We start from the raw sequence: 461373 nt of genomic DNA on the forward strand, positions 1-461373 counted from the left end.
AGCACCGCCAGCGCAGAGGCCCCCGGGGCAAGGGATCGGCAGGGGGAGGCGGACGGTGATGAGTGCATACGGGCATCCTGGGCAGATGTCCCCGCAGGCCGCGGGCTGCGCGGCGATCCTGTGGACGACGGCATCGTGGGGAGGAACCCACCCCGAGGGTGCGAGAGCCACCCCGCTCACGCGAAGAGGTGACGCATCCCGCGCTCGTGGGAGCGAGGGCGTCGGCTAGACTGACGTCAGCATCCGGTCCGTCCGGATGACTTCGCGTGCCCACCAGGGCGGCCGATCTTCGGTCCCTCGCACTCCCGCATCCGTGTGGGCGAAGCGGGGGAGGTCGGCACCCGGGCACCAGGCCCCGAGCCGTCCGGCTGCGGGGGAAGAACCGAGAATGCAGGTCCTGCGCGATGACCGCGGACGCCCCTTCGGGTGCGCCGCGTGAGCCCAGGGCCGAGGAAGAGGCACCACCATGGCAGTCGTCACCATGCGCCAGCTCCTGGAGAGCGGCGTCCACTTCGGGCACCAGACCCGTCGCTGGAACCCCAAGATGCGCCGTCACATCTTCACCGAGCGCAACGGCATCTACATCGTCGACCTGATGCAGACGCTGACCTACATCGACAAGGCCTACGACTTCGTCAAGCAGACCGTGTCCCACGGCGGCACCGTGCTATTCGTCGGCACCAAGAAGCAGGCGCAGGAGTCCATCCAGGAGCAGGCCACCCGCGTGGGCATGCCCTTCGTGAACCAGCGCTGGCTGGGCGGCATGCTCACCAACCTGCAGACCGTCTCCGCCCGCGTGAACCGCCTCAAGGAGCTCGAGCAGATCGACTTCGACGATGTGGCCTCCTCCGGCCGCACCAAGAAGGAGCTGCTGATGATGCGCCGCGAGAAGGACAAGCTCGAGCGCACCCTCGGTGGCATCCGCGACATGTCCCGCGCCCCCAGCGCGGTGTGGATCGTGGACACCAACAAGGAGCACCTCGCCGTCGACGAGGCCCAGAAGCTGAACATCCCCGTCGTCGCGATCCTGGACACCAACTGCGATCCCGACGAGGTCACCTACCCGATCCCCGGCAACGACGACGCGATCCGCTCCGTCACCCTGCTGACCCGGGTCGTCGCCGATGCGGTGGCCGCCGGTCTGCAGGAGCGTCACGCCAAGAGCACCGGCGGCGAGAAGAACGTCTCCGCCGTCGACGCCGAGCCCCTGGCCGAGTGGGAGCGCGAGCTCCTCGCCCAGTCCGAGGTCCAGCAGAAGGACGCCCCGGCCGAGCAGTCCGTGGCCTCCGAGTCCACCGAGGCGCCCGCCGAGGAGTCCGCTGAGGACACCGTCACCGCCGACGAGGCCTCCGAGGCCGAGAAGGCTGAGAAGACCGAGTCGACCGAGTCCGCGGAGTCCACGGAGTCCACCGAGGACGCCGACAAGGCTGAGAAGACCGAGGCCCCCGCGGCCGAGTGATCACGGGGCCCGGGGAGCGCACGCCGCTCCCCGGGCCACCCCGGGGCGGCCAGGCCGCCCCACCCCCGCAAGCATCTCCCACAAGGAAGAGGAACATGGCCAACTACACGGCAGCCGACATCAAGGCGATCCGCGAGTCCACCGGCGCGGGCATGCTCGACGTGAAGAAGGCCCTGGACGAGGCGAACGGCGACTCCGCCAAGGCGGTCGAGCTGATCCGCGTCAAGGGTCTGAAGGGCATCGCCAAGCGCGAGGGCCGCACCGCGTCCGAGGGCCTCATCGCCGTCGACGTGCGCGACAGCGAGGGCGGCCAGACCGGCACCCTGGTCGAGCTCAACTCCGAGACCGACTTCGTCGCCAAGAACGACAAGTTCGTGGCCCTGGGCGACGAGGCCGTGGCCGCGGCCGTCGAGTCCGGCGCCACCGAGCCGGCCGAGCTCGCCGAGACCCCCTTCGGCGAGGCCCTCACCAACGCAGGCGCCACCATGGGCGAGAAGATCCTGGTCCGTCGCATCGGCCGCGTCTCCGGCGAGGTCGTCACCGACTACATGCACCGCACCAACAAGGACCTGCCCCCGCAGGTCGGCGTGCTGGTCGCCACCGACAAGGCCGGTGCCGAGGTGGCGCGCGACGTCGCCATGCACATCGCCGCCTACTCCCCGCAGTACCTCACCCGCGAGGACGTCCCCGCCGACATCGTCGAGAACGAGCGTCGCATCGCCGAGGAGACCGCGAGGAACGAGGGCAAGCCCGAGCAGGCGCTGCCCAAGATCGTCGAGGGTCGCCTCAACGGCTTCTTCAAGGAGAACGTGCTGCTGGAGCAGGGCTTCGCGAAGGACCCCAAGCAGACCGTCGGCAAGATCGTGGAGGAGGCCGGTGGCAAGGTCACCGGTTTCGTCCGCTTCCGCGTCGGCAACTGATCGACCGTCACCACAGGATCCGCGCGTGAGCGCGGACACCTGATCGCGGCCCCGCACCCTCGGTGCGGGGCCGCGCCGGTATCATCGCCCAGGACCACGCCCGCGGAAGGACTGTCATGACCCAGACCATCACCTCCCCGATCCCCGTGATGCCCCGGCGCACCGACGGCCGCCGGGTGCTGCTGAAGCTCTCCGGTGAGGCGTTCGGCGGCGGCGCCGTCGGCGTCGATCCCGATGTCGTCTCCCGCATCGCCGCCGAGATCGCCGAGGGCGTCGCCCAGGGCGTCCAGTGCGCCATCGTGGTGGGCGGCGGCAACTTCTTCCGCGGTGCGGAGCTGTCCCAGCGCGGCATGGACCGCCGCCGCGCCGACTACATGGGCATGCTGGGCACCGTCATGAACTGCCTGGCACTGCAGGACTTCCTGGAGCAGCGCGGGGTCAGCACCCGCGTGCAGACCGCCATCGAGATGGGACAGGTCGCCGAGCCGTACATCCCGCTGCGTGCCGTGCGGCACCTCGAGAAGGGGCGCGTGGTGATCTTCGGCGCCGGCGCCGGGATGCCCTACTTCTCCACCGACACCGTGGCCGTGCAGCGCGCACTGGAGATCGGCTGTGAGGAAGTGCTGATGGCCAAGAACGGCGTGGACGGCGTGTACACCGCCGACCCCCGCACCGACCCCACTGCCGAGCGTCTCGAGGCCGTCACCTACAACGAGGCCCTCCAACGCGGCCTGAAGGTGGTCGATGCCACCGCATTCAGCCTCTGCATGGACAACAGCCAGTCGATGATGGTGTTCGGGCTGGACGAGCCGGGCAACATCACCCGGGCCCTGCGCGGTGACCGCATCGGCACTGTCGTCACCGGCGACTGACGCCGCAGCGCTCCCGGCCCCGACCGGCCGGACCTGCCCGATCTTCCACCCCCATCGATCTGCCAGCGGCCCACCTGCACGTGCGGGACAATGGACGCACCACCCCACAACGATTCGAGGAGCACACCGTGAGCGACGACATCGCAAGCATCCTGAAGGACGCCGAGAAGAAGATGGCCAAGTCCGTCGAGGTCACCAAGGAGGAGTTCACCTCCATCCGCACGGGCCGCGCCAACGCCGCGATGTTCCAGGGGATCACCGTGGAGTACTACGGCGCCCCCACCCCGCTGAACCAGCTGGCGTCGCTGCAGTTCCCCGAGGCCCGCACCGTGATCGTCACCCCCTACGACAAGACCGCCACTGCAGCGGTGGAGACCGCCCTGCGCGAGTCCGACCTGGGCGTGAACCCCACCAACAACGGCGACAACCTGCGCATCGTGCTCCCGGCCCTGACCGAGGAGCGCCGCAAGGAGTACGTGAAGCTGGCACGCACCAAGGCCGAGGACGGCCGCGTCTCCGTGCGCGGTACCCGCGGCAACGCCAAGAAGGCGCTCGAGAAGCTGGTCAAGGACAAGCTGGTGGGCGAGGACGAGGGCGTGCGCTCGGAGAAGGACCTGGACGCGTTGACCAAGAAGTACGTGGAGCAGGTGGACCAGGCGCTGGCCGCCAAGGAGACCGAGCTCGAGACCATCTGACGGTGGTCCTGCTGCTGCCCCGCTGCGCTCCGTGACCGCCGGTCCCTTTCACGAGGCCGCCTCGACCACACTCGAGGCGGCCCCGTCGGCGTCGACCGATGCCCCTGTCCAGCACGCCAAGAGGCGCGGACCGGGCCGGAACCTCCCCGCCGCGATCGCGGTGGGGGCCGCTCTGGGAGGTCTCCTGCTGGGCGCCGTGTTCGTCCTGCCCCAGGCCTTCCCCGTGGTGGTCGCGATCGCCCTGTGCCTTGGAGTGCTGGAGCTGACCCGGGCCCTGTCGCACGGGGGACTGCGGGTGCCTGCGGTCCCCTTGCTGGTGGGCGTGATCGGCATGGTGGTCTCCACCGTCACCCACGGTGTGAACGGCCTGGTGATCGCCACCGCGGCCGCCGTGTGCGTGCTGATCCTGTGGCGGGTCTCCGACTCCATGGGCCTGACCGCCCTGCGTGACGTGACAGGCGGGGTGTTCACCCTGGCCTGGGTGCCGTTCCTGGGCTGCTTCATCCTGCTGCTGTTCTCGAGGGAGGAGGGGCCGTGGCTGGTGCTGCTGGCCGTGCTGGTGCCGGTGGCGAACGACATCGGTGGCTACGTGGCCGGGGTGCTGTTCGGCTCGCACCCCATGGCCCCGAGCATCAGCCCCAAGAAGAGCTGGGAAGGGTTCGCCGGATCCCTGGTGGCCGGCGTGGCCGCCGCCATCATCGTCACCGTCACCGCGATCGATGCCCCCTGGTGGATCGGAGCGGTGCTCGGTGTGGTGCTGGTGCTGGTCTCCACCGGCGGCGACCTCGCCGAGTCACTGCTCAAGCGCGATCTGCGCATCAAGGACATGGGGCACCTTCTGCCCGGTCACGGCGGCATGATGGACAGGCTCGACTCCATCCTGCTGGCCGCACCGACCACCTACATCATGCTGGAGATCCTGCTGCCATGACACCCCAGACACCCGAGACACCCGCTGCTCCCGACGCCACCCAGGGCGCACCCACCACCACCCCCGATCTGTCCCGCGAGGCGATCCCGGGTCAGAAGGTGGCGCTCGCCCCCGGCCAGCTGCAGCTGCGCCCGGCGCGCCGCGGCAAGCCGCCGGCCCACCTGGCCGACCTCACCCTCGACGAGCGCATCGAGGCCGTGAAGGAGATGGGCCTGCCCGGCTTCCGCGCCAAGCAGCTGTCGGTGCACTACTTCGAGCACTACACCACCGATCCCGCGCAGATGACCGACCTGCCCCAGGACCGACGGGACGAACTGGTCGAGCGGTTCTTCCCCACCCTGCTCACGCCCGTCTCCCGCCAGTCCGCCGACCACGGCGCCACCCAGAAGATGCTGTGGCGTCTGTTCGACGGCTCGATGGTGGAGTCGGTGGTGATGCGCTACGCGGACCGCATCACCCTGTGCATCTCCTCCGAGGCAGGCTGCGGGATGAACTGCCCCTTCTGCGCCACCGGCCAGATGGGCCTGACCCGCAACCTCTCCGCCGCCGAGATCATCGAGCAGGTGCGGATCGCGAACCGGATGCTGAAGGACGGAGAGATCCCCGGTGGCGGTGGGCGCGTCTCCAACATCGTGTTCATGGGGATGGGGGAGCCGCTGGCGAACTACCGGCCCGTGGCCACCACCTGCCGTCGTCTGAACGCTCCTGCTCCCGAGGGCTTCGGCATCGGTGCCCGCCACATCACCGTCTCCACGGTGGGCCTGGCCCCCGCGGTCCGCAAGCTGATCGCCGAGAAGATCCCCGTGACCCTCGCCGTGTCCCTCCACGCTCCGGACGACGCGCTGCGCAACGAGCTGGTGCCGATCAACACCCGCTACTGAATATTCGCCTCGCTGGGGTCCGCTGATCGAGGGTTCGGGTGCCACGTCGCTGCCGTAGCGGTGGCGTCGTTCGGGACCACCAGTGGTGTCGTTGGGGCCGCTCTGTCTACGCTCCTTCCGCCGTGTGTATAGGGCACGCGGCGGAAGGAGCAATCTGGAATGGTACGGAAGATCAGGGCGAAGCTGGTGCTCCAGCTGCGCGCAGAAGGTCTGTCGGGGCGAGCGATTTCGTCCTCGCAGGGCATGTCCCGCAAGTCCGTGAGGGCGGTGTTCGAGGCCGCTGACGCTGCAGGGATCGGGTGGGGCGATATCGCGGACGTCGCCGATGAGCAGGTGTATGCCCGGTTGTTCCCGGGCCGGGGCGAGCACGAGAGCGTGTTCGCACAGCCGGACTGGGAACAGGTCCATCGAGAGATGGCCAGGGTCGGCGTGACGCTGAAGCTGTTGCACGGCGAGTACTTCGACGCGACCACGGCGGCTGGGGATCCGGCGATGGGGTATGACCGGTTTTGCCGCACCTACCAGCACCACGTCATGGTCACCGGTGCCGCTTCGAGAGTCGGTCACAAGGCCGGCCAGAGCGTGGAGGTCGACTGGTCCGGCCCCACGATGGAGCTGGCCGATCCGGTCACCGGCGAGGTCTCGAAGGTGTTCTTGTTCGTTGCCTGCCTGCCTTTTTCTCGTTACGCGTTCTGCTTCCCGGCGCTGGATATGCGCCAGGAGTCCTGGCTGCGAGCGCACGTAGCGATGTTCGAGGCGCTGGGCGGGACGGTCCCGAGGATCGTTCCGGACAACCTCAAGACCGGTGTGGTGAAGCACCCCCGCGAGGGCGAGATCGTCCTGAACGATGCGTATCGCGAGATGGCAGCGCATTACTCGGCGGCGGTGCTCCCGGGGAGGGTGCGGAAACCGAAAGACAAGGCGAGCGTGGAGAACACCGTCGCGCACGTCGCGACCTGGGTCATCGCCGGGCTGCGGGATCAGCGATTCACGTCCCTGCCCGAACTTGCAGCCGCCATCGGGCAGCGGATGGAGGCCTATAACGCGGAGCCGTTCCAGAAGCGGCCCGGATCCCGCGCCAGCGTGTTCGACGCGGAGGAGCGGCCGCTGCTGACGCCGCTGCCGGCGGTGCCCTACGAGATCTCGACATGGCACTACGGACGACGAGTGGGCAGGAACGGGCACGTCACGTTCGCGCGGAACTTCTACTCCGCGCCGTTCGCGCACATCGGCGCGAAGGTCGATCTGCGCATCACGGCCCGGACGCTGGAGATCTATCAGGGCAGCCAGCGACTGACCAGTCACCTGCTGCTCCCGGAGACCGCGAGCAATGAGTACCGCACCAACGACGCGGACCTACCTGCGGGCGAGCGTTTCCAGGCCTGGGACGCGCAGAGGGTGCGGGCGTGGGCAGATCGGGTCGGGCCGGCCACGGTGATCGTGATCCAGCGGATCTTCGAGTCCGTGCCGATCGTGGAACAGGGCCTGGATCCCGCGTTGGCGGTGCTACGGCTCTCTCGCCGCTTCTCCGTAGATCGGGTCGAGGCGGCCTGCGCACTCGCGCTGACGGGACGGGTCCGTTCACCGCGCTATGCGCATCTGCACCCGATCTTGGCCACCGGGCAGGACAAGGTCGCCGCCCTGCGTCCACCCCGCGAGGAACCCGCGGAAGACGGCGGATACGTCCGTGGCGCCGACTACTACGCCGGAGGTGTCCGGTGAGCGTGATCGATAACGACACGAAGCGGAAGCTGCGCGAGATGGGCGCGACCGCGCTGCTGGACGCGATCGATGCCCAGGATGAGGCTCACGTGCTGGGGATGTCGTTCCAGGAACGGCTCCAGCTGATCGTGGACGAGGCGCATTCCATCTTCAATCATGGAAAGGTCGAGGGTCTGATCCGCCGGGCGGGGCTGCGTTATCCCGGAGCGGACCTGCGGCGGCTGGATCTGGTCGAGGAACGGGGACTGAACCGGAACGTGATCGCGCAACTGGCAACCTGCTCCTTCATCCAGCGGCAACAGAACGTGGTCTTCCAGGGCTTCACCGGCTCAGGGAAGTCCTACCTCGGCTGCGCGCTGGCGAAGCAGGCCTGCCAGCACCGGCTCCGAGCCCACTACATCCGAATGCCCGACCTCGAAGAGGCCTGGGCCCTGGCAAAGGACAAGCCGCAGGGCCAGACGAAGTTCCTGCGGAAGTACTCCACGTTCTCGCTGCTGGTGATCGACGAGTGGCTGCTGGACCATCCTGACGAGGGAATGCGTTCGATGCTGCTGGAACTGCTCGAGCGCCGCTATGACACCGGCTCGACCGTGTTCTGCACCCAGTACCCGAAGAAGGACTGGCACGCCCGGCTCGGTGGAGCAGTCCACGCCGATGCGATCATGGACCGCATCGTGCACAACACAATCTGGATCGACACCGGCGACAGGAACATGCGAGAACACACCGCACTGCCCCAGTGACCCGATGCCGGCGGGAGCCAGTGGTCCCCACCGCGGCGGCTACTGGCCCCCGTCGGCACGATCGGCGGTCCCCAAGAGCAAGATTCGGTGGCTCCCACGACTACGAATACTCAGCTACGACGTGGACGAGATCCTCGGTGCCGCTCACGAGTACTTCGAGGCCACCGGCCGTCGCGTGAGCATCGAGTACGCCCTGATCCGCGACATCAATGACCAGGCCCATCGGGCCCAGCTGCTTGCCGACAGGCTGATCGCCCACGGCGGTGCCCACTGGATCCACGTCAACCCCATCCCGCTGAACCCGGTGAAGGGCTCGAAGTGGACCGCCTCGGACCCGATGGTGGAGAAGAAGTTCGTGGAGACCCTGCGCGACAACGGCATCTCCGCCACTATCCGCGACACCCGCGGCTCCGACATCGACGGCGCCTGCGGGCAGCTCGCCGCCGAGGTCATCGAGACCGACGAGCACCGCGCGGACCGCGAGGCACGCGTGGCACGCGTGGAGGCCGTCGCCTCCCGCCCCGAATGACCGCTGCCGCCTGCACGATGCCCGGCCCCCACGCCGCTACAGTGGGACCGCGACCCCGCCGAGGAAGGACCCACTGGTGAGCACATCGTTCGAACGCGTCTCGCGCTTCAGCGTCGGCTACGACACGCATGAGGTGGACGAGTTCCTCTCGCGCGCCCGCACCGCCTACGAGGGGCGTGACGCCGGGTTCTCCGGCAGCGACATCGCCTCGGCCAGCTTCAGGACCGAGCGCGGCGGCTACGACATGCGTGTGGTGGACGAGGCCCTGGACCGTCTCTCCGACGCCTTCGCCCTGCAAGCCCGCGACGATGCCATCGCCGAGCGCGGCGAGGAGGCGTGGGTGGCGGAGCTGACCCGCCGCGCCGAGTCCCTCAAGGAGCGCCTGGAGCGCCCCGCGGGTGAGCGCTTCTCCCCGGCCGCTGACGGCGAGCCGGCCTACGACCGCACCGACGTGGATGCTCTGTGCGATCAGCTGATCGCCTACTTCACCGAGGGCCACCCGATGAGCGTGGACGACGTGCGCCGCGCCGCGTTCCGACGCCGCCGCGGGGCCGACGGGTACCGCGAGGCCGTGGTGGACGTGTACCTCGACCACGTCGCGGACGTGATGGCCTCCGTGCCGTGACCCTCGTCCCTGCCCGTCGCCTGGTGCTGCTGGGCTCCACCGGTTCGATCGGCACGCAGGCCCTCGAGGTCCTCACGCGCTACCGCGACCTCGCCCACCTGCACGGCATCGCCGTGGGCGGCGGACGCCCCGAGCTCGTGGCCCAGCAGGTGCTGATGCACCGCCCCGAGCGCGTCGCGGTGTCCGATGCGGAGCGCTCGGAGACCGTCGAGCAGGCCGTCGGCACCGCCTGCCGCGATGCCGGGATCGCCGTCCCGCAGCTCGTCGCCGGTGCTGACGCCGTGGTGGACCTGGCAGGATCGCTGGGCCCGGATGATGTGGTCCTGAACGCCGTCACCGGCTCCGTCGGCCTGCTGCCCACACTGGCGGCGCTGGATTCCGGGGCACGCCTGGCCCTGGCCAACAAGGAGTCCCTGGTGGTCGGCGGTGCCCTGGTCACCGCGCGCGCTGCCGAGGGGCAGATCCTGCCGGTGGACTCCGAGCACACCGCGATCGCCCAGGCCCTGGCCGGGGTGCGGCCGGACCAGGTGGACCGCCTGGTGGTCACCGCCTCCGGTGGCCCCTTCCGCGGTCGCAGCCGTGAGGAACTCGCTCAGGTCACACCCGAGCAGGCCCTCGCCCACCCCACCTGGGCGATGGGCCCGGTGATCACCACCAACTCCGCCACCCTGGTCAACAAGGCCCTCGAGGTGATCGAGGCGTGCTTCCTGTTCGACCTGCCCGAGGACCGCGTGGACGTGGTCGTCCATCCGCAGTCGATCGTGCACTCCATGGCCACGCTCGTGGACGGGTCCACCATCGCCCAGGCCAGCCCACCGGACATGCGCCATGCCATCGGCTGGGCCCTCGCGCACCCCGAGAAGCTGCCGCACCTGGCCGCACCGCTGGACTTCTCCACCGCCCAGTCCTGGACCTTCGAACCGGTCGACGACGCCACCTTCCCCGCAATCGAGGTGGCTCGCGCCGCCCACCGTGCCGGAGGCGGCGCGATGGCCGTGATGAACGCCGTCAACGAGGAGGCCGTCGCGGGTTTCTTCGCCGGTGACCTGCCGTTCCTGGGGATCGTGGGGACCATCCAGGATGTGCTGGCTGATCCTGCCCGCCCCCGGGTGGAACCGGCCGACGGCGTCGATGCGCTACTGGACCTGGAGCGCTGGGCCCGCGAGGCCGCACGCGAGAGCATCGCCGCCCGGACCCGCACCCCCTCGGGGACGGCCGCTGGTCAGCCCGCTGCCTCCGAGCCGGCCCCGGGGGGGCGCGACTGATGGGCGTGGCCCTGTTCGTGCTCGGTGTGCTGATCATCGGGTTGGGGCTGGCGGTGTCGATAGCCCTGCACGAGATCGGGCACCTGGTGCCCGCCAAGGCCTTCGGCGTGCGCGTCACCCAGTACATGATCGGCTTCGGGCCCACCATGTGGTCCCGCACCCGTGATGAGACCGAGTACGGCGTCAAGGCGATCCCCCTGGGCGGCTACATCCGCATGATCGGCATGTACCCGCCGCATCGCGGGGACGCCCCCGGCACCGTGCGCGAGGACTCCACCGGGTTCATCCAGCAGATGTCCCAGGAGGCCAAGGAGTACGAGGCCGCCCAGTACGACCCCGCCGAGGCCCACCGCACCTTCGTCTCGCTGCCGGTGCACCGCAAGATCATCGTGATGCTGGGCGGGCCCGCCATGAACCTGCTGCTGTCGGTGCTGCTGATCGGGGTGCTCGCCCTCGGCATCGGCCTGCCGGCGGTGACGCCCACGGTGCAGTCCGTCTCCGAGTGCGTGCTGCCGGCCGACGCCCCGGCGGGCACCGACTGCGAGGGTCGACCCCCGGCCCCCGCGATCGCCGCGGGGATCCGCCCGGGCGACACCCTGCGTGAGATCGACGGGCACGAGATCCGCCGCTGGGAGGACGTCACCACTGCCGTGCGCGCCGCCGGGGACCGCACCGTGAGCGTCGTCGTGGAGCGCGACGGTGAGGAGCTCACCCTCCAGGCCACCCCGATCGTCGATGCCCGCCCCGTGCTGGACGAGGACGGCGCGGTGGTCCGTGATGCGTCCGGGGCGATGCTCACCGAGCAGGTGGGCTTCCTGGGCGTCGGAGGCACTCCGGACCTGGTACGCCAGTCACCCGCGGTGGTGCCGGAACTGGCCTGGTCCACGTTCTCCCAGACCGCGCAGCTGGTGATCGCCCTGCCCGCGCGCCTGGTGGATGTGGCCAAGGCGGCCTTCGGATCCGAGGAGCGCGACCCCAACGGCCCCATCGGCGTGGTCGGCGTGACCCGCCTGGCCGGGGAAGTGGCCTCCGCGGACCAACCCGGCTTCGAGCTGCGTGAGAAGACCGGCACCATGATCTCGATGCTGGCCTCGCTGAACATGGCCCTGTTCGCGTTCAACCTGCTGCCGCTGCTGCCGCTGGACGGTGGGCACGTGGCCGGGGCGCTGTGGGAGGGGATCCGTCGCTTCATCGCGCGCCTGCGCGGAAAGCCGGACCCCGGGCCCGTGGACATCTCCCGGATGCTGCCGCTGACCAACGTCGTCGCGATCGTGTTCCTGGTGATGACGGTGCTGCTGCTGTACGCGGACATCGTCAAACCCATCCGGCTGTTCCCGTAGCGCGCTGCTCCAGCAGCGCCTCGAGCCGCGTCCATCCCGCCGGATCCGCCCACCCTGAGTGACCGCGCCGACGTGGAGGTGCGGTGGAGGTGTCGCACGCCCCTCGCCATCACCGCCCATACCCAGGCGCGCGCCGCCATAATGGGACGGTGACTTCAGTGAGCCTCGGCATCCCGTCCGTCAAGCAGCCCCCGCCCGTCCTCGCGCCCCGGCGGAAGACCCGCAAGGTGCGCCTGGGCGACATCCACGTGGGTGGGGACGCACCGGTCACCGTGCAGTCGATGACCACCACCCCCACGCATGACATCAACGCCACCCTGCAGCAGATCGCGGAGCTGACCGCGACCGGCTGCGACATCGTGCGCGTGGCCTGCCCGCGGCAGGAGGACGCCGACGCCCTCAAGGCGATCGCCGCCAAGTCCCCGATCCCGGTCATCGCCGACATCCACTTCCAGCCCAAGTACGTGTTCGCCGCGATCGAGGCCGGCTGCGCCGGTGTGCGCGTGAACCCCGGCAACATCCGCCGCTTCGACGACCAGGTGAAGGACATCGCCAAGGCCGCGAAGGACCACGGCACCGCCCTGCGCATCGGCGTGAACGCCGGCTCCATCGACCAGCGCATGATGAAGGGTGACCGCGTCACCCCGGAGGCCCTGGTGGCCTCCGCCGTGTGGGAGGCCAGCCTGTTCGAGGAGCACGACTTCCACGAATTCGGCATCTCCGTCAAGCACAACGACCCGGTGATCATGGTGGAGGCCTACCGCCAGCTCTCCGAGAAGGGCGACTGGCCCCTGCACCTCGGTGTCACCGAGGCCGGCCCCGCCTTCCAGGGCACCATCAAGTCCTCCATCGCCTTCGGCATCCTGCTGGGCGAGGGGATCGGCGACACCATCCGCGTCTCCCTCTCCGCCCCGCCGGTGGAGGAGGTCAAGGTGGGCAACCAGATCCTGCAGTCGCTGAACCTCAAGCCCCGCAAGCTCGACATCGTCTCCTGCCCCTCGTGCGGCCGCGCCCAGGTGGACGTCTACACCCTGGCCGACGAGGTCACTGAGGGGCTCAAGCACCTCGAGGTGCCGCTGCGCGTGGCCGTGATGGGCTGTGTCGTCAACGGACCCGGTGAGGCCCGTGAGGCCGATCTCGGTGTCGCCTCCGGCAACGGCAAGGGCCAGATCTTCGTCAAGGGCGAGGTCATCAAGACCGTCCCCGAGGCGGAGATCGTCGAGACCCTGCTGGCCGAGGCCAACCGCATCGCGGCCGAGATGGAGGCCGCCGAGGCGGGCGGGACCCCCTCGGTCTCGGTGGGCTGATCCAGGTCATGTTCCGGCGCGGGGCGAAGGTGCGGCCACTGCGCCACACCGCCTGGGACGCGTCCCTCGCCCTCGCCCGGCGCGACCCCTTGGTCAACGCCCTGGGCGGCGCCCGGCTGGTGGAGATGGCCCGGGCCGGCGCCCTGGGTCGGGAGTTCCAGATCACCGGGGAGGACCATGCCCCCCGCGGCATCCTGTGGGACGGCGTGAACCTCTCCCCGCTCAGCGCATCCGCTGACGCCATCGACCACTTCGGTCGGTACGCCGCGCCCCGACCGCGCCGCGCCAGTTCCGTGGTGGGTGAGCGCCGGGCCGTCGAGCAGCTGTGGACCCACCTGGAACCCCTGTGGTCCGGTGAGGTGCGCGAATACCGCTGGAGCCAGCCGCTGCTGCTCGCCGACGCCCACGTCCCCGCATCGGGCGGTGTGGGCCTGCGCCCGGCGCGACCCACCGAGGTCGAGCAGGTGTTCCCCGCGGCCGTGGCGATGTTCCGCGAGGAGGTGGGGGTCGATCCCCTGCGGGGGGACGGTGGCCGTGGGTACCGCGGCCGGGTCGCGGAGCTCATCCGCCAGGGCCGCACCTATGTGGTGATCGACGGCGACCAGGTGGTGTTCAAGGCCGACGTGGGCGCCCTGTTCGCGGACGTCGCCCAGATCCATGGCGTGTGGGTGGCGCCCTCGCACCGTTCCCGCGGCCTGGGCCGTGCAGCGATGGCGGAGCTGGTCACCCTGGTGCGGCGCGACCACGTGCCCCAGGTGTCGCTGTACGTCAACGACTTCAACGAGCCGGCCCGCCGCGCCTACGCCGCGGCCGGCTTCCACCAGGCCGCGGAGCTCTCGACGATCCTGTTCTGACCCGTGCACCGGATCCTCGGATCGATCCGCTGACCTGGCCGTCCTGGTCAGAGTGCGTCGATGGCCAGCAGCACGTTGGCGGCGGTCCACGCCAGCGGGGCAACCTCGGCCGGGCGGCCGTCGAACAGCACCTTCTCCGGCAGCGATCCAGCGTCGGTGCGATGGTCACTGAGCCATCGCAGCACCTCGGTGGCCTGCTCGTGCTCACCGCTCCGGGCGAGCCCCAGGGCCAGCAGGCTGGTCGACGGGGTCCAGCTGACCCCGTCCTGCCGCCAGGACGCGCCCGGTGCGATGCCACCGCCAGGTCGTGCCAGGTCCGAGCGGAGGGATCGCAGCTGCCGGGAAGGGATCACGTCGTGCATGCCGGTGGCATCGAACAGGGCGAGCGCGGAGTCGGCACCCCCACCGGTGCGGTATCGCTGGTACCCGTGGGCGCCGAAGCTGCCCCGCAGCAGGGTGGTGAAGTGCTGTGCGGCATCGGTGAAGGCCTGCTCGGAGGTGAGGTCCGCTGCCGTGCGCAGCCCGCGCAGGGTCGTGGCCATCGTCCACAGCGTCACCTGCTTCTCGGGCAGCTCCCAGTAGTCGGGGCCGGCCGGTGGCAGCGAGCAGCCGTTCCCCGTGGTCTGCAGCAGCAGGGGACCGGAACGCTCCACCAGGGCGGCCAGTGACGCGGCGAGCTCCTCGCGCTCGGCCGAGGCGGCGGAGGCGAGCACCTCACCAGTCGCCCACAGCAGCAGCCCGGTGCCGTCGAACTGACGCGTCCTACGATCGGGGCTGTGTCCGGTGGCGAGGTCGTAGCGGGCTTCGAACCAGCCGTCCTCTCCCTGCAGCGACTGCAGGTGCTGCAGCGTCGCAAGGGCACGGTCCATCAGTCCCACCCGGGCGAAGGCCACGGCGCAGAAGGCGGCGTCGCGGGGCCACACGTACCTCCAGGACCGGCTCCACCCGGCCACCGGCGCGGGCAGCGCCTCCGAGAGCACCCACAGGTCCAGCAGCGCGGTCGATGCCAGGTCCCGCAGCTCGGCAGGGACTGTGGACAGCCAGTCCTCCGCCTCCGCCATGTACTCCTCGGCGGAACGGGCCACAGGGGCAGAAGGGGGGATGCCCCGCACCAGTCGGGTGCCGGGCTGCAGATCCACCGCAGGTACCCCGCCCCCGCGTGCGACCGGTGCGCCGGGGGCGGCGCCACCGGTGACGGACGGGCGGGACTCCTTGACGCCGACCAGGACCCGTTCGCCGGCCCCGTCGAAGGCGACGGTCTGCGACCACAGGCCGATCACGGTGCGGGGATCCGTCCCCGCCCGGGCGGAGCCGAGAACGCCCGCCCCGGTGCCGAGCAGCCCGGCCGCTCCCAGCGCACCCGTTCCCCACAGCACGGCCCGGCGGCTGGGGGCGTGCCTGCCTGCACCGCCGGACGACGGGGTGCGGGGACGGCCCTGCGGGTCGTGATGAGGAGCGTCGGAGCTCAGAGGGTCCTCCGTGGCGGGAGACGCGGTGATCGACGCCTGGTGCACCGACCGCTTGCTCCCTCCATGGTTGCACGACGGGAATGCAGGCGTGGGATCGACGCGGGCGAGGCTAGCATGGACCCGGCTCCGTCCGCCGTACCGAAAGGCCTGCCCCATGATCCGTCTGTCCTCCTCGTTCGTCCGCACCCTGCGCGAGGACCCGGCGGATGCCGAGGTCGCCAGCCACCGCCTGCTGGTGCGCGCCGGTTACATCCGCCGCAGCGCCCCCGGCGTGTACACCTGGCTGCCGCTGGGCCTGAAGGTGATGCGCAAGGTCGAGCAGATCGTGCGGGAGGAGCAGGACGCCATCGGCGGCCAGGAACTGCTGTTCTCCGCACTCCAGCCGCGCGAGCCCTACCAGGCCACCGGCCGCTGGGATGACTACGGCCCCACCCTGTTCCGCCTGCAGGACCGCAAGCAGGCCGACTACCTGCTGGCACCCACGCACGAGGAGATGTTCACCCTCACGGTGAAGGACCTGTTCTCCTCGTACAAGGACCTGCCCACCATGCTGTACCAGATCCAGACCAAGTTCCGTGACGAGGCCCGGCCCCGTGCGGGCCTGCTGCGGGTGCGCGAGTTCATCATGAAGGACGCCTACTCCTTCGACATCGACGACGCCGGGCTCGACGTCTCCTACGAGAAGCAGCGCGGCGCCTACCAGCGCACCTTCGACCGCCTGGGCCTTCCCACCGTGATCTGCCAGGCCGACGCCGGCGCGATGGGCGGCTCCCGCTCCGAGGAGTTCCTGCACCCCACGCCCGTGGGGGAGGACACCTTCGTGGTCTCCGACGGCGGCTACGCGGCCAACGTCGAGGCCGTCACCACCCTGCCCCCGGAAGCACTGAGTGAGCAGCAGATCGCAGCCCTGCCCGCGATGCACGTGGAGGACACCCCCGGCGCCTCCACCATCGCCGCCCTCACCGACTTCTCCAACCAGGCATTCCCCGGCAAGGGCCCCCGCACCGAGACAGGGGAGTGGACCCGCTACGAGATGCTCAAGCACCTCGTCTACATGCTCACCCTGCCCGATGGCTCCACCGAGCCGCTCGTGATCGCGATCCCCGGTGACCGCGAGGTCGACGAGAAGCGCCTGGAAGCCGCCGTGTCGCCGGCCGTCGCCGCGCCCTTCACCGAGGAGGACTTCGCCGCCACCCCGGCCCTGAAGAAGGGCTACATCGGCCCCGAGGGGCTGGGCCTCGAGGGTGCCTCCGGGATCCGCTACCTGGTGGACCCGCGGGTGGTTCCCGGCAGCTCCTGGGTGGCCGGCGCCGGCGAGAAGGACAAGCACGTCTACGACCTGGTGTACGGCCGGGACTTCACCGCCGACGGCACCATCGAGGCCGCCGAGGTGCGCGACGGCGATCCCGCTCCCGACGGCTCCGGCCCGCTGCGCCTGACCCGTGGCATGGAGATGGGCCACATCTTCCAGCTGGGACGCAAGTACGCCGAGGCCCTGGACCTCAAGGTCCTCGACGAGAACGGCAAGGCCCAGGTGGTGACCATGGGCTCCTACGGCATCGGTGTCACCCGCGCGGTCGCGGCGATCGCCGAGCTGCACCACGACGAGAAGGGTCTCGTCTGGCCCCGCGCCATCGCCCCGGCGGATGTGCACCTGGTGGCCACAGGCAAGGACCAGGCCGTGTTCGAGGAGGCCGAGCGCATCGCCACCGCGCTGGAGGCCTGTGGCCTCACCGTCATCTACGACGACCGGCCCAAGGTCTCACCCGGCGTGAAGTTCAAGGACGCCGAGCTGCTGGGCATGCCCACCATCGTGGTGGTGGGCAAGGGCCTGGCCGCGGGCACCGTCGAGGTGCGCGACCGCGCCAGCGGCGAGATCAACGAGGTCTCCCCGCAGGACGTCGTGGATGCGGTGACCGAGCAGGTCCGCTCCGCCTGAGAGCCCCCGATCCACGGATGACCGGCCGCTGACCCTCGTGGGCACGGCCGGTCATTCCTCGTCCGGCAGTCCCTCCGGCGCCAGCGACGGCAGCGGGTCCAACCGTCCGACGAGACCGGCCAGCACCCCTGCCTCGGTCAGTGCCGCCTCGATCGACAGCGCTCGCCGCTCGAACGGTGCCGCCCCCACCAGGGCCACGTGCGCCACCAGCAGCGCGTCGGCCAGCATCGTCGGTAGCTGCGCGGCGGTCCCGGGGTCGGGCGTCCCTCCGGGCAGGGCGTACACCGCCTGCCGGGGCACCGTGGGTGCCCCGTCCTCCTCGGCGATCGTGTGCAGCGACTCCGCGCGGGTGCGGTGGGCGCTCATCGCCGTGAGGTGGCCCTCGCGCTCGCTGCCCTCGGTGCTCGCGGCGAGCACCTCGTGCACGTAGGCCGCGTACCACTCCTCCTGCTGGGCGGTCTCGATGTACGCGTGGTAGTCGGACTCCGCGCCGATCGACGGCGGGTCCTGCGAGGGGACCGGCCGTGTCGGCTCGATGCTCTGTGCTGGTGGCGGGGCGGGGACCTCACCCTGACCGCTCGCGGCCCGCAGGCGCAGCGCGGCCCAGGTGGTGTGGGCGCCGATCGCGCACACGGGGCGGGCGAGCGACCCGGACACCTGCCGGGCGGCGTCCACGCACAGGTCGCGCAGCTCCACCAGCACGCCCACCAGGCCGGCCACGTCGGAGGGCACGTGGGTGGGTGGGGGAGGAGGGTCCAGGTGCGGGTCCGGGTCCTCGGCCTGTTCGCTCTCCCGGCCCAGCTGAGCGCCGGTCAGCAGGGCAGTCCGCTGCACCGGCAGGCTGCTGGACAGCTCCGCCAGGGCATCGGCGACACGGACGTCGAGAACTGGCGGGGCATCGCCTCCCCCCGCATCACTCGCTCCGCCCCCGTCGCTCGGTGCACCCCCGGAAGCAGGGGGCCGCAGCTGTTCCACCGCGGCGTTCGCCCGGTCGATGAGCATCAGCAGATCGGTGCGGTACAGGTCGTCGATCCCGGGCGGGGGAGGGGTGTACGTGGGCGGCTGCCCCAGCTGGACCGGCCCGCAACCGGCGGCCGCGAGCACGCCGGCTCCGGCCAGAGCCAGGATCGTGCGCCGGGAGACCGAGGAGGACCTGCGGCTGCGTCCCGACCCGAGTGCAGGCACTGACTCAGCAGGCACCGAGTCAGCAGGCCTGACGACAGCGCAGGAGGGCACGGGGCGGAGGGACGGGTCGACGGGCACGAGGTGATTCTCGCATCGAGGGATGCCGCTGGTGCCTGGGAGCGCCGGGTCGTCGCCTCGCGGGAGGGCGCATCGGGGCCGGGGCCACTATCCTGGGACATGCCCCGCCCCGCGCCCCGGCGGCGGGCTGACAATCGAGCGACGACCGTCGGGTCCGTGGAGAAGGGGGAACGAGCGATGAGCGCGTCCGAGCAGCACCCTGAACTGCGAGAGGTCGCCGGAGGGATCCTGGAGCGCTTCGGCCTGGTCCTGGACGACCTGGTGGTGCGTCCCCGCAACGGCACCACGGAGGTGCGCCTGGTGGTGGACCTGCCCGAGCACCGCACCGGCAGCGCCGACCTGGACACCGTGGCCGAGGCATCCAGCGCCATCAGTGAGCAGATCGATGCCGACGACTCCCTGATCGGCCCCGGCCCCTCGGTCCTGGAGGTCACCACCCCCGGTGTGGACAGGCCGCTGACCACAGCCCGCCACTTCCGCCGCGCTCGCGGCCGACTGGTCCTGCTGCGCACCGTCGACGGCGCCGAGCACCGGGCCCGGGTGCTCGCCGTGGACGACGACGAGATGCTCCGGCTGCGCCAGGAGCCGGGCACCGACGAACGCGGCCGCCCCCGCCGCATTCCCAAGGGCACCCCCGAGCAGCTGAGCATCCCCCTGACCGAGGTGGACTCCGCACGCGTGCAGATCGAGTTCGACCCGCCCGCGGACCTCGAGCAGCTGCTCGCCGACGACACCCCTGCCGACGCGGACGGCCCCGAGCCGGACGCCGCACCGAAGGAGAGCTGACATGGATATCGACATGGGCGCCCTGCGCGCACTCGAGCGCGAGCGGGACATCCGCCTTCCCGTCCTGCTGGACGCCATCCGGCAGGCGCTGCACGCCGCCTACATGCACACCGACCACCCGGTGCGCACCTCCGAGGTGGTGATCGACGAGAAGACCGGCGAGGTCGCCGTGATCGCCCGGGAGCTGGCCGAGGACGGCACCGTGGTGGAGGAGTGGGACGACACCCCCGAGAACTTCGGACGCGTCGCCGCCTCCACTGCCCGCCAGGTGATCTTCCAGCGCATCCGCGACCTGGAGGACGAGGCGGTGCTGGGCGAGTACGCCGACCGCACCGAGGACATCGTCTCCGGCATCATCCAGCAGGGTCGCGATCCGCGCATGGTGATGGTGGACCTCGGCGAGGTCGAGGCCGTGCTGCCGCCGCACGAGCGGGTGCCCGGGGAGGACTACTCCCACGGCCGCCGCATCCGCGCCTACGTGACCGAGGCCCGGCGGGGCCCCAAGGGCCCGCAGATCACCCTGTCCCGCTCCCACCCCAACCTGGTGCGGCGCCTGTTCGCCCTGGAGGTCCCGGAGGTCGCCGACGGCACCGTCGAGATCGCCGGGATGGCGCGGGAGGCCGGCCACCGCACCAAGATGGCGGTCCACGCGACCGTGCCGGGCGTGAACGCCAAGGGTGCCTGCATCGGCCCGATGGGGGCCCGTGTGCGTGCGGTGATGAACGAGCTGAACGGGGAGAAGATCGACATCGTCGACTTCGACGAGGACCCGGCCCGGTACGTCGCCAACGCCCTGTCCCCGGCCCGCGTCACCTCGGTCACCGTGGTGGACGAGGTGGGCCGAGCGGTGCGCGCACTGGTGCCGGAGAACCAGTTCTCCCTCGCGATCGGGAAGGACGGTCAGAACGCCCGCCTCGCCGCGAAGCTCACCGGGTGGAAGATCGACATCGGGACCGACACCCCTGATCCGCAGTCGCAGGGCTGACGCAGAGCGGAGTCCGTGCTGACCGGGTGCAGGTGGTCCGCGCACCGCCGTCGACTGTGTCCCACACCTCCCCGGTGAGGGCCCGCCTGGGCGCTTCCGCTACACTGGAGAGGCTGTTCAACCGGTGGTGACGCCACAGGTGCCCGCAAGGCGCACCTGCGACGAGGCCGCCGGACGTGCTCGGAACGGAGGTGGAGCCGTGGCTCACCCCGCCCCCCACCGCCCCGAGCGCACGTGCGTCGGCTGCCGTCAGGTGGCCCCGCGCGAACAGTTGGTGCGTCTGGTCCGGGAGCCCGCTCCCGATGGCGCCGCCCCGCGAGTCCGAGTCGACCCCCACAGGTCGGCCCCCGGCCGCGGAGCCTGGCTCCACCCCGACGCATCATGTCTCGACCTCGCCCTGCGGCGGGGCGGCCTTCCCCGGTCCTTCCGGGGGCCGGTCGACACCGGGCTCCTTGCCCGGGACCTCGAGGCTTCCGATCCCACCACCACGTGGAAAAGGTAGAAGAACCCATGGACATCCGATGAGTACTCGATCATGAGCACCCTCAGGAACTAATGGTCCGCGCCCTCTTGTCGGCCGGACCGAGACAGGAGAAATGTGGCTAAGGTCCGCGTCCACGAGCTCGCCAAGGAGCTCGGACAGCCGAGCAAGGTCGTTCTGCAGAAGCTGCAGGACATGGGCGAATTCGTTCGCTCTGCCTCTTCGACCATCGAGGCACCCGTCGCCCGTCGACTGCGCAGCGAGTTCCCCGCCGCGTCCGGTGACGACACCCCCGCCAAGAGTGAGGCGTCCCCCAAGCCGGGTGCCAAGGCCCCGGCCAAGCCGGGAGCGGGGCCCGCCGAGAAGTCGGCACCCGCTGAGGAGCCGGCTCCCGCTGAAGCAGCGCAGAAGTCGGCTCCCGAGAAGCCAGCGCCGTCCCCCACTCCCGGCAAGCCCGCCGCGAAGCCTGCTCCCGAGCAGTCCGCGGCACCTGCCGAGGAGAAGGCCGCTCCTGCCCCCGAGCAGGACGGCCCGAAGGACCAGGCATCCGATGCACCCGCATCCGACGCCAAGCGTCCCGCGGCCCCCAAGCCCGGTGGCGAGCGCCCCGCGCCCCGCCCCGGCGGTGCCCGTCCGGGCAACAACCCCTTCGCGCGCTCGCAGGGCATGCCCCGTTCCGGTGGCCGTGGTGGCCAGCAGGGTCAGCAGGGCTCGCGCCCGCCTCGCGACGGCGCGCCCCGTCCCGGTGGCCCTCGTCCCGGCGGTCCCCGTCCGGGCAACAACCCCTTCGCGCCCTCGCAGGGCATGCCCCGTCCCGGCGGTCCGCGTCCGCAGCGTGGGGACCAGGCCGGTCGTCCGCCCCGTGAGGGCGGTGGTGCACCCCGTCCGGGCGGTCCCCGTCCCGCGGGTCGTCCCGGCATGCCCACCCCGGGCATCATGCGTCAGCACTCCCACGGCGGCCTGAACGAGGCCCGTCCGTCCGAGGGCGGAGGCCGTGGTGGTCGTGGTGGCCGTCCCGGCCCCGGCGGCGGTCCCGGTGCACGCCCGGGCGGCGGCCCCGGTGGCGGCCCCCGCGGTCGCGGTGGTCGTGGCTCCACGCAGGGCGCGTTCGGTCGTGGCGGCAAGCCCGCCCGCTCGCGTAAGTCGAAGCGCGCCAAGCGCGCCGAGTTCGAGCAGATGCAGGCCCCGGCTCCCGGTGGCGTGCAGGTTCCCCGCGGTGACGGCTCCACCCCGATCCGCCTGCGTCGCGGCGCGTCCCTGACGGACTTCGCCGACCGCATCGACGTCAACCCCGCCTCGCTGATCACCGTGCTGTTCGCCATGGGCGAGATGGCCACGGCCACCCAGTCGCTGGACGAGGACACCTTCCACCTGCTCGGTGAGGAGCTCGGCTACAAGATCGAGATCGTCTCCCCGGAGGACGAGGAGCGCGAGCTGCTGGAGCAGTTCGACATCGACCTCGACGCCGAGCTGGCCGACGAGGACGACGAGGACCGACTGCCCCGCCCGCCGGTGGTGACCGTGATGGGTCACGTCGACCACGGCAAGACCCGCCTGCTGGACACCATCCGCTCCTCCAAGGTGCACATGGGCGAGGCCGGCGGCATCACGCAGCACATCGGCGCCTACCAGGTGCAGGTGGAGCACGAGGGTGAGGACCGCGCGATCACCTTCATCGACACCCCCGGTCACGAGGCGTTCACCGCCATGCGTGCCCGTGGTGCCGAGGTCACCGACATCGCGATCCTGGTGGTCGCCGCGGATGACGGTGTCATGCCGCAGACCATCGAGGCGCTCAACCACGCCCAGGCGGCCAACGTGCCGATCGTGGTGGCGGTCAACAAGATCGACAAGCCCGAGGCGAACCCGCAGAAGATCCGCCAGCAGCTGACCGAGTACAACCTGATCGCCGAGGAGTACGGCGGCGACACGATGTTCGTGGACGTCTCCGCTCGCGAGAACCTGAACCTCGACTCGCTGCTGGAGGCTGTGCTGCTCACGGCGGACGCCTCCCTGGACCTGCGTGCCAACCCCGAGAAGGACGCGCGCGGTGTGTCCATCGAGGCGAACCTGGACCGCGGTCGCGGCCCGGTCGCCACGGTGCTGGTCCAGCAGGGCACCCTGCACGTCGGCGACGCGATCGTCTGCGGCACCGGCCACGGCCGTGTCCGCGCGATGCTCGACGAGAACGGCAACAACATCGACGAGGCAGGCCCATCCCGCCCCGTCCAGGTGCTGGGTCTGACCTCGGTGCCCGGCGCCGGTGACTCCTTCCTGGTCGCCCAGGACGAGCGCACCGCCCGCCAGATCGCCGAGAAGCGCGAGGCGGCCAAGCGTGCAGCGGCCCTGTCCAAGGCCCGCAAGCGCATCAGCCTCGAGGACATCACCAAGTCGATGGCCGAGGGCAAGGTCGAGACCCTCAACCTCATCCTCAAGGGCGACGCGGCCGGTTCGGTCGAGGCGCTGGAGGAGTCCCTGCTGGGCATCGACGTGGGCGAGGAAGTGCAGCTGCGCATCATCGACCGCGGCGTCGGCGCCATCACGATGAACAACATCAACCTGGCCGTCGCCTCGGATGCCGTGATCATCGGCTTCAACGTGCGCGCCGAGGGCCAGAACGCGGAGTACGCCGACCGCGAGGGCGTGGAGATCAAGTACTACAGCGTGATCTACGCGGCCATCGACGAGGTGGAGCAGGCCCTGAAGGGCATGCTGAAGCCGGAGTACGAGGAGGTCGAGCTGGGCTCGGCGGAGATCCGCGAGATCTTCCGCTCCTCCAAGTTCGGCAACATCGCCGGTTCCATCGTCCGTGGCGGCATCATGAAGCGCGGCGGCAAGGCCCGCATCACGCGCGACGGTGTGGTCATCACTGAGAACCTCGAGATCGCGGGACTGCGTCGCTACAAGGACGACGTCACCGAGGTCCGCGAGGGCTACGAGTGCGGCATCAACCTGGGGTCGTTCAACGATCTCCAGGTCGGTGACCTCATCACCACGTACGAGATGCAGGAGAAGCCCCGGAGCTGATCCGAGGACGGCCGGGCACCCGCGGGTGGCCGGCCGCTCCCCGTCGGGAGGTGGGTCGCGTGGGAAGTGAGTCGCGATGACGAGCACGATGGCGGTGCTGCGCGCCCCGTCGGCCAACCGCGTGTACGCGTCCCGTTCCGGGCCGCTCGCCGCGGCCGAGGCGCACTGGGTGCTCGGTGCCCATCTGGGGGCACCGTCGCGCGTCACGGAGCGGGCAGTGGGCGGCATGGACGCCCTGCGCATCGAGGGCCTCGAGTTCGGCGACGGCGATGCCCTGCGGCTGCTGGGCTCCCTCTCCGGCACGCTCGGCGTGCTCGAGCAGGTCGACGGCGGAGCAGGCGAGGAGGGACCGCTGCTGCGGCCCCTCGACATCCCGTCAGTACTGCGGCACCCCGATGACCTCGAGACCATCCTGAAGTACCCCGGCAAGACCAACGAGCAGTTCACCGCCCTGCTGGTGAACCTCGCCGCAGCCCTCTCCACCCGGCGCGCCGGTCTGTTCGACGGCACCCTCACACTGCTGGATCCCCTGTGCGGTCGCGGCACCACCCTGAACCGGGCCCTGCGCCTGGGGCTCAGCCCCCTCGGTGCCGAGATCGACCGCAAGGACGTGGAGGCCTACCGTGCCTTCCTCGCCACTTGGCTGCGCACCCACCGCTACAAGCACACCGTCACCGACGGCCGTCTCACCCGCCACGGCAAGCAGCTCGGCATCCGCATCGACGCCGAGCTGGCCCCGGACAAGCAGGCCCAGCGCGACGGGCGAGGACAGACGCTCACCGTGTACGGCTGTGACACCCGGGAGCTGGCCCACCTACTGCCCGCCCGCAGCGTGGACGCGCTGGTGGGGGACCTGCCCTACGGGGTCCAGCACGGTGGACGATCCGCCGCAGGCTGGCAGCGCTCCCCCCTCGAGGTGCTCGCCGAGGCCGCACCCGGCTGGCGCTCCCTATTGCGCGACGGCGGCGGAATGGCACTGGCCGTCAATCGGCACACCCTCGCCCACAGTGACGCCACCGCCGTGCTCGCCGATGCCGGGCTGCGCGTGATCAGCCCCGACGGTGCCTTCCGGCACCGTGTGGACCAGTCCATCGACCGCGACGTGCTGCTCGCGATCCCCACCGACCACCCCCAGGCCGAGCAGCTCGCTGCTCTCGGCACCGACGAGAGGACCCCTTGAGATGACCGACAACCCCCGCGCCCTGCGCCTGGCCGACCGCATCAAGGAGATCGTGGCCACCACGATCGACAAGCGGATCAAGGACCCCCGCCTGGGCTTCGTGACCATCACCGATGTGCGCGTCTCCGGCGACCTCCAGCACGCCACCGTGTTCTACACCGTCTTCGGCGACGACGAGGAGCGGGCGGCCACCGCTGCGGGTCTGGCCAGCGCCACCGGCATCCTGCGCCGCGAGGTGGGCAAGCAGACCGGGGTGCGTCTGACCCCCACCCTGGAGTTCGTGGCCGACGCGATCCCGGACAATGCCCGCGCGATCGAGGAGCTGCTGGCCGAGGCCCGCAGCCGCGACGCGGAGCTGATGCGTGCCAAGGAGGGTGCCAGCTACGCCGGCGAGGCCGATCCGTACCGCACTCCCCGTGAGCTCGAGGAGGAGGAAGCCGCGAAGGACGCCGAGCTCGAGGACGATGGCGAGGACCTCGGGGGCGACAGCGACGCCGACGAGGACCCGAACCGCCGGTGACCGGGGCCCCTGTGAGTCGGACTCCCACGGCCGTCCCTTCCCCGAGCGCACCCCACGGCGTGCTGCTGGCGGACAAGGCGGCGGACCGCACCAGTCATGACGTGGTGGCCCGGGTGCGCTGGCTGCTGGGCACCAAGAAGGTGGGGCACGCCGGCACCCTGGACCCGATGGCCACCGGACTGCTGGTGCTGGGCATCGGCCAGGGCACACGCCTGCTCACCCACCTGGTGGGGTTGGACAAGACCTACCTGGCCACCATCCGCCTGGGCCGTGCGACCACCACGGACGACCGCGAGGGAGAGCCGCTGGGGGAGCCGGTCGATGCCACCCACCTCGACCCGGCAGTCCTCGAGGAGGCGATGCAGGCCCTGCGCGGGGACATCCAGCAGGTGCCCTCCACCGTCAGCGCGATCAAGGTGGACGGCAAGCGCGCCTACGCCCGCGCACGAGCCGGGGAGGATGTCGAACTGGCCGCCCGCCCCGTGCGGATCGGACGCTTCGAGGTGACAGCGCGCCGCACTGATGGGCCGTTCCAGGACCTCGACGCGGTGGTGACCTGCTCCTCCGGCACCTACGTGCGGGCGCTGGCCCGCGACCTCGGTGCCGCACTCGGCGTCGGCGGTCACCTCACGGCGCTGCGCCGCACCCAGGTGGGTCCCTTCGACGTGGCGGACGCCGCGCACGTCCCCGCCCGTGGTGAGGGCGATGACGTGGACCTGCCCCTGCGCGGTCTGGGGGAGACGGCAGCCCGGGTGCTGCCCACAGTGCGCGTGGACGACGCAGCGGCGGGGATGCTGGCCGACGGCAAGCGCATCCCGCGGGCTCCCACCGCTGCCGTCGAGAGCCCCGGCGGGCAGCGGCACCGGGACGGCCGGCTCGTCGCCGCTGTGGACGCCGCCGGTCGGCTGTGCGCGATCCTCGAACCGGCGGGGGAGTCCTGGAAGCCTGTCACGGTGGTGCCCCTGGACGCCCGCTGCTGACACGCTGGAGGAGATGCAGAAGGCCCCGTCCGGATGTACCGGACGGGGCCTTCTGCGATCAGGGGAGGGACCGCGTGATCAGTAGTGGACCTCCACGCGGGTGCCCATCGAGGCCCAGTCGTACAGCCACTTCGCCTCGGACACCGGCATGTTGATGCAGCCGTGCGAGCCGGAGTACCCGAAGGAGGACCGCCACGGGGCACCGTGGAAGCCGTAGCCGTTGTGGAAGTACTGCACCCACGGGACATCCGGGGTGTAGTAGTACTTCGGGTGGCCCTCGGGGTAGTAGTTGGCGTTGGTCATGTCCTGGCGGTCGTAGCGCAGGTAGATCTCGAAGGAACCGGTCACGGTCTCGTAGCCCGGCTTGCCGTCCACCATCTTGCGCGGGCCCCACACGGGGGTGTTGCCCACGTAGGCGGTGACGGTCTTGGCGCTGAGGTTCACGTCGATCCACTTCTCACCGGTGGGGGCGGGAGCGGCCGGGTCGGCGGCGTCGTCGGTGCCCTCCTCGGTCTCCTCCTCGGTGGGGGCCTTGACCTTCTCGACCTTGGCCTCGACGGTCTTGGTCTCGAACGCGGCCTCCAGCGGGCTGGAGCCCTTCAGGGAGGCGATCAGCTCGTCGGCCACGGCATCCACATTGGTGAACTCCAGGCCGTCGCGCTTCTCGGAGACGACCTTGACGACCTCACCGGCCTCGTCGACCTGCTCGATCCCGTCCTTGGGCTTGATGGAGTCCTTGTCCGCACGGGCGGCGACCCACTCGCGCACGGCGGCCTCGTCCACCGACAGCACCAGCGTCTGCCCGGCTTCGTCGGGGGCCACGGAGAGCCAGGAGTTGCGCCGCTCGGCGGAGACCTCGTAGGTCTTGTCCTCGGGGCCGGCGATCGACATCGGCTGCTCGAGGACGCCGGAGATGGTGCCCACCACGCCCTCGGCCTCCTCGGTGGTGATCGCGGGGGCGATCTCTTCGATGGGCTGCTCCACGGAGAAGGACTCCAGCGACGCGGCCTTCTGGGTCACGGTCTCCACCATGGCCTGCGGGTCCACGCCCTGGCCGTTCTCGCCCGGCACGGCGTTCCAGGTCTGCGCGTCCTCGTTGAACACGACCTGGGCATCGACCGGCTCGGCGCGGTCCGCGGGCACCAGGGAGTTGGCGAAGGCCGCCACAGCGGTCTCGTCGACGCTCACCACGGGCTCGACCGGGTGCTCACCGCTCCAGGTGGCTGCGATGACATCCGGGAAGGAGTCGTCCCGGGCCACAGCCGCCTGGCCGGTGGCGGCGGCGTCCACCGTCACGCCGAGCTCGGCGAGGGTGGCCTGGTGCTCCGCGCCATCGGCAGTGACCGTGACCGTGACGTCCTCACCGCGCTGGGCGACCAGCTGGGCGATCTCCTCCGGGGTCTTGCCGGACACGTCCTGGCCCAGCACCGTGGTGCCGGGCAGGGCCTTGCCGTCGAACTGCTTGGCGTAGGCGAGGGCGCCACCGGTCAGCAGCACCGCGATGATCGCGATGATGGCGAGCACCACGAGGGTCAGGCGCTTCCGCCCACGGTCGGCAGGCACCGGGCCACCGGTGTCGGTCACGTGCGTCATGGTCGTCGATCCGTTCTCGGCGGCCGTCTGGCTGCCCCCGCTGTCGAACGCGGGAGGGCACAGGGGTCTTTCCCCGGCACCGCCTTCCCGTCCACGATACTGGAGAGCGCCCTGGAGCCGTAGGGCCTGCCGCCTCGACCTTCGTCACAGATGCCCGCTTCGGCCGACTGCCCGTCGGCCAGCGCATGCTCGGCGCCGTGGCCGCTACAGTGTTCCCGTCGTGACACCACCGGGTCCCCCGCGCACCACACGCGGTCGGTCCGGGACGGTGTCCCTGCCCGTGGGCGCGTCGCGCCCGGCCGTCGGAAGGACCGAGCCCCCCGTGACCCGCACCCCCATCTGGCACTCCGCAAGCGAGGTGCCCTCTCACCTCGGTGCCACGGCGGTGTCGATCGGCAACTACGACGGCGTGCATCGTGGGCACAGGTACGTGCTGTCCCAGCTGATCCATCACGCGCGCACACGTTCACTCACGCCGGTGGCGCTCACCTTCTGGCCCCATCCGCGGCACGTGATGAGCGGGAAAGTCGATCCGCAGCTGATCACCGGCCATGAGGACCGGGACCGTCTGCTGCTGCTGGCGGGCGTGGGCGGGGTGCTCGACCTGGAGTTCACGCGCGAGTTCGCGCAGCACTCGGCCGAGGACTTCGTGCGCATCTTCCTGGTGGAGGGCCTGGGGGCCCGCTGCGTGGTGCTCGGGGAGGACGCCCTCTTCGGGCGGGCCAACGCCGGCAACATCGACACCATGCGCGAGCTGGGCCAGGAGTACGGCTTCGACGTGGTGACCGTCTCCGACCTCGGCCCCGAGGGGCAGGGGACCGGCCGCATCTCGTCCTCCGCGATCCGCGAGTCCCTGCTGCGGGGCGAGGTCGAGGCCGCCGCGGCCATGCTGGGCCGGCGCCACACCGTCACCGACGTGGTCCACCACGGCTTCCGGCGCGGTCGGGAGATGGGGTTCCCCACCGCCAACCTGGGCCCGACCCCGCAGGGGCTGGTCCCCGCCGACGGGGTGTACGCCGGTTACCTCACCGTGATCGACCAGCATCCCGACCATGTCGGCACGGCTGCCCTGGCCGGGGCGCCGGCCACCATCTCCATCGGCACCAACCCCACCTTCACCGACGCCGGCGTCCCCCAGCGCACCGTCGAGGCGTACGTGCACGACGACCACTCCCTGGACCTGTACGGCGACACCGTGCGCCTGGAGTTCGTGGACTACCAGCGCCCCACCCTGAAGTTCGACGGCATCGACGCGCTGATCGAGCAGATGCACAAGGACGTCGAGGTGACCCGCCGCACTCTCGCCTCCGCCCCAGTGCCCGAGCCGTCGGCCGACTGATACCCTGTCAAGGCCGTCCATTCGGCCGCGGAGAGCGTTCCCGCACCCCACCGGGGCACCCAGGTGCCCGCAGGGCCGGGGTGCCCGCTCGCAGAGAGAGCCCGGGAGAACATGCCCCGGTGCGCCGCGCACTCGACCCCAGGAGAACCATGGCCTTCGACACCGCCACCAAGCAGGAGATCATCAAGGAGTACGGCACCACCGAGGGCGACACCGGTTCGCCCGAGGTCCAGGTCGCGCTCCTGACCCACCGCATCAAGTACCTGACCGAGCACCTGAAGACCCACAAGCACGACCACCACTCGCGTCGTGGTCTGATGCTGCTGGTCGGCCAGCGCAAGCGTCTCCTGCAGTACCTGCAGGACGTCGACATCGAGCGATACCGTGCGCTGATCCAGCGCCTCGGCCTGCGCCGATGACCCCCACCGCCGCTCGTCCCTCCGGGACGGGCGGCGGCTCAGGTGTTCACCCAGGTGAACCCCCGCCGTCACCAGGACGGCACCAGAACCCGCCCCGCTCAGGTTCGGTCCTCGGCAGTGGCGTTCGGTCCCCCGGACCGCGCGTGATTGACGAAGGCCGCACCGGCAGGGGCACCCCCCATCAGAGGAGATACCCCATGGCCATGGAAGGCCCTGACATCACCGCGACCACCGCCGTCATCGACAACGGCTCCTTCGGCCGCCGCGAGGTGCGCTTCGAGACCGGACGTCTCGCCCAGCAGGCCGCCGGCGCGGTCGCCGTGTACCTCGACGACGACACGATGGTCTTCTCGGCCACCGCCGTCTCGAACCGCCCCAAGGACCAGTTCGACTTCTTCCCCCTCACGGTTGACGTCGAGGAGCGGATGTACGCCGCCGGCCGCATCCCCGGTTCGTTCTTCCGCCGCGAGGGCCGTCCCAGCACGGACGCCATCCTCGCCGCCCGCCTCACCGACCGCCCGCTGCGCCCCGCTTTCGTGAAGGGCCTGCGCAACGAGGTCCAGGTCGTCCTCACCGTGATGGCCTGCAACCCCGACGACGCCTACGACGTCATCGGCATCAACGGCGCCTCCGCCTCCACCCAGATCTCCGGTCTGCCGTTCTCCGGCCCGATCGGTGCGGTGCGCATCGCCCTGATGCCCACCAACGAGGGTGGCCAGTGGGTCGCGTTCCCCACCTACTCCCAGCTCGACGAGGCCGTGTTCTCCATGGTCGTCGCCGGTCGCATGGTCGGCGAGGGCGACAGCTCCGACGTGGCCGTGATGATGGTCGAGGCCGAGGCCACCGACAACTCCTGGGACCTGATCAAGAACCAGGGCGCCATCGCCCCCACCGAGGAGGTCGTGGCCGAGGGCCTCGAGGCCGCCAAGGTGTTCATCCGCACCCTGTGCCAGGCGCAGGCCGAGATGGCCGCTAGCGCCGCCAAGCCGGTGCGCGAGTTCCCGCTGTTCCTGGACCACCAGGAGGACGCCTACCAGATCGTGGAGCAGGCCGCCGCGGATCGTTTGCGCGAGGTCATGTCCATCGCCGGCAAGCAGGAGCGCGAGGAGCGCACCGAGGAGCTGCTGGCCCAGATCACCGAGGAGCTCGGTGGTGAGGGCAAGCTGCTCGAGGGCCGCGAGAAGGAGATCACCGGTGCCTACCGCGCACTGACCAAGAAGGTCGTGCGCCAGAAGGTCCTCACCGAGGGCGTGCGCATCGACGGCCGTGGCCTGCGGGATATCCGCGCCCTCTCGGCCGAGGTCGAGGTGCTGCCCCGCGTGCACGGATCGGCACTGTTCCAGCGCGGCGAGACCCAGATCATGGGCGTCACCACGCTGAACATGCTCAAGATGGAGCAGCAGATCGACTCGCTCTCGCCGAACGATCGCAAGCGCTACCTCCACCACTACAACTTCCCGCCCTACTCCACCGGTGAGACCGGTCGCGTGGGCTCCCCAAAGCGCCGCGAGATCGGCCACGGCATGCTCGCCGAGCGCGCCCTGGTGCCGGTGCTCCCGGGCCGCGAGGAGTTCCCCTACGCGATCCGTCAGGTCTCCGAGGCACTGGGCTCCAACGGCTCCACCTCGATGGGCTCCGTGTGCGCCTCCACCCTGTCCCTGCTGAACGCCGGTGTGCCGCTGCGCGCCCCGGTGGCCGGCATCGCCATGGGCCTGATCTCCGACACCATTCAGAATGATGCTGGGGAGTCCGAGGTTCGTTACGCGGCCCTCACCGACATCCTCGGTGCCGAGGACGCCTTCGGCGACATGGACTTCAAGGTGGCCGGTACCCCCGAGTTCATCACCGCGATCCAGCTGGACACCAAGCTCGACGGCATCCCCGCCTCCGTGCTCGGCTCCGCGCTGGCCCAGGCCCGCGAGGCACGCCTGGCGATCCTGTCGGTGCTGAACGAGGCGATCGACGCCCCGGACGAGATGAGCCCGAACGCCCCGCGCGTCATCGCGGTCACCATCCCGGTCGACAAGATCGGTGCGGTCATCGGCCCCAAGGGCCAGATGATCAACCAGATCCAGGACGACACCGGTGCCGACATCACCATTGAGGACGACGGCACCGTGTACATCGGTGCCACCGACGGCCCCTCCGCCGAGGCCGCGCGCAGCGCAGTCAACGCGATCGCCAACCCGATGGTCCCCGAGACCGGTGAGCGCTACCTCGGCACCGTGGTGCGCGTGGTGGACTTCGGCGCCTTCGTGTCGCTGACCCCCGGCAAGGACGGTCTGCTGCACGTGACCCAGCTGCGCAAGCTGAACGGCGGCAAGCGCGTGGAGAACGTCGAGGACGTCGTCAAGGTGGGCCAGAAGGTCGAGGTGGAGATCCGCGAGGTCGACGCCCGCGGCAAGATCTCCCTGGCCGTGCCGGAGGAGGACAAGGCCGAGGAGACCTCCGAGGCTCCCGTCGAGTCCGCCGAGAACGCCGAGCGCGAGGCGCCCACCGCCGAGTGAGCTGAGCGCGATGCTCTGAGCTGAGCGGCCCGCGCCGGGCCGCGAGCTCGGACCACCGGATGCCCTGGTCTCGACCCCACTGCGGGTCGAGGCCAGGGCATCTGTGCGTCGTGGCTCGGCATCGGATCAGGCCCATGGAGCGGATCTGTCATCCTCATTACCATGTGAGCTCACGGTCTCCACCGGACCGACGGGGGACAAGGGGGATGTCGAGATGAGGGGGTCGTCGAGGTGCCTGCAGGATGCGCAGCGGGACGCCGGCGTCCCTGTGAGTGAGCCATGACCGATCTGACGCGACGGACGATCCTGGGCGCCGGGCTGCTTGCCGGGGCCGGGGTTCTGAGCTCCTGCGGCGCGCCCCCGACGAGCGAGTGCCTTCAAGGGGAGCACCAGCTGGACAGCGGCCCCGCCTTCACCTTCCCGTTCATCGCCCCGGAACGCCCTCGCCAGAAGCGTCAGGTCTCCCTGCAGGGACTGGCGGTGTCCCCCGATGGCAGGCGCATCGCCGCCCAGGAACCGTGGGACCGCAAGTTGCTCGGCGAGAGCGAGACCGCCGGGACGACCGTATGGGACACCGCGACCGGCGAGATCCTTGCACGCTTCGACGATGGGATGTACGACGCCGTCGCGTGGCATCCGCACGATGAGCTGCTAGCCACGGCCACTACTTCCGTAGTGCACATCTCCCGACCCGATGGCGAAGTGCTGTGGACCCTCAGTGGTCATAGGGCGTCTACCCGATGGCGCAGCTTCGACATCAAGGACCTCGCCTTCCATCCTGACGGGCATCAGCTGGCCTCCCTGAGCACCGATGGGACCGTGCGCCTGTGGTCCCTGGACGGCGGCACTTGCACGCCGTCCCCGGTGCTGCGGGTGCGCTCCGGGAGGCCGAGCTCGCTCGCCTACACGGAGGACGGATCGCGGATCGCCGTCGCTGTCGACGGTGCCGGTGCGCAGCTGTGGGATCCGAGCAGCGGGGAGCGCGCCGAGACGTTCGACGACTGCGGTCGTGAAGCCATGGGGATAGCCCTGGATGGCCAGGGCCGGTTCGTCCTCGGCATCGGCGAGGAGGGAAGGCTCCAGGTGGTCTGGTCGGCCAGGACGGGACGTGCTCGCCGGGGACGAGCACGAGGATCACCGTGCCCGAGTTCATCGCCACCGCACCGGACGGCCGGATCGCCGTCTCCGGAGGGAAATCCAGAGGCCTCGAACTCTGGGACGCCGATCTCACGGAGAGCTCATTCATCGACCCGCCGGAGTTCATCCCCGACATCGGCGCTCCCGGAGAGCTGGGGCGCACCGCGTGGGGCCCGGACGGCACCCTCTACGCGGTGGCGCGCTGGTGGGGAGTGATCGCCTGGGACGGCCAGGGGTGGAGGCCTTTCGAGCTGCCGTGACCGCCTGCGCAGCAGCTCTGCCGCCGCCCGCGCACCGAGCATGGGAGAATCACCTGATGCCCTTGGACCTGATCTACGACGACCCTGCCTCCGACGTGCTGCTCGATGCGGCCGCCGGGGTGCGCCGCAGCATCCTGCCCGGCGGGGTGCGCCTGCTCACCCAGAGCGATCGCAGCGTGCGCAGCGCCACCCTGGGCCTGTGGTTGCCCGTCGGCTCCCGGGACGAGAAACCCGAGCACGCCGGCTCCACCCACGTGCTGGAGCACCTGATGTTCAAGGGCACCCGGCGCCGCACCGCGATGCAGATCGCCACCGCCTTCGACGAGGTGGGTGGGGACTCCAACGCCGTCACCGCCAAGGAGCACACCCTGTACTACGGGCGGGTGCGCTCGGCGGACGTCCCCATGGCGGTGGACGTGCTCACCGACATGATCACCTCCAGCCTGATGGAGGAGAGCGCACTGCTCACCGAGCGGGAGGTGATCCTGGAGGAGCTCGCCATGGCCGAGGACGACCCGCACGACGTGGGCTATGAGACGTTCCTGGCCCACGTGCTGGGGCCCGACACCGCGATCGGCCGCCCCGTGGGCGGCACCGTGGACACCGTCAACGCCCTCGGCATTGAGGACGTGCGCGCGCACTGGGCCGAGCACTACCGTCCCGACAACCTGGTGGTCACCGCCGTGGGCGACGTGGACCACGACCAGCTCGCAGGCCTGCTGATGGAGGGCCTGCGCCGCGGAGGATGGGAGCTCGCCGACGGCGCGCTGCCGCACCGCCGCACGCGGGACCGGCACGTGCGCCCCACCGGCGGCGATGCAGCGGTCAGCGGCGAAGCCGTGGCCCAGATCGTGCCGCGCCGTCTGTCCCGCCCCACCGAGCAGAACCACATCTACCTCGGCGGCACCGGCATCACCGCCGTGGACGAGAAGCGCCATGCGCTCTCCGTGCTGATGTCGATCCTCGGCGGAGGCATGTCCTCCCGGCTGTTCCAGCACGTGCGCGAGCAGCGGGGCCTGGCCTATTCGGTGTACTCCTTCAGCGCCGGCTACCACGACGCCGGACTCTTCGGCCTGTACGCCGCCTGCCGCCCCTCCCGCACCACCGAGGTGGTGGAGCTGCTGGCCCAGGAGCTCACCGACATGGGGGAGAGGGGCGTGGACGAGGAGGAGATGCGGCGCGCCCACGGCCAGATCACCGGCTCCTTCGCCCTGGGCCTGGAGGACACCAGCAGCCGCATGGGCCGCCTGGGCACCATCGAGTTGATGCATGGCCGCTACTCCGGGATCGACGAGATCCTGGCCCGGATCGGTCGCGTGGGCGCCGCCGACGTGCAGCAGCTCGCCGCCGAGCTCGCCTCCTCCTTCACCACCCGCGTCGACGTGGGCCCCGAGTCCTGATGCCCTGACGAGACTGTCCTGACCGCTCCCCGCCCCGCGCACACCACCGACCGATACAGCTCCGACCAGGAAGGCCGCTCGCGACCATGAGCCCCACCGATTCCGCCGACACCACCACCAGCACCTCGAGAGCAGGCACCCCGATCTGTGTCGCCGTGGTCGGCGCCCGGGGCCGCATGGGCTCCGAGGCCTGCCGCGCCGTCGAGAACGCCCCGGACCTGGAGCTGGTGGCGCGCGTGGACCGCGACGACGACCTCGCGGTGATCACCGAGGCCGGCGCGCAGGTGATGGTGGACTTCTCTGTCCCCGCGGCCACCAAGGACAACGTGCTGTGGGCGATCAGCAACGGCGTGCACGCCGTGGTGGGCGCCACCGGCTGGGACGAGTCGGCTCTGGACGAGGTGCGCGAGGCGCTCTCCGGAGAAGGGCGTGCCGAGATCGGCGTGCTGATCGCACCGAACTTCGCCATCGGTGCCGTGCTCACCATGCGCTTCGCCGAGATCGCGGCCCGCTACTACGAGAGCGCCGAGATCATCGAGATGCACCATCCTGACAAGCTCGATGCCCCCTCCGGCACCGCCAACCACACCGCCGCTGCGGTGGCCCGTGGCCGCGCCGCCGGCGGGCTGGGCCCCGTCCCGGATGCCACCGAGAAGGACCCGCTGGGTGCCCGCGGCGCCGTGGTGGACGGGATCCACGTGCACGCCGTGCGTCAGCGCGGCCTGGTGGCCCACGAGGTGGTCCAGTTCGGCGGGGCCGGCGAGCAGTTCCAGCTGCGCCACGACTCCTTCGACCGCGTCAGCTTCATGCCGGGCGTGCTGGTGGGCGTGCGCGAGGTGGCCTCCCATCCCGGCCTGACCGTGGGGCTCGACGGCTACCTCGAGCTCGGCTGAGCCCGGCGCACGGCACGGACGGGACCACCGCACCATGGGACAGAAGCTGTTCGTCGCAGCCCTGCTGCTGATCACCGCCGCCTACGCATGGGGGCTGGGCTGGATCGCCTGGGGCTTCGCCCGCGCCGGGGGAGCGGTGGGCTGGGGCCTCGCCCTGGGAGTCACCATCCTGCTGGTGCTCACCGTGTGGGTGACCTGGCGGGAGGTGCTGTTCGGCATGCGCGCCGGACGGCTGGGCCGCGAGTACGGCGGGGCCCCGCCCTCGGCCGGAGGCGAGGCCGCCGTCCAGGACGACGGCCCGGGCGACCAGGATGCCACCGGGTCGGCGAGCCGCACCGCCCAGGCCCGCGCCGAGTTCGAGGCGGCCCGCGCAGCCATCCAGGAGGACCCCTCGCGCGAGAGCGACTGGCGGGCCTGGTTCCGCCTGGCGCTGGCCTACGACGCGGTGCGGGACCGTCGCAACGCCCGCATGGCCACGCGCAGGGCGATCGACCTGTACCGCGGCGCCTGAGCTACCCCCAGCCGAGCGCCCGCAGCAGCGCCGCGGCCCCGGCCGCACCGATCACGACCACCAGGAACGGTGCCCGCAGCATCAGCAGCACCGCGGCCACGCCCACCGCTGCCAGGCGCGCATCGGCCACGAGGGCGGTTCCACTGGTTCCCGCCTGCACCGCCACCAGCGCGCCCAGCAGGGCGATCGGCAGCAGCCGCGTCACGCGGGCCACCCGCGGCCGTTCCAGCACCTCGGAGGGCACCTGGTAGCCCAGCCACTTCTGACCGAAGCTCACCAGCGATGCCACGATCACCGCGATCCACAGGGCGCTCATCGCCCGTCCCTCGTCCTGGCCGCGACCCCGGCTCCGGCTACTGTCCCGGTGTCGGATCCGTCCGTGCCTCGCGGCCACAGGCCGGCCACCACCGCCACCATGGCCGCCGCCAGCACCGGCAGGCCCGAGGGGAGCGCCGGGGTGGCCAGCAGCGCAACGAAGGCCGCGGCCACTGCCACCGCGACCGCCTCCCCACCGCGAAGCCGCGGCCACAGCAGCGCCAGGAACGCTGCCGCGGCTGCCGCGTCCAGCCCCCACGCCGCGGGATCGGTGACGTACTGCCCGGCCAGTGCGCCCGCCAGGGAGAACAGGTTCCAGAACACGTACACCCACACCCCGGCGGCCCAGAACCCGGCCCGTGCCGCCTCCGGGGTGGTGCCCGAGGCGGCCGTGGCCGCGGATTCGTCGATCGTCAGCTGTGCGCGTGCCGCACCGCGCCACCCGCCTCGCGGCAGCACCCGGGACAGCGCCAGCCCGTACAGGGAGTTGCGCACCCCCAGCAGGATCGAGGCCAGGGCCGCCCCGATCGCTGAGCCGCCGCCGCCGATCACCCCGACGAAGGCGAACTGGCTGCCACCGCTGAACAGCACGGCGGAGAGCACCATCGCCTGCCACAGGTCCAGGCCCGAGGCGGTGGCGAGCGCCCCGTAGGAGATGCCGTACAGGCCGGTGGCCAGGCCCACCGAGAAGCCGGTGCGGCGGATCCGGCGGATCTGCCCGGCGGGATCGGTCGCGGGAGAAGTCGAGAAGGCATCCCCGGCGGGGGAGGGAAGTGCAGCGCTCATGATGGCCGCCACCATAGGACCTGCCCGCCCCCGGCGCTGAGCCGTCCAGCACGACGCGGCCGTGTGCTCACCTCAGCGCCCTGCCCCGTATGAGACGGTGTGCGCATGAGCACCGCCCCCACTGCTGACCTGCCCTGGCGCACCAGCGCCCTCCTGCTGGACATGGATGGCACCCTGATCGACTCCGGCCCCACCGTGGTGCGGGCCTGGAACACCCTGTTCGCCGAGCTCGGCTCCACCGCCACCTTCGAGCACGACATGCACGGGACGCCCGCCAAGCAAGTGCTCGCCCGCGTGTTCCCCGACATGACCGAGGACGAGCTCGCAGCGGCCCACGCACGGATCGAGCAGCTCGAGAGCGACGATGTCTCCGAGATCGTGATCCTGCCGGGCACCGCCCGCATCCTCGAGCAGCTCGACGCGGCGTCGCAGCAGCTGGGCCGGCCCACCTGGACCATCGTCACCTCCTGCACGCAGGCGCTGTTCGGGGCCCGTTGGGCCACCACCGGGCTGCCAGCCCCGGAGTCGCTCGTCACCGCCGACCAGGTGGAGCGCGGCAAGCCCGATCCCGCCCCCTACCTGCTCGGCGCCGAGCGGATCGGCGTGGACCCCGCCCACGCCGTGGTCATCGAGGACTCCGTGGGTGGCTTGCGCTCGGGCATCGATGCCGGCTGCGCGACCATCGCGGTCACCACCACCACGCCCGCTGCTGACCTCGAGCCCTACGCCCCGGTGCTGCTCACCTCCCTGGACGACCTGGAGGTCAGCGTCGAGGGGGATGATCTGCTGCTGTCCCGCCGCGGCGGGGTCTGAACACCCAGCACCGGGGTGGTTCGGCGTGACCGGTCGCACCTGACCGATCGGTGCACCACGGGCCGCGCCTGAAGGGCCGACGAGCGCCCCGCTGATATGCTCGGGCGGCTGATCCCGGTGGGTTCCGGGACCCTCGTCAGGCCCGGTCAGCGGGCCCGGGGGAGCCCCCGATCCACCGGCTGATCGATGCCGTCCCCCTCGAAAGGACTCGCCCCATGTGCGGAATCTCCGGCAGCTACGGTTTCGGCGCCGATACCGAGGACATCGCGCGGCGGATGAACGCCTGCCTCGCGCACCGCGGCCCCGACGGGGAGGGCGTGTTCTTCTCCGGCCGCACGGGCCTTGCCCACCGCCGCCTGGCCATCATCGACCGTGCCGGCGGCGACCAGCCGATGACCACCGCCGACGGTCGCTACACGATCATCTACAACGGTGAGGTCTACAACTACCTCGAGCTGCGCGCCGAGCTCGAGGCCGCCGGGCGCACCTTCGCCACCGACTCGGACACCGAGGTGCTGCTGCAGGCCCACGCCGAGTGGGGCACCGCCGCCTACGACCGCTTCAACGGCATGTTCGCCTTCGCGATCCACGACGCCGAGACCGACACGCTCACCATCGCCCGTGACCACTTCGGCATCAAGCCTCTGTACTACTGGGCCGACGAGGCCACCGGTCGGGTGCTGTTCGGCTCCGAGATCCGCGCGCTGCTGGCCGCTGAGGCCTTCGAGGCCGCCCCGGACGATCGCGCCGTGTACCGGTACCTGAAGTTCCGCGCGCACGACGACGACGATCAGACCTTCTTCGCCGGCATCAAGCGCCTGGGTGCCGGTCAGGCCATGGTGGTCGACGCGCGCGGTGTGCGCATCGAGCCCTTTACCCGCCTCCAGGACGAGCTTCGCGAGATCGCCTCGCGCCCCGGCCGCCCCTACAGCGAGCAGGTGGTGGACGAGTACCGCGAGCGGTTCCTGGAGTCGGTGCGGATGCGGCTGCAGTCCGAGGTGCCCGTGGGCACCTCCCTCTCCGGTGGTCTGGACTCCTCGGCCGTCGCCGCAGTGATCGCCAAGCACCTGCGCGAGCAGCCCCAGGACGAGGGCTATGCCGCCGTCGGTGCCCGCCAGAACACCTTCTCGGCCGTGTTCCCGAACTCCAGGAACGACGAGGAGCGGTACGTCGATGCGCTGCTGAGCGACTACCAGGGCCAGATCACGGCTCATAAGATCCTCCCCTCGGCCACGGAGTTCCTGCAGGACCTCGAGGACTTCGTGCGCACCCAGGAGGAGCCGATCATCTCCTCGGGCCCGTACGCCCAGTACGCGGTGATGCGCGAGGCCAGCGAGCACGTGACCGTGCTGCTGGACGGCCAGGGAGCCGACGAGATGATGGCCGGGTACAACCCGTACTTCTACGTGTACCTGCGCCAGCTGCGACGCCAGAAGCGGTTCAAGGACCTGGCCTCGGAGATGGTGGGCTCGCGCGACATCCTGCGCAAGCTGGCCCGCACCAAGTTCTCCGGTCGCACCTCCGTGCCGATCGAGGCCCTGCTGAACTCCGGCTTCGTTGCCGCCCACGCGGAGGAGAAGGTCTCCTCGGTGCAGGACGACCTCAAGGAGCGCCTGCTGGAGGACACCTTCCGCAGCTCCCTGCCCTCGCTGCTGCGCTACGAGGACAAGAACACCATGCGCTTCAGCATCGAGGGTCGCGTGCCGTTCGTGGACAAGGAGCTGCTGAAGTTCCTGTTCTCGCTGGACGAGTCGGCCATCATCCACGACGGCTGGAACAAGCGGATCCTGCGCGAGTCCATGTTCGGGATCCTCCCGGACATGATCTCCAAGCGCCGCAACAAGATCGGCTTCACCACCCCCGAGAGCGAGTGGTTCCGCAACAACGCCGCCGCCCTGCGGGAGATCTTCGCCTCGGACACCTTCGCCTCGCGGCCCTACTTCGAGTCCCGCAGCGTGCTGGCCATGTTCGACGACTACATGGCCAATCCCGATAAGTACGGCACCCTGATGTTCTGGCGCCTGCTGAACGTGGAGCTGTGGATGCGGGCCTTCTTCGACCAGGATGCCGCCCTGTCGGCCGCGATCGAGGGCGCCGCCGCGAGCGCGCCCGGGGTCGCCACCGCGGAGCCCGACGATGCCGAGGGCGATGACGCCGAGGCGCCCAAGAGCGACTACGACCCCAACCCGGAGAAGCAGCTGGACCTGGTCTCCACGGTGGACGGTCACGCCTGGCGCCGCTTCCCCCTGCAGACGGGACTGGTGGGTCGCGGTGACGACCTCGAGGCCCTGGTGCGGGGCCACGTGGAGCGCTTCGCCGCGGGCCTGCCCGCAGATGCCCTGCCCGCCGGTAGCCCCTGGTACTTCGTGATCAGCGAGAAGATCGTGGCGATCAGCCAGGGCCGCTCCTGGTTCACCTGGGAGATCACCCCCCGCCGCTCCGCCAAGGTGCTCAGCCGCTTCGTCTCCCGCACCCCGGCCGGGATCGGCCTGGGCGACCCCACCACCATGGAGCTCGCCATCCGTGAGGTCGGGCTGCCCCGTGTGGTCGCTGCCTCCGCCGTGGGCGCTGCCGGCAAGGTGATCGGCAAGCGCGGCCTGTTCTACCAGGTCGTCGGCAACAACGTGCGGGCGATCGACGGCCCTACCGTGTACTCGGCCTTCCCCTCGAACGTCTCCGCGAAGCTGCCGCCGAAGGACCCCGACGCCGTCTCGGCCCGCCTCTCGGCCGCGATCCGCGCCGCCGACATCCCCGCCGAACTGCGTGAGAGCTTCGCCGGCACCGTGGTGATGGACGCCAACGACATCGGCCGCAACGTCCTGGGCTCCGATGTCCAGGTCGCCGGCGACCGCCTCGAGGCGACCTTCGCCGACAACCCGCTGGGCCAGGGACGGCAGCGCACCCCGCTGGCGATCCTGGTGGATCTGGGTGAGCCCGGGACCGGGACGACCCGGTGACCGGGCCCGGCGCTGGACTAGGCTCTGAGGGCATGAGCGAGAACGAGATCAGGTTCCGGTCCGATGTGACCGTCCAGCTGGTGAAGTCCGCCGCCCAGGACGGCGACGTGGTGTTCGCAGCCCGCGTCTCCACCCAGGGCGAGCAGACCCTCGCCACCGCCGGGGAGGATGCCACCGCCCGGGACAAGGGGCTGATCCGCTACCTGATGCGGGACCGCCACGGCAGCCCCTTCGAGCACAACAGCTTCACCTTCTACGTCGAGGCCCCGATCTTCGTGTTCCGCGAGTTCATGCGGCACCGCATCGCCTCCTACAACGAGGAGTCCGGCCGCTACCGCGAGATGCGCCCGGTGTTCTACGTCCCCTCCCGCGAGCGGAACCTGGTCCAGGTGGGCAAGCCCGGCGCCTACGTGTTCGAGCCCGGCACCGCTGATCAGCACGAGCTGGTGGAGGAGTCGGTGCGCACCGAGTCCACCTCCGCCTACCGCTCCTACCAGCGGATGCTCGAGGCCGGGGTGGCCCGCGAGGTGGCCCGCACCGTGCTGCCGCTGAACCTGTACTCCTCGATGTACACCACCATGAACGCCCGCGCGCTGATGAACTTCCTCAGCCTGCGCACCAAGAAGGACAACGCCGCGTTCCCCTCGTTCCCGCAGCGGGAGATCGAGATGGTCGCCGAGCAGATGGAGGAGTACTTCCGCCAGGCGATGCCGCTCACCCATGCCGCGTTCGAGGACGGCGGGCGCATCGCTCCGTGACCACCACACCTCCCGGGAGGAGACCATGACCCAGCACACCCGCCCCGCGCGTCCCTTCGGGGCGGTGGGGACCGCGATGGTCACCCCGCTCACCGAGGACGCCACCGGCATCGACCTCGATGCTGCTCAGCGCCTCGCCGCCCACGTCGTGGAGCACGGCAACGACATGATCGTCGTCTCCGGCACCACCGGGGAGGCGCCCACCCTCAGCGACACCGAGAAGGTGGAGCTGGCCCGCGCCGTGCGCGAGGCCGTGGGCCCCGAGGTGACGATCCTGGCGGGAGTGGGCACCTACGACACCGCCCACTCGATCCACCTGGCCCGCGCCCACGCCGAGCTCGAGCTGGACGGCCTGCTGGTGGTCACCCCCTACTACTCCAAGCCCGGCCAGGCGGGGATCATCCAGCACACCCTCGCCGTGGCCGACGCCACCGATCTGCCGGTGATGCTGTACGACATCCCCGGCCGCGCCGGCGTGCCCCTCGCACTGGACACCCTGCTGCGGCTGGGGGAGCACCCCCGGATCCTCGCAGTCAAGGACGCCAAGGGCGACCTCCACCAGGCCACCGAGGTGATGCAGCGCACCGACCTCGCCTACTACTCCGGCGAGGACGCCCTGAACCTGCCGTGGCTCTCGATCGGCGCCTCCGGCATCGTCTCGGTGGTCTCCCAGGTGGCGGGCGACATCGACAAGCGCATGATCGACGCCGTGGACCGCTCCGACCTGACCGCCGCCCGCGAGGCCCACCAGCAGCGCACCCCGCTGGTCACGGCGATCATGAACCGCATGCCTGGTGCCGTCTCCGCGAAGACGGCCCTCGCCCTGCAGGGCGTGCTCCCGCACGCCACGATGCGCTCGCCGCTGCTCGCGGCCGGCGCAGAACAGACCCGTGCCCTGGCCGAGGCGCTCGACGCCGCCGCCGGCATCCCCCCACTCGACCCCGCTCGGAGGCCCTCCGCATGACCACCGCATTCACCGAACGCCTGAACCAGCCGCCCAAGGCGCGCCGTGACACCCTGCGCATCATCCCGCTGGGCGGGCTGGGCGACGTGGGCCGCAACATGGCAGTGCTCGAGTTCGACGGTCGCCTGCTGATCATCGACTGCGGCGTGCTGTTCCCCGAGGACGCCCAGCCCGGCGTCGACCTGATCCTGCCGGACTTCGACTACATCCGTGACCGGCTCGACGACATCGCCGCGATCGTGCTCACCCACGGCCACGAGGACCACATCGGGGCCGTTCCCTACCTCCTGCGCCTGAAGCCGGACATCCCCCTGGTGGGCAGCCAGCTCACCCTGGCCTTCGTCGAGGCGAAGCTCAAGGAGCACCGCATCAAGCCGTACACCTTCGCGGTGAAGGAGGGTCAGAAGGAGTCCTTCGGTCCCTTCGACTGCGAGTTCGTGGCGGTCAACCACTCCATCCCCGATGCCCTCGCGGTGCACGTGAGCACCCCCGCCGGGACCGTGCTGCACACCGGCGACTTCAAGATGGACCAGCTGCCGCTGGACGGCCGCATCACCGACCTGCGGGCCTTCGCCCGCCTCGGTGAGCAGGGCGTGGACCTGTTCATGGTGGACTCCACCAACGCCGAGGTGCCCGGCTTCACCGTGGGTGAGCAGGAGATCGGCCCCACCCTGGACGCGATCTTCGCCCGCGCGAAGCAGAAGATCGTGGTGGCCTCCTTCTCCAGCCACGTGCACCGCGTCCAGCAGGTGCTGGATGCTGCCGCGATGCACGGCCGCAAAGTCGCGTTCGTGGGCCGCTCCATGGTGCGCAACATGACCATCGCCGCCGAGATGGGCTACCTCCACGTGCCCGACGGCATCCTGGTGGACGTCAAGCGCATCGACGACCTGCCCGATGAGCAGGTGGTGCTGATGTGCACCGGCAGCCAGGGCGAGCCGATGGCCGCGCTGGGACGCATCGCCAACCGCGACCACCGCGTCAGCGTGGGCCCCGGTGACGTGGTGATCCTGGCCTCCTCCCTGATCCCTGGCAACGAGAACGCCGTGTTCCGCGTGGTCAACGGCCTGATGGCACTGGGTGCCGAGGTGGTGCACAAGGGCAACGCCAAGGTGCACACCTCCGGCCATGCCAGCGCCGGCGAGCTGCTGTACTGCTACAACATCGTGCGCCCGAAGAACGTGATGCCCGTCCACGGCGAGGTGCGGCACCTGATCGCCAACGGGAAGGTGGCCGAGGCCACCGGCATCCCCAAGAAGAACGTGGTGCTGGCCAAGGACGGCCGCGTGGTGGACCTCAAGGACGGCGTGGCCAGGATCGTCGGCGAGATCCCCAACGGGTACGTGTACGTCGACGGCTCCAGCGTGGGCGCGATCTCCGAGGCAGATCTGAAGGACCGCCGGATCCTGGGCGAGGAGGGCTTCATCTCCCTGTTCGCCGTGGTCAACTCCGAGACCGGTGCCCTCATCGCCGGCCCCGAGATCCACGCCCGCGGCGTGGCCGAGGACGACCAGGTCTTCGAGAAGATCCGGCCCGAGATCATCAAGGCCCTCGAGCAGGCCGTGGCCGATCAGTCCAACCGCCGCGACACCCACCAGCTGCAGCAGGTGATGCGCCGCGTGATCGGCCGCTACGTGTCCCAGCGCCTGCGCCGCCGCCCGATGATCATCCCCATCGTCATCGAGGCCTGAGCAGGGCCGCCGCCCACGGCGACCGGGCCGAGGATCACGCCCCAGCATCCATCGCTGCGGCGTGATCCTCGCCCTGTGCGGGGAGAGTCCGGGGCCCGCTTCCCGGGCATGACGGGGCCCACGCGGTAGATTGGCCATCATGGCGACACGTACGTCTTCCCCCGCACGTGCGTCGAAAGGCTCCTCCCGGACCACCGCGTCCGGGACCTCGCGCACCAAGGGTGCCGCGAGCAGTGACCCCTCGGCGCTTCCGCTGCCGGTGCGCGCAGTGCGCTCCGGCTACCTCGCTCTGGCCCGGATGGTCGGCGGTTTCGTCCGCTCCATCGGTGTGCAGCGTTGGGAGGTGGCCCCCGAACTGCGCCGCGACGGCTACGCCCTGTTCCTGATGCTGCTGGCGGTCCTGGTGGCCGTGGTGGAGTGGTGGCAGGCCTCAGGCCCCGTCCTCGGCGCGGTGCACACCGTGGTCGCCGGCACCTTCGGCATCTCCTCGGTGGTGATCCCGCTGCTGATGGCCGGCTGGTCGATGCGCATGTTCCGCCGCCCCGACCAGGTGCGAGCCAACTCCCGCATCGCGATCGGCATCGCGATCCTGCTCATCGCGATCTCCGCGATCGCCTCCGTCTCCGCGCGGCTTCCCGCGCCCGCTGACGGTATCGCGGCCCTGGCTCGCGGCGGCGGCGTTCTGGGCTACCTTGCCGCCGCGCCCCTGGAGGCGCTGCTGCCGCCGGTGGCCGTGATCGTGATCCACTCCCTGCTGATCGCCTTCGGGGTGCTGGTGCTGACCGCCACCCCCGTGGAGTCGATCCCTGCTCGGCTCCGCCACGTGTACGACGCGATGGTGGGACGCAGCGAGGAGGAGGACGAGGAGCGTCTCGCCTTCGGCCTGCGGCCGCGCCGCGTGGACCCTGCCGTGCACGAGCAGGACACCACCGTGCAGCCGGCGGGCCGTCCCCGCCGTCGCAGCCGCCGTGAGAAGGAGGAGGCCGAGCGGGCCGCCGCCGAGGGGCGGGAGCCCTCGGGCGAGGAGCCCTTCGACTCCGCTGTCAGCACCGACGAGCCCGCCCCCCGCGGCCGCGGCTCCAAGCGTGCCGGGGCGAAGCCGGAGCGCCGTGACGCCACCGAGGTGTTCGACGTGGTCGAGGACGAGAACCAGCGCGCCAAGACCTTCCCCAGAGGTGCCGCCGCCGCACCCGCCCCGACCAAGGCAGAGAAGACCGGTGCCGCCTCCGCCGCAGCCGGCGCACCGACCCGCGCCGAGAAGGCCGGCCCGAAGAAGGCCGCCGCGGCCTCCGATGCCAAGGACGAGGCCACCAAGGCCGAACTGGTGCCGCCGCCGATGGGTGACCTGCCGCGTGCGGGCGAGCAGCTGGAGCTGGCCGGTGACGTGGTCTACACCCTCCCGGACTCCTCGTACCTGCTGGAGGGCCCGCCCCACAAGACCCGCTCCGAGGCCAACGACCGCGTGGGCGAGGCCCTCGGTGAGGTGTTCGAGCAGTTCAATGTCAACGCCGAGGTGGTCGGCTTCTCCCGCGGGCCCACGGTGACCCGCTACGAGGTGGAGCTGGCCCCCGGCACCAAGGTCGAGAAGGTCACGGCCCTGGACAAGAACATCTCCTACGCCGTCGCCAGCGCGGACGTGCGCATCCTCTCGCCGATCCCCGGCAAGAAGGCCATCGGCATCGAGATCCCCAACGTGGACCGCGAGACGGTGGCCCTGGGCGATGTGCTGCGCAGCTCCGTGGCGCGCCGCAACGAGCACCCGATGGTGATGGGCGTGGGCAAGGACGTCGAGGGCGGCTACGTGGTTGCCAACCTCGCCAAGATGCCGCACCTGCTGGTGGCCGGTGCCACCGGTGCCGGCAAGTCCAGCTTCGTCAACTCCATGATCACCTCGATCCTGATGCGCTCCACCCCGGAGGAGGTGCGCATGGTGCTGGTGGACCCCAAGCGCGTGGAGCTCACGATCTACGAGGGGATCCCGCACCTGATCACCCCGATCATCACCAACCCCAAGAAGGCCGCCGAGGCCCTCGAGTGGGTGGTGCGGGAGATGGACGCCCGCTACGACGACCTGGCCGCCTTCGGGTACAAGCACATCGACGACTTCAACAAGGCCGTCCGCGCCGGTGAGGTCAAGGCCCCTCCCGGCAGCGAGCGACGCATCGCCCCCTACCCGTACCTGCTGGTGGTGGTGGACGAGCTGGCCGACCTGATGATGGTGGCCCCCCGCGACGTGGAGGCCTCGATCCAACGCATCACCCAGCTGGCCCGCGCGGCCGGCATCCACCTGGTGCTGGCGACCCAGCGGCCCAGCGTCGACGTGGTCACCGGCATCATCAAGGCCAACGTGCCCAGCCGCCTGGCCTTCGCCACCTCCTCCCTGCAGGACTCCCGGGTGATCCTGGACTCCGTGGGTGCGGAGAAGCTGATCGGTCAGGGCGACGCCCTGTTCCACCCGATGGGCAAGGCCAAGCCGATGCGTGTGCAGGGCGCCTGGGTCAACGAGTCGGAGATCCACAAGGTCGTCGACCATGTGAAGACCCAGATGAAGCCCACCTACCGCGAGGACGTCACCGTCGCCGCGGCCAAGAAGCAGATCGACGACGACATCGGCGATGATCTCGACGTGCTGCTGCAGGCCGCCGAGCTGGTGGTCACCACCCAGTTCGGCTCCACCTCCATGCTGCAGCGCAAGCTGCGGGTGGGCTTCGCCAAGGCCGGTCGTCTGATGGACCTGCTGGAGTCCCGCGAGATCGTCGGCCCCTCCGAGGGCTCCAAGGCCCGCGACGTGCTGATCCACCCCGACGGCCTGGCCGGGGCCCTCGCCCGCATCCGCGGCGAGGACGAGCCTGTTGCCGCTGCCCCGGGGGAGGACGTCGAGGCGTATGACGAGGGTGCGGTCGATGTCGAGGAGGAGTACGGCCCCGCCGACGGCGATATCGACCACGAGCAGCAGCCGTCTGCGGGTGAGGACCGCTACGGCACGGACCCGCTGGCCGACGACGGCACGGAGCCGGCGACCGACTACTACGACGAGGACGACCCGGAGGACGGTGAGGACGCATGGAGCCTCACCGGCCGCTGATACCGCCCCCGTCGTCCGCCCCGGACGACCAGCGCGTCCGCACCGCACCGCCCGACCTGTCGGGACCGCACAGACACCAGGAGCCCCGATGACCGCCCCCCGCACGCAGCCCGTCCCGCTGTGGAACATCGCCAACATCCTCACCATGGTGCGGATGGTCATGGTGCCGGTGTTCGTGGTGCTGGCGGTGATGTACCCCGACTCGGTGGGTGGACGGATCCTGGTCACCGCGGTGTTCGTGATCGCGATGCTCACGGACCTGGCCGACGGGCACCTGGCCCGCTCCCGCAGCCTGATCACCGACTTCGGCAAGATCATGGACCCCATCGCCGACAAGGCGATGACCGGCGCGGCGCTGGTGATGCTGTCGGTGTGGGACTACGTGCCGTGGTGGATGACCGTGCTGATCCTGGTGCGGGAGTTCGGCATCACGATCATGCGGTTCACCATCCTGAAGTACGGGGCGCTGCCGGCGAACTGGGCCGGCAAGGCCAAGACCGTGGTGCAGACCGTCGCCATCACCTTCTGCCTGATGCCCTTCGAGCTGTGGTGGGGCCCGGCGAAGTGGATCGGCCTGGCCCTGGTGCTGCTGGCGGTGGTGCTCACCGTCTGGTCGGGCTTGGTGAACCTCAAGGACGGGCTGCGCCTGCGTCGCGAGGCCCTCGCCGGTCCCGGCGCCGGTCTCTGAGGCCGTCGATCCCATGGCCGCGGAGCGACCGGACCCCGCCCCCGTGATCGCCGCCGCCGCGGCACGGGAGCTCACCATCGCCACCGCGGAGTCCCTCACCGCCGGGGCCCTGGTGGCACGGCTGGTGGACGTGCCAGGGTCCAGTGCCGTGGTCGCCGGGGGAGCGGCCTGCTACTCGTACACCGCCAAGGAGCGGGTGCTCGGGGTCGACGCCTCACTGCTGGAGACCGACGGTGCGGTCAGCGCCGAGGTGGCGCTCCAGATGGCTGCAGGAGCGCGTGCGCTGTACGCCGCGGACCTCGCGGTCGCCACCACGGGCGTGGCAGGCCCCGGCCCGGACGCCAGGGGTGTGCCCGCCGGCACAGTGTTCCTCGCGGTGGACCGGGCAGGGGAAGAACCGGTGGTCCAGCAGCTGCAGCTGACCGGGAGCCGCAGCGACGTCCGTGTGGCCACGGTCGATGCCGCCGTGGAACTGCTGCTGCGCGCCCTGGGCGAGGCCGGACGACGCTGAACGCAGGCCGCCCGTCCACAATTCCCAGCCACCTCGAGACGACGGCCACTATGATCTGGGAACACTTGTATGGGTGAGGGCGTTGTGGAGAGCACGATGAACCTGATGTTCAGCGCTCACGCAGCGCACTACGCACAGCACCACCAGAGGAAGGGAGGGAGAGCCATGGCACTGTTCCGCCACGAGCTGGGTGACGTCCTGCGGGATGCACGCCGCTCCCAGGGTCGTACCCTGCGGCAGGTGTCCTCCGACGCCCGCGTGTCCCTCGGCTACCTCAGCGAGATCGAGCGCGGCCAGAAGGAAGCCTCCAGCGAACTGCTGGTCTCGGTCACCGATGCCCTCGGGCTGCCGCTGTCCTTCGTCTTGCGGGAGGTCTCCGACCGCATCGCCGTCGCCGAGGGCGTGTCTGTCCCGGACACCGTGCCCGACGAGCTCACCGACGCCGCCGGCCCCCTGGTCGGCGCCCGCTGAGGTGCGGCGCAGCGAGTTCGGCGAACTGGCCGACCACGTCTTCGGGCCTGCGCTGGCCCGCACCTATGTCCGCGATCTGGTGCTCGAACCGATCGGCGGTCGCACTGCCGAGCAGGCCCTCGACGAGGGCCTGCCGGTGCGTGCGGTGTGGACTGCGCTGTGCGATGAGCTCGATGTGCCGGAATCCGCACGCTGGGAGGTCCCGCCCGAGCAGCGGCGCTGATCGGGCACCGGGGCAGTCCCTGGGGGCTTCCCGAGCCCCTCGGGTGCGACACGCGGGGGATCCGGTCGTGCGACACATTCGTTTCGAACGCTTGTTCGGGTACAGTGATCCGCGACGGACCCTTCGACCCCACGTTCCTCCCCAATGCCCTGTGATCCACAGTGAGACCGGGGCGGCGTGGATTGTCGGAGCCCCCGCCTAGTGTGGCCGCACGGTCAGCACGCCGGCACCCCGGCCCTCTGGAAGGAATCCACTCATGCCCGCACCGAAGAACGCCCCGAAGGACCGCGCGTCCTCCCTTGACGCCGCTCTCGCCCAGATCGACCGCCAGTTCGGCAAGGGCTCGATCATGCGCCTCGGGGACGACACCCGCCCGCCGGTCGAGGTGATCCCCACCGGTTCCGTCGCCCTGGATGCCGCACTCGGCATCGGCGGCCTGCCCCGTGGCCGCATCGTGGAGATCTACGGCCCGGAGTCCTCCGGCAAGACCACCGTCGCCCTCCACGCCGTGGCCAACGCCCAGCGCAACGGCGGCATCGCCGCGTTCATCGACGCCGAGCACGCGATGGACCCGGAGTACGCCAAGAAGCTCGGCGTGGACACCGACGCCCTGCTGGTCTCCCAGCCGGACACCGGCGAGCAGGCCCTGGAGATCACCGACATGCTGGTGCGCTCGGGCGCACTGGACGTGATCGTGATCGACTCCGTGGCCGCACTGGTGCCCAAGGCCGAGATCGAGGGCGAGATGGGTGACTCCCACGTGGGCCTGCAGGCGCGCCTGATGTCCCAGGCCCTGCGCAAGCTCACCGGTGCGCTGTCCTCCACCAACACCACCGCCATCTTCATCAACCAGCTGCGCGAGAAGATCGGCGTGTTCTTCGGCAGCCCGGAGACCACCACCGGCGGCAAGGCACTGAAGTTCTACGCCTCGGTGCGCATGGACATCCGCCGCATCGAGACCCTCAAGTCCGGCCAGGACTCCGTGGGCAACCGCACCCGCGTCAAGGTCGTGAAGAACAAGATGGCACCGCCCTTCAAGCAGGCCGAGTTCGACATCCTCTACGGGGTGGGCATCTCCCGCGAGGGCAGCCTGATCGACCTCGGCGTCGAGCACGGCATCGTGCGCAAGTCCGGTGCCTGGTTCACCTACGAGGGGGATCAGCTGGGCCAGGGCAAGGAGAACTCCCGCCAGTTCCTCAAGGACAACCCGGACCTCGCCGCTGAGATCGAGGACAAGATCCTGCGTGCCCTCGGCGTGGGCCCCTACGCCGCCGAGCAGGCGGGGGATTCCGCCGAAGACGCCCTCGGTGAGGACGAGTTCCTCGACGAGGACGTCCCGGCCACCATCTGATCCGTGCGGTCGGAACCTGCCTCCCAGGCCCAGGCCCAGGCCCAGGCCCGGGCGACGGCTCAGGAGCGGCTGCGGGAGCGCACCAGGGAGATCCTGGAGCGCCCCCGCGCCGCCCCGCACCCGGAGGCCGCGGCCCGCGAGAAGGCCGTGGTGCACGAATGCCGCTACCTGATGCGGCTGCTGTCCACCCGCCGGCGCTCGGCGGGGGAGATGCGGCAGCGCCTGGAGCAGCGCGCGGTGCCCGCCGCCATCGCCCACGAGGCGATGGCCCGCATCGACCGGGCCGGGCTGGTGGACGATGCCGCCTTCGCCCGCGAATGGGTCACCCAGCGCCGCGATCTGCGGGCACTGAGCGATGAGGCCCTGCGGCGGGAGCTGCGGGCGCGCGAGGTGGGGGATGCGCACATCGACAAGGCCCTCGCCATCGGTGGCCCCGGGGATGAGGAGCAGCGTTGCCGCGAACTGGTGCGCACGCGGCTCCGCCCCGAGCAGCACCGCCTCGACGACGACCCTGACGGGGCGCATCGGCGCCGGATGGCACGCCGCCTGGACGCCCTGCTCACCCGCAGGGGCTACCCGGGCGACCTCGCCGTGCGCGTGATCTCCAGCGAGCTGCGGGACGCCACCACGCAGTGAACCTCACGCCACAGGCCCCGTAGGGCACCACCGGCACGCCGTACCCTGGATCCACCATGAGCACCACCACCGCCACCAGCACCGCAGACCTCACCTCGAACGCGCCGCGCGGCACCTATCAGGTGCGCACCTTCGGCTGCCAGATGAACGTCCACGACTCCGAGCGCCTCACCGGCCTGCTCGAGGAGTCCGGCTACGTCGCGGCCCCGGCCGATGCCGACGCCAAGAAGGGTGAGGTGGACGTGGTGGTCTTCAACACCTGCGCGGTGCGGGAGAACGCCGACAACAAGCTCTACGGGAACCTCGGTGCCCTGCGGCCCGCCAAGGACGCCCACCCCGGCATGCAGATCGCGATCGGCGGGTGCCTGGCCCAGAAGGACCGCGCCACCATCGTCGAGCGCGCCCCCTGGGTGGATGTCGTCTTCGGCACCCACAACATCGGCTCCCTGCCGGTGCTGCTGGACCGTGCCCGGCACAACGCCGAGGCACAGGTGGAGATCCTCGAGTCCCTCGAGGTGTTCCCCTCCACCCTGCCCACCCGGCGCGAATCCGCCTACGCCGCCTGGGTGTCCATCAGCGTGGGCTGCAACAACACCTGCACCTTCTGCATCGTCCCCGCCCTGCGCGGCAAGGAGAAGGATCGCCGCCCCGGCGACGTGCTCGCTGAATATTCGCCTCGCTGGGGTCCGCTGATCGAGGGTTCGGGTGCCACGTCGCTGCCGTAGCGGTGGCGTCGTTCGGGACCACCAGTGGTGTCGTTGGGGCCGCTCTGTCTACGCTCCTTCCGCCGTGTGTATAGGGCACGCGGCGGAAGGAGCAATCTGGAATGGTACGGAAGATCAGGGCGAAGCTGGTGCTCCAGCTGCGCGCAGAAGGTCTGTCGGGGCGAGCGATTTCGTCCTCGCAGGGCATGTCCCGCAAGTCCGTGAGGGCGGTGTTCGAGGCCGCTGACGCTGCAGGGATCGGGTGGGGCGATATCGCGGACGTCGCCGATGAGCAGGTGTATGCCCGGTTGTTCCCGGGCCGGGGCGAGCACGAGAGCGTGTTCGCACAGCCGGACTGGGAACAGGTCCATCGAGAGATGGCCAGGGTCGGCGTGACGCTGAAGCTGTTGCACGGCGAGTACTTCGACGCGACCACGGCGGCTGGGGATCCGGCGATGGGGTATGACCGGTTTTGCCGCACCTACCAGCACCACGTCATGGTCACCGGTGCCGCTTCGAGAGTCGGTCACAAGGCCGGCCAGAGCGTGGAGGTCGACTGGTCCGGCCCCACGATGGAGCTGGCCGATCCGGTCACCGGCGAGGTCTCGAAGGTGTTCTTGTTCGTTGCCTGCCTGCCTTTTTCTCGTTACGCGTTCTGCTTCCCGGCGCTGGATATGCGCCAGGAGTCCTGGCTGCGAGCGCACGTAGCGATGTTCGAGGCGCTGGGCGGGACGGTCCCGAGGATCGTTCCGGACAACCTCAAGACCGGTGTGGTGAAGCACCCCCGCGAGGGCGAGATCGTCCTGAACGATGCGTATCGCGAGATGGCAGCGCATTACTCGGCGGCGGTGCTCCCGGGGAGGGTGCGGAAACCGAAAGACAAGGCGAGCGTGGAGAACACCGTCGCGCACGTCGCGACCTGGGTCATCGCCGGGCTGCGGGATCAGCGATTCACGTCCCTGCCCGAACTTGCAGCCGCCATCGGGCAGCGGATGGAGGCCTATAACGCGGAGCCGTTCCAGAAGCGGCCCGGATCCCGCGCCAGCGTGTTCGACGCGGAGGAGCGGCCGCTGCTGACGCCGCTGCCGGCGGTGCCCTACGAGATCTCGACATGGCACTACGGACGACGAGTGGGCAGGAACGGGCACGTCACGTTCGCGCGGAACTTCTACTCCGCGCCGTTCGCGCACATCGGCGCGAAGGTCGATCTGCGCATCACGGCCCGGACGCTGGAGATCTATCAGGGCAGCCAGCGACTGACCAGTCACCTGCTGCTCCCGGAGACCGCGAGCAATGAGTACCGCACCAACGACGCGGACCTACCTGCGGGCGAGCGTTTCCAGGCCTGGGACGCGCAGAGGGTGCGGGCGTGGGCAGATCGGGTCGGGCCGGCCACGGTGATCGTGATCCAGCGGATCTTCGAGTCCGTGCCGATCGTGGAACAGGGCCTGGATCCCGCGTTGGCGGTGCTACGGCTCTCTCGCCGCTTCTCCGTAGATCGGGTCGAGGCGGCCTGCGCACTCGCGCTGACGGGACGGGTCCGTTCACCGCGCTATGCGCATCTGCACCCGATCTTGGCCACCGGGCAGGACAAGGTCGCCGCCCTGCGTCCACCCCGCGAGGAACCCGCGGAAGACGGCGGATACGTCCGTGGCGCCGACTACTACGCCGGAGGTGTCCGGTGAGCGTGATCGATAACGACACGAAGCGGAAGCTGCGCGAGATGGGCGCGACCGCGCTGCTGGACGCGATCGATGCCCAGGATGAGGCTCACGTGCTGGGGATGTCGTTCCAGGAACGGCTCCAGCTGATCGTGGACGAGGCGCATTCCATCTTCAATCATGGAAAGGTCGAGGGTCTGATCCGCCGGGCGGGGCTGCGTTATCCCGGAGCGGACCTGCGGCGGCTGGATCTGGTCGAGGAACGGGGACTGAACCGGAACGTGATCGCGCAACTGGCAACCTGCTCCTTCATCCAGCGGCAACAGAACGTGGTCTTCCAGGGCTTCACCGGCTCAGGGAAGTCCTACCTCGGCTGCGCGCTGGCGAAGCAGGCCTGCCAGCACCGGCTCCGAGCCCACTACATCCGAATGCCCGACCTCGAAGAGGCCTGGGCCCTGGCAAAGGACAAGCCGCAGGGCCAGACGAAGTTCCTGCGGAAGTACTCCACGTTCTCGCTGCTGGTGATCGACGAGTGGCTGCTGGACCATCCTGACGAGGGAATGCGTTCGATGCTGCTGGAACTGCTCGAGCGCCGCTATGACACCGGCTCGACCGTGTTCTGCACCCAGTACCCGAAGAAGGACTGGCACGCCCGGCTCGGTGGAGCAGTCCACGCCGATGCGATCATGGACCGCATCGTGCACAACACAATCTGGATCGACACCGGCGACAGGAACATGCGAGAACACACCGCACTGCCCCAGTGACCCGATGCCGGCGGGAGCCAGTGGTCCCCACCGCGGCGGCTACTGGCCCCCGTCGGCACGATCGGCGGTCCCCAAGAGCAAGATTCGGTGGCTCCCACGACTACGAATACTCACTCGCGGAGGTGCGCGATGTGGTCGAGGCCGGCGCCATCGAGGTCACCCTGCTGGGCCAGAACGTGAACTCCTACGGCGTCGAATTCGGTGACCGCGGTGCCTTCGCCAAGCTGCTTCGCGCCTGCGGTGACATCGAGGGCCTGGAGCGGGTTCGCTTCACCAGCCCCCACCCGGCGATGTTCACCGATGACGTGATCGAGGCGATGGCCGAGACCCCGAACGTGATGCCGCAGCTGCACATGCCGCTGCAGTCCGGCTCGGACGACGTGCTGCGCCGCATGCGCCGCTCCTACCGCTCCACGAAGTTCCTGGGCATCCTGGACCGGGTGCGTGAGCGCATCCCCGAGGCCGCCATCACCACCGACATCATCGTCGGCTTCCCCGGTGAGACCGAGGAGGACTTCCAGGCCACCCTGGACGTGGTGGAGGCCTCCCGCTTCTCCAGCGCCTTCACCTTCCAGTACTCGATCCGCCCCGGCACCCCCGCGGCCACCATGGACCAGCAGATCCCCAAGGCCGTGGTGCAGGAGCGCTACGAGCGGCTCACTGCCCTGCAGGACCGCATCACCTACGAGGAGAACCAGCGCCTGGAGAACCAGGTGGTCGAGGTGCTCGTGGCCGAGGGGGAGGGCGAGCGCGACCGTGAGACCCACCGCATCTCGGGCCGGGCCAGGGACCACCGCCTGGTGCACCTCGCGCTGCCCGCTGATCTTCCCGAGTCCGAGCGGCCCCGACCGGGGGACCTGGTCACCGCGACCGTGACCCGGGCTGCGCCCCGCTACCTGATCGCCGACAGCGCGGTGGTGCCGGGCCGCACGTGGCAGCAGCTCGATCCGCAGCAGTTCTCGGTGCGGCGCACCCGCTCCGGGGACGCCTGGGAGGCCGGTGTGCAGGGGATCGAGCAGTCAGGTGCCTGCGGCACCGGCCACGGCGGAGGCGGTGCGCCGTCCGGTCCGGTCGTGCTGGGGATCCCCAGCCTGCGCACCCGCTGACGCGCGGCCTGCCTGGGAAGGGGCGTCAGTCGTCGAGCTCGTCGAGCTCGGCGCCCAGGCGCTCCTCCAGGCTGTGGAAGAACGCGATCACGGTGCTTAGGCCGCAGGTGATGGAGTTGTCGATCTGGTCGTCCAGTGCCCCGGCGCGGAAGTCCGCGGCGAGCTCGCCGTACACGCCCAACAGGCCCTCGGACTCACGGCGCACGTAGACCTTCGGCCAGATGCGGTTCATGTTCCACTCGTTGCAGAGCTTGACCATCTCCACCTTGCGGGACACGTCCACGGTGTGGTTCCAGCGGCCACGGGTCTGCATCACACCGTGCTCGTCACCGGTCAGCATGAACTGGAAGCGGTAGTCGTCGAAGCGGGCGCGCAGCACGTCAGGGTGCTCCTCGTCCTCGACGAACGCGTAGCCGAGCCGGGCGAGGCTCTCCTCGACGCGCTCCAGGGACATCGGCTCCAACGCCGTGCGCGACCCCGTCGCGGTGGGGGACTCGTTCGGTGCAGTCACATCAACCTCGTCCTGCGATCGTGAAGGGAACGGCCCGAGGATCATCGGGCCGCTGCTCACCATACTCCTTGCACCTGGTGGTACGGGCGGTGGTGAGGGTGATCCCGCTGACCCCGCCGACGCGCTCAGCAGCCGCTCGATGTGAGGCCCCACCACTGGATCCTGCCCACCACGGCATGCTGCCCCGCCACGACATAGGGTGCAGTCCATGGACCCCGCCCCGCTCGTCGCCGTCGTCGGTGCGACCGCCACCGGGAAGTCCGATCTCGCGATCACCCTGGCCCAGCACCTGGACGGCGAGATCGTCAACGCCGATGCCCTGCAGCTGTACCGCGGCATGGACATCGGCACCGCCAAGGTCCCGCCGGAGGAACGGGCCGGCATCGCGCACCACCAGCTGGATGTCCTGGACGTCACCGAGGAGGCCAGCGTCGCCGCCTACCAGCGTGAGGCCCGCACGGCGATCGCCGACATCCGGGGCCGGGGGCGGGTACCGATCCTCGTCGGGGGCTCGGGCCTGTACGTGCGGGCCGTGCTGGACGACATCGAGTTCCCGCCGACCGACCCCGAGGTGCGAGAACGCATCGAGCAGCGGGGGGAGCACATCGGCGCCGCCGCTCTCCACGCGGAGCTCGCCCAGGTCGATCCCGACTCCGCGACCGTCATCGGCGCCGGCGACATGCGGCGTATCGTGAGGGCGCTGGAGGTGGGGGAGCTGACCGGCCGCCCCTACACCGCGTTCCTGCCCCGCCCCGTCCACCGCGACCCCTCGACGGTGCAGATCGGCCTGCGGCTGGACCGCGCCGGGCTGCACGAGCGCATCGGCCTCCGTGTGGAGCGGATGGTCCACCGAGGACTGCTGGACGAGGTGCGGGGGCTGCGCGGGCGGGGGCTGGACCGCGGCCGCACCGCACGCCGCGCCATCGGGTACGAGCAGGCCCTCGCGGTGCTCGACGGCACCATGGACTGTGAGACTGCGATCGAGTCCACCGTGGTGGGCACCCGCCGCCTGGTGCGCAAGCAGGACACCTGGTTCCGCCGCGACCATCGCGTGCGGTGGATCGACGCCGCCGAGCCCGGCCCACAGCTGCTCGAGCGTGCCCTGACGCAGCTGCCCGGGTCCCCGCAGCGCGACCACCCGGCGAACTAGGCTCGTCCCATGGACCGCACCCTCCCCTTCACCAAGGGCCACGGCACCCGCAACGACTTCGTGGTGCTGGAGGACCCCGACGGCGCACTCGACCTGGACGAGGCCACCGTCGCAGCCCTGGCCGACCGTCGCGGCGGCATCGGCGGCGACGGCGTGATCCGCGTGGTGCGCACCCACGCCGCCGGCATCGATGCCCCGGCCGATGCCCCCGAGTGGTTCATGGACTACCGCAACGCGGACGGCTCCCTGGCCGAGATGTGCGGCAACGGGGTGCGCGTGTTCGCCGCCTACCTGCGCGCCTCGGGCCTGGTCGATGACGACGCCTTCGACATCTGGACCCGGGCCGGCCGGCGCACGGTCGAGATCCTGGGCAGGCCGGCCAAGGACCGGCAGGACTGGACGGTGCGTGTGGGCATGGGCGCCCCCGTGCTCGCCGACAACGGCCGCACTCTCGCCATCGACGGCATCGAGCTGCCCGCGCTGGACGTGGACATGGGCAACCCCCACGCCGTCGCCTTCCTTCCCGAGGATCGGCCCCTTCCCGAGATCGACCTCGCCCGCCGTCCCGGGATCTCCCCGGACCCCGCCGGCGGCACGAACATGGAGTTCGTCGCTCAGCGGGGACCGCGCCACGTGGCGATGCGGGTGTTCGAACGCGGTGTCGGTGAGACGGACTCCTGCGGGACCGGTGTTGCCGCCGTGGCCGTCGCCGCAGCCCACCGTGCCGGGGACGACTCCGGTCAGCCGTGGACGGTGGAGGTCCCCGGCGGCACCCTCGAGGTGGGATGGCGGGGCCAGGAGGTCACGCTCACCGGTCCCGCGCGGCTGGTCGCCGAGGGCACCTTCACCGGCTGACCTGCCGGCTGACCGGGCGCCGGGGGAGGCCGCTCAGGCCCGCTCCGGCCCCACCTCGAGGATCCGGAACCCCTTGGCGCTCGCGGCCTTGGCCACCGTGCGCTGCGGGAGCTGCTCGCCGAGCCAGCGGGCCAGCGGATCGGCCCCCAGGTTCTTCCCCACCACCATGGCGGCCGTCCCGGCCGGGACCAGGCGCCCCAACCAGTGCAGCAGCAGGGCGTGCAGCTCCTCCTTGCCGATGCGGATCGGCGGGTTCGACCAGATCGCATCGAACCGCAGGTCCGCCGGCACCTCCTCCGGGGAGGCCACCTGCACGTTGTCCAGCCCCAGGCGTTCGGCGTTGGTGCGCGTGAGCGCGCGGGCACGGTCGGTGACATCCACCGCCCACACCTCCGCATCGGGGTGCAGCAGCGCAGCAGTCAGAGCGATCGGCCCCCACCCGCAGCCCAGGTCCAGGATCCTCGCGCCCGCAGGGACCGGCGTCAGCACATCGAGCCGGTCCAGCATCACCGCGGTCGCCTTGTCCAGCCCGCGCGCGGAGAACACGGCGCTGCTGGAGACCAGGTCCCGCTCGGCACCGGCCAGCCGCACCCGCAAGCGGAACGGTGCCTGGTCCGTGTCGGAGGTGGGGGAGAAGTAGTGCTCGTTCACCGGGTCAGGATACGGAGAAGGCGACCGGAACAGGAGCCGGGGACCTCTCGGCCGGCCTGCACCGCGCTCCGCCCTGCGCAAAATCCCTCGACCGGCGCCCCCGCTCGTGGGATTCTGGATGTCCACGTGGGACGAGACCACCGTCTCCTGCCCACCACCCGACGACGAGGAGAACCCCGACCGTGCCCATCGCCTTCCACCCGAACCCCGCGCGCGACGATGACGTCACCGGGAGCTCCGCCGAGGAAGCCGATGCCGCGCACAGCCCCTCGACCCCGGAGGCAGCTCCCGAGCAGGAGCGGGCCGATCACCCTGGTGAGCCCCAGCAATCTGCTGGCCGACGCGACCCGCTGACCGAGAGGATCCTCGCCCGGGGGGACGCGTCCGTCTCGACCATCACCTACGAGTCCACCACTGACGGCGAGCAGATGGACCTCGCCGACCGCCAGGCCCTGCGCCGCGTGGGCGGGCTGTCCACGGAGCTCGAGGACGTCACCGAGGTCGAGTACCGCCAGCTGCGCCTGGAGCGCGTGGTGCTGGCAGGGCTCTACACCACCGGCAATCTCGAGGACGCCGAGAACAGTTTGCGCGAGCTCGCAGCACTCGCCGAGACCGCCGGCTCCGAGGTGCTGGACGGAGTGCTGCAGCGCCGTGCGCACCCCGACCCTGCCACATTCCTCGGCAAGGGCAAAGCGGCCGAACTGGCGGAGGTCGTCGCCGAGGTGGGCGCCGACACCGTCGTGGTCGACGGGGAGCTCGGCCCCGGTCAGCGCCGCGCCCTGGAGGACGTGGTCAAGGTCAAGGTCATCGACCGCACCGCCCTGATCCTGGACATCTTCGCCCAGCACGCCAAGTCCCGCGAGGGCAAGGCCCAGGTGGAGCTGGCCCAGCTCGAGTACCTGCTGCCGCGTCTGCGCGGCTGGGGCGACTCCATGTCCCGCCAGGCCGGTGGTCGCGTTGCCGCCGGCGGCGCCGGGATGGGCTCGCGCGGCCCCGGTGAGACCAAGATCGAGCTGGACCGGCGGCGCATCCGCGACCGCATGGCCAAGCTGCGCCGCGAGATCAAGGCGATGGCCCCGGGCCGCGAGGCGCAGCGCGCCGACCGGCACCGCAACCAGGTGCCGTCGGTCGCGATCGCCGGCTACACCAACGCCGGCAAGTCCTCCCTGCTCAACCGGCTCACCGGAGCCGGGGTGCTGGTGGAGAACGCCCTTTTCGCCACCCTCGACCCCACGGTGCGCCGCTCCCAGACCCCGGACGGCCGCGAGTTCACCTACGCCGACACCGTCGGCTTCGTGCGCCACCTGCCCACCCAGCTGGTGGAGGCCTTCCGCTCCACCCTGGAGGAGGTGGGGGACGCGGACCTGATGCTGCACGTGGTGGACGCCGCCCACCCCGACCCCGAGGGGCAGATCCGTGCGGTCCGTACCGTGCTGGGGGAGCTCGAGGGCTTCGACGTCCCGGAGATCGTGGTGCTGAACAAGGCCGACATCGCCGAACCCGAGACCATCGCCCGGATCCGCAGCCTGGTGGAGCACACAGCCGTGGTCTCGGCCCGCACCGGCGAGGGCATCGAGGAGCTGCGCGAGCAGATCGCCGAGCACCTGCCCCGGCCCGCCGTCGAGGTCGACGTGGTGGTGCCCTACTCCCGCGGCGACCTGATCTCCCGGGTCCACACCACCGGTGAGGTGATCTCCGAGGAGCACCTGATGGAGGGCACGCACCTGAAGGCGCGCGTCGACGAGGCCCTAGCCGCAGAGCTCCACGGCGCCGCCTGACGGCAGCTGCCCAGCGTTCGCACGCCTGCACGGGCTGTCGCACACGGCACGGCCTGCCGGGCAAGGCACGACCGGTCGCACACGGCACGGCCAGGGCGCGCCTGGACCGGCCCGAGCCGGGCGCCCGCTACCGTGGACCGGTGCCCTCTGCCGATGCCTCCTCCCCGTCGCGTCCCGATCGATCGGGAGCGGGCTCACCGGCATCGCTCGCCACCCTCCTGGACACGGCGATCAGCGCGATCGGCGGCACTCCCCGTGAAGGCCAGCGGGTCATGGCCGAGGCGGTCGGAACCGCGATGGAGGGCGGCCGCCACTTGCTGGTCCAGGCCGGCACCGGTACCGGCAAGTCCCTCGCCTACCTGGTCCCTGCCCTGCACCACGCGGTGACCTCCGGCCGGCCGGTGGTGATCTCGACCGCCACCATCGCCCTGCAGAACCAGATCGTGGCCAAGGACCTCCCGCGCCTGGTGGAGGCACTGGCCCCGCACCTGCCCCGCACCCCCACCTTCGCCCTGCTGAAGGGCCGCTCGAACTACGTGTGCCGCCACAAGCTCGACGGCGGCTACCCCGTCGACATCGACCCCGGGGCGCTGTTCGCCCAGGCCACCGCGGATCCTTCCCCTGGCGCGAGCGAGCGCCTCGGCGAGCAGGTGCGCCGGCTGCGCGAATGGGCCGAGGAGACCACCACCGGAGACCGCGACTCCCTGGACTCCCCGGTCTCCGACCGTGCCTGGCGCCAGGTGTCGGTGAGCGGCTCCCACTGCCTGGGAGGAAGCTGCCCGATGGTGGACTCCTGCTTCGCCGAGCGCAGCCGGGAACTGGCCCGGGAGGTGGACCTGGTGGTCACCAACCACGCGCTGCTGGCGATCGACGCCTTCGACGGCCACGGCATCATCCCTGAGCACGACGTGGTGGTGTTCGACGAGGCCCACAGCCTCACCGGCTCGGTCACCGCCGCCGTCACCGAGATGCTCACCCCCGCCCTGGTGCGGGGCACCGTGCGGGACCTGCGCGGGCTCGGTGTGGCGGGGACCGCCCTGGACGACGCGGGGGAGGAGCTGCGCGAAGCCCTCGCCCTGGTGCCCGACGGACGGGTGATGGGGGATCTGCCCGAGCAGCTCGCCGACGCCCTCGAGCATCTGCGCACCGAGTCCCGTCAGGCCCACTCCGATGCGAAGGACGCGGGGGACGCGACCGTGTCCGGCACCGCCGGTTCCCGCAAGGCCGTGCGATCTAACCTCCAGCAGATCATTGACGTGTGCGAACGTCTGCTCGACCCCGGCCAGGACGACGTGGTCTCCGTCTCCCACTCGGAGGCCACCGGGCGCTCCAGCATCCAGGTGGCGCCGTTGAGCGTGGCCGGGGCGATGCGCGGTGCCGTGCTGGAGAGCCGTACCGCGATCCTGACCTCTGCCACCCTCGCTCTCGGGGGACGGTTCGAACCGCCCGCAGGGGAGGTGGGCCTGGCCCGCGCGGCGCGGATGGACCCGGACGAGGTGCCGCCGCTGGAGGACCGCGGGGCGTGGGCCGGCCTGGACGTGGGCAGCCCCTTCGACTACCGCCGCCAGGGGATCCTGTACACAGCCCGCCACCTGCCGCCCCCGGGTCGTGAGGGGCCGAGCCGCGAGATGCTGGATCATCTCACCGATCTGGTGGAGGCATCACAGGGTGGGGCGCTGTGCCTGTTCTCCTCCCGTCGGGGAGCCGAACTCGCCGCGGAGCACGTGCGTGCCCGCTTGGACCTGACCATCGGGGTGCAGGGGGAGGACTCGATCTCGAACCTGGTGCGGATCTTCCGCGAGGAGGAGGACTCCTGCCTGTTCGGCACCATCACCCTGTGGCAGGGCGTGGACGTGGTGGGCCGGGCCTGCCGTCTGGTGACGATCGACCGGATCCCGTTCCCGCGGCCGGACGAGCCCTTGGCCTCGGCCCGGCAGGAGCGGATCGCCTCTCGAGGGGGCAACGGGTTCATGTCGGTCTCCGCCCAGCACGCGGCGCTGCTGCTGGCGCAGGGAGCCGGGCGCCTGATCCGCAGCGTGGACGATCGCGGGATGGTCGCGGTTCTGGATGCCCGCCTGGCAACGGCCCGCTACGGCGGGTTCCTCAGGGAGGCCATGCCGCCGCTGTGGCCCACCAGCGACCCCGAGGTTGCCCTGGGCGCGCTGCGGCGCCTCGCCGCGGATCGCTGAGAACCTCGCCTGTTCGGCGGGGACCGGCCCGTCAGACGGCGCGCAGCACCGCCACGACCTTGCCCAGGATCTCGGCATGGTCGCCCAGGATCGGGGCGAAAGCCGGATTGTGGGGCATCAGCCACACGTGCCCGTCGCGCTGGGCGAAGGTCTTCACGGTGGCCTCGCCGTCGATCATCGCCGCGACGATCTCGCCCTTCTGCGCCACGGGCTGCTGGCGCACCACGACCCAGTCGCCGTCGCAGATGGCGGCATCGATCATCGAGTCGCCCACCACCTGCAGCAGGAAGAGGTCACCGTCGCCCACCAGACGGGTGGGCAGCGGGAAGACATCCTCCACCTGCTCCTCGGCGGTGATCGGCACGCCGGCGGCGATGCGACCCACCAGGGGGACGGAGACGGCGTCGGCGACCACGGCGCCCTCGGGATGCAGGGGGGTGGGGGAGTCGTCCTCGCCCGGCATCACCACTTCCATCGCGCGGGGGCGCTTGGGATCGCGGCGAAGGTAGCCCTTGCGCTCCAGCGCCTGCAGCTGGTGGGACACCGAGGATGAGGACGTGAGCCCCACGGCGTCGCCGATCTCCCTCATCGTGGGGGGATATCCGTGGGCGGAGATCGCCGCGGTGATGGTCTCCAGGATGAGGCGCTGGCGCCGGGTCAGGCTCTGCTGCTCCTCGGTCGCGGGGGAGAGCGACGACGCATCGTGCTCCGAGGGACGGCTGGTGCTCGGCGACATCGGGCGGGCCTCCTGGCTTCGTTTGTCAGACCCCTGCGGTGTGGTGGTCCTGTCAGCCAGAGTAGGTGGCACGGAGTCGGATTCCAAACACATGTTCGATGTTTCCACTTGCGTGTCGCCACCTCCCGGTCTACAGTCGCACATAGATTCGATCGAACAGGAGTTCGGACATGCACACCGATACGACCACGGTCCTGCCCTTCCCGCACCGTGATGCCCGCCGGCAGCGCACCGCTGCTCGCTCGGGTGTTCGACTCGAGCTGACCCCGCGGGGTCGCGCTCTCGTCACCACCATCGCCTTCCTGGCGGGTCTGGTGGTCGCTGCGCTCGCCCTGCTCGTCTTCGACGTGCCCGCCGCCCTCGCCGGCTCCGGGCAGGAGCAGCAGATCTCCGTCACCGTCGAAGCGGGGGACACCCTGTGGGAGTACGCCGAGCGCTACGCCCCCGAGGGCGTGAGCGAGCAGGAGTACATCGCTCAGGTGCGCACCATGAACCATCTGCCCACCGGCCGTGTCGCCGCAGGCCAACAGCTCGAGCTGCCCGTGGGGGACGGTGTGGATCGCTGATCCCGTTCACGTGTCCCGGTGCTCCCGGTACTCTTGTTGGGTGCACTGTCCCTTCTGCCGCCATCCCGACTCCCGTGTCGTGGACTCCCGCACGTCCGATGACGGGGCGACGATCCGTCGCCGCCGCCAGTGCCCCGAGTGCGGGCGGCGATTCTCCACGGCGGAGACCGCGTCCCTCTCCGTGCTCAAGCGCTCGGGTGTGAGTGAGCCCTTCAGCAGGGCCAAGGTGATCTCCGGGGTGCGCAAGGCGTGCCAGGGCAGGCCGGTCACCGACGACCAGCTGGCCATGCTCGCGCAGCGGGTCGAGGAGGATATCCGCTCCAGCGGACAGGCCGAGATCGATGCCCACGATGTGGGTCTGGCGATCCTCCAGCCGCTGCAGGAACTGGATCTGGTGGCATACATGCGCTTCGCCAGCGTCTACCAGTCCTTCGACTCCCTGGTCGATTTCGAAGCGGCGATCACGCGCCTGCGCGAGGAGTCCGGTGATGGATCCTCCGACCGTTCCGCCGCCGGCGCGGACGCGGAGTCAGAAGCCGGTGAGCCTGCCGGGAATCCGAACGTCTGAGAAAGTACGAAGCACACCGCGGGAGTGCGTAAGATACACCTCGTGCGCTCACGCAGCGCACCCAGATCAGCGGTCGTGGAGGGGAAGCCACGGCCGCTGATCGCTTTTCCGGCTACGCGACGGTCTGCTCCTTAGGGGCGATCCCGGCCGGCAGGTCGCGGGCGTGCACCACGCCCAGGTGCTGGGTGGGGCGCGTCATCGCCACGTACAGGTCGCCGGCGCCGTGGTCCTCCACCAGTTCGGCGGGCTCCACCACGACCACCGCGTCGAACTCGAGACCCTTCGCGTCCTGCGCGGTCATCACCGCGATCTCGTCGTCCACGCCGGCGGAGCCGGTGCCCACGGCGGGCAGCCCCTCCACCTGGTGCAGCTCGCCGAGCACGGCACCGAGCCGGTGCTCGGCCACGATCACCGCGATCCGGCCCACACCCTCGGCTGCCAGGTCCTTCACCGATGCGGCCGTGACCGACGCCAGTGCCGACTCCTCGGTGTGCTCGATCAGCGGGTCCCTCTCGCCTTCCCTCACCGAGCTCACCTCGGTGATGGGCAGGTCGTGGGCGTGGGCCATCGCCGCAGCGCGATCCATGATGCGGCGGGGCGTGCGGTAGTTGACGGTCAGGTGCTCCACCTGCAGCCGGTCCTGCACGTGGGGCGAAAGCGCTGCCTCCCACGATCCAGGGCCGGCGGCGGAGGAGGTCTGCGCCACGTCGCCCACCACGGTGAAGGACTTGGTGGGGCACCGGCGCATCAGGGCCCTCCAGCTCATGGCGGAGTGCTCCTGGGCCTCGTCCACGACCACGTGCCCGTAGGTCCAGCTGCGCTCGGTGGCGGCCCGCTCGGCGAGGGTGCGGCCGTCACGGATGCGCCCCACGTGCTCGGCCAGGTCCTCGGCCCGGATGATCCCGGAGGTGTCGATGTTCTCCAGCACGGCGCGGGCGTAGGAGACATCTGCCTCCCGCCGCATAGCCTGCTCCTTCGCGCGGGCCTCCTCGGGGGCGGAGTCGTCCCCGAGGATCTCGGCCACCTCATCCAGCAGGGGGATGTCCTCCACCGTCCACGGTGCGTCCTTGGGTCGCACCAGGGCGTCCACGCTGCGTGCGAGCGATCGGGGTGCCGCGGCCCGCAGCCGCTCCGGATGGGCGAACAGGATCCGAAGGAACCCCTGGGGCGTGTACGGCAGCCAGGCCAGGTTCAGCTCCCGGCGCACGTCGGCATGGTGCAGGAGGTCCGAGATGATCTCGGGGCGGTCCTCCGGCACCACCGTGCGGCCGGACTTCTGCAGGGCCTTCTCGTAGCGATCGGCCAGCCGGTTCGCGGCGGCCCGCACGAACACGGCGCGGGCGGCGTTGTGGGGCTTGTGGGAGGCGCGGGCCTCGCGTCGTGCTGCGCGCACGTCCTCCCGGGTCAGCACGATGTCGGTGCCGTCGATGCGCAGGGGCACGTCGCGATCGGGGATCAGCTGACGCTGCTTGACGGCGCGGGAGAGCAGTTCGGCCATGGCCGCGTCGCCCTTGATCCGGGCCACGTCGTCCTCATCGCGCAGCGAGGTCTGCACGCCGGGGAACAGCTCGCCGGGGGTCAGCATCACCACGCCGGACTCGCCGAGGCTGGGGAGCACCCGTTCGATGTACCGCAGGAATCCCTGCGTGGGCGCCATGACCAGCACGCCCGTGTGCTCCAGGCGGCGACGGTGGGTGTACAGCAGGTAGGCGGCTCGGTGCAGCGCCACCGCGGTCTTGCCGGTGCCGGGGCCGCCCTGGACCACCAGGACACCGCGGTTGTCGGAGCGGATGATGCGGTCCTGCTCGCCCTGGATGGTGGCGACGATGTCCCCCATCCTGCCGGTCCGCTGCCCGGAGACGGCGGCCAGTAGGGCCCCCTCGCCCTGGAGGACCACGTCGTCGCTCTCCTCGAGCACGGTGGGGTCCAGCACGTCGTCCTCAAGGCCGATCACGCTGCGACCGCGGCTGATGAGGTGGCGGCGGAGGCGCACCCCGCGGCGCTCGTTGCTGGTGGCCTGATAGAAGGCGGCGGCGGCGGGGGCGCGCCAGTCCACCAGGAGCTGCTCGCGCTCGGGGGTGAACAGGCCGATGCGGCCGATGTAGCGGCGGGCACCCTCGTCGGTGTCGAGCCTGCCGAACACCACGCTGCGGCTCACCGAGCGCAGCAGCGCCAGGCGGTCCTCGTACAGGGCCGCGAAGGCGTCGCGCTCGGAGCGGTTCTGGTGGGTGGATGCGTGCTGGGAGGCCTGGACCTGCTCGAGGTTGTCCTGCACCTGCTGGATCTGCTGGTCCAGCCGCTCGTACAGCCGGTCCGCGTAGTCCTGCTCCCGTGCGATCTCCCGGGCGATCTGCCCCTCAGTGTCGTCCACGTGCCCGGTCCCCCTGGGGTTGCCTCGTCGTTCGTGCCGCGCCTCTCGGACACCGGGTCGGAGGAGCACGGTGATCCATTATGGTGGACGGGCCCGGTTGCGTGTTGCACCGGAGCCGTTGACGAGCTGAGGAGGCGCCGATGCGGGACCCGCGCGACCTGTACAGCTTCGAATCCATGGATGTGCTGGCGGCCGTCCCCCGGGACGGCCTGATGCTGGTCCACGCCCTGCCGGGCCTGGTGGACGCCGGCAACGCGTGCAGGATCGCCGCCACCTATCTGCGTGATCAGCTGCGGCACATGAAGCTGGTCTCCTTCGACATCGACGAGCTGCTGGACTATCGCGGCTCGCGACCACAGGCGGTGTTCGACGGCGTCTCCTACACCTCCGTCGACATCCCCTCGGTCTCTCTGACACTGATGTACGACGAAGCGGACCGCCCCTTCCTCTTCCTGGACGGGCCAGAGCCTGATCTGCAGTGGAAGCGTCTCAGCCAAGCGGTGATCGACCTGGTCGAGTACTTCGAGGTGGAGCGCGTGGTGGGCATGCAGGCCGTCCCGATGGCGGTGCCGCACACCCGGCCCATCGGGCTGTTCGCCCATGCCAACGACCCCTCCCTGCTCACCGGTGCCGGCAGGGACCGGCGCGACGCCGGGACGGACCACCCGGTCGGATCGGGGGAGGCTCCACCTGGATCCGTTTCGCATCCTGCAGGCGGCTCACCGGAGCCCCTCCCGGAGAAGGAAGAGGACGGCCCCGAGGGGCACGAGGGTGCCGAGATCGTGGTGCCCGCCTCCTTCGGCGCGCTGCTGGAGTTCGAACTGGGGCGCAGCGGACATCCGGCGATGGGGTACGCCGCGCAGATCCCGCACTACCTCACGCGCACGGACTTCCCGGCCGGGGCGCTGGCCCTGCTGCGTCGGATCAGTGATGCCACCGGGCTGGAGCTTCCGCTGGTGGACCTGGGGGATCTCACGGACGCGGCCACGGCCGCCCTCGAGGGCACGCTCGAGCAGAACGTCGAGGTGCGGCAGATCGTCACGGCGCTGGAGGAGCAGTACGACGCCATGCGCGAGGAGGACGGCTCGCCGTTGGCGACCACCATGGATCTCCCCACGGCCGATGAGATCGGCGATCATTTCGAGCGCTTCCTCGCGGACCAGGACGGCCCGGAGGACCCGGGACGCCGGTGAACCCCGAGCGGCTCCCCGGCCCCGGTTCGTTATCTCTTCGTGATCCTTAATATGGGTGCGACCTGTGAACCGGGCCACGATCGTGCCACAATGGGCGCGTTGCGTTGATGCAGTTCCAGCAGGACAGTCCGTCACGGGGGCCCCGGCCTCCGAACGGCGCACCTGATGCCTCCCGCCCCGGCGGGGAACGGCCTCTCGCGGCACCACGGTCGCATCGGCGACCGATGATGGACGACACAGGAAGTAGACAGGTATGGCACAGGGCTCGGTCAAGTGGTTCAACTCCGAGAAGGGCTACGGCTTCATCGAGATCGACGGAGGCGGCGCTGACGTCTTCGTCCACCACAGCAAGATCGACATGGACGGCTACCGCTCCCTCGAGGAGGGCCAGCGCGTCGAGTTCGAGGTCTCCCAGGGCGACAAGGGCCCGCAGGCAGAGCAGGTCCGTCCTCTCTGACCGGACCTGGAACCGGATCTTCAGCGGACCGGGCAGGGGCGAGAGCTCCTGCCCGGTCCGTCGTCGTAGGGGGACGCGCTCGGACCGGCGATGCCCTCAGTGCCTCACCCTGCCTGCGCGTCGCAGTGCCTCGACCTGGTCGGGGCGTGCCAGCCGCACCGATACCGCATCCGACCGCAGGGCCCGGTCGATCCCCTCGGGCAGAGGCCGCGTCGAGGCCACCAGCACACAGTTGCCTCGCCGCTTGCCGGACAGGTGCGCCGGCTCGGCGATCACGGCCACGTGCTCGAAGGCGGTGCTCAGTGACGCCACCTCATCGGCCATGAGTCCGGAGCCCGGGGGGGCCGCACAGTTGGCAAGGTAGAGCCCGCCCTCTCGCAGCACCCTGGCGGCATGCGCCGCGGTCTCGGCGGTCAGCAGTGCTTCCGGGGTGAGGCTGCCGGCGAACACGTCCCGCACCAGGACGTCGAAACGGTCATCCCGCCAGGCGGCGAGTGCGCTGAGCGCGTCGTCGATCCTGATCCGCAGCTGGGGGGAGCGCGGCAGATCGAACCAGTCGCGCACCTGCTCGGCCAGTCGCGAGTCGACCTCCACCACGATCTGCCGGGCATCGGGGTGCTGAGCGGCGACGGCCCGGGGGAGGGCGCACGCCCCGCCTCCCAGGTGGGCCAGCTGCGGTGTCGGGGTGGGTGACTGCTCCAGGTGGAGGTCGATCGCCAGCAGCATCCACCGCATGTACTCGAAGACGAGGTGGGTGGGCTCGGGGTGCAGGTGGGAGGAGGGGACCCCGTTCACCTCCAGCAGCACCGATCCGTCCTGCTCCTGGGTGACGCGTGCGGTGCCCGTGGAGATGGGGAGTACGGCACCGAGCTCGGGCAGCTGCCCGAAGAGCGGGGTGGAACTGCTGCGGGTGCGATCACGACGGGCCATCGGGCCACTCTAGGTTCCTCGAGCTCCCCGTGGCCGCGCGGCGGTGTTCGCATGGGCCAGGCCCGCGGTGCAGGTTCCTCCCCAGCGCGGCTGCATCCACCGGCGCGGGGTGCGTCCCTCGTTCGTCAGTGCCCTTCCATACCTTTGATCTCGAAGGCAGCCGCCCGCACAACCCGCACAGGAAGGAGTCGTGATGACCGCCCCCGCACTCCCCGCCCCCCGCACCTCTGCCCGCACCCTCATGGCGCATCTCGACGAGGACCTCGCGGGGCTGGAACGTGCCCGGTCCCTGCTCGCCGAAGGGGAGCGCACGGCCGGTACCAGCCCCCGCGAGGCCTTCGAGCTGGTGCACCGCGCCGCTCTGCGCGGAGCCGGGGTCCTGGTCCAGCGGGCGAACCGTGAGCGGCGCCGTCGTCTGCCGCTGAACGTATGGACGGCCCTGGAGCGGCTGGGCGGGGAGTCGGCGGAGCGCGCCGTGCAGATGGCACCGCTGGTCGCCGAGCGGGCCCGCCTCGAGCGCTGCCCTGAGGCTGCTCCGGACCCGGATCTGCTGCGGTGCCACATCGAGCACACCGGGCGGCACCTGGCCGTGGTCTCCCAGCAGCTCCTGGACGGGATGCCGCAGGGGGTGGTGGCGCTCGCCGGCTGAGCACACCGTCTCGGCGGGGCCCGGTACAGTTCCGCAGCGAGCCGTCCGGCGGGGGCGGGCGCTGATCGGGCACGAACGGCAGGAGGAGGCAGTGATGGACCCACAGGTTCCCCGTGCCGCCGGCGTGCCCGAGGATCCCGAGGTGCCCGGCATCCTCCACCTGGACATGGATGCGTTCTTCGCCTCCGTGGAGATCAGGGACGACCCCTCCTTGCGCGGGCTGCCGGTGGTGGTGGGCGGGGCCGGGGCCCGGGGCGTGGTCGCCGCAGCCAGTTACCCGGCACGGGAGCGCGGCATCCGGTCGGCCATGCCGATGGCCACCGCGCGCAGGCTCGCACCCGACCTCGTGATCGTGCCCGGCCGGATGGAGCGCTACCGAGAGATCTCCCGGCAGGTGATGGACCTGCTGCGCACCGTCGTGGCCGACGTCGAGCAGATCAGTGTGGACGAGGCATTCCTGGATGCCCGCCCTGCGCGCCGCCTGTTCGGCCCACCCGAGGAGATCGCCGGACTGCTGCGCAGGCGGATCCGTGATGACCTGGGACTGCCCAGCTCGGTGGGTGGGTCCGTCTCGCGCGCCGTCGCGAAGATCGCCTCGGCGCGCGCCAAGCCCGACGGCATGCTCATCGTGCCCGCGGACCGCACCGCCGCCTTCCTCGCACCGCTGCCCGTCTCGGTGATCTCGGGCATCGGCCCCACCGCGGTGGCAGCGCTGGAGCGCATCGGGGTCCGCACAGTGGGCGACGTGCGCGACATCCCCGCTTCCACGCTGACCCGCGCGATCGGCCCGCAGGCCGTGCAGGTGATGCGCCTGGCCGACGGCACGGACCGCACGGGTCTGGGGCGGCGGGTGCGGGACAAGTCCCTGGGCACCGAGCGCACCTGGGACGAGGACCTCACCGACCCGCAGGAGGTGCGCCGTCGCATCACGATGATGGCCGACGACGTGGCCCGCCAGTTGCGCCGTTCCGGGTTCTCGGCCCGCACGGTGGTTCTCAAGCTGCGGTCCCCGGACGGCACCACGATCACCCGCTCGGCCACGCTGGACCAGCCCACCTCCAGCGGGGAGCGCCTGCGCGAGCATGTGGTGGCGCTGTGGGAGCGGGAGCGTGCACGGATGCCCCGGGTGCGCCTGGCCGGAGTGCGGGCCACCCATCTCGCCGCTGCTGGACCCGGCGGGGAGCCGAGGGAGCTGACCGGTCGTTCGGCCGGCTGGCAGGATCTCGAGACGGCCATGGACCGCGCTCGCGACCGCTTCGGGGCCGCGAGCCTCGCTCGGGGCTCCACCCTCCGCAACGACGAGACGGTGCGAAGCGAGGGGTCGGTCCGTCGCGACGGGGCGTCCCGGCCCGGGACCGATGGCCGCCGGCCCGGGACCGATGGGCGCCGAGGTTCCCATTTTCAGGGGTGACGCCTAAACTAGGGTGACCGCCGACGACGGCTGTCGTCCGGGGTCGAGCAGGAGGCGCCGACCGGCGCGAAGCACGGGGACAAGGAGCGGGATCATGCCGCTGTCGGAACACGAGCAGAAGATGCTCGATGAGATGGAACGTCAGCTGTTCGCCGACGATCCTCGCCTTGCGCGTGCCTTCTCGCCCACCGGTGCACCGCGCCGTAACGGCCGCCGCATCGCGATCGGCCTGGGTGCAGTGGTGCTGGGGCTGCTGGTGCTGGTGCTCGCCGTGGCCCTGCCGGCCGTATGGCTCGGCGTCATCGCCTTCATCGGCATGCTGGTCGGCGCCGTGTACGCCGTCACGGCACCCGCCGTGAAGGAGGGCAGCGAGGACGCTCCCGGATCCGGCGGCACCGGGGGGCCCGGTGGCCCTGGGGGCTCCGCCCCCACTGCGCCTCCGGGTGGCGGTGACTTCATGAAGCGGATGGAGGAGCGCTGGGAGAAGCGCTCGGGTGACGACTCCCGCTTCTGACCCTCCCCCCATACCTGACGCCCCGGCTCCTGCGAGCCGGGGCGTTCTTCGTTCGTGCAGAGGCACGCTGCCGGCGCTGCATCCCCCGGGTCCTCCCTTTCGCTCCACCTGGGCGCTCCCTTTCCCTCCACCGACGTGGGGTGCCGGAGTGCGCGCCCCCGGCCTGCACCCCTGACCTGGGGAAACGTCAGGAGCTCGGCGGATCTGTGCACCCCGATGAGGTGCCAGGGGAGTGTGGTCGAGCCTCGGGAGAGAGGCCGCGCCACTCAGGTCGACGGTTTTCCCTCCACCAAGCACCACCCCTATGACCAGCGGTGATGTAGACCATGTCGCGCAGATGGGGGCCAGGGGTAGCGCGTTGTGGGGCGGAGTGGGGTAAAGTGGAGTGCGTTGGGAGGAGATGGTTCCGCTCTTCGCGTCCGTGCAGGTGAGAGGGGGTCGAGATGTTCCTCGGCACCTTCACGCCCAAGCTTGACGAGAAGGGGCGCCTGATCTTCCCGGCGAAGTTCCGTGACGAGCTCGCCACGGGACTGGTGATGACCCGGGGACAGGAGCACTGCATCGCGGTGTACCCGATCGCCGAGTTCCGCCAGAAGCTCGATGAGGCCCGTCGGGCGCCCACCACCGATCAGCGCACACGTGACTACCTGCGCGTGCTGCTCTCCGGCGCGGAGGACGTCATCCCCGACAAGCAGGGCCGCATCACCATCCCGGGCCACCTGCGCTCCTACGCGGGCCTGGACCGGGAATGCGCCGTCATCGGCGCGCTGGACCGGCTCGAGATCTGGTCCCTCCCCGCGTGGGAGACCTACCTCGAGCAGAAGGAGGAGGGCTTCGCCCAGACCGCCGAGGAGGTGGTCCCGGGCCTGTTCTGACGGACCTCCGTCCCGTGAGACCTCTCGTCGTTCCCGCCCCGACGCTACTTCCCCGGTGGCGGGTCGGGAACGACGGGGAATCTGGCCGGACGGCCCCGCAGCCATCACGTACCGACATCGATCCGCAGGGGAGGGGGCACCATGGACCGCACACCGCAGCATCGGTCGCACGACGGCGACGTCGACATCGAAGGCATCGCGCGCACCGCCGAGGACCGCCACGTCCCTGTCCTCCTGGACATGACGGTGGACCTGCTCACCCCTGCCCTCCAGCATCCCGGTGCCGTCTACGTCGATGCGACCCTCGGCATGGGCGGCCACGCCGCGGCCGTGCTGACCTCCGCCCCCCAGGCCCGCCTGGTGGGCATCGACCGTGACCCCCTGGCACTGGACCTCGCCCGGGAGAGGCTCACCCGCGCCGGCCTCGCCGAGCGGATCACCCTGGTGCACGCCACCTACGACGAGATCCCCGAGGTCCTCGCCGAGCTGGACCTGCCCGGTGCCGACGCGGTGATGATGGACCTGGGCGTCTCGAGCTTCCAGATCGACACCGCCGAGCGCGGCTTCTCCTACGCGGCCGATGCCCCCCTGGACATGCGCATGGACACCTCCTCCGACGGCCCCACCGCTGCCGATCTGCTGCGGGACCTGCCGGAGGCGGAGATCTCCCGCATCCTCCACGAGTACGGGGACGAGCGCTTCGCGCGCCGGATCGCCCGCCGCATCGTGGAACAGCGCGAGCAGGCGCCCCTCACCCGCAGCAGCGAGCTGGTGGCGCTGCTGGACCGTGCCGTGCCAGCAGCGTCCAAGGCCAGCGGCGGTCACCCCGCCAAGCGCTCCTTCCAGGCGCTCCGCATCGCGGTCAACGACGAGCTGCGGATCTTGGCCAAGGCCCTCGAGGGGGCCCTCGACAGCGTTCTCCAGGACGGCCGGATCGTGGTGGAGTCCTACCACTCCGGTGAGGATCGCCTGGTCAAGACCGCCTTCTCGCGTCGCACCCGCTCCTCCGCGCCTCCCGGCCTCCCGGTCGAGCTGGAGGAGCACCGTCCCACCTTCGCACCCCTGGTGCGCGGTGCCGCGCAGGCCGATGAGGCCGAGCGCGACCTGAACCCCCGTGCGGGCTCCGTCCGCCTGCGCGCCCTGACCCGCACCCGTTCCGTCGAAAGAGCCTCGTGACATGGCCTCCACGTCTGCAGTCCGCTCGGTCGCCGTCCGGCCCCTGCGCAATCCCCGCCCTGCCAGCTGGCCCACCCCGCGCCTGACGGTCCTGGCCGCCCCGAAGGCTGCCGGGAGTGCGATGCCGTTCACGCTGCTGTGCACGGCGATCGTGGTGGCCACCCTTGCGGCGCTGCTCTACCTGAACATCCAGATGTCCGACACCAGCTACGAGATCAACCGCCTGCAGATCCAGTCGCAGCGCCTCACCGAGGAGCAGCAGTCCCTCGCAGCCACCAACGAGCGCCTGGGCACCCCGCAGGAACTGGAGCGACAGGCACGTGAGCTGGGGATGGTGCCCGTCTCTGATCCCGCCTACATCGACCTGGACACCCGCACAGTGCTCTCCGGCACCGTGGGAGCCGAAGCGGCGGCCCCGGCCGTCCAACTCGCCGAGGTCCCGGCGGAGCAGGCCGTTCCGCCCGCGCAGATCTACGATCAGCCCCAGGTGTATCACGGCATGGGCAACGAGGGAGCCTGAGGATGGCGGCGGACCGCAAACGGAAGCGCACCACGAGTGCAAACCGCCCCCGGAGCAGCAGAAACGCGCGCTCCGGAGGCTCCTTCCGCGTACCCACCGCCCGCGTGGGCAGCCCCCTGGTGCGCCACCGCCTCCTCCTTGCGCTGATCATGATCGCCGTGATGGCGCTGTCCGGCCGCCTGATCTGGGTGCAGGGCCTGGATGCCAGCGCTCGAGCCGAGGAGGCCATCGAGCAGCGCACCGTCACCCGCACCATCCCTGCGCTGCGCGGCGACATCATGGACCGCAACGGCACGGTGCTGGCCAGCTCCGTGGAGCGCTACGACCTGTGGGTCAATCAGCGTCAGGTGGTCGACTACCTCAAGAACTCGAAGAAGGCCCAGGTCAAGGGGGTCCCTGCCGCTGCCCAGAAGCTCGCCCCGGTGCTGGGATGGAGCGTGGCCGAGACCGAGGAGGCCCTCACGGGCGAGCGGGGCTTCATGTACCTGGACAAGAACGTGGACCCTGCTGTGCGTGATGCGGCACTGGCCCTGCGGATCCCCGGGATCGGGGCCGACCGCGTCGCGAAGCGCATCTACCCGGCCGGCTCCGTCGGCGGGAACGTGCTGGGCTTCGTCGGTGCCGACGGTGTGGCTCTTGCCGGCACCGAGTACACGTATAACGAACAGCTGCGCGGCACCGACGGTCGCACCCAGTACGAGCGGGGTGCACAGGGGCAGATCATCCCGACCGGTCGTCAGGAGACCACCCCGGCGGTTGACGGCCAGGACCTGGCACTGACCATCGATCGTGACCTCCAGTGGAAGGCGCAGCAGGTCGCGGCGAGCGCCGCGGAGACCTGGGGTGCCACCGGTGCCAGCGCCGTGGTGCTCAACTCCCGTACCGGAGAGGTGCTGGCGTTGGCCGACTACCCCTCCTACGATCCGAACGCCCCGGGTGACGCGCCCGAGGAGAACCGCGGCAACCGGTCGATCTCCAACATCTTCGAGCCCGGCTCTACCGGCAAGGTCTTCACCTTCGCGGCTGCGCTGGAGGAGGGGACGGTCTCCCTGGACTCGCAGTACGAAGTGCCTTACACCACCACCGTGGAGGGTCACCGCATCAAGGACGCCCGCCCGCACCCGGACCAGCAGCTCACCCTGGCCGGGGTGCTGAAGAACAGCTCCAACGTGGGAACCGTCCAGGTCTCCGAGACGCTCTCGCCGCAGGTGCGCTACGAGTACCTCAAAGCGTTCGGACTGGGGGAGCCCACCGGTGTGGGCCTGCCCGGCGAGTCCGCCGGCATCGTGCACCCTGCGTCGGAGTGGGTCGGCCGTACCCGCTACACCACCTCGTTCGGCCAGGGGTACTCGGTCAACGCCCTGCAGATGACCTCCGCCGTGGGGACCTTCGCCAATGACGGTGTGCGCGTACAGCCCCGCATCGTCGCCGGCACCCGCGAGGAGGACGGCTCCATGCGCCCCCTCGGCGAGCCGGAGAGCACCCGGGTGGTCTCCTCCGAGACCGCCGATGCCATGAACTCCCTGATGGACAACGCGGTCGAGGACGGCGTCTCCGGCGCCAGCGTGCCGGGCTACGCCGTGGCGGGCAAGACCGGTACCGCCCAGGTGCCGGACGGCACCTACACCGCCTCCTTCATCGGCTACGCCCCGGCGGACGATCCGGAGATCGTGATCGGTGTGTTCGTGTTCGGTCTCAACTCCTTCATCTCCGGCGGTAAGGCCGCTGCTCCCGCCTTCTCCGAGCTGATGACCTTCACCCTGCAGCACCAGGGCATCCCGCCCACCGGGAAGCCCGCCCGCGAGCTCGAGAACGAGTGGGGAGACGCCCAGTGACCGAGGGGCGCACCTCCGAACCCGCCCGTCCCCGCCACAGAGCCGGGATGGGAGCAGCCGCGCTCGCCTCGGAACTCGGAGCGACGGTATCGGCGTCCGCGGCCGCCCAGCAGCTCACCGGCGTCACCCTGGACTCCCGAGGGGTGCAACCCGGTGACCTGTGGTGCGCTCTGCCCGGGGCCAACGCCCACGGCGCGGACTTCGCGCAGCAGGCCGCCGACCGCGGTGCCGTCCTCGCACTCACCGACCGGGCCGGGTCCGGCGCCTGCGAACGAGCCGGCCTGCCCGCACTGGTGGTCGAGGACCCCCGACGTGACACCGCCCGCGCCGCCGCCCTCATCTACGGCAGGCCCGCCGAGCAGCTGAGCACCATCGGCGTCACGGGCACCAACGGCAAGACCTCCGTGACCACCATGATCCACCGCACGCTGCTGGAGCTGGGTCGTGCGAGCGGTGTGGTGGGAACCAGTGGCACCAGCTACCGCGACGGCACCGGGGACGAGCACCTGATCGGCACCGTGCGCACCACCCCGGAAGCCCCGGAGCTCCACGGCCTCCTGGCCCGCATGGTCGAGGACGGCGTCCAGGTGTGCGGGATGGAGATCTCCTCCCACGCCCTGGTGCTGCACCGCGCCGACGAGGTGGTGGTGGACGTAGCCTGCTTCACCAACCTCTCCCAGGACCACCTGGACTTCCACCCCACCATGGAGGACTACTTCGAGGCCAAGTCCCGACTGTTCACCCCGGAGCACTCCCGTCGCGGCGTGGTGTGCGTGGACGACGAATGGGGCCGACGCCTGGCCCGCGAGGCCACCGTGCCCGTGACCACCTACGCCACCCTCCCCGGCGTCGAGGCCGATCACATGGCCGTGGACATCCGCCCGGACGATTACGGCAGCGTGTTTACCGTCGTCGGCCCGGACGGTCCGATCGCCCAGCGCCGCCTGCGTGCCGCCCTGCCAGGCCGCCACTATGTCGCAAACACCCTTGCCGCATCCCTGTTGCTGGAGGCCATCGGAGTGGCCGGGCCCGAGGTGGACGCCGCTCTCGGCACCGCCGGCACCGTGCCGGGCCGGATGGAGCCGGTGGCGCTGGCTCCCGTGCGCGGCATCGTGGACTACTCCCACACCCCGGATGCCCTCGAGCAGGCTCTGACCACCCTGCGTTCCGTCCCGGGCACCCGCCGGATCCTCTGCGTGATGGGCGCCGGCGGTGACCGGGACCGCGCCAAGCGACCGGTGATGGGAGAGGTTGCCGCGCGGCTCGCCGACGTGGTGATCATCACCGACGACAACCCCCGGACCGAGGACCCGGCCGCGATCCGTGCGGCGGTGCGCGAGGGCATCCCCGCGGGCTCGGACGCCGAGGTGCACGTGGTGGACGGCCGCGGGAACGCCATCGACCTGGCCGCCTCCCTGGCGGACGTGGGCGACACCATCCTCGTCTCCGGCAAGGGAGCCGAGACCGGGCAGGACATCGGCGGTATCGTCCATCCGTTCGATGATCGCCTCCATCTGCGCGACGCCCTCGCCGCGCGGCCCGGATCGGGCGACCCCCAGCCTGACGGAGGACACTGAGCATGCTCACGACCACGGCCCACGACATCGCGCGACTCACCGGCGGCACCCTGGTGGGAGGAGCCACCGGTGACGAGCGCGTCACCGGAGAGGCCCGCATCGACTCCCGCACCGTCAACGAGGGCGACCTGTTCGCCGCCTTCGTGGGCGAGAACGTGGACGGCCACGACTTCCTGCACGCCGTGATGGAGGCAGGCGCCGCACTGGCACTGGTGTCCCGCGAGCCCGGCGCCGGGATCCCCGCGGTCCTGGTGGAGGACGTGCAGGAGGCACTGTCGGTCCTGGCCCGCGACCAGCTCGAACGTGCCCGCCGCGAGAACCCCGCGCTGCGCGTGGTGGCGGTGACCGGCAGCGCCGGCAAGACGGGCACCAAGGACCTGCTCGGCGTCGCCCTCGGCGCCGTCGGCCCCACCATCGCCCCCGTGGGCAGCTTCAACAACGAACTGGGCCTGCCGCTGACGGTGCTGCGCCTGGACGAGCACACCCGCTTCCTGGTGCTGGAGATGGGCGCCCGCGGCCCCGGCCACATCACCCACCTCACCTCCATCGCCCGCCCCGACATCGCCCTGGTCCTCAATGTCGGCTCCGCCCACCTCGGAGAGTTCGGCTCCGTGGACGGCATCGCCCGTGCCAAGGCCGAACTGGTCCAGGCCCTGGGTCCCGACGGCCGAGCGGTCCTGAACGCCGAGGACCCCCGCGTCGCCGCGATGGCGGAACTGACCGAGGCGCCCGTGGTCACCTGGGGCCTGGACCACGGCGACGTGCGCGGCACCGACCTCCAGCTGGACGAGGACGCTCGCGTGAGCGTGACCCTGAGCATCCCGGAGGGCCTCGTCCGACCGGACGGTTCGCCGGTTCCGGCCGGATCGTTCGAGGTGCGTCCCGACCTGCTGGGCGAGCACCAGGCCGCTAACGTGGTCGCGGCACTCACCGGCGCCGTCCTGGCCGGCGCCGATCCCGCCCAGGCCGCCGCCTCACTGAAGGGTGTGCGCCTGGCCTCCGGACAGCGCATGGAAGCCCTGCGCGCCGGGGGAGTGCTGGTGATCGACGATGCCTACAACGCCAACCCCGACTCGATGCGTCTGGCCCTGAAGACCCTCGCCCACCTGGGCCGGGGTCACCGCACCATCGCCGTGCTGGGCGAGATGCTCGAGCTGGGTGATCAGTCGGTGCGGCTTCACGACGAGATCGGTCGTCTGGCCGTGCGTCTGAACATCGGCCAGCTGATCGTGGTGGGCCGGGGCGCCGCCCCCATCCACCAGGGAGCGAGCCTGGAGGGCAGTTTCGGCGGTGAGTCGATGCAGGTCGCCGACGTGGAGGAGGCCCTCGCTGTGCTAGAACGGATCCTGGCGCCCGGTGACGTGGTGCTGCTGAAGTCGTCCCGGGATGCCGGGTTGCGCCGACTGGCACGGCCGCTCGCGGCCCACCTGGGGCGCAGCGCGGACCGCGCCCGGAACCAGGACGGAGGAGATCACGCATGATCGCGATCATCATCGCCGGCGCGATCGCCCTGGTGCTGTCGATCCTGGGGACCCCCCTGTACATCCGCCTGCTGGTCAAGCGCGGCTACGGGCAGTTCATCCGCGACGACGGCCCCACCTCGCACGCCACCAAGCGCGGTACCCCCACCATGGGCGGGGTCGCCATCATCCTGGCCACGCTCCTCGCCTACGGCATCACCCACCTGGTGCTGTGGACCCCTCCCAGCGCGTCGGTGCTGCTGGTGCTGTTCCTGATGGTGGGCCTGGGAGCCGTGGGCTTCCTGGACGACTACCTCAAGATCGCCCAGCAGCGCAGCCTGGGCCTGCGCCCGCGCGAGAAGCTGCTGGGGCAGTTCCTGGTCGCCACGGCCTTCGCGGTGATGGCCCTGTTCTTCCGCGACGAGTCCGGCCTCGCCCCGGCCTCCACCAAGATCTCCTTCGTACGCGACATCCCCTGGCTGAACCTCGCCTTCGGAGGCACCGTGGCGGGCTTCATCCTGTTCGCGGTCTGGGCGAACTTCCTGGTGGCCGCCTGGTCCAACGGCGTCAACCTCACCGACGGCCTGGACGGCCTGGCGTCCGGTGCCACCATCATCTTCACCGCCGCCTACCTGGTGATCTCCTTCTGGCAGTGGCGCCAGCTGTGCAGCGTGGACCTCGCCGCGGGCGGCACCGTCAGCTGCTATGACTCCCGTGACCCGCTGGACACTGCCGTGCTGTGCGCCGCGATCATCGGCGCCTGCGTGGGCTTCCTGTGGTGGAACACCTCGCCGGCGAAGATCTTCATGGGCGACACCGGCTCCCTGGCCCTGGGCGGCGCCATCGCGGGCCTGACGATCATCACCCGCACCCAGATCCTGGGCGCCATCATCGGTGGCCTGTTCGTGATGATCTCCCTGTCGGTGATCATCCAGGTGGCCAGCTTCAAGACCACCGGCAAGCGCGTGTTCCGGATGGCCCCCCTGCAGCACCACTTCGAGCTCAAGGGATGGAACGAGGTCACCATCGTGGCCCGCTTCTGGATCGTGGCCGGCATCCTCGCGGGCCTGGGCCTGGGCCTGTTCTACCTCGACGCCCTGCCGAGGCTCACCTCATGACCGCGGCCGCCTCCGGCATCCCCGCCGAGCAGCGCGCCTGGCCAGGCATGGACGTGGCCGGCCTGCGCATCCTGGTCACCGGGTTCGGCGTCTCAGGCTACGCCGTGGCCGACCAGACCATGCAGCGCGGCGCCCGTGTGCTCGTCGTCGACGGCGCCGACACCCCCGAGAACCGCGAGAAGGCACAGATCCTCGAGGTGCTCGGCGTCGAGGTGCGGCTCGGCGCCGAGCACACCCGCGCCCTGCCCACCGACCGCGAGTTCGACCTGGTCGTCACCTCACCCGGCTGGCGCCCCGAGCAGCCCCTGCTCGTCCAGGCACAGCAGGCCGGCATCCCCGTGTGGGGCGAGATCGAGCTGGCCCGTCGCATGCAGGCCGTGGACGGTCCCGCCTGGCTGGGCATCACCGGCACCAATGGCAAGACCACCGCCGTGACCATACTGGAGTCGATCCTGCAGCACGCGGGCCTGCGGGCCGTGGCCTGCGGCAACGTGGGGCTGCCGGTGATCGAGGCGGCCCTGGACCCCGAGGGCTTCGACGTGCTCGCGGTGGAGCTGTCCAGCTTCCAGCTGCACCGCACCGAGCACCCCGGCTGCGAGTCCGCGGTGGTGCTGAACGTGAGTGACGACCACCTGGACTGGCACGGCAGCGCCGAGGCCTACGCCCGCGACAAGGGTCGCATCTACGAGGGCGTGGAGCGTGCCTGCGTGTACAGCATCGCCGACCCCACCACCCGGCGCCTGGTCGAGCAGGCGGACGTGCTCGACGGCGCCCGCGCCATCGGCATCACGCTGGGCTCCCCGGGCCCCTCCGAACTCGGAGTGGTGGACGGGATGCTGGTGGACCGCGCCTTCGTCCCCGACCGCCACCGGCAGGCCGCCGAGCTCGCCACCCTCGAGGACCTCGCCCACCTCGGCCCCCACGGCGCCGGCCCCCACATCGTGCTGGACGCCCTGGCTGCGGCCGCGCTGGCCCGCGCCCACGGCGTGGAGCAGAGCGCAGTGCGCGACGGCCTGCGCGCCTACCGCCTGGGCCGTCACCGCGCTGAGCTGGTGGCCCGCATCGACGACGTGGCCTGGGTGGACGACACCAAGGCCACCAACCCCGCCGCCGCCCGGGCGTCCCTCGCCGCCGCCGAGAAGGTGGTGTGGATCGCCGGCGGAGACACCAAGGGAGCCGACGTCGACTCGCTGGTCCAGGCCGTCGCCGGCCGCCTGAGCGGTGCGGTGCTGCTGGGCGTGGACGCCGCCCCGTTCACCGAGGCGCTGGCACGACACGCCCCGGACCTCCCCGTGGTGCGCGTGGATCCGGGTGACACTGGCGATGCCGCCGGGCGCTCCGATCTGATGGAGCAGGCGGTGCAGGCCGCCCACTCCCTCGCTTCGGCGGGGGATGTGGTGTTGCTGGCACCGGCCGCCGCCTCGATCGACCAGTTCCGCAACTACGCGGAGCGAGGGGAGCTGTTCGCTGCGGCCGTGACCCGACTGGCAGGAGCGAACGGATGACGACGCAGGAGACCCGCCGGTCCACCCGCGTGCTGCGGCCCGAGGAGGAACGGCCCCTCGGTGACGTCGGCCCCAGGCTCCGCGCCGGTCTCGGCTCCTGGTTGAAGTCCCCGGCACTCGACTTCTACGCCCTCATCGTGATCGGCACCCTGCTGGTGGGGGTGGGCCTGATGATGGTGCTGAGCTCCACCGCGGTGCTGAACATCTCTCGCGGACAGTCCGGCTTCGCGGGCCTGGCGAAGCAGGGCACCTTCGCGGCCCTCGGGCTGATCGCCCTGGTGATCGCCGCCTCCCTGCCGCCGGGCTTCTACCGCAAGGCCGCCTGGCCCCTGTTCATGCTGGGCCTGGCCCTGCAGACCCTGGTGCACACCCCGCTCGGGCACGAGGTGGCCGGCAACCGCAACTGGATCCTGGTCAACGGGCAGACCCTCCAGCCCTCGGAGTTCCTCAAGCTGTCCCTCGCGGTGTGGATGGCAGCGGTGCTCTCGATGAAGCGTCCCCTGCTGCATCGCCCCTTCCACCTGATCGTGCCGATGGCGCCCGGGGTGGCTGCAGCCCTGGGCCTGGTGGTGCTGGGGCACGACCTGGGCACCACGCTGGTGATGTGCCTGCTGGTGGCCGGCGCCCTGTGGGTGGCCGGTGTGCCGCGCCGCTGGTTCGCCCTCGGTGGCGGCATCGGCCTCATCGGCGTGGTGGCACTCACCGTCACCAGCAGCAACCGCATGGGGCGCATCAACTGCTGGCTCAAGGGCGATTGCGTCGGCGACTCCAGCTACCAGTCAGATCAGGGCCTGATGGGCCTGGCCGAGGGCGGCTGGTGGGGCGTTGGCCCCGGCGAGTCCCGCCAGAAATGGGGCCGCCTGCCCGCCGCGGAGGACGACTACATCTTCGCGATCCTCGGTGAGGAGTTCGGCCTGATGGGCACCCTCGGGGTGCTGTTCCTGTTCGCCATGCTGGCCCTGGTGCTGTGCCGCATGATCACCCGCACCGACGACGTGTTCCGTCAGATCGCCGTCGCCGGCATCGCCTCCTGGCTGCTGGGGCAGGCGTTCGTGAACATGATGGTGGTGACCGGCCTGATGCCGGTGATCGGCGTGCCGCTGCCGTTCATCTCCTCCGGCGGCTCGGCTCTGCTGGCCTCCATGGCCGCCCTCGGCGTGCTCCTGTCCTTCGCCCGCAACGAACCCGGTGCCCGCGAGGCGATCACCGCCCGCATGGGAACGGTGCGCAGCTCGGTGAGCGTGCTGCCCGCCCCGCGCGACGGGTCCACCGGGGATTCCCGCCGCTCGCGTCGTTCCCAGAAGCGCGTGCAACAGGCCCAGAAGCGTGTCCGTCGCGCCCAAGCCGGGGGCCGACGATGAGCCGTCCCCTGCGCGTGCTGCTGGCCGGTGGTGGCAGCGCCGGTCACGTGTCCCCGTTGCTGGCCACCGCGGCGCGCATCCGGGAGGTCGAGCCCGAGGCCGAGATCCTGGTGCTGGGCACCGCCACCGGCCTGGAGGCCGATCTGGTGCCGGCCGCCGGGTACGAGCTCGCCACCATCGACAAGGTCCCCTTCCCGCGTCGCCCAGGGAAGGCCGCCGCCCGTTTCCCCCTGCGGCTGGCTGCCACCGTGCGCCAGGTGCGCGCCCTGCTGCGCGAGCGGCGGATCGACGTGGTGGTCGGCTTCGGCGGCTATGTGTGCCCGCCCGCCTACCTCGCCGCCGCGGCTGCCCGGGTCCCCCTGGTGGTGCACGAGGCGAACCGCCGCCCGGGCCTCGCCAACCGCCTCGGAGCCCTGCGTGCCACGGACGTGCTCACCGCGCTGGACGGCACCGCACTGCGTGGTGCACGCCGCATCGGGATGCCGATGCGGGAGGGCATCGCCCACCTGGATCGCGCTGCCCGTCGCGACCAGGCCGTACGGGACCTGGAACTGGACCCCGCCCGTCCGGTGCTGCTGGTCACCGGCGGCTCCCTCGGTGCGCAGCGGCTGAACGACGCCGTCAGCGCCGCCGCCCCGGCGTTCCTCGAGGCCGGTGCCCAGATCCTGCACATCACCGGACGCGGCAAGAGCGGGGACGTGACCCCTCTTCCCGGCTACCGGGTGGTGGAGTACGTGCGCGCCATGGAGGACGCCTACGCCGCCGCGGACCTCGCCCTGACCCGCTCCGGGGCCGGCACCGTGTGCGAGCTGACCGCCGTGGGGCTCCCCGCGGTGCTGGTGCCCCTGCCCATCGGCAACGGGGAGCAGGCCCTGAACGGACAGGACGTGGTGAGCGCCGGCGGTGCGCTGATGATCGAGGACTCCCAGATCACTGCGGCCCGCCTGGTTCAGCAGGTGCTGCCGCTGTTGCTGGACGATGAACGACGCGACACCATGGCTGCCGCTTCCCGCCGCTTCGGGATCACCGACGCCGCCGAGCAGCTGGCCGCGATCGTGATCTGTGCCGCACGCCGAGCCTGACGGCCCGCCCCCGCACGTGCCGTTACCGTGAAGCCATGACCTCACCCGAGCCCCGCACCATCCTCACCCCCGGGGACGTCGTCACCCAGTCCCGCTGGCCCTCGGACGCGCCCGTGCGCTCCGTGCACGTGGTGCGGATCGGCGGCGCGGGCATGTCGGCCGTGGCGCGCCTGGCGCTGGAGGCGGGCCTCATGGTCAGCGGCTCCGATTCCCAGGACGGCCAGTTCATCGGCCCCCTGCGCGAGGCCGGCGCCCGCATCGGCATCGGCTTCGACGCCGCCTTGCTCGCGGAGGACCTGGACCTGGTGGTGGTCTCCACCGCCGTGCGCGCCGACAACCCCGAGATCATCGCCGCGCACGAGCGCGGGATCCCCGTGATCCACCGCGCCGCAGCCCTCGCTGGGCTGATGGGGGAGTGGGACCTGGTGGCGATCGCCGGCACCCACGGCAAGACCTCCACCACGGGCCTGGCCACGATGGCACTGCGCGGCGCAGGCCTGGACCCGGCCTGGGCGCTCGGCGCTGCCGTGCCGGACCTGGGCCGCAACGCCGGCTTCGGTGCGGGCCCGGGCGCGGGCCCCTCGGCGGGCGGTATCGCGGTGATCGAGGCCGACGAGTCCGACGGGTCCTTCCTCGCCTTCGCCCCCCGCTCCCTGGTGGTCACCAACCTCGAGCCCGACCACCTGGACTTCCACGGCGACGAGGCCACCCTGGTGGCCGGCTTCGAGGCCCTCACCTCGCAGGTCCTGCCCGGCGGCACCCTGGTGGTGTGCGCTGACGACGACGGGGCCCGTAGGCTGGGGGAGCGGGCCGCCTCCCGCGGTGTGCAGGTGGCCACCTACGGCACCGGTGAGGACGCCGACTGGCGGGTGCTCGCCGAGGACGCCGGCCCCCGGGGCACCGAGGTGTCCCTGGAGACCCCGCGCGGCCCGCTCCAGCTGCGACTTGCCGTCGCCGGTCACCACAACGTGCTGAACGCCGTGGGGGCCCTGGCGGGAACCGCCGGCGCAGCCCCCGTCGCATCGCTGGGAGCACTCGCCGAAGGTCTGGGCCGCTTCACCGGTGCCTCGCGCCGCTTCGACCTGGCCGGGGTGGTGGGCTCGATCACGGTCATCGACGACTACGCCCACCATCCGCGCGAGGTGGCAGCCACCCTCGAGGCCGCCCGCGGGATCGTCACGGACCAGGAAGCAGGTGGCCGGGTGCTGGCCGTGTTCCAGCCCCACCTGTTCTCCCGCACCCGTGACTTCGCCGCGGAGTTCGCCGCCGCCCTCGCCGGTGCGGACCGGGCCTGGGTGATGCCCGTCTACCCCGCCCGCGAGGACCCGGACCCCACCGTGGACGCCCGCACCATCACCGACCACGCCGGCTCCGCCGCCGAGGTGCGCCCCCTCGATGATCGATCCGCAGTGCCCACCGAGGTGGCTGCCGTGGCACGCCCCGGTGACCTGGTGCTGATGCTGGGGGCCGGCGACATCGTCGAGGACACCCCCGCGGTGATCGATGCCCTGCGTGAAGCTCGAGGGCAGGCCTGATGGCCCGTCGGCCCACCGCGCCGCGCCCCGCGAGCACCACCCGGCGGGCGACGCAGTCGGAGAAGCCTGACAAGCGGGCCGAGAAGCCGGCCGAGCGGACGGAGAAGCCGGCCAAGCGGGCCGAGGAACCGGCCAAGCGGGCCAAGGAACCAGCGCCGCCGGTCGCGCCGTCCCAGGGCCCGGAGAAGTCCGCGCCGCGGTCGGCCGCGCCGACGTACGGCAGGCGCGCCGAGCCGCAGGCCGAGCTCGGCACCCCTCGCGAGGAACGCGGTGGCGAGCGCGTGGTGCAGGCCGCGGACCGCTTCCGGGGCCTGGTGGCCGGGCGTCCCTGGCGCCGACGCCGCCGCGCGATCATCAACGGTGCGGTGATCACGGCTCTGCTGCTGCTCGCTGCGCTCTCCGCGGCGATCTGGCTGCCCGCCCTCCGGCTCCAGCAGGTCACCGTCTCCGGGCTGGGCTACGTCCAGGAGCAGACGGTGCGCGAGCAGCTCGACGGGCGCCTGGGTGACAGCGTGCTGCTGCTGCCCACCGAGGCCATCAGTGAGGACGTCACGACGATCCCCGGGGTGCACAGCGCCCAGGTGGAGCGCCGGTGGCCCGACGGCATGCACGTGACCGTCGTCGAGGCCGAGCCCGTCGCCCAGCTCACCCGGGCCGACGGCACCGCTGCGGTCGTCGACGCCTCCGGGGCCGAGCTCCCGCCCGAGGCCGCCGAGGGCGCCACCCTGGTGCCACTGACCGTGGCCCCCACCTCCCAGGACCCGGAGGGAGCGGCAGAGGCGCTGACCGAGGTGCTGGCCGAACTGCCCGACCCGCTGCGTCCGGCCCTGCAGGGGATGACCGCCTCCTCTCCCAGCGACGTCACCTTCACCCTGGCGCTGGAGGACGGCGGGACGAAGACGGTGGTGTGGGGCGATTCCCGCGATGCCGAGCTCAAGGGCGAGGTGGTCCAGGCGCTGCTGCCCGAACCGGGCTCGGTGATCGACGTCTCCTCGCCCGTCGCACCGGTCACCCGCTGATCGTCCCGGTCACCCGCTGATCAGCGGTCCCGGCGGGTTTCTCCTCACGACACGCGCGTGCGGTCGTTGCGCCCCGCCGGAGTCGTCCCTAGCGTCGAAGAGAAGGAACGGGGACGCGAAGTCCGAACCTCAACTCGAGGTCGAGGGTTCAGACCCGTTCGACAGCAGATCGACAACAGCAAGGACATCAACGTGGCCGGATCCCAGAACTACCTCGCAGTCATCAAGGTCGTCGGCATCGGCGGCGGCGGTGTCAACGCCGTCAACCGCATGATCGAGGCCGGTCTCAAGGGTGTCGAGTTCATCGCCATCAACACCGACGCCCAGGCGCTGCTGATGTCGGACGCCGACGTCAAGCTCGACGTCGGCAAGGAGATCACCCGCGGGCTCGGCGCCGGAGCCGACCCGGAGGTCGGCAAGAAGGCCGCCGAGGACCACGCGGAGGAGATCGAGGAGGTGCTGCGAGGCGCCGACATGGTCTTCGTGACCGCCGGCGAGGGCGGTGGCACCGGCACCGGTGGCGCCCCCGTGGTCGCCAAGATCGCCCGCAGCCTGGGCGCACTGACCATCGGTGTGGTCACCCGCCCCTTCACCTTCGAGGGCCGCCGCCGCTCCACCCAGGCCGAGTCCGGCATCGCCGGCCTGCAGGCCGAGGTGGACACCCTGATCGTGATCCCCAACGACCGCCTGCTCTCCATCGCCGACAAGCAGGTGTCCATGCTGGACGCCTTCAAGTCCGCCGACCAGGTGCTGCTCTCCGGTGTCCAGGGCATCACCGACCTGATCACCACCCCGGGCCTGATCAACCTCGACTTCGCCGACGTCAAGTCCGTGATGCAGGGCGCCGGCAGCGCCCTGATGGGCATCGGCTCCTCCCGGGGAGACGACCGCGCTCTTCAGGCCGCCGAGCTGGCCGTCTCCAGCCCGCTGCTGGAGGCCTCGATCGACGGCGCCTACGGCGTGCTGCTGTCCATCCAGGGTGGCAGCGACCTGGGGCTGTACGAGGTCTCAGAGGCCGCCCGTCTGGTGCAGGAGGCCGCTCACCCCGACGCCAACATCATCTTCGGCGCTGTCATCGACGACGCCCTGGGCGATGAGGTGCGGGTGACCGTGATCGCCGCCGGTTTCGAGGCCGGGGGCCCCACGCAGCGCTCCGAGCAGCAGTCGCGTCCCGCCCCGCGTCCGGAGCCGGTGCAGCCCCGCCCGGCCCCCACCGAGCGCACGTCCTCCTCGCACGGCTCGAACGGTGCCGGTGCCGGTGCGGCGGCCGGCGGCGCAGGTGGCTGGGGCGTACCGCAGCAGACCTTCGCCCCCTCCGGTCCCGCATCCCGTCCGGCCAACGAGCAGCAGCACGAGCCGATGACCGAGCAGATGGACCCGGCCGACCAGGAGGACGACGGCCAGGAGCAGGACCGCTCCCAGTCCGCCCGTCCCGTCCCGGCCCCGCAGTCCGAGCCGGTGCGCCCCCCGCGCATCGAGGAGCCGCCGGCCGATGACGACGACCTCGACCTGCCCTCGTTCCTCAAGTGACGAACAGGCAGTGACGACCGCACTCCCCGCACGGGCTCCGCGACTTCGCGGGGCCCGTGCCCTGTTCACGACCCGTACCGGTGGTGTCAGCGCCGCCCCGTTCGATGCGCTGAACCTGGCCCGGCACGTGGGCGACGACGACGCCGCCGTGACCGCGAACCGCGAGATCGTGGCGGGAACCGTCGGGCTCCCGCTCGTCTTCGTGGACCAGGTGCACTCCGCGCAGGTCCACGTGCTGCCTGCGCCCGGGCCGGTGCCCGTGATGACGGCCGATGCCCTGGTGACCGGGCGCGATGACATGGCCCTCGCGATCATGGTGGCCGACTGCATGCCCGTGCTCCTCAGCGATGCCGAGGCCGGCGTGATCGCAGCCGCGCACGCGGGAAGGCCCGGCCTGCTGGCCGGGGTTCTCGAGAACACCGTCGCAGCCATGGTGCAGCTGGGTGCCCGCCCGGAGCGGATCGAGGTGGCCGTCGGTCCGTCGGCCTGCGGTTCCTGCTACGAGGTGCCGCAGGAGATGGCCGATGCCGCCGCCGAGCAGCTGCCCTCGGTGCGCTCGCGGACCAGCTGGGGCACCCCGGCGATCGATCTGCGTGCCGGTGCCGTGGAGGCCTTGGGGCGCTCCGGGGTGCGGGCTTATTCGATCGACCTGGACTTCCCCTGCACCATCGAGGACCCCGCCTGGTTCTCCTACCGCAGAGCGAGCACGACGGGGCGCTTCGCCGGAGTGATCCGACGGGCGTGATCCGACGAGCGTGGTCCGACTGGTGTGATCCCGCGGCGGATCCGCGCGGCGTGACCCCGTGCGGAAGAAGATCCACGCGACACGCCCCGACACGCCGTGCGCGTCCCGGGCAGGTCGCACGCTCTCCGGTACTTTCGGGGCAGGACCCCCACGCACTCCCCGTGCTTCCCTGGGGTCCAGGTCAGCGTGACGGAAGCACAGACTGGGAGATCAGCTATGGGAACCTGGCGCAACGCCATGGTCGCTCTCGGCCTCGCCAACGAGGTCGATGACGAGTACTACGACGACGATCAGGACCGTCGGGACGAGGCGGCTCCGCACCGTCGTACCGAGCGCGGTCCGGAGACCACCGACCGTGAGGCCCAGGTGACGCCGATCCGCCAGCGGTCGAGCGTCGTGGCCATGACCCCCGCCGTGGAGGAGTCGATGCACCGCATCACCACGATCCACCCGCGCTCGTACAACGACGCCAAGGCGATCGGCGAGTCCTTCCGCGACGGCGTGCCCGTCATCGTGAACCTCTCCGACATGCAGGACGGCGATGCCAAGCGCATGGTCGACTTCTGCGCCGGTCTGGTGTTCGGCCTTCGCGGCACCATCGAGCGGGTCACCTCCAAGGTGTTCCTGCTGTCCCCGGAGTTCGTCCAGGTCGACGGGGACTCCCCGGCCGACGAGGACAGCTTCTACAACCAGAGCTGACCCGGTATGCAGCTCGTCGCGGGGGCGCTGTACCTCGCTGTACTGCTGTACATGATGCTGCTGATCGCGCGGCTGGTGCTGGAGTGGATCCGCGCCTATTCGCGGGACTACCGTCCCTCGGGTCTGGTGCTGGTGCTCTTCGAGGTGGTCTACACGCTGACCGACCCCCCGGTGAAGGCACTGCGCCGTCTCATCCCGCCCTTGCGCATCGGCGCGGTCGCTCTTGACCTGAGCATGATGATCCTGCTGCTCGTGGGCTGGATCCTGCTGCGGGTGCTGGCCGGCTTCGCCATGTGAGGGCCGCTCGCGGCGCGCCATCGGTGCGTGATCGGCTACGCTGTTCCTTGCTGCGCCCCGTGCGCTGATCCACCCGAGACTGACGAGAAGGTGACCCATGGCTCTGATGCCCGATGACCTGCTGCAGAAGCGGTTCACCCCGGTGCGTTTCTCCGAGGGCTACGACATGGATGAGGTCGACAGCTATCTCGACCACGACATCCTGCCCCGCCTGCAGGAGCTGATCGACGAGAACAACCGCCTCACCAAGGAGCTCGAGGAGGCGCACAACCGCATCGCCGAGCTCGAGTCGAACCCGCCGGCTGCTGCCGACGACCACGACGAGACCGTCGTGCGTGAGGCCGGTGACACCTCCGAGGGCGAGCTGATCCACGACACGCCCGTCTCGGCCGATGCCGAGACCACCGCTCCTCAGCAGCTCGTGGACGCTCCCCAGGAGCAGCCCGATGCCACCTCCGGCACCGCTGCTGCCAGCTCTGCCCCGCAGGATGCGGCCGGCATCATCGCCCTGGCGAACCGTCTGCATGACGAGTACGTCAAGAACGGTGAGGACGAGCGCGACCGCCTCATCAACGAGGCCAACGAGGAGCACCGCCGCATCGTCACCGAGGCGGAGGAGAAGTCCCGCGCCACGCTGGACTCCTTGGAGGCCAAGAAGGCGGAGCTGGAGAAGTCGATCGAGGGTCTTCGCACCTTCGAGCGGGACTACCGCAACCGTCTGCGCAACTACCTGGAGAACCAGCTGCGCGAGCTCGACACTAGCGAGACCCAGGACAAGCAGGCGAACTTCGGTCTGTGAGTCCCGCACACTCCACGACGGCGAGCGCCGGCCCTGAGGGGTCCGGCGCTCGTCGCCGTCGGTCACGGCCCGCGGCCATGTCCTTGGGGTCGGTGCTGACCGGCGTCGGCGTGCTGGCCGCGGTGCTGGCGATCGTGGACCAGGTCACCAAGAACTGGGCGGAGGCGAACCTGCCGCTGCTGGAGCCGCAGCCGTTCCTCGGTGAGATCCTCCAGCTCACCCTGCTGTACAACTCCGGTGCGGCCTGGGGGATGGGCTCCGAGATCACCCCCGTGGTCACCTGCCTGCAGATCGTGATCGCGATCGGCGTAGTGGTGTTCGCCCTCAAGGCGGTGCGCTCGGCCTGGTACACGCTGGCGATGGGCCTGATCCTGGGCGGGGCGCTGGGCAACATCCACGACCGCCTGCTGCGCCCGCCCGGCCCGTTCCGTGGCGAGGTGGTGGACTTCCTGCAGCTGCCCAACTGGCCCGTGTTCAACGTGGCCGACATGGCGGTGGTGGGTGGCGCGATCCTGGTGGTGCTGCTGGGCGTGATCGGCGTACCGGCGGATCCCGCCGCTGATGCCGCCCGCGAGGACGCTGCTGAGAGCCCCGCTGCTGGGTCTCGCGTGAACGATGACGCACACGGCACCGACCACGGTGGGCACACCGATCACGGTGAGCACGAGGACCGCTCCGTCCAGGAGGACCCGCGGTGAGCGGTGCCCGGATGCTGATGGTGCCGGACGGCTTGGCCGGCGAACGCGTCGACGTGGGCCTGGCCCGGATGACGGGCCTGTCACGCTCCCGGGTCGCGGACCTCATCGACCAGGGCCACGTCGAGGTCGATGGTTCCGTGCCTGCCCGCTCCACCCGCCTCGAGCCCGGCGCGATGGTGAGCGTGACCATCCCGGACGAGCGCCCCGCCGCAGAGGTGCGCCCCCGGATCGCCGAGGGCATGGCACTGGTGCACCAGGACGACGACATCGTGGTGATCGACAAGCCGGTGGGCGTGGCCGCCCATCCCAGCGCCGGCTGGTCCGGCCCCACGGTGCTCGGTCACCTGGCCGCCGCCGGGGTGTCGATCCGCACCACGGGCGACCCGGAGCGGCAGGGCATCGTCTCCCGCCTGGACGTGGGCACCAGTGGACTGATGGTGGTGGCCCGCAACGAGGGCGCCTACACCACGTTGAAGGACGCCTTCCGAGCCCGCGAGGTCGACAAGACCTACCACGCCGTGTGCCAGGGCAGGCCGGATCAGCCGCGCGGCACCATCGAGGCCCCTATCGGCCGCTCCTCGCACCACGACTACAAGTTCGCGGTCACCCGTGAGGGCAAGCACTCGGTCACCCACTACGAGACGCTCGAGGAGCTGCGTGGGGCGACCCTGCTGAGGATCAAGCTGGAGACCGGCCGCACCCACCAGATCCGTGTCCACTTCTCCGCCATGCATCATCCACTGGTGGGGGACACGATGTACGGGGCAGACCCGACCGTGGGGGAGCGTGTGGGGCTGAACCGTCAGTGGCTGCACGCGATGGAGCTCGGCTTCGTGCACCCCGGGACCGGCCAGTACGTGACCTACTCCTCCCGCTACCCGGAGGATCTGCAGCACGCGTTGGAAGCGTTGCGCGCCTCGTCGGAGTGACCTGCTTCGGGCAGTGGTACCTCGTCGATGCCGCGCGGGCGACGACGATGTCGTCCAGTGCCCACGCCGCGAGGGTCTCGGCGTCGGCCGCGACGAGGGGCCGCAGGCTGATGGCCGAGGGCGTGTGCATCGCCCGAGTGTGTCACGCGGTAGCGTCGAGGGATGAGCGAGCAGAACCCGATGTCCCCGCACTTTCCTGATCCGTCGTCCCCGGGAGCATCGGGACCGACATCCCAGGGAGCATCGGGAGCGACAGGGGCAACGGGGGACGCGGGGGTGGCGTCAGAGTCCGGGGCTCCGGGGACCGACGCAACACTGACCGCACCCCAGGACCGTGCCCTGTCGCGCCCTGACTTCCCCTTCGCACGTGTGGCCCGGAGGCTAGGGCTCGATCCCTCCGGAGCCGAGGTGGCGCTGCGGGACGGCGAGCAGACACGCGCGGCGATCTCCCGAGCGAGTCGTGCGTTCCTCGCGGCCGACGACGACCGCCGGGCCGGGAGGATCCCTGCTGACCCCATCGCCCTCGATCCCGACTTCCCGACGGGGGTGGGGATGTCGCTGGTGGGTGCGGCGGTTCTGTGGGAGTACCGGGAGTTCGTGCCGCAGATCGCCCTGCGGGTGGCGAAGGATCACTACGAGGACGGTCGCGACGACCTCGCCGCCAGTTTCATCGCGCTGGTGCAGGAGTCCGTGGAGCCGGGGCGGGGTAGTGGGCCCGGGGACGACGGCGGGATGGACGACGACGCTCCGGCGAACGTCGATGCTCCGGTGGACGACGGCGCTCCCGGCGGTGGAGAGGCCTCCGCGTGGGCGGCGCAGTCGCTGCTGGTCTCAGTGCTGCAACGCTCGGGCAGCCCGGCGCAGGCGGATGAGATCGCGCGGGACCTCGCGGCGCACAACATCCCCTTGGACCTGTGGAGGGCTGATGATCCGACTCTCCCGGACGACTCGATGGCCTGGCACGGCGGCGCCTTCGTAGGAGGCATCCCGCCGCGCAGGGACGAGCGCCATCTGAGCTATGAGGACGTGCATGACTACCTCGACCAGCTGCTGGCCGATATGCGACGCGAGGAAGCAGCCGAGGCCGAGCAGATCACTGACAGAGCAGGCGGCCCGCCAGCAGGCGATCAATCCGCAGGCAGGTGATCAATAGGGCGGTGGCCCGAACTCCCGGTCGAGTTCCCGGGGCGGCGGGTTCTCCGGGTCGGCCCGGTCATCGCCGTTTCCTGCTCCCGGGATGCGGTGCCGAGCAATGCGCTGCTGCACCTCGTCCCACATCCGGGTGAAGGTGTTGACCACCCAGGGTGTGATCATGTCGGTGTCGTCGACAGCTTCGATGGGTGGGCGGCCTCTGATCGTCCAGTTCGTACTGCCCGGCTGATACGTGCCGGTGCCGGTGCCGGTGCCGGTGCCGGTGCTGGTGCTGGTGCTGGTGACGCTGTCTGAGCTGGGGCTGGTGCCCGTGCTCGCGCCAGTGGCGGGGGCACATGCGCGATCCCGCACCGGATCGATGAGACCGGCCGTCTTCAGCTTGTGGTGCACCCAGCACAGCAGGTGGGTGTTCTCGATCGAGGTGGCACCACCGGATGCTGGATGGTGGTGGTCGAACTCCTGGATATGGTCCATCTCGCTGGCGAAGGAGGTGGGCCGGGTACACCCGGGCACCGCACAGGTGGGGTTGCGGAGCCGCAGGTGCTCCAGCATGTCGGGCCTTGCCGTGTACCTGTCGGCCGGAAGCGGGAGGAAAGCGCCGCTGGCGGGGTCCGTGAGCACCCGGAACCAGGTGGAGTCCTGACCGGCCAGCTCGCGGGCCATCTCAGCGGGGATCGGGTGGATGCCATCGAGCATCCCCGGTGCCTCCACGACCCCCAGCAGGCTCAGCGCGGGCACCGTGACGGTGATCCGGAAGCGCTCGCGCGGGACCTCGACGGTGCCCGTCTCAAGCACGGACCCGGTGAGGACCTGGTAGCGCAGAGCGGCCAGGGACAGAGGCTTCGCTGTCTCAGCCACGCTGCCGTCGTCGAAAGGGATCTCCCCACCGTTCTCCAGCGCCTGCCGCTGCGCGCGCTGAACCGCGCGTGCGGCGGAGTCCAGTCGGCGACCCAGCGCCAGGATCTCGGGCGCGGGCCCGGTGACCTGGAGGCAGGCGGTACCGTCCTCGTCGGGCGGGAGGATGTCCACGCTGCGCTCGGGGCGGGAACGCTGTGCAGCCTCCTGGTCATCGCGCAACCAGCGCACCAGAGCACCGAGCTCGCGGCGGAACCTGTCCTCATCGACCGTAAGCAGCCATGCCGCTACCGACTCGTCGAGCTCCCGCAGGGCCGGCTCGCGCAACCCCCTGGAGCGGCGCAGCACGAAGGTGAACCAGCGGGCGGGTAACTCACCGGCCTCGAGGCGGTCCAGCAGGAGCGGCAGATGAGTGACCGCGGTGTGCGCATCCTCCAGCAGATGTGAGGCGTGGACGACACTGCAGCGCAGTGCCTGCGAGACAACCAGGTTCGCTTCGTCGCGGAGGACCGGGTCGATATCGTCCTCGGGCCAGTGACGGGCGGCGTGGCGGAGCTTCACGGCGAACTGGCGCGATTCCGCCAGCCCCACGTCCCACAGGGACCGGAGCTGTTCGGCCTCGATGGCGGGATCCTCGACCAGGGCTTCAGTGGGAAGGGTGTCTCGGGTGAGGGGGTGGCGGGAACCGAGGATCGCCGGCTTCCGGAGCCGACGCGAGGCGGGGCCACGTCGTGCCGCCAGGCGAGTGCGCTCGGCGTGCGGGGGCCCATCGTTGACCTGGGTCATTGCATCCCCCTTCCCTTGCTCCCCGAGCCCCGGTCCGACCGGGTCGTCCTGATGAATACAGGCTAGGAATGGGTGCTGACAAACGAAAGATGGCACGCAGAATGTGGATGAGACGAGGGCCCTGAGGTATCGAAGTTCCTCCACAATGCACAGTTATCAACAATGTGTGGAAAAGATGAGGAAATCTCACGGGTTCCTCCCCCATAGGCGGTTATCCACAATTGGCACGAGCACGAGCACGAGCACGAGCACGAGCACGAGCTGTGGCTCGGGGTGGCGGTGTGACGGGAGCGGGGGAGTGGGGAACGCTGAGAGACCCGGCCCAGGTCCCTGCCTAGACTTCCTGGCATGCCTCGATCTGCCCCCTTGGCCACGGCCGCGCTGGTCGGTGCGGGAGCTACCGCATTGACCGGCACCGCAGCGCTGATCGCTGCTCGCGTGCTCAACGGCCCTCATCGGCCCGACCTGCCCTATACGTTCACGCCGTTCGAGATGGGGGTCGAGTTCGAGCAGGTCACCTTCCCCTCGGAGGACGGCACGGCGATCCGCGGCTGGTGGCTGGACGTACCGGGATCAGAGCAGGTAGCCGTGGTCAGCCATGGTTTCCGTGGGGACAAGTCGCAGATGCTGGGGATCAGCACCGGTCTGTTCCGTGCCGGCATCAGCGTGCTGCTGTTCGACTTCCGCGGCAACGGTGACTCGGGGGACGGCCCCCAGTCCCTGGGTCACCACGAGCAGCAGGATCTGCGTGCCGCCATCGGCGTCGCCCGAGAGCGTCGGCCCGACGCGGAACTCGGCCTGGTCGGCTTCTCGATGGGGGCTGCGGTGTCGATCCTGGTCGGCGCCGAGGACCCGACGATCGCCCGCATCGTCGCCGACTCGCCCTTCGCCGACATGCACGGGGTGGTAGCGGCTGCCGCGACCACGGCCCGGGTGCCCGGTGCCTTCGCCCACTTGGTCGACTACGCGACCCGGGGCCTGTACGGCTATGGCTTCTCCCAGGTGCGACCCATCGACGCGATCTCCCGCATCGCGCCCCGCCCGCTGCTGATGTTCCATGGCACGGCCGATCGCACGATCCCCGTCGAGCACGCCCACCGCCTGCTTGCTCAGGCCGGCCCGAGCGCGTACCTGGAGCTGACCGAGGGTGCCGACCACTGCGGCTCCTACTTCGCCGACCGCCCCGGGTACATCGCCTCGGTGGCGGCGTTCCTGCGGGGTGAGGAGCTCCCACCCAGCGGAGCCGTGCAGAGCAGATAATCCCTGGCCACACCCATGGCACTGTGCCAGGGTGGCCCCTATGGGACACGTCGACCTGAACCGCATCTCCTTCGTGCTGCCGGACGGTCGGCCGCTGCTGGACGAGGTCAGCTTCCGCGTGTCCGACGGGGCCCAGCAGCGGATCCTCGAGGTCGACGACGAGCCCGCCCAGCTCGCCTACGCCCAGGCGCTGGCCGACTGGGCCGACGTTGACGGCTACGACTACGAGACCCGCTGCGACACCGTCACCACCGCCGCCCTCGGCTTGCCGTACGACCGTGCCCAGCACCGCTTTGCCGCCACGCTCTCCGGCGGCGACCAGAGGCCCGGACGCGTCGTAACGAGGACCTCGAGGAGCAGCGCAAGCGCTGGGACGAGGAGCACGCCAAGCTGCGAGGCCTGATGCTGATGTACAAGCAGAAGGCGGCCTACAACGACGCGATGGCCTCCCGCTACCGAGCCGCGCAGACCAGGTTGCGCCGCTTCGAGGACGCCGGGCCGCCGGAGAAGGTGGCCCGCGAGCAGAACGTGCAGATGCGGCTCAAGGGCGGTCGCACCGCGAAGCGCGCCGTGATCTGCGAGCGCCTCGAGCTGCTCGCTCCCGATGCTATGTCCGACGCGGATTCACTGATGCGACCGTTCGATCTGGAGGTTTGGTACGGCGAGCGGGTGGCGGTGCTGGGCTCCAACGGCTCCGGAAAGTCCTATACTTCCTGCGCTTGCTTGCCGCCTGCGGTTCCGATCCCGATGTGGAGCAGCAGCCCGTGGGCGATGTGCGACCGCCCGCGGTTCGTCACCAAGGGGTGGCACGGCTGGGATCGCGGGTGCGGCCCGGCTGGTTCGCGCAGACCCACGACCACCATTCCTTCGACGGTCGCACCCTGCTGGAGATCCTGCACCGCGGTGACGAGCATCGGGCCGGCCGCACGCAGGACGAGGCCGCGCGGGTGCTGGACCGCTACGAGCTGGCGCGCTCGGCCGAGCAGACCTTCGAGTCGCTCAGCGGCGGCCAGCAGGCCCGTTTCCAGATCCTGATGCTGGAGCTGTCCGGCGCCACGCTGCTGCTGCTCGATGAGCCGACGGACAACCTCGACCTGCACTCCGCCGAGGCGCTCGAGGAGGGCCTGGAGGGGTTCGAGGGAACGGTGCTGGCCGTCACCCACGACCGCTGGTTCGCCCGCGGCTTCGACCGCTTCCTGGTGTTCGGGGCCGACGGCCAGGTGCACGAGACCGACGAGCCGGTGTGGGACGAGAGCCGGGTGCGCAGGAAACGGTGAGCGACCCGCCGGGGTGACCTCCCCGACGCCGCCCATCGGCGCGTCGGTCGGTGCCCCGGACTACCCTGGAACGCATGGCTTCTGCGGACTCCGACGACTTCGTCCACCTCCACGTCCACACGGACTACTCGCTGCTGGACGGGGCCGCGAAGATCGACAAACTCGTCGCTGAAACCGCACGTCAGGGCCAGAAAGCCATCGCCATCACGGACCACGGCTACGTGTTCGGCGCCTACGAGTTCTACAACGAGGCGGTCAAGGCCGGGATCAAGCCGATCATCGGCGTCGAGGCCTACGTGACCCCCGGCACCAGTCGCCACGACCGCACCCGCGTGCAGTGGGGCACCAAGCAGCAGCAGGAGGCCGGGGACGACGTCTCCGCCCGCGGCGCGTACACCCACCTGACCCTGCTCTCCCGCACCACCGAGGGCATGCACAACCTGTTCCGCCTGGCGTCCTCGGCGTCGCTGGACGGGCAGATGGGCAAGTGGCCCCGGATGGACCGCGAGATCCTGCAGAACTACAGCAGCGGCCTGATCGCGTCGACCGGATGCCCCTCCGGCGAGATCCAGACCCGCATCCGGCTGGGCCAGTGGGACGAGGCGGTCAAGGCCGCCGGCGAGTACCAGGACATGTTCGGCAAGGAGAACTACTTCGTCGAGCTGATGGACCACGGGCTCACGCTCGAGCAGCGCGTCACCAAGGACCTGATCGCCCTGTCCAAGGAGATCGGTGCGCCACTGCTGGCCACCAACGACCTCCACTACGTGACCGAGGCCGATGCAAAGATCCAGGACGCCCTGCTGTGCATCAACTCGGGCTCCACCTTCGACACCCCCGGCCGGTTCAAGTTCGACGGCTCCGGCTACTACCTGAAGTCCGCCCGCGAGATGCGCGAGCTGTTCCGCGAGCTGCCCGAGGCCTGCGACAACACCCTTCGCGTGGCCGAGATGTGCGACGTGCAGTTCACCACCACTGCCGACGGCGCGAACTTCATGCCGCAGTTCCCCACCCCGCCGGGGGAGGACGAGCACTCCTGGTTCGTCAAGGAGGTGCAGCGAGGCCTGGAGTACCGCTACCCGGCCGGCATCCCGGACGAGGTGGAGCGCCGCGCGAAGTACGAGGTCGAGGTGATCACCCAGATGGGGTTCCCCGGCTACTTCCTGGTGGTCTCCGACTTCATCAAGTGGGCCAAGGAGAACGGCATCCGGGTGGGGCCGGGGCGTGGCTCCGGCGCCGGCTCGATGGTCGCCTACGCGATGCGCATCACCGACCTGGACCCCCTGGAGCACGGCCTGCTGTTCGAGCGGTTCCTGAACCCCGATCGTGTGTCCATGCCGGACTTCGACGTCGACTTCGATGATCGCCGCCGCGGCGAGGTCATCGAGTACGTGGAGCGCAAGTACGGCGACGACCGCGTCGCGCAGGTCATCACCTACGGCGTGATGAAGACCAAGAACTCCCTGAAGGACGCCTCGCGCGTGCTGGGCTACCCGTACGCGATGGGGGACAAGCTCTCCAAGGCCCTGCCGCCCACCGTGATGGGCAAGGACATCCCGCTGTCGGGCATCTTCGACCCCGAGCACAAGCGGTACGCGGAGGCCGGGGAGTTCCGCAAGCTCCACGACGAGGACCCCGACGTCCAGAAGGTCTTCGACATCGCCAAGGGCGTGGAGGGCCTGACCCGTGGCTGGGGCGTGCACGCCTGCGCGGTGATCATGTCCAGCAAGCCGCTGATGGACATCATCCCGATGATGCGTCGCCCCTCCGACGGGCAGATCATCACCCAGTTCGACTACCCCACCTGCGAGACCCTGGGTCTGCTGAAGATGGACTTCCTGGGGCTGCGGAACCTTACGGTCATCTCCGACGCCCTCACCAATATCGAGCGCAACGGCAAGACCCCGCCGGACCTGGAGACCCTCGGCTTCGAGGACCCCGCCACCTACGAGCTGATGCAGCGCGGCGACACCCTGGGCGTGTTCCAGCTGGACGGCTCCGGCATGCGTACCCTGCTGCGGCAGATGAAGCCCGACCAGTTCGGCGACATCACGGCCGTCTCGGCCCTGTACCGCCCCGGCCCGATGGGCATGGGCTCGCACACCAACTACGCCCTGCGCAAGAACGGGCTGCAGGAGATCACCCCGATCCACCCCGAGCTCGAGGAGCCGCTTGCGGAGATCCTGGGGGAGACCTACGGCGTGCTGGTCTACCAGGAGCAGGTGATGCAGACGGCCCAGAAGGTCGCCGGGTACAGCCTGGGACAGGCCGACATCCTCCGTCGCGCGATGGGCAAGAAGAAGAAGGCGGAGCTGGACAAGCAGTTCGTCTCCTTCGAGGCCGGCATGAAGGAGCACGGATACTCCGACGCGGCGGTCGCGGCACTGTGGGAGACCCTGCTGCCGTTCGCCGACTACGCCTTCAACAAGTCCCACTCCGCCGCCTACGGCGTGGTCTCGTACTGGACCGCGTACCTCAAGGCGAACTACCCCACCGAGTACATGGCGGCGCTGCTCACCTCCACCCAGGAGAACCGCGACCGGTTGGGCCTGTACCTGGGCGACTGCCGCCACCGCGGCATCACCGTGCTGCCGCCGGACGTCAACGAGTCCGACATGTACTTCTCGGCCGTGGGCAACGACATCCGCTTCGGGCTCTCCGCGATCCGCAACGTGGGCCACAACGTGGTCGAGGAGATCATCAAGGCCCGCGACGAGAAGGGCGCCTTCACCTCCTTCACCGACTTCCTGGACAAGGTGTCCCTGACGGTGTGCAACAAGCGCACCATCGAGTCGCTGATCAAGGGCGGTGCCTTCGACTCCCTCGGTGCGAACCGTCGTTCCCTGGTGCTGGTGCACGAGGACGCCGTGGACTCCGTGGTGGACGTCAAGCGCAAGGAGGCCCAGGGGCAGTACGACCTGTTCGCCGACATGTTCTCCGGCGGCGGGGACGACAGCGCCTCCGGCTCCTCGGCCACCATCACCATCCCGGACCTGCCGGAGTGGGACCGCAAGGAGAAGCTGGCCTTCGAGCGGAACATGCTGGGCCTCTACGTCTCGGACCACCCGCTGTACGGGCTGGAGCACGTGATCGCGCAGAACTCCTCCACCTCCATCAGCGCGCTCGCCGATGAGGGTGCCGTGGACGACGGCGCCATGGTCACCATCGCCGGGCTCATCACCACCCTGGCCCGCAAGACCACCAAGAAGGGCGACATGTGGGCCATCGCCACGGTGGAGGACCTCGAGGGCTCCGTCGACTGCCTGCTGTTCCCCTCCACGTACCAGACGGTCGCCACCGAACTGGCGGAGGACCTGGTGGTCTCGATGAAGGGCCGGGTGGACACCTCCAAGGGCATGCCCGAGCTGCGGGTGATGGAGATGACGATCCCCGAGACCGGCGGCGGGCCCGACGGTCCGGTGGTGATCTCGCTGCCGTCGATGCGGGCCACCACCAAGGTGGCCGAGCAGCTGCGCGAGGTGCTCGAGGACAACCCCGGTTCCAGCGAGGTGCGCCTGAAGCTGCGCGAGCCCGGCCGTGCCACGGTGATGCAGCTGGACAAGCGGCTCTCGGTCACCCCGTCGGCCGCACTGTACGCCTCGCTGAAGGCACTGCTGGGGCCCGGCTGCCTGCAGTGAGCGCCGGACACGCGGCCGGCAGGGCTACGGTGGATCCATGACTTCTTCGACCTCGGATCCTTCGACCCCTGCCTCCGCCCCGAGCCCGGCTCCCGCGCCGTCCGGCGACCTCACCCCCGCGGCGTTCCTTCCGGACGAGCTCCTGGAGACGTTCCGGGAGAGGGCCGTCACCCACGACCGCGAGAACACGTTCCCCGAGCAGGACCTCGCAGATCTGCGCGAGCGCGGGTACCTGCAACTCCTGGTCCCCACCGAGATGGGCGGCCTGGGCGGCACCCTGCTGCAGGCCTCCCGCATCCAGCGCCGGCTCGCGAAGGCGGCACCGGCGACCGCCCTGTCGATGAACATGCACCTGGTGATCACCGGGGCGGCCCTGCACGCCCACCGACTCGGCACCGACGGGGTCCGCGGGATCCTGGAGGACGCCGCAGCGGACCGCCTGTTCGCCTTCGGCATCTCCGAGGCCGGCAACGAGGCGATGCTCTTCGACTCCTCCACCACGGCAGAACCGATCACCGGCGCGGACAGCGAGAACGCCGGCGGCTACGAGTTCACCGGCACCAAGATCTTCACCTCGCTCGGCCCGGTGTGGGACCGCCTGGTTGTCCACGGCCGGATCACCAACGGGGCAGGCGAGGCCGACGGGACCGGCGACGACGATCCGCGCCTGGTGTTTGGGGTGCTGGAGCGCACCGACGCCGTCGAGGTCAAGGACGACTGGGACACCCACGGCATGCGTGCCACCCAGTCGCGCACCACCCGCCTGCACAAGGCCCCCGTCACCGCGGACCGGCTCATCACCACCACCCCCGTGGGTCCCAACCAGGAGCCCTTCGTGATGGGCATCTTCGGTGCCTTCGAACTGCTGATCGCCTCGGTGTACACCGGCATCGCCGAGCGGGCCGTCGAGGTGGGCGCCCAGATCGCCACCACCCGCAAGAGCGTCACACGCGGCATCGTGCACGCCGACGACCCCGACATCCGCTGGCGCCTGGCCGACGCCGCGATCGGCATCGACGGCGTGATCCTGCAGCTGGAGAAGGTCACCGCAGACCTCGACGCCCTGGGGACAGGGGAGACGGGCCCCGGCATCACCGACCATGGACCGCGCTGGTTCCTGCACTTCTCCGGCGTGAAGTCCCGCGCCACCGAGGCCGCCATCGCCGCGGTGGACCAGGTGCTGCGCGCCAGCGGCGGCTCGCACTACTTCCGTCGCAGCGAGCTGGAGCGGCTGTCCCGCGACGTGCGTGCAGGCCTCTACCACCCCTCCGACGAGGAGTCCGTGCACGCCTCCTACGCGAAGGCGCTGCTGGGGGACGTGGGCGCAGAGCGCTGACACTCGATCAGCCGTGCCTGATCGCTGATCTCCTACCGCTCGTCCCTCGCAGTACGTCGATCAGCTGTGCCTGATCGCTGATCTCCTACCGCTCGTTCCTCGCAGTACGTCGATCAGCCGAACAGCACCTTCGCTTCGTCCCAGCGGGAGCGCGGCACCGACTTCAGGCTGTCGATCGCCTCGGTGAGCGGCACGTCCACGATCTCGGTGCCGCGCAGCGCCACCATCCGGCCGAAGCCGTTGTTGTGCACCAGGTCCACCGCGGCGGTGCCCAGGCGCGTGGCGAGCACCCGGTCGTACCCGGTGGGCTCGCCACCGCGCTGGATGTGCCCCAGCACCGTGGCACGGGACTCGATGCCCAGGCGCTCCTCGATCACGGGCGCCAGCACCTCCGCGATCCCACCGAAGCGGGGGCGGCCGAACTCGTCCAGGTCATAGTCCATGAAACCCTCCGGGGCGTCCTTGGGCACGAAGCCCTCGGCGACCACCACCAGCGGTGCGCGCCCGCGGTCGAAGGCCGACTTCACGTAGGCGCAGATCTCGTCGATCGTCAGCGGGAACTCCGGCAGGCAGATCACGTGGGCGCCGGCGGCCATCCCGGAGTGCAGGGCGATCCAGCCCACCGAGCGGCCCATCACCTCGGCCACCATGCAGCGGTGGTGGGAGTCGCCGGTCATCCGCAGCCGGTCCAGGGACTCGGTGGCGATCTCCACGGCGGTGTTGAATCCGAAGGTGTAGTCGGTGGCGTCCAGATCGTTGTCGACCGTCTTGGGGACGCCGACGACCGGTATCCCCGCCTCGAACAGGCGGTTCGCGGTGAACAGGGTGCCGTCCCCGCCGATGGCGATGATGCCGTCGATGTCGTTGTCGTCCATCTGCTGGCGCACGATCGCGGCCCCGTCCTCACCGTCGGCGAAGGGGTTGGAGCGCGAGGTGCCCAGGATGGTGCCGCCGATGCGGCCGATGCCGCGCACCCGGCGCCGGGGGAGTGTCATGTAGTCGTTGTCGATGACGCCCCGCCAGCCGTCCTTGTAGCCGATGAACTCGTCCTCGAACAGCTTGTCGCCCTTGATGACCACGCTGAATATTCGCCTCGCTGGGGTCCGCTGATCGAGGGTTCGGGTGCCACGTCGCTGCCGTAGCGGTGGCGTCGTTCGGGACCACCAGTGGTGTCGTTGGGGCCGCTCTGTCTACGCTCCTTCCGCCGTGTGTATAGGGCACGCGGCGGAAGGAGCAATCTGGAATGGTACGGAAGATCAGGGCGAAGCTGGTGCTCCAGCTGCGCGCAGAAGGTCTGTCGGGGCGAGCGATTTCGTCCTCGCAGGGCATGTCCCGCAAGTCCGTGAGGGCGGTGTTCGAGGCCGCTGACGCTGCAGGGATCGGGTGGGGCGATATCGCGGACGTCGCCGATGAGCAGGTGTATGCCCGGTTGTTCCCGGGCCGGGGCGAGCACGAGAGCGTGTTCGCACAGCCGGACTGGGAACAGGTCCATCGAGAGATGGCCAGGGTCGGCGTGACGCTGAAGCTGTTGCACGGCGAGTACTTCGACGCGACCACGGCGGCTGGGGATCCGGCGATGGGGTATGACCGGTTTTGCCGCACCTACCAGCACCACGTCATGGTCACCGGTGCCGCTTCGAGAGTCGGTCACAAGGCCGGCCAGAGCGTGGAGGTCGACTGGTCCGGCCCCACGATGGAGCTGGCCGATCCGGTCACCGGCGAGGTCTCGAAGGTGTTCTTGTTCGTTGCCTGCCTGCCTTTTTCTCGTTACGCGTTCTGCTTCCCGGCGCTGGATATGCGCCAGGAGTCCTGGCTGCGAGCGCACGTAGCGATGTTCGAGGCGCTGGGCGGGACGGTCCCGAGGATCGTTCCGGACAACCTCAAGACCGGTGTGGTGAAGCACCCCCGCGAGGGCGAGATCGTCCTGAACGATGCGTATCGCGAGATGGCAGCGCATTACTCGGCGGCGGTGCTCCCGGGGAGGGTGCGGAAACCGAAAGACAAGGCGAGCGTGGAGAACACCGTCGCGCACGTCGCGACCTGGGTCATCGCCGGGCTGCGGGATCAGCGATTCACGTCCCTGCCCGAACTTGCAGCCGCCATCGGGCAGCGGATGGAGGCCTATAACGCGGAGCCGTTCCAGAAGCGGCCCGGATCCCGCGCCAGCGTGTTCGACGCGGAGGAGCGGCCGCTGCTGACGCCGCTGCCGGCGGTGCCCTACGAGATCTCGACATGGCACTACGGACGACGAGTGGGCAGGAACGGGCACGTCACGTTCGCGCGGAACTTCTACTCCGCGCCGTTCGCGCACATCGGCGCGAAGGTCGATCTGCGCATCACGGCCCGGACGCTGGAGATCTATCAGGGCAGCCAGCGACTGACCAGTCACCTGCTGCTCCCGGAGACCGCGAGCAATGAGTACCGCACCAACGACGCGGACCTACCTGCGGGCGAGCGTTTCCAGGCCTGGGACGCGCAGAGGGTGCGGGCGTGGGCAGATCGGGTCGGGCCGGCCACGGTGATCGTGATCCAGCGGATCTTCGAGTCCGTGCCGATCGTGGAACAGGGCCTGGATCCCGCGTTGGCGGTGCTACGGCTCTCTCGCCGCTTCTCCGTAGATCGGGTCGAGGCGGCCTGCGCACTCGCGCTGACGGGACGGGTCCGTTCACCGCGCTATGCGCATCTGCACCCGATCTTGGCCACCGGGCAGGACAAGGTCGCCGCCCTGCGTCCACCCCGCGAGGAACCCGCGGAAGACGGCGGATACGTCCGTGGCGCCGACTACTACGCCGGAGGTGTCCGGTGAGCGTGATCGATAACGACACGAAGCGGAAGCTGCGCGAGATGGGCGCGACCGCGCTGCTGGACGCGATCGATGCCCAGGATGAGGCTCACGTGCTGGGGATGTCGTTCCAGGAACGGCTCCAGCTGATCGTGGACGAGGCGCATTCCATCTTCAATCATGGAAAGGTCGAGGGTCTGATCCGCCGGGCGGGGCTGCGTTATCCCGGAGCGGACCTGCGGCGGCTGGATCTGGTCGAGGAACGGGGACTGAACCGGAACGTGATCGCGCAACTGGCAACCTGCTCCTTCATCCAGCGGCAACAGAACGTGGTCTTCCAGGGCTTCACCGGCTCAGGGAAGTCCTACCTCGGCTGCGCGCTGGCGAAGCAGGCCTGCCAGCACCGGCTCCGAGCCCACTACATCCGAATGCCCGACCTCGAAGAGGCCTGGGCCCTGGCAAAGGACAAGCCGCAGGGCCAGACGAAGTTCCTGCGGAAGTACTCCACGTTCTCGCTGCTGGTGATCGACGAGTGGCTGCTGGACCATCCTGACGAGGGAATGCGTTCGATGCTGCTGGAACTGCTCGAGCGCCGCTATGACACCGGCTCGACCGTGTTCTGCACCCAGTACCCGAAGAAGGACTGGCACGCCCGGCTCGGTGGAGCAGTCCACGCCGATGCGATCATGGACCGCATCGTGCACAACACAATCTGGATCGACACCGGCGACAGGAACATGCGAGAACACACCGCACTGCCCCAGTGACCCGATGCCGGCGGGAGCCAGTGGTCCCCACCGCGGCGGCTACTGGCCCCCGTCGGCACGATCGGCGGTCCCCAAGAGCAAGATTCGGTGGCTCCCACGACTACGAATACTCACACGCCGCGGATGACGGCGTTCAGGCCGGGGCAGTCGCCCCCGGAGGTCAGGATCCCGATCTTCATGGGGTGCGCTCTCGCTTCCGTCGTGTCGGCTTCTCACCCGCCACTCTACGGTCGATCCGCCCCGGGGCCGAAGTGCGGACGTCCCGCGCCGAACACCAGGTGACGTGCCGGTGAACTGCTGAGGTGTGCGCGAACAGCAATGCGGCGCGAGTCCCCCGGCTGAGGGGCTCGCGCCGCACGGATCAGCTGACCTGGATCAGCTGACGTGGATCAGGCGTCGTCGGTGGACTGCTGTCCTGCCTGCTCCTTGTCCGCCTGGTCCTGCTCGGACTGCGCCCGCACGTCGCGACCGCCCTGGGAAGCGCGCGCAAGCGTGTCCTGGAAGTCCACACCGGTGGTGGACTTGACCATCTCCAGCACCTGGGCGAGGCCCACGGAGATGTTCTGGCCGATCTTGGCCTCGCCGTCCGTGGAGAACACCGAGAGGTTCTCGATGTTCGAGTACGGGGAGGCGAGCTCGTTGGCCACCTGCGGCAGCACCTCGAGCACCTGGGACAGCACCGCGGCGTCGTTGAACTGCTTGTACGCCTCGGCGCGGGCACGGGTGGCCTCGGCCTCCGCGGTACCGCGAGCCAGGATGGCGGCGGCCTCGGCATCGCCCTTGGCACGCAGCGAGTCGGCCTCGGCCTGACCCTCCAGGCGCACCGCCTCGGCGTCCTTGGAACGACGCTGCAGCTCGACCTCGGCCTCGGCGCGACCGCGGGCCTCGATGGAGAACGCCTCCGCCTCGGAGGACACCTTGCGGGCCTCGGCGCGGTTGCGCTCGTCGGTCAGCTGAGCCTCCGACTCGGCCACGCGGGCGTACTTCTTCGAGTCCGCGTCCTGCTGCTCGGCGTAGCGCTTGGCCTCGGCCGGCTTGTGGACCTCCGCGATCAGCTGCTTCTCGCGCAGATCGTTGTTGCGGATCGCGATCATCTCTTCCTGCTCGATGATCCGCTGCTGCTGCGCGGCGCGGGCCAGCGGGCCGGAAGCATCGGCGACGGACTGACGGGCGTCGGTCTGCTCCTTGATCTCCGCCTGGCGCAGGTCGAAGGCCTGCTTCGACTCCGCCTCGGCCTGGAGGTTGAGGTTCTTGGCCTCGGTGGACTCACGCCCGGCGTTGGACTCGGCGATCGCGGCCGTCTTGGCCACCAGCGCGGCCTCGGGGCGACCCCAGTCGCGCAGGTAGGAGCCGTCGTCCTCGATCGCGGAGATCTGGAAGGTGTCGATGACCAGGCCCTGGTTGTTCATCGAGTGCTCCGCCTCGGCCTGCACCTGGGCGGCGAAGGAGGCGCGGTCACGGATGATCTGCTCGACCGACAGGGTGCCCACCACAGCGCGGAGCGTGCCGGAGAGGATCTCCTGGGTGTAGTGGTCGATCTGCTTCTGCTGGTCCAGGAATCGCTGGGCGGCCTTGCGCACGTCGTTGACGTTGCCCCCCACCTTCACCTGCGCGACACCGCGCAGGCGCAGGAAGATGCCGTTCATCGAGTAGCCCTCGACCTCCACCGGGATCTGGCGGGAGGACAGACTCAGCACGAAGGCACGGTCGAAGATCGGGCGTACGATGGCACGCCCGCCGATCACCACCCGCGCACTGCCGGACTCCAGGTCGATGTCCCCGGTGGGCGAGGTCTTGGCGTTGCGGCCGGTGATGATCAGCGCTTCGTTCGGTGCCGCGATGCGGTAGCTGCGCAGCAGGATCCCCAGCAGGATCAGCAGCACGACCACCACGACCGCGACCACCACGAGTATCGGTATCAGTGTCTCCATCGGTTCCCCTCAGTCGGTTCAGGCCTGCAGGCGTCATTGTCCCATCGAACGTGCACGAAGGAGACCGGTTCTCACTTCATGCCGGTCGAGGCGATCCCCTGGACGATCTGCCGCTGGAACACCAGGAAGCAGATCAGCACCGGGATCATCGAGACCACGGCGATGGCGAGCACCAGGTTGAACGGCACCACCTCCTGGCTGGCGAAGCGCTGCAGCGCCACCGGCAGGGTGCGGGTGCGCTCATTGGTCACCACCAGCGGCCACAGGAAGTCGTTCCATCGCCACAGCACCGAGAAGATCGCCAGCACCGCGAGCGCCGGTTTGCACAGCGGCAGCACCACCCGCCAGAAGATCGCGAACTCGCGGGCCCCGTCGATGCGCGCCGAGTCGATCAGCTCGTCGGGCAGGGTGAGCATGTACTGGCGCAGCAGGAACACCCCGGTGGGGGTGGCGATCGCCGGCAGGATCACGCCCCACAGGGAGTTGGTCAGCCCCAGGCTGGCGGTCACCTGGTACACGGGGATCAGGATCACCTGCAGGGGGATCATGATCGTCGCCAGCGTCACCAGGAACAGCACGTTCTTGCCGCGGAAGTTGTAGCGCGAGAGCGCGTAGGCGGCCATGGAGTTCACCGCCAGGGTCAGCAGCGTCGCCACCACCACCACGATCACGCTGTTGGTGAGGTACCGCAGCACGTCGAACCCGGTCAGCGCCGTGGCGTAGTTCTCGGGGTGCCAGGACTGGGGGATCAGCGTGGGTGGGCGCTGCGCCAGCTCGGTCTGGTTCTTGAAGGAGCCCAGCACCGTCCACACCAGCGGGATCAGCACCAGCAGGGCCAGCGCCGTGAGGTTCACGGTGCGCACCACCGCGGCGGGGCGGATCTTCTTGTGGGAGGTGGACGTCCAGGTGGACGGCTTTCCCGCGTTCGTCGAGGAGATGCTCATGACCTGCTCACACCGCCTCTGCTCGTCGGCCCAGCAACCAGTTCAGCAGCGTGAAGCACATGACGATCACGAACAGCACCACGGAGCCTGCGGCGGCCATGCCGTACTGCATCGACGGGCCGAAGGCGTTGTCGTACACGTACTGCACCAGCAGGGTGGTGGCACCGACCGGCCCGCCGCCGGTGAGGTTGTAGATGACGTCGAAGGCCTGGAACCCGTGGATGGTGGACAGGATCAGCACCACCATCGTGGTGGGCGCCAGCATCGGCAGCGTGATCGAGCGGAACTGCTGCAGGTGCGAGGCGCCGTCCAGGCTGGCCGCCTCGTACAGGTTCGGATCGATGGACTGCAGGCCCGCCAGCAGGATCATCGTGTAGAAGCCCACGTTGGTCCACAGGCTCACCGCGATCACACTGACCATCGCGAGCTGGGGATCCACCAGCCAGGGCACCGCGGGGATGCCGATCGCCCCGAGTGCCTCGTTCACCAGGCCGCCGTTGCGCTCCAGCAGCCACCGCCACACGATGCCCACCACCACCGGGCTCAGCAGCACCGGCAGGAAGAACACCGAGCGGAAGAACGACTTGCCGAACCCCTGGGCGTTCAGCAGCACCGCCAGCACCACCGCGATGCACACGCCCAGGCCCACGAAGGCCAGCACGAACACGATCGTGTTGAACAGTGCCTGGTAGAACTCGGCGTCGGAGAAGATCCGCTCGAAGTTCCCGGTGCCGGCCCACTCGAAGGTGCGGCCGTTGCGCGAGGAGTACAGCGAGATGTTGAACCCGCTGATCGCCGGCCAGATGGTGAACAGCCCGAAGATCACCATGTTCGGCAGCAGGAACAGGTAGGGGGCGGCCTTCAGCGACCACGGCACCCGCCGACGCCGCGACGGCCGGGCGGGCGCCGCGGTAGACGCCGTGGCTGCGGTCATCCGGCCTGCTCCGCGACGGTGTCGATCCCGGCCTTCAGATCCTCCATCGCCTGCGCCAGCTCCTTGTTACCGGCCACCACCTCAGCGAACTGCTTGATGAACTCCTGAGCGGCGGCGTCGAAGATAGGGGAGTAGCAGGCGGCGTAGGCCTCGTCGGGGGTCTCCGCCAGTTCGTCGATGAAGACGTTCATCTCCTCGTTGCGCACCGGGTACTCCACACCGGACTCGGTGAGGTCGGTGCGGGTGGGCATGAAGCTGGAGGCGGTGATGAAAGCCTCCTGTGACTCGGTGGTGTTCATGAACTGCAGGAACGTTGCTGCCAGCTGGTTCTCCGGGCCCGCGGAGAAGCCCACCATGAACTTCCCGCCGGGGAACCCTCCACCGGAACTCAGGGTGGGGTTCGCCGTCGTCCGCCAGCCGAACTCGGCGTTGGCATCGAACTGGGCCACCTGCCAGTTGCCCGAGAGGTACACCGGGGCCTGCTGGGCCAGGAACACCTCGTTGGCGCCGGCGTACTTGGTGCCGGAGTCCAGCCAGAAGTCCTTGGGGGAGGTGCCATCGTTGATCATGTCCACCAGCGGCTGCAGGGCGGTGGTGGCTGCGGCCGGGTCCAGGGAGCTCTCCTGCTCCTGCACCAGGTATGTGCCGCCCTGGGAGAGGATCGTGGACAGGCGGTGCCCGGACTTGTCCATCGCGAAGGCGAACTCGGTGCCGGCGGCCTCCTGCACCTGCTTTGCGAGGGTGACCATCTCCTCCCAGGTCCAGGACTCGGGGATCTCCACGCCTGCCTTCTCGAACAGGTCGGTGTTGACGAAGGGCCCGTTCTGGGTGAGGTCCGAGGCGATCGCGACGATCTTGCCGTCGGCGTCGGTCATGCCCACGCGCACACCCTCGGCGAACTCGTCGAGGTAGTCCGCCCCCAGGAAGTCGTCCAGCACCAGCAGGTCGCCGGCGAAGGGGGCGGTGGCGGCCACACGGGCCACGTCCGGTGCCTGCCCGCCGGACAGGCGTGCCTGCAGGGTGGTGGTGATGTCGCTGAAGGGGACGATCTCCAGCTCGACGGTGACGTCGTACTCCTGCTCGAACTGGGCGATCAGGTCGCGGGTGGCCTGCTCGTCGGGGCCGTCGGTGAAGTACAGGTAGGAGAGGGTCTTGCCGGCCAGCTCGGAGGGGTCCTGCTGCTCGACAGGATCACCGCCGCCCTCATTGGTGGTGGAACCGCCCGGATTGCAGGCGGCCAGGGTGCCCGCGGTAAGAGCCGCGGCACCTCCCAGCGCGAACCCTCGACGGGACAGACGGGACGTGACGACGGGCAGACGGGACATCGCAGTCCTCCTTGACAGCGTTCCTGGACCCCGGCCGGTGGGCGCGAGGGAGTGCACCGTGACATTCGGCACACTGCCATCGTGGGACGAACGTCCCTGGGTGGATATCGGTTGCCGTCTGTTGTCGGAGGTCGAGCCGAATCGTGACCGGTTGTTCACCTGCGCGCCGGGCTCGCGTACGGATCCACGAGGACACCGGCCTCCCCGGGATGGCTCAGGCCGACGATTCGTTCAGAGCCGCGAGCTCCTCTCGACTGCCGACGAAGACGTTCATGTCGATGTAGCGCTCCTCGCCGCCGTAGCCGTCGCGCCAGTCTCGGTGGGAGTACTGCCACAGGGACCAGTCGCGGCCGTCGTCCAGCCGCGGTGGCAGCACCACGGACCGGATCCAGATCGGGTGCTCCGGCTAGGCACCGGAGATGTACCTCGTGTAGGCCTCCAGGGTGGTGTAGATGACCGGTGGGACCAGATCACGCCGGTGACGACCAGCAGCGCGATGACACCTACCGCGACCAAGAGGCCCAGCAGCCCAGGCAGGAGGAACCGACGGGTGCCCCTGCCGGGCCGACCGGCCCGCGCGGTCGCGGGTGCCTGCATCAGGCGCGGTGCTCGCGGTAGTAGCGGATCAGCGCGGCGGTCGAGGAGTCCTCGGCCGCAATCGCCTCCTCGTCGCCGGCGACCGCGGGGGCCAGGCCCTTGGCCAGCTGCTTGCCCAGCTCCACCCCCCACTGATCGAAGGAGTTGATGCCCCACACCACGCCCTGCACGAAGGTGATGTGCTCGTACAGCGCGATCAGCTGGCCCAGCACCGACGGGGTGAGCTTCGGGGCCATGATCGAGGTCGTGGGCCGGTCCCCGGAGAACTCGCGGGCCGCGACCAGTGCTCCCTCGGTGCCCTCGGCGCGCACCTCCTCGGCGGTCTTGCCGAAGGCCAGGGCCTTGGTCTGGGCGAAGAAGTTCGCCAGGAACAGCTCGTGGACGTCCTGCTCGCCGTCGGTCAGCGGGTGGTTCGGGGTGGCGAAGGCGATGAAGTCCGCCGGGATGAGCCGGGTGCCCTGGTGGAGCAGCTGGAAGAAGGCATGCTGCCCGTTGGTGCCGGGCTCGCCCCAGAACACCTCGCCGGTGTCGTAGGAGACCAGCGAGCCGTCCCAGCGCACCGACTTGCCGTTGGACTCCATCGTCAGCTGCTGCAGGTAGGCGGGGAAGCGGTGCAGGTACTGGGAGTAGGGGAGCACTGCGTGGGTCTCGGCGCCCTGGAAGTTCACGTTCCACACGTTCAGCATGCCCATCAGCACCGGCACGTTGTCCTCCAGCGGGGCGGTGCGGAAGTGCTCGTCCATGGCGTGGAAGCCGGCCAGCAGCTCCTCGAAGGCGCCCGGCCCCAGCACGGTCGCCAGCACGGTGCCGATCGCGGAGTCCACGCTGTAGCGGCCGCCCACCCAGTTCCAGAAGCCGAAGGCGTTCTCGGGATCGATGCCGAACTCCTCCACCTTGTCCAGGGCGGTGGAGACGGCCACGAAGTGGCGGCGCACGGCCTCGGCCTCGAGGTCCTGGTCCAGCCCGCGATCGCGTAGGCCGCCCAGCAGCCACTCGCGCACCAGTCGCGCGTTGGTGATGGTCTCCAGGGTGGTGAAGGTCTTGGAGGCCACGATCACCAGGGTGGTCTCGGGGTCCAAGTCGGCCGTGGTGGCATAGGCGTCGGTGGGGTCGATGTTGGAGATGAAGCGGGCGGAGAGGCCGTCCTGCGCCAGCGGCTTCAGTGCCTCGTAGATCATCTCCGGTCCCAGGTCGCTGCCGCCGATGCCGATGTTGACCACGGTCTCGATGCGCTTGCCGGTCACGCCGGTCCACTCCCCGGAGCGCACCTGGTCGGCGAAGTCGTAGACGCGGCGCAGGGTGGCGTGCACGTCGGCGTCCACGTCCTGGCCGTCCACCGTCAGGGCGGGCTCGGCGCCCTCGGGCCTGCGCAGCGCGGTGTGCAGCACGGCGCGGTCCTCGGTGGTGTTGATGTGCTCGCCCGCGAACATGGCGGCGCGGCGGTCCTCCAGGCCCACCTCGCGCGCCAGGTCCAGCAGCAGCTCCACGGTCTCGGCGGTGATCAGGTTCTTGGACAGGTCCACGTGGAGGTCCGCGGCGGCGTGCGTGAAGCGCTCGGCACGCTGCGGGTCCTGGTCGAACCACTCGCGCAGGGACGTTGTCTGGTCCTGGTAGTGGGCCTCGAGGGCCTCCCAGGCGGCAGTGGTGGTGGGGTCGATGGCGGAACCGGTGGTGTCGTTCGTCGTGGAGGTCATGGCTCCATTGTGTCGTGGGGAACCAGGTCGGTCCACGCAGCAGGCCGGCTGCCCGCGGTCGGCACTGCCTTCCGCGCCCCACGTCGGAGCATTGAAGCAACCTCCGTTGACGGTAGGTTCTCGCGGTAACAAGTTCATCACGATGTGGCGTGGCGCACACCGGGAGCGTCTGGGTGCGTCATCGTTCACAGAGAATCTTCGTTCACCTCAGATCGTCCCGACAACCAACACGCTGCCTTCGAAGGAGACGCGATGAACATTCGCCGTCGCACCATGATCCAGACCACCGCCCTCACGGGCACCGCCGCTGTGGCCCTTGCCGCCTGCGGCGGCGATAACGGCGGGGGCGATGGGGGCACCGGGGGCTCGGACGCTGGCGGCTCGCCCGACGCCGTCATCACCTTCAACAACAGCGAGCCGCAGAACCCCCTGGTCACCACCAACTCGATCGAGATGGGCGGGATCAACATCCTGGCGAACCTCTACTCGGGGCTCTTCACCTACGACGCCGAGGGGGCACCGCAGGAGGAGATGGCCGAGTCCGTCGAGACCGAGGACAGCCAGCACTACACGATCACGATCAAGGACGGGTGGACCTTCACCAACGGAGACCCCGTCACCGCGCAGAACTTCGTCGACGCCTGGAACCATGGTGCCAACGGTGCGAACGGTCAGGTCAATTCCTACTTCTTCGAGTCCATCGAGGGGTACGCCGAGATCGCGGGCGAGGATGCCGACCCCACGGCGACGATGAGCGGACTGACGGTGGTGGACGACCTCACCTTCGAGGTCACCCTGGTCTCACCGCAGTCCGACTTCCCGATCCGTCTGGGCTACATCGCCTACTCGCCCCTGCCGAAGGCGTACTTCGATGATCCGGAGGGCTTCGGCCAGGCCCCCATCGGCAACGGCCCCTACCGCCTGGTGGAGTGGAACCAGAACCAGAACGCACTGCTGGAGGTGAATCCCGACTACACCGGTCCGCGCAAGCCGGCCAACGGGGGCCTTGACTTCGTGGTGTACCAGAACCCCGAGACGGCATACAACGACATGCTCTCCGGCAGTCTGGACGTGATCGACACCATCCCGCCCAGCGCCCGCTCCTCCTACCAGGACGAACTCGGCGACCGCGCTGTCAGCAAGCCCGCGGCCACGATCGCCTTCTTCGGCATCCACATGGAGGACCCGGACTACACCGGTGAGGCCGGCATGCTGCGTCGCCAGGCGATCTCCCGTGCGATCGACCGGGCGACGATCTGCGAGACGATCTTCAGCGGCACCACCTCGCCCTCGACCGACTTCATCTCACCGGCGGTGGCCGGGCACTCCGAATCCATTCCCGGCAACGAAGTCCTGCAGTATGACGAGGCCGAGGCCAAACGCCTGTGGGACGAGGCGGAGGCGATCCAGCCGTTCCAGGGCCCCTTCACACTCTCCTACAACGCTGACGGCAGCCATCAGGAGTGGGTCGAGGCGATCTGCAACGGTCTGAAGAACGTGCTGGGGATCGAGGCCCAGGGCAACTCCTTCCCCGACTTCAAGTCACTGCGCGAGGCGACCACCGGCCGCACCATCACGGGGGCGTTCCGCAGCAGCTGGGTGGCTGACTACCCCTCGATGTACAACTTCCTCGGCCCGCTGTACTCCAGCGCCGCGGCCGAGGGGCGGGGCTCGAACAACTGGGACTACATGAACCCCGAGTTCGACGAGATTCTGCAGGAGGGGCTCAGCGCGACCAGTGAGGAGGAGTCCCTGCGGATCGGCCAGCAGGCGCAGGAGCTGCTGCTGCGCGACCTGCCGGCGATCCCCCTGTGGTTCAACAGCGTCTCGGCGGGCTATGCGGAGACGGTGGAGAACGTAGAGTTCAACTGGGGCTCACAACCGATCTACTACCAGGTCACCAAGAAGTCCTGAACGGACCTCGGCACCGATCCCGGTGGGCGGACAGTGCGTGCACACGCCGCCCACCGGCCCCGCCCCGGGGGAGCCGGAATACCCTGTGATCGGGGCAAAACGCCCCTCAGGGCAGAACAGTGACCCAACTGTTACCCGGATTGCACACCGGTGGGCGTAGACACGTGCACACTGTCTTTCACCGTGATGATGCGAAGACGCATCCTCGGGTGCAGGAAGCTGATGCGGCACGTTCGCCCATCCAGTACAGGAGAAGCACAGAACCTCACAGGAGGCTCCCATGGCCATTTCGCGACGATCGATGATCCTCGGCACGGCCGCCACCGGCACGGCGGCGCTCACCCTCGCCGCCTGCGGCAGCGATGACGACGGCGGCAACGGCGGCGGTGGCGGTAACGGCGGCAGCGACGGCGGTTCCGGCGGCGACGCCGGCGCGGTCGTGATGATCAACGGCACCGAACCGCAGAACCCGCTGCACACCACCAACACCAACGAGGTCGGCGGCGGCAAGATCCTGCAGAACCTCTTCTCCGGCCTGGTCTACTACGACGCCGAGGGGACCCCGCAGAACGAGATGGCGGAGTCCATCGAGACCGAGGACAGCCAGAACTACACCATCACGATCGCCGACGGCTGGACCTTCACCAACGGCGACCCGGTCACGGCGCAGAACTTCGTGGACGCCTGGAACTACGGTGCCAACGGTGCGAACGGCCAGTACTCCTCGTACTTCTTCGAGTCGATCGACGGCTACGCCGACATCTCCGGGAAGGACGCCGATGCCTCCGCCACCCTCAGCGGTCTCGAGGTGGTCGACGACCGCACCTTCACCGTGAAGCTCTCCTCGCCCCAGTCGGACTTCCCGACCCGCCTGGGCTACACCGCTTACTCGCCGCTGCCCCAGGCCTTCTTCGATGACCCCGAGGCCTTCGGCGAGGAGCCGATCGGCAACGGCCCGTACAAGCTGGTGGCGTGGAACCACAACCAGAACGCCGAGCTCGAGGTGAACCCGGACTACAACGGTCCGCGCAAGCCCGAGAACGGCGGCCTGGACTTCGTCTTCTACCAGGACCAGGAGACCGCCTACAACGACCTGCTCTCCGGCGGCCTCGACGTCATCGACGCGATCCCGCCCAGCGCCCTGTCGAGCTTCGAGAGCGAGCTGGGGGAGCGGGCGGTCAACCAGCCCGCGGCGGGCAACGCGACCATCACCATCCACGTGGACGACCCCAACTTCTCCGGGGAGGCCGGGACGCTGCGCCGCAAGGCCATCTCCCGCGCCATCAACCGCCCGGAGATCTGCGAGGCGATCTACGGCGGCACCCGCACCGCCGCCACCGACTTCACCACCCCCGTGGTCAACGGCTACTCGGAGTCCATCCCCGGCAACGAGGTGCTCGAGTTCGACGAGGCCGAGGCGAAGAAGCTGTGGGACGAGGCCGAGGCCATCCAGCCCTTCGAGGGCTCCTTCAGCCTCTCCTACAACGCCGACGGCGGGCACCAGGAGTGGGTGGACGCGGTCTGCAACTCGATCCGCAACGTGCTGGGCATCGAGGCCGCCGGCAACTCCTACCCGGACTTCAAGTCCCTGCGCGACGACGTCGTCGCCCGCACCATCGAGGGCGCGTTCCGCACCGGCTGGCAGGCCGACTACCCCTCGATGTACAACTTCCTGGGCCCGCTCTACACCTCGGCCGCGGCCGACGGCAAGGGCTCCAACGACGGCGACTACAAGAACCCCGAGTTCGACGAGGCGCTGCTGGCGGGCCTGTCCGCCACGGACGAGGAGGAGTCGTACACCCTCGGCCAGAAGGCGCAGGAGATCCTGTTCCAGGACCTCCCGGCGATCCCGCTGTGGTTCAACAACGTCGCCGGCGGCTACGCCGAGACGGTGGAGAACGTCGTCTTCGGCTGGGACTCCCAGCCGATCTACCATCAGATCACCAAGCAGGCCTGATCACGCACGGGCGGGGGCACGGGCGCGCGGCCGACGGCTGCGCCCTGGGTCCCCGCCCCGTGCCGTGCCCGTCCCGTCCCCTACCCCCTTGGGAAGTGCGAGTATGACCTGGTACGTGCTGCGTCGCGTGCTGCAGATGATCCCGGTCTTCTTCGGCGCCACGCTCCTCGTGTACTTCATGGTGTTCTTCATGCCCGGCGACCCGATCGCCGCCCTGGGCGGCGACAAGCCGCTGCCGGAGGCCGCACAGATCCGTCTGCGCGAGGAGTTCAACCTCGACAAGCCGTTCCTGGTGCAGTACTTCCTGTACCTGGCCAACATCTTCCAGGGCGACCTGGGATCCACCTTCCGGGGGCAGTCGATCAGCAAGCAGCTCGCTGACGCGTTCCCCATCACCATTCGCCTGGCGATCATCGCGATCATCTTCGAGTCCGTGCTCGGCATCATCGCCGGCGTGATCTCGGGCCTGCGCAAGGGGACCTGGATCGACACCACGTTCCTGATGCTCTCCCTGCTGGTGATCGCCGTGCCCACCTTCGTGCTCGGCTTCGTCGCCCAGTTCGTGCTGGGCGTGCAGCTGCGTGTGATGCCCGTGAACGTGGGGCGCGACCCCAGTTGGGAGAACCTGCTGGTGCCCGGCATGGTGCTCGGTGCGGTGTCGTTCGCCTACGTGCTGCGACTGACCCGCACCCAGGTCGCGGAGGTCGCCTCCCAGGACCACGTGCGCACCGCCACCGCGAAGGGCCTGCCGCGCCACCGCGTGATCTCCGCCCACGTCCTGCGCAACTCGCTGATCCCGGTGATCACCTACATCGGCATCGACCTGGGCATGCTGATGGGCGGGGCGATCGTCACCGAGTCCATCTTCAACATCCCCGGCGTCGGCTTCCACCTGTGGGACGCCATCCGCGCCGGTGAGAACACCAAGGTCGTCACGATCGTGACCCTGCTGGTCACGGTGTTCGTGATCGCGAACCTGATCGTCGACATCCTGTACGCCCTTCTCGACCCGAGGATCCGCTATGTCTCGAAGTCCTGACACCCTCCCCGGGCAGGGGCATTACGTCGCACCGCTGGACGAGGTGCCTCTGCGGGCCGTCGACGCCGTCGACACCGAGGCGGAGCCCCGCTCCCTGTGGGGCGAGGCCTGGCATTCCCTGATCCGCAACCCGATCTTCATCATCGCCGGTGTGCTGATCGCCTTCATCCTGCTGGTGGCGCTGCTGCCGGGGCTGTTCACCGACAACGACCCCCGCTTCTGCGAGCTGAAGAACAGCTACGGCGGGCCGCAGTCCGGTCACCCCTTCGGCTTCGACCAGCAGGGCTGTGACGTGTACTCCCGCGTCATCTACGGCGCCCGCGCCTCGGTCAGCGTCGGTGTTCTCACCACCATCGGGGTAGTGCTGCTGGGCGGTGCGATCGGTGCGATCGCCGGCTACTTCGGCGGCTGGTTCGACGCGATCCTCTCCCGCGTCACCGACATCTTCTTCGCGATCCCGCTGGTGCTGGGCGCCATCGTGATCATGCAGCTGTTCCGCCAGCACGCCGGGGTGGTGCTGCTGGTCTCGGTGATGGTGGTGTTCGGATGGACCTCGATCGCCCGCATCGCCCGCTCCAGCGTGATGAGCGTGAAGAACGCCGAGTTCGTCACCGCCGCCACGGCGCTGGGCGCAGGCCGACTCACCAACCTCGGCAAGCACATCCTGCCCAACGCGATCGCCCCGGTGATCGTCACGGCCACCGTGAACCTGGGTGTGTACATCGTGGTGGAGGCCACCTTGTCGTTCCTCGGCGTGGGCCTGCCGGACTCCACCGTCTCCTGGGGGGTGGATATCTCCAAGGCGCAGTCGGCTCTGCGTGACCGCCCCACCCTGCTGTTCTACCCGGCCGGTGCACTGGCCATCACGGTGCTCAGCTTCATCATGATGGGCGACGCCGTGCGCGACGTCCTCGATCCGAAGGCCAAGAAGCGATGACCCGGACCAGCGAACCCACCGACACCACCGACCTGTTCACGCCGGACCGCGACCGCCGCGAGAAGGCGGGCACCCCGGCCCCGCTGCTGGACATCCGGGACCTGGACGTCACCTTCTCCACCTCTGCCGGTCCTGTGCCCGCGGTGCGCGGTGCGAACCTCACGGTGTACCCGGGGCAGACGGTCGCGATCGTCGGCGAGTCCGGTGAATATTCGCCTCGCTGGGGTCCGCTGATCGAGGGTTCGGGTGCCACGTCGCTGCCGTAGCGGTGGCGTCGTTCGGGACCACCAGTGGTGTCGTTGGGGCCGCTCTGTCTACGCTCCTTCCGCCGTGTGTATAGGGCACGCGGCGGAAGGAGCAATCTGGAATGGTACGGAAGATCAGGGCGAAGCTGGTGCTCCAGCTGCGCGCAGAAGGTCTGTCGGGGCGAGCGATTTCGTCCTCGCAGGGCATGTCCCGCAAGTCCGTGAGGGCGGTGTTCGAGGCCGCTGACGCTGCAGGGATCGGGTGGGGCGATATCGCGGACGTCGCCGATGAGCAGGTGTATGCCCGGTTGTTCCCGGGCCGGGGCGAGCACGAGAGCGTGTTCGCACAGCCGGACTGGGAACAGGTCCATCGAGAGATGGCCAGGGTCGGCGTGACGCTGAAGCTGTTGCACGGCGAGTACTTCGACGCGACCACGGCGGCTGGGGATCCGGCGATGGGGTATGACCGGTTTTGCCGCACCTACCAGCACCACGTCATGGTCACCGGTGCCGCTTCGAGAGTCGGTCACAAGGCCGGCCAGAGCGTGGAGGTCGACTGGTCCGGCCCCACGATGGAGCTGGCCGATCCGGTCACCGGCGAGGTCTCGAAGGTGTTCTTGTTCGTTGCCTGCCTGCCTTTTTCTCGTTACGCGTTCTGCTTCCCGGCGCTGGATATGCGCCAGGAGTCCTGGCTGCGAGCGCACGTAGCGATGTTCGAGGCGCTGGGCGGGACGGTCCCGAGGATCGTTCCGGACAACCTCAAGACCGGTGTGGTGAAGCACCCCCGCGAGGGCGAGATCGTCCTGAACGATGCGTATCGCGAGATGGCAGCGCATTACTCGGCGGCGGTGCTCCCGGGGAGGGTGCGGAAACCGAAAGACAAGGCGAGCGTGGAGAACACCGTCGCGCACGTCGCGACCTGGGTCATCGCCGGGCTGCGGGATCAGCGATTCACGTCCCTGCCCGAACTTGCAGCCGCCATCGGGCAGCGGATGGAGGCCTATAACGCGGAGCCGTTCCAGAAGCGGCCCGGATCCCGCGCCAGCGTGTTCGACGCGGAGGAGCGGCCGCTGCTGACGCCGCTGCCGGCGGTGCCCTACGAGATCTCGACATGGCACTACGGACGACGAGTGGGCAGGAACGGGCACGTCACGTTCGCGCGGAACTTCTACTCCGCGCCGTTCGCGCACATCGGCGCGAAGGTCGATCTGCGCATCACGGCCCGGACGCTGGAGATCTATCAGGGCAGCCAGCGACTGACCAGTCACCTGCTGCTCCCGGAGACCGCGAGCAATGAGTACCGCACCAACGACGCGGACCTACCTGCGGGCGAGCGTTTCCAGGCCTGGGACGCGCAGAGGGTGCGGGCGTGGGCAGATCGGGTCGGGCCGGCCACGGTGATCGTGATCCAGCGGATCTTCGAGTCCGTGCCGATCGTGGAACAGGGCCTGGATCCCGCGTTGGCGGTGCTACGGCTCTCTCGCCGCTTCTCCGTAGATCGGGTCGAGGCGGCCTGCGCACTCGCGCTGACGGGACGGGTCCGTTCACCGCGCTATGCGCATCTGCACCCGATCTTGGCCACCGGGCAGGACAAGGTCGCCGCCCTGCGTCCACCCCGCGAGGAACCCGCGGAAGACGGCGGATACGTCCGTGGCGCCGACTACTACGCCGGAGGTGTCCGGTGAGCGTGATCGATAACGACACGAAGCGGAAGCTGCGCGAGATGGGCGCGACCGCGCTGCTGGACGCGATCGATGCCCAGGATGAGGCTCACGTGCTGGGGATGTCGTTCCAGGAACGGCTCCAGCTGATCGTGGACGAGGCGCATTCCATCTTCAATCATGGAAAGGTCGAGGGTCTGATCCGCCGGGCGGGGCTGCGTTATCCCGGAGCGGACCTGCGGCGGCTGGATCTGGTCGAGGAACGGGGACTGAACCGGAACGTGATCGCGCAACTGGCAACCTGCTCCTTCATCCAGCGGCAACAGAACGTGGTCTTCCAGGGCTTCACCGGCTCAGGGAAGTCCTACCTCGGCTGCGCGCTGGCGAAGCAGGCCTGCCAGCACCGGCTCCGAGCCCACTACATCCGAATGCCCGACCTCGAAGAGGCCTGGGCCCTGGCAAAGGACAAGCCGCAGGGCCAGACGAAGTTCCTGCGGAAGTACTCCACGTTCTCGCTGCTGGTGATCGACGAGTGGCTGCTGGACCATCCTGACGAGGGAATGCGTTCGATGCTGCTGGAACTGCTCGAGCGCCGCTATGACACCGGCTCGACCGTGTTCTGCACCCAGTACCCGAAGAAGGACTGGCACGCCCGGCTCGGTGGAGCAGTCCACGCCGATGCGATCATGGACCGCATCGTGCACAACACAATCTGGATCGACACCGGCGACAGGAACATGCGAGAACACACCGCACTGCCCCAGTGACCCGATGCCGGCGGGAGCCAGTGGTCCCCACCGCGGCGGCTACTGGCCCCCGTCGGCACGATCGGCGGTCCCCAAGAGCAAGATTCGGTGGCTCCCACGACTACGAATACTCATCCGGCTCCGGCAAGTCCACCACCGCGATGGCGATCTCCCAGCTGCTGCCCCGCAACGGGGCCATCACCGGCGGGCAGATCGACTTCCAGGGCAAGGACATCGCCCAGGCCAGCAGCAAGCAGATCCTGGCCCTGCGCGGCAGCGAGATCGGCCTGGTGCCCCAGGACCCGATGAGCAACCTCAACCCGCTGTGGCGGGTGGGCTTCCAGATCAAGGAGACCCTGGTCGCCAACGGCATCGCCCGCGGCAAGGAGGCCGACCGCAAGGTGGTCGAGCTGCTGGCCGAGGCCGGGCTGCCCGATCCGGAGCGGCGCGCGAACCAGTTCCCCCACGAGTTCTCCGGTGGTATGCGCCAGCGTGCCCTGATCGCCATGGGCCTGGCGGCGCGCCCCTCGCTGCTGATCGCCGACGAGCCCACCAGTGCGCTGGACGTCACCGTGCAGCGACAGATCCTGGACCACCTGGACCACCTTACCGACAGCCTCGACGTGGCGGTGCTGTTGATCACCCATGACCTGGGGCTGGCCGCGGAGCGCGCCCAGCACCTAGTGGTGATGTACCGCGGTCACGTGGTGGAGTCCGGGCCGGCCCTGCAGCTGCTGCAGGACCCGCAGCACCCCTACACCCAGCGGCTGATCGCCGCGGCGCCGTCTCTGTCCAGCCGACGCCTGGTCTCCGAGCGCGAACGGGCCGCCACCCGGGAGCACGCCGAGGAGGTCGCCCACAAGCGCGATGCGCACCCGGCCAAGCACGACGACGGTGACGACATCATCGTGGTGGAGAACCTCACCCGGGTGTTCTCGATCCGTGGCGGCGCACCCTGGCAGAAGGCCACCCCGTTCACCGCGGTGGACGATGTGTCCTTCCGGCTGCGGCGCGGCACCACCACGGCGATCGTGGGGGAGTCGGGCTCGGGCAAGTCCACGGTCGCGCAGATGGTGCTGCGCCTGTTGGAGCCCACCTCGGGCCACGTGCGCTTCGATGGCCGTGACCTGGCCACCATGTCGGCCAAGGAGCAGTTCGCCCTGCGCCGCCGGGTGCAGCCGATCTTCCAGAACCCCTACGGCGCCATCGACCCCACGTACTCCATCTTCCGCACCGTCGAGGAGCCTCTGCGCCTGCACGGCATCGGCAACCGGAAGGAGCGGGTGGCGCGGGTGCGCGACCTGCTGGACAAGGTGGCGCTGCCCACCGGGGTGATGGACCGCTACCCCAACGAGCTCTCCGGTGGTCAGCGTCAGCGCGTGGCCATCGCCCGCGCCCTGGCCCTGGAGCCGGAAGTGGTGGTGTGCGACGAGGCGGTCTCCGCACTCGACGTGCTGGTGCAGGCGCAGGTGCTGGAGCTGCTCAACGACCTGCAGAGCGAACTGGGCCTGTCCTACATCTTCATCACCCACGACCTCGCCGTGGTGCGGCAGATCGCCGATGACGTGATCGTGATGGAGCAGGGCAAGGTGGTCGAGCACGCCCCCACCGAGCAGGTGTTCACCAACCCCCAGCAGGAGTACACCAAGCGCCTGCTGGACGCGATCCCCGGTCGCACCATCGAGCTGGCCGGCTCTGCCATCCTGGGTGATCTCGAGGAGGCGCACGAGGCCACCACCGACAGTGAGCCCGGCGAGGACGAGCACGATCAAGCCGCGCGCGGACCGATCGGCTCCGAGGGCGACGACCCCTACACCACAGGGGGCATCGTCTGAGGTCCTGTCCCTCGGCAGGTGTCGCGGTGCACATCGGTGCGGACGTGTCATCGGCGACCCTACGGGGACGGAAGTCCTGAGTGGCTTATACAATCGCCACGGCCCGGGGGCGTGCCGTACCCCGTGCGCCCCACCCACTTGCGACTCGAAACGAGCACCTACGCGTATGACACTTCGCCACCGCACCGACCTGCGCAACGTCGCGATCGTCGCCCACGTCGACCACGGCAAGACCACCCTGGTCGATGCCATGCTGACCCAGGGCGGCGCCTTCGGCGACCACGACAAGCACGACGAGCGGGCGATGGACTCCGGCGAGCTGGAGCGCGAGAAGGGCATCACGATCCTCGCCAAGAACACGGCGATCCGCTACACCGGCCCCTCGGCCGCGAAGGCCGGCGAGCCCGACGGCATCACCATCAACGTGATCGACACCCCCGGCCACGCCGACTTCGGCGGCGAGGTGGAGCGCGGTCTGTCGATGGTGGACGGCGTGGTGCTGCTGGTGGACGCCTCCGAGGGCCCCCTGCCGCAGACCCGCTTCGTGCTGCGCAAGGCCCTGGCCGCGAAGCTCCCCGTGATCCTGGTGGTCAACAAGGTGGACCGTCCCGATGCCCGCATCGACGAGGTGGTCAGCGAGACCACCGACCTGCTGCTGGGACTAGCCTCGGATGTCGCCGAGGAGGTCGAGGACCTCGACCTCGACTCGGTGCTGGACATGCCGGTGGTGTACGCCTCCGGCAAGGCCGGTCGTGCCTCCCTCACCAAGCCCGCCGACGGCACCCTGCCGGAGGAGACCACGGTGGAGGCGCTGTTCGCCACCATCCTGGAGTCCATCCCTGCCCCCACCTATGACGACGAGGTGCCGCTGCAGGCCCACGTCACCAACCTCGATGCCTCCCCCTTCCTGGGCCGCCTGGCGCTGCTGCGCATCAAGAGCGGCGAGCTCACCAAGGGCCAGCAGGTGGCCTGGTGCCAGTCCGACGGTGAGATCCGCCCGGTGAAGATCACCGAGCTTCTGGAGACCAAGGGCCTGACCCGCGAGCAGATGACCCGCCCCGCGCGTCCGGGCGACATCGTCGCGGTGGCCGGCATCCCGCAGATCATGATCGGTGAGACCCTCGCCGATCCCGCCGATCCGCGCCCCCTTCCGTTGATCGAGATCGACGAACCGGCGATCTCCATGACCATCGGCATCAACACCTCCCCGCTGGCCGGCAAGAACGCCAAGGGCCACAAGCTCACCGCCCGTCAGGTGAAGGACCGCCTGGCCTCGGAGCTGGTGGGCAACGTGTCCCTGCGGGTGCTGCCCACCGAGCGTCCGGATGCCTGGGAGGTGCAGGGCCGCGGCGAGCTGGCCCTGGCGATCCTGGTGGAGCAGATGCGCCGCGAGGGCTTCGAGCTGACCGTGGGCAAGCCCACCGTGCTCACCCGCCAGATCGACGGCGTGGTGCAGGAGCCCGTGGAGCGGATGACGGTGGACGTGCCCGAGGAGTACCTGGGCACCGTCACCCAGCTGATGGCCGCCCGCAAGGGCCGCATGGAGACCATGAGCAACCACGGCTCCGGCTGGGTGCGCATGGAGTTCACCGTGCCCTCCCGCGGCCTGATCGGCTTCCGCACCCGCTTCCTCACCGAGACCCGAGGCAACGGCATCGCCTCCTCCTACGCAGCCGGTTTCGCGCCGTGGATGGGCACCATCGAGTTCCGCTCCACCGGATCCCTGGTGGCGGACCGCCCCGGCGTCGTCACCCCCTACGCGATGATCAACCTGCAGGAGCGCGGCTCCTTCTTCGTCGAGCCCACGAGCGAGGTCTACGAGGGCCAGGTGGTGGGGGAGAACTCCCGCAACGAGGACATGGACGTCAACATCACCAAGGAGAAGAAGCTGACGAACATGCGTGCCGCGTCGGCCGACTCCTTCGAGAACCTGGTGCCGCCGCGCAGGCTCACCCTCGAGGAGTCCCTCGAGTTCGCCGCCGAGGACGAGTGCGTCGAGGTGACCCCGCAGATCGTGCGGATCCGCAAGGTGATCCTCAACGCCGGGGAGCGGGCCCGCGCCCGGTCCCGCTCCAAGGCGAACGCCTGAGGCACCAGCAGTGATCGGGCACCAGCAGTGACCACGACACCCGGGGAGCCGGGCCGGCAGGTGGACACCCAGTCCCTCGCCGCCCGCATGTCCCAGGTGGCGCTGGCGATCGTGATCGCGGTGCTGTCGGTGGTGCTGCTGGTGACCACCCATCGGGTGCGCCTCGCGCTCGGCGGCGTGGACCTGCCGGCGGGTCTGCTGTTCGGCACCGCGTTCCAGGTGACCGCCTGCGTGTTCCTGTACGCGGCCACCGGGTCACGGCTCCCGCTGGTGGTGCTGGGCTCCCTGTGGGGGCTGCTGGCGATGCCGTTCCTGGGCCGCGGCGTGGGCGGGGGAGTGCTGTTCCCCGCCGTGATCGGTGATCAGGTGCAGCTGTCCGGGTGGATCGTGCAGGGCATCGGGGTGCTGCTGCCGTTCGCGATGGCGCTGGTGATCACTGCGCTGCGACGTCGGCCTGGCCCGCGTCCTTCCCGCCGTTCCCGCTGAGGTCGTGCCCCTGGCCGGGGTGCGACTCGACGGTGCCCTGGCGCCGCTGCGGGGGCGGCGGCACCGGCTTGGCGGCCACCACCAGGGTGCGCGGCACCCGCACGGCGCCCCGCTTGGTCATCACCTCGACGCTGTTCTCGTCGACCTCCAGGATCGTGCCCAGGGCGTCGGTCATCGACTCCCCGTGCGGGGAGGCGGTGCGGTCGATCGCGTACCGCATGACCACGCGGCGCCCGGGCTCCAGGAACGGGGCCCATCCCGGGCGGCGGCGGTGGCCGTCGTTCATCACCACGTGCTCCTCCTGGCGGCTTCGGTCGTGATCGGCAAGCAGGCAGGTTACTGCTCGGAAGGGGCCTGTGACCACCGTTGGTGCGCTCCCGGGGGTGTTCGGCCCGTCACGCCCGGCCGCCGCGCCGCGTCCCGGTTCCCACGCCGGGCCGCCGAGGTGCGATGATGGTGCGGTACCCGTCGGAAGGAACTGCACCATGACGTACGTCATCGCCCTGCCCTGTGTCGATGTGAAGGATCGTGCGTGCGTGGACGAGTGTCCGGTGGACTGCATCTATGAGGGCAACCGGATGCTCTACATCCAGCCCGACGAGTGCGTGGACTGCGGTGCCTGTGAGCCCGTGTGCCCCGTCGAGGCGATCTTCTACGAGGACGACGTCCCGGACCAGTGGGCCGAGTACTACGACGCCAACGTCAACTTCTTCGACGATCTCGGCGCGCCCGGTGGCGCGGCCAAGATGGGCGTGATCGACAAGGACCACCCGCTGGTCGAGGCGCTCCCGCCCCAGCCCAACCCGCTGGCCTGAGCACGTGGTGACAGCACCGCACCCCCGCAGGACCCTGGCCTCGCGCCTGCCCGAGTTCCCCTGGGACAGCCTCGCCTCCGCCCGCGAGCTCGCGGCCTCCCACGCAGACGGCATCGTCGACCTCTCCGTGGGCACCCCGGTGGATCCCACCCCGGTCTCCGTGCAGCAGGCGCTCGCCGATGCGGCCGACTCCCACGGCTACCCCACGACCATCGGCACCCCCGCCCTGCGCGAGGGCATCGTCTCCTTCCTGCAGCGCCACCGCGCAGCGCCCGCAGAGCTCGACGTGCAGCACGTGCTTCCCACCATCGGCTCCAAGGAGCTGGTGGCGCACCTGCCCTTCCAGCTCGGCCTCGGCCCCGGGGATGCCGTCGCGTTCCCGCACGTGGCCTATCCCACCTACGACATCGGAGCTCGCCTGGTGGGCGCCCAGCCCCTGCCGGTGGACATGGTGCGCCTGGCTGTCGAGGGGGAGGCTGCCCTGCCCGATCCCTCGCTGGCCTCCCGGATCCGCCTGCTGTGGCTGAACTCGCCCTCGAACCCCACCGGCGCGGTGCTGGAGGCGGACCAGATCGCCGCGATCGTGCGCTGGGCCCGCGAGCGCGGCATCGTGGTCGCCTCCGACGAGTGCTACGCCCTGCTACCGTGGACCGTCGACGAGGTGCCCTCGGTGCTGGACCCCCGCGTGAACGAGGGGAGCCTCAGCGGCCTGCTGTGCGTGTACTCGCTGTCCAAGCAGTCCAACCTGGCCGGCTACCGCGCTGCCTTCGTGGCCGGTGACCCGGCTCTGGTGGGGGAGCTGCTGGCGGTGCGCAAGCAAGCCGGAATGATGATCCCCGGCCCCATCCAGGCCGCCATGGCCGCAGCCCTGGACGACGACGGCGCGGTGGCGGCTCAGCGGGAGACCTACCGAGCGCGTCGCGCACTGCTCTCCGGTGCACTGCGCGACGCCGGTGGCGAGATCCACGGATCGGACGCAGGCCTGTACCTGTGGACCACCTTCCGCGAGGACTGCGCCACGTCCGTGCGGGCACTGGCCGGTCTGGGGATCCTGGTGGCCCCGGGGATGTTCTATGGTGAAGCAGGCGGGACCTTCGTCCGAGTGGCACTGACGGCCACCGATGAGCGGATCGCCGCTGCCGCCCGGCGCCTGCAGCGCCACTGAACGATCCGACCACGCACAACGGAGAGCCCATGGATCACGCGACGACGCCCGCCCGCCTCGCCTACGACGAGAAGACCCTCGATCTGCCGCGCATCGACGCCGTGGAGGGCAATCCGGGCATCGGGATCGGGCCGCTGCGCAAGGAGACCGGCGCGGTCACCTACGACCCCGGTTTCATGAACACCGCCAACACCACCTCGGAGATCACCTACATCGACGGTGACGAGGGGATCCTGCGCTACCGCGGCTATCCGATCGAGCAGCTCGCCGAGCACTCCACCTACCTCGAGGTGGCCTACCTGCTGATCCACGGCGAGCTGCCCACCCGCGGCCAGCTCGACAACTTCTCCGCCCAGGTGGAGCGCCGCACCCTGCTGGACGAGCGCTTCCGTCGGCTGTTCGACGGCTACCCGCGCGATGCCCACCCGATGGCGGTGCTGCAGGCCGGCGTCTCCGCGCTGTCCACCTTCTACCAGGACTCCCTGGATCCCTTCGACGAGGAGCAGGTGCGGCTGTCCTCGGTGCGGCTGCTGGCCAAGATGCCCACCATGGCGGCCTACGCCCATCGCATCGCGCAGGGCCACGCGCTGCTGTACCCGGACAACCGCCTCTCCCTGATCGAGAACTTCCTGCGCCTGACCTTCGGCTTCCCGGTTGAGGAGTACATCGCCGACCCGGCCGTGGTGCGTGCCATGGAGCAGCTGCTGATCCTGCATGCGGACCACGAGCAGAACTGCTCCACCTCCGCGGTGCGCCTGGTGGGCTCGGCCCAGGCCAACCTGTTCACCTCGATCTCGGCCGGCATCGGCGCGCTGTCCGGCCCTGCGCACGGTGGCGCCAATGCCGCGGTGATGGAGATGCTCAACCTGATCCGCGACGAGGGCATCGACCCCCGCGACTACATGGAGAAGGTGAAGAACAAGGAGGACGGCATCCGGCTGATGGGCTTCGGCCACCGGGTGTACAAGAACTACGACCCCCGCGCCCGCATCGTCAAGAGCATCGCCGACACCGTGCTGGAGCGCCTGGGCGTCAACGACGAGCGCCTGGAGCTGGCGATGAAGCTCGAGGAGATCGCGCTGAACGACGACTACTTCGTCGAGCGCAAGCTGTACCCGAACGTGGACTTCTACACCGGCATCATCTACAAGGCGATGGGCTTCCCCACCCAGATGTTCACGGTGCTGTTCGCGATCGGTCGCCTGCCGGGCTGGATCGCGCAGTGGCAGGAGATGATCCACGACCCGGACACCAAGATCGGCCGCCCGCGCCAGATCTACACCGGCCACCCCGAGCGCCCGTACCAGGCGATGGAGGAGCGCACCGGCACCAGCGAGCTGCGCCTGGCGGAGCTCAAGGCCGAGATCGACAAGCGGGGCTGAAGCCGGTCCGATCGGCTGGACGGGCCCACACGCCCCGATGCAGAGGCCCGGAGTGCTCGCAAAAGCTCGAGACGGTGTCGAGACCGTGAACGGTTGAAGAACATCACGTTGACGCGCGGTCCTCGCCCCCCCTCCTGGTAGCTTCATCCCACGTCGGGTGACCGGCTTGTGGATCCAACAGGACAAAGGGGTTTGTTGTGATGTCTGTACCAAAGATTTCGATGATTCGGCGTGCTGTCGCTTCGCTTTTCGCCACATCTCTTATTGCATGTGGCGCTGTGACAGCCGCCGAGGCTGTGGTCGTCACCAAGTATCCTTGTGGGGGGACTTGGCGTTACGAGTCGAGTGTGCCGCGAGACATCCTGGTGTTCTCAAGCTATTTCAATTCGCGAACCGTTCACCGGGCGTCGGTGATTAATGGCAATGGCGTCTACAAGGAGTCGGGCTGGAAGAATTCCGGGGTCAATGCTGACGCCAGCGTCATGGGCACAGATAAAGTTGATGAAGCCTACTATGCGAACAAGAACCCCGAGAGATACTGCAAGTAGATTGACAGATTGAGTATTCGTAGTCGTGGGAGCCACCGAATCTTGCTCTTGGGGACCGCCGATCGTGCCGACGGGGGCCAGTAGCCGCCGCGGTGGGGACCACTGGCTCCCGCCGGCATCGGGTCACTGGGGCAGTGCGGTGTGTTCTCGCATGTTCCTGTCGCCGGTGTCGATCCAGATTGTGTTGTGCACGATGCGGTCCATGATCGCATCGGCGTGGACTGCTCCACCGAGCCGGGCGTGCCAGTCCTTCTTCGGGTACTGGGTGCAGAACACGGTCGAGCCGGTGTCATAGCGGCGCTCGAGCAGTTCCAGCAGCATCGAACGCATTCCCTCGTCAGGATGGTCCAGCAGCCACTCGTCGATCACCAGCAGCGAGAACGTGGAGTACTTCCGCAGGAACTTCGTCTGGCCCTGCGGCTTGTCCTTTGCCAGGGCCCAGGCCTCTTCGAGGTCGGGCATTCGGATGTAGTGGGCTCGGAGCCGGTGCTGGCAGGCCTGCTTCGCCAGCGCGCAGCCGAGGTAGGACTTCCCTGAGCCGGTGAAGCCCTGGAAGACCACGTTCTGTTGCCGCTGGATGAAGGAGCAGGTTGCCAGTTGCGCGATCACGTTCCGGTTCAGTCCCCGTTCCTCGACCAGATCCAGCCGCCGCAGGTCCGCTCCGGGATAACGCAGCCCCGCCCGGCGGATCAGACCCTCGACCTTTCCATGATTGAAGATGGAATGCGCCTCGTCCACGATCAGCTGGAGCCGTTCCTGGAACGACATCCCCAGCACGTGAGCCTCATCCTGGGCATCGATCGCGTCCAGCAGCGCGGTCGCGCCCATCTCGCGCAGCTTCCGCTTCGTGTCGTTATCGATCACGCTCACCGGACACCTCCGGCGTAGTAGTCGGCGCCACGGACGTATCCGCCGTCTTCCGCGGGTTCCTCGCGGGGTGGACGCAGGGCGGCGACCTTGTCCTGCCCGGTGGCCAAGATCGGGTGCAGATGCGCATAGCGCGGTGAACGGACCCGTCCCGTCAGCGCGAGTGCGCAGGCCGCCTCGACCCGATCTACGGAGAAGCGGCGAGAGAGCCGTAGCACCGCCAACGCGGGATCCAGGCCCTGTTCCACGATCGGCACGGACTCGAAGATCCGCTGGATCACGATCACCGTGGCCGGCCCGACCCGATCTGCCCACGCCCGCACCCTCTGCGCGTCCCAGGCCTGGAAACGCTCGCCCGCAGGTAGGTCCGCGTCGTTGGTGCGGTACTCATTGCTCGCGGTCTCCGGGAGCAGCAGGTGACTGGTCAGTCGCTGGCTGCCCTGATAGATCTCCAGCGTCCGGGCCGTGATGCGCAGATCGACCTTCGCGCCGATGTGCGCGAACGGCGCGGAGTAGAAGTTCCGCGCGAACGTGACGTGCCCGTTCCTGCCCACTCGTCGTCCGTAGTGCCATGTCGAGATCTCGTAGGGCACCGCCGGCAGCGGCGTCAGCAGCGGCCGCTCCTCCGCGTCGAACACGCTGGCGCGGGATCCGGGCCGCTTCTGGAACGGCTCCGCGTTATAGGCCTCCATCCGCTGCCCGATGGCGGCTGCAAGTTCGGGCAGGGACGTGAATCGCTGATCCCGCAGCCCGGCGATGACCCAGGTCGCGACGTGCGCGACGGTGTTCTCCACGCTCGCCTTGTCTTTCGGTTTCCGCACCCTCCCCGGGAGCACCGCCGCCGAGTAATGCGCTGCCATCTCGCGATACGCATCGTTCAGGACGATCTCGCCCTCGCGGGGGTGCTTCACCACACCGGTCTTGAGGTTGTCCGGAACGATCCTCGGGACCGTCCCGCCCAGCGCCTCGAACATCGCTACGTGCGCTCGCAGCCAGGACTCCTGGCGCATATCCAGCGCCGGGAAGCAGAACGCGTAACGAGAAAAAGGCAGGCAGGCAACGAACAAGAACACCTTCGAGACCTCGCCGGTGACCGGATCGGCCAGCTCCATCGTGGGGCCGGACCAGTCGACCTCCACGCTCTGGCCGGCCTTGTGACCGACTCTCGAAGCGGCACCGGTGACCATGACGTGGTGCTGGTAGGTGCGGCAAAACCGGTCATACCCCATCGCCGGATCCCCAGCCGCCGTGGTCGCGTCGAAGTACTCGCCGTGCAACAGCTTCAGCGTCACGCCGACCCTGGCCATCTCTCGATGGACCTGTTCCCAGTCCGGCTGTGCGAACACGCTCTCGTGCTCGCCCCGGCCCGGGAACAACCGGGCATACACCTGCTCATCGGCGACGTCCGCGATATCGCCCCACCCGATCCCTGCAGCGTCAGCGGCCTCGAACACCGCCCTCACGGACTTGCGGGACATGCCCTGCGAGGACGAAATCGCTCGCCCCGACAGACCTTCTGCGCGCAGCTGGAGCACCAGCTTCGCCCTGATCTTCCGTACCATTCCAGATTGCTCCTTCCGCCGCGTGCCCTATACACACGGCGGAAGGAGCGTAGACAGAGCGGCCCCAACGACACCACTGGTGGTCCCGAACGACGCCACCGCTACGGCAGCGACGTGGCACCCGAACCCTCGATCAGCGGACCCCAGCGAGGCGAATATTCACAGATCGTTATGGTGCATAACCTCGCGAGCCGAGCCAGCCGGGTCAACGTGAAGACCAGGCTGGCTCGGTTCACCTCGCGATGGCGCTGCGACCTGCTCGTCGTCGGTGTGGTGCTTCTGATGAGCATCACCTCGGTGCTCACAGGCCTTGTCTCAACTGTTGAAACGGACTCGACTTTTCCCCGAGGTGCTCAGCTGACGCTCATCATCCGGGGCGCACCACCGGGAGTCACACCGGAAACGCTCACTGAGGAGTTCCGTGAGCTGCGGCCCCAGTTCGTTGAGAGCTCCCTGCACGGAGAGATCATTCACGCGCCGTTGGAGACGGAATCCGGATCAGAGCTCACCTGGCAGCTTCCCCTGGGCCGCAGCACAACGCTTTCCGCGGGCACGTACCCCGATTCCGCCACTGGCGTGATGACCCTGCAGGGAGACATCGCAGAGATGGCGCAAGTGGTGCGCAGCCTCAACGAGCAAGGGTATGAGACCATCGCGACCATCCGTACCACTGCGACTGACCTTCCGCCGTGGATGGCGCCACCTCTTGGGCCGATCACCTTTCTCGCCTTCCTCTGTGCCGTCGGTTCGACAACTCTGCTGCACCTGAACCGGCGAGTTGCAGCAGCCGCGATCGATCAGACCTTGGGGCGCCGCCGCCTTGCGGCTCGAGGGCGCGATGGACTCGCCCTGGTCTGCTGGGCTTTGGCAACGACGATGGTGGTCGGAGCGGTTGCCATAGCAGCAGTGGGATTCTTCTCCCCTTCAGCGCTTCGCGCCACAGGTTTCGTTCCTCTGCTGATTGCCACGCTGCTTCTGCAGTGGGGCGGAATCGTGAGCGCCATGGCGGCGGCAGTCGTTGTCAGCGAGGTCACGGCTGCGCCGCTGCTGGAACGGTTGCACTCCGTGGCTTCACAGCAGACGATCATCGCCGCTTCCGCAGCGGCGCTGGCACTGTTCACTGGAACTGCCCTGGTGATTACTCCGGTGATGGTGAACGTCGTTGACCAGTTGCGCTCCTCGGCGCGGGTCGGCGAGCAGTGGGAGAACGTCCCGGACGTCACCTCGGTGAGCCTGTTCGCTCTGGCCGAGCCAGAACTGCAGGCATCCGCTCCCAGTGTCCGTCAGCTTGTCCTCGAGAGCTCACTGGCCGGAACCGCTGTGCTCAACGATCCTGACGATGAGTGCGAGATGGCTGCCGCAGGCCTCGGCGGCGACTGTGTTCTGCACCTCAATGACACTTTCTTCTCGCTGTCCGGCCAGAAACCGGAGCAGTTCGGACTGCCTGAAGTTGCTCAATCAGAGCTGATCGTTGCCATTCCGCGATCCCGGGCGATGGACAGCGATCAGATCACGCACACCGCACAGGAATGGGCTGGCTTCGAGTCTCGCGCCGACTGTGAAGTCACTGGTGATGGGTGCACGGATATCCCCGCACCTCCGACTGTTCGGGTCGTGACCTATGAGGATGGGTTCACTCTGGAGTCATTCACGGCGAACTCAAGTTTGCATGGTGGTCCTGCCGAGTATTCGAATCCGGTTCTGTACTACTACTCATTGAGTTCGCCCTGGTTGTCGACCGTGAATACCATCGGTGCCATTTCTGGTGGAGGGATATCCTTCATGCAGAGTGCCGAGGTCGTGCGTGAGCAATGGGGCAGTGCAGGGCTGCGCGACCTCGTGGCAGACGTAACTTCCTCACGGGAATCGGCATTGGTGGCCGCCCAAAGGCTGCGGAACGAAGCGCTGGTGAACGGCACACGAGTTCTGATCGCTCTCGCCGTGTCGGTCGTCTCCGTCGTGCTGCTGGCAGCGGCTGAGTGCCGCCGCCAGCACGATCGCCTGCTGGCAGCATTCGTGCTGGGCCGCAGGTGGTTGTCCCGGCACTGGCGATTCCTCAGCCTGGCTGGAGCATCCCTGGCGACCGGGCTGGGAATGGCGGTGACACTGCGTGGGACTGATCGAGGCAGCGACTGGGTGCTGTGGGCGATCTGTCTAGGAGTGCTGATGACCCTCGCTGCTTTCACGGTGTCCTGGTTCGATCGCAGGATCTGCGGCGATTCGGTCAAGGAGAGATGAGATGGCTGATAAGACGATGGCTCTCACAGCTGAGAACCTGTCCAAGAGCTTCGGCAGCCGCGGCCTCTGGGAGGGATTCAGCCACCGCTTCGACGCCGGCAGTCTCACCACCCTTTCCGGTCCGAGCGGATGCGGCAAGACCACCCTGCTGAACTGCCTCAGTCTGCTGGAACGGGTGGATCAAGGTCGGCTCCTGCTGGGCGAGGAGGTGATCTCCCCGTCCATGCGTCGGCGGCTGTACCGCACGACCTTCGGGTTCCTGTTCCAGAACAGGGGACTGGTGGAGCAGGACACCGTGGAGCGGAACCTCAGGCTGTCGCCGCAGCTCAGCGGAATCCCCCGCAAGGAGGCCGCCCGTCGAATCGACGAGGCCCTGGAGCAGGTTGGTGTGCTCACGCAGAAGAACGACCCCGTCTTCCAGCTCAGTGGCGGTGAGTACCAGCGTGTGGCTTTCGCTCGGCTCATCGTCCACGGGGCGCGGGTCGTATTTGCCGATGAGCCCACGGCCTCGCTCGATGACGGCAACGCCCGGAGGGTCATCGAACTGCTGCGCGAGCATGCGGACGGCGGCGGCATCGTCATCTGCGCGACTCACGACGCGGCAGTGCTCGCGGCCGCTGACGGGACAGTCGACGTCTCGTCGTTCGCGACCCAGGGCACTGCTCGCTGAGACCCCTCGCAGACCCCGGGATGTGAGGGGTCTCACGTGAGGTACGTCGCAGGTCGGGGGCCATTTTCCGGGACCTTCCGCCTGAGGGTCGTCAGGACCTGGCCTTATGGTGGTGTCAACCCAGGAGGGTCGTGCCGACCGGCCTTCCGGCACCTTCGAGGAGGATCAGATGACGTCCGCCACCACCGAACGCCCCACCGACGCGCTCGCAGGAGGTGACGCGTGGGAGGGCTTCGCCCCGGGTCCCTGGCAGGAGTCTATCGATCTGCGCGACTTCATCCTGCGCAACTACACCCCGTACGACGGTGACGCCTCGTTCCTGGCCGGTCCCACCGAGAAGACCCTGAAGGTCTGGGACCACCTGGAGAAGAACTACCTGGCCGAGGAGCGGCGCCGTCGCGTCTACGACGTCGACACCAAGACCCCCGCCGACATCGATGCCTTCCCGGCCGGCTACATCTGCCCGGAGGACGACGTGATCGTCGGCCTGCAGACCGACGTCCCGCTCAAGCGCGCCATGATGCCCAACGGCGGCTGGCGCATGGTCGAGACCGCGATCAAGGAGGCCGGCAAGGAGCCCGACCCCGAGATCAAGAAGGTCTTCACCAAGTACCGCAAGACCCACAACGAGGGCGTCTTCGACATCTACACCCCGCGCATCCGCGCGGCCCGCTCTAGCCACATCATCACCGGCCTGCCGGACGCCTACGGCCGTGGCCGCATCATCGGCGACTACCGTCGTCTCGCCCTGTACGGGGCGGACTTCCTGATCGCCGAGAAGATGGCCGCCAAGGACGCCGTGGCGGACCAGCCCTTCAGCGAGCACTGGGCCCGGTACCGCGAGGAGCACTCCGAGCAGATCAAGGCCCTCAAGAAGCTCGTCACCCTGGGCGAGATCTACGGCCTGGACCTCAAGCGCCCCGCCGCCACCGCCCAGGAAGCGGTGCAGTGGACCTACATGGCCTACCTCGCCTCCGTGAAGAGTCAGGACGGCGCTGCGATGTCCATCGGCCGCCTCTCCGCGTTCCTGGACATCTACTTCGAGCGCGACCTCAAGGCCGGCAAGATCACCGAGTCCGACGCCCAGGAGATCATCGACGCGCTGGTGATCAAGCTGCGCATCGTACGGTTCCTGCGCACCATCGACTACGACCAGATCTTCTCCGGCGACCCGTACTGGGCCACCTGGTCCGATGCGGGCATGACCGAGGACGGCCGCTCGCAGGTCACCAAGACCTCGTTCCGCCTGCTGCAGACCCTGCGCAACCTGGGCCCGGCCCCGGAGCCGAACATCACCGTGTTCTGGGATCCGAAGCTGCCCGAGGGCTACAAGGAGTTCTGCTCCGCGATCTCCATCGAGACCTCGTCGATCCAGTACGAGTCCGATGAGCAGATCCGTGACCGCTGGGGCGACGACGCGGCGATCGCCTGCTGCGTCTCCCCGATGAAGGTCGGCAAGCAGATGCAGTTCTTCGGGGCCCGCGTCAACGCCGGCAAGGCGCTGCTGTACGCCATCAACGGCGGCCGCGACGAGATCAGTGGCAAGCAGGTCACCAAGGAGGGCGAGTTCACGCCCGTCCAGGGCGACGGCCCGCTGGACTTCGACGACGTGTGGGAGAAGTACGAGCACATGCTCGACTGGGTGGTCGGCACCTACGTCGAGGCGCTCAACATCATCCACTACAGCCACGACAAGTACGCCTACGAGTCGATCGAGATGGCGCTGCACGACAGCGAGATCGTGCGCACCATGGGCTGCGGCATCGCAGGCCTGTCGATCGTGGCGGACTCCCTGTCGGCCATCAAGCACGCCACCGTCACCCCGGTTCGTGACGAGACCGGCCTGATCGTGGACTACATCACCGAGGGCGAGTTCCCCCGCTACGGCAACGACGATGATCGCGCCGACGACATCGCCGCGACGATCGTGCACACGGTGATGCAGAAGATCAAGGAGATCCCGATGTACCGGGATGCCATCCCGACGCAGTCGGTCCTGACCATCACCTCGAACGTGGTGTACGGCAAGGCCACCGGCTCCTTCCCCTCCGGCCACCAGAAGGGCACCCCCTTCTCCCCGGGTGCGAACCCGGAGAACGGCGCGGACTCCCACGGGATGGTCGCCTCGATGCTGTCGGTCGGCAAGCTCGACTACAACGACGCGCTCGACGGCATCTCGCTCACCAACACCATCACCCCGCAGGGTCTGGGACGCACCAAGGACGAGCAGGTCAAGAACCTGGTCGGCATCCTGGACGCCGGCTTCGTGATGGACGACGACTGCACCCTGACCAACTGATCACCGATCACCACCTGTCGTACTCAACCTGAGGAGATACCGATGTCCGCCAAGACCTACGCCGAGCGCCTCGAGTCCATGAAGGCCAACCGGTCCGCCAACAACATGGAGGCTGGCCTGTTCCACGCCAACATCAACGTCCTGAACAAGGACACCCTGGTGGACGCGATGGAGCACCCGGAGAACTACCCGAACCTCACGGTCCGCGTCTCCGGCTACGCGGTGAACTTCGTGAAGCTCACCCGTGAGCAGCAGCTGGACGTGCTGGACCGCACGTTCCACCAGAGCGCCTGACGCTCAGACCATCGGCGGCGCCGGGCGGGATCCCCGTCCGGCGCCGCCTGCACGACGCGCACTGGACTGCACGACGAGCACTGACCGGCGGACGACGCGTTCGACCGGAGGAGAAGGGACGGGCCTGATGGGCGAGAGCATCGACCTGCGACTGGGCACCCCGATCGAGAACCGGCGCACAGGCGCGGGTATCGAAGGCATGGCCGAGGTGGAGCTGGAGCGCTCCCAGCGGCTGGCCGCGATCCGTGAGGGCAAGCTGGCCTCCATCCACTCCTGGGAGCTGGTGACCGCGGTCGACGGGCCCGGCACCCGGTTGACCGTCTTCTTCTCCGGCTGCCCACTGCGCTGCGTGTACTGCCACAACCCCGACACGATGGAGATGCGCCGCGGACAGGACGTCCAGCTCGACGAGCTGGTGCGCCGCATCAAGCGCTACCGGCGCGTGTTCGCCTCCTCCGGTGGAGGGATCACCCTGTCCGGCGGGGAGGTGCTGATGCAGCCCGCCTTCGCCCGCAACGTGCTCGCGGCGGCGAAGGCCATGGGCGTGCACACCGCGATCGACACCTCCGGCTACCTCGGGGCCGTCGCCGACGACAGCTTCCTGGACAACGTGGACCTGGTGCTGCTGGACGTCAAGAGCGGCACCGAGGAGTCGTACAAGGCGCTCACCGGCCGCCCCCTGCAGCCCACCCTGGACTTCGGCAACCGCCTGGCCGCTCGCGGCACGAAGATCTGGATCCGCTTCGTGGTGGTCCCCGGCTGGACCGACTCCGAGGAGAACGTCGAGGCGATCGCCGAGAACATCGCCCCGTGGAAGCACGTGGTGGAGCGGGTGGAGGTGCTGCCCTTCCACAACATGGGGCAGGACAAGTGGGACGCGCTGGGCCTGGAGTACAAGCTGCGCGATGCCCAACCGCCCTCGAAGGAGACGGTGGAGCGGGTGCGCGAGCAGTTCCGCTCCCGCGGCTTCCTCACGTACTGAGGGCCCGGCCCCAGCCAGCTGTGCTCCGCGTCAGCCCGCGCTGACCAGCACCACGACCCGGTCGGGATCCCCGGCGTCGCCAGCAGTGGAGTCGTCTCCGGCACCGGGGCCGGTGCCGGGGCCCACAGTGCTCCAGGTGTCGGCGTCCTCGCCATGCGCGGAGCGGTCCCACACGCCTCCGGCGTAGCTGACCTGCACCACACCGTCCTCCGCCGCGCGGGCCACGGCCCAGTTCGCGATGGCCCAGCCCAGGGCCTCGTCACCGCCCACGTCGATCGCCAGTGCTGTCGCCCCCGCCCCCTCAGGCACGGCAGGCGCCACGGAGGCGGCACTCTCCAGGCTGGAGGTGACGCGACCTGCCTCGGTGAGCCGCGGGAACTGCCGCGCCAGCTCGGAGCGCACCCCCTCGGGCGAGAAGGTTCCACTGGCCGGTGCCAGGGTGCACACCAGGTTCGCCCCGCTCTGCCCGGTCAGGGCCGAGGCGTACAGCCGGCCCTCCGTCTCGTGGTCGCGGTACGCCTCGGGGAACCCGCTGCGCTGCACCTGCTGCGCCACGTCGTTGATGTCCGCAGACGCGTAGCCGTCGATCGTCACCAGCACGTCGTAGAACGCGTTGCTGGAGTACACCGGGTCCATGATCTGCTCCACGGTGCCCCAGCCCTGCGAGGGCCGCTGCTGGAACAGACCCACCGAGTCCCGGTCCCCGTAGTCGATGTTTAGCAGCTGCGACTCCTGGTAGGCGGTGGCCAGGGCGATCGAGGCCGCACGCGGCGGCAGTCCCCGGTCCACGGCGACGGCGCTGATCAGGGCGGCATTGGCAACCCGATCCACCGTGTAGCGGTGGCTGGTGCCCAGGCCCCGCGCGGTGCAGGTGCCCTCGTTCAGCGGTGACCCGTACCTCTGCAGGGCCAGGTACGAGCCGCCCGCGATACCGGCGAAGAGAAGCACCATCACCAGCGGCAGCACGAGGTGCCTGACCGCACTGCGACCGCGACCGGTGCTGCCGCGTCGACCGGAGCGGCGGCGGCCCGAACCGCCCTGCCGTCGGGCCCTGCCCGCCACGTCAGTTCGCGTGCAGGGCGGAGTTGAGCTCGACCGTCTGCCCCTCGCGGGCCACGGCCTCCACCGCACCGGTCAGGGAGTTGCGGCGGAACAGGAGGTTCGGCACCCCGGAGAGCTCGCGCGCCTTGACCACGTGGGGCTCGTCGGCGGTGTCGCCGCCTTGTGCCGAGCCCTTCTCGCCCACCAGCACCACCTTGGTTCCGGCGGTGACGTACAGGCCGGCCTCGATCACACAGTCGTCGCCGAGCGCGATGCCCACACCGGCCTCCGCGCCCACCAGGGAGCGCTTGCCGATGCGCACCCGCTGGGTGCCGCCGCCGGACAGGGTGCCCATGGTGGAGGCACCGCCGCCCACGTCGGAGCCGTCCTCCACCACGACACCCTGGGAGATGCGGCCCTCGATCATGGAGGTGCCCAGCGTGCCAGCGTTGAAGTTCACGAAGCCCTCGTGCATCACGGTGGTGCCGTCGGCCAGGTGGGCGCCCAGGCGCACGCGGTCCGCATCGCCGATGCGCACGCCGGTGGGGACCACGTAGTCCACCATGCGGGGGAACTTGTCCACCGAGTACACGGTGGGGGTGCGGCCGGCGGCGATCAGCCGCAGGCGGGTCTCCTCGAAGCCGGCCACCGCACAGGGGCCCTCGGAGGTCCACACCACGTTGGTGAGCACCCCGAAAACGCCGTCGAGGTTCTGCACGTTGGGCTCGATCACGCGATGGGAGAGCAGGTGCAGGCGCAGGTAGGCGTCGGCGGTGTCGGCCGGCGCGGCGGCCAGTTCGATCGCGCGCACCACGACCTTGCGGCGGGTGCCGCGCACCTCGTCGGCATGAGCCGCGGCGGAGAGCTGCGCATGCAGCGGATGGGACTCCGGATCGTGGGGGGCCTCGCCCAGCTGGGGGGAGGGGTACCAGGTATCCAGCGTGGTTCCGTCGGCCGCGAGGGTGGCCAGGCCGATCCCCCAGGCATGGGACGGGGCGGCGTGGGCGGGAGCGGTCTCCGCGGTGGTGTCGGCGTCGTTCGTGCTGGTTGCTGCGGTCTCAGGCGTGGTCATGCCGCGATTCTACGGGCGGGGCCTGACGGTCGGCCGACGGGGCCGCTGCGACGCACCACCGGGGCCTACCGAGGATGCACACGCGGAAGCGCGACGGTGCGGACTGGCCGTGGGGAAACGCGAGGTTCCTCCCCGGAGCTGTTCCATCCCCAGATCGGCCGCCGGGCTTCGTTTGTCATACCCCGCTCATACAGTGGTGTGCAGATGGAAAGACCAGGTCAGCAGCGATGAAGGCAACGATGATCCGTGAGTGCAGGGAAGGAGGTGGGAGAGATGCCGTCATACAGCTTCGGTCCGGGCGGGCTTGTCGAGGAGCCTCGTCGCGTGCCCCGCCGCGCTCCTGTCACCATCGGCGGCCCGCCCCCATCGCCTCCCAGGTCCACGGTGCGGGCGCGTACCCCGCTCACGGAGGAGACCGTCGCCGAACGGGCTGGAGTCGACGCCGACACCCCGCAGGGTGATGCGGCCGTGCGTTTGCTCGCGCTCCAGCGTCACCAGTCCGCTGAGCACGCCCGCCTGCTGCGTGAACTCGCACCACTATGGGTGGCACCCGAGGACGGTGAGTCCGCCCCGGATGACCGTGAGGAAGCAGACCTCGTGGTCGCGGTCGCCCTGCGCACCACCACAGTGCGGGCCGGGACCCTGCTGCGCGACGCCCATCTGGCCGTCGACGAGCTACCGCGCCTGTTCGCGCGCCTGGAGGCCGGGGACCTGCCGGTGGAGTGGCATCAGCGGATCCTCCGCTCGGTGCGGGAACTGACCCCGGCGCAGCGTTTCGAGCTCGATACTCGCGTGGCGGCGTGGGACCTCGCCTCGATCCCCGTCCAGCGCTTCCGTCGTGAGCTGCGGCTGCTGATCGCCTGGCTCCACCAGGCCGGGCAGAACGCGCCACGCCCGGAGGACCTGCGCGACGTCGCCCTCGAGGGCTCCCCGGTGGATGACGGCACCGCGACCCTGCGGATCACCGGCCCGGTGCCCGAGATCCTCTCCTTGGCACGTCGGCTCGATGAGAGTGCCCGCGCGGTGCAGGACCAGCAGCGCCGCGCCCTTGCCGACGGTGCCCCGATTCCCTTCGACCCCGACGGCGCCGCTGCCCTGAGCGGCTCGCCCCTCACCCTGGCTGCCCTGCGCTACGCGATCCTCACCGGCTCCGTACTGGAGACCGGCGGCATCGAGGTTCCCACCGAGCGCTTCCGCCTGAACGTGACCGTGCCGGTGATGACCCTGATGGGGTTCTCCGACGCTCCCGGGGTGGTGGACGGCACCGTCCCTGTCCCCGCCTCGATGGCCCGCATGATCGCCGCACGCGAGCCGTTCTGGTACCGGGTGCTCACCGACCCGGTCACCGGCACCTTCATCCCCGCCGCGGCCAGCAGCTATCGGCCACCCACCGCGATGCTCGAGCACCTGCGCATGGAGAACCCGGTATGCGCGGTCCCCGGGTGCACCCGCGCCAGCACCAGCCGCGCCGAGGCCGACCACATCCAGGAGTACGACCACACCGACCCCGCCTCCGGCGGCCCGACCTGCGTGAGCAACCTCCACCTGCTGTGCTTCACCCACCACCGATTGAAGACCCGCGGGATGATCGACCCGGTACGCGGACCCGACGGCACCACCCGCTGGAACATCGGCACCGAACGAGATAGTCGTTCTCGAAGCCCCGGCAGCCATCGACCTCGCGCCACCGCGAGCATCCCCGCGAACCGTGATCTCGCCACGCCCACCCTGGCCTCGGCACTGCTGGACGCCTGGGAACAGCACCACTGGGAACAAGAGATCAAGGCACTCATGCGCAACGGCGCCTTCGACGAACCCGACCAGCTCGACCACGAGGACTACCTGCGCCGCACCGCACCGCCGCCGTTCTGATCTGCGCTGCCGTTCTGACGGAGGACAGGAGTGGAACGGGGGGGAGTGGCGCTCCGTCAACCGGCGCGCGGCGGGGAGCCCGGATCGTCGACGGGATCGGTCGGCTCATCCTCGGTGAAGCCGTCCTCCAGCAGCGGGCCGAACCACTGCAGGGACTGGGTGCGACGGATGATCGTCTCCAGCTGTCGGGATCGCCGGTAGAACAGCAGCACGCCCACACCGAACGCGATCACCCCTGCCACGAAGGCGATGATGCCGGGCACGGTGAGGTCCTGGTCACCGCGCAGCATCAACGAGATCAATGCGAGCGCTGCACCGGCCACCATGGTCAGCACCCCCACGCCGATCAGCGCCGCCGGGCCCAGCGAGCCCAGCACGGCAGGGCCCACCGACTGGGCCTGCAGACTGCGACGAAGGGGGATCCCGCGGCCCAGCTGCCCCGGCCGGGACACCGCCCAGGAGAGCATCGCGCTGTCCCGGCGCCGGGTAGCGACAGCACCGATGACGGCAGCACCCACCAGGCAGCAGACGAGCCCCACGGCGAGCTCCGGCACCCATGCCGGGGTGGCATCCAGGTTCCGCAGGTCAGAGGCCTCGAGCAGCAGCACGATCGCGACGAAGCTGGCCAGTGCCCCCGCCAGCAGCACCGCCTCCAGCACGCGCAGTGGGGTCTGCCGGGCGGCCCGCTCGGCTGCAGCGGCCTCCTCCACCTCACCGGGCACGGGGTCAGCGCCTTCCTCGAGCACCACGCGGCGCTCATCGGCCAGCCGCTCCACGAACTCATCGGGATCATCCACGGCCCGCAACGATGGCGCATACCGGGCCCGCTGCGCCGGCGAGAGCCATGCCGTCAGCACCGTCGCATCGGCCAGGGCACGCTCCTCGGGCAGCAGATCCGCCCGCACCAGCTCCCGCACCCGCGCCGCCTGTCGCGGCGAGAAACGGGCAAGGCCCTCCAGGGCAGGATGCTGCTGATGCCGCTGCTGATGCCGACCGCGGTTCACGAGAACCACTCCCACGGCGGCCCGGCCTGCAGCAGCAGGAAGAACATCACCGACACCGCCACCAGGGCGATCAGCGCCGCGGGGATAGGCCGACGCACCGCGAAGGCGGCCAGCTTCTCGATCAAGCCGCGACCGTCCTCGTGCCGCAGGCGCCACTGCTCACCCAGCAGGCCCTTGCGTTCCGCCCAGCGCTCGAACGGCACCGTCAGGTACGGCACTACCGCGCTGCCCAGTCCCAGCAGGATCCGGCCCAGGCCCCAGCGCTGATCCACCCCGATCAGCACCGTCGTCACGCAGTACGCCAGGAACACGAAACCGTGGATCCCGCCGCCGATGCGCACGGCCAGATCGCCCGTCTCACCCAGGCGCAGCCCGTACTTCATGATCATCCCGGCGATCAGCATCGTCCAGGTGATCACCTCGGCGATGGCGACGACACGGTACAGGCGGGGAGGGTTCCACATGCGGGACATGATCCCAGACCCTCACGTCACCGCGCACCCTGGCCCGCCCCCGCGAGCACCCAGAACCGCCCCGACCCTGAACGCCCGGATCCGGGGAGGCGAGATACTGAACGGATGAGCCCTGCGCATCACCCCGCCCACGACCACGCCCGCACCGTGGCCGTGATCGGCGCCGGACCTCGCGGGACGGCCGTCGTCGAACGCCTGGTGGCAGCCTCGAACGATCCGCGCTGGCAGGGCGCAGGTCCCCTCGTCGTGCACCTGATCGACCCGCACGTGGGCCAGGGCGGCTCCGTGTGGCGGCACGACCAGTCCGAGGTGCTGCTGATGAACACCACCACCTGCCAGACCACGATGTACCCCGACGACTCCTGCCACGGTGTCCTGCCCGCCCCTCGGCAGGAGACCCTCGCCGACCATCTCGCCGCCGAGGGCCTGGGCCCGGCCGACTTCGCCTCCCGCGCCGCCCACGGCCGCTACCTCGCCCGCGTGCTCGAGAGGGCCGAGGCCGACGCCGACCCGGCCCGCCTGCGGATCGTCCGTCACCGCGCCGAGGCGGTCGACGTCACGGGCCCCGCCGACGGGCCTCAGCGGGTGCGGCTCGACGACGGACGGGTGCTCACCGCCGACGCCGTGGCCCTGGCGCTCGGGCACCTCGCCACCGCCCCCGGCCCGCGCTCCCTGCAGTACGCCGAGGCCGCCCGCCGCCACGACCTGCTGCACGTGGGTCCCGCCAACCCCCTGGACGTGGACTACAGCTCCCTGCTGGGCCGCGAGGCCGTGGCCGTCCAGGGCATGGGACTGAACTTCTACGACGCCATCGGCATGCTCACCCACGTCGCCGGCGGGCGCTTCGAGGAGGTCACAGGGTCGGACGCCCCGCCGTCGGGCCTGCGCTACGTGCCAGGGGGCCGGGAGCCGCTGCTGGTGGTGGGCTCCCGCTCCGGGATGGTGTACCGCCCCAAGCCCGACCTCAGCCCCTACATGCCCCGGCCCTACACCCCGCAGGTGCTCACCAGCGAGCGGGTGCTCGAACTGGCCGTGCGGCCGGCCGGCGTGGACCACGAGCGCGACGTGATGCCCCTGATGCTCGCCGAACTGCGCCGCGCACTGCAGGACATGGGCGCCACCCACCTGGCCGACGACGAGCACCTCCAGCACCTGCTGTTCCCCTTCGGGCGCCGCGGAGGTCCCGTGGACCACGCCCACCAGCGCACCGTCGAGGTGCTGCGTCAGGCGCTGCGCGCCGCCACCGAGCCCGACCCGGTGTGGGTGACCGTGTACCGGGTGCTGATCGCCCTGCGCATCCAGGTCAACCGGCTCCAGGACCTGGGCGCGTACACCACCGAGTCGGTGCGGGCCGACATCGACGGTCACCTGCGCAACGCCTTCGCCTCCTGGGCCTCCGGGCCGCCCGATCAGCGGGTGCGCCAGCTGCTGGCCCTCGAGGAGGCCGATCTGGTGCGCTTCACCGGCCCCGGCATGCGCATCGACATCGACGAGACCGCCGGCCGCTTCACCGTGCGCGCCGGGGGAGGCCCCGTGACCCTGTGCGACGCGGTGCTGGAGGCGCACCTGCCGCCCGTGGACCTGCCTGCCTACCGAAGCTCCCTGCTGGGCGCGTGGCGGGAGCGCGGCGAGGTGCAGAAGGACTCCTGGGCCTCCCGCGGCTCGAGGCGCCGCATGCTCACCGGCTCCATCGCCGTGGAGGGCCTGTACGCCCCCATCGGGGCCGACGGGACCGTGTACGAGCGACGCCTGCTGATCGGCGTACCGGTGAGCACCGCCCAGCCCGGCTCGGCCATCACCGCCGAACCCGGCACCGGCGCCCAGCTGCTGCGCCACGCCGAGGCGGTGGCCCTGCGGCTGGCCCGCGCCGGTGGAGCGCTGCCGACGACCTGAACCGCGCCCCTCCCGGCTCGGCCCGAGCCGGTATTCCCTGGCACGATGGGGCCATGCCTGCTGATCCCGCCACCCCCGCTCACACCCCCGCCCCCCTGCTCGACCCCCGTGCCGACATCGTCGAGCTGACCGCGGCGATCGTCGACATCGAGTCCGTCTCCGGCAACGAGCGCGCTCTCGCCGGCGCCGTCGAGCAGGCCCTGCGCAGCCACGCCCCGCACCTCGAGGTGATCCGCGATGGCGACACCGTCATCGCCCGCACCCACCGGGGCCTGGACCAGCGCGTGGTGCTCGCCGGGCACCTCGACACCGTTCCCGTCGCCGGCAACCTCCCCTCCGCGCGCCGCACCCGCGAGGGCCGCGAGGAGCTGGCGGGTCGCGGCACCTGCGACATGAAGGGCGGGGTCGCCGTGCTGCTGCGCCTCGCGGTGGAGGCCAACGCCGCGCCCATGGACCTCACCTGGATCTTCTACGACCACGAGGAGGTCGCCGCGGCCGACAACTCCCTCACCCGCATCGCCGCCGAGCACCCCGAGTACCTCGCCGGGGACTTCGCGATCCTCGGCGAACCCACCAGCGCCGGGGTGGAGGGCGGCTGCAAGGGCACCATGAAGCTCGCCGTCACCGCCCGCGGCGTGGCCGCCCACTCCGCCCGCGACTGGGTGGGCGACAACGCCATCCACCACCTGGCCCCGGTGCTGCAGCGTCTGGCCGCATACGAGGCCCGCCGCGCCGTGATCGACGGCCTGGAGTACCGCGAGGCCCTCAACGCCGTCGCGATCACCGGTGGCATCGCCGGCAACGTGATCCCCGATCACGCCCGCATCGACGTCAACTACCGCTTCGCCCCCGACACCACCGCCGCACAGGCCGAGGCCCACGTGCGCCAGGTGCTGGAGGGCCTCGACGTGGAGATCGAGGTGTTCGACTCCGCCGAGGGCGCCCTGCCCGGCCTTGACACCGCCCCCGCCCGCGCCTTCCTCGCCGCCCTCGGCGACGACGTGCGGGTGGACGCCAAGCAGGGCTGGACCGACGTGTCCCGCTTCGCCGCACTCGGGGTACCCGCGGTGAACTTCGGCCCCGGCGACCCGCTGCTGGCCCACACGGACGACGAGCACGTGCCGATCGAGGACCTGCACCGCGCGCTGGAGGCCTTGCGACGCTTCCTGACCGCCTGACCGCCTGACCGGTGCCGCGGCGCGTCGAACCCCGGGCCGTTACGCTTCGACCATGACTTCTCAGCGAGACGAGCACCGCAAGGGGCCGGTGACCCTGCGCGGCAGCCAGCGGCCCACCACCACCACCGATCAGCGCCTGCTGGAGAAGGGTGGTGCCGCGGACTGGGTGCACTCCGACCCCTGGCGGGTGCTGCGCATCCATTCCGAGTTCGTGGAGGGCTTCGGAGCGCTCGCCGAACTGGGGCCGGCCTTCTCCATCTTCGGCTCCGCGCGGGTGCGTGAGGACCACCCCGACTACGAGTGCGCCCGCGAGATCGCCCGCGGCATCGTCGAGATGGGGTACGCGGTGATCACCGGCGGCGGTCCCGGCATCATGGAGGCCGGCAACCGCGGCGCCAAGGAGGCCGGAGGCGTCTCGGTGGGACTCGGCATCGAGCTGCCCCACGAGCAGGGGATGAACCAGTACGTGGACCTCGGCGTGGACTTCCGGTACTTCTTCGCCCGCAAGACCATGTTCGTGAAGTACTCCAGCGGCTTCATCGTGATGCCCGGCGGCTTCGGCACCTTCGACGAGCTGTTCGAGGCGCTGTGCCTGATGCAGACCCACAAGATCGACATGTTCCCCGTGATCCTGGTGGGCACCGCCTACTGGAAGGGCCTGATCGACTGGCTCTCCACCGCCGTGACCGACGGCCGCATGATCTCCCCCACCGACGTGGACCTGATGCGCGTGGTCGACACCCCCGAGGAAGCGCTCGCCGTGCTGAGGGAGTTCACCGGCCGATGACCGCCGTCAGCCCCATGGTGCTGCTCTTGCTCGCCGTCGCCGCCCTGGTAGCGGTAGCGGCGGTGCTGGTGGCGACGGGCAGGCTCGGGGACGGCATCACCCTGCCGCGACGCACCCCGATCCGCCCCTCCCCCCAGGCCCCGGAGAGGGGTCGACGAGGGCATGGTCGCCGTTCGCGCAGGAGCAGGTCCCAGGACCTGAGATAATAGGCGTGTACGTGCGCCGGCTGCGAGGGCCGGCGACATCTAGAGGAGGACACCATGGCTGCTATGAAGCCGCGTACCGGTGACGGTCCGCTCGAGGTCGTGGAGGAGGGTCGCAGCATCATCATGCGCGTCCCGCTCGAGGGGGGCGGCCGCCTGGTCGTCGAGATCGACGCGTCGGAGGCCGCAGCCCTGCGCGACGCCCTCGAAGGCGTCATCAAGGCCTGAGGCACCACACCTTCACCACGCGCGGCCCTGCACCAGCATGGTGCGGGGCCGTCGTGCATCCCGGGCCGCGCAGGTCAGGGGCGAAGGACCGCCGCGAGCACCCCGTCGCCGCTGCCGGTCAGCGCGGCCACCAGGTCCTCGGCCTCGGAGACGGCGCGCAGCACCGCCCGCACCGCCTGGGTGGTGGCATCGCGGGCGGCCGGGTCCGCCACCCGGTCGTGGTAGAGCGCATGGGGGATCACCAGCACGCCGCCCGGGCGCAGCAGGCGCCGGGCGTGGTCCAGCAGGTCCAGGGCGTGGGGGACGTGCGCGGGGAAGCTCACCAGGTCGTAGGCGTGGTCGGTGAGACGGCCGATCACATCGCGGGGGTTCCCGGCGATGGTGCGCACCCGCGGGGAACGGATCTGCGCCTCGGCGAAGGACTCGCGGGCCGCCCGCTGGTTCTCCACCTCCGGGTCGATCGTGGTCAGGACACCGTCGGGGTTCATGCCGGCCAGCAGGTACAGCGAGCCCACCCCGCTGCCGGTGCCGATCTCCACCGCAGCCTTCGCATCCACCGAGGCCGCCAGCAGCCGCATCAGCGCGCCGGCGCCCGGCAGCACCGGAGGAGCGCCCAGCTCATGGCCCCGTTCACGGGCGCGCGCGAGCACGCCCTCGTCGGCGAAGAGCGCGGTCTCGTCGACGTACTCCTCGGCGTGGGCCCAGCCGGCCACTTTTCCCGATGCCATCGGTGTCTCCTCCAGTCGGGGACGGATCAGATCAGCGTACGTCAGGCGCGGCGTCCCTCGCGCACCGGGGCCCAGTCGTCTCTGCCATAATGAACCGGCAGTATCGCGCCGCACGGGCGTGAGCGAGCGATGTCGGCACCGGGCCGACGGGGACAGGTGGCAGCGTGAGCTTTCTGGGTCTGAGCGGTTGGGAGCCCCTCGTCCTGCTGCTGATCTTCCTGATCATCATCGGCCCGCAGCGCCTGCCCGAGTACACCCGCAACATCGTGCGCTGGGTGCGGGACGTGCGCCGCTGGGTGGACGACTCCCGTGCCACGGTCGAGGACGAGATGGGCATCGCCATCGACGACCTGCGCAAGTACGACCCCCGCCAGTACGATCCGCGCCGTATCATCCGCGAGGCCTGGGGCGACACCGACATGGAGGACATCCTGCCCTCCAAGGAGGCCCTCACCGTGGCCGGTGGCGCCGCCGCAGCAGGGGCTGCCTCCCGCAGCACCTCCAAGAGCGGCAGCAGCGCGAGCGGCAAGGCCAAGAAGGACGAGGGCCCCAAGCGCGCCCCCTTCGACCCCGAGGCCACCTGAGCGGCAGAGGTCCGGACCGACCGGCCGTGGGGGCTCAGCGCCCGCCGGCCACCGAGAGCGGCAGCTTCATCCCGCCCAGTCCACGCGGCTGATGGGTCAGTACCCGCGCGATCTCGATCAGGCTCTTCGCAGCCGGGGACTCCGGATCCGAGACCACCAGCGGGATGCCCGCATCGGCGCCCTCCCGCAGCGGCGGCTCCAGCGGCACCCTCCCCAGGACCGGCACCGGATGCTTCACGGCTCCGGCCAGCGTCGCCGCCACCCGGTCGCCGCCCCCGCGGCCGAACACGTCCATCACCGAGCCGTCCGGCAGGGTCAGACCCGCCATGTTCTCCACCACCCCGGCGATCTCCTGCCCGGTGGCGGTGGCCAAGGACCCCACGCGCTCGGCGACCGCGGCGGCGGACTGCTGCGGCGTGGTCACCACCAGCATCTTCGCCCCCGGCAGCAGCTGCGCCACCGAGATGGCCACGTCGCCGGTGCCCGGGGGCAGGTCCAGCAGCAGCACGTCCAGGTCCCCCCAGTACACGTCCGAGGCGAACTGCTCGATCGCGCGGTGCATCTTCGGGCCGCGCCACACCACCGCCTGGCCCTCCGGCACGAACATGCCGATGCTCATCACCGCCACGCCGTGCGCCTGCGGGGGCATCAGCAGGTCCGAGACCTTGGTGGGCTGCTCGGTGATGCCGAACATACCGGGCATCGAGAAGCCGTGGATGTCCGCGTCGATCACGCCCACCCGCAGTCCCTGGGCGGCCATCGCGGCCGCCAGGTTCGCGGTCACGGTGGACTTGCCCACCCCGCCCTTGCCGGAGGACACCGCGAAGATGCGGGTCAGGGAGCCGGCCTGGTTGAAGGGGATCTGTCGCCTGCCCTGGCGCAGCCGCGCTGTGAGCTCGCGGCGCTGCTCCTCGCTCATGGCGCGGGAGTCAACCTCCACGCGGGACAGGCCCGGCACGGTCGCGGCGGCCTCGGCGGTCTCCCGCTCGATGCGGTCGCGCATGGGGCAGCCCTCGATGGTCACCAGCACCTGCACCCGGGCCACGCCCTCGGCGTCCACGGAGATGTCGTCCACCATCCCCAGGTCCGTGATGGGCTGGTGGATCTCGGGGTCCATCACCTCGCCCAGAGCCTCACGGATCTGCCGGACGCGGTCGTCGGCGGGGGAGTGCGGGGTGGTCACGGGTGCTCGGGCTCCTCGGGGGTGGGCGTGTTGGCAGGGACTGCCGTGGCACGTGCGGTGAGGGCCACGGAGACCTCCTCGCGCAGCACGGCGCGCAGCACGGCGAGGTCCTCCTCGGTGATGCCCGGGCCGCTCGCACGGGAGCCCGGCCGGTCCAGGCGGCCCGACGCCCGGTCTGGGTGGTCGACGGACCCCTCGGCCGGTGGCTCGTTGCTCTGGCCCTGTGCGTCCTGTTGGTCCTGTGCGTCCTGCTGGTCCAGAGGATCCTGCTCGCGGGCTGACTCCAGCTCCTCCAGCAGGTCGCGCAGCTCACCGCGCACGTAGTCGCGGGTGGCCACGTCGTTCAGGGCGATGCGCAGCGAGGCGATCTCCCGGGTGATGAAGTCGGTGGTGGCGTGATTGCGCTCGTTGGACTGGCGGTCCTGCTCGGCCTGCACGCGGTCGCGGTCGTCCTGCCGGTTCTGCGCCAGCAGCAGCAGGGGAGCGGCGTAGGAGGCCTGCAGCGACAGGATCAGCGTGAGCAGCGTGAAGTTCAGCGCCCGCGGATCGAACTGGGCCGACTCCGGCATCACCGAGTTCCAGGTCAGCCACACCGCGCAGAAGATCGTCATGCCCACCAGGAAGGCGGGCGTGCCCATCATCCGCGCGAAGGCCTCCGCGCCGCGGCCGAAGGCATCCCCGCGCAGCGGGTTCCGCAGCCGCGGGCCGCGCCGGGGCGCCGGATCGTCGAGAGGGGGCGGGGTGTGCTCGGCCATGGTCACGTCCTCTCTGTGCCGCGGGCGATCTCGGACAGGTCGATCTGGCCGGTGGTGACGGGGGCTTCGTCCTGCTCGCGCCAGTCATCGGGCAGCACGTGGTCCAGCACGTCGTCCACCGTGACCGCGCCCAGTAGGTGGCCGTCCTCGTCCACCACCGGGATCGACACCAGGTTGTAGGTGGCCATCTCACGGGTCACCTGGGACAGGGGGCTGCTGGGCGAGAGCACCACCTTGTCCTGGTCCAGGATCTCGCCCACCGAGCGGTCGGGCCGCTCACGCAGCAGCAGCTGGAAGTGGACGATGCCCAGCAGGCGCCCCGTCGGGGTCTCCAGCGGTGCACGGCACACGTGCACCGTGGAGGCCAGTGCCGCATGCACCTCCTCGCGGCTGATCATCGCCAGGCAGTGCGCCACCGAGGTCTCCGGGGCCACGATCAGCGGCTCCGTGGTCATCATGCCGCCGGCGGTGTACACGTCGTAGGCGAGCAGACGACGGACGTCCTCCGCCTCCTCCGGCTCCATCAGGTCCAGCAGGCTCTCGGCCACCGCATCCGGCAGCTCCTGCATCAGGTCCGCGGCATCATCGGGGTCCATCTCGTCCAGCACGTCCGCGGCGCGCTTGGCCTCCAGCCCGGTGATCATCTCCACCCGGGTGTCCTCGGGCAGCTCCTCCAGCACGTCCGCGAGTCGCTCGTCGGCCAGCTCCCCGGCCAGCTCGATGCGCCGCTTGGCGTCCAGCTCCTGCATGATCTCCGCGAGGTCCGCGGGATTGAGGTCCTGGTAGGAGGCCGCCAGCAGCGCGGCGGACTGCTCCGCCTGCGTGCCGTACAGCCCGGTCACCTCGGACACCCCCACGGTGAGGGTCTCCCCGCGGGACATCAGGCGGCTCAGCGAGCCACCCTTGCGTAGCCGGCGCACGTGCAGGCGGGACAGCTCCCACTCGCGCTGCCGGTTGCGGTCCAGGGCGATGTCCTCCACCGTGGCCTCACCGGAGCCATCGTTAAGGGTCACCACGCGGTCCAGCAGATCCCCGATCACCAGCAGCTCCCCGGCCCGCTTCTCGAAGCGGCGCACGTTCAGCAGGCCCGTGGAGATCACCTGGCCGGGATTGATGGAGGTGACCCGGGTGATCGGCAGGAACACCCGGCGCTTGCCGCCCACCTCCACCACGAAGCCCACCGCGCGGGCCGAGGTGCGCGGCTGGGGGACCACCACCACGTCGCGGATCTTCGCCACCGCGTCCCCGAGGGGATCGAAGACGGTGGTGCCGGCGAGACGGGCGGCGTAGAAGCGCTGGTGCGGGTTGGAGCTCATGGCTTCAGCGTAGCCATCCAGGCCTCGATCTCCTCGGCCCGACGGGGCAGGGCGATCGAGAGGTTCTCCACGCCGTCCTCGGTCACCAGGACGTCGTCCTCGATGCGCACACCGATGCCGCGCAGCTCCTCCGGGACCAGCAGGTCGTTCTCCTTGAAGTACAGACCGGGCTCGATGGTGAACACCATGCCCGGGACCAGTTCGGCATCGAGATACATCTCGCGCCGCGCCTTCGCGCAGTCGTGCACGTCCATGCCCAGGTGGTGGCTGGTGCCGTGCACCATCCAGCGGCGGTGCCACTGCCCCTCGGGAACCAGCGACTCCTGGGCGGTGCCGGGCAGCAGGCCCCACTCCTCCAGGTGACGGGCCACCACTTCCATCGCGGTGGCGTGCAGGTCGCGGAAGCGCAGCCCCGGGCGGGCCACCGCGAACACAGCGTCGGCCGCCTCCAGCACGGCGTCGTACACCTTCCGCTGGGTGGGGGAGAAGGTGCCGGAGACCGGCAGCGTGCGGGTGACGTCGGCCGTGTACAGCGAGTCGACCTCCACGCCGGCGTCGATCAGCACCAGCTCGTCGCCCTTGACCGCGCCGTCGTTGCGGATCCAGTGCAGCGTGCAGGCATGGTCACCGGCGGCGGCGATGGTGTCGTAGCCCACCCCGTTGCCGTCGGCGCGGGCAGTGCGCGCGAACACGCCCTCGATCACGCGCTCGCCGCGATGGTGGCCCACGGCCTCGGGCAGGTGGCGCACCACGTCCTCGAAGCCGCGGATGGTGGCGTCGACCGCGGCGCGCATCTGGGCCACCTCGTAGTCGTCCTTCACCAGGCGCTGCTCGCTGGCCGCCTCGGCCAGCACGTCGAACTCGGAGGTGGCCTCGTCACCGCCGGGCAGGCCGTTCTGCTCACGGATCTCCAGCACCATCTCCTCCACCGCGGTATCCACCTGCGGCATCACCGACAGCGACAGGCTGGCGCCCACGTCCTTGGCGAGGTGGTCGCGCAGCTCGTCGATGTGGCGCACCTCGATGCCGAGCCGCTGGGACGCCTCCTTCACGGTGGGGCGGCGCCCCACCCACATCTCGCCGTAGCGGGAGTCCGAGAAGAACTCGGCGGAGTCGAAACCGGCGCGGGGCCGGAAGAAGTACGTGGCCTCGGCGACGGAGGGGTCCTCCGCCGAGGGTTCCACCACCAGGACGCTGTCGGGCTCCTCATCGGTGCCCAGGCCCGCGTAGTAGGCGAAGGCGGTGTCGGGACGGAACGGGTAGTCGGTGTCGTTGGAGCGCACCTTCAGCACACCGGCCGGCAGCACCAGGCGGGTGCCGGGGATCCGCTGCACCAGCGCGTCACGGCGGGCCGGGGTGAAGTCCGCCGCCTCGCGGCGCTCCGCATCGGGCACGGTCTCGTCCCAGCCGGAGGCGATGAAGCGACGGAACGCCTCGTTGTCGGGCCGCTGGGAGCGGGAATCACCTCGGGAGGCCAGCTCCTCGGGGCTCGGGCCCTGGTGCTCCCCGGCGCTGTCCGGGCCGGCGTGCTGGTCGCGGGTCTGCTGCTCGTTCGGGTTCTCGTTCAGGTTCTCGGTGCTCACCCCTCGATACTCTCACGCGGCGCATTACGCTGGCCGTATGTCCGCTCACCCCCGCGTCGACCTGCACGCGCACACCACGTGGTCCGACGGCACCGAGTCGGTGGCGCAGCTGTGGGCCTCCGCGCGCCAGGCCGGACTGACCACCCTGGCGCTCACCGACCACGACACCGTCGCCGGGTGGGCCGAGCTGCCCGCCGCGGTGGAGGCCACAGGGGTGGCGGCGGTCCCGGGCATCGAGGTCTCCGCCGAGCACGACCGGCTCAGCGTCCACGTGCTCGCACTGCTGGTGGATCCCTGCACCGGCACGGACCTCGCGCGTGAGCTCGAGCGGGCCCGCGACTCGCGGGTCACACGGGCCGAGCGCATAGTGCAGGCCATCTCCGCCGACCACCCGATCACCTGGGACGATGTGAAAGCACAGGTGGCGGGGGAGACCACCACCGTGGGAAGACCCCATATCGCCGATGCCCTCGTGGCCGCCGGGGTGGTCGGCGACCGGGCCGAGGCATTCCAGCGGATCCTGCACCCCTCGGGCCCCTACTACGCCCGCTACTACGCCCCCGCGCCCGCGGTCGCGGTGCGGGCGATCCTCGACGCCGGCGGGGTCCCGATCCTGGCCCACCCCGGTTCCGCGACCCGCGACGGCACCCTGCCAATGGAGCTGCTGGAATCCATGGCCGAGGCAGGCCTGGCGGGCGTGGAGGTGGACCACCGGGAGCACTCCGAGGAGGCGAGGGGGCGCCTGCGCGACTTCGCCCGCACGCACGATCTCCTGATCACCGGTGGCAGCGACTACCATGGCGCGGGCAAGCCCAACCGGCTCGGAGAGAACCTCACGCAGCCGGATGTCCTGGACGCGATCACGAGTCGCGCCACGAGCGCCACAGAGGTCATCCGCACGTGAACCTGGTCGATCTGAGCTTCCTCACGGGAGTCTTCGTCACCCTCTTCGTCATCATCGACCCCCCGGGCATCGTCCCCATCTTCCTGTCGCTGACCAGCACCATGACCGCCAAGCAGCGATCACGGGCCGCTGCCGTGGCGGTGGGCGTGGCGGTGCTGATCATCGGGGTGTTCGCACTGTTCGGGCGCTTCATCCTGGACTACATGCACATCTCGCTGCCCGCCCTGCAGTTCTCCGGCGGACTGCTGCTGCTGATCATCGCCCTGCAGCTGCTGGCCGGCAAGGAGGGCGAGATGGCCGCCAGCGAAGGCGTCAACGTCGCGCTGGTGCCGCTGGGCACCCCGCTGCTGGGCGGGCCCGGCGCGATCGTGGCGATGATGCTGTTCGTGGAGGACGCCAGCGGCCAGGGGCCGCGCATCGCCGCCCTGGTCATCGCGATGGCGCTGCTGACCCTGGCCATGTACCTGACCATGCGCTTCGCGGACCTGGTGGCCCGGGTGCTCGGTCAGGGTGGCGTCACCCTGGTCACCCGCATCTCCGGGGTGCTGCTGGCCGCGATCTCCACCCAGATGGTGTTCGACGCGGTCCGCTCGTTCCTGGTGGACTGGGGCATGATCCCCGGCTGAGTCCCCGGCTCACACGAGAGCACCGGAACCCTCGATGATCGAGGATCCCGGTGCTCTGATGCGTGCGGTGCGGAGGTCAGGACTCCTGGGCGGGGGCTGCCTGCTCGCCGCCGTTGCCACCGCGCCCACGGCCACGGCCGCCACGCGAGCGACGACGACGCGGACGACCGCTGCCCTCGGCCGAGCCCTCTGCGCTGCGCTGCTCGGTGCCGTGCTGCTCGGTGCCCGCGGCCTGGCCGGAGCCGGACTCGGGGCCCGTGGTCTCGGTGGCCACGACCTCGCCGTTCACCCGGCGGGTGCGCGACCGCGAACGCTTGCGACGGGGACGCTCGGTGGGATTGACGGTGGTCTCCGAGAGCACCTCGTCGTCACCGCTGCGGTCCTCGTCACGGCCGCGGCGGTCGTCACGCCCGCGCCCACGGCCACCGCGCTCGTCGCGGTCACCGCGTCCACGGCCACCGCGCTCGCCGCGGCCTCCACGATCCTCACGGCCGGCACGGGCCGGCTCGCGGCCGCCCAGGTCCTCGAGCTTCTCCGCGCCCAGGCCCGCGCGGGTGCGCTCGGCCTTCGGCAGGGTGCCCTTGACGCCCTCGGGGATGTCGAGATCGCTGAACAGGTGCTCCGAGGTGGAGTAGGTCTCCACGGCCTCGGTGGACTCCAGTCCCAGCTGGCGGGCGATGAGGGCCCAGCGAGCCAGGTCCTCCCAGTCCACGAAGGTGATCGCGGTGCCCTTCTTGCCCGCGCGGCCGGTGCGGCCGGTGCGGTGCAGGTACGTCTTGTCGTCGTCCGGGCAGTTCCAGTTGATCACGTGGGTGACGTCGTCCACGTCGATGCCGCGAGCCGCGACATCCGTGGCCACCAGCACGTCGATCTTGCCGTTGCGGAAGGCCCGCAGGGCCTGCTCACGGGCGCCCTGACCCAGGTCGCCGTGCAGTGGGGCCGCTGCGAAACCGCGCGAGGCGAGATCCTCGGCGACCTTGTCGGCCTGCCGCTTGGTGCGCATGAACACGATCGTCAGACCGCGGCCACGGGCCTGCAGCACCCGGGCCATCACCTCGATCTTGTCGAGCTGATGGGCGCGGTACACGACCTGCTTGATGTCCGCCTTGGTGCGGGACAGATCACCCGGGTCATGGGCCCGGATATGGGTGGGCTGGACCATGAAGCGGCGGGCCAGGGCCAGGATCGGCCCCGGCATGGTCGCCGAGAACAGCATGGTCTGGCGCTGCGTGGGCACAGCGCTCAGCAGCTTCTCGATGTCCTCGAGGAAGCCCAGGTCCAGCATCTCGTCGGCCTCGTCCAGCACCGCGACCCGCACCTCGGAGAGGTCCAGGTACTTCTGGCGCATCAGGTCGATCAGGCGGCCGGGAGTGCCCACCACCACCTCGACGCCCCGGGTGAGGGCCTCGATCTGCGGCTCGTAGGCGCGACCGCCGTACACGGTGAGGATCCGCACCGGGCGCTTCGCGGAGGCGTCCTGGAGGTCCTCGGCCACCTGCACCGCGAGCTCGCGGGTGGGCAGCACCACGAGGGCCTGAGGCTTGCCGGTCTGTCGGCCCTTGGGGTCGTCCTCACCGGGCGCCACCACCGACTGCAGCAGCGGGATGCCGAAGCCCAGGGTCTTGCCGGTACCGGTCTTGGCCTGGCCGATGATGTCGCGACCGCGCAGGGCGACCGGCAGGGTCATCGACTGGATCGGGAAGGGATGGATGATCCCCTTGGAGGACAGGGCCTCGATGATGTCGGGGCGGACGTCGAAGTCCGCGAACGTCTGCTCGGGGATCGGGTCCGTCGGGGTGCCGGAGCTCTGCTCGACGGCGGGGGAGGCCGACACGGCCTCATCGGTGTGCGGGGTGGTATCAGGCACCGTTCAACTCTCTTGTCATGGATATGCCCTGCCATGGTAGCCCGCGGCGGGTCCCCACCCGGGGGAACCCCCGGGAACGACGACGTGGAGGTGTGTCAGCCCACGCCGCCGTCGCTGCCCTCGGGCAGGGGGACCGACGGATCAGTCGGGGTGACGCGCTCCTCGTCCGGCAGGCCCTCGCCGGGTTCGATCTCCAGATCGGTGGGTGTCGGGGTGGGCGGTGTCTCGGCGTCCACGGGCACCTCGAGTGCCGGGGGCTCCGTGGGCATCTGGTCGCGCTGGATCGAGATCGACACCAGGCCCAGCCCGCCCATCACGATGTCGTCGTAGGCGACCAGGCGCTTGGTCTCGGCGTCGAAGTACAGCAGGCGGGCGGTGAGGTCCAGCGGTTCCCCGCCGTCCAGCACGGGCCGCACCCCACCGGAGCCGAGGGCGCCGCCGGTGGAGCCCACCACCATCCAGTCCGTGCCCGAGCCGTCGCGGTCCAGCTCCACCGAGGAGGAGTGCATATGGCCCGAGAGCACCAGCGGCACCCGGCCCTCCAGGCCCTCCGGCTGGGTGGGATCGTGGACCAGGGCCAGGTCCACGGTGGCCTCGGGGTTTTCCGCATCGTGGGCGGTGATGGTCTCGCCCAGCTGGAACACGGAGGCCTGCACCGCTGCGTCGCCCTCGCGCCAGCCGCCGGCGTCGGAGTCGTCGTCGGCCGCGAAGCGGGGATCGCCCACGCCGGCGATCCGCAGGCCCGCGACCTCCACGATCTCGTTCTCCAGCACGATGCCGTTGGGCTGAGCGGCGACCGTCGCTGCGGTCACGGCACTGTCATGGTTGCCGGTGATGTACACGTACGGCAGGTCCAGCTGCCCGATGGCGCCCAGGATCTCGTGCTCGAACGGGGTGCCCCAGGAGACGATGTCACCGGTGTCGATCACCGCGTCGATCTCGAACTGGGCATCCAGCTGCTCGATCACGTCGAAGGCCTGCGGGTTGTCGTGGATGTCCGAGACGTGCAGCACGGTGATGACGTCCCCGGAGCCGAGGCCCGGGCTCAGCGAGTCCGCAGCGATGTACAGCGCCGAGACCTGCCCCACGAACTCCGCGAGCGTGTCGCGATAGCCGGTGTAGTCCGCCAGCGTGCCCTGCCCGATATCGGCCACGTAGGCGGCCTGGGACAGCAGCCCGTCGAACCGAGGCTGGTACAGCGCCTCCGGGCGGAAGGTCAGGGACACCACGCCCACCGAGGCCGCCACCACCCCGGCCGTGCTGCCGGCGGCCAGCAGGGAGCGACGCACCCGGCGGAAGGTCAGGCCCACCGCGAGACCGGCACCGACCGCCGCGAACAGGGCGTTGAGCGCCGCGTTCAGCGCGGCCGCGCCGGTGAGGTCCTCCGGCACCGTGCGGGTGAGCTCGGCGCGGGCATCAGCGGAGTACAGCAGCGTCTCCGCCTGCGCGATGTCCACGCCCTGCACCCGCGCCTCCACCCGGACCGGCGCGAGGTGGGTGTCGAAGGACACCTCACCCACCGGGGGCAGCAGGATCACCGTCTCGGACTGCAGCGACGGCCGCAGATGCACCGTCGCCTTCAGCGGGCCGACGTCCACCGTGGTCGCCGGCACCAGCAGCACCCCCAGGATCGCCCCCAGGACGGCTACCACCGTGGTGGCGGTGACGTGGGCGATCCGGGCACGGCGCAGCCGTCGACGCCGCCGTGTGGGCGCATCGTCGACGGGATCCTCGAGGGTGTCGCTGGGCACAGGGGAGAGGTGCGGGAGGGTCAGCCCAGGAAGCCGACCCGGCGGGGCTCCTCGGTGGAGATCTCCGCGTAGGCCACCTTCGCCCCGGGGATCAGCACGCTGCGGCCCTTCACGTCACGCAGCGTGACGGGGGTGCCCTCGGCCACCGCGGTGGTGAGGGTCTCGAGCAGGGCGGCGTGGTCCTGCTCGGCGTCGTCCGTCTCGATCACGATCTCGCGGGGGGAATGCTGGATGCCGATGCGAATCTCCATGGGCCGGAGTCTAGCCGTCGGCGCTGACCGATGACGCGCCGTCCGAGGGGGAGACCGTACCTGCCACGGACGGGTCGGTCAGGGGCTCGAAAGCGGTCAACCCGCGCACCGCGAGCATCGCGGCGGTGTCCAGGATCTGCTCGTGCTCCTGCTCCGGAGCGGTGTGCATCATCGATGCGGTGCTCTGGGTCAGCGAGATCATCGCGCGTCCGATCACGCGCGCCTGGGCGTCGGTCATGTGACGGGCCGCGAGCAGCACCGAGGCCAGCCGCACCGCCGTCTCGTCCAGCACCGCGGTCACCCGTGCGCTCACCTCGTCGGAGACGTGCTCGTGCCCCGTGAAGAGGCGGAGGGCGGCTTGAGCGGTGACCAACTGGTAGAAGCCGCGCATCCCCTCCCGCACCCGCTCCATCGTGGCGCCATCGAAGGCGGCGAGGCCCTGCACGCCCTCGATCAAGCGCTGACCGGTGATCTGCACGACCTCGTCGTACAGCTCCTCCTTGGAGGTGAAGTGCTGGTAAAGCACAGGTTTGGTGACCCCGGCCGCCGAGGCGATGTCGTCCATCGACGTGGCGTGGAAGCCGTTCTCGGTGAACAGGGGGATCGCCGTCTCCAGAAGCTGGGTGCGACGCTGGTCGCGCGGCATCCGTGCCGTGGGTGACATGGCAGTGACCTCCGAGTCCGCGTGTCGAGCCATGCGTGTGATGCACGGCACCTGAGTAGTGGGCGGCCACTGTACCCGCGTCCGATCGTCAGGACCGTGAGGTGCAATGGGGTCATGCAGAGCATTCGCGGTCACGGCGGTCCCGATGGTACGGGGGGTCGTCCACCGACCCTCCTGGGCCCCGACCCGGAGGCGGTCCCAGCAGTGCTGGACCGCTCCCGGCTCGATGCCGACCAGACTCGCGCACTGGAAGCCCTCACCGCCGGTGCCCACGTGATCGCCCATGGCGGCACCGCCGGCGGTCGCACAGCCCTCGCCCTGACCGCAGCGTCCCTGGCTGCTGCGGGTGCCCCGCACGCCGATCGCGACGTGCTGCTGATCGCCCCCCGCCGCACCGCCGCGGCCCGCCTACGGGACGCACTGGCCGTCCACGGAGCCCCGGGTGTGCGGGTGATGACCCCGCCGGCACTGGGGTACGCGATCCTGCGCTCCCATGCCCTCGCCGCGGGCCGCGGCGAACCCACCCTGGTCACCGGCGCCGAGCAGGACCTCCTGCTGGCCGACCTCATCGCCGACCGCACGCACTGGCACCTCGAGGTGGAGCCCGCCGCCCGCACGCTCCCCGGCTTCCGCACCGAGCTGCGGGACCTCCTCACCCGCGCCGCCGAGCTGGGACTGGGGCCCGCGGGCCTCGAGCGTCTCGGCATCGAGCACGACCGTCCTGCCTGGCGCGACGCCGCCGCCGTGATGCGGGACTACCTCGGGGTGCTTGACCTCGAGTCGGTCGCCGCCCTGGATGCCGGCCCCCGGTTGGACTCCGGCGCCCTGGTGCGCCGCGCCGCCGCCCTGGTGGCCACCGGGGAGGTGCCACCCCCGGGGCGGGCGGTCGTGGTGGACGACGCTCAGGACCTCACCGCCGCCGGCGTCGCCATGGTGGCGGCCCTCGCCGCCGCGGGGGCTGCGGTCCTGGCCGTCAGCTGCCCCGACGCCGCCGTGGACACCTTCCGCGGTGCCCTGCCCGATGCCGCCGCCCGGCTCCGAGAGCAGCTGTCCGGGCCCGTGGAGGAGGTGGTCCTCACCGGGGCCCACGGCATCGACCCCCGGCTCGGTCGCGCGGTCGACGCCCTGCGGGGCAGGCTCCCCCTGGCCGGCGCCCCCGCAGCGACCAGGCGCCGGCCACCGGCCCGCTCCGCGGACGCCGCCGAGGGAGGGATGCACGCGCTGCGGGCCTCGAGCCGCACCCAGGAGGCCCACCTCATCGCCTCCGCCCTGCGGGACCTTCACCACCGGGCCCGCATCCCCTACGACCAGATGGCCGTGGTGTGCCGCTCCGGCGCGGCCGTCGAGGAGGTGGCGGACCTCCTCACCCGCACCGGCCTGCCCGTCCGTGCCCCGCGCAGGCCCCGGCCGCTGCGGGAGGAGCCCGTGGTCCAGGACCTGCTCACCATCGTCGAGATCGGCGTCACCGGCCTCGAGCAGCTGGACCCTGTCCTCGCGGCAGCCCTGCTGCACGGCCCCTTCGGCGATGCCGATGCGATGCGGCTGCGTCGGATCCGCCGCCAGCTGCTGCGCGCCGTCCCCGAGGACCAGCAGGGCATCAGCAGCCAGGAGCTCCTGGCCAGGGCCCTGCTGGACGCGGACGTGCCCGGCCTGCCCGCCCCCGAGGCGCAGGGGCGCACCGCCGCTCCCGTGCACCGCATCCGGGACATGATCGCCGCGGCCCGCACGCACCGCCACGGGACGGCCGCCGAGGCGCTGTGGGCAGCATGGGAGGCCTCGGGCCTGGCCGGGGGATGGCGTGCGGCCGCCCTCGGAGTCCGGCACGGGGCCGACGGGGCCCGGGCCCGCCTCGCGGGGAGCCGACTGGACACCCTGATGGACCTCTTCGCCGCCGCCGAGCGCCTGGCCGACCGTCGCCCCGGCGCCGGGGCGCTCGAGCTGATCGAGCAGGTGCGCGCCCAGGCCGTCGTCGAGGACACCCTCGCCCCCGCCGCCGTCGCCCGCGGCAGCGTCGACGTCCTCACCCCCGCCCAGATCGCCGGTGAGCACAGGGACGTGGTGGTGCTGGCCCGGCTGCAGGAAGGGGTATGGCCCGACCTGCGCCTGCGCTCCACCCTCCTGGGTGCCGCCGAGCTGTCCCTGATCGCCGGAGGGCGCGCCGGGTTCCAGCTGCCCCGCGACCCGGAGTCCCTGCGGGCCGTCCAGCGCGAGCAGGTCATCGCCGATGAGCTGCGGCTGGCCGTGAGCGCCCTCGCACGGGCCCGCAGCCGGGTCCTGGTCACCGCAGTCGAGGACGACGACGCGGCCCCCTCGGCCCTTTTCGAGGCGCTCGAGGCACTGGCCGACGGCGACTGGCTGGACACCGCAGCCCTGCGCAGCGACCCCGGACCAGCCCCCGATGCGCGCCGCCTGGTCGCCTCCCTGCGGAGGGACCTGCGCGAGGGCGAGGACAGCAGCAGCGAGGACGCCGCACTGGCCCTGGCCGCCCTGGCCCGGGAAGGAGCCCCCGGGGCCAGGCCCGAGGACTGGTACCACCAGCATCCCTCCTCCACCGCCCCCCTCCAGCAGGAGGGCGCCCCGATCGGGCTCTCGCCCTCCGCCCTCGAACGCGCTCACGACTGCCCCCAGTCGTGGCTGATGGAGCGCTCCGGCGGGACTCGGGGATCGGGCCCCGCCCAGAGCATCGGCACCGCCCTGCACCGCCTGGCCCAGGACCATCCGCAGGGCGGACCGGACCTTCTGGCCCAGCTGCACACCCTGCTGCGCGGCATGCCCGGGGCCGACACCTGGTCCGGGCGACGGCGCCTGCAGCGTGCCGAGGACGCCGCCCAGCTGCTGGCCGACCATCTCGCCGGCTCCCCGCCACCGCTCGCCGTCGAGGCCCCCTTCGAGGTGGAGCTCGGCCCCGTGCGGCTGCGAGGGACGGTGGACCGCATCGAGGGGGACCAGGGCACTATACGGGTGGTGGACCTCAAGACCGGTCGGGTCGCGAAGACCGCGAAGGCCACCGAGCAGGACCTCCAGCTCGCCGCCTACCAGGCCGCCGTGCGGGAGGGCGCGCTCACCGAGCAGATCGGCCCTGATGCCCCGCAGCGACTGGCCGGGGCCCAACTGGTCCACGTCGGCACCGGGGGTCACAAGGCCGCTGTGCGCACCCAGCAGGCCCTCACCCACGCCGAGGACCCGGCCTGGTTCGACACCGTGGTGCGCACGGTCGCCGCCGAGGTGTCCGGCCCCCGCGTCACCGCCCGCCGCAATGCGCACTGCACCCGGTGCGCGGTCCGCTCGGCGTGCGCCCTGCAACCGGAAGGAGCCCAGCTGTGACCCCTGTCCTCTCCGCGCAGCGGCTCGCCGCCATGCTGGAGCAGCCCCCGCCCACCGCCGAGCAGGCGGCCGTCATCGAGGCGCCCCTGGCGCCGATGCTGGTGGTCGCCGGTGCCGGCTCCGGCAAGACCGAGACCATGGCCTCGCGCGTGGTGTGGCTGATCGCCAACGGGCACGTGCAGCCCCGCCAGGTGCTGGGTCTGACCTTCACCCGCAAGGCCGCGCACGAGCTGTCCGCCCGGATCTCCGCGCGCCTGGGGACCCTCGCCGAGGCGCTGCGCGCCGAGGGGCTGCCGCTCCCTGCGGGCCTCGAGCGTGGGGGCGATGACCTGGTGGGCCAGCGCCCCGTGGTCCATACCTACAACGGCTTCGCCCTGGACCTGGTGCGCGAGCACGCGCTCGCCGTCGGCGTGGACCCCGAGCTCACCATGATGTCCACCTCCGCCTCCTGGCAGCTCGCCCACAGCATCGTCGAGGGCTGGGACGACACCCTGGACGTCGAGGCATCCCCGGCCACCCTCACCGCGGCCCTCATCTCCCTGACCTCCTCCCTTGCCGACCACCTCGTCACCCCGGCGCAGCTGCGGGAGCACCTCCAGCAGATCCACGACCACCTCTCCCAGATCCCCCTGCAGGTCGAGGGCCGCCGCCGCACCACACCCAAGAAGGTCGCCGGGGTGCTGGAAGCGATCGAGGTGCGCCTGGCGCTGATCCCACTGCTGGAGCACTTCGCCGCTCTGAGGCGGGAGCAGGGGGCGCTGGACTTCGCCGACCAGGTCTCCCTGGCCGCCCGCATCGCCCGCGAGGTCCCCGCCGCCGGCCGGCTCGCGCGCCGCCTGCACCGCGTGGTGCTGCTGGACGAGTTCCAGGACACCTCCGTGGCCCAGCTGCGCATGCTCACCGACCTGTTCGGTCCCGGCCACGCCGCCTGCGCGGTGGGTGACCCCCAGCAGGCCATCTACGGGTGGCGCGGGGCCTCCGCCGCGTCCCTGGCCGGCTTCGCCGAGGCCTTCGCCACCGAGCAGGTCCCCGTCGCCCAGCGCAGCCTGTCCACCTCATGGCGCAACGACCAGGCGGTCCTCGAGGTCGCCAACCGGCTTGCCGCGCCCCTGCGGGAGGCAGGGGAGGGCATCACCATCCCCCAGCTCGAGGCACGGCCCGGGGCAGGGGAGGGCGCTGTGGAGATCTGCGAGGCCTCCGATGAGCGCACCGAGGCCCGTGCCGTGGCCGAGTGGATCCTGCGTCGACGCGGCGAGGCCCCCGAGGACCAGACCCCCACGGCCGCGGTCCTGGTGCGGGCCCGCCGCCAGATCCCCGCCCTGGTCGAGGGCCTCGAACAGGCCGGCCTCACGGTCGAGGTGGTGGGCCTGGGCGGCCTGCTGCACCGTCCCGCGGTCGCCGATGTGCGCGCACTCCTGCAATGTGCCCACGACCCCTCCCGCGGGGACGCCCTGATGCGCCTGCTCACCGGCCCGAGGTTCCGGCTGGGTGCCCGCGACATCGCCGTGCTGGGCCGGTGGCGCGACCGCCTTGCTCCCGGCCGTCGCACCGGCGAGGACGAGGCCGAGCAGGTGTCCCTCGTGGACGCCGTGGACGACCTCCCTCCCGAGGACTGGACCGACCCCGAGGGGCGCGGGCTCAGCCCCGTGGGCCGCGAGCGCCTGCTGCGCCTCCAGCAGCTGCTGCGCCGTATCCGGCGCCTGCTTCCGCTGCCCCTGCCCGATCTGATCACCGCCGCCGTGCACGCCCTCGAGGTGGATCTCGCGCTCCTGGAACAGGGCGATCAGGGGCGGGGCCTGGCAGACCTCGAGGCCCTGCGGGACCACGCCACCTCCTTCGAGCGCACCGCCCGTACGGCGGGCCTGGCCGCCTACCTGGACCTGCTGGAGATCAGCGAGGACGAGGAAGCCGGCCTGGCGGTCACCGCTGCGCCGGAGCACACCCGCGACCCCGACGCCGTGACCGTGGTGACCATGCACTCCGCCAAGGGCCTGGAATGGGACCTGGTGGCCGTCGCCGGCCTCACCGAGGGCACCGTCCCCTCCTACGACCTGCGCCGCGCCCGCACCGACGAGGAGGGCAGGGTACGGGTGGCCGCCAGCGGATGGCTGGGCCCGACCGCCTCCGCATCGGTGCCCACCGCCCTGCGGGGCGATGCCGACACCCTCCCGGAACTGGCCTGGGCCCAGGCCGACACCCAGGTGGACGCCGAGGGGCTGATCGAGCAGTTCCACTTCGACCAGGGGGAGGAGTCACTGCGCGAGGACCGCCGCCTGATGTACGTGGCCGTCACCCGGGCTCGGCGCAGGCTGCTGCTCAGCAGTGCCGCCTGGCGCATGGGCCTGGCCACGGCCCGACCCCGCTCCCGCTACCTCGCCGAGGTGACGCCCCTGGTGCCGGAGCAGTTCCGGCAGCGACAGGAGGTACCCGAGGAGAACCCCCTGGACTCGGTGCTCGAACAGGTCTCCTGGCCACCCGCACCCGGACCGGCCGAGCAGCAGCGGGACCGCGCCGAGATGCTGCTGCGCGCCGCCGAGCGGGGGGAGACGGGGGAGCAAGTGCGCGATCCTGCTCTCGCCGAGCTCGTACGACGCACCCTCGCGGACCTTGAGGAGCAGCGCTCACGCCCCGCGGTGCACGCTCCACCGCGACTGTCCGCCTCCCAGGTGGTGCGGCAGGCGCAGGACCCGGTCGCCGCCGCACAGGACCTGCTGCGGCCACTGCCGCGCCGCCCCTCGGCCGCGGCGCGACGCGGCACCGCCTTCCATGCGTGGCTGGAGAGCCGCTACGACGGTGCCGCCCTGCTGGACCTCGAGGACCTCGCCGAGCTCTCCGCCGACCAGGACGGTGGGATCGACAGCGACCCCGCGCTCGAGGACGCGGCGGCGCTGCGGGAGGCCTTCGCCGCCTCGCCGTGGGCGCAGCGGACCCCGATCGCGGTGGAGCAGCCGGTGCTCACGCGGGTCGGTGGCATCGCTGTGCGCGGCATCATCGACGCCGTGTTCGCCGACCCCGAGGGCAGTGTCCCCGGCGACGAGGACCACGGCGTGATCATCGTGGACTGGAAGACGGGCCGCACCCCGGCGCCCGCGCGGCTGCGGGACATGGCCCTGCAGCTGTCGCTGTACCGGCTGGCCTGGCACGAGCGCACCGGCATGCCGTTGGGGCGGATCCGCACCGCCTTCCACTTCGTGGCCGACGGCACCACCCATGAGGTGCGCCGTCACCCCTCGGCGCAGGCGATCGCCCGGATGCTCACAGGCAGCTGAGCAGGGTCCGGGGGGCCTGGGCGGGGTCGTTCAGTCGGACGCCTGGCCCTGCAGGCCCTCGTAGGTGCGCTCTGCCTCCTCGCGGGCCAGCTGGGCGAGGTCGCGGTGCAGGTCCTCGATCATGCCGCGCGCGTCGGAGACGATCACCTCGTCACCCGAGTCCAGGCCGTGCAGCAGCCACTCCAGCACCGCGAACTCGCCGAGGGCCTGCGCCCGCTCCACCAGCCGCGGATGGCTTGCGGTGGGCAGCTCCTCCCGGTAAGCGGCGTACAGCTCGTCGAAGCGCTCCGGATCCAGGGTGGAGATCAGCCACGCCAGGTCGGAGGCAGGATCAGCCACCTTCGCCGCGGACCAGTCCTGCACCGCGCTGATGCGCCCCCCGGAGCAGAACAGGTTCTCCTCGCTCATGTCACCGTGCACGAACTGCGGGGTGAAGTCCCACAGCTCCTCGTCGGCCAGCAGGTGCTCCCAGCGCTGGGCGACAGCCGCCGGCAGATGGTCGGTGGACAGGGCCCGCTGCAGCTGCTCGGAGTGCTGGGCCCGCAGCGCAGGCGCCGTGAACGACTCCACGCCGGCCGCCTCCGCCGCGTAGCGGGGGACGGTGTGGATGCGCGCGATCACCGCGCCCAGGGAGCGGGCCAGGGCCGTCGAGCCCGCGAGCTCGTCCAGCATCAGGGGGTGGCCCGCAGGGGCCTGGGCGATCACGGCCCGGCCGCCCTCGGGCAGCTTCACGAAGCCCAGCACGGGCGGGATCACGCCACGCAGCGGCGAGCCGGTGAGGGCATCGGCCACGCGCAGGTCCTTCTCCAGGCGCACACCGGCGGCGGTCGAGGCGGGGGATGACACCACCACGCGGCGGTCGTCCTCACCGACCACCCCGGCCACGTCGAGATCCTCCGCCGGGGTGGCGATCGGCGCGGTGCGCACGGGCACCAGCCCGGGGACCGCGGCCGCGGCGAGTGCTGCGAGGGAGTAGGAGTTGCGATGCACGGACCCACCGTACCCGCAGAGGCTCCCTGTTCCCCGTAGGCTTCGAGCATGGCGAGACTTCGTGGACCGCACCTGCGCACCCCCCTGACTCTGCTCGAATCCGACCGCGATGCCCTGCTGCGCTCGCAGCCCGAGGTGCTCGCTGCCGGCGAGGACGCCCGCTACCTGGTCACTCGGGCAGGTGCTGCTGCGGTGACCGAGTCCGAGGACGGCACGGTGGGCCTGCTGCTCGAGCGGGAGGACCCCCGTGCCGGCACCCACCAGCCACTGGTGTTCCTGGGCCGCCGGGACGGACTGCGGGTGCTCGCCGTGGAGATCCCCGAGCCCAGCCCGGAGCTGGACGACCCCGGCAGGGACCTGCGCGACCTGCGCCACGTCGCCGACCAGCTGGTCCCCGCCGACGCGGACCTGGCCCTGGCTGCCGTGGCCATGGGCTCCTGGCACCGGTCGATGCGCCACTGCACCTCGTGCGGGCAGCTGCTGGAGGCCGAGCAGGCCGGCTGGGTGCTGCGCTGCCGGGAGGACGGCAGTGAGCACTTCCCCCGCACCGACCCCGCCGTGATCATGGGGGTGCGTGATGACCAGGACCGTCTGCTGCTGGCCCGCAACGCCCACTTCCGGGGCCGCTTCCACTCGGTGCTCGCCGGGTTCGTGGAACCGGGGGAGACCCTCGAGGGAGCGGTGGTGCGGGAGGTCGCCGAGGAGGTCGGGGTGGCGGTCACGGCCGTCGAGTACGTGGGCAGCCAGCCCTGGCCGTTCCCGCGCTCGCTGATGCTGGGCTACCGGGCCTGGGCCGACGGCTCCCCGGCCTTGGTGCTGCAGGAGGACGAGATCGCCGAGGCCCGCTGGTTCACCCGCGATGAGCTGCGCGCCGAGGTCGAGGCCGGCACCGTCGAGCTGCCGGGCGGTTCGTCCCTGGGACGCGCGCTGATCGACGACTGGTTGGGGACGGACGCTGATCCGTCACAGGGCGCTGGCACACTGGGGGACGATGACCGACCAGCCCGCCTCCGCCCCTGACCCCACTGCGACCGCAGAGCCCGCTGCGCCCGCCGGCCCCAAGAGCGCCGAGGACATCCTCGCCGCGCTCGATCCCGAGCAGCGCGAGGTGGCCAGCAGCTTCGGCACGCCCCTGTGCGTGCTCGCCGGTGCCGGCACCGGCAAGACCCGCGCCATCACCCACCGCATCGCGTACGGGGTGGCCACCGGGCAGCTCAATCCCCGGCACGTGCTCGCGGTGACTTTCACCTCGAAGGCCGCCGCCGAGATGCGCTCGCGGCTGCGGGACCTGGGAGTGCCCGCGGTGCAGGCCCGCACCTTCCACTCCGCGGCCCTGCGGCAGCTGCGTCATTTCTGGCCGCGCGTGGTGGGCGGGCCGATGCCCGAGATCATGCCCAACAAGTTCGCCGGCGTGGGGGATGCCTGCCGTCGCCTGCACATGAGCGTGGACCGTGCGGCACTGCGCGACATCGTCGCCGAGGTGGAGTGGTCCCGGGTCACCATGCTCACCCCGGAGACCTACCCCGAGGCCGCCGCGAAGGCCCGCCGCCCCGGGGTGGCCGGCTTCGACTCCCGCTCCATCGCCCGCATCCTCACCCAGTACGAGGAGGTCAAGAAGGAGCGCGGGGTGATCGACTTCGAGGACGTGCTGCTGCACATGGTGGGCTTCCTCAGCGAACGCGCGGACGTGGCCCGCGAGGTGCGCGGGCAGTACAAGCACTTCGTGGTGGACGAGTACCAGGACGTCTCCGCCCTCCAGCACGCCCTGCTGCGGCTGTGGCTGGGCACCTCCGACGACCTCTGCGTGGTGGGAGATGCCGCCCAGACCATCTACACCTTCGCCGGCGCCCGCGCCTCCTACCTGCTGGACTTCCCCCGCGAGTTCAAGCGGGCCCACACCATCCGCCTGGAGCGCAACTACCGCTCCACCCCGCAGATCGTGAAGATGGCCAACACGGTGCTGGACGGCGCCCAGGGCCGCACCCGTCAGCACCGCCTCACCCTGGTCGCCCAGCGCGGCGACGGCCCGCCGCCGCTGATCGAGTCCTTCCCGGACGACCCGGCCGAGGCCGAGGGCGTTGCCGCCCGTATCGCCGAGCTGGTCGAGAGCGGGCGCTCCGCCGCGGACTGCGCGGTGCTGTTCCGCACCAACAGCCAGTCCGAGGCCTTCGAGCAGGCGCTGACCGCCCGCGGCATCGGCTACCTGGTGCGCGGCGGGGAACGGTTCTTCGAGCGCCAGGAGGTGCGTCGGGCGATGGTGTCGCTGCGCGCCGCAGCCCGGGTGGAGGAGGCCGAGCCGCTGCAGGCCGTGCGGGACGTACTCTCCCAGCAGGGCTGGCGTCCTGAGCCGCCGGAGACCACCGGTGCCGTGCGGGACCGCTGGGACTCACTGAACGCCCTGGTGGGCCTGGCCGAGACCGTGCTGGCACGGCCCGGTGCCGGGATCGTCGAGGTGGTGCGGGAGCTCGAGGAGCGCGCCGAGGCGCAGTCGGCCCCGGTGGTGGACGGCGTCACCCTGGCCTCCGTTCACGCCGCCAAGGGCCTGGAGTGGCCGGTGGTGTTCGTGGTGGGTGCCAGCGACGGCCTGCTGCCGATCTCCATGGCCAAGACCCCGGCCGAGGTGGAGGAGGAGCGGCGCCTGTTCTACGTGGCCCTCACCCGGGCCCGCGACCTGCTCACCGTCACCTGGTCCGCGGCCCGTACCCCGGGTGCACGGGGCTCGCGCAAGCCCTCGCGGTTCCTGGACGGGGTGCTGGACCATCCCACCACCCGCGGCGGGGGAGCAGGGGCGAGCCCGCGCCGCACCGGTCGGCGAAGCGCCACCGTGTACACCGAGTGCCGGGTGTGCGGCGAGGCACTCGTGGGCACCCGTGAGCAGCGCATCGGCAGGCACGCCGGTTGCCCGCCGACGGCGAGCGAGCAGGTGGTGGACCAGCTGCGCGCCTGGCGCCTGGAGACCGCCCGCGCCGCCAGCGCCCCGGCCTTCACGGTGTTCACCGACGCCACCCTCGAAGCGATCGCCGAGCGGATGCCCCGCACCGAGCGCGAGCTGCTGGCCGTCCCGGGCATCGGTGCGGCGAAGCTGGAAAAGTACGGTCAGGCCGTTCTGGAAGTCCTCGCCCAGGCCCCGAAGAAGGACTGAAACCGCAGGTCAAAAAAAGATGTGTGGATCTGCAGGGGGCATGTAGACTCCACTTGTCAATCGTCCACGTCGTGGTCCGGGACACCGGGGCATGCGCACAGAGAGGAGGTGTCGCCATGATCGTCAGCAATCTTCCAGCGGTCGGCAGCGCCCTCCTTCGCGCGCCCTTTCCGCTGCGCCTGCGGGGCTATGCCCCGGCGGTGTCGTCGCTAAGCTGACGAGGCTTCTCGCCTCGCAGTGAGGGCGGCACCGGCGCCTCCCTCCCTTCGCCCTCACGGGCCGTTCACGACGATCTTCGAAGCAGCGAGACGATGACTTCTCTTTCCACCCTTGCCGGCCTGCTGCCGGCCATCCCCCCTCACGGTCCTGCGGCGACCACCCTGCCCTGCCACGACGCGGAGTCCGCCGACCTGTTCTTCGCCGAGCGCCCTGCCGAGCTGGAGCAGGCCAAGGCCCTGTGCGCCGCCTGCCCCCTGCGCGAGGCGTGCCTGGAGGGCGCCCTCGAGCGCGGTGAGCCCTGGGGCGTGTGGGGCGGCGAAATATTCGAGGCCGGCCACGTCATCGCCGTGAAGCGAGGACGGGGCCGGCCCCGGAAGAGCGCCGCATGAGCGGCGCGGGCTCGGTAGGCGATCAGGCCTTGCCGAGGATGCGGTTGAGCTTGGTGCCGCACTCGGGGCACACGGCCTTGGCCATGCGGCGGCCGTTGGAGACGACCACGTTCCCCTCGGCCTCGCGCTTCTCGCGGCACTTCACGCAGTAGAACTCTCCGGCGTAGGTCTCGTCTGCCATATCGGCTCCTCGTTCTTATTGTCGGGTTCTTCCTGTCGGCTCACTGTAGCGCCGTGCCTGGGACGGAACGAGTCGAGAATGGATCTCATGCCGGGCGGGGCGGCGCACGCTTCGGGCTGGGGGGCTCCCGCGGGGAGCCGAGGAAGTGCGTGCGCCGCACCGGCGGCAGGGGCCCGGACAGCCTTCATAGGGCCTCTCAGGCCGTGGAACCCCGGGGGCGCTCAGCACCACGCGCACCTTCCCCGTGTGCGTCCTGCTAGTTATCCCGGGGCTCCACGTTCAGGGAAACCTAGCCCCTCGGAGCAGCGCGGGTCAAAGCGGTCCAGGGGATGCGATGTGGACAAGTGCCCGACTTCTGTGGACAGGGGGTGCACGACGGTGGGGGCACTGTGGAGGAACCTCGGTATCCACCTAGCCTAAGGCTGTGACCAGCGGTGATGCTGTACACAGGATGTGGAGCAAAAACTTGGTGCGGATCCGTGCGACGCTGATCGCATGCCCGTTCCGACCCCCCATCCCGGCGTCACCGGCCCCCGTGGCGAGCAGGTGCTGGTGCGCCGCTCCGCCCGCCGGCGCCGCTCCGTGTCCATCACCCGCCGCGACGGCGACCTGGTGGTGTCGATCCCCGCATCCATGAGCCGCCGCGAGGAGGGCCAGTGGGTACGGCGCATGATCGAGCAGCTGGCCCGCAAGGAGCAGCGCGCCATGGGGCCGCGGCGCAGCGACGCGCACCTCGTGGCCCGCGCGGCAGAGCTCAGTGAGCTGTACCTCGATTCCCGTGCCCAGCCCACATCGGTGCAGTGGTCCACCCGGCAGCAGCGGCGCTGGGGATCCTGCACGCCCACCGAGGGTAGCATCCGGCTCTCCACCCGGCTGCAGGGCATGCCCGGTTGGGTGGTGGACTCGGTGTTGGTGCACGAACTGGTGCACCTGCTGGTACCCGGCCACGGCCCGGACTTCCAGGCACTGATGGACCGCTACCCGCAGGCGCAGCGGGCCCGCGGCTTCCTCGAGGGCGTGGCCTGGGAGCAGGACCTGCCCTCGTCCGAGGGTGAGGTGGACGCGGACTAGAGCCGCGCCATCCAGTCGCCCAGCAGCGCCAGGTTCCCTGGGAGGTCCTCGACGGTGCCCTCGGGCAAGGCATCCAACGGTGCCCAGGTCACCTCGGGTGATTCCTCGCTGGGGCGCAGCGGCACCTGGGCGGCGGGCAGGGGAGCGCGCAGCAGGTACTGCACGTCCCAGTGGGCCCGGCACGATCCGAAGGCCGCCGAAAGGTCATGTTGGTGCAGCACGGCGGGGCCATCGCCCACGCGCTCCAGGTCCGTCAGTCCGGTCTCCTCGGCCACTTCACGGCGGGTGGCCGCCTCGAAGCTCATCTCGCCGTCCTCGAGGTGGCCGCCGGGCTGCACCCAGAACTGTCCCTTGCGGTGCCACACCAGGGCCACGTGCTCGCCCGGGGCGTCAACCACGATCGCGCTCGCGGTCAGGTGCACGGGGCCGCCGTCGCGGTACAGCGCCCGCGGGTCCTGCTGCAGCAGGTCCTCGAACTCGCGGGCGATCTGCTCGCCGGTGGCGCCGTTGTGCGCGGCCCGCAGCTGTGCCAGGGCCGGCTCGGGCGGGACGCTCATGCGGGGCGGTCCCCGGGGTCGTCATCCTCGCCGTCGCCGTCGCCGTCGCCGTCGCCGTCGCCGTCGCCGTCGCCGTCGCGCAGCCCGCCCTGTCCGTCCTCACGGGGCGCGTCCTCCTGGCCCTCACCGGCCAGCAGCTTCTGAAGCTCCGCATCGAAGTCGGTGGGGATCTCCACCTCCGGCAGGGACTCGTCGTCCCCGGCCTCGGGTCGCGGGGCCTGGGGACGGCCGGAGAGCACCTCGGCGCTGGGCAGCAGATCGGGGTGCTCCCACTTCGCCTCGCGACCGGCCTTGCCCTCGGTGGCCAGCACGCTGTCCCACCAGGCCAGGGCCTCCCGCACCCGCCGGGGCCGTAGCTCGATGCCCACGGTGCGGGCCAGCATCTCCTCGGCCGGGCTGCCGGTGGCGCGGCGCCGGCGCAGCACCTCCCGCATCGCCTCCAGCTGCGGCAGCTTGCCCTCCAGGGCCTTGGTGGTCACGTGGTCCACCCACGCCTCCACCAGGGCCAGCGTGGTGGCCAGCTCCTCCAGGGCCCGCTCCTGGGCCGCGCGCCGGGTGAACACGAACATGTCCTCGGGGCGGCGGGCCTGCAGCGCCTCAGGATCGGAGAGGTCCAGCCCCCGCACCATCTCGTCCAGGGCGTCCAGGTCCAGGGTGATACCGCGGGCGTAGTCCTCGATCGCCGAGAACAGGGCCTTGCCCAGCCAGGGGTGAGCCGCGAACAGGGCCGCGTGGGCGATCTCGCGGGCGGCCAGGAAGATCCGGGCCGCGGGCGCATCCAGCTGCTGGGAGGAGATCAGGTCCTCCACATTGGCTGCCACCAGTGCAGGTGCACCGTCGGGTCCCAGCGGCAGCGACAGGTCGGTGGTCCCGGACACCTCGCGGGCCAGGGAGCCGATCGCGTGTCCGAACTGCACCCCGAACATGGTGCCGCCGAAGCGCTCCATCATCGCGGCAGGGTCCCCGGGGATCGGCATCGGGCTCTCACCCATCTGTCCCAGCTGCGCGGCGATCGCCTCACCGATCGCGCCGGCCATGTACTTGGCCACCGGCTCCACGGTGGACTTCCAGCGCGGCAGGGTCCGGTACAGCCACGTGCCGCGGCTGAGCACGCCCAGCTCCTGGGTGGCCACGTCGATGGCCAGCACAGGGTCCAGCCACAGCCGTGCCACTTGCGCGGCCTCGCGCAGCTGAGCGGTCTGTGCGTCGGTGGGACTCGGATCGCCCGGCGTGCCCGAGGGGGCGGGGGCACCGGGCAGCTGTGCCTGACCGGCGGCGGTGCGGCGCGCCACGTCCTCGGCAAGGGTCCAGTTCACCGACCCCTCGCCCTGACCGGAGAACATGTGCTGCATCTGCGCCGCCGCGGCCCGCAGCTGCGCCGGGTCCTGCGGCAGGTTCGCCTGCTGCGCCAGGGCCGACAGGTCCAGCCCCTCCAGGGCCTCCTCGGGGATCGCACCCCCGAAGGCCTCCTGCAGGAAGCGCTTGAGGGCCTCCTCGTCCATACCGCCGGGTCCACCCGACATCGGGTTCTCGCTCATGGCTACCTCCGCTGGCTGCGTCCGCGCTGGGTCGGCGGCCAGCGTACCCAGCCGTCCCTGGGGGCGGGGTGACTGGGGCACAATGTCGGGGTGAGTGATCCCACCGGTACCCCTGCGCCGACCCCTGCCCGCGGGCGCGGTCTGCACGGGCTGGCCTCCCGGGCCGTCGAGGACGCCCAGCTCGCCCGTCCCGTCACCGCGCTGGTGTCCCTGGCGCTGCTGTGCCTGATGATCGTGGGCGGCTCCTTGATGCCCGTGCCCTACGTGATCGAGCAGCCGGGCCCCGCGATCAACGTGCTGGGGGAGTACCGAGAGCAGGAGATCGTGGTCATCGACGGGGTGGAGACCTACCCCACCGACGGGGCGCTGATGATGACCACCGTCTCGGTCGACGGCGGCCCCGGGTACACCGTGACCCCGGTGGACGTGCTGGTCTCCTGGTTCGACCGCAGCCGCGCCGTGCTGCCGCGCGAGCTGATGTTCCCGCCGGACCAGACCCGCGAGCAGACCACCCTGAACAACTCCGTGCAGATGTCCACCTCCCAGCAGGGCGCGGTGGCCGTGGCCCTGGACGAACTCGACATCGACTACGAGCCCGTGGTGATGATCGCCGGGGTGCAGGCCGGTGCACCCGCCGAGGGGCACCTGGAGCCCGGTGACGTGCTGGTGGGGATCGACGGGCAGACGGCCACGGACGTGGCCGGCTACCAGGCACTGGTCCAGGGCGCCGAGGACGGTGGGACGCTGCCGATCACCGTGCGCCGCGACGGCCAGGAGACGGATCTCCAGGTCCCCACCGAGGTCGTGGACGGCACCTCCCGCCTCGGCGTGGTGCTGGCAGCCGGCTACGAGTTCCCCATGGATGTGAAGATCGCCGTGGGCGACATCGGCGGGCCGAGCGCCGGCATGATCTTCTCCCTGTCCGTGTACGACGAGCTCACCCCGGGCGCTCTCACCGGCGGTCACGCCATCGCCGGCACCGGGACCATCGCCGCCGACGGCACCGTGGGCCCCATCGGCGGGATCCGCCAGAAGATGGTGGGGGCACGGGAGGCCGATGCCGGGTTCTTCCTGGCGCCCCGCGAGAACTGCGACCAGGTGATCGGCTACGAGCCCGAGGGCCTGGAGGTGGTGGCGGTGGGCAGCTTCGATGAGGCCCTGACCGCCACCGAGACCATCGCCGCCACCGGCGGCACCGACGGACTACCCACCTGCGAGGAGCAGTGAGCCCCCTGTGAGCCCCAAGAAGCGACACCGCACCCCGCCCCGCCCCACCGTGGTCTTCGACTTCGGTGGGGTGCTCAGCGCCGGCCACGATCCGGTGCCGGACGTGCACGCCCTGCTGGGCGGAGACGCCGACGCCCTGGGCACTGCCCTGTGGGCCGAGCGCCACGCCTACGACATCGGCGAGATCTCCCGCGAGGAGTACTGGGGCCGGGTGGCCCGTTCCGTGGCCGTCGAGGAGCTGAGCGCCGAGGAGGTCACCGACCTGCAGGACGCCGACAACCGTTACTTCCTGCGCCTGGACACCCGCTCCCGCGAGCTGATCCACGACCTGGCCCGCAACGGCGTGCGGATGGCACTGCTGTCCAACGCCTCGACCGCCTTCGGTGAGGCCGTGCGCAAGGCCGACTGGTTCGAGGCGTTCAGCTTCGCGGTGGTCTCCGGCGAGGAGCGGGCCGTCAAGCCCGACCGTGAGATCTACGAGATCCTGCTGCAGGTGCTCTCGCACGAGACCGGCGGGGTGTCGATCCCCTCGGCCGTGATCTTCTTCGACGACCGCCAGGAGAACGTGGACGCCGCCCGGGCCCTCGGGATCGACGCCCACCTGTGGCCCCGCAACGGCGAGACCCCCGTCGACGGGCAGCAGCGGCACGGCGTCGACATCGCCCGCGAGGTGCTCACCGCCCGCGGCGTCCCGCTGGACTGATCGCCCGGCGGTCGTGATCCTCACGCCGCACCGGTGCACCTGCCGGTCCGGCATGCCCCGCCACGTACAGTGGACGCAACCGAACCATTCACCAGGAGACACAGTTGGCAGAGTTCATCTACACGATGTACAAGGCGCGCAAGGCCGTGGGCGACAAGGTCATCCTCGATGACGTCACCATGAGCTTCTACCCGGGCGCCAAGATCGGCATGGTCGGCCCCAACGGCGCCGGCAAGTCCACGATCCTGAAGATCATGGCCGGGCTGGATCAGCCCAGCAACGGCGAGGCCCGCCTCAGCCCCGGCTACAGCGTGGGTATCCTGCTGCAGGAGCCGCCACTGGACGAGGACAAGACCGTCCTGGAGAACGTCCAGGAGGGCATGGGTGACCTGTACCGCAAGGTGCAGCGCTTCAACGCCATCGGCGAGGAGATGGCCGAGCCCGATGCCGACTTCGACGCGCTGATGGAGGAGATGGGCAAGCTCCAGACCGAGATCGACAACGCCAACGGCTGGGACCTCGACTCCCAGCTGGAGCAGGCGATGGACGCGCTGCGCTGCCCGCCCGGGGAGGAGCCCGTCACCCACCTCTCCGGTGGTGAGCGCCGCCGCGTGGCCCTGTGCAAGCTGCTGCTGCAGAAGCCGGACCTGCTGCTGCTGGACGAGCCCACCAACCACCTCGACGCCGAGAGCGTGCTGTGGCTGGAGCAGCACCTGCAGCAGTACGAGGGCGCCGTCATCGCCGTCACCCACGACCGGTACTTCCTGGACCACGTGGCCCAGTGGATCGCCGAGGTGGACCGCGGTCATCTGTACCCCTACGAGGGCAACTACTCCACCTACCTCCAGAAGAAGGAGGAGCGGCTCAGCGTCCAGGGCAAGAAGGACGCCAAGCTCGCCAAGCGCCTCAAGGATGAGCTGGAGTGGGTGCGCTCCAACGCCAAGGGCCGCCAGACCAAGTCCCGCGCGCGCCTGGCCCGCTACGAGGAGATGGCCGCGGAGGCCGAGAAGACCCGCAAGCTCGACTTCGAGGAGATCACCATCCCGCCGGGCCCGCGCCTGGGCTCCCAGGTGATCGACGCCAAGAACCTGAAGAAGGGCTTCGGCGACCGCCTCCTGATCGACGGTCTGTCCTTCTCCCTGCCGCCCAACGGCATCGTCGGTGTCATCGGCCCCAACGGCGTCGGCAAGACCACCCTGTTCAAGACCATCGTGGGGCTCGAGGAGCTCGACGGCGGTGAGCTGAAGATCGGCCAGTCCGTGAAGATCAGCTACGTGGACCAGGGCCGCGAGAACATCGACCCCGAGAAGACCCTGTGGGAAGTGGTCTCCGACGGCCTGGACTTCATCCAGGTGGGCAAGGTGGAGATCCCCTCGCGGGCCTATGTCTCCCAGTTCGGCTTCAAGGGCCCGGACCAGCAGAAGAAGGCCGGGGTGCTCTCCGGTGGTGAGCGCAACCGCCTGAACCTGGCCCTCACCCTCAAGCAGGGCGGCAACCTGCTGCTGCTGGACGAGCCCACCAACGACCTGGACGTGCAGACCCTGGGCTCACTGGAGAACGCGCTGCTGGAGTTCCCCGGCTGCGCCGTGGTGGTCTCCCACGACCGCTGGTTCCTGGACCGCGTGGCCACCCACATCCTGGCCTACGAGGGCACCGAGGAGGACCCCGCGAACTGGTACTGGTTCGAGGGCAACTTCGAGTCCTACCAGGCCAACAAGGTGGCCCGCCTGGGCGAGGAGGCCGCACGCCCTCATCGCGTCACCTACCGTCGCCTCACCCGCGACTGACGAACGCCCGGAGCGCCGCACCGCGCGCCACCCGCACAGAGGCCCCGCCCCGATCTTCGGGGCGGGGCCGCTGTTGCATCCACCGCCCGGCTGCTCGGGTCAGGACGCGGGCGCCTCAGGTGCCGGAGAGGTCCGGGTCCAGGTTCGCCACGATCCGCTCGGAGGGAGTGCCGGAGCGGTTCTGCGGGGCGTGCTCCCGGGTGACCCACACCCGGTCCACGCCCTCGTCCACCACGACCTCGACGGTGCCCTGCCGTGAGAGCTCCAGCACCCCGAGGTCCACCGGCGCTCCATCGCGCTCGCCCCACAGCTGCAGCACCTCGTCCTGGCCGTCGTCCTCATAGGCGGCGACCCCCTCGGCCCACAGCGCTGTGCGGTCAGCTGTGAGCACGGCCCGCCAGGTGCCGTTGTCGCTCAACCCGGGCACCAGGCGCGCATCCTCCTGCACGCTCATCTCCGACCAGGTGGCCGCGAAGGAACGCGAATCGGCGAGGTCACCGCGGGCATCGAGCCACAGCCCGCCCGCGACCAGGGCTCCCAGCAGCGACAGCACGGCCAGCGCCCCGAGCGCGCGAGCGACCCGCGGGCTGCGCGTCCCCGTCGCCGCGGCACGCTGCTGGGCCCGCAGCTGCTTGCGACGGCGGCGGGACAGGCCCGCCTCGTCGTGACGCGAGAAGGCGAAAGCGGGGACGGGATCGGTGGCCCCGGGGTGGCCGGCCGCAGAGGGCGGGGGAGCGGGGACGGACAACGGCTGCCCGCCAGGTCCTGAGGCGTCGGCCTGCACCATCCCGGCCACGGCGGGAGCACCGACCAGGCGGCGCTGGGAGTCGGTGCCGAGCACGGGCGTGGCATAGGTGCCGTGATACGCGGTCTCAGGCGCTGCCGCATGGGGGGCCTGCGTGGCGGTGTCGACCGGAGCCGGACCTCCTGGGCCGGGGCCCGCCTGGCGCGGCTGGGGTGGCCGCTGGGTGGGGCGCACCTGCACGGGAGCACTGCCGAACCCCTCCAGCACAGCCACTCGCAGGTCCCGCGAGGGTGGGACGGCGGTGAGCAGCGCCAGTCGGCCGGCAGCCTCGATCGCGTGACGATGCACCCCCGCACCCTCGGAGTTCGCGGTGAGGACACGGAGGCGGTCGCGCTCTGCGTCGTCGGCCAGCGCCAGCGCGTCCAGGGCTGCCAGCGCCCGGACCTCCTGGGCAGTGCCCTCGGGGGTCCCGGAATCACCGAACGGCACCAGCTCGTCCAGCAGCCGGGCCAGCACCGCGGCCGCCTGTGCCCTGTGCGCCCCGGTGTAGGGGAAACGGCCCTGGGCAGCCGACTCCACCAGGGCGCGCTCGATCGGCGGCAGGTCCAGCAGTGCGCGCATCACCGCCACTTCACGGCGATCACGGGTGCGGTCGCTCACCGCGTCCGGCGCCACCAGGGAGCGCACGTCCCCGCTGGGCTCGGTGGCCACGGCAGCCCGCCGGGCCCGATCCAGCACCGCGGCCTCCCCGGGCAGGCCGCTGGCGGCGAGCTGAGCGGCATCGCGCAGGCAGGACCGCAGCACCGCCACCGTGAGCTTGCCGGCCTTGGCGGAGGAGCCGGTCACATGGACCGCCAGACCATGGATACGAGGGCCCATCACGTCCAGCAGAGCACCGGCGGCGCTGCTGTCACCCATGGAGGCACGTCGCAGCAGGGTCCGCACAGGGTCGAGACGGTCGCCGAGATCCAGGGTGTCCTCCGGGATCGCCGGCATCTCCCCGGTCACGCCGTCCATCCCCATCCTTGGGCCTCCATGCTGGCTCGTCCCTCTGCCGTCCGTACCCCGTTGTCGAGTCCCCCGTCACGGGTGCGTCCCATTGTGCACATGATCGAGGAGGCCGTTGTACGGCGGGGTGCTCGCATCACCTGCAAGAACTTGCGAGAAATGCGCTGACGGTGCTGATGGCTGAGGTGGCGCTCCCCTGCAGGACTGAGAAACGATGCAGGCCACAGATGAGCAACGCCACGATGACGGTTCGAAGAATCTTGCAAACACGGTGCAAGAGTCCCGATGGTCCTCAGGTACGGTGGAGCCATGAAGTCCATCTCCACCATCACGGTCGCCTCCGACCTCCCCGCTGCGCTCGAGCCGCTGCGCGAGCTCGCCTACAACCTCCGCTGGACCTGGCGTCGCCAGACCGTGGAGCTCTTCAAGCTGCTGGACGCGAAGGCCTTCGCGGACAGCGGCCAGAACCCCATCGCCATGCTCCCGCTGGTCTCCGCCGGCCGCCTCGCCGAGGCCGCCCGCGACGAGTCCTTCCTCGCGCGGATGCGCGCGGAGGTGGGCGATCTGCACACCTACCTCGACTCCGACCGCTGGTTCCAGCGCACCGTGCCCGACACCGGCACCGCAGGTGTCGCCAGCACCCCCGCGATCGCCTACTTCTCCATGGAGTTCGGCATCTCGCCCACCCTCCCCATCTACTCCGGCGGCCTGGGCATCCTGGCCGGCGACCACCTGAAGTCCGCCTCGGACCTCGGCGTGCCGCTGGTCGCGATCGGCCTGCTGTACCAGTGGGGCTACTTCTCCCAGTCACTGGACCGCGAGGGCTGGCAGCAGGAGAACTACAAGCACAACGACACCGAGAAGCTCCCCGTGGAGCCCGTCCTCGGCGCCGACGGCGAGCAGCTCACCGTCTCCCTCACCCTGCCCGGGCAGCGCGAGGTCGCCGTCGCCATCTGGTGCGCGCAGGTGGGACGGATCCCCCTGCTGCTGCTGGACACCGACCTCGAGGTCAACGACGCCGATGCCCGCGAGATCACCGACCGCCTCTACGGCGGCGACCACGAGCACCGCATCCTCCAGGAGATCGTGCTGGGCATCGGCGGCGTGCGCGCCGTTGCGGCCTACAGCGAGGCCACCAGCTTCCCCGCCCCCCAGGTGTTCCACCTCAACGAGGGCCACGCCGGCTTCTCCGGCCTGGAGCGCGTGGGCCAGCTGATGGCCCGCGGCGCCTCCTTCGCCGAGGCCGTCGCCGAGGTGCGCGCCGGCACCGTGTTCACCACCCACACCCCCGTGCCCGCCGGCATCGACCGCTTCGGCGCCGAGCAGCTGCGCCAGTACCTGGACGCCGATGCCTCCGGCACCTCACGCCTGATCCCCTCGCTGCCGGTGGAGGCCGCCCTGGCCCTCGGCATCGAGAACGGCACCGACATCTTCAACATGGCGCACCTGGGCTTCCGCATCGCCCAGCGCTCCAACGGCGTGGCCAAGCTGCACGGCGCCGTCTCCCGCGGCATGTTCCAGGAGCTGTACCCCGGCTTCGACGTGCCCGAGGTGCCGATCGGCTCGGTCACCAACGGTGTGCACCGCCGCACCTGGACCTCCGACGCCATGGACGACCTGTACAAGAAGGCCATGGGCGACGTGGACATCTCCTCCATGAGCGACTGGAGCGCCCTGGCCTCCCTCACCGACCACGACCTGGGCGAGGCCCGCGCCGCCCTGCGCGCTGACCTGGTGACCATGGCCCGTGCCCACGTGAAGGAGTCCTGGCTGCGCCGCGGCGCGGACGAGGCCGAGCTGGCCTGGACCGATCACATCCTGGATCCCGAGGTGCTGACCATCGGCTTCGCCCGCCGTGTCTCCACCTACAAGCGCCTCACCCTGATGCTGCAGGACCCCGAGCGCCTCAAGCGGATCCTGCTGGATCCGGACCGTCCCGTCCAGATCGTGATCGCCGGCAAGTCCCACCCCGCCGACCTCCCCGGCAAGGAGTTCCTGCAGCAGATGGTCCGGTTCGCCGACCAGCACGGGGTGCGTCACCGCATCGCGTTCCTGCCGGACTACGACATCCGCATGGCCGAGGTGCTGATCGCCGGCTCCGACGTGTGGCTGAACAACCCGATCCGCCCCGAGGAGGCCTCCGGCACCTCCGGCATGAAGGCCGTCCTGAACGGTGGGCTCACCTTCTCCATCTCCGACGGCTGGTGGGACGAGATGAAGGACGACGAGTTCGGGTGGACCATCCCCACCGCCCAGGTCGATGACCTGGCCGAGCGGGACCGCACGGAGGCCGAGGCGCTCTACGAGATCCTCGAGAACAGCATCGTCCCGCTGTTCTACGAGCGCGACGCCCGTGGTCTGCAGCGCGGCTGGATGACCAAGGTGCGCTCCTCGCTGGTGAAGGTGGGCCCGCAGATCGTCGCCGCCCGCATGGTGCGCGACTACGTGACCGACCTGTACCTGCCGGCCGCCCGTGCCGCCGGTGCATTCAGCGCCGATCCGGCCCTGGCCGGCGAGTTCACCTCCTGGAAGACCCAGGTCTCCGAGGTGTGGCCGAAGGTCTCCGTGACCGACGTGCGCCTGGACGGCGCGCGCGGCGACACGGTGCCCTCCGGCGCCGAGGTCACACTGTCCGCGGACGTCCAGCAGGCCGGGCTCCGTGATGCGGACGTGCTGGTGGAGGCCGTGATCGGTCCGGTGGACGCCGACGGTGAGATCACCGACGGTCAGCTGATCCCCCTGCACCGCGCCGAGGACGGACGCTGGGTGGCTCGCTTCGCCCTGGCCAACCCCGGTACCGTCGGGTACACCGTGCGGGTCACCCCGCAGCACCCGGTGCTCGCATCCCGCGCCGAGCTCGGGCTGGTCACCACCGCCTGAGCCCAGCACCCCTACGGAAGGACCCCGCCCCCGTGCCCACTCGTCGTCAGCTCATGCTCACCGCTGCGACGGGACTGGCCGGGATCGGGGTCCTTCCCGCATGCTCCCGCGGTGGCCAGGAGTCCGACCCCGCCGACGGACTGCGCCTGCGGGTGTGGAACGAGCAGGCCGCCGGGCTGTACGAGAAGGCCCTGGTCGCCTTCACCGACGCCACCGGGATCGCCGTCGAGGTCCAGGCGATGGCGTGGGAGAACTACTGGACCCAGCTGCCGCTGGATGCCGCCGAGGGCTCCTTGCCGGACGTGTTCTGGATGAACACCGCCCATCTGGACCAGTACCGCGACGGCGACCACCTGGTGGAGGTGGGTGCGGGCGTCGGTGATCTCGCCGCCCAGTGGGAACCGGTCGCTTCGGACCTCTACCGCCGCCAGGACGGGCTGTGGGGCGTCCCCCAGCTGTGGGAGCAGTCGGTGCTGGTGGCGAACCGGCAGCTGGTGGACGAGGTGGGCGGTGACCCGTCGGCCCTGCGGGTGGACCTGTGGGCCGAGAGCGACCCCCTGCGCGACCTGGCCCTGGCCCTCACGGTCGACGGGGAGGGACGCCGCGCGGGCGAGGAGGGCTTCGATCCGGCCGTGCGCCGGGTGACCGGGTTCAGCGCCCATCCCGACCGCACCGCCGTGCTGGGTCCGTTCATCGCGGGCGCCGGCGGTGCCTGGCAGGACGAGCAGGGCGCCTTCACCTTCGCCTCCGAGGCCGGGGTGGCCGCCGTGCGCTACCTCGCCGGCATGGCCGCAGCGCACCTGGCACCGCCCGGGGTCGAGACCACCGGCCAGCCGCGACTGTGCCGCGACCTGTTCACCAAGGGACAGCTGGGCCTGCTGCAGACCGGTACCTACGACCTGAGAGCCATCACCGAGGGCGTGGGCGAGGCGTTCCCCTGGTCCCTGCACCCCGTGGTGGCAGGTCCCGAGGGCACCCGCCCCCTGGTGCACGCGATCGCCGCCGTGGGTCGAGCGACCACGAGCGAGGAGCGCACGAAGGAGATCGCCGAACTGCTCTCCTGGCTGGGCGGGATCGACGCACAGCGTCCCCTGGCCGAGGCGCGGCTGGGCATCCCCGGCCACCGCGACCTGCGCGGCGCCTGGGACCAGGCCTGGGGGAGCGCCGGGGTGGACACCACCGCGATCGGAGGCGCCCCGGAGAACCCGGCCCGACCCGAGCACGGGCTGCGCAGCGCCGAGGGCACCGCCGCGGCCCTGCCGATCATCGGCGAGGTCTTCCGTGGGGAGGCCGACGTCAACGAGGCGATGAGCCGCGCCCAGCAGGCCGCCGACAAGGCCCGGGGCTGATCCGGACGGGGACCGCCCGGGGTCAGCCTCGCTGCTTGACGCGGATCATGCCCTCCTGGGTGACTGTGGCGACCAGGTCACCGGCCCGGTCGAACAGCTGCCCCTGCGTGAGGCCGCGGCCACCGGAGGCGGAGGGGGAGCGCTGCACGTACAGCAGCCACTCGTCGGCCCGCACATGGCGGTGCCACCAGATCGCATGGTTGATCGTGGCCAGGCGCAGGCCCGGCGTCATCCAGCTCAGGCCCTGCCGGCGCAGGATCGGCTCGAACGGCGTGTAGTCGCTGGCGAAGGCCAGGACCGCGTCGTGCATCAGGGGCGTGGCGTCGATCGGCGCCAGGGTGCGCATCCACACCATCTGGGTCTCCGTGCCGGCGGCGTCGGGCCCCAGGTAGATCGGGTCGGTGACGTGGCGGATGTCGATCGGCCGCTGGGTGGACCAGTACGTCGCCACCGGGTGGTCGATCCCGGCCAGCACCTGCGCGGTGGTGGGGAGGTCCTCCGGGCCCGGGGCCTCGGGGGCGCGCTCCTGGTGCTCGAGCCCCTCCTGCTGCTCCTGGAACGAGGCGGTCATCGCCAGGATCGTGCGGCCCTCGCCCTCGCCCTCACCCTCGCCGCGTGCGGGCTGGGTGGCCAGCACCCGGCGTACGGAGAACGAACCGCCGTCGCGCAGCGCGTCCACGTGGAAGCGGATCGGATGGACCGGGTCCCCCGGTACCAGGAAGTACGAGTACATCGAGTGGATGCGTCGGCCCTCCGGCACGGTGCGACCCACCGCCGCCACGGCCTGACCCATCACCTGCCCACCGAACACGTGGCCGCCGGGCTGCGGGGAGGAGTCCCCCTCGAAGGAGGCCACCGTGGCGTCCGTCGCCACCGCCGGGTCCAGGGCCACCTCGCGAAGGTCCAGCAGGGCCACCAGCGCGTCGGCCGGGGAGAGGTCGGGGTCGGTCACGGGGGCTCCTGAACAGCGAGGCGGAGGGACAGTGGGGCGTCCGGGGACCTGTTCATGCTACGCGGGCCGGGCTCGGCCGTGACCGGCACACGCGTGTGACCCAGCCGGGGCTGAGACAATCTGAGCATGACGCATCTCGACATCACCGTCCCCGTGCGGTGGACGGACCTGGACGCCTACGGACACGTGAACAACGCCGCCATGGTGCGGCTGCTGGAGGAGGCGCGCATCGCCGCGTTCTGGCAGCCCTCCGACGAGGAGATCGCGCTGGGCGCGTCCCCCTCGCCCGCAGGTCTCGGAGCCGCGGGCGTGGGGGCGCAGGTCAGCACCGTGATCGCCTCCCAGCGCATCGAGTACGCGAGGAGCCTCGGCCATCGCCGCGAGGGCGTCACCGTGCGGCTGTGGATCTCCCGCCTGGGCGGGGCCAGCATGGACGTGGACTATTTGGTGCTCACCAAGGACGACCCGTCCGGCGAGCAGCCCGTCACCCGGGCCCGCACCGTGGTCGTGCTGATCGACGCGGCCACGGGCACCCCGGTGCGGCTGGACGACGAGGCCCGCGCCCGCTTGGGGCAGTACACGGGTGAGCCGCTCAGCTTCCGCTGAGACCCGCTCAGTCCAGGTGGCCCGGCACGGCCTGCCCGGCCATCGGTGCCTGCCCGCCGTCCACCGTGTTCACCAGCGACTGCGCCGCGCGGTCCAGGTAGTCCCACAGGGTCTGCTCGTGCAGTGGTGACAGGCCCAGGGAGTCCACCGCATCGCGCATGTGGCGCAGCCACGCGTCGCGCGCGGCGGGGGAGACGGGGAACGGGGCGTGCCGGATCCGCAGCCGGGGGTGGCCGCGGGTGGCGCCGTAGTCCTTCGGGCCGCCCCAGTACTGCACCAGGAACATCCGCAGCCGGTCCTTGGCGCCGGTGAGGTCCTGCTCCGGGTACATCGGTCGCAGCAGCGGGTCCTCCGCGACGCCGTCGTAGAACCTGTCCACCAGGCGCACGAAGGTGTCCTCGCCGCCCATCTCGTCGTAGAAGTTGGTCATGGTGTCCTCTCTCAGCCCTGCTGGGCGGCGTCGATGAAGCGGGGCAGGGCGAAGGTCACGCCGGCCTCGCGGAAGGCCGCGGTGATGCGGCGGCGCAGCTCCTGCTCCACGCCCCACTGCTCACCGGGGGCCACCTGCACCAGCACGCGGCGCTGCACCCGGGAGCCGTCCACCCCCAGGATGCCGCTGATGGTGGCGTCGCCCTGGATCACGTCCACCCACTCCGGGTCGGTGGTGAGCTCGGCGGTGACCTTCTCCAGCACCTCGGTCACCAGAGCGTTGTCGGAGGCAGGGTCCAGGTCCAGCATCACCACGGCGTTGGCGAAGCCGCGGGACATGTTGCCGATGCGGATGATCTCGCCGTTGCGCACCGTCCACAGAACACCATCTATGGAGCGCACCTGGGTGACCCGCAGGTTGATCTCCTCCACGGTGCCGGTGGCGTACTCGAGGTCCACCACGTCACCGACGGCGATGATGTCCTCGAACAGCATCACCACGCCCGCGACCACGTCCTTGATGATGGTCTGCGCGCCGATGCCGGCGGCCAGGCCCAGCACACCGAGGGAGGCGATCACCGGGGCCACGTTCACCCCGACCTCCGAGAGCACCATCACCAGCGCCACCGCCCAGATCACCATCGAGGCGACGTTCCTAGCCACATTGGAGAGGGTCTCGGCGCGCTGCGCCCGACGGGCCTGAGCGGCGTTCATTGCACGACGGTCCCGCTTGACCACCACCCCCGCCACATTGGTGAGCTTCGAGGAGCTCTCGATCATGGTGCGGAAGAAGCGGCGCAGCAGCCAACTGGCCACGGCACTGATCAGGGCGGCGGCAAGCAGGATCACCACGATGCGCAGACCGCTGGTGATCGTCCATTGCCACATGCGATCGGTGAGGTCCAGTGCCTCGTCGGCGGGAGGTGACGCGAACAGATCCATGGCCCCGACGATAACGCCGGGGCCTGAACGGATCGGTCACCGGTCCGGCCCTTGTCGGGTCAGCCCTTGTCGGCCTCGCGCACCCGCTGGGCGCGAGCCACCGTGTCACGACCCTCCACCACCACGCGGCGCAGACCGAAGGCCGCCTCCTCGTGGTCGGCCAGCCAGCAGTCCGCCGCATCCAGCACCGAGCGGCCGCCGAACGATGCCGGGAAGTAGCCCTGCACCAGACGGTTCGCGATCTCGTTGGAACGGCCCTCCCACACCTTGGTGAGCATCGCGAAGTAACGATCCTCGTAGGGGGCGATCAGTGCCGGGTCCGTCGCCCGGTTGAAGCCCTGCACCACCGCGGTGAGGGACTCGTTGGGCAGCTCGTCCTGCTCCACGGTGCGCCGCCACGCCTCGGACTTCGCCTCAGCGGTGGGTCGGGCGGCCCGCGCGGTCATGGCGCTCTTGCGACCGGACTGGGTGTCGTCCTTCGCCAGCACCTGGTCGATGCCGGCCTCGTCGATCCCGCCCAGGGCCGACAGTGCGATCACCAGCTTCCAGCGCAGGTCGGTGTCGATGGCGCGACCCTCGAGCGTGGTGGAGCCGTCCAGAAGACCCACGAGGATCTCGCGGTGCTGATCGGTGGAGGCGAGCCGGGAGAATGCCTCGACGAACTGCAGCTGTGCATCGGAGCCTGCGTCGGCCGCGCGGGCCAGTTCCCACAGGGCGTCAGCAGCGGCGGCGGTGCGGGCGGCGCGGTCAGCCTCGGCGGAGTAGCGACCGGACACGGTCTCCAGCTGGCTGAGCAGGGTGCGCACCACCGAGGAGGACTCCTCGCGGTCGATGTTGGCCAGCACCAGCTGCTGGAAGCGACGGCTGGGCAGCTCCCCGTCGCGCACCATGTCCCAGGCGGCCGACCACAGCAGGGTGCGGGCCAGGGCGTCGTCCAGGTCGCGCAGGTGCTCCATGGCGACCTCGAGGGAGCGATCGTCCAGGCGCACCTTGGTGAAGGTGAGGTCGCCGTCGTTCAGCAGCCACAGGTCAGCGCGCTTGCCGGTCAGCTGCGGCACTTCGGTGAGGGGCCCGTCCACGTCCAGCTCCACCTCGTGGGTGCGCACCAGGGTGCCGCCCTCGAGGCTGAACCCGCCCACCTTCAGGCGGTGCGGGCGCAGGGTGGTGTGCTCGGCCGGCGCCTCCTGGGCGATCGCGAAGCGGGTGACGGTGCCGTCGGCGTCATGCTCCAGCACCGGGCGCAGGGTGTTCACGCCCGCGGTCTGCAGCCACAGCCGTGACCAGGAGGCCAGCTCACGACCACTGGTGGCCTCCAGCTCCACCAGCAGGTCCTTCAGCTCGGTGTTCTTCCAGGCGTGCTTGCGGAAGTAGGCGCGCAGGCCCTCGAAGAACGCCTCCTGCCCCACGTACGCCACCAGCTGGCGCAGCACCGAGGCGCCCTTGGCGTAGGTGATGCCGTCGAAGTTGGTCTCCACCGCCTCCAGGTCCACCATGTCGGCCACGATCGGGTGGGTGGAGGGCAGCTGGTCCTGGTTGTACGCCCAGGCCTTCTCGGAGACCGCGAACGTGGTCCAGGCATCCGTCCACCGGGTGCGCTCGGCGCTGGCGAGGGTGGAGGCGTACTCGGCGAAGGACTCGTTCAGCCACAGGTCGTCCCACCAGCGCATGGTCACCAGGTCGCCGAACCACATGTGCGCCAGCTCGTGCAGGATCGTCAGGTCGCGGCGCTCGCGGATCGCGTCGGAGACGTCCGAGCGGAACACGTAGGACTCCACGTAGGTGACCGCGCCCGGGTTCTCCATCGCGCCCATGTTGTACTCCGGCACGAACACCTGGTCGTACTTGGGGAAGGGGAAGTCGCAGTCGAAGGACTCCTCGTAGAAGTCGATGCCGGCACCGGTCACGTCGATCACGTTCTGCGCGTCCACGTGCTCGGCCAGCGACGCCCGGGCATACACGCCCATGGGGATGGTGCGGCCGTCGCGGGTGCGCCAGCTGCCCTCACCGCCCTGGTAGTTGCCGGCGATCAGCGCCATCAGGTAGGTGGAGATCCGCTCGGTGGACTCGAAGCGCCAGGTGGCGACGGAGTCGTCGGAGGCATTGCCGCTCGCATCGACCGGCTGGGCCTCGGGGGTGGGGGCGATGGAGATGACCCGCCAGTGCGCAGGGGCCGTCACGGTGAGGGTGAAGGTGGCCTTCAGGTCGGGCTGCTCGAAGCAGGCGAACATGCGGCGGGCATCGGAGACCTCGAACTGGGTGTACAGATACACCTCGTCGTCCACCGGGTCCACGAAGCGGTGCAGGCCCTCACCGGTGTTCATGTAGATGCCGTCGGCCAGGATCCGCACGGTGTTCGCACCCTCGGCCAGGGCCGGCAGCTTCACGCGGGCACCGTCGAAGCGGGAGGCGGGATCGGGGAGCAGCTCGCCGTTGAGCTCGATCTCGTGGACCTGCTTCGCGATCAGGTCCACGAAGGTCTCCCGTGCCTCGCTCGCGGTGAAGCGCAGCGTGGTCTCGGTCAGGAACGTCTCCGGTCCCTTGGTGAGATCCAGGCGGATGTCGTAGGTGTCGGTGGCGAGGAAGGCGGCGCGTTCGCGCGCCTCGGTACGGGTGAGGTTCTCGGATGACATGGCCTCCATCCTGCCACCGAGTGCGGACACATCTGTTCGGAATCGATGAGAGCGGGGCGGCAGCCTGAGGCGCGGACCTGCTCAGCCGCCGTTCTCACGCTGCGGTGGTGAGGGTGGCGTTCAGGAGGGTGTCGACGCAGTCGGCGAGGCGGAAGCCGTAGCCGCCGGTGGTGCCGGTGATGCGGTCGGGGTGCCCGGTGGGTTCGGGCATGTCAGGGGTGGTGGGGGTGTGGGTGATGTGTTCGGGCATGGCGGGCCAGCGGGCGGTGACGGGCCGGCCGTGCTGGTCGATCACGGTGTAGCGGGGCAGGTGTGGGGCCGCAGGGTGATCCGGTGCGGGGACTGGGGCGAGGTGGTGGCCGCCTTCGTGGACGATCACGTGATGGCGACGGCACAGCAGGGCCAGGCCGTCGATGTCGGTGGTGCCACCGTCTGCCCACGGGGTGACGTGGTGGGCATCCAGGTGACGGGACTGGTGGCAGCCAGGGAAGGCGCAGGTGCGATCCCGCAGCCTGAGGGCCCGACGCTGCGCAGGGGATGCCAGGCGACGCGACCGGCCCAGGTGCAGCACCTCACCGGTGCTGCTGGCGATCTGCAGGGCGATCTTCCCCGTGCAGGCCAGGCGCTCAGCGGTCGCGGGTTCGAGCGGGGTGTCGTGACCGACGACGTGGCAGAGGGGTGGGGACGTGGCCGGGTGCAGCGGCGTTCCCGCGGGAACGTTCCGGGTGAGGGCATCGGCGCTGACCTGGACGATCACCAGGTGCCGGTCCTCGCCGGAACGGTCGGTGGGAGCCTGCTCGAGGTAGCCGCGAGCCACGTGCACAAGCGCGTCGGCCTTCCGCTGCTCCAGGGTGGGGGCCACGGTCGCCTCCGCGGCACGGGCGGCGGGATCCGGAATTTCTGCGTCCCCAGCGGCTGGGTGTTCAGTGCTGACGGGGTTGTCGCTGCCTGGTGCGTCGTGGCCGTCGCGGGCCAGGGCGAGGTCCAGGGCGGTGAGGAGTTCGGCCCCCATCTCGGGTGGGAGGATCGCGCGGATCTCGATCATGCCGTCCTCACGGGTCACCCAGCGGGCCTGCCGGATCGCGTCCTGGCCCAGCCGGGCCCCATCTATCGCCCGGAAGCTGGAGAGGGTGCGGGCCAATTGGGAGGCGGTCATCGCACACGCGAGATCCACCAGGGTGGCTTCGTCGACGCGGTCGGCGACCCGGGTCATCTCCCGCACCTTCGAATAGGAGAGGCGGCCCTCACTGAACGCCGCGACCGTCAGCGGCATCCCGGGCAGGGCGCGGGCAACGCGGACGTGCTCACGGGCGGTGCCGGGGGACATGGAGCAGGCCCAGGACAGCCAGTGCGCGGTGGACTTCAGGCCGACGTACCAGCCGGTGCCGCCGCGCTGGTCGAACTCGACGAGCATCAGCAGGAACTGGCAGGTGGCCTCCGCGATCAACGCGGCCTGCTGCTGGATCCGATCCCCCAGCGCTTCTGCGTCGGCCCGCGCGAGGCGCGGAGGACCAGCAGGCAGGTCGCTGCTGCCGGTACTCGCGGCGCGGTCTGGGCTGTCGGTGCCGGTGCTGGTGCCCGCATAGGTGTCGGGCGGGTCGGTGGTGAGAGTCATCGTCGTCCCCCGTCAAACGCCCAGCCCCCTGTACGGGCCAGGTCACGAGGAACCAGTCCACCAACCACCCCCGACAAACGAACCATTCCCGGCACGGGTGTGGACGACCCGCCTATGGGGAGGAACTCGGCGGATCGACACGGGGTCGACGACAGGGGCGGGTCGGGCGAGGAGGGCAGGTTCTCGTCGGCGATGGCTCGAGGGCAGAAGAATTCAGGTGAGAACGCGGGGCCTCGCGGCTAGGGTCGCGACCATGCCTGCCAACGAGTTCGACCACCCCTTCGTCGCCACCACCTACGACACGGTCGAAGGGTCCCGCGAGGATCTGGACCTGTACGCCTCCATCGCCGACGAGATGGGGGCGCGGTCGGTCCTGGACGTCGGTTGCGGCACCGGCGCGCTGGCGGTGAGGCTCGCTGCCCAGGGGCGCGCCGTGACCGGGGTCGACCCCGCCGGCGAGATGCTCGAGGTCGCTCGCGGCAAGCCGCACGCCGAGAAGGTGCGCTGGATCCACGGGACAGCGGTGGACGCGGTGCCGGTGGCGGAGGCCCCGGAGGCCCGGGGGCTTCCCGCCGAGCTGGCGGTGATGACCGGTAACGTGGCCCAGGTGTTCACGCGCGATGAGGACTGGCTGGCGACCCTGCGGGCCGTCCACGCGTGCCTGGTGCCCGGCGGTCACCTCGTGTTCGAGACCCGCATCCCCGAGCGGCGCTCCTGGGAGGACTGGGCGCAGCAGCGCGAGTCGAGGTGGCACGCGCCGGGCGTGGGCGAGGTGCGGGAAGTGTTCGAGGTGAGCGAAGTGGATCTGCCGCTGGTCAGCTTCCGCTCGGACAGTCATCTGCCCGATGGGACGGTGGTCCCCTCGACCTCGACGCTGATCTTCCGCTCCCGGGAGGAGATCGCCAGGACCCTCGCCGAGGCCGGGTTCGAGTTCCTGGGGACCCGTGATGCGCCCGATCGTCCGGGCTGGGAATGGGTCGTGATCGCGCGACGGTCCTGATCAGGGGGCGGGCCGACTCACCGCCGGGTCAGGTCCAGGTCCCAGGAGTAGTGCTCCGGCAACTGGGGGATCGCCCACTTGGGGTCCGGGAAGAAGTACTCGTACCCGGCGGAGAACGGGTAGGTCCAACGGGCGATGTGCTCCTCGGCGCGGCGCCCCGCTTCCCGGATCCCGTCGATCTCCTCGGCACTGAAGTAACCGGTGCGCTCGGCGCCCTCCAGCTCGTCCTCGTCCTTGTAGTGCCAGTCGCGCCGCGGCAGTACCACGAGGTCCAGCACCAGGTCGCGGGTGCGCAGGCCCTCCTCGGTGCGCTCGTAGGGCGTCTCGAGGTTGATGTAGTAGCAGCCCAGGGAGCCGTCGTCCTTGTAGAACAGCCACACCGAGTACGGCAGGTCCGGCAGGCCGATCATCAGGATGCCGTTGCCGGTCCACAGCTGCTTGGACTGCACCCGGGGGGCGGTGAACATGCCCTCGTCACCCGCACGGCGCAGGGCGGCCCCGGATTCCAGCACGGGCAGCAGCACCTCGGTGCCGGGGGCGATCCACACCACCACACCGCGGTCGTCGTCCAGCACCACGGTGCCGGGCCGTACGGTCTGCGTAGGGTGCTGAGGGGTGTAGTAGGTCCAGGTCACCTGGTCGCCGGGCGACCAGCGGGGAGTGCTCGACATGGTGTGTCCCGACCGGATCGGCCCTCACGGACGCCCCGTTCCGACCGGTCACCGGGCCGGAGCTGCACTGCCCGCGAGGGGGAAGGTGTATGGGCCGACCATACCCCGCCACCATGGGGGCGTCTCCCCGCCGCGCCGGGTCAGCGCGGTCGCAGCTGGGTCACCAGCGGGCACTCCATGGGGTCCGCATGGGCCAGACCCACCTGGTTCAGGTACCGCACGATGATCGAGTACGAGCTGATCAGGTTGGTCTCGGTGTAGGTAATGCCGCGCTCGGCGCAGAACTCCTTGACGATGGGCCGCACCTTGCGCAGGTGCCCGCTGGGCATGCGCGGGAACAGGTGGTGCTCGATCTGCAGGTCCAGCCCACCCATCGCCCAGTTCATCGCCCGGCCGCCGGTGATGTTGCGGCTGGTGAGCACCTGACGGCGCAGGAAGTCCACCTCGAGGTCCTTGGGGATCAGCGGCATGCCCTTGTGGTTGGGGGCGAAGGAGCCGCCCATGTAAATCCCGAACACCGCGAACTGCACGGCAAGGAAGGCCAGCCCCATGCCGAGGCCGAGGACCGAGAACACCAGCACCGGGAAGCCGATCAGGCGGACCGCCAGCAGCGCGCCCTCGAGGCGGCGGTGCTTGAGCTTCTTCTCGGTGAGCACCGAGGAGATCGCCTCGTAGTGCAGCACGAAGGCGAACAGGGAGAGCATCGGGAAGAACATCCAGCCTTGGTGGCGGGAGAGCCAGCCCATGAAGCCGGTGCGCTCGGCGGCCTCCTCCGGCACGAACACCAGCACGCCGCCGGAGATGTCACCGTCGCGGCCGATGGTGTTGGGGTGGGCGTGGTGCTTGTTGTGCTTGCGGTTCCACCAGGAGATGCTCAGCCCCACCACCAGCGCCCCCAGGACGCGGGAGAACCACTGGTTGCGCTTGCCGGAGGCGAACACCTGCTGGTGGGCGGCGTCGTGCCCCAGGAACGCGGCCTGGGTGAACAGGATCCCGAACAGCACTGCGACGGCCAGCTGCCACCAGGTCTGCCCCATGGTGAGCAGCAGGGTGACCGCACCGGCCAGGGCCAGCACCAGCAGGGCGGTGCGCACCATGTAGGTGCCCACGTCCCGGCCCATCAGCCCCGCGGCCTTGACCTTCTCGGATAGCTCGAAGTAGTCCCGGGTCTGCAGGTTGCCGCGGGCGTGGGTGCTGGGCCGCGGTGCGGTGCCGGTGGCCGGCGCGGCGGTGGGGGGAAGCGCAGTGGTCGTCATACCGGTGACGCTAGGAGGGCCCCGTGACCCTGCGCGTCACCCGCAGGAGCGAACCTTCGCCCCCTACCGGGGTAGGGGGTCAGGGGCGGGTCCGCTCAGGTAGGTACCGGGTCGGTCAGCGGGATCCGTGCGCGCACCGCGTAGCCGCCGTCGTCGGTGGGGGAGGCCGCCACCGCCCCGCCCAGGGACATCACCCGCTCCCGCAGCCCCGCCAGGCCCATCCCGGATCCGGGCATGGCCTCGGTGGTCGCGGACGGCGCCGTGTTCGCCACCTCGACCAGCAGAGCCGGGTTCTCCGAGGTGGGGGCATCCGGCGTAATGGACACGGTGATCGCGGCACCGGCGGCATGGCGCAGGGCGTTGCTGAGCGCCTCCTGCACCACCCGGTACACCACCAGGCCCACGGTGGGCGGCACCTCCACCACGGCGCTCAGCTCGGCCACGTCCGTGCAGGCGATCTGCGTGCCGGAGGCACGGGATGCCTCCACCAGGTCGCCCACGTCGACCAGCCCCGGCATGGGCACGGTGTCCAGGCGGCCCTCGGACTCCTCGGTGCGCAGCAGCGCCAGCAGGGAACGCATCTCACCCAGGGCCTGCCGGGACGACGCGGCGATGTCCTCGAACTCCCGCTCCGTCTGCTCACCGAGCCCGTCGATGCGGTAGCGGGCGGTGCCGGCCTGCACCGTGATCACCGACATCGAGTGGGCCACCACGTCGTGCAGCTCGCGGGCGATGCGGTTGCGCTCCTCCAGCTCCCGCCGCCTGCGCGCCTCCGCGGCACTGAGCGACTGTGCCTTCTCCACCTGCCCGGCGATCAGGATCCACTGCCGCACCATCAGGCCCAGCAGCACCACCGCACCACTGACGGCCACCAGCACCACCCCGTTGGTGAGCAGGCCCCGCGGGGGCGTGAGCACCAGGGCAAGGAACGTCAGCAGCGCCCCGGCGGCCCACGCCGAGATCGACCAGTACCAGCGGTGGCACACCGCCAGCACCGCCAGGGTGAGACAGTGGGCGATCAGCGAGGTCACCGGCCAGGGCCAGGGGAGCGTGGCGGGAGCAGCGGCGGTCACCAGCATCGTCCCCGCCGCGGCGGGGATCGCCAGCGACAGTCCCGCCCAGGGCCATCGGACGGCCAGCACCGCGGCGACCGAATGGCCAACCGTCACCACCATCGCCAGCGCGGGGTCGACCCCGTACACGGCGGCCGTCACGGGCCAGCCCACGACGGCCAGGACGAAGCCCGCGCCGGCGACCGTCATCGGGGTCCAGGCACTGTGACGCAGCTGCTCCAGAGGATGGATCATCGGCCCTGCTCCCTGGGATCACGGGCGACGACCCTGGGATACCGTGCACCCATGACTGTCGCCCCCGCACGTCCCACCCGCGTGCTCATCGTGGACGACCAGTCCATGATCCTGGGCGGCTTCGCCGCACTGCTGTCGGCGCAGGAGGGCATCGAGGTGGCCGGGACCGCCTCCGACGGGGTGGGCATCACGGAGGTGGTGCGCCGCACCCGGCCCGACGTGGTGCTGATGGACATCCGCATGCCGAGGGTGGACGGGCTCGAGGCGACCCGCGCCGTTCTGGCGATGCCGGGCGAGGTCCCCAGGATCATCATGCTCACCACCTTCGATGCCGACGAGTACGTGTTCGCGGCGCTGCGTGCCGGCGCGAGCGGGTTCCTGCTCAAGGATTCCACACCCGAGGAGCTGGTCCGTGCCGTGCGCGTGGTGGCCAACGGCGAGGCCCTGCTGACGCCCCGCGTGACCCGCACCCTGATCGCCGACTACGCCTCTCGGCCGCACCCGAGCCCCCGGGTGGCGCCGACGCTCAGCGGCCTCACCGACCGCGAGCTGGACGTGCTGCGCCTGGTGGCGCGGGGCCTGGCGAACCGGGAGGTGGCCGCGGAGCTGGTGATGGCGGAGCAGACCGTCAAGACGCACGTGTCGCGGATGCTGGCCAAGCTGCAGCTGCGCGACCGCACCCAGCTGGTGATCGCCGCGTACGAATCCGGCCTGGTTCGCGCCGGCGACTGAGGGCCCGGGGGGCTCGGCGCGGGCGGTGCGTCGGTCAGCCCAGAGCCAGCAACGCCAGCACCAGAGCGAGGGCACCGGACAGCCCGGAGATCGTCAGCAGCACGATGCCGGCACCCGCTCCCCTGCGCGGGCGGTCCGTGGCGACGGCCGAGGGTCCCGCACGCTGCGGGAGCGTGGCGTCGGCCCCCAGCTCAGGGGCAGGCGGCGGCGTCCCCGGGTGCCACAGCGCAGCGGGGTGCCGCTCGGGGTTCACGCGGGTGGGCTCGTCCACGAACGCATCGGTGGAGGCCTCCTGCGGATCAGGTGCCTGGGCGGGGATGGACCCGGTGCGGGCGGTGATCCGCTCGTGCAGGCCGGGAGCGATACCCGCAAGGTCTGCGGGCCCGTTCAGGCCCACTTCGCGCAGACCGTGCCCCAGCGATCCGGGCTCGAGCGGCTCGACGCCGTCCGGCACCGTGATCCGATTCCCGGCGCGGCTGCGGCACCAGCTCTGGATCGTTCCCTGGGGAGCGGGAAGGCGCTCGAGGGCCTGGCGAGCCGTCGGCCGACGGGTGGGGTCCGACTCCAGCATCGAGCGCAGCAGCGCATCCAGAGCGCCGGCGGCGGGATCCGTGCTGTCGGCCAGGCCCTGCCGGGCATCCTCGCCGCCCAGCATCTGCTGGGCGCATGCGGCTGCGGCCCACACGTCCTGTGCCGGGCCGGTGCTCTGGCCCTCCATGACCTCGGGGGCCATGTACCCCGGGGTGCCGTGGAAGCGTCCGGTCGCGGTGAGTCGTACGTCGGACTCGTGCAGGGCGATGCCGAAGTCGGCCAGCAGCAGGTGCGGGGCCTGGCTTCTGGTGCTGTCCAGCAGCAGGTTGGCGGGCTTGACGTCGCGGTGCACCCAGTGGTTCTCGTGCATGGCGGCGAGCGCCTCGAGCAGCTGGCCCAGCAGGTGGGAGGTGAGCGAGGGGGCGAGAGGACCGTACGTGCGCAGCAGCCCGGCCACCGTGCCGCCGTGCACCAGCGGCATCACCAGCACGATGGTGTCGTCCTCCGCGACCCAGGTGTACGGCGGCAGCAGGTGCGGGTGGGCGCCCAGTCCCTGCGCGGTGCCCACCGACTGCTCGCGCACGAAGCGCAGCACGTCGGCGCCGTCGCGCTGGCGCATCACCTTGGCCGCGAAGATCGCGCCGTAGCGCCGGTCCACGGCTCGCCAGAGAGACCCGGTGGCCCCCCGGGCCAGGGGATCGACGAGCTCGATGCGACCGGCGATGACATCGGACATGATGGTGCACATGCTAGGGCACCCCCATCCCCCGCGAGCGGCCGCGCCGACGCGGCTCGCGCTGCTCCCGTCCGCGCTGCCGTCCGCGCTGCTGGCGCTGGTGCTGGTGCTGGTCCTCGGATCCGCCCCGGCGCTCGCCGACCCGGCCGACGAGCCGGAGGCGCCGGCCACCGCGTACCAGGCGGCCGGGGCCGAGATCGAGGGCGGCTCCTCCATCGCCCAGGCGCCCACCGTCGCCCCCGGGCTGCACCGAGATTCCTTCGCCGAGGGCGGTGCCGACGTCAGCGGGGACGGCACCGCCAAGTACTACCGGATCGCGGTCGGGGAGCGCGAGAGGGTGCACGCGGCCGCGGTCATCGCCGCCCCGCCCTACGGGTCCGGGGTGCCCGAGGACTACCAGGACCTCTCGGTGGGGCTGGCCTTCGTGACCGCCGGCGGGGACGACTGCAACGACTCCAGCACCGGCACCTACGGTGAGACGCACACGGCCGACGGTCCGATCACCACGGTGCGCGTCTCCGGGCCGATGGGACCGGAGGACTGCGCCGGGACCGAGCTGTTCCTCAAGGTCACCAGGATGGGGACCCGGCTGGCCGATCAGCCGCTGCCCATCGAGGTGCAGATCGCCATCGAGCCGGCCGGGACCGCGGGCGGGGACCCCTCTGTCGACGAGGAGATCGCCGACTCCGGTGCCTCACCCGTGGCCCCCGCGCAGTCCGAGCCGATCGAGCTGGGCCGCTCCTTCAGCGGTGCGCTACCCGTGGAGCCCGGTTCCTACGTGATCGAGCTGGTGCCCGGCGAGGTCGGCTTCGTCTCCGTCTCCGTGGGGGAGGGGCAGAGGCTGCGGTGGCGCACCGAGATCGTCTCCGAAGTGGGGGAGGAGGCCGGGCAGCTGGTGGTGCTGGCCCGCAACCCGGTGCGCGACCAGGTCGCCGTGGGCGGGGGGAACCAGTCCCTGTCCCAGCGCGGGATCATCGAGGGTGGGGGGATGACGGCCCCGGTCGCCGTCGGCAACCGCTCCTCGGAGAAGGCATCCATCCGCAGCGCCTGGCTGCCCGGCACCCACACCGTGATGGTGCAGCGCCTGCAGCGGCCCGAGGGTGCCGCTGCGGCCGGGGCGGACCCGGTGCGGCTGATCCTCACCCTCGAGGTGGAGGGCGAGGCGGCCGAGGGCGCCTCCGAGGTGCTGGAGCTGGGCGACCTGCCGAGCGGCTCCTCCGGAGGGCTCAGCGACCTCGGGTTCCTCGGTGAGCTGGGGATGGGGAAGCTGGTGATGCTGGGGGCCGCCGGCCTGCTGGCGGTGGTCGCGGTGCTCACCGGGGTCGCCGGGGCGGCGGTGCTGTGGGGGCGCAGGCGACGCTGATCAGCGGGCCCAGCCGGGCTCAGCTGCTCCAGGCCTCCCACAGCCGGGCGTACACGCCGTCGAGTGCCACGAGGTGCTCGTGCGGGCCCTGCTCGACCACGCGGCCCTCTGCCATCACCAGGATGCGGTCGGCCTCCTTGGCCTGGGAGAGCCGGTGCGCCACGATCACCGTGGTGCGGCCGGCGGCCACCGCCAGCGCCGCCCGCTCCAGCACCCGGGCGCCGGAGGAGCCCTCGTCGGCCGTGGCCTCGTCCAGCACCAGCACGGCCGGGTCCTGCAGGGCGATGCGGGCCAGTGCCAGCTGCTGGGACTGCTCGGCGCTGAGCCGCTCGCCCTTCTCGCCCACCTCCGTGTCCAGGCCCTTGGGCAGGCGCTCGGCCCACGCATCGGCCTCCACGGTGCGCAGCGCCGCCCACAGTTCCTCCTCGGTGGCGAGGGGGCGGGCCAGCTTCAGGTCCTCCGCGAGGGTGCCGCGGAACACGTGCACGTCCTGGCTCACGATCGAGGCGTGCGAGCGCACGGCCTCGATGTCGGCCCGCGCCAGATCCGCCCCGCCGTGGAGCACCCGCCCGTGACGGGGGGTGAGGGTGCCGGTGATGATCGAGGCCAAGGTGGACTTGCCGGCACCGGAGGCGCCCACCAGGGCCACCGTCTCCCCGGCGGCTATGTCCAGGTCGATCGGGTGCAGCACCACCCGCTCCTGACCGTCCTCGTCGGTGGTGTAGGAGTGGGAGACCTGCTCCAGGCGGATCGAGGCGTCCTGCGGGACCTGGGGCCCCGGGGAGGCCGCCGGGTCGATCGAGGTGATCACCCCGACCATGCGTGACAGGCTCGCCCCGGCGCTCTGGACGTCGTCGAGGTTGAAGATGAACGCCAGCATCGGCCAGAACAGGCTCACCAGGTAGATCGCGGCCGCGGTGACCAGGCCCAGCGGGGCGCCCGCCTGGTGCACCATCGCGAAGCCGATCACCATCACCGACAGCAGCGCGATCGACTCCGGGATGTTGATCAGCGCCACCATCTTCCCCACCAGGCTCATCACCCGCATGTTCAGCACCGCGGCGGTCTCCGACAGCACCGCCACGTGGCGGGTCTCGCGGCGCTCGATGCCGTAGGCGTTGACGGTGGGGATGCCGTGGATGGCGGAGAGCAGTCCCTGGGCGCGGGCGCCCATCGCCACTCGCTCCTTGCGGTACAGCGGGGCGGTGCGACGCAGGTACCAGCGGGCCGCCAGCACGTACATCGGCACGATCACCACGACCATCAGCAGCAGGTAGGGCGAGAGGGTGGCCATCCCGGCCAGGGTCACCACCACCAGGAAGCCCAGCTGGATCAGGTTGGGCACCAGGTTGTTCACGGCCCGCGCGGCCACGTCCACGTCGTCCGCGACCCGGGAGAGGGCATCGCCGATGCCCGTCTGCTCCATGGACTGCGCCGGCAGGTCCAGGGCGCGGTCGATCACGTCCTCGCGCATCCCGGCCAGGATCCGCTGTCCCAGCGAGGAGATCATCGTCCAGCCCACCGCCATCAGCACGGCCTGGACCGCGCCGACGGCGACGATCTGCGCCCCGAGCGTCCACACGGCGGCGGAGGTGCCACCGGAGTCGACCACGTCCACCGCCGCACCGATCAGGCGTGGCAGGATCGCCGCAGCGACAGCGCTGCCGATGGTGATCAGCAGGGTGAGGAGCGTGAACCAGCGGTGCTCACCGAGGCGCGCCAGCATGAAGCGCGCTGCCTGGCCGCCGCTGGCGATCGGCAGCAATTGGGCGTGCTCGTCCAGCTGCCGCTGGGCGGTGGTGTCATCGCCCAGGACCTCCTCGACGGAGCGGTTCCAGTCGATCATGCTCACTGGTGCACCATCCTTAGTGCGGCCTTGTTCGGTAAGGTCGTGACCACTCGGTCCCGGTGGGTGCACGGCCATTTGTGCGTGCCGTTCGACGGCCACGATGAGTTCTGCCGGCCCCGCCGGGCCGAGGCCATCTGAACGGCGTCAGGAACATGCCCCTTTGAGGGCCGAGCAGTGAGCTTCCGGCAGATGACCTCCACCAAGTGGTGCTCCTTCGATGAACCTGGAGTACGCGCATGTATGTCGGATGGGACTGGGGCAATACCACCCATGCTGTCGCTGTGATCGATGACCAGGGCCAGGTGATCGACCGCTGGCCCTGCCCCCACACCGAGGACGGGATTCGAGCCACCCTGGCCCGCCTGGCCAGCCACGGCCCTCCGGCTAGGCTGCCGGTCGCGATCGAGACCACCCGCGGGCTGGTGATCGACCGTCTCCTGACCGCCGGGCATCCCGTGGTCCCGGTCCATCCCAACGCGTTCAACGCCGTCCGTCCCCGCTGGGGCGCTGCCCGCGCCAAGGACGACCCCGGCGACGCGTTCAAGCTCGCCGACTACCTCCGCACCGACGGGCACCGCCTGCGGACCCTGCGCCCGACCGAGCAGGCGACCCTCGAGCTGCAAGCGCTGGTCCGGGCCCGCGAGGACCAGGTCACCGCCCGCGTGGCCGCGACCAACCAGCTCGCCGCCCTGCTGGCCGAGCACTGGCCCGGCGCCGGGGTGGTGTTCGCCCGCCTGGACTCCGATATCGCCCTGGCCTTCTGCGACAGGTTCCCCACCCCAGCCTCGGCCAAGCACCTGGCCCCGGCCAGAATGCGGGACTGGCTCGCCCGGCAGCACTACTCCGGCCGCGTCGACCCCGCTGCCCTGGTGGCCAGGCTTCGTGGGGCCCCCGCGCCTGCCTCGCGGCTCGGTGAGGAGACGATCACCGCGCTGGTTCGCACACAGGTCCAGGTCATCCGGGCCCTCAGAACAGCGATCGATGACCTTGAAGCCCAGATCGAGACGGCTCTGGCCGCCCATTCCTGGGCAGCGTTGATCCAGCCCCTGCCCCGGGTGGGGATCGTCAACCTCGCCCAGATCATCGGGGAGATCGGACCGTTGCTCGAACACGCCTCCAACGCTGACCAGCTCGCCGCCGAGGCAGGCGTCGTGCCCGTCACCCGCGCCTCGGGTAAATCCCACGCGGTCGTGTTCCGCTACGCCACCAACCGGCGGGCCCGCCAAGCCCTGGTCCGCTGGGCAGACAACTCCCGCCACGCCTCGCCCTGGGCGAAGAACATTTACGAGACCGCACGCGCCCAGGGCAAACGCCATGCCCATGCCGTGCGGATCCTGGCCCGGGCCTGGCTGCGGATCATCTACGCCTGCTGGCGCGACGGCACCTGCTACGACCCCGCCACCCACCAAGCCCACAGAACCGACAGAACACACAAAACCACCGCTCTCGCGGCCTAGAGGTTGACTCAGGGAACTCATCGCTGCACCATCTCCCGGTAGTCCTCGAGGTCCATCAGCTCGGCGTGGTCGCCCTCGGCGACGATCCGCCCGGAGCGCAGGTACACCACCCGGTCGGCGTGGCGCAGCAGCGCCGGGGCCCGGGTGACGATCAGGGTGGCCCGGTCGGTGCGGCGGCGTGCCGCCACCAGCGCCTCGGCGATGTGCTGCTCGGTCACCGCGTCGACCGCGGTGGTGGGGTCCTGCAGCACCAGCACGGGCGGGTCGGCCGCGACGGAGCGGGCCAGCGCGATGCGCTGACGCTGCCCGCCGGAGAGGTTCGAGCCACGGTCCAGGATCCGGGTGTCGTAGCCCTCGGGCAGGATTCGCAGCAGGTCACCGGCACCGGCGGCATGCAGGGCGGCATCAGCCCAGGCGTCGTCGGAGCCGTCGGTGGCCACCGTGTCGGGTGCGCGGGTGGCCAGCTGCTCACGCAGGGTGCCGTCGAACAGGTCCACCACGTGCGGCTCCACCAGCAGATCAGCGCGCAGCTGCATCCGCTCCTGCGGCGTGATCGGGCGCTCGCCCACGCGGGCCCCGCCGTCGGTGCGGCCGGAGACCGTCTCCACCAGGGCGTCGGCATCGCGCACATCCGCGCAGGCCACCGCCATCACGCTGCCGTCGGGGACGGAGAGGTCCACGCCGGCCAGGGGGCCGGTGCCCACCGCGTCCAGGTGCAGCCCGCCGGCACCGCCGCGGCGCAGCCGGGCGCCGCCGGGCCCGTCACCGCGGTCGTCGCGCTGGGTGGTGAGGCGCTCCAGGGTGAGCTCCTCGTCGTCCACGGTGCGGCCCAGGTCGCCCAGCAGGTCGCGCACACGGCGGGCGGAGGTGGACATGCCGGCCCACCACACGGGGGCCCCGGACAGGCCCTGCAGCATGCCCATCACGGTGCGGGCCACGCCCACCACGGCGATCAGCACCCCGATGGAGAGGTCACCGGCCAGGGTGCGCTGGGCGGCGATCACCACCACGGCGGCCAGCATCAGGCCGGTCACCAGGGTGGTGAGTCCGCTGGAGATGCCGGAGTAGCGGGCGTTGACCAGGGCTGCTTCGAGGGCCACCCGGGAGCGGCGGCGGTACACGGCGCGGGCGCGGGACTGCACACCCAGCCCCTGCAGCACGCGCAGGCCGTGCACCAGGTCGGTGGCGGTGGCGGCGGCCTCGGCGGCCTGGGACTGCTGGTCGTCGTAGCGCTTGGACAGGGTCGGGGTGATCACCCGGATCACCAGCACCATCACCACGATGCCCAGCAGCATGGCCAGGCCCAGCCACACGTCCAGCACCGTCAGCCAGACGGTGGCGCCGAGCACCACCAGCAGGGACGGCACCACCCAGGGCAGCATGTCCAGCACGTCCGAGGCCTTGTCGGCATCGGAGGTGGCGATGGAGAGCACTTCGCCGGCGGGCCGGTCGATCCGGCGGGAGCGGGGGTCCAGCACCGCGCCGGTCATCGCCACGCGCAGGCGGTGCCTCTCCAGCATGCAGGCCTTCTGGGAGGCCAGGAAGGTGAGGATCCAGAACACGGCACCCACCAGGCGCAGCGCCACCACGGCGAGGGCGCCCAGGATCGTGACGCGCAGGTTACCGGCCACGATGCCGTGGTCGATCACCAGGCCCAGACCGATCGGGACCAGCATCTCGATGCCCTCGGAGATCGCCGCCAAGGGCAGCACCCAGGCCAGCATCCCCGTGTGGGCGCGCACGATGGACCGCAGCACGCCGGGGCGCGGCGCGTCGGCGGTCGAGGCAGTGGTCGGGGCAGGCGCCGCTGCGGCGGAGGAGGGGACGGGGTCGGGCACCTGTCGATCCAACCCCGCGGGGGTGCGTCGCCGCAATCGAATATGCAGCCCGGGCGGTGTCGACCCGGTCACCTGGCCCGTCGGCCCCGGGCCGGTGGCAGAATGAGAGTGACCACCCCCGAGGAGAGGACCCCGCGCGTGAGCACCCGCACCGTCGAACTGTTCGTCGATCCCGCCTGCCCCTTCGCCTGGATGACCAGCCGTTGGCTGCTGCAGGCCGCGCAGGTGCGCGAGGTCACCCCGCGCTTCCGCGTCATGTCCCTGGCCGTGCTGAACGAGGGCCGGGACCTGGATCCCGACTACCGCCGCGGCATCGACGACTCCTGGGGCGCTGCCCGCCTCGCCGTCGAGATCGCCCGCACCGAGGGCGATGAGGCCTTCTCCCGCTGGTACACCGCCTGGGGCGAGCGCTTCCATGTGGGTGACCAGAAGGGCGATCGGCGGGCCACCGCCACTGCGGCCCTCGAGGACGCGGGGCTGCCTGCCGCCCTGATCGATGCCTACGACCGCACGGAGGGCGATGAGGTGGAGCAGGCCCTGCGCGCCTCCCACGCCGAGGCCATCGACAAGGTGGGCGACGACGTGGGCACCCCGGTGATCTCCTTCGGCGAGGGCACCGAGGGGACTGCTTATTTCGGCCCCGTGGTGTCGCCGGCACCCAAGGGGGAGGCGGCCGGCCGCCTGCTGGACGGTCTGGAGGCCCTGGCCGGTGTGCAGGGCTTCTACGAGCTCAAGCGCAGCCGCACCGGCGGCATCGACCTCAGCTGAGTGACCGAGAGACCCAGAGACGGAGTGATGAGCATGCATGTCCACATCGGCACCGACCACGCCGGCTTCGAGCTGAAGAACCGACTGGTGGCCTCGCTGCGGTCCAAGGGCCACGAGGTCACCGACCACGGTGCCCACGAGTACGACGCCTTGGACGACTACCCGCCGTTCTGCATCGCCGTGGGTGAGGCCGTGGTGGCCCAGCCCGGTTCGCTGGGAATCGTGATCGGCGGCTCCGGCAACGGTGAGCAGATCGCCGCCAACAAGGTGAAGGGCGTGCGCGCGGCCTTGGTGTGGAACGAGGACACCGCGAAGCTGGCCCGCCAGCACAACGACGCCAACGTGATCTCCGTGGGCGCCCGCCAGCACACCGAGGAGGAGCTGGAGGACCTGATCGACCTGTTCCTGGCCGAGCCCTTCAGCGACGAGGAGCGGCACTCGCGGCGCATCGCCCTGATCGCCGAATACGAGACCACCCGCGCTCGCTGATGCCCGAGGGGCATACCGTCCACCGGCTGGCCGCGGCCTTCCGCGACGGCCTGGTGGGCGGCCCGGTGCGCACCTCCAGCCCGCAGGGGCGCTTCACGGAGGCCGCGCAGATCGACCGGATGGTGCTGCTGGGCGCCGAGGCCGTGGGCAAGCACCTGTTCCTCGCCTTCGCCCCGAGCGACGACGTGGACCTCGACGCGCCGGTGGTGCGGTGGGTGCACGTGCACCTGGGCCTGTACGGCTCGTGGACCTTCGCCGGTGAGCCCGGCTTCGCGGTGCTGCATGCCATCGGCGCGCCCCGGGTGCGGGTGGGGGAGCAGGAGAGCGCCCTGCCCGAACCCGACGGCGACGATGATGATGGCGACGGGCGCGGGGCGGGGACGGCCGACTGGCGTTACCTGCTGCCGCGGCCCACGACCCGGTTGCGCATCCAGGGGCCCCGCGGGCTCGCCGACCTCACCGGCCCCACCGCCTGCGAACTGCTGGACGGCGCTGGCCGGCAGGCGATCATCGACCGGCTGGGCCCGGACCCGCTGCGCGAGGACGCCGACCCCGAGAGGTTCGTGCGCCGCGTGCTCGCCTCACGCTCCCCGATCGCTACGCTGCTGATGAACCAGCAAGTGGTGGCAGGGATCGGCAACATCTACCGGGCCGAGCTGCTGTTCCGAGCACGCCTGGACCCCTTCGTACCCGGCACGGAGCTGGGTCGCGGACTGGTGGAGGGGATCTGGGAGGACCTGGTGGAGCTGATGCGATACGGCGCACGCACCGGTCGCATCGTCACCACGCAGCCGGAGCACCGACTGCTGGATGCGCGGATCATGGAGCGCACCCGGCAGAACGGGGACGACGACCCCACCGTGGTGCCGCGCGAGCAGTCCTTCTACGTGTACCACCGGCACACCCTTCCCTGCCGCCTGTGCGGCACCGAGGTGCGATCGCAGGAACTGGCCGGGCGCACCGTCTACTGGTGCCCCGGCTGCCAGAAGGTGCGCAGCCGCAAGGCGGCCTGGATCGGACAGCATCCCGCCGCACCCTGGGCGCTGGAGACTGGGGATGATTGAGCGGCCCCACAGGGACGAGCAGCCGCCGCTCGCTCCCCTGCTCGAGCAGGGGGCACTGACCGCGGCCGACGGGCACGAGCTGGTCTACGAGCTCTCCGGCACGCGCGGCGGTGTGCCTGCGCTGTACCTGCACGGCGGCCCCGGCGGGCTGCTGATGCCGGGCTACCGGCGGAAGGTCCCCGCTGATCGCACCCTATTGGTGGGCCTGCTGCAGCGCCGCATCGGCCCGGGAGGGCTCACCGGCCAGACCACGACGAACCTGGTGACCGACATCGAACAGCTGCGGGAGCACCTGGGGATCGAGACCTGGATCGTGCAGGGCGTCTCCTGGGGCAGCACCCTGGCGCTCGCCTACGCACAAACACATCCCGAGCGGGTGCGGGCCGTGGTGCTTTTCGCGGTCACCACCACCGGCCGCTGGGAGGTGGACTGGATCACGGAGGGCGTGGGGGCGGTGTACCCCGAGGCATGGGATGCGCTCGCGAGCCGTGCCGAGCAGCGCACGGGCTTCCGGCGCGGTGGGTCCGGGTTCGGGCACGCCGCGGGGTCACCGCGACTGGTGGAGGCCTACCGCGACATGCTCGCCGATTCCGATCCGCAACGCGTGCGGGAGGCCGCGGCCGCCTGGATGAGCTGGGAGGACGCCCACATCGGGATCGGCCTGCCCGCAGGCGCCCCGGCGCCCGCGATGCGTACCGTCGATCAGCTGACCGAGGCCGATGTGGAGTTCGCGCGCCTGGTCACCCACTACTGGTCCTACGACGGCTTCGTGGCCGACTGGGCAGTGCGCTGGGGTGCCGAGCCCGGCAGCGGACTGCTGGGGGGCATGCACCGCCTGGCAGGGATCCCCGGGGTGCTGATCCATGGGAGGCGCGACGTCTCCGGCCCGGTGCGCACCCCGTGCCTGGTGCACCGGGCGTGGCCCGGCAGCACCCTTCAGGTCGTCGAGGGCGAGGGCCACGGCGGACCGGAGATGGTGCGACTGTGGTGCGAGGCGATGGACCAGCTCACTCGCCCGGGTTGCGCTCCTTCAGGGAGGCGCTGAGCACCGTTGCGAAAGCGGTCCAGGCCGCGTACGGGGACAGTGCCACGCCGTAGCGCTTCTTGGCACGGCCCACGCGGCGCACAAGATCAGCGCTGGAGACGGCGAGGGCGGCCGCGACCGGCACGGAAGCGCCCACATTGCGGGTGCCGAAGAACACCCAGGACCAGCCCGCGTTCAGCACCAGGTTCACGCCGAGAGCCTTCTTCAGGGCCGCGCGCTCCTCCTCGGGCAGCTTGTCCAGTGCCAGGCCCGTGGTGACCGCGATGTCGGTGTACAGGGCCGTCCAGGCGACGGGGAACACCCAGCCGGGCGGCTGGAAATCGGGCTTGTCGAGCGACTCGTACCACAGCGATTCGGTGCTCCGGGCGGTTGCGACGGAACCGGCAGCGGCAGTGGCGGCGGTGGCGAGGGAGGTCTTCACGAGAGGGTGCATGTCCTCACCGTAGACCGGTCAGATGGGAGGTGCCCGGCCGCTATTACAGTAGCGCCATGCCTGATGCTCTCCCCGATGCCTCCGTGATCGACCTGCCCGGTGGTGCGACCATCCACCGCGCCCACCTGAGCGAGATCAACCCGGTCACCGTGTACCTGCTGGCCAAGCTGCGGCAGGACGTGTTCACCCTCGAGCAGCACGCCACCGACGCGGACCTCGACGGCCGTGAGCTGGAGCCCGGCACCACTATCCTGTGGATCGAGACCGCGAGCGGAGAGCCTGCCGCCCACATCCGGGTGCTCACCGAGGACGACGGCACGCTGCGCATCGGCCGCCTCGCGGTGCGCAAGCAGAACCGTCGCGACGGCTTCGGCGGGAGGATCATGCGGGCGGCGCTGGACCTGACGCACAGGATCGATCCCGAGGCCGAGGTGCACATCGACGCTCAGGCGTACCTGGAGAAGTGGTACCTGGGGATGGGTTACGAGACGACAGGGTCAGTGTTCATGGAGGCCGGCATCGAGCACGTGCCGATGGTGTACCGCCACCCGCGCTGATCAGTGCGGGCACCGGCCTGTAGGCAGCTCAGTCCAGCAGTGCCGTGATGTCCTCGCGGCCGAAGTACTGCGCCGTCGCACGGCCGCTGGGCTCGCCCAGGTCCGGGTCGGCTCCGGCCTTCAGCAGGACCCGCGCCACCTCCGTGTACCCCTTGAAGGCGGCGCCGGCCAGGGGCGACTGGCCGCGGTCGTTCAGCAGGTCCACGTCGGCCCCGCGGGAGGCCAGGGCCTCCACCAGGGTGGGGTGGTCGTGGTACGCGGCGAGCATCAGCAGGGAGTTCCCCTCGGCGTCCTGCATGTCAGCGGGTGCGCCCTGGTCCAGCAGTGCGAGCAGGGTGACGGCATCACCCTGCCGGGCCATGTCGAACATCTGGTGGGCGAGCTCCACGACGTCATCATCCATGTGGATCAGGGTACGGGGCGGTGCTTGACGCCGGCTTCAGAGCCCACCGATCTCGTGGTCGCGCTGGATCCCGGCGGTGGGCCGTCTCCAGGTAATGCCCACCACGCGATCGTGGTGCGCTGCGAACGACTGAGCATGCGCGCTGGTCAGGTCAGGGCAGCTGGCTGTCGAGGCGAAGGGACGAGGCGCAAGAGTCGACCTGGCCTCAGCGCTGATCAGTGCGCTGCTGCCCCGAGCAGCCGCTGCGAGGCATGAACCTCGGGGCCGAGCACCATGAGCTCATCCACCAGGGCCTGGCCTGCGGCGGTGAGGGCCTCCTCGCTAAGCGGGGTGAGAGCGTCGAGGATGAAGAACGCGGTCCGTGTGTCATCGGTGAGTCCGGTGCGCGGGCCCTGTCGCCAGTTCCAGCGCCGGCAGGTCACCCCCGCATCGTCGCGCCAGATGACCTCCCCGGCGATCGGGTTCTCGATGACTGTCGTACCGTTCGCGATGGTCTCGAAGGGTTCATCACCGCCGGCGCGGACGAGCCGGGCCGGACCCTGGTACTTGTCGAGATCCTCACCGCCCAGCGGGATCTGGTGCAGCACCGAGATCGCGTTGTAGATGTCGGTGAGTGCGTTGATCCGAGGCAGGCCCGTGGCGGCGCGACGAGTGAGGGCCTCAAGACTGTTGCGGGTGCGCTGCGGCTTCGCCCCGAACGCTCGATACGCCTCTCGCCAGGCGGCGATGTGGTCCAGCTCCTCCACCGGCGAGGAATCGATCAGCTCCCGTGCATGAGCCTCGGCACGGCCGACGAGATCGTCGGCGGACGGCGAGGAGGACAGCGGGTCCAGCCCGGAGACGACGATGAGGAGGGCGCGCTAGTCCGGGCGCAGCTCGAGCACGGCGGGGGACACCTCGCACGCGGCGAGGAAGGTCTCGGGGGTCTGAGGATCAGTCATCAGTGCTCTCCATTTCTTGGGCTTCGCCCACGCCGGGTTCGTGGACGTGTCGCGCGTCAGACTTAGTGGCAGGGCCGTTATGTAGGTCCTGAAGGAGATGAATATTCGCCTCGCTGGGGTCCGCTGATCGAGGGTTCGGGTGCCACGTCGCTGCCGTAGCGGTGGCGTCGTTCGGGACCACCAGTGGTGTCGTTGGGGCCGCTCTGTCTACGCTCCTTCCGCCGTGTGTATAGGGCACGCGGCGGAAGGAGCAATCTGGAATGGTACGGAAGATCAGGGCGAAGCTGGTGCTCCAGCTGCGCGCAGAAGGTCTGTCGGGGCGAGCGATTTCGTCCTCGCAGGGCATGTCCCGCAAGTCCGTGAGGGCGGTGTTCGAGGCCGCTGACGCTGCAGGGATCGGGTGGGGCGATATCGCGGACGTCGCCGATGAGCAGGTGTATGCCCGGTTGTTCCCGGGCCGGGGCGAGCACGAGAGCGTGTTCGCACAGCCGGACTGGGAACAGGTCCATCGAGAGATGGCCAGGGTCGGCGTGACGCTGAAGCTGTTGCACGGCGAGTACTTCGACGCGACCACGGCGGCTGGGGATCCGGCGATGGGGTATGACCGGTTTTGCCGCACCTACCAGCACCACGTCATGGTCACCGGTGCCGCTTCGAGAGTCGGTCACAAGGCCGGCCAGAGCGTGGAGGTCGACTGGTCCGGCCCCACGATGGAGCTGGCCGATCCGGTCACCGGCGAGGTCTCGAAGGTGTTCTTGTTCGTTGCCTGCCTGCCTTTTTCTCGTTACGCGTTCTGCTTCCCGGCGCTGGATATGCGCCAGGAGTCCTGGCTGCGAGCGCACGTAGCGATGTTCGAGGCGCTGGGCGGGACGGTCCCGAGGATCGTTCCGGACAACCTCAAGACCGGTGTGGTGAAGCACCCCCGCGAGGGCGAGATCGTCCTGAACGATGCGTATCGCGAGATGGCAGCGCATTACTCGGCGGCGGTGCTCCCGGGGAGGGTGCGGAAACCGAAAGACAAGGCGAGCGTGGAGAACACCGTCGCGCACGTCGCGACCTGGGTCATCGCCGGGCTGCGGGATCAGCGATTCACGTCCCTGCCCGAACTTGCAGCCGCCATCGGGCAGCGGATGGAGGCCTATAACGCGGAGCCGTTCCAGAAGCGGCCCGGATCCCGCGCCAGCGTGTTCGACGCGGAGGAGCGGCCGCTGCTGACGCCGCTGCCGGCGGTGCCCTACGAGATCTCGACATGGCACTACGGACGACGAGTGGGCAGGAACGGGCACGTCACGTTCGCGCGGAACTTCTACTCCGCGCCGTTCGCGCACATCGGCGCGAAGGTCGATCTGCGCATCACGGCCCGGACGCTGGAGATCTATCAGGGCAGCCAGCGACTGACCAGTCACCTGCTGCTCCCGGAGACCGCGAGCAATGAGTACCGCACCAACGACGCGGACCTACCTGCGGGCGAGCGTTTCCAGGCCTGGGACGCGCAGAGGGTGCGGGCGTGGGCAGATCGGGTCGGGCCGGCCACGGTGATCGTGATCCAGCGGATCTTCGAGTCCGTGCCGATCGTGGAACAGGGCCTGGATCCCGCGTTGGCGGTGCTACGGCTCTCTCGCCGCTTCTCCGTAGATCGGGTCGAGGCGGCCTGCGCACTCGCGCTGACGGGACGGGTCCGTTCACCGCGCTATGCGCATCTGCACCCGATCTTGGCCACCGGGCAGGACAAGGTCGCCGCCCTGCGTCCACCCCGCGAGGAACCCGCGGAAGACGGCGGATACGTCCGTGGCGCCGACTACTACGCCGGAGGTGTCCGGTGAGCGTGATCGATAACGACACGAAGCGGAAGCTGCGCGAGATGGGCGCGACCGCGCTGCTGGACGCGATCGATGCCCAGGATGAGGCTCACGTGCTGGGGATGTCGTTCCAGGAACGGCTCCAGCTGATCGTGGACGAGGCGCATTCCATCTTCAATCATGGAAAGGTCGAGGGTCTGATCCGCCGGGCGGGGCTGCGTTATCCCGGAGCGGACCTGCGGCGGCTGGATCTGGTCGAGGAACGGGGACTGAACCGGAACGTGATCGCGCAACTGGCAACCTGCTCCTTCATCCAGCGGCAACAGAACGTGGTCTTCCAGGGCTTCACCGGCTCAGGGAAGTCCTACCTCGGCTGCGCGCTGGCGAAGCAGGCCTGCCAGCACCGGCTCCGAGCCCACTACATCCGAATGCCCGACCTCGAAGAGGCCTGGGCCCTGGCAAAGGACAAGCCGCAGGGCCAGACGAAGTTCCTGCGGAAGTACTCCACGTTCTCGCTGCTGGTGATCGACGAGTGGCTGCTGGACCATCCTGACGAGGGAATGCGTTCGATGCTGCTGGAACTGCTCGAGCGCCGCTATGACACCGGCTCGACCGTGTTCTGCACCCAGTACCCGAAGAAGGACTGGCACGCCCGGCTCGGTGGAGCAGTCCACGCCGATGCGATCATGGACCGCATCGTGCACAACACAATCTGGATCGACACCGGCGACAGGAACATGCGAGAACACACCGCACTGCCCCAGTGACCCGATGCCGGCGGGAGCCAGTGGTCCCCACCGCGGCGGCTACTGGCCCCCGTCGGCACGATCGGCGGTCCCCAAGAGCAAGATTCGGTGGCTCCCACGACTACGAATACTCAGGAGAGTCAGAAATGGGTAGACCACCCTCGATTCCGGCGGAGAAGAAGACCCGGATAGTGCTGAGCGTGCTGGCCGGCGAGATGTCCATCGCCGAAGCGGCACGCAAGGAGAAAGTCAGTGAGCAGTCCATCGGACGGTGGAAGGCCGAGTTCCTGGAAGCCGGCAAGACCGCCCTGGTGGCCGGCAGGTCCGGACCATCCTCCCGAGAGGAACAGCTGGAGGCCGAGGTCGCCGAGCTGACCCAGGCTTTGGGCGAGGCACACCTGGAGGCCAGGGTGTGGAAGAAGTCCGCGGAGGGCCGGCTGGGCCCTTCGAGGACCTCGAGGTGATCCGCGTGGAAGCGGGCATGTCGACCGCGAGGTTCTGCCAGCTCTTCGACATGCCCGAGCGGACCTGGCGCCGCTGGCAGGCCAAGGCCCGCACCGGGACGGCGGTGAAGGGACCGTGGCCGCAACCGGCACGGCAGGCCGCCAGGGAACTGGTGGTCAAGCACGCGTTGGCCCATCCGGCGTGGGGGCATCGGAAGATCTGGGCGATGGTCCGCCACGACGGGCATGTGGTTTCCGAGGCGACCGTGCTGCGGATCCTGCGCGACGAGGGGCTGATTCTGCCCGCGCAGTACCAACGGGAGCGACGGAAGCTGGCCGAGCGGCGCAAGGCCGCGTTCGCCACCGAGCCGACCGGTCCGAGCCAAGTCTGGCAGCTGGACTTCAGCGAGTTCGAGACCACCACCGGAGGGACCTGGCGGCTGGCCGGGTGCCGGGACTACTGGTCCAAGTACGAGCACCCCTTCCACGTTTCGCCCACCGGGAACCAGCACGACGCGATCGACGCGATCGAGTTGGCCCTGGCCGACTACGAGGCCATGTTCGGTCACCCGCTGGTCGAGGCCTGCCCGGTCGATCCCGAGACCGGTGAGCTGTTGCCCGTGGTGACCATCGTGACGGACAACGGCGGGCCGTTCCGGTCCTTCCGCTTCGAGTCCTTCATCGCCGCCCACCCCGAGCTACATCACGTGCGCACCCGAGTGAAGACCCCGGGGCAGAACGGGTCCCGTGAACGCGGCTTCGGCACGCTGAAGTACGAACGGCTCTACCTGGACGAGATCGACGACGCGATCGTGCTCGCCGAGCGGGCCGAGGACTACCGGATCGAGTACAACGAGCTCCGGCCCCACGAGGCCATCTCATGGAACCGGCCCAAGGAGGTGCACCTGGGCCTGGCCGACCCCACCACCCCGACATTCAAAACCAAGGAAATCCTGCCAACTACTTGACGCGGGACAATCCGTGGCGTCTCGGTAGGTGCGGCCACGAGGGCGATGCGTTCGTTGATGTCGGCTCGCAGCGCCCGGCGGCGGGCGTTGCGCGCGGCCTGGATCTCCTTGAGGCTGACCTTCTGGTCGTGGTGCTCTTGGTTGACGGCCTTGCAGACGAATTCGTCGTGACCGAAGACGCGGATCTCGGTGATGTCGCGGGGGTCGTAGCGGATCACGACCGAGCGTCCGACGTAGCCGGCCAGAGTTGGCGAGACGTAGCGCAGGCCCTGGAAGCGGATGCCATCGCGGCGCACGACGCGGGTCTTGGCGACGGTCAACAGCAGTCTGTCGAGGTCTTCCAGGCTCTCGGGCATTCGGGGCAGCCAGCCATCGGCGATCCACGCGCTGCGCGGGGAGGTTCCGAGCTCGCTGTGCGTGCGGTCGTTGTAGGTGGCCACGAACGCCTCCAGGGCGCTATCGAGGGCGGCCAGGGACAGTTTCGGTGTCGGCCAGGGGTGCCCTTCGGTGATGTGTCCGGGCAGGGTGGCGAGTAGCTCGGTGTTGATGGTGCCGAAGAACCGCTCGATCTTGCCCCGTCCCTGGGGTCGGGCGACGGTGGAGTGGATCAGTCGGATGTGGAGGTCGACGGCGGTGTGGGCGAGCTGGTCACTGGTGAAGTCGCTGCCGTGGTCGACGTAGAGCACGTCGGGCAGGCCGCACATCGGCCAGGCCGGGTCGGTCTTGTGCCAGATTGAGTATTCGTAGTCGTGGGAGCCACCGAATCTTGCTCTTGGGGACCGCCGATCGTGCCGACGGGGGCCAGTAGCCGCCGCGGTGGGGACCACTGGCTCCCGCCGGCATCGGGTCACTGGGGCAGTGCGGTGTGTTCTCGCATGTTCCTGTCGCCGGTGTCGATCCAGATTGTGTTGTGCACGATGCGGTCCATGATCGCATCGGCGTGGACTGCTCCACCGAGCCGGGCGTGCCAGTCCTTCTTCGGGTACTGGGTGCAGAACACGGTCGAGCCGGTGTCATAGCGGCGCTCGAGCAGTTCCAGCAGCATCGAACGCATTCCCTCGTCAGGATGGTCCAGCAGCCACTCGTCGATCACCAGCAGCGAGAACGTGGAGTACTTCCGCAGGAACTTCGTCTGGCCCTGCGGCTTGTCCTTTGCCAGGGCCCAGGCCTCTTCGAGGTCGGGCATTCGGATGTAGTGGGCTCGGAGCCGGTGCTGGCAGGCCTGCTTCGCCAGCGCGCAGCCGAGGTAGGACTTCCCTGAGCCGGTGAAGCCCTGGAAGACCACGTTCTGTTGCCGCTGGATGAAGGAGCAGGTTGCCAGTTGCGCGATCACGTTCCGGTTCAGTCCCCGTTCCTCGACCAGATCCAGCCGCCGCAGGTCCGCTCCGGGATAACGCAGCCCCGCCCGGCGGATCAGACCCTCGACCTTTCCATGATTGAAGATGGAATGCGCCTCGTCCACGATCAGCTGGAGCCGTTCCTGGAACGACATCCCCAGCACGTGAGCCTCATCCTGGGCATCGATCGCGTCCAGCAGCGCGGTCGCGCCCATCTCGCGCAGCTTCCGCTTCGTGTCGTTATCGATCACGCTCACCGGACACCTCCGGCGTAGTAGTCGGCGCCACGGACGTATCCGCCGTCTTCCGCGGGTTCCTCGCGGGGTGGACGCAGGGCGGCGACCTTGTCCTGCCCGGTGGCCAAGATCGGGTGCAGATGCGCATAGCGCGGTGAACGGACCCGTCCCGTCAGCGCGAGTGCGCAGGCCGCCTCGACCCGATCTACGGAGAAGCGGCGAGAGAGCCGTAGCACCGCCAACGCGGGATCCAGGCCCTGTTCCACGATCGGCACGGACTCGAAGATCCGCTGGATCACGATCACCGTGGCCGGCCCGACCCGATCTGCCCACGCCCGCACCCTCTGCGCGTCCCAGGCCTGGAAACGCTCGCCCGCAGGTAGGTCCGCGTCGTTGGTGCGGTACTCATTGCTCGCGGTCTCCGGGAGCAGCAGGTGACTGGTCAGTCGCTGGCTGCCCTGATAGATCTCCAGCGTCCGGGCCGTGATGCGCAGATCGACCTTCGCGCCGATGTGCGCGAACGGCGCGGAGTAGAAGTTCCGCGCGAACGTGACGTGCCCGTTCCTGCCCACTCGTCGTCCGTAGTGCCATGTCGAGATCTCGTAGGGCACCGCCGGCAGCGGCGTCAGCAGCGGCCGCTCCTCCGCGTCGAACACGCTGGCGCGGGATCCGGGCCGCTTCTGGAACGGCTCCGCGTTATAGGCCTCCATCCGCTGCCCGATGGCGGCTGCAAGTTCGGGCAGGGACGTGAATCGCTGATCCCGCAGCCCGGCGATGACCCAGGTCGCGACGTGCGCGACGGTGTTCTCCACGCTCGCCTTGTCTTTCGGTTTCCGCACCCTCCCCGGGAGCACCGCCGCCGAGTAATGCGCTGCCATCTCGCGATACGCATCGTTCAGGACGATCTCGCCCTCGCGGGGGTGCTTCACCACACCGGTCTTGAGGTTGTCCGGAACGATCCTCGGGACCGTCCCGCCCAGCGCCTCGAACATCGCTACGTGCGCTCGCAGCCAGGACTCCTGGCGCATATCCAGCGCCGGGAAGCAGAACGCGTAACGAGAAAAAGGCAGGCAGGCAACGAACAAGAACACCTTCGAGACCTCGCCGGTGACCGGATCGGCCAGCTCCATCGTGGGGCCGGACCAGTCGACCTCCACGCTCTGGCCGGCCTTGTGACCGACTCTCGAAGCGGCACCGGTGACCATGACGTGGTGCTGGTAGGTGCGGCAAAACCGGTCATACCCCATCGCCGGATCCCCAGCCGCCGTGGTCGCGTCGAAGTACTCGCCGTGCAACAGCTTCAGCGTCACGCCGACCCTGGCCATCTCTCGATGGACCTGTTCCCAGTCCGGCTGTGCGAACACGCTCTCGTGCTCGCCCCGGCCCGGGAACAACCGGGCATACACCTGCTCATCGGCGACGTCCGCGATATCGCCCCACCCGATCCCTGCAGCGTCAGCGGCCTCGAACACCGCCCTCACGGACTTGCGGGACATGCCCTGCGAGGACGAAATCGCTCGCCCCGACAGACCTTCTGCGCGCAGCTGGAGCACCAGCTTCGCCCTGATCTTCCGTACCATTCCAGATTGCTCCTTCCGCCGCGTGCCCTATACACACGGCGGAAGGAGCGTAGACAGAGCGGCCCCAACGACACCACTGGTGGTCCCGAACGACGCCACCGCTACGGCAGCGACGTGGCACCCGAACCCTCGATCAGCGGACCCCAGCGAGGCGAATATTCACCAGATCGCTTGGCGCAGCGCAAGGGCGGTGTTCATCGCCGACGGTGCGCCCAGGAAGACTGTGTAGCCGCAGACCGCCCGGGAGCAGTCGTCGAGGATCGTTGTCAGCCATGGCCGTGCGGGCTTGCCGTCGGTGCCCACCACCAGGATGTCGAGCATGGTGTGATCGGATTGCCACATCGCGTTGGGCAGCTCTGCTTGCCGGCGGAGTACCAGCTCGTGCTTGTCGCGGTAGGACGCTGCGCCCTCCAGGGCGAGGGTGACCATGCCGGGATCCAGGGTCCGCACGATGTCCCACACCACGGAGTAGGAGGGGACCGGCCACCTCCGGGCGGCGCAGATGCCGGTGACTTTGCGATGGATCGTGGCGATGGCCGGCCGCGGCTTGCTCAGTGCCAGGCCCTCGATCAGGTCGACGAGGTCGGGCGGAAGGCGGCGGGAGCCGGCGTCCGCTCGTGAGGCTGTCTCCAGTCCGGCGTAGCCGTCGGCGCGGTAGCGGGCGTGCCAGCGCTCCAGGGTCCGCAGCCCTACATCGGTCTCGCGAGCTAAGCGCGCGAGGGGCACCTGGTCCTCGACGTGGAGCCTGAGGATTCGCCACCGCGCTCGAGCGTCCACGACGCACCTACTGCAAGGCGTTCTCGCGCCCGCGCTCGGCGCGCTGAAGGGCGCGGTAGACCGTGGAGCGGCCCACGCTGAACAGCTCGGCCAGCTCGCCCACGGTGTGCTCGTCGGCAGCATGTAGCTGGACGAGGTGAGCTTCTTGCCGGGGGGTGAGTTTCGGTGACTTCCCGCGCAGCCGGCCCTTGGCCTTGGCGACCTTCATCCCCTCGCGGGTGCGGGCACGGATGAGGTCGGCTTCGAACTCGGCGACCATCGCCAGCACGTTGAACAACAGTTTCCCCATCGGGTCGGTCGGGTCGTACACCGATCCGGCGAAGCTCAGCTTCACTTCCCGCGCCGCGAGGTCGTCGGCGATCTGGTGGGCATCACGGACTGAACGCGCCAGCCGATCGAGCTTGGTGACCACGAACGTATCGCCGTCCCGACAGGCAGCCAGCGCCTGCCGCAGGCCCTCACGGTCGGCGTTGCGGCCCGTGAGCCCGTGATCGACGTAGATGCGCTTGGGATCGACGCCGAACGCCGCGAGTCCGTCACGCTGCGCGGTCAGGTCCTGCTCGTCGGTGGAGACTCGGGCATAGCCGACCTTCAAGGGGGACATGCTCCCCAGTGCGTCATATAGCCTCCCTTCACCGGACAGTTCACCGGACGGGTCTTACGGGACAGCCCGCCAGGCGTGCCGTCGTTCCTCTCGATAAGTAGCGGTGGTGTCCGGTGAGGGTTCCCCTTACGGGCATGCGATCTGGGCTGACGCCTGTGACCGAGTGTTCAGTGCGCGTTGTATAGTTCAGTCCATGCTGACTATTGCTTCGCGTCTCGACGTGATGAACCGCCTGGGTCGTGCACTGGCCGACCCCACTCGATCCCGGATCATCTTGACCCTGCTCAACCATCCCGCTTACCCGGCGGAACTGGCCCGAGATCTGGACCTGACACGCCCGAACGTGTCCAACCACCTGGCATGCCTGCGCGATTGCGGGATCGTCGTCTCCGAGCCCGAGGGTCGTCGGACACGATATGAGATCGCCGATTCGCACCTGGCGCAGGCGCTGACGGCACTGGTCGATGCCACCCTGGCAGTGGACGAAGACGCCCCGTGCATCGATCCCGCCTGCTCGCTTCCCGGATGCGACGCAGCTGGGGAGGGCGCATGATCCTCACCTCGGTCTTGCAGGCGATGGGCCTGTTCGCAGCGACCAACATCGACGACATCATCGTGCTCTCCCTCTTCTTCGCGCGAGGGGCAGGCCAGCGCGGCACTACCGCCCGCATTCTGGCCGGCCAGTACCTCGGATTCGCCGGCATCCTCGGTGCCGCGGTCCTGGTGACCATCGGCGCCGGAGCATTCCTGCCCTCGGCAGCCATCCCGTACTTCGGTCTCATCCCTCTGGGCCTCGGCCTCTGGGCCGCATGGCAGGCCTGGCGCGGAGACGATGACGACGATGACGACGAGGCCAAGGTTGCCGGCAAGAAGGTCGGCGTGTGGACAGTCGCAGGCGTCACCCTTGCCAACGGCGGCGACAACATCGGCGTCTACACCCCTGTCTTCCTCAGCGTGGAACCTCTCGCAGTAGTCGCCTACTGCATCGTCTTCCTCGCGCTCGTCCCGGTCCTGGTGGCCCTGGCAAAGTTCGTCGCCACCCGCCCCCCGATCGCCGAAGTGCTCGAACGCTGGGAGCACATCCTCTTCCCCATCGTTCTCATCGGCCTCGGCATCGTGATCCTCGTCAGCGGCGGAGCCTTCGGACTCTGACGTAGCGGCAGCGATCCAAACGGCCCCGACCGGGCGCACCCCTCTCGGTTCAGACCGCGACACCTACCTGCAGCCAGTCCTGCGTGATCGCGGCAACAAGACCGCCACGGAGCGCTGCAAAAACCCCGCCACCAAGCGAACGAAGCCACAGCCACGGTTCCCGCTAGGGTCCGAAACGGCACTTCTGGGACAGATCTGTCCCACTCCGGAGACGGACCACCCCAGTGACACAGTCAGCGGTGCAGCCGCGTCACCCCACCAGCATCTCCGCCACGAACGGCCACACCAGCAGTAGCACACCGATCCCGATGCCCACCGCGTCCGGCCACCGCAGGGGGCTGGGCAGGGCCCAGGTGCGGGTGGTGGCGGTCGCGAAGCCGCGGGCGTCCATGGCCAGTGCCTGCTGCTCCGCGCCCCGCAGCGCATCGACCAGCAGGGCGAGGGTGGCACCGGCCAGCAGCCGCGGCGAGGCGGGGGAGCCCAGGCCCCGCAGCACCCTGTTCTGCGTGATGATCTCCCACTGCCGGCCCAGGTGGCCGGCCCGCACCAGGCCCGCCACGGAGGCTGCGATGGGCCGGGCGGGCAGGCGCAGCTTCCCGCCCAGGGCATCACCCAGAGCGGTGACGTCCACCGAACCCAGCGCCAGCACACCCGGGGCGACGAATGCGATGATGCGTGCGGCCTCCTTCGCGCCCAGCAGCCACGCCTCCGTGGACAGCGACGGCGCGTCCCCCAGGAACGCCGTGGTCCACGCGAGCCCCGCCGCGGACAGCAGGATCGGTGCCAGGCGCAGCAGCCCACCGCCGAGGGTACGGATCGCCAGTGGTGCCAGCAGCACCGTGGGGAGCAGGGCCAGCAGGCCGCCCTGCCAGGTGTCCACTGCGAAGGAGCCGATCGCGGCGAGGATCCCGATCAGGCTCAGCACCAGCGGGTTCAAGGCGTCGGCCGGGATCCACCGGGCCCGCGGCACGGGGCCGATCCGGCGGTCCGGGGTGCGATCCGACGTGTGGGCCGGGGCGCCGTCGGGATCAGGTGCCGCCTGCCCCGCCAGGTCGAGACGGGCATCGGCCCGCTCGATCAGCACCGGGTCATGGGTGGCGACCAGCACCGCCCGCCCCTCCGCGCGAGCCCGGTCCAGCAGGGTGAGCACGGCTTCGCGTCGGCGTGCATCCAGGCCCACGGTGGGCTCGTCCAGCACCAGCAGATCGGGTTGCTGGGCGAGAGCCGCGATGATGGCGAGCCGCCGCTGCTCCCCACCGGAGAGGGTGTACGGGTTCGCCTCGGCCAGGTGCGCGAGGCCGGCGTCCTCCAGCAGGTGCTCGGCCAGGGCGTCGTCAGTGGCCCAGGGGGAGGCGGTGACCTCCTGCCGCACGGTGGGGGCGACGAAGGAGTGCTCCGGGTTCTGCGGAACCGAGGCGATCCGCTCCCTCTCCGGCAGTGCCACCTGCCCGGCGGCTGGCTTCTTCAGCCCCAGCACCACCTGCAGCAGGGTCGTCTTCCCCGCTCCGCTGGGGCCGGTCAGTGCCGTCATGGTGCCGCCGTGCAGCGCCAGGTCCATCCCGCGCAGCAGGGGTGGCTCCGTTCCTCGGCCCCGCCGCCGACCGGGCCGGCGCACATCGACCCCGGCAAGGCTCGCGACCACGGGACCTGGCTCGGTGGCCTTGCGCGGTACGGGCCCGTCCGCGGCCTGGCCCGCGACAGAGACGCCCGCGTCGATCAGCAGACGCGGGTCCTCCGTCAGCAGCTGCTCGGGGTCGCCGTCGGCGAGGATCGTGGCCTGCTCACCGAGCACCACCAGGCGGTCCACGTGCGGCAGCCACGCTGAATATTCGCCTCGCTGGGGTCCGCTGATCGAGGGTTCGGGTGCCACGTCGCTGCCGTAGCGGTGGCGTCGTTCGGGACCACCAGTGGTGTCGTTGGGGCCGCTCTGTCTACGCTCCTTCCGCCGTGTGTATAGGGCACGCGGCGGAAGGAGCAATCTGGAATGGTACGGAAGATCAGGGCGAAGCTGGTGCTCCAGCTGCGCGCAGAAGGTCTGTCGGGGCGAGCGATTTCGTCCTCGCAGGGCATGTCCCGCAAGTCCGTGAGGGCGGTGTTCGAGGCCGCTGACGCTGCAGGGATCGGGTGGGGCGATATCGCGGACGTCGCCGATGAGCAGGTGTATGCCCGGTTGTTCCCGGGCCGGGGCGAGCACGAGAGCGTGTTCGCACAGCCGGACTGGGAACAGGTCCATCGAGAGATGGCCAGGGTCGGCGTGACGCTGAAGCTGTTGCACGGCGAGTACTTCGACGCGACCACGGCGGCTGGGGATCCGGCGATGGGGTATGACCGGTTTTGCCGCACCTACCAGCACCACGTCATGGTCACCGGTGCCGCTTCGAGAGTCGGTCACAAGGCCGGCCAGAGCGTGGAGGTCGACTGGTCCGGCCCCACGATGGAGCTGGCCGATCCGGTCACCGGCGAGGTCTCGAAGGTGTTCTTGTTCGTTGCCTGCCTGCCTTTTTCTCGTTACGCGTTCTGCTTCCCGGCGCTGGATATGCGCCAGGAGTCCTGGCTGCGAGCGCACGTAGCGATGTTCGAGGCGCTGGGCGGGACGGTCCCGAGGATCGTTCCGGACAACCTCAAGACCGGTGTGGTGAAGCACCCCCGCGAGGGCGAGATCGTCCTGAACGATGCGTATCGCGAGATGGCAGCGCATTACTCGGCGGCGGTGCTCCCGGGGAGGGTGCGGAAACCGAAAGACAAGGCGAGCGTGGAGAACACCGTCGCGCACGTCGCGACCTGGGTCATCGCCGGGCTGCGGGATCAGCGATTCACGTCCCTGCCCGAACTTGCAGCCGCCATCGGGCAGCGGATGGAGGCCTATAACGCGGAGCCGTTCCAGAAGCGGCCCGGATCCCGCGCCAGCGTGTTCGACGCGGAGGAGCGGCCGCTGCTGACGCCGCTGCCGGCGGTGCCCTACGAGATCTCGACATGGCACTACGGACGACGAGTGGGCAGGAACGGGCACGTCACGTTCGCGCGGAACTTCTACTCCGCGCCGTTCGCGCACATCGGCGCGAAGGTCGATCTGCGCATCACGGCCCGGACGCTGGAGATCTATCAGGGCAGCCAGCGACTGACCAGTCACCTGCTGCTCCCGGAGACCGCGAGCAATGAGTACCGCACCAACGACGCGGACCTACCTGCGGGCGAGCGTTTCCAGGCCTGGGACGCGCAGAGGGTGCGGGCGTGGGCAGATCGGGTCGGGCCGGCCACGGTGATCGTGATCCAGCGGATCTTCGAGTCCGTGCCGATCGTGGAACAGGGCCTGGATCCCGCGTTGGCGGTGCTACGGCTCTCTCGCCGCTTCTCCGTAGATCGGGTCGAGGCGGCCTGCGCACTCGCGCTGACGGGACGGGTCCGTTCACCGCGCTATGCGCATCTGCACCCGATCTTGGCCACCGGGCAGGACAAGGTCGCCGCCCTGCGTCCACCCCGCGAGGAACCCGCGGAAGACGGCGGATACGTCCGTGGCGCCGACTACTACGCCGGAGGTGTCCGGTGAGCGTGATCGATAACGACACGAAGCGGAAGCTGCGCGAGATGGGCGCGACCGCGCTGCTGGACGCGATCGATGCCCAGGATGAGGCTCACGTGCTGGGGATGTCGTTCCAGGAACGGCTCCAGCTGATCGTGGACGAGGCGCATTCCATCTTCAATCATGGAAAGGTCGAGGGTCTGATCCGCCGGGCGGGGCTGCGTTATCCCGGAGCGGACCTGCGGCGGCTGGATCTGGTCGAGGAACGGGGACTGAACCGGAACGTGATCGCGCAACTGGCAACCTGCTCCTTCATCCAGCGGCAACAGAACGTGGTCTTCCAGGGCTTCACCGGCTCAGGGAAGTCCTACCTCGGCTGCGCGCTGGCGAAGCAGGCCTGCCAGCACCGGCTCCGAGCCCACTACATCCGAATGCCCGACCTCGAAGAGGCCTGGGCCCTGGCAAAGGACAAGCCGCAGGGCCAGACGAAGTTCCTGCGGAAGTACTCCACGTTCTCGCTGCTGGTGATCGACGAGTGGCTGCTGGACCATCCTGACGAGGGAATGCGTTCGATGCTGCTGGAACTGCTCGAGCGCCGCTATGACACCGGCTCGACCGTGTTCTGCACCCAGTACCCGAAGAAGGACTGGCACGCCCGGCTCGGTGGAGCAGTCCACGCCGATGCGATCATGGACCGCATCGTGCACAACACAATCTGGATCGACACCGGCGACAGGAACATGCGAGAACACACCGCACTGCCCCAGTGACCCGATGCCGGCGGGAGCCAGTGGTCCCCACCGCGGCGGCTACTGGCCCCCGTCGGCACGATCGGCGGTCCCCAAGAGCAAGATTCGGTGGCTCCCACGACTACGAATACTCACACGCCTCCAGCCGGTGATCGGCCACCACCAGGGTGCGGCCCGCGGAGACCTCCAGGATCGCCTCGCGCACGGCATCGGCCGTGGGACCGTCGAGCATGCTGGTGGGTTCGTCCAGCAGCAGCACGTCCGGCTCCAGGGCGAGCGCCCCGGCCAGGGCGATCCGCTGCTGCTGCCCGCCGGAGGTGGCCAGGGGCTCACGGCCAGCGTCCACGTCCACCCGGGCGGCATCCAGCGCCTCCGCGGCGCGGGTATGGATCTCGGGCCGGGCAAGGGCCGCGTTCTCCGGGCCGAAAGCGGCATCGCGGCCCACCGTCGCCGCCACCATGGCATTCGCGGGGTTCTGCAGCAGCAGGCCGCGCTCGCCGGGACGCACCGGTGGATCCGCCTGGCCCTCGAGGTCCCCGGCCTGCTCATCGAGCAGCCCGGCCAGGGCCCGCAGCACAGTGGACTTGCCGCTGCCGCTGGCCCCGGCCAGCAGCACCGTCTGTCCGGCCGGGATCGTCAGCTCCAGACCGTCCACGGTGCGGTGGGGCCGCGACAGCGGCCGCCACCGCAGACCGTGCAGGGAGAGTTCCCTCATGCGGTCACTTCGCGGGAACCGGGTGCCGGTCCCGCCCGGCCGGCAGCGAGTCCAGCGCACCGGTGGCTGCCAGGGCCCGAGTGGCGGCCCAGCCCAGCAGGCCGCACAGCACCGCACCGGAAGCGATGAAGAAGGCCAGCATGATGAAGGAGAAGGACCAGCTCATCTCCTGGTAGTAGGCGAACTTCTCCCAGCCCCACTCCAGGATCGCGGCGAGCACGCCGCCCAGGATCGCGACCGGCAGGGTGAAGCGGCGGTAGCGGGTCAGCAGGAAGGCAAGCTCCACGCCGCCGCCCTGCATCAGGCCCGAGATCGCGGTGCCCCAGCCCCACTGGCTGCCCAGCAGCATCGACAGCACCGCGGCGATCATCTCCGCGCCGAGCGCCGCGCCGGGCTTGCGCACGATCAGCCCGGCCAGCATCGCCGGCAGGAACCAGATCCCCGCCAGCAGCCCCTCGGCGGGCTTGAAGGCCGTCGTCAGCGGCCCGATCAGGGTGTACAGCTGGCCGTAGCCCAGGAACGCCACCCCGAATGCGACACCGATGGCCACGGTGACCAGCAGGTCCACCGTGCGGTAGCGGGTGGTGTGTGAACGGTTCATCTCCACTCCTTCCAGTACTGGAAGGGGCGCACGAGGACGCATCACGCATCCCGCGCGGAAATCCCGACTCCCTACGCCGGTGCTAACCGGATCAGGTTCGAGGGTCTGCGCCACGTGGCGCACTCTCAGCACCCCAGTGGTGCTCCCCTGTCAGCAGATGACCAACGGACAGTCTAGCGGCTCGTCCCCGAGGTCAGCGCCGGGCACGGATCGCCTGCTCCACCGCCTCGGCGGTCGCCACCGGGTCGGTGGGGGAGAGCAGGTAGTCCGTGCCGCTGCGGCCCACGATCTCCACCAGGGTCCCGGAGCGGGTCACCAGGATCCGGGTGCGCCGCTGCACGTCGTCGGTGGTGAAGATCTTGCCGCGGCCCACGGGCCGCAGCTCCTCGGGACGGGCGGCCATCACCCGGCCGCGGCGCCAGCCGAACCCGCCCACCGTCACGCCGACGGTGGACTGCGGCACCTGACGCAGCTGCACGGTGCGGAAATCGGTCAGCGGCCACGGCCGCTGCGGCCAGAATCCGCCAAGGCTCACCGTGACGCCGTGCTCGTCCACGATGAAGCGGGTCCACTGGCCGATCCAGGTCCAGAAGGCCAGGCCCACGAACACCAGGGCAGCGGCCAGGATCAGCACCGGCGGGAACGGCCTGGCCTGGGTGCTCATCACCGCCACCAGCGCCGCACCGGCCACCAGGGTCACGATGATCCTGGTCCAGCCGATGGAGCTGGGGCGGGTGGAGCCCACGTAGAACGGGGCCTCGGGCCTGGCCATCAGCTCACCAGATCGTCACGCGCTGCTCGGGCGCGAGGTACATCGCATCGCCCTCGCGCACGTCGAACGCCTCGTAGAACTCGTCCATGTGCCCGGCCGTGGTGTTGCAGCGGAACTCGGCAGGGGAGTGCGGGTCGATGGCGAGCCGGCGGATCGCCTCCTGCAGGCGGTTCTTGCCGCGCCACACGGTGGCCCAGGACAGGAACACCCGCTGGACGCCGGTGTACCCGTCGATCACGGGGGCCTCGCCGCCGTCCTGCGCGGTGCGTGCCTTGTATGCCTTCAGAGCGATGCCCAGACCGCCCAGGTCGCCGATGTTCTCACCGATGGTGAGGGCACCGTTGACGGTGTGCTGATCGTCGAGGTCACGCGGGGACAGCTGCGAGAACTGGGTGATCAGCACCGTGGTGCGCTCCTCGAAGGCCGCACGGTCCTCGGCGGTCCACCAGGAGGCCAGGTTGCCGTCGCCGTCGTACTTGGAGCCCTGGTCGTCGAAGCCATGACCGATCTCGTGGCCGATCACCGCGCCGATCCCGCCGAAGTTCACGGCGTCGTCGGCCTCGGCATCGAAGAACGGGGGCTGCAGGATCGCGGCGGGGAACACGATCTCGTTGCTGCCGGCGTTGTAGTAGGCGTTGACCGTCTGCGGGGTCATGTGCCACTCGTCCTCGTCGATCGGGCCGCCCACCTTGGCGTACTCGAAGTCGGCGTCGAAGCGGCGGGAGGCGCGCACGGTGGCGACCAGGTCGCCCTCGGTGATCTCCAGGCCGTCGTAGGAGCGCCACGTATCGGGGTAGCCGATCTTCGGGGTGAACTTCTCCAGCTTCTCCAGCGCCTTCTCGCGGGTGGCCGGGGTCATCCACTCCAGGGTCGAGATCGAGGCGCGGTAGGCGTCCAACAGGGAGTCCACCAGGTCGTTCATCCGCTCCTTGTGGGAGGGCGGGAAGTGGCGGGCCACGTACTCCTTGCCCACGGAGAAGCCCACGGCGCCCTCGACGAAGGCCACGCCTCGCTTCCACCGCTCGCGCAGCTCCTCGGCGCCGCTCAGCACCCGCCCGGAGAAGGAGAAGTCCTCCTCCACGAACGCGGCCGACAGGTACGGGGCGTACGTGCCCACCGCGCGCACCGCGAGCCAGGCGCGCAGCACCGCGAGGTCCTCACCGGCCAGCAGCTCCGCGGCCGCACCGACGTACTCGGGCTGGCTCACCGAGACCACGTCGAAGGCGCTGGTCGGTGCCCCGGTGCCCTCCACGAAGGCGTCCCAGGGGAAGGCGGGTGCCAGCTCGCGGCGCTGGTCGGCGTCCATCGGGTTGTAGGACTTCTCGCGGTCGCGCAGGCGCACCACGTCCACATGGCAGGCCGCCAGGCGGGTCTCGAAGTCCAGCACCGTCTGCGCCAGCTCGGCGGCATCACCGGTGGGAAGGCCCTCGCGGCCCGCCAGGCCCGCCAGCTCGATCAGGGCGGTCAGGTGCTCCACGTAGGCGGCGCGCACATCTGCGTAGTGGTCCTCGCGGTAGTAGGACTCGTCCGGCAGGCCCAGGCCGCCCTGGTGCAGCTTCACCTGGTAGCGGGTGGAGTCGTGGTCGTCGGTCCACACGTAGGCCAACAGGGCGCTGGTGCCCGAATCGGGGGCGGCCATCGTGCGCACCACCTGCTCGAGGTCAGCGGCGGCGGTGATCTGCTCCAGCAGCGGCTCCAGCGGTGCGGCGCCGGCGCGCTCGATCGCCTCAGTGTCCATGAACATCCGGTACAGGGCGCCGATGCGGCCGTGCTCGGAGTCGGCGGGGGCGTCGGTATCGGCGGCGGCCTCCTCGATGATCTCCCGCACCCTCTCCTCGGAGAGGTCGCGCAGCGCGTGGAACGCGCCGTCGCTGGAGCGATCCGCGGGCATCACGTGCGAGTCCAGCCACGCCCCGTTGACGTGACCGAACAGGTCGTCCTGGATGCGGACACCCGCATCGACGTGCTCGAGGTCGAGTCCGGAGCGAAGCGGCTGCTCGGAGGCGGCAGATGTGGCAGAGGTCATGTCTGAGATCTCCTCAAGGGGTCGGAACAGGGGAATGACGAGTACGGCGGAGGGAGCGGCGTGTCAGAACGCGATCATGCCCAGGACCGCGAGGCCCAGGGTGAGCACGCCGATGCCGAAGGGGGCGAACGCCCACAGTGAGCGCGCACGCTCGGCGGCGGAGCGGCGCTGCAGCACCAGAGTGGCAAGGCCCGAACCGATCGACAGCACGGCAGTGCCCACCACCAGCACCGGGGCCAGGATCACCAGCACCGTGGCACCGATCTGGAAGAACACGGTTCCCAGCACGTCCAGCAGGCGCATCCCCACGCTGGAACGGGCAGTGACCCGCGCATCCAGCATGGTGGCCACGGCGTTCTTGGACCACTCCGAGGGACGGGCGATACGGCGGCGGGTGGAGACCGTCTGCGCGGTGGCCAGCGCCAACCACACCAGAGCCGCACCCGCACCGAGCCATACGCCCAGCTCAGCACGGGAATCGCCAGGCCACAGCAGCAGTGCCAGCAGCACTGCCGCCACCCGCAGGGCCTCCTCGGTCACGCTGCGCACCGCCATCAGGCCGGGGTTCACCGCCAGACGGGCCCGGGTGCGGGCCACGAACAGGCTGGTGCCCACCAGGACCAGAAGCTGGACCGCGCCGAGGGCGAGGCCCAGCGCCAGCACCAGCACGCTGGAGGGCGCCAACGGCAGGATCGCCACCAGCAGCACCAAGCCCAGCACCGGCAGCACCAGCGCCAGGACGGACAGCCCGCGCACCAGGTCGCGCACCAGGTCGGCTCCGGTGGGAGGATGGTCGTGACCGGTGTGGTCGTGCGGATCGGCACAGCCGTGGTCGGCCGCCGGCGGGGTCGCGGTCATGGAGCTCCTTCGGGTCCCCACCAGGGTAGCGGCCCGCACTGGACGCAGTACCTGCGTCCGACGTGTCACCATGGCCACGTGTCACGATGACCGGAACGGTCATCGACGGAGGACGGAGAGCACGATGGATCAAGGGGCGGGGCTCGACGCCGCGCAGCGCGCCCGCGCCCTCGGCTCCGTGGTGGCAGCTGCCACCGGCGACGCCCTCGGTGCCCCCTACGAGTTCCTCGCCCCCCTTCCGGCCTCCGAGGACGTGGAGATGGTGGGCGGCGGGGTGCTGGACTGGCAGGAGGGCGAGTGGACCGACGACACCGCGATGGCGATCGTGGTGCTCGAGGCGGCCGCCGCCATCCCGGGCCTGCACGACCTGCGCTTGGAGCAGGCGCAGGACCAGATCGCCCGCGAGTGGTACTCGTGGTCGCTCGGCACCCCGGACATCGGGGGCCTCACCTCCACCGTGGTGCGCCGCGCCGTGGACCGGGCCCTGGCCGACGGCCACTTCGCGCCCCGCGCGGTGGACTTCCGGGCCGCCGCCCTCAGCGCCCACGAGGAACTGCCCCGCATCGCCGGCAACGGATCGCTGATGCGCACCCACGCCGCCGTGCTGCCGTACCTGCTGCGCACCGAGGACGATGCCGCCGAGGGCATCGACGCCGTGTGCCGCCTCACCCACGTGCACCCCGACGTCACCGAGGCCTGCATGCTGTGGGGCCTCGCGGTGCGCCACGCCGTGCTCACCGGGGAGGTGGACGTGCGGGTGGGCCTTGGTCGGCTGAGCCCGGAGCGCGAGGAGCTGTGGCGCACCCGCATCGAGGAGGCCGAGGCCACCACCCCCGCCACCTTCCGTCGCAACGGCTGGGTGGTGGGCGCCTTCCAGGCGTCGTGGTCGGCGATCCACGCCACCCTGCCGCTGCCCGCCGGGAAGTTCGCCCGCCGGGAGGCCCTGGTGTGCAGCCTCGAGCAGGCCGTGCGCGCGGGCTACGACACCGACACCATCGCCTGCATCACCGGTGCGCTGATGGGCGGTGCGCTCGGGGTCAAGGCGGTGCCGCCGGAGTGGCGCCGGCAGTTGTTCGGCTGGCCCGGCTACGAGGTGGACGAACTGATCTCCCTGGTGGAACGTGTGATCCCCGGGGAACGGCCCGAGGAGGGAGCAGTCTGATGGACCTGCGGATCATGGCCTGGAACCTGTGGGAGCTGCGCGGGGACCTGCCCGCGCTCACCGAGACCGTGCGGGACCTGGCACCGGACGTGCTGCTGGTGCAGGAGGCCCCCCGCTTCGTGCTGCCCACTACGCGCCTGCGCTGGTTCGCCCGCCAGGTGGGCATGGAGATCCTGGTGGGCGGGTTCGGCGGCCGGGGCCTGGCGATCCTCGCCACCGAGGACGTGGCCGCCCGGGTGATCCGCCGCGGCATGCATCCGGTGGCCCAGCAGCTCAGCGACCTGAACTCCACCTACCCCCGGGGTGTGGCCGCGGTGCGCGTCTCCGTCCCGGGCGGGGGAGCGGTGGTGCTGAGTTCGATCCACTTCGCCTTGCAGCAGGACAACCGCATGGCCCACGCCGAGCACGTCAGGGCGCTGGTGAGCTCCGCCGGGGCTCCCGTGATCATCGGCGGGGACCTGAACGAGACGGCCGACGGGGCGGCCCGGCAGCTGCTGGACCCGCTGGTGCAGGACCCGGCCGGCCCCGATCAGCACACCTTCCCGGCCTCCGCCCCCACCCGTCGGATCGACGCGATCCTGGTGAGCGAGGGGGTGCGGGTGCGCGATGCCCGCGCGGTCCGCTCCACGGACGCGGTGGACGCGGCCCGCCTCGCCGGCGCCTCCGATCACCTGCCCACGCTGGTGGACGTCAGCCTCTGACGAGGTGTCAGGCCCTGAGCCCGGCCCGCATCGCGATCCGGTCGTCCTGCCCGCCGACGTGGCGGATCAGCACGTCCTGGCCGTCGCGGCCCAGCACAGTGAGCTGGGTGCGGTAGCAGCGCAGCGCCGACTCCACCTGATCGGCCACCCCCGGCAGGTCGCGCCACACGAAAGCCGTGTCGTCGGGCTCGCTGGCGAACTGCACCAGCGGCACGCCTGTGCGCTCGGCCGCCGCCACGGTGACGTGATGGGCATGGACGTGGTCGGGGTGGCCGTAGCTGCCGGCGTCGTCGTAGCCCAGCAGCAGGTCCGGGCGCGCCTGCTCGATCAGGGCCACCAGGTCGTCCGCGGCGTCCTTGCGCGGCCGGTGGGTGAAGCTTTCCGGCCCTGCCGTCTCCGCCGGGCCCGCCAGGCCCTTGCGCACCCAGCGCATCCCGGAGTCGCGGTACCGGCGCGGCTCGGCACCGGGCGCGAGTGCCGGGGGCTCTCCCAGCATGTGACGCTCGGTGATCCCCAGGTGGGCACAGGCCGCGTCGATCTCGTGGGCGCGGATCTCGTCCAGCGGGCGGTCCTCGCCCTCGGGGATGCTGCCGGGAACCACCTCGCCCTCCTCGCCGCGGGTGGCGGTCACCAGCACCACGCGGGTGCCGGCGCGGGAAAGGGTGGCCAGCAGTGCACCGGTGGCGAGGGACTCGTCGTCCGGATGGGCGTGGGCCACCAGCACCGTGTGCGCGGTCTCGAGCAGGTCCCAGGGGTCGGCGGTCATCGGGGATCCTCCTGCGGATCGTGGGCGGGGGCAGGGCGGGTGAGCCTCAGGTACTGCGCGGCGAGGGCTCGGGCGCTCACCTCCCAGGTGCGGCTCTCGGCGAAGCACCGGGCATCGCGCGATGCGCGACGGAGCGTGTCGGGCTCGGCGAGCAGGCGCTGCACCGCCTCCGCCCACACATCGGGATCGCGGGTGGTCAGCACGATCCCCTCGGGAGCCACTGCCTCCCGGACCCCGCCGGCCCCGGCCCATGCCGCCACCGGGGTGCCGCTGGCCTGGGCCTCCAGTGCCACCAGGCCGAAGGTCTCCGACCAACTGGGGAGCAGCAGCAGATCGGCCTCGCGCATGCGCGCAGCGAGCGCAGCCCTGCCCTGAGGGCCCACGAGCTCGACCCGGTCACTGATCCCGAGCCGATGTGCGGTCTCCTTCAGCTCCCCCAGGTAGTCCTGGAAGTCCTGGGAGACCCCGCCGGTCAGCACGAGGCGTGCATCCAAGGCAGGGTCCAGGCGTGCCAGCACCTCCAGCGCCAGGTCCGGGGCCTTCAGTGGTTGCAGGCGGGCGGCGAACAGCAGTGTGGGCGGGTGCGGGGCCAGCTCGTCGGCCGGTGGGCAGAAGCGCTCCACGTCCACGCCGGGGCGCACGACGGCCAGGCGCTCCCCGGGCACCCCGTAGCGCTCGGCGACAGTGCGGGCCTCCGCCTCCGATACCGCGATGACCAGGTCGGACTCGCGGGCCACCAGCCGTTCCCCGGGGATCCTGCCCGAGGACTCCGCGGGCTCTCCGGCATCGAGGTGCGGCGCGTCCTCAGGTGCGGCCACGGAGTGGAAGGACTGCAGGTGGGGGATCCCCAGCTCGCGGGCGATCGGCAGGGCCGCCACGCCGCTGAACCAGTGATGGGAATGGATCAGGTCCCAGCGGGGATCATCACCGTCGATCGCCGCGTGGGAGAGTGCCGCGCGCAGCTGCTCGCGGAATGGTTCGATCGCCTGCTCCATCGCGCTCTTGGCGAGCGGGGCCGGTGGGCCCGCGTCCAGGTGATGCACCCTCACCCCGGGGGCGATGTCCATGGTGGCCGGCGTGTCCGGGTCGGAGCGGCGGGTGAAGAGATCCACCTGGTGCCCGGCCCGGGCGAGCGCCAGGGACTGCTCGAGCACCACGACGTTCATGCCCCCCGCATCGGCCCCGCCGGGCTCGGCCACCGGCGAGGTGTGAAGGGACACGGCGACGATGCGCAGGGGGACCTCCGGCATGCCTGACATGGCTCGATCCTAGATTCCCGTGTTCGCCAGTGACGAAACCGGACGCGGCCTGGGTCACGAGAGGTTGAAACATGCACCGTCATGAGTCAGCGTGAGGGGCATGGAAACGGCGGAGAAGGTGGATTGGGCGACCCTGAACGTCCATGCGGCAGGGCGGCCGGCCCGCCGACTGGTGTCCAAGGCGATCGCCGCCGCCGGCGGTGACCGCGCCGCCGGTGTGGTGCTGGACCTCGGCGCCGGTGCCGGGGCCGACTCCCTTCAGTTCGCCCGCCGCGGCTGGACCGTGCACGCCTACGACGCCGACGACACCATCGCCGCGCGCCTGGTGGAGAACGACCGCATGAGCGGTTCGGTGCAGTTCCACCACACCGACATCACCGACGTGGACGCGTTCCCCCGCGCCCAGATCGTGTACTCCACGTACACCCTGGGTCTGCTGGGCCCCGACGGGCTGGCCGCCACCTGGCCCAAGCTGGTGGACGCCCTCCCGCGCGGCGGCGTGATGGCGGTGGACGTGTTCGGCACCAACGACTCCTGGGCCGATCGCCCTGACATCGCCACTCTCTCGATGCCGGAGATCGACGCGATGTTCCGCGGCTTCCAGATCATCGACCGCTCGGTCCGCGATGAGGACGGCCGTTTCCTCGCAGACAAGAAGCACTGGCACGTGATCACCACGCTCGCCCGGAAGCTCAGCTGAGGTCTCGACCAGGCGCACGCCGGTCTCGGGCTGGCTGCCCGTCCGGGACCGGGCTCAGCCGCCCTGCGACCGCGCCCAGTGTCCCGACGGCACCGTCCCGCAGTGACGCGCGGCTGCTCATCATCGCGAGGTGCAGCATCGCGTCTGACCCCAGCCGCCAGGCCTGACCGGGAACGGTACGGCGGGCGGCATAGGCCCGCAGCGCGGCGTCGATGCTCGACGTGGACCTGATCGCCGCGGGCAGCGCGTCCGCATCCTGCAGGGCCGTGTTCGCCCTGTGCCCGAGATTGGGCGCCATCGCGTGCGCGGCATCCCCCAGCAGCACCACGTCATCCTTCACCGGCAGCACGGGCGGGGCGGTGTGGATCCCGTGGACCAGCGTCGATGCGGGCCTGGCGGCGGCGAGCACGGCGTCGATCGGTTCCCGTCGGCCGCCCACCACCGCGCGCAGGTGCGCGAGATCCTCCTCGCGGGAGCCGGTGCGGTGCTCGGGCACGCAGGCGAACCAGTTGGTGCCGCGGGCCAGCGGGGTGATGCCGAACAACCATCCTCCGCCCCAGGTCTCCGAGATCTCCGGGGGAGGATCGTCAGTGGTGCCTCGCAGGACGGTCACCCTGTGCCGGCGGGCCTCGCTGCCCGGCCATCCGGAGCGCCTCACCAGCGAATGAACCCCGTCGGCCCCCACCAGGAGGTCGGCACCCTGACGCAGCGGGCGTGCGTCTTCGACGCGTCGACGGCTGCGGTGCACCGTCTCGGGAAGCGCTGCGGTGAGGATCTGGACCAGGTCCGAGCGGGCCACCAGGATCCCGCCCCCGGCGGGGATGGTGGCCAGGTGTCGTCCGTCGGCCCCGATCAGGCGTCCACTGCGGGGAGCGGCGGACCTCGCACGCACCTCCTCCAGCACCCCGAGCCGTTCCAGCACCCGCTGCGCCGGGCCGAACAGGCCCAACGCCGTTCCGACGGTGGGGATCGCGAAGTGCTCGTCGATCAGCTCCACCTCGTGCCCGTCGCCAGCCAGGGCGATGGCGGAGCTGAGCCTGGACACGCCGGCCCCCAGGATGCGCACGGTCAATGGGCGATGCATGATGCGAACCTAGCGCGCTTCCGGGGCTGGCGGGCGCTTGACCCTCACGCGACGTGAGGCAGGAAGGTGGAGCCATGACCGAGAAGCAGCAATCGCTCACCGTGGGCCGCGTGGCCGAACTGGTGGGGGTCAGCGTGCGCACCCTGCATCACTGGGACACGATCGACCTGGTGCGACCCAGCGGGCGCAGCTGGTCCGACTACCGGCTCTACGACGCGGACGACATCGCACGCATCCACCGGGTGCTGGTGTACCGCGAGATCGGTCTGCCGCTCGCTGAGATCGCCCGGATCCTCGATGATCCCGAGGTCGATCCCCGCGAGCACCTGCAGCGCCAGCGTGCGCTCCTCGCGGAGCGAATCAGCCGGCTCACCAAGGCGGCCCGCGCCGTCGACGAGATGATCAAGAGGACCACACCCATGAACCAGGACAAGAACATCAAGCTCAGCCCCGAGGAGCAGACCCGCATCTTCGGCACCGACTGGGACCCCGCCTGGCAGGACGAGGCCCGCGAGCGATGGGGCGACAGCGAGCAGTGGGCACAGTCCGTCGAGCGCACCGGGCACTACAGCGCCTCGGACTGGAAGCGCGTGGCCGAGGAGACCGCGGCCCTGGACGCCGACCTCGCGGAGGCCATGCAACGCGGGGTGGAGCCCGGCAGTGAGGAAGCGAATGCGCTGGCCGAACGGCATCGCGCCTCCATCTCGCAGCACTACGACTGCACTGCGTCGATGCACGTGGTGCTGGCACGGATGTACACCGAGGACCCGCGCTTCACCGCGCACTACGACCGCCGGGCCGAGGGGCTCGCGGCCTGGCTGCGCACGGTGATCGAGGAGGCGGCCCGCACCCAGGGCGTGGACCCGGAGACCGCCGGCTGGGAGTGAGTGCGGGAGAAGCAAGCGCGGGAGAGAGGCGTCGAGAGATGACCCCCGCGTCATCGGGCGGCGGTGCGTAGCGTTGGCTGCACACCGCCGTCCGCCGTGCTGTGAGCGCGGAGTTCCGGACGACGCCCGACGGAGGGACTGTTCGTGAAGCTGCGCTGGTACACCGTGGTGATCGACTGCCGCGACATCCACGCCCAGGCCCGCTGGTGGGCCCAGGTGCTCGACGGGGAGATCGTCTACGAGGACGACAACGAGGTGGCGATGATCCCCGGCGGCCTACCCGAGGGCTACGACGTTGACGCCCCGATCCCGGCAGAGCGGTGGCATCGTGAGCCCCCTGCCCTTGTGTTCGTGCCGGTGGCGGAGGGCAAGCAGGTGAAGAACCGGCTGCACATCGACCTGGCCGCCCACGTCGACGACGATCGCGACGCGCAGATCCAGCGCCTGCTCGACCTGGGCGCCACCCAGGTGGACGTGGGGCAGGACCCGGAGCAGGTCACCTGGACGGTGCTCGCCGATCCCGAGGGGAACGAGTTCTGCGTGCTGTCCTCGCGGGACCACTGACTCCCGCGGGACCGGTCGCTGATCGCTGCCTGGTGCGTCAGTGCTTCTCGAGGATCTCCGTCAGCTCGGCGAGGTCCTCGGCGACAGCCTCGGCGTCGGCCTCGAACTCGTCCTCGCTCATCGCGGCCCGGCGCAGGGAGAAGATGACCTCGCTGCGCTGATCGTCGACGGAGATCACGCGCATCGGGTTCAACGTGGATTCGCCCGTGGGCAGGGTCACCGAGTGGTCAAGCACGCCATAGGGGTTCTCGGGCACGAAGCTGATCAGCACCCGGCCCATGGGGGTGTTCATGGACCACTGCTCGACCTCGTGCTGGACGTCGGTTCCGCCCAGCCCGGCCGCCCAGCGGGGCAGGTTCTGCGGATCGCGCACGAAGTCGTACACCTCGGCAGCGGGACGGTCGATGATCGTGGTGACGTGTCGGGTCTCGCTCATGCGGTGACCGTAGCAGGCGACCGGAGGGGTTCGCCCGGGCGCTGGGCGTGCGCAGCTTCGTCCGTGGTGAGCTCGTCGAGAGCCCGGAGCGCCGCCCGTACGACGCCGATGACGGTGGCGGCGTCGGTGACACGGACCTGGTGATGTAGGCCAGTGATCCGCGGTGAGACCACGACCCAGCGCACTTCACCTCGGCGGCGCATCCTCCCGATCTCGATGGTGCGGCCACCGGGGAGGTCTATCGACAGTGCGCCGCTGGCACCTTCACGCAGCCTGCATTTGAGTGCCGGACGCCTGGCTGAGTATTCGTAGTCGTGGGAGCCACCGAATCTTGCTCTTGGGGACCGCCGATCGTGCCGACGGGGGCCAGTAGCCGCCGCGGTGGGGACCACTGGCTCCCGCCGGCATCGGGTCACTGGGGCAGTGCGGTGTGTTCTCGCATGTTCCTGTCGCCGGTGTCGATCCAGATTGTGTTGTGCACGATGCGGTCCATGATCGCATCGGCGTGGACTGCTCCACCGAGCCGGGCGTGCCAGTCCTTCTTCGGGTACTGGGTGCAGAACACGGTCGAGCCGGTGTCATAGCGGCGCTCGAGCAGTTCCAGCAGCATCGAACGCATTCCCTCGTCAGGATGGTCCAGCAGCCACTCGTCGATCACCAGCAGCGAGAACGTGGAGTACTTCCGCAGGAACTTCGTCTGGCCCTGCGGCTTGTCCTTTGCCAGGGCCCAGGCCTCTTCGAGGTCGGGCATTCGGATGTAGTGGGCTCGGAGCCGGTGCTGGCAGGCCTGCTTCGCCAGCGCGCAGCCGAGGTAGGACTTCCCTGAGCCGGTGAAGCCCTGGAAGACCACGTTCTGTTGCCGCTGGATGAAGGAGCAGGTTGCCAGTTGCGCGATCACGTTCCGGTTCAGTCCCCGTTCCTCGACCAGATCCAGCCGCCGCAGGTCCGCTCCGGGATAACGCAGCCCCGCCCGGCGGATCAGACCCTCGACCTTTCCATGATTGAAGATGGAATGCGCCTCGTCCACGATCAGCTGGAGCCGTTCCTGGAACGACATCCCCAGCACGTGAGCCTCATCCTGGGCATCGATCGCGTCCAGCAGCGCGGTCGCGCCCATCTCGCGCAGCTTCCGCTTCGTGTCGTTATCGATCACGCTCACCGGACACCTCCGGCGTAGTAGTCGGCGCCACGGACGTATCCGCCGTCTTCCGCGGGTTCCTCGCGGGGTGGACGCAGGGCGGCGACCTTGTCCTGCCCGGTGGCCAAGATCGGGTGCAGATGCGCATAGCGCGGTGAACGGACCCGTCCCGTCAGCGCGAGTGCGCAGGCCGCCTCGACCCGATCTACGGAGAAGCGGCGAGAGAGCCGTAGCACCGCCAACGCGGGATCCAGGCCCTGTTCCACGATCGGCACGGACTCGAAGATCCGCTGGATCACGATCACCGTGGCCGGCCCGACCCGATCTGCCCACGCCCGCACCCTCTGCGCGTCCCAGGCCTGGAAACGCTCGCCCGCAGGTAGGTCCGCGTCGTTGGTGCGGTACTCATTGCTCGCGGTCTCCGGGAGCAGCAGGTGACTGGTCAGTCGCTGGCTGCCCTGATAGATCTCCAGCGTCCGGGCCGTGATGCGCAGATCGACCTTCGCGCCGATGTGCGCGAACGGCGCGGAGTAGAAGTTCCGCGCGAACGTGACGTGCCCGTTCCTGCCCACTCGTCGTCCGTAGTGCCATGTCGAGATCTCGTAGGGCACCGCCGGCAGCGGCGTCAGCAGCGGCCGCTCCTCCGCGTCGAACACGCTGGCGCGGGATCCGGGCCGCTTCTGGAACGGCTCCGCGTTATAGGCCTCCATCCGCTGCCCGATGGCGGCTGCAAGTTCGGGCAGGGACGTGAATCGCTGATCCCGCAGCCCGGCGATGACCCAGGTCGCGACGTGCGCGACGGTGTTCTCCACGCTCGCCTTGTCTTTCGGTTTCCGCACCCTCCCCGGGAGCACCGCCGCCGAGTAATGCGCTGCCATCTCGCGATACGCATCGTTCAGGACGATCTCGCCCTCGCGGGGGTGCTTCACCACACCGGTCTTGAGGTTGTCCGGAACGATCCTCGGGACCGTCCCGCCCAGCGCCTCGAACATCGCTACGTGCGCTCGCAGCCAGGACTCCTGGCGCATATCCAGCGCCGGGAAGCAGAACGCGTAACGAGAAAAAGGCAGGCAGGCAACGAACAAGAACACCTTCGAGACCTCGCCGGTGACCGGATCGGCCAGCTCCATCGTGGGGCCGGACCAGTCGACCTCCACGCTCTGGCCGGCCTTGTGACCGACTCTCGAAGCGGCACCGGTGACCATGACGTGGTGCTGGTAGGTGCGGCAAAACCGGTCATACCCCATCGCCGGATCCCCAGCCGCCGTGGTCGCGTCGAAGTACTCGCCGTGCAACAGCTTCAGCGTCACGCCGACCCTGGCCATCTCTCGATGGACCTGTTCCCAGTCCGGCTGTGCGAACACGCTCTCGTGCTCGCCCCGGCCCGGGAACAACCGGGCATACACCTGCTCATCGGCGACGTCCGCGATATCGCCCCACCCGATCCCTGCAGCGTCAGCGGCCTCGAACACCGCCCTCACGGACTTGCGGGACATGCCCTGCGAGGACGAAATCGCTCGCCCCGACAGACCTTCTGCGCGCAGCTGGAGCACCAGCTTCGCCCTGATCTTCCGTACCATTCCAGATTGCTCCTTCCGCCGCGTGCCCTATACACACGGCGGAAGGAGCGTAGACAGAGCGGCCCCAACGACACCACTGGTGGTCCCGAACGACGCCACCGCTACGGCAGCGACGTGGCACCCGAACCCTCGATCAGCGGACCCCAGCGAGGCGAATATTCACCTGGCCAGCAGGAGCCGAAGGATCGCATCTCGCTGGGCCGAGAGTGCGGTGCCGTCTCGGTGCAGGTCGATCGTGGGGGACATCGCTCCTCCTGAAGGGTCGGTGCACTGCTGACCTTGCATTTCGCACGATAGGGGTGGGGTGTGACAGACGAGGGTCGCTGCCGACTGGCTCGGCGCTGGGGCTGTCGCTGTGGTCGGTGTAGTCGGTCATTGCGGTCAGTCATCGGGACCCGTTGGGCTCTCGTCGGTACCCGGAGGACCTATCGCCGGGCTCGGGGGTTCTCCGGGGTGGGCGGGGTCGGCGGCCGGCCGACGATCTCCTGGCCGAGGTGATTCCGAGTGAGGCGTGCCAGAGGCGCCGCGCGCTCCGTGGGGACTTTCCCACGTGATCTGCCCGGACCGTTCTGCAGCCCTGCCAGGGGTGACGTGCCAGGGGCCGTGCTCCTTGAGGTAGTTGCAGCGCTCGCAGAGACCTTGGCCGTTGTCGTAGTTCGTCGGCCCACCCGATGCGACGGACACGATGTGGTCGATGTGCCTGATGCGAGCGTTGCACCAGGGAGTTCGGCAGGTCTCGTCGCGCCACGAGATCATTCGCTTCAACCCTGCCGGGAATGCACGCGCTCGTGACTCCATCGCCACCAGTTCACCCGTTCGTGGATGCGTGTAGAGACGGCGGAAGACTGCGGTCACTTCGATGTCGGGGTGCTGCTCGACAGGATGGGCGTTCTCCATGGCATCGATGTCGCCCCAGTCGTCGTCGGCGGGTATGCCGGGCGGCTTCTGCGGTTCCGGAGACGGTGGAGCTTGCGGAGTTGGCAGAGGTGGTTCGTCGTCCACTCTCGGGGCGATGAGCATGCCTGGAGGTGCTCCGCTCATGGTGTCACTGATGATGTGCGCTGGGATCGGACCGTAACCCTCGATCCGTGCGATCTCCCCGTCGGCCTCCGAGCACAGCAGTGCCCGGTCGGTGATGATGACGCCCACGTCCAGGCGGAAGCCTGGTTCGCGGCTGGGTGATGGTCGGTGCGTGGTGTTGCTCGGTTCGGCTTCGCGTGCCCCGCCGAGAACGAGGGTGACGAGGTTGTCGGCCTGGAGGGCCTGATGGGAGTCCCGCGCACCAGCTGCCTTCTGGGAGGTAGCTGCAGCGTCCAGGGTCTTCATCACGGCGGTCGCATCGAGGGCTCGCAGGACCGCGGTGATCCGAGCCATCCCGTCTCCGACCGGTTGCATGGTGACGTTGCGGGCCCGCGCGGCTCGTTCTGCACGGGCGCGGGACTCCGAGGGGTCAGCCTGCTGGCTGAGCTCGCGTACGAGTTGGCGGGTTCGGCGGGTCCCGAGCCCGTCCAACCGTGTGGGGTTCTCGGCGATCCAGTCGTCGACCTCCGTGCACACGCTGGGATCGGAGCCATCGAGGGTGCGAGCGATGGCATGGGCGGTGCGTTCGGTGATCAGCCCGGATGAGAGGTACTCGAGGGTTGCCGGCATATGGCTGACCAGCCGACGTGCTGAACTGAGGGACAGTGACGAGGAGTGAGGCGAGACCCGACGGGCAAGGGCGAGCTCGCTGGACACACCGTGGCCCTGGTTCTTCTCCGGGACGTTTCGGGCGGCATCGGCCTGCCGGATCCGCTGCTCCGCGGTGACCTGCCAAGTCGAGTCCATCGCAGCGAGACTCGATCGCAGTTGGTCGATACCGGCGACCACCGCGAGAGCCTCCTCGCTGGACCCCGGCTGGGTGGCGTTCAACGGCCTTGTGACCGCGATGGTGTCGGTGAGGGCGATGACCGCGCGACCGAGGATCTCGGCGAGGACATCACGCACCGCGCCTGATGCAGGCAGCGACGAAGCGTGTTCGACCGCACGAGCCAGCGCGTCACGAATCTCCGGCTGCGGGCCGGGGTTCGTGTCGCCATGGGGCGTGCGCGGTGTTTCCATGCCCCCATTCAATCCACCCCGACTGACAAACGAAGCAAATGCGCGACCTGGTTGAGCTGAAATTGCTGGTCAAGGCCAAGAAAAAACTTCTTTGTGGAAAACTCTCAGTGGGGAGGAACTGAGATCCGGCTTTCCGATTGTGGAACGCCTTGTGGATAACTGAGTCTTGGGGAGGAACCTTATCTCATCTGATCCTCATTGTGGGAAAGATTGAGGACAATACTGCGATCAGTCAGAGCTTTGAACTGCGGCGAGTTGTGCGGTTCGGCTCACGTCAGAGTTCGCGGTGGGTTGCTGCGGGGTCGCGGTGGCCTTCGGTGTCGGGGTTTCGTGGGGGGATCCAGGGATCGGTTTCTTCGTCGACGGGGATGTCGGGGTTGACGAGTCTGGATTCGAGGGACTTGGAGAACAGGGGGACGGGGTCGGAGGCGATCTCGATGGTGCCGTCGATGTCCTGCCATTCGCCGCCGTCGACGGAGAACTGTCCGGCGAAGGTGGTGGTCAGGGTGATGTCGTACCAGCCCTCCTGGGTGTAGGTCGCGGTGACCTGCTCGGAGGGGTAGGGCTTGCCGGGCTTCTTGGTGGTGATGGTGTTCCCGTCTCCGAGGTCCGAGTGGTACTGGATCGGGATTGCCCGCACCTGCACGGGGACGCCCAGCAGCTCGGTCTCCAGGGTTTGGGTGGTGGGGTCGGCGTACAGGACGTTGATCATGTTCACCGGCAGCCACCCCTCATCCGGTCCCGCATGCGCACCCAGTGGCTGGACGGGCAGTCGTCACCGACTCCATCGTCACCTCACCCTCCGCACGAGTGCGGGAATTAGCAGTCGCGCGGGGAACGGCGACGCCGCCGGCGTCGATGGAGTAGTTCGTGCCCGTGGTACACGCGGCGGTCGATGCGATGCAGTTCTGCGGAGCGCCCGCTACGCCGGTGCAGTTGTTTCCACCCCACTCCGTCGTCTTGCGGCTCCGAGTCACCCACCGATCGAGAGCTTGAGCGGGGGTGCCGTGAAGTGAGCCACCTCCATCGGTTGCGCTGAGACTCGGAACGTTGTTACCTGAGGTGGATTGGTCAACCTCTTCGTTAGAGACTCCAATCTTTCCGTCTTCAATGACTGAGTCGATTGCTGAGGACGTGGTGCCGGTAGCGCCGCGAGGAGGAGCCAGGCAAGAACGCAGCAAGCAGCTCTGTAAATGAATTGACTTTGGTGTCCCTCAGTCATCGTCTGCCTCGTCGGGGGTGAACCTTGCTGACATGACCACCCACTGGTCTTCCTCGAAGGTCATTGCCGCGGCCGAAATAAATTTTGTGCGCGGCTCTTGTGCGACCTCGTCGGATTCGGGTGACGGCTCCGTGTGAGATGATAGATGGAATGTGTACCCCACTTCGAGGTCGTACAGGTCTGAATCAAAGTGGGCGGTCCCGATGTCCTCGATGGTCGTTTGGGACCAATACTTGCCATCTTTCGCAAGACCTTGGATGGATCTTGTATTTGAGATACAGGTTTGACATTCGGGGTTATGTAGATCTTCGAAATGATCTGTCTGCCCCGTTTGATAGCCCCAGATCATGACGGCCACGTAGTACCGGAACGCCTGCTCCGCACCCTCCGGGGTGTTCTGGTCCATACCGCGGTAGTCGGCGGGGTCCGGGGCGGGGATGTCGGGCGCTGCGGCAGGGGAATCCCCGCCGCCGTCGCTGGCGCCACTGCCGCCGTCACTGGGCTCAGCGCCACCGTCGTCGCTGCCGCCACCGATGTTGATGCTGGGTGGCGGCGTGGTCACGGTGCCGCTGCCGCCCGTGTCGGTGCAGGCCACGAGGCCGGACGCAAGCGCTGCTGCGGCTACTGGAGCCAGGATCCGACGATGCATGGGGAGCCTTCCGGAGGGGAGGTCGAACCCTTGCGCACTAACTAGACATCGTGGACAGGGCCACCAGTATCCGGAAATGTGGACAACCCGCGGCACCGCTCAGGAGGACGATGCCCAGCAAGGAGTCACGCGGGGGCGCGACGCCCAGGAAGACTGCCGCCGCCCGCCGCCCGCCGCCCGCGCTCACGCCTCGCCCAGCACCCGCGCTACGAAGTCGGCCGTCTCCATCGGGTCCAGCACCGCCGCTGGATGAGGGCCTGCCTTGTTCCAGGCCACGCGCCAATCCTCCACCGCGGGGGAGGACAGTGCTCCGCCCGTGGCGAGCACCAGATTCCCCTCCCGCAGATGCGTGACCAACCCTTAGTCTGCCAGCAGCCACACCTCTGACAGGCCGTGCTCTGCCGCCGCCCTCTCCAGTTCCCGGGCCTGGCCTGCGGCGAAGTGAAGTCCGGCGTCGTCGCCCACGTTCACCAGCAGCAGCCCATCGCCCTCCAGGTGGGGGAGTGCCTCGAGATAGAAGTCCCTGGTCGCGAGGTGTGCGGGTGACTCCTGGCCGGAGAACACGTCCAGCACGATCGCATCGAACCGTTCGCCCTCCATCGCGGCCAGCGACTCGCGGGCATCGCCGATCACCACCTCCAGCGCCGTGCCCGCAGGCAGTGGAAGAGCGCCGGTGACGAGCGTCGGCAGCTCCCGTTCGATCTCCACCACCACCTGTGGGGATCCCGGCCGTGTGGCCTGCACGTACCGGGGCAGGGTGAGAGCGCCGGCCCCCAGGTGCAGCACCCGGATCGGCTCCCCGGCCAGCCGGAACGCATCCAGCACGTTCGCAATGCGCCGCAGATACTCGTGCACCACCCGAGTGGGATCGGCCAGGTCCACATGCGACTGGTCGATGCCGCCGATCTGCAGCACCCAGCCCTCGTCCACCTCGTCGGCCACGATCCACGCCTCCTGGCCCGAGCGGCTCAGCCGAACGGACCGACGGGCGGAGAAGGGGGAGGCGGATGCGAGCGCATCCGGTGCAGTCATGTCGGCAGCATTCACCCGTCCATTCTCACCCGTGTGCGACGGCGGGTGATGTCGGTCGATGGCGGACGGGGCCGAAGGGCCCGACGCGATACCCCCTGGGGGTGTAGTTTCGGTACGGCTGGGCGTATCTGCCCGGATCGAGCACGAACGGAAGACGATAGACATGGCACCTCGCGCCCACCACGTCGAAGCTCCTCGAGCACCCCTGGCACGTCGTGGCGTGCTGTCCTCGATGGCGCTGGCACCGCTGTTCCTCGCAGGATGCCGGAACGATGAGCCGGATGCTGCGGGGCCGACCCCGGACTCATCGACCGACGGCACCGCCACCGACGGCGCGACGAGCGGAGGCTCCCAGGCAGGCACCGGCGACCTGCTCGCTGCCCACGGCCTGGAGGGCATGGACACGCGCGAGATCATCGAGCACCTGGAGGCGCTGACCCTCGACGAGAGGCCGCAGGACCTGATGGCCTCGGTGCGCCCCTCCCAGCTGCTCATGTCCGACGCGGAGGGGCGGGAGCTGGCCCTGCCGATCGAGGGCGACTTCTACCTCTCCACCGCGCCGTTCGTCGAGGGCACCCACGAGTGCTGGTTCCACAGCCTCACCACCTGCCGCGGCGAACTGGCGGAGGTGGAAGTCGAGGTGCGCGTCGCGGACGCCTCCACCGGCGAGGTGATCCACGAGGGCACCGAACGCACCCACCCCAACGGGTTCTTCGGACTGTGGCTCCCGCGAGGCGGCAGCTACGAGATGACCTGCACCGTGGACGGTGCCACCTCCACCACCGCGATCTCCACCGCCACCGAGGACGACGCCACCTGCCTCACCACCATGCAGCTCACCTGAACCCGTCGAGCTGACCGTGGCCGACCGGGCCCGCGCCCCTGCTCTCGTATGCTGACCTCCGCAGTCTCAGCGAAAGGAGCACGGTGATGGCATCGATGGCATCGATGGCATCGATGGCATCGACGGCATCGACGGCATCGACGGCATCGACGGCAGGGAAGCAGTCCGCGCAGGAGGCCGCGACAAGGGCCGATGAGGTGCTGGCGCAGCTCGGGGAGATGGCCGATCCGAAGATCCTCGCCGTCAACCAGCGCCACGGCGACGACCACGCCGTGAACCTCACCAAGCTGCGCGCTCTCGCCAAGGAGCTCAAGCACCAGCCCGAGCTGGCCCGTGAGCTGTGGGAAAAGGGCGACAGCGCTGGGCGACTGGTCGCGATCCTGATCTCCCGCCCCAAGGACTTCGAGGCCGACCAGCTCGATGCGATGCTGCGCGGAGCCGGCAGCCCGAAGGTGCACGACTGGCTGGTCAACTACATCGTGGGCAAGGGGAAGCACGCCGAGCAGCTGCGGCAGCGCTGGATGACGGATCTTGACCCTGTGGTGCAGGGCGCCGGCTGGGCACTCACCGCCGACAAGGTCCAGAAGAAGCCCGAAGGCCTGGACCTGCCCGCCCTGCTGGACCGCATCGAGACCGAGATGAAGGACGCCCCGGAGCGCCTGCAGTGGGGCATGAACACGTGCCTTGCCCATATCGGCATCGAGAACCCCGACCTGCGCGCCCGCGCACGGGGCATCGGGGAGCGCCTCGAAGTGCTCAAGGACTATCCCACCCCACCGAACTGCACCTCCCCGTTCGCGCCGATCTGGATCGACGAGATGGTGCGCCGCCGCGAGGGTTGAAAGAGCCCCGCGGGGGCGTGCGGATCAGCGCCCGCCGCGTAGGAGCAGGGTCCGCCGCGCAGGAGCAGGGGCCGTGGCCTCAGCTCTCCTGCTGGATGATCGCGATCTTCTGCCACACCTTGCGCGCCATGTCGGAGGTGAGGGTCTCGATGCCCTCCACCGCATCCAGCACGTCACCATCGGTGGTGTCCTCCGCGAACAGGGCCGCGCTCTTGCCCACCAGTGACAGCATCTCGGTGCAGTTGTCCAGGTAGCGGGTCAGCTCCGCTCGGGTCATCCCGAGGCCGCCGTCCTCCGGGGAAGAGCGCTCCAGGCGCTCGGGCACCTTAGTCAGCTGGTGCATGTCGATCACGTGTGCGAGGGACCGAAGGCGGTGCAGGATCCGCAGCACCCGCGCCCGTTCCATCCGCTCCGGGACCGTGAACAGGAAGAACACGGCGATGCCGCCGAAGACGAGGTCGTTGATGATCGTCTCGATCAGCGGCAGCAGATCCACCGGGCCCACCGCGTCGGGGCTGGAGGCCAGCTCGGCGGCGGCCAGCGCCACGGCACCGCCCAGGAACAGCACCACCGCGACCATGCCCACGCGGGACAGGAGGCGGGCTAGTCGCACGCGTCGTCGGCTGATGCCGGAGCCGGCGTTGACCTCATCCACCAGCGCCACCACCTCGCCGCACACCTCCCACAGGCTGCGGTCGGGGAAGCGGGAGGAGATCCGGTTCTGCAACTCCAAGGCGGAACGGCGCACCGCACCGCCGTCCAGATGCTGGAAGCGGCTGGAATCGGGCGGGCCGTCGTCGTGATCAGCGGGGCGCGGAGCAGGGGCTGCGGAGCGGGACACCGGAAGAGGCTATGTGATCAGGCGCGAGAGCGCGTCACTGGTAGGAGACCATCACCGGGGTGGGCTCCACCTGGAAGGTCTGCTCGGCGTCCAGCATCGGGATGTCCTCGTCGTAGAAGTTCTTCCACGCCATGTGGATCCCCTCGGGCAGATCCTTCTTCAGCGCCTCCCAGGTGGCGGTCTTCGCCCCCTGGCCTCCCTGGCCGTCGGCATGCAGGATCATCGCCAGCTCATCATGCGAGGTGTCCAGGTCCTGCCGGTTGCGGATCATCGAGTAGCGGAACTGGTGCAGCACCAGGATCTTCTGCGGCAGGTTGTTGGTACGGGTGAGCTCGGCGAGCCACGCGGAGACCTCGTTGACCTCGGCGGCCTCGACCGATCCGATCTGCTTAAGGTGTACCTGGTCGGGCTTCAGCCGCCACTCCGGGTCCAGCGCCAGGCCCACGTGGGGCTCCTTCAGCAGCTCCTCGTAGATCTTGGCCTGCTCCAGGAAGTGGGTGCGACCGGGCTGCAGGTCCAGGATCGCGAACATGCCGTTCTCACGCGCCGCATCCACGTAGGGCCGCAGGTGATCGATCGTGGACACGTTGGAGTAGCGGCCGTCCCGACCGGCGGTCGAGGAGGCCACCGTGGCGATGATCTCGAAGGACGGCACGACGGTGTCCTCGGTGAGGTCACGGTAGGGGGCGGCGTGCTCCTCGGCACGGGCCACCGACTCCTGGGGGCCCTGCTCGCCCATGACACCGAGCACGGGGGAGCCCGGGTGACCGTACAGAGCGATGATCCGCTTGCCGGGGATCACCAGCTGGCCACCGCCGGGGACCTCCGGAACAGTGCGGGCCATCTCGACGCGAGCGGGGAACTGGTCGCCGAACTCGGGGCTCAGCGCCAGCACCGGGCCGGTGGCGGCGGTGACGGCCTGGACCGAGTCGCTCGAGAAGCGGGGATCGGCATGGGGCAGCTCGGTCATCGTGGCGCCGGCGGCCTTCGCGGCGGCCAGGGCTCCGACGGGCACCTCGGCACCCGTGGCCGTGAGCGCCAGGGGAGCGGAGTCCCCGGAGGCGGCCTCGAAGTCCGGCAGCTTCCGCTTGCCGTCGAGGTCCTCGCCCGGCACCGGGTCCTCGCCGATGGTCAGCAGCACCCCGCCACCGGCCTCGAGGCCGGCGATCTCGGTGGCCAGGTCCTCCGCGGCGACGGGGTGGCGCTCGGTGAAGTCATGGCCGGTCGCATTCGAGAGCGCCTCGACGTCACCGCCTCCGCGCACCATGTCCACGCCGTCCAGCTCCAGCTGGCCGAAGGTGAGAGCCGCATTCGCCCCCAGGGCGTTCAGGGGCTCTGCGACGGAGGTGGCATCCCCGATCAGGAGGGGGACGCCCAGCGCGATCGCGGCGGAGGCTGCCGGGGCCAGTACGGCGGCGTCCTCGCTCGCGGCGACCACCGCCACAGGGGAGGAGGTGAAGGTCGCGGCGCTCACGGCGTTCGCGTCGGCCGCCATCACCCCGGCGGTCTCGGTGGAGCGCTGGACGGCATCAGGGTCCTGCGCGGCACCGCCCGCGTCGCTCGTGGTGCCGGGGGCGGTGTCGTCGCCGTCGCAGGCCACCAGCAGGCCACCTGCCAAGGGCAGGGCGAGGGCCGACCGCAGCAGCCGGCGGCGCGGGAACGAGGGGCGGGCAGGAGCGGGACGGGGGTGCACAGGCGAAGCATTCACTCACCCATGATCCATGAGATCGACCGGCAGTGGCGGGGCCGCGCCGTGGTGCACCGGACGCTCGGGTCACAGCGCCTGTGCCCGTGGCGGGCATCACAGGCCAGCACTGATGGGTGAAGGAATAGAACCATCTCGCCCAAGGTTGAGCCCCATGTACTCAAGTTCAGTGCGTCGCAGATTGACAAGGAGCGACTCGCGATCTCTACTTGAGTCGCTGTCACTCAGTCTTGCCGCCGATCCCGGCGGTTGCATGAACCACACGCGACCGGAAGGTCGCAGGAAGGCAGGCACACATGTCCCGTGTCGTCGGAATCGACCTCGGAACCACGAACTCCTGCGTCGCCGTCCTCGAAGGCGGCCAGCCCACCGTCATCACCAACGCCGAGGGCGCCCGCACCACCCCCTCGGTGGTCGCGTTCTCCAAGCAGGGCGACGTCCTCGTCGGCGAGGTGGCCAAGCGCCAGGCCGTCACCAACGTCGACCGCACCATCTCCTCGGTGAAGCGTCACATGGGCACCGACTGGACCACCCAGATCGATGGCAAGAAGTACACCCCGCAGGAGATCTCGGCCCGCATCCTGGGCAAGCTGAAGAAGGACGCCGAGAGCTACCTCGGCGAGTCCGTCACCGACGCGGTGATCACCGTCCCCGCGTACTTCAGCGACTCGGAGCGCCAGGCCACCAAGGACGCCGGCACCATCGCCGGTCTGAACGTCCTGCGCATCATCAACGAGCCCACCGCCGCGGCCCTCGCCTACGGCCTGGAAAAGGGCAAGGACGACGAGCAGATCCTCGTGTTCGACCTCGGCGGCGGCACCTTCGACGTGTCTCTGCTGGAGGTGACCAAGGACGAGGACGGCTCCACCATCCAGGTCCAGGCCACCGCCGGCGACAACCGCCTGGGCGGCGACGACTGGGACCAGAAGATCGTCGACTGGCTGATCTCGCAGGTCAAGAACAAGGACGGGGTGGACCTGTCCAAGGACAAGATCGCCCTGCAGCGCCTCAAGGAGGCCGCCGAGCAGGCGAAGAAGGAGCTCAGCTCCGCCACCTCCACCACCATCTCCCTGCAGTACCTCTCGATGACCGAGAACGGCCCGCTGCACCTCGACGAGAAGCTCACCCGGGCCCAGTTCGAGGACATGACCAGTGACCTGTTGGAGCGCACCAAGGCACCCTTCCACCAGGTGATCAAGGACGCGGGCATCTCCGTCTCCGAGATCGACCACGTGGTGATGGTGGGCGGCTCCACCCGTATGCCGGCCGTCACCGAGGTCGTCAAGGAGCTCACCGGCGGCAAGGAGCCCAACAAGGGCGTCAACCCCGATGAGGTCGTGGCCGTGGGCGCTGCCCTGCAGGCCGCGGTGATCAAGGGCGAGCGCAAGGACGTCCTGCTGATGGACGTCACCCCGCTGTCCCTGGGCATCGAGACCAAGGGCGGGGTGATGACCAAGCTCATCGAGCGCAACGCGGCCATCCCCACCAAGACCTCCGAGGTGTTCTCCACCGCCGAGGACAATCAGCCCTCCGTGGCGATCCAGGTGTTCCAGGGTGAGCGCCAGTTCACACGGGACAACAAGCTGCTGGGCACCTTCGAGCTGACCGGCATCGCCCCGGCCCCCCGCGGCATGCCCCAGATCGAGGTCACCTTCGACATCGACTCCAACGGCATCGTGCACGTGACCGCGAAGGACCGCGGCACCGGCAACGAGCAGTCCATCCAGATCACCGGCGGCTCCGCCCTGTCCGACGAGGACATCGACCGCATGGTGAAGGACGCCGAGGCCCACGCCGCCGAGGACGCCGAGCGTCGCAAGAACGCCGATGCCCGCAACACCCTCGAGCAGCTCGTCTACCAGGGCGAGAAGCTGATCAAGGACAACGGCGAGAAGATCTCCGACGCGGACCGCACCAAGGCCGAGGACTCCATCAAGGAGGCCAAGGAGACCCTGGCCAAGGAGGACGCCTCGACCGAGGACCTCGAGGCCAGGCGTGACGCGCTGAACGAGGCCCTGCAGGCCGTGGGCACCGCGATCTACTCGCAGCAGGAGGGCGCTCCCGGGGCCGACGGCACCGCGGGCCCCGAGGGTGAGCAGGCCGGCGCCGATGCCTCCTCCGACGAGGACGTGGTCGACGCCGAGATCGTGGACGAGGACGAGGAGAAGAAGTGATGACCGAGGACCAGAGCACTCCCGACGACGCACAGCGCCCCGAGGGCGAGCCGCGGTTCTCCTTCACCGACAATCGCAAGGTGGACCCGACGGACGGCAGCATCCGTCCGTCGGGCTCCGCCCCCGCGGACCAGGGTTCGCAGGGCGCGGGCTCAGCGGATGCCTCCGAGGCTCCCGTCGACCCGATCGACGCCGAGGCGGCCGAGCTCTACGAGCAGGCAGCCCAGGGCGATCAGGCCGGCGGCCAGGGCGAGGCCTCGCCTGAGCAGGCCCGCATCAGCGAGCTCGAGCAGCAGGTCAACAGCCTGGGCGAGCAGCTGAAGCGGGACCAGGCGGAGTACGTCAACTCACGTCGCCGCATCGAGGTCGCCGCCGAGGCGGGCAAGGACGCGGCAGTCGGTCGCGTGCTGGCCTCACTGATCGGTGTGCTGGACGACCTGGAGCTGGGCCGCAAGCACGGTGACATCACCGAGGGCACCCCGTTCCATTCGATCGCCCAGAAGCTGGAGGAGGTGCTGGGCTCCCACGGCCTGCACCGCTTCGGCGCGGAGGGTGAGCCCTTCGACCCGAGCCTCCACGAGGCGCTCATGCACGAGCAGGACGACGAGGCCACCGAGGCCACGATCTCCCTGGTGGTGCAGCCGGGCTACCGGATGCACGATCGCGTGCTGCGCCCGGCACGGGTGGGCACCCGCGGGCCTGCCTGAACCCGCAGGACCAGTAGTTACAGCAGTACCCCGGTGCGGGCCCGTCGGCCGATGACCGGCCGGCGGGCCCGCACCACCCCACAGACTTCTCATCATTTCCCTGACGCTCCCGGAAGGAGGCGCTCCACATGTCCGGACAGGACTGGCTCGACAAGGACTTCTACAAGGTCCTCGGCGTCTCGAAGGACGCGAGCGCGGAGGACATCAAGAAGGCCTACCGCAAGAAGGCGAAGAAGCTCCACCCCGACCGCCACACCGGTGACAAGAACGCCGAGGAGCAGTTCAAGCAGGTGGGCGAGGCCTATGCGGTGCTCAACGACGCCGAGCAGCGCCAGCAGTACGACGCGATCCGCGCCATGGGCTCCGGTGGCGCCCGCTTCGCCGCAGGCCCCGGCGGCCCGGGCGGTGCCGGTGGTGCCGGCTTCGACGACATCTTCTCCGCCATGTTCGGCGGTGGCCAGGGCGGCTTCAGCGGAGCCCGAGGCGGCCGTCCCGGCGGTTTCAACCCTGCCGGCGGCGGGCCCGAGCCCGACCTCGACGACCTGCTGCGCATGTTCGGCCAGCAGGGCGGCGCGCCCGGCGGCGGTTTCGGCGGCGGCTTCGGCGGAGGGCGTGGCCCTCGCCCCAGCGCCGGCCAGGACATCGATGCCCGCACGAAGATCAGCTTCCGCCAGGCGGCCCTGGGCACCGAGGTGCGCCTGAACGTGGACGGCCGCACCGTCACCACCCGCATCCCCGCCGGTGTGCACGACGGCCAGAGGATCCGCCTGCGCGGCAAGGGCCATCCCGGCCACGGCGGCGCACCGGCCGGTGACCTCATGCTCACCCTCGATGTGGAGCCCCACCCCGTGTGGAGCGCCGACGGTGCCGACCTGCGCATCACCGTGCCCGTGTCCTTCGACGAGGCCGTGCTGGGCGCCACACTCACCGTGCCGCTGCTGGACGGCGGCACCGTGAAGGTGAAGGTGCCGGCCGGCACCCCGAGCGGACGCACCCTGCGGGTGCGCGGCAAGGGCCTGGTGACCAAGAAGCGCACCGGGGACCTCAAGGTCACCGTAGAGGTGGCCGTCCCCACGCACGTGGAGGGCAAGGCCCGCCAGGCCGTCGAGGACCTGCGCGACGCGCTCGCCGACGAGGACCCCCGCGCCGGACTCTTCGAGGCAGCCGCCCGCTGACCAGCATTTCCCCCCGCCCCGTAGACCCGGAGCGCCATCACGAGAGGAGATCGCCATGAGCCCGCACCGCATCGACGACCGCGCACCCGTGTTCGTGATCTCCGTGGCCGCGGAGCTCTCCGGGATGCACCCCCAGACCCTGCGGCAGTACGACCGCATCGGCCTGGTCTCGCCCCGCCGCACCGCTGGTCGCGGGCGCCGCTACAGCGCCCGCGACATCGCCCAGCTGCGCGAGGTGCAGCGTCTCTCCCAGGAGGAGGGCATCAACCTCGCCGGCATCAAGCGCATCCTCGCCCTGCAGGACGAGGTCAGCGCACTGAATGAACAAGTGGAGACGGTGAAGGCCGCCCTCCAGGAGATGGTGGCCCGGCCCGGCTCGCGCGTGTTCTCCGCCGACCGCTCCGGCCGCGTCACCCCTCTGCGCCGTGGGGAGCGACCCCAGCGCTCCGACGGCGGAGCGCTGGTGCTGTGGCGTCCCGAGCGACGGCGCTAGCCTTTCCTCTGCACGCCCTCGGCCCGGTAGATCCCCGCCAGGCGCTCGGCGACCCGGCCCAGGTCCACATCCTCCGCGGCGGCGCGGCCGGCTGCGGTGAGGTCCGCGAGGTCCCCTGAGAGCAGGGCACCCAGTTTCTCCCGCACCGCGGCGGGGAAGGCGGGACCGTCGCCCGGCACCATGTGGGTGACCTCGCCGTCCGGCAGCCAGTCGTGGTAGATCGGGATGTCCCGCAGCAGCACCGGTGCCCCGCAGGCCAGGGCCTCCAGCAGCACGATCCCCTCGGTCTCCTCCTTGGTGAGGAAGCAGAAAGCGTCGCAGCCCGCGTACGCGTCCCGCAGCACCTCGGCGCTGACGTACCCCGGGAACAGGCAGTTGCTCGGGGCCGAGGCGATCGCGGCGGCCACGTCGTTGGTGATCAGTCGCGGGTCGGTGCGGCCGTACCAGACGAAGGTGACACCGGGCATCTGCCGGGCGACCTCCACCCAGTCCAGGATCCCCTTGCGCACCATCTGGATGCCCACGCTCATCACCACGCGGGTGTCGGCAGGCAAGCCCAGGGACGTGCGGAGGCGATCGCGCGCCGAGGGGTCGGGGCGGAAGTACGAGGTGTCCACGCCGTTGGAGAGAACGTGGATGCGGCGCCTGATCCCGTACTTGGGCTGGGAGACCAGGCTGCGGGAGTAGTCGGTGGGGGTGATGACCGCGTCGCCGCGGCGGTACAGCAGCGCGATCCAGCGGCGGAACAGCGGTGCGATGCGGTTCGCGCCGGTGAAGGAGTCCCGGAAGTCCTCCTCGGTGGAGTGCGCCCACATCAGCACCGGCCGCCGTCGCAGCCGCGCCCACCACGACAGCAGCAGGGTGTCGGGGAACGGGGTGTTCAGGTGCATCACGTCGAAGGGACGTAGCGGGGAGGTGACCACCTCGTGCCCCAGGGAGCGCACGATCTGCTCCTGGTGGCGGATGGCGGCGCCGATCCCGGACTGCCCGGCGATCCGGGACAGCCCGCGCGGCATCAGCACCCGAAGGGGACGTCTGGTCGTCATCGCCCGGTCACCAGGGGAGGAACTTCAGCAGCACGGCGCTGACCCCCAGCCCGTAGGTGATCAGGGCCCAGGGCTTGCAGGTGAGGATGATCAGCACGTAGGTGCGCCACGTCATGCGGGTGGTGCCGGCCAGGTAGCACAACAGGTCGTCCGGAGCCACGGGCAGGGCGATCGCAGTGGCGAACAGCCGCGTGAAGTGCGGGCTGCGGGTCCATCCCAGGGCCTTCTCCACGGCCTTGGCGGAGAACATCCGCTCGATCAGGTCCAAGCCCAGGTGGCGGGCGATAGTGAAGTTCAGCAGGGACCCGGCGCACACCGCGAGGTAGTTGTACACGGTGCCCTCGACGGGGCCGAACAGGACCGGACCGGCCACCACCAGCAGCCCGCCCGGGACCACCGGGAAGATCACCGAGGCCATCGAGACCACCAGGAACGCCACCGGACCCCAGGCGCCCAGGCCGTCGATGAAGCCCTGCAGGTTCTCCAGGGAGCGCAGCACGCCGGCCTGCCAGCCCCACCTCACCAGGCCGATGCTCACGGCCAGGCCCAGCAGGGGGGAGAGGCGGGCCGCGATGCGCAGGGGGTCGCGACGGCGCTCCGGGCGGGCCGTCGCGTCGACGGCAGGGGCGGGGGCAGGGGAGAGCGTGGCGCGGTCCTTGCGGATCACGGGGCACGGTGGCTGCTTCACGACGATGTCGGCGGTGCTCACGCCGGCACGACCTGGCGCGAGAGGATCCGGGGGGTGCGACGGGTGCGGGTCTGCCGGTACACCTCGAGCACGGCCTGGCCGAACTCGCGGGCGCCGCAGGTGTCACGAGCGTGCTCCACCGCCGCGCCCGACATGGCCTCGCGGGAGATGTCGTCGTCCAGGAGCTGGTCCAGGCGCAGGCGGAACTCCTCGGTGCCCTCGACCTGCCAACCGGTCACCCCATCGATCACCACGGGGGCGAGCGAGGGGTCGCGGCGGCACAGCAGCGGCAGCCCGCAGGCCAGCGCCTCGATGAAGGTCAGGCCCTGGGTCTCGCTGAGGGAGGCGCTGACGAACACGTCGCCGATCCGGTACCAGCGCTGCACCTCCTGGGGATCGACCACGCCGGTGAACCGCACCCGCTCGGCGATGCCCAGCTCCACGGCCCTGTGCACCAGCTCCTCGCGGTAGGGGCCGTCGCCCACCAGCACCAGCACCACGTCCTCACGGCCGGCGGCCGCGAGGTTCTCCAGGACCTCGTCGAGGTTCTTCTCCTTGGCCAGGCGGCACACGGAGATCAGCACCCGCTGATCGGGGCGCACCCCGATCGAGGCGCGCAGGGCGGCGGCATCGGCCCGCTCCTCGGCAGTGGTGGCCGGGCGGAAGCGCTGCAGGTCCAGGCCCGTGGGGACCACGTGGATGGGGCGGCGCACCTTGTAGGAGCGCAGCAGCCTGGAGACCTTCTCGGTGGGGACGATCACCGCATCGGTGCCCTCCAGCAGGCGGCGGGAGAAGGTGGCGACCACCTTGCGGCCCACGGTGCGGCTGGGGGAGTAGTAGTGGGTGTAGTCCTCGTAGATGGTGTGATAAGTGTGCACCAGGGAAACCCCGAGGGTGCGGGCGATGCGGCGGGCCCACACATGGGTGGAGAACTCGCACTGGGAGTGGACCACGTCGGGCTGCCACTGCAGGATCTCGGCCAGCACGTGCTTGTTCGCGGGCATGCCGATCCGGGCGTGGTCGTACACCAGCTGCGCCGAGAGCGAACCGATGTGGTACACGCCGTCCTCGCTCCAGGTGCGCATGCCGCCGGAGAGGGTGAGCACGCGGACCTCGCAGCCCAGGGCCTCCAGTTCGCGCCGCAGGGTGCTCACGGACGCCACCACGCCGTTGACCACGGGCTCCCACCAGTCGGTGGTCAGCAGCACGCGCAGGGGTCGCTCGGGACGGGGGACGTTCCGCTCCAGAGGGCGGGGCCTCAACATGTTCACAGCTCGAGCATCCCAGCCGCCGGTGCCCGGCGCGTCAGACGGAAGGACGGACTCCATCAGACCTCGGTCTGATACGGGTCCCGACCTTCTACGACCTGCTCTCCATGCCTTCATGTCACCGAGACTACGGTCCCGGGCACGGAGGCACGACGGGGCACGCCCGCCGTGTCATGGAGAGTTACCCCCTTGTACGTCAGTCGGATACCTGGTAGGTGGCTGTGAGGGAGGCGGAGCCCAGCTGCTGGGTGAAGATCGCGAAGCGGGTGCCCACGTGCGGATCCGCCGGGTCTGCCTCCAACGACTCCACCGGCAGCGCGTGCACGGTGAACACGTAGCGGTGGGCGGGACCGGCCGGCGGGTTCGGGCCGTCGTAGCCCTGGCGACCGAAGTCGTTGGTGGCCTGCTTGAGGGAATCGTCCTCGCGGGCCACCCCGGCGGGCAGGGAGGTGGTGGTGGCCGGCAGGTCCCAGGCCACCCAGTGCCAGAAGCCCGAGCCGGTGGGGGCATCGGGGTCGTAGCAGGTCACGGCGAAGCTGCGGGTGCCCTCGGGGGCACCGGACCAGGAGAGGTCCGGGGAGACGGAGGAGCCGTCCTGCTCCGGTGCGAGGTGCTTCCCGGAGACGACGGAGCCGTCGGGGAGTGCGGACGAGGTCAGGGTGAAGGTGTTCTCGCTCATGATCCCCAGGGTAGGCAGGTGCCCCGGACGTGTCGAGGCAGGGGAGGTGAGGGCCTGCCTCGATACACTGACGCGCATGTCTGCCCAGAACTCCGTCCCCGCGTTCGTCCCCGTCGTGGTGGGCGGGGACATCGGTGCCTACTCCCTGGCCCGCGCCTTCCACGAGGCCTACGGCATCCGCTCCGTGGTGATCTCCCGCCTCGAGGGCTGGCACATCTCCCGGTCCGCACTGATCGAGAACGTGCGCTGCACGGACCCGTTCGATCCTGCCCAGCTCGCCCCCGTGCTGCAGTCCGTCGCTGCCGCCCGCCCCGGCGTGCGCCTGATGCTGCTGGGATCGGCCGACGCCACCGTGAAGGCGATCATCCGGGTGCGCGACGAGATGGACGTGCTGGATGAGCGCTGGGTGGTGCCCTACGTGGACCTGGCCACCTTCCGTGCCGCCACCGAGAAGCAGAACTTCACCGAGCTGTGCGAGCGCCTGGGCGTGGACCATCCCCGCACCCGCATCGTGGACCTTTCCGCCGAGGTGAGCGACGACCTCGACGTTCCGTTCGCGTACCCGGTGATCGCCAAGCCCGCCGAGGTCTCCGAGTGGAAGAAGGCTCAGTTCCCCGGCAAGCAGAAGGTGCACACCGTGGGCAGCCGCGAGGAGCTGCTGGCGCTGCTGCGCACCATCCGGGAGGCCGGTTACCGCGAGAGCATCATCGTCCAGGACCGCATCCCCGGCGACGACCAGAACATGCGGATCCTGACCTGCTACTGCGATGCCGCCTCACGCGTGCGTTTCGCCTCCTGGGGCCGCACCCTGCTGGAGGAGCACACCCCCGGTGCGATCGGGAACCCTGCAGCGATCATCACCGGGGTGAACGAGGAGATGGTGGCCCAGGCCCAGAAGCTCTGCAAGGAACTGGGCTGGGTGGGCTACGCCAACTTCGACCTCAAGTACGACCCCCGCGACGGTCGCACCAAGTTCTTCGAGCTGAACCCGCGCCTGGGCCGCTCCAATTACTACGTCACCGCCGGCGGCCACAACCCGGTGCGCTGGTACGTGGACGAGCACCTCGGTGGGGGACTGCCCGCGGTACCGGCCGGCGAGGCACCCGAGATCGTCCAGCACCAGGAGGAGACCCTCTACACGGTGGTGCCGGTGGCCCTGGTCAAGAAGTACACCACCCTGCCGGAGGCGAATGAGCAGCTGCGCCGGGTGCTGAAGTCCGGCCGGGTGCGCAACCCGCTGTTCTACCGCGGGGTGGAGAAGGACCCCAAGCGCCTGGGCTACTCCGTGGCCGCGATGGTGAACTACGTGCGCAAGTTCCGCCGGCACTACCACCCCGAGGCCCAGGCGTGACGCGGCCCGACGCCACGGGCGGGCAGCTGGACCCCGCCAGCTGGACGTCGCCCGTGGTGGGCGTGCTGGGCGGGCTGGGGCCCGCCGCGACCGCCGTGTTCCTGGACCTCCTGGTGCGGGCCACCGACGCCGGCACCGACCAGGAGCACCTGGACCTGCTGGTGTCCCAGCACTCCAGCACCCCCGACCGCACTGCCCGGATCCTGGATCCCACCGCCGCCGACCCCGGCCCGGTGATCGCCCGGGACGCCGTGATGCTGGAGCGCGCCGGTGCCCGATTGCTGGTTCTTCCGTGCAACACCGCCCACCACTTCGTCCAGGGTGTGCGCGAGGCCACCACCATCGACTTCGTGAGCATCGTGGAGGCGACCGCCGAGGTCGCTGCGCGCCGGGTCGCAGGCAGCGGCCGGCCGGTCGCGGTGTTCGCCACCGAGGGCAACATCCGTGCCGAGGTGTACCAGCACGCCCTCGCCGAGCACGGGGCGGAGGCCCTGGTGCCCGACCGAGGCCTCCAGGACCAGATCAACACGCTGATCTACGAGCAGGTCAAGGCCAACCGGCCGGTGGACCGCGACCTCTTCGAACGCTGCATCCGCGCCGCCGGGGAGGCAGGGGCCGGCACCGTGGTGCTGGGCTGCACCGAGCTGTCGGTGATCTACGACCAGCACGGCTTCCGTGGCGACGACCGCCTGGTGGACTCCCTCAGCGTCCTGGCCGAGCAGACCGTGCTGGCAGCCGGGAAGGGCCTCGCGCCCGCCTTCCGCTGAGCGGAGGACGGGGGCGCGGAGGACGCGTATCGGCAGGACTCAGAACCCGGTGGCCGAGGGCTTCGGGTAGTGCTTGCGGAACTTCCGCACGTGGTTCAGGCGCACCGCCTGGGCATAGCCCCTCATCCACAGGCCCTCGGCAGGGTAGTCCCAGGGGTTCACGGTGCGACGGCGCGCCACCTCGCGCAGCTGTGCGCGCTGGGCCGGGTCCAGCACGTAGCGGCGCAGGAGCCAGGTGGGAACGATCGAGTAGAGGATCGAGGGCAGGCCCACCACCGGCGTCGGGGTGCGGCCGTGGATCGCGTCCTCCACCATGAAGCGGGCCACGTTGGCCCCGGCCCCGGTGACGTAGTAGTTGTTCCGGCCGATCCGCGGGTTGATCTCCAGGAAGCGCTGCGAGCGGTCCCTCGGGTCCTCCTTGATGTCCACGTTGGCGAAGCCCACATAGCCGGTGGCATCCAGCAGGATGCGGGCCTGCTCGAGCTGCTCGGGGAAGTCCTTCGTGATCATCGCAGCGGGACGCCCCAGGGCCTCGGGGGTGTGCTCCTCCAGCAGCACGGTGGCACTGGCCAGCAGGGACACGGTGCCGCGGGCGTCCCGGTACGCGGTGATCGACCGCATGGCGGTGTCGTCACCCGGGATCAGCTCCTGCAGCACGAAGCGGTCGCGGAACCCTGACGTGTGCAGCCGGTCCAGCAGGTCCTTCAGCTCGGTGCGGTCCTGGAGGAAGTACACCTTCTTCTTGCCGGGCATGCGGATCTGGGCATGCGGGCCGCCGACGGCGGGCTTGGCCACCACCGGGAAGTCGAAGGGGAGCTCGCCCACGGTGGGCAGCTGCCCGGCGCGGAAGTCCACCACCACCGTCTCGGGGATCGAGATCCGGTGCTGCTGGCACAGTTCGGCGAAGCTCGCCTTGTCCGCCAGGAGGTTCACCGTGGGCAGGTCCGGCACCCGGATCAGGTAGTGCTCACCGAGCACCTCGGCATGGCGGGCGATGAACTCCACGTGGGCGTCGTTGTTGCACAGCAGCAGGGCGGGCCTGCCGGCGGGCCGGGCACCGGCGATCTCCAGCAGCGCCGCCAGTCGTCCCTCGTCGCCACCGGCCGAGGGCTCGTGGACGGTGCAGGTGATCGAGCGGTGCATGGGGGCCGGGGCATTGGCCGCCACCACGGTCGAGACCACCCCGTACTCCTCGTGGAACGCCCGGGTGAGGGCATAGATGCCCAGCCCGGAGCCGATCATGACGACATCGAAACCGGGGTCGGGGGTGTGCCCGGCAGAGGGACCGGTGCGACGGGGACGAGGCATGCGGAGGGGACGGACCATGGAGATCTCCTTGGCGCGCCCGGGAGCGCGCTCGTGACGAGGGGGCGACCGGGGCCGCCGTGACGGACAGGCGGGCTCCGGCCGCTGTTCAGCGTAGCGAAGCGGTGGGCGTGATCAGAGCCGGACACGCAGCCATGCGGCGGCGTCGGCGGGCAGCCGACCGTCCTGCACGGCGGACGAGGCCAGGAGCACCGGGGCAGGGCGGTCCCCACCTGCCGGGCCGGGAAGCGTGGACAGCTGAACGGGCTGCGCGGTGGTGTTGACCACCACGATCACCTCGCCGTGCTGCACCGCCAGCACGCCCTCGGGGACTCCGTCGACGAAGGTCACCTCGTCACCCGGGCGGTGGGCTCCCAGGCGCAGCTCACGGCGCAGGCGCAGCGCCTCGCGGTACAGCTCCAGGGTGGAACCGGCCACGCCTCGCTGACGGTCCGCGGCGAGCTCGCCGAACACTACCGGCTGCGGCAGCCAGCTGTTCCCGGTGGGGGAGAAGCCGTACGCGGGGGCATCGCCTTCCCAGGGGATCGGCACCCGGCACCCGTCGCGCCCCGGGACGCCGGCGCGCTTGTGGGCCGGGTCCTCGCGCAGCTCGTCGGGGATATCGGCCACCTCCGGCAGCCCCAGCTCCTCGCCCTGGTACAGGTAGGCCGAGCCCGGCAGGGCCAGCATGAGGAGGGTCGCTGCACGGGCGCGGGCCAGGCCCAGCTCGGCATCGGGGTGCTCATCGCGCGAGAGGCCCTCGCCGAAGCGGTGCTCCGGGCCGAAGCCGTAGCGGGTGGCGTGGCGGATCACATCATGGTTGGACAGCACCCAGGTGGTGGGGGCGCCCACCTCATCGGCCAGACGCAGGGGCTCCGCGATCGCGTGGCGGAACGCGTCCACGTCCCAGCGGGACTGCAGGTAGCCGAAGTTGAACACCTGGTGCATCTCGTCGGGACGCACGTACTTGGGCATCGAGGGCTCGGGGATCCAGGCCTCGCCCACCATCATCCGGTCCCCGGGGTACTCGTCCAGGATCGCGCGCCACTCGCGGTAGATGGCGTGCACACCGTCGTTGTCGAAGTAGACGGGCACCTCGCCCTGGGGGACCACCGCCATGCCCTCGGAGTCCACCGGCGAGTCGGGCAGACCCTCGGGCTTGACCATGCCGTGGGCGACGTCCACGCGGAAGCCGTCGGCCCCGCGGTCCAGCCAGAACCGCAGCACGCCGGCGAACAGCTCATGCACGGCAGGGTTCTCCCAGTTGAAGTCCGGCTGGGTGGTGTCGAACAGGTGCAGGTACCACTGTCCCGGGGTGCCGTCGGCCTCGGTGACGCGGGTCCAGGCATCGCCGTGGAAGATCGACTGCCAGTTGTTCGGGGGCAGCTCCCCGTCCTGCCCGCGGCCCTCGCGGAACATGTACATGTCCCGCTCAGGTGAGCCGGGGGCCGCCTCCAGTGCCTTCTGGAACAGGACGTGCTCGCTGGAGGAGTGGTTGGGGACGATGTCCACGATCACCTTCAGGCCCAGCTCATGGGCGCGGGCGATGAGCGCGTCGGCGTCGGCGAGGGTGCCGAAGCGGGGGTCCACGTCCTCGTAGTCGGCCACGTCGTAGCCGCCGTCGTTCTGCGGGGAGGTGTAGAAGGGGGACAGCCAGATCGCGTCGGCCCCCAGCTCGGCGATGTGCTCCAGGCGGGCGGTGATGCCGGGCAGGTCGCCCATGCCGTCGCCGTCGCTGTCGGCGAAGGAGCGGGGGTAGACCTGGTACACGACGGCGTCGCGCCACCACTGCTGGTGGGCGGCGTCCTGCGAGGGCGCGTCGGTCGTGGTCGAGTTCTGGGCGGTGCTGCTCAGGGCGGTGATGTTCATGGGGTCCTCCTGCGCGGGGCTCGGGGTGGGGAGTGTTGTCGGGGGGTGTCAGCTGCGGGGCAGCAGGGTGAGGGTGGCGCCGGGGCCGTCGGCGGCCAGCGTGATCGCAGGCCCGGTCCCCGGGCCGGGTCTCGCGGTGGTGGCTGCGGCACGGGCGGGGCCGACGGCGGCCAGCGGTGCGGGCTCGCCCACCGGTGGCAGGGACGCCACGTCGAGCTCGACGGGGTCGTGCGCGGCACGGGCCAGGTGCACCAGCACATCGCCATCGGGGTGCGTGCGGCTGAACACGAGGGCATCGGTCCCCATGTGCAGCCACTGCATGCCGCCGCGGCGCAGGGCCGCGTGGGTGCGGCGCAGGCCCAGCACTTCCCGCAGCACCGGCAGCACGGCCGCATCGATCTCCTGCTCGATCGCGGTGGTGGCCTCGAGGTCCTCGCCGCGATCCAGTCTCCCGATGGCCTCCCACGGCATGGGGGTGCGGGAGTGCTCCCCGGTCCGGCCCTGCAGCCCCAGCTCGTCACCGGCGAACACGGTGGGCACGCCCGGCAGGGAGGCCAGGGCCGCCAGCGCCACCAGGTGCGCCTCGCGGCTGCCCACCACGGTGCGGGTGCGGGGGGTGTCGTGGCTGGAGAGCTGGTTCTGGGAATGCAGCCGGGAGGGCCAGGGCAGGTGTGCGTTGTAGTCGCGCAGGGAGCGGGCCGCGGCGTGGCCGGGGATCCGGGGCGTGGTCATCGGCAGGCCCAGCCAGTTCAGCTCGGAGCCGGCCGGGGACAGCCACGCCCACAGGGGCCGGGTGAAGCCGGTGTAGTTCATGGTGCCGTGCCAGCCGTCGCCGGCCAGGTCACCGGAGGCGTCGTGCCCGTGCTCGGCCAGCAGCCAGGTGTCGATCCCGGTGCTGCCTCCCACCTCGCGCATGGTGGCGCGGATGGTGCGGGCCACCTCGTGGGTGAGGTCCTCGGCGCCGTTGCGACCGGTCATGTTGGCCACGTCGATGCGCCAGCCGTCCGCGAGGAACGGGGCGGCCAGGTAACGGCCGACGATGCTGCCGGGGCCCTCCAGCAGCCGCTTCCGCAGGTCGGGGGAGGAGTGCTCGAGGGAGGGCAGGGACGGCACCCCGATCCAGCAGCGGTACCGGTGGGGGTGCTCGGTGAAGGAGTAGAAGCCGGCCTCGACGCTGGTGGGATCGGCCTGCGCGGTGCAGAACCACTCGTGACCCGCGCCGGTGTGATTGGTGGTCAGGTCCAGCATCAACCGCATACCGCGCTCGTGCAGGGCCTCGGACAGGCGCACCAGGGCCTCGTCCCCGCCCAGCAGCGGGTCCACCCGGTCGAAGGTGCTCGCGTCGTAGCGGTGCGCGGATCCGGCGGGGAACACGGGGGTCAGGTACAGCACGTCGGCCCCGAGGGAGGCGATGTGGTCCAGGTGCTCGACCACCCCGTCCAGGTCCCCGCCGTACAGCTGCTCGCCGTTGACGAAGCCGTCCACCGACGGCGTCTCCTCCCAGACCATCGGCCGCGCCCATGAGGGGAGACCGATAGGGGCGTAGCGGCCCTGGTCGTCCACCGGCGCCTCGGAGGAGCGCGCGAAGCGGTCGGGGAACACCTGGTACACGATCGCGTCATCCACCCAGTCGGGGGCCGGCTCGTGGGTCACCAGGCGGAAATCGGTCGCGTCTCCCACGTCCCAGGGGACGATCCCGGCGGCGGTGAGCCAGGCGTAGCCGGGGACGTCATGCTCGCCCGAGCCTGCCGCATCCTCCCCGATCAGGCAGAAGCGGTACGGCTGGACGGGGTTGGCGACCTGGACGGAGGTGGTCCACCAGGTGCCGCCGGGCAGCTCGGGGCCGGGCTCCAGGGTGGCGGTGGAGATCTCCCCGTCCACCAGGGTGCGCAGGGCCACGGTCCGCAGGGGCCAGGTGCGCGGCACCCACACCCGCAGCTCCACCGTGTCACCCAGTGACCGGGGCGGGTGCGGGACGAACAGGGGGCCTGAGTCGTGCTGCGGCTGCTGGTGCAGGGGCACGCCCGTGGGGTCGGCGGCAGTGGAGCTCATGGGGTCCTTCGTAGGGGAAAAGCAGCGACCGGCGGGTCGAGAGGATCTCGGCCCACCGGTCGCGGCGATGCGGTCGGTCAGCAGGTGCTGGTCGGTGACTCGATCAGCCCTTGACGGCGCCGGCGGTGGAGCCGCCCACGATGTAGCGCTGCAGGAACTGGTACAGGATGATCACCGGCACCATGATCATCACGGAGCCGGCCGCGAACACGCCCAGGTTGTTGGAGCGGTTCTCGGACAGCAGGCCGTACAGGCCCACCGCGAGGGTCTTGTTCTCGTCACTGGTCAGGAAGATCGAGCCCAGCAGGAACTCCGAGAGCACGCCCACCAGGGACAGCAGCAGGGTGGTGGCCAGGATCGGCACCAGCGCCGGCAGCAGGATCCTGGTGAACACCTGCCAGTGGTTGGCGCCGTCGATGATCGCGGCCTCGTCCAGCTCCTTCGGCACGGTGTCGAAGAAGCCCTTGATCAGCCACACCTGGCCCAGCGAGCCGCCCAGCAGGATGATCAGGTAGCCGGGCACGGAGTCCAGGCCCAGCACCGGGATCACCTTGCCGAGGTCCGAGATCATCGTGTAGATCGCGATCATGGCCAGGATCGAGGGGAACATCATCACCAGCAGCAGCGACAGCAGGCCGAGGCGACGCCCGGCGAAGCGGAAGCGGCTGAAGGCGTAGGCGGCCATCACCGAGAGGAACACCTGCACGAACGCCACGGTGAAGCACACGATGATGGTGTTGAGGTACCAGCGCAGGAACGGCCCGCGCTCGCCGGTCAGCAGCGAGGTGTAGTGCCGCAGGCTGAACTCGGTGGGGATCAGGCTGGTGGCCGCCACCGTACCGGTGGGGTTCAGCGAGGCCGAGATGACGAACAGGATGGGGAACACCGCGAAGATCACCGCGAGGATGCCGACGATGTGACGCCAGCCGATCTCCGCGAACCAGCGGCCGAAGCTCATCCTGTGCTTGGGGGCCTGAGGAGCAGGAGTGCTCGACGTGGTCGAGGCAGCGGGTGCAGACATGGGGGCCATCTCCTCAGTTGACGTCTTCGAGAGCACGGGTGAAGCGGAACTGCACGGCCGCCAGGATGCCCGTCAGGACGAACAGCATCACGGACACGGCGGAGGCGAAGCCGAAGTCGGCTCCCGAGCCGCCGAAGGCGATGCGGTAGATCATCGAGATCAGGATGTCCGTGGAGCCGCGGGTGAACTCGCCCGGCTGGAAGGGACCGCCCTCGGTGAGCAGCTCGATCGCGTTGAAGTTGTTGAAGTTGAACGCGAAGGAGGCGACCAGCAGCGGGGCCACCGCCACCAGCAGCAGCGGCATCACCACCTTGACGGTGGCCTGGAAGCGGCTGGCACCGTCGATCTTGGCGGCCTCCAGCACGTCCCCGGGGATCGACTGCAGAGCACCGGTGGAGATGATGAACATGTAGGGGAAGCCCATCCACAGGTTCGTCAGCAGCACCGCCACCTTGGCCAGAGTGGGATCGCCGAACCAGTTGAGGTCGAGGTTCAGCATCTCGTTGATCAGGCCGAAGTCGCGGTTGTAGAAGTTCGACCACACCAGCAGGGCGATGAAGCCCGGCACGGCGTACGGCATCAGCAGGATCGAGCGGTACAGCCGGCGGCCCTTGAGCCGCTCGTCGTTGAGGATCAGTGCCAGGGCGAAGCCCAGGATGAAGGTGGACAGCACCGAACCGGCGGCGAACACCAGGGTCCAGGTGAAGGCACCCAGGAACTGCGAGGCGATGTTCGAGTCGGTGAACAGGCGCTCGTAGTTCTTCGTCCCCACGTTCTGAAGCCAGGACTGGGAGAGCCTCTGCCCTTCCTCGTTCACGAAGTACTCGGTGTCATCGATCTTCTGGACCGAGTACTCGGTGCCGGAAGCGGTGTCGACGATGACGTCGCGCTCCTCGTCGTACTGCAGCACCGTGGTGCCCACAAAGGCCTGGTTCACGCTCAGGGGACGGATCGCGGAGGTGTCGTCCACCGGCACCGCGAGCTGCTGCAGCTCGTTGTACACGGCGTTGACCTCGCGCATGTCCAGCACCTCGCCCTGCGGCACCTCGGTGACGCGGCCGTCGGCCACGGTGACGTCGGAGGCGTCGACCTGCTCCAGCGGCTGCTCCGCGCTGCCGCGGAACACGTCACCGGTCTCGGGGTCCAGCAGCCACAGCTCGAAGGGCCCCTCGGTGGGGGATCCCATCGTCGCGACCGTCATGTTGTAGCGCGGGGCGTCGGCCGTCTGCTGCACGGAGTTGGAGACGATCGAGTTGATCGCCTGCTCCTTGGTGCCGCGGGTGCCGTCGCCGAAGTTGGTGAAGGAGTACCCCACCGTGAGGATGATCGGGGTGATCAGGAAGACCACCAGGAAGAACGTGCCGGGGAAGATGTACTTGCCGGGGATGAACCGCTTGGTGGAGTACAGCACGAAGATCGCGATCGCAGAGCCGATCAGGATGATCAGCCACATCCACAGCTGCTGTGCGATCAGGAGCGGAGCGAAGAAGACGACGAGGGCCAGGACCACGCCGAGGAAGAGGACGCGGCCCAGGACGGAGGTGATCGTGGTGGTCCCGCGCGTCTGCGCAGCAGCGGGGGACGAGGTGGAGGTCATGGCGACGATGCCTTTCGGAAACCCTTAGGAGGAAGGCGACGGGGGCGCGGCGGCTGGGCCGCCGCGCCCCCGTCGAGGGGATCAGCCGATCTGCCTGGCGATCTCCTCACCGGCGGCCTGCATGGTGGAGGCCGGGTCGGCACCACCGACGATGTTGGCCTGGGCCTGGCCCAGCGGGCCCCAGATGGCGGCCATCTGCGGGATCGACGGCATGGGCTCGGCCAGCTCGGCGAACTCGGCGATCTTCACCATGTCGGGGAACTCGCCGGAGAGCTTCTCCTGCAGCTCCAGGTTGACCGGGGGCAGGTTGTTGGACTGGAACATCTGCTCGGCGATCTCCGCGTTGGAGGCGACCTCACCGACGAAGGTCTGCGCGAAGCCGGTGTTCTGACCGTTGGATGCCACGTAGAAGGCGTTCACACCGGCGAAGGGCTTGGCGGGCTCCATGCCCTCGAAGCCCGGCACCGCACTCATGGTGAAGTCGATGCCGGCGGTGTTGATGTCGCCGAGCGCCCACGGGCCGGAGATCAGGTAGGCCGCCTTGCCGTCGGTGAACAGGGAGATGGCGTTGTCACCGGTGATGGAGGTGCGCAGCACGCCGTCGGCGCCCAGGGCGCCGATCTTCTCGCCGGCCGCGATGGAGCCCTCCTTGCCCACTCCCAGATCCGTCGGGTCCTGGTTGCCCTCGGCGTCGGTGCCGAACAGGTAGCCGCCGCCGGAGGTGTACAGGGGCTGCATGTGGTAGGCATCGCCCTGTTCGCCCACGGGCAGGGACAGCACGACCTCGGCGCCACCGGCCTTGGCCGCCTCCACCAGCTCCTCGATGGAGCCGGGCTCCGGCACATCGGTGAGCGCGTTGTTCGCGTAGAGGACCAGGGTCTCCACGGCGTAGGGGACGCCGTAGGTCTGGCCGTCGTAGGTCACGGCCTGAAGGCCGATCGGGGCCAGCTTGTCGGCGGCGTCACCGGGCAGCTGCACCGGGGAGATGGCGCCGTTCTGCACCAGGTTGCCGATCCAGTCGTGCGCACCAAGCACGATGTCCGGGCCGTTGCCGGCCTGGTTGGCGGTGACGTAGTTGGTCTGGAGGTCGTTGGCGACGGTCTGCACCTCGACGGTGATGCCCTGGGCATCGGCCCAGGTCTTGGCGGGCTCCTGCAGGGACTTGGCCTTGAGCTCGTCGGCCCAGATCACCAGGTCGGCGTTGCCGCGGGCCGGGACGCCCTCGGCGGTCTCGCCGCCGCCGTCCGACGCGCCGCCGGCATCCGACGCACCGCCCCCGGTGCCGCCGTCGGTGTCGGAGTCGCCACCGCAGGCGGCGAGCAGGGTCACGGATGCGGCGACGCCGCTGAGGGCCAGGAAGTTCTTACGACGGATCTGCACGTCTTCTCCTTTGAATCGTGGTCGGATGTCGACCGTTCAGGCGCTGACCGGTTGCTATGGGCTGACCTGTTGATACTGACTGTAGAACGAACCTGCCCGTCCGTGCAAGAATACGCAAGAACTTGCAGATCTCGATTCGGACACAGGCGCAGCAGCCTGCTGACCTGGGAGGATGAGTGTGAAGGCGCGACTCATCGACATCGCCCGCACCGCCGGGGTGAGCGAGGCCACTGTGTCCCGCGTGCTCAACGGCCGTGCAGGAGTCAACGAATCCACACGTAGCACGGTGCTCGAGGCCGCCCGACAGCTCGGGCGGGACGTCGGTCCCGATGTGACGCAATCGGGCACCCTGGTAGGCGTACTGGTCCCCGATCTGGAGAACCAGGTGTTCGCCGCCTGGGTGGAGCGCATCGAGGCCGAGCTGTTCCAGCGCGGCGCCTCCGCCCTGGTGGCCCTTCGCGCCCGCACCGTGGAGCGCGAGCGCGAAGCGTTCCAGCGCTTCCTGCACGCCGGTGTGACAGGCGTGATCGTGGTCTCCGGCTTCCACGCCCAGGAGTCCGGCCCGGTGGACCAGTACCGCGAGATCACCGCGAGCGGGACACCGCTGGTGCTGATCAACGGGGTCCGCGACGACGTGGACGCCTCCTTCCTCACCTCCGACGACGAGCATGCGACGCGGGCGGTCCTCACCCACCTGCACGACCTGGGACACGAGAAGGTGGGCCTGGCGGTCGGGGACGAGCACACCTGGCCAGTGCGAGAGAAGCTGCGGGTGTTCGAGGAGGCCGCCGTGGAGCACACCGGTCACGAGCACCCCGTGGCCTTCACCGACTTCTCCTATGCCGGCGGCTACGAGGCCAGCCGCGACCTGGTGGCCCGCGGGGCCACCGCGATCGTGTGCGGGTCCGACGTGATGGCGGCCGGCGCACTCGAGGGGGTGCGCTCCCTCGGGCTCTCGGTTCCCGGTGATGTGTCCGTGGTGGGCTATGACGACGTGTTCTGGGCCTCGCTGACGAACCCGCCGCTGACCACCGTGCGCCAGGCCGTCCCGCAGATGGCCCGCGCCGCCGTGAGCGCCGCACTCTCCGGAGGGGAGCAGTCCCGCCGTCCCGCCCGCACCGAGGTGGTGGTGCGGCCGCAGCTGGTGGTGCGCGGGTCCACCGCGGCCGCGCCTGCCGCTAGCATGAAACGGTGACCGAGCCCAACATCTCCCGCAGCAGCTACGACACCGCCTACGCCCGCAGCCAGGCCCTCCAGCAGAAGATCGCCACCGATCCCTCGGGTCTGCGCATGCTCACCGGTGACCGTCCCACCGGTGCCCTGCACATCGGGCACTACTTCGGATCGCTGCGCAACCGCGTGCGCCTGCAGGACGCCGGTGTGGAGACCTGGGTGCTGGTGGCGGACTACCAGGTGATCACCGACCGCGACGTGATCGGTGACATCCGCGGCAGCGCCCAGGAGCTGCTGACCGACTACCTCGCCGTGGGCATCGACCCGGCACGGGCCACGATCTTCACGCACTCCGCGGTGCCGGCCCTGAACCAGCTGCTGCTGCCGTTCCTCTCGCTGGTCACCCAGCCCGAGCTGGAGCGCAACCCCACAGTGAAGGCAGAGCTGCAGGCCGCCGGGAAGTCTGCCATGGGCGGGCTGCTGCTCACCTACCCGGTGCACCAGGCGGCCGACATCCTGTTCTGCCACGGCAACGTGGTGCCGGTGGGCAAGGACCAGCTGCCCCACATCGAGCAGACCCGCGTGATCGCCCGCCGCTTCAACGAGCGCTACGCCGCTGGCGAGACCGTGTTCCGCGAGCCCGATGCGCTGCTGTCCGAGGCACCCACCATCCTGGGCCTGGACGGCGGCGCGAAGATGAGCAAGTCGCTGGGCAACACCGTGATGTTGCGGATGACCGCCGAGGAGACCGCCAAGCGGATCAAGAAGGCCAAGACCGACTCGGATCGCCAGATCACCTTCGACCCGGAGGCGCGGCCCGAGGTGGCGAACCTGCTCACCATCGCCGCCCTGAGCTCCGGTCGCAGCCCGCAGGAGATCGCCGAGGAGATCGGCGACAAGGGTGCCGGCACCCTCAAGGTGATGACCGCGGAGGCACTGAACGAGCACCTGGCCCCGATCCGCGAGCGTCGCGCCGAGCTGGAGAAGGACCCGGCCCAGCTGTTCGCGATCCTGCGCGAGGGCAATGAGCGGGCCAATGACGTCGCGAACCAGACCCTGGCCAAGGTGCGCGAGGTCATGGGGATGGTCTACTGACCGGTCAAGGTCTGGGGCCCGCCATCTGCGTGGGCCCGGCCTGGTGTCAGAACCGGCTCGAGCTGCCTGCTCCGGAGAAGCTCGCGGAGCTGTAGCCGGAAGTGCTGCCGCCGCTGCTGGACGGATTGCGGTGGGACTCCAGCTCCCCGGGAGCCTCGCTCTGCCAGGTGTTCAGCCACAGCACCGGGCTGATGTGCCAGAACACGTCACCGCCAGGGGCACCGGCGGAGCCGTACGCACCGTCGGCGACCAGTCGCTGGTGGCGGCGCGCCCGCAGCGTCCGGTCGTACTCCTCCTCATCCTCGACGTACACGCTCGTATCGCGCAGCAGCTCCGCCTCGCCCTCGCTCTCCGCCATGCGGGAGATGCCCAGTTCACGCACCGCCATCGCGCGTTCGGAGAGCTCGGCGGTCAGTGAGTCCAGCCCCTCCAGGGCGGTATCCGGGGTGATCTCGTCCTGCTCGAGCTGCCGCGTGAGGCGGTTCATCTTCGCCTCAGTGCGGTCGCACTGCTCACGCAGGGCGTCCACGGCCTCCTGCTCCTCGGGTGATCGCTCGGAGGGATCGCTCTCGCTGCGCATCAGGGCACCCTCCACGGCCTCCAGCGAGTCGCGCAGGGGTGCCTGCTCCCGCTCCCAGGCGCTGCGCCAGTCGCCGATCCGGTGCAGCAGGTTGAATATTCGCCTCGCTGGGGTCCGCTGATCGAGGGTTCGGGTGCCACGTCGCTGCCGTAGCGGTGGCGTCGTTCGGGACCACCAGTGGTGTCGTTGGGGCCGCTCTGTCTACGCTCCTTCCGCCGTGTGTATAGGGCACGCGGCGGAAGGAGCAATCTGGAATGGTACGGAAGATCAGGGCGAAGCTGGTGCTCCAGCTGCGCGCAGAAGGTCTGTCGGGGCGAGCGATTTCGTCCTCGCAGGGCATGTCCCGCAAGTCCGTGAGGGCGGTGTTCGAGGCCGCTGACGCTGCAGGGATCGGGTGGGGCGATATCGCGGACGTCGCCGATGAGCAGGTGTATGCCCGGTTGTTCCCGGGCCGGGGCGAGCACGAGAGCGTGTTCGCACAGCCGGACTGGGAACAGGTCCATCGAGAGATGGCCAGGGTCGGCGTGACGCTGAAGCTGTTGCACGGCGAGTACTTCGACGCGACCACGGCGGCTGGGGATCCGGCGATGGGGTATGACCGGTTTTGCCGCACCTACCAGCACCACGTCATGGTCACCGGTGCCGCTTCGAGAGTCGGTCACAAGGCCGGCCAGAGCGTGGAGGTCGACTGGTCCGGCCCCACGATGGAGCTGGCCGATCCGGTCACCGGCGAGGTCTCGAAGGTGTTCTTGTTCGTTGCCTGCCTGCCTTTTTCTCGTTACGCGTTCTGCTTCCCGGCGCTGGATATGCGCCAGGAGTCCTGGCTGCGAGCGCACGTAGCGATGTTCGAGGCGCTGGGCGGGACGGTCCCGAGGATCGTTCCGGACAACCTCAAGACCGGTGTGGTGAAGCACCCCCGCGAGGGCGAGATCGTCCTGAACGATGCGTATCGCGAGATGGCAGCGCATTACTCGGCGGCGGTGCTCCCGGGGAGGGTGCGGAAACCGAAAGACAAGGCGAGCGTGGAGAACACCGTCGCGCACGTCGCGACCTGGGTCATCGCCGGGCTGCGGGATCAGCGATTCACGTCCCTGCCCGAACTTGCAGCCGCCATCGGGCAGCGGATGGAGGCCTATAACGCGGAGCCGTTCCAGAAGCGGCCCGGATCCCGCGCCAGCGTGTTCGACGCGGAGGAGCGGCCGCTGCTGACGCCGCTGCCGGCGGTGCCCTACGAGATCTCGACATGGCACTACGGACGACGAGTGGGCAGGAACGGGCACGTCACGTTCGCGCGGAACTTCTACTCCGCGCCGTTCGCGCACATCGGCGCGAAGGTCGATCTGCGCATCACGGCCCGGACGCTGGAGATCTATCAGGGCAGCCAGCGACTGACCAGTCACCTGCTGCTCCCGGAGACCGCGAGCAATGAGTACCGCACCAACGACGCGGACCTACCTGCGGGCGAGCGTTTCCAGGCCTGGGACGCGCAGAGGGTGCGGGCGTGGGCAGATCGGGTCGGGCCGGCCACGGTGATCGTGATCCAGCGGATCTTCGAGTCCGTGCCGATCGTGGAACAGGGCCTGGATCCCGCGTTGGCGGTGCTACGGCTCTCTCGCCGCTTCTCCGTAGATCGGGTCGAGGCGGCCTGCGCACTCGCGCTGACGGGACGGGTCCGTTCACCGCGCTATGCGCATCTGCACCCGATCTTGGCCACCGGGCAGGACAAGGTCGCCGCCCTGCGTCCACCCCGCGAGGAACCCGCGGAAGACGGCGGATACGTCCGTGGCGCCGACTACTACGCCGGAGGTGTCCGGTGAGCGTGATCGATAACGACACGAAGCGGAAGCTGCGCGAGATGGGCGCGACCGCGCTGCTGGACGCGATCGATGCCCAGGATGAGGCTCACGTGCTGGGGATGTCGTTCCAGGAACGGCTCCAGCTGATCGTGGACGAGGCGCATTCCATCTTCAATCATGGAAAGGTCGAGGGTCTGATCCGCCGGGCGGGGCTGCGTTATCCCGGAGCGGACCTGCGGCGGCTGGATCTGGTCGAGGAACGGGGACTGAACCGGAACGTGATCGCGCAACTGGCAACCTGCTCCTTCATCCAGCGGCAACAGAACGTGGTCTTCCAGGGCTTCACCGGCTCAGGGAAGTCCTACCTCGGCTGCGCGCTGGCGAAGCAGGCCTGCCAGCACCGGCTCCGAGCCCACTACATCCGAATGCCCGACCTCGAAGAGGCCTGGGCCCTGGCAAAGGACAAGCCGCAGGGCCAGACGAAGTTCCTGCGGAAGTACTCCACGTTCTCGCTGCTGGTGATCGACGAGTGGCTGCTGGACCATCCTGACGAGGGAATGCGTTCGATGCTGCTGGAACTGCTCGAGCGCCGCTATGACACCGGCTCGACCGTGTTCTGCACCCAGTACCCGAAGAAGGACTGGCACGCCCGGCTCGGTGGAGCAGTCCACGCCGATGCGATCATGGACCGCATCGTGCACAACACAATCTGGATCGACACCGGCGACAGGAACATGCGAGAACACACCGCACTGCCCCAGTGACCCGATGCCGGCGGGAGCCAGTGGTCCCCACCGCGGCGGCTACTGGCCCCCGTCGGCACGATCGGCGGTCCCCAAGAGCAAGATTCGGTGGCTCCCACGACTACGAATACTCAATCGGGTCGAGGCGGCCTGCGCACTCGCGCTGACGGGACGGGTCCGTTCACCGCGCTATGCGCATCTGCACCCGATCTTGGCCACCGGGCAGGACAAGGTCGCCGCCCTGCGTCCACCCCGCGAGGAACCCGCGGAAGACGGCGGATACGTCCGTGGCGCCGACTACTACGCCGGAGGTGTCCGGTGAGCGTGATCGATAACGACACGAAGCGGAAGCTGCGCGAGATGGGCGCGACCGCGCTGCTGGACGCGATCGATGCCCAGGATGAGGCTCACGTGCTGGGGATGTCGTTCCAGGAACGGCTCCAGCTGATCGTGGACGAGGCGCATTCCATCTTCAATCATGGAAAGGTCGAGGGTCTGATCCGCCGGGCGGGGCTGCGTTATCCCGGAGCGGACCTGCGGCGGCTGGATCTGGTCGAGGAACGGGGACTGAACCGGAACGTGATCGCGCAACTGGCAACCTGCTCCTTCATCCAGCGGCAACAGAACGTGGTCTTCCAGGGCTTCACCGGCTCAGGGAAGTCCTACCTCGGCTGCGCGCTGGCGAAGCAGGCCTGCCAGCACCGGCTCCGAGCCCACTACATCCGAATGCCCGACCTCGAAGAGGCCTGGGCCCTGGCAAAGGACAAGCCGCAGGGCCAGACGAAGTTCCTGCGGAAGTACTCCACGTTCTCGCTGCTGGTGATCGACGAGTGGCTGCTGGACCATCCTGACGAGGGAATGCGTTCGATGCTGCTGGAACTGCTCGAGCGCCGCTATGACACCGGCTCGACCGTGTTCTGCACCCAGTACCCGAAGAAGGACTGGCACGCCCGGCTCGGTGGAGCAGTCCACGCCGATGCGATCATGGACCGCATCGTGCACAACACAATCTGGATCGACACCGGCGACAGGAACATGCGAGAACACACCGCACTGCCCCAGTGACCCGATGCCGGCGGGAGCCAGTGGTCCCCACCGCGGCGGCTACTGGCCCCCGTCGGCACGATCGGCGGTCCCCAAGAGCAAGATTCGGTGGCTCCCACGACTACGAATACTCAGCAGGTCGTTGGCGGCGATGATGTCGTCGTCGATCGCATCGAGCCGCTCCACCTGGCGGGAGAAGTCCTTCGAGGCGCGCCGCTGGGGCCCGCGCAGGCCCCAGATCCACGGCAGGGGTGCGGGGATCTGCTGGTCGATCTGCTCGGCCTTCTCGATCCCTGTGAGGTAGCGCTGGTGCCGCTCCAGCACCGCCTCGGCGTAGGGGGAGTGGGCAGGAAGGGTGCGGGCAGCGGCTTCGGTCTGGGCGCGCTCGGCACGTACCCGGTCCCAGCCCGGTTGCGCGCTCGCCACCCGCGCCCGCGCATTGCGTCGCCCCACGATGATCCCGAGCACGGTCGCCCCAACCGCACCCAGCGCCGCCAGGGCACCACCGGCGGCCGCGGTGGTCTGCCACCACGGCTGGTTCAGCAGCTCGGCGTACTCCTCGGCGCCGGCCACCAGGGTGCCTTCCCAGTCTCCGTCGCGGGCCAGGTCGCGCATCTCGTCCTGCACGTTCTCGAAGCCGCCCGCGGATAGCTTCACGTCCTCACCGCCGTAGGTGCCCAGGATCCGGTTGGCAGGATCCAGAGCGATGATTACGCGGCCGTCGGCCCACTTGTCGCCGTCCATCCACTCGGGACGCTCCTGCTTGGCGTGAGCCAGCACGGCGTCGTTCAGCGCCGTGTCGCGCGAGGCGGGGATGTCCAGCACGGTGACGTCGATGACGAGCACGGCAAGGTCCACCTCGCGGCGGAAGTCCACCGCGGCCAGGCGCTCGGCCAGGGCCTCGTCGTCCACGGCGTCGGACCGGTCGTCGATCGTGACTTCGGCCGGCGGTACCGCCGCGGCCGGGGACGCGGTGAGCACCGCGAGGGCCGCGCAGCCGGTCACCGTCAGCAGTGCAGCGATCAGCAGCAGGGCGATCAGCGGCGCGGGGGAGCGATGGAGCCGGGACTCGACGGTGGCGCGGTCGTTCACGGTGCACAGGTAGGGCATGGATCCAGCGTAGGGATCCCGGCGGGCCTGCGCCTCCGACGTGAGTCGCAACCCGCCGGTCCGTTCGCACCCGCACTGTGCTCTTCGGGCGCCCTCGACGCCAGATCCGGGAGTCGTCCAGGAACAGAGAAAGGGCCCGTTATGATCGAGCGAAGCCCAGCTTTGAATCCGGGCCCCTGCACGGGCCCTACGAGGAGGAAACACCATGACCATCTACGAGAACGTCTCCGAGCTCGTCGGCCGCACCCCGCTGGTCAAGCTCAACCGCCTGGGGGACGAGGTCAAGGCCACCGTGGTGGCCAAGCTCGAGTTCTACAACCCCGCCAACTCCGTCAAGGACCGCATCGGCGTGGCCATGATCGACGCCGCCGAGGCCTCCGGTGAGCTGAAGCCCGGCGGCACCATCGTGGAGGCCACCAGCGGCAACACCGGCATCGCCCTGGCCATGATCGGCAGCTCCCGCGGCTACAAGGTCATCCTCACCATGCCCGAGTCCATGTCCAAGGAGCGGCGGGCCCTGCTGCGCGCCTTCGGTGCCGAGCTGGTGCTCACCGAGGCCCCCAAGGGCATGAAGGGCGCCGTGGAGAAGGCCCAGGAGATCGCCGCGGAGACCGGCGCCGTGCAGGTCAAGCAGTTCGACAACCCCGCCAATGCCGAGATCCACCGCCGCACCACCGCCGAGGAGATCTGGGCCGACACCGACGGCCAGGTCGACGCGGTCGTGGCCGGAATCGGCACCGGCGGCACCATCACCGGTGTGGGCCAGGTGCTCAAGGAGCGCAAGCCCGGGGTGAAGATGTTCGCCGTGGAGCCCGAGGAGTCCGCGATCCTCAACGGCGGCCAGCCCGGCCCCCACAAGATCCAGGGCATCGGTGCGAACTTCGTGCCCACCGTGCTGGACACCGAGGTCTATGACGAGGTCCTGGACATCGACGCCGAGACCTCGATGAACCGCGCCCGCGAGGTGGCCCGCAGCGAGGGCCTGCTGGTGGGCATCTCCTCCGGTGCCGCCATCGAGGCCGCCGCCCGCATCGGCGCCCGCGAGGACTTCGCCGGCAAGCTGATCGTGGTCGTCGTGCCCTCCTTCGGTGAGCGCTACCTCACCACCCCGCTCTACGCCGAGTACATGGACTGATCGCTCGATGCGAACCGATCGATCGACGACGCTCGTCGATGCGGTGATGGGGGCCGTCGCGACCGTCCGGGAGGACGTCGCGGCGGCCCGCCGCCGTGACCCCCGCCGCCACCGACGACCTCGCGCTGCTGCTCACCTCCCCGGGCCTGCACGCGATCTGGACCCACCGGGCCGCCAACGCCCTGTGGAAGCGTGGCGCGAAGCTCCCGGCCCTGGTGATCGCCCAGGGCGCCCGCTCGGTGACCGGGGTGGAGATTCACCCCGGGGCCACCATCGGCCGCCGCTTCTTCATCGACCACGGCATGGGCGTGGTGATCGGGGAGACCGCCGAAGTGGGCGACGACGTGATGGTCTACCACGGGGTCACTCTCGGTGGCCGCTCCATGGAGCGCACCAAGCGCCACCCCACCATCGAGGACGGCGTCAGCATCGGCGCAGGGGCCCGTGTGATCGGCCCGGTCACCATCGGCTCCCAGGCTCAGGTGGGTGCCAACGCCGTGGTGGTCAAGGACGTGCCCGCCCGCGCCACCGCCATCGGGGTGCCCGCGCAGGTACGCACCGGCGCCGCCCACCCCGCCGAGCAGATGGATCCGGCGATCTGGATCTGAGAGCCGGTCCCGGGGCCTAGAACGGGTCCAGGAACGAGGAGCGGCCCACGCCGTTGGCGGCGCGCTCCCACTCGGGCAGAACGTCGTGGGCATCGGCCGCAATCACGTGGTCGAAGGCGGCGCGCACCGCGGGCTCCTGCGGGGGGTCGATGTCGATCAGCACGGTGGTGGCGCCGTGGGTCTTCGCCAGTGGCGCCAGGTGGGCGGCGGGGAACACCACACCGCTGGTGCCCACGGCCACGAACAGGTCTGCCCGCTGCGCGAGCCGCATCCCCATCTTCAGGGCCTGCTCCGGCAGCATCTCGTCGAACAGCACCACGTCGGGCCGGGTGGGGCTGCCGCAGGTGGGGCACAGCTCCGGCACCCCGTGATCGGTGGCGCGGGAGCCCTCGCCGGGGGTGACGGGCATGCGCCAACGGCACTCCGTGCCCAGGCACACCGCGGTCAGGGCGCTGCCGTGCAGCTCGGCCACCACCTCGCTGCCGGCGGCCTGGTGCAGGCTGTCGATGTTCTGGGTGATCACCGGGGCGCCCATGCGGGCGATCGCCCGGTGCCCCGGGGTGGGGCCGTGGCCCACGGCGATCTTCGCCATCTTCCCCCACACCCGCCACAGGTCCGGCAGGGAGCCGGGCAGGCGCTCGGCGTGCATCGCCACCTCGATGTCGGGCTCCAGTGCCCACAGCCCCTGGGGGCCGCGGAACGTTCCCATCCCCGTTCGGGCGCTGAGGCCCGAACCGGTGAGGAACACGATCTCGCGGTGCGCCGGCCCGGGACGGAACACTCCTCGCCGGCCGCGCGTGGTCACCACTCCTCGTGCTCGCGCGAGTCCCAGGCCTTCTGCTCGCCCAGGTCCAGGGAGGCCAGCAGGGCGCGGTCCTCGTCGTCCAATGCCACCCGGTCCAGGGTCGCATTCGTGATCTGACGCTGCGGATCGGACGACTTCGGGATCACCACGATGTCCTGGTCGATCGCCCAGCGCAGCGCTACCTGGGCCGTGGTGGCATCGTGCTTCTCGGCCACCTTCTGCAGCGCGAACTGCGCGGACAGCCCTTCACGGCCTCCGAGCGGGCCCCAGGCCTCAGTGACGATGCCGTGCTCCCGGTGGAAGGCAACCGCCTCGTGGCGCTGCAGGGCGGGGGAGAGCTGGATCTGGTTCACCTCGGGCCACACGCCGGTGGCATCGACCAGTTCCTGGATCTGCTCGGGCCGGAAGTTGGACACGCCGATGTGCGCGGTGAGCCCTTCCTCCTTCAGCTCCACCAGGGTGCGCCAGGTGTCCACCGCGAGCCCGCGGGAGGGGTTCGGCCAGTGGATCAGGGTGAGGAACACGGAGCCTGCACCCAGGCGGCGCAGGGACTCGGTGAGCCCGCTGCGGGCCTGCTCGCGGCCCTGGTCGCCACCGGCGATCTTGGTGGTCACCAGCGCCTTCGAAGCATCGATGCCGCTGGCGCGGATGCCCTCGCCCACGGCCGCCTCGTTGCCGTACTGGGCGGCGGTGTCCAGCAGGCGGTAGCCGCTGCGCAGGGCCGCTGCGATTGACTCCACGGCCGCAGTGCCCTTCAAGGAACTGGTGCCGAAGCCGATCAGCGGGATGGGGGTGCCGTCGGCCAGGGTGGTGGTGGGGATGGACAGATCGGTCACGGGAGCCTCCAGGTCTCGACGTCGGATGGATCCAGCGTAGTCACTTCCGCCCGGGACCGGAGGCGGGCCTTCGCATGCATGCCTGTTAGCGTGCGGCGTGGTAGATCACGCAGTGCGGCGAGGAGGATCCATGGCGGGCACGAGCACCGGGACCGGAACCGGGACCAGCGACGAGACCACAGCACAGGGGGCCCCGGCACAGGGGGCCACAGCACAGGGACCACAGGCCTTCGAGGGCCGCGGGGTGCCCGATGAGATCTCCCCGCTGCGCCGGGTGATCGTGCACCGGCCCGGCCCCGAGATGCAGCGCCTGACTCCCGACACCCGGGAGCGGTTCCTGTTCGACGAGGTGCTGTGGCTGGACCGGGCCCGCGCTCAGCACGACGAGTTCACCGCCCTGCTGCGCCGCGAGGGTGCCGAGGTGCTCGAGCTGACCGAGCTGCTGCAGGACGTGCTGGACGAGCCGCAGGCGCGTGCGGAGCTGCTGGCCGGGGCACTCGACCCGGGGGTGCTCGGTGCGATCGCCGCGCAGGACCTGGGCGAGGCCCTCGCCGATCTGCCCTCCGCGCAGCTGGTCACCGTGCTGATCGCCGGGATCACCGTGGGGGAGCTGCGGGAGCTCGGCGTCCAGCCCCGCTCCATCGTGCTGCAGCCCCTGGGCGAGGACGATCTGGTGCTGGACCCGCTGCCCAACCACCTGTTCACCCGCGATCCCTCCGCCTGGGTGGGGGATCTGGTGTCCGTGAGCCCCATGCACCACACCGCGCGGCGCCGCGAGAGCCTGCACCTGGAGACCGTGTACCGCCGCCACCGGCTGTTCACCGGGGCCGACGGGCCCCGCGCGGTGTTCGCCCCGGAGGCCGGGAGGCTGGGCCGCGGCACCGTGGAGGGCGGGGACGTGATGATGCTGTCGCCCGGCACCGTGGCGATCGGCCTGTCCGAACGCACCACCGCGGTGGGGGTCGAGCACCTGGCCGCAGGGCTGCTGGATGCCGGGGCGGTGGACCGGGTGATCGCCGTGGCCCTGCCGCAGCGTCGCTCCATGATGCACCTGGACACCGTGACCACCGTGGTGGACGAGGAGTCGATGGTGCGGTACGGGCCGCTGGGTCAGGTGGAGACCTACGTGATCGAGAAGACCGGCGACCGGCTGGTTTCCCGCGCCCATGCGGCCGATCAGATGGACCAGGTGCTGGCCCGCGGCCTGGGCGTCCCGGCGCTGCGGGTGATCACCCCGCAGCTGGACCCCTACACCGCCGCGCGCGAGCAGTGGGACGACTCCTGCAACGTGCTGGCCCTGGCGCCCGGCAAGGTGGTGGCCTACGAGCGGGCCGCCGCCACCAACGACCACCTGCGCTCCCTCGGCATCGAGGTGCTGGAGATCGCCGGTGACGAACTGGGGCGCGGGCGCGGCGGGCCGCGCTGCATGACCTGCCCGGTGCTGCGCGGCTGAGGTCAGGCCCCGGCCGCGGCCGGCGAGGAGCGCGACTCAGCGGCGGAACGGGTCAGCGGCGGTAGGAGTGGGAGTGGCCGGGCGGTGGGGGATCGGCGGAGGTCTGCACGACCTGCATCGGATCAGGCAGCGGCTCACTCAGCGACCGCTCCATCAACAGCTGCTGACCGCCGAACTCCTCGAGCCCCTTGCGCACGCTGAAGCCCAGCTTGCGCAGCAGCGTCACCGAGCGCTTGTTCCGCGTCTGGGTCACCGCGATCACCCGGTCGTCCTCCAGCTCGTCCTGCGCCCAGCGCAGCAGCGCCAGGCAGGACTCCGCCGCGTAGCCCTGGCCCGTGTGCTCGGGCAGCAGCGCATAGGAGAGCTCTAGCTCCCCGCGGTCGTACTGCAGGGAGATCGAGCCGATCATCTCGTCGTCCTCGACGGAGGCCAGCGTCCAGCGGCCCCAGGTCAGCCCCAGCGGCGACAGCTCCAACGCCTGCCGGGAGGCGTAGTCCACCGCACCGCCCAGGTACTCCCGGGTCACGGGGTCGGTGAGCAGGCGGATCATCGCCTGCCTGTCCGCATCGAGGGGTTCGCGGATCATGACCCGCTCACTGCGGATCCTGATCGGCCACTCGTTGGTGCCTTCCCGTGTCACCCCTCCACCGTACAAGCCGTACAGGTGTCTGCGAGTGTCATCGGACCCGATGGTCGGGTCCGTCCTCGGGCGGTACAGTGAGGCCTGCGACACGTCGAGGTGTCAGGGGACCGGCGGCCCGAACCGCCTGCGAGCACGAAGGAGAACGATGGTCGAGCAGGCCCTGCGGAGCACCGCCCTGGAAGCGATCCACGAGGAGCTCGGAGCCACCTTCACCGACTTCGCCGGATGGCGGATGCCCGTGCGCTACGGCTCCGACCTGGCGGAGCATGCCGCGGTGCGGGAGAGCGCCGGGCTGTTCGACCTCAGCCATATGGGCGAGATCCGGGTCGAGGGGCCCGAGGCACCCCAGGCCCTGGACCACGCGTTCGCCGGGAAGATCTCCACCGTCTCCGTGGGCCGGGCCAAGTACACCCTGCTGCTCACCGAGGACGGCGGGGTCATCGACGACGTGATCGTGTACCGCCGCGCCGAGGACCGCTACCTGGTGGTCGCCAACGCCTCCAACGCCGAGGTCGACCTCGCCGCGCTCACCGAACGCTGCGCAGGCTTCGACACGAAGGTCATCGACGCCTCTGCCGAGACCGCGCTGATCGCCGTGCAGGGCCCCGCCAGCGCCGACATCCTCACCCGCGCCCTCACCGGTGAGGGGGACACCACAGGCATCACGGCGGAGGACATCGAGGCGCTGGGCTACTACCGCTTCCTGGAGGGCACCTACCGCGGCGAGGAGCTGCTGGTGGCCCGCACCGGCTACACCGGGGAGGACGGCTTCGAGCTGTACGTGCGCGCCGACCTCGCCCCCGCCCTGTGGGAGCACCTGACCGCCGTGGGCGGCGAGGCGCTCACCCCCTGCGGGCTGGCCTGCCGCGACACCCTGCGCCTGGAGGCCGGGATGCCGCTGTACGGCAACGAGCTGGGCACCGACAAGCACCCCGCCCAGACGGGCCTGGGCAAGGTGGTGGCACTGAAGTCCAAGGGCGACTTCGTGGGCCGCGCAGCCGTCGAATCGGCCGACACCACCGACCTGCCGGTTCTGGTGGGCCTGGCCGCCGAGGGTCGCCGCGCCGCCCGCGCCGGCGCCGCCGTGCGCACCGTCGACGGCACCGAGGTGGGCACCATCTCCTCCGGGGCCCTCTCACCCACCCTGGGCCACCCCATCGCCATGGCCTTCGTGCGCCCGGACCTCACCGAGGCCGGCACCGAGCTGGTGGTGGACGTGCGCGGCAAGGACCTGCCCGTGCGCGTGGTGGACCTGCCCTTCTACTCCCGCTCCTGACATCTCTCACGATCAGATCCTGAAAACCCCTTGGGAAGGAACACCGCCATGTCCGATGACCTCCGTTACAGCAAGGACCACGAATGGGTGCGCGTCCAGGAGGACGGCCTGGCCGTCGTCGGCGTCACCGACTTCGCCGCCGGCCAGCTCGGCGACGTGGTCTACGTGGACCTGCCTGCCGCCGACGACGAGGTCAGCGCCGGCACCGTCATGGGCGAGATCGAGTCCACCAAGTCCGTCTCGGACCTGTACTCCCCGCTGGACGGCACCGTCACCGAGGTCAACCAGGAGGTCGTGGACTCCCCGGAGCTGGTGAACTCCTCGCCCTTCGAGGACGGATGGCTGATCAAGGTGCGCTTCGACGCCCTGCCCGAGGACCTCATGGACGCCGAGGAGTACGCCCAGGCCACCCAGGGCTGACCTGGCCGGTCACCACCTGACCGGTACCGCCCATCCGCTCATCGCCCGTCCGACCTGCAGGGGTACTCGCTCCATGACCGATCCGTCCGTGCTCGCCCACGACTCCTTCGTCCGCCGCCACGTCGGCACCGATCCCGACGCCCAGCGCCACATGCTCGACGTCCTTGGCTTCGACTCCCTCGACGAGCTGCTGACCCGGGCCGTGCCCGGCACCATCCTGCTCGAGGCCGAGGACCGCGGCGTGGTGCCGCCCGGCATCGATGAGGCGGCCGCCGTGGAGGAGCTGCGGGCCCTGGCCCGGCGCAACACCGTGCGCCGCTCCCTGATCGGCCTGGGGTACTACGGCACCCACACCCCCGCGGTGATCCAGCGCAACGTCCTGGAGAACCCGGCCTGGTACACCGCCTACACCCCGTACCAGCCGGAGATCTCGCAGGGCCGCCTGGAGGCGCTGCTCACCTTCCAGACCATGATCTGCGACCTCACCGGGATGGACGTCTCCAACGCCTCCACCCTGGACGAGTCCACCTCTGCCGCCGAGGCGCTGATGCTGGCGCGCCGCAACTCGCGCCGCAAGGGCCCGGTGTTCCTGGTGGATGCCGATGCCCTGCCCACCACCAAGGCCGTCCTCGCCGGGCGTGCCACGGGCCTGGGCATCGAGCTGCGCGAGGTCGACTTCGCCCACCAGGGCCTGGCCGGCCTCGAGGACGCCGACTACTTCGGGGCGCTGGTGCAGTACCCGGGTGCCTCAGGGCGCGTGTGGGACCCCAGTGGGGTGATCACCCAGGTCAAGGAGACCGGCGCCACCGCCATCGTCGCAGCGGACCTGCTGGCCCTGACCCAGCTGCGCTCCCCGGGCGAGATGGGGGCCGACGTCACCGTGGGCACCTCCCAGCGCTTCGGCATCCCGCTGGGCTTCGGAGGCCCCCACGCCGGCTTCGTGGCCGTGCGCAAGGGCCTGGAGCGGCAGCTGCCGGGCCGCCTGGTGGGTGTCTCCCAGGACGCCGACGGCAACCCTGCCTATCGGCTCTCCCTGCAGACCCGCGAGCAGCACATCCGCCGTGAGAAGGCCACCAGTGCCATCACCACCGCCCAGGTGCTGCTGGCGGTGATGGCCGCCATGTACGCCGTGTACCACGGCCCCGAGGGCCTTTCCCGGATCGGTCGCCAGGTCGCCGAGCGCACCGCCGAGCTGGCCTCCCAGCTGCGCGCCAGCGGCTACGAGCTGGTGCACGACTCGTTCTTCGACACCGTCCAGGTGCGCGCCACCGGTCGAGCCCGCGACATCGTCGCCGATTTCGCCCGCGCCGGGTTCCTGGTGCGCGAGCTCGATGCGGACCGCCTGCAGCTGAGCCTGGACGAGACCGTCACCGAGCAGGACCTGCATGCCATCGTCGCGGCCTTCGGCCCGCAGGCCGTCGAGCCGCTTGAGGGCGTCGAGGGCGCGGACGACACCGATGGGGACGACTCCGACGGGAACGACTCCGACGGCAGCGGCTCCGCAACGCAGGTGGACGTGGAGGGCGCGTGGGGGGAGCTGGTGCGCACCAGCCCCTTCCTGCAGCACCCGGTGTTCAGCTCCTTCCCCTCCGAGACCGCGATGATGCGCTACCTGCGCCGCCTCGCCGACCGTGACTTCGCCCTGGACCGCGGCATGATCCCCCTGGGCTCGTGCACCATGAAGCTCAACGCCGCCACCGAGATGGCCGGCATCACCTGGCAGGAGTTCAACGCCATCCACCCCTTCGCACCCCGCGAGGACGTGGAGGGCTACCTGGACCTGATCGAGCAGCTGGAGAGCTGGCTGATCGACCTGACCGGCTACGACACCGTGTCCCTGCAGCCCAACGCCGGCTCCCAGGGCGAGTTCGCCGGGCTCCAGGCGATCCGCGCCTACCACGCCTCCCGCGGTGACTCTGAGCGCGATGTGTGCCTGGTGCCCAGTTCCGCCCACGGCACCAACGCCGCCTCCGCCGTCAACGCCGGCCTGCGCGTGGTGGTGGTCGCCTCGGACTCCCGCGGCAACATCGACCTGGACGACCTGAAGCAGAAGATCAAGGACCACGGCGAGCAGCTCGCGGCCCTGATGATCACCTACCCCTCCACCCACGGCGTGTACGAGGAGGAGGTGCGCACCGTGTGCCAGCTGGTGCACGAGGCCGGCGGCCAGGTGTACGTGGACGGTGCGAACCTCAACGCCCTGCTGGAGGTCGCCAAGCCCGGTGAGTTCGGGGGCGACGTGTCCCACCTGAACCTGCACAAGACCTTCTGCATCCCCCACGGCGGCGGCGGTCCCGGTGTGGGCCCGGTGGCGGCGAAGGCGCACCTGGCACCGTTCCTACCCGGCCACCCGGCCATGCAGAAGGCCGAGCACCCGCTGGTGGGCGACGGCGCCGAGGGTCGGGAGAGCGAGGTCGTCCACGGCGGCCCGCCCGTCTCCCAGGCGCCCTACGGCTCCCCGTCGATCCTGCCGATCTCCTGGACCTACATCCGCCTGATGGGGCCGGAGGGCCTGCGCCACGCCACCGCCTCGGCGGTGCTGGCCGCCAACTACGTGGCAGAGCGCCTGCGGGAGGCGTACGACATCCTCTACACCGGTGACAACGGCCTGGTGGCGCACGAGTGCATCGTGGACCTGCGCCCCTTCACCGCCCGCACCGGGATCACGGTGGACGATGTGGCCAAGCGCCTGATTGACTACGGCTTCCACGCGCCCACCATGAGCTTCCCGGTGGCCGGCACCCTGATGGTGGAGCCCACCGAGTCCGAGGACCTCGGCGAGATCGACCGCTTCGTGGACGCCATGCTGATGATCGCCAAGGAGGCGGACGCGGTCGCGGCAGGGGAGTGGCCGGCCGACGACAACCCGCTGGTCAACGCCCCCCACACGGCGGACTGCATCGCCGTGGGCGACTGGAGCCACCCGTACTCGCGGGAGGTCGCGGTGTACCCGGGGATCTGGAACGGCGGGGACGACTCCTCCGTGCACTCCAGCGCCCGGATGCGGATCCAGTCCAAGTACTGGCCGCCGGTGCGTCGCATCGACCAGGCCTACGGCGACCGCCACCTGGTCCCCACCTGGCCCGTGTGAACGGGTCTTTGTGAACGGGCATGACGCCCCGGCTTCGCGCCGGGGCGTCACGCCGTCTAGCCTGCGGCTATGACACAGATCCTCACCACCCACGCCGGTTCCCTGCCCCGCAGCCCCGAACTGATCGAAGCCAATGCCGCCCGCCCCGTGGGGGAGGACGGCCTCACCCCCGAACCCACCGACGAGTTCCGCCGGGTGCTGCGTCAGGCCGTGGCCGACGTGGTCGCCAAGCAGAAGCAGATCGGCATCTCCATCCCCAACGACGGCGAGTACGGGCACCTGATGGGCTCCGCGGTGAACTACGGCTCCTGGTGGTCCTACATCTTCGATCGCGTCAGCGGCCTGGAGCTCACCGGTGCCGACATCTTCTCCACCGAGCCCGTGCGCTCCGAGCCCGGCAACGTGCGCCTGACCACCTTCCCGGACCGCCGCGACTGGACCATCTTCGCCGAGGCCTACCAGGACCCCACCTCGGGGATCACCGTGGGATCCCAGCCGAACTTCCCCGCCGCCACCGGCGCCATCGCCTACTCCGAGACCGGCCGGCAGCTCGTGCAGCAGGACATCACCAACTTCCGCTCCGCCCTGGATGCCAGCGGCTACGACTCCGGATTCCTCGCGGCCCTCTCGCCCGGCTCCGGCAGCCGCATCGTCGATGACCACTACGGTGACGAGGACTCCTTCCTCGACGCCTGGGTCGAGGTGATGCGCCCCGAGTACGAGGCGATCGCCGCCGCAGGCCTCACCGTGCAGATCGACGACCCCTCCATCGCGGAGAACTGGGACCAGGTCAACCCCGAGCCCTCTGTGGAGGACTACGTGGCCTTCACCCGCAAGCGGGTGGACGCCGTGAACCGGGCCCTGGTCAACGTGCCCACCGAGCAGACCAGGTTCCACCTGTGCTGGGGCTCCTGGCACGGCCCCCACACCACCGACATCGAGTTCCGCCACATCGCCGGCCTGCTGCTGGAGATCGACGCCAAGTTCTACAGCTTCGAGGCCGCCAACGTGCGCCACGAGCACGAGTGGACGGTGTGGGAGAACACGGAGCTGCCCGAGGGCAAGGTCATCGTCCCGGGCATCGTCTCCCACGCCACCAACGTGGTGGAGCACCCGGAGCTGGTGGCCCAGCGCATCGAGCGCTTCGCCCGCCTGGTGGGCCCCGAGCGTGTGATCGCCTCCACCGACTGCGGACTGGGCGGGCGCATCCACCCGCAGATCGCATGGGCGAAGCTCGAGTCCCTGGTGGCCGGCGCGGAGATCGCCTCCGGCCGCCTGTGAGACCCTCCGCGCGCTGATGCGGACCGACGACGCCGAGGTGGCGAGTGTTCACCTCGGCGTCGTCCACGTGTCACGGCGAGGTGGTGGACGTGCCGCCCGCGAGGAGGAAGATGGCAGGCGTGAGGATCCTCGTGGTTGCCGAATCGTTCCTTCCACACATGAACGGGGTCACCAACTCGGTGCTCCGGATCGTGGACCACTACACCGCCAGCGGTGATGACGTCGCGATCATCGCCCCGCAATGGCCCCGAGCCGACACCTCCCTGCGCACCGCCTGCGGTCGCCGGGTGAAGGTGCGGCGCATCCCCTCGGTGCCGCTGGCTGGCTACCCGGACGTGCGCATCGCCACCACCAGCGCCGCTGCGCTGCGTCGCCGCATCACCGACTTCGAGCCGGACGTGATCCATCTGGCCTCACCGACGGTGCTCGGGGGACGCGCCGTGGTGGCCGCTCAGAAGCTCGGCGTGCCCACCGTCGCCGTCTACCAGACCGACATCCCCGGGTACACCGCCCGCTACGGGATGCCGTTCCTGGAGAGCGCCAGCTGGCAGCTGCTGCGGGACGTGCACAACCGTGCCTCCCTCACCCTCGCCCCCTCCACCGCCACCCGCGACCAGCTGGTGGCCCACGGCGTGGAGCGGGTGCACCTGTGGCGCCGCGGCGTGGACACCTCCCTGTTCTCCCCGTCCCTGCGCAGCGAGCGCCTGCGCGCCAAGCTCGCAGGGCCAGGGGAGCGGATCGTGCTGTACGTGGGCAGGCTCGCCCCGGAGAAGCAGGTGGAGGACCTCAAGGTCATCCACGACATGCCCGGGGTGCGCCTGGTGATCGTGGGGGAGGGGCCCGAGAGGGACGCCCTGCGCCGCCACATGCCCCGCGCCCGCTTCACCGGGTTCCGCTCCGGCACGGACCTGGCCACCCACCTCGCCAGTGCCGACCTGTTCATCCACCCCGGTGAGCTGGAGACCTTCGGGCAGACCATCCAGGAGGCCATGGCCTCCGGGCTGCCCGTGATCGCCCCGCGCAGCGGCGGGCCGGTGGACCTGGTGACCCCCAGCCGCACCGGCTGGCTGTACACCCCGGGCATGCTGGACGAACTGCGCGAGGCCGCCACGGACCTGCTGTTCGACGACGCCAAGCGTGCCGCCTTCGGGGAGGCCGCCCAGGACTCGGTGCGCAAGCGCACCTGGCCGGTGCTCTCCGAGCAGCTGCGCGGCTACTACCAGCAGGCGATCACCGCGAACATCGGGGTCGGCGCCAGCCACTGAGATTGCCGCCAGCAGGTGAGACCCCGGGTAGGGGAGCGCGGTCAGTCGGTGAGCACCTGCTGAGCGAACGCCTCCAGCAGGGCCGTGCCCGCCGCGACGACCTGCGGGACGCCGGCGAACTCGGCGGCCATCGCCTCCGGCTCGGCACCGGCCCGGGTGAGATCCGAGGTGCGCGCCCAGGTGCCCACCACCTGTGCGGTGACCTCGGGATGGAACTGCACCGCCCACAGCGAGGTTCCGGTGCGGAAGGCGGCGATCCCGCCGTCCTCGTCCTTCGCCAGCAGCGTCGAGTGCGGGGGGAGACCGGTCACGGTGTCCTGGTTCCAGCTCAGCACCGCCGGCCCCGAGCCGCCGTCACCATCGAGGGCCCCTGAGTCGATCGCCCCCAGGACAGGATCCTCCCGGCCGTCGTCGGTGAGGGCGATCGAGGTGAGTCCCACCAGGGGCTGCTCGCGCCGACCGATGCGCCCCTCCAGAGCGATCGCGGCGAGCTGAGCACCCAGGCAGATGCCCAGGGTGGGCAGGTGGCGATCCACGGCCAGTGCCAGCAGGCGCCTGGTCTGCGGCAGCCAGGCATACTCGGCGTCGTCCCGGGCCCCCATCGCCCCGCCCAGCACCACCAGCCCCTCGAAGGTGCCCAGGTCCGCAGGGAGCTGATCGCCGCGGTAGGGGCGGTTCAGATGCATGGTGAGTCCCGCGCGGGAGAGCACATCGGCCAGCAGGCCCGGCGGGCAGTCGGCCTCGTTCTCGATCACCAGGACATCGGAGGGATGAGCGTCCATGGGCCTTTCCTACCAGAGCCCCAGCCGGGCCGTGTCACATTCGGCCACACTCCTTCGCCCCGGGGCGTGCCCGGTGATGGACTGCGGGAGTCGCGATCGGCGACCACCACGCAGGGCCACCTCATAAGGCCACCACAGTTCTCCCGGGAAGGACCACTCATGGCGCAGCGCACCACCACCCGTCGCCCGCTCATCGGCGTGACCGCGGGGACCCGGCCCATGATGTCCGGCGCCTGGGCGGGCCATGACGCCGTGGTGATCACCGAGCACTACGTGCGCGCCATCCGCGCCGCCGGGGCCCGCGCCGTGGTGATCGCCCCGCAGGACGAGTGGACCGACGAGGAAGTGGCCGAGCTCGACGCCATCGTGCTCAGCGGCGGCACCGATCTGGACCCGGCCCTGCTGGGCGAGACGCCCCTGCCCACCGACATGGAGGCGCAGCCCGAGCGGGACGCCTTCGAGACCGCCCTGTACCGCACGGCGAGGCGCACCGGCGTGCCTGTTCTGGGCATCTGCCGTGGCCTGCAGATCGCGGTGGTCGCCGAGGGCGGTTCCCTCCACCGCCACCTGCCGCACGATCTCCCGCAGCACCCGACCACGGGGGAGCGGCCCACCGCTGTCACTGCCCGGATCGGTGCCGACAGCGATCTGGCCCTGGCCCTCGGCAGCAGCTCCGAGGTCACTGCCTACCACCATCAGGGTGCCCGGGAGGTGCGTGGGGGCCTGCGGGTGGTGGCCCGTCATGACAGTGGACTGCCGCTGGCGGTGGAGGCCGACGGCGGCTCCCCGGTGATCGCCGTGCAGTGGCACCCCGAACTGGACGCCTCCCAGGCCCCGGTGTTCGACGCGCTGGTCGCGGCGACACGACAGCGCAGGGCCGAGCCTCAGGAGGCGACGGCCACGGCGCATCGCCCCGTGGTCCCCGCCACCGGGAGCGCTGGTCTACGATAGGTGCGGATCCATCGGCCAGGACCATCGGAGGAAGCATGAGCACGGAGCACACCACGCGGGGCGTCCAGGGGAGCCACGCAGCGAACACCACCTCGCAGGGGAACAACCTCGTCCTCAGCGTCGCACTGTTCGTGCTCCTGTTCGGCCTGTTCGTGGCCGGGCTCTACGTGATGAGCCTGTTCACCCTGTGGACCTTCGTGATCGGCACCATGATGTGCATCGTCGCGCTGTACCTGACCTTCGACCTGGTGCCCCGCTTCCTCACCTGAGTCCGCCGTCGGCCCCGTCCGGGCCCTGACGCCGTCGACGAGGGCGCACAGACACGACAAGGACGTTTCCGTTCCACCAGAGATCGATCCTGGTGCGGAAACGTCCTTGTGCTGTACGGGGTCGTGCCGGGTCGCAGACCAGCCGGTGACGGGTCAGCCGCGGTCGCGGTCCAAGCGCACCACCGACTCCAGTGCCACCACCACCATGTCCTCGAAGGACTCCTGGCGCTCCATGGCGCTGGTCTCCTCACCGGTGAGCAGGTGATCCGAGACGGTGCACAGCGCGAGCGCCCGGCGCGAGAACTGCGCGGCCAGGGTGTACAGCGCCGCCGCCTCCATCTCCACGCCCAGCACGCCGTAGTCGGCCAGGGTGGAGGTGACCTCGGGGTCGGGGTTGTAGAACTGGTCGGCCGAGTACAGGCCACCCGCGATCACCGGGAGCAGGCGCTCCTCGGCCACCTCCGCTGCCAGGCGCAGCAGGTCGAAATCCGCCGCCGGGGCGTAGTTGACGTGACGGAACCGCGGCACGTTCATCGCGGAGTCGGTGGAGGCTGCCACACCGAGCACCACGTCGCGCACCTTCACCTTGTCCGAGAGGCCGCCGCAGCTGCCCACCCGGATGATGGCCTCGACGTCGTACTCGGTGAACAGCTCGTGGGCGTAGATCGCGATCGAGGGCTGGCCCATCCCGGAGCCCTGGGCGGAGACCCGCACGCCCTGGTACGTGCCGGTGTAACCCAGCATCCCGCGCACGTCGTTGTACTGGACCGGGTCCTCCAGGAACGTCTCGGCGATCCAGCGGGCCCGGTACGGGTCGCCCGGCATCAGGACATAGGGGGCGATCTGGTCAGGGGTTGCACCGATGTGTGTCGACATGACGCCAGCCTACGGGGGGATCAGCCCGCCCCGGGTGTGCGCCGCACCGCAGGTGGCCCATCCCGCTTGCCCCGCGGGCCGGAGGTGGTCGAGGATGGTCGGTCGTGAACGTTCCCACGCCGCCGCCCGGCGACACCCGGTCATCGATCCCCACGGACGCCCGCCGCGCACGGTGGGCGGTGTCGATGATCTTCTTCCTCAACGGGCTCAGCTTCTGCGCGATCCTTCCGCGCTACCCGGAACTGGTGGAGTCCATCGGCCTGAGCAACACCGCCTTCGGGCTCGCCGTGGGACTGGGGCCGGTGGGTGGCCTGCTGGCCGGCCTGGGGGCCGCCGGGCTGATGTCCCGCTGGGGCACCGCGAGGGTGGCGGTCACCGCGCAGATCGCCGCCACCACCTCCCACCTGCTGGTGTACGTCTCGGGCTCCTGGTTGTGGCTGGCAGGCTCCCTGCTGCTGGCCGCCGCCTGCGATGCCATCACCGACATCGCGATGAACGGCCACGGCATGCGCGTGGAGCGCCGCTACCGCCGCTCGATCATGAACAGCTACCACGGGTACTGGTCGCTCGGCGCGGTGACCGGCGGTGTGCTCGGCGCCGCCGGCGCGCAGGTGGGGCTGCCGCTGTGGATCCAGGGCGTGGCCGGTCTGGTGCTCTTCGGCGCCGCTGCCATGGTGGCGGGCCGCTTCATGCTTCCCGGCCCGGACTCCACCGAGCGAACCCCGGTGGCCGGCCCCTCACCCGCCTCTGCGGCCGATGTCCCGGCCGATGCCGCCCCCGAGGGGAGCTCCGGGATCCGCATCGCCGGCATGAGCCTCAGGGCGCTCGGCCTGATCGCAGCGCTCGGCATGGTGCTGGTGTTCGCCGGGTCCTCGGAGGACGCCGGCAACACCTGGGGTGCCCTGTTCATGAACTCGACCTTCGAGGTCACCCCCTTCGTGGCTGGCCTCGCCTTCGTGGCCCTGCAGGGCGCGCAGACCATCGGCCGCTTCACCGGTGACGCCGTGGTGGACCGCCTGGGTGACCGGCTCACCGCGCGCATCGGTGCGCTGATCGCAGCGGTCGGCATGAGCTTCGCGATGCTGGTGCCCACCCCGGTGACCGCACTGATCGGCTTCGCGGCCGTGGGCTGGGGCATCGCCACCCTGTTCCCGGCGGCATTCCGCGCAGCCGACGACATGCCCGGTGTGCCCCAGGGGGTGGGTATCACCGTGGTGGGATGGCTGGCCCGCGTGGGCTTCTTCGTCACCCCGCCGCTGATCGGCGCCCTGGCCGATGCCTTCACCCTGCGCTACGCCCTGTGGATGGTGCCGCTCTACGCCGTGGGCATCCTGGTTTTCTCCGGGGTCCTGTCCGGTCGGGACGACACCTCGGCGGACCAGGACCGCTGAACCCCGAAGTGGCCGACGCTCAGAACCGGTCCGGGTCCCCCGCGCCCACCCGCGCCACCTCGACCTCACCGGCGGAGAGGTTCACCACCGTGGTGGGTTCGATGCCCACCTCACCGGAGTCGATGATCGCGTCGAGCTGATCGCCCAGCAGGTCCTGGACCACCCAGCCCTCCGAGGGCGGGTCCTCCTGACCCGGCAGAAGGAGGGTGGAGGAGACGATCGGCTCCCCGAGAGCCTCCAGCAGGGCGTGGGTGACCCTGTGATCGGGGATCCGCACGCCCACGGTGTGCTTCTTGGGGTGGGCCATCCGGCGCGGCACCTCCTTGGTGGCCGGCAGGATGAAGGTGTAGGGCCCGGGGGTGGAGTTCTTGACCAGCCGGAACGTGGGGTTCGAGACGATCACGAACTGGCTGAGCTGCGCGAAGTCCGCGCAGACCAGGGTGAAGTGGTGGTCCTTGCCGACCTGGCGGATGCGGCGGATCCGCTCCAGTGGCTCCCGGGCGTCCAGGGTGCAGCCCAGGGCGTAGCAGGAGTCGGTGGGGTAGGCGATCAGGCCGCCCTCCTGGAGCACGTGCACGGCCTGGTCGATCAACCGGGGCTGAGGATCCACCGGGTGGATGTCGAGGTATCGAGCGGATTGCGAGGATCTGGCCATGCTCGATGCTACGTCGGCGCAGGCCCGGCGGCCATGACCGGTCGGTCGTCGGCGTTCGTGGCGTGGGCGGACCCGAACCGTTCGCACGCAGGGTCAGGCGACGACCACGAACTCCCGGCCGATCCACTTGGTGCGGCGCATCCGCACCACCGCGCTGATCGGCAGCGGGCCGTTGATGTGCGGGTACCCGCGGCCACCGCGGTCATCGGCCTCGATGTCCACGGCGGTGCCGATCGCCTCCACCCGTGCGGCATCGATCTCCAGGATCACCAGGTCCCCCGGCCGGTCGGGGTAGACGCGCTTGGCGACCATGGAGACCTGTTCGGGGAAGCAGGCATGGATGAAGCCGACCTCGTCGAGGGTGCGGCCGCGCGTGGAGCGCGTGTACCAGCCCTCCCTCACCGCCGCATCCCAGGCGGACAGCTCGGTGATGTGCCAGATCAGGGGCGCGGGCATGGAGGGCAGTGTAGCGTGATCGGCATGGAGCACAGCAGTGGTGGACCGTCCGCGGAAGGCCAGGGTGTGCGCCTGGTCCATGAGGCGGACAGGGACCGGTACGAAGCAGTGGACGGCACCGAGGTGGTCGCCGTCCTCTACTACGCGGACGAGCCGCCCACAGGGGCCGAGGGCGGAGCGACGGTGCGGGACCTGCGATCCACGATCGTCGCCCCCGAGCGCAACGGCGAGGGCCTGGGATCGCTCCTGGTGCGCCACGTGCTCGACGAGGCTCGTGCGCAGGGACTGAAGGTGCGTCCCACTTGCTGGTTCGTCGACGGCTGGATCGGTCGCCACCCGGAGTACGCCGACCTGCTCGCATCATCGACGGAGCAGGGCAGCGCCGAGGGCCACGGGGGTGATGGGCGATGACCTACCGGATCCTCACCGTGTGCACCGGCAACATCTGCCGTTCCCCCATGGCCGAGTACGCCCTGCGCGAGGCCCTGGAGCAGGCCGGACTGGACGACCGGGTCGAGGTCGCCTCCGTCGGCACCACCGGCTGGGAGGTGGGCAACCCCATCGACCGCCGTGCCACAGCCCTGCTGGAGGACCACGGCATCGACACCGCCTCCCACCGGGCACGGGAGATGACCCCGCAGCTGCTGGCCGACGCCGACCTGATCATCACCCTGGACCACGACCACGTCGAGCCCGTGCGCCGTGCCGGTGACGACATCGCCGCCAAGCAGCGCATGATGCGCGAGTTCGACCCGCAGGTGGGGGAGGACACCGGGATCCGCGACCCCTGGTACGGGGACGAGGAGGACTTCGAGATCGCCTGGCAGCAGATCACCGCCGCCACCGACGGCATCATCGCCCACGTGCGCGGCGAGCTCGAGCAGCGCGAGCAGGGACAGCCCCGATGACGCAGGCCCCCGTGACGCCGCATGGAGCCGGGACACCGCGTGGAGCCCTCGAGACCGCTGCCGCCCTGCGCGATGGCGAGCTCGATCCGACCACGCTCGCCGAGCAGACCCTTGAGGCCGCCCGCACCACGGGTGCGCAGGTGGGGGCGTTCAGCCACGTGCTGGAGGAGCTCAGCCTCGCCCAGGCCGCCTCGGCTGCGAGGTCCCTGGACGCGGCGCGGCGCACCGGCACCCTGGACCGCCTCGCCACCGCCTTCCCGCTGCTGGGAGTGCCGCTGCCCATCAAGGACCTCACCCAGGTGGCCGGGCAGCCCTTCGGGGCCGGGTCCGTGCTCCTGCAGGGCAACATCGCCGAGGTCACCGACGGGGTGGCCCAGTCGCTGCTGGATGCCGGGACCGTCACCATCGGCAAGACCACCGTCCCCGAGTTCGGCTTCCCCTGCTACACCGAGCCCGCCATCGGTGCCCCCGCCCGCACCCCCTGGGATCTGCGCCGCACCGCCGGCGGATCCAGCGGGGGAGCGGCCGCTGCCGTCGCCTCCGGGGTGGTCCCGATCGCCCATGGCACCGATGGGGGCGGCTCCGTGCGGATCCCCGCAGCATGCTGCGGGATCGTCGGTATCAAGCCCTCCCGCGGCGTGGTCTCGCCCGGCCCGTACGGCACCGACGGGATGGGACTGGTGACCGACGGGATCCTTGCCCGATCCGTGCGCGATGCCGCGGTCGGCCTCGACCTGATCGCCCGCGAGCATCCCGGGGACTTCATGCCCCGTCCCGGCAGTGCAGGGAAAGGCGGCTACCTCGCCGCCTGCGACCAGGCCCCTGGCCCGTTGCGGATCGGCGTGCTCACCGAACCGCTGGCCGCCCACACCGAGGTGCATCCCGCAGCCCTGCGGGCAGTGGACCGCGCCGTGGAGCTGCTGCGCGCCATGGGGCACGAGGCGACACCCGTGCCTGCGCCCTTCACCCCGGAGCAGTGGCGCACCTTCATGCCCCTGTGGACCGTGGGCGCCGCGGCGATGGACCTGCCGGCCGAGGCCGAGGGCCGGCTGATGGAGCTCACCCGCTGGCTGCGCGAGCAGGGGCGTCGATACGACGGCGTGGACCTGGCCCGCGCCGTCTCCGGCGTGCAGGCCATCGCCCGGCGCACCGGCGAGGCCTTCGCCGAGCTCGACGTGGTGCTGACCCCCGCGCTCGCCGCCCCGCCTGCCTTCCCCGCCGACATCCAACAGTCCGACGGCGCAGACGACTTCGACGCCCAGTGCGCATTCACCCCGTGGACCAGCACCTGGAACATGACAGGTCGCGCCGCGATCAGCGTGCCGCTGCACCGCGAGCAGATAGACGGGGTGGAGCTCCCCTTCGGGGTGCAGCTCGGCGCCACCCGCGCCGGGGACGACGCCCTGCTGCTGGCGCTGGCCGCGCAGCTGGAACAGGCCGACCCGTGGCCGCTGGTGCGCACCCCACGACCGTCATGAGCCCGCACGGCCAGGCCGGATCACAGCAGGGCGCATCGACACCGGGCAGATCCGGTGCATCCGACGGACCGACCACGGTGCGCCTGGACGTGTGGCTGTGGAGCGCGAGACTGTTCCCCACCCGGGCCGCCGCCACCGCCGCCTGCCGAGGCGGCCACGTGCGCCGCAACGGTGACCCCGTCAAGGCCGCGCAGAAGGTCACGGTGGGGGACGAGCTGCGAGTGCGCTCACCGGGCCGGGAGAAGATCGTGGTCATCACCCGTATCCTCACCAAGCGCGTGGGCGCCCCGATCGCGCGTGAGGCATATGAGGACCACAGCCCCGAGCCTGCACCGCAGCTGCTCGCCGCGCCGCCGCGCCGTGACCGCGGTACGGGGCGGCCCACCAAGCGCGAGCGCCGCCAGTACGAGAGACTGCGCGGCCGGGAGACCTGAGTCCCCGACCGCGCAGTGCCTGTGCGGAATCGTTGCGGCGCGCCCGGAGGCTGCTCCGCTCGATGTCAGTAGTTGGTCGCTGCCAGCAGTGACTCTCGGTTGGAGCGCAGCTTGGCGAGGAGAGTGGCCTCGAGCTGGACCACCTTCGGGTTGCCGCCGTCGGCCAGCAGGCGCTGACGCATCGAGGCGAGATCCGCGCTCTCCCGGATGAACTTCTTCATCAGCGGCTTGGCGCCCATCTGCGCAGCCCAGTTCTTGCCCTCGCGGCGTCCCCTCCAGGTGCCCAGCATGTCCACCTCCTCGTGGGTGAGCCAGCCCTGGTTGGCGTAGTCGCCCAGCCTCACCCGGGTCAGGCGTGCTTCGTCCCAGATCAGCACCACGATGAATATCAGCCACAGCAGCGAGATGAACGCCTTCGCGGCGTACATCGTGATCGTGATGCCCCAGCCGCCACCCATGCTGGCGGCCAGGTTCCACGCGGCATGCAGGAACATGCCGGGCCAGGTGGCCACCAGGAACGACAGCAGCCCGAGAGTGGTTCCCCACTTGCGCACCACGTAGCCCATGATCACGCCGGTGAGGCTGGTGTAGATGGCATGGCCGAAGATGTTCAGCACACCGCGCATCACGAACAGGATGACCACGCCGAAGGCGCCGGCACCCTCGAGGATGCGGGTGTAGTAGATGATGTTCTCGGTGAAGGCGAAGCCGCCGCCGATGAGGGCCCCATAGATCATGCCGTCCAGCGGCCCGTTGAAGTAGCGGCGGGCCAGCAGCACCAGGCCCAGGCCCTTGGTGGTCTCCTCCACCAGCGGGGCGCTGATCACGGGCGTGGCCCAGGCGTAGAGCGCCTCACCACCGAAGGCGTAGAAGATCTCCCCGTTGATCGAGTTGAGGATGAAGCTGAGGCCTGCAGCGATGGCGGCACCCCAGAAAATGGCGATGATCAGCAGCGGAATGGGCTGTGGGTCCCACCTGTCCGCCAGCAGGATGATCAGGAAGATGACCAGCAGCGAGACACCTGCGAGGAACGCGGTGGCGGGCCACCAGATCGGGCTGGAGCTCGAGTTCATCACGAAGCTGAGGAAGAACAGGCCCAGCACGATGATCGTCGCCATGCCCAAGGTGATCAGCGCCAACCAGGAAGCGATGGAGACGACCGGCACCTCCTTGGCGTGCTGGGCCACCTCCTGGACGCGCCGGGTCTGCGTGGCCCAGGCCGACTGCGGCTGCGCCTGGTCGGGTCGCTGGATCTGTGCGGGGGCGTAGCGCGCGGCGGTAAGCCCGGAGGCGGGTCGCACCGAGGTGTCGTACGCCTTGGGGTTGCCGTAGTCGCGGTACTGTGGCTGGGACGGGGAGCCTGCGGCGGAGGAGGGCGCGCCGGGGCGCGGTCGCCCGTTGGGCATGAACTGGCCCTGGGAAGGGGAGGGCGGCTGGGACATGGGTGCCTCGGTTCTCAGCTGAAAGACGGTGAATCGCCTGTGATGCTACAGGGGCGTGACCGTCACCACTGGGCGGGGCAGACTGCTGTGGAAGAGCTGTTGGTGAAGAGCTGCTGTGGACGAGAGGGATGCTGGGGTCGAGATCCCGGAATGTGACACAGCCGCGGCCGATCCCCAGGGTTGAGCGGAATAGGCTCAACTTCGGTGTCGTTGGGATGAGGGACGACAGATCAAGGACCGACCACCGACGACCACCCCGGAAGGAGCACCGTGGATTTCAGGTTCACCACCCGATCGCAGGACGCCGTCACCGCAGCTGCGGAGAAGGCGGCCGAGCTCGGCAACCCCCAGATCAGCGCGATGCACCTGCTGTGGGCGCTCGCCGAGCAGGGCGACACCATCGCCCATGCGGCCCTGGAGGAGGCAGGGGCCTCCCCCCAGGAGATCGCGCAGCGCGCCGCCGAGGCCGTCGAGGCCCTGCCCCGCGTCAGCGGCTCCGGCGCGGCCAACCCCACCTTCGTCGGCAGCGGCTTCGACGCCCTCGAGGCCGCCCGCAAGGAAGCGGACTTCCAGCACAAGACCTACCTGTCCACCGAGCACCTGCTGATCGGCATCGCACTCGGCAAGGACGACGCGGCCCGCCTGCTCACCTCCCGAGGTGCCAGGCCGGGCTCCCTGCGCGATGCCGTGGTGCGACTGCACGGAGGAGAACAGAACATGAACCAGATGGACAGCCAGAACCCCGAGAACACCTTCCAGAGCCTGGAGAAGTTCGGGGTGGACCTCACCGAGATGGCCCGGGAGGGCCGGCTCGACCCGGTGATCGGCCGCGACACCGAGATCCGACGCGTGGTGCAGGTGCTCTCGCGCCGCACCAAGAACAACCCCGTCCTGATCGGCGAGCCCGGCGTGGGCAAGACCGCCGTGGTCGAGGGGCTCGCCCAGCGCATCGTCGCCGGCGACGTGCCCGACTCGCTGCGCGGCAAGAAGCTGATCTCCCTGGACCTGTCCTCGATGGTGGCCGGGTCGAAGTACCGCGGCGAGTTCGAGGAGCGGATGAAGGCGGTGCTGGACGAGATCCGTACCAGCAACGGCCAGATCATCACCTTCATCGACGAGCTGCACACCGTGGTCGGTGCCGGCGGCACCGGGGACGGCGCGATGGATGCCGGCAACATGCTCAAGCCCATGCTGGCCCGCGGTGAGCTGCGGATGGTGGGTGCCACCACCCTGGACGAGTACCGCGAGAACATCGAGAAGGACCCCGCGCTCGAGCGGCGCTTCCAACAGGTGTTCGTGGGCGAGCCCAGCGTGGAGAGCACCATCACCATCCTGCGCGGGCTGAAGGACAAGTACGAGGCGCACCACAAGGTGTCCATCACCGACGCCGCCCTGGTGGCCGCCGCGACCCTCTCGGACCGCTACATCCCCGGCCGTCAGCTGCCCGACAAGGCCATCGACCTGGTGGACGAGGCCGCTTCCCGCCAGCGCATGGAGCTGGACTCCTCCCCGGAGGAGCTGGACATCCTGCGCCGTCAGGTGGACCGCCTGAAGATGGAGGAGATGGCACTGACCGGCAGCGAGGACCCCGGCAGCATCGCGCAGCTGGAATCCGTGCACTCCCAGCTCGCCGACCGCACCGAGCGGATGACCGCCCTGTCGGCCCGCTGGGAGCGGGAGAAGGCCGGGCTGAACCTGGTCGGTGACCTCAAGGCCCAGCTCGAGCAGCTGCGGATGCAGGCAGACCGCGCTCAGCGCGAGGGCGACCTCACGGCCGCCTCGAAGATCCTGTACGGCGACATCCCTGCCCTCAAGGAGCAGCTGGTCCAGGCCGAGGAGGCCGAGGCCAGTGGCGAGGGTGACGGCGAGCGTCCCCTGGTCTCCGACCACGTGGGCGCGGACGACATCGCCGAGGTGGTGGGCGCCTGGACCGGCATCCCTGCCGGTCGCCTGCTGCAGTCCGAGACCCAGAAGCTGCTGGAGATGGAGGACATCATCGGGCGGCGGTTGATCGGGCAGAAGCGCGCGGTCACCGAGGTCTCCGATGCGGTGCGCCGGGCCCGGGCCGGGATCTCGGATCCCAACCGTCCCACCGGCTCGTTCCTGTTCCTCGGCCCCACGGGCGTGGGCAAGACCGAGCTGGCCAAGGCGCTGGCGGAGTTCCTCTTCGACGACGAGCGCGCCATGGTGCGCATCGACATGTCGGAGTACGGGGAGAAGCACACCGTCTCCCGCCTGGTGGGTGCTCCCCCCGGGTACGTGGGGTACGACGAGGGTGGTCAGCTGACCGAGGCGGTGCGCCGCCGTCCCTACTCCGTGGTGCTGCTCGACGAGATCGAGAAGGCCCACCCGGACGTGTTCGACGTGCTGCTGCAGGTGCTGGACGACGGCCGCCTCACCGACGGCCAGGGTCGCACCGTGGACTTCCGCTCCACCATCCTGATCCTCACCTCCAACCTGGGTGCGCACGTGCTGCAGGACTCCCTGCTCAGCCAGGAGGAGAAGAACGACAAGGTGATGTCGGTGGTGCGGGCCTCCTTCAAGCCGGAGTTCCTCAACCGCCTGGACGACGTGGTCATCTTCGACCCGCTGAACCGCGAGGAGCTCGCGCGGATCGTGACGCTGCAGATCAAGGACGTCGCCTCACGCCTGGCCGATCGCAGGATCGCCCTGGACGTGGACCAGGCGGCCACCGACTGGCTGGCCGAGAAGGGCTTCGACCCGATGTACGGTGCGCGTCCGCTGAAGCGACTGGTGCAGAAGGAGATCGGCGACGCCCTGGCTCGGCTGATCCTGAAGGGCGAGGTCCACGACGGCGAGCACGTGGAGGTCACCGCCCGCCAGGACGGCTCCGGCCTGGACCTGGTGGTGGCCCCGGAGGACGGGGTCGTCGAGGCCGAGCCGGTCGAAGACGAGGACCAGCAGGGCTGATACCCGGACGTGATCGGGCCGGCCGGCGCTATAGGCCGGCTGGTACCGATCAGGCCGGCTGGTCCCAGGGCAACGGCAGGTACCGGTACCGCAGGTCCAGGAAGCGCTGGGCCGAGGTGGCCTCGTCGAACGCCGTGACGTGGGAGTCGATCGTCCCCGCCGCGCTGCGCAGCGATTCGCTGACGGCCGGTGGGGCGATCTGCTCCAGTGCATCCGCACCGGTCTCCAGGGTGCTGGAGGCGAAGCCGGCGAGGGGGCGGATCGGTGAGGCCGAGACCAGGTCGAACTGCGCCTCCGCGTGACGGAGCAGCCCCATCTCCGTCTCCCGCGCCGCACCCTTCAGATCGCCGTTGAGCAGGGCCTCACCCACCGCGCCGGTGGTGTGCATGGTGTTGGCGATCTGAGCATCAGCAGCACCGAGGATCTGGCCGGGCACGGAGTCCTCCCCGAACGCCATGCCCGAGGCCGCATGCATCGTCCTGAACGGAGCCAGCGCCCCGGTGTACGCGCCGTACCCGGTGAATATTCGCCTCGCTGGGGTCCGCTGATCGAGGGTTCGGGTGCCACGTCGCTGCCGTAGCGGTGGCGTCGTTCGGGACCACCAGTGGTGTCGTTGGGGCCGCTCTGTCTACGCTCCTTCCGCCGTGTGTATAGGGCACGCGGCGGAAGGAGCAATCTGGAATGGTACGGAAGATCAGGGCGAAGCTGGTGCTCCAGCTGCGCGCAGAAGGTCTGTCGGGGCGAGCGATTTCGTCCTCGCAGGGCATGTCCCGCAAGTCCGTGAGGGCGGTGTTCGAGGCCGCTGACGCTGCAGGGATCGGGTGGGGCGATATCGCGGACGTCGCCGATGAGCAGGTGTATGCCCGGTTGTTCCCGGGCCGGGGCGAGCACGAGAGCGTGTTCGCACAGCCGGACTGGGAACAGGTCCATCGAGAGATGGCCAGGGTCGGCGTGACGCTGAAGCTGTTGCACGGCGAGTACTTCGACGCGACCACGGCGGCTGGGGATCCGGCGATGGGGTATGACCGGTTTTGCCGCACCTACCAGCACCACGTCATGGTCACCGGTGCCGCTTCGAGAGTCGGTCACAAGGCCGGCCAGAGCGTGGAGGTCGACTGGTCCGGCCCCACGATGGAGCTGGCCGATCCGGTCACCGGCGAGGTCTCGAAGGTGTTCTTGTTCGTTGCCTGCCTGCCTTTTTCTCGTTACGCGTTCTGCTTCCCGGCGCTGGATATGCGCCAGGAGTCCTGGCTGCGAGCGCACGTAGCGATGTTCGAGGCGCTGGGCGGGACGGTCCCGAGGATCGTTCCGGACAACCTCAAGACCGGTGTGGTGAAGCACCCCCGCGAGGGCGAGATCGTCCTGAACGATGCGTATCGCGAGATGGCAGCGCATTACTCGGCGGCGGTGCTCCCGGGGAGGGTGCGGAAACCGAAAGACAAGGCGAGCGTGGAGAACACCGTCGCGCACGTCGCGACCTGGGTCATCGCCGGGCTGCGGGATCAGCGATTCACGTCCCTGCCCGAACTTGCAGCCGCCATCGGGCAGCGGATGGAGGCCTATAACGCGGAGCCGTTCCAGAAGCGGCCCGGATCCCGCGCCAGCGTGTTCGACGCGGAGGAGCGGCCGCTGCTGACGCCGCTGCCGGCGGTGCCCTACGAGATCTCGACATGGCACTACGGACGACGAGTGGGCAGGAACGGGCACGTCACGTTCGCGCGGAACTTCTACTCCGCGCCGTTCGCGCACATCGGCGCGAAGGTCGATCTGCGCATCACGGCCCGGACGCTGGAGATCTATCAGGGCAGCCAGCGACTGACCAGTCACCTGCTGCTCCCGGAGACCGCGAGCAATGAGTACCGCACCAACGACGCGGACCTACCTGCGGGCGAGCGTTTCCAGGCCTGGGACGCGCAGAGGGTGCGGGCGTGGGCAGATCGGGTCGGGCCGGCCACGGTGATCGTGATCCAGCGGATCTTCGAGTCCGTGCCGATCGTGGAACAGGGCCTGGATCCCGCGTTGGCGGTGCTACGGCTCTCTCGCCGCTTCTCCGTAGATCGGGTCGAGGCGGCCTGCGCACTCGCGCTGACGGGACGGGTCCGTTCACCGCGCTATGCGCATCTGCACCCGATCTTGGCCACCGGGCAGGACAAGGTCGCCGCCCTGCGTCCACCCCGCGAGGAACCCGCGGAAGACGGCGGATACGTCCGTGGCGCCGACTACTACGCCGGAGGTGTCCGGTGAGCGTGATCGATAACGACACGAAGCGGAAGCTGCGCGAGATGGGCGCGACCGCGCTGCTGGACGCGATCGATGCCCAGGATGAGGCTCACGTGCTGGGGATGTCGTTCCAGGAACGGCTCCAGCTGATCGTGGACGAGGCGCATTCCATCTTCAATCATGGAAAGGTCGAGGGTCTGATCCGCCGGGCGGGGCTGCGTTATCCCGGAGCGGACCTGCGGCGGCTGGATCTGGTCGAGGAACGGGGACTGAACCGGAACGTGATCGCGCAACTGGCAACCTGCTCCTTCATCCAGCGGCAACAGAACGTGGTCTTCCAGGGCTTCACCGGCTCAGGGAAGTCCTACCTCGGCTGCGCGCTGGCGAAGCAGGCCTGCCAGCACCGGCTCCGAGCCCACTACATCCGAATGCCCGACCTCGAAGAGGCCTGGGCCCTGGCAAAGGACAAGCCGCAGGGCCAGACGAAGTTCCTGCGGAAGTACTCCACGTTCTCGCTGCTGGTGATCGACGAGTGGCTGCTGGACCATCCTGACGAGGGAATGCGTTCGATGCTGCTGGAACTGCTCGAGCGCCGCTATGACACCGGCTCGACCGTGTTCTGCACCCAGTACCCGAAGAAGGACTGGCACGCCCGGCTCGGTGGAGCAGTCCACGCCGATGCGATCATGGACCGCATCGTGCACAACACAATCTGGATCGACACCGGCGACAGGAACATGCGAGAACACACCGCACTGCCCCAGTGACCCGATGCCGGCGGGAGCCAGTGGTCCCCACCGCGGCGGCTACTGGCCCCCGTCGGCACGATCGGCGGTCCCCAAGAGCAAGATTCGGTGGCTCCCACGACTACGAATACTCACCCGGCACCGGCCATTCCTCGTTCGACACCGTCGATGCCGCGGCCGATCACCTCATGGACGCCCATCAGCATCTGCGCCTGCTTGAGCCCCGGGACTTGCCGGGCGCCGGCGGTGCGCACCGCTTCACCGTCCGCCGTGATGGTGATGTCCGGTGCGGTGCTCCCGGTGGGCTGCAGCACCGGTGGCATCGGTGGCGGGGAGCTGGGGGAGCCGATCGGTCGGTGCATACCCGGATCCCACCAGGGGGAGCCGAACTCCCATTCCTTCGTCTTCTCCCGTAGCCGATCGAACAGCCCGATCGGATCAGGATGGATCATCGGCCCGAAGGGATTGCTCACCGCGGGACCGAACAACGGCCCAGGGGAGAGTGGAGCCCCCGGGCGCGGCACCGGGCCGGGTCCACCGGCCGACCTCGTGCCGCCGTCCGGGGCGCTGGCCTCCTCCTGCTCCTCGGCCTCGGCGCGGACCTGTTCCAGGTACCGGCCCAGCAGCCTGCCCGCCTCGTAGCCCGCGGTCAGCAGTGAGGCGAGGTCGGCTTGGAAGCGCTGGGCGTCCGGCCCGAACCAGGGCAGTGTCGGTCCCGCCGCGGCGAGATCGTCGAGCAGAGTGGTGAAGGCGGCGGTGTGCCCGGTGGCCAGATCCGCCCATCCCTCCATGTCATCGGTGGTGCATCCCCAGAATGTGTTCATGCCGTGAACCTAGGACGCAGCACAGCCCCGACACCGTGATGGGGCCGGGGCTGTGGACAACGGGGGGTTGGGGAGGAACTTCGGCGGAGGGTCTGCTCGACCACCGCCGGGGCCTCACACCACGATGTTGACCACCTTCGGTGCGCGCACGATCACCTTGCGCACCGTCTGCCCGTCGATCAGCTGCTGCACGCGCGGCTCGGCCATCACCAGGGCCTCCAGGTCCGCCTCGGAGATCTCCGGGTCCACCTCCACCTTGTGGCGCACCTTGCCCTTGATCTGGACCACGCAGGTGACGGCGTCCGCCTTCACCAGCTGCGGATCGGCCACCGGGTAGGACTCCCGGGCCAGGGACTGCTCGTGCCCCAGCCTCGACCACAGCTCCTCGGCGATGTGCGGCGCGAAGGGCGCCACCATCAGCACCAGCGGCTCCAGGGCCTCACGGGGCGAGGACCCGGTGCCGGCCAAGGCCTTGGTCAGGTGGTTCACCAGTTCGATCAGCTTGGAGATGGCGGTGTTGAACTGCATCTCGGCCATGTCGCGGGTGACCCCGTCGATGGTGCGGTGCACAGCCTGCTTGGTGGGCAGCGGCGCCTCGTCCTCGGAGACCAGCAGCGCGCCGGTCTCCTCGTCGACCACCAGTCGCCACAGGCGCTGCAGGAACCGCTGGGATCCCACCACCGCGCGGGTCTCCCAGGGGCGCGACAGGTCCAGCGGACCCATCGACATCTCGTACACACGCAGGGTGTCCGCCCCGTACTCGGCATACATGTCGTCCGGGGCCACCGAGTTCTTCAGCGACTTGCCCATCTTCCCGTACTCCTGGGTGACGGGCTCACCGTGGTAGGTGAAGGTGCCGTCGGCCTCCGCCACGACCTCCTCCGCCGGGACGTACACGCCGCGCGCGTCCGTGTAGGCGTAGGCCTGGATGTATCCCTGGTTGAACAGGCGGTGGAACGGCTCCTGGCTGGAGACGTCGCCGCGGTCGAACAGCACCTTGTGCCAGAACCGGGCGTACAGCAGGTGCAGCACTGCGTGCTCCACACCGCCCACGTACAGGTCCACGCCGCCCACGCCGCCCGGAGTGCGCGGGCCCAGCCAGTACTGCTCGTTGACCGGGTCCACCAGCTGCTCGGTGTCGGTGGGATCGATGTAGCGCAGCTCGTACCAGCTGGAGCCGGCCCAGTTGGGCATGGTGTTGGTCTCGCGGCGGTAGCGGCGCGGCCCCTCACCCAGGTCCAGCTCCACCTCCACCCAGTCCTCGGCCCGCGACAGCGGGGTCTGCGGCTCGGTGTCGGCATCGAGGGGATCGAAGGTGCGCGGGGAGAAGTCGGTGACCTCCGGCAGCTCGATCGGCAGCATCTGCGTGGGCAGGGCGATCGGCACCTCCGGCTGTTCCACGTCGTACACGATCGGGAACGGCTCGCCCCAGTAGCGCTGACGGGAGAACAGCCAGTCCCGCAGCCGGTACGTGGTGCGGGCGGTGCCGAAGCCCTTCTCGGTCACGTACTCGGTGGCGCGGGTCTTCGCCTCGTCCTTGTCCATGCCGTTGAGGTCCAGCTCGGCGTTGGCGGAGTTGATCTTCACCCCGTCGCCGGTCCAGGCGCCGCCGGGGAAGTCCTCGGGCGGCTGCACGGTGCGGATCACGGGCAGCTCGTAGGCGGTGGCGAAGTCGAAGTCGCGCTCGTCCTCCGCGGGGACCGCCATGATCGCGCCGGTGCCGTAACCCATCAGCACGTAGTCGGCGGTGAACACCGGCAGCTCCCGGCCGTCCATCGGGTTGATCGCGGTCAGGCCGGTGAACACACCGGTCTTGGCGCGGTCCTCCCCGGTGCGCTCCTCCTCACCGGTGGCAGCGGCCCGCGCCTGGTAGGCGGCGACCGCTTCGCGCGGCGAGGCGGCACCGTCGGTCCAGCTGGCCGGCACGTCCGACGGCCAGTCGGCGGGCAGGGCGTCCACGTCCGCCAGCAGCGGGTGCTCCGGGGAGAGCACGCAGAAGGTGGCGCCGAACAGGGTGTCGGCGCGAGTGGTGAACACCTCGAAGGTGGGGGAGGCGCCTTCGACCGGATCGGGGGTGCCGTTCGGATCGGGGGTGCCGGCCAGCCCCTGCACGGGGAAGGCGATCTGCGCGCCGTGGCTGCGGCCGATCCAGTTGCGCTGCATGGAGCGCACCGACTCCGGCCAGTCCATCCGGTCCAGGTCGTCGATCAGACGGTCCGCGTAGGCGGTGATGCGCATGTTCCACTGGCGCAGGCGGCGCTTGAACACCGGGAAGTTGCCGCGCTCCGAGCGGCCCTCGGCGGTGACCTCCTCGTTGGCCAGCACGGTGCCCAGTCCCGGGCACCAGTTCACCGAGGTGTCGGAGACATAGGCCAGGCGGAACGCGCCCACCAGCTCCTCCAGCTCCGCGTCGTCGGCTGCGCGCACCTCGTCCGCGGAGCGCCCGGCCCAACCCGCAGGCAGCTCGATGTTCAGCCGATCGGCCAGCGCGATCGGGTCGATGGCGCCGGAGTGCAGGCCATCCCGCAGCTCGGAGACAGGGCGAGCACGGCCCACGATCCCGTCGGCGTTCTCGGCGTCCGGGTCGTACCAGGAGTCGAAGATCCGCAGGAAGATCCACTGCGTCCACTTCATGAACTCCGGGTCCGTGGTGGCGAAGGAGCGGCGCGGGTCATGGGACAGGCCCAGGCGGTGCAGCTGCCGGCCCATGGTCGCCACGTTCTCCTCGGTGGTGATCCGGGGGTGCGTGCCGGTGGCGATGGCGTACTGCTCCGCGGGCAGGCCGAAGGCGTCGTACCCCATCGTGTACAGCACGTTCCTGCCCAGCATGCGGTGGTGGCGGGCCACCACGTCGGTGGCGATGTACCCCAGGGGGTGCCCCACGTGCAGTCCCTTGCCCGAGGGGTAGGGGAACATGTCCATGATGAAGGTCTTCTCCGGCAGATCCGCCGGCGGGGTGCCGTCCGAGAGCGGGCCGGTGGGGTTCACGGCGGCGAAGGTGCCCTCCGCGTCCCAGCGCTGCTGCCAGTGCTGCTCGATGCTGTCCGCCATGGCGGCGGTGTAGCGGTGCGGTGCCTCGGTCATGGTGATGCGTCCGTCCTTCAGCAAGTGGTCGACTCCTCCACCGGGATGCTCCCGGCATGAAAAAACCCCCGCACAGGCGAGGGGAGCCGCGTCGATGCCCGGGGACCGGGCTCTGCTCGACGCGGCTACGGAAGGAGCAGCCGGATGTCCATGCGCCCAGTGTACGCGCGGATGCGGGCGGGCCGCCGACCGGCCCGCCCGCGGGCACTCAGCCGATCGCGTTGGCGCTGGAGCCGGCAGCGGGCGCGGGTTCACGCGCCCAGCACACCTGCCAAGACCAGCAGCACCACCACGGTGCCGATCGTGGTCACCAGCACCGTGTCACGCGCCAGGTTCTCGGAGGCCTCGTAGCGGGCGGCGGCCACGTACACGTTCTGCGCGGTGGGCAGTGCGGCCATCACCACCACCGCGTACAGATCCTGCCCCCGCAGGCCCAGCGCGGCGCCGATCCCCAGGGCGATCAGCGGCATCACCACGAGCTTGGTCGCCGAGGACACCGCGATCAGGCCCCGGTAGCCGTCGTCCCGGGCGAAGGGCCGAGAGCCGTACAGCGACAGCCCGTAGGCCAGCAGCATCGCCGGGATCGCCATGTCGGCCAGGGAGCGCACCGGCTCGAGCATCACCTCGGGGATCCGCACCCCAGCCGCCGACAGCACCAGACCCACCGCCGAGGCGATGATCGTGGGGTTGGCCAGGATGCTGCGGGCCACGCCCGCCGGGCCGGGACTGCGCTCCTGCGTCAGCGCGTGCAGCACGAACAGGTACAGCGGGGTGTACACCGCCTGCTGGAACAGGATCACCGGGATCGCATGGGAGATGTCCCCCAGCACGTAGGCGGCGATGGGGAACCCCATGTTCGCGCCGTTGACCACGGAGCCGCTGATCGCCGCGACCACCAGGTCCACGCCGCGGCGTGATGTCGCCACCCGCAGCACCCCCAGCAGCAGCCCACCAGTGAGCAGGCCGGCGAGCGCGGCCACCAGCATCGGGGTGGACAGCACCTCGCCCGGTTCGGACTGCAGCAGCCCCACCAGGACCAGGGCCGGTGAGGCGAGGAAGAACGTGGTGCGGTTCAGCACATAGCGGGCATGAGGGCCCAGCACTCCGGTGCGGGCGGTGAGCCAGCCCACCCCGATCAGGGCCCAGACGATGAAGAAGCCGCTGAGGACCCCGGACATCGTTCAGTCGCCCTGGGGGAGATAGCCCACAGTGGTGGGGGTCAGCGGCTGGAGACCTGGCCCGGCATGCCGGGCACAGCCTCAGCGGGATCGTTGCCGATCTGCACGACGCGGTTCTCGCCGTCCACGTGCACCACGGTGGGTTCGTGACGGCGGGCGTCGGCATCCTCGAACAGCCCGTAGGCCATGATGATCACCAGGTCCCCGGGCTGGACCAGATGAGCGGCCGCGCCGTTGATGCTGATCTTCCCGGAGCCGCGCTCGCCGGTGATGGCGTAGGTCTCTAGACGGGAGCCGTTGGTCACGTCCACGATGGAGACCTGCTCGTTCTCCAGGATGCCCGCGGCCTCCAGCAGATCGGCGTCGATGGTCACCGACCCCACGTAATGGAGGTCGGCCTGGGTCACCGTGGCCCGGTGGATCTTCGAAGTCATCAGTGTTCGCAGCATCGCCCCCAGTCTCGCATGCGCGATGATGGGTACCGCCCCACCGTCAGGAGAATCACGATGCCCAAGGCACGCCGCCGATCGGCCCACCGTTCCCAGCGCTTCGAGGAGATGGCCCTTCCCGAGGAGGTGCTCGGCGTCCTCGCCCAGCAGGGACTGGACCGCTCATTCGAGATCCAGGAGGCGATCCTGCCTGACGCCCTGGCCGGCCGCGACGTGCTGGCCCGGGCCGAGACCGGCTCCGGCAAGACCCTCGCCTTCACCTTGGCGATGACCTCCCGCTTCCGCGGCCGCAAGGTCCACCGCCGTCGCCCCCTGGGCGTGGTGCTGGTTCCCACCCGCGAGCTGGCCGTGCAGGTGGTCGACACCATCCACCCCTTCGCCCGTTCCCTGGGCATCCGGGCCCAGCTGGTCGCCGGCGGCATGAACATCGAGAAGCAGGCCGATGCCGTGGCCCGCGGGGTGGAGATCATCGTGGCCACCCCCGGCCGCCTGATCGACCTGGCCGAGCGCGGCGCGCTGATGCTGGACCGGGTGGAGACCACCGTGATCGACGAGGCCGACCACATGGCCGACCTCGGCTTCCTGCCGCAGGTGCGCGACATCCTCGCCGCCGTCCCCATGGGCACCCAGAAGATGCTGTTCTCGGCCACCCTGGACGGGCAGGTCGAGGAGATCGTGGACGCGTTCCTGGTGGACCCGGTCACCCACGAGACCGTGCCTGTGGCCGCTGCGGTGACCACCATGCGCCACCACGTGCTGGCCATCGAGCCCTCCGCCAAGCGCGAGGTCACCGCCCGCCTCGCAGCCCGGCGCGGACGCACGCTGCTGTTCACCCGCACCCAGCTCGGCGCCGAGCGCGTGGCACAGGAACTGGTGGAGGTGGGCGTGGCCGCCGCCGCCCTGCACGGCAGCAAGCAGCAGGGCCTGCGCACCAACGTGCTGGCCGGTTTCCGCCAGGGTGGGTTCCCCGTGCTCGTGGCCACCGACGTGGCCGCCCGCGGGCTCCACATCGACGACGTCACCATGGTGGTGCACGTGGACCCGGCCGACGACGTCAAGGAGTACGTGCACCGCTCGGGCCGTACCGCACGCGCCGGCGCCGAGGGCACCGTGGTGACCCTCGCCCTGCCGCACCAGGTCAAGAAGACCCGCTCCGTGGTCGAGGGAGCCCGGGTGGAGCCGGGCTGGGACGAGGTGGCCGACGGCGAGGCCGAGGTGCTCGGCGCCCTCGGGGGCCGTCGCCCCGCGGGAGAGCCCGTGGACGATCCCGCGATGACGAAGTACAAGGGCGCGCCGCGCAAGCTGGATCTCAGCCGCGGGGGTAAGCGCCCCGGGGCCGACGCCCAGCGGGCCGAGGAGCGCCGCGCCAATGAGGAGCGTCGTGCCTCCTGGGAGGACGACGAGGAGTTCGTCGGTCGTGCAGGGGCCGGCGCACGCGGGCGGGGCGCTCGTGGAGCGTCCCGCAGCGCCACCGGCGCACAGTCCGCCCGCGGCGCCGGCAAGCGCGGCGCCGGCGGCAGGAGTGCTGCCGGCGGTCGCGGCCAGGAGAACCCGGGCGGTCGCCGTGGAGCCGCCGGACGTGGAGGTGCTTCCGGACGTGGCGGTGCCGCTGGTCGTGGCGGTGCCCGCGGCGGCCGGAGGGGCTCGCGATGAGCATCAGCCTGTTCGACCTGTTCAAGATCGGCATCGGCCCCTCCAGCTCCCACACCGTGGGGCCGATGCGGGCCGCAGCCGTGTTCGCCCGCCAGGTGCTGGAGGACCCGCTGATCGCGCCGCGCCTGGCGGATGTGGCAGTGCACCTGTACGGCTCGCTCGCCGCCACCGGACACGGCCACGGGACCCTGGACGCGGTGGTGATGGGCCTGGAGGGAGCCGACCCGGAGACCGTCGACCCTGTGGCCGGTCGTGAGCGCGTGGCCACGATCGAGCGCGAGGGCGGGCTGCTGCTGGACGGCCGCATCCCCGTCACGCTGCGGCCCAGCAGCATCGTGCTGCACCCCCTCACCTTCCTGCCCCAGCACTCCAACGGCATGACCTTCATCGCGCTGGATGCCGAGGGCGAGGAACTGCTGCGCCGCCCCATGTTCTCGGTGGGCGGCGGCTTCGTGGTGGACGAGGCCGACATGGACCAGCCCATGTCCGAGGTGGCCTCCGAGGAGCAGGGCAGCGCGATCTTCACCACCGGCGACGAGCTGCTGCGGGTGTGCGAGGAGCGCGGCATCTCGATCTCCGAGGCGATGCTGTTGCGGGAGCGGCAGTGGCGCAGCGACGAGGAGATCCGTGCCGGGGCCCTGGCCATCTGGCGCACCATGAGCGACTGCATCGAGCAGGGGGTGCGCACCCACGGCACCCTCCCCGGTGGCCTGGAGGTGAAGCGCCGTGCGGCCTCCTGGTACGAGTCCCTCAGCGCGGAGGACCCGGTCAAGCTGCCGATGAACGCCTTCGAGTGGGTGTCCCTGGCGGCGTTGGCCGTCAATGAGGAGAACGCCGCCGGTGGCCGCGTGGTCACCGCCCCCACCAATGGGGCCGCCGGCATCATCCCGGCGGTGATGCACTTCGCGACCACCTACATCCAGGGTGTGGACCCCGACGAGATCGCGGTGCGGTTCCTGCTCACGGCCGGCGCCATCGGCTCCCTCTACAAGGAGCACGCCTCGATCTCCGGCGCCGAGGTGGGCTGCCAGGGCGAGGTGGGCTCGGCCTGCTCGATGGCGGCTGCCGCTCTGTGCGAGGCGATGGGCGGCAAGCCTGCCCAGGTGGAGAACGCCGCCGAGATCGCGATGGAGCACAACCTGGGACTGACCTGCGACCCCGTGGGCGGCCTGGTGCAGGTCCCGTGCATCGAGCGCAACGCCATGGCCGCCGTCAAGGCCATCACTGCTGCCCGCTTCGCGCTGCGTGGCACCGGGGAGCACTTCGTGTCCCTGGACACCGTGATCGAGACGATGCGGCAGACGGGCAAGGACATGAACGAGCGGTACAAGGAGACCGCCATGGGCGGTCTCGCGGTCACCGCGGTGCCGGTGAGCCGTCCGGACTGCTGAGGTCCGGGTCGCCTGGTGCGGGGCCGCTGACGAGCACCACCTCGCGCGGCACCGCCGCCGCACCCAGCCGGTCGCGCACCAGCGCCCTCAGCTCCTCGACACCGGGGGTCCCCGAGTCGTCGACGGTGTCAGCAACGGTGACCTCCGCGACGGTGCGGGTGCCGTAGCGCTGATCGTCCACCAGGCGCAGGCGCACTCCCGCGACCCCGGGGTGGCCGGCGAGCAGGCGAGCGACCGCCTTCGGGTGATGGAGCATCCCTCCGGAGGAGACGGCCCCGTCGGCCCGCCCCGTGACCACGACACGGCCCCGGGCATCGACGCTCCCGCGATCGGTGACCAGCTCACGGCCCCCGGTGAACGGGCTGCGCACGTGCAGCAGGCCGTGCTGCTCCCGGATCCGCACGCCCCGAAGGGGCCTTCCGTCCACGGTCAGGGAGCCGGTCTCGGTGGTGCCGTAGACGTCGTGCACCCGGGCACGGAAATGCCGGGCCAGATCCGCCCGCAGGTCCGGCGCGAGCACATCGGAGCCGGATACCACGCGCGCGATGCGCAGGGGCCTGCCCTCGCAGCGGGCCTGGTCGGCAGTCAGCACATCGGCCAGGTGCACCGGTACCCCGGTGAGGATCCGGGGTGCGGTGTCGCGCAGCAGCCGCACCCTGGCCGCGGGACGCAGGTGGGTGAGGTCCACCAGCGGGGCCCCGAGCGCCAATGCCCCCAGGGCGACCAGCAGGCCGTGTCCGTGGACCCCCGGGGCGGCACTGGCGATCCGCACCCCCGGTCGCAGCCCGATGCGTCGCGCCAGGTCCAGCAGGGTGCGCAGCTGCGCGGGGGTGAGCGGTCCACGATGCTGCAGGTGCGGGTCACCCGTGCTGCCGCTGGAGCGCAGGTCGAGCGCACCATCGGAGGCCAGGGCCGTGGCGAGCACCTGCCGCAGCGGGGCATCGGCCGGGAGGTCCGTGAGACGTGGGGCACGATCACCGCGGCCGCGCAGGAGCGTGGCGATGTCCTGCAGCTCCCTGGCCGTCAGCTCGCCGTGAGCATCGGTGAGCACCACCCGGCGGGGCCGCAGGCCCGCTCGCAGCCTCAGGGCGCTGCCGGCCTGGATGAGCCTCATGCACGGCCCCGTCCTGCGGGCCGGGCAGGCCGGTCCCGCCGCAGCAGGCGCGCTGCCACGTCCCCGCCCACGCCGGCGAGCCGGGCGGCCGTGGTCGGGGCGGCCTGCGAGAGGACGGCACCCGCTCTCACCCAGGGCGGTGAGACCAGCGTGCGGCGGGAGTTGAGACCGCGCAGCACCATGGCGGCACCCTGATCGGGGGTCATTGAATATTCGCCTCGCTGGGGTCCGCTGATCGAGGGTTCGGGTGCCACGTCGCTGCCGTAGCGGTGGCGTCGTTCGGGACCACCAGTGGTGTCGTTGGGGCCGCTCTGTCTACGCTCCTTCCGCCGTGTGTATAGGGCACGCGGCGGAAGGAGCAATCTGGAATGGTACGGAAGATCAGGGCGAAGCTGGTGCTCCAGCTGCGCGCAGAAGGTCTGTCGGGGCGAGCGATTTCGTCCTCGCAGGGCATGTCCCGCAAGTCCGTGAGGGCGGTGTTCGAGGCCGCTGACGCTGCAGGGATCGGGTGGGGCGATATCGCGGACGTCGCCGATGAGCAGGTGTATGCCCGGTTGTTCCCGGGCCGGGGCGAGCACGAGAGCGTGTTCGCACAGCCGGACTGGGAACAGGTCCATCGAGAGATGGCCAGGGTCGGCGTGACGCTGAAGCTGTTGCACGGCGAGTACTTCGACGCGACCACGGCGGCTGGGGATCCGGCGATGGGGTATGACCGGTTTTGCCGCACCTACCAGCACCACGTCATGGTCACCGGTGCCGCTTCGAGAGTCGGTCACAAGGCCGGCCAGAGCGTGGAGGTCGACTGGTCCGGCCCCACGATGGAGCTGGCCGATCCGGTCACCGGCGAGGTCTCGAAGGTGTTCTTGTTCGTTGCCTGCCTGCCTTTTTCTCGTTACGCGTTCTGCTTCCCGGCGCTGGATATGCGCCAGGAGTCCTGGCTGCGAGCGCACGTAGCGATGTTCGAGGCGCTGGGCGGGACGGTCCCGAGGATCGTTCCGGACAACCTCAAGACCGGTGTGGTGAAGCACCCCCGCGAGGGCGAGATCGTCCTGAACGATGCGTATCGCGAGATGGCAGCGCATTACTCGGCGGCGGTGCTCCCGGGGAGGGTGCGGAAACCGAAAGACAAGGCGAGCGTGGAGAACACCGTCGCGCACGTCGCGACCTGGGTCATCGCCGGGCTGCGGGATCAGCGATTCACGTCCCTGCCCGAACTTGCAGCCGCCATCGGGCAGCGGATGGAGGCCTATAACGCGGAGCCGTTCCAGAAGCGGCCCGGATCCCGCGCCAGCGTGTTCGACGCGGAGGAGCGGCCGCTGCTGACGCCGCTGCCGGCGGTGCCCTACGAGATCTCGACATGGCACTACGGACGACGAGTGGGCAGGAACGGGCACGTCACGTTCGCGCGGAACTTCTACTCCGCGCCGTTCGCGCACATCGGCGCGAAGGTCGATCTGCGCATCACGGCCCGGACGCTGGAGATCTATCAGGGCAGCCAGCGACTGACCAGTCACCTGCTGCTCCCGGAGACCGCGAGCAATGAGTACCGCACCAACGACGCGGACCTACCTGCGGGCGAGCGTTTCCAGGCCTGGGACGCGCAGAGGGTGCGGGCGTGGGCAGATCGGGTCGGGCCGGCCACGGTGATCGTGATCCAGCGGATCTTCGAGTCCGTGCCGATCGTGGAACAGGGCCTGGATCCCGCGTTGGCGGTGCTACGGCTCTCTCGCCGCTTCTCCGTAGATCGGGTCGAGGCGGCCTGCGCACTCGCGCTGACGGGACGGGTCCGTTCACCGCGCTATGCGCATCTGCACCCGATCTTGGCCACCGGGCAGGACAAGGTCGCCGCCCTGCGTCCACCCCGCGAGGAACCCGCGGAAGACGGCGGATACGTCCGTGGCGCCGACTACTACGCCGGAGGTGTCCGGTGAGCGTGATCGATAACGACACGAAGCGGAAGCTGCGCGAGATGGGCGCGACCGCGCTGCTGGACGCGATCGATGCCCAGGATGAGGCTCACGTGCTGGGGATGTCGTTCCAGGAACGGCTCCAGCTGATCGTGGACGAGGCGCATTCCATCTTCAATCATGGAAAGGTCGAGGGTCTGATCCGCCGGGCGGGGCTGCGTTATCCCGGAGCGGACCTGCGGCGGCTGGATCTGGTCGAGGAACGGGGACTGAACCGGAACGTGATCGCGCAACTGGCAACCTGCTCCTTCATCCAGCGGCAACAGAACGTGGTCTTCCAGGGCTTCACCGGCTCAGGGAAGTCCTACCTCGGCTGCGCGCTGGCGAAGCAGGCCTGCCAGCACCGGCTCCGAGCCCACTACATCCGAATGCCCGACCTCGAAGAGGCCTGGGCCCTGGCAAAGGACAAGCCGCAGGGCCAGACGAAGTTCCTGCGGAAGTACTCCACGTTCTCGCTGCTGGTGATCGACGAGTGGCTGCTGGACCATCCTGACGAGGGAATGCGTTCGATGCTGCTGGAACTGCTCGAGCGCCGCTATGACACCGGCTCGACCGTGTTCTGCACCCAGTACCCGAAGAAGGACTGGCACGCCCGGCTCGGTGGAGCAGTCCACGCCGATGCGATCATGGACCGCATCGTGCACAACACAATCTGGATCGACACCGGCGACAGGAACATGCGAGAACACACCGCACTGCCCCAGTGACCCGATGCCGGCGGGAGCCAGTGGTCCCCACCGCGGCGGCTACTGGCCCCCGTCGGCACGATCGGCGGTCCCCAAGAGCAAGATTCGGTGGCTCCCACGACTACGAATACTCAGTCATCGCACCGCGCGGCGAGGCCCCGTAGGTGGGAGCCGCCATCGCGGTGGCCACCAGCGGCATCTCCACGATGCTCATCCCGACGCCCCGGGCAGCGGCCTCCGGGCGCAGCGCGCGCAACCAGGTGTCCAGTCCGCTCTTGGTGGCGGCGTAGGCCGCCCACCCGGGGGTGGGGATGCGCGTGGCGGCACTGGTGACGGCGACGACGCGACCGCTGCCGCGCGCGCACATCGGCTCCAGCAACCCCAGGATCAGGGTGGCCGGTCCCAGCATGTTGGTGCCGGCCAGGCGCACCAGGTCGTGGGGTCGCCCGAAGCTCGCCGCCAGGCGGCGGCGGATCGAATGGCCGGCCAGCACCACCACCGCATCGGGCACGCCCTCGGCGAGGACCTGCCGCACCAGGTCCGTCACGGCCTCCTGATCACGCATGTCGCAGGGATGCACGCTCGCGGTCCCGCCCGCTGCGTGTACCTGGCCTGCGAGCTGCTCGAGCCGGTCGTGGTCCCGGGCGGTGAGCACCAGGTGCTCACCGCGGGAGGCGAGGCGCAGGGCAAGGGCGGCACCGATACCGCCGGTCGCACCGGTCAGGACGATCATGACCCCAGCCCACCACAGGTGGCGGGCCGGTCCCTCACCAGGAACCGCGACGGTACGGGCCGGGGTACAGGCTGGCGTCGTGCACCCCCAGCTCGTGGGCGGCGCGCTGCGGCCACGACGGCTCGCGCAGGGCTGCGCGTCCCACCGCCACGTGGTCCGCGTCGCCGCGGGCCAGGATCTCCTGGGCATGCACGGGCTCGGTGATCAGGCCCACGGCCGCCACCGGGATCCCGGTGGCCTCCCGGATCGAGCGGGCGAAGCCCACCTGGTACTCCGGCTTCACCGCGATATCGGCGATCACCGCCCCGCCGGTGGAGACGTGCAGGGCATCCACCCCGATGCGGGAGAGTGTGCACGCCAGCTCGATCGAGTGCCGGGTGTGCCAGCCGCCGTCGATCCAGTCGGTGGCGCTGATCCGCACGATCAGAGGCTTGTGCGCGGGCCACGCGTCCCGGACGGCCCGTGCGATCTCCAGGGCCAGGCGGCTGCGGCCCGTGTCGTTGCCGCCGTACTCGTCGGTGCGGGTGTTGACCAGCGGGGAGAGGAAGGAGTGGACCAGGTAGCCGTGGGCGAAGTGCAGCTCGATGGCATCGAAGCCGGCCTGCTCGGCGCGGTGCGCGGCAGCCACGAAATCGTCGATCACCCGGGTGATGGCGGCGGTGTCCAGGGCATCGGGGGTCTCCAGGCCGGGGAAGGGCTCGTCGGTGGGGCCCTCGGGGATCCACCCTCCGGCGAGTTCGGGGACTGTGCCGTGGCGGCCGGCGTACTTCGGCAGCATCGGCCAGGTGGATGCCTTGCGGCCGGCGTGGGCCAGCTGCACGGCCACCTTGGCGCCCTGGGCCTGGCAGAAGGAGACGATGCGGGACCAGGCCTGCGTCTGCTCGTCGTTCCACAGGCCGGTGTCCTGCGCGGAGATGCGGCCGGTGGGGCTGACGGCGGTGGCCTCGGTGATCACCAGGCCGAAACCGCCGGCCGCCCGTGCCCCCAGGTGCATCAGGTGCCAGTCGGTGGGGACGCCGTCCCTGGCCTCCACCATGTACTGGCACATGGGGGCCAGCCACATGCGGTTGCGGATCTCGACGTCCCGCAGCACGGCGGGGGAGAGCAGTTCAGGGACCATCGTCCTCCACGGTAACCCGTCGAAGCGCAGGAGCGATGCGCTTCTCGAGGGTTCTGGACAGATGACGATGAGTCTCTCGACACGGCGATGCAAGATTGCTAGCATCCTTGCATGACGGACCCGAGTGGCCCTGCCGGAGCCTCTACCAAGGTGCAGTTCAACGTGTACCTCCCCAAGGACCTCGTGGTAGCGGTCAAGCACCGCGCGATCGACGAGTCCTCCAGCCTGAGCGAGCTGGTGCGCCGGGCCCTGGTCCAGTACCTCGACGGCGCTCAGCACGACGCCCCGCCTCCCCACCGTGACCCCGAGGAGACCCGATGACCACCACGCACCCGACGCCGGAACCGGTCCACACCGACCGGCCCGCCTTCACCGTGTACCCCCTGCGGTTCTCCGACGACGCCCCGGCCGTGATCGCCTTCCTGCGCACCCTCGGCATGGCACCCGTGGTGACCACCGAGGGCGAGGGCTTCGCCGAACTCATCGCCGGGGGCGGTGGCCGGGTGATGGTCCACGCCACGTCCAACGCCGAGACCGCCGCGCCGGCCGGGGAGACCCAGCTGTGCCTGTCCGTCCCCGCAACCGACGCTGCCGCCGAGCAACTGCGGGAACAGGGCCTCCAGGTGCGCGTGTGGGACGAGACCTACGGCCGTCAGGGAAGCGTGCGCGGTCCCCACGGGGAGGACATCTCCCTGAACGAGCACCAGCGGGACCTGTACGGCTACGTAGGCCACGACGGCGCCCGCGCCGACCCACGGCTCTCCGTGACCGCCGTGCGCGTCAGCGCTGAGGGGCCCGACCGTGACGGTGACCGGGAGTTCTTCGCCGCCCTCGGGTTCCGTCCCGTGGGGGAGGGAGACCAGTGGTGGCAGGCGCTCAGCAGCCCCGGCGCCGGCACCATCGGCCTGCACGCCCCCGGCGGGGCCGATGACCGCGCTTCACGCCCCTCCGGCACCGAGTTCGGGGACGTGGCCCTGGTGCGCCTGGGCTTCGAGACCACCGAGGACCTCGATCTCTTGGCGGCGCGCCTGACGGAGGCCGGCTACGAGACCCGCGTGGTCGAGGGCGACGATCGCGCCGTGCACGTCACCGATCCGGACGGGCAGCATCTGGAGATCCACCCTCGGGCCGATGGTGAGTGGACCTCGGTGGCTGAAGAAGCAGCGTCAGAGGACCACTGAGGTCCACTCACCCTGCGTGAGGGACCGGGCGGCCTGCACCGGACCCGGGGGGTGGGGCGGGGGTGAACCGCGCGCTGTGGCTCAGGTCTCAGTGCGATAGCGTGGGCCCGATCAGAATCGCCATCCCAGACGGGATCGACGTGCAGCAGGAGAGCGAGATGCCCGACGCCCCCACCGGTGCCGACTCCACCCCCCAGGACCATCCCGAGAGCGGACAGGTCGAGTACGAGGAGCCGGCGGTCTACCCGCCGCCCTCAGAGTTCGTCCAGCACGCCGTGGCCCGCCCCTCGCTGTACGAGGAGGCGAACCGGGACCGCCTCGCCTTCTGGCGCTCCCGCGCCTCGGTGCTGAGCTGGAAGACCCCGTTCACCCAGACCCTGGACTGGTCGGACCCGCCGTTCGCGAAGTGGTTCGCCGACGGCACCCTGAACGCCTGCTACAACTGCGTGGACCGCCACGTGGAGGCCGGCCACGGCGAGCAGGTGGCCCTCCTGGCCGAGTACGAGGACGGCGGCGACGCCCGCTACACCTACGCGCAGCTGCAGGACGAGGTCTCCCGCATGGCCAACGTGCTGGGCGACATGGGGGTGCGCACCGGCGACCGGGTGGCGATCTACCTGCCGATGATCCCCGAGGCCGTCATCGCCATGCTGGCCTGCGCCCGCATCGGCGCCCCCCACTCGGTGGTGTTCGGTGGCTTCTCCGCCGACGCCCTCCGCTCCCGCATCGAGGACGCCGAGGCCACCGCGGTGATCACCGCTGACGGCCAGTACCGCCGCGGCAAGGCGATGCCGCTGAAGCCGGCGGTGGACGAGGCTCTGTCCAAGGGCGCCGAGTCGATCCAGAAGGTCCTCGTGGTGCGCCGCACCGGTGCCGAGGTCGAGTGGACCGAGGGCCGGGACGTGTGGTGGCACGAGGCCCGCGAGAGCGCCTCGACCGAGCACGAGCCGGTGTGGGTCCAGGCCGAGCACCCCCTGTTCATCCTCTACACCTCCGGCACCACCGGGAAGCCCAAGGGGATCGTCCACACCACCGGCGGCTACCTCACCCAGGCCGCCTACACCCACCGCGCGGTGTTCGACCTGAAGCCCTCCAGCGACGTGTACTGGTGCACGGCCGACGTGGGCTGGGTGACCGGTCACACCTACGTGGTGTACGGGCCGCTGGCCAACCGAGCCACCCAGGTGATCTACGAGGGCACCCCGGACACCCCGCACCAGGGCCGCTGGTGGGAGGTGGTGGAGAAGTACAAGGTCTCCCTGTTCTACTCCTCGCCCACCGCGATCCGCACCGCCATGAAGTGGGGCGAGGAGATCCCGGGCCGCTTCGACCTGACGAGCCTGCGGCTGCTGGGCAGCGTGGGGGAGTCCATCAACCCCGAAGCGTGGCGCTGGTACCACCGGGTGATCGGTGGGGGTCGCTGCCCCATCGTGGACACCTGGTGGCAGACCGAGACCGGGGCCATCATGATCTCCCCGCTGCCGGGCGTCACCTCCGCCAAACCCGGCTCCGCCCAGACCCCGCTGCCCGGCATCATCGCCGATGTGCTAAACGACGCCGGCGAGCCGGTCGCGAACGGTGATGCCGGCTACCTGGTGCTCACCGAGCCGTGGCCGTCGATGCTGCGCGGCATCTGGGGTGACGAGCAGCGCTTCAAGGACACCTACTGGTCACGCTTCCCGGGCCGCTACTTCGCCGGCGACGGCGCGAAGAAGGACGAGGACGGCGACATCTGGCTGCTGGGCCGGGTGGACGACGTGATGAACGTGTCCGGGCACCGGCTGTCCACCACCGAGATCGAGTCCTCCCTGGTGGCCCACGACTGGGTGGCCGAGGCCGCCGTGGTGGGCGCCAGCGACGAGACCACCGGACAGGCCGTGGTCGCCTTCGTGATCCTGCGCGAGGAGGCCATCGAGCAGGTCGAGGCCGCCGGAGGAGCGGAGAAGGCCGCCGAGGAGCTGCGCCAGCACGTGGGCCGGGAGATCGGGCCGATCGCCAAGCCCAAGAAGGTGCTCGTGGTGACCGAGCTGCCCAAGACCCGCTCCGGCAAGATCATGCGCCGCCTGCTGCGGGACGTCGCGGAGAACCGCCAGGTGGGGGACACCCAGACCCTGGCGGACTCCTCGGTGATGGATCTGATCCAGAAGGGGTTCAGCGGGTCACGCTGACATCCCCCAGGCTGGTGGTGACGTCGATCCTGCCGATCACGTCACCACCGGCCGTCATGAAGGCGGGGTCCACGCTCACGGTGCCCACGTCGGAGGTGGCCTGGACCACGCGACGTGCGGTGCCGGGGGCGGACACCTGCACCTCGCCCACCTCCCCGCGGACGCTCACGTCGCCGGCAGCATCGGGGGGCAGGGTGACGTCCACGTCCCCGAGGGTCGAGGTGACGGTGATGCCACCGGGGACCGGGCCAGCCGGTGCCAGTGACATCTCGCCCGTCTCGGTGTGCACGGCGATGCCGCCCGGTGCCTCCACGCCGCTGAGCCGCACATCGCCCACATCGGCCGAGACCTCCAGCGAGGCGAAGGTGCCGGAGGCGTCGATCCTGCCCACATCAGCGCGCATCTCCAGGTCCATCACGTGGTCGCTGGGCACCAGCAGCAGCACCTCGCGGTGCTCGTCCAGCAGACTGCCGAAGCGGTTCATCCCGGGCTGGCTCACCTCGATGCTCCGCCGGGTGGCATCGCCCGTCACATCGACGCGGGCCCGGACGGTCTCACCCGCGTCAGGCACGTCCGTGCTGCCGTCCTCCACGAGAGCCAGGGTCACCTGGTCCACCTCGGAGGAGGAGGCCACGCGGACGTCCGCGACATGGGTGGTGAGCGAGAGGGAGTCCGGGGTGCCCAGTTCGTAGGTGGCAGCGACGTCCTGGTAACTGCGCTGGACCGCCCAACTGGTCATCGAGACCGCACCGAGGGCCAGCAGCACGAGCGACACGAACAGCGCCGCGATCATGGTGACGGCCGTGCGCCAGCCGCGTCTGCTGCGGGGAGATGCGTCGAGCCGGTGAGCGGGATCCACCTGATGGCGCGGCGGGGTGTCCGGCGCGGGCGCGGGGGAGGGGGCGTAGGGAGTGGGGGCGGACATCACAGGTCCTCCGATTCGAGGTAGCGCAGAACGGCCATGACACGGCGGTTCTCGCCGTCCACGGGAGGGAGGTCGAGCTTGGTCAGCAGCGAGGAGATGTGCTTCTCCACGCTGCCGGCGGAGACGAACAGGGCATCGGCGATGGCCTGGTTGGATCGGCCCTGGGCCATCAGTGCCAGCACCTCGCGCTCTCGGGGGCTGAGGGCCTCCAGGGTGCGACGGCGCCGGGAGCGCACGAAGATCTGCTGGACCACCTCCGGGTCCAGCCACGTGCCACCGGATCCCACGGTGTCCACCACACCCAGGAAGTCCTCGACGTCGGCCACCCGGTCCTTGAGCACATAGCCCAGGCCGTGGGGGGAGTCGGCGATCAGCTCGGAGGCGTAGCGCTCCTCGACGTACTGCGACAGCACCAGCAGTGCCACCTCCGGGTCCTGCTGGCGGATCAGGGTCGCAGCGCGCACGCCCTCGTCGGTGAAGGTGGGCGGCATGCGCACGTCGATCACGGCCAGGTCCGGCCGATGGGCGCTCACGGCGCTCAGCAGGGCGCTGCCGTCGCCCACGGCGGCCAGTACCTCGTGACCCGCTTCGGTGAGCAGGCGCTCCAGTCCCGCCCGCAGCAGCACGGCGTCATCGGCGATCACGATCCTCATGACAGGGTCTCCTCGGTGGTGGGTGCGGCAGTGGTGGGTGCTGCGGCGGTGGGGACGGCGGTGGTGGGTGCAGCAGTTGCGGGGATGCCGGGACACGCGTCCAGGGGGATCAGGGCCAGCAGCACCGTGCCGGGACCAGCGCCCTGCGTCCCATCCTGGGTGGTCCCGGGCGGGCTCGTCGGGCTGCTCACCTCGAGGCGTCCGCCCGTGGCGCGCACCCGGTCGGTGAGACCGGCGAGTCCCGTGGAGACCCCGTCCCGGTGCACCTGGGCTCCGCCGCGGCCGTCGTCCTCGATGCGCACCCGCACGGTGCCGTCGGCCTCGGTGAGGTCCACTCGGGCGCGGGTGGCGCCGGCGTGCTTGGCGATGTTGGTGAGCGCCTCGGCCACCACGAAATAGGCCACGGCCTCGCGCTCGCGCCCCAGCGGGGTGGTCAGGTCGATGCTCAGGTCCACGGGGACGGGGGAGCGGGCGGCGAGCGCGGACAGCGCCGCGTCCAGACCGCGGTCCTCCAGCACCGCAGGGTGGATGCCGCGGGCCAGCTGCCGCAGGTCGGTCATGATGCCCTTGGCCTCCGCATGCGCCTCGCCCACCAGCGCCGTGGCCCGGTCCGGATCCGTGGCGATCATGCCCTTGGCGATCCCCAGGGTCATCGCCATCGCCACCAGGCGGGGCTGGACCCCGTCGTGCAGGTCCCGTTCGATGCGGGCCCTCTCCTGGGCCGCAGCATCCACGGCGCCCTGCCGGCGCTGGGTGAGCTCGAGCACCTGTTCACGCAGGTCCTCGGCCGAACCGGAGATCATCGCCCGGGCCAGGCCCCGGTCGGCCAGTGCCCCGAGCACCAGGGTCAGCACCGCGAGCGCGAGTGCGGCCACGGAGATCAGCGCGAGTGCCCAGACCGGGACGGTCGAGCTCCCCAGCGTCACCGCCCCGTGGACGATCGCGATCTCCGCACTCACCCAGCACAGCCACACGAGGGACAGGAAGAGCACCAGGGCGATCGAGGCCACCAGCATCGCCACATGGTGGTGCAGCACGCCCCGCCAGAACGGCCAGGAGGACACGTCCAGCCACAGCCCGTGCAGCCAGCCGCCCAGTCCCGAGCGGGTGCTGCGGCGCCGCGCCGGGACCACCACATCGATCCCGTGCACGCCCGCCGCCCGGTGCCGCTCGAACCGGATCGCGAGCTGCATCAGCACCACCCACGGCACCAGCAGCAGCAGCCCACTGCCCAGCGCGAAGAGTGAACCGACCCCGGTGAGCAGCAGGGTGATGCTCACCCAGCCCCACAGCAGGGCCAGCAGTCCCTCCACGATCACCGTGGCGAGGGAGGGGATGCGCAGCCGCGGATCGGGCGGCAGGGAGGTGGGGGCGGTGGCTTCCATGGGATCGAGGCTATGCGGCCCGCGGCCGCGCTTCCACGGGGACGTCCCGCTGTTCCGGTGGGGGATAACCCCCGGTACCAGGGCGGACCCGAGTGACCTTCTGCGACCGGGGCGGCCGTGTGCGATCGTCCTGGCCCGGATGCGATTGAATAGGGCCATGAGCAACGATGCGAGCACCCCCTCCGACGACATCATCGACCCCGCCACCGACAGCAGCGGCACCGCCGGCGGCGGCCCCGAGGGGATCGACGGTTCCACCGGCCAGGTCGTCGAGCAGATGGACCAGGTGGCCGAGTCGATCCAGCAGGACGAGGGCCCCACCCGCGGCACCCTGCGCGACGTGGCCGATTCCCTGGGCATCTCCAGCGCCGTGGCCCTGCGCGCCCTGCGCGGCACCGACGACATCCGCCCCCAGATGGCCACCCGCGTGCGCGAGGCCGCCGAGAGGCTGCACTTCCCGCTCGAGGAGCTCGCCGACGAGGACTCCCACCACGGCGTGGTCGCCGTGCTGGTCAACACCATGCGCAACACCTGGATCTCCGACCTGGTGCGCGCCATCCGCATCGAGCTGACCGCCACCGGGCGCTCCGCCGTGGTGGTCCCCACCCGGCGCCGCGTGCCCGAGTACCCGGTCGCCGCCGATACCGAGGCCATCGAGTCGCTGGTGCGCGTGGGTGTGGACGGCTTCCTGATGATCTCGGACCTGGCCGACATGGACAGCGTGCTGGAGGCCACCGGGGACCGCCCCTTCGCGGGGATCGGCTGCTCCCGCGAGTTCGTGGGCCGCTTCGACACCGTGCGCATCGACGACGAGGTGGGTCAGGGCCTGCTGGTGGACCACCTGGTGGGCCTGGGCCACACCGAGATCGCCCATGTGGGCGGGGTGGGTGCCGAGGTGGCACGCGAGCGGGCCGAGGGCTTCCGCAAGGCCATGGAGCGTCACGGCCTGGCCGAGACCGCCCGGGTCGAGCCCGGCGACTTCACCGAGCAGGTGGGGCACACCGCCGGCTCCATGCTGCTGCGCGGAAGCAAGGTCCCCACCGCCATCACCTGCGCCAACGACCTCACCGCGATCGGTGTGCTCTCCGCCGCCCGGGAGGCAGGGTACGAGGTGCCCGAGCAGCTGGCCGTGGCCGGGTACGGCAACACCTCGCTGGCCGCCTCCGGTATCGCCCAGCTCACCAGTGTGGACCCCAACTCCGACCGCCTCGGTGCCCTCGCCGCCCAGTTCCTGGTGGACCGGGTCTCCGGCCACGAGGGACCCGCCCGTGACGTGGCCGTGGCACCCTCGATCGTGGTGCGTCGCTCCAGCTCCGCCGGCCCCCGCCCGGCCCAGGAGCGACGCAAGCGCATCTCCGTGGACTGAGGTGTGCCCGCCCACCCTGCGGTGGGCGCACACCCCGGCACGTCCTGCACGACCTGAACTGTCCCTCCCACCTGCGATAGGCTCCGCTCATGATCAACACCACGAACGACCCGAGCACGCCGCCCACCCAGCGGTCCATCGGCGAGCTCGTCCAGTCCATCCGCGACGAGCTCCTCGGCGTCGTCCACCACGAGATCGACATCGCCAAGACCGAGGCGAAGTCGATCGCGATTAAGGCGGGGATCGCCGCCGCGTGCGCCGCGGTGCTGCTGTTCCTGCTCTTGAGTGCCTGGGTGATGCTGCTGTTCTTCTTCGCCACCGGCCTGGAGGCCCTGGGCATGCCCTACTGGGGTGCCTTCCTCCTGATCGCCGGCGTGTTCCTGCTGCTGAGCGCGATCGCCGGGCTGATCGCCTTCCTCGTCGTCAAGAAGATCAAGGCGCCCACCACCACGATCGAGACCGCCCAGAACGCGGTGTACGCGGTCCAGGGCAAGCGCCGCAGCAACGCCGTCTCCTACGACGACACCTTCGAGGAGCTGTACGGCAAGAAGGTCAGCGCCCGCACTGAGTGAGCCGGCCCGGTGAGGGTTGCGCCTCCCCTGCACGGCCGGGGAGGCGGGATCGCACGCCAGGGCAGTACCCTGGTGGGCGTGACTCTCCACCTGCACGACACTGCCTCCCGAACCACCGCACCCTTCACCCCGGTGCGTGAGGGGGCGGTGTCGTTGTACGTGTGCGGACCCACCACCCAGGGGGCCCCGCACCTGGGGCACCTGCGCACCTTCCTCTCCTTCGACGTGCTGGTGCGCTGGCTGGAGCGCAGCGGCTACACCGTCACCCACATCCGCAACGTCACCGACATCGACGACAAGATCCTGGTGAAGTCGGCGGAGGCCGGCGCCGAGTGGTGGGCGTGGTCGCTGCGCTTCGAGCGCGAGTTCCAGGACGTGCTGGACCGCCTGGGCAACCGCCGCCCCACCTACGAGCCCCGCGCCACCGCCCACGTGCCGGAGATGATCGCGCTGATGCAGCGGCTGATCGGGCGCGGCCACGCCTATGCCGACGGCAACGGCTCGGTCTACTTCGACGTGGCCTCGCACCCCACCTACGGCTCCCTCACCCGGCAGTCGCTGGAGGACATGCAGGACGCCGGTGAGCAGATGGAGCCCGGCAAGCGCGACCGCCGCGACTTCGCCCTGTGGAAGGCGGCCAAGGACACCGAACCGGCCACCGCCTCCTGGGACACCCCCTTCGGGCGCGGCCGCCCCGGCTGGCACCTGGAGTGCTCCGCGATGAGCCACAAGTACCTGGGGGAGACCTTCGACATCCATGCCGGCGGCCTGGACCTCCGCTTCCCGCACCACGAGAACGAGCAGGCCCAGTCCCACGCCGCCGGGTACGGCTTCGCCCGCACCTGGATGCACTCCGGGGTGCTCACGGTGGACGGACTGAAGATGGGCAAGAGCCTGGACAACTTCGTCACCGCCGCCGACGCCCTGGGCTCCCACCCCACGCCTGCGGTGCGCCTGGCACTGGTCTCCGGCCACTACCGCGCGACCGTCGAGTACAACGCCACCGCCATGCGGGAGGCCGAGGTGGTGTGGGAGCGATTCGCCTCCACCGCCCGCCGCGCCGCCGAGCGCCTGGGAGAGAACCCGATGTCGCTGCCCGACGCCGAGGCGGCGGGCCTGGACGAGGTGGAACTGCCCGAGGCGTTCACGTCCGCGATGGACGACGACCTGGCCGTCCCCGAGGCACTCGCGGTGATCCACCGGGAGCTCAGCGCCCTGAACACGGCACTGAACACCCCCGGCACCGATGATGCCGCTATCGCCGCCGGGCTGGGCCGGCTGCGGGCCATGCTGGACGTGCTGGGCCTGGACCCGCTGTCGTCCACCTGGAGCACCGCGGCCGGTGGCTCCGACGTCGAGCACCAGGCGCTGGATGCCCTGGTGCGATCGCAGCTCACGGCCCGGGCCGCCGCCCGCGCCGCCAAGGACTGGGCCCGCGCCGACGAGATCCGGGACGCCCTCGCGGCAGCCGGGATCCGCGTCGAGGACGGCCCCGACGGTGCCCGCTGGGCGCTCGTCAGCAACGACTGAGCGCCCCGCGCGCCGATCAACTGAGCGCCCCCCGGGCGCTATCGAGGAGGAACCATGGCAGGCAACAGCTCGCGCCGAGGCGCAGTGCGCCGGACCAAGAAGGGCGCGACCGTCGGCTCCGGCGGTGTGCGCCGACGGGCGCTCGAGGGCAAGGGCCCCACGCCGAAGGCCTCCGACCGGCCCGCCCACAAGGCCTACGCCAAGAAGAGCTCGGCCGGCTCTGCCGGCGACGGCCGCGCCGGCGCTCGGGGCGGCAAGGTCCGCCGCGACGGGACCCGCCCCGGCAGCGACCAGGTGGCCGGCCGCAACTCCGTGCTGGAGGCACTGCAGGAGGACGTCCCCGCCACCCAGCTCACCGTGATGCAGCGCCTGGACATGGACGAGCGGGTGCGGGAGATCCTGCGCCTGGCCGGTGCCCGCAACCTCCCCATTGCCGAGGCGTCCCGCAGCGACCTCGACAAGATGACCGATCACGCGGTCCACCAGGGGGTCGCGCTGACCATCCCCGCCTACCAGTACGCCGACGTGGAGGAACTGCTGGAGATCGCCCGCGACGCCTTCGAGCCGCCGCTGCTGGTGGCCCTGGACGGCATCACCGACCCCCGCAACCTCGGGGCGATCCTGCGTTCGGCCGGGGCGTTCGGCGCCCACGGCGTGATCATCCCCGAGCGTCGCAGCGCCGGCATGACCGCGAGCGTGTACAAGGTCGCCGCCGGTGCCGCCTCCCGGGTCCGCGTCGCCCAGGTGACCAACCTCAACCGGGCCCTGGCCTCCCTGAAGGACAAGGGCGTGTTCGTGCTGGGCCTGGACGCCGAGGGCGATGTGGCCACCCGATCGCTGGAGCTGGGGACCGAGCCGGCGGTGCTGGTGGTCGGCGCCGAGGGCAAGGGGCTCTCTCGCCTGGCGCGGGAGACCGCCGATCAGGTGGTCTCGATCCCGATGGGTGCGGCCACCGAGTCGCTGAATGCGTCCGTCGCCACGGCGATCGCCCTGTACGAGATCGCGGGGGTCCGGGAGCGCCAGGGCCGGGCCTGACCCAGGCGACGGGCATGGCCCAGGCGTTGGGCATTTTCTAGTCTTCGGGGACGGGATCCCCGGCGGCCGCGGTCCGGGCCACGGGCTGCCCCCGGACGGTGCGCACCGGGATCGTCACCCACGGCAGCGTCAGCTGGATCACCGGCCCCAGGCCCAGCGCGTAGGCGGCGGTGCCGACGCCGATGGGGCCGCCCAGCAGCCAGCCGGTGCCCAGCACCGCCACCTCCAGGGCGATCCGGATCGGCCCGACGGGCTTGTCCAGCACCCGGCTGAGTCCCGTCATCAGCCCGTCGCGGGCACCGGGCCCCAGCTGGGCGCCGATGTACATGGCGGCGGTGATGCCGTTGACGATCACCCCGATTGCCATCATCGCCGACGCCACCGCCAGGTTCGGTGCGGCGGGGATCAGCGCCATCCCGATATCGATGCTGACCCCCACCCACAGGGCGTTCAGGACGGTGCCGATGCCCACCCGCTGGCGCAGGGGGATGAAGGCCAGCAGCACCACGAAGCTCACGGTGATGCTGAGGATCCCCACGGTGGAGCCGATACGCTCGGCCAGGGCGGCGTGCAGCACATCCCACGGGGCACCGCCCAGCCCCGAGCGCAGCAGCACGGCCAGGGACAGGCCGAAGCCGGTCAGGCCCACCATCAGCAGCAGCAGCCTCGAGGGCAGGTGGTCCACCCGCAGCTGGTCGCGCAGCGAGAGGTTCTCCAGGGGCGTGCGCACCCCGGCTCAGGTCCCCTCGGGCTGGGTGAAGATGGGCAGCGCGGAGGTCTCCGTGGTCACCAGGGACTTCTCGTCCGGACGGTTGGCCAGCACAGTGTCGATGTAGTCCCGGGTGGCGTCCTCGAAGCTGACGTCGGTGCCCATCCGCTCGGACAGGAACCACTTGTGCTCCAGCACCTCATGGAAGAACTCCGGCGGCTCCAGCTTGGAGCGCATCCGGCGAGGGATCGCCCGCACTACCGGCTCGTACACGCGCTGCAGCCACTCGTGGGCCACGAACTCCTCTTCCTCCTCCTGCTGCTCGGTGGCAGCGCGGTAGGAGTCCAGATCGTTCAGCAGGCGGCGCGCCTGGTTCTCCTGCGCGTCGATCCCGGTCAGCCGCATCAGGCGGCGGGCATGGTGGCCGGCGTCGACCACCTTGGGACGGATCGACAGGGTGGTGCCGTCCAGGTCGGTGGTCATCTCCAGCTCGCCCACGTCGAAGCCCAGGGAGTTCAGCCTCTCGATGCGCGCGGCCACCCGCCAGCGCTCATCGGCCGAGAACCGCTCCTGGGAGGTGAGGGCATCCCACAGGTCGTTGTAGCGGCGCACCAGGTCGTCGCCCACCTCGACCACGTCGGCCTCGGGGTCGAACTGCTCACCGGCCTGCAGGTCCATCAGCTCGCCGATGATGTTGGTGCGGGCCAGGTCCAGGTCGTAGGCGCGCTGGCCGTCGGTGAGCTGCTCGTGCAGGCTGCCTGTCTCCACGTCCACGATGTACGCGGCGAAGGCGCCTGCGTCACGGCGGAACAGGGTGTTGGACAGCGACACGTCTCCCCAGAAGAAGCCCTCCAGGTGCAGGCGCACCAGCAGCACGGCCAGGGCGTCCAGCAGGCGGTGCGCGGTGCCGGCCTGGGAGACCTGGCTGAACACGGCACGGTAGGGGAGGGAGAACTGCAGGTGGCGGGTGACCAGCACCGCGTCCAACGGGGTCCCCTCGGGCGTGGAGCGGCCGGAGATCACCGCGAACGGCACCACCGCCGGGATCCCGAGGCGGCCCAGCACTTGCAGCATGTCGTACTCGCGGCGGGCCAGCGCGTGCTCGATCTCCTTCAGGGCCAGCACACGGCCGGAGATGCGCACGAAGCGCACCACGTGCCGGGAGATGCCGCGGGGGAGGGCGGCCAGGATGTCCTCCGGCCAGTCCTCCAACGGGCGTTCCCAGGGCAGGTCCAGCAGGGCCGGATCCGCACGGGACGCAGTGATCTCCAAGGGCGTCATGCCCCCCATTCTGCCCCCCGCGCCACCCGCACCCCAACACCACCCCCGACACGACGACGGGCGCCCGGCAGCAGCCGGACGCCCGTCGCACGGGTCAGGTGAGGTCAGTCACCCAGACGCTGGCCGTTGGCCACGTCGAACAGGTGCAGGTGGCCCTGCTTCGGGCGCAGGTGGATGGTCTCGCCCTTCTGCGGGGGACGGCGGCCGTCGACACGCGCGATGAACGGCTTGGCGGTGTCATCGCTGCCGGCGAGGCGGCCGTAGATGTAGGCGTCCGCGCCGAGCTCCTCGACCACATCGACCTCGACCGGGAGGCCATCGCCCTCGGAGGTGATCTCCAGGTCCTCGGGGCGCACGCCCACAATGACGGAGCCCTGATCGGTGCCGGACAGGGTGGTGCGGTCCACCGGCAGCACAGAGCCGCCGAACTGCACGCCCTGGTCGGTGAGGGGCTGCTCGATCAGGTTCATCGCCGGGGAGCCGATGAAGCCGGCCACGAACACGTTGTTCGGGTGGTCGTACATGCGGCGGGGCGAGTCGATCTGCTGGAGCACACCGGCGTTGAGCACCGCCACGCGGTCACCCATCGTCATGGCCTCGGTCTGGTCGTGCGTCACGTACACGGTGGTGACACCGAGGCGACGCTGCAGCGAGGCGATCTGCGTACGGGTAGACACGCGGAGCTTGGCGTCGAGGTTCGACAGCGGCTCGTCCATGAGGAACACCTGGGGGGAGCGCACGATGGCGCGGCCCATGGCCACACGCTGGCGCTGACCGCCAGAGAGGGCCTTCGGCTTGCGGTCCAGGTACTCGGAGAGGTCCAGGATCGCGGCCGCGTCCTCGACGCGCTTGCGGATCTCCGCCTTGTTGACGCCGGCGATCTTCAGGGCGAAGCCCATGTTGTCGGCCACAGTCATGTGCGGGTACAGCGCGTAGTTCTGGAACACCATCGCGATGTCGCGGTCCTTCGGCGGGACGTCGGTCACGTCGCGGTCGCCGATCAGGATGCGGCCCGCGTCGATCTCCTCGAGGCCGGCGAGCATGCGCAGGGAGGTGGACTTGCCGCAGCCCGAGGGGCCGACGAAGACGAGGAACTCGCCGTCACCGATCTCGATGTTGAGGCTGTCCACCGCCGGGCGCTCCTGGCCCGGGTAGATGCGCGAGGCATTGTCGAAAGTAACTGTTGCCATGGTGTTTCCCTTCACCGGCAGGTACGTGCCGGACGGTCCGTTGTGAAGTGCTGCTCACCGGCTGGGGCTCTCGCGAAGGAGGTGCGCCCTTGCACCGGTCGGCCCAGTGTATAACAGTGATCGACCGCACCCGGGAACCCGCACCGCGCAGATGACATGTGCTCCGGCATGTGCCCGGGGGTCCGGTGCTCGGGGATACTGCCGGGGTGGACATCGCACAGCTGACCCGGAAGATCCTCGACCGTCGCACCGCCCCTGAGGGGCCGTTGCCCATTGTGCAGGCGGGCCACCCGGCCCTGCGCAGGCGCACCCTCGCCGCGCAGGGGAGCCTCGATACCGCGCTGCTGCGCGAACTGGTCGAGGCGATGACGGTCACCATGCGCGAGGCCCCCGGGGTGGGTCTCGCCGCCCCGCAGATCGGGCTGCCGCTGCGGATGTACGTGATCGAGGACCGCTTCGCGCCCGAGGACGAGCCGCAGGATGAACCCGGGGGCGAGCCCGAGGACCAGGCGGGCTCGGCTGACGCGTCGGTCCTGCACGATCCGCTGGAGCGCCGCCCCGTCCCGCTGCGCGTGTTCCTGGACCCGCAGGTGGAGCTGCTGGGCCAGCAGCACGTGTACGCCTGGGAGGGCTGCCTGTCGGTGGATGGCTGGCAGTCGATCGTGTGCCGCTCCCGCCGCGTACGACTGCGGGCGACCGAACTGCTCGCGGACGACACGCTGCAGGCGATCGACGAGGAGTTCGTGGGATGGCCCGCCCGCATCGTCCAGCACGAGACCGACCACCTGGCCGGGACCCTGTGCCACGACCGTGCCGTGCCGCGCTCCTTCGTCGATGCCGGGTACACCTCGCTGTACGCCGAGATGCCCGAGGCCGTCCAGCGCCTGGGCCTGGAGGGGGAGATCACGCAGCTCGCGCCCGGCCAGGTGCTGGTGGAGCGTTCCCCCGGTGAGACGCGATAGCTTGACCCTTGCCAACGACCCCCTCGGAAGGAGCCCCCGGTGAGCCCCAGCACCCCTGATCCGGAGCAGCAGGACACCCTGAGCGACAGCGAGTTCACCCAGCTCGACGAGCGGTGGATGTCGCTGATCGACACCGCCCTGAAGGTGCAGACCTCGCTGGCCCGCAGCTACGTGACCCGGCTGCGCGCCAAGCACCCCGGTGCCACCCGCGAGGAGCTGCTCGAGCACGTCTCGGACCGTTTCACCAACCTGCTCACCATCACCGGTGCGGGTGTGGGCGGCGTGGCCGCTCTGCCCGGTATCGGCACCGCGGTCGCGGTGGGCGTCACCGTGGGCGAGGGCATCTCCTTCGCCGAGGCGTGCGCGTTCCTCACCCTGGCCGCGGCCGAGATCTACGACGTGGACATGCGCGACCGCCAGACCCGCCACCTGGTGATGACCGCCGTCCTCGGCGGCGAGCACGGCACCGAGATCATCGCCAAGGCGCTGGGCAAGCAGGGCCTGCAGTGGAACGCCGTCCTGGGCGGAAGCGGCATGGTCCCGAACATCATCAGCAAGCAGGTCACCCGCTACGTGCGTCGCCGCGTGAGGGCGCGCACCGGTGGCCTGTGGCTGGGACGCCTGCTGCCCTTCGGGGTGGGTGCCGTGATCGGCGGCGTGGGTTCGCGCACCGTGGCCCGCTCCGTGGTCGAGGCCGTCGAGCAGATCTTCCACCAGGCCCCCACCATCGAGGGTGAGCTGGCCGGGGACCGGCCCTCCCTGGAGGGCTGAGCCAGTCCCGGACACGCATCACGTCCGACCACGAAGGAGCCCCCGCGCCACGAGGCACGGGGGCTCCTTCGTCGTCGGCGGCCGGCCCGCTCAGACCTCTCGGGTGAATTCGTTGGCGTGCTCGGTGCCCACGGCGCGCTGGTAGGAGCGTCGGATCTCGGCCTCGGCGTCGGAGCGTCCCTCCCAGTGGGCGCCCTCCACGCTCTTGCCGGGCTCGAGGTCCTTGTAGACCTCGAAGAAGTGCTGGATCTCCAGGCGGTGGAACTCGGAGACGTCGGTGAGCTCCTGGCGGCGCACCTGACGGCGGTCACCCACCGGCACCGCGATGATCTTGTCGTCGCCGCCGGCCTCGTCGCGCATCCGGAACATGCCCAGCGCGCGGCAGCGGATCAGGCAGCCGGGGAAGGTGGGCTCCTCCAGCAGCACCAGGCAGTCCAGCGGGTCCCCGTCCTCGCCGAGGGTGCCCTCGATGAAGCCGTAGTCGTCCGGGTACCGGGTCGCGGTGAACAGCATCCGGTCCAGGCGGATCCGACCGTTGTGGTGGTCCACCTCGTACTTGTTGCGGTTCCCCCGAGGGATCTCGATGGTCACGTCGAATTCCACGACATCTGCTCCGTTGCGGTCCAGCCCTGAGGGCACTGCTGCTGACCCGGACACTCTATCGTGAGGGGATGCCCACCGAGCGCCTGTGGCGAGCCGCCGCCATCACCCTGTGCGCGGCCGTGCCCGCCAGCTTCTACGTGATCGGCGACCTGACCGACGCCTTCCCCGGGGTGCTCACCGTGGTCTCCGAGGAGACCGGCCCTGCCGCCGGTCCCCGCGCGCAGGCCGAGGACTACGACCGGGTCACGCCGGAAGCCCCCGGGCCGCCAGTGGCAGCCTCGGTCCCCACCGAGCAGGCACGGGACCTGCAGGCCCGGATGGACGCCCACGCCTCGCTGCCCGTGGTGGCCGGCAACCTCTCCTACGCGGTGGTGGACGCCGACAGCGGTGAGCAGCTGGCCTCCCGGGACGCCCACACCGCACACGTCCCGGCCTCCACCCTCAAGCTGCTCACCGCCGCGGCGGTGCTGCGCCTGTACGACGGCGACGTGGTGCTCACCACCCGTGCTGTGGTCCAGGACGGCACCGTGACCCTGCAGGGCGGCGGCGACATGATGCTCAGCGAGGACGATCTGCGCGAGCTCGCCTCCGCTGCCGCGGACCTCGCCAGGGAGCAGGGCACCACCACGGTCACCGTCGCGGTGGACACCGGCTTCCTCACCGGCGGCGCGAATCCCGCCTGGGGCAACAACGGGCCCGCCGGCGGCTGGGTCACCCCCACCGCGGCCCTTGCCGTGGACCGCGGCTGGCTGGACGGCAACCAGTACGGCCCAAAGTCCACCGACCCCGCCGGGGATGCCGCCCGTCTGTTCGTCACCCTGCTCACCGAGTCCGGGCTCGAGGTCACCGGGGAGCCGACGCCCGGTGCCACACCGGACGGCGCCCCTTCCGTCGCGGTGGACTCCGAGCCGATCGTGGACATCGTGCGCCACACCCTGCTGATCTCCGACAACACCACCGCCGAGCTGCTTGCCCACCTGGTGGCCCGCCAGCGCGGGGAGCAGACCACCCCCGAGGGAGCCGCAGCCGCGGTGGAGGCGGAGATCCGTGAGCTGGGCGCCGAGCTGGGGCTGCCCCAGGCCGACCTCGATGCCCTGCACATCCTCGACGGCTCCGGCCTCTCCCCTGAGAACCGGGTCCCCCCGGCACTGCTCGCAGCGGTGATGGGAGAGGTGGGCTCCGGGAACGTCCAGGGCCTGGAGCAGATCCTCTTCGACGTGCCCGTGGCCGGGCTCTCCGGCACCCTCGCCGACCGCTTCGACGCCGACGGCACCCGCGACGCCCGCGGCATCGTGCGCGGGAAGACGGGGTACCTCGGCGGCGCCGCGACCCTGGCCGGGGTGGCGGTGCTGCCCGGTGGACGCACGGTGGGCTACTCGATCGTCGTGCACGGCTTCGAGGGCGTGAACGCCGTCCAGGCCCGTGCCGCGGTGGACGCGGTGGCCGCCGAACTGGTGCAGGAGGACTGATGGCCGGGCCCCCGCAGGTGATCGCCCGCGCCCGCACGGCGGTGCGCATCGCCCTCACCTCCCGCCTCGAGGAGCTGGCCGACGACACCGCGGCCAGCCGCTACACCCCCCGGCTGCTGGTGGGGGTCAGCGGGGGAGCGGACTCGCTCGCGCTGCTGGCGACCACGTGCTGGGTGGGCACCAGGATGGGTCTGGAGACCGAGGCAGGGATCGTCGACCACGGTCTCCAGGAGGACTCCGCCCAGGTCGCCGAACGGGCCCGGGTCCAGGCCGAGCGGCTCGGTGCCACCGCGCACGTGCTGCGGGTGAGCGTCGACACCGGTGCGGCCGGGGGGTTGGAGAACGCCGCCCGCGATGTGCGGCGAAGCGCCCTCGAACAGCTCGCGGAGGAGCGCGGGGCCCTGGCGCTGCTGCTGGGGCACACCCTGGACGACCAGGCCGAGCAGGTGCTGATGGCCCTGGCCCGCGGCGCCGGCCCCCGGGCACTGGCCGGCATCCCGCGTCGCCGCGATGTGCTGCTGCGCCCCTTCCTGGGCACCGGTAGGGACGAGTCCACCGCCCTGCGGCGGGCTGACACCGAGGAGATCTGCGCTCTGCTGGACCTGGACTGGTGGCAGGACCCGATGAACGCCGATCCCGCCCACCTGCGCTCCAGCGTGCGGCACCGGGTGATGCCACTGCTGCGGGAGGTGCTCGGCGAGCAGATCGACGAGAACCTCGCCCGCAGCGCCGACCTGGTACGGGCGGACGTGGACCATCTCGATGCCGAGGCCGCGGCCCTGCTGGAAGGACTGCGCCGGGACGGCGCCCCGAGCCGCGAGGAGGGGGACCTGCTGCTGCTGGACGTCCACGCTCTGGCCGCGGCCCCCGAGCCGCTTCGCACCCGCGTGCTGCGCGATGCCTCACGTCTGGCCGAGCAGGCCCAGGGCACGCCCTCGGGCAAGTCCCTGCTGCGCAGGCAGGTGCTCGCGGTCGACTCCCTGGCCGTGAGATGGCACGGTCAGGCTCCCGTGGCGCTACCGGGTAGGATCGAGGTCGCTCGCCGCGACGGCCTGCTGGTGTGGCGCCGAAACGAAACCTGAGCAGCGGCCAGTGCCCCCACCCTCATCCACGGAGGAGAACCGCGTGCCTCTCATGCACCCCCACCCCGACGTCGATCACGTGCTGCTGACAGAGCAGCAGATCCACGACCGGCTCGACGAGCTCGGCGCCCAGATCGCCGCGGACTATGCCGATCAGCCCCCCATCCTGGTGGGCGTGCTCAAGGGTGCGGTGATGGTGATGGCAGACCTCGCCCGACGCATCGACCTCAAGGTCGAGATGGACTGGATGGCCGTGTCCTCCTACGGCTCGGGCACCAAGTCCTCCGGTGTGGTGCGGATCCTCAAGGACCTCGGCACCGACATCTCCGGCCGTGACGTGCTGATCGTCGAGGACATCATCGATTCGGGCCTGACCCTGAAGTGGCTGCTGTCCAACCTCCGCTCGCGCGGGCCGCGCAGCGTGGAGGTGTGCACCCTGCTGCGCAAGCCCGAGGCCGCCCGGGTCGAGATCGACGTGCGCTACGTGGGCTTCGAGATCCCCCCGGAGTTCGTGATCGGCTACGGCCTGGACTACGCCGAGGCCTACCGCAACCTGCCGTACGTGGGTGTGCTCAAGCGCTCGGTCTACGAGGGCTGAGATGGCCGAGGACACCGGGAAGAACACCGGCCGCACCAAGGTCGGCAAGAAGAAGCGACCCGGCGCGGGCATCGCGCTGTGGATCATCCTGGCGCTGCTGCTGGGCATGACCCTGTTCTCCCTGCTGGGCCGTGACGGCTTCCAGCAGATCGACACCGAACAGGGCCTCGAGCTGCTGAAGGGCGGCACCGTCGAGCAGGCCAAGATCATCGGCGGCAACCAGCAGCGCGTGGACCTGGTGCTCTCCGAGCCCTTCAAGGACGGCGAGGACGACAAGGGCACGCAGGTGCGCTTCAGCTACGTCGACGCCCGCGGTGAGGCGATCGTGCAGGCCGTGGAGGAGGCACAGCCCGCCAAGGGCTACACCGACGAGATCGCCACCAGCTCCTGGTGGACCACACTGCTGATCTCCTTCCTGCCGCTGCTGATCTTCTTCGGCCTGTTCTGGTTCCTGATCATGAACGCCCAGGGCGGCGGCCGGGCCATGCAGTTCGGCAAGTCCAAGGCGAAGCTGTTCAACAAGGAGGCCCCCAAGGTCACCTTCGCGGACGTCGCCGGCGCCGAGGAGGCCGTCGAGGAGCTCGACGAGATCAAGCAGTTCCTGATCGATCCGGGCAAGTACCAGGCCGTGGGCGCCAAGATCCCCAAGGGCGTGCTGCTGTACGGCCCGCCCGGCACCGGCAAGACCCTGCTGGCCCGCGCCGTGGCCGGCGAGGCCAACGTGCCCTTCTACTCGATCTCCGGCTCGGACTTCGTGGAGATGTTCGTGGGTGTGGGCGCCAGCCGCGTGCGCGACCTGTTCAACACCGCCAAGGAGAACTCCCCGGCGATCATCTTCATCGACGAGATCGACGCCGTGGGCCGTCACCGCGGCGCCGGCATGGGCGGTGGCCACGACGAGCGTGAGCAGACCCTGAACCAGATGCTGGTGGAGATGGACGGGTTCGACGAGAACCAGAACGTCATCCTGATCGCGGCCACCAACCGCGTGGACATCCTGGACCCGGCCCTGCTGCGCCCGGGCCGCTTCGACCGCCAGATCGCGGTGGAGGTCCCGGACCTCAAGGGCCGCCTGCACATCCTGGCCGTGCATGCCAAGGGCAAGCCGCTGGCCCACGACGTGGACCTCGAGGCCGTGGCCCGCCGCACCATCGGCATGTCCGGTGCGGACCTCGCCAATGTGCTGAACGAGGCGGCGCTGCTGACGGCCCGCTCCGGCAACCAGATCATCGACAACCGCGCCCTGGACGAGGCCATCGACCGCGTTTCCATGGGCCCGCAGCGCTATTCCAAGGTGATGAGCGACCGCGAGCGGCAGATGACCGCCTACCACGAGGGCGGCCATGCCCTGGTGGCGGCGGCGCTGAACAACTCCGCGCCGGTCACCAAAGTGACGATCCTGCCGCGCGGCCGCGCCGGCGGCTACACCATGGTGGTCCCCACCCAGGACCGCAACTACCAGTCTCGCAACGAGCTGCTGGACCGCCTGGCCTACGCCATGGGCGGCTACGCCGTGGAGGAGAGCATCTTCCACGACGTCACCACCGGGCCCTCCAGCGACCTGCAGAACGCCACCAAGATCGCTCGCACCATGGTGATGCAGCTGGGCATGAGCGACGCCGTGGGCCCGGTGGCCCTCGCCGGCGATCAGGACGAGGTCTTCGTCGGCATGCAGCAGGGCCAGGGGCCCCGCTTCAGCGCCGAGACCGCCGGGATCATCGACCAGGAGGTGCGCAAACTCCTGGACAACGCCCTGGACGAGGCCCACGCCGTGATCGTGGAGAACCGCCCCGTGCTGGACCGCCTGGTGGAGGAGCTGCTGGAGAAGGAGACCCTGGGCGAGCGCGAGCTCGCCGAGGTGTTCGCCGACGTCACCAAGCGCCCCCTGCGCCAGGTGTGGCAGTCCAGCGAGGACCGCCCCACCCTGGAGCCACCGAAGGCCGGCTCCACCACCACCGCCACCGGGGCCGAGGCATCCGACGCGGGTGAGCCGCTGACCCCAGGCCCGCCCGAGCTGCCGCACCCCGGCGGCGACGGACCGGACATCCCCGGCGTGCCGCGTGAGGGGCAGGGGCCTGCCGACGGGCCGACGGGCCTCTGAGATGGCGATCGACCAGGGGCGCATCGCCGTGGCCGTGAGGGAGATCCTCGCGGCACTGGGGGAGGACCCCGACCGTGACGGCCTGCGGGACACCCCGGCGCGGGTGGCCCGGATGTACGCCGAGGTGTTCGAGGGACTGGAGCAGGACCCCACCCAGCCGCTGTCCACCACCTTCGACATCGACCACCAGGAACTGGTGCTGGTGCGCGACATCCGCTTCCACTCCATGTGCGAGCACCACTTGCTGCCGTTCTTCGGGGTGGCCCACGTGGGTTACATCCCCGGGGCCGGCTCCGTGACCGGGCTCAGCAAGCTGGCCCGCCTGGTGCACGTGTACGCGCGCCGCCCCCAGGTGCAGGAGCGCATCACCTCGCAGATCGCCGATGCCCTGATGGACCAGCTGGGCGCAGCCGGCGCGATCGTGGTGATCGAGGCCGAGCACATGTGCATGTCGATGCGGGGCGTGCGCGCCGAGGGCGCCCGCACCGTCACCAGCGCGGTGCGCGGCATCCTGCGCGACAGTGCTACCCGCGCCGAGGCCATGACCCTCATCAGCCGGGGCTGAGCCGATGGAGACGCTGCGCCGCCCCGCCGGTCTCCCGCCGCACCTGGATGTGGACGAGACCGTGGTGATGGGGGTCCTGAACGTGACCCCGGACTCCTTCTCCGACGGCGGTGCCCACGACGGCACCGAGGACGCGATCGCCCACGGTCGCCTGCTGGCCTCGCAGGGAGCAGCTGTCATCGACGTGGGCGGGGAGTCCACCCGTCCCGGCGCGGACCGCGTGGACGAGGACGAGGAACTGCGGCGCGTGGTCCCGGTGGTGCGCGCTCTCGCCGCCGACGGACACGTGGTCAGCGTGGACACCATGCGCGCCTCCGTCGCCGCCGCGAGCATCGAGGCGGGCGCACTGATCATCAACGACGTCTCCGCCGGTCAGGCGGATCCGGACATGGGAGCTCAGGTCGCTCGGTCGCGCACCGCGCTGGGCACCCCAGCAGTGTTCGTGGCGATGCATTGGCGCGGCCACAGCGACGTGATGACGAACCTCGTCGACTACGCGGATGTGGCGCGGGACAGCGCCGCCGAGCTTGCATCCCGCCTACACGCACTGCGCGAGGCGGGAGTGGAGGACCGCTTCCTGGTGGTCGATCCCGGGCTGGGCTTCTCCAAGACAGGGGAGCAGAACTGGGAGGTCCTCGCCGACTGGGATGCGATCGCCGGCCACGGCCTGCCGATCCTGATCGGTGCCTCCCGCAAGCGGTTCCTCGGTGCGCTCGAGGTGGACCGGGATGCGGCTACCGCCGCCGTGAGCGCCTACAGCGCCGAGCACGGCGCCTGGGCGGTCCGGGTGCATGAGGTCCCCGGTTCCCTCGCAGCGGTGCGGGTGGGGGACCGCCTGCGACGGGCCCGCGCAGCCAGGAGCCCCCGATGAGCGCGCCGATGCCCGCGCCCCGCGGCGACCTCGACGTGATCGAGCTGACCGGCGTACGAGCCTGGGGGCACCACGGGGTGCTGGACCAGGAGAAGCAGATCGGCCAGGAGTTCGTGGTCGACGTGGCCCTGGGGCTGTCCACCGCGGCCGCCGGGCGCTCAGACGCCCTGTCCCGCACCGTGAACTACGCCGAGGTGGCGGCCCTGGTGGAGCGCGAGATCACCACCGGCGCCCATGACCTGATCGAGACCCTCGCCGAGCGCATCGCCGCCGGAGCGCTGGCCGCCCATCCGCTGCTGCGCCGGGTGCAGGTGACCGTCCACAAGCCCTCGGCCCCGGTGGGGATCCCGTTCGAGGACGTGCGGGTGCGGATCACCCGCCACGCCTCGACCGTGGACGCGGTCCTGGCCGTGGGCACCAACCTGGGGGACCGTGAGCTGCGCCTGGCACGGGCGCTGGAGATGATCGGGCAGTCCGAGCGGGTGAGGATCGTGTGGACCGGCCCGGTGCTGGAGACCGACCCGGTGGGTGGTCCCCAGCAGGGTGCCTACCTGAACTCCGTGATCGGTGTGCACACCGACCTGGACCCCTTCGAGCTGCTCGCGGTGGCCCAGCGGGCCGAACACGATGCCGGGCGTGAGCGCCGGGAGCGCTGGGGCCCGCGCACACTCGACGTGGACGTGATCACCTACGGCGACCTGACCCTGGAGGACCCGGACCTCGTCCTCCCGCATCCCCGCGCCCACCAGCGGGCCTTCGTGCTGGCCCCCTGGCATGCCGCCCGGCCCGAGGCGGAGCTGCCTGGTCACGGCGGCATCGGCGAGCTGCTGGAACTGGCCGAGGACCGTGACGGGCTGCGGCCGGGGCCCGCCGTGGAAGGGTACGGCAGGTCGTGAAGCCCCTGAACATCCCGATCCTGGGTGTCATCGCCGTGCTCGCCGCCCTGTTCGGGGCCCAGGTGATGGACACCGTGGCCTCCCGCGGCCACTCGGTGCCGGTCACCGGCTGGCTCACCGCCGGGGTGCTGGCGATCCTCGCCGCCGTGCTGCTGGCCTACGGGCTGCCGCTACGGCGGTACATGCGCGAGAGCGAGGAGCGCACCCTGCACCCCTCGCTCACCCCGCGCAGGCACCAGATTGACCTGCCCACCGCGTTCCGCACCGTGCTGCTGGCCCGCGCCTGTGCCTACACCGGGTCCCTGGTGGGTGGTCTCTTCGTCGGGCAGGCACTGTTCCTGCTGATCAGCGGCACCGGGGACCCGTTGGATGCGGTGCTGCCCACCGTTGCCGCAGCCGTGGCCGGGATCGCGCTGGCGGTGCTCGGGGTGCTGGTGGAGCGCTGGGGAAAGCTCCCACCGGAGGACGGTGACGGCAACGTCGAGGGCGCCGGCGCCAGCGGCTGACGGCGGCGCATCGGACGAGCGGCCGATGCACGCCCGGTGAGAGATCGACCAAATGCGGGGGAGGTGGCCGCCCTGCGACGGAGGCCCACAGGCGCCCCGGGTGCGACCATGGATGCCATGAACCAGCCTCCCCGAGAGTTCGTCGAACCGCCTGAGTCGCGGCCTCAGGGCCCGGCCCAGACGCAGCGTGGCCCCGCCCCGATGCCGCGGGTCCCTGAACGCCGTCCCGAAGCCGCACCCGCGCCGGAGCCTCGTCCTGAGCCATCGGATCGTGAGCCATCGGATCCTCCGGCCCCGATCGTCACCGACGACGGCCCCCGCATCGGCGCGAACGGGCTGAAGCCCGTCTCCCCGAAGCTGATCCCCGCTCGCTACATCGCAGGCATCCCCGGGTACGTGATCGGGGTGCTGATGATCGCCGCCTGCCTGGTGCTGTGGTGGTGGCAGGGCTGGTGGTGGCTGGGCCTGGTGGCCGTGATCCCCGCCATCACCGTGGTGCAGGGGCTGCTGTTCACCCCGCGCCGGGTACGCGCCATCGGCTACCTCGACGGTGAGGACGAGCTGATCGTCGCCTCCGGGCTCATGTTCCGCACTGTCGTCACCGTGCCGTACGGCCGCATCCAGTCGGTGAAGATCGACGAGGGGCCCGTGGACCGCTCCTACGGTCTGGCCAAGATCAGCTTCACCACCGCCGCAGACGCGGGTGAGACCCTGCCCGGCCTTCCCAAGGAGGAGGCTGAGCGGCTGCGCGAGCTGCTCACCCGCCGTGGCATCGACACCATGGCGGCGCTGTGACTGCCCCCGGCACCGAGCCGACGACCGGTCCGGGGGCCGAGGCGACCGCCGGCCCGAGCGACGAGACCCCCATCGGTCCGCACGACAATCCGGCGACCGGCCCCGAGGCGGCCACCATCGCGCACCGTCGCACCCACCCGATCACCCCGCTGGTGACCGGCTGGAAAATTGTGGTGGGCATCGTCGCTGTCCTCACCGCCCAGAACATCGCCAATCTGGTCGACGACTTCACCTGGGGTCGCGCCCTGGCGGCGCTCGGCATCCTGGCCGTCGCCGTGGTGATCGCGGTGGCGGCGTCGGCCCTGTCCTGGTGGTTCTCCACCTATGCGGTTGACGAGTCCGGGGTGGCGCTGCACAAGGGGCTGCTGAGCAAGTCCCGCGAGTTCGCCCCCCGAGAGAAGATCGAGTCGGTCACCGTGGAGCGGCCGTTCCTCGCGCGCCTGCTGGGCCTGTCCAAGGTGAGGGTGGAGGTCGCCGGGGGAGGGGAGTCCTACCTGGACATCGAGTACGTGCGCGCCGCGGATGCCGAGGAGCTGCGCACCCGTATCCTCGCGGTCGCCGCCGGGGTCGACCCCCGACAGGTCGAGGCCACGACCACTCCGACGGCTCCCGAGGAGCTGACGGTCGCGGACCAGGAGCCGTCGGCCGACAGCGCCCCGCCGGCCGGCACCCCTGACCCGCTGCGGAAGCTGCTGAAGGGCGAGGTGGAGGACGGTGAGCTGATCGCCGAGATCCCCACTCAGCGCCTGATCCATTCGCTCGTGCGCGACGCCGACTTCCTGCTCAGCATCGTGTTCGGCATCATCGGCGTGGTCGTCGCCATCGGGGTGGGCATCTGGCAGGGGGGCTTCGCCTTCGCCTCCCTGATCGCGCTGCTGCCGGCGCTGATCGCCCTGCCCAAGTACGTGTTCGGTCGGATCGAGGGTGGCTGGGGCTTCGTCTCCCGCATCACCGACCGGGGCCTGCGGATGCGCCGCGGACTGCTGAACACCCGCACCGACAACATCGCCACCGGCCGCATCCAGCGATTCGCACTCAAGCGGCCCCTGCTGTGGCGCACACCGGGCTGGACCTCGGTCAGCGTCACCGTGGCCGGGATCGGCGACGACAGCAACGAGGCCTCCAACGTGCTGCCCGTGGGTACTCGCGAGGAGCTGTGGCTGACCCTCGGCCACCTCGCCGCCCCCTTGGGCACCGCCGACGACATGGCAGCCCTCGAGCACCTGCTCACCGCCCGGGCCCGCGACATCGACGGGCTGCGCGCCCCGCACCGCCTGCAGTGGTACTCCCGCCGCACCCAGGTCGTGGTGCTGCTGCCCGGGGCCCTGATCCAGCGCCACGGCCTGCTGGCCCGCAAGCTCGTGATCATCCCCCGCGACCGCATCCAGCAGGTCGCGATCGAGGACGACCCCTTCGCACGTCGACTCCGGTCCCTCGACCTCAAGGTGGGGGTGGCCGGCCACACCGAGACCATCGGCGACCTGCCTCGCGACGGGGCCCGCATGCTCCACGCGGTGCTGGCCCACGACGCGGCCACCTCCCGCCGCTACCGGGACCGCTCCACCTGGCGCGAACCCGCACTGGCGCTGTCGACCGGCCCGGGGACCGACCGGTGAACGCCCCCCGCCTCGGGATCGGCGTGATCGGTGCCGGCAGGGTCGGCGCCGTGCTCGGTGCGGCCCTGCGCGCGGAGGGCCACGCCATCACCGGCGCCTACGCCGTCTCCGACGCCTCCCGCGCCCGCGCCCAGGAGCTCCTGCCCGGAGTGCCGCTGCTGGACGTGCCCGCGATCGTGGAGCGCAGCGAGATGCTCCTGCTGGCCGTCCCCGACGACCAGCTGGGCCCTCTGGTCAGCGGTATCGCCACCACGGGCCTGGCGCCCGGTGGGCAGCTGGTGGTCCACACCTCCGGCCGCTACGGCACCGAGGTGCTGGCGCCACTGGCGAAGGCAGGCTGTGCCACCCTCGCGATCCATCCCGCCATGACCTTCACCGGCACCCGGGAGGACCTCTCCCGCCTGGTGGGCTGCCCGATGGCCATCACCGCCGACGAGGCGTTCCTCCCCGTCGCTGCCGCCCTCGTGGTCGAGATGGGAGGGGAGGCCAGCGTGCTCCCGGAAGGCGACCGGGCTCTCTACCACGCCGCTCTCGCCCACGGTGCCAACCACCTGGTGGTGCTGGTGGACCAGAGCCTGGACGCCCTGTCCCGGCTGGGGATCGAGAACCCCGGCGCGTACCTGCGGCCACTGCTGGAGGCGGCACTGGACGGATCCCTGCGCCGTGGCGCCGCGGCTCTCACCGGCCCCGTGATGCGCGGGGACACCGGAACCGTGCAAGCCCACCTCGAGGCGCTCGACGATCTCGATGCGACCGGCGAGAGGGGGAAGCGCGGGGACACCGCTGCGACGTATCGTGCCCTGGCACGCGCAGCGCTGGCCCGCGCCGAGCTCGACGCCGACGTTGCCCGGGAGATCCGCCGGCTGCTGGAGGCAGGCAGCGAGCAGGACAGCACAACGGAGGAATCATGACCACGACCGGAACCGACCACGGCCCTGCCGCCGACCGCAGCACGGCGGTGGTGCGCACCAAGGCAGAGCTGCGTGCGCAGCGGGCCACCATGTCCGGCACCGTCGCCGTGGTGATGACCATGGGCTCCCTGCACCAGGGCCACCTGATGCTCGTCGCACGCGCCCGTGAGGTCGCCGACCACGTGATCCTCACCGACTTCGTCAACCCCCTGCAGTTCGGCCCGAACGAGGACTTCGACGCCTACCCCCGGGACATCGAGGGTGACGTGGCGCTGGTGGACGGCATGGTGGACCTGGTGTTCGCCCCCGCCACCGAGGAGATGCACCCGACCATCCCCCCGATGGTGAGCGTGACCACCAACCGCACCGGCACCCTGTACGAGGGGGCCTCGCGGCCCGGGCACTTCGACGGCGTGGCCACCGTGGTCACCAAGCTGCTGAACCTCACCACCCCGCACATCGCCGTGTTCGGCCGCAAGGACGCCCAACAGCTGGCGATCGTCCAGTCGCTGGTGACGGACCTCGACCTCCCGGTGCGCATCGAAGCGGTGGACATCCAGCGCGAGAGCGAGGGCCTGGCACTGTCCAGCCGCAACCTGTTCCTGAGCGCCGAGGGCCGCAGGCATGCCCTGGGACTGTCGGCCACCATCGCCGCCGCGCGTGAGGCAGCACCGTCCCTCAGCGGCGTGCTGGACGCCCTCGCCGCCGCGAAGGCAGGCACAGCGGAGTACTCGGCGGACACCACCGCGCTGCGCTTCGACTACGCCCTCGCCCTGGACCCGGCCACGCTCCAGCCCGTCACCTCCTCGCACCGCGGCGAGACGCTGGTCATGCTCGCCGGATGGGTGGACGGCACCCGCCTGCTGGACGCCGCTGTGGTGGAGACGACAGCCCCCTGAGCGCAGGAGGCATCCTCCCGGAAGGTTCTGAGACAATCGCCCTCATGAGCGAAGATCCCCAGAACCCCGGCACCGTGGACACCTCCGACCAGGTGGCGGTGCGCAAGGCCAAGCGGGAGCGCCTCCTGGAGCGCGGGGAGGAGGCGTACCCCGTCTCCGTCCCGGTCACCACCACGATCGCGGCGGTGCGCGAGCAGTACGGCCATCTCGAGGCCGGCCAGGAGACCGAGGACGAGGTGGGAGTGGCCGGCCGCGTCGTCTTCCAGCGCAACACCGGCAAGCTCGCCTTCATCACCGTCCAGGACGGCGCCGGGCAGCGCCTGCAGATCATGCTGTCCCAGGCGAAGGTGGGAGCCGAGCGCCTGGCCGACCTCAAGGCCGACGTGGACCTCGGCGACCACGTGTTCTTCCACGGCACCGTGGGTGCGTCCCGGCGCGGCGAGCTGAGCGTCTTCGCAGACTCCTGGCAGATGGCCGCCAAGGCCGTGCGCCCCCTCCCGGTGCTGCATGCGGAGCTCTCCGAGGAATCCCGGGTGCGCCGCCGCTACGTGGATCTCATCGTGCGGCAGGAGGCCCGCGATGCCGCGCGCCTGCGATCCACGGTCATGCATTCCCTGCGCGATTCGTTCCACCGCCGTGATTTCGTGGAGGTGGAGACCCCGATGCTGCAGGTGATCCCCTCCGGTGCCGCGGCGCGACCGTTCGTCACCCATATGAATGCGTTCGATCTGGACCTGTATCTGCGGATCGCCCCGGAACTGTTCCTGAAGCGCGCCGCAGTGGGCGGTATGGAGCGGGTGTTCGAGATCAACCGCAATTTCCGCAACGAGGGCGCCGATTCCACGCATTCGCCGGAGTTCTCGATGCTCGAGGCGTACCAGGCCTACGGTGATTACGACACGATCGGTGAACTCACCCGCGAACTGGTGCAGGAAGCGGCGCAGACCGCAACCGGATCCCAGGTGGTCACCCTGACCGACGGCACCGAGTACGACCTCTCCGGCGATTGGGACAAGATCACCGTGTACGGCTCGCTCTCGGAGTCACTGGGCGAGGAGGTCACCCCCGAGTCCACCCCCGAGCAGCTGCGCGCGATCGCGCGAGGCCTGGGACTGGACATGGATCACCCCAAGTACGGCCACGGCAAGCTGGTGGAGGAGCTGTTCGAGCATCGGGTGGGAGACCACCTGCACGCACCCACCTTCGTGAGGGACTTCCCGGTGGAGACCAGCCCGCTGGTCCGCGCCCACCGCACCACGCCCGGCGTGGTGGAGAAGTGGGACCTGTACGTGCGCGGCTTCGAGCTGGCCACCGGCTACTCCGAGCTGATCGACCCGGTCATCCAGCGCGAGCGCTTCGCCCAGCAGGCGGGCCTGGCCGCCCAGGGCGACGACGAGGCGATGCGCCTGGACGAGGACTTCCTGGAGGCGATGGAGTACGCGCTGCCGCCCACCGGTGGCATGGGAATGGGCGTGGATCGACTCCTCATGGCCCTGACCGGACTGGGCATTCGCGAGACCGTCCTGTTCCCCCTGGTGAAGCCGGAGGCATGAGATGAGTGAAGGATTCTGGTTCGAGGCCGGTGCACTGGTCCCCTCCATCGGAGTGGGCCTGCTGTTCTGGTTCGTGATCCGTTCCATACTTCGCGCAGATCGAGCCGAACGTGAGGCCGATGAGCAGGCAGAGAAGGAATACCTGGCGCGACGGGGAGACCACGAAAAGCGTGACGAGTTCCCCGAACACACCATCACCGATTGAAATCGGCCTCGAAGGAATACATAATGAACGAGCTGGTCCAGCCGGAAGATGGGCGACCAGCCCCGTATTCCGAACGACGAGGGAGAGCCGGAATGGCACGAAAGACCTACGTGGAACTGATCGATGACATCGACGGCTCGAAGGCCGAGGAGACCGTGAGCTTCGCCCTGGACGGCGTCGCCTACGAGATCGACCTGTCCGAGGACAACGCCGCCAAGCTGCGTGGCGAGCTGGGCACCTGGGTGGAGAAGGCCCGCCGCGTGGGCGGTCGCCGTTCCCGCGGCGCCAGCACCTCCTCGGCCGGCGGTTCGAACGACACCCCCCGCATTCGCGAGTGGGCCCGCTCCAACGGCCACGACGTCTCCGACCGCGGCCGCATCTCCAGCGAGATCCGCTCCGCCTACTACGCCGCACAGGGGAACTGATCCCAGCAGGCACCCACCAGCGGTGCCGAACCGAAGGCCCGTCACCGATCACGGTGACGGGCCTTCGTCGTCGGTCCTCAGGTGCAGAACTGCCGGAAGGGACGGTGGAACGGTCGCGGCGCGATCCTCACCAGCCGCGGATCGTCCATGACGCGGCGTGCTCCGCGCCAGGGGACAGCCGCACCACGTCGGTGCCGCTGCGGAACGCGTCCGGCGGGCAGGTCATCGGCTCCACCGCCAGTCCCACCCGGTTGTTCTCCGGTTCGGGGCGATCAGCGGTGTGCAGCTGCAGCCAGGTGCACTCCGGCCCTGCCGTCAGCTCAACCCCGGTGCCGCCCGGCGCGGTGACACGCACGTGCAGCAGCCCGGCCTCATCACGGGCCAGGTCCGTGAAGGCGTGGTCGATCTCCTGCTCGCCGATCACACGCGGCTCGGCGAAGTCGAACTCGCTGCCCGGCTCCACCGGCGCGGTACCCGTGGGCAGCAGGCGGTCCTCGGTGACCGAGAGCACGGTGCCCAGACCCGTCTGCAGCGACCACTGCTCCAGGGGCTCGGGCCCGGCCACCAGATACGGGTGGGGGCACACCCCGTAGGGGGCGTCCTCGGCACCGAGGTTGCGGGCGATGACCGTGCACGTCAGTCCGGCCTCCGGGTCCAGCTGGTAGTGCACGGTCAACAGCAGCTGGAAGGGGTAGCCGGTGGTGGGCATCAGCCGGGTGCGCAGCACCACCTCGTCCTCACAGACCGAGGCCGGGGTGAACTCCTGGAAGGAGACCAGGCCGTGAATGGCGTTGTGCCGCTCCACCTCGTTGATCGCCACCTGCAGCTCCTGACCGTCCCAGGTGTAGGCGCCGTCGGCGATCCGGTTGGGCCAGGGGGCCACCACCGCGCCGCGGTAGTGCAGCATCGGTCCGCTCTCCGGACTGCGCACCAGCAGGTCGCGGCCACCGGTGGTGAGCGATTCCAAGGTGGCTCCCACGGTGGACACGGTGGCGGTGTAGGGGCCGGCGGCAAGGGGGATCTCCTCGCCGCGGGCACGGGCCGCGGCCACGGGCGTGTCGCTCGGGGCGGGGGTCTCGCTCATGCGGCGCTCTCCTTCTCGTCATCGCTCGGCTCGGGCTCGGGATCGGGCTCGATCAGGACCACCTCGAGGCGACGGGGTCCGTGCACGCCCTCCACCCGGTCCAGTTCGATGTCGCTGGTGGCACTGGGGCCGGAGATCATGGTCCAGGCGGCGGCGGGGCTCTCGCCCATCCGCTGGATGCCCTTGGGCACTCCCAGCACCACCTGATCGGCGTGGAGGACCACCACGTGGTGGTCGGGCACCAGGGTGATCACACGGCGGCCGCACAGCTCGCCCCCGTCCAGCACCAGGGTGCCGGTCAGGGCGATTGCCGTGTGGCAGCCGGTCAGGACCGCATCCACCCTGTCCAGGGCGTGGGCGTCCAGGCCGCCGTCATCGCGGATCAGCTCGGCATCGAGCAGCTCGGTCCATTCGCCGGGCAGCGCCGCTGGCACGACCACGGTGGCCGCCCCGCCCAGTGCCCGGGCGATCGCCGAGGAAGCGCCGGACTCGGTGGTGCGGTGCACCACGGTGGTGTAGTCCTCCAGGCGCTGTACCAGCACGTCACGCACCTTGCCGGGATCGGTGCCGGTCTCCTGCTTGTCGTCGGCCCGCTGGTAGGCGCGGGGCACATCCGCGTAGTCCGTGACCTCGTCACGTCGCGGAACCGCGAGCGCGCTGCGCACGCGCGCCAGGATCTCCTCCTTGGCACTCATCCCGGCCGTGCGGGTGGGGCGGCGGTCGTCCCAGGTGCTCATGCCTCGTCCCTGCCTTCGGTCCTGGCCGCGGACTGCTCATCGCCGGTGGTGTCCTGCTCGGAGGCGGCCTCGGCAGCTGCGGGTGCCCCGCCCTGCTTCTCCCGCTGCGCCCACCAGGAGCGGAAGGACTGCTGGGGATGCGGGAGATCGCGATGATCGGTCCACCCCGGGACCAGGGGCAGCACCCCGGGCAGCTTGCCGATGTTCGCCCCCGGCAGCACCGTGGACAGGGGGCCGGCAGAGCGCACCGCGGCGTCGTAGGCACGCGGGGAGGACATCAGTCGGCTGGCGCCCTTCATAGCCACGTCCCAGGTGCCGCGGAACTGGCCGCGCTGCTCGCGGCGCTGATCCACCTCCTTGGCCCGCAGGTGCACCAGGATCGAGGGGATGTCGATCTTCACCGGGCACACGTCGTAGCAGGCCCCGCACAGGCTCGAGGCGTAGGGGAGGGTGGCGTTGGGGTCATCGGGATCGCTGACGCCGGTCATCTGCGGGGAGAGGATCGCACCGATCGGACCGGGGTAGGTGGAGCCGTAGGCGTGACCACCGGTGCGCTGGTACACCGGGCACACGTTCAGGCAGGCCGAGCAGCGGATGCAGTGCAGGGCCGAACGGCCCTCCGGGTCCTCCAGCACGGCGCTGCGCCCGTTATCCAGCAGCACCAGGTGGAACTCCTGGGGGCCGTCACCCTCGGTGACACCGGTGAACAGTGTGGTGTACGGGTTCATCCGCTCCCCGGTGGAGGAGCGCGGCAGCAGCTGCAGGAACACCTCGAGGTCCTGGAAGCTGGGCACGATCTTCTCGATGCCCACCACGGAGATCAGGGTGCGCGGCAGGGTCAGGCACATGCGGCCGTTGCCCTCGGACTCCACCACCACCAGGGTGCCGGTGTCCGCGACCGCGAAGTTGGCCCCCGAGATCGCGACGGAGTCCTCCATGTCCAGGAACCGCTCCCGCAGGAAGCGGCGGGCGGCGCCGGCCAGTGCGGCGGGATCGTCGGTGATGTCCGGTTCGATGTCCGGCATGGAGGCCAGGAAGATCTCGCGGATCTGGGCCCGGTTGCGGTGGATCGCCGGCACCAGGATGTGGCTGGGGGTGTCGCCGGCCAGCTGCACGATCAGCTCGGCCAGGTCGGACTCGATCACCCGCACGCCGGCGTGCGCAAGGGTCTCGTTCAGGCCGATCTCCTGGGTGGCCATCGACTTGACCTTCAGCACGTCGCGTGCGCCGCGCTCCAGGGTGAGGCGGGTGACGATGTCGCCGGCCTCCTCTGCATCTCGCGCCCAGTGCACGGTGCCGCCGGCGGCGGTCACCGTGGTCTCCAGCTGCTCCAGCAGCTCGGGAAGATGATCGGTGACGTGCCACTTCAGAGCGCTGCCTGCATCACGGAGCTTCTGCCAGTCGCGCATCTCCCGCACCGCGGAGGCGCGTTTGGCCTGGATGGTTCCGGTGGCGTGGCGCAGGTTCGCACGCAGCACATCGTCGGAGAGCGCCTCGCGGGCGGCGGTGGGGAAGCCGTGCTCGCCGCGCAGGTTCGAGGAGGGGGAGGCGTGCTGCGGACGGACCGTGGGCATCCCCAGGGCCACCGTGCTTCCGGCGGTGGTGCGGCTCATGAGGCCCTCCCCAGGATGGTCTCGGACGGGACGAAGGGGTTCTCCTTAGTGGAGGCCAGGATCTGCGCCAGGTGGACCGCCTGCGGGGCGTCGCCGTTGCGGTGCAGCTTGCCACCGATGTTCATCAGGCAGGAGGCGTCACCGGCCACCACGAACTCGGCGCCGCTGCGGACCACGTTGGCCGCCTTGTCGGTGACCATCGCATCGGAGGTGGCGTCGTTCTTCACCGCGAAGGTGCCGCCGAACCCGCAGCAGGTGTCGGACTCGGGCAGGTTCACCACCTCGATGCCCTCCACGGCGCGCAGCAGGCGCAGCGGGCGCGGACCCACCTTCAGCACCCGCATCGAGTGGCAGGTGGGGTGGTAGGTGACCTTGTGGGGGAAGTAGGCGCCCACATCGGTCACCTTCAGCACGTCCACCAGCAGCTCGGAGAGCTCGTAGGTCTTCGCGGCGACTGCCGCGGCCCGCTCCTCCAGCTCCGCATCGCCCTCGTGGCGCGCCACCAGCTGATGCTGCTCACGCACGCAGCCGGCGCAGGAGCCAGAGGGCATGACGATCGCGTCCACCTCGTCCAGCTGCGGCTCGAAGGTGTCCACGAACGTGCGCACCACGGGGGCGGCTTCGGTGTAGTAGCCGGTGTTGGTGTGCATCTGCCCGCAGCAGGTCTGGCGGCGGTCGAAGATCACCTCGTGCCCCAGCCGCTCCAGCAGCAGCACGGTGGAGCGGGCCACGTCCGGGGTCATCACGTCCACCAGACAGGTGGACATCAGGGAGATGCGCATCGTCATCCTCTCCAGCAGGTCAGTGGTGCAGGCCCAGCGACTCCGCGGTGCGCTCGAGGCTCTCGTGCGCAGCGCGGGGATCGTCGCTGAGATGGGTTCCCCAGCTGGGCACCATCGCCATGATGGTGCTGCGCCAGGAATCGGTTCGCTCCGGGAACATGCCGGTGAGCATGTCCAGCAGGATCGTGGTGGCCGTGGAGGCGCCGGGGGAGGCACCCAGCATGCCGCCGATGGAGCCGTCGGCCGCGGTGATCATCTGGGTGCCGAACTGCAGCACACCCCGCTTGGCAGGATCGGGGGCGATCACCTGCACGCGCTGACCTGCGGTCACCTGCTCCCAGTCCTCCCGGCGGGCCTGCGGCATGTACTCCCGCAGCGCCTCGAAGCGCTGCTTGGTGGTGGCGGCCAGCTGCGAGCCCAGGTACGTCATCAGGTCGATGTTCGGGGGCGCGACCGCCAGCATCTGCGTCACGTTCGAGGGCTTCACCGAGGCGAACAGGTCCGTGTACTTCCCGGTCTTCAGGAACTTGGGCGACCAGCCAGCGTAGGGGCCGAACATCAGCGAGCGCTTGCCCTGGACGTATCGGGTGTCCAGGTGCGGCACGCTCATCGGTGGTGCGCCCACAGCGGCCTTGCCGTACACCTTCGCCTCGTGCCGGGCGATCACCTCGGGGTTCGTGCAGCGCAGCCACTGACCGGAGATCGGGAAGCCACCGAAACCGCGGATCTCGGGGATGCCGGACTTCTGCAGGATCGGCAGGGCCGCACCACCGGCCCCCACGAACACGAACGGCGCCCGATGCACCTTCACCGCACCGGTGGTGACGTTGCGGGACATCACGCCCCAGTCGGTGCCCATGCGGCGCAGGTCCACCACCTCCCAGCCGGTGGACACGGTGGTGCCGCGGCGGGAGGCCATGGCGAACAGCTGGCGGGTCAGCGAGCCGAAGTCCACATCGGTGCCGTCGGGGGAGCGGGTCACCGCGATGGTCTCGGTGACCGGCCGGCCCTCGGCCACCAGGGGTGCCCACTGCGCCAGCTGGGCGTGCTCAGTGCTGAACTCCATCCGGTCGAACAGCGGGTTCGCGGTGAGTGCCTGGTGGCGTCGGCGCAGGTAGTCCACGTTGTCGATACCGCGAACGAAGCTCATGTGCGCCACGGGGCGGATGAACGAGGCAGGGTCACCGATCCGGTCGTTCTCCACCAGGTAGGACCAGAACTGGCGGGACACCTGGAACTGCTCGTTGATGCGGATCGCCTTGGCGGGGCTCACCGAGCCGTCCACGTCCTGCGGGGTGTAGTTCAGCTCGCACAGGGCGCTGTGGCCGGTACCGGCGTTGTTCCAGCCGTCGGAGGACTCCTGGCCCACCGCGTCGAGCTTCTCGATCACCTGGATGTCCCAGTCGGGCTCCAGCTCGGTCAGCAGCGCCGCCAGGGTGGCACTGGCGATTCCGCCGCCGATCAGCACTGCATCGGTGCGCGTGACGCTCATCGTCAGGTCAGCCATGTCTCCCCTTGTCTCGGTTCGTCTCTCGTCGTGCCGCCCGCGGGCCGGATCAAGGCACCGGGGCGTCGCGACGTCGTTCCCCAGAAGCGTAGCCCGCGACGCGCCACCGTGCCCTCACGGGCCAGACGGACCAGGGTCGGCCCTGTCGAGGCGTCACCGGTCATAGCGTGTCCGTTTTCCGGTCAGACCTGCGGGCAGTGAGGTCGCGGGACAGCGACAGATGGGCTGCCCCGTCCTTCGCGGCGGGCAGCGCGCGCACCTCGCCGTCGAGCTCCACCACGTACGCATCGGCGTCGACGCCTGCTGGCAGGTGCACGGCGACCTCCACTCGGGTGGGCGTCCATCCCAGGTCCACCACCGCCCCGCCACGGGCTCCCAGGCCACGGGCCCGGCCTGTCGACCAGGCGCTCGGCAGGGATGGCAACACGGTGAGCTCTCGTCGGCGCCCGCGCACCCGGTGGGACTGCAGCAGCATCTCGCAGGTCCCGGCCAGCGCCCCGAAGTTGCCGTCGATCTGGAATGGCGGATGAGCGCACAGCAGGGAGTCGTACACGCCGCCAGTGACCTCCCCGGTGACCGGGTCGGTGCCGTCGGCCTCCACCCGACGCAGCGCCCGAAGCAGGAACCGGTTTGCCAGCTCCGCGTCCTCCAAGCGGGCGGCCAGGCAGATCCTCCACGCGAGCGACCAGCCGGTGGACTCGAAGCCCCGCTCAACCAGGCTGCGACGGGCCGCCTCCCCCAGCACCGGGTCTCGGCGCGGGTCCAGGCCGGTGCCCGGGTACAGGCCGATGAGGTGGGACTGGTGACGGTGGTGCGGGTCCGGATCCGTCAGGTCGTCGTCGGACCATTCGGCGATCAGGCCCGTGGGCAGCACGCGCTCGCCGGGCAGGCGGGACAGGGCCGCCTCGGCCAGCTCCAGCAGGTCCTCGTCGAACTCGACCACGTGGGACAGCTCCAGCAGGTCGTGCAGGAGCTGGCGGATGATCACCAGATCACTGGTGGTGCTCACGTGCACTTCGCCCACCGTGCCGGCCGGCAGCACGAACCGGTTCTCCGGTGAGGTCGAGGGGGCGGTGCCGAGTGTGCCGTCGGGCAGCTCGATCAGCAGATCCAGTGCGAAGCGGGCAGCGCCCTCCACCAGGCCTGCGGCGGAGGCGGGACCATCGGGGGTGAACCGCAGCAGGTCCACCAGGGTGCTGGTGAGCCAGGCCCCGCCCAGGGGCCAGGCCGACCACTGCGGGCGGTCCTCACCATCGCCGACGGGCGCAGCGAAGCCCCAGCGGTCCGAGTTGTGGTGGGCAGTCCAGCCGGAGGCCCCGTACACCTCCCGTGCCACCCGCGCGCCCTGTGCTGCCAGCACCCCGAGCCACTCCTGGAATGCAGGCAGCACCTCGGCAAGCTGGGCGGGACCGGCCGGCCAGTAGTTCATCTCGGTGTTGATGTTGATCGTGTAGTCGCCGTACCACGGTGGCGCCGGGGACTCGTTCCAGATGCCCTGCAGGTTCAGCGGCGGTCCCTCACCCACACCGCCGCTGATCAGCAGGTAGCGGCCCACGTGGGCCAGCAGAGCGACGAGGTCCGGACCGTCGGCGTGCTCCGGGTCTGCCCGCAGATTGTCCAGGCGCTGCGCCGTGGTGGGCATGGTGGGCGCCTCGCGGTCCCGGTACGGCGTGGGGGAGGGCCCATCGGGGGCGGCCAGGTCCAGTTCGACACGGTCGTACAGCTCGCGGTGGGACTCCTCTGCCCGCGTCGCGAGCTCGTCATGGGATCGCGCAGCGAGGGTGGTGAGATGGGCCAGCACCTCCGCCTCGAGCGAGGCGTGGTCGGGGACGCGCAGGGTGCCGTCCGCTGAGAACTGGGTGGCCGAGACCAGGCGCAGCTCCGTCCAGGTGGCGCCGGTGACATGGATGCTGGGGGCCGGCCCGGTGAGGTCCGCGCTCGCGGTGCCGTCGGTGCGCAGCTCGAGCGCCCAGGAGGCGTGGACGGACTCGGTGAAGGAGGCGGGGGCGCGCACCGCATCGTCCCCTCCGATGTCGGGGTCCACGGACGCGGCCACCCGCAGGGCGCCAGCGAGCACCACGGCCTCGGGATGGGATGCCGGGCGGTGAGCCACGGACTGCTCGTGGACGGAGGCGACACTGATCTCGAGGTCCGAGGGGGAGGCGAACACGCGACGGTCCAGCAGCACGTCATCGGCGATGCTGACACCGGTGATGGCGCGCAGCTGCTCGGTGACCGTGATGGCCCAGCCGCTGCGCAGATCCAGGACCCGGGCCAGAGGACTCGTGTCCTCGGTGGTGCGCTGGATCAGCAGGTCCACGAACGGCTGGTACATCTGCACGTTCCCAGACTGGGTGCCACGGGTGGCGGCATCGGCTGCGTGCACGTCACCGGCGAGTGCTGACTCCCGGGCACGCTGCAGTGCCTGGCCGGCCCCCTCGGGGAGGGAGCGCGGGGCGGGGCTGCCGCGCCACACCGAGGAGTCGTTGACCTGGATCCGTTCCCGAGCGGGGTTGCCGAACACCATGGCGCCGAGGTGGCCGTTGCCCACCGGGTAGGCATCGGTCCAGGCGCGGGCCGGGGCACGATCGAGCAGATGATGGCGGGGATCCAGGATCATCCCCCCAGACTACCGATGTATGAGGGTCGGTGCGGCGCACGTTCAGCGCGGGCAGCCGCAAAGTGGCATGACATCTGAGCGAATGGCGGCGGAAGCCTCGCCCAATGGTCCGACATCTGTTGGGATAGAGGCATGAGCAACAAGGCATCGATGCCACCGACCTCGATGCCGACCAGTGGGTGCGCACAGCGAAGGACCTGGGCGCCGCCTATGTGGTGCTCACCGCGAAGCACCACGACGGCTTCTGCCTGTGGCCCACTGCCACCACGGAGTACTCCGTGACTTCCTCACCGTTCCGGGACGGGAAGGGCGACCTCGTGGGCGAGGTCGCCGAGGCCTGCCGTCGTCACGGCATCGGCCTGGGGCTGTACCTCTCACCATGGGATCGCAACGCGCCGCAGTATGAGGATCCGGGAGCGTACGGCGAGTTCTACCTGGCGCAGCTGCGTGAGCTGTGCACCGACTACGGGGAGCTGGTGGAGCTGTGGTTCGACGGTGCAGGCTCTGCCGGCCGTGAGTATGCCTGGGATCGCATCGGCCAGCTCATCGAGGAGCTGCAGCCCGGGGCGATGGTGTTCAACATGGGCCCGGCCACCATCCGCTGGGTGGGCAACGAGGACGGATTGGCCGCCGACCCCTGCTGGTACGTCACCACCAGCGCCGACCTCAACAACTACGACGAGGACGTCCTCGCCTACGACCAGGCCCGGTACCCGCCCCCGGAGTGCGACGTCTCGATCCGCACCGGCTGGTTCTGGCACGCCGGCCAGGAGCCGAAGTCGCTCGAGCACCTGCTGGCGATCCACGATCGCTCCATCGGGCTGGGAGCGAACCTGCCGATCGCTGAGCAGGAGAACACCGTCGCCAAGCTCTCCGGCCTGGCCACCAGCGGCGACGGTTCACTCGAGCAGGCCGTCGAGGTGGCCCTTGCCCTGTTCTGCCCGGACCGCCTGATGTTCGGCAGCGACTGGCCGATCGCCCCTGAACCCTTCGACGTGGATTCCGGCACGTCTCGCCTGCTCGAGCGGATCCGCCAGCTGAGCGCGGCGGACCAGGCGCAGATCCTCCACGGGACCGCGGAGCGCGTGTACAGGCGAGCCGGCGAGGGAAGCCCGCCCGACTGACGGCGCGGGGTCAGCCCTCAGCGGCAGGGGAGTCGGGCTGTGATTTCGTGCCGGTGTGAGCCCCCTGGATCACCCAGGCCTCCACCCCGGCCACGTGCGCGGCGGCGTACACCTTGGCCAGGTCAGACCGCCCGGCCCGCATGGCATTGATGATCCGATAGTGCTCCTCCAGGGTGCGCCCCACAGATGCTCCTTCGGTGAGCCCGCGCCACAGCCGCGCGCGAGCGGTGGCACTGGCAAAGCCGTCCAGGAGGGAGGAGAGGTAGGCGTTGCCGCAGTGAGCGTTGATGTGGTGATGGAAGGCGATGTCAGCCTCCACCAGTTCACCCACCGGGGAGTCAGGGCCCAGCGGCGCCATCAGCCCTTCCAGGTACTGGTAGTCGGCTTCCTCCAGGTGGTCGCAGGCCTTCTCCACCGCGGTGGGCTCCAGCAGGCGCCGCACTTCCATGATGTGCAGCACCTCGGCGTCCTGGTGCAGGTCCAGCACGAAGCCCAGCGCCTCGATCAGCAGCTCAGGCTCCAGTGAGGTCACGTAGGTGCCGTCGCCCTGACGCACCGAGAGCACCTGGATCACCGACAGTGCTTTGACCGCCTCCCGCAGGGAGTTGCGGCTCACGCCGATGCGCTCGGAGAGCTGCTTCTCCGGGGGCAGGCGGTCCCCGGGCTTCAGCTCGCCCTCGATGATCATGGTCTTGATCGCCGAGATCGCCTTGTCGGTCACTGCCATTTGAGTCATCAGGTCCTGCTTTCCTGGTTTGAGGTGGAAGCCGGGCGCGGTCGGGCGCGCAGCCCGTGCATGCCACCGTCCACGGCGAGAGAAGTGCCGGTGGTGGAGGTGTTCAGAGGGGAGGCCAGGAACACGACGGTCCCGGCGACCTCCTGGGGGGTGACCATCCGCCCGGTGGGCTGGCGGGCGTCGAGGGCCTTGCGCTCGGCCACCGGGTCGGGGAAGTTCTGCAGCATACGGTCCACGAACTCGGTGGCCACCGTGCCGGGGTTCACGCAGTTCACGCGGATGCCATCGGCCAGGTGATCGGTGGTCATCGCCTGCACGGCGCCCTTGGTGGCCGAGTACAGCGCGCGCTCCTGCAGTCCGGCCGTCGCTGCGATCGAGGACATGTTCACGATCGCGGCATGCTCGGACGCGCGCAGGTGGGGCAGGGCCGCTGCGCTCGCACGCGCGTTCGCGGTCACGTTGATGGACAGCGCCCGTGCCCATTCCTCGTCGTCGTTGGCGGTCACATCACCCACCGCGCTGATGCCGGCGTTGTTGACGACCACGTCGATGCCGCCCAGCTGCTGCGCGCACTCGGCGACGGCCTGCCCCACCTGAGCTCGGTCGGCGATGTCGGCCCTCACGCGCACGGAGCCCTCCGGCGCGCCGGAGGGATCGAGGTCGATCACCGCGACCTGCGCGCCGAGTTCCAGGAACCGGGCTGCGGCGGCGCGGCTGATGCCGGAACCTCCACCGGTGACCACGACCCGAAGTCCGCGGTACGGGTCGGTGAACAGGGTGCTGTCGTCGGTCGGGGTGCGGGTCATGTGCGGATCCTTCGTGCGGGTCGCCGTCGGGGCGGGGAGAGCGGGGGGTGAGCAGTCAGGCGTCGCGGAAGGTCTGGCACTGGGTTCCGAGCTGATCGATCTCCAGCTCCACCACGTCACCTGACCGCAGGTAGGGGGTGCCGGGCAGGCCCATGGCCACGCCGGCAGGGGTTCCCGTGTTGATGACGTCGCCGGGATACAGGGTCATGAACTCGCTGAGGTAGCGCACCACGTGGGCCACCGGGAAGATCTGGTCCGCGGTGGTGCCGTCCTGGTGGCGCTCGCCGTTGACCGAGAGCCTGAGGCCCAACGACTGCACGTCCTCGATCTCGTCGGCCGTGACCAGCCACGGGCCCAGCGGGTTGAAGGTCTCGCAGTTCTTGCCCTTGTCCCAGGTTCCGCCGCGCTCCAGCTGGTACTCCCGCTCGGAGACGTCGTGGGAGAGCACGTAACCGGCCACTGCCCGCATCGCCTCCTCGTCGCTGTCGGTGCGACGCAGCGTCTGGCCGATAACCACCCCCAGCTCCACCTCCCAGTCCGTCTTCGTGGATCCATGGGGGATCAGCACGTCGTCGTCGGGCCCCACCACGGTGTCCGCGGCCTTCATGAACACGATCGGCTCCGCAGGGATTTCCGCGTTCGTCTCCGCGGCGTGGTCGCGGTAGTTCAGGCCGATGCACAGGATCTTCCCGGGGGTCAGCGGGGCACCCCGGCGCTCGGCCTCCAGGGCGGGGAGCTCGGGCAGCTCGCCGGCGGCCAGGGCGGCGCGGGTGCGGGCGATGCCGTCGGCCTCGAGGAACCTGCGGTCCACCACGCGTGCCTCGCCGATCAGGGGGCGCAGGTCGAAGGTGCGGTCGCCGTCGATCACGGCGGCGTTCTCACGGCCGTGCGGTCCGTATGCCAGGAACTTCACGTGGGTCCTCCCATGTCTGTGTGAGGGCGACGCTACCAGGAGACATCGGATGTATGGGAGGGGTTTGGCGAAGGTGTCGTCGCTGGGCCGGGATCCGTACTGATCAAGGTTGCGCCCATGCGGGCCCGAGCCGGGCGGGCATGGGGAGCAGACCTGCTCGTGCCCAGCACGAACGCCGTTGGCCCGCGGTGCTGCGGCGTTCTGTGAGGATGCGACGGACCCGGACGATGACCGCGTGCTCCACTCCGCCGCGCGACCCACGGCGACCGCGTCCGCGACCGTCTCGCCACGGAACGAAGCCCGGGGCCCTTCATCCGGTCCGCGCAACGGCGGCGTGACCGAGAACGGCTTCCGGGTCAGCGGGCAGGGCTCGCCCCTGCCACCACGAGATCGATGAGCCGACGCAGTGCCTCATCGATGTGCTCGCCGTCGATTCGCCTCTGCCGGGAGCGGTTGAGCTCGGCCAGCACCCCGGCGACGATGAGCCGGGCGCCGGCCACCGCAGCCGCACCGGGCGCCTCGCCGGCAGTGCCTGACGCGCCGTCCCGCGCCACCGGGACCGCACCGGAAGCGTCGGCCCGCCCGTCCCGCAGGCGCGCGGCGATCTGCTCTTCGAGACGATCGACGTGATCGAGGACCCGCCGGCGATGCGGCATGTCCGCACCGAAGAGGATCTCGCGGGCGACCCACGTCGCGGGCTCGGGCCAGCGCCGCATCGCGGTGACGAGCGGCGAGATCAGCTCCGCGATCCGGTCCGCGGTCTCCCCACCCGCCGGCGCGGTGCCGGACCCGCCGGGCGCGGCGAACGCTGAGAGAGCAGGGGTGGTGGTCGCGTGCTCGTGGGCTCCCCAGAGCGCATCGACGACCATCATCAGCAGCTCCACCTTCGTCGCCGCGTACTGGAAGACAGTCCCCTCGGCCACATCCGCCGCGCGCGCGACCTCGCTCATCGAGGTCCGCTCGAAACCGCGCTCCTCGAACAGCGCCTGCGCCGCGGCGAGGATGCGGGCGCGCTTCTCCGCCTTCGCCCGCTCGCGCCTGCCCAGCGCCGCCGGCGCCATCAGCTTCGTGTCATCCCGAGTTTCCATGCGCCCATTGTAGTCGACTCAAACTTGAGTACACTCAATAACGAGGCCGGGTGATCGGCATCCGGCACGCGTTGGGAAGGATGGACCATGCAGCACACGGCAGGTAACTACGAGGCGTTCGCGCGTCCCCGCCCCGCACAGCACGCCCAGGAGACGAAGGCCTACATCGTCGGCAGCGGGCTGGCCGGGTGAGTATTCGTAGTCGTGGGAGCCACCGAATCTTGCTCTTGGGGACCGCCGATCGTGCCGACGGGGGCCAGTAGCCGCCGCGGTGGGGACCACTGGCTCCCGCCGGCATCGGGTCACTGGGGCAGTGCGGTGTGTTCTCGCATGTTCCTGTCGCCGGTGTCGATCCAGATTGTGTTGTGCACGATGCGGTCCATGATCGCATCGGCGTGGACTGCTCCACCGAGCCGGGCGTGCCAGTCCTTCTTCGGGTACTGGGTGCAGAACACGGTCGAGCCGGTGTCATAGCGGCGCTCGAGCAGTTCCAGCAGCATCGAACGCATTCCCTCGTCAGGATGGTCCAGCAGCCACTCGTCGATCACCAGCAGCGAGAACGTGGAGTACTTCCGCAGGAACTTCGTCTGGCCCTGCGGCTTGTCCTTTGCCAGGGCCCAGGCCTCTTCGAGGTCGGGCATTCGGATGTAGTGGGCTCGGAGCCGGTGCTGGCAGGCCTGCTTCGCCAGCGCGCAGCCGAGGTAGGACTTCCCTGAGCCGGTGAAGCCCTGGAAGACCACGTTCTGTTGCCGCTGGATGAAGGAGCAGGTTGCCAGTTGCGCGATCACGTTCCGGTTCAGTCCCCGTTCCTCGACCAGATCCAGCCGCCGCAGGTCCGCTCCGGGATAACGCAGCCCCGCCCGGCGGATCAGACCCTCGACCTTTCCATGATTGAAGATGGAATGCGCCTCGTCCACGATCAGCTGGAGCCGTTCCTGGAACGACATCCCCAGCACGTGAGCCTCATCCTGGGCATCGATCGCGTCCAGCAGCGCGGTCGCGCCCATCTCGCGCAGCTTCCGCTTCGTGTCGTTATCGATCACGCTCACCGGACACCTCCGGCGTAGTAGTCGGCGCCACGGACGTATCCGCCGTCTTCCGCGGGTTCCTCGCGGGGTGGACGCAGGGCGGCGACCTTGTCCTGCCCGGTGGCCAAGATCGGGTGCAGATGCGCATAGCGCGGTGAACGGACCCGTCCCGTCAGCGCGAGTGCGCAGGCCGCCTCGACCCGATCTACGGAGAAGCGGCGAGAGAGCCGTAGCACCGCCAACGCGGGATCCAGGCCCTGTTCCACGATCGGCACGGACTCGAAGATCCGCTGGATCACGATCACCGTGGCCGGCCCGACCCGATCTGCCCACGCCCGCACCCTCTGCGCGTCCCAGGCCTGGAAACGCTCGCCCGCAGGTAGGTCCGCGTCGTTGGTGCGGTACTCATTGCTCGCGGTCTCCGGGAGCAGCAGGTGACTGGTCAGTCGCTGGCTGCCCTGATAGATCTCCAGCGTCCGGGCCGTGATGCGCAGATCGACCTTCGCGCCGATGTGCGCGAACGGCGCGGAGTAGAAGTTCCGCGCGAACGTGACGTGCCCGTTCCTGCCCACTCGTCGTCCGTAGTGCCATGTCGAGATCTCGTAGGGCACCGCCGGCAGCGGCGTCAGCAGCGGCCGCTCCTCCGCGTCGAACACGCTGGCGCGGGATCCGGGCCGCTTCTGGAACGGCTCCGCGTTATAGGCCTCCATCCGCTGCCCGATGGCGGCTGCAAGTTCGGGCAGGGACGTGAATCGCTGATCCCGCAGCCCGGCGATGACCCAGGTCGCGACGTGCGCGACGGTGTTCTCCACGCTCGCCTTGTCTTTCGGTTTCCGCACCCTCCCCGGGAGCACCGCCGCCGAGTAATGCGCTGCCATCTCGCGATACGCATCGTTCAGGACGATCTCGCCCTCGCGGGGGTGCTTCACCACACCGGTCTTGAGGTTGTCCGGAACGATCCTCGGGACCGTCCCGCCCAGCGCCTCGAACATCGCTACGTGCGCTCGCAGCCAGGACTCCTGGCGCATATCCAGCGCCGGGAAGCAGAACGCGTAACGAGAAAAAGGCAGGCAGGCAACGAACAAGAACACCTTCGAGACCTCGCCGGTGACCGGATCGGCCAGCTCCATCGTGGGGCCGGACCAGTCGACCTCCACGCTCTGGCCGGCCTTGTGACCGACTCTCGAAGCGGCACCGGTGACCATGACGTGGTGCTGGTAGGTGCGGCAAAACCGGTCATACCCCATCGCCGGATCCCCAGCCGCCGTGGTCGCGTCGAAGTACTCGCCGTGCAACAGCTTCAGCGTCACGCCGACCCTGGCCATCTCTCGATGGACCTGTTCCCAGTCCGGCTGTGCGAACACGCTCTCGTGCTCGCCCCGGCCCGGGAACAACCGGGCATACACCTGCTCATCGGCGACGTCCGCGATATCGCCCCACCCGATCCCTGCAGCGTCAGCGGCCTCGAACACCGCCCTCACGGACTTGCGGGACATGCCCTGCGAGGACGAAATCGCTCGCCCCGACAGACCTTCTGCGCGCAGCTGGAGCACCAGCTTCGCCCTGATCTTCCGTACCATTCCAGATTGCTCCTTCCGCCGCGTGCCCTATACACACGGCGGAAGGAGCGTAGACAGAGCGGCCCCAACGACACCACTGGTGGTCCCGAACGACGCCACCGCTACGGCAGCGACGTGGCACCCGAACCCTCGATCAGCGGACCCCAGCGAGGCGAATATTCACCGGGCTCGCGGCGGCCGTCTTCCTGATCCGCGACGCCGGGGTTCCCGGCGCCAACGTCACGATCCTCGAGAAGGACGACATCGCCGGTGGTGCGCTCGACGGCCTCGACGTTCCGGAGAAGGGCTTCGTCATCCGCGGCGGCCGGGAGCTGGAGAACCACATGGAGTGCCTGTGGGACATGATGCGCTCCATCCCCTCCCTGGAGCTCGAGGGCGCCTCCGTGCTCGACGAGTTCTACTGGCTCAACAAGGATGACCCCAACTACTCGCTGCGTCGGGCCACCGTGCGCCAGGGAGAGGATGCGGGCCACAAGGGCCGCTTCGACCTGCCGAAGCGCGCCCAGAAGGACCTGCTCAGGATCTTCCTCGCCGAGCGTTCGGAGATGGAGGGCAAGCGCATCGACGAGGTAATGGGCCGTGAGTTCCTCGACTCGCCGTTCTGGATGTACTGGCGCACCATGTTCGCCTTCGAGGAATGGCACTCCGCGCTCGAGTTCAAGCTCTATCTCCACAGGTTCGTCCACCACATCGGCGGGCTGCCCGACTTCTCGGCGCTGAAGTTCACGAAGTACAACCAGTACGAGTCCTTCGTCCTGCCGCTCATGCACTACCTCACCGAGCACGGCGTCGTCTTCCAGTCCGGCACCGAGGTTGTCGATGTGGACTTCGCCCACCGCAACGGCGAGATCCGCGCCACCGCGATCCACTGCCGCCGCGACGGCGCCGAGGAGAGCATCGAGCTCGGTGAGCACGACCTCGCGCTGATGACGATCGGCTCGCTGGTGGACAACTCCGATGAGGGCGACCACCACACGGCCGCCGTGCTCAACGAGGCCCCGGCCCCGGCCTGGGACCTGTGGAAGCGCATCGCGAAGAAGGACCCGTCGTTCGGGCGCCCGGAGGTCTTCTGCTCCTCGATCGAGGAGACGAAGTGGGAGTCGGCCACCGTCACCACGCTCGATCAGCGCATCCCGGCCTACATCGAGCGCATCGCCCAGCGCGATCCGTTCAGCGGCCGCGTGGTCACCGGCGGCATCGTCACCGCCGAGGACTCCTCCTGGCTGCTGAGCTGGACGGTCAACCGCCAGCCGCACTTCAAGAAGCAGCCGAAGGACCAGATCGTCGTCTGGGTCTACGGCCTGTTCGTCGACGTCGACGGCGACTACGTGAAGAAGCCCCTGTCGCAGTGCACCGGTGAGGAGATCACCCAGGAGTGGCTCTACCACCTGGGAGTGCCCGTGGAGGAGATCCCCGAGCTCGCGGCGACGGGCGCCCGGTGCGTGCCGGTCATGATGCCCTACGTGACGAGCTTCTTCATGCCCCGCCACGCCGGGGATCGGCCCCGGGTCGTCCCGGAAGGCGCCGCGAACTTCGCGTTCCTCGGGCAGTTCGCGGAGACCGGACGCGACACGATCTTCACCACCGAGTACTCGGTGCGCACCGGCATGGAGGCCGTCTACGAACTCCTGAATGTGGAGCGCGGCGTGCCGGAGACCTGGGGCTCCACGTACGACGTGCGCGACCTCCTCGAGGCCTCGGCGCGCATGCGCGACGGCGAGAAGGTGAAGGTCCCCGGCCCGGCCGCGCTGCGCAGCTACCTGCGCGGCAGGCTCGAGCACGGAGAGATCGGCCAGCTCCTCGAGGAGCACGGCCTGATCTGAGCCTTGCGTCCGCCCACCGGGCGCGCCTCGGGGAGGTCCCGAGGCGCGCCCACGGCGCGTCCGAAGAGGGGCAGCGCCGCTAGCAGGAGGTCTTCGCGAGTGTCGCGCGGAGAGCCCCATGGTCTTTGCCGATGCTGTGCGGCTTCGGGCTCTCGGGCGAGGACCTCGTAGCGGAGCGTCTCGGTCTCTGCCGGGGATGAGCACCCAGAGGGAGCCGTGGAGGCGGCGGGGCCGCTGCTGTCCGCGACGTTCTCGCTGTAGGCCCGTGAATCGCAGCGCAAGGACGCCGAGCAGCTCGCGATCGAATTCTCCAAGGTGATCCGTCTTCGCGGCGTCCGGATCGATCGTGCTCAGAGATCCACGGCGCTGTCCCGCTCGATCCATTCACGGAGCTGCCGCAGCAGCTCGGGCCCCTTCTGGCTGTCGTCGCGTTCCGACGCCGCAAGCTGCTCGACCTCCGTCCAGAGAGCTCCCAGCAGCACATCGATGCCGAGCTCTGCGGGCTCGACCAGATGATCATCGGTCAGCCACGAGTCCGCGTCACCGCGCTCCGACGCGAAGATGAGCAGCTCGACATCCTCCCGTTCGAGGGGTCCTGATCCGGTGGGGGCGGGGAGCTGGGCGCACCACTCGTCGAGCAGGCCGAGGTATCGGGAGTAGCTGGCCAGATCCCACCATGCCGTGTACAGCTTCACCTCAGCATGCTTCGTGAACCAGCGCCGGACCACTGCGTCGAGCACGGGAGTCGTATCGACGTCGTTCGATGCGGCGGTCAGGAAATAGATGAATTTGGTGCCGAACGCCGGTCCAAGGTATTTGAGATAGGGCACTCCTTCAGACCTCTGCTCCGCGATGTGGGCGCAGGCTCTCTCGCGCGAGCTGGGCGAGCACGGCATCACGGCCAACGCCGTCGCGCCCGGGGAGATCGCGACCCCCATGACCGGGCAGACGGACCAGGACCCCCGCACCGGGGAGCGCCCCGGCATGCCGCTGCGGCGGCCCGGGGGCGCGTGGGAGGTCGCGGCCGTCATCGCCTTCCTCGCCTCGCCCCAGGCCCCCTACGTCACGGGCGCCTCCTGGGTCGTGGATGGCGGGATGCTGCAGATGGGGCCGCAGGGCGCGGCGGCGACGGTCGACGACGCCTGGCGTCGCCCCTGAGACCGGGCGGCCCCGTGCCCCCGCGGCGGCCACCTCGAGCCCGACCTGCACGGTGAGCATCGCCTGCCCCTGCACGTGCTCGAGCAGGCGCGCACCTGCCGGCGCCGGGGTCAGCAGACTACCGGGACCCCGTCGGTCGTCGTCGGCGCCTCGACGGCGGTGCGCGTTTGCTGGCGGCGGTGCACGGCGAAGGACCAGCCGGCGATGCCGAGCCCGGCGATCGCGAGAGCCACGCCCGTCCAGGCCGGGGCGAGCAGGCCCCAGCCGGCGGCGAGCACGGCCGCGCCGAGCGCCGCGCCGAGGGAGTTGCCGATGTTCAACGCCGAGTGGTGCAGGGCCGCGGCGAGCGAGGGGGCATCCGGCGAGGCATCCAGCAGGAACAGCTGCAGCGAGGGACCCATGAGCTGCGAGGTGATCGCGAGGGCGAACAGCAGGATCATCCCGGCGATCGCGTTCTCGGCCACGAGGGCGAAGACCGTGAGGCTCACCGTCATGCCGATCAGGCCGGCGAAGATCGTGCCGTAGAGGCTGCGGTCCGCGGCGCGCCCCGCGAGGACGTTCCCGATCGTCATGCCGACGCCGAACACGAACAGCGCCACCGGCACCGCCCGTTCGCCGAGCCCCATCACCCCGGGCACGATCTCGCCGATGTAGCTGTACACCGCGAACATGCCGCCGAACCCGATCGAGCCGATGCCGAGCGCGAACCACACCTGCGCCCGGCGCAGCGCCCGCAGCTCACCGCGGATCGAGCCGGTGACCCCGGCGCCCTCGGGCTCAGGCACCAGCCGCCAGATCGCGATCGTGCTGAGAGCGGCGACGACCACGACGATCACGTAGGCGGAGCGCCAGCCGACGACCTGCCCGAAGGCGGTGGAGGCGGGCACACCCAGCATCGTCGCGATCGTCAGCCCCAGCATCACCAGCGAGACGGAGCGGGCGCGCCGTCCGGGCGGGGAGAGGCGCGCCGCGACCAGCGAGGCGACGCCGAAGAACGCGCCGTGGGGGAGGCCCGCGACGAAGCGCGCGGGGGCCAGCGCAGAGAACGTCGGAGCCATGGCGGAGAGCAGATTGCCCAGCCCGATCAGCGCGATGAGCAGCACCAGCAGCTTCGCGCGCGGCATATTCACCGCCGCGATCGTCACCAGCGGCGCGCCGATCACGACGCCCAGCGCGTACAGGGTGATGAGCATCCCGGCCTGCGGGGTGGAGACCTCGAGGTCCCGCGCGATCTGGGGCAGGAGCCCCATCGAGGCGAACTCGGTGGTGCCGATCGCGAAGGCGCCGAGCGCCATCGCGAGGATCACCAGGCGCAGACGTCCGGGTGAGAGCGGCGCCTGGGGAGCGTGCGGCTGCGTCATCGGGGGACCTCCAGCGGCGGGACGGGCGGGGACTCGCTGCCGACGCTGGAAGCGGAGGGGACCCGTCGATCCTAAGGGCGGGGGAGGGGCAGGGGCCAGGGCGGGGTGAGGGACGGAACGGGGCCGGGCAGAATTGCTCCATGGCACGCACGACCACGTCCTGAATCCCGACGGGGAGCACATCTTCGTCTCCTGCATGGACTGGCCCGGACGGTCGGTCCATCGCGTTCGTGGACTATCCCGTGGACGGGCTGCACGGCTGAGAGGGGGCACGGCCTGCTCCGGCTGCTGCTGTGCAGACTCCCCGGACCTCACGCCGTGCATCCCGGCACCCTGCTCGGTGCCGGTCGCAGCCGCCCGGCCCCACTCCGTCCCCATGCTGCGAGCCCATCGTGACCGGAGCGCCCGCCGAGCGGCGAACGCCCCGTCCTGGACGGCGTGCGGGCCGGGCAGGCCCGGAGCGGGCTCAGCGCTGCGAGGCCTCCGCGATGCGGCCGGTGTTCTGGGCCGTGCGCACGGTCGCGACCGCGAACTCGAGCCCGAGACGCATCGCGATCAGCGCGATCACCGAGGGGATCCAGCCGAACAGGATCGAGAGGATCAGCGGGACCGGGCTGAAGCTCGGCTCACCGAAATAGCTGTTCATGCTTCCCCACGCGAACCCGAACACGATCCCGCTGACGATGTTGCTCAGCCACATCAGCGCCGCGACGACGAACGCGAGGACATAGAGGAACGACGAGAACTTCACGGTGATGAAGTGCTCGAACTTGAAGTCAAACAGCGTCTTGAAGAAGCCCGCCTCGCCGAAGCGGCCATCCCCGGAGGCGCTCCCGGAGGGGCCGCCGCCGACGGCGTGCGGCGCCGCCGCGGGGCTCTGCGCGGAGCCCCAGGCCTGCTCCTGGGCGGCTGGCTGCGGAGCCGACGGCGCGCTCTGCGCCCCCCAGGCGTCCTGCTGACCGGGCGCTGCGGCAGACTGCTGGCCATAGGGATCCGACGACGGGGCGGCGTAGGGATCGGCCCCCTGCTCGGCACCGCGTGCGGAGGGGGCCTGGTCCTGGACGCCGAATCCGCTGCTCGTCGGCTCAGGCTCAGAGCCCTGGCCGTACTGCGGATCCAGCGGGTTGCTGCCCTCGGGCGGCTGCGACATGGTGCGACTCCTCCTGCGAGATCTGATGGACGAGGAGGAGCTCGGCGGCGTCCCCGCGCCGCCGTTCCCACCCCGACGCTCACCGTACCCGCGCGCGATGGCGATGGGGAGGCGTCTGCGGAGCGGAGCCGGCCCTGGCGCTCCGGCCGGAGGATGATCGCGGCCCCCGCCCAATGGCACCGCGAGCGGATGGGAAGCTCGTCGGGCCGACTGCACCATGGAGATCATGGCCGACGGCGTCCGGCCGCTCAGCCGCCCCCTGCAGCAGCTGCTCAGCCCAAAGACCGCAGGCTTCGCCGCGGTCAGCTCCGTCGCCGGACTGCTCAGCGTGCCGTCGTCGCCCGCTCGATGATCTCCCTCATCCGCGCCGCGGCCCCCGGCTCGTCGCCGGCGCCGATCGCGGCCGCGACCTCCTGATGCAGTCCGAGGTCGTGCCGGTCAGGGGCCTGCTCGCCCCGCTCCACGGTCGCCCGGTGGCGCAGGCCCTCCTCGATCACGGCGCGCAGCCGGCCGAGCATCGCGTTGCCGGAGAGGGCGAGGACCTCGGCGTGGAAGGCCCGGTCCGCGGCGAGGAAGGCGCCGCACTCGGGCCCGTCGGCCGCCTCGACCATCGAGTTCGCAGCGGCGGCGAGCGCGCGGGCGCTCCCACGCCCGTCCCGGACCTCGCGGGCCGCGGCCGCTGCTGCCGCGGGCTCGACCGCATGGCGCAGGGAGCGCAGCTCCGCGAGCTGCCGCGCGTGATCCGGGCCCTCGAGGCGCCAGCGGATCACCCGTGGATCCAGCAGGTCCCACTCGCTGATCGGGAGGATGCGCAGACCGACCCGTCGGCCGGCGCTCAGCATCCCGAGCCCGCCGAGCACTCGCGTGACCTCGCGGACCACGCTGCGGGAGGCGCCGGTGCGCGCGATGAACCCCTCGATCGTGTCCGCGGCGCCGGCCTCCAGCTCGCCGCCGACGATCGCGGCGCCGAGCTGGTCCAGCGCCTGCTCGAAGGCGCTCGCGCCGGCGGTCATGCCTGCGAGACGGGGGAGACGACCAGCTCGTCGTTGCGCACGTGCGCGGGGGAGTCGAGCACGAAACAGGCGGTGCGTGCGATGTCCTCCGCGGTGAGCATCCGGGCGCGGGCCTCGGCGTCGGGCACGGAGGGGCGCTGGTCGAGGAAGTCGGTCGCGACATCGCCCGGGCACAGATGACACGCCCGCACGCCGTGCGCGGCCTCCTGCTGGTTCAGCGTGCGCACCAGGGAGCCGAGCGCCGTCTTGCTCGCCGAGTAGGCGACCCCTGCACCGGGCTGGAACGACCAGCCCGCATAGGAGGAGATCACCACGACCTGCCCGCCGCGCTCGCGCAGGCGGGGGAGGGCGGCGTCGACGGTGCTCGCGACCGCGGTGAGGTTCGTGGCGACGATCGCGTCGAACTCCGTCAGGTCCTGATCGTCCCAGCGCCGCTTCGGCGCGTTCAGGCCGGCCGCGAGCACGAGCGCGTCGATTCCGCCGAGCTGCTCGGCGATCCGCTCGGCGGTGCTCCGAACGGCCTTCCGGTCCTGGACGTCCAGCGGTGCGACCAGCGCGCTGCCGCCCGCCTCGCGGATCTCGGCCGCGAGCTGCTCGAGCACCTCGCGGCGCCGGCCGCTCAGCGCGACCGTCCAGCCCGAGCGTGCCGCCCGCAGCGCCGTCGCGCGCCCCATGCCGCTGCCCGCGCCGGTGATCCACACCGTGCGAGGGCCGGCCGTGCTCGCGCCGCGCGGCGCCTCGTCCTGCGCGCCTCGACTGCTCGCGGTTGTCCCGTCCGTCGTCATCTCGCTCCTCCTCGGGCGTCCTCGCCCTCAGGTCCTCTGCGGCGACCTCCCGGCCCCACGGGCCGACATCACCCAATAGTATGACTATTGAGCGCGGCCGACGGGCCGCACACCGAGCGCGGCACGGGAGCCGCAGGAGAGGACAGGGCGATGGAGCTGGATCTGCGGGACAGGGTGGTCGTGGTGACCGGGGCGGCGCGCGGGATCGGCGCGGCCATCGCCGCACGCTTCGCCGAGGAGGGCTCGCGCGTGGTCGCGCTCGACCTCGCCTCCCCGGACGAGCCGGCGGAGGGTGCGCCGACCGTGGACCAGGTGGTCTGCGACGTCGCCGACCCGGAGTCCGTGCACCGCGCGGTCGAGGCCGTCGTGGAGCGCCACGGCACGATCGACGTGCTCGTGAACAACGCCGGGATCGTCGCGGACTTGACCGTGGTCGAGAACGACTGGGCCACCTGGCAGAAGTGCTTCGACGTGAACACCGGCGGCACCTTCCTCATGTGCCGGGAGGTCGCTCCGCACATGCAGAGGGCCGGGCGCGGGCGGATCCTCAACGCCGCCTCGTTCGCCGCGATCGTGCCGAGCGTGGGCAGCGCCGCCTACGCCGCCTCGAAGGCCGCCATGGTGCAGCTGACCCGCGTGCTCGCTTCCGAGCTCGGCCCCCACGACATCACCGTCAACGCCTACGCCCCCGGCATGGTCCCCACCTCCATGAATGGCTTCGCCGACCTGCCCGCCGAGCGGCAGGACTGACTGCTGGACACCCTCTCGCTGCGCCGCTGGGAGAGCCCCGACGACGTCGCCGACCTGCTGATCTTCTTCGCCAGCGACCAGGCCTCATACATTACGGGCACGCTCGTGGACGTCTCCGGCGGGAAGCTGGCGACGCAGATCCCGGCGGTGGCGCACGGGCGGTGAGGGGCGCGGCGCGTCACCTGAGGGGGATGTGCCTGCGGAGCTCATCGGCGACGTCAGGGACTCCAGAGCGGGCCGGCGCGCCGAGAACGGAATCGGCTGTGCGCGGTGGCCGTCTGGTCGTCGGGACCGCGCCTCGACGCCGATGGCGGAGTCCTTCAACGCGACCCCCGTGTCCACGAACCGGGGGTAGGGCCCGGATGATCGAGGAGGCGAACCCGGCGGAGTGCTTGAGGGGTCCTTGCATCTGTCCCGCGCCGTCGGGCCGCCCACCCCAGCCCCAGTCCCGTGCCCTGGACGCAATGGTCTCGTTTCGATCACGACGCCTCTCTGGCATAGGCGTGAAACAAGTGTTGCGGTGAGGTGGGGGGACCGTGAGATGCGTTCCGCCCCGCATCCCGGCCCGATCAAGAAGGTGGTCCCCCGTGAACCGAACCCTGCACTCCACGCTCCGCGTCCTGCACATCTCCCCGGCACCCCTCGCCCTGCGCCGCCCCGCCCTGGGGGCGCTGGCGATCCTCCCGCACACCGTGCACTACAGCGGCGCGGACCTCGCCGAGCTGCGCCGCGCCCCCGAGTGCGACGTCGCGGTGTTCGATGCGACCTCGGACCTCACCTGGGCCCCGCACATGGCCGCCCGCCTCGAGGCGGCGCGCCTGCACCTGCCGCTGGTGCTGATCATGGCCGAGAGCGGACTGGCCGCCGCGAACCAGGACTGGGGCGCCGCGGACTACCTCCTGCCCAGCTCCGGCCCCGCGGAGGTCGACGCCCGCCTCCGTCTCGCGCTGCGCTTCGCCCCCGCACCGGACCTCGGCCCGGAGCTGATCACCGCGGGCGGTCTCGTGATCGACGAGTCCAGTTACACCGCGACCCTGCACGGGCAGGCGCTGGAGCTGACCTTCAAGGAGTTCGAGCTGCTGAAGTACCTCGCCCAGCACCCGGGCCGCGTGTTCACCCGCGCCCAGCTGCTGCAGGAGGTGTGGGGCTACGACTACTTCGGCGGCACCCGCACCGTGGACGTGCACGTGCGGCGCCTGCGCGCCAAGCTCGGCGCCGGCATCGAGTCCGCGATCCACACGGTCCGCAACGTCGGCTACCGCTTCGACCTCGTCGTCTCCGAGGCCGTCCCGGAGCTGCAGAGCGCCTGAGGACCCCCGTCATGACCCAGCCCGACCCGTCACCGTCGCCGGAGCACCTCACCCTGCCCGAGACCTCGGTTCTGCCAGAGACCGCAGTCCTGCCCGACTCGACAGCAGTCCTCCTCGCCGCGGGGGAGGGGCGGCGCCTGGGCCGCGGCCCGAAGGCGCTGCTGCCGCTCGGCGGGGAGCCCCTGGTCGCGGTGCTGACCCGGCGCCTGCTCGAGGGCGGCTGCCGCGACGTCCTGGTCGTCACCGGCGCCTACGCCGACGAGGTTGGCGCGGTCGCGCGCGAGGCCGGGGCGCGGGTCGCCGAGAGCCCTCTGTGGCGCACCGGCATGGCCGTCTCCCTGCGGGTCGGGGTCGCGGCGGCCGATGCCCCGCACCTCATGCTCGCCCTGGTCGACCACGTGGGGCTGAGCCCCGCGCTGGTGCGCCGGGTGCTCGGCGCGCATCGGCCCGGCCGCGCGACCGCCGCCTCCTACCCGGGGCCCGACGGTCGGCTCCTGCGCCGCCACCCCGTGCTGCTCGAGGCGGCCGACGCTCGCGCCGCCGCCGCGGAGGCGCATGGCGATCGCGGCGCCCGCGACTGGCTGCACCGCAATCTGGAGCGTGTGGACCTGGTGGACTGCGGGGACCTCGACGACGGCGGCGACCTCGACACCGTCGCCGATCTCTCCCGCCTCGCCCGCCGCTGACCCGCGAGCGCCGGCCGGCCCCGTCGGCCGCGCCCTCACCCCCGGGCGCGCGCGTGCCCGACCAGCGCGACCGCCGCGCAGAGCGCCCCGGCGAGCAGCAGCCCCGCCCCCGCGTGCACCTGCAGCAGCAGCGCGCCGACGGCGGCGCCGGTGAGCATGAGCAGCACCGCGAGCAGTCGGCGCGGCCACAGCGCCCCGGTCCCGCCGGCCAGTCCCGAGTCCATCGCCAGGCCCGTGATGGTGGAGGTGATGACCACGGTCGTCACGTCCTTCACGGCGAGGGCGCGGGCGGTCGCGGCCTGCGCCCCCATCGCCAGGCCCAGCGCTCCGGTCACGCCGAGCAGCGCCGTGTGCGGGGCGCCCTCCCACACGAGCAGCATCGCGCCGGCGGCGATCACCACGGCCGCGACCGCGCAGAGCAGGGCGGTGGTCGCGCCGGTCCAGGCCCCGGTGCGCCCGCCGAGGGCGCGGCCGGCGAGGATCGCACCGAGCACGAAGCCTGCCAGCGCCAGCACCGGGCCGACCACGGGCAGGTCGTCCGCGCCGGTCAGCGCCATGCCGAGGATGACGACGTTGCCGGTCATGTTCGCGGTGAACACCCGATCCAGCCCCAGGTAGCCGACCGCGTCGACGATGCCGGTGGCGAAGGTGAGGGCGAGCATGAGGCGCAGGTGCCGCGGGCGCAGGTCGGCCGCGGGTGCGGCGCTCGTCTCCGGGGCGGCAGGGTCGCTCGCGGTGGCGGTGGCGGTGGCGGAGGCGGTGTCGGCGGCAGGGGTTCCGGTCATGGCCGGGAGGCTACGGACCTCCTGAAACCCGGGCGGCACGGCCGTGTAACAAGGGCGTAAAACCCCGCCCCTAGCGTGGAGCGTGAGCTGAGGAGGACCATGCTGACGAACATCCTGCGAGCGGGCGAGAAGGCGCCGGCCGGAGTCGCCCACCTCCCCGTGGAGGAGCGTACGAGCCTGTGGGGCCGACTGCCCTGCGCGGCCGACGCCCCTGTGCTGCGCCTCGAGCCCGGCGACGAGGCGGTCATCGACACCCTCAGCCACGAGGGGATCCTCGAGGACCAGGGCCGGGACCCGCGCGCCTTCTTCGGCGCCCACGGCGTCGAGCCTGAGCAGGTGCTGCCCGACGCGATCGCGCTCGCCGCGGGCCATCCCGGTCGCGACCGGGCGACCGACGGCCCCCATGTGGTCACCGGCCCGATCCAGGTCGCCGGTGCCCGCCCCGGCGACCTGCTGAAGGTGACGATCCTCGAGCACGAGATGCGTGTGCCCTACGGCGTGGTCTCCAACCGCCACGGCCGCGGCGCCCTGCCCGGTGAGTACCCGGCCGGTCCCGGCACCGTGAGCGTCTTCGCCGGGGTCGAGCACACTCCGAACGGGCCCGTCGGCACCATGGCCCCGCGCGCCGGCGCCGAGCGGACGCTCCGCTTTCCGCTGCGCCCGTTCCTCGGGATCATGGGTGTGGCCGTGCCCGGCACGGGGCGCCCCCACTCGGTGCCGCCCGGCCGACACGGCGGCAACATCGACATCAACCTCCTCACCGCCGGGACCTCCCTCTACCTGCCCGTCCAGGTCGAGGGCGCCCTCGCCTACGTCGGTGACCCGCACTTCGCCCAGGGCGACGGGGAGGTGGCGCTGACCGCGATGGAGGCGAGCCTGCGCAGCCGGCTCCGGTTCGACGTGATCGCCCGCGAGGACGCGATCGCGCAGTTCGGCGAGGTGGCCGGTCCCCTCGCCGAGACCACCGAGTACCTCATCCCCACCGGAATGGACGAGGACCTCGACCTCGCCGTGAAGGACTGCGTGCGCCACGCGATCGCGCTGCTCCAGGCCCGCTGGGGCCTGGATCCCGAGCATGCGCTCGCCTACCTCAGCGCCGCCACCGACTTCGACATCTCCCAGGTCGTCGACGTCGTCAAGGGCGTCCACGCCCGCATCCGCACGGCCGACTTCGCGGAGGTCCGCCCATGAGCACCACGTCTTCCTCGGTGTCGCCGGCCGACGTCCTCGCGGACCGCGCCCGTCCCGTCGCGAACGGCCCCGAGATCCCCGGGCTGCTCGAGGCGTTCTGGGAGTACGAGCGCGCGCTCATGGCCGACGACCTCCCGGCGCTCGACGCCCTGTTCGCCCCCGGCCCGGACACCCTGCGCGGCGACGCGGCGGGGCTGCTGCGCGGACACGACGCGATCAGCACCTTCCGCGGCGGGCGCGGCGGCGCCCCGAAGCGCCGCATCGTCGAGGTCGAGGTGCGGGCGCTCGGCGAGGACCACGCGGCGGTCGTCGCGATCACCGAGCTGCTGCGCGGCGGCCGCGGCCAGCAGACCCAGGTGTGGCGGCGCGGCGAGGACGGCTGGAAGGTCGCCGTCGCCCACGTCGCCGTGGCCCCGCCCGCGATGGACCGCCGGATCTGGCGGGTCCTCGGCGCCCCGCTCGTCCCGGCCTCTGTCCCCGCCGGCGGGGGATCGGCCGACGAGGCACCGGGCCCCCTCGCCGGGGAGAGGATCGCGGTCAAGGACGTGATCGCGGTGGCCGGGCAGAGGATCGGCGGCGGCAGCCCCGCCCTGCTCGCGGGCGCCCGCCCCGAGCCCCGTCACGCCGACGCGGTGGAGCTGCTGCTGGACGCGGGCGCCGAGATCACCGGCATCGCCGCGACCGACGAGCTCGCCTACAGCCTCGCCGGCACCAACACCCACTACGGCACCCCGCCGAACCCCCGCGCCCCGCACCGGATCAGCGGCGGCTCCACCTCCGGCCCCGCGTCGGCCGTGTCGCTGGGGCACGCGAGCATCGGGCTCGGCACCGACACCGGCGGCTCCCTCCGGGTCCCCGCCGCCTACCAGGGACTGTGGGCGCTGCGCCCCACCCACGGCGCCGTGCCGTGCGACGGGGTGCTCCCCCTCGCGCCGAGCTTCGACACGGTCGGCCTGCTCACCCGCACGCCGGACCTCCTCGCCCGCGCCGCCGCCGTGCTCCTGCCCGAGGAGCAGGAAGGGCTCGAGGACCCCGCGCTGCACACCGTCCCCGGGCTCGAGACGCTGCTGGACCCCGAGGTCGCAGACGCCCTCGACACCGCCCTCGCGCGCTGGCGCACCGCGATCGAGATCGAGGAGGCGGACCCGCTGGACGCCGACGAGCTCATTGGCTTCGCCGAGACCTTCCGCCTCCTCCAGGCTCGCGAGGCCTGGGCCGCCCACGGCGAGTGGGTGAGCGCGCACCGCAGCGAGCTCGCGCCCGACGTCGGTGCCCGCTTCGACGCGGCCGCCCGGGTCACGGCCGACGAGGCCGCCGACGCGCAGCAGGCCCGCACCCGCGCCGTCGGCCAGATCCGACGCCGCCTCGGCGAGGGGGTGCTCGTGGTCCCCGCAGCCTCGTCCATCGCGCCGCTCGTGCGGGACGCGGCCGCGGGCGGCCCCGCGATCGAGGCCCAGCGCGCACGGACCATGCGACTGACGTGCCTGGCGGGCCTGGCCGGTCTGCCGGCGGTGGCGGTGCCGCTCGTGACCGCGAGCGGTTTGCCGACGGCCGTGACCCTCGTGGGCCCGCCCGGCAGCGACCTCGCCCTCATCGACCTCGCCACCCGGCTCGAGGAGGCCACCGCCCCTCCCGTCGGCCCCGCGCCGGGCACGGCTGCCACCACGGACGCCGCGCCCACCATCGGCACTGCGCCGGGGAGGATCCCCGCATGAGCACCCTGCCCGCCCTCCAGCGCCTGAACACCGCACCGCCCGCCGCGCTCGCGGAGCAGCTGCGCGCCTGCGCCCCGATCGAGTCCTGGGTGCGCCACCTCATCGCCGCCCGCCCCTACCCCTGCGCCGAGTCGTTGCTCGCCGAGGCCTCGGACCGCGCCCGACGCTGGACCCCCGATGAGGTCCACGGGGCGCTCGCCCACCATCCCCGCATCGGGGAGAAGGCGAAGGGCCTGGGGGCTGCGGAGACCTCGCACTCCGCCGCCGAGCAGGCGGGGGTGGAGGACCCGGGGGAGTGGGTGCGCGCGAACGCCCGCTACGAGGAGCGTTTCGGGACCGTGTTCCTCATCCGCGCCGCCGGCCGCACCCAGGCCGAGATGCTCGCCGAGCTCGAGCGGCGCCTGTTCCTCAGCGACGAGGATGAGCAGAAGGAGCGCGCCGAGCAGCTGCGCCAGATCGCCCTGCGCCGCCTCGAGGCCCTGCTCGCGGACTGACCCGCCACCTCGCAGGCTTCCCGTCCTCGATCCGCGACGGAAACACCCCTGAAACGTCTGTTGCATTCACTGGGACCAGAACCGATGAACGTCCCAGCACTGCATGCACGTCCCCAGAACGGAAACTCCTTGATGCGCACCTCGCAGATCGCCCCGCCGCCGCGGCTGCTCATGGGCCCCGGCCCCATCAGCGCCGACCCCCGCGTGCTGCGGGCCATGTCCGCCTCGCTGCTGGGCCAGTTCGACCCCGCGATGACGGCGCTGATGACCGAGACCCAGGGCCTCTTCCGCGAGGTGTTCCGCACCGGCAACGAGGCGACGCTCCTGGTGGACGGCACCTCCCGTGCCGGCATCGAGGCCGTGCTCGTCTCCCTCCTCGAACCCGGCGACAAGGTGCTCGTCCCGATCTTCGGCCGCTTCGGCCACCTCCTGGTCGAGATCGCCGAGCGCTGCGGCGCCGAGGTCCACACGCTCGAGACCGAATGGGGACAGGTGTTCCCCGCCTCCGTCATCGAGGACGCGGTCCGGACGGTCCGCCCGAAGCTCCTCGCCGTCGTCCAGGGCGACACCTCCACCACCATGAACCAGCCCCTCGAGGAGCTCGGCGAGATCGCCGCCAGGCACGGCGCGCTGCTGTACACCGATGCGACCGCCTCCCTCGGCGGGAACGACCTGCTGGTCGACGAGTGGGGGATCGACGCCGCGACCGCGGGCCTGCAGAAGTGCCTCGCCGGCCCTTCCGGCAGCTCACCGCTGACCCTCTCCGATCGCGCCGTCGAGGTGATCGGGGCGCGACGCCACGTCGAGGCCGGGATCGCCGACGGCACCGCCGGGCGCGGCACCCGCATCCGCTCGAACTACTTCGACCTCGCGATGATCCTGGACTACTGGGGCGAGCAGCGCCTGAACCACCACACCGAGGCGACGAGCATGCTCTACGCCGCCCGCGAGTGCGCGAGCCTGCTGGTCGAGGAGGGGATGGACGCCGCCGTCGCCCGCCACCGCCTCCACGGCGCCGCCATGGCCGCCGGCATCGAGGGCCTGGGACTCACCCTCTTCGGCGACCAGGCCCACCGCATGCACAACGTCCTCGCCGTCGAGATCCCGGACGGCATCGACGCCGACGCCGCCCGCGCCGCGATGCTGGAGGACTACGGCATCGAGATCGGCACCAGCTTCGGACCCCTGCACGGGAAGGTCTGGCGGATCGGCACCATGGGCTACAACGCCCGCCGCGACGCCGTGCTCCTCACCCTCGCGGCGCTGGAGCAGGTGCTCCGTGCCGGCGGGGCGGACGTCGTCGCCGGTGGCGGCGTCGGCGCGGCCCGCGAGCACTACGAGGGCGCGGGGGAGGGCACGGCCGGGCAGGAGGGCGCGGCCGACGAGGCTGCCGCCGCCGTCGCGGGGGTCGCGCGATGACCGCCGACGCCACCACCCCCGCGAGCCCCACCACCCCAGCCCTCTCCGCCGGGACTCTCGAGGCCGCCGCGCGCATCATGGCCGACTGCGACCGGCTCGCCGCGATCTCCGCCCTCGAGGACGGCATCGAGCGCACCTACCTCACCCCCGAGCACGCCCGCCACAACGCAGTCGCCGCCGAGCTCATGACCGCCGCCGGGATGCGCACCTGGCAGGACGCCGCCGGGAACCAGCGCGGACGCCTCGAAGGCTCCCGCCCCGGCCTGCCCGCCCTTCTCCTCGCCTCCCACCTCGACACGGTCCCCGACGCCGGCCGCTACGACGGGATCCTCGGGGTGCTCCTCGCCATCGAGACCGTCGCGAGACTGAAGCACCGCGCGGGCGAGCTTCCCGTCGCCCTCGAGGTCGTCGCCTTCGCCGACGAGGAGGGCACCCGCTTCGGCGCGACGCTGCTGGGCAGCCGCGCACTCGCCGGCACCTGGGAGCAGGACTGGTTCGCCCTCGAGGACAAGGACGGGATCACCATGGCCGAGGCGTTCACCCGCTTCGGCCTCGACCCCGCCCGCATCGCCGACGCGGCCCTCGGCCCCGACGAGGTCGCCGGCTACCTCGAGGTCCACATCGAACAGGGCCCCTACCTCGAGGCCGCGGACCGGCCTCTGGGCGTCGTCACCTCGATCGCCGGTGCCCGACGGTTCGCCCTCACCGTTCTCGGCGAGGCCCGCCACGCCGGCGGCACCCCCTACGACCGTCGACGCGACGCACTCATCGGGGCGAGCCGCGCCGTCCTCGACATCGAGCAGATCGCCCGCGAGCGCGGCGCGATCGCCACCGTCGGCCGGCTGCAGACCTACCCGGGCGGCGTGAACGTGGTGCCGGGACACGTGGAGATGTCCCTGGACCTGCGCGCCGAGACCGACGAGCTGCGCGACGCGGTGCTCGAGGAGACCCTCGGGACGATCCGCGGCTTCTGCACCGAGCGCGGCCTCACCCTCGAGGTCGAGCAGATCCACGAGGCCTCCGCCGTGCGCTGCGCACCGCACCTCATGGACGCCGTCCGCACCGGGATCCGCTCGGTCGGCGATGGTGCCGGCGGTGATGATGCGCCGCTCGAGCTGTTCTCCCGCGCCGGACACGACGCGATGGCCATGGCGGCCCTCACCGACATCGGCATGCTCTTCGTCCGCTGCGCCGACGGGATCAGCCACCACCCCGACGAATCCGTGACCACCGAGGACGTCGCCGCAGCGCTCGACGCCTTCGAGGCCGCGACCCTCGCCGCCGCGGGGATCCGATGAACGCCGCGATCCGCGTGCTCCCGTCGGCCGGCCTGCGCGAGATGCCGCGCCGCGAGGTGCGCATCGACGCCCGCATCGACGCGAAGTATGCCGAGCTCACCCCGCAGGAGCGACGGATCTGCGACTTCCTGCTCGAGCACCTCGGCGACCTCGCCGTGTTCAGCGCCGCGGACATCTCCCGCGAGACCGGGGTGTCCAAGGCGACCGTCAGCCGCCTGTTCCGCAAGCTCGACTTCGCCGACTTCCGCGAGGTCAAGGAGCACACCCGCGCCATGCGCCGCGCCGGGACACCGCTCGCGGCACCGACCCGCACCGGCGTGCCGGGCCTCAGGCCGAGCCTCGAGGCGCACGTCCGCGCCGAGCGGGAGAACCACGACCGGCTGCTCACCGTCCTCTCCGGCGGGGCGCTCGAGGAGGCGACCGCGCTGCTCACCGGCGCGCGGCGGATCCTCGTGGTGGGTCTGCGCAACAGCTACCCCGTCGCCCTGCACCTGCACCAGCAGCTCATCCAGGCCCGCGACGAGGTGCGTCTCGCCCCTCAGCCCGGCCAGGCGGTGGGGGAGGAGCTCGCCGGGCTCACCGACGAGGACGCGGTGGTGCTGATCGGCTTCCGCCGTCGGCCGACGACCTTCCCCGCCCTCGCCGGCGCGATCGCGCAATCGCCCGCGCGCTGCCTGCTGGTCGGGGACGGCACCGCCCGCCCCTACGCCGCCGCGGCCGACCGCTGGCTCGAATGCCCCATCGACTCCGACGGCGCCTTCGACAGCTACTCCACCGCCACGGCGCTGGTGTCCCTGCTCGCCAACGGCGTGCTGAACCGGCGTGGCGCCGACGGGGTGCGCCGCATCAGCCGGATCACCGCCGCCTACGACCTCCTCGGCGAGCTCGAGGACAGCTGAGCCCAGCGCTCACCGCACAGAGCCTCACCGCACAGCGCGCAGCGCGCACAGCACACTCAGCACATCGACCCCACACGGCAGAAGGGGCGAGCCCGCAGGCTCGCCCCTTCCTCGGTTCCCCCGGGTCAGATCAGGTCAGGGTTCTCCGCGTAGACTTCCTCGAGCAGGCTGGTGTCGAAGTAGTTCTCCACGGCGAGGTCGTAGCCGGCCGCGACCAGCGCGTCCACGTTCTGCTGCATGAGCTCGTCGGACATGGTCAGCAGACCGTTCGCGTCGGTCTCGTCGGTGCTGACCAGCGCCACCTGCTCCTCGGCCTGGCGGGTCTCCTTCTCCATGTCCAGGCCGAGGTCCTGGCCGTAGTCCTCGACCGCGAGGCGCGCGCCCTCCTCGGGCTCGGCGATCGCGTCCTTCCATCCGCGGATGAGCGCCACCAGCGCCGCCTTCAGCAGGTCGCGCCGGGTCTCGATGGACTCCTGTGTGACCACGATGCTCTCGGCCATGAACGGCAGGCCGTTGTCCGCCAGCGGCAGGTTCACCACGTCCTCGCCGGCGAGCTCCAGGGTCAGCGCCTCGTTGGTGAGGTAGCCGAAGAACCCGTCGACCTCGCCGTTCACGAGCGGCTGCGGGTCGTACTGCACCGGCACCTTCTCCAGCTCGGCCGCGTCGATGCCGTTGGCGGAGAGGAACCCGTCGAACAGGGTCTCGTTCACGCCGGTCTGCACGCCGATCTTCTTGCCGACGAGGTCCGCCGGGGTGGCGATCGGGGCGGCGTCGCCGAGGGAGATGATCGTGAAGGGGTTCTTCTGGTAGGTGGTGCCGATGATCTTCAGCGGCGCCTCCTCGTCCTGGATCAGCGGCGCCACGCCGAGCGGCGAGGTGGTGCCCATGATCGCCGAGCCCGAGAGGACCATCGTCTCGCTCGAGGTGCCGGACGGGCCGCCGGCGATGAGGTTCACCTCGGAGAACCCGGCCTCCTCGAAGTAGCCGCGGTCGATGGCCATGTACTCGCCGGCGAACTCCGCGTTCTTGATCCACGAGAGGTTGATGTCGAGCGTGCCGTAGTCGGCCGCGGCCTCCCCGCCGTCGGAGGAGCCGCCGGAGGCGGACTCGGCGTCGGCCCCGCCGCAGGCGGCCAGCGACAGGGCGCCGAGCGCGGCGAGGGACGTGCCGATCACGACGCGTCGGGTCGGGGCGGAGGCAGAGGTGCGAGGGGTCTTCATGGCGTTCGCCTTCTTCTCAAGGGGTGCAGCGCCTCGGGGCAGTGGCGGCGAGTCCGACGCTAGGGATCGTGTGTTTCAGCGGGCGCCTGGGCCTGTTTCACGGCGGTTACATCTGCAGAGCAGACCCGCGAAACACATGTTTTACATGGGAGAAACGGTCCGGCCGCACCCGATTCCTAGCGTGGAGGAACCAGGGCGGGATCCGGCCGCGCAGCCTGTCGCAGGCGGCGCGCGGGACCCGCCGACCGCCGGAGGAAGGACGCCGTCATCAGCCACGTCACCACCCACGTGCTCGACACCGGCACCGGCCGGCCCGCCGTCGGCGTCGCCGTGACTCTCCTGGATGCAGGCGGCTCCGAGGTCGCGACCGGGGTCACCGACGCCGACGGGCGCGTGCGCGACCTCGGCCCGATCGCGCTCGTGACGGGCACCTACCGCCTCCGCTTCGCGACCGGCGCCTACTACGCCGAACGCCGCCAGGTCACGTTCTTCCCCGAGGTCGAGGTGGCCTTCTCCCTCGACGAGGGCCACGCCCATGTGCCGCTCCTGCTGAGCCCCTTCGCCCATTCCACCTACCGAGGCAGCTGACATGCTCGAGACCACCACCCCGCAGACCCCCGCCGGTCAGACCCCCGCCCCGTCGGCCGCCCCCGCGGCCTCCGTGCCCGCCGGCTCCGCCCCCACCGCGGTACTGGGCCGGAACCAGTACGGCAAGGCCGAGGTGCGGCTCGTCCACGTGGACCGCTCCACCCCGCGCCATGTCCTCACGGACCTGAACGTCACCTCGATGCTGCGCGGCGACTTCGAGGACTGCTACCGCACCGGCGACAACGCGCGCGTCATCGCCACCGACACGCAGAAGAACACCGTCTACGCCTTCGCGAAGCAGTACGGTGTCGCCGGTCCCGAGCGGTTCCTGCTGCGCCTGGCCGAGCACTTCATGGCCGAGGGCACGTGGCTGACCGGCGGGCGCTGGGAGGCCGAGCAGCTCGGCTGGGAGCGCATCATCGCCGCAGGTGAGGGGCACGACCACTCCTTCGTGCGCACCGGCCCCGAGGTCCGCACCGCCGCCGTCACCGTCCAGGACGGCGCCGCCCACGTGATCGGCGGGATCAAGGACCTCGTGGTCCTGAAGTCGACCGGCAGCGAGTTCCACGGCTTCCCGCGGGACCGGTACACGACCCTGCCCGAGACCACCGACCGCATCCTCGCCACCGAGGTCACCGCCCGCTGGCGCTTCCGTGAGCCCATCACGGCCGACGGGACCTCCGGCGTCGACCCGGACGAGACCTTCGCGGCGGTGCGCGCGGTGCTCCTGGAGACCTTCGCGACCACGCACTCCCTGTCCCTGCAGCAGACCCTCTTCGCGATCGGCGAGGCCGTGCTCGCCGCCCGTCCGGAGCTGGCCGAGATCCGCATGGTCATGCCCAACAAGCACCACTACCTCGTGGACCTCAGCCCCTTCGAGCTCGGCAACGACAACGAGGTGTTCATCGCCGGGGACCGCCCCTACGGCCTCATGCAGGCCGCGGTCACCCGCCCCGGCGAGCCCGACCAGCCGGCCGCCTGGGAGTGGCTCGGCGGATTCTGCTGAGGCCCCGGACCATGCCAGGACCAGGGAAGACGGCCGCGACGGACGCCGGGACGAGCTCCGGCGAGCTGCACACCGTCCGCGCCCACGAGATGCTGCTCGGGGACCGGCTGGTCGCGGCCGAGCTCGACATCGAGGACGGCCGGATCACCGCGATCCGCCCGCTCCCGGACGAGGCACCGCGCCTGCCCGGCACCCTCGTCGTCCCCGACGGTCTGCAGGTGCTGCCCGGGAACGTGGACACTCACGTGCACATCAACGAGCCCGGCCGCACCGAGTGGGAGGGTTTCTCGACCGCCACCCGCGCCGCCGCGCTCGGCGGGGTCACGACCCTCGTGGACATGCCGCTGAACTCCATCCCGCCCACGATCGACGTGGCATCGCTGCGTGTGAAGCAGGCCGCCGCCCGCGACGCACTCGCGGTGGACCTCGGGTTCTGGGGCGGGGTCGTCCCCGGCAACACCGCCGAGCTGCGCCCGCTGTGGGAGGCGGGCGTGATGGGCTTCAAGTGCTTCCTGCTGCCGTCGGGGGTGGACGAGTTCCCGCCGGTCGACGCCGCCCAGCTGCGCGCGGCGATGCATGAGGTCGCCACCTTCGACGGGCTCGTGATCGTCCACGCCGAGGACGCCTCCACCATCGACGCCGCCCCGGCGGTGCCGTCCGCGAAGTACACCGACTTCGTCGCCTCCCGGCCCGAGTCCGCCGAGGTCACCGCGATCGCGCGGCTCATCGAGGCGGTGCGCGAGACCGGGGCCCGCACCCACCTGCTCCACCTCTCCAGCGCCCGCGCCCTGGACCTCATCCAGCAGGCCAAGGCGGAGGGTCTGCCGCTCACGGTCGAGACCTGTCCGCACTACCTGTGCTTCGCCGCGGAGGCCGTGCCGGATGCGTCGCCGGAGTACAAGTGCTGCCCGCCGATCCGCGACGCCGGCAACCGCGACGCCCTCTGGCAGGGCCTCGAGGCCGGGCTCATCGACATGATCGTCACCGACCACTCGCCGTCCTCCCCGGCGGAGAAGCACCGCGGCGCCCCCGACCTCCAGCAGGCCTGGGGCGGGATCTCCGGACTCCAGGCCGGGTTCACCGCCATCGCCGCCGAGGCCCGCACCCGCGGCATCGACATCGCCCAGGTGAGTCGCTGGATGGCGCGGGCGACCGCCGACCTCGTGGGCCTCGCCCACAAGGGCCGCCTCGAGGTGGGCGCCGACGCGGACCTGATCCTCTACGACCCGGCCCGCCCCCAGACCCTGCGCGCGGACCGCTTCGCCCACCGTCACCCGCTCTCCGCCTACGACGGCCTCGCGCTCCAGGGCGCGGTGGTCGATGCGGTGCTGCGCGGGCAGATCCTCGCGGCCGACGAGGACGCGTCCCCGCGCGGCCGGTTCCTCGGGGGGCCCGGGGCGACGGCGCCCGGCGCGGAGCAGGCGGGAGCGGGCGCATGAGCGACACCCTCGCCGCGCCGCTCCCGGGTGGCCTCGCCGCGGCCTGCACCCGCTGGCTCGAGGCCGGCAAGCCCCTCGCGCTCGCCACCATCGTCGCGACCGAGGGCTCCGCGCCCCGGCCGCTCGGCACCACGATGGTGATCGGGGAGGGCGGGGTGGTGCGCGGCTCCCTCTCCGGCGGCTGCGTCGAGTCCGACCTCATCGAGCAGGGCCTCGAGGTGCTCGCCACCGGCGTGCCCGAGCGCCGCACCTACGGCTACACCGACGCCGCCGCCTGGGAGGTGGGGCTCATGTGCGGCGGCAGCATCGACGTGCTCGTCCAGCCTCTCGCCGCCCCGGACCCCGCCGCCGGACTCGACGCGCTGCTGGACGGTGCACCGGGAGCGCTGCTGTGGAGCCTCGACGAACCGAGCCGACGCCTCGCCCTGCCCGTCCCGCTCGCCGACGACGCGGGGGAGTGGGAGGGCCCGCTCGCGGCGCTGCTCGGCGGGGCCGACGGGCCCGGCGCGACCGACGAGGGCGACGCGACCGGCGGGCCCGGCGCGACCGGCGGGCCAGTGCACTCCGTCGACCCCGCGCTCGTGCGCCGCCTCGCCGCACAGCTCGCCGCCCGCACCTCCGCCGGCGAGACCGGCATCATCGCCCTGCCCGCCGACTGCGGTCTGCCCGCCGAGGGCATCCCGGGCCTGCCCGCCCCCGATGCCCCCGAGCTGTTCCTCCTCGTGAGGCGCCCCGCCCCGCGCCTGATCGTCAGCGGCACCACCGACCTCGCCGCGGCACTGCTCGCCCAGGGCCGCACCCTCGGCTACGACACCACCGTCGTCGACCCGCGCAGCACCTTCCTCACCCGTGAGCGGTTCCCCGCCGCGGACCGGATCGTCGTCGCCCGCCCCGACCGCTACCTCCGCGAGGAGGACGAGGCCGGGCGGCTCGACGACCGCACCGTCATCGCATGCCTGGGGCATGATCCGAAGATCGACGACCCCCTGGTCGAGACCGCGCTCTCCCTCCCGGTCGCCTACGTCGGCGCGATGGGCTCTCGACGCACCCACCACGAGCGGATCCGCCGTCTCCTCGAACGGGGCGTCATCACCACCCAGCTCCAGGCCCTGCACTCGCCGATCGGCCTGGACCTCGGCGGCTCCACCCCCGCCGAGTTCGCGCTCTCCGTCATGGCGGAGGTCGTCGCCGAGCGCACCGGCCGCGCCGCCGCGAGACCGCTGCGCACCACCACCGGCCCCCTGCACGGAAGCATCCCCGCATGACCACCACACCGCAGACCTCCCGCCCCGCACCCCCGGCCGGAGCCCCCGTGATCGTCGACGGCACCCCCGCCGCGGCCCCGCCCCGCCCCGGCCAGTGCCTGCGCACCTACCTGCGCGACCTCGGCCGGCTCGGCGTGAAGAAGGGCTGCGACGGAGGCGACTGCGGCGCCTGCACCGTGCACCTGGACGGCAAGCCCGTGCACAGCTGCGTCGTCCCCGCCGTCCGCGCGGCGGGCGCGAGCGTCACCACGATCAACGGCCTCGCCGCGACCGCCCCCGCACCCACCGAGATCCCGGCAGGTGGCGCAGCCCCGTCGGCCGCCGCAGCCCCGTCGGCCGGCGCAGCCCCGTCGGCGGACGCGACCCCGCCCGCCCCGGCGGGCCCTGCCACCCCGCCCGAGCACCCCGTCCAGTGCGCGTTCCGCACGGCGCAGGGCTTCCAGTGCGGGTTCTGCACCCCCGGCATGATCATGACCGCCGCGGCGCTGACCGACGGGGACCGTGCCGACCTGCCCCGCTCCCTCAAGGGCAACCTGTGCCGCTGCACCGGCTACTCCGCGATCGAGGACGCGATCGGCGGACACGTCCACGTCGAGGACGGTGCCGCCGCTGGCCGCAGCCTCGGCGCCCCCGCCGCGCGCCGCGTCGTCACCGGCACCGAGCAGTACACGCTCGACGTGGACCCGGCGACCCTGCCGGGGCTGCTGCACCTGAAGATCCTCCGCTCCCCGCACGCCCACGCGCAGATCCGCGGCATCGACACCGCCGCGGCGCTCGCGATCCCCGGCGTGCACACCGTCCTCACCCACGAGGACGCCCCGGCCACCCTGTTCTCCACCGGCCAGCACGAGCACCTCGCCGACGACCCGCTGGACACCCGCGTCCTGGACGACACGGTCCGCTTCGTCGGCCAGCGCGTCGCCGCCGTCCTCGCCGACACCGTCACCGCCGCCGAGGCCGGGGTGCGCGCCCTGAAGGTCGACTACGAGGTGCTCGAAGCGGTCACCGACCCGGCCCTCGCCCGCTTCGGCCCGGCCCTGCACGGCGAGAAGACCGGCGCCTCCGGCATCGCGGATCCTGCGACGAACCTGGTCACCGCCCTGCACACCCGCGTCGGGGATCTCGACGACGGGCTCGCCCGCGCCGCCGTCGTGATCGACCGCGAGTTCGAGACCCAGCGCGTCCAGCACGTCAGCCTCGAGACCCACGCCTCCATCGCGACCCTCGACGAGGGCGGGACGCTCGTGGTCCGCTCGAGCACCCAGGTGCCCTATCTGGCAAAGCGCACCCTGGTGCGCATGTTCGACCTGGATGAGGAGAAGGTGCGGGTGATCGCGCCGCGCATCGGCGGCGGCTTCGGCGGGAAGCAGGAGGTGTTCACCGAGGACCTGGTGGCGCTCGCGACCCTGCGCACCGGGCGGCCCGTGCAGCTCGAGCACACCCGCACCGAGCAGTTCACCTCCACCTCGGTGCGCCACCCCATGCGGCTGCGGGTCCGGGCCGGGGCCGACGCCGACGGTCGCCTCACCGCGATCCACCTCTCGCTGCTCTCGAACACCGGCGCCTACGGCAACCACGGCCCCGGCACCATGTTCCACGGCACCGGCGAATGCCTGGCCGTCTACAACAGCCCGGTCAAAGCTGTGGACGCCGAGGTGGTCTACACCAACACCGTCCCCTCCGGCGCGTTCCGCGGCTACGGCCTCAGCCAGACCGTCTTCGCCGTCGAGTCCACGATGGACGACCTCGCCCGCGAGCTCGGCATGGACCCCTTCGCCTTCCGCCGCCTGAACGTGATCCGCGAGGGCGATCCGATGATCTCCACCTCGCCCACCCCCACGGCCGACGTCGAGTACGGCTCCTACGGGCTGGACCAGTGCCTTGACCTGGTCGAGGAGGCGCTCGCCGCGCCTGGTGAGGGGCTGGGGGAGTCGGCCGACGGGGCTCCTGGCGGGGCCGGCCGGGCGGCCGACGAGGCTGCCGGCGCGGGCGCGCCCGGGCTCGGGCCCGACTGGGCCGTCGGCACCGGGATGGCGCTGTCGATGCTGGACACCGTCCCGCCGCGCGGCCACTTCTCCCACAGCCGCCTGGCGCTCCGCCCCGACGGCACGATCGAGGTGCGCATCGGCACAGCCGAGTTCGGCAACGGCACCACCACCGTCCACGTCCAGCTCGCCGCCGCTGCGCTCGGCTGCTCCCCCGACCGGCTCACGATCCTCCAGTCCGACACGTCGCTGGTCGGCCACGACACCGGGGCGTACGGCTCCGCGGGCACCGTCGTCGCCGGCAAGGCGACGCTCCACGCGGCGCAGACGCTGTTCGGGCTGCTCGCCCAGCGGGCGTCGGCGCTCGCCGGGGCGGCGACGGCCGACGAGAGCGCTGCCGCCGGTGGCCTCGCGCCTGTCGGTGAGCACGCTCCCGGCGGCGGCCGTGATCCCAGCGGCGACCGCGCAGGCGACTGGGCGGGTGAGGCCGCGGGCCTCCGCCACAGCCCGACCGGCGCCCTCGTCACCTGGGAGGACCTCGCCGCGAGCACCACCGAGGACTCGCCTCTCGAGGCCGAGGCGCACTGGGACGGCTCGCCCCGCTCCGTCGCCTTCAACGTCCACGGGGTGCGGGTCGCGGTGCACCGCCGCACCGGCGAGCTGCGGATCCTGCAGAGCGTGCAGGCGGCCGATGCCGGCTTCGTCGTGAACCCCCTGCAGTGCCGCGGCCAGGTGCAGGGCGGGGCCGCGCAGGCCCTCGGCGCGGCGCTGCACGAGGAGGTGATCGTGGACGACGCCGGGAAGGTCACCACCGACATCCTGCGCCAGTACCACGTGCCCACCTACGCGGACGTGCCCCGCACCGAGGTGCTCTTCGCGACCACCAGCGACCGCCTCGGCCCGCTCGGCGCGAAGTCCATGAGCGAGAGCCCCTACACACCGGTGGCCCCCGCCCTCACCAACGCGGTGCGCGACGCGGTCGGCGTGCGGATGACCTCGCTGCCCATGAGCCGCGACCGGCTCTACCTCGCGATGAAGGCCGCGGGCGTCGTCCCCGGCCGCCTCGCCTGAGCGAGCCCGGAACGGCCGACGGGCCCACGCGTACGGCCTCGTCGGCCCGCCCGTCGGCCCGTCGTGGACCTGGCCCGAGCGGTCAGCTCGCGTGCACTCCGGTGCCGCGGGCGTTGTAGAGGGTCGCGCCGCCGCCGGCGACGAGGTCGCGGTAGTCGGCGAGGACCTGGACCGCCTCCTCGCACAGCACCCCGGTCTCCACCTCGATGCCGCGCTCGGCGAAGCGGCCGATCCAGTCCTCGGGCATGGGGCCCTCGTCGAAGCCGGTCAGCTCCTCCACCTCGGGCCCGTCCACGGCGATGACCAGACGCTTCACCCCGGACCACATGGTCGCGCCGTAGCACATGACGCACGGGCGGGCATTGACCCACAGCTCCAGCGGCGCCGCCCCCGCTGCGCCCAGATCCCAGGTCCCGCGCCGCGCCTGGGCGAGGGACAGGGTGGTGACCTCGGCGTGCATGGAGGACAGCCCCGATGCCAGCACCCGGTTCACGCCGGCGGTGACGATCTCGCCGCTGGCGGGGTCGCGCACGAGCGCGGCGAAGGGCCCGCCGCCGCCCTCGCGCATGTTGCGGTCCGCAAGCCGGTTCAGCAGCCGCATCAGCACCGTGCGCGCCTCCTGCCCGTCCCCGACCGGGCCGTGCCCGAGCGCGGCGACCTCCTCGTCCACCCACACCGGCATCGACGCGCCGAAGGAGGTGACAGGAGAGATGGTGTCGGAGCGGTGCTGCGGGGCCATGGGTGCCTCCCGGCGGAGCGCGGGCCGTTGCGATGACGGCCCGGTGAGTGGGTGCGTGGGGTGGCCGGAGTGACGGGAACCGATCCGTCCCTCCGACCGCGGCCAGGCTAGGCTCGGGATGTGTCGACGGTGTTTCGGTGAGGCACGAGATCGTGGCGAGTTCCGCCCAGGTCGATCCCGAGTCAATCCCGCGACCGCGCTGAGACCCGTCCGAGACCTGGCCGAGACCTGCCCGGGCCCCACGTTACGCCCCCGAAACAGGAGCGCACCCCTCACGAAACAGCCGTTCCATAGCGTGGCCGCCATCGGATGACCCGTTGCGGAGCACCTGCTGCGCAGGAGCTCCTGCGCAGCCCGGTCCCGGCCCCCGTCGGCCGCCCCGGACCCCACGCGCCGCACGGTCCCCGATACCGCGCAGGACCACCGCGCGGACGAGAACCAGTGGAAAGAAGCGCCCTCGATGCACCACCGTCCTGCCGCCCCCGCCGCGCTCCCCGGAGTCACCGCCGCGCCCTCCCGCCGACTGCTGCTGGCCGGTGCGCTCGCCGCCCCCGCCCTCGCCCTCGCGGGCTGCTCCGGGTCGGCCGGCGGCGCGAGCGCGGGCGGCAGCCTCGGCACCCTCGAGGTGAACCAGAACTGGATCCGCACCACCGAGTTCGCCGGCGAGTACTTCGCCGACTCCCGCGGCTACTACACCGGCGCCGGCTTCGAGGAGGTCACCCTCATCCCCGGCGGCCCCTCCGGCACCTCCTCGGAGGCGATGGTACTGTCCGACTCGGCACTGGTCGGGATGACGACCCCGCTCGCGGCCGGGTCGATGGTCGCGGGGGAGGAGGCGCCGCTAGTGCTGCTCGGTGCGAAGTTCCAGCGCAACCCCTTCACCATCTGCTCCACCTCCACCACCCCCATCACCACCCCCGCCGACCTCGTCGGCAAGCGGATCGGCGTCGCCACCGGCACCAACGAGGTCCTCTTCGACGCGCTCCTCGAGGTCAACGGCATCGACCCTGCCGACGTCGAGCGGGTCACCGTCCAGTTCGACCCCCAGCCGCTGATCAACGGCGAGGTCGACGGCCAGATCTGCACCCTGACCAACGAGGCGATCACCGTCTCCCTCGCCGGGCTCGAGGCCGTGAACCTGCCGCTGGCCGACAACGGCCTGCCCTTCGTCTCCGGCGCCTTCGTCACCACTCTCCAGAACGTCGCCGAGCGGCGCGAGGAGCTGAAGGGCTTCCTCGCCGCCACCGTGCGCGGCTGGAAGGACGCCCTCGCCGACCCCGAGGAGTCCGCGCGCCTGGCCTACGAGGAGTACGGCGCGGACCTCGGGCTCGACCCCGAGAAGGAGCAGCGCCAGGCCGAGGCCCAGAACCAGCTCGTGGTCAGCGACGAGACCGACGCGAACGGCCTGTTCACCATCTCCGACGAGCTCGCCGCGAAGAACATCGAGCTCCTGGCCCTGGCCGGGCACGAGGTCGACCAGGACGCCTTCTTCGACCCGACCCTGCTGCAGGAGGTCTACGAGGAGAACCCCGACCTCCTCCCCGCCTGACCCCACCCACGCACTGCCCCGCCAGCACCGCCACCCCTGATCCGGCACCCCGAAAGGGCACCAGAATGACCGCGCAGAGCACGCCCCGCCCCACCACCGAGCTGCCCCGGGCCGGCGCCACCGGCATCGACCTCCGGGGCCTGAGCAAGACCTTCACCTCCGGCCGGCGTCCTGTCACCGCCTTCCAGGACACCCAGCTCGCCACAGACCGCGGCTCGTTCCTCTCGCTGCTGGGCCCCTCGGGCTGCGGCAAGTCGACGATCCTGCGGATCCTCGCCGGTCTCGAGGCGCCGACGACCGGCACCGCGCTCGTGGACGGGATGAGCCCCAAGCAGCTGCGCGCCAGCTCCCGCCTCGGGATCGCCTTCCAGGACTCCGCCCTGCTGCCCTGGCGCACCGTGCGCGGCAACATCCGTCTCGCCCTCGAGGTCGCCGGGAAGCTCGAGAACGAACCCTACATCGACGACCTCCTGGACCTGGTGGGGCTGCGCGCCTTCGAGAACGCGAAGCCGGGCCAGCTCTCCGGCGGCATGCGCCAGCGCGTCTCGATCGCCCGCGCCCTTGTCGTCAAGCCGGAGGTTCTGCTGCTCGACGAGCCCTTCGGCGCGCTCGACGACATGACCCGTCAGCGCCTGAACCTCGAGCTGCTGCGCATCTGGACCGAGAAGCCCGCGACGACCCTGATGGTCACCCACGGCATCTCCGAGGCCGTGTTCCTCTCCGACCAGGTCGCCGTGATGAGCGCGCGGCCCGGCCGGATCGTCGAGGTGTTCGACGTGGACCTGCCGCGCCCCCGCACCCCCGAGATGATGCGCACCCCGGAGTTCCACGCCCTGTGCGACCACGCCTCGGAGGTGCTGTTCGGCGCCCCGGCCGACGCCGCCGCGCTGCCCGAGAGCGCGTGAGCCCGCCGACGCGGGAGAAGGAGGACCATGCCATGACCGCTGCCACCCCCACCACCGCCGTCGCGGACGAGATCCCCGCCGTCCCCTCCCTGCCCGCCCGTCGGCCGCTGCCCCGCTGGGCGATTGGCGTGCTCGGCACCCTCGCCGTGATCGCCGGGTGGTGGATCCTCGCCGGCACGGTGCTCTCCGGGGCCGGGGCGGCCGAGGGCGGTGCGATCCCCACCCCCGGCGCGATCCTCGCCCAGCTCGCGGCCGACGGGTGGACCTACTACTCCCGCAACGCCTCGGTCACCCTCGCGGAGGCGGGCCTCGGCTACCTCCTCGGCAACGCCCTCGCGCTGCTGCTCGCCGCGGTGGTGATGCTGGTGCCCGCGCTCGAGCGGATCATCACCCAGCTGGGCGTCATCAGCTACTGCCTGCCGCTGGTCGCGATCGGTCCGATCATCTTCATCGTCCTCGGTCCGCCCGCCTCCGGCGCCCCCTCCGGGACCGCCGTCGTCCTCGCCGCCCTGTCGGTCTTCTTCACGACCCTGGTCGGCTCCATCCTGGGCCTCAGGAGCGCCGACAAGGCGGCGCTGGACGTCATCACCGTCTACGGCGGCACCCGCCTCACCCAGCTGCGCAAGGTCCAGATCATCTCCGCCCTGCCCAGCGTCCTGAACTCCCTGAAGATCGCCGCGCCCGGCGCGCTGCTCGGCGCGGTGCTCGGCGAGTACGTCGGCGGCGTCGACCGGGGCCTGGGCCCTGCGATGGTCAACGCCCAGCAGTCCCTCGAGATCGAGCGCGTGTGGGGCGTGGCCATCGTGTGCGGCCTGCTCGCCGGCGTCGCCTTCGCGATCCTCGCGCTCGTCGCCCGTTTCGCCACCCCCTGGTCCACCGGCACCGAAGGAGGCAGGTCCTGATGACCCACGCCCTGAAGTCCCTCTCCCGCTCCACCCTCGGCGTGGCGATCTCCCTCGCCGTGGTCCTCGCCATCTGGGCCGGCGGCCTGCGGATCCTGGACGTCTCCAGCTTCATCGGCAAGGGCCCGCTGGACGTGTTCGGCCACCTCGCGCTGGACGAGGACGCCGCCGCCCACCGCGCCGCCGTGCTCGGCAACCTCGGCATCACCCTCGCCGACGCGGCGATCGGCTTCGTGGCGGGGCTGGCGCTGGCGATGATCGTCGCGGCCGGGTTCACCCTGGTCCGCGGGGTGGAGGACGCCCTGCTGCCGCTGGCCATGCTGCTGCGCTCCGTGCCGCTGGTCGCGATGGCGCCGATCCTCATACTGATCTTCGGCCGCGGCACCGCGACCGTCGCCGCCATGGGCGGGATCGTCGTGCTGTTCCCCGCGCTGGTGACGATCGTGCTCGGCCTGCGCTCCGCCTCCCCGGCCATGATCGACGTGATCTCAGTGTTCGGCGGCAGCCGGTTCACCGCTTTCCGTGCCGTGGCCGTGCCCGCTTCGCTGCCCGCCCTGTTCACCGCGCTGCGCATCTCCATCCCGGGAGCGCTGACCGGGGCGCTGCTGGCGGAGTGGCTCGCCACCGGTCAGGGCATCGGCTACCAGATCGTCTCGGACGTCTCCCGCGCCCGCTACGAGAGCGTGTGGGCGTCGGTCGTGGTCGTCACCGCCGCGTCCCTGCTCCTCTACGGCATCGTCTCCGTGCTCGAGCGGCTCGTGCTGCGCCGCATGGGCCAGACGGTCTGAGCCCGTGGACCTCTCGACCGTCGAGGAGGTGCTCGCCACCGCCGACCCCGACGACTTCCGGGCTGGGGATGCCTGGCTCGGCGGCGGCACGGTCCTGTTCTCGTACGGCAGCGACCGCCTGCGCCGCCTGCTCGATCTGCGCTCGGCCGGCTGGGAGCCGTGGGAGCTGTGGGAGAGCGGTCTCGAGATCGCCTCGACCTGCACCATCGCCCAGCTCTACGCCCTCCCCGGCAGCGAGGCGCCCTACGGCGTGCTCCGCCCCGGCACGGCCCGGCAGGCGCGGGCAGGCGGGTTCCCGAGCGTCGAGGAGTGGCCCGCGACCGCGCTCATCCGCCCGTGCTGCGACGCGTTCGTCGCCTCCTTCAAGATCTGGAACACCTCCACCGTGGGCGGCAATGTCGCCACCGCCCTGCCCGCCGGGCCCATGACCTCCCTGCTCGCGGGCCTGGACGCCGACGCGCTGCTGTGGGCGCCGGGCGGCGGGAAGCGTCGCGTCCCGGTCGCGCAGCTCGTGCTCGGCGACGGCCGCACCGTGCTCGGTCGCGGGGAGCTGATCCGCTCCTTCCTCATCCCGCGCGCGTCGCTGGAGTCCCGGGCGGCGTTCCGGCGGCTGTCCCTGTCGAACCTGGGCCGCTCCGGCGCACTGCTCACCGGCCGCGACCTGGGCGATGGGCGCCTGCGCCTGACGATCACCGCCGCGACCGTGCGGCCCGTGCAGCTCGAGGTGCCGCTCGGCGCCGGGGACGCAGAGGTGGCTCGGCGGGTGGAGGCGGCGCTGCCGGCCCGGCTCGTCCACGACGACATCCACGGCCTGCCCGAGTGGCGGCGCGACATGTCCGTGCTGCTCGCCCAGGAGATCGTCGCCGAGCTCAGCACCCCTCCCGCCCCGGTGCGGGAGGCGGCGCATCCGCTCGAGGGCGCGGGCGGGCACCTGCGCTGAGCGGGTCTGCGCCCGAGGCACCTCGATACGCATCGTCCCGCGCCGCCCCGGCCCCGCACGACCCCGTCGGCCGACCCCCGATGACCCGACCCCCAGGAGACCCGTCATGCCCCACGCCCCGTGCGACACCCTGATCCACTCCGCGCACCTGGTCGTGGACCGCGGGCGCGAGCTGCCCGGCGGCTGGATCGCGCTCACCGGCGGGCGGGTCGCCGCCGTCGGCGCGGCCGATGAGCCGACGCCCGAGGCGGCCGAGCGGATCGACGCCGGCGGGCGCCTGGTCACCCCGGGGCTCATCAACACCCACCACCACATGTACCAGAACCTCACCCGCGCCTACGCCCCGGCGATCAACGGGTCCCTGTTCGACTGGCTGACCGCGCTGTATCCGGTGTGGGCGCAGCTGGACGTCGACGACATCGAGATCTCCACCTATATCGCGATGATCGAGCTGCTGATGGGCGGCTGCACCACCAGCTCCGACCACCTCTACGTCCACCCCCGCCCGGGCTTCGTCGACGCGCAGGTGCGCGCCGCCCGCGAGGTGGGGATGCGGTTCGTCGCCACCCGCGGATCCATGACCCGCTCCGTCGAGGACGGGGGCCTGCCCCCGGCGTCCGTCGTCCAGGACCACGACGCGATCATGGCCGACGCCGAAGCGGTCATCGCCGCCCACCACGACCCGAGTCCCGGTGCGATGGTCCGGATCGCGCTCGCGCCCTGCTCCCCGTTCTCCGTGTCCGAGCGAATCATGGTCTCCTCCGCCGAGCTGTCCGCGCGCACCGGCGTGCGCCTGCACACCCACCTCGCCGAGGACCACGACGAGGACGACTACTGCGCCGAGGTGTACGGCTGCCGCCCCGTCGAGTACCTCGAGCGAGTGGGCTGGGCGGGGGAGCGCACCTGGCTCGCCCACTTCATCTACCCGAGCGAGGACGAGGTCGCGCGGCTCGGCCGCGCGGGCGTCTCCGCCACCCAGTGCCCGAGCTCCAACATGATGATCGGCCACGGCACGATGGACGCCCTGCGCTGGAAGGAGCTCGGGATGGCAGTGGGGCTCGGCTGCGACGGCTCCGCCTCCACCGACAGCGCGTCGCTGTGGATGGAGACCCGCAACGCCCTCCTGCTGGGCCGGCTCCGCAACGGCCCCGCCTCCATACAGGCCCGCGACGCGCTGGATCTTGCGACCCGGGGGAGCGCTCAGTGCCTCGGCTGGGAGGACGAGATCGGGCACCTGCGCCCCGGCGCCTGCGCCGACCTCGTGGTGTGGGAGACCCACCCCGTCGCGCTCGCCGGCGCGCTCACCGACCCCGTCGAGGGCTGGCTGCGCACCGGCCCCGCCCGCGCCTGGCACACGCTCGTGGCCGGAGGGGTGCTGGTGAGGGACGGGGAGCCGGTCGCGCCCGCGCTCGGCGAGATGCTGCGCGCGCACCGGCGGTCCGCCGAGCGGCTGCAGGCGGCGGCGCTGGAATGAGGGGCGGCCGACGGGCGTACGCGCACGCTCTCGCCATGCCGCGCTGACCTGCGCAGATGTTGATCCGCTCGTCCCGTCGGTCGCTCTGGCAGCGCCCGTGAGCGTCGCCACAGGGATTTGACGCCCTCGTTTCGCCACGTGTCAAGGTCGTGACCGACGAGCGCCGGCGGTCGACGGCGGCACGTCCGTCTCGACGCGGCAACCGTCTCCCGCATCCCCGATCCAGGAGTAGACGTGTCCCGTCACACCACCCACTGCTCCCGCTCCTCGTCCCGCTGCAGCTTCGGATCACGGAACCAGGAGGCCTGGGCGATCTCCTCCTCGGTGCGTGCGGCGGGACCGTCGGGGTTCGCCAGCACCGGATCCGGCTCCAGAGCGAAGGTCGCGGCGTCCTCGGAGACGGCGAGGTACTGCTCCTGCAGCTCGGCGCGGCCGTCCGTGGGCCGGGTGGCCAGCGCGATCACCCTCCCGGCGCCGAGGCCGGCGGTGTCCTGCTCGTCCACCACCGCGGAGCCGCTCCACACGTCGACCCCGTCGGCCCCTGTGAGCGCCGTGCCCTGGTGCGTGAAGGAGACCAGGTCCGTGCTGGTCCAGTGCGCCCAGGCGGTGGGGCCGGGAACGGTGTCCTCGCCGTGGTGCAGCCCGTAGAGATGCAGCGTGTCGCCGATCCGCACGGGGCGCTGCGGATCGCCGATCCAGCCGGTGGGAGGGGTGAGATGGAAGCGGGGGCGGAGGCTCTCGGACCCGTCGTCGGGCGTGTCCGTCCGGTCGCCGGGGGCGGGCCCCGGATCGTCCTCGCCCCCGGTGCAGGAGGCCGCGCCCAGCACGAGCGGGACGAGGACCATCCCCGCGGCGGTGCGCTGCAGGACGGATCGGCGGGCGAGGCGGGTCATGGCGGCTCCGGGGTGTGGCGACTGGATCGGTGCGCCCCATCACGCGGTCATCCGACGGTAGCGAAGGGGTGGGGCGCATCTCCATCGGGTGTGAGAGGGGCCGCGGGAGAGCGGTGCCCGCGTTGACCCGCCCGGTGCGGCCGAGAGGCCGTGCCGGGGAGGTCACGGCCCCGGCACGTCGAGACCGAACCTCCGCACGCGATCGTCCTGCTCGGACCGGGCGTCCTCTCGGTCGTCCTGCGGAACCGCCCCGCGCCCGGGCGCGGGTGAACTAGTGTGCGAGCACGGACCCGACGAAGGGAGCGCGTGATGAGACGGCGGCTGCCGTTCCTGGACAAGGCCGCGCCCGAGGCCTGGGACCTGCTCGGCGAGGTGCGCCGCGCCGTCGCCGAGCAGAACGAGGCCGCTGGGATCGCGACGACGACGCTCGAGCTCATGTACCTGCGCATCTCGCAGCTCAACGGCTGCGTTTTCTGCGTGGACCTCCACCACCGTCGGGCCGTGCGCGCCAGCGCGCCGGACGACCAGGTCGCGCAGCTGCCCGTCTGGCGCGACTCGCCCAGCTTCGATGCCGTCGAGCGCGCCGCGCTGCTACTCGGCGAGACGGTCACGACCCTGCCCGAGCCGATGGTCCGCGACCGCGACCTGATGACCGCGCGCGACGTGCTCGGAGAGCAGGCCTTCGCGGCGCTGGAGTGGTCCGCGGTGCTGATGACCACGTACAACCGTCTGTCCGTGCTCTCCCACCACCCCGTGCCCGGCGCCCGCTGACCGCGCCGCTCTTCGAGAGGAGCCAAGATGACCGAGGACACCACCCCCGCAGAGACGGTCGACCCGGCCGACGAGACCGTCGAGGTGCGCGAGAACCCCGGGAGAAACCGCTTCGACATCCTCGTCGGTGGCCGCCAAGCCGGCTTCTCGATGTTCACCACCCCGGCGGAGAACCCCGATGACCAGCGGATCTTCTACCACACCGTCATCGACGACGCCTTCGGCGGGCGGGGACTCGCCGGCGTGCTCACCCGCGGCGCGCTCGCCGCGAGCGTCGAGCAGGGCAAACGGATCGTGCCCGTCTGCCCGTACGTCGCGCGCTGGGTCCGCGGCCACGACGACTTCGCGGACTCCGTGGACCGGGTGAAGGCCGTGCACCTCGAGGCCGTGCGCGCCGCGAACGCCGAGGCCGACGGCACGACACCCTGAGCTGAGCAGCCGTCCGCGCCTCTCACCGCCCAAGAAGGCCGCTGTCATCGGGCCCGCCCAGCATGCGACGCTCGGAGATGATTGCGCTGTCGAGGGGGTCGCGACGGCCCCGAGCACCGCAGCGTGCTCGCAGCACCCGAGGCGAAGGAGCAGCCGGAAATGCGCACACCGAGGAACCAGCGATCGGCCGAGGCCGTCGAGGCCTTCACCCGGATCATGGGGCGCAAGCACGTGCTCACCTCGGCGCGTGCCACCGCGCCGTTCACCACGGGCGACCGCTTCGGTGCCGGTGACGTGGTCGCCGTGCTGCGGCCCGGCTCGCTGGTGGACATGTGGCGGGCGCTGCAGGTATGCGTGGACCACGATCTGATCGTCATCACCCAGGCCGCGAACACGGGTCTCACCGGCGGCTCCGGCCCCGGCGACCAGGACTACGACCGCGACATCGTCATCCTCTCCACGCTGCGGATCGACGGGATCCACCTCATCAACGATGTCCGCGAGGCGATCAGCCTGGCCGGCGCCACCCTGTTCTCGCTCGAGGAGAAGCTCGCCGCGCACGGCCGCGAGCCTCACTCGGTGATCGGCTCGAGCTCCATCGGCGCGACCGTCGTCGGCGGCATCGCGAACAACTCCGGCGGCTCCCAGATGCGTAAGGGCCCCGCCTACACGGAGCAGGCGATCTTCGCCCGCGTCGATGAGGACGGCCGGATTCACCTGGTGAACCACCTCGGGATCGATCTCGGCACCGATCCCACGCACATCCTCGACCGGCTCGAGCGCGGGGACTGGGACGCCGCCGACGTCACCCCGCCGCCGCCCGACTCCACCGGCACCGACTACGCGGACCACGTGCGACAGCTGGCCGACACCCCGGCCCGCTTCAACGCCGACCCGACCTTCCTCCACGAGGCCTCCGGCAGCGCCGGCAAGATCATGGTGTTCGCCGTGCGCACCCGCACCTTCCCGCTCGAGAAGGACAAGGCCACCTTCTACATCGGCACCGACCGCCCCTCCGATCTCGAGGCGCTGCGCCGTGAGTTCCTCGCCGCCGACGGCCCGCTGCCGATCTCGGGCGAGTACATGAGCGCGCATGCCTTCGACCTCGCGACCGAGTACGGCAAGGACACCTACGTCTCGCTCAAGCACGCCGGCTCCCGCACCCTGGTGCGCATGTTCGCGCTGAAGGGCTGGGCCAACGGCGTGTTCGCGAAGCTGCCCGGCTTCGGGCCCTCCACCGCCGATGCGATCTCCCAGAAGCTCTTCTCCCTGGTGCCGGAGAAGATCCCGTCCCGGCTCACCGACTACCGCGACCGCTTCGACCATCACCTGCTGCTGGTGGTCAGCGGCAGCGAGCGCGCGGCGACCGCCCAGCTGCTCCGCGAGTTCTTCGCCGGCCCCGAGCATGAGGGCGACTTCTTCGAGTGCGACGCCGACGAGGCCCAGAGCGCGACCCTGATCCGCTTCGGCGTCGCCAGCGCCGCGAGCCGCTACTACGTCATGCACCGCGCCGAGGCCTCGGCGATGGTCACCTTCGATGTGGCCCTGCGCCGGGACGATGAGGACTGGCTGGAGCGCCTGCCCGAGGAGATCGCGGACCAACTGCTCGAGAGCGCCTACTTCGGCCACTTCTTCTGCCACGTCCTGCACCAGGACCATGTGGCGAAGAAGGGCGCGGACCCGGTCGCACTGAAGAAGCGGATGACGCAGCTGCTGGTGGACCGCGGCGCTGCGGTCCCCGCCGAGCACAACTTCGGCCGGATCTACCCGGCCCCCGAGCAGCTGGTCGCCCACTACCGTGAGCTCGACCCGCTGAACATGTTTAACGCCGGGGTGGGGGAGACGTCGGCGAAGAAGGGGTGGGGGTGAGAGGCGCGGCCGGACCGGCCGCACCCCTCCCTCCTCTCATCGCGCGGCGATCTCCTCGAGCTGAGCCACCCACGCGTCGATGCGCTCAGGGGCGGCCCAGCTGATCTCGAGCGAGTTGCGGGCCAGCTGCACGACCTCCTCGCGGCTGAGGTCCTGGGCGATGGCCAGCGCCTCGAGGTTGTCACCCACGTAGCCGCCGAAGTAGGCGGGATCGTCCGAGGCGACCGAGACCTTCAGCCCCTGGCGCAGGAGGTCGGTAATCTCTTGAGACTTCATCTGCTCGGTGACGAAGGAGTTCGACAGCGGGCAGCAGGTGAACCCGATCCCGCGCTCCTTCGCCTCGGCGACCAGGGAGCCGTCCTCGAGGATGTTCGTCCCGTGATCGATGCGCTCCACGCCGATCTGATGGAGCACTGTGGCGATATTGGCGATCGACTGCTCCTGGTCGATGTCGCAGTGCATGGTCAGGCGGTAGCCGGCCTGCTTCGCGGCGGCGAAGACCGCGGCGAACTTCTCGGGCGGGTTGCCGCGCTCGTCGGAGTCCAGCCCCACCCCGAGGATCCGGTCGCGATAGGGCAGCGAGGCCGCGAGCGTCTCCTCGGCAGACTCGACGCTGTGATCACGCAGGAAGCACATGATCAGCGCGGCCTCCACGCCGAGGCCCCGCGCCTCCTGCACAGCCGACCAGAGCCCGTCGATCACGGCGGAGAAGGGCACGCCGCGGCTGGTGTGGGCCTGCGGGTCGAAGAAGATCTCCGCGCGCACCACTCCGTCGGCGGCGGCGCGCTCGAAGTACGCCATGGCCAGGTCAAAGAAGTCCTGCTCGGTGACCAGCACCTCCATGGCGGGGTAGTAGACGGCCAGGAAGCTGGTGAGATCGGTGAAGTCATAGGTGGCACGCACCTGCTCCACTGTGCTCTGCCCGATGTCCACACCGTTGCGGCGGGCCAGGGCGAGCTTCAGCTCCGGCTCGAGGGTGCCCTCGATGTGCAGGTGGAGCTCCGCCTTCGGCAGGGAATCGATGAACGGGCGATCGTAGCTGGGCATGACGGGGCGGTCTCCTCGAGGTCACCGGGCAGGACTCGGCCAGGATAGAAGGTTCGCTGCACTTCAGTGCGGTGCGATCACGGCGGCACGGGGTCGATCCGTCGATCGGTCAGGTCCGTCCCAGGACGTCTGCATCGTCGAGGCGAGGGGCGCGAGCCCGCGCTGCGCCACTCACCCGTCCGACCGCGAGAACCGGTTGGTCATGCGGTCGCTCGCCGTGAACAGCACCTGGCCGAGCAGCGCGTCGGTCTCCCTGCGGATCCGCTCGGTGATCCGGGTGTTCGCTGCGGTGAGCAGGGCCAGCACCTCGCCCGCCGTACCGGCCGCGGCGGCCTCCCCGTCGGCCGTGTGGACGGCGCTGCGGCCGAGCGCGAGGGTGCGCTGCTGGTAGCGCTCAATGAGCGGGATCACCTGGTGGAAGTGCGCATCGGCCAGCGCCGCGATCATGCGCGAGGTCCAGTAGAAGCTGTCGGTGCTGACCTGCTCGCCGGTCGTGGCGAGATAGGCGGGGGCCTCCTCGACGTTCGTGAACATCGGGATCAGGGTCGTGAACGGAAGCGAGGCGTAGGCGATCCACTGCACGGCTCGGTGCGACTCCGGCAGGCCCGGGCGGATCTGCAGGATCGCCAGCGCGTTGTGGCGGTTGATGCCGATGGGGCGGAAGGCGCGGCGCTCCGCGTCGGTGCCGCGCGCGGAGTAGGGGTCGAAGACGGTGCCCTGGTAGTGGGAGGAGAGCACATCCTTGACGTCCTCGATCGTCAGCAGGCGCTCGGGCCGCCGGCTCCAGGCGAGGTCGTCGGAGTCGGGGCTCGCGCCGGGGCGCCCTGCGTCCCAGTCCTCGGCGTGCGGGCTGAGGGTGCGCTGCATGTACCAGGCGCGGGGCGTGTTGTAGAGGTGGTCGTGCTCGGTGTGGGAGCCGAAGGCCTCGCGAGGGTTGAACGCCGTGTCGCTGGCGGTGGAGCCGCTGCGCAGGGTGAGGTCCAGGTGGTGCTCCCGCAGGAATGCGCGCAGGTCGGGGCTGGCGAGATGGTCGCGGCCGGGACCTTCGGCGTCGGTGAGGTCGAAGGAGTCGATGCCCAGCTGGTTCGGCATCGTCACGTAGTGGTCCTCGGGCACGCGCCGCGCGATCCAGTGGTGCCCGCCCACGGTCTCCAGCCACCAGATGTCCTCGGCGTCGCTGAACGCGATCCCGTTCATCTCATAGGTGCCGTGCTCGGCCAGCAGCGCCCCGAGCCGTTCAACGCCCTCGCGGGCCGAGCGGATGTACGGCAGCACGAGGGTCACGAAGTCCTCCTCGCCGAAGCCACCCGGGGTCTCCCCGTCGCGCTCGGCCAGCGGATCCGCGGCGAGCACGCGCGGGTTCGAGGTGATCGTCTCGGTCGCGCTCATCGCGACGTTCGCCGCGTTGATCCCGGCGCAGCCCCAGATCCCCTCGTCCGGCAGGGCGTTCGGGATCGCGGTGTAGCGCAGCGGGTTCTCGGGCAGCTCGATGGTGCGCCCGCCGAGCACGGAGGTGTAGGTGCGCGGCTGGTCCTCGGGCCGCATCACCACGGCCCGCTTCGGATCGAAGCTCCCGGCCGAGGAGTCTTCGGTGCGGGCGACCAGCGGGGAGCCGGCGGCGCTCGCACGGCGGCCGACGAGGAGGTTAGTGCAGGGCATGAGCGGGTGACTCCTGGGGTGCGGGGGACGGTGTGCGCTCTCCACCGTAGACCTGCCCCCGGCATAGGGTGGCCCGCACCATGGTGCTGCGTCCGGCGGCACCGATCCGTCGGGGGGAAGAGCAGCGATCGAGGCAGAGCACACGACAAGTTCGCCGCTCAGGCGCTGCCCTCCGTGAGGCTCGCCGTCGGCAGCCAGTCCGCGCCGAGCAGCTGCGCCACATCGGTGAGGCCCTCGGTATCCCCGCCGACGGTGTCGGAGGCGGCGGCGATCCGCTCCACCATCACCTTGCTGACCTGCTCCTCGACCGTGTCCTCGGCGTAGGCGATGTGCCAGGGAGAGACCTGGTGGTCGCGGTGGGTGCGACCGGTGACCTGCCTGCCGGCGATGCCGGAGTAGCGCGCCTGGTGGAACAGTCCCATGCGCGGCGCGGTGGATGCCTGCCTGCCGCCGGGGAGGGTCTCGCCGGCGTGGAGGCTGATCGAGGCGACGGTGGTGAACACGCACACCGGCGCCTCCCCGGTCTGGAAGCGCAGCCGCTCGGCCTCGACGTCGAAGCGGTCCCGGCCGAAGATCGTCGCGACCTCGATCCCCGAGTCCTGGAGACGTTCGGTGATGGGATCGGCGGCGGTGGTCACGAACTCGACCGAACAGGCCACCTGCCGTTCCGCCTCGACCTGCTGCGCGATCCACTGCGCCGTCGAGTCCACGCGGAGCAGCCCCGCCTTCTGCCGGAAGCGCAGCAGCGCCGCCCGCCCCTTCGCGGTGTTGCGTCCGCGGCGCGCGAGGTCCATCTCGCGGCAGAACTCTCCCCAATCCGCCTCGTAGGCCTCGCGCTCGGCCGGCGTGAGCGCGACCGGCATCCCGGAGATCGGCACCGGCCCCCAGGGCGCGGCACGATGCAGCATCGCCGCCGGCTCCGCGTCCGTGAGCCAGGTGCGCACCCGCGCGAGATCTTCCGCCCGCCGGGCCGGATCCGTCGTCCAGGTCGCGCCGTATCGGCCCTTCTCCAGCGCGATCCCGTGCCGTTCGAGTGCGGACCGGAATCTGTCGGCGGGCTCCTTCACGGAGGTCCACTCGCCGATCGGCTCGTCGTGCACCTGCGCATAGGCGGGGGCCAGGTACGGCAGCTCGAGCGGGGTGTGGCCGGGCGTGGCCGTGGTCGCGATGACGAACGGCGCCGCGTCGTGCGAGCGGGTGTGCCCGGAGATCCGCGACCACAGCTTCCACCGCTTCGTGGTGGTGCGGCGCAGGGCGTGCGCCTCGTCGGCGATGATCACGTCCCAGTCGTGGCCGGCGACCTTCTCCAGCCGGTCCCAGGTGATCACCACCCACTCCAGCCCGGAGTCGCCGAGCGCGGTGATCGTGCGGCACCAGTGCCCGATCGTGATCGCCGCCGGACGGTCCGCGACCACCAGTACCCGCTCCGCGCCGCGCAGATCGCCGACGGCGCTCGCGCCGAGCACGGCGGAGATCGTCTTGCCGACGCCCGGCTCGTCGGCCAGCAGGAACATCCGCCCGCCCGCCTTGGCACGGGCCGCGATCGCGTCGGCCGCCTCGTACTGGTTCTGCCGCGGCTCGAAGCCGTCGGTCGGCGCCGGGACCTCGGCGGGGGAGTCGGGGTTGTGGAGGTTCTCCAGGAAACGGCCGAGGGTGTGCGGGCCGGGGGAGTAGGGCGCGAGATGGTCCGGGAGCGTCCGGCCGACGTGCACGTGCATCTTCACCGCGGGGTGCCAGGAGGCGCCCTCGACCTGTGTGCCGTAGGGGACGTCGAGGATCCACAGCCGCTCGCCCGGGCCGATGAAGGGCAGCTCACGCGGGGTGCGCGAGGAGCTGCTGCGGCGCGAGGACCTGCGGTGGCGCGTGGAGGAACGACGGGAAGATGCCACCCCGGGAGGCTACCCGGGGAGGGCCGTGAACTGGCGCGAGTGGCGCAGGCGGCGCGTAGCCTCGGTAGACCCGTGCACTGCAAAGGAGCGACCATGCCGGAGGTCCACGGACCGAACATCGTGATCCTCTTCGCGGACGATCTGGGCTGTGGCGACCTGGGCTGCTTCGGCGCCGACGACCTCCCCACCCCCGCACCTGGACTCCCTGTGCCAAGGCGGGATCAAGCTCTCCCGCTGCTACGCGAACTCTCCGGTCTGCTCCCCGTCCCGCGCCGCGCTGCTCACCGGGAAGCATCCCGCCCACGCGGGGGTGGAGCAGATCCTCGGCGGCTCACGGCGCACCCCGGGCCTGCCCCCGCAGGACACTCTTGCGACCCTTCTTCGCGAGCGCGGCTATCGCACGGGACTGTTCGGCAAATGGCATCTCGGCGCGGCCGAGGAGTTCGCCCCCACCCGCTACGGCTTCGAGGAGGTGTTCGGGTTCAGGGCCGGGTGCGTGGACTACTACTCCCACATCTTCTCCTGGGGCGGGCACGACCCCGTCCACGACCTGTGGGACGGCGAGGAGGAGGTGTGGCGGAACGGCGAGTACCTCACCACCGCGATCGGTCAGCGGGCCAGCGACTTCATCACCCGCCACGCCGGGGGTGACCTGTTCTTCTGCTTCGTCCCGTTCAACGCCCGGCACTACCCGATGCACGCCCCGGCCGAGCACATGGAGCGCGTCGCCCACCTCCCACCCGGCCGCCGCGAGACCGGCGCGATGATCGCCGCGCTCGACGACGCCGTGGGGGAGATCCTCGCCGCGCTCGACGCCGCCGGAGCGCGGGAGGGCACGATCGTGCTGTTCTCCTCCGACAACGGCCCCTCCCGCGAGAGCCGCAACCGGCTGGGCGGCGAGGAGATCTCCTACGAGGGCGGCTCGAGCGGCGGACTCCGCGGTGCGAAGGGCAGCCTGTTCGAGGGCGGGATCCGCGTCCCCGGCATCCTCTCCTGGCCTACTGGTCTGCCCTCCGGGGTGGAGAGTGAGCAGGTGGGGCTCATGATGGATGTTCTGCCCACCTTCCTGCACGCGGCCGACGGGGTGGCGCCTGACCTGCCGGAGAGGGACGAGGTTTCGCTGCTGGACGTGCTCAAGGATCCGGGAGCGACGGTGCCCGAGCGAACCGTGGCCTGGGCGTACGGCGGGCAGGTCGCCGTGCGGCGCGGCCGGTTCAAGATCGTCTCTGACGTGCGCGCGGGGATGGACCCGCCGGCCGTGGTGGAGCGAGCGCTGTACGACCTCGAGGCGGACCCTCGCGAGGAGTTCGACGTGTTCGTGCGGGAGGCCGAGGTGATGCGGGCACTGGGGGAGGAGCTGGAGGGGTATTGGCGTCGGATCGCGGAGTGGGGGAGAGCCGCGGCGGTGCCCTGAGATCGCGCCCCCGCTGTCCTCCCTCGCGAATATCCTGAGGTTGACGCTCCGGCACCGCTGCGGGCCAGGACAAGTGAGCAGGGACGATGGCAGAGGACGAGACGCAGAAAGCCGTGGAGGAGATCCTCGACGCCGATGTCGATGCCGTCGAGGACCCCGCGATCGTCGTGGACTCCCTGCCCGAGTCTCAGAAGGCAGAGGCCGAGGAATACGCCCGCGAGTTCCTCCTGCGGGTGATCCGCCTGCGGGGCGTGAAGATCGATCGCGAGCACTTCCTGCGCGCCGAATTGCACAAGCGCGGCTTCGGTGAGGCGACGATCGCCCGTGCCATCGCTGGGAACCCCGCAGCTGCCGGTATCGAGCCCGGGGTCCTGGACCGTGTCGCTGCGGAAGTGGTCGAGTTCGAGACGCGGAAGTCCAGTGCGATGTCCTTCGCGGCAGGGCTCCCAGGCGGGTTCGCGATGCTCGGCACGATCCCCGCGGACATCACACAGTTCTACGTGCACGCATTCCGCATCATGCAGAAGGTCGCCTACGTGTATGGGTGGACCAACTTCCTCGAGGACACCGAGGAGATCGACGATGAGACGCTCGGGAAGCTTGCCGCGTTCCTCGGCGTGATGATGGGGGTCGGCGGCGCCTCCTCTGCGGTGACCTCCTTCGCCGGAAACGTCGCCCGCCCCGCGATCCAGAAGCAGATCGCGGGTGTCGCGCTCACGAAGACGGCCTGGTACACGCCGATGAAGCAGGTGCTGAGAGTCGTCGGCATCAAGCTCACCAAGGACAGCTTCGCCAAGACCGTCACGAAGGTCGTGCCCGTGGCAGGCGGAGTGCTCTCCGGGGGCCTCACCTATACGGCGCTCCGTGTCCAGTCGGGCCGGTTGATCAAGCACCTGCGCGAGCTGCCGCCGCCTCACGTCGATGCGGAGGATTACCTCCGTCTGCTGCACGCGGCAGACGAGGACCGCGACTCGCCCTCGAAGGCTCAGCATGCGGCCGACGCCGTGAAGGGTGCGGGCTCGGCAGCGAAGGGCGCGGCGGTCTCGATGGCAGGGCGGATCGGCGGCATGATGCCGCGCCGGGCGAAGAAGGCGCCGACCGACAACCGTGATGCCTGACCTGAGGGGATCAGGCGCTAGCAGGTTCGTCTTGGTGTCGGCGAAGGTCATCTAGCCTCGAGTTTTCATAGCGGTGTGGTCTCGATGGGTGGGAGGCATAGAGAAAGGTGCTCCTGGCCTGGGATGATACGAGGTGTTGAGACCCGTACCCATCCGCTGGAAGGAGCACCTTTCAGGTGTCCCACCCTACCTTGTTCTTCTACCCCCGTCCGCGCGTGGACATCGCTGAGGTCCCGGCCCTCTCGCATGCGGGCGCGGTGCTGCTGACCGACACGATCCACGCCACCGGCCTCGCCTCTTCGCTGCGGGAAGCACTGGCTCCTTGGACGAAACCACTGGCCGAGCACCACGCGGCGAAGATCCTGCTGGACCTCGCACTCACTCTCGCAATCGGCGGGGAGCATGCTTCGGATACTGATCTGCTGCGTTGCGAACCGGGCCTGTTCGGTGATGTCGCCTCGACCCCGACGATCTCCCGCACGCTCACCATGAATATTCGCCTCGCTGGGGTCCGCTGATCGAGGGTTCGGGTGCCACGTCGCTGCCGTAGCGGTGGCGTCGTTCGGGACCACCAGTGGTGTCGTTGGGGCCGCTCTGTCTACGCTCCTTCCGCCGTGTGTATAGGGCACGCGGCGGAAGGAGCAATCTGGAATGGTACGGAAGATCAGGGCGAAGCTGGTGCTCCAGCTGCGCGCAGAAGGTCTGTCGGGGCGAGCGATTTCGTCCTCGCAGGGCATGTCCCGCAAGTCCGTGAGGGCGGTGTTCGAGGCCGCTGACGCTGCAGGGATCGGGTGGGGCGATATCGCGGACGTCGCCGATGAGCAGGTGTATGCCCGGTTGTTCCCGGGCCGGGGCGAGCACGAGAGCGTGTTCGCACAGCCGGACTGGGAACAGGTCCATCGAGAGATGGCCAGGGTCGGCGTGACGCTGAAGCTGTTGCACGGCGAGTACTTCGACGCGACCACGGCGGCTGGGGATCCGGCGATGGGGTATGACCGGTTTTGCCGCACCTACCAGCACCACGTCATGGTCACCGGTGCCGCTTCGAGAGTCGGTCACAAGGCCGGCCAGAGCGTGGAGGTCGACTGGTCCGGCCCCACGATGGAGCTGGCCGATCCGGTCACCGGCGAGGTCTCGAAGGTGTTCTTGTTCGTTGCCTGCCTGCCTTTTTCTCGTTACGCGTTCTGCTTCCCGGCGCTGGATATGCGCCAGGAGTCCTGGCTGCGAGCGCACGTAGCGATGTTCGAGGCGCTGGGCGGGACGGTCCCGAGGATCGTTCCGGACAACCTCAAGACCGGTGTGGTGAAGCACCCCCGCGAGGGCGAGATCGTCCTGAACGATGCGTATCGCGAGATGGCAGCGCATTACTCGGCGGCGGTGCTCCCGGGGAGGGTGCGGAAACCGAAAGACAAGGCGAGCGTGGAGAACACCGTCGCGCACGTCGCGACCTGGGTCATCGCCGGGCTGCGGGATCAGCGATTCACGTCCCTGCCCGAACTTGCAGCCGCCATCGGGCAGCGGATGGAGGCCTATAACGCGGAGCCGTTCCAGAAGCGGCCCGGATCCCGCGCCAGCGTGTTCGACGCGGAGGAGCGGCCGCTGCTGACGCCGCTGCCGGCGGTGCCCTACGAGATCTCGACATGGCACTACGGACGACGAGTGGGCAGGAACGGGCACGTCACGTTCGCGCGGAACTTCTACTCCGCGCCGTTCGCGCACATCGGCGCGAAGGTCGATCTGCGCATCACGGCCCGGACGCTGGAGATCTATCAGGGCAGCCAGCGACTGACCAGTCACCTGCTGCTCCCGGAGACCGCGAGCAATGAGTACCGCACCAACGACGCGGACCTACCTGCGGGCGAGCGTTTCCAGGCCTGGGACGCGCAGAGGGTGCGGGCGTGGGCAGATCGGGTCGGGCCGGCCACGGTGATCGTGATCCAGCGGATCTTCGAGTCCGTGCCGATCGTGGAACAGGGCCTGGATCCCGCGTTGGCGGTGCTACGGCTCTCTCGCCGCTTCTCCGTAGATCGGGTCGAGGCGGCCTGCGCACTCGCGCTGACGGGACGGGTCCGTTCACCGCGCTATGCGCATCTGCACCCGATCTTGGCCACCGGGCAGGACAAGGTCGCCGCCCTGCGTCCACCCCGCGAGGAACCCGCGGAAGACGGCGGATACGTCCGTGGCGCCGACTACTACGCCGGAGGTGTCCGGTGAGCGTGATCGATAACGACACGAAGCGGAAGCTGCGCGAGATGGGCGCGACCGCGCTGCTGGACGCGATCGATGCCCAGGATGAGGCTCACGTGCTGGGGATGTCGTTCCAGGAACGGCTCCAGCTGATCGTGGACGAGGCGCATTCCATCTTCAATCATGGAAAGGTCGAGGGTCTGATCCGCCGGGCGGGGCTGCGTTATCCCGGAGCGGACCTGCGGCGGCTGGATCTGGTCGAGGAACGGGGACTGAACCGGAACGTGATCGCGCAACTGGCAACCTGCTCCTTCATCCAGCGGCAACAGAACGTGGTCTTCCAGGGCTTCACCGGCTCAGGGAAGTCCTACCTCGGCTGCGCGCTGGCGAAGCAGGCCTGCCAGCACCGGCTCCGAGCCCACTACATCCGAATGCCCGACCTCGAAGAGGCCTGGGCCCTGGCAAAGGACAAGCCGCAGGGCCAGACGAAGTTCCTGCGGAAGTACTCCACGTTCTCGCTGCTGGTGATCGACGAGTGGCTGCTGGACCATCCTGACGAGGGAATGCGTTCGATGCTGCTGGAACTGCTCGAGCGCCGCTATGACACCGGCTCGACCGTGTTCTGCACCCAGTACCCGAAGAAGGACTGGCACGCCCGGCTCGGTGGAGCAGTCCACGCCGATGCGATCATGGACCGCATCGTGCACAACACAATCTGGATCGACACCGGCGACAGGAACATGCGAGAACACACCGCACTGCCCCAGTGACCCGATGCCGGCGGGAGCCAGTGGTCCCCACCGCGGCGGCTACTGGCCCCCGTCGGCACGATCGGCGGTCCCCAAGAGCAAGATTCGGTGGCTCCCACGACTACGAATACTCACTCACCACCCTCGCCCAGGACGCGCCCACCGTGATCGAGGCGATCTCGAAAGCCCGCCGGGCCGCGCGTGAAAGAGCCTGGACCCTCGCCGGAGCGCATTCCCCGGCTGCGGGGGTCAGTGCGAAGAACCCGCTGGTCGTCGACCTCGATGCCACCCTGATCAACGTCCACAGTGAGAAGGAGCAGGCCGCACCGACGTTCAAACGCGGGTTCGGCTATCACCCGTTGTGCGCGTTCCTGGACCACGGCAGCGACGGGACCGGGGAACCGCTGGCGATCCAGCTGCGCCCCGGCAACGCCGGCTCGAACACCGCCGCTGATCACATCACCGTCACCCGGCAGGCTCTCGCGCAGCTGCCTGCGGGCCTGCTGGCCCGGGGTGGTCGGGGGTCGAAGAAGATCCTGATCCGCACCGACGGGGCCGGCGGCACCAAGGACTTCCTGGCCTGGCTCCAGCGGCAGCGTCTGGCCTACTCAGTGGGGTTCACCCTCCCCGCAAGCACCCCTGACCTGCTGAAACGCCTCGACGAGGCGGAGGCGTGGACTCCCGCCTATGACACCGAGGACGAGGGGATCCGCGACGGGGCATGGGTGGCGGAGCTGACCGGGCTCCTTGACTTAGCCGCGTGGCCTGCCGGGATGCGGGTGATCGTGCGGAAGGAACGTCCTCATCCTGGGGCGCAGCTGCGGATCACCGATCACGAGGGGATGCGCATCACCGCGTTCGCGACCAACTCCCCGCGCGGCCAGCTCCCGGTCTTGGAGCTGCGGCACCGTCGCCGGGCGCGCTGCGAAGACCGGATCCGTAACGCCAAGGACATGGGCCTTGAGAAGTTCCCGCTGCAGTCCTTCGCGCAGAATCAGCTCTGGTGCCAGATCATCCAACTCGCCAGCGAGCTCGTCGCCTGGATGCAAACCATCGCCTTCACCAGGCACGACGCGAGGAAGTGGGAACCCAAACGGCTCCGCGCGCGGTTGTTCGAGATCCCCGCGACCCTCGTGCGCCGCGCCCGGCACAAGGTCCTCCACCTCGCCGAACATGCACCCGAAGCCGTGAGGGTCCTGACCGGCGTCAACCGGCTCCGCACCACCGTCGCACAGACCTAACCCGGCGAGACCACCCGCCCCTACGACCAGCAGCTCCTCTTCTCGGGAGTGGAACCCGACCGCCCGCAACGGACACTGCGACGATCTGTCATACCCGAATGCCAGAATCAGCAGCTCAACACCGGCAACGACGCCGACCCACCCCGCTCACCAGCCCCATGAAACATCGAGGCTAGCAGGTCGTACGATTGAAGCCTTTAGATTAGAGGCCGACGGTGACGAAAACTAACTATCTCCTCAATGTCGGAACCGTCACCTCAAGAGACATGTAGACAGACGCCCCGTTCTCGCATATTCAGGACTCTCTTTGTTGAGCTCGAGGTTCCTGCAGTTCGAACCGGGGTGAAATCTTGTAAAAGCATCTTCCATCGGCGCGTTTGTCTCTAGTCGCGTCGATTGTCGGTGATGCTATGTGTGGCTGAAGCGAGGCGCATGCCTGCTCGAGCTTAGGGCCATGAGATCGAGGCCGAAGGACCTTTGTGGTCAATCTGATTCGGTATACTTCCCACATGGATCTCGAAGTCGTAGCTCTTTCTGCCCTGGTGTCACTGGTGACCGCGGTGATCGCAGGGTGGTCTGCGTCGCGATTCGCCACGCGAGAGTATCGTCACCGGCAAATGTACTCCAAGAAATTGGAAGTTTATGCGGCGGTGATGAGTTGGAGTGACAAATTTCTTGTGGCTCTGAATGCCTCGAATGAGATCGAATTGGACGCTTACGGTCGAGGGTTGGATGCTTCCGCCAGGCGCGAATTGCTCGAGGCGCAGCTGGAGGAATTGCAGGGGCATATGGAGGAGATGCATGATGCGATGCTGCATATCCAAACTGTGGCGGCGCCAGGATGCCTCCGGCGTTTGATGGCCGCGTATAAGGAGATGATCGATGCCGCGATGGCGGTCGATGCGAGCGATCCGCGAACAATTGCCGAGGGTACCGAAGAGGGGGTGGCGGCGAAGCGAACGCAATTGAAATTTAGGCAAGTGATTCTAGCGGAAGCGAGACGGGATATTTATGGATCTACGTTTGATCGATTTGTTCCGGGGGTGCTAGTGCGCTTTCTTGACAGGAGGGTGGTCAGGGCTGATGAGCGTGCTAGGCGGTGGGGTGCGGATACGCCGTATTAGGATGCTACGGGAAATTGCCCTTCAGTGGAGGGGGGTGAGGGATGGGTCCAGTGGATCCCCTCTAACGGATCTTAGGCGGGTCTGCTCCCGAAGATTGTTTCGAAGTTGCGCGAATGCCAGTCGCCCGTCAGATTTTAGCGCTGGCTAGCGAAGCCAAGTCAAGAATTTCCACATCCGCCCCGGATGCGGTCCCACCACACCCGATCACGAAGGCCCCAAGCGCGTGCCCGGCGGCGACGCCGGAGGGGGAGTCCTCGAGGACCACGACCTGGCCGGGCTCCACCTGTCCGGCATCGACCCCGAGCAGCTCGAGCCCGCGGCGGAAGCCCTCGGGGTCGGGCTTGCCCTGGCGCACGTCCTCGATCGTCACCACGACGGGGATCTCATGGGAGAGCTGGAGGTCGGCGAGGACGGGCTCGATCATGCGGCGCAGAGTGCCGGTGACGATGGCGAGCGGGATGCCGCGTGCGTGCAGGGCGCGCACCACCTCGAGGTGCGCGGCCGGGACGCGGGGGCGTTCCCGGCACGCCTCCACGTAGGCGGCGGCGACCTCGTCGAGGAGTGCGTCGGTCGTGACCGCCTCGGCACGACTCACCAGGAGCGCCGCGGCGATGTCCTCCTCGCTGCGGCCCAGCAGCGTCGCGTACTCGCCGGGGGCGGGCGGGGCGAGGTCGAGGGCGGCGAGGGCGCGGGCGTAGCAGTCCTCGAGGAGGTCCTCGTCCAGGGACAGGGTGCCGTTGAAATCCAGCAGCACGGCTGTCGCGGCGAGGAGCTTCTCGGCAGCGAGGGTGCAGGGGTCACCATTCATGGTCGAGGTTCCTTGTGGGGCCGACGGACGGGGTGTCGTGCAGGGCGCCGACCTCATGGCCGGCCTCCCAGCGGGCCTCGGTGACGCCGAGCAGCTCGAGCAGCAGCGGAGTGACGTCCTCGCTGCGCAGCGGTCCGCGGCCCGTGACGACGCGGCGCACTCGCTCCCTGCCCGCCTCGGAGCCGACGTGGTGCAGCAGCAGGAAGGAGCGGCGCACGTCCACCTCGTCCTCGCCGTGCCCGCCCTCGGGCTTGTGCCCGTGATCGGTGACGACGGCGATGAGCCAGTCCTCGCCGAGCTGCTCGTGGCGCTCGCTGACGGCCTTGACCAGGTAGCGGACGTGCTCATCGGCCGCGGCGATCGCCTCGCGGTACTCGGGGGAGGCGGCGCCATGAGCATGCCCCGCCTCGTCCACGCCTTCGAAGTAGACGAAGCTCGCGTCGGGCCCCTCGTGGTTCAGCACCCACGCGGCATGGCCGCGGACCTGGACGTCCGCGCTGTGGCAGCCGCGGGAGAAGTCGGTGGCTTTCATCAGCTGGTGCTGCCCGCCGGCCTGCTGGTCCACCCGCTGGTGGATGACAGGTCCGGCGGAGCTCGCGTCCACGAGCGCGTCCCAGGTGGAGGCCGCGAAGGTTCGCGAGCGCGGATCTGCGAAGAATATGCGGGAGAGGATGTCGGGGGTCCGTGCGAGGCGGTGGCCCACGAACTCGTTCCACCACACGTTGTTCTGCTCGTGCGTGGTGCCGGTGAGCAGCGAGGCCCAGCCGGGCCCGGAGTCGGTGGGCGGGGTCATCCACACCGGCAGAATCTCCCCGCCCTCGAGCAGGCGGGCGAGGGTCGGCGCGGCCGGCTCCTCGTGGCGAGGCATCTCCGGGCCCGGGGCGGCCGGCTCCTCGGCCCGGAACCGCGGATCGGCCGGGTGATCGGGCTCGGCGAACCCGGTATGACGGGCGAGCGCGGCGGGCAGGGCGACGTCGAGGCGCACCCCGTCCACGCCGATGAGGAGGAGCTTCATGCGGGGTCTCCCGGGGTGAGGCGGAGGGACAGGATCTGGAAGGGGCGCAGGTCCAGGGGGATGCCCTCGGCAGGGTCGACGCCGTCGAGCGCGAGAGTGCGTTCGCTCTCCGGCACCTCCGCGTCCAGCGGGTCGACCTCGCGCACGCGGCCGACGGGCAGGCCCAGGTGGAGCCGGGCCCGCGTGCGGGCGCCGCGCCCTTCGTGGAGCCGGAGGATGAAGTCGCCGCTGCCGTCGTGCGCGGGCAGCACCGCGTCGACGTGCACGCCGGGGTCGTCGACCGCGGCGAGCTGCTGGGCGCGGACCGTCCCGGGGACGGGCCGCAGCGGCAGATGGAGGGCGTTCGCCGCGTGCGCGGCGGAGACTGGGTCGGCGCCGACGAGCAGGCTCCATCGCACCGTGCGAACGCTGCGGTCGGCGCCAGGGTCGGGCCAGTTCGGGGCGCGCATGAGGCTCGGCCGCAGCAGGGTGCCGACGGTGCTCCGCCCGTCCTCGGTGGGCAGCGCCATCGCGTCGAAGCCGTAGCTGGAGTCATTGACGACGGCCGCGCCCCAGCCCGGTTCCGCGGCGAGCAGCCAGCGGTGCATCGGCATCTCGAACTTCGCGAACTCCCAGCTGGTGTTCTCGTGCAGGGGCCGGGTGATGTGCCCGAACTGGGTCTCGGCGAGGGTCTCCCGCGCCTGCACGGCGAGGGGGACGGCGACCTTGAGCAGCGTCTCGCGCTCCTGCCAGTCGACCTCGAGCGCCATGTCCACCTGGCGGGAGTCGGTGTCGAGACCGATGGTGAGCGTCGCGGGGGAGCCGCCGAGCAGCAGGTCCACGGCGAGGACGGCGCGGGCCGGTGACTCGGTGAGAACGCGTAGCCCGGACGTCGTACGGACCTCGCCGTCGCGCTTGCTGCCGCGGTAGTGGCGGTCGATGTCCCAGGCGTCGAACTCGTTGGGGAGGTCCTCGAAGAGTTCGAGGTGCATGCCCTCGCCGCCGGGGACGAGCACGTCCCGCTCGGCGGCGCGGTCGAGGACGCGGCGCAGCGTCCCGTCGGCGCCGACGGCCACCTCGAGATGCGCGTTCCGCAGGAGGATCTCCTCACCCTGCCGGGCCACCTCGACGGGCGCCGCCTCCGGGCGACCCGCCTCCTCGAGCGGGATGATCGCGGTCGCGGGCACCTCGAGGAGGCGCAGCTCCCCGTCCAGAGCGACCACCTGGCGGCGGGCGTGCGGCCCCGGATTCAGCAGCGAGACACCGTCGGCCCCGGTGCCCCCGTCGGCGGCCAGCAGGCGGAGCCCGTCGGCGGTGAGCTCCTCGGCGCGCTGCAGCATCCGGGCGTAGTCCTCGCGCGCCTCGCGGTGCACCCAGGCGATCGAGCTGCCGGGGAGGATGTCGTGGAACTGGAGCAGCAGCGCCCGTTGCCACAGCGCATCGACCGCGGCCTGGTCGATCGTGCCGAGCCGGCGCGCGGTGACGAGCGCCCAGACCAGCTCGAGGGTACGCAGCGCGTGCTCGATCCGGCGGTTGCCCTGCTTCATCTCGAGCTGCGAGGTGAAGATCCCGCGATGGAACTCGAGGTAGAGCTCGCCGCGGTGCACGGGAGCGGCGCGGCTGTACTCCTCGCGCGCCGCGTCGAAGAACCCGTCCGGGTCGCCCATCTCCAGGCGCGGGGAGCCCTCGAGGTCGGTCCGGCGGCGTGCCCGTTCGACCATGTCAGCCGTGGGGCCGCCCCCGCCGTCCCCGTAGCCGAAGGGGATCACCTGGTGGGTGGCGCGGCCGCGCTCGGCGAAGTTCCGCTCGGCGGCCGCGATCTCGTCGGCCGTGAGCATGGAGTCGTAGCAGTTCACGGGCGGGAAGTGCGTGAAGATCCGGGTCCCGTCGATGCCCTCCCACCAGAAGGTGGAGTGGGGGTGCTGGTTGGTGCGGTTCCACGAGATCTTCTGGGTGAGGAAGCCGTCCATCCCCACTTGGCGTGCGATCTGGGGCAGGGCGGCGGAGTAGCCGAAGGAGTCCGGCAGCCACAGCGTGCGCGAACGGACCCCGAACTCCTCCTCGAAGAAGCGGGTGCCGTAGGCGAACTGGCGGATCAGCGCCTCGCCGCCGGGCATCATGACGTCGGACTCGACCCACATGCCGCCGGAGGGGACCCAGCGCCCCTCAGCGATCTTCTCCCGCACGCGGGCATAGATCTCGGGCTGGGACTCCTTCAGCCAGGCGTACTGCTGCGCGCTGGTGGCGGTGAAGGTGAGGTCCGGGTACTCGTCCATGAGTGCGACGACGTTCGAGAAGGTGCGGCCCACCTTCCGCACCGTCTCCCGCACCGGCCACAGCCAGGCGGAGTCGATGTGGGCGTGGCCGATGGTGGTCACCTGCAGGGCGGAGGCGTTCGCCGGCGCGGCGAGGGCAGGGGCGAGCACCTCGCGGGCGCGCTGCGCGGTGCCGCGCACGTCGCGGAGGTCCAGGACGCCCAGCGCGTCGTCGAGGGCGCACAGGATCCGGGCCCGGCGCACCGAGTCGGCGGGCAGCTCGGCGGCGAGGCCGCGGAGCACGTCGAGGTCGTGCTCGAGCGCCCAGACGGTCTCGTCGCGGGCGACCCAGCGGGCGGTGCGCAGGGCGAAGAGCTGCTCGGGGCCGGCGGTGAGGCGGTCCCCGCGCTCGCTGGGGACGGTGCCGCCGGAGAGCATGTCCGGGTTCGCGGCGGCCTCGAGCGTGAACGTGAGCGAGGTCCCGGCCGGTGCGTCGACGAGGACGCTGCGGTTGCGGGAGTTGATGGCCTTCAGCGGGCGGAGCGCCTCGTCCAGCAGCAGTCCCTCGCACTGGTTGCCCGGCCAGTCGTCGACGAAGCCGAGATCGGCCTCGACCCGCAGGCGCGTCCCCTCCGGGACGGCGGGGGCGGTGCCGGTGAGGCGGAAGAACGTGGTGGACCAGGCCCGGCCCCACGGGCGGGGGAGGGACACGGGCGTGAACTCGGCGCCGTCGAGCGCGGAGTACGGGACGGGTTCGCCGTCCCCGGGCACCGCCCATTCGGCGACCTCGAGGGCGCCGAGGTCGTGGAGCACCGCGGGCCGGATGCGCTCACGCAGGGCGCGGTCCACGCGGCCCAGGATCCGGTCATCGTCGTGGAACATGGGACTCCTGGGGTCTCAGCGGAGGTAGGCGAGCTCGGGGAAGGCGTCCTCGGCGAGGGCGAGGGCCTTCCGGGCCACTCCCACCCCGTCGATCAGCGGGTGCAGCGCGAGCGCTTCGACGGCGAGATCGCGGCTGCGCTCCTGGACGGCGGCGATCACAGTGCGCTCGACGGTCTTGACGGTGTGGACGAGGCCGCGGCCGTGGACGGGGACGGGGGAGACCTGATGCGCCGTCGCCCCGTTCGCGTCGACCGTGCAGGGCACCTCGATGACCGCGTCCGGCGGGAGGAAGTCGACCTGGGAGCCGTTCGCGACGTTCAGAATGAGCTGGGCGGGCCGGTCATGGGCGATCGCGTGCATGATCGCGAGCGCGACCTTGTCGTAGCCGCCGGACTCGAGATCCGCCTCGTCGCGCTCCATGCCGCCGGCCGCCTCGCGGTTGGTGGCCATGTAGGTCTCCTCGCGGCGGCGCCGGGTCGCCTCCCACAGCTCCGCGGCGCGCTCGGGCGAGCCGGCCGCCTCGGTGAAGAACGCGTCCTGCTGGCCAAGGAGGAACCGGCCGCGGGTGAGGTCCGCGTCCGCATCGGCCGCGACGGTCTCGCGCGCGAAGTAGTAGTAGTGCAGGTACTCGTTGGGCAGGCAGCCCAGGGTGCGGACCCAGTCCGCCCCGAACAGGCGTCCCTCCTCGGTGCGCTCGAGCAGGTCGGGGCGCGCGAGCAGGGCCGGCATCAGGTCGGTGCCGTCCACCTCGAGGCCCTGCAGCCAGCCGAGGTGGTTCAGCCCGATGTAGTCCAGCCGCACGGGGGAGTCGCCGAGCCCGGTGGCCGCGGTCGTGCCGGCGGGGGCGAGGCCGGCCGATTCGAGGGCGCCGAGCGCCCGCCGGGCGAGGCCGATGGGGGAGTCGCAGATCCCGATGACGCGGTCGCCGAGGATCGCGCGGCTCGCCTCGGTGACGATGCCGGCGGGGTTGGTGAAGTTGATCAGCCACGCCTCGGGGTTCACCTCGGCGATCGTGCGGGCGATGTCCAGGGCGGTGGGCAGGCCGCGCAGCGCGTAGCTGATGCCGCCGAAGCCGGTGGTCTCCTGGCCTAGCAGGCCCACCTGCTGCGCGATCTGCTCGTCCAGCGCGCGGCCGCGCGTGCCGCCCACGCGCAGGGCGGAGAACACGAAGTCGACGCCGCGCACGGCCTCGCGCAGGTCGGTGAAGAGCAGAATGCGGGGCGCGTCCGCCCGGCCCGCGCTCATCGTCTCGAGGATCGAGGACATGGTGCGCAGGCGCGCGGGATCGGTGTCGACCAGGCGCAGCTCGGTGACCCGGCCGGGGGAGGTGTCTGCCAACAGCGTGCGGAAGACGAGCGGGACGCGGAAGCCGCCCCCGCCCAGGAGTGCGAGCTTCATGCGGTGAGGACCTCCGTGTCGGCGGCGGTGCACAGCTCGTGCAGCGCGGTGGGGAGCGGACCCTCGGTGACCAGGCGGTCCACGTCCGAGATGTCCAGGGCGGTGTAGGGGCCGATGCCGGGGATCTTCGAGGCGTCGGCGAGGAGCACGGTGCGGCTGCTCGCCGCGGCGGCGGCGCGCTTGATCGTCGCCTGGCGCGAATCGGTGTCGCGCACGACGCCGCTCTCGGTGATCCCGGCGCAGCCCAGCACGGCGCAGTCGATGTGCAGGTCGGTGAGGCCCTCGAGGACCCGCGGACCCTGCGTGCAGCGGTAGTCGCGGTTGAACTCGCCGCCGAGCACCACGAGCTTCACCTGGGGTGCGGCGGAGAGCAGCTGGATCACCTCGAGGGAGCTGGTGACCACGGTGAGGTCGAGGTGCATGAGCCGGCGGGCGAGCTCGTAGGTGGTGGTGCCGATGTCGAGGTAGAGCGTCTGCCCGTCGGTGAACTCCGGGGCGGCCGCCTCGGCGAGGGCCTGCTTGATCCGGGAGTTGCGGCGCAGCACCTCGTGGAAGGGATCATCGACCCCCGCGGCCTCGTCCTCCGCGGGGGAGCCGGCCGGCGGCCGCTGTCCCTCGGCGGCGGGCGCGGCGGGAGCGGTGAGGGAGCGGGCGCCCCCGTGCACGCGCTCGACGCGGCCGGCGGCGACGAGGTCCTCGAGGTCGCGGCGGGCGGTGGTCCCGGAGATGGCCAGCTCGGCGGCGATCTGCTGCGTGGACACGACGTGGTGCGTGACCACCATGTTCTCGATGGCCTCGAGGCGAGCGGCTCTGATCATGCGGTGATCGTAGCCACAGCACGGCTCCGGAATCAACAAAGACGATCATAAGCAACCAGTAATGATCGCCAGTGGCAATTTGACGAACAGACTTGACCACTCGTGTGCAGTCGCGCACACTGTCCGCATCGCCCGGAGCGCAGAACAGCGCACCACGTCACCCGACAGGGCGCCCGAGGAACGGAGAGTCGATGACCGACCCCCAGGCACCGCAGCAGGTCGCCGCCCCGGCTCGTGCCACCACGACGTCGCAGGTGGTGGACCTCCTCGCCGTGGGCCAGCTCTTCCTCGACGTGCTCTACGGCCCGCTGCCCTCCGCACCCGTGCTCGGGCAGGAGCTGTTCACCGAGCAGGTCACCCTCGTGCCCGGCGGGATCGCGAACTTCGCCGCGGCCGCCACGGCCCTCGGCGCCCGGGCGGAGATCGCCGCGCCGATCGGTGACGGGCCGCTCAGCGCCCTCACCCGCACGCTGCTCGAGGAGCGCGGGATCGGGACCGATGCCCTGGAGGTCCAGGCGGGCTGGGACCTCCAGCTCACCACTGGACTCTCCTACGAGGGCGACCGCGCCCTGGTCACCGCCGGGCTCCCGCCCGCGGGCCGTGCCGGCGCCCCGCGAGGGCTCGCCCGGGCGGGCTCGGTCGCCGTCCATCTCGAGCTCGGTGACATGCCCTGGCTCGCGGACACCCCGGGCCGGGTCTTCGCCGACGTGGGCTGGGATCCGAGCGGCGTGTGGGACCGTGCCATGCTGCGCCACCTCGCGCACTGCCACGTCTTCCTCCCGAACGCCGACGAGGCCCAGGCCTACACCCGCACCGGCTCGCCGCGCGCGGCCGCCCGCGCGCTCGCCGAGCTCGTGCCGCTCGCGGTCGTCACCTGCGGGGCCGACGGGGTGATCGCGATCGACGCCGCCGCCGGCACCGAGGTCCAGGTGGGGGCGGTTGACCTCGGCCCCATCGACCCGACGGGGGCCGGGGACACCTTCGGCGCCGCGCTCATCGTGCTCCTGGACCGCGGCCTGCCGCTGGCGGCGGCGGCCGAGGCGGCCGGCCTCGCCGCGACCGCACGCGCCGCAGGCGCCGTCGGCCCCGCCCGTACCCCCTCGCTCCCGCAGCTCGCCGAGCTCGCGCGAGAGCACCGCCTGGACTGCGCAGAGGCGCTCACCGCCCTCAGCCGGTCCTCCCCATGACGCTCCACCCCACCAGCAGTTCCCTCACCACCCGCAGTTCCCTCACCACCAGCAGTTCCCTCACCACCAGCAGTACCCACACCCAGGAGTTCACCATGACGCATCCCCGTCTCTCCCGTCGTTCCGCGCTCGGTCTCGGCGCGGCGGCAGGTTCGCTGGCACTGTTCACCGGCTGCTCGACCAGCACCTCCGGCTCCGGCTCCGGCGGGGGCAAGGACGGCGGGATCTCGCTGTGGATCTGGCCCGAGGGCTTCGCCGATGACGTCGTCGCGGACATCACCGAGCGCTTCCCGGACGCCGGCTTCACCCAGACCGTCCAGGGCGGCGACTTCAAGCAGAAGCTGCAGACCACCCTCCAGGCCGGGAAGGGCCTGCCGAACATCACCGGCATCAAGGGCGAGGACATCGCGCACTTCTCGAGCGTCGCCGAGTACTTCGTGGACCTCAACACCCTCGGGGCCGAGGACCACAAGGGCGAGTACGCGGACTGGAAGTGGGAGCAGGCCACCACCAAGGACGGCAAGCAGCTGGGCATCCCGATCGACATCGGCCCCACCGCCCTGTTCTACCGCCACGACATCTTCGAGAAGAACGGACTGCCCTCCACCCCGGAGGACCTCGCCGCCGCGATCCGCGAATGGGAGCAGCTGTTCGACCTCGGCAAGCAGCTGAACGCCGCCGACAAGGACACGTACCTCATCCGGAACCTCTCCGGCGTCTTCGACCTCGCCTGGCGCCAGAGCGGCAAGGCGTTCATCGACGAGGAGGGCGCGTTCATCGGCGCGGACTCCCACATCCGCCAGGCCTGGGACCTCGCGATCTCCGCGCACGACGCGGGCATCAACGCGGCGCTCGAGTCCAACACCCCCGACCTCGCCGCGGCCGTCGCCGCCGGCAAGCTGCCAGCGGACTTCGGCGCCTCCTGGCACCTCGCTGACCTCATCGTCGACGCCCCGGACACCTCCGGGAAGTGGCACGTCTGCGAGCACCCCGGCGACGCCGCGAACCTCGGCGGCTCCTTCCTGGGCATCCCGGCGGACGTCGAGGACCAGGAGCAGGCCTTCGAGATCATCCTCGCGCTGCTGGACGCGAAGAACCTCGCCCGCGAGTACGTCCACTCCGGGAACTTCCCCGCGAACCTCGAGGCGATGGAGTCCCCCGAGGTGCAGGGCGAGGTCGAGTTCCTCGGCGGCCAGGTCGCCGGCAAGGTGTTCGCCCACGCCGCAGAGTACGTCCGCCCCCTCTACGAGGACCCTGCCGACGGCACCGTCAACGCCCCGTTCTACGCCGAGCTCGCGCTCGTCGAAGCGAGCGGCAAGGACCCGGCGAAGGCCTGGGACGCGGCCGTGGCCGAGGCGGAGCGGCTCGCGGAGCAGAACGGGATCACGGTCGCCTGACATGACGAGCACGCCGTCCCCGCAGGTCCTCCCACCCCGCCCCGCCGGCGACCGCCGCCGGCGGGGCGGGGGCCGCCCCACCGACCCCGGCACCCTCGGCGTGCGCGGGAGGCGTGCGCGCCCGATGTACCTCGCGGTCGCCCCGTACTTCCTGCTCTTCGCGGTCTTCAGCGCGATCCCGATCGTCTTCACGATGTTCCTCGCGTTCACGGACTGGCGCGGCATCGGGGAGTGGAACGTCATCGGGCTGGAGAACTTCTCCTACCTGATCCACGACCCCCTGTTCTGGAAGTCGCTGAAGAACACCCTGATCCTCTGGGTGATGTCCACGGTCCCGTGCCTCACCCTGGCGACCCTGCTCGCCCTCGCGCTGAACGCCTCGGTGCGCTTCTCCACGGTGTACCGGGTCGCCTATCTGGTCCCGAACATCACCTCGCTCGTGGCGATGGGCATCCTGTTCAGCTCGATCTTCTCCTCGAACTTCGGCATCGCGAACGCGATGCTGAACCTCGTGGGGATCGACTCCGTGCGCTGGCTGCAGACGGAGTGGGGGATCAAGATCGCGATCTCCACCTTGTCCGCGTGGAGTTTCGTGGGCTACAACGCCCTGATCATCCTCGCGGGCCTGCAGTCGATCGAGAAGCAGGTGTACGAGGCCGCGCAGCTGGACGGCGCCGGGCCCGTGCGGACCTTCTTCTCCATCACGCTGCCGATGCTGCGCCCCATCGTCCTGTTCATCACGATCATGTCGACCATCGGCTCGCTGCAGAGCTTCACCGAGTCCCAGGTGATGACGTCCTCGCAGGGCGGGGGAGCCTCCTCCGCCGGCGGCGTCGGCAACTCGGGGCTGACCATGGTGCTGTACTTCTACTCCGTCGCGTTCCAGGAGAACCGTTACGGGTACGGCGCCACCATCGCGTGGGGCGTGATGGTCGTGGTCATCGTCTTCACGATCATCAACTGGTTCGCCACTCGGGAGCGCTCACGATGACCCTTGCCCCGACCCCCACCCGCCCTCGCGCCGAGGAGCACGCCCCGGCGGCGCATCGCCCGCGGCTGCGCCCGGGCCGCGTGATCCGCCACGTCCTGCTGCTCCTCGGAGCGCTCGTGTCGATCTTCCCGTTCTACTGGATGATCGTGCTGTCCAGCCACCGCTCCGCGGCGATCTTCGAGTTCCCGCCGCCGCTGCTGCCCGGCGACCGCTTCATGGAGAACTTCACCCGGGTGATGGACTCGGTGAACGTGTGGGCCGCGATGGGCAACACGGTGGTCGTCGCCTCGACGGTGACGTTCTTCGTGCTGCTGATCGACTCGCTGGCCGCGTTCGCGTTCGCGAAGTTCTCCTTCCGCGGCAAGAACGTCCTGTTCCTGCTGGTCATGCTGACGTTCCTGCTGCCTTCGCAGCTCGCGACCATCCCGCAGTTCCTGATGATGACGGAGCTGGGCTGGGTGGGGGAGCTGAAGTCCGTGATCGTCCCCTCGCTCGCCGGCGCCTTCGGGATCTTCTGGCTGCGGCAGTTCTTCCAGAACTCCGTGCGGACCGAGCTCATCGAGGCCGCGACGATCGACGGCTGCGGCTTCTTCCGCCAGTACTTCCACGTCGCCCTGCCCTCGGGCCGCTCCGCGATGGCGTTCCTGGGCATGTTCACGTTCATCGGCTCGTGGAACGACTTCATGTGGCCGCTCATCGTGCTGAACGACCCCGACCGCCTCACCCTCCAGGTGGCGCTGTCCCAGCTGCAGACCACCCACGGCACCGACTACGGCATGCTCATGATGAGCGCGCTCATCGCCGTGGTCCCGCTGATCCTCGTGTTCATCATCGGCGCGAAGCAGTTCATCGCCGGGATCACGGACGGGGCGGTGAAGTAGGGGAATCTGCTCCCGATCAGGGGACTGATTGGGGCCAGCGGGCAGCGGGCGTCGTGTGACAGCCTGGGGCGATGTCACGCCCCATGCAGGTCTCCGACAGCATCGAGATCGACGCCGAGCCGATGACGATCTACCGCCAGCTCGCCGACCCCTCCCTGATGGGGCGCTGGAGCCCGGAGAACCTGGGCACCGCCGCGCCCGGGCGCGGCCCGCTCACGGTGGGCGAGGAGTTCGTGGGCCGCAACCGGCGCGGTCCCGGACGCTGGTCCACCGCCTGCACCGTGACCGCCGCCGAGCCGGGGGAGAGGTTCGCGTTCCGGGTGCACCGGATCGGTCTGCGTCGGCCGCTGCTGCGCGGCGCGATCGCGACCTGGAGCTACACCCTCGAGCCGGTGGGTGCGCGGCGCTGCCGCGTCACCGAGACCTGGCAGGACGACAGGAGGGGATGGCCGGACACCTGGGCGGCGCGGTTCGATCGACTGGTCACCCGGGGCAGCACCTTCGACCAGTTCCAGGGCGAATCAGGTTTCGAGGTGATCACGTAGTGACCCGAGTTGGGCAAGGCGTGATGGGAGCACGAATCGGTGCGGTCGGGGTTCGGAGTTCAACTCGGCCGCACACGAAACTACTCGCGTCGATTCGTTCACCCCTGCTCGATGCCGGAATCTGAGCTCTCGACGACGTCACGCGTCACTGACTTTCCTGTCGCCTGCTCAACGAGAGCGCAGAGTGCTTCGCGCCGCGCCGTGAAGAAGCCCTGGAAGTCGTCAGCCCACAACAGCTTCGGATCGATCTGGTGATCGGCCACGACCTCGTCGATGAGAGCCGCAGGAGCCTGACTCTCCCGCTCGATGGTCTTCCGGTAGACGCTCGGCGCGTTGCCGGAGAGCTTGATGTTCGTAGTCCTCGCCAGGGGCGTCTTGTTGACGATGCTCTCCCGCTGTTCCCACGGGATGTCATTCTTGTTGCACCAGGCCTTGGGGAAGATGTGGTGGATGTCCACGCGGAGTTCGAGGTAGTGGGCGCGGTCGAAGGACTGGTTGAAGACCCAGTCCTTGCAGTCGTGCGCCATCAGCAGTGCGTACAGCCCCTTGTACGCCGCGGAGTTGCGAGTGCGGAGGCTGTGCAGGCGGGACTCGTTGAAGTAGGACTCCTCGACGGTGCGGGGCACGACGGCGTCGTCCTTTGCCTGTGCCCAGGCCGGTACCTGTTCCACGTCGCGCGCGAACCTGGTCTCGATCGCGCTGCCGTACAGCTCGCCGAAGATCCCGCTCCAGAACCACTGGCGGATCCTGGCATGCACGCCGTACGCATCTGATGTCTCGCCGAGTGCGACGCGGAGGACGGCGAGAGGGACGATCTGCTTGGGGTACGGCAGGTCCGATGCCGTGTGGACGTGCTGCCCATCCAAGAACTTGGCCGCCCAGATCAGTCCTTCAACGATCTTGGGTGACCACTGGAGGTAGCTCTCGAGCCGGAGCTTGAGCACGTCCTCCTTGCGGGCGGTGGTGGCAGTGGGGCCATGGAGACTCGAGGCCAGTGTCACGGCTTGCAGGAAGTCATCGTTGTCGAAGCCCTCGAGCACCGGATGGTCGTCGAGCACCTCGCGGATCCGTTCCCAGTCCCGCCGGAGTCGGAAGGCCTTGCCTTCCTGCTCGAAGTAGGAGCGATCGCCTGCGAACTTCGCCGTGAGGAGTTCGAAGACGGTGAGCTTCACTCCGCCCTGGTTCACCTTCTCGAAGACGGTGGTCACCGCTTCGACGGTGGTCTCTGAGTATTCGTAGTCGTGGGAGCCACCGAATCTTGCTCTTGGGGACCGCCGATCGTGCCGACGGGGGCCAGTAGCCGCCGCGGTGGGGACCACTGGCTCCCGCCGGCATCGGGTCACTGGGGCAGTGCGGTGTGTTCTCGCATGTTCCTGTCGCCGGTGTCGATCCAGATTGTGTTGTGCACGATGCGGTCCATGATCGCATCGGCGTGGACTGCTCCACCGAGCCGGGCGTGCCAGTCCTTCTTCGGGTACTGGGTGCAGAACACGGTCGAGCCGGTGTCATAGCGGCGCTCGAGCAGTTCCAGCAGCATCGAACGCATTCCCTCGTCAGGATGGTCCAGCAGCCACTCGTCGATCACCAGCAGCGAGAACGTGGAGTACTTCCGCAGGAACTTCGTCTGGCCCTGCGGCTTGTCCTTTGCCAGGGCCCAGGCCTCTTCGAGGTCGGGCATTCGGATGTAGTGGGCTCGGAGCCGGTGCTGGCAGGCCTGCTTCGCCAGCGCGCAGCCGAGGTAGGACTTCCCTGAGCCGGTGAAGCCCTGGAAGACCACGTTCTGTTGCCGCTGGATGAAGGAGCAGGTTGCCAGTTGCGCGATCACGTTCCGGTTCAGTCCCCGTTCCTCGACCAGATCCAGCCGCCGCAGGTCCGCTCCGGGATAACGCAGCCCCGCCCGGCGGATCAGACCCTCGACCTTTCCATGATTGAAGATGGAATGCGCCTCGTCCACGATCAGCTGGAGCCGTTCCTGGAACGACATCCCCAGCACGTGAGCCTCATCCTGGGCATCGATCGCGTCCAGCAGCGCGGTCGCGCCCATCTCGCGCAGCTTCCGCTTCGTGTCGTTATCGATCACGCTCACCGGACACCTCCGGCGTAGTAGTCGGCGCCACGGACGTATCCGCCGTCTTCCGCGGGTTCCTCGCGGGGTGGACGCAGGGCGGCGACCTTGTCCTGCCCGGTGGCCAAGATCGGGTGCAGATGCGCATAGCGCGGTGAACGGACCCGTCCCGTCAGCGCGAGTGCGCAGGCCGCCTCGACCCGATCTACGGAGAAGCGGCGAGAGAGCCGTAGCACCGCCAACGCGGGATCCAGGCCCTGTTCCACGATCGGCACGGACTCGAAGATCCGCTGGATCACGATCACCGTGGCCGGCCCGACCCGATCTGCCCACGCCCGCACCCTCTGCGCGTCCCAGGCCTGGAAACGCTCGCCCGCAGGTAGGTCCGCGTCGTTGGTGCGGTACTCATTGCTCGCGGTCTCCGGGAGCAGCAGGTGACTGGTCAGTCGCTGGCTGCCCTGATAGATCTCCAGCGTCCGGGCCGTGATGCGCAGATCGACCTTCGCGCCGATGTGCGCGAACGGCGCGGAGTAGAAGTTCCGCGCGAACGTGACGTGCCCGTTCCTGCCCACTCGTCGTCCGTAGTGCCATGTCGAGATCTCGTAGGGCACCGCCGGCAGCGGCGTCAGCAGCGGCCGCTCCTCCGCGTCGAACACGCTGGCGCGGGATCCGGGCCGCTTCTGGAACGGCTCCGCGTTATAGGCCTCCATCCGCTGCCCGATGGCGGCTGCAAGTTCGGGCAGGGACGTGAATCGCTGATCCCGCAGCCCGGCGATGACCCAGGTCGCGACGTGCGCGACGGTGTTCTCCACGCTCGCCTTGTCTTTCGGTTTCCGCACCCTCCCCGGGAGCACCGCCGCCGAGTAATGCGCTGCCATCTCGCGATACGCATCGTTCAGGACGATCTCGCCCTCGCGGGGGTGCTTCACCACACCGGTCTTGAGGTTGTCCGGAACGATCCTCGGGACCGTCCCGCCCAGCGCCTCGAACATCGCTACGTGCGCTCGCAGCCAGGACTCCTGGCGCATATCCAGCGCCGGGAAGCAGAACGCGTAACGAGAAAAAGGCAGGCAGGCAACGAACAAGAACACCTTCGAGACCTCGCCGGTGACCGGATCGGCCAGCTCCATCGTGGGGCCGGACCAGTCGACCTCCACGCTCTGGCCGGCCTTGTGACCGACTCTCGAAGCGGCACCGGTGACCATGACGTGGTGCTGGTAGGTGCGGCAAAACCGGTCATACCCCATCGCCGGATCCCCAGCCGCCGTGGTCGCGTCGAAGTACTCGCCGTGCAACAGCTTCAGCGTCACGCCGACCCTGGCCATCTCTCGATGGACCTGTTCCCAGTCCGGCTGTGCGAACACGCTCTCGTGCTCGCCCCGGCCCGGGAACAACCGGGCATACACCTGCTCATCGGCGACGTCCGCGATATCGCCCCACCCGATCCCTGCAGCGTCAGCGGCCTCGAACACCGCCCTCACGGACTTGCGGGACATGCCCTGCGAGGACGAAATCGCTCGCCCCGACAGACCTTCTGCGCGCAGCTGGAGCACCAGCTTCGCCCTGATCTTCCGTACCATTCCAGATTGCTCCTTCCGCCGCGTGCCCTATACACACGGCGGAAGGAGCGTAGACAGAGCGGCCCCAACGACACCACTGGTGGTCCCGAACGACGCCACCGCTACGGCAGCGACGTGGCACCCGAACCCTCGATCAGCGGACCCCAGCGAGGCGAATATTCAGTCTCCTTGTCGAGCAGGATCGCGGGGATCTCGTAACCGCGCATGGGCTCGTTGAGGAGGGTGAGGAACTGCGAGATCACACCGAGGTCGACCTCGTTCTTCTGCGCCCATTCCAGAGCCCATTGAGCAGCGCCGCCGCCGGAGAAGATCTCGGTGATGGGCAGATATCCCTCGGCGACCTGCTCCTCGCGGCCAGAGACGTCCAGCACGATGTCGCGGTCGAAGTTGGTGCGCACCACGCCGGACGCCGGCAGCGACACGATCGCTTCATCGAGGCGATCAGGGTGCGCGAGCGCGTCAGCGACCTTGATGAAATAGCGCCGGTCGCCGTCGTCCTTCGTGGCCACGACGCCCTCTCCGCTGAGCGCTTGGCTGAGCGAGGTGAGGCGCTGCTGCCCGTCCAGGACCAGTAGGTCGGGGAGGGTCCCTTCCGGTGGGGTCATCGTCTCGATCGGTTTGGACTCGAAGTGCACTGACCGGCTACCCGTCTGGAGAACGAGGAGTACCCCCATCGGATGGCCTACGGCGACCGTGACCAGCAGCTGCCGCACCCTCTCGTCATCCCACACGTAGCCACGCTGGAAGTCGGGGAGTTGGATCTTCCCGGCACGGGCGTCGCGGATCAGGTCGATCAGGTCGTACTTCGGAGTCTGGAAACCCATGGGCGGTCCTCCTGGGGGCGTCGAATCAGGTCAGGGAGCAGCGAGCGGATCTCAGCCGGCGCCGTCAAGGGCTGGGAGTGCTTCGGTGATCTCTACGGTACGGACGGACACCGTGATCACCTTCTGCAGCAGGTCGAGGATGTAGCGAGGGTTCCCATGCTCGATACCCCACTGGTTCGGATCGTTGACGATGCCGGAGGCCTTGTCGGTGGAGACCTGGTACTGGCGGATGATCCATTCGATCGCGCTGCGGGACCCCAGCTGATAGCGGTAGGCGGCTTCCGGGATCCCCGTCACCGTGAGGAACGGATTCATGACGAGTGAATCGGGAGCGTCCGCTGCCTTCTTCCCCGCCGGGAAGCGCATCTTCTGCACGCGGTAGTAGGACTCCTCCTCGCCGATTGAATATTCGCCTCGCTGGGGTCCGCTGATCGAGGGTTCGGGTGCCACGTCGCTGCCGTAGCGGTGGCGTCGTTCGGGACCACCAGTGGTGTCGTTGGGGCCGCTCTGTCTACGCTCCTTCCGCCGTGTGTATAGGGCACGCGGCGGAAGGAGCAATCTGGAATGGTACGGAAGATCAGGGCGAAGCTGGTGCTCCAGCTGCGCGCAGAAGGTCTGTCGGGGCGAGCGATTTCGTCCTCGCAGGGCATGTCCCGCAAGTCCGTGAGGGCGGTGTTCGAGGCCGCTGACGCTGCAGGGATCGGGTGGGGCGATATCGCGGACGTCGCCGATGAGCAGGTGTATGCCCGGTTGTTCCCGGGCCGGGGCGAGCACGAGAGCGTGTTCGCACAGCCGGACTGGGAACAGGTCCATCGAGAGATGGCCAGGGTCGGCGTGACGCTGAAGCTGTTGCACGGCGAGTACTTCGACGCGACCACGGCGGCTGGGGATCCGGCGATGGGGTATGACCGGTTTTGCCGCACCTACCAGCACCACGTCATGGTCACCGGTGCCGCTTCGAGAGTCGGTCACAAGGCCGGCCAGAGCGTGGAGGTCGACTGGTCCGGCCCCACGATGGAGCTGGCCGATCCGGTCACCGGCGAGGTCTCGAAGGTGTTCTTGTTCGTTGCCTGCCTGCCTTTTTCTCGTTACGCGTTCTGCTTCCCGGCGCTGGATATGCGCCAGGAGTCCTGGCTGCGAGCGCACGTAGCGATGTTCGAGGCGCTGGGCGGGACGGTCCCGAGGATCGTTCCGGACAACCTCAAGACCGGTGTGGTGAAGCACCCCCGCGAGGGCGAGATCGTCCTGAACGATGCGTATCGCGAGATGGCAGCGCATTACTCGGCGGCGGTGCTCCCGGGGAGGGTGCGGAAACCGAAAGACAAGGCGAGCGTGGAGAACACCGTCGCGCACGTCGCGACCTGGGTCATCGCCGGGCTGCGGGATCAGCGATTCACGTCCCTGCCCGAACTTGCAGCCGCCATCGGGCAGCGGATGGAGGCCTATAACGCGGAGCCGTTCCAGAAGCGGCCCGGATCCCGCGCCAGCGTGTTCGACGCGGAGGAGCGGCCGCTGCTGACGCCGCTGCCGGCGGTGCCCTACGAGATCTCGACATGGCACTACGGACGACGAGTGGGCAGGAACGGGCACGTCACGTTCGCGCGGAACTTCTACTCCGCGCCGTTCGCGCACATCGGCGCGAAGGTCGATCTGCGCATCACGGCCCGGACGCTGGAGATCTATCAGGGCAGCCAGCGACTGACCAGTCACCTGCTGCTCCCGGAGACCGCGAGCAATGAGTACCGCACCAACGACGCGGACCTACCTGCGGGCGAGCGTTTCCAGGCCTGGGACGCGCAGAGGGTGCGGGCGTGGGCAGATCGGGTCGGGCCGGCCACGGTGATCGTGATCCAGCGGATCTTCGAGTCCGTGCCGATCGTGGAACAGGGCCTGGATCCCGCGTTGGCGGTGCTACGGCTCTCTCGCCGCTTCTCCGTAGATCGGGTCGAGGCGGCCTGCGCACTCGCGCTGACGGGACGGGTCCGTTCACCGCGCTATGCGCATCTGCACCCGATCTTGGCCACCGGGCAGGACAAGGTCGCCGCCCTGCGTCCACCCCGCGAGGAACCCGCGGAAGACGGCGGATACGTCCGTGGCGCCGACTACTACGCCGGAGGTGTCCGGTGAGCGTGATCGATAACGACACGAAGCGGAAGCTGCGCGAGATGGGCGCGACCGCGCTGCTGGACGCGATCGATGCCCAGGATGAGGCTCACGTGCTGGGGATGTCGTTCCAGGAACGGCTCCAGCTGATCGTGGACGAGGCGCATTCCATCTTCAATCATGGAAAGGTCGAGGGTCTGATCCGCCGGGCGGGGCTGCGTTATCCCGGAGCGGACCTGCGGCGGCTGGATCTGGTCGAGGAACGGGGACTGAACCGGAACGTGATCGCGCAACTGGCAACCTGCTCCTTCATCCAGCGGCAACAGAACGTGGTCTTCCAGGGCTTCACCGGCTCAGGGAAGTCCTACCTCGGCTGCGCGCTGGCGAAGCAGGCCTGCCAGCACCGGCTCCGAGCCCACTACATCCGAATGCCCGACCTCGAAGAGGCCTGGGCCCTGGCAAAGGACAAGCCGCAGGGCCAGACGAAGTTCCTGCGGAAGTACTCCACGTTCTCGCTGCTGGTGATCGACGAGTGGCTGCTGGACCATCCTGACGAGGGAATGCGTTCGATGCTGCTGGAACTGCTCGAGCGCCGCTATGACACCGGCTCGACCGTGTTCTGCACCCAGTACCCGAAGAAGGACTGGCACGCCCGGCTCGGTGGAGCAGTCCACGCCGATGCGATCATGGACCGCATCGTGCACAACACAATCTGGATCGACACCGGCGACAGGAACATGCGAGAACACACCGCACTGCCCCAGTGACCCGATGCCGGCGGGAGCCAGTGGTCCCCACCGCGGCGGCTACTGGCCCCCGTCGGCACGATCGGCGGTCCCCAAGAGCAAGATTCGGTGGCTCCCACGACTACGAATACTCACCGATCGGCGGCTGTTCGCCTCCGGCGACCTCCAGCGGGTACGCCTCGGCGTTCTCGTAGTCTGCATGGAGGTGGAACAGCTTGTTTCCCGCCGCTGTGAACGCCTGGAACGTTCCCGCGGGAACGTCCGGGATGCGGGGCAGCATCTGCTTGAGCTCACCGGCGTAGCGCTCGCGGTACTCGGGGGAGTGGAATAGGCCGTAGACGAAGAAGAAGATGTCGTCCTTGGAGATCCCATCGCCGTAGCGCCCGCGCATCAGGGTGTGGATCTCGTCGGTGATGTTGTCGACGCGGCGATAGCCGTCGACGATGTCGCCGGCGAGCCCGAGATCGAGTTCTCCGTCAGGCAGGGGCTCCCAGGTGTAGCGGGGGAAGAACTGGCCTGTGTCCAAGGTGTGCAGATCCGGAAGGCGGCGAGTTCCAAGAACGGAGAATTCGTGATGCGAGGAGACTCCGGTCATGTAGAACCCGAAGTTCTCGTGCTTCGGGGTGGGGAAGAGCTGTGCGAGCCGGTAGACCATGTCGTTATAGGCACGGTCGAAGTAGACGTGTTCTTGTGTGAACGGTCGGTACAGGCCGACCCGGTATGCGGCCTCGCGGTGTTCAATCGTCCTTCCATGCGTGACGTTGGACTTGTCTGCACGGTTCCAGGAAAGCTTGGTCGAGTCATAATCGGGCGAGTACCCGGGTTGCGACGCGCGGTCGACCTCGGAGTTGTAGAACTCGATGGATCGCGTCACGTTCTTCCGCAGTGCGTGAGAGGAGTAGTTGTATACCCATGCGTCGCGGTTTGACTTGAGGCCCCCGGAGTAGGTCCGGAACACGGCGGGTTGCGGGTCCGAGTTCTTGTTGTCGCCGATAGTCGCGTAGGTGAGGTACTCCTCGTCACGCTGGTTGATCCAGTCGCCGTGCTGATTGGGCGTGATCTGGCGCCAGGGCACGGTGCCGACGGTGGCGTCAGCGACGATGGCGAGCTTGTCCTTGGCGGTGAGGTAGTCGCCGATGTCCCGGTAGTGGATCGTCGCCGGGTCATCGTGCCCCTTCATGCGGACCAGGAGGAAGACGGCGACGGTGTTGCGGCTCCCGGAACCGAAGACCTTGCCGCCTTCTCTGCGGCTGGTCTCTCCCGCAGTGCGCTGATTACCCCGCAGATTGAACACGCAGATCGCGCTGAACTCGTCGCCGAGGGTCTTGCGGACCCCGGCGGCGGTGTTGCCCTCGATCCAGCCGCCGTTGGTGACGAACCCGATCACCCCCTCGTCTCCGATGCGGTCGCTCGCCCAGCGAATGGCGCGCATGTAGGAGTCGTACAGGCTGTTCTTGTTCGTCGCATCGGTGCGTGCCGCGAAGGTGTCCCGCACCCGGGCATCGAGCGTCGGATACTTGACGTTGGCGTTGTCGTCGTTGCCGGAGGTCTGCCCCACGGAATACGGAGGGTTCCCGACGATCACCCGGATGTCGAGGCCCTTCTGCGCCTCGGCGCGGGTGTTGTTGGTGGGGAAGACGACCTCGTCGACGAGGTCTCCGTTCTCGGTGAGCTGGAATGTGTCCGTCAGGACGATTCCGTCGAAGGGCTCATAGGCCTCGTCCGCGAGTTCGACGCCGTCGGCCGCGGCCTGGAGATCATGGAACGTGGTCTCGATGTTGATCGCGGCGATGTAGTAGGCCAGCAACAGGATCTCGTTGGCGTGCAGCTCGCTCGCGTACTTCCGGGCGAGGTCTGCCGGGTCGATGAGGCCAGACTGCAGCAGGCGCACGATGAACGTGCCCGTCCCCGTGAAGGGGTCCAGGACGTGCACTCCCTCGTCGCTGATAGACCTACCGAACTCCTGCTGGAGCACGGCGTCGACGGAGCGGAGGATGAAGTCGACGATCTCGATCGGGGTGTAGACCACGCCCATCGCGTCTGCCGTGGAAGGGAAGGCGTTCTTGAAGAAGGACTCGTACAGCTCGGTGATGATCTTCTGCTTGCCCTCGGCGTTGTCGATCCCTGCAGCGCGCAGGCGCACCGACTCGTAGAACTTCTCGAGCGATACAGCCTCGGCATCCACGTGCATCGCCGTGAGGGAGACGACCATGCGATCCATGACCTGGGAGACAGGATTGTGCGCCGTGAAGGCGTACCCCTCGAAGAGCGCATCGAACACGGGCTTGGTGATCATGTGCTGGGCGAGCATCTCGATCGCCCCGTCCCGGGAGATCGACTCGTTCAGGTTCCGGCGCAGCGCATCGAGGAACACCCCGAACTGCTGCGAAGCGGCCGTATCCGGATCGTCCACCAGCGCGGTGATACGCGTGATGTGCGCGCCGGCGATCTGGGCGATGTCCTTGGCCCACTGATCCCAGTAGGTGCGGGATCCGACCTTCTTCACCATCCGGGCATAGATCGCATTGCGCAGCTCGTCCAGCTGCGACAGCCGCAGATCCAGGCTGCCCTGCGCGGACCCCGTGCTGCCGTCGGAGCTGCCTGTGCCCTCGTCATCGGCGGGGTGCCCGATGCCGATGACATCGATCTTGCGGTCGCGGCTCTTGTTCAGCTCGACCTTGTTCACCATCGCGTCGAATCGCTCGTCGTGCGCGCGCAGAGCTTGCAGCACCTCCCAGACCACCTGGAAGTTCTTGTTGTCGTCCAGCGCCTTCTCGGGCGTGACGCCCGAAGGGACCACCACGGGAAGGATGATGTAGCCGTACTTCTTTCCCCGCGCCAGGCGCATCACGCGGCCCACGGACTGCACCACGTCCACCACGGACTTGCGAGGATTCAAGAACATCACCGCGTCCAGTGAGGGGACATCCACTCCCTCGGAGAGGCACCGAGCGTTGGACAGGACCCGGCAGGTGTCCTCGTCGGCGTCCTCCTTCAGCCAGTCCAGCAGTTCGGTGCGCTCCATGGAATTCATCGAGCCGTCCACATGCCTGGCTTCCACACCGAGCAGATCACCGGGAGCCTCGCCCTCATGGTTCTCGATGTAGGCGGAGACAACCTCGGTGAACTGGGAGGCGACCTTCTTCGAGGACTTGATGTCTCGGGCGAACGCGACGGCACGGTGCATCGGCTGAGGATCTACACCGAAGGCGTGCTCGGAGTCGCCGCGCTTGGCGAGCCCGTTCCAGCAGCCCACCAGTCGGGTCGCATCATCCAAGGAGAGCTCCCCGTTCTCGGCGAACACCTCCTGCATCGCGTCGCTGACCGCATCCTGATTGACGGTGAGGATGAGGACCTTGTAGTCGGTGAGCATGCCCAAACCGACTGCCTCCCCGAATCCGAGGCGATAGAACTCCGGTCCGAAGGTGTCCTCGTCATCCATCGACGCGAGAACCACCTTCTCCCGCTCCGCCTTCGACTTCGAGGGATCGTCATAGATGCGCGGCGTCGCGGTCATGTACAGGCGCTTCTCGGCCTTCAGGTACTCGCCGTCGTGGATGCGCACGAAGGCGGACTCCTGCGAGCCGGAGAGGGTGGCGCCGGTGGTGCGATGCGCCTCGTCGCACACCACCAGGTCGAAAGGCTCCAGGCCTGCGAGTTGCTGCGCCTGCGCGACGACATCCAGCGACTGGTACGTCGCGAAGACCACCCGCATCCCGGACCCGTCCGTGCGGGCCTCCTTCATCCGATGCGCGAGTCGTTCCGGATCGGTCGTCGCCGGCAGGGCAAGATCCACGACGGAGATCTCCGAGGAGTCCTCGGAGGCCTTCCGGCCGCGGGACGCCTTGGCGTCGGAGCACACCGCGAGGGACGTGATCCCCACGGAGGTGCTGTTCGACCACTCGCGCAGCGCCTGGGACAGCAGCGCGATCGACGGCACCAGGAACAGCACGCTGCCGCCAGCGCCCACGTACTCCTCGGCGAGGCGCAGCGAAGTGAAAGTCTTTCCCGTGCCGCAGGCCATGATCAGCCGGCCACGGTCGTGGTCCGCGAAACCACTGACGACATCCTCGATTGCGGTGCGCTGGTAGGGGCGCAGATCCGAGGCGCCGGACAGGGCGAGAGCCATCGGGGTGTCCGGGTCGAACGTCGCCCAATCGATGCGGGACTGTTCGAAGTCCTGCAGCCCGAGGCGGCGCACAGGCACCGCCTGCTCGCGGATCGTCTCCTCGGCGGTCGCGCCCCACTGCGTCGTCGTCGAGACCACCAAGCGCTCCGTGAACCCACCCCGGCCGGAGGCTGCGAGGAACTTGTCCAGATCGCCCTTCGAGACTCGATGGGTCGGGTCATAGAACTTGCATTGGATCGCGGTCAGGCCGCCGTCCCGACGCTGGGCCACCAGATCGATCCCAGAGTCATGCCCCCACTTCTCCGGCCACTGATCCCACATCCACACCGTCGCGAACTGCGTGGCCCACAGCGGATCTGTCTGCAGGAACGATTGCGTGAAGCGCTCGAACTGCGTTCCCTGATCCGCGGTCGACGTCGCACTGTTGTACATGCGATCCAGCAGCTTCATAGGGGATGGCGCCGAGACAGTCATTGGTCCAGTATCCGGCACGTTCCCTGCGGATGTGGGCGAGTCCGGGGGACTGATGCTGAGTTGTGAACGAGGTTGTCCGGCAGAGCCTCGCACCCCTCGTGGGCCGCGTTGCCGCTTGCTCCCCAAGGCGCATCCCGCCTACATCTGCCGAGCGCTGTGGTGCGGAGACACGGCGATCGAAGAAAGCCGGTCACGCGAGCTGCTCAGCATCCCCTACCGCCACAATGGACCCCATGCCACAGCCGCCCTTCTCCGAGGACCTACTCCGCCTGCGTGCCGGCGACGTCCTGTTCCATCGCGGTCTCCAGTACGCGGCGCAGGGGCGGGCCGCCCTGGTCTCGGCCGGCTCACGCAGCGCCGTCGCGACGGTGGCGGGCACGCAGGAGTACATGGTGCGCCTGTCCGTCGCCACCGGCCGACTCACCGGCTCGTGCACCTGCCCGTTCGCAGACGATCAGCCGATCTGCAAGCACATCGTCGCCGCCGCGCTGCTCTGGCTCGAGGACTCCGAGCCGTTGGCCGCCGGCCCCGCAGCGGAACCAGTACCGCAGGTGCCGGAGCTGCGCGAGTTCCTGCTCACCCAGGACCGGGAGTGGCTCGCGGACCAGCTGCTTGCCGTCGCCCAGGATGACCCCACCGTGCACGCGCAGCTGCTCATTGCCGCCGGTGCCGACCCCGAGGACAGCGTCGACGAGGACGCGGTGCGCAGTCAGCTCCTCAGCTCATTGGAGACCGGCGGGTTCGTCTCCTACTACGAAGCGCATGACTTCTTCACCGGCATCGAGGAGGCACTCGACAGCATCGAAGAACTGCTCGAGCTCGGCGCTTCACGGGCCGCCGCGCGACTCACTCTGCTCGCCCTCGACGGCTTCGAAGAGCTCCTGGACGATGTGGATGACTCTGGTGGCGGGCTGTCCGTCGCCTGCGTCCGGGCCGAGGAGATCCATCTGCGCGCCACACAGGCGTCCCCGGGAGATCCGCGAGAGCTCGCACAGGACCTCGCGCGCCGAGCACTCACCAGTGAGCTGGAGGTGTTCCTCGATGCCGCTGAGCAGTATCGCGACCTGCTCGGCCCCGAGGGACTCGAGCAGTTCCGCGACGCGGTGGAGGAGCGCTGGCGCAGCCTCAGCGACGATGACCGTGCTCACCGCTACCAGGTCGCGGCGCAGCGCAGACGAATCGCCGAGGCGATCGGCGGCACCGACGGTCTGGTCGCGCTGCTGAGAGCGGAGCTCGACACCGACAGTGACGCTGCCGCACTCATCGATGTCCTCCTGGACGCACAGCGCATCGATGACGCGGTGCTCGAAGCACGGGCACTGCTGGAGCGCTTCGGTGACAGCGCCCGATTCCGGGCCGTCGCCGCCGAGGCCTTCGCCCGCGCGGGCCGACACGACGAGGCTGCCGAGCTGTCATGGACGAACTTCGTCGAACAGCCCTCGCTCGGTACCTTCCAGCCCCTCAAACTCCGAAGCGGTCCCGCCTTCCCGCACTGGCGAGAGCGGGCGCTCACCATCCTGCAGGAGCGAGCAGGCGAGCACGGCACCTGGTCCTGGTTCGTGGAGGTGCTGCTCTGGGACGAGGACCTGCCGCGCGCCTGGGAGGCGGCGACCGAGCACGGCGCACACGACTCGGCGTGGCTCACCCTTGCCCGCTGGCGCGCACCCCTGGACGGGGCCGAGGCGGCGAGTGTGCTGTACGAGCTTGCTCGATCGTCCCTCTCCGCCGGGCAGCGTGCCGCGTACGCGGAAGCGGCGCGGTTCCTCAAGGAGGCATTGGGCTTTGTCAGCGGTGCTGACGCCGAGGCGATGAGATCGCAGATCCTCGACCTCCGCGCCCAGAACCGTCGGCGCCCCGCACTGCAGGACGAATTCACCAAGGCCGGACTGCCGAGGCCGTAGACAGCCCCTGCGGCATATCGGTTCCACGCACCGCGATGCCGACCCCGTCGGCGGCCCGCCACCACCGCGATACTGACCCCGCCACCACACTGACCGCACCACCGAATCGAGAGGGACAGCAATGACCAGCGAATGGCAGGGGGTCCTCGACCCTGACGTGCTGAACGACGATCTCGTCGAGCACTCCGCCCGCCTCGCCGATGCCGCGAAGGCGGGCAGCTGGGACACGGTCCTCGACCTCGTCGAGCAGGGCACCTGGAGCACCGCGAACCAGTGGCGGGTCACAGGCCGCTCTTGGTTCACGCCGCTGCATCAGGCCGCCTGGCTCGGCGCACCCGTCGGCGTCGCCGAGCGGCTGCTCCGCGCCGGCGCCTGGCGGTCGCTGCGCACTGCAGAGGGTGGCCGTCCGCTCGACATCGCCCGCCAGCGCGGCCATCATCACCTGCTCGAGGCGCTCGCCGTGCGCGACCTCGGCGCCGCCGATCAGCGCCGCGTGACGGCCTGGGACTCCCACCTCGCCGACCTGATCGCCGAGCGCACCCGGCCGCTCGCACCAGTCCGTTTCCGTCCCGTGCCCACCGAGCTGCTGGTCGTGGAGCGGATGGAGTCCCTGTGGGTCCCGTACCCCGGGATGTACGGAGGGTTCAGTCTCTCCGTCCATCGCGACCGGCTTGTCGTGGAGAGCTGGAGCCGCGTCGCCGGCGGCTCGGGCCAGGCCCACGTCATCACCGAGAGCGGGAGCGTGATGGTCGAGGAGGGCTTCGCCTGACCCGTCGGCCGCATAGTCGCACGGCAGCTCGGTGAGCACCCCGCACCGATACCGTGGCCCCATGCCCTCGAACCAGACTCCCGACGACGAGCTCCTGCGCCAGTTCCGCCAGCGGCTCAGCGAGATGAGCTCTGAGGAGATCCACGGGATCCTCCACGGCGTGCTCGACGCCTCGGGCAGAGCGGTGCGCCGCCCCGAGCGCCCCGATCTGCGCCACCCGCCGCGCGAGGAGCCCGCCCTGTTCACGCTCCGCGTGGATCTCGAGCATGCCTCTCCGCCGATCTGGCGCCGGCTCGAGCTGCGCTCGGATCTCATGCTCGAGGAGGTCCATGGGATCCTCCAGACCGCTTTCGGCTGGTTCGATGCGCACCTGTGGCGTTTCGCCGCCGGCGGGCACCCCTTCGATCTCGAGTCACAGCTGTTCCTGTGCCCGTTCGACGTCGAGGAGGGGGAGGACGAGGGGCTTCCCGCCTCGCAGGTGCGGCTCGACGAGGTGCTCAGCACCAGTGGAGACCGCCTGGGATACGTCTATGACTACGGCGATGACTGGCAGCTGCGACTGCTGCTGGAATCCGTGCGCCCGGCAGGGGATGGTTCCCCACCCGCCCGCGCCCTCAGCGGACGACGTGCTGCCCCGCCCGAGGACTGCGGCGGTTTCACCCGCGCGGAGGATCTCGCCGGCGTGCTCCCGGATCCGGCGCATTTCGACCTCGCCGAGCTCCAGCGCTCCCTCGAGCTCGCCGATCTCGACCCCGCCTCGTACGGAGCCTCTGCCGTGCTGACCGCGGTCGTGACCCGCCTGCCCCCGTCGCCGGTGCGGGAGGACCTGCTCGCCAGGTCGCTGGCACTGGCCACCGCCACCGACGCGCCGTCGGCGGAGGAGAAGCGCACGGCGCTGCGCGGCGTCTCCTGGTTCCTCGACCATGCGGCCGGCGGCGGCCTGCCGCTGACCGCGGCCGGCTACCTCAAGCCGGCGGACGTCGAATCAGCGAGCCGGGTGGTGCCCGAGATGACCGACTGGATCGGGAAGAACAACCGCGAGATCAACGCGTTTCCGCTGCTCCATTTCCGCGAGGCGCTCAAGCACCTGAAGATCCTGCGCACCTTCAAAGGTCAGCTGCTGCCCACCCGTCGGGCGCGTCCGGCGGTAGAGGATCCCGACGCCCTGTGGTCCCTGCTCGCCCAGTCCCTGATCCCACCGCCGGGCTCCTTCGCGCACGACGCCACCGTGCTGCTGCTCGCCCACATCGGATCCACCCCGAGCGGTACCGCAGTGGAACCGCAGGCGACGCCGAAGGCGCTCGACCGGCTCGGCTGGCGCACTCGCGAAGGAGGATCGGTGGACCGGTGGAGGGTGCGTGATCTGCCCGCCGCGACCGTGCTGCGGAACATCACCCCGGAGCAGGACAGGCGTGCCGTGCGCGGCGACTGGTCCGACGCGGCCCGGGCGCTGGCGCGGGAGGCGCTCGCGCAGGCATGACGGCGTCGGCCGCGGATGCAGAAGGCCCGGAACGTCGTGTCTGATGGACCCATGACCGCCGACGCCACCGCCCTCTCCCGCACCCTGACCGCGATCGACTCCCGCAGCTACGGCGTCTACAAGCAGCTGAAGGGCAGCTACGACCTGGGTGCGTGCCGCCTTGTGGTCGATCACGTGCAGGTCGATCCCTACGCCCCGCCGTCCCTGATGCGGATCGTCGTCGACCGAGCTCGTGCGGACCTGCCGCAGGATCTCCTCTCCGATCACCGCGGCCGGGTCGCTGCCACGGACTTCCTGGCCCGCGCCGTCGCCCGCGCCGCCGCGGAGCTGGGGGAGGGGATCAGCGCCGGCGCCCCGGGCCAGGAGGTGCTCGAGCGCACCAGCGTCGCCCTCACGTCGGAGGGCGTCGACGCACGGCTCGCGGTCCCGCTGCCCGCCGCCGGGCGCCGGATCCGCGGCCGCGAGGCGGCCCGCCTGCTCACCGAGCACCTCCCGCGCCTCGCCGAAGCGGCGCTGCTCCACGCGAGCCTCGATGCGAGCGCGCTCCGTGACCACGTCACCCTCCACCGCGACCAGGAGGCGCTGCGCGACCAGCTCACAGGGCGGGGCCTGGTGGCCTTCGTGGGAGACGGCGCGATCCTGCCGCGCCGATCCGGGGACTCGGACCTGCCGCTCGCGGACGGCGCCGTCCCCTTCGTCAGCCCCGACTCGCTGCGGGTCTGGTTCGATCTGCCGAGCGGCCGGCGCGTGAGTGGGATGGGCGTGCTGGACGGGGTCACCGTGATCGTGGGCGGCGGTTATCACGGCAAGTCCACGGTGCTGCGCGCGCTCGCCAAGGGTGTGTACCCGCACCGGGCGGGCGACGGCCGCGAATGGGTGATCACCCGGGCCACCGCCGCCGCGCTCCGCGCCGAGGACGGCCGCGCCGTGACCGGCGTGGACATCTCGCCCTTCCTCACCGGCCTGCCGTCCGGCACCGATACCCGCGCCTTCTCCACCACCAACGCCTCGGGCATGTGCGTGGCGCGCACCGGCCCGTCCGGGTGGAAGCGCGTCACCCACTGGTGGATCGGCCGGCCCTGCTCGTCGGCCCGCAGGATCGCGAGCTCCAGGACTCGCTCGCGCTCGGGGTCGAGACCCGTCGTCTCCACGTCGATCACCGCGAAGCGAGGCGTTCCCGACGGGGCGGGAGGCTGTGATGCGGACGGCGCCGAGGCACGGCCGCGGAAGCGATCGAGCAGTCCCACGAGGATCCTCTCCGGGCAGGGATGGTGATCGCTCGATCATCTCAGGGACCAGGGACAGAGGAGGGGCCGTTCGCGAGGGGACCATCGGTGATTCGTCCGTCCTTACCTGGGCCTATCTTTGACCTCGACACTGCGGCGCACCGGCGCCGTCGGGGAAGATGAGGAGAAGAAGTTGGACGCATCGGTATCGGCGATCACATCGTGGACCTTCGTCGAGGAGTGCCCGATCCCGCAGGACGTCACCGCACTGCTCGTGCCCGAGGAGCGCGCGATCGCGGCGTACAAGACGTTCCGCGACTTGGCCGTGTTCACCACGAAGCGGCTGATCGTGCGCGACGCCCAGGGGATCCGCGGCAAGAAGATCGAGATCTACTCGCTGCCCTACTCCGCGATCAACATGTGGTCCTCGGAGAACGCCGGCACCCTCGACCTCAATGCCGAGATCGAGCTGTGGACCCGCGCCGGCCAGATCAAGATCGCCGTCGGCAAGCACATCGACGTGCGCCGGCTCGACCTGCTGATCGCGAACGCGGTGCTGCGTTCATCCTGAGCCGGGGCGTCGGGCCGGGGCCGGGCCCGGTCCGTCTACAGCGTTGTTCTGAGGCGGGGGAGCGGCAGGTCGCGCAGCGCTTCGTCACGATCGGCTCGACGCTGTTCCCGCTGATGTCGAAGACCTCGGACCAGTTCGGCCACGCACGCCAGCCCTCGACGTCGGCGTAGCAGGTCCCTTCCGCCTGCTCGCCGTCGGTGACCACCTGCACGGCGGGCAGATCCTCATCGCAGCGAGGGTTGCTGAGCGGCGAGTCGCCGTCCTGGGAGTTCTCGACGGCATCCAGCATCGCCAGCTGCGCGGCCCGGTCGGTGACGACGACCTCCTGCTCCACCACTTCATAGCTGATTCTGGAGCTGTCGATGACGGTCCGCCCGCCGGACTCGACCTCGATGCCGCTGACGTCCTGCACGGAGATCGTCGAGCGCACCGGCTCGCCCCCGAAGGCCACGGTGCACTCGTACTCGCTGCCCGAGGTGGGCGCGCATTCGGAGCTGATCTCCTCCTCCGTCTGCGCCTGTTCGAGCACGGCGCTCTCCATCGCGTAGCGGAGCACCCCGGCGACCAGGTCCTCCTCGGTCTCCACGCCCTCCTCGGCGGGTCCGGCATGGAAGGCTCGCCGGGGGAGGCCGCGAGAGCTCCAGCGGATCTGCTCGTGAACAGAACGAACGCCGCAGGCCCGCGGGCCTCCGGCGTTCGACTGTTCCGACCGCGGCGGCCGGGTGCTGCGGGGGATCAGACGGTGGGAGGGGGGTCCCGGCGCTCGGACACGGTGTGACCGGGGGCGCTCTGGCTGTTCACCACGGTCTTGCGGGACTTCAGCATGAGCAGCAGGCCCACCACGAACAGGATGGCGCCGCCCACCATCAGGATGGTGCCGAGGGTCCCGGACTCGAGCCCGGGAAGGTCGATCTCGAGAGCGAATCGGACGATCGCTCCCAGGATGAAGAGGATGATTCCGCCGATGATGGCGCCCATGGGTTGCTCCTTGGATGATCGGTGCGGCGAGGTGGTGCCGCGGGCACCCGGGGGCCGCGTGCCGTGAGCGCCTCGGGGGACCTCGGCCACGGTGATAGGGGCCACTCTAGAGCAGTCATGATCTGTCGACGTGCACCGACCGAGGGGTCCGTGGTCGTGTCATGCCGCATCGGGGCCCATCACGCCCGCGGCGAACAGGCAGGTGGTTCGTCGGTGGGGACGCGTAGTCTCGATCCATCACCACCACCGGACGGGGGAGGACCATGTTCGAACGCTTTACCGATCGCGCCCGTCGCGTCGTCGTCCTGGCACAGGACGAAGCCCGCCTGCTCAACCACAACTACATCGGCACCGAGCACATCCTGCTGGGGCTGATCCACGAGGCCGAGGGCGTCGGGGCGAAGGCCCTGGAGGCACTCGGCGTCACCCTGGATGCCGTGCGCGAACAGGTGCGCGACATCATCGGCGAGGGCAACCAGACCCCCAGCGGGCACATCCCGTTCACGCCGCGCGCCAAGAAGGTGCTCGAGCTGAGCCTGCGCGAGGCGCTGCAGCTGGGCCACAACTACATCGGCACCGAGCACATCCTGCTGGGCCTGCTGCGCGAGGGCGAGGGCACCGCCGTCAAGGTGCTGTCCCGCCTGAAGGCCGAGCCCGCCGCGGTGCGCCAGGAGGTCATCGAGCGCCTCTCCGGCTACCAGGGCAAGGAGCCCGCCACCGCCGGCGGCCCCGCCGAGGGCCAGCCCGCCGGTTCGCTGGTGCTGGACCAATTCGGCCGCAACCTCACCCAGGCCGCCCGCGAGGGCAAGCTGGACCCGGTGATCGGCCGCGAGCACGAGGCCGAGCGCGTCATGCAGGTGCTCTCCCGCCGCACCAAGAACAACCCGGTGCTGATCGGTGAGCCCGGCGTGGGCAAGAGCGCCGTGGTCGAGGGCCTGGCCCAGTCGATCGTGGCCGGGGACGTCCCCGAGACCCTCAAGGACAAGCAGCTGTACACCCTGGACCTGGGGTCCCTGGTGGCCGGCTCCCGCTACCGCGGTGACTTCGAGGAGCGCCTGAAGAAGGTGCTCAAGGAGATCCGCACCCGCGGGGACATCATCCTGTTCATCGACGAGATCCACACCCTGGTCGGTGCCGGTGCCGCCGAGGGCGCGATCGATGCCGCCTCCATCCTCAAGCCCATGCTGGCCCGCGGCGAGCTGCAGACCATCGGCGCCACCACGCTGGAGGAGTACCGCAAGCACATCGAGAAGGACGCCGCCCTGGAGCGCCGCTTCCAGCCGATCCAGGTGGACGAGCCCTCCGTGGCCCTGGCCATCGAGATCCTCAAGGGCCTGCGGGACCGCTACGAGGCCCACCACAAGGTCACCATCACCGACGGTGCCCTGGTCTCGGCCGCGAACCTCGCCGACCGCTACGTCAACGACCGCTTCCTGCCGGACAAGGCGATCGACCTGATCGACGAGGCCGGTGCCCGCCTGCGCATCCGCCGCCTCACCGCGCCGCCCGAGCTCAAGGAGTTCGACGCGCGCATCGAGGAGGCCCGCAAGAAGAAGGAGGAGGCGATCGACGGTCAGGACTTCGAGCTCGCCGCCTCCCTGCGGGACCAGGAGCAGCAGCTGAAGACCGAGCGCGACGAGAAGGAGAAGGCCTGGCGTCACGGGGAGTCCGACCAGGTCACCACCGTGAGCGAGGAGACCATCGCCGAGGTGCTCGCCGCCTCCACCGGCATCCCGATCGTGAAGCTCACCGAGGAGGAGTCCTCGCGACTGCTCCACATGGAGGACGAGTTGCACAAGCGGGTCATCGGCCAGAACGAGGCCATCAAGGCCATCTCGCAGGCCATCCGCCGCACCCGCGCCGGTCTGAAGGACCCCAAGCGCCCGGGTGGCTCGTTCATCTTCGCCGGCCCCACCGGCGTGGGGAAGACCGAGCTGGCCAAGGCCCTGGCCGAGTTCCTGTTCGGTGACGAGGACTCCCTGATCCAGCTGGACATGTCCGAGTTCGGTGAGAAGCACACCGCGTCGCGCCTGTTCGGCTCGCCCCCCGGCTACGTCGGCTACGACGAGGGCGGCCAGCTCACCGAGAAGGTGCGCCGCAAGCCGTTCAGCGTGGTGCTGTTCGACGAGGTGGAGAAGGCCCACGTGGACATCTTCAACTCGCTGCTGCAGATCCTCGAGGACGGCCGCCTCACCGACTCCCAGGGCCGGGTGGTGGACTTCAAGAACACCATCATCATCATGACCACCAACCTGGGCACCCGGGACATCGCCAAGGGCGTCTCCATGGGCTTCCAGGCCGGTGGCGACCTCTCCACCGACTACGAGCGGATGAAGTCCAAGGTGCACGAGGAGCTCAAGCAGCACTTCAAGCCCGAGTTCCTCAACCGTGTGGACGATGTGGTGGTCTTCCCGCAGCTCGCGCAGGCGGAGATCGTCCAGATCGTGGATCTGATGATCGCCAAGCTGGAGGGCCGCCTGGCGGAGAAGGACATGACCCTCGAGCTCACCGACGGCGCCAAGAAGCTGCTGGCGGAGAAGGGCTACGACCCCGTGCTCGGTGCCCGGCCGCTGCGCCGCACCATCCAGCGCGACATCGAGGACGCCCTGTCCGAGCGGATCCTGTTCGGTCAGGTCCACGCGGGGGACGCGATCATCGTGGACTCCGAGGGTGAGGGGCTGCTGGGCGAGCTAACCTTCACCCGTCGCGGGTCCGACGGTGAGGTGAAGCCGATCTCGGACGAGGTCGACGTCGAATCCATCACCCAGGCCCGTGCCGAGGAGATGACCCACCCCGACGCCGATGCCGAGTCCGGGGACGTCGCGGAGGCCCACACCTCCTGACCTCGTGGCCGTACCCCTCACGCCCGGAAGCTGGGAGAGCTCCCGGGCGTGAGGGGTACAGTGCCGCTCCACGGGGCGAGGCCCCGCAACGGGCGCGACGAGCTGTCGCACTCGCACAGCCACAGCCGAGCAGAGCACCTGCTCGACCACGGAAGGGATAGGCGCTTGGGCGAGTTCTTCGATCAGCTCATGTCCCTGACCAGCCAGGTCGAGGAGTGGGTCCTGGCGATCGCCGACGCCTGGTGGGTGCATCTGGTGGTGTTCGGCTTCGCTGCCGGCGACGGGTTCTTCCCCAGCGTGCCCGGCGAGTCCACCATCGTCACACTGTCCTCCCTGTGGTCCACCTCCGGCAAGCCCTCCATCATCCTGGTGGGGCTGGCCGCCTGGATCGGTGCGTGGACCGGTGACAACATCGGCTACTTCATCGGCAAGAAGGTCGGCTGGGAACGGTTCCGCTTCCTGCGCGAGGGCAAGGGCCGCAAGGCTGTCGAGGCCGCCGATCGCGGACTCCAGCGCCGCGCCCTGCTGTTCCTGATGACCGCCCGCTACATCCCCTTCGGTCGCACCGCCGTGAACCTCGTGGCAGGTGCGGTGCACTACCCCCACAAGCAGTTCTGGCCCCGCTCCCTGCTGTCCACCTTCGTGTGGGCCGTGTACTCCTGCGGCATCGGTGCGGTGGCCGGAGCCTGGTTCGAGGACCACCACCTGCTGGCCGTCACCGTGGCCCTGGTGGCCGCCGTGGTGCTGGCCCTGATCGTCGAGCGCGTCGTCAATGCCGTCCACAAGGCCCTGGACCGTCGGGCCGCCCGCCGCGGCGAGGTGGTCCCGGACCGGGTGGACGCCGATGACGCCACCGACGCCGAGTTCGGCACCTTCGACGCCCCCGCAGACCCCCGGGTGGAGGGCCCGCAGGGCTCCCACCGGGTCCAGGCCGGTGTGGGGCCGTCCGGCGACAGGGCGGTCTGAGCACGGTGGGCATCACGATCCGCAGTGCCCGTCCGGCGGACGTGCGCGCCATCAACCAGCTCGTCGAGCCACTCACCCACCGCAACATCCTGGTCGCCAAGGACCTGGTGGCCTATTACGAGGCCGTCCAGGAGTTCCTGGTCGCGGAGGACGAGCACGGTGAGCTGGTGGGCTGCGGGGCTCTGCACGTGATGTGGGAGGACCTGGCCGAGGTGCGCACCCTCGCCGTGGCCGAGAGCCACCGTGGCGCAGGCGTGGGCCACCGCATGCTCCTGGCGCTGCTGGCGCGGGCCCTGCAACTGGGCCTGCAGAGGGTCTTCTGCCTCACCTTCGAGGTGGACTTCTTCCGCCGCCACGGGTTCCGCGAGATGGCTGAGCAGGTGGATCCTGAGATCTTCAACCAGCTGCTGCGGTCCGCCGACGAAGGCGTCGCGGAGTTCCTGGACCTGGCCCGGGTCAAGCCCAACACCCTGGGCAACACCCGCATGATCATCGACCTCGAGGACGCCGTGATCGTGGACCGCGACGGCGTGCAGCCGGACAGGCTCCGGGCAGCCCACGACGAGCTCAGGGGAGCCTGAGCCCCGTCCCGTCCGCGGCGGCCAGGCCGTCGGCCACCAGGGACACAGCGCAGCGCCGCACCCGGACCGGATCCTCCGCATCCAGTGCCAGCAGTTCCTGCTCCTTGGCGGTGTCGTTCTCGCGCAGCAGCGCCATGATCTGCCCGCGCAGCTGACGGTCGGTGCCCTCGAATGCCTGCACCCTCCTGGACCCCTCCGGCGCTGGTGGCCGGCCGGCGGTGTACCAAGTGCAGGCGGGGCCGGCTAGCGGGCACTCCTCGCAGCGCGGGGATGCCGCCGTGCACACCAGCGCGCCTAGTTCCATCACCGCCTGGTTCCAGGCCACCGACCGCGCCGGTTCCGCAGGCAGCACACGTGCTGCGGTGCGACGCTCGGCAGCGGTTAGAGAACGTGGTGGCAGTGCGGCACCGTCCACGGTTCGGGCCAGGACCCTTCGCACATTGGTGTCCAGCACCACGGCGCGGCCGTGGTGGGCGAAGGCCGTGACCGCGGCAGCGGTGTACTCGCCGATCCCCGGCAGCGCACGCAGGGCATCCTCCCCGCGGGGCACCTCGCCGCCGTGTTGGGCCACGATCGCGCGGGCGCACTCCTGCAGGCGCAGGGCCCTGCGCGGGTAGCCCAGGCGATCCCAGGCCCGCAGCACCTCGGCGGTGGGGGCGGCGGCGAGATCGGCGGGAGCGGGCCAGCGGTCCATCCAGTCCAGCCACCGTGGGAGCACCCGCACCACAGGGGTCTGCTGCAGCATCACCTCGGACACCAGGATCGACCAGGCGGAGGCCTCCGGGTGCCGCCAGGGCAGGTCCCTCCCGGCGTCGGCGAACCAGGCGATCACCGCGGTGATGGCGTGCTCGTCCAGGGCGACGGGGGAACGTGCCGAGGACGATGACGAGGACGTCGCGCTCGAGGTCCGGAGTGGGCGGGCAGGTGGGGGAGTGGGCACGCCGGGACGCTACCGCATCGGTGGCGCCGGTTGCCGGGAGAACGACGACGGGGCGAGACCGCTTCGGTCTCGCCCCGTCGGGGGTTCTTCGCGGCAGGTGCCGCGGCAGGTCAGATCAGACCTGCGGGGGCAGGGCGTCGCCCTGGGCGGGGGTGGTGCCACCGCGCTGCGCGGAGAGCAGGTCGCGGATCTCGGTCAGCAGCACGACGTCCTCGGGAGCGCCGCCCTCGTCCTCCTCGGGCAGGCCACGACGCTTGCGGTCGAAGGCGCGAGCCTCGGTGACCGGCAGCACGAACACGAAGTACACCACGGCCGCGGTGATCAGGAACGCGATGATCGCGGACAGCAGCGCGCCGAGGTCGACAACGGTGGAGTCATTGGTGATCTTGAACGCGAGTCCGTCGACGTTGGCGCCGCCGAACACGTTGATCACGGGCTGGATCAGGTTGTCGACGAAAGCGCCGATCAGAGCGGTGAAGGCGCCGCCGATGACCACGCCGACGGCGAGATCGAGGACGTTGCCCTGCATGATGAATTCCTTGAAGCCCTTCATGGCTTCTCCTTAGGTGGGAAAGGGATGGGTCTGAGAAGGCGCACCCCGGCGCCCGAACGGGACCTTATCCGACTATCGACAATATGGACCACCCTTCGCGTGTGGCATGCGCTACCTCCACCGCATCAGCACGGTCCACGGTGACCAGCACCACCAGATCCGGCGCGGTCCCACCGAGACCCGGCACAGCGCCGGTGGTGTCCCCCGCCACCTCCACCACGGTGGCGGGAGTGCGACCGGGCCTGGTGGGATCGGACGTGGAGTGGTGGATCTCCAGCTCGGTCCCCGGGTGCAGCCGGTCCCGCAGTTGGGCAGGTGCGGAGACCACCAGGAGGGAACTGCCCGGGGCCAGCTCTGCCTCGGTGTCCGAGGTGAGCAGACCGGGCAGGAGCGGGGTCCCCTCCGTCAGCGGCACTGCGGCGGTCCGGCCCACGGCCTCATCCGCTGAGGTGGCCGCCCCCGCGGGGACGAGCTCGGCTGCCACCTCCACAGTGCTCACGTGCTCCTCGGTGATCACCGTCCCGGCCGGTACGGCCCTGCTCGTCACCACCACGGTGGTGCCGCGATGCCCGGCAGGCAGCATCGACGGCAGGACGGCCACCGCCACCATGGCGATCAGCAGCGCCGTCAGGGTGCGGCGCCGGCGGCGCAGGGCGCGGCGGTAGGCGGGCAACTGGGAGCGGATCCGGGTGAGCATGCCGGGAACGCTACGGATGCACGCACCCGGTCATCCTCATCGCGCGGGCGACGGTGGATGACCGGGCTGTGGGGAGGAACCTCGTTCAGGCAGAGGAGCCTGACCGGCGGGAGCGGCACCTCAGGACGAGGCGGCGTCCTTGCTCGATGACGACGCGGCCGAGCCGGAAGAGCTGCTCGCTGCGGCCGAGGACGTCCCGCCGTCACCGGAGGAGCCTTCCGAGGACGTGCTGGCGGACGTGGAGGAGGAGTCGGATCCCCCGGCGGAGGAGGCGGAGGCCGCATCGGCCGCGTGGCTGCGGGCGCCGCCCTTGCCGGAGCTCTGGGAGTCGGTGGAGTAGAAGCCCGGGCCCTTGAACACGATGCCCACGCTGTCGAACACCTTGCGCAGGGCGTCCTGCGCGCACTCGGGGCAGGTCACCAGGGAGTCCTCGGTGAAGCTCTGGTACTGCTCGAAGCGATGGTCGCAGTTCTTGCAGGCGTACACGTAAGTGGGCACGGTGAGTCCTTCGTGGTGCCCCGGGAGCGAGGTCCCGGGAGGGAGCAGGGGTGGGGCCACTCGGTGGTGACCGTCGATGATTCTACGACCGTCCGATGCCACGCAGAGCAGGCTGGTCAAGGATCACGTGCAGTCCCTCGGCCGTGAGCACCGCATCGATCGGCACGTCGTGCGCCTCGCGCGGGAGCGTGCCGGGCTCCAGCAGTTCGGAGGGATGGATCACCGCCACCACTGGGGTGCCGGCAGGGCGGTGGGGGAGCGCGCGGTCGTAGTAGCCTGCGCCGTGACCGATGCGGGTGCCGGTGCGGTCCACCGCCACGGCCGGGGCCAGCACCAGCACGGCCTGCTCCAGCGCGTGCGGGCCCAGTCGTTCTCCTTCCGGTTCCCGCCCGAACCCCTTGCCCGGGGAGGGGAGGAACGCGGAGTGTCCGTCCCAGGTGATCCACTCCAGCTCGTGGCCGGCGGCGGCGGGGAACACCACCTCGGCGCCGCGCGCCGCCAGTTCTGCCGCCAGCGGCATCACATCGGCCTCCGTGGGCGTGGGGTGGTAGGCGGCCACGCGTGCGGCACCCGTCGATGCAAGGGCATCGGCCACCAGCTCGAGCAGCGGTGCGGCGTGGTGCACCAGGGCCTCGCCCTCGGCGGCGCGACGTCGGGCCCCCGCCTCGTCGCCGTAGAGACATCGTCGCTCGGCTCGGAGCCTTCCGCGCAGCTCTCGTTTCAGCTGGGCGGTCTGCGCGGGATCGACGTCGTCCATCGGCCCAGCGTGCCACAGCGTCCGTGAGCTGCGCGGGCCTCGGCCTACGATTGCCCGATGGTGCACACGTGGCCGGTGACGCTGCGCGACCGTGAGCTGGTGCTGCGGCCGCTGCAGCGCCGCGACCGATCTGCCTTCGAGTCCCTGCGCCGCCGCAACGATGCCTGGCTGCGCCCCTGGGACGCCACCGATCCGGAGAACGGCCGGGTGCGCCCCCCGTTCGCCACCCTGCGCCGCTGGAGCGAGCGGCAGGCGAAGGAGGGCACCTCGCTGCCGCTGGCGATCGTGGTGGAAGGCAGGCTGGGCGGGCAGATCACTGCCTCCCCGATCCTGTACGGGCCGCAGCGCAGCGCCGTGCTGGGCTACTGGATCGATCAGCGCCTGGCCGGGCGCGGCATCGTGCCCAGGGCCGCCGCCCTGATGATCGACCACCTCTTCGCCGAGATGGGGCTGCACCGGGTGGAGGTGACGGTCAGGCCGGAGAACACCGCGAGCATCCGCGTGGTGCAGAAGCTGGGCCTGCGCCCGGAGGGCCTCCGGCGCTCCGCGATCCACGTGGACGGTGCGTGGCAGGATCACCTGGTGTTCGCCCTCACCGTAGAGGAGGTCGTGGCCGGTCACCCCGGTCACCCCGGTCGCTCCGGCAGGGGAGTCCTTGACCGACTGTTGACACAAAACTCTCCCGACACGCGCCCCGCCTGACCTGCTGAATCACACAGGTGTCATTACGCTGGGGGAGTGGAATCGATCAATCCCGGGGCACTCCTGTTCGCCCTGCTGCTGGTGCTGTGGGTGGCCTACGCCATCCCCCAGCTCGCACAGCGACGCGACGTGATGGGACGTGCCCGCGCCGCCGAGCGCACCGAGGTGTCGCCCACCGCGAGGGATCTCTCCGCCGCGATCCGATCCCGTCGTCCTTCCCGAGAGGTGACCTCCCCCATGGCCGAGGACCGTCTGCTGCTGCGCCCTGCCGACCCGACCCGCCGCCCCCGCTTCGACGCCGCCCCCGGTGAGCGCATCGACCACCTCGAGGAGCACGCCCGCCACCGGCGCCTGCTGGCCGTGGTGCTCGTCCTGCTGGTGCTCGCCACCGCCGCGGTCACCGGCCTGGCCGTGACCGGCACCCTGGCCGCCTGGAGCCCCGCCATCCCTGCCGCGGCCCTCGCGCTGTACCTGCTGGGCCTGCGCCGTGCCGAGCTCGAGCGCCGCCGCCGCGCCCGTCGTGCCACCGCGATCGCGAAGCAGGAGGCCGCGACGCAGGTGGAGGCCACCCGCCCCGCTGTCGAGGCCCCCTCCGCGAAGCCGCTGGTCGCCTCGCGCCTGCCGGAGCGAGACTCCCTCGAGGAGACCACCGAGCGCGCCGCCCGCCAGGTCGCCGCTCCCGGTGAGTGGACCCCGCGTCCCGTGCCGCGCCCCACCTACGCGATGAGCGGGGAGGTGGAGGACCTCGCCACCCGCCACGCCGCCCACCGTGAATCCGTGCGCGCCACCACCGTGCCGCTGGAGCGGTCGGACGTCGAGGTGCTCGAGGCCGCCGACGAGCAGGCGATCCCTGCTGTGGACCTCCACCTGGACGAGATCCTCGCCCGTCGGAGGGCCTGATGCCCACCGGCGCAGCCACCGGGCGCGTCACCGTCATCGAGCGCGCCCTGGAGCGCGCCGGCATCGCCCAGCGCCCCGTGGCGGTGCTGGACCTGGACGCCTTCGACGCCAACGCCGCCGACCTCACCAGCCGGGCCCACGGGATGCCGATCCGCGTGGCCTCCAAGTCGCTGCGGGTGCGTGCCCTCATCGAGCGGGCGCTGGGGCAGCCCGGGTTCGCCGGGGTGCTCGCCTACACCCTGCCGGAGGCGCTGTGGCTGGCCTCCCACGGCATCGACGACATCGTCGTCGCCTACCCCACGGCAGACGCGCAAGCCATCGCAGCGCTCGCCGCCGATGACCACGCCCGCTCCGCCATCACCCTGATGGTCGACGAGACCGCCCATCTGGACCTGATCCTCACTGCGGCCCGCGGTGCGGCAGGCCCCGCCCGGTCGATCAGGGTGGCGATCGAACTGGACGTCTCCTATGCTCCGCTGCCCGGGGTGCGCTTCGGTGCCCACCGCTCCCCGCTGCGCACCACCGGCCAGGTGCTGGAGCTGGTGCGCCAGATCCAGGCCAGGCCGGGCCTGCGCCTGGTGGGAATGATGGCCTACGAAGGCCAGATCGCCGGGGTAGGGGACGCGGCCCGCACCCCGTACGGCAGCGCCGTGCGCGCCATGAAGTCGCTCTCCACCGCCGAGATCGCCCAACGCCGCAGCGACTGCGTGGCCGCCGTGCGGGAGGTGACGCAGTTGGAGTTCGTCAACGGCGGCGGCACCGGCTCCATCGAGTCCACCGGCAATGAGGACGCCGTCACCGAGATCGCCGCCGGCTCCGGACTGATCGGACCGGGCCTGTTCGACCACTACCGGGCCTTCCGGCCCGAACCGGCCCTGCTGCTGGGAGCACAGGTGGTGCGTCGGCCCGCCCAGGGCATCGCCACGTTGATGGGCGGCGGCTGGATCGCCAGCGGCGTGGGCGGCCCGGACCGCCTGCCCACCATCCACCATCCCCGCGGGCTCGCCTTCGCGCCACAGGAAGGGGCGGGGGAGGTGCAGACCCCGGTGATCGGGCCTGCCGCAGAACAGCTGCGGGTGGGTGGCACGGTGTGGCTGCGCCATGCCAAGGCCGGTGAACCGGCCGAGCACGCCCTGCACTACCAGCTCGTCGCCGGGGAGACTGTAGTGGGCAGCACCCCCACGTACCGCGGTGAGGGCAAGCTGTTCCTGTGATCGAATCCGGAGCGGGCGATGGCGCCCCTCCCCGGACAGAAGGAGCCCGCCGGTGACCATCACCGTCCTGCCGCAGCGCAACTGGAGCGGCTCCGCCCGCTGGACCCCCCGCGAGATCCTCGCCCCCACCAGTGAGCAGGAAGTGCTGGCCGCCATCGACACCGCCCGCGCCGCCGGAACCGGCCTGCGGGTGATCGGCGGCGGCCACTCCTTTTCCCCACTGGTCGCCACCGACGGCATGCAGCTCACCCTGGACGGCTACCAAGGCCTGGTCCACGCCGATCCCACCACGGGCCTGGTGACCCTGCGCGGCGGCACCCGGCTGTGGGAGATCGGTGATCTGCTGGCCCCGCACGGCCTGGCGCTCGCCGTGATGGGCGACATCGACCGACAGTCCATCGCCGGGGCCATCCAGACCGGCACCCACGGCACCGGCGCCCGCTTCACCGGCTTCGCCGGCACCGTGCGGGCCCTCCGCATTGCCCTCATGGACGGCTCCGTGGTGGAGACCTCCCCGGGCCGCGACCCTGACCTGTTCCACGCCGCCCGTCTGGGACTCGGCGCGATCGGCGTGATACTCGAGGTCACCCTGCAGTGCGTGCCCGCCTACCGGCTGCAGCTGCGCGAGAGCACCGAGCCGCTCGAGGATACGGCAGGCTCGTTCCTGGGCGACAGTGGGATCGCCGACCACCACGAGTTCTTCTGGTTCCCCCGCACCCGCCGCGCCACCGTGCGCACCACCCGTCGGCTGCCCGCCGATGCACCGCGCGAGCGCGCCCACCCGGTCGTGGAGACCCTGCAGCGCGAGGTGCTCGGCAACGGTGCCTGGGAGGTGCTGTGCCGGGCCGCCGCCCTGGTGCCACCGCTGTCGCGGCCCGTGGCGGAGGTGGGATCACGTTTCTTTGCCGGCTCCGGGATGACCGACGACGCCTCCGCGGTGTACGCCGCGCCGCGCCGGGTGAGGTTCCATGAATCGGAATGGGCGATCCCCGCCCACCGCTTCCCCGAGGCCTTCGCCGCCCTGCGCCGCCGCTTCGAGGACGAGGACGTGGCTGTCACCTTCCCGCTGGAGATCCGGAGGGTGGCGGCCGATGACGTGTGGATGTCCACCGCGTATGAGCGCGACAGCGTGTACATCGCCGCCCACCGCTACCGCGCGGAGGACGCGATCCCGTACCTGCTGATGGTGCAGCGCACCCTGGAGCCCTTCGCCGCCCGGCCCCACTGGGGCAAGCAGCACTGGCTGGGCGCCCGGGAGCTGCGACGGCTCTACCCCCGCTTCGAGGACTTCTGCCGGGTGCGCGAAGCGGCGGACCCCGATGGCATGCTGCTCACCCCGTACCTGCGCCACCTGCTGGGCGTTCCTGCCTGACAGCAGCGATCCGGCCTACCCTGGGAGGTGATGAACACCTCTGCGCCTTCTGCCCCCGCCCCTGTTCCCACTCCCAGCGAGCTGCTGGAGATCGCCGTGGGCGCCGCAGCGCTTGCCGCGGACCACATCCGCTCACTGGACCGTGACTCCCTGGCCCGCGAGTACAAGACCTCCAGCAAGGACATCGTCACCGAGCACGACCGTGCCTGCGAGGAGATGATCGTCGCTGAGCTGCGCCGCAGGTTGCCCACCTGTCGAATCGTGGGGGAGGAGGGCGGTGAGCGTCCGGCGGAGGGCACGAGCTCGACGGCCGATGCACCTGCCGGGGCTACCAGATCCCCCTCCCATGAGGGCCCAGTGGTCTCCTTCTTCGTGGACCCGATCGACGGCACCAGCAACTTCGCCGCCGGCTTGCCGCTGTTCTGCGTGTCCATCGGCGTGGCAATGGATGACGAGCTGGTGGCCGGCGTGATCGACGCCCCGGTGCTGGGCACCGTGTTCACCGCTGCCGACGGTCCCGCCATGATCAACGGTGTGCCCATCACCCCGCGGCCCACCAAGCCCGCGAAGGACGCGATGGTGCTCTCCGGCTTCCTGGGCCCGCGCATCTCCGGCCAGTTCCCCGAGTATGCCGCCCGCGCCGGCAATGAGATCAACGCCGCGTACTCCGCGGTGCGCAGCCTCGGCACCGCCGCTCTGGAACTCGCGTACGTCGCCGCCGGATGGGCCGACGCCACCGCCTTCGCCACCCTCAATGCCTGGGACGTGGCCGCCGGGTTCCACATCGTGAAGCAGGCAGGCGGCTCCCTGCGCACCTGGCCTGGCACAGCAGTTGCCGCCGACGCCCCCGCGCACCTGCAGCCCGCGTGCGTGGCCTGCGCGGGCCCGGAGCGGCTGGAGCTGCTGGACCGCCTCCAGGACGAGCTGCAGCAGTTGCGCGACGCGCAGAAGTGATGGCTGTGTGACCCTCGCCGAACCCGCCGGGCGGCGTGCTGACGAGGTGGCCTGCGGTGCTACCCTTGTGGGGTTGCCGCGAGGCACGGGGCTATAGCTCAGTTGGTAGAGCGTTTCGTTCGCAATGAAAAGGTCAGGGGTTCGATTCCCCTTAGCTCCACCGAGGAAGTTCCGAAAGGGCCTCTGACCAGGTATTACACCTAGGTCAGAGGCCATTTCCCTT

At 70.3% G+C, this 461373-nt stretch carries 404 protein-coding genes, 1 tRNA gene, 13 pseudogenes and 1 riboswitch; of the genes and pseudogenes, 260 read left to right on the forward strand and 158 right to left on the reverse strand.

Features of this window, described 5'->3' with window-relative positions:
• Positions 1-466: 466 nt before the first annotated feature.
• The 14 genes and pseudogenes from rpsB (at position 467) to JOD52_RS03790 (ending at position 14143) form a co-directional block, all read left to right on the forward strand.
• Complete coding sequence (gene rpsB / locus JOD52_RS03725; protein WP_204408831.1) at positions 467-1459, forward strand: 30S ribosomal protein S2; 993 nt, start codon at positions 467-469, stop codon at positions 1457-1459.
• 95 nt (positions 1460-1554) lie between these two features.
• A complete protein-coding gene (gene tsf / locus JOD52_RS03730; protein WP_204408832.1) occupies positions 1555-2379 on the forward strand; it encodes a translation elongation factor Ts in 825 nt (274 codons plus the stop codon).
• A gap of 116 nt (positions 2380-2495) precedes the next feature.
• Entirely contained in the window at positions 2496-3251 is a 756-nt protein-coding gene (gene pyrH, locus JOD52_RS03735) for a UMP kinase (RefSeq protein WP_017822799.1), read from the forward strand.
• Positions 3252-3379: 128 nt separating this feature from the next.
• A complete protein-coding gene (gene frr / locus JOD52_RS03740) occupies positions 3380-3946 on the forward strand; it encodes a ribosome recycling factor (RefSeq protein ID WP_017822798.1) in 567 nt (188 codons plus the stop codon).
• Between the two features lie 31 nt (positions 3947-3977).
• Positions 3978-4877 (forward strand): phosphatidate cytidylyltransferase, encoded by a 900-nt coding sequence (locus JOD52_RS03745; RefSeq protein WP_204408833.1) that lies wholly within the window; start codon positions 3978-3980, stop codon positions 4875-4877.
• Positions 4874-5755: pseudogene (rlmN, locus tag JOD52_RS03750) on the forward strand (23S rRNA (adenine(2503)-C(2))-methyltransferase RlmN); the annotation flags it as partial. The gene JOD52_RS03745 and the pseudogene rlmN, both read left to right, overlap by 4 nt.
• Before the next feature lie 162 nt (positions 5756-5917).
• On the forward strand, positions 5918-7480 hold the full coding sequence (istA, locus tag JOD52_RS03755; protein ID WP_204408388.1) for an IS21 family transposase: 1563 nt from the start codon (positions 5918-5920) through the stop codon (positions 7478-7480).
• Positions 7477-8223 carry an ATP-binding protein gene (locus JOD52_RS03760; protein WP_338124028.1) on the forward strand — a complete coding sequence of 249 codons (747 nt, stop codon included), beginning with the start codon at positions 7477-7479 and terminating at the stop codon, positions 8221-8223. Before istA (JOD52_RS03755) ends, JOD52_RS03760 begins: the two co-directional genes overlap by 4 nt.
• Positions 8224-8338: 115 nt before the next feature.
• Positions 8339-8752, forward strand: a pseudogene (locus JOD52_RS03765) (23S rRNA (adenine(2503)-C(2))-methyltransferase RlmN); the annotation flags it as partial.
• A 76-nt stretch (positions 8753-8828) separates the two neighbouring features.
• On the forward strand, positions 8829-9377 hold the full coding sequence (locus JOD52_RS03770) for a DivIVA domain-containing protein (protein ID WP_204408834.1): 549 nt from the start codon (positions 8829-8831) through the stop codon (positions 9375-9377).
• Positions 9374-10642 (forward strand): 1-deoxy-D-xylulose-5-phosphate reductoisomerase, encoded by a 1269-nt coding sequence (gene dxr / locus JOD52_RS03775; RefSeq protein ID WP_204408835.1) that lies wholly within the window; start codon positions 9374-9376, stop codon positions 10640-10642. Before JOD52_RS03770 ends, dxr begins: the two co-directional genes overlap by 4 nt.
• Entirely contained in the window at positions 10642-11982 is a 1341-nt protein-coding gene (locus tag JOD52_RS03780) for a M50 family metallopeptidase (protein WP_204408836.1), read from the forward strand. Before dxr ends, JOD52_RS03780 begins: the two co-directional genes overlap by 1 nt.
• A gap of 149 nt (positions 11983-12131) precedes the next feature.
• On the forward strand, positions 12132-13289 hold the full coding sequence (gene ispG / locus JOD52_RS03785) for a flavodoxin-dependent (E)-4-hydroxy-3-methylbut-2-enyl-diphosphate synthase (RefSeq protein ID WP_031306968.1): 1158 nt from the start codon (positions 12132-12134) through the stop codon (positions 13287-13289).
• Positions 13290-13297: 8 nt separating this feature from the next.
• Positions 13298-14143, forward strand: coding sequence for a GNAT family N-acetyltransferase (locus JOD52_RS03790; protein WP_204408837.1), 846 nt, complete (start codon positions 13298-13300; stop codon positions 14141-14143).
• A gap of 47 nt (positions 14144-14190) precedes the next feature.
• Here the strand turns inward: JOD52_RS03790 and JOD52_RS03795 are convergent, their stop codons facing one another.
• The gene (locus JOD52_RS03795; RefSeq protein WP_204408838.1) at positions 14191-15657 is read right to left on the reverse strand and encodes a glycoside hydrolase family 15 protein; all 1467 of its coding nucleotides are present in this window, start codon (positions 15655-15657) and stop codon (positions 14191-14193) included.
• Positions 15658-15766: 109 nt separating this feature from the next.
• Here JOD52_RS03795 and JOD52_RS03800 point away from each other — a divergent pair, with 109 nt between their 5' ends.
• Positions 15767-17551, forward strand: a complete 1785-nt coding sequence (locus tag JOD52_RS03800) for a proline--tRNA ligase (RefSeq protein ID WP_204408839.1) — start codon at positions 15767-15769, stop codon at positions 17549-17551.
• Positions 17552-17602: 51 nt separating this feature from the next.
• On the opposite strand, the gene JOD52_RS03805 is transcribed toward JOD52_RS03800, so the two are convergent.
• Positions 17603-18655, reverse strand: a complete 1053-nt coding sequence (locus JOD52_RS03805; protein ID WP_204408840.1) for a DUF4439 domain-containing protein — start codon at positions 18653-18655, stop codon at positions 17603-17605.
• A gap of 336 nt (positions 18656-18991) precedes the next feature.
• On the opposite strand from JOD52_RS03805, the gene JOD52_RS03810 reads away from it, so the two are divergent.
• The 7 genes from JOD52_RS03810 (at position 18992) to truB (ending at position 26773) form a co-directional block, all read left to right on the forward strand.
• On the forward strand, positions 18992-19600 hold the full coding sequence (locus JOD52_RS03810; RefSeq protein ID WP_017822787.1) for a ribosome maturation factor RimP: 609 nt from the start codon (positions 18992-18994) through the stop codon (positions 19598-19600).
• Position 19601: 1 nt separating this feature from the next.
• Positions 19602-20585, forward strand: a complete 984-nt coding sequence (nusA, locus tag JOD52_RS03815) for a transcription termination factor NusA (protein ID WP_017822786.1) — start codon at positions 19602-19604, stop codon at positions 20583-20585.
• 199 nt (positions 20586-20784) lie between these two features.
• On the forward strand, positions 20785-21087 hold the full coding sequence (locus JOD52_RS03820; protein ID WP_083871708.1) for a DUF448 domain-containing protein: 303 nt from the start codon (positions 20785-20787) through the stop codon (positions 21085-21087).
• A 96-nt stretch (positions 21088-21183) separates the two neighbouring features.
• Positions 21184-24093, forward strand: a complete 2910-nt coding sequence (gene infB, locus JOD52_RS03825; protein ID WP_204408841.1) for a translation initiation factor IF-2 — start codon at positions 21184-21186, stop codon at positions 24091-24093.
• A gap of 76 nt (positions 24094-24169) precedes the next feature.
• Entirely contained in the window at positions 24170-25273 is a 1104-nt protein-coding gene (locus JOD52_RS03830; RefSeq protein ID WP_239551768.1) for a TRM11 family SAM-dependent methyltransferase, read from the forward strand.
• Position 25274: 1 nt separating this feature from the next.
• Positions 25275-25793 (forward strand): 30S ribosome-binding factor RbfA, encoded by a 519-nt coding sequence (rbfA, locus tag JOD52_RS03835; RefSeq protein WP_204408842.1) that lies wholly within the window; start codon positions 25275-25277, stop codon positions 25791-25793.
• Positions 25794-25804: 11 nt separating this feature from the next.
• Positions 25805-26773, forward strand: a complete 969-nt coding sequence (gene truB, locus JOD52_RS03840) for a tRNA pseudouridine(55) synthase TruB (protein ID WP_204408843.1) — start codon at positions 25805-25807, stop codon at positions 26771-26773.
• A 78-nt stretch (positions 26774-26851) separates the two neighbouring features.
• Here the strand turns inward: truB and JOD52_RS03845 are convergent, their stop codons facing one another.
• Positions 26852-28366 carry a L,D-transpeptidase family protein gene (locus tag JOD52_RS03845; RefSeq protein WP_204408844.1) on the reverse strand — a complete coding sequence of 505 codons (1515 nt, stop codon included), beginning with the start codon at positions 28364-28366 and terminating at the stop codon, positions 26852-26854.
• Positions 28367-28688: 322 nt separating this feature from the next.
• Here JOD52_RS03845 and JOD52_RS03850 point away from each other — a divergent pair, with 322 nt between their 5' ends.
• The 8 genes and pseudogenes from JOD52_RS03850 (at position 28689) to JOD52_RS03880 (ending at position 36832) form a co-directional block, all read left to right on the forward strand.
• A complete protein-coding gene (locus JOD52_RS03850) occupies positions 28689-29705 on the forward strand; it encodes a bifunctional riboflavin kinase/FAD synthetase (RefSeq protein ID WP_204408845.1) in 1017 nt (338 codons plus the stop codon).
• 149 nt (positions 29706-29854) lie between these two features.
• Positions 29855-30124, forward strand: coding sequence for a 30S ribosomal protein S15 (gene rpsO, locus JOD52_RS03855; protein WP_017822779.1), 270 nt, complete (start codon positions 29855-29857; stop codon positions 30122-30124).
• Between the two features lie 203 nt (positions 30125-30327).
• Positions 30328-32631: a polyribonucleotide nucleotidyltransferase gene (locus JOD52_RS03860; protein ID WP_204408846.1), complete on the forward strand. Its 2304-nt coding sequence runs from the start codon at positions 30328-30330 to the stop codon at positions 32629-32631.
• 612 nt (positions 32632-33243) lie between these two features.
• Positions 33244-33471 (forward strand): annotated as a pseudogene (locus JOD52_RS17850) (WD40 repeat domain-containing protein); the annotation flags it as partial.
• A 299-nt stretch (positions 33472-33770) separates the two neighbouring features.
• Complete coding sequence (locus tag JOD52_RS16935; protein WP_239551770.1) at positions 33771-34028, forward strand: hypothetical protein; 258 nt, start codon at positions 33771-33773, stop codon at positions 34026-34028.
• A gap of 56 nt (positions 34029-34084) precedes the next feature.
• Positions 34085-35428 carry a M16 family metallopeptidase gene (locus JOD52_RS03870; protein ID WP_204408848.1) on the forward strand — a complete coding sequence of 448 codons (1344 nt, stop codon included), beginning with the start codon at positions 34085-34087 and terminating at the stop codon, positions 35426-35428.
• An 86-nt stretch (positions 35429-35514) separates the two neighbouring features.
• Positions 35515-36321 (forward strand): 4-hydroxy-tetrahydrodipicolinate reductase, encoded by an 807-nt coding sequence (gene dapB / locus JOD52_RS03875; protein ID WP_204408849.1) that lies wholly within the window; start codon positions 35515-35517, stop codon positions 36319-36321.
• Positions 36322-36355: 34 nt separating this feature from the next.
• A complete protein-coding gene (locus tag JOD52_RS03880) occupies positions 36356-36832 on the forward strand; it encodes a hypothetical protein (protein WP_017822774.1) in 477 nt (158 codons plus the stop codon).
• Between the two features lies 1 nt (position 36833).
• Here the strand turns inward: JOD52_RS03880 and JOD52_RS03885 are convergent, their stop codons facing one another.
• Positions 36834-37148: an AzlD domain-containing protein gene (locus JOD52_RS03885; RefSeq protein WP_017822773.1), complete on the reverse strand. Its 315-nt coding sequence runs from the start codon at positions 37146-37148 to the stop codon at positions 36834-36836.
• Positions 37145-37933, reverse strand: a complete 789-nt coding sequence (locus JOD52_RS03890) for an AzlC family ABC transporter permease (protein ID WP_239551772.1) — start codon at positions 37931-37933, stop codon at positions 37145-37147. Before JOD52_RS03890 ends, JOD52_RS03885 begins: the two co-directional genes overlap by 4 nt.
• 105 nt (positions 37934-38038) lie before the next feature.
• On the opposite strand from JOD52_RS03890, the gene JOD52_RS03895 reads away from it, so the two are divergent.
• From JOD52_RS03895 to JOD52_RS03970, 16 genes and pseudogenes are all read left to right on the forward strand, one after another.
• Complete coding sequence (locus tag JOD52_RS03895; protein WP_017822771.1) at positions 38039-38746, forward strand: HAD-IA family hydrolase; 708 nt, start codon at positions 38039-38041, stop codon at positions 38744-38746.
• 215 nt (positions 38747-38961) lie between these two features.
• Positions 38962-41703, forward strand: a complete 2742-nt coding sequence (asnB, locus tag JOD52_RS03900; protein ID WP_204408851.1) for an asparagine synthase (glutamine-hydrolyzing) — start codon at positions 38962-38964, stop codon at positions 41701-41703.
• A gap of 32 nt (positions 41704-41735) precedes the next feature.
• Positions 41736-42461: an FAD-dependent thymidylate synthase gene (gene thyX, locus JOD52_RS03905; protein ID WP_017822769.1), complete on the forward strand. Its 726-nt coding sequence runs from the start codon at positions 41736-41738 to the stop codon at positions 42459-42461.
• A gap of 25 nt (positions 42462-42486) precedes the next feature.
• Positions 42487-43425, forward strand: coding sequence for a 4-hydroxy-tetrahydrodipicolinate synthase (gene dapA, locus JOD52_RS03910; RefSeq protein WP_204408852.1), 939 nt, complete (start codon positions 42487-42489; stop codon positions 43423-43425).
• Positions 43422-45116 (forward strand): ribonuclease J, encoded by a 1695-nt coding sequence (locus JOD52_RS03915; protein ID WP_017822767.1) that lies wholly within the window; start codon positions 43422-43424, stop codon positions 45114-45116. The genes dapA and JOD52_RS03915 overlap by 4 nt, the downstream gene beginning before the upstream one ends.
• Positions 45117-45255: 139 nt before the next feature.
• Complete coding sequence (locus tag JOD52_RS03920; protein ID WP_239551774.1) at positions 45256-48201, forward strand: FtsK/SpoIIIE family DNA translocase; 2946 nt, start codon at positions 45256-45258, stop codon at positions 48199-48201.
• Positions 48202-48289: 88 nt separating this feature from the next.
• Positions 48290-48889, forward strand: coding sequence for a CDP-diacylglycerol--glycerol-3-phosphate 3-phosphatidyltransferase (gene pgsA, locus JOD52_RS03925; protein ID WP_017822765.1), 600 nt, complete (start codon positions 48290-48292; stop codon positions 48887-48889).
• A gap of 13 nt (positions 48890-48902) precedes the next feature.
• Positions 48903-49400: a CinA family protein gene (locus JOD52_RS03930; protein ID WP_017822764.1), complete on the forward strand. Its 498-nt coding sequence runs from the start codon at positions 48903-48905 to the stop codon at positions 49398-49400.
• 165 nt (positions 49401-49565) lie between these two features.
• Positions 49566-49871: a helix-turn-helix domain-containing protein gene (locus tag JOD52_RS03935; RefSeq protein WP_031306961.1), complete on the forward strand. Its 306-nt coding sequence runs from the start codon at positions 49566-49568 to the stop codon at positions 49869-49871.
• Between the two features lies 1 nt (position 49872).
• Positions 49873-50094 carry a DUF3046 domain-containing protein gene (locus tag JOD52_RS03940; protein ID WP_017822762.1) on the forward strand — a complete coding sequence of 74 codons (222 nt, stop codon included), beginning with the start codon at positions 49873-49875 and terminating at the stop codon, positions 50092-50094.
• A 256-nt stretch (positions 50095-50350) separates the two neighbouring features.
• The gene (recA, locus tag JOD52_RS03945; RefSeq protein ID WP_017822761.1) at positions 50351-51445 is read left to right on the forward strand and encodes a recombinase RecA; all 1095 of its coding nucleotides are present in this window, start codon (positions 50351-50353) and stop codon (positions 51443-51445) included.
• A gap of 3 nt (positions 51446-51448) precedes the next feature.
• On the forward strand, positions 51449-52081 hold the full coding sequence (locus JOD52_RS03950; RefSeq protein ID WP_017822760.1) for a regulatory protein RecX: 633 nt from the start codon (positions 51449-51451) through the stop codon (positions 52079-52081).
• 56 nt (positions 52082-52137) lie between these two features.
• Positions 52138-52749 (forward strand): annotated as a pseudogene (locus JOD52_RS03955) (tRNA (N6-isopentenyl adenosine(37)-C2)-methylthiotransferase MiaB); the annotation flags it as partial.
• 158 nt (positions 52750-52907) lie between these two features.
• Positions 52908-54470 (forward strand): IS21 family transposase, encoded by a 1563-nt coding sequence (gene istA / locus JOD52_RS03960; protein WP_204408388.1) that lies wholly within the window; start codon positions 52908-52910, stop codon positions 54468-54470.
• Positions 54467-55213 carry an ATP-binding protein gene (locus tag JOD52_RS03965; RefSeq protein WP_338124028.1) on the forward strand — a complete coding sequence of 249 codons (747 nt, stop codon included), beginning with the start codon at positions 54467-54469 and terminating at the stop codon, positions 55211-55213. Before istA (JOD52_RS03960) ends, JOD52_RS03965 begins: the two co-directional genes overlap by 4 nt.
• A 20-nt stretch (positions 55214-55233) precedes the next feature.
• Positions 55234-56319 carry a MiaB/RimO family radical SAM methylthiotransferase gene (locus JOD52_RS03970; RefSeq protein WP_338124046.1) on the forward strand — a complete coding sequence of 362 codons (1086 nt, stop codon included), beginning with the start codon at positions 55234-55236 and terminating at the stop codon, positions 56317-56319.
• A 25-nt stretch (positions 56320-56344) separates the two neighbouring features.
• Here the strand turns inward: JOD52_RS03970 and JOD52_RS03975 are convergent, their stop codons facing one another.
• Complete coding sequence (locus JOD52_RS03975; RefSeq protein ID WP_237738643.1) at positions 56345-56830, reverse strand: type III secretion system chaperone family protein; 486 nt, start codon at positions 56828-56830, stop codon at positions 56345-56347.
• A 208-nt stretch (positions 56831-57038) separates the two neighbouring features.
• Here JOD52_RS03975 and miaA point away from each other — a divergent pair, with 208 nt between their 5' ends.
• Together miaA and dapF are read left to right on the forward strand one after the other, a co-directional pair.
• On the forward strand, positions 57039-57980 hold the full coding sequence (gene miaA, locus JOD52_RS03980; protein WP_239551780.1) for a tRNA (adenosine(37)-N6)-dimethylallyltransferase MiaA: 942 nt from the start codon (positions 57039-57041) through the stop codon (positions 57978-57980).
• 9 nt (positions 57981-57989) lie between these two features.
• Complete coding sequence (dapF, locus tag JOD52_RS03985; RefSeq protein ID WP_017822756.1) at positions 57990-58835, forward strand: diaminopimelate epimerase; 846 nt, start codon at positions 57990-57992, stop codon at positions 58833-58835.
• 33 nt (positions 58836-58868) lie between these two features.
• Here the strand turns inward: dapF and JOD52_RS03990 are convergent, their stop codons facing one another.
• On the reverse strand, positions 58869-59486 hold the full coding sequence (locus JOD52_RS03990) for a class I SAM-dependent methyltransferase (protein ID WP_017822755.1): 618 nt from the start codon (positions 59484-59486) through the stop codon (positions 58869-58871).
• Between the two features lie 182 nt (positions 59487-59668).
• Between JOD52_RS03990 and hflX the strand changes: the two genes are divergently transcribed.
• Positions 59669-61264 (forward strand): GTPase HflX, encoded by a 1596-nt coding sequence (hflX, locus tag JOD52_RS03995; protein WP_204408854.1) that lies wholly within the window; start codon positions 59669-59671, stop codon positions 61262-61264.
• Between the two features lie 140 nt (positions 61265-61404).
• Entirely contained in the window at positions 61405-63453 is a 2049-nt protein-coding gene (locus JOD52_RS04000) for a helicase C-terminal domain-containing protein (protein ID WP_204408855.1), read from the forward strand.
• Between the two features lie 31 nt (positions 63454-63484).
• Here JOD52_RS04000 and lexA read toward each other — a convergent pair whose 3' ends face one another.
• Positions 63485-64189, reverse strand: a complete 705-nt coding sequence (gene lexA, locus JOD52_RS04005) for a transcriptional repressor LexA (protein WP_017822752.1) — start codon at positions 64187-64189, stop codon at positions 63485-63487.
• 170 nt (positions 64190-64359) lie between these two features.
• Here lexA and JOD52_RS04010 point away from each other — a divergent pair, with 170 nt between their 5' ends.
• A complete protein-coding gene (locus tag JOD52_RS04010) occupies positions 64360-64755 on the forward strand; it encodes a LysM peptidoglycan-binding domain-containing protein (protein ID WP_204408856.1) in 396 nt (131 codons plus the stop codon).
• A gap of 40 nt (positions 64756-64795) precedes the next feature.
• Positions 64796-65323: a transcriptional regulator NrdR gene (nrdR, locus tag JOD52_RS04015; RefSeq protein ID WP_031306960.1), complete on the forward strand. Its 528-nt coding sequence runs from the start codon at positions 64796-64798 to the stop codon at positions 65321-65323.
• A gap of 112 nt (positions 65324-65435) precedes the next feature.
• Here nrdR and JOD52_RS04020 read toward each other — a convergent pair whose 3' ends face one another.
• On the reverse strand, positions 65436-67694 hold the full coding sequence (locus tag JOD52_RS04020; RefSeq protein ID WP_204408857.1) for an ATP-binding domain-containing protein: 2259 nt from the start codon (positions 67692-67694) through the stop codon (positions 65436-65438).
• A gap of 140 nt (positions 67695-67834) precedes the next feature.
• Between JOD52_RS04020 and JOD52_RS04025 the strand changes: the two genes are divergently transcribed.
• Together JOD52_RS04025 and JOD52_RS04030 are read left to right on the forward strand one after the other, a co-directional pair.
• Positions 67835-68887 carry a proteasome assembly chaperone family protein gene (locus JOD52_RS04025; RefSeq protein WP_017822748.1) on the forward strand — a complete coding sequence of 351 codons (1053 nt, stop codon included), beginning with the start codon at positions 67835-67837 and terminating at the stop codon, positions 68885-68887.
• Positions 68888-69140: 253 nt separating this feature from the next.
• On the forward strand, positions 69141-69344 hold the full coding sequence (locus tag JOD52_RS04030; protein WP_017822747.1) for a cold-shock protein: 204 nt from the start codon (positions 69141-69143) through the stop codon (positions 69342-69344).
• 96 nt (positions 69345-69440) lie between these two features.
• Here JOD52_RS04030 and JOD52_RS04035 read toward each other — a convergent pair whose 3' ends face one another.
• Positions 69441-70274 carry a spermidine synthase gene (locus JOD52_RS04035; protein ID WP_017822746.1) on the reverse strand — a complete coding sequence of 278 codons (834 nt, stop codon included), beginning with the start codon at positions 70272-70274 and terminating at the stop codon, positions 69441-69443.
• A 193-nt stretch (positions 70275-70467) separates the two neighbouring features.
• Between JOD52_RS04035 and JOD52_RS04040 the strand changes: the two genes are divergently transcribed.
• The 23 genes from JOD52_RS04040 (at position 70468) to JOD52_RS04150 (ending at position 94754) form a co-directional block, all read left to right on the forward strand.
• On the forward strand, positions 70468-70923 hold the full coding sequence (locus JOD52_RS04040; RefSeq protein ID WP_017822745.1) for an SAV_6107 family HEPN domain-containing protein: 456 nt from the start codon (positions 70468-70470) through the stop codon (positions 70921-70923).
• A 94-nt stretch (positions 70924-71017) separates the two neighbouring features.
• Positions 71018-72334 (forward strand): DNA polymerase IV, encoded by a 1317-nt coding sequence (dinB, locus tag JOD52_RS04045; protein ID WP_017822744.1) that lies wholly within the window; start codon positions 71018-71020, stop codon positions 72332-72334.
• A 94-nt stretch (positions 72335-72428) separates the two neighbouring features.
• On the forward strand, positions 72429-72848 hold the full coding sequence (locus tag JOD52_RS04050) for a DUF3040 domain-containing protein (RefSeq protein WP_017822743.1): 420 nt from the start codon (positions 72429-72431) through the stop codon (positions 72846-72848).
• 443 nt (positions 72849-73291) lie between these two features.
• A complete protein-coding gene (gene mraZ / locus JOD52_RS04055) occupies positions 73292-73723 on the forward strand; it encodes a division/cell wall cluster transcriptional repressor MraZ (RefSeq protein ID WP_017822742.1) in 432 nt (143 codons plus the stop codon).
• 141 nt (positions 73724-73864) lie between these two features.
• Positions 73865-74899, forward strand: a complete 1035-nt coding sequence (gene rsmH / locus JOD52_RS04060) for a 16S rRNA (cytosine(1402)-N(4))-methyltransferase RsmH (protein ID WP_204408858.1) — start codon at positions 73865-73867, stop codon at positions 74897-74899.
• 1 nt (position 74900) lies between these two features.
• Positions 74901-75419 carry a cell division protein FtsL gene (gene ftsL, locus JOD52_RS04065; protein WP_031306959.1) on the forward strand — a complete coding sequence of 173 codons (519 nt, stop codon included), beginning with the start codon at positions 74901-74903 and terminating at the stop codon, positions 75417-75419.
• Between the two features lie 104 nt (positions 75420-75523).
• Positions 75524-77254, forward strand: a complete 1731-nt coding sequence (locus tag JOD52_RS04070) for a penicillin-binding transpeptidase domain-containing protein (RefSeq protein WP_259849133.1) — start codon at positions 75524-75526, stop codon at positions 77252-77254.
• A gap of 47 nt (positions 77255-77301) precedes the next feature.
• Positions 77302-78831: a UDP-N-acetylmuramoyl-L-alanyl-D-glutamate--2,6-diaminopimelate ligase gene (locus JOD52_RS04075; protein ID WP_239552089.1), complete on the forward strand. Its 1530-nt coding sequence runs from the start codon at positions 77302-77304 to the stop codon at positions 78829-78831.
• A gap of 2 nt (positions 78832-78833) precedes the next feature.
• Positions 78834-80312 carry a UDP-N-acetylmuramoyl-tripeptide--D-alanyl-D-alanine ligase gene (locus JOD52_RS04080; protein ID WP_204408861.1) on the forward strand — a complete coding sequence of 493 codons (1479 nt, stop codon included), beginning with the start codon at positions 78834-78836 and terminating at the stop codon, positions 80310-80312.
• Positions 80309-81409: a phospho-N-acetylmuramoyl-pentapeptide-transferase gene (gene mraY / locus JOD52_RS04085; RefSeq protein WP_204408862.1), complete on the forward strand. Its 1101-nt coding sequence runs from the start codon at positions 80309-80311 to the stop codon at positions 81407-81409. Before JOD52_RS04080 ends, mraY begins: the two co-directional genes overlap by 4 nt.
• A complete protein-coding gene (gene murD, locus JOD52_RS04090; RefSeq protein ID WP_017822735.1) occupies positions 81406-82914 on the forward strand; it encodes a UDP-N-acetylmuramoyl-L-alanine--D-glutamate ligase in 1509 nt (502 codons plus the stop codon). The genes mraY and murD overlap by 4 nt, the downstream gene beginning before the upstream one ends.
• Positions 82911-84275, forward strand: coding sequence for a putative lipid II flippase FtsW (gene ftsW / locus JOD52_RS04095; RefSeq protein ID WP_017822734.1), 1365 nt, complete (start codon positions 82911-82913; stop codon positions 84273-84275). Before murD ends, ftsW begins: the two co-directional genes overlap by 4 nt.
• A complete protein-coding gene (murG, locus tag JOD52_RS04100) occupies positions 84272-85357 on the forward strand; it encodes an undecaprenyldiphospho-muramoylpentapeptide beta-N-acetylglucosaminyltransferase (protein WP_017822733.1) in 1086 nt (361 codons plus the stop codon). Before ftsW ends, murG begins: the two co-directional genes overlap by 4 nt.
• 35 nt (positions 85358-85392) lie before the next feature.
• On the forward strand, positions 85393-86892 hold the full coding sequence (gene murC, locus JOD52_RS04105; RefSeq protein WP_017822732.1) for a UDP-N-acetylmuramate--L-alanine ligase: 1500 nt from the start codon (positions 85393-85395) through the stop codon (positions 86890-86892).
• Positions 86892-87911, forward strand: coding sequence for a cell division protein FtsQ/DivIB (locus JOD52_RS04110; protein WP_204408863.1), 1020 nt, complete (start codon positions 86892-86894; stop codon positions 87909-87911). Before murC ends, JOD52_RS04110 begins: the two co-directional genes overlap by 1 nt.
• A 192-nt stretch (positions 87912-88103) precedes the next feature.
• Positions 88104-89441 carry a cell division protein FtsZ gene (ftsZ, locus tag JOD52_RS04115; RefSeq protein ID WP_017822730.1) on the forward strand — a complete coding sequence of 446 codons (1338 nt, stop codon included), beginning with the start codon at positions 88104-88106 and terminating at the stop codon, positions 89439-89441.
• A gap of 10 nt (positions 89442-89451) precedes the next feature.
• Positions 89452-90186 (forward strand): peptidoglycan editing factor PgeF, encoded by a 735-nt coding sequence (gene pgeF, locus JOD52_RS04120; protein ID WP_017822729.1) that lies wholly within the window; start codon positions 89452-89454, stop codon positions 90184-90186.
• 216 nt (positions 90187-90402) lie between these two features.
• A complete protein-coding gene (locus JOD52_RS04125; protein ID WP_017822728.1) occupies positions 90403-90885 on the forward strand; it encodes a cell division protein SepF in 483 nt (160 codons plus the stop codon).
• A 6-nt stretch (positions 90886-90891) separates the two neighbouring features.
• Positions 90892-91182 carry a YggT family protein gene (locus JOD52_RS04130; protein ID WP_017822727.1) on the forward strand — a complete coding sequence of 97 codons (291 nt, stop codon included), beginning with the start codon at positions 90892-90894 and terminating at the stop codon, positions 91180-91182.
• 97 nt (positions 91183-91279) lie between these two features.
• Positions 91280-91981 carry a DivIVA domain-containing protein gene (locus tag JOD52_RS04135; protein ID WP_017822726.1) on the forward strand — a complete coding sequence of 234 codons (702 nt, stop codon included), beginning with the start codon at positions 91280-91282 and terminating at the stop codon, positions 91979-91981.
• Between the two features lie 77 nt (positions 91982-92058).
• Positions 92059-92679, forward strand: a complete 621-nt coding sequence (gene lspA, locus JOD52_RS04140; RefSeq protein WP_239551782.1) for a signal peptidase II — start codon at positions 92059-92061, stop codon at positions 92677-92679.
• Entirely contained in the window at positions 92676-93608 is a 933-nt protein-coding gene (locus JOD52_RS04145; protein ID WP_204408864.1) for an RluA family pseudouridine synthase, read from the forward strand. The genes lspA and JOD52_RS04145 overlap by 4 nt, the downstream gene beginning before the upstream one ends.
• Positions 93609-94016: 408 nt before the next feature.
• The gene (locus JOD52_RS04150; protein WP_204408865.1) at positions 94017-94754 is read left to right on the forward strand and encodes a hypothetical protein; all 738 of its coding nucleotides are present in this window, start codon (positions 94017-94019) and stop codon (positions 94752-94754) included.
• On the opposite strand, the gene JOD52_RS04155 is transcribed toward JOD52_RS04150, so the two are convergent.
• Positions 94755-96401 carry an HNH endonuclease signature motif containing protein gene (locus JOD52_RS04155; RefSeq protein WP_204408866.1) on the reverse strand — a complete coding sequence of 549 codons (1647 nt, stop codon included), beginning with the start codon at positions 96399-96401 and terminating at the stop codon, positions 94755-94757. It abuts the gene before it with no gap.
• A gap of 348 nt (positions 96402-96749) precedes the next feature.
• Between JOD52_RS04155 and JOD52_RS04160 the strand changes: the two genes are divergently transcribed.
• The 4 genes and pseudogenes from JOD52_RS04160 (at position 96750) to JOD52_RS04175 (ending at position 103912) form a co-directional block, all read left to right on the forward strand.
• The gene (locus JOD52_RS04160) at positions 96750-97661 is read left to right on the forward strand and encodes an alpha/beta hydrolase (protein ID WP_239551783.1); all 912 of its coding nucleotides are present in this window, start codon (positions 96750-96752) and stop codon (positions 97659-97661) included.
• Between the two features lie 40 nt (positions 97662-97701).
• A pseudogene (locus tag JOD52_RS04165) lies at positions 97702-98938 on the forward strand (ATP-binding cassette domain-containing protein).
• A gap of 74 nt (positions 98939-99012) precedes the next feature.
• Positions 99013-102576: a DNA polymerase III subunit alpha gene (dnaE, locus tag JOD52_RS04170; protein ID WP_204408867.1), complete on the forward strand. Its 3564-nt coding sequence runs from the start codon at positions 99013-99015 to the stop codon at positions 102574-102576.
• Positions 102577-102613: 37 nt separating this feature from the next.
• Positions 102614-103912, forward strand: a complete 1299-nt coding sequence (locus JOD52_RS04175; RefSeq protein ID WP_239551784.1) for an acyl-CoA dehydrogenase family protein — start codon at positions 102614-102616, stop codon at positions 103910-103912.
• Between the two features lie 113 nt (positions 103913-104025).
• Here the strand turns inward: JOD52_RS04175 and JOD52_RS04180 are convergent, their stop codons facing one another.
• A complete protein-coding gene (locus JOD52_RS04180; RefSeq protein ID WP_376983453.1) occupies positions 104026-105000 on the reverse strand; it encodes an ATP-dependent 6-phosphofructokinase in 975 nt (324 codons plus the stop codon).
• Positions 105001-105155: 155 nt separating this feature from the next.
• Here JOD52_RS04180 and istA (JOD52_RS04185) point away from each other — a divergent pair, with 155 nt between their 5' ends.
• Genes istA (JOD52_RS04185) through JOD52_RS17425 form a run of 3 tightly spaced genes read left to right on the forward strand, consistent with a single transcriptional unit; the run spans position 105156 to position 107588 of the window.
• A complete protein-coding gene (gene istA, locus JOD52_RS04185; RefSeq protein ID WP_204408388.1) occupies positions 105156-106718 on the forward strand; it encodes an IS21 family transposase in 1563 nt (520 codons plus the stop codon).
• Positions 106715-107461 carry an ATP-binding protein gene (locus JOD52_RS04190; protein WP_338124028.1) on the forward strand — a complete coding sequence of 249 codons (747 nt, stop codon included), beginning with the start codon at positions 106715-106717 and terminating at the stop codon, positions 107459-107461. Before istA (JOD52_RS04185) ends, JOD52_RS04190 begins: the two co-directional genes overlap by 4 nt.
• A gap of 4 nt (positions 107462-107465) precedes the next feature.
• Positions 107466-107588, forward strand: a complete 123-nt coding sequence (locus JOD52_RS17425; RefSeq protein ID WP_275579087.1) for a hypothetical protein — start codon at positions 107466-107468, stop codon at positions 107586-107588.
• Between the two features lie 262 nt (positions 107589-107850).
• Here JOD52_RS17425 and JOD52_RS04195 read toward each other — a convergent pair whose 3' ends face one another.
• The 6 genes from JOD52_RS04195 to pgi all read right to left on the reverse strand — a co-directional run bounded on the left by JOD52_RS04195 (position 107851) and on the right by pgi (position 114886).
• Positions 107851-109392 (reverse strand): flotillin family protein, encoded by a 1542-nt coding sequence (locus JOD52_RS04195; RefSeq protein ID WP_204408868.1) that lies wholly within the window; start codon positions 109390-109392, stop codon positions 107851-107853.
• A gap of 71 nt (positions 109393-109463) precedes the next feature.
• A complete protein-coding gene (locus JOD52_RS04200; protein WP_204408869.1) occupies positions 109464-110336 on the reverse strand; it encodes a carbohydrate ABC transporter permease in 873 nt (290 codons plus the stop codon).
• Between the two features lie 7 nt (positions 110337-110343).
• The gene (locus JOD52_RS04205; protein WP_031306954.1) at positions 110344-111270 is read right to left on the reverse strand and encodes a carbohydrate ABC transporter permease; all 927 of its coding nucleotides are present in this window, start codon (positions 111268-111270) and stop codon (positions 110344-110346) included.
• Complete coding sequence (locus JOD52_RS04210) at positions 111267-112595, reverse strand: ABC transporter substrate-binding protein (RefSeq protein ID WP_204408870.1); 1329 nt, start codon at positions 112593-112595, stop codon at positions 111267-111269. The genes JOD52_RS04205 and JOD52_RS04210 overlap by 4 nt, the downstream gene beginning before the upstream one ends.
• 214 nt (positions 112596-112809) lie before the next feature.
• Complete coding sequence (locus tag JOD52_RS04215; protein WP_204408871.1) at positions 112810-112974, reverse strand: glycoside hydrolase family 25 domain-containing protein; 165 nt, start codon at positions 112972-112974, stop codon at positions 112810-112812.
• Between the two features lie 217 nt (positions 112975-113191).
• On the reverse strand, positions 113192-114886 hold the full coding sequence (gene pgi / locus JOD52_RS04220) for a glucose-6-phosphate isomerase (RefSeq protein WP_204408872.1): 1695 nt from the start codon (positions 114884-114886) through the stop codon (positions 113192-113194).
• A 252-nt stretch (positions 114887-115138) separates the two neighbouring features.
• On the opposite strand from pgi, the gene JOD52_RS04225 reads away from it, so the two are divergent.
• The 10 genes and pseudogenes from JOD52_RS04225 (at position 115139) to JOD52_RS04270 (ending at position 127795) form a co-directional block, all read left to right on the forward strand.
• On the forward strand, positions 115139-116800 hold the full coding sequence (locus tag JOD52_RS04225; protein WP_204408873.1) for a peptide ABC transporter substrate-binding protein: 1662 nt from the start codon (positions 115139-115141) through the stop codon (positions 116798-116800).
• A 280-nt stretch (positions 116801-117080) separates the two neighbouring features.
• Complete coding sequence (locus tag JOD52_RS04230; protein WP_204408874.1) at positions 117081-118757, forward strand: peptide ABC transporter substrate-binding protein; 1677 nt, start codon at positions 117081-117083, stop codon at positions 118755-118757.
• Between the two features lie 103 nt (positions 118758-118860).
• Positions 118861-119796: an ABC transporter permease gene (locus tag JOD52_RS04235; protein WP_204408875.1), complete on the forward strand. Its 936-nt coding sequence runs from the start codon at positions 118861-118863 to the stop codon at positions 119794-119796.
• Positions 119780-120733: an ABC transporter permease gene (locus JOD52_RS04240; protein WP_017822708.1), complete on the forward strand. Its 954-nt coding sequence runs from the start codon at positions 119780-119782 to the stop codon at positions 120731-120733. Before JOD52_RS04235 ends, JOD52_RS04240 begins: the two co-directional genes overlap by 17 nt.
• Positions 120730-120939, forward strand: a pseudogene (locus JOD52_RS04245) (ABC transporter ATP-binding protein); the annotation flags it as partial. The gene JOD52_RS04240 and the pseudogene JOD52_RS04245, both read left to right, overlap by 4 nt.
• Before the next feature lie 161 nt (positions 120940-121100).
• Positions 121101-122663 (forward strand): IS21 family transposase, encoded by a 1563-nt coding sequence (istA, locus tag JOD52_RS04250; RefSeq protein ID WP_204408388.1) that lies wholly within the window; start codon positions 121101-121103, stop codon positions 122661-122663.
• The gene (locus JOD52_RS04255) at positions 122660-123406 is read left to right on the forward strand and encodes an ATP-binding protein (protein ID WP_338124028.1); all 747 of its coding nucleotides are present in this window, start codon (positions 122660-122662) and stop codon (positions 123404-123406) included. The genes istA (JOD52_RS04250) and JOD52_RS04255 overlap by 4 nt, the downstream gene beginning before the upstream one ends.
• 20 nt (positions 123407-123426) lie before the next feature.
• Positions 123427-125220, forward strand: a complete 1794-nt coding sequence (locus JOD52_RS04260) for a dipeptide ABC transporter ATP-binding protein (protein WP_338124048.1) — start codon at positions 123427-123429, stop codon at positions 125218-125220.
• Positions 125221-125386: 166 nt separating this feature from the next.
• The gene (gene typA / locus JOD52_RS04265; RefSeq protein ID WP_204408876.1) at positions 125387-127309 is read left to right on the forward strand and encodes a translational GTPase TypA; all 1923 of its coding nucleotides are present in this window, start codon (positions 125387-125389) and stop codon (positions 127307-127309) included.
• A 27-nt stretch (positions 127310-127336) separates the two neighbouring features.
• Positions 127337-127795, forward strand: a complete 459-nt coding sequence (locus JOD52_RS04270; RefSeq protein ID WP_259803926.1) for a hypothetical protein — start codon at positions 127337-127339, stop codon at positions 127793-127795.
• Here JOD52_RS04270 and JOD52_RS04275 read toward each other — a convergent pair.
• Positions 127743-128081 carry a putative acetyltransferase gene (locus tag JOD52_RS04275; protein WP_042342794.1) on the reverse strand — a complete coding sequence of 113 codons (339 nt, stop codon included), beginning with the start codon at positions 128079-128081 and terminating at the stop codon, positions 127743-127745. The genes JOD52_RS04270 and JOD52_RS04275 overlap by 53 nt on opposite strands.
• Positions 128082-128280: 199 nt before the next feature.
• On the opposite strand from JOD52_RS04275, the gene fdxA reads away from it, so the two are divergent.
• The 4 genes from fdxA to JOD52_RS17855 all read left to right on the forward strand — a co-directional run bounded on the left by fdxA (position 128281) and on the right by JOD52_RS17855 (position 131705).
• Positions 128281-128610, forward strand: coding sequence for a ferredoxin (gene fdxA / locus JOD52_RS04280; RefSeq protein ID WP_017822703.1), 330 nt, complete (start codon positions 128281-128283; stop codon positions 128608-128610).
• A gap of 7 nt (positions 128611-128617) precedes the next feature.
• Positions 128618-129775: a succinyldiaminopimelate transaminase gene (dapC, locus tag JOD52_RS04285; RefSeq protein ID WP_204408877.1), complete on the forward strand. Its 1158-nt coding sequence runs from the start codon at positions 128618-128620 to the stop codon at positions 129773-129775.
• A gap of 29 nt (positions 129776-129804) precedes the next feature.
• Positions 129805-131157, forward strand: coding sequence for a citrate synthase (locus JOD52_RS04290; RefSeq protein WP_017822701.1), 1353 nt, complete (start codon positions 129805-129807; stop codon positions 131155-131157).
• Positions 131158-131378: 221 nt separating this feature from the next.
• On the forward strand, positions 131379-131705 hold the full coding sequence (locus JOD52_RS17855; RefSeq protein WP_276548792.1) for a lactococcin 972 family bacteriocin: 327 nt from the start codon (positions 131379-131381) through the stop codon (positions 131703-131705).
• On the opposite strand, the gene JOD52_RS04300 is transcribed toward JOD52_RS17855, so the two are convergent.
• Genes JOD52_RS04300 through istA (JOD52_RS04310) form a run of 3 tightly spaced genes read right to left on the reverse strand, consistent with a single transcriptional unit; the run spans position 131669 to position 134134 of the window.
• The gene (locus JOD52_RS04300; RefSeq protein WP_204408879.1) at positions 131669-131824 is read right to left on the reverse strand and encodes a hypothetical protein; all 156 of its coding nucleotides are present in this window, start codon (positions 131822-131824) and stop codon (positions 131669-131671) included. The two genes, JOD52_RS17855 and JOD52_RS04300, sit on opposite strands and share 37 nt — an antisense overlap.
• A 4-nt stretch (positions 131825-131828) precedes the next feature.
• A complete protein-coding gene (locus JOD52_RS04305; RefSeq protein ID WP_338124028.1) occupies positions 131829-132575 on the reverse strand; it encodes an ATP-binding protein in 747 nt (248 codons plus the stop codon).
• A complete protein-coding gene (gene istA, locus JOD52_RS04310) occupies positions 132572-134134 on the reverse strand; it encodes an IS21 family transposase (protein WP_204408388.1) in 1563 nt (520 codons plus the stop codon). The genes JOD52_RS04305 and istA (JOD52_RS04310) overlap by 4 nt, the downstream gene beginning before the upstream one ends.
• A gap of 114 nt (positions 134135-134248) precedes the next feature.
• Here istA (JOD52_RS04310) and JOD52_RS04315 point away from each other — a divergent pair, with 114 nt between their 5' ends.
• From JOD52_RS04315 to pflA, 4 genes and pseudogenes are all read left to right on the forward strand, one after another.
• Complete coding sequence (locus tag JOD52_RS04315) at positions 134249-136372, forward strand: hypothetical protein (protein WP_204408880.1); 2124 nt, start codon at positions 134249-134251, stop codon at positions 136370-136372.
• A gap of 1 nt (position 136373) precedes the next feature.
• Positions 136374-137042 carry an ATP-binding cassette domain-containing protein gene (locus JOD52_RS04320; RefSeq protein WP_042342773.1) on the forward strand — a complete coding sequence of 223 codons (669 nt, stop codon included), beginning with the start codon at positions 136374-136376 and terminating at the stop codon, positions 137040-137042.
• Between the two features lie 169 nt (positions 137043-137211).
• Positions 137212-139635 (forward strand): annotated as a pseudogene (grcA2, locus tag JOD52_RS04325) (autonomous glycyl radical cofactor GrcA2).
• Between the two features lie 127 nt (positions 139636-139762).
• Complete coding sequence (gene pflA / locus JOD52_RS04335; RefSeq protein WP_204408882.1) at positions 139763-140617, forward strand: pyruvate formate-lyase-activating protein; 855 nt, start codon at positions 139763-139765, stop codon at positions 140615-140617.
• Positions 140618-140647: 30 nt separating this feature from the next.
• Here the strand turns inward: pflA and JOD52_RS04340 are convergent, their stop codons facing one another.
• The gene (locus JOD52_RS04340) at positions 140648-141568 is read right to left on the reverse strand and encodes a hypothetical protein (RefSeq protein WP_239551785.1); all 921 of its coding nucleotides are present in this window, start codon (positions 141566-141568) and stop codon (positions 140648-140650) included.
• Between the two features lie 112 nt (positions 141569-141680).
• Positions 141681-142730 carry a 2,3,4,5-tetrahydropyridine-2,6-dicarboxylate N-succinyltransferase gene (gene dapD / locus JOD52_RS04345; protein ID WP_239551786.1) on the reverse strand — a complete coding sequence of 350 codons (1050 nt, stop codon included), beginning with the start codon at positions 142728-142730 and terminating at the stop codon, positions 141681-141683.
• 384 nt (positions 142731-143114) lie between these two features.
• Between dapD and JOD52_RS04350 the strand changes: the two genes are divergently transcribed.
• The gene (locus JOD52_RS04350) at positions 143115-144602 is read left to right on the forward strand and encodes a DUF222 domain-containing protein (RefSeq protein WP_204408884.1); all 1488 of its coding nucleotides are present in this window, start codon (positions 143115-143117) and stop codon (positions 144600-144602) included.
• Between the two features lie 56 nt (positions 144603-144658).
• On the opposite strand, the gene JOD52_RS04355 is transcribed toward JOD52_RS04350, so the two are convergent.
• Both JOD52_RS04355 and JOD52_RS04360 read right to left on the reverse strand, forming a co-directional pair.
• Positions 144659-145606, reverse strand: coding sequence for a hypothetical protein (locus JOD52_RS04355; protein ID WP_204408885.1), 948 nt, complete (start codon positions 145604-145606; stop codon positions 144659-144661).
• Positions 145603-146079, reverse strand: a complete 477-nt coding sequence (locus JOD52_RS04360) for a DUF3817 domain-containing protein (RefSeq protein ID WP_204408886.1) — start codon at positions 146077-146079, stop codon at positions 145603-145605. The genes JOD52_RS04355 and JOD52_RS04360 overlap by 4 nt, the downstream gene beginning before the upstream one ends.
• A gap of 105 nt (positions 146080-146184) precedes the next feature.
• Here JOD52_RS04360 and JOD52_RS04365 point away from each other — a divergent pair, with 105 nt between their 5' ends.
• From JOD52_RS04365 to JOD52_RS04380, 4 genes are all read left to right on the forward strand, one after another.
• On the forward strand, positions 146185-147972 hold the full coding sequence (locus JOD52_RS04365; protein ID WP_204408887.1) for an FAD/NAD(P)-binding protein: 1788 nt from the start codon (positions 146185-146187) through the stop codon (positions 147970-147972).
• Positions 147973-148025: 53 nt separating this feature from the next.
• Positions 148026-149150, forward strand: coding sequence for a succinyl-diaminopimelate desuccinylase (gene dapE / locus JOD52_RS04370; protein ID WP_204408888.1), 1125 nt, complete (start codon positions 148026-148028; stop codon positions 149148-149150).
• A gap of 52 nt (positions 149151-149202) precedes the next feature.
• Positions 149203-149937: an LOG family protein gene (locus tag JOD52_RS04375; protein WP_204408889.1), complete on the forward strand. Its 735-nt coding sequence runs from the start codon at positions 149203-149205 to the stop codon at positions 149935-149937.
• A 260-nt stretch (positions 149938-150197) separates the two neighbouring features.
• Positions 150198-150368: a DUF3117 domain-containing protein gene (locus JOD52_RS04380; RefSeq protein ID WP_083871704.1), complete on the forward strand. Its 171-nt coding sequence runs from the start codon at positions 150198-150200 to the stop codon at positions 150366-150368.
• 74 nt (positions 150369-150442) lie between these two features.
• Here JOD52_RS04380 and JOD52_RS04385 read toward each other — a convergent pair whose 3' ends face one another.
• Positions 150443-151096: an O-methyltransferase gene (locus JOD52_RS04385; protein WP_031306944.1), complete on the reverse strand. Its 654-nt coding sequence runs from the start codon at positions 151094-151096 to the stop codon at positions 150443-150445.
• 164 nt (positions 151097-151260) lie between these two features.
• Between JOD52_RS04385 and JOD52_RS04390 the strand changes: the two genes are divergently transcribed.
• A complete protein-coding gene (locus tag JOD52_RS04390) occupies positions 151261-151680 on the forward strand; it encodes a twin-arginine translocase TatA/TatE family subunit (RefSeq protein ID WP_204408890.1) in 420 nt (139 codons plus the stop codon).
• Between the two features lie 34 nt (positions 151681-151714).
• Here the strand turns inward: JOD52_RS04390 and JOD52_RS04395 are convergent, their stop codons facing one another.
• Genes JOD52_RS04395 through JOD52_RS04410 form a run of 4 tightly spaced genes read right to left on the reverse strand, consistent with a single transcriptional unit; the run spans position 151715 to position 156517 of the window.
• Positions 151715-152863 (reverse strand): P-loop NTPase, encoded by a 1149-nt coding sequence (locus JOD52_RS04395; RefSeq protein WP_204408891.1) that lies wholly within the window; start codon positions 152861-152863, stop codon positions 151715-151717.
• On the reverse strand, positions 152860-153618 hold the full coding sequence (locus JOD52_RS04400; RefSeq protein ID WP_239551788.1) for a DUF1003 domain-containing protein: 759 nt from the start codon (positions 153616-153618) through the stop codon (positions 152860-152862). The genes JOD52_RS04395 and JOD52_RS04400 overlap by 4 nt, the downstream gene beginning before the upstream one ends.
• Before the next feature lie 2 nt (positions 153619-153620).
• Positions 153621-154934 (reverse strand): magnesium transporter MgtE N-terminal domain-containing protein, encoded by a 1314-nt coding sequence (locus JOD52_RS04405; RefSeq protein ID WP_017822682.1) that lies wholly within the window; start codon positions 154932-154934, stop codon positions 153621-153623.
• Positions 154931-156517: an aminopeptidase P family protein gene (locus JOD52_RS04410; RefSeq protein WP_017822681.1), complete on the reverse strand. Its 1587-nt coding sequence runs from the start codon at positions 156515-156517 to the stop codon at positions 154931-154933. The genes JOD52_RS04405 and JOD52_RS04410 overlap by 4 nt, the downstream gene beginning before the upstream one ends.
• A gap of 37 nt (positions 156518-156554) precedes the next feature.
• Between JOD52_RS04410 and JOD52_RS04415 the strand changes: the two genes are divergently transcribed.
• Complete coding sequence (locus JOD52_RS04415; protein ID WP_017822680.1) at positions 156555-157421, forward strand: PHP domain-containing protein; 867 nt, start codon at positions 156555-156557, stop codon at positions 157419-157421.
• On the forward strand, positions 157418-158047 hold the full coding sequence (locus JOD52_RS04420) for a MarC family protein (protein ID WP_017822679.1): 630 nt from the start codon (positions 157418-157420) through the stop codon (positions 158045-158047). The genes JOD52_RS04415 and JOD52_RS04420 overlap by 4 nt, the downstream gene beginning before the upstream one ends.
• Positions 158048-158123: 76 nt before the next feature.
• Here JOD52_RS04420 and JOD52_RS04425 read toward each other — a convergent pair whose 3' ends face one another.
• The 4 genes from JOD52_RS04425 to JOD52_RS04440 form a co-directional block, all read right to left on the reverse strand.
• Entirely contained in the window at positions 158124-159914 is a 1791-nt protein-coding gene (locus JOD52_RS04425) for a DEAD/DEAH box helicase (RefSeq protein ID WP_017822678.1), read from the reverse strand.
• A 95-nt stretch (positions 159915-160009) separates the two neighbouring features.
• Positions 160010-161665, reverse strand: coding sequence for a metallophosphoesterase family protein (locus tag JOD52_RS04430; protein ID WP_017822677.1), 1656 nt, complete (start codon positions 161663-161665; stop codon positions 160010-160012).
• A 20-nt stretch (positions 161666-161685) separates the two neighbouring features.
• Complete coding sequence (locus tag JOD52_RS04435) at positions 161686-161916, reverse strand: DUF3107 domain-containing protein (RefSeq protein ID WP_017822676.1); 231 nt, start codon at positions 161914-161916, stop codon at positions 161686-161688.
• Between the two features lie 10 nt (positions 161917-161926).
• A complete protein-coding gene (locus JOD52_RS04440; protein ID WP_017822675.1) occupies positions 161927-162580 on the reverse strand; it encodes a TetR/AcrR family transcriptional regulator in 654 nt (217 codons plus the stop codon).
• 114 nt (positions 162581-162694) lie between these two features.
• Here JOD52_RS04440 and JOD52_RS04445 point away from each other — a divergent pair, with 114 nt between their 5' ends.
• Complete coding sequence (locus JOD52_RS04445) at positions 162695-165904, forward strand: PD-(D/E)XK nuclease family protein (protein ID WP_239551789.1); 3210 nt, start codon at positions 162695-162697, stop codon at positions 165902-165904.
• Entirely contained in the window at positions 165901-169173 is a 3273-nt protein-coding gene (locus JOD52_RS04450) for an ATP-dependent DNA helicase (protein WP_017822673.1), read from the forward strand. The genes JOD52_RS04445 and JOD52_RS04450 overlap by 4 nt, the downstream gene beginning before the upstream one ends.
• A 30-nt stretch (positions 169174-169203) precedes the next feature.
• Here the strand turns inward: JOD52_RS04450 and JOD52_RS04455 are convergent, their stop codons facing one another.
• On the reverse strand, positions 169204-170163 hold the full coding sequence (locus tag JOD52_RS04455; protein WP_017822672.1) for a phosphotransferase: 960 nt from the start codon (positions 170161-170163) through the stop codon (positions 169204-169206).
• 48 nt (positions 170164-170211) lie between these two features.
• Here JOD52_RS04455 and nudC point away from each other — a divergent pair, with 48 nt between their 5' ends.
• The 3 genes from nudC to JOD52_RS04470 all read left to right on the forward strand — a co-directional run bounded on the left by nudC (position 170212) and on the right by JOD52_RS04470 (position 173913).
• The gene (nudC, locus tag JOD52_RS04460) at positions 170212-171183 is read left to right on the forward strand and encodes an NAD(+) diphosphatase (protein WP_204408892.1); all 972 of its coding nucleotides are present in this window, start codon (positions 170212-170214) and stop codon (positions 171181-171183) included.
• Complete coding sequence (locus tag JOD52_RS04465) at positions 171155-173305, forward strand: ATP-dependent DNA helicase UvrD2 (protein WP_204408893.1); 2151 nt, start codon at positions 171155-171157, stop codon at positions 173303-173305. The genes nudC and JOD52_RS04465 overlap by 29 nt, the downstream gene beginning before the upstream one ends.
• 311 nt (positions 173306-173616) lie before the next feature.
• A complete protein-coding gene (locus tag JOD52_RS04470) occupies positions 173617-173913 on the forward strand; it encodes a WhiB family transcriptional regulator (protein ID WP_017822669.1) in 297 nt (98 codons plus the stop codon).
• Positions 173914-173935: 22 nt separating this feature from the next.
• On the opposite strand, the gene JOD52_RS04475 is transcribed toward JOD52_RS04470, so the two are convergent.
• Positions 173936-174094: a DUF5679 domain-containing protein gene (locus JOD52_RS04475; RefSeq protein ID WP_010551122.1), complete on the reverse strand. Its 159-nt coding sequence runs from the start codon at positions 174092-174094 to the stop codon at positions 173936-173938.
• Between the two features lie 495 nt (positions 174095-174589).
• Between JOD52_RS04475 and JOD52_RS04480 the strand changes: the two genes are divergently transcribed.
• Complete coding sequence (locus JOD52_RS04480; RefSeq protein WP_204408894.1) at positions 174590-175165, forward strand: M48 metallopeptidase family protein; 576 nt, start codon at positions 174590-174592, stop codon at positions 175163-175165.
• Here JOD52_RS04480 and JOD52_RS04485 read toward each other — a convergent pair.
• Together JOD52_RS04485 and JOD52_RS04490 are read right to left on the reverse strand one after the other, a co-directional pair.
• Positions 175162-175722, reverse strand: coding sequence for an NUDIX hydrolase (locus JOD52_RS04485; protein WP_204408895.1), 561 nt, complete (start codon positions 175720-175722; stop codon positions 175162-175164). The two genes, JOD52_RS04480 and JOD52_RS04485, sit on opposite strands and share 4 nt — an antisense overlap.
• Positions 175719-177260 (reverse strand): zinc-dependent metalloprotease, encoded by a 1542-nt coding sequence (locus tag JOD52_RS04490; RefSeq protein ID WP_239551790.1) that lies wholly within the window; start codon positions 177258-177260, stop codon positions 175719-175721. Before JOD52_RS04490 ends, JOD52_RS04485 begins: the two co-directional genes overlap by 4 nt.
• A 90-nt stretch (positions 177261-177350) precedes the next feature.
• On the opposite strand from JOD52_RS04490, the gene JOD52_RS04495 reads away from it, so the two are divergent.
• From JOD52_RS04495 to ettA, 3 genes are all read left to right on the forward strand, one after another.
• Positions 177351-178487: a PDZ domain-containing protein gene (locus JOD52_RS04495; protein ID WP_204408896.1), complete on the forward strand. Its 1137-nt coding sequence runs from the start codon at positions 177351-177353 to the stop codon at positions 178485-178487.
• A gap of 7 nt (positions 178488-178494) precedes the next feature.
• The gene (locus tag JOD52_RS04500; protein ID WP_017822664.1) at positions 178495-179190 is read left to right on the forward strand and encodes an HAD-IA family hydrolase; all 696 of its coding nucleotides are present in this window, start codon (positions 178495-178497) and stop codon (positions 179188-179190) included.
• A gap of 104 nt (positions 179191-179294) precedes the next feature.
• A complete protein-coding gene (ettA, locus tag JOD52_RS04505; protein ID WP_017822663.1) occupies positions 179295-180977 on the forward strand; it encodes an energy-dependent translational throttle protein EttA in 1683 nt (560 codons plus the stop codon).
• Between the two features lie 115 nt (positions 180978-181092).
• On the opposite strand, the gene JOD52_RS04510 is transcribed toward ettA, so the two are convergent.
• Positions 181093-182739, reverse strand: coding sequence for a hypothetical protein (locus tag JOD52_RS04510; RefSeq protein WP_239551791.1), 1647 nt, complete (start codon positions 182737-182739; stop codon positions 181093-181095).
• Between the two features lie 300 nt (positions 182740-183039).
• Here JOD52_RS04510 and glgP point away from each other — a divergent pair, with 300 nt between their 5' ends.
• Positions 183040-185610 carry an alpha-glucan family phosphorylase gene (gene glgP, locus JOD52_RS04515; RefSeq protein WP_204408898.1) on the forward strand — a complete coding sequence of 857 codons (2571 nt, stop codon included), beginning with the start codon at positions 183040-183042 and terminating at the stop codon, positions 185608-185610.
• Positions 185611-185642: 32 nt separating this feature from the next.
• A complete protein-coding gene (locus JOD52_RS04520; protein WP_150108298.1) occupies positions 185643-186959 on the forward strand; it encodes an ABC transporter substrate-binding protein in 1317 nt (438 codons plus the stop codon).
• Between the two features lie 22 nt (positions 186960-186981).
• Here JOD52_RS04520 and JOD52_RS04525 read toward each other — a convergent pair whose 3' ends face one another.
• On the reverse strand, positions 186982-187911 hold the full coding sequence (locus JOD52_RS04525; RefSeq protein WP_204408899.1) for an acyl-CoA thioesterase domain-containing protein: 930 nt from the start codon (positions 187909-187911) through the stop codon (positions 186982-186984).
• 126 nt (positions 187912-188037) lie between these two features.
• Between JOD52_RS04525 and JOD52_RS04530 the strand changes: the two genes are divergently transcribed.
• On the forward strand, positions 188038-188517 hold the full coding sequence (locus JOD52_RS04530) for an acyl-CoA thioesterase (RefSeq protein WP_017822659.1): 480 nt from the start codon (positions 188038-188040) through the stop codon (positions 188515-188517).
• Between the two features lie 7 nt (positions 188518-188524).
• On the opposite strand, the gene JOD52_RS04535 is transcribed toward JOD52_RS04530, so the two are convergent.
• The 4 genes from JOD52_RS04535 to JOD52_RS04550 all read right to left on the reverse strand — a co-directional run bounded on the left by JOD52_RS04535 (position 188525) and on the right by JOD52_RS04550 (position 194133).
• Positions 188525-188947 carry a globin gene (locus JOD52_RS04535; protein WP_204408900.1) on the reverse strand — a complete coding sequence of 141 codons (423 nt, stop codon included), beginning with the start codon at positions 188945-188947 and terminating at the stop codon, positions 188525-188527.
• Between the two features lie 11 nt (positions 188948-188958).
• Positions 188959-189888 carry a mechanosensitive ion channel family protein gene (locus tag JOD52_RS04540; protein WP_204408901.1) on the reverse strand — a complete coding sequence of 310 codons (930 nt, stop codon included), beginning with the start codon at positions 189886-189888 and terminating at the stop codon, positions 188959-188961.
• Between the two features lie 59 nt (positions 189889-189947).
• Positions 189948-192518 (reverse strand): aminopeptidase N, encoded by a 2571-nt coding sequence (gene pepN / locus JOD52_RS04545; protein WP_204408902.1) that lies wholly within the window; start codon positions 192516-192518, stop codon positions 189948-189950.
• A gap of 94 nt (positions 192519-192612) precedes the next feature.
• Positions 192613-194133 carry an HNH endonuclease signature motif containing protein gene (locus tag JOD52_RS04550; protein WP_204408903.1) on the reverse strand — a complete coding sequence of 507 codons (1521 nt, stop codon included), beginning with the start codon at positions 194131-194133 and terminating at the stop codon, positions 192613-192615.
• 253 nt (positions 194134-194386) lie between these two features.
• Between JOD52_RS04550 and JOD52_RS04555 the strand changes: the two genes are divergently transcribed.
• Positions 194387-195133, forward strand: a complete 747-nt coding sequence (locus tag JOD52_RS04555) for a class I SAM-dependent DNA methyltransferase (RefSeq protein WP_204408904.1) — start codon at positions 194387-194389, stop codon at positions 195131-195133.
• A 17-nt stretch (positions 195134-195150) separates the two neighbouring features.
• Here the strand turns inward: JOD52_RS04555 and JOD52_RS04560 are convergent, their stop codons facing one another.
• The 3 genes from JOD52_RS04560 to JOD52_RS04570 form a co-directional block, all read right to left on the reverse strand.
• Positions 195151-195804: a ribonuclease FAU-1 family protein gene (locus JOD52_RS04560; RefSeq protein WP_204408905.1), complete on the reverse strand. Its 654-nt coding sequence runs from the start codon at positions 195802-195804 to the stop codon at positions 195151-195153.
• A gap of 140 nt (positions 195805-195944) precedes the next feature.
• Positions 195945-197060, reverse strand: coding sequence for a fatty acid desaturase family protein (locus JOD52_RS04565; RefSeq protein WP_204408906.1), 1116 nt, complete (start codon positions 197058-197060; stop codon positions 195945-195947).
• A 95-nt stretch (positions 197061-197155) separates the two neighbouring features.
• Positions 197156-198367: a sensor histidine kinase gene (locus JOD52_RS04570; RefSeq protein WP_204408907.1), complete on the reverse strand. Its 1212-nt coding sequence runs from the start codon at positions 198365-198367 to the stop codon at positions 197156-197158.
• Positions 198368-198418: 51 nt separating this feature from the next.
• Here JOD52_RS04570 and JOD52_RS04575 point away from each other — a divergent pair, with 51 nt between their 5' ends.
• Positions 198419-199099: a response regulator gene (locus JOD52_RS04575; RefSeq protein ID WP_017824247.1), complete on the forward strand. Its 681-nt coding sequence runs from the start codon at positions 198419-198421 to the stop codon at positions 199097-199099.
• Positions 199100-199133: 34 nt separating this feature from the next.
• Here the strand turns inward: JOD52_RS04575 and JOD52_RS04580 are convergent, their stop codons facing one another.
• Positions 199134-200366: a serine/threonine-protein kinase gene (locus tag JOD52_RS04580; RefSeq protein ID WP_204408908.1), complete on the reverse strand. Its 1233-nt coding sequence runs from the start codon at positions 200364-200366 to the stop codon at positions 199134-199136.
• On the opposite strand from JOD52_RS04580, the gene JOD52_RS04585 reads away from it, so the two are divergent.
• Positions 200353-201729, forward strand: a complete 1377-nt coding sequence (locus JOD52_RS04585) for a hypothetical protein (protein ID WP_204408909.1) — start codon at positions 200353-200355, stop codon at positions 201727-201729. The two genes, JOD52_RS04580 and JOD52_RS04585, sit on opposite strands and share 14 nt — an antisense overlap.
• Before the next feature lie 19 nt (positions 201730-201748).
• Here the strand turns inward: JOD52_RS04585 and JOD52_RS04590 are convergent, their stop codons facing one another.
• Complete coding sequence (locus JOD52_RS04590; RefSeq protein WP_239552104.1) at positions 201749-203575, reverse strand: ABC transporter ATP-binding protein; 1827 nt, start codon at positions 203573-203575, stop codon at positions 201749-201751.
• A 239-nt stretch (positions 203576-203814) separates the two neighbouring features.
• Here JOD52_RS04590 and JOD52_RS04595 point away from each other — a divergent pair, with 239 nt between their 5' ends.
• Complete coding sequence (locus JOD52_RS04595) at positions 203815-205035, forward strand: IS110 family RNA-guided transposase (RefSeq protein WP_204408911.1); 1221 nt, start codon at positions 203815-203817, stop codon at positions 205033-205035.
• A 17-nt stretch (positions 205036-205052) separates the two neighbouring features.
• Here the strand turns inward: JOD52_RS04595 and JOD52_RS04600 are convergent, their stop codons facing one another.
• Positions 205053-206873 carry an ABC transporter transmembrane domain-containing protein gene (locus JOD52_RS04600; protein ID WP_204408912.1) on the reverse strand — a complete coding sequence of 607 codons (1821 nt, stop codon included), beginning with the start codon at positions 206871-206873 and terminating at the stop codon, positions 205053-205055.
• A 138-nt stretch (positions 206874-207011) separates the two neighbouring features.
• Here JOD52_RS04600 and JOD52_RS04605 point away from each other — a divergent pair, with 138 nt between their 5' ends.
• From JOD52_RS04605 to JOD52_RS04620, 4 genes are read left to right on the forward strand one after another with little or no spacing between them, the layout of a single operon-like run.
• Positions 207012-207641 carry a mycothiol-dependent nitroreductase Rv2466c family protein gene (locus JOD52_RS04605; protein WP_031307003.1) on the forward strand — a complete coding sequence of 210 codons (630 nt, stop codon included), beginning with the start codon at positions 207012-207014 and terminating at the stop codon, positions 207639-207641.
• Between the two features lie 33 nt (positions 207642-207674).
• On the forward strand, positions 207675-208130 hold the full coding sequence (locus tag JOD52_RS04610; RefSeq protein WP_031307002.1) for a ribose-5-phosphate isomerase: 456 nt from the start codon (positions 207675-207677) through the stop codon (positions 208128-208130).
• On the forward strand, positions 208130-209194 hold the full coding sequence (locus JOD52_RS04615; RefSeq protein ID WP_204408913.1) for an Fpg/Nei family DNA glycosylase: 1065 nt from the start codon (positions 208130-208132) through the stop codon (positions 209192-209194). The genes JOD52_RS04610 and JOD52_RS04615 overlap by 1 nt, the downstream gene beginning before the upstream one ends.
• Positions 209187-210239: an alpha/beta fold hydrolase gene (locus JOD52_RS04620; protein WP_204408914.1), complete on the forward strand. Its 1053-nt coding sequence runs from the start codon at positions 209187-209189 to the stop codon at positions 210237-210239. Before JOD52_RS04615 ends, JOD52_RS04620 begins: the two co-directional genes overlap by 8 nt.
• On the opposite strand, the gene JOD52_RS04625 is transcribed toward JOD52_RS04620, so the two are convergent.
• Entirely contained in the window at positions 210202-210672 is a 471-nt protein-coding gene (locus JOD52_RS04625; RefSeq protein WP_204408915.1) for a TspO/MBR family protein, read from the reverse strand. The genes JOD52_RS04620 and JOD52_RS04625 overlap by 38 nt on opposite strands.
• 56 nt (positions 210673-210728) lie before the next feature.
• Between JOD52_RS04625 and JOD52_RS04630 the strand changes: the two genes are divergently transcribed.
• Positions 210729-211229 carry a GNAT family N-acetyltransferase gene (locus JOD52_RS04630; protein WP_204408916.1) on the forward strand — a complete coding sequence of 167 codons (501 nt, stop codon included), beginning with the start codon at positions 210729-210731 and terminating at the stop codon, positions 211227-211229.
• A gap of 28 nt (positions 211230-211257) precedes the next feature.
• On the opposite strand, the gene JOD52_RS04635 is transcribed toward JOD52_RS04630, so the two are convergent.
• Positions 211258-211632, reverse strand: a complete 375-nt coding sequence (locus JOD52_RS04635) for an ankyrin repeat domain-containing protein (protein WP_204408917.1) — start codon at positions 211630-211632, stop codon at positions 211258-211260.
• A 215-nt stretch (positions 211633-211847) separates the two neighbouring features.
• On the reverse strand, positions 211848-212378 hold the full coding sequence (locus JOD52_RS04640) for a B3/B4 domain-containing protein (RefSeq protein WP_017822974.1): 531 nt from the start codon (positions 212376-212378) through the stop codon (positions 211848-211850).
• A 455-nt stretch (positions 212379-212833) separates the two neighbouring features.
• On the opposite strand from JOD52_RS04640, the gene istA (JOD52_RS04645) reads away from it, so the two are divergent.
• Genes istA (JOD52_RS04645) through JOD52_RS04660 form a run of 5 tightly spaced genes read left to right on the forward strand, consistent with a single transcriptional unit; the run spans position 212834 to position 216529 of the window.
• On the forward strand, positions 212834-214396 hold the full coding sequence (gene istA / locus JOD52_RS04645) for an IS21 family transposase (RefSeq protein WP_204408388.1): 1563 nt from the start codon (positions 212834-212836) through the stop codon (positions 214394-214396).
• Entirely contained in the window at positions 214393-215139 is a 747-nt protein-coding gene (locus JOD52_RS04650) for an ATP-binding protein (protein WP_338124028.1), read from the forward strand. The genes istA (JOD52_RS04645) and JOD52_RS04650 overlap by 4 nt, the downstream gene beginning before the upstream one ends.
• A gap of 4 nt (positions 215140-215143) precedes the next feature.
• The gene (locus tag JOD52_RS17430) at positions 215144-215272 is read left to right on the forward strand and encodes a hypothetical protein (protein WP_275579089.1); all 129 of its coding nucleotides are present in this window, start codon (positions 215144-215146) and stop codon (positions 215270-215272) included.
• Entirely contained in the window at positions 215265-215582 is a 318-nt protein-coding gene (locus JOD52_RS04655) for a transposase (RefSeq protein ID WP_010080477.1), read from the forward strand. The genes JOD52_RS17430 and JOD52_RS04655 overlap by 8 nt, the downstream gene beginning before the upstream one ends.
• A complete protein-coding gene (locus tag JOD52_RS04660) occupies positions 215579-216529 on the forward strand; it encodes an IS3 family transposase (RefSeq protein WP_204408918.1) in 951 nt (316 codons plus the stop codon). Before JOD52_RS04655 ends, JOD52_RS04660 begins: the two co-directional genes overlap by 4 nt.
• Before the next feature lie 164 nt (positions 216530-216693).
• Here JOD52_RS04660 and JOD52_RS04665 read toward each other — a convergent pair.
• The 6 genes and pseudogenes from JOD52_RS04665 to JOD52_RS04690 form a co-directional block, all read right to left on the reverse strand.
• Positions 216694-217233 (reverse strand): annotated as a pseudogene (locus JOD52_RS04665) (Mu transposase C-terminal domain-containing protein); the annotation flags it as partial.
• Positions 217178-217372: a hypothetical protein gene (locus JOD52_RS04670; RefSeq protein ID WP_204411829.1), complete on the reverse strand. Its 195-nt coding sequence runs from the start codon at positions 217370-217372 to the stop codon at positions 217178-217180. The pseudogene JOD52_RS04665 and the gene JOD52_RS04670, both read right to left, overlap by 56 nt.
• Before the next feature lie 4 nt (positions 217373-217376).
• On the reverse strand, positions 217377-218123 hold the full coding sequence (locus JOD52_RS04675; RefSeq protein ID WP_338124028.1) for an ATP-binding protein: 747 nt from the start codon (positions 218121-218123) through the stop codon (positions 217377-217379).
• Positions 218120-219682, reverse strand: coding sequence for an IS21 family transposase (istA, locus tag JOD52_RS04680; protein ID WP_204408388.1), 1563 nt, complete (start codon positions 219680-219682; stop codon positions 218120-218122). Before istA (JOD52_RS04680) ends, JOD52_RS04675 begins: the two co-directional genes overlap by 4 nt.
• A gap of 159 nt (positions 219683-219841) precedes the next feature.
• Positions 219842-220582 carry a helix-turn-helix domain-containing protein gene (locus JOD52_RS04685; protein ID WP_239551792.1) on the reverse strand — a complete coding sequence of 247 codons (741 nt, stop codon included), beginning with the start codon at positions 220580-220582 and terminating at the stop codon, positions 219842-219844.
• On the reverse strand, positions 220467-221063 hold the full coding sequence (locus tag JOD52_RS04690; protein ID WP_204408919.1) for a recombinase family protein: 597 nt from the start codon (positions 221061-221063) through the stop codon (positions 220467-220469). The genes JOD52_RS04685 and JOD52_RS04690 overlap by 116 nt, the downstream gene beginning before the upstream one ends.
• Positions 221064-221256: 193 nt before the next feature.
• Between JOD52_RS04690 and cmtR the strand changes: the two genes are divergently transcribed.
• Positions 221257-221616: a Cd(II)/Pb(II)-sensing metalloregulatory transcriptional regulator CmtR gene (cmtR, locus tag JOD52_RS04695; protein ID WP_204408920.1), complete on the forward strand. Its 360-nt coding sequence runs from the start codon at positions 221257-221259 to the stop codon at positions 221614-221616.
• The gene (locus JOD52_RS04700; RefSeq protein ID WP_017822968.1) at positions 221613-222215 is read left to right on the forward strand and encodes a cadmium resistance transporter; all 603 of its coding nucleotides are present in this window, start codon (positions 221613-221615) and stop codon (positions 222213-222215) included. Before cmtR ends, JOD52_RS04700 begins: the two co-directional genes overlap by 4 nt.
• Positions 222216-222465: 250 nt before the next feature.
• Here the strand turns inward: JOD52_RS04700 and JOD52_RS04705 are convergent, their stop codons facing one another.
• A complete protein-coding gene (locus JOD52_RS04705; RefSeq protein ID WP_338124049.1) occupies positions 222466-224085 on the reverse strand; it encodes an ATP-binding cassette domain-containing protein in 1620 nt (539 codons plus the stop codon).
• A 114-nt stretch (positions 224086-224199) separates the two neighbouring features.
• Between JOD52_RS04705 and istA (JOD52_RS04710) the strand changes: the two genes are divergently transcribed.
• Together istA (JOD52_RS04710) and JOD52_RS04715 are read left to right on the forward strand one after the other, a co-directional pair.
• On the forward strand, positions 224200-225762 hold the full coding sequence (gene istA / locus JOD52_RS04710; protein WP_204408388.1) for an IS21 family transposase: 1563 nt from the start codon (positions 224200-224202) through the stop codon (positions 225760-225762).
• A complete protein-coding gene (locus JOD52_RS04715; protein ID WP_338124028.1) occupies positions 225759-226505 on the forward strand; it encodes an ATP-binding protein in 747 nt (248 codons plus the stop codon). The genes istA (JOD52_RS04710) and JOD52_RS04715 overlap by 4 nt, the downstream gene beginning before the upstream one ends.
• Before the next feature lie 100 nt (positions 226506-226605).
• Here the strand turns inward: JOD52_RS04715 and JOD52_RS04720 are convergent, their stop codons facing one another.
• The 5 genes from JOD52_RS04720 to JOD52_RS04740 form a co-directional block, all read right to left on the reverse strand.
• Complete coding sequence (locus JOD52_RS04720) at positions 226606-227199, reverse strand: ABC transporter ATP-binding protein (protein ID WP_204408921.1); 594 nt, start codon at positions 227197-227199, stop codon at positions 226606-226608.
• A gap of 4 nt (positions 227200-227203) precedes the next feature.
• Entirely contained in the window at positions 227204-227800 is a 597-nt protein-coding gene (locus JOD52_RS04725; protein WP_204408922.1) for an ECF transporter S component, read from the reverse strand.
• Positions 227801-227851: 51 nt separating this feature from the next.
• Positions 227852-227959, reverse strand: a riboswitch (TPP riboswitch).
• Positions 227960-227993: 34 nt separating this feature from the next.
• A complete protein-coding gene (locus tag JOD52_RS04730) occupies positions 227994-228572 on the reverse strand; it encodes a hypothetical protein (protein ID WP_204408923.1) in 579 nt (192 codons plus the stop codon).
• A gap of 4 nt (positions 228573-228576) precedes the next feature.
• A complete protein-coding gene (locus JOD52_RS04735; protein ID WP_204408924.1) occupies positions 228577-230598 on the reverse strand; it encodes a M13 family metallopeptidase in 2022 nt (673 codons plus the stop codon).
• Positions 230599-230661: 63 nt separating this feature from the next.
• Positions 230662-231456 (reverse strand): hypothetical protein, encoded by a 795-nt coding sequence (locus tag JOD52_RS04740; protein WP_204408925.1) that lies wholly within the window; start codon positions 231454-231456, stop codon positions 230662-230664.
• A gap of 124 nt (positions 231457-231580) precedes the next feature.
• Here JOD52_RS04740 and JOD52_RS04745 point away from each other — a divergent pair, with 124 nt between their 5' ends.
• Both JOD52_RS04745 and JOD52_RS04750 read left to right on the forward strand, forming a co-directional pair.
• The gene (locus JOD52_RS04745; RefSeq protein ID WP_204408926.1) at positions 231581-232618 is read left to right on the forward strand and encodes an ADP-ribosylglycohydrolase family protein; all 1038 of its coding nucleotides are present in this window, start codon (positions 231581-231583) and stop codon (positions 232616-232618) included.
• Positions 232618-233319, forward strand: a complete 702-nt coding sequence (locus tag JOD52_RS04750) for an endonuclease/exonuclease/phosphatase family protein (protein WP_204408927.1) — start codon at positions 232618-232620, stop codon at positions 233317-233319. The genes JOD52_RS04745 and JOD52_RS04750 overlap by 1 nt, the downstream gene beginning before the upstream one ends.
• Positions 233320-233326: 7 nt before the next feature.
• Here JOD52_RS04750 and JOD52_RS04755 read toward each other — a convergent pair whose 3' ends face one another.
• Positions 233327-234085 (reverse strand): PIG-L deacetylase family protein, encoded by a 759-nt coding sequence (locus JOD52_RS04755; RefSeq protein WP_204408928.1) that lies wholly within the window; start codon positions 234083-234085, stop codon positions 233327-233329.
• Positions 234082-235344, reverse strand: a complete 1263-nt coding sequence (locus JOD52_RS04760; protein WP_204408929.1) for a glycosyltransferase — start codon at positions 235342-235344, stop codon at positions 234082-234084. Before JOD52_RS04760 ends, JOD52_RS04755 begins: the two co-directional genes overlap by 4 nt.
• Positions 235345-235444: 100 nt before the next feature.
• On the opposite strand from JOD52_RS04760, the gene JOD52_RS04765 reads away from it, so the two are divergent.
• On the forward strand, positions 235445-236044 hold the full coding sequence (locus JOD52_RS04765; protein WP_204408930.1) for a class I SAM-dependent methyltransferase: 600 nt from the start codon (positions 235445-235447) through the stop codon (positions 236042-236044).
• Here the strand turns inward: JOD52_RS04765 and JOD52_RS04770 are convergent.
• Positions 236037-237128 carry an FAD-dependent monooxygenase gene (locus tag JOD52_RS04770; protein WP_239551793.1) on the reverse strand — a complete coding sequence of 364 codons (1092 nt, stop codon included), beginning with the start codon at positions 237126-237128 and terminating at the stop codon, positions 236037-236039. The genes JOD52_RS04765 and JOD52_RS04770 overlap by 8 nt on opposite strands.
• A 74-nt stretch (positions 237129-237202) precedes the next feature.
• Here JOD52_RS04770 and JOD52_RS04775 point away from each other — a divergent pair, with 74 nt between their 5' ends.
• Together JOD52_RS04775 and JOD52_RS04780 are read left to right on the forward strand one after the other, a co-directional pair.
• Entirely contained in the window at positions 237203-238015 is an 813-nt protein-coding gene (locus JOD52_RS04775; RefSeq protein ID WP_204408931.1) for a MerR family transcriptional regulator, read from the forward strand.
• Positions 238016-238159: 144 nt separating this feature from the next.
• On the forward strand, positions 238160-238579 hold the full coding sequence (locus JOD52_RS04780; protein WP_204408932.1) for a VOC family protein: 420 nt from the start codon (positions 238160-238162) through the stop codon (positions 238577-238579).
• 37 nt (positions 238580-238616) lie between these two features.
• Here the strand turns inward: JOD52_RS04780 and JOD52_RS04785 are convergent, their stop codons facing one another.
• The 9 genes from JOD52_RS04785 to JOD52_RS04820 form a co-directional block, all read right to left on the reverse strand.
• Positions 238617-239015 carry an SRPBCC family protein gene (locus tag JOD52_RS04785; RefSeq protein ID WP_017822954.1) on the reverse strand — a complete coding sequence of 133 codons (399 nt, stop codon included), beginning with the start codon at positions 239013-239015 and terminating at the stop codon, positions 238617-238619.
• Positions 239016-239279: 264 nt separating this feature from the next.
• Positions 239280-239423: a hypothetical protein gene (locus JOD52_RS04790; RefSeq protein ID WP_204408933.1), complete on the reverse strand. Its 144-nt coding sequence runs from the start codon at positions 239421-239423 to the stop codon at positions 239280-239282.
• A gap of 4 nt (positions 239424-239427) precedes the next feature.
• Entirely contained in the window at positions 239428-240174 is a 747-nt protein-coding gene (locus tag JOD52_RS04795; RefSeq protein WP_338124028.1) for an ATP-binding protein, read from the reverse strand.
• Entirely contained in the window at positions 240171-241733 is a 1563-nt protein-coding gene (istA, locus tag JOD52_RS04800; RefSeq protein WP_204408388.1) for an IS21 family transposase, read from the reverse strand. Before istA (JOD52_RS04800) ends, JOD52_RS04795 begins: the two co-directional genes overlap by 4 nt.
• 381 nt (positions 241734-242114) lie before the next feature.
• Complete coding sequence (locus tag JOD52_RS04805) at positions 242115-243833, reverse strand: HNH endonuclease (RefSeq protein WP_239551794.1); 1719 nt, start codon at positions 243831-243833, stop codon at positions 242115-242117.
• 274 nt (positions 243834-244107) lie between these two features.
• Entirely contained in the window at positions 244108-244545 is a 438-nt protein-coding gene (locus JOD52_RS04810; protein WP_239552110.1) for a hypothetical protein, read from the reverse strand.
• 502 nt (positions 244546-245047) lie between these two features.
• Positions 245048-245704, reverse strand: coding sequence for a DUF6318 family protein (locus tag JOD52_RS04815; RefSeq protein WP_204408934.1), 657 nt, complete (start codon positions 245702-245704; stop codon positions 245048-245050).
• Positions 245705-245887: 183 nt separating this feature from the next.
• Positions 245888-246031, reverse strand: a complete 144-nt coding sequence (locus JOD52_RS17685; protein WP_338124050.1) for a hypothetical protein — start codon at positions 246029-246031, stop codon at positions 245888-245890.
• A 33-nt stretch (positions 246032-246064) separates the two neighbouring features.
• Complete coding sequence (locus tag JOD52_RS04820; protein ID WP_338124051.1) at positions 246065-246736, reverse strand: spermidine synthase; 672 nt, start codon at positions 246734-246736, stop codon at positions 246065-246067.
• 163 nt (positions 246737-246899) lie between these two features.
• Here JOD52_RS04820 and JOD52_RS04825 point away from each other — a divergent pair, with 163 nt between their 5' ends.
• Positions 246900-247580, forward strand: a complete 681-nt coding sequence (locus JOD52_RS04825) for a CueP family metal-binding protein (RefSeq protein WP_042342833.1) — start codon at positions 246900-246902, stop codon at positions 247578-247580.
• A 95-nt stretch (positions 247581-247675) separates the two neighbouring features.
• The gene (locus JOD52_RS04830; protein ID WP_204411504.1) at positions 247676-248422 is read left to right on the forward strand and encodes a DNA alkylation repair protein; all 747 of its coding nucleotides are present in this window, start codon (positions 247676-247678) and stop codon (positions 248420-248422) included.
• A 79-nt stretch (positions 248423-248501) separates the two neighbouring features.
• Here JOD52_RS04830 and JOD52_RS04835 read toward each other — a convergent pair whose 3' ends face one another.
• Positions 248502-249263, reverse strand: a complete 762-nt coding sequence (locus JOD52_RS04835) for a hypothetical protein (RefSeq protein ID WP_017822946.1) — start codon at positions 249261-249263, stop codon at positions 248502-248504.
• 34 nt (positions 249264-249297) lie between these two features.
• On the reverse strand, positions 249298-250971 hold the full coding sequence (locus JOD52_RS04840; protein ID WP_237738657.1) for a hypothetical protein: 1674 nt from the start codon (positions 250969-250971) through the stop codon (positions 249298-249300).
• A 293-nt stretch (positions 250972-251264) separates the two neighbouring features.
• On the opposite strand from JOD52_RS04840, the gene dnaK reads away from it, so the two are divergent.
• The 4 genes from dnaK to JOD52_RS04860 all read left to right on the forward strand — a co-directional run bounded on the left by dnaK (position 251265) and on the right by JOD52_RS04860 (position 255517).
• Positions 251265-253142: a molecular chaperone DnaK gene (gene dnaK / locus JOD52_RS04845; protein ID WP_204408935.1), complete on the forward strand. Its 1878-nt coding sequence runs from the start codon at positions 251265-251267 to the stop codon at positions 253140-253142.
• Complete coding sequence (locus JOD52_RS04850) at positions 253142-253849, forward strand: nucleotide exchange factor GrpE (protein ID WP_204408936.1); 708 nt, start codon at positions 253142-253144, stop codon at positions 253847-253849. The genes dnaK and JOD52_RS04850 overlap by 1 nt, the downstream gene beginning before the upstream one ends.
• Before the next feature lie 128 nt (positions 253850-253977).
• Complete coding sequence (locus JOD52_RS04855) at positions 253978-255024, forward strand: DnaJ C-terminal domain-containing protein (RefSeq protein WP_204408937.1); 1047 nt, start codon at positions 253978-253980, stop codon at positions 255022-255024.
• Positions 255025-255079: 55 nt separating this feature from the next.
• Positions 255080-255517, forward strand: a complete 438-nt coding sequence (locus JOD52_RS04860) for a heat shock protein transcriptional repressor HspR (RefSeq protein ID WP_204408938.1) — start codon at positions 255080-255082, stop codon at positions 255515-255517.
• On the opposite strand, the gene JOD52_RS04865 is transcribed toward JOD52_RS04860, so the two are convergent.
• The 4 genes from JOD52_RS04865 to JOD52_RS04880 all read right to left on the reverse strand — a co-directional run bounded on the left by JOD52_RS04865 (position 255514) and on the right by JOD52_RS04880 (position 259198).
• Entirely contained in the window at positions 255514-256563 is a 1050-nt protein-coding gene (locus tag JOD52_RS04865; RefSeq protein WP_239551795.1) for a glycosyltransferase family 4 protein, read from the reverse strand. The two genes, JOD52_RS04860 and JOD52_RS04865, sit on opposite strands and share 4 nt — an antisense overlap.
• Positions 256564-256570: 7 nt before the next feature.
• Positions 256571-257272, reverse strand: coding sequence for a VTT domain-containing protein (locus tag JOD52_RS17690; RefSeq protein WP_204408939.1), 702 nt, complete (start codon positions 257270-257272; stop codon positions 256571-256573).
• A complete protein-coding gene (locus tag JOD52_RS04875; RefSeq protein WP_031306996.1) occupies positions 257269-258516 on the reverse strand; it encodes a glycosyltransferase in 1248 nt (415 codons plus the stop codon). The genes JOD52_RS17690 and JOD52_RS04875 overlap by 4 nt, the downstream gene beginning before the upstream one ends.
• 199 nt (positions 258517-258715) lie before the next feature.
• Positions 258716-259198, reverse strand: coding sequence for a YbhB/YbcL family Raf kinase inhibitor-like protein (locus JOD52_RS04880; RefSeq protein WP_017822937.1), 483 nt, complete (start codon positions 259196-259198; stop codon positions 258716-258718).
• A gap of 76 nt (positions 259199-259274) precedes the next feature.
• On the opposite strand from JOD52_RS04880, the gene JOD52_RS04885 reads away from it, so the two are divergent.
• Positions 259275-260549, forward strand: a complete 1275-nt coding sequence (locus JOD52_RS04885; protein WP_204408940.1) for a carboxylate--amine ligase — start codon at positions 259275-259277, stop codon at positions 260547-260549.
• Positions 260546-261316 (forward strand): cysteate racemase, encoded by a 771-nt coding sequence (gene cuyB, locus JOD52_RS04890; protein WP_259886384.1) that lies wholly within the window; start codon positions 260546-260548, stop codon positions 261314-261316. Before JOD52_RS04885 ends, cuyB begins: the two co-directional genes overlap by 4 nt.
• A gap of 39 nt (positions 261317-261355) precedes the next feature.
• Here the strand turns inward: cuyB and JOD52_RS04895 are convergent, their stop codons facing one another.
• From JOD52_RS04895 to JOD52_RS04920, 6 genes are all read right to left on the reverse strand, one after another.
• The gene (locus tag JOD52_RS04895; protein ID WP_239551796.1) at positions 261356-262642 is read right to left on the reverse strand and encodes a carboxylate--amine ligase; all 1287 of its coding nucleotides are present in this window, start codon (positions 262640-262642) and stop codon (positions 261356-261358) included.
• Positions 262643-262756: 114 nt separating this feature from the next.
• Positions 262757-264490 (reverse strand): glycoside hydrolase family 13 protein, encoded by a 1734-nt coding sequence (locus JOD52_RS04900; RefSeq protein WP_239551797.1) that lies wholly within the window; start codon positions 264488-264490, stop codon positions 262757-262759.
• A gap of 48 nt (positions 264491-264538) precedes the next feature.
• The gene (locus JOD52_RS04905; protein ID WP_204408941.1) at positions 264539-266542 is read right to left on the reverse strand and encodes a glycoside hydrolase family 13 protein; all 2004 of its coding nucleotides are present in this window, start codon (positions 266540-266542) and stop codon (positions 264539-264541) included.
• Between the two features lie 103 nt (positions 266543-266645).
• Positions 266646-267563, reverse strand: a complete 918-nt coding sequence (locus JOD52_RS04910) for a sugar ABC transporter permease (RefSeq protein ID WP_204408942.1) — start codon at positions 267561-267563, stop codon at positions 266646-266648.
• 13 nt (positions 267564-267576) lie between these two features.
• Positions 267577-269160, reverse strand: a complete 1584-nt coding sequence (locus tag JOD52_RS04915; RefSeq protein WP_204408943.1) for an ABC transporter permease subunit — start codon at positions 269158-269160, stop codon at positions 267577-267579.
• An 81-nt stretch (positions 269161-269241) separates the two neighbouring features.
• Complete coding sequence (locus tag JOD52_RS04920; RefSeq protein WP_204408944.1) at positions 269242-270540, reverse strand: extracellular solute-binding protein; 1299 nt, start codon at positions 270538-270540, stop codon at positions 269242-269244.
• 172 nt (positions 270541-270712) lie between these two features.
• Between JOD52_RS04920 and JOD52_RS04925 the strand changes: the two genes are divergently transcribed.
• Together JOD52_RS04925 and trpS are read left to right on the forward strand one after the other, a co-directional pair.
• Entirely contained in the window at positions 270713-271735 is a 1023-nt protein-coding gene (locus JOD52_RS04925) for a LacI family DNA-binding transcriptional regulator (RefSeq protein WP_204408945.1), read from the forward strand.
• A complete protein-coding gene (gene trpS / locus JOD52_RS04930; RefSeq protein ID WP_204408946.1) occupies positions 271732-272808 on the forward strand; it encodes a tryptophan--tRNA ligase in 1077 nt (358 codons plus the stop codon). The genes JOD52_RS04925 and trpS overlap by 4 nt, the downstream gene beginning before the upstream one ends.
• Before the next feature lie 46 nt (positions 272809-272854).
• Here trpS and JOD52_RS04935 read toward each other — a convergent pair whose 3' ends face one another.
• Entirely contained in the window at positions 272855-273487 is a 633-nt protein-coding gene (locus JOD52_RS04935; RefSeq protein WP_204411513.1) for a DUF5129 domain-containing protein, read from the reverse strand.
• A gap of 155 nt (positions 273488-273642) precedes the next feature.
• Between JOD52_RS04935 and istA (JOD52_RS04940) the strand changes: the two genes are divergently transcribed.
• The 4 genes from istA (JOD52_RS04940) to JOD52_RS04955 are packed head-to-tail and all read left to right on the forward strand — an operon-like array spanning position 273643 to position 276992.
• On the forward strand, positions 273643-275205 hold the full coding sequence (gene istA, locus JOD52_RS04940; protein WP_204408388.1) for an IS21 family transposase: 1563 nt from the start codon (positions 273643-273645) through the stop codon (positions 275203-275205).
• Entirely contained in the window at positions 275202-275948 is a 747-nt protein-coding gene (locus tag JOD52_RS04945) for an ATP-binding protein (RefSeq protein WP_338124028.1), read from the forward strand. The genes istA (JOD52_RS04940) and JOD52_RS04945 overlap by 4 nt, the downstream gene beginning before the upstream one ends.
• 4 nt (positions 275949-275952) lie before the next feature.
• Positions 275953-276249 (forward strand): hypothetical protein, encoded by a 297-nt coding sequence (locus JOD52_RS04950; RefSeq protein ID WP_204408406.1) that lies wholly within the window; start codon positions 275953-275955, stop codon positions 276247-276249.
• Positions 276246-276992 (forward strand): ATP-binding protein, encoded by a 747-nt coding sequence (locus tag JOD52_RS04955; RefSeq protein ID WP_338124028.1) that lies wholly within the window; start codon positions 276246-276248, stop codon positions 276990-276992. The genes JOD52_RS04950 and JOD52_RS04955 overlap by 4 nt, the downstream gene beginning before the upstream one ends.
• A gap of 39 nt (positions 276993-277031) precedes the next feature.
• On the opposite strand, the gene JOD52_RS04960 is transcribed toward JOD52_RS04955, so the two are convergent.
• The gene (locus JOD52_RS04960; protein ID WP_204408947.1) at positions 277032-278081 is read right to left on the reverse strand and encodes a DUF5129 domain-containing protein; all 1050 of its coding nucleotides are present in this window, start codon (positions 278079-278081) and stop codon (positions 277032-277034) included.
• Positions 278082-278286: 205 nt separating this feature from the next.
• On the opposite strand from JOD52_RS04960, the gene cysK reads away from it, so the two are divergent.
• Together cysK and epsC are read left to right on the forward strand one after the other, a co-directional pair.
• Positions 278287-279216 (forward strand): cysteine synthase A, encoded by a 930-nt coding sequence (gene cysK, locus JOD52_RS04965; protein WP_204408948.1) that lies wholly within the window; start codon positions 278287-278289, stop codon positions 279214-279216.
• 46 nt (positions 279217-279262) lie between these two features.
• Positions 279263-279824, forward strand: a pseudogene (epsC, locus tag JOD52_RS04970) (serine O-acetyltransferase EpsC).
• 16 nt (positions 279825-279840) lie between these two features.
• Here the strand turns inward: epsC and JOD52_RS04975 are convergent.
• The gene (locus JOD52_RS04975) at positions 279841-280629 is read right to left on the reverse strand and encodes a Sir2 family NAD-dependent protein deacetylase (protein WP_259885759.1); all 789 of its coding nucleotides are present in this window, start codon (positions 280627-280629) and stop codon (positions 279841-279843) included.
• Positions 280626-281465 (reverse strand): aldo/keto reductase, encoded by an 840-nt coding sequence (locus JOD52_RS04980; protein ID WP_204408949.1) that lies wholly within the window; start codon positions 281463-281465, stop codon positions 280626-280628. The genes JOD52_RS04975 and JOD52_RS04980 overlap by 4 nt, the downstream gene beginning before the upstream one ends.
• 130 nt (positions 281466-281595) lie before the next feature.
• Here JOD52_RS04980 and JOD52_RS04985 point away from each other — a divergent pair, with 130 nt between their 5' ends.
• Positions 281596-282918, forward strand: a complete 1323-nt coding sequence (locus tag JOD52_RS04985) for an arginine deiminase (protein WP_204408950.1) — start codon at positions 281596-281598, stop codon at positions 282916-282918.
• A gap of 52 nt (positions 282919-282970) precedes the next feature.
• Here the strand turns inward: JOD52_RS04985 and JOD52_RS04990 are convergent, their stop codons facing one another.
• Positions 282971-283504, reverse strand: coding sequence for a GNAT family N-acetyltransferase (locus JOD52_RS04990; protein WP_239551798.1), 534 nt, complete (start codon positions 283502-283504; stop codon positions 282971-282973).
• A gap of 202 nt (positions 283505-283706) precedes the next feature.
• Here JOD52_RS04990 and gcvT point away from each other — a divergent pair, with 202 nt between their 5' ends.
• From gcvT to JOD52_RS05015, 5 genes are all read left to right on the forward strand, one after another.
• Positions 283707-284837: a glycine cleavage system aminomethyltransferase GcvT gene (gcvT, locus tag JOD52_RS04995; RefSeq protein WP_204408952.1), complete on the forward strand. Its 1131-nt coding sequence runs from the start codon at positions 283707-283709 to the stop codon at positions 284835-284837.
• A gap of 48 nt (positions 284838-284885) precedes the next feature.
• Positions 284886-285257 carry a glycine cleavage system protein GcvH gene (gene gcvH, locus JOD52_RS05000; protein WP_017822918.1) on the forward strand — a complete coding sequence of 124 codons (372 nt, stop codon included), beginning with the start codon at positions 284886-284888 and terminating at the stop codon, positions 285255-285257.
• Between the two features lie 73 nt (positions 285258-285330).
• The gene (gcvP, locus tag JOD52_RS05005; RefSeq protein WP_204408953.1) at positions 285331-288348 is read left to right on the forward strand and encodes an aminomethyl-transferring glycine dehydrogenase; all 3018 of its coding nucleotides are present in this window, start codon (positions 285331-285333) and stop codon (positions 288346-288348) included.
• A gap of 69 nt (positions 288349-288417) precedes the next feature.
• A complete protein-coding gene (locus JOD52_RS05010) occupies positions 288418-289629 on the forward strand; it encodes a cobalamin-independent methionine synthase II family protein (protein WP_204408954.1) in 1212 nt (403 codons plus the stop codon).
• A gap of 119 nt (positions 289630-289748) precedes the next feature.
• On the forward strand, positions 289749-290894 hold the full coding sequence (locus tag JOD52_RS05015; protein WP_031306991.1) for a glycosyltransferase family 4 protein: 1146 nt from the start codon (positions 289749-289751) through the stop codon (positions 290892-290894).
• A gap of 41 nt (positions 290895-290935) precedes the next feature.
• Here JOD52_RS05015 and JOD52_RS05020 read toward each other — a convergent pair whose 3' ends face one another.
• Positions 290936-291676, reverse strand: coding sequence for a type 1 glutamine amidotransferase (locus JOD52_RS05020; protein ID WP_204408955.1), 741 nt, complete (start codon positions 291674-291676; stop codon positions 290936-290938).
• Positions 291677-291835: 159 nt separating this feature from the next.
• Here JOD52_RS05020 and JOD52_RS05025 point away from each other — a divergent pair, with 159 nt between their 5' ends.
• Positions 291836-292627, forward strand: a complete 792-nt coding sequence (locus JOD52_RS05025; protein WP_017822913.1) for a gamma-glutamyl-gamma-aminobutyrate hydrolase family protein — start codon at positions 291836-291838, stop codon at positions 292625-292627.
• Positions 292628-292662: 35 nt separating this feature from the next.
• Complete coding sequence (locus JOD52_RS05030) at positions 292663-292896, forward strand: hypothetical protein (RefSeq protein ID WP_017822912.1); 234 nt, start codon at positions 292663-292665, stop codon at positions 292894-292896.
• A gap of 153 nt (positions 292897-293049) precedes the next feature.
• On the opposite strand, the gene deoD is transcribed toward JOD52_RS05030, so the two are convergent.
• Complete coding sequence (deoD, locus tag JOD52_RS05035; protein ID WP_204408956.1) at positions 293050-293772, reverse strand: purine-nucleoside phosphorylase; 723 nt, start codon at positions 293770-293772, stop codon at positions 293050-293052.
• 104 nt (positions 293773-293876) lie between these two features.
• On the opposite strand from deoD, the gene JOD52_RS05040 reads away from it, so the two are divergent.
• On the forward strand, positions 293877-295163 hold the full coding sequence (locus JOD52_RS05040; RefSeq protein ID WP_017822910.1) for an MFS transporter: 1287 nt from the start codon (positions 293877-293879) through the stop codon (positions 295161-295163).
• A gap of 19 nt (positions 295164-295182) precedes the next feature.
• Here the strand turns inward: JOD52_RS05040 and JOD52_RS05045 are convergent, their stop codons facing one another.
• On the reverse strand, positions 295183-295818 hold the full coding sequence (locus JOD52_RS05045) for an L-threonylcarbamoyladenylate synthase (RefSeq protein WP_031306989.1): 636 nt from the start codon (positions 295816-295818) through the stop codon (positions 295183-295185).
• 93 nt (positions 295819-295911) lie between these two features.
• Positions 295912-296274 carry a DUF952 domain-containing protein gene (locus tag JOD52_RS05050; protein WP_031306988.1) on the reverse strand — a complete coding sequence of 121 codons (363 nt, stop codon included), beginning with the start codon at positions 296272-296274 and terminating at the stop codon, positions 295912-295914.
• 24 nt (positions 296275-296298) lie between these two features.
• Here JOD52_RS05050 and JOD52_RS05055 point away from each other — a divergent pair, with 24 nt between their 5' ends.
• The 4 genes from JOD52_RS05055 to JOD52_RS05070 are packed head-to-tail and all read left to right on the forward strand — an operon-like array spanning position 296299 to position 299094.
• Entirely contained in the window at positions 296299-296685 is a 387-nt protein-coding gene (locus JOD52_RS05055; RefSeq protein WP_031306987.1) for a GNAT family N-acetyltransferase, read from the forward strand.
• On the forward strand, positions 296682-297182 hold the full coding sequence (locus JOD52_RS05060; RefSeq protein ID WP_017822906.1) for a low molecular weight protein-tyrosine-phosphatase: 501 nt from the start codon (positions 296682-296684) through the stop codon (positions 297180-297182). The genes JOD52_RS05055 and JOD52_RS05060 overlap by 4 nt, the downstream gene beginning before the upstream one ends.
• Entirely contained in the window at positions 297179-298660 is a 1482-nt protein-coding gene (locus tag JOD52_RS05065; protein WP_204408957.1) for an amidase, read from the forward strand. Before JOD52_RS05060 ends, JOD52_RS05065 begins: the two co-directional genes overlap by 4 nt.
• Positions 298657-299094 carry an RNA-binding S4 domain-containing protein gene (locus JOD52_RS05070; RefSeq protein WP_083871715.1) on the forward strand — a complete coding sequence of 146 codons (438 nt, stop codon included), beginning with the start codon at positions 298657-298659 and terminating at the stop codon, positions 299092-299094. The genes JOD52_RS05065 and JOD52_RS05070 overlap by 4 nt, the downstream gene beginning before the upstream one ends.
• A 65-nt stretch (positions 299095-299159) precedes the next feature.
• On the opposite strand, the gene JOD52_RS05075 is transcribed toward JOD52_RS05070, so the two are convergent.
• Positions 299160-300536, reverse strand: coding sequence for a PrsW family intramembrane metalloprotease (locus JOD52_RS05075; RefSeq protein WP_204408958.1), 1377 nt, complete (start codon positions 300534-300536; stop codon positions 299160-299162).
• A gap of 270 nt (positions 300537-300806) precedes the next feature.
• On the opposite strand from JOD52_RS05075, the gene clpB reads away from it, so the two are divergent.
• Positions 300807-303467: an ATP-dependent chaperone ClpB gene (clpB, locus tag JOD52_RS05080; protein ID WP_017822902.1), complete on the forward strand. Its 2661-nt coding sequence runs from the start codon at positions 300807-300809 to the stop codon at positions 303465-303467.
• 49 nt (positions 303468-303516) lie between these two features.
• Here the strand turns inward: clpB and JOD52_RS05085 are convergent, their stop codons facing one another.
• Positions 303517-303942 (reverse strand): hypothetical protein, encoded by a 426-nt coding sequence (locus tag JOD52_RS05085; RefSeq protein WP_204408959.1) that lies wholly within the window; start codon positions 303940-303942, stop codon positions 303517-303519.
• 206 nt (positions 303943-304148) lie between these two features.
• On the opposite strand from JOD52_RS05085, the gene istA (JOD52_RS05090) reads away from it, so the two are divergent.
• The gene (gene istA, locus JOD52_RS05090; RefSeq protein WP_204408388.1) at positions 304149-305711 is read left to right on the forward strand and encodes an IS21 family transposase; all 1563 of its coding nucleotides are present in this window, start codon (positions 304149-304151) and stop codon (positions 305709-305711) included.
• Complete coding sequence (locus tag JOD52_RS05095) at positions 305708-306454, forward strand: ATP-binding protein (RefSeq protein WP_338124028.1); 747 nt, start codon at positions 305708-305710, stop codon at positions 306452-306454. The genes istA (JOD52_RS05090) and JOD52_RS05095 overlap by 4 nt, the downstream gene beginning before the upstream one ends.
• Before the next feature lie 110 nt (positions 306455-306564).
• Here the strand turns inward: JOD52_RS05095 and JOD52_RS05100 are convergent, their stop codons facing one another.
• From JOD52_RS05100 to panD, 4 genes are all read right to left on the reverse strand, one after another.
• On the reverse strand, positions 306565-307257 hold the full coding sequence (locus tag JOD52_RS05100; protein ID WP_204408960.1) for a hypothetical protein: 693 nt from the start codon (positions 307255-307257) through the stop codon (positions 306565-306567).
• 114 nt (positions 307258-307371) lie between these two features.
• Complete coding sequence (gene leuS / locus JOD52_RS05105; protein WP_204411517.1) at positions 307372-310341, reverse strand: leucine--tRNA ligase; 2970 nt, start codon at positions 310339-310341, stop codon at positions 307372-307374.
• Between the two features lie 251 nt (positions 310342-310592).
• A complete protein-coding gene (locus tag JOD52_RS05110; protein WP_204408961.1) occupies positions 310593-311519 on the reverse strand; it encodes an AEC family transporter in 927 nt (308 codons plus the stop codon).
• Positions 311520-311560: 41 nt separating this feature from the next.
• Positions 311561-311968, reverse strand: coding sequence for an aspartate 1-decarboxylase (panD, locus tag JOD52_RS05115; RefSeq protein WP_031306984.1), 408 nt, complete (start codon positions 311966-311968; stop codon positions 311561-311563).
• A 57-nt stretch (positions 311969-312025) separates the two neighbouring features.
• Here panD and JOD52_RS05120 point away from each other — a divergent pair, with 57 nt between their 5' ends.
• Positions 312026-313621: a DEAD/DEAH box helicase gene (locus JOD52_RS05120; RefSeq protein WP_204408962.1), complete on the forward strand. Its 1596-nt coding sequence runs from the start codon at positions 312026-312028 to the stop codon at positions 313619-313621.
• The gene (locus JOD52_RS05125) at positions 313618-315012 is read left to right on the forward strand and encodes an L-serine ammonia-lyase (protein ID WP_204408963.1); all 1395 of its coding nucleotides are present in this window, start codon (positions 313618-313620) and stop codon (positions 315010-315012) included. Before JOD52_RS05120 ends, JOD52_RS05125 begins: the two co-directional genes overlap by 4 nt.
• Here the strand turns inward: JOD52_RS05125 and JOD52_RS05130 are convergent.
• Together JOD52_RS05130 and JOD52_RS05135 are read right to left on the reverse strand one after the other, a co-directional pair.
• Complete coding sequence (locus JOD52_RS05130; protein ID WP_204408964.1) at positions 314978-316126, reverse strand: AMP-binding protein; 1149 nt, start codon at positions 316124-316126, stop codon at positions 314978-314980. The two genes, JOD52_RS05125 and JOD52_RS05130, sit on opposite strands and share 35 nt — an antisense overlap.
• Complete coding sequence (locus tag JOD52_RS05135; RefSeq protein WP_204408965.1) at positions 316123-316380, reverse strand: hypothetical protein; 258 nt, start codon at positions 316378-316380, stop codon at positions 316123-316125. The genes JOD52_RS05130 and JOD52_RS05135 overlap by 4 nt, the downstream gene beginning before the upstream one ends.
• 114 nt (positions 316381-316494) lie before the next feature.
• Between JOD52_RS05135 and istA (JOD52_RS05140) the strand changes: the two genes are divergently transcribed.
• Positions 316495-318057, forward strand: coding sequence for an IS21 family transposase (gene istA, locus JOD52_RS05140; protein WP_204408388.1), 1563 nt, complete (start codon positions 316495-316497; stop codon positions 318055-318057).
• Positions 318054-318800 (forward strand): ATP-binding protein, encoded by a 747-nt coding sequence (locus JOD52_RS05145; protein ID WP_338124028.1) that lies wholly within the window; start codon positions 318054-318056, stop codon positions 318798-318800. Before istA (JOD52_RS05140) ends, JOD52_RS05145 begins: the two co-directional genes overlap by 4 nt.
• Positions 318801-318900: 100 nt before the next feature.
• On the opposite strand, the gene JOD52_RS05150 is transcribed toward JOD52_RS05145, so the two are convergent.
• Positions 318901-319512, reverse strand: a complete 612-nt coding sequence (locus JOD52_RS05150) for an SDR family NAD(P)-dependent oxidoreductase (RefSeq protein WP_204408966.1) — start codon at positions 319510-319512, stop codon at positions 318901-318903.
• Positions 319513-319546: 34 nt separating this feature from the next.
• Positions 319547-320632 carry an NADH:flavin oxidoreductase/NADH oxidase gene (locus JOD52_RS05155; RefSeq protein ID WP_204408967.1) on the reverse strand — a complete coding sequence of 362 codons (1086 nt, stop codon included), beginning with the start codon at positions 320630-320632 and terminating at the stop codon, positions 319547-319549.
• Between the two features lie 111 nt (positions 320633-320743).
• On the opposite strand from JOD52_RS05155, the gene JOD52_RS05160 reads away from it, so the two are divergent.
• The 3 genes from JOD52_RS05160 to acs all read left to right on the forward strand — a co-directional run bounded on the left by JOD52_RS05160 (position 320744) and on the right by acs (position 323981).
• Positions 320744-320953: a ribbon-helix-helix domain-containing protein gene (locus JOD52_RS05160; RefSeq protein ID WP_042342830.1), complete on the forward strand. Its 210-nt coding sequence runs from the start codon at positions 320744-320746 to the stop codon at positions 320951-320953.
• Positions 320950-321813 carry a VOC family protein gene (locus JOD52_RS05165; RefSeq protein WP_204408968.1) on the forward strand — a complete coding sequence of 288 codons (864 nt, stop codon included), beginning with the start codon at positions 320950-320952 and terminating at the stop codon, positions 321811-321813. Before JOD52_RS05160 ends, JOD52_RS05165 begins: the two co-directional genes overlap by 4 nt.
• Positions 321814-321971: 158 nt before the next feature.
• Positions 321972-323981, forward strand: a complete 2010-nt coding sequence (gene acs, locus JOD52_RS05170; protein ID WP_204408969.1) for an acetate--CoA ligase — start codon at positions 321972-321974, stop codon at positions 323979-323981.
• Here the strand turns inward: acs and JOD52_RS05175 are convergent.
• The 3 genes from JOD52_RS05175 to JOD52_RS05185 are packed head-to-tail and all read right to left on the reverse strand — an operon-like array spanning position 323965 to position 326944.
• Positions 323965-324906 (reverse strand): DUF4097 family beta strand repeat-containing protein, encoded by a 942-nt coding sequence (locus JOD52_RS05175; RefSeq protein WP_204408970.1) that lies wholly within the window; start codon positions 324904-324906, stop codon positions 323965-323967. The two genes, acs and JOD52_RS05175, sit on opposite strands and share 17 nt — an antisense overlap.
• Positions 324906-325559: a response regulator gene (locus JOD52_RS05180; protein ID WP_204408971.1), complete on the reverse strand. Its 654-nt coding sequence runs from the start codon at positions 325557-325559 to the stop codon at positions 324906-324908. The genes JOD52_RS05175 and JOD52_RS05180 overlap by 1 nt, the downstream gene beginning before the upstream one ends.
• Complete coding sequence (locus JOD52_RS05185) at positions 325556-326944, reverse strand: sensor histidine kinase (RefSeq protein ID WP_204408972.1); 1389 nt, start codon at positions 326942-326944, stop codon at positions 325556-325558. The genes JOD52_RS05180 and JOD52_RS05185 overlap by 4 nt, the downstream gene beginning before the upstream one ends.
• Before the next feature lie 157 nt (positions 326945-327101).
• Between JOD52_RS05185 and JOD52_RS05190 the strand changes: the two genes are divergently transcribed.
• The 4 genes from JOD52_RS05190 to rlmB all read left to right on the forward strand — a co-directional run bounded on the left by JOD52_RS05190 (position 327102) and on the right by rlmB (position 331447).
• Positions 327102-328310: a LacI family DNA-binding transcriptional regulator gene (locus tag JOD52_RS05190; RefSeq protein ID WP_204408973.1), complete on the forward strand. Its 1209-nt coding sequence runs from the start codon at positions 327102-327104 to the stop codon at positions 328308-328310.
• An 89-nt stretch (positions 328311-328399) separates the two neighbouring features.
• Positions 328400-328882: a phage holin family protein gene (locus JOD52_RS05195; protein ID WP_017822885.1), complete on the forward strand. Its 483-nt coding sequence runs from the start codon at positions 328400-328402 to the stop codon at positions 328880-328882.
• Positions 328883-328960: 78 nt separating this feature from the next.
• Positions 328961-330412 (forward strand): cysteine--tRNA ligase, encoded by a 1452-nt coding sequence (gene cysS / locus JOD52_RS05200; protein WP_204408974.1) that lies wholly within the window; start codon positions 328961-328963, stop codon positions 330410-330412.
• A gap of 54 nt (positions 330413-330466) precedes the next feature.
• Positions 330467-331447: a 23S rRNA (guanosine(2251)-2'-O)-methyltransferase RlmB gene (gene rlmB / locus JOD52_RS05205; protein WP_204408975.1), complete on the forward strand. Its 981-nt coding sequence runs from the start codon at positions 330467-330469 to the stop codon at positions 331445-331447.
• Between the two features lie 37 nt (positions 331448-331484).
• Here the strand turns inward: rlmB and yczE are convergent, their stop codons facing one another.
• From yczE to JOD52_RS05220, 3 genes are all read right to left on the reverse strand, one after another.
• The gene (gene yczE, locus JOD52_RS05210; protein WP_204408976.1) at positions 331485-332177 is read right to left on the reverse strand and encodes a membrane protein YczE; all 693 of its coding nucleotides are present in this window, start codon (positions 332175-332177) and stop codon (positions 331485-331487) included.
• A gap of 6 nt (positions 332178-332183) precedes the next feature.
• Positions 332184-333437 carry a DUF4032 domain-containing protein gene (locus JOD52_RS05215; RefSeq protein WP_204408977.1) on the reverse strand — a complete coding sequence of 418 codons (1254 nt, stop codon included), beginning with the start codon at positions 333435-333437 and terminating at the stop codon, positions 332184-332186.
• Positions 333438-333541: 104 nt separating this feature from the next.
• Positions 333542-334627, reverse strand: a complete 1086-nt coding sequence (locus JOD52_RS05220) for an ABC transporter ATP-binding protein (protein WP_031306981.1) — start codon at positions 334625-334627, stop codon at positions 333542-333544.
• A gap of 206 nt (positions 334628-334833) precedes the next feature.
• Here JOD52_RS05220 and JOD52_RS05225 point away from each other — a divergent pair, with 206 nt between their 5' ends.
• Both JOD52_RS05225 and JOD52_RS05230 read left to right on the forward strand, forming a co-directional pair.
• Positions 334834-335589: a peptide deformylase gene (locus tag JOD52_RS05225; protein WP_017822879.1), complete on the forward strand. Its 756-nt coding sequence runs from the start codon at positions 334834-334836 to the stop codon at positions 335587-335589.
• A gap of 39 nt (positions 335590-335628) precedes the next feature.
• Positions 335629-336360, forward strand: coding sequence for a hypothetical protein (locus tag JOD52_RS05230; RefSeq protein ID WP_204408978.1), 732 nt, complete (start codon positions 335629-335631; stop codon positions 336358-336360).
• A 90-nt stretch (positions 336361-336450) separates the two neighbouring features.
• Here the strand turns inward: JOD52_RS05230 and JOD52_RS05235 are convergent, their stop codons facing one another.
• On the reverse strand, positions 336451-336963 hold the full coding sequence (locus JOD52_RS05235) for an inorganic diphosphatase (protein ID WP_017822877.1): 513 nt from the start codon (positions 336961-336963) through the stop codon (positions 336451-336453).
• A gap of 68 nt (positions 336964-337031) precedes the next feature.
• Here JOD52_RS05235 and JOD52_RS05240 point away from each other — a divergent pair, with 68 nt between their 5' ends.
• The 15 genes from JOD52_RS05240 to JOD52_RS05310 all read left to right on the forward strand — a co-directional run bounded on the left by JOD52_RS05240 (position 337032) and on the right by JOD52_RS05310 (position 351455).
• Positions 337032-338432 carry a D-alanyl-D-alanine carboxypeptidase gene (locus JOD52_RS05240; RefSeq protein WP_204408979.1) on the forward strand — a complete coding sequence of 467 codons (1401 nt, stop codon included), beginning with the start codon at positions 337032-337034 and terminating at the stop codon, positions 338430-338432.
• Positions 338432-339514, forward strand: a complete 1083-nt coding sequence (gene tilS / locus JOD52_RS05245; RefSeq protein WP_204408980.1) for a tRNA lysidine(34) synthetase TilS — start codon at positions 338432-338434, stop codon at positions 339512-339514. Before JOD52_RS05240 ends, tilS begins: the two co-directional genes overlap by 1 nt.
• A 52-nt stretch (positions 339515-339566) precedes the next feature.
• Positions 339567-340112: a hypoxanthine phosphoribosyltransferase gene (gene hpt, locus JOD52_RS05250; RefSeq protein WP_017822874.1), complete on the forward strand. Its 546-nt coding sequence runs from the start codon at positions 339567-339569 to the stop codon at positions 340110-340112.
• 1 nt (position 340113) lies between these two features.
• Positions 340114-342213, forward strand: a complete 2100-nt coding sequence (gene ftsH, locus JOD52_RS05255) for an ATP-dependent zinc metalloprotease FtsH (RefSeq protein WP_204408981.1) — start codon at positions 340114-340116, stop codon at positions 342211-342213.
• 1 nt (position 342214) lies between these two features.
• Complete coding sequence (gene folE, locus JOD52_RS05260; RefSeq protein ID WP_204408982.1) at positions 342215-342778, forward strand: GTP cyclohydrolase I FolE; 564 nt, start codon at positions 342215-342217, stop codon at positions 342776-342778.
• 4 nt (positions 342779-342782) lie between these two features.
• Positions 342783-343649 (forward strand): dihydropteroate synthase, encoded by an 867-nt coding sequence (folP, locus tag JOD52_RS05265; RefSeq protein ID WP_204408983.1) that lies wholly within the window; start codon positions 342783-342785, stop codon positions 343647-343649.
• The gene (gene folK / locus JOD52_RS05270; RefSeq protein ID WP_017822870.1) at positions 343646-344545 is read left to right on the forward strand and encodes a 2-amino-4-hydroxy-6-hydroxymethyldihydropteridine diphosphokinase; all 900 of its coding nucleotides are present in this window, start codon (positions 343646-343648) and stop codon (positions 344543-344545) included. The genes folP and folK overlap by 4 nt, the downstream gene beginning before the upstream one ends.
• Positions 344542-345051 (forward strand): DUF3180 domain-containing protein, encoded by a 510-nt coding sequence (locus JOD52_RS05275; protein WP_017822869.1) that lies wholly within the window; start codon positions 344542-344544, stop codon positions 345049-345051. The genes folK and JOD52_RS05275 overlap by 4 nt, the downstream gene beginning before the upstream one ends.
• A gap of 201 nt (positions 345052-345252) precedes the next feature.
• Positions 345253-345846: a PH domain-containing protein gene (locus tag JOD52_RS05280; protein ID WP_239551799.1), complete on the forward strand. Its 594-nt coding sequence runs from the start codon at positions 345253-345255 to the stop codon at positions 345844-345846.
• Positions 345843-347462, forward strand: a complete 1620-nt coding sequence (locus JOD52_RS05285) for a PH domain-containing protein (RefSeq protein WP_017822867.1) — start codon at positions 345843-345845, stop codon at positions 347460-347462. Before JOD52_RS05280 ends, JOD52_RS05285 begins: the two co-directional genes overlap by 4 nt.
• Positions 347459-348373, forward strand: coding sequence for a Rossmann-like and DUF2520 domain-containing protein (locus JOD52_RS05290; RefSeq protein WP_017822866.1), 915 nt, complete (start codon positions 347459-347461; stop codon positions 348371-348373). Before JOD52_RS05285 ends, JOD52_RS05290 begins: the two co-directional genes overlap by 4 nt.
• Positions 348370-349272, forward strand: coding sequence for a pantoate--beta-alanine ligase (gene panC / locus JOD52_RS05295; RefSeq protein ID WP_017822865.1), 903 nt, complete (start codon positions 348370-348372; stop codon positions 349270-349272). Before JOD52_RS05290 ends, panC begins: the two co-directional genes overlap by 4 nt.
• A gap of 44 nt (positions 349273-349316) precedes the next feature.
• Positions 349317-350825, forward strand: coding sequence for a lysine--tRNA ligase (gene lysS, locus JOD52_RS05300; RefSeq protein ID WP_017822864.1), 1509 nt, complete (start codon positions 349317-349319; stop codon positions 350823-350825).
• Between the two features lies 1 nt (position 350826).
• Positions 350827-351030 (forward strand): hypothetical protein, encoded by a 204-nt coding sequence (locus tag JOD52_RS05305; protein ID WP_017822863.1) that lies wholly within the window; start codon positions 350827-350829, stop codon positions 351028-351030.
• Positions 351031-351122: 92 nt separating this feature from the next.
• Positions 351123-351455: a histone-like nucleoid-structuring protein Lsr2 gene (locus JOD52_RS05310; protein WP_017822862.1), complete on the forward strand. Its 333-nt coding sequence runs from the start codon at positions 351123-351125 to the stop codon at positions 351453-351455.
• 127 nt (positions 351456-351582) lie between these two features.
• Here JOD52_RS05310 and JOD52_RS05315 read toward each other — a convergent pair whose 3' ends face one another.
• From JOD52_RS05315 to JOD52_RS05340, 6 genes are all read right to left on the reverse strand, one after another.
• Positions 351583-352539 carry an aldose 1-epimerase family protein gene (locus JOD52_RS05315; RefSeq protein WP_017822861.1) on the reverse strand — a complete coding sequence of 319 codons (957 nt, stop codon included), beginning with the start codon at positions 352537-352539 and terminating at the stop codon, positions 351583-351585.
• Positions 352536-353276, reverse strand: a complete 741-nt coding sequence (locus JOD52_RS05320; protein ID WP_017822860.1) for a LutC/YkgG family protein — start codon at positions 353274-353276, stop codon at positions 352536-352538. Before JOD52_RS05320 ends, JOD52_RS05315 begins: the two co-directional genes overlap by 4 nt.
• Positions 353273-354889, reverse strand: coding sequence for a lactate utilization protein B (locus JOD52_RS05325; protein WP_017822859.1), 1617 nt, complete (start codon positions 354887-354889; stop codon positions 353273-353275). Before JOD52_RS05325 ends, JOD52_RS05320 begins: the two co-directional genes overlap by 4 nt.
• Positions 354886-355671: a (Fe-S)-binding protein gene (locus tag JOD52_RS05330; protein ID WP_031306979.1), complete on the reverse strand. Its 786-nt coding sequence runs from the start codon at positions 355669-355671 to the stop codon at positions 354886-354888. Before JOD52_RS05330 ends, JOD52_RS05325 begins: the two co-directional genes overlap by 4 nt.
• 19 nt (positions 355672-355690) lie before the next feature.
• Complete coding sequence (locus tag JOD52_RS05335) at positions 355691-357178, reverse strand: malate:quinone oxidoreductase (RefSeq protein ID WP_204408985.1); 1488 nt, start codon at positions 357176-357178, stop codon at positions 355691-355693.
• A 160-nt stretch (positions 357179-357338) separates the two neighbouring features.
• The gene (locus JOD52_RS05340) at positions 357339-359798 is read right to left on the reverse strand and encodes a glycosyl hydrolase family 95 catalytic domain-containing protein (RefSeq protein ID WP_204408986.1); all 2460 of its coding nucleotides are present in this window, start codon (positions 359796-359798) and stop codon (positions 357339-357341) included.
• A 179-nt stretch (positions 359799-359977) separates the two neighbouring features.
• Here JOD52_RS05340 and JOD52_RS17695 point away from each other — a divergent pair, with 179 nt between their 5' ends.
• A complete protein-coding gene (locus JOD52_RS17695) occupies positions 359978-360922 on the forward strand; it encodes an alpha-L-fucosidase (protein WP_376983441.1) in 945 nt (314 codons plus the stop codon).
• 10 nt (positions 360923-360932) lie between these two features.
• Here the strand turns inward: JOD52_RS17695 and JOD52_RS05350 are convergent, their stop codons facing one another.
• From JOD52_RS05350 to istA (JOD52_RS05375), 6 genes are all read right to left on the reverse strand, one after another.
• The gene (locus JOD52_RS05350) at positions 360933-361649 is read right to left on the reverse strand and encodes a FadR/GntR family transcriptional regulator (RefSeq protein ID WP_204411521.1); all 717 of its coding nucleotides are present in this window, start codon (positions 361647-361649) and stop codon (positions 360933-360935) included.
• Between the two features lie 8 nt (positions 361650-361657).
• The gene (locus JOD52_RS05355; RefSeq protein ID WP_204408987.1) at positions 361658-362464 is read right to left on the reverse strand and encodes an SDR family NAD(P)-dependent oxidoreductase; all 807 of its coding nucleotides are present in this window, start codon (positions 362462-362464) and stop codon (positions 361658-361660) included.
• A 55-nt stretch (positions 362465-362519) separates the two neighbouring features.
• The gene (locus JOD52_RS05360) at positions 362520-363377 is read right to left on the reverse strand and encodes a fumarylacetoacetate hydrolase family protein (RefSeq protein ID WP_204408988.1); all 858 of its coding nucleotides are present in this window, start codon (positions 363375-363377) and stop codon (positions 362520-362522) included.
• A 356-nt stretch (positions 363378-363733) separates the two neighbouring features.
• Positions 363734-364465, reverse strand: coding sequence for a TetR/AcrR family transcriptional regulator (locus JOD52_RS05365; protein ID WP_204408989.1), 732 nt, complete (start codon positions 364463-364465; stop codon positions 363734-363736).
• Positions 364466-364767: 302 nt separating this feature from the next.
• A complete protein-coding gene (locus JOD52_RS05370; RefSeq protein ID WP_338124028.1) occupies positions 364768-365514 on the reverse strand; it encodes an ATP-binding protein in 747 nt (248 codons plus the stop codon).
• A complete protein-coding gene (gene istA / locus JOD52_RS05375) occupies positions 365511-367073 on the reverse strand; it encodes an IS21 family transposase (protein ID WP_204408388.1) in 1563 nt (520 codons plus the stop codon). The genes JOD52_RS05370 and istA (JOD52_RS05375) overlap by 4 nt, the downstream gene beginning before the upstream one ends.
• A gap of 155 nt (positions 367074-367228) precedes the next feature.
• Between istA (JOD52_RS05375) and JOD52_RS05380 the strand changes: the two genes are divergently transcribed.
• Positions 367229-368896: an oleate hydratase gene (locus tag JOD52_RS05380; protein WP_204411523.1), complete on the forward strand. Its 1668-nt coding sequence runs from the start codon at positions 367229-367231 to the stop codon at positions 368894-368896.
• A 350-nt stretch (positions 368897-369246) separates the two neighbouring features.
• Here JOD52_RS05380 and JOD52_RS05385 read toward each other — a convergent pair whose 3' ends face one another.
• A complete protein-coding gene (locus tag JOD52_RS05385) occupies positions 369247-369726 on the reverse strand; it encodes an 8-oxoguanine DNA glycosylase OGG fold protein (protein WP_204408990.1) in 480 nt (159 codons plus the stop codon).
• A gap of 31 nt (positions 369727-369757) precedes the next feature.
• On the opposite strand from JOD52_RS05385, the pseudogene JOD52_RS05390 reads away from it, so the two are divergent.
• Positions 369758-370054 (forward strand): annotated as a pseudogene (locus JOD52_RS05390) (SDR family oxidoreductase); the annotation flags it as partial.
• A gap of 110 nt (positions 370055-370164) precedes the next feature.
• Here the strand turns inward: JOD52_RS05390 and JOD52_RS05395 are convergent.
• The 4 genes from JOD52_RS05395 to JOD52_RS05410 all read right to left on the reverse strand — a co-directional run bounded on the left by JOD52_RS05395 (position 370165) and on the right by JOD52_RS05410 (position 374363).
• Complete coding sequence (locus JOD52_RS05395; RefSeq protein ID WP_204408991.1) at positions 370165-371415, reverse strand: MFS transporter; 1251 nt, start codon at positions 371413-371415, stop codon at positions 370165-370167.
• Between the two features lie 466 nt (positions 371416-371881).
• On the reverse strand, positions 371882-372565 hold the full coding sequence (locus tag JOD52_RS05400) for a DUF4282 domain-containing protein (protein ID WP_204408992.1): 684 nt from the start codon (positions 372563-372565) through the stop codon (positions 371882-371884).
• A gap of 323 nt (positions 372566-372888) precedes the next feature.
• Complete coding sequence (locus JOD52_RS05405; RefSeq protein WP_204408993.1) at positions 372889-373578, reverse strand: FadR/GntR family transcriptional regulator; 690 nt, start codon at positions 373576-373578, stop codon at positions 372889-372891.
• Positions 373575-374363 (reverse strand): SDR family oxidoreductase, encoded by a 789-nt coding sequence (locus JOD52_RS05410; protein WP_204408994.1) that lies wholly within the window; start codon positions 374361-374363, stop codon positions 373575-373577. Before JOD52_RS05410 ends, JOD52_RS05405 begins: the two co-directional genes overlap by 4 nt.
• Positions 374364-374513: 150 nt before the next feature.
• Between JOD52_RS05410 and JOD52_RS05415 the strand changes: the two are divergent.
• The 3 genes and pseudogenes from JOD52_RS05415 (at position 374514) to JOD52_RS05425 (ending at position 377109) form a co-directional block, all read left to right on the forward strand.
• Positions 374514-375278, forward strand: a pseudogene (locus tag JOD52_RS05415) (SDR family NAD(P)-dependent oxidoreductase).
• Between the two features lie 455 nt (positions 375279-375733).
• Positions 375734-376423 carry a winged helix-turn-helix domain-containing protein gene (locus tag JOD52_RS05420; protein ID WP_376983650.1) on the forward strand — a complete coding sequence of 230 codons (690 nt, stop codon included), beginning with the start codon at positions 375734-375736 and terminating at the stop codon, positions 376421-376423.
• A gap of 11 nt (positions 376424-376434) precedes the next feature.
• Positions 376435-377109: a nucleotidyltransferase family protein gene (locus JOD52_RS05425; protein ID WP_204408995.1), complete on the forward strand. Its 675-nt coding sequence runs from the start codon at positions 376435-376437 to the stop codon at positions 377107-377109.
• 35 nt (positions 377110-377144) lie between these two features.
• Here JOD52_RS05425 and JOD52_RS05430 read toward each other — a convergent pair whose 3' ends face one another.
• Positions 377145-377894 (reverse strand): DUF1275 family protein, encoded by a 750-nt coding sequence (locus JOD52_RS05430; protein ID WP_204408996.1) that lies wholly within the window; start codon positions 377892-377894, stop codon positions 377145-377147.
• Between the two features lie 99 nt (positions 377895-377993).
• On the opposite strand from JOD52_RS05430, the gene JOD52_RS05435 reads away from it, so the two are divergent.
• The 6 genes from JOD52_RS05435 (at position 377994) to JOD52_RS05460 (ending at position 384910) form a co-directional block, all read left to right on the forward strand.
• Positions 377994-379085, forward strand: a complete 1092-nt coding sequence (locus JOD52_RS05435; protein ID WP_204408997.1) for an acetamidase/formamidase family protein — start codon at positions 377994-377996, stop codon at positions 379083-379085.
• Positions 379082-380800 (forward strand): AtzH-like domain-containing protein, encoded by a 1719-nt coding sequence (locus JOD52_RS05440; protein WP_204408998.1) that lies wholly within the window; start codon positions 379082-379084, stop codon positions 380798-380800. The genes JOD52_RS05435 and JOD52_RS05440 overlap by 4 nt, the downstream gene beginning before the upstream one ends.
• Positions 380797-381294, forward strand: a complete 498-nt coding sequence (locus tag JOD52_RS05445; protein WP_204408999.1) for a 2-oxo-4-hydroxy-4-carboxy-5-ureidoimidazoline decarboxylase — start codon at positions 380797-380799, stop codon at positions 381292-381294. Before JOD52_RS05440 ends, JOD52_RS05445 begins: the two co-directional genes overlap by 4 nt.
• Before the next feature lie 132 nt (positions 381295-381426).
• Positions 381427-382713, forward strand: coding sequence for a pyridoxal-phosphate-dependent aminotransferase family protein (locus JOD52_RS05450; RefSeq protein WP_239551801.1), 1287 nt, complete (start codon positions 381427-381429; stop codon positions 382711-382713).
• Positions 382710-384011: an allantoate amidohydrolase gene (locus JOD52_RS05455; RefSeq protein WP_204409000.1), complete on the forward strand. Its 1302-nt coding sequence runs from the start codon at positions 382710-382712 to the stop codon at positions 384009-384011. Before JOD52_RS05450 ends, JOD52_RS05455 begins: the two co-directional genes overlap by 4 nt.
• Positions 384008-384910 carry a MurR/RpiR family transcriptional regulator gene (locus tag JOD52_RS05460; protein ID WP_239551802.1) on the forward strand — a complete coding sequence of 301 codons (903 nt, stop codon included), beginning with the start codon at positions 384008-384010 and terminating at the stop codon, positions 384908-384910. The genes JOD52_RS05455 and JOD52_RS05460 overlap by 4 nt, the downstream gene beginning before the upstream one ends.
• Positions 384911-385035: 125 nt before the next feature.
• On the opposite strand, the gene JOD52_RS05465 is transcribed toward JOD52_RS05460, so the two are convergent.
• Positions 385036-386130, reverse strand: a complete 1095-nt coding sequence (locus JOD52_RS05465; RefSeq protein WP_204409001.1) for an ABC transporter substrate-binding protein — start codon at positions 386128-386130, stop codon at positions 385036-385038.
• Between the two features lie 267 nt (positions 386131-386397).
• Between JOD52_RS05465 and uraH the strand changes: the two genes are divergently transcribed.
• The 5 genes from uraH to JOD52_RS05490 are packed head-to-tail and all read left to right on the forward strand — an operon-like array spanning position 386398 to position 393484.
• A complete protein-coding gene (gene uraH, locus JOD52_RS05470) occupies positions 386398-386718 on the forward strand; it encodes a hydroxyisourate hydrolase (RefSeq protein ID WP_204411531.1) in 321 nt (106 codons plus the stop codon).
• Between the two features lies 1 nt (position 386719).
• Positions 386720-387724 carry a factor-independent urate hydroxylase gene (gene pucL, locus JOD52_RS05475; protein WP_204409002.1) on the forward strand — a complete coding sequence of 335 codons (1005 nt, stop codon included), beginning with the start codon at positions 386720-386722 and terminating at the stop codon, positions 387722-387724.
• An 11-nt stretch (positions 387725-387735) separates the two neighbouring features.
• Complete coding sequence (allB, locus tag JOD52_RS05480; RefSeq protein ID WP_204409003.1) at positions 387736-389163, forward strand: allantoinase AllB; 1428 nt, start codon at positions 387736-387738, stop codon at positions 389161-389163.
• Positions 389160-390428: an XdhC family protein gene (locus JOD52_RS05485; protein WP_204409004.1), complete on the forward strand. Its 1269-nt coding sequence runs from the start codon at positions 389160-389162 to the stop codon at positions 390426-390428. The genes allB and JOD52_RS05485 overlap by 4 nt, the downstream gene beginning before the upstream one ends.
• The gene (locus JOD52_RS05490) at positions 390425-393484 is read left to right on the forward strand and encodes a molybdopterin-dependent oxidoreductase (protein WP_204409005.1); all 3060 of its coding nucleotides are present in this window, start codon (positions 390425-390427) and stop codon (positions 393482-393484) included. The genes JOD52_RS05485 and JOD52_RS05490 overlap by 4 nt, the downstream gene beginning before the upstream one ends.
• Before the next feature lie 82 nt (positions 393485-393566).
• On the opposite strand, the gene JOD52_RS05495 is transcribed toward JOD52_RS05490, so the two are convergent.
• Positions 393567-394223, reverse strand: coding sequence for a nucleoside deaminase (locus tag JOD52_RS05495; protein ID WP_204409006.1), 657 nt, complete (start codon positions 394221-394223; stop codon positions 393567-393569).
• A 460-nt stretch (positions 394224-394683) separates the two neighbouring features.
• Here JOD52_RS05495 and JOD52_RS05500 point away from each other — a divergent pair, with 460 nt between their 5' ends.
• From JOD52_RS05500 to JOD52_RS05525, 6 genes are all read left to right on the forward strand, one after another.
• Positions 394684-395772: an ABC transporter substrate-binding protein gene (locus JOD52_RS05500; protein WP_204409007.1), complete on the forward strand. Its 1089-nt coding sequence runs from the start codon at positions 394684-394686 to the stop codon at positions 395770-395772.
• A gap of 65 nt (positions 395773-395837) precedes the next feature.
• Complete coding sequence (locus JOD52_RS05505) at positions 395838-396677, forward strand: ABC transporter ATP-binding protein (protein ID WP_204409008.1); 840 nt, start codon at positions 395838-395840, stop codon at positions 396675-396677.
• 32 nt (positions 396678-396709) lie between these two features.
• Positions 396710-397579: an ABC transporter permease gene (locus JOD52_RS05510; protein ID WP_204409009.1), complete on the forward strand. Its 870-nt coding sequence runs from the start codon at positions 396710-396712 to the stop codon at positions 397577-397579.
• Positions 397579-398367 (forward strand): ABC transporter permease, encoded by a 789-nt coding sequence (locus JOD52_RS05515; RefSeq protein ID WP_204409010.1) that lies wholly within the window; start codon positions 397579-397581, stop codon positions 398365-398367. The genes JOD52_RS05510 and JOD52_RS05515 overlap by 1 nt, the downstream gene beginning before the upstream one ends.
• Before the next feature lie 4 nt (positions 398368-398371).
• Positions 398372-399307 (forward strand): FAD binding domain-containing protein, encoded by a 936-nt coding sequence (locus tag JOD52_RS05520; protein ID WP_204409011.1) that lies wholly within the window; start codon positions 398372-398374, stop codon positions 399305-399307.
• 106 nt (positions 399308-399413) lie between these two features.
• Positions 399414-400781: an 8-oxoguanine deaminase gene (locus JOD52_RS05525; RefSeq protein WP_204409012.1), complete on the forward strand. Its 1368-nt coding sequence runs from the start codon at positions 399414-399416 to the stop codon at positions 400779-400781.
• 242 nt (positions 400782-401023) lie between these two features.
• Here JOD52_RS05525 and JOD52_RS05530 read toward each other — a convergent pair whose 3' ends face one another.
• A complete protein-coding gene (locus JOD52_RS05530; protein WP_204409013.1) occupies positions 401024-401674 on the reverse strand; it encodes a glycoside hydrolase family protein in 651 nt (216 codons plus the stop codon).
• A 309-nt stretch (positions 401675-401983) separates the two neighbouring features.
• On the opposite strand from JOD52_RS05530, the gene JOD52_RS05535 reads away from it, so the two are divergent.
• The 3 genes from JOD52_RS05535 to dld all read left to right on the forward strand — a co-directional run bounded on the left by JOD52_RS05535 (position 401984) and on the right by dld (position 404743).
• Positions 401984-402445: a carboxymuconolactone decarboxylase family protein gene (locus tag JOD52_RS05535; protein ID WP_204409014.1), complete on the forward strand. Its 462-nt coding sequence runs from the start codon at positions 401984-401986 to the stop codon at positions 402443-402445.
• A gap of 27 nt (positions 402446-402472) precedes the next feature.
• The gene (locus JOD52_RS05540; RefSeq protein WP_204409015.1) at positions 402473-402874 is read left to right on the forward strand and encodes a GNAT family N-acetyltransferase; all 402 of its coding nucleotides are present in this window, start codon (positions 402473-402475) and stop codon (positions 402872-402874) included.
• Positions 402875-403033: 159 nt separating this feature from the next.
• Entirely contained in the window at positions 403034-404743 is a 1710-nt protein-coding gene (gene dld / locus JOD52_RS05545; RefSeq protein WP_204409016.1) for a D-lactate dehydrogenase, read from the forward strand.
• Between the two features lie 36 nt (positions 404744-404779).
• On the opposite strand, the gene add is transcribed toward dld, so the two are convergent.
• The 3 genes from add to JOD52_RS05560 all read right to left on the reverse strand — a co-directional run bounded on the left by add (position 404780) and on the right by JOD52_RS05560 (position 409338).
• Complete coding sequence (gene add, locus JOD52_RS05550) at positions 404780-405790, reverse strand: adenosine deaminase (RefSeq protein WP_204409017.1); 1011 nt, start codon at positions 405788-405790, stop codon at positions 404780-404782.
• Positions 405791-405961: 171 nt separating this feature from the next.
• The gene (locus tag JOD52_RS05555) at positions 405962-407449 is read right to left on the reverse strand and encodes a C69 family dipeptidase (protein WP_204409018.1); all 1488 of its coding nucleotides are present in this window, start codon (positions 407447-407449) and stop codon (positions 405962-405964) included.
• 158 nt (positions 407450-407607) lie between these two features.
• Positions 407608-409338 carry a DEAD/DEAH box helicase gene (locus JOD52_RS05560; protein ID WP_204409019.1) on the reverse strand — a complete coding sequence of 577 codons (1731 nt, stop codon included), beginning with the start codon at positions 409336-409338 and terminating at the stop codon, positions 407608-407610.
• Between the two features lie 148 nt (positions 409339-409486).
• Here JOD52_RS05560 and JOD52_RS05565 point away from each other — a divergent pair, with 148 nt between their 5' ends.
• The 8 genes and pseudogenes from JOD52_RS05565 (at position 409487) to JOD52_RS05600 (ending at position 417171) form a co-directional block, all read left to right on the forward strand.
• Positions 409487-410752, forward strand: coding sequence for a sulfatase-like hydrolase/transferase (locus JOD52_RS05565; protein WP_204409020.1), 1266 nt, complete (start codon positions 409487-409489; stop codon positions 410750-410752).
• An 86-nt stretch (positions 410753-410838) separates the two neighbouring features.
• Positions 410839-411870 carry a hypothetical protein gene (locus JOD52_RS05570; protein WP_204409021.1) on the forward strand — a complete coding sequence of 344 codons (1032 nt, stop codon included), beginning with the start codon at positions 410839-410841 and terminating at the stop codon, positions 411868-411870.
• Between the two features lie 176 nt (positions 411871-412046).
• A pseudogene (locus JOD52_RS05575) lies at positions 412047-412358 on the forward strand (transposase); the annotation flags it as partial.
• Positions 412359-412521: 163 nt separating this feature from the next.
• The gene (gene istA / locus JOD52_RS05580; RefSeq protein ID WP_204408388.1) at positions 412522-414084 is read left to right on the forward strand and encodes an IS21 family transposase; all 1563 of its coding nucleotides are present in this window, start codon (positions 412522-412524) and stop codon (positions 414082-414084) included.
• Positions 414081-414827: an ATP-binding protein gene (locus tag JOD52_RS05585; RefSeq protein ID WP_338124028.1), complete on the forward strand. Its 747-nt coding sequence runs from the start codon at positions 414081-414083 to the stop codon at positions 414825-414827. The genes istA (JOD52_RS05580) and JOD52_RS05585 overlap by 4 nt, the downstream gene beginning before the upstream one ends.
• A 4-nt stretch (positions 414828-414831) precedes the next feature.
• Entirely contained in the window at positions 414832-415011 is a 180-nt protein-coding gene (locus tag JOD52_RS05590; RefSeq protein WP_204411831.1) for a hypothetical protein, read from the forward strand.
• Positions 414938-416047: pseudogene (locus JOD52_RS05595) on the forward strand (IS1380 family transposase); the annotation flags it as partial. The gene JOD52_RS05590 and the pseudogene JOD52_RS05595, both read left to right, overlap by 74 nt.
• Positions 416048-416556: 509 nt before the next feature.
• Positions 416557-417171, forward strand: a complete 615-nt coding sequence (locus JOD52_RS05600; RefSeq protein WP_204409022.1) for a Z-ring associated ZapG family protein — start codon at positions 416557-416559, stop codon at positions 417169-417171.
• A gap of 127 nt (positions 417172-417298) precedes the next feature.
• On the opposite strand, the gene JOD52_RS05605 is transcribed toward JOD52_RS05600, so the two are convergent.
• From JOD52_RS05605 to JOD52_RS05625, 5 genes are read right to left on the reverse strand one after another with little or no spacing between them, the layout of a single operon-like run.
• Positions 417299-417979 (reverse strand): HAD family hydrolase, encoded by a 681-nt coding sequence (locus JOD52_RS05605; protein ID WP_204409023.1) that lies wholly within the window; start codon positions 417977-417979, stop codon positions 417299-417301.
• Positions 417969-418994, reverse strand: coding sequence for an alkaline phosphatase family protein (locus JOD52_RS05610; protein ID WP_204409024.1), 1026 nt, complete (start codon positions 418992-418994; stop codon positions 417969-417971). Before JOD52_RS05610 ends, JOD52_RS05605 begins: the two co-directional genes overlap by 11 nt.
• Positions 418991-422110 (reverse strand): alpha-mannosidase, encoded by a 3120-nt coding sequence (locus tag JOD52_RS05615; protein WP_204409025.1) that lies wholly within the window; start codon positions 422108-422110, stop codon positions 418991-418993. Before JOD52_RS05615 ends, JOD52_RS05610 begins: the two co-directional genes overlap by 4 nt.
• 15 nt (positions 422111-422125) lie before the next feature.
• On the reverse strand, positions 422126-423508 hold the full coding sequence (locus tag JOD52_RS05620; RefSeq protein WP_204409026.1) for a family 4 glycosyl hydrolase: 1383 nt from the start codon (positions 423506-423508) through the stop codon (positions 422126-422128).
• Positions 423505-424326, reverse strand: coding sequence for a DeoR/GlpR family DNA-binding transcription regulator (locus JOD52_RS05625; protein WP_017824287.1), 822 nt, complete (start codon positions 424324-424326; stop codon positions 423505-423507). Before JOD52_RS05625 ends, JOD52_RS05620 begins: the two co-directional genes overlap by 4 nt.
• 191 nt (positions 424327-424517) lie before the next feature.
• Between JOD52_RS05625 and JOD52_RS05630 the strand changes: the two genes are divergently transcribed.
• The 5 genes from JOD52_RS05630 (at position 424518) to JOD52_RS05650 (ending at position 429327) form a co-directional block, all read left to right on the forward strand.
• The gene (locus JOD52_RS05630; protein WP_204409027.1) at positions 424518-425513 is read left to right on the forward strand and encodes a PfkB family carbohydrate kinase; all 996 of its coding nucleotides are present in this window, start codon (positions 424518-424520) and stop codon (positions 425511-425513) included.
• A 95-nt stretch (positions 425514-425608) separates the two neighbouring features.
• Positions 425609-426910 carry an extracellular solute-binding protein gene (locus tag JOD52_RS05635; RefSeq protein WP_204409028.1) on the forward strand — a complete coding sequence of 434 codons (1302 nt, stop codon included), beginning with the start codon at positions 425609-425611 and terminating at the stop codon, positions 426908-426910.
• A gap of 1 nt (position 426911) precedes the next feature.
• Positions 426912-427901, forward strand: coding sequence for a carbohydrate ABC transporter permease (locus tag JOD52_RS05640; protein WP_239551803.1), 990 nt, complete (start codon positions 426912-426914; stop codon positions 427899-427901).
• Positions 427898-428782 carry a carbohydrate ABC transporter permease gene (locus JOD52_RS05645; protein ID WP_204409029.1) on the forward strand — a complete coding sequence of 295 codons (885 nt, stop codon included), beginning with the start codon at positions 427898-427900 and terminating at the stop codon, positions 428780-428782. Before JOD52_RS05640 ends, JOD52_RS05645 begins: the two co-directional genes overlap by 4 nt.
• Positions 428783-428853: 71 nt before the next feature.
• Positions 428854-429327 carry an SRPBCC family protein gene (locus JOD52_RS05650; protein WP_204409030.1) on the forward strand — a complete coding sequence of 158 codons (474 nt, stop codon included), beginning with the start codon at positions 428854-428856 and terminating at the stop codon, positions 429325-429327.
• A gap of 98 nt (positions 429328-429425) precedes the next feature.
• Here JOD52_RS05650 and JOD52_RS05655 read toward each other — a convergent pair whose 3' ends face one another.
• The 5 genes from JOD52_RS05655 to JOD52_RS17445 all read right to left on the reverse strand — a co-directional run bounded on the left by JOD52_RS05655 (position 429426) and on the right by JOD52_RS17445 (position 434246).
• Positions 429426-430535: a hypothetical protein gene (locus tag JOD52_RS05655; RefSeq protein ID WP_204409031.1), complete on the reverse strand. Its 1110-nt coding sequence runs from the start codon at positions 430533-430535 to the stop codon at positions 429426-429428.
• A gap of 131 nt (positions 430536-430666) precedes the next feature.
• A complete protein-coding gene (locus tag JOD52_RS05660; RefSeq protein WP_338124028.1) occupies positions 430667-431413 on the reverse strand; it encodes an ATP-binding protein in 747 nt (248 codons plus the stop codon).
• Positions 431410-432972 (reverse strand): IS21 family transposase, encoded by a 1563-nt coding sequence (istA, locus tag JOD52_RS05665; protein ID WP_204408388.1) that lies wholly within the window; start codon positions 432970-432972, stop codon positions 431410-431412. The genes JOD52_RS05660 and istA (JOD52_RS05665) overlap by 4 nt, the downstream gene beginning before the upstream one ends.
• Before the next feature lie 101 nt (positions 432973-433073).
• The gene (locus JOD52_RS05670; protein ID WP_204409032.1) at positions 433074-433796 is read right to left on the reverse strand and encodes a DUF262 domain-containing protein; all 723 of its coding nucleotides are present in this window, start codon (positions 433794-433796) and stop codon (positions 433074-433076) included.
• 51 nt (positions 433797-433847) lie between these two features.
• Positions 433848-434246 (reverse strand): type ISP restriction/modification enzyme, encoded by a 399-nt coding sequence (locus tag JOD52_RS17445; RefSeq protein ID WP_204409033.1) that lies wholly within the window; start codon positions 434244-434246, stop codon positions 433848-433850.
• A gap of 114 nt (positions 434247-434360) precedes the next feature.
• Between JOD52_RS17445 and istA (JOD52_RS05680) the strand changes: the two genes are divergently transcribed.
• Together istA (JOD52_RS05680) and JOD52_RS05685 are read left to right on the forward strand one after the other, a co-directional pair.
• Positions 434361-435923 carry an IS21 family transposase gene (gene istA / locus JOD52_RS05680; RefSeq protein ID WP_204408388.1) on the forward strand — a complete coding sequence of 521 codons (1563 nt, stop codon included), beginning with the start codon at positions 434361-434363 and terminating at the stop codon, positions 435921-435923.
• A complete protein-coding gene (locus tag JOD52_RS05685) occupies positions 435920-436666 on the forward strand; it encodes an ATP-binding protein (protein WP_338124028.1) in 747 nt (248 codons plus the stop codon). The genes istA (JOD52_RS05680) and JOD52_RS05685 overlap by 4 nt, the downstream gene beginning before the upstream one ends.
• 100 nt (positions 436667-436766) lie before the next feature.
• Here JOD52_RS05685 and JOD52_RS05690 read toward each other — a convergent pair whose 3' ends face one another.
• Positions 436767-441248 carry a DEAD/DEAH box helicase gene (locus JOD52_RS05690; RefSeq protein WP_338124052.1) on the reverse strand — a complete coding sequence of 1494 codons (4482 nt, stop codon included), beginning with the start codon at positions 441246-441248 and terminating at the stop codon, positions 436767-436769.
• A 233-nt stretch (positions 441249-441481) separates the two neighbouring features.
• Here JOD52_RS05690 and JOD52_RS05695 point away from each other — a divergent pair, with 233 nt between their 5' ends.
• From JOD52_RS05695 to JOD52_RS05720, 5 genes are all read left to right on the forward strand, one after another.
• A complete protein-coding gene (locus tag JOD52_RS05695; RefSeq protein ID WP_204409035.1) occupies positions 441482-443149 on the forward strand; it encodes an SWIM zinc finger family protein in 1668 nt (555 codons plus the stop codon).
• 121 nt (positions 443150-443270) lie between these two features.
• A complete protein-coding gene (locus JOD52_RS05700) occupies positions 443271-443918 on the forward strand; it encodes an ankyrin repeat domain-containing protein (RefSeq protein WP_204409036.1) in 648 nt (215 codons plus the stop codon).
• A 61-nt stretch (positions 443919-443979) separates the two neighbouring features.
• The gene (locus JOD52_RS05705) at positions 443980-445398 is read left to right on the forward strand and encodes a plasmid pRiA4b ORF-3 family protein (protein ID WP_204409037.1); all 1419 of its coding nucleotides are present in this window, start codon (positions 443980-443982) and stop codon (positions 445396-445398) included.
• A gap of 51 nt (positions 445399-445449) precedes the next feature.
• Entirely contained in the window at positions 445450-446673 is a 1224-nt protein-coding gene (locus JOD52_RS05710) for a P-loop domain-containing protein (protein ID WP_239551804.1), read from the forward strand.
• Positions 446674-446817: 144 nt separating this feature from the next.
• On the forward strand, positions 446818-447195 hold the full coding sequence (locus tag JOD52_RS05720) for a PH domain-containing protein (RefSeq protein ID WP_204409038.1): 378 nt from the start codon (positions 446818-446820) through the stop codon (positions 447193-447195).
• Here the strand turns inward: JOD52_RS05720 and JOD52_RS05725 are convergent.
• Positions 447116-447781: a hypothetical protein gene (locus JOD52_RS05725; protein ID WP_204409039.1), complete on the reverse strand. Its 666-nt coding sequence runs from the start codon at positions 447779-447781 to the stop codon at positions 447116-447118. The two genes, JOD52_RS05720 and JOD52_RS05725, sit on opposite strands and share 80 nt — an antisense overlap.
• A gap of 149 nt (positions 447782-447930) precedes the next feature.
• Positions 447931-448173, reverse strand: coding sequence for a hypothetical protein (locus tag JOD52_RS05730; RefSeq protein ID WP_204409040.1), 243 nt, complete (start codon positions 448171-448173; stop codon positions 447931-447933).
• A 263-nt stretch (positions 448174-448436) separates the two neighbouring features.
• Between JOD52_RS05730 and JOD52_RS05735 the strand changes: the two genes are divergently transcribed.
• The 3 genes from JOD52_RS05735 to JOD52_RS05745 all read left to right on the forward strand — a co-directional run bounded on the left by JOD52_RS05735 (position 448437) and on the right by JOD52_RS05745 (position 452563).
• On the forward strand, positions 448437-451016 hold the full coding sequence (locus JOD52_RS05735; RefSeq protein ID WP_204409041.1) for an ATP-dependent Clp protease ATP-binding subunit: 2580 nt from the start codon (positions 448437-448439) through the stop codon (positions 451014-451016).
• Positions 451017-451181: 165 nt separating this feature from the next.
• Positions 451182-451982 carry a DedA family protein gene (locus tag JOD52_RS05740; protein ID WP_204409042.1) on the forward strand — a complete coding sequence of 267 codons (801 nt, stop codon included), beginning with the start codon at positions 451182-451184 and terminating at the stop codon, positions 451980-451982.
• Between the two features lie 5 nt (positions 451983-451987).
• Positions 451988-452563 carry an amino-acid N-acetyltransferase gene (locus JOD52_RS05745; protein ID WP_204409043.1) on the forward strand — a complete coding sequence of 192 codons (576 nt, stop codon included), beginning with the start codon at positions 451988-451990 and terminating at the stop codon, positions 452561-452563.
• On the opposite strand, the gene JOD52_RS05750 is transcribed toward JOD52_RS05745, so the two are convergent.
• The 5 genes from JOD52_RS05750 to JOD52_RS05770 form a co-directional block, all read right to left on the reverse strand.
• Positions 452550-453395 carry an A/G-specific adenine glycosylase gene (locus JOD52_RS05750; protein ID WP_204411536.1) on the reverse strand — a complete coding sequence of 282 codons (846 nt, stop codon included), beginning with the start codon at positions 453393-453395 and terminating at the stop codon, positions 452550-452552. The two genes, JOD52_RS05745 and JOD52_RS05750, sit on opposite strands and share 14 nt — an antisense overlap.
• A 223-nt stretch (positions 453396-453618) precedes the next feature.
• Positions 453619-454056 carry a large conductance mechanosensitive channel protein MscL gene (gene mscL, locus JOD52_RS05755; RefSeq protein ID WP_204409044.1) on the reverse strand — a complete coding sequence of 146 codons (438 nt, stop codon included), beginning with the start codon at positions 454054-454056 and terminating at the stop codon, positions 453619-453621.
• 64 nt (positions 454057-454120) lie between these two features.
• Entirely contained in the window at positions 454121-454753 is a 633-nt protein-coding gene (locus tag JOD52_RS05760) for an SAF domain-containing protein (RefSeq protein WP_204409045.1), read from the reverse strand.
• 120 nt (positions 454754-454873) lie between these two features.
• Positions 454874-455251: an FmdB family zinc ribbon protein gene (locus JOD52_RS05765; RefSeq protein ID WP_204409046.1), complete on the reverse strand. Its 378-nt coding sequence runs from the start codon at positions 455249-455251 to the stop codon at positions 454874-454876.
• 82 nt (positions 455252-455333) lie between these two features.
• Entirely contained in the window at positions 455334-456008 is a 675-nt protein-coding gene (locus JOD52_RS05770) for a 5-formyltetrahydrofolate cyclo-ligase (RefSeq protein WP_204409047.1), read from the reverse strand.
• 57 nt (positions 456009-456065) lie between these two features.
• Here JOD52_RS05770 and JOD52_RS05775 point away from each other — a divergent pair, with 57 nt between their 5' ends.
• The 6 genes from JOD52_RS05775 (at position 456066) to JOD52_RS05800 (ending at position 461310) form a co-directional block, all read left to right on the forward strand.
• Positions 456066-456710, forward strand: coding sequence for a GNAT family N-acetyltransferase (locus JOD52_RS05775; RefSeq protein ID WP_204409048.1), 645 nt, complete (start codon positions 456066-456068; stop codon positions 456708-456710).
• A 36-nt stretch (positions 456711-456746) separates the two neighbouring features.
• Positions 456747-457610 (forward strand): hypothetical protein, encoded by an 864-nt coding sequence (locus JOD52_RS05780; protein ID WP_204409049.1) that lies wholly within the window; start codon positions 456747-456749, stop codon positions 457608-457610.
• Positions 457610-458824, forward strand: a complete 1215-nt coding sequence (locus JOD52_RS05785; RefSeq protein WP_204409050.1) for an alanine racemase — start codon at positions 457610-457612, stop codon at positions 458822-458824. Before JOD52_RS05780 ends, JOD52_RS05785 begins: the two co-directional genes overlap by 1 nt.
• A gap of 52 nt (positions 458825-458876) precedes the next feature.
• Positions 458877-460196, forward strand: coding sequence for a D-arabinono-1,4-lactone oxidase (locus JOD52_RS05790; protein ID WP_204409051.1), 1320 nt, complete (start codon positions 458877-458879; stop codon positions 460194-460196).
• Between the two features lie 30 nt (positions 460197-460226).
• The gene (locus tag JOD52_RS05795) at positions 460227-461150 is read left to right on the forward strand and encodes an inositol monophosphatase family protein (RefSeq protein ID WP_204409052.1); all 924 of its coding nucleotides are present in this window, start codon (positions 460227-460229) and stop codon (positions 461148-461150) included.
• 87 nt (positions 461151-461237) lie between these two features.
• Positions 461238-461310: transfer RNA gene (locus JOD52_RS05800), tRNA-Ala, on the forward strand.
• Positions 461311-461373: the final 63 nt, after the last annotated feature.

The sequence above is a fragment of the Brachybacterium muris genome, assembly GCF_016907455.1.
Taxonomy (GTDB): Bacteria; Actinomycetota; Actinomycetes; order Actinomycetales; family Dermabacteraceae; genus Brachybacterium; species Brachybacterium muris.

What these genes read in the sequence shown, in the direction of transcription:
- rpsB (WP_204408831.1), top strand. Translation starts at nt 467, where the DNA reads ATGGCAGTCGTCACCATGCGCCAGCTCCTGGAGAGCGGCGTCCACTTC.
- tsf (WP_204408832.1), top strand. Translation starts at nt 1,555, where the DNA reads ATGGCCAACTACACGGCAGCCGACATCAAGGCGATCCGCGAGTCCACC.
- pyrH (WP_017822799.1), top strand. Translation starts at nt 2,496, where the DNA reads ATGACCCAGACCATCACCTCCCCGATCCCCGTGATGCCCCGGCGCACC.
- istA (WP_204408388.1), top strand. Translation starts at nt 5,918, where the DNA reads ATGGTACGGAAGATCAGGGCGAAGCTGGTGCTCCAGCTGCGCGCAGAA.
- JOD52_RS03780 (WP_204408836.1), top strand. Translation starts at nt 10,642, where the DNA reads ATGGGCGTGGCCCTGTTCGTGCTCGGTGTGCTGATCATCGGGTTGGGG.
- JOD52_RS03790 (WP_204408837.1), top strand. Translation starts at nt 13,298, where the DNA reads ATGTTCCGGCGCGGGGCGAAGGTGCGGCCACTGCGCCACACCGCCTGG.
- JOD52_RS03800 (WP_204408839.1), top strand. Translation starts at nt 15,767, where the DNA reads ATGATCCGTCTGTCCTCCTCGTTCGTCCGCACCCTGCGCGAGGACCCG.
- JOD52_RS03810 (WP_017822787.1), top strand. Translation starts at nt 18,992, where the DNA reads ATGAGCGCGTCCGAGCAGCACCCTGAACTGCGAGAGGTCGCCGGAGGG.
- nusA (WP_017822786.1), top strand. Translation starts at nt 19,602, where the DNA reads ATGGATATCGACATGGGCGCCCTGCGCGCACTCGAGCGCGAGCGGGAC.
- JOD52_RS03830 (WP_239551768.1), top strand. Translation starts at nt 24,170, where the DNA reads ATGACGAGCACGATGGCGGTGCTGCGCGCCCCGTCGGCCAACCGCGTG.
- rbfA (WP_204408842.1), top strand. Translation starts at nt 25,275, where the DNA reads ATGACCGACAACCCCCGCGCCCTGCGCCTGGCCGACCGCATCAAGGAG.
- JOD52_RS03845 (WP_204408844.1), bottom strand. Translation starts at nt 28,366, where the DNA reads ATGACGCACGTGACCGACACCGGTGGCCCGGTGCCTGCCGACCGTGGG.
- rpsO (WP_017822779.1), top strand. Translation starts at nt 29,855, where the DNA reads ATGGCCTTCGACACCGCCACCAAGCAGGAGATCATCAAGGAGTACGGC.
- JOD52_RS03860 (WP_204408846.1), top strand. Translation starts at nt 30,328, where the DNA reads ATGGAAGGCCCTGACATCACCGCGACCACCGCCGTCATCGACAACGGC.
- JOD52_RS03870 (WP_204408848.1), top strand. Translation starts at nt 34,085, where the DNA reads ATGCCCTTGGACCTGATCTACGACGACCCTGCCTCCGACGTGCTGCTC.
- dapB (WP_204408849.1), top strand. Translation starts at nt 35,515, where the DNA reads ATGAGCCCCACCGATTCCGCCGACACCACCACCAGCACCTCGAGAGCA.
- JOD52_RS03880 (WP_017822774.1), top strand. Translation starts at nt 36,356, where the DNA reads ATGGGACAGAAGCTGTTCGTCGCAGCCCTGCTGCTGATCACCGCCGCC.
- JOD52_RS03885 (WP_017822773.1), bottom strand. Translation starts at nt 37,148, where the DNA reads ATGAGCGCCCTGTGGATCGCGGTGATCGTGGCATCGCTGGTGAGCTTC.
- JOD52_RS03890 (WP_239551772.1), bottom strand. Translation starts at nt 37,933, where the DNA reads ATGAGCGCTGCACTTCCCTCCCCCGCCGGGGATGCCTTCTCGACTTCT.
- JOD52_RS03895 (WP_017822771.1), top strand. Translation starts at nt 38,039, where the DNA reads ATGAGCACCGCCCCCACTGCTGACCTGCCCTGGCGCACCAGCGCCCTC.
- asnB (WP_204408851.1), top strand. Translation starts at nt 38,962, where the DNA reads ATGTGCGGAATCTCCGGCAGCTACGGTTTCGGCGCCGATACCGAGGAC.
- thyX (WP_017822769.1), top strand. Translation starts at nt 41,736, where the DNA reads ATGAGCGAGAACGAGATCAGGTTCCGGTCCGATGTGACCGTCCAGCTG.
- dapA (WP_204408852.1), top strand. Translation starts at nt 42,487, where the DNA reads ATGACCCAGCACACCCGCCCCGCGCGTCCCTTCGGGGCGGTGGGGACC.
- JOD52_RS03915 (WP_017822767.1), top strand. Translation starts at nt 43,422, where the DNA reads ATGACCACCGCATTCACCGAACGCCTGAACCAGCCGCCCAAGGCGCGC.
- JOD52_RS03920 (WP_239551774.1), top strand. Translation starts at nt 45,256, where the DNA reads ATGGCGACACGTACGTCTTCCCCCGCACGTGCGTCGAAAGGCTCCTCC.
- pgsA (WP_017822765.1), top strand. Translation starts at nt 48,290, where the DNA reads ATGACCGCCCCCCGCACGCAGCCCGTCCCGCTGTGGAACATCGCCAAC.
- JOD52_RS03930 (WP_017822764.1), top strand. Translation starts at nt 48,903, where the DNA reads ATGGCCGCGGAGCGACCGGACCCCGCCCCCGTGATCGCCGCCGCCGCG.
- JOD52_RS03935 (WP_031306961.1), top strand. Translation starts at nt 49,566, where the DNA reads ATGGCACTGTTCCGCCACGAGCTGGGTGACGTCCTGCGGGATGCACGC.
- recA (WP_017822761.1), top strand. Translation starts at nt 50,351, where the DNA reads ATGCCCGCACCGAAGAACGCCCCGAAGGACCGCGCGTCCTCCCTTGAC.
- istA (WP_204408388.1), top strand. Translation starts at nt 52,908, where the DNA reads ATGGTACGGAAGATCAGGGCGAAGCTGGTGCTCCAGCTGCGCGCAGAA.
- miaA (WP_239551780.1), top strand. Translation starts at nt 57,039, where the DNA reads ATGGACCCCGCCCCGCTCGTCGCCGTCGTCGGTGCGACCGCCACCGGG.
- dapF (WP_017822756.1), top strand. Translation starts at nt 57,990, where the DNA reads ATGGACCGCACCCTCCCCTTCACCAAGGGCCACGGCACCCGCAACGAC.
- lexA (WP_017822752.1), bottom strand. Translation starts at nt 64,189, where the DNA reads ATGTCGCCGAGCACCAGCCGTCCCTCGGAGCACGATGCGTCGTCGCTC.
- JOD52_RS04010 (WP_204408856.1), top strand. Translation starts at nt 64,360, where the DNA reads ATGCACACCGATACGACCACGGTCCTGCCCTTCCCGCACCGTGATGCC.
- JOD52_RS04025 (WP_017822748.1), top strand. Translation starts at nt 67,835, where the DNA reads ATGCGGGACCCGCGCGACCTGTACAGCTTCGAATCCATGGATGTGCTG.
- JOD52_RS04030 (WP_017822747.1), top strand. Translation starts at nt 69,141, where the DNA reads ATGGCACAGGGCTCGGTCAAGTGGTTCAACTCCGAGAAGGGCTACGGC.
- JOD52_RS04035 (WP_017822746.1), bottom strand. Translation starts at nt 70,274, where the DNA reads ATGGCCCGTCGTGATCGCACCCGCAGCAGTTCCACCCCGCTCTTCGGG.
- JOD52_RS04040 (WP_017822745.1), top strand. Translation starts at nt 70,468, where the DNA reads ATGACCGCCCCCGCACTCCCCGCCCCCCGCACCTCTGCCCGCACCCTC.
- dinB (WP_017822744.1), top strand. Translation starts at nt 71,018, where the DNA reads ATGGACCCACAGGTTCCCCGTGCCGCCGGCGTGCCCGAGGATCCCGAG.
- JOD52_RS04050 (WP_017822743.1), top strand. Translation starts at nt 72,429, where the DNA reads ATGCCGCTGTCGGAACACGAGCAGAAGATGCTCGATGAGATGGAACGT.
- mraZ (WP_017822742.1), top strand. Translation starts at nt 73,292, where the DNA reads ATGTTCCTCGGCACCTTCACGCCCAAGCTTGACGAGAAGGGGCGCCTG.
- rsmH (WP_204408858.1), top strand. Translation starts at nt 73,865, where the DNA reads ATGGACCGCACACCGCAGCATCGGTCGCACGACGGCGACGTCGACATC.
- ftsL (WP_031306959.1), top strand. Translation starts at nt 74,901, where the DNA reads ATGGCCTCCACGTCTGCAGTCCGCTCGGTCGCCGTCCGGCCCCTGCGC.
- JOD52_RS04075 (WP_239552089.1), top strand. Translation starts at nt 77,302, where the DNA reads ATGGGAGCAGCCGCGCTCGCCTCGGAACTCGGAGCGACGGTATCGGCG.
- JOD52_RS04080 (WP_204408861.1), top strand. Translation starts at nt 78,834, where the DNA reads ATGCTCACGACCACGGCCCACGACATCGCGCGACTCACCGGCGGCACC.
- mraY (WP_204408862.1), top strand. Translation starts at nt 80,309, where the DNA reads ATGATCGCGATCATCATCGCCGGCGCGATCGCCCTGGTGCTGTCGATC.
- murD (WP_017822735.1), top strand. Translation starts at nt 81,406, where the DNA reads ATGACCGCGGCCGCCTCCGGCATCCCCGCCGAGCAGCGCGCCTGGCCA.
- ftsW (WP_017822734.1), top strand. Translation starts at nt 82,911, where the DNA reads ATGACGACGCAGGAGACCCGCCGGTCCACCCGCGTGCTGCGGCCCGAG.
- murG (WP_017822733.1), top strand. Translation starts at nt 84,272, where the DNA reads ATGAGCCGTCCCCTGCGCGTGCTGCTGGCCGGTGGTGGCAGCGCCGGT.
- murC (WP_017822732.1), top strand. Translation starts at nt 85,393, where the DNA reads ATGACCTCACCCGAGCCCCGCACCATCCTCACCCCCGGGGACGTCGTC.
- JOD52_RS04110 (WP_204408863.1), top strand. Translation starts at nt 86,892, where the DNA reads ATGGCCCGTCGGCCCACCGCGCCGCGCCCCGCGAGCACCACCCGGCGG.
- JOD52_RS04125 (WP_017822728.1), top strand. Translation starts at nt 90,403, where the DNA reads ATGGGAACCTGGCGCAACGCCATGGTCGCTCTCGGCCTCGCCAACGAG.
- JOD52_RS04130 (WP_017822727.1), top strand. Translation starts at nt 90,892, where the DNA reads ATGCAGCTCGTCGCGGGGGCGCTGTACCTCGCTGTACTGCTGTACATG.
- JOD52_RS04135 (WP_017822726.1), top strand. Translation starts at nt 91,280, where the DNA reads ATGGCTCTGATGCCCGATGACCTGCTGCAGAAGCGGTTCACCCCGGTG.
- lspA (WP_239551782.1), top strand. Translation starts at nt 92,059, where the DNA reads ATGTCCTTGGGGTCGGTGCTGACCGGCGTCGGCGTGCTGGCCGCGGTG.
- JOD52_RS04155 (WP_204408866.1), bottom strand. Translation starts at nt 96,401, where the DNA reads ATGACCCAGGTCAACGATGGGCCCCCGCACGCCGAGCGCACTCGCCTG.
- JOD52_RS04160 (WP_239551783.1), top strand. Translation starts at nt 96,750, where the DNA reads ATGCCTCGATCTGCCCCCTTGGCCACGGCCGCGCTGGTCGGTGCGGGA.
- dnaE (WP_204408867.1), top strand. Translation starts at nt 99,013, where the DNA reads ATGGCTTCTGCGGACTCCGACGACTTCGTCCACCTCCACGTCCACACG.
- JOD52_RS04175 (WP_239551784.1), top strand. Translation starts at nt 102,614, where the DNA reads ATGACTTCTTCGACCTCGGATCCTTCGACCCCTGCCTCCGCCCCGAGC.
- istA (WP_204408388.1), top strand. Translation starts at nt 105,156, where the DNA reads ATGGTACGGAAGATCAGGGCGAAGCTGGTGCTCCAGCTGCGCGCAGAA.
- JOD52_RS17425 (WP_275579087.1), top strand. Translation starts at nt 107,466, where the DNA reads ATGCCGGCGGGAGCCAGTGGTCCCCACCGCGGCGGCTACTGGCCCCCG.
- JOD52_RS04195 (WP_204408868.1), bottom strand. Translation starts at nt 109,392, where the DNA reads ATGGAGACACTGATACCGATACTCGTGGTGGTCGCGGTCGTGGTGGTC.
- JOD52_RS04200 (WP_204408869.1), bottom strand. Translation starts at nt 110,336, where the DNA reads ATGAGCATCTCCTCGACGAACGCGGGAAAGCCGTCCACCTGGACGTCC.
- JOD52_RS04205 (WP_031306954.1), bottom strand. Translation starts at nt 111,270, where the DNA reads ATGACCGCAGCCACGGCGTCTACCGCGGCGCCCGCCCGGCCGTCGCGG.
- JOD52_RS04210 (WP_204408870.1), bottom strand. Translation starts at nt 112,595, where the DNA reads ATGTCCCGTCTGCCCGTCGTCACGTCCCGTCTGTCCCGTCGAGGGTTC.
- pgi (WP_204408872.1), bottom strand. Translation starts at nt 114,886, where the DNA reads ATGACCTCCACGACGAACGACACCACCGGTTCCGCCATCGACCCCACC.
- JOD52_RS04225 (WP_204408873.1), top strand. Translation starts at nt 115,139, where the DNA reads ATGAACATTCGCCGTCGCACCATGATCCAGACCACCGCCCTCACGGGC.
- JOD52_RS04230 (WP_204408874.1), top strand. Translation starts at nt 117,081, where the DNA reads ATGGCCATTTCGCGACGATCGATGATCCTCGGCACGGCCGCCACCGGC.
- JOD52_RS04235 (WP_204408875.1), top strand. Translation starts at nt 118,861, where the DNA reads ATGACCTGGTACGTGCTGCGTCGCGTGCTGCAGATGATCCCGGTCTTC.
- JOD52_RS04240 (WP_017822708.1), top strand. Translation starts at nt 119,780, where the DNA reads ATGTCTCGAAGTCCTGACACCCTCCCCGGGCAGGGGCATTACGTCGCA.
- istA (WP_204408388.1), top strand. Translation starts at nt 121,101, where the DNA reads ATGGTACGGAAGATCAGGGCGAAGCTGGTGCTCCAGCTGCGCGCAGAA.
- typA (WP_204408876.1), top strand. Translation starts at nt 125,387, where the DNA reads ATGACACTTCGCCACCGCACCGACCTGCGCAACGTCGCGATCGTCGCC.
- JOD52_RS04275 (WP_042342794.1), bottom strand. Translation starts at nt 128,081, where the DNA reads ATGAACGACGGCCACCGCCGCCGCCCGGGATGGGCCCCGTTCCTGGAG.
- fdxA (WP_017822703.1), top strand. Translation starts at nt 128,281, where the DNA reads ATGACGTACGTCATCGCCCTGCCCTGTGTCGATGTGAAGGATCGTGCG.
- JOD52_RS04290 (WP_017822701.1), top strand. Translation starts at nt 129,805, where the DNA reads ATGGATCACGCGACGACGCCCGCCCGCCTCGCCTACGACGAGAAGACC.
- JOD52_RS17855 (WP_276548792.1), top strand. Translation starts at nt 131,379, where the DNA reads ATGATTCGGCGTGCTGTCGCTTCGCTTTTCGCCACATCTCTTATTGCA.
- JOD52_RS04300 (WP_204408879.1), bottom strand. Translation starts at nt 131,824, where the DNA reads ATGCCGGCGGGAGCCAGTGGTCCCCACCGCGGCGGCTACTGGCCCCCG.
- istA (WP_204408388.1), bottom strand. Translation starts at nt 134,134, where the DNA reads ATGGTACGGAAGATCAGGGCGAAGCTGGTGCTCCAGCTGCGCGCAGAA.
- JOD52_RS04320 (WP_042342773.1), top strand. Translation starts at nt 136,374, where the DNA reads ATGGCTGATAAGACGATGGCTCTCACAGCTGAGAACCTGTCCAAGAGC.
- pflA (WP_204408882.1), top strand. Translation starts at nt 139,763, where the DNA reads ATGGGCGAGAGCATCGACCTGCGACTGGGCACCCCGATCGAGAACCGG.
- JOD52_RS04340 (WP_239551785.1), bottom strand. Translation starts at nt 141,568, where the DNA reads ATGGTGCTTCTCTTCGCCGGTATCGCGGGCGGCTCGTACCTGGCCCTG.
- dapD (WP_239551786.1), bottom strand. Translation starts at nt 142,730, where the DNA reads ATGACCACGCCTGAGACCGCAGCAACCAGCACGAACGACGCCGACACC.
- JOD52_RS04360 (WP_204408886.1), bottom strand. Translation starts at nt 146,079, where the DNA reads ATGTCCCGCATGTGGAACCCTCCCCGCCTGTACCGTGTCGTCGCCATC.
- JOD52_RS04365 (WP_204408887.1), top strand. Translation starts at nt 146,185, where the DNA reads ATGAGCCCTGCGCATCACCCCGCCCACGACCACGCCCGCACCGTGGCC.
- dapE (WP_204408888.1), top strand. Translation starts at nt 148,026, where the DNA reads ATGCCTGCTGATCCCGCCACCCCCGCTCACACCCCCGCCCCCCTGCTC.
- JOD52_RS04375 (WP_204408889.1), top strand. Translation starts at nt 149,203, where the DNA reads ATGACTTCTCAGCGAGACGAGCACCGCAAGGGGCCGGTGACCCTGCGC.
- JOD52_RS04380 (WP_083871704.1), top strand. Translation starts at nt 150,198, where the DNA reads ATGGCTGCTATGAAGCCGCGTACCGGTGACGGTCCGCTCGAGGTCGTG.
- JOD52_RS04385 (WP_031306944.1), bottom strand. Translation starts at nt 151,096, where the DNA reads ATGGCATCGGGAAAAGTGGCCGGCTGGGCCCACGCCGAGGAGTACGTC.
- JOD52_RS04400 (WP_239551788.1), bottom strand. Translation starts at nt 153,618, where the DNA reads ATGGCCGAGCACACCCCGCCCCCTCTCGACGATCCGGCGCCCCGGCGC.
- JOD52_RS04405 (WP_017822682.1), bottom strand. Translation starts at nt 154,934, where the DNA reads ATGAGCTCCAACCCGCACCAGCGCTTCTACGCCGCCCGTCTCGCCGGC.
- JOD52_RS04415 (WP_017822680.1), top strand. Translation starts at nt 156,555, where the DNA reads ATGTCCGCTCACCCCCGCGTCGACCTGCACGCGCACACCACGTGGTCC.
- JOD52_RS04435 (WP_017822676.1), bottom strand. Translation starts at nt 161,916, where the DNA reads ATGGAGATTCGCATCGGCATCCAGCATTCCCCCCGCGAGATCGTGATC.
- JOD52_RS04440 (WP_017822675.1), bottom strand. Translation starts at nt 162,580, where the DNA reads ATGTCACCCACGGCACGGATGCCGCGCGACCAGCGTCGCACCCAGCTT.
- JOD52_RS04445 (WP_239551789.1), top strand. Translation starts at nt 162,695, where the DNA reads ATGCAGAGCATTCGCGGTCACGGCGGTCCCGATGGTACGGGGGGTCGT.
- nudC (WP_204408892.1), top strand. Translation starts at nt 170,212, where the DNA reads ATGGCGAGACTTCGTGGACCGCACCTGCGCACCCCCCTGACTCTGCTC.
- JOD52_RS04465 (WP_204408893.1), top strand. Translation starts at nt 171,155, where the DNA reads ATGACCGACCAGCCCGCCTCCGCCCCTGACCCCACTGCGACCGCAGAG.
- JOD52_RS04470 (WP_017822669.1), top strand. Translation starts at nt 173,617, where the DNA reads ATGACTTCTCTTTCCACCCTTGCCGGCCTGCTGCCGGCCATCCCCCCT.
- JOD52_RS04475 (WP_010551122.1), bottom strand. Translation starts at nt 174,094, where the DNA reads ATGGCAGACGAGACCTACGCCGGAGAGTTCTACTGCGTGAAGTGCCGC.
- JOD52_RS04480 (WP_204408894.1), top strand. Translation starts at nt 174,590, where the DNA reads ATGCCCGTTCCGACCCCCCATCCCGGCGTCACCGGCCCCCGTGGCGAG.
- JOD52_RS04485 (WP_204408895.1), bottom strand. Translation starts at nt 175,722, where the DNA reads ATGAGCGTCCCGCCCGAGCCGGCCCTGGCACAGCTGCGGGCCGCGCAC.
- JOD52_RS04490 (WP_239551790.1), bottom strand. Translation starts at nt 177,260, where the DNA reads ATGAGCGAGAACCCGATGTCGGGTGGACCCGGCGGTATGGACGAGGAG.
- JOD52_RS04510 (WP_239551791.1), bottom strand. Translation starts at nt 182,739, where the DNA reads ATGGACGGCGTGACCGGGGAGATGCCGGCGATCCCGGAGGACACCCTG.
- glgP (WP_204408898.1), top strand. Translation starts at nt 183,040, where the DNA reads ATGAAGTCCATCTCCACCATCACGGTCGCCTCCGACCTCCCCGCTGCG.
- JOD52_RS04530 (WP_017822659.1), top strand. Translation starts at nt 188,038, where the DNA reads ATGACGCATCTCGACATCACCGTCCCCGTGCGGTGGACGGACCTGGAC.
- JOD52_RS04535 (WP_204408900.1), bottom strand. Translation starts at nt 188,947, where the DNA reads ATGACCAACTTCTACGACGAGATGGGCGGCGAGGACACCTTCGTGCGC.
- JOD52_RS04540 (WP_204408901.1), bottom strand. Translation starts at nt 189,888, where the DNA reads ATGGATCTGTTCGCGTCACCTCCCGCCGACGAGGCACTGGACCTCACC.
- pepN (WP_204408902.1), bottom strand. Translation starts at nt 192,518, where the DNA reads ATGTCATCCGAGAACCTCACCCGTACCGAGGCGCGCGAACGCGCCGCC.
- JOD52_RS04550 (WP_204408903.1), bottom strand. Translation starts at nt 194,133, where the DNA reads ATGACTCTCACCACCGACCCGCCCGACACCTATGCGGGCACCAGCACC.
- JOD52_RS04555 (WP_204408904.1), top strand. Translation starts at nt 194,387, where the DNA reads ATGCCTGCCAACGAGTTCGACCACCCCTTCGTCGCCACCACCTACGAC.
- JOD52_RS04560 (WP_204408905.1), bottom strand. Translation starts at nt 195,804, where the DNA reads ATGTCGAGCACTCCCCGCTGGTCGCCCGGCGACCAGGTGACCTGGACC.
- JOD52_RS04565 (WP_204408906.1), bottom strand. Translation starts at nt 197,060, where the DNA reads ATGACGACCACTGCGCTTCCCCCCACCGCCGCGCCGGCCACCGGCACC.
- JOD52_RS04570 (WP_204408907.1), bottom strand. Translation starts at nt 198,367, where the DNA reads ATGATCCATCCTCTGGAGCAGCTGCGTCACAGTGCCTGGACCCCGATG.
- JOD52_RS04575 (WP_017824247.1), top strand. Translation starts at nt 198,419, where the DNA reads ATGACTGTCGCCCCCGCACGTCCCACCCGCGTGCTCATCGTGGACGAC.
- JOD52_RS04585 (WP_204408909.1), top strand. Translation starts at nt 200,353, where the DNA reads ATGACATCGGACATGATGGTGCACATGCTAGGGCACCCCCATCCCCCG.
- JOD52_RS04580 (WP_204408908.1), bottom strand. Translation starts at nt 200,366, where the DNA reads ATGTCCGATGTCATCGCCGGTCGCATCGAGCTCGTCGATCCCCTGGCC.
- JOD52_RS04590 (WP_239552104.1), bottom strand. Translation starts at nt 203,575, where the DNA reads ATGATCGACTGGAACCGCTCCGTCGAGGAGGTCCTGGGCGATGACACC.
- JOD52_RS04595 (WP_204408911.1), top strand. Translation starts at nt 203,815, where the DNA reads ATGTATGTCGGATGGGACTGGGGCAATACCACCCATGCTGTCGCTGTG.
- JOD52_RS04610 (WP_031307002.1), top strand. Translation starts at nt 207,675, where the DNA reads ATGCATGTCCACATCGGCACCGACCACGCCGGCTTCGAGCTGAAGAAC.
- JOD52_RS04615 (WP_204408913.1), top strand. Translation starts at nt 208,130, where the DNA reads ATGCCCGAGGGGCATACCGTCCACCGGCTGGCCGCGGCCTTCCGCGAC.
- JOD52_RS04620 (WP_204408914.1), top strand. Translation starts at nt 209,187, where the DNA reads ATGATTGAGCGGCCCCACAGGGACGAGCAGCCGCCGCTCGCTCCCCTG.
- JOD52_RS04625 (WP_204408915.1), bottom strand. Translation starts at nt 210,672, where the DNA reads ATGCACCCTCTCGTGAAGACCTCCCTCGCCACCGCCGCCACTGCCGCT.
- JOD52_RS04630 (WP_204408916.1), top strand. Translation starts at nt 210,729, where the DNA reads ATGCCTGATGCTCTCCCCGATGCCTCCGTGATCGACCTGCCCGGTGGT.
- JOD52_RS04635 (WP_204408917.1), bottom strand. Translation starts at nt 211,632, where the DNA reads ATGGATGATGACGTCGTGGAGCTCGCCCACCAGATGTTCGACATGGCC.
- istA (WP_204408388.1), top strand. Translation starts at nt 212,834, where the DNA reads ATGGTACGGAAGATCAGGGCGAAGCTGGTGCTCCAGCTGCGCGCAGAA.
- JOD52_RS17430 (WP_275579089.1), top strand. Translation starts at nt 215,144, where the DNA reads ATGCCGGCGGGAGCCAGTGGTCCCCACCGCGGCGGCTACTGGCCCCCG.
- JOD52_RS04655 (WP_010080477.1), top strand. Translation starts at nt 215,265, where the DNA reads ATGGGTAGACCACCCTCGATTCCGGCGGAGAAGAAGACCCGGATAGTG.
- JOD52_RS04670 (WP_204411829.1), bottom strand. Translation starts at nt 217,372, where the DNA reads ATGCCGGCGGGAGCCAGTGGTCCCCACCGCGGCGGCTACTGGCCCCCG.
- istA (WP_204408388.1), bottom strand. Translation starts at nt 219,682, where the DNA reads ATGGTACGGAAGATCAGGGCGAAGCTGGTGCTCCAGCTGCGCGCAGAA.
- JOD52_RS04685 (WP_239551792.1), bottom strand. Translation starts at nt 220,582, where the DNA reads ATGCTGCCGACGAGCACACCGTGGGCGAGCTGGCCGAGCTGTTCAGCG.
- JOD52_RS04690 (WP_204408919.1), bottom strand. Translation starts at nt 221,063, where the DNA reads ATGTCCCCCTTGAAGGTCGGCTATGCCCGAGTCTCCACCGACGAGCAG.
- cmtR (WP_204408920.1), top strand. Translation starts at nt 221,257, where the DNA reads ATGCTGACTATTGCTTCGCGTCTCGACGTGATGAACCGCCTGGGTCGT.
- JOD52_RS04700 (WP_017822968.1), top strand. Translation starts at nt 221,613, where the DNA reads ATGATCCTCACCTCGGTCTTGCAGGCGATGGGCCTGTTCGCAGCGACC.
- istA (WP_204408388.1), top strand. Translation starts at nt 224,200, where the DNA reads ATGGTACGGAAGATCAGGGCGAAGCTGGTGCTCCAGCTGCGCGCAGAA.
- JOD52_RS04720 (WP_204408921.1), bottom strand. Translation starts at nt 227,199, where the DNA reads ATGAGGGAACTCTCCCTGCACGGTCTGCGGTGGCGGCCGCTGTCGCGG.
- JOD52_RS04725 (WP_204408922.1), bottom strand. Translation starts at nt 227,800, where the DNA reads ATGAACCGTTCACACACCACCCGCTACCGCACGGTGGACCTGCTGGTC.
- JOD52_RS04730 (WP_204408923.1), bottom strand. Translation starts at nt 228,572, where the DNA reads ATGGCCAGGCCCGAGGCCCCGTTCTACGTGGGCTCCACCCGCCCCAGC.
- JOD52_RS04735 (WP_204408924.1), bottom strand. Translation starts at nt 230,598, where the DNA reads ATGACCTCTGCCACATCTGCCGCCTCCGAGCAGCCGCTTCGCTCCGGA.
- JOD52_RS04740 (WP_204408925.1), bottom strand. Translation starts at nt 231,456, where the DNA reads ATGACCGCGACCCCGCCGGCGGCCGACCACGGCTGTGCCGATCCGCAC.
- JOD52_RS04745 (WP_204408926.1), top strand. Translation starts at nt 231,581, where the DNA reads ATGGATCAAGGGGCGGGGCTCGACGCCGCGCAGCGCGCCCGCGCCCTC.
- JOD52_RS04750 (WP_204408927.1), top strand. Translation starts at nt 232,618, where the DNA reads ATGGACCTGCGGATCATGGCCTGGAACCTGTGGGAGCTGCGCGGGGAC.
- JOD52_RS04755 (WP_204408928.1), bottom strand. Translation starts at nt 234,085, where the DNA reads ATGACCGCCGACCCCTGGGACCTGCTCGAGACCGCGCACACGGTGCTG.
- JOD52_RS04760 (WP_204408929.1), bottom strand. Translation starts at nt 235,344, where the DNA reads ATGTCAGGCATGCCGGAGGTCCCCCTGCGCATCGTCGCCGTGTCCCTT.
- JOD52_RS04765 (WP_204408930.1), top strand. Translation starts at nt 235,445, where the DNA reads ATGGAAACGGCGGAGAAGGTGGATTGGGCGACCCTGAACGTCCATGCG.
- JOD52_RS04770 (WP_239551793.1), bottom strand. Translation starts at nt 237,128, where the DNA reads ATGCATCGCCCATTGACCGTGCGCATCCTGGGGGCCGGCGTGTCCAGG.
- JOD52_RS04775 (WP_204408931.1), top strand. Translation starts at nt 237,203, where the DNA reads ATGACCGAGAAGCAGCAATCGCTCACCGTGGGCCGCGTGGCCGAACTG.
- JOD52_RS04785 (WP_017822954.1), bottom strand. Translation starts at nt 239,015, where the DNA reads ATGAGCGAGACCCGACACGTCACCACGATCATCGACCGTCCCGCTGCC.
- JOD52_RS04790 (WP_204408933.1), bottom strand. Translation starts at nt 239,423, where the DNA reads ATGCCGGCGGGAGCCAGTGGTCCCCACCGCGGCGGCTACTGGCCCCCG.
- istA (WP_204408388.1), bottom strand. Translation starts at nt 241,733, where the DNA reads ATGGTACGGAAGATCAGGGCGAAGCTGGTGCTCCAGCTGCGCGCAGAA.
- JOD52_RS04805 (WP_239551794.1), bottom strand. Translation starts at nt 243,833, where the DNA reads ATGGAAACACCGCGCACGCCCCATGGCGACACGAACCCCGGCCCGCAG.
- JOD52_RS04810 (WP_239552110.1), bottom strand. Translation starts at nt 244,545, where the DNA reads ATGATCAACGTCCTGTACGCCGACCCCACCACCCAAACCCTGGAGACC.
- JOD52_RS04815 (WP_204408934.1), bottom strand. Translation starts at nt 245,704, where the DNA reads ATGCATCGTCGGATCCTGGCTCCAGTAGCCGCAGCAGCGCTTGCGTCC.
- JOD52_RS04820 (WP_338124051.1), bottom strand. Translation starts at nt 246,736, where the DNA reads ATGACTGCACCGGATGCGCTCGCATCCGCCTCCCCCTTCTCCGCCCGT.
- JOD52_RS04825 (WP_042342833.1), top strand. Translation starts at nt 246,900, where the DNA reads ATGGCACCTCGCGCCCACCACGTCGAAGCTCCTCGAGCACCCCTGGCA.
- JOD52_RS04830 (WP_204411504.1), top strand. Translation starts at nt 247,676, where the DNA reads ATGGCATCGATGGCATCGATGGCATCGACGGCATCGACGGCATCGACG.
- dnaK (WP_204408935.1), top strand. Translation starts at nt 251,265, where the DNA reads ATGTCCCGTGTCGTCGGAATCGACCTCGGAACCACGAACTCCTGCGTC.
- JOD52_RS04850 (WP_204408936.1), top strand. Translation starts at nt 253,142, where the DNA reads ATGACCGAGGACCAGAGCACTCCCGACGACGCACAGCGCCCCGAGGGC.
- JOD52_RS04855 (WP_204408937.1), top strand. Translation starts at nt 253,978, where the DNA reads ATGTCCGGACAGGACTGGCTCGACAAGGACTTCTACAAGGTCCTCGGC.
- JOD52_RS04860 (WP_204408938.1), top strand. Translation starts at nt 255,080, where the DNA reads ATGAGCCCGCACCGCATCGACGACCGCGCACCCGTGTTCGTGATCTCC.
- JOD52_RS04865 (WP_239551795.1), bottom strand. Translation starts at nt 256,563, where the DNA reads ATGACGACCAGACGTCCCCTTCGGGTGCTGATGCCGCGCGGGCTGTCC.
- JOD52_RS04875 (WP_031306996.1), bottom strand. Translation starts at nt 258,516, where the DNA reads ATGTTGAGGCCCCGCCCTCTGGAGCGGAACGTCCCCCGTCCCGAGCGA.
- JOD52_RS04880 (WP_017822937.1), bottom strand. Translation starts at nt 259,198, where the DNA reads ATGAGCGAGAACACCTTCACCCTGACCTCGTCCGCACTCCCCGACGGC.
- JOD52_RS04885 (WP_204408940.1), top strand. Translation starts at nt 259,275, where the DNA reads ATGTCTGCCCAGAACTCCGTCCCCGCGTTCGTCCCCGTCGTGGTGGGC.
- JOD52_RS04895 (WP_239551796.1), bottom strand. Translation starts at nt 262,642, where the DNA reads ATGGTCCGTCCCCTCCGCATGCCTCGTCCCCGTCGCACCGGTCCCTCT.
- JOD52_RS04900 (WP_239551797.1), bottom strand. Translation starts at nt 264,490, where the DNA reads ATGAACATCACCGCCCTGAGCAGCACCGCCCAGAACTCGACCACGACC.
- JOD52_RS04905 (WP_204408941.1), bottom strand. Translation starts at nt 266,542, where the DNA reads ATGAGCTCCACTGCCGCCGACCCCACGGGCGTGCCCCTGCACCAGCAG.
- JOD52_RS04910 (WP_204408942.1), bottom strand. Translation starts at nt 267,563, where the DNA reads ATGTCTGCACCCGCTGCCTCGACCACGTCGAGCACTCCTGCTCCTCAG.
- JOD52_RS04915 (WP_204408943.1), bottom strand. Translation starts at nt 269,160, where the DNA reads ATGACCTCCACCTCGTCCCCCGCTGCTGCGCAGACGCGCGGGACCACC.
- JOD52_RS04925 (WP_204408945.1), top strand. Translation starts at nt 270,713, where the DNA reads ATGAGTGTGAAGGCGCGACTCATCGACATCGCCCGCACCGCCGGGGTG.
- istA (WP_204408388.1), top strand. Translation starts at nt 273,643, where the DNA reads ATGGTACGGAAGATCAGGGCGAAGCTGGTGCTCCAGCTGCGCGCAGAA.
- JOD52_RS04950 (WP_204408406.1), top strand. Translation starts at nt 275,953, where the DNA reads ATGCCGGCGGGAGCCAGTGGTCCCCACCGCGGCGGCTACTGGCCCCCG.
- JOD52_RS04960 (WP_204408947.1), bottom strand. Translation starts at nt 278,081, where the DNA reads ATGCCCTACCTGTGCACCGTGAACGACCGCGCCACCGTCGAGTCCCGG.
- cysK (WP_204408948.1), top strand. Translation starts at nt 278,287, where the DNA reads ATGACCATCTACGAGAACGTCTCCGAGCTCGTCGGCCGCACCCCGCTG.
- JOD52_RS04985 (WP_204408950.1), top strand. Translation starts at nt 281,596, where the DNA reads ATGGCGGGCACGAGCACCGGGACCGGAACCGGGACCAGCGACGAGACC.
- JOD52_RS04990 (WP_239551798.1), bottom strand. Translation starts at nt 283,504, where the DNA reads ATGATCCGCGAACCCCTCGATGCGGACAGGCAGGCGATGATCCGCCTG.
- gcvT (WP_204408952.1), top strand. Translation starts at nt 283,707, where the DNA reads ATGGTCGAGCAGGCCCTGCGGAGCACCGCCCTGGAAGCGATCCACGAG.
- gcvH (WP_017822918.1), top strand. Translation starts at nt 284,886, where the DNA reads ATGTCCGATGACCTCCGTTACAGCAAGGACCACGAATGGGTGCGCGTC.
- gcvP (WP_204408953.1), top strand. Translation starts at nt 285,331, where the DNA reads ATGACCGATCCGTCCGTGCTCGCCCACGACTCCTTCGTCCGCCGCCAC.
- JOD52_RS05010 (WP_204408954.1), top strand. Translation starts at nt 288,418, where the DNA reads ATGACACAGATCCTCACCACCCACGCCGGTTCCCTGCCCCGCAGCCCC.
- JOD52_RS05020 (WP_204408955.1), bottom strand. Translation starts at nt 291,676, where the DNA reads ATGGACGCTCATCCCTCCGATGTCCTGGTGATCGAGAACGAGGCCGAC.
- JOD52_RS05025 (WP_017822913.1), top strand. Translation starts at nt 291,836, where the DNA reads ATGGCGCAGCGCACCACCACCCGTCGCCCGCTCATCGGCGTGACCGCG.
- JOD52_RS05030 (WP_017822912.1), top strand. Translation starts at nt 292,663, where the DNA reads ATGAGCACGGAGCACACCACGCGGGGCGTCCAGGGGAGCCACGCAGCG.
- deoD (WP_204408956.1), bottom strand. Translation starts at nt 293,772, where the DNA reads ATGTCGACACACATCGGTGCAACCCCTGACCAGATCGCCCCCTATGTC.
- JOD52_RS05045 (WP_031306989.1), bottom strand. Translation starts at nt 295,818, where the DNA reads ATGGCCAGATCCTCGCAATCCGCTCGATACCTCGACATCCACCCGGTG.
- JOD52_RS05050 (WP_031306988.1), bottom strand. Translation starts at nt 296,274, where the DNA reads ATGCCCGCGCCCCTGATCTGGCACATCACCGAGCTGTCCGCCTGGGAT.
- JOD52_RS05055 (WP_031306987.1), top strand. Translation starts at nt 296,299, where the DNA reads ATGGAGCACAGCAGTGGTGGACCGTCCGCGGAAGGCCAGGGTGTGCGC.
- JOD52_RS05060 (WP_017822906.1), top strand. Translation starts at nt 296,682, where the DNA reads ATGACCTACCGGATCCTCACCGTGTGCACCGGCAACATCTGCCGTTCC.
- JOD52_RS05065 (WP_204408957.1), top strand. Translation starts at nt 297,179, where the DNA reads ATGACGCAGGCCCCCGTGACGCCGCATGGAGCCGGGACACCGCGTGGA.
- JOD52_RS05070 (WP_083871715.1), top strand. Translation starts at nt 298,657, where the DNA reads ATGAGCCCGCACGGCCAGGCCGGATCACAGCAGGGCGCATCGACACCG.
- JOD52_RS05075 (WP_204408958.1), bottom strand. Translation starts at nt 300,536, where the DNA reads ATGTCCCAGCCGCCCTCCCCTTCCCAGGGCCAGTTCATGCCCAACGGG.
- JOD52_RS05085 (WP_204408959.1), bottom strand. Translation starts at nt 303,942, where the DNA reads ATGCATGCGGCCTCGGGCATGGCGTTCGGGGAGGACTCCGTGCCCGGC.
- istA (WP_204408388.1), top strand. Translation starts at nt 304,149, where the DNA reads ATGGTACGGAAGATCAGGGCGAAGCTGGTGCTCCAGCTGCGCGCAGAA.
- JOD52_RS05100 (WP_204408960.1), bottom strand. Translation starts at nt 307,257, where the DNA reads ATGAACACATTCTGGGGATGCACCACCGATGACATGGAGGGATGGGCG.
- leuS (WP_204411517.1), bottom strand. Translation starts at nt 310,341, where the DNA reads ATGACCGAGGCACCGCACCGCTACACCGCCGCCATGGCGGACAGCATC.
- JOD52_RS05110 (WP_204408961.1), bottom strand. Translation starts at nt 311,519, where the DNA reads ATGTCCGGGGTCCTCAGCGGCTTCTTCATCGTCTGGGCCCTGATCGGG.
- panD (WP_031306984.1), bottom strand. Translation starts at nt 311,968, where the DNA reads ATGCTGCGAACACTGATGACTTCGAAGATCCACCGGGCCACGGTGACC.
- JOD52_RS05120 (WP_204408962.1), top strand. Translation starts at nt 312,026, where the DNA reads ATGCCCAAGGCACGCCGCCGATCGGCCCACCGTTCCCAGCGCTTCGAG.
- JOD52_RS05125 (WP_204408963.1), top strand. Translation starts at nt 313,618, where the DNA reads ATGAGCATCAGCCTGTTCGACCTGTTCAAGATCGGCATCGGCCCCTCC.
- JOD52_RS05130 (WP_204408964.1), bottom strand. Translation starts at nt 316,126, where the DNA reads ATGAGGCTCATCCAGGCCGGCAGCGCCCTGAGGCTGCGAGCGGGCCTG.
- istA (WP_204408388.1), top strand. Translation starts at nt 316,495, where the DNA reads ATGGTACGGAAGATCAGGGCGAAGCTGGTGCTCCAGCTGCGCGCAGAA.
- JOD52_RS05150 (WP_204408966.1), bottom strand. Translation starts at nt 319,512, where the DNA reads ATGATCGTCCTGACCGGTGCGACCGGCGGTATCGGTGCCGCCCTTGCC.
- JOD52_RS05155 (WP_204408967.1), bottom strand. Translation starts at nt 320,632, where the DNA reads ATGGTCCCTGAACTGCTCTCCCCCGCCGTGCTGCGGGACGTCGAGATC.
- JOD52_RS05160 (WP_042342830.1), top strand. Translation starts at nt 320,744, where the DNA reads ATGACGGACCCGAGTGGCCCTGCCGGAGCCTCTACCAAGGTGCAGTTC.
- JOD52_RS05165 (WP_204408968.1), top strand. Translation starts at nt 320,950, where the DNA reads ATGACCACCACGCACCCGACGCCGGAACCGGTCCACACCGACCGGCCC.
- acs (WP_204408969.1), top strand. Translation starts at nt 321,972, where the DNA reads ATGCCCGACGCCCCCACCGGTGCCGACTCCACCCCCCAGGACCATCCC.
- JOD52_RS05175 (WP_204408970.1), bottom strand. Translation starts at nt 324,906, where the DNA reads ATGTCCGCCCCCACTCCCTACGCCCCCTCCCCCGCGCCCGCGCCGGAC.
- JOD52_RS05180 (WP_204408971.1), bottom strand. Translation starts at nt 325,559, where the DNA reads ATGAGGATCGTGATCGCCGATGACGCCGTGCTGCTGCGGGCGGGACTG.
- JOD52_RS05185 (WP_204408972.1), bottom strand. Translation starts at nt 326,944, where the DNA reads ATGGAAGCCACCGCCCCCACCTCCCTGCCGCCCGATCCGCGGCTGCGC.
- JOD52_RS05190 (WP_204408973.1), top strand. Translation starts at nt 327,102, where the DNA reads ATGAGCAACGATGCGAGCACCCCCTCCGACGACATCATCGACCCCGCC.
- JOD52_RS05195 (WP_017822885.1), top strand. Translation starts at nt 328,400, where the DNA reads ATGATCAACACCACGAACGACCCGAGCACGCCGCCCACCCAGCGGTCC.
- rlmB (WP_204408975.1), top strand. Translation starts at nt 330,467, where the DNA reads ATGGCAGGCAACAGCTCGCGCCGAGGCGCAGTGCGCCGGACCAAGAAG.
- JOD52_RS05215 (WP_204408977.1), bottom strand. Translation starts at nt 333,437, where the DNA reads ATGACGCCCTTGGAGATCACTGCGTCCCGTGCGGATCCGGCCCTGCTG.
- JOD52_RS05220 (WP_031306981.1), bottom strand. Translation starts at nt 334,627, where the DNA reads ATGGCAACAGTTACTTTCGACAATGCCTCGCGCATCTACCCGGGCCAG.
- JOD52_RS05240 (WP_204408979.1), top strand. Translation starts at nt 337,032, where the DNA reads ATGCCCACCGAGCGCCTGTGGCGAGCCGCCGCCATCACCCTGTGCGCG.
- tilS (WP_204408980.1), top strand. Translation starts at nt 338,432, where the DNA reads ATGGCCGGGCCCCCGCAGGTGATCGCCCGCGCCCGCACGGCGGTGCGC.
- hpt (WP_017822874.1), top strand. Translation starts at nt 339,567, where the DNA reads ATGCACCCCCACCCCGACGTCGATCACGTGCTGCTGACAGAGCAGCAG.
- ftsH (WP_204408981.1), top strand. Translation starts at nt 340,114, where the DNA reads ATGGCCGAGGACACCGGGAAGAACACCGGCCGCACCAAGGTCGGCAAG.
- folE (WP_204408982.1), top strand. Translation starts at nt 342,215, where the DNA reads ATGGCGATCGACCAGGGGCGCATCGCCGTGGCCGTGAGGGAGATCCTC.
- folP (WP_204408983.1), top strand. Translation starts at nt 342,783, where the DNA reads ATGGAGACGCTGCGCCGCCCCGCCGGTCTCCCGCCGCACCTGGATGTG.
- folK (WP_017822870.1), top strand. Translation starts at nt 343,646, where the DNA reads ATGAGCGCGCCGATGCCCGCGCCCCGCGGCGACCTCGACGTGATCGAG.
- JOD52_RS05280 (WP_239551799.1), top strand. Translation starts at nt 345,253, where the DNA reads ATGCCGCGGGTCCCTGAACGCCGTCCCGAAGCCGCACCCGCGCCGGAG.
- panC (WP_017822865.1), top strand. Translation starts at nt 348,370, where the DNA reads ATGACCACGACCGGAACCGACCACGGCCCTGCCGCCGACCGCAGCACG.
- lysS (WP_017822864.1), top strand. Translation starts at nt 349,317, where the DNA reads ATGAGCGAAGATCCCCAGAACCCCGGCACCGTGGACACCTCCGACCAG.
- JOD52_RS05305 (WP_017822863.1), top strand. Translation starts at nt 350,827, where the DNA reads ATGAGTGAAGGATTCTGGTTCGAGGCCGGTGCACTGGTCCCCTCCATC.
- JOD52_RS05310 (WP_017822862.1), top strand. Translation starts at nt 351,123, where the DNA reads ATGGCACGAAAGACCTACGTGGAACTGATCGATGACATCGACGGCTCG.
- JOD52_RS05315 (WP_017822861.1), bottom strand. Translation starts at nt 352,539, where the DNA reads ATGAGCGAGACCCCCGCCCCGAGCGACACGCCCGTGGCCGCGGCCCGT.
- JOD52_RS05320 (WP_017822860.1), bottom strand. Translation starts at nt 353,276, where the DNA reads ATGAGCACCTGGGACGACCGCCGCCCCACCCGCACGGCCGGGATGAGT.
- JOD52_RS05325 (WP_017822859.1), bottom strand. Translation starts at nt 354,889, where the DNA reads ATGAGCCGCACCACCGCCGGAAGCACGGTGGCCCTGGGGATGCCCACG.
- JOD52_RS05330 (WP_031306979.1), bottom strand. Translation starts at nt 355,671, where the DNA reads ATGCGCATCTCCCTGATGTCCACCTGTCTGGTGGACGTGATGACCCCG.
- JOD52_RS05335 (WP_204408985.1), bottom strand. Translation starts at nt 357,178, where the DNA reads ATGGCTGACCTGACGATGAGCGTCACGCGCACCGATGCAGTGCTGATC.
- JOD52_RS05340 (WP_204408986.1), bottom strand. Translation starts at nt 359,798, where the DNA reads ATGATCCTGGATCCCCGCCATCATCTGCTCGATCGTGCCCCGGCCCGC.
- JOD52_RS05350 (WP_204411521.1), bottom strand. Translation starts at nt 361,649, where the DNA reads ATGGCAGTGACCGACAAGGCGATCTCGGCGATCAAGACCATGATCATC.
- JOD52_RS05355 (WP_204408987.1), bottom strand. Translation starts at nt 362,464, where the DNA reads ATGACCCGCACCCCGACCGACGACAGCACCCTGTTCACCGACCCGTAC.
- JOD52_RS05365 (WP_204408989.1), bottom strand. Translation starts at nt 364,465, where the DNA reads ATGGAAACTCGGGATGACACGAAGCTGATGGCGCCGGCGGCGCTGGGC.
- istA (WP_204408388.1), bottom strand. Translation starts at nt 367,073, where the DNA reads ATGGTACGGAAGATCAGGGCGAAGCTGGTGCTCCAGCTGCGCGCAGAA.
- JOD52_RS05395 (WP_204408991.1), bottom strand. Translation starts at nt 371,415, where the DNA reads ATGACGCAGCCGCACGCTCCCCAGGCGCCGCTCTCACCCGGACGTCTG.
- JOD52_RS05400 (WP_204408992.1), bottom strand. Translation starts at nt 372,565, where the DNA reads ATGTCGCAGCCGCCCGAGGGCAGCAACCCGCTGGATCCGCAGTACGGC.
- JOD52_RS05405 (WP_204408993.1), bottom strand. Translation starts at nt 373,578, where the DNA reads ATGACCGCCGGCGCGAGCGCCTTCGAGCAGGCGCTGGACCAGCTCGGC.
- JOD52_RS05410 (WP_204408994.1), bottom strand. Translation starts at nt 374,363, where the DNA reads ATGACGACGGACGGGACAACCGCGAGCAGTCGAGGCGCGCAGGACGAG.
- JOD52_RS05425 (WP_204408995.1), top strand. Translation starts at nt 376,435, where the DNA reads ATGACCCAGCCCGACCCGTCACCGTCGCCGGAGCACCTCACCCTGCCC.
- JOD52_RS05430 (WP_204408996.1), bottom strand. Translation starts at nt 377,894, where the DNA reads ATGACCGGAACCCCTGCCGCCGACACCGCCTCCGCCACCGCCACCGCC.
- JOD52_RS05435 (WP_204408997.1), top strand. Translation starts at nt 377,994, where the DNA reads ATGCTGACGAACATCCTGCGAGCGGGCGAGAAGGCGCCGGCCGGAGTC.
- JOD52_RS05440 (WP_204408998.1), top strand. Translation starts at nt 379,082, where the DNA reads ATGAGCACCACGTCTTCCTCGGTGTCGCCGGCCGACGTCCTCGCGGAC.
- JOD52_RS05445 (WP_204408999.1), top strand. Translation starts at nt 380,797, where the DNA reads ATGAGCACCCTGCCCGCCCTCCAGCGCCTGAACACCGCACCGCCCGCC.
- JOD52_RS05450 (WP_239551801.1), top strand. Translation starts at nt 381,427, where the DNA reads ATGCGCACCTCGCAGATCGCCCCGCCGCCGCGGCTGCTCATGGGCCCC.
- JOD52_RS05455 (WP_204409000.1), top strand. Translation starts at nt 382,710, where the DNA reads ATGACCGCCGACGCCACCACCCCCGCGAGCCCCACCACCCCAGCCCTC.
- JOD52_RS05460 (WP_239551802.1), top strand. Translation starts at nt 384,008, where the DNA reads ATGAACGCCGCGATCCGCGTGCTCCCGTCGGCCGGCCTGCGCGAGATG.
- JOD52_RS05465 (WP_204409001.1), bottom strand. Translation starts at nt 386,130, where the DNA reads ATGAAGACCCCTCGCACCTCTGCCTCCGCCCCGACCCGACGCGTCGTG.
- pucL (WP_204409002.1), top strand. Translation starts at nt 386,720, where the DNA reads ATGCTCGAGACCACCACCCCGCAGACCCCCGCCGGTCAGACCCCCGCC.
- allB (WP_204409003.1), top strand. Translation starts at nt 387,736, where the DNA reads ATGCCAGGACCAGGGAAGACGGCCGCGACGGACGCCGGGACGAGCTCC.
- JOD52_RS05485 (WP_204409004.1), top strand. Translation starts at nt 389,160, where the DNA reads ATGAGCGACACCCTCGCCGCGCCGCTCCCGGGTGGCCTCGCCGCGGCC.
- JOD52_RS05490 (WP_204409005.1), top strand. Translation starts at nt 390,425, where the DNA reads ATGACCACCACACCGCAGACCTCCCGCCCCGCACCCCCGGCCGGAGCC.
- JOD52_RS05495 (WP_204409006.1), bottom strand. Translation starts at nt 394,223, where the DNA reads ATGGCCCCGCAGCACCGCTCCGACACCATCTCTCCTGTCACCTCCTTC.
- JOD52_RS05500 (WP_204409007.1), top strand. Translation starts at nt 394,684, where the DNA reads ATGCACCACCGTCCTGCCGCCCCCGCCGCGCTCCCCGGAGTCACCGCC.
- JOD52_RS05505 (WP_204409008.1), top strand. Translation starts at nt 395,838, where the DNA reads ATGACCGCGCAGAGCACGCCCCGCCCCACCACCGAGCTGCCCCGGGCC.
- JOD52_RS05510 (WP_204409009.1), top strand. Translation starts at nt 396,710, where the DNA reads ATGACCGCTGCCACCCCCACCACCGCCGTCGCGGACGAGATCCCCGCC.
- JOD52_RS05515 (WP_204409010.1), top strand. Translation starts at nt 397,579, where the DNA reads ATGACCCACGCCCTGAAGTCCCTCTCCCGCTCCACCCTCGGCGTGGCG.
- JOD52_RS05525 (WP_204409012.1), top strand. Translation starts at nt 399,414, where the DNA reads ATGCCCCACGCCCCGTGCGACACCCTGATCCACTCCGCGCACCTGGTC.
- JOD52_RS05530 (WP_204409013.1), bottom strand. Translation starts at nt 401,674, where the DNA reads ATGACCCGCCTCGCCCGCCGATCCGTCCTGCAGCGCACCGCCGCGGGG.
- JOD52_RS05535 (WP_204409014.1), top strand. Translation starts at nt 401,984, where the DNA reads ATGAGACGGCGGCTGCCGTTCCTGGACAAGGCCGCGCCCGAGGCCTGG.
- JOD52_RS05540 (WP_204409015.1), top strand. Translation starts at nt 402,473, where the DNA reads ATGACCGAGGACACCACCCCCGCAGAGACGGTCGACCCGGCCGACGAG.
- dld (WP_204409016.1), top strand. Translation starts at nt 403,034, where the DNA reads ATGCGCACACCGAGGAACCAGCGATCGGCCGAGGCCGTCGAGGCCTTC.
- add (WP_204409017.1), bottom strand. Translation starts at nt 405,790, where the DNA reads ATGCCCAGCTACGATCGCCCGTTCATCGATTCCCTGCCGAAGGCGGAG.
- JOD52_RS05555 (WP_204409018.1), bottom strand. Translation starts at nt 407,449, where the DNA reads ATGCCCTGCACTAACCTCCTCGTCGGCCGCCGTGCGAGCGCCGCCGGC.
- JOD52_RS05570 (WP_204409021.1), top strand. Translation starts at nt 410,839, where the DNA reads ATGGCAGAGGACGAGACGCAGAAAGCCGTGGAGGAGATCCTCGACGCC.
- istA (WP_204408388.1), top strand. Translation starts at nt 412,522, where the DNA reads ATGGTACGGAAGATCAGGGCGAAGCTGGTGCTCCAGCTGCGCGCAGAA.
- JOD52_RS05590 (WP_204411831.1), top strand. Translation starts at nt 414,832, where the DNA reads ATGCCGGCGGGAGCCAGTGGTCCCCACCGCGGCGGCTACTGGCCCCCG.
- JOD52_RS05600 (WP_204409022.1), top strand. Translation starts at nt 416,557, where the DNA reads ATGGATCTCGAAGTCGTAGCTCTTTCTGCCCTGGTGTCACTGGTGACC.
- JOD52_RS05605 (WP_204409023.1), bottom strand. Translation starts at nt 417,979, where the DNA reads ATGAATGGTGACCCCTGCACCCTCGCTGCCGAGAAGCTCCTCGCCGCG.
- JOD52_RS05610 (WP_204409024.1), bottom strand. Translation starts at nt 418,994, where the DNA reads ATGAAGCTCCTCCTCATCGGCGTGGACGGGGTGCGCCTCGACGTCGCC.
- JOD52_RS05615 (WP_204409025.1), bottom strand. Translation starts at nt 422,110, where the DNA reads ATGTTCCACGACGATGACCGGATCCTGGGCCGCGTGGACCGCGCCCTG.
- JOD52_RS05620 (WP_204409026.1), bottom strand. Translation starts at nt 423,508, where the DNA reads ATGAAGCTCGCACTCCTGGGCGGGGGCGGCTTCCGCGTCCCGCTCGTC.
- JOD52_RS05625 (WP_017824287.1), bottom strand. Translation starts at nt 424,326, where the DNA reads ATGATCAGAGCCGCTCGCCTCGAGGCCATCGAGAACATGGTGGTCACG.
- JOD52_RS05630 (WP_204409027.1), top strand. Translation starts at nt 424,518, where the DNA reads ATGACCGACCCCCAGGCACCGCAGCAGGTCGCCGCCCCGGCTCGTGCC.
- JOD52_RS05635 (WP_204409028.1), top strand. Translation starts at nt 425,609, where the DNA reads ATGACGCATCCCCGTCTCTCCCGTCGTTCCGCGCTCGGTCTCGGCGCG.
- JOD52_RS05640 (WP_239551803.1), top strand. Translation starts at nt 426,912, where the DNA reads ATGACGAGCACGCCGTCCCCGCAGGTCCTCCCACCCCGCCCCGCCGGC.
- JOD52_RS05645 (WP_204409029.1), top strand. Translation starts at nt 427,898, where the DNA reads ATGACCCTTGCCCCGACCCCCACCCGCCCTCGCGCCGAGGAGCACGCC.
- JOD52_RS05650 (WP_204409030.1), top strand. Translation starts at nt 428,854, where the DNA reads ATGTCACGCCCCATGCAGGTCTCCGACAGCATCGAGATCGACGCCGAG.
- istA (WP_204408388.1), bottom strand. Translation starts at nt 432,972, where the DNA reads ATGGTACGGAAGATCAGGGCGAAGCTGGTGCTCCAGCTGCGCGCAGAA.
- JOD52_RS05670 (WP_204409032.1), bottom strand. Translation starts at nt 433,796, where the DNA reads ATGGGTTTCCAGACTCCGAAGTACGACCTGATCGACCTGATCCGCGAC.
- istA (WP_204408388.1), top strand. Translation starts at nt 434,361, where the DNA reads ATGGTACGGAAGATCAGGGCGAAGCTGGTGCTCCAGCTGCGCGCAGAA.
- JOD52_RS05690 (WP_338124052.1), bottom strand. Translation starts at nt 441,248, where the DNA reads ATGACTGTCTCGGCGCCATCCCCTATGAAGCTGCTGGATCGCATGTAC.
- JOD52_RS05695 (WP_204409035.1), top strand. Translation starts at nt 441,482, where the DNA reads ATGCCACAGCCGCCCTTCTCCGAGGACCTACTCCGCCTGCGTGCCGGC.
- JOD52_RS05700 (WP_204409036.1), top strand. Translation starts at nt 443,271, where the DNA reads ATGACCAGCGAATGGCAGGGGGTCCTCGACCCTGACGTGCTGAACGAC.
- JOD52_RS05705 (WP_204409037.1), top strand. Translation starts at nt 443,980, where the DNA reads ATGCCCTCGAACCAGACTCCCGACGACGAGCTCCTGCGCCAGTTCCGC.
- JOD52_RS05710 (WP_239551804.1), top strand. Translation starts at nt 445,450, where the DNA reads ATGACCGCCGACGCCACCGCCCTCTCCCGCACCCTGACCGCGATCGAC.
- JOD52_RS05730 (WP_204409040.1), bottom strand. Translation starts at nt 448,173, where the DNA reads ATGGGCGCCATCATCGGCGGAATCATCCTCTTCATCCTGGGAGCGATC.
- JOD52_RS05735 (WP_204409041.1), top strand. Translation starts at nt 448,437, where the DNA reads ATGTTCGAACGCTTTACCGATCGCGCCCGTCGCGTCGTCGTCCTGGCA.
- mscL (WP_204409044.1), bottom strand. Translation starts at nt 454,056, where the DNA reads ATGAAGGGCTTCAAGGAATTCATCATGCAGGGCAACGTCCTCGATCTC.
- JOD52_RS05760 (WP_204409045.1), bottom strand. Translation starts at nt 454,753, where the DNA reads ATGCTCACCCGGATCCGCTCCCAGTTGCCCGCCTACCGCCGCGCCCTG.
- JOD52_RS05770 (WP_204409047.1), bottom strand. Translation starts at nt 456,008, where the DNA reads ATGGACGACGTCGATCCCGCGCAGACCGCCCAGCTGAAACGAGAGCTG.
- JOD52_RS05775 (WP_204409048.1), top strand. Translation starts at nt 456,066, where the DNA reads ATGGTGCACACGTGGCCGGTGACGCTGCGCGACCGTGAGCTGGTGCTG.
- JOD52_RS05785 (WP_204409050.1), top strand. Translation starts at nt 457,610, where the DNA reads ATGCCCACCGGCGCAGCCACCGGGCGCGTCACCGTCATCGAGCGCGCC.
- JOD52_RS05795 (WP_204409052.1), top strand. Translation starts at nt 460,227, where the DNA reads ATGAACACCTCTGCGCCTTCTGCCCCCGCCCCTGTTCCCACTCCCAGC.